The organism is Kribbella sp. NPDC056345, assembly GCF_042262745.1.
Classification (GTDB): domain Bacteria; phylum Actinomycetota; class Actinomycetes; order Propionibacteriales; family Kribbellaceae; genus Kribbella.
The window spans coordinates 1-344,740 of sequence record NZ_JBHJQQ010000009.1 but is presented as its reverse complement, the minus strand read 5'-3'; the positions used below and the strand labels follow the sequence as shown (position 1 = coordinate 344,740).

331 protein-coding genes, 2 tRNA genes, 2 pseudogenes and 2 riboswitches are annotated in these 344,740 nt (G+C 68.3%); of the genes and pseudogenes, 134 read left to right on the top strand and 201 right to left on the bottom strand.

Annotated elements, in window-relative coordinates; translation table 11 throughout:
• Window positions 1-941 precede the first annotated feature (941 nt).
• Window positions 942-1,853 carry a hypothetical protein gene (locus tag ACFCV3_RS30680; RefSeq protein ID WP_376035717.1) on the top strand — a complete coding sequence of 304 codons (912 nt, stop codon included), beginning with the start codon at window positions 942-944 and terminating at the stop codon, window positions 1,851-1,853.
• A 397-nt stretch (window positions 1,854-2,250) separates the two neighbouring features.
• Complete coding sequence (locus tag ACFCV3_RS30675) at window positions 2,251-2,436, top strand: hypothetical protein (protein WP_376035715.1); 186 nt, start codon at window positions 2,251-2,253, stop codon at window positions 2,434-2,436.
• Window positions 2,437-3,246: 810 nt separating this feature from the next.
• Here ACFCV3_RS30675 and ggt read toward each other — a convergent pair.
• The 4 genes from ggt to miaA all read right to left on the bottom strand — a co-directional run bounded on the left by ggt (window position 3,247) and on the right by miaA (window position 7,411).
• On the bottom strand, window positions 3,247-5,100 hold the full coding sequence (gene ggt / locus ACFCV3_RS30670) for a gamma-glutamyltransferase (protein WP_376035713.1): 1,854 nt from the start codon (window positions 5,098-5,100) through the stop codon (window positions 3,247-3,249).
• A gap of 90 nt (window positions 5,101-5,190) precedes the next feature.
• Window positions 5,191-5,883 carry a hypothetical protein gene (locus tag ACFCV3_RS30665; RefSeq protein WP_376035711.1) on the bottom strand — a complete coding sequence of 231 codons (693 nt, stop codon included), beginning with the start codon at window positions 5,881-5,883 and terminating at the stop codon, window positions 5,191-5,193.
• 39 nt (window positions 5,884-5,922) lie between these two features.
• Window positions 5,923-6,378, bottom strand: coding sequence for an RNA polymerase sigma factor (locus ACFCV3_RS30660; protein ID WP_376035709.1), 456 nt, complete (start codon window positions 6,376-6,378; stop codon window positions 5,923-5,925).
• A gap of 49 nt (window positions 6,379-6,427) precedes the next feature.
• On the bottom strand, window positions 6,428-7,411 hold the full coding sequence (gene miaA / locus ACFCV3_RS30655) for a tRNA (adenosine(37)-N6)-dimethylallyltransferase MiaA (protein ID WP_376035707.1): 984 nt from the start codon (window positions 7,409-7,411) through the stop codon (window positions 6,428-6,430).
• 159 nt (window positions 7,412-7,570) lie between these two features.
• On the opposite strand from miaA, the gene ACFCV3_RS30650 reads away from it, so the two are divergent.
• The 4 genes from ACFCV3_RS30650 (at window position 7,571) to ACFCV3_RS30635 (ending at window position 10,587) form a co-directional block, all read left to right on the top strand.
• The gene (locus tag ACFCV3_RS30650; protein ID WP_132406098.1) at window positions 7,571-7,795 is read left to right on the top strand and encodes a hypothetical protein; all 225 of its coding nucleotides are present in this window, start codon (window positions 7,571-7,573) and stop codon (window positions 7,793-7,795) included.
• 106 nt (window positions 7,796-7,901) lie between these two features.
• Entirely contained in the window at window positions 7,902-8,159 is a 258-nt protein-coding gene (locus tag ACFCV3_RS30645; RefSeq protein WP_376035705.1) for an antitoxin, read from the top strand.
• 69 nt (window positions 8,160-8,228) lie between these two features.
• Window positions 8,229-8,678, top strand: a complete 450-nt coding sequence (locus ACFCV3_RS30640; RefSeq protein ID WP_376035703.1) for an NUDIX domain-containing protein — start codon at window positions 8,229-8,231, stop codon at window positions 8,676-8,678.
• A gap of 100 nt (window positions 8,679-8,778) precedes the next feature.
• Window positions 8,779-10,587, top strand: coding sequence for a LamG-like jellyroll fold domain-containing protein (locus tag ACFCV3_RS30635; protein WP_376035701.1), 1,809 nt, complete (start codon window positions 8,779-8,781; stop codon window positions 10,585-10,587).
• 91 nt (window positions 10,588-10,678) lie between these two features.
• Here the strand turns inward: ACFCV3_RS30635 and ACFCV3_RS30630 are convergent, their stop codons facing one another.
• Window positions 10,679-11,347 carry a phosphotransferase gene (locus ACFCV3_RS30630; RefSeq protein ID WP_376035699.1) on the bottom strand — a complete coding sequence of 223 codons (669 nt, stop codon included), beginning with the start codon at window positions 11,345-11,347 and terminating at the stop codon, window positions 10,679-10,681.
• 110 nt (window positions 11,348-11,457) lie between these two features.
• Window positions 11,458-12,933 carry a tRNA (N6-isopentenyl adenosine(37)-C2)-methylthiotransferase MiaB gene (miaB, locus tag ACFCV3_RS30625; protein ID WP_376035697.1) on the bottom strand — a complete coding sequence of 492 codons (1,476 nt, stop codon included), beginning with the start codon at window positions 12,931-12,933 and terminating at the stop codon, window positions 11,458-11,460.
• A gap of 101 nt (window positions 12,934-13,034) precedes the next feature.
• On the opposite strand from miaB, the gene ACFCV3_RS30620 reads away from it, so the two are divergent.
• The 5 genes from ACFCV3_RS30620 to ACFCV3_RS30600 all read left to right on the top strand — a co-directional run bounded on the left by ACFCV3_RS30620 (window position 13,035) and on the right by ACFCV3_RS30600 (window position 18,004).
• Window positions 13,035-14,561, top strand: a complete 1,527-nt coding sequence (locus ACFCV3_RS30620; RefSeq protein WP_376035695.1) for an amidohydrolase family protein — start codon at window positions 13,035-13,037, stop codon at window positions 14,559-14,561.
• A gap of 155 nt (window positions 14,562-14,716) precedes the next feature.
• Window positions 14,717-15,445, top strand: a complete 729-nt coding sequence (locus tag ACFCV3_RS30615) for an amino acid ABC transporter ATP-binding protein (protein ID WP_376035725.1) — start codon at window positions 14,717-14,719, stop codon at window positions 15,443-15,445.
• Between the two features lie 51 nt (window positions 15,446-15,496).
• Window positions 15,497-16,420, top strand: coding sequence for a glutamate ABC transporter substrate-binding protein (locus ACFCV3_RS30610; protein WP_376035693.1), 924 nt, complete (start codon window positions 15,497-15,499; stop codon window positions 16,418-16,420).
• Window positions 16,421-16,484: 64 nt separating this feature from the next.
• The gene (locus ACFCV3_RS30605; RefSeq protein WP_376035691.1) at window positions 16,485-17,132 is read left to right on the top strand and encodes an amino acid ABC transporter permease; all 648 of its coding nucleotides are present in this window, start codon (window positions 16,485-16,487) and stop codon (window positions 17,130-17,132) included.
• Complete coding sequence (locus ACFCV3_RS30600; protein ID WP_376035689.1) at window positions 17,132-18,004, top strand: amino acid ABC transporter permease; 873 nt, start codon at window positions 17,132-17,134, stop codon at window positions 18,002-18,004. The genes ACFCV3_RS30605 and ACFCV3_RS30600 overlap by 1 nt, the downstream gene beginning before the upstream one ends.
• Window positions 18,005-18,046: 42 nt before the next feature.
• On the opposite strand, the gene ACFCV3_RS30595 is transcribed toward ACFCV3_RS30600, so the two are convergent.
• Window positions 18,047-18,631 (bottom strand): DUF6461 domain-containing protein, encoded by a 585-nt coding sequence (locus ACFCV3_RS30595; protein WP_376035687.1) that lies wholly within the window; start codon window positions 18,629-18,631, stop codon window positions 18,047-18,049.
• A gap of 37 nt (window positions 18,632-18,668) precedes the next feature.
• The gene (locus tag ACFCV3_RS30590; protein WP_376035685.1) at window positions 18,669-19,958 is read right to left on the bottom strand and encodes an aspartate aminotransferase family protein; all 1,290 of its coding nucleotides are present in this window, start codon (window positions 19,956-19,958) and stop codon (window positions 18,669-18,671) included.
• 67 nt (window positions 19,959-20,025) lie between these two features.
• Between ACFCV3_RS30590 and ACFCV3_RS30585 the strand changes: the two genes are divergently transcribed.
• Window positions 20,026-21,120 carry an LOG family protein gene (locus tag ACFCV3_RS30585; RefSeq protein ID WP_376035683.1) on the top strand — a complete coding sequence of 365 codons (1,095 nt, stop codon included), beginning with the start codon at window positions 20,026-20,028 and terminating at the stop codon, window positions 21,118-21,120.
• Here ACFCV3_RS30585 and pdxY read toward each other — a convergent pair.
• The 5 genes from pdxY to ACFCV3_RS30560 all read right to left on the bottom strand — a co-directional run bounded on the left by pdxY (window position 21,113) and on the right by ACFCV3_RS30560 (window position 24,439).
• On the bottom strand, window positions 21,113-21,964 hold the full coding sequence (gene pdxY, locus ACFCV3_RS30580; protein WP_376035681.1) for a pyridoxal kinase PdxY: 852 nt from the start codon (window positions 21,962-21,964) through the stop codon (window positions 21,113-21,115). The two genes, ACFCV3_RS30585 and pdxY, sit on opposite strands and share 8 nt — an antisense overlap.
• On the bottom strand, window positions 21,961-22,431 hold the full coding sequence (locus ACFCV3_RS30575) for a GNAT family N-acetyltransferase (RefSeq protein ID WP_376035679.1): 471 nt from the start codon (window positions 22,429-22,431) through the stop codon (window positions 21,961-21,963). Before ACFCV3_RS30575 ends, pdxY begins: the two co-directional genes overlap by 4 nt.
• 3 nt (window positions 22,432-22,434) lie before the next feature.
• Window positions 22,435-22,950 (bottom strand): DivIVA domain-containing protein, encoded by a 516-nt coding sequence (locus tag ACFCV3_RS30570; protein ID WP_376035677.1) that lies wholly within the window; start codon window positions 22,948-22,950, stop codon window positions 22,435-22,437.
• 6 nt (window positions 22,951-22,956) lie between these two features.
• Window positions 22,957-24,075, bottom strand: a complete 1,119-nt coding sequence (gene rlmN / locus ACFCV3_RS30565) for a 23S rRNA (adenine(2503)-C(2))-methyltransferase RlmN (RefSeq protein WP_132406058.1) — start codon at window positions 24,073-24,075, stop codon at window positions 22,957-22,959.
• A 64-nt stretch (window positions 24,076-24,139) separates the two neighbouring features.
• A complete protein-coding gene (locus tag ACFCV3_RS30560) occupies window positions 24,140-24,439 on the bottom strand; it encodes a SelT/SelW/SelH family protein (protein WP_376035675.1) in 300 nt (99 codons plus the stop codon).
• A 24-nt stretch (window positions 24,440-24,463) separates the two neighbouring features.
• On the opposite strand from ACFCV3_RS30560, the gene ACFCV3_RS30555 reads away from it, so the two are divergent.
• Window positions 24,464-25,408: an NAD(P)-dependent oxidoreductase gene (locus ACFCV3_RS30555; protein ID WP_376035673.1), complete on the top strand. Its 945-nt coding sequence runs from the start codon at window positions 24,464-24,466 to the stop codon at window positions 25,406-25,408.
• Here ACFCV3_RS30555 and ACFCV3_RS30550 read toward each other — a convergent pair.
• Window positions 25,396-26,079: a C39 family peptidase gene (locus ACFCV3_RS30550; RefSeq protein WP_376035672.1), complete on the bottom strand. Its 684-nt coding sequence runs from the start codon at window positions 26,077-26,079 to the stop codon at window positions 25,396-25,398. The genes ACFCV3_RS30555 and ACFCV3_RS30550 overlap by 13 nt on opposite strands.
• A gap of 249 nt (window positions 26,080-26,328) precedes the next feature.
• Between ACFCV3_RS30550 and ACFCV3_RS30545 the strand changes: the two genes are divergently transcribed.
• Window positions 26,329-27,321, top strand: a complete 993-nt coding sequence (locus ACFCV3_RS30545) for an LLM class flavin-dependent oxidoreductase (RefSeq protein WP_376035670.1) — start codon at window positions 26,329-26,331, stop codon at window positions 27,319-27,321.
• Here ACFCV3_RS30545 and ACFCV3_RS30540 read toward each other — a convergent pair.
• The 6 genes from ACFCV3_RS30540 to rpsB all read right to left on the bottom strand — a co-directional run bounded on the left by ACFCV3_RS30540 (window position 27,311) and on the right by rpsB (window position 32,183).
• Window positions 27,311-27,913, bottom strand: a complete 603-nt coding sequence (locus ACFCV3_RS30540; protein ID WP_376035669.1) for a GNAT family N-acetyltransferase — start codon at window positions 27,911-27,913, stop codon at window positions 27,311-27,313. The two genes, ACFCV3_RS30545 and ACFCV3_RS30540, sit on opposite strands and share 11 nt — an antisense overlap.
• 4 nt (window positions 27,914-27,917) lie before the next feature.
• Entirely contained in the window at window positions 27,918-28,781 is an 864-nt protein-coding gene (locus ACFCV3_RS30535; protein WP_376035667.1) for a phosphatidate cytidylyltransferase, read from the bottom strand.
• A complete protein-coding gene (frr, locus tag ACFCV3_RS30530) occupies window positions 28,781-29,338 on the bottom strand; it encodes a ribosome recycling factor (RefSeq protein ID WP_132406042.1) in 558 nt (185 codons plus the stop codon). Before frr ends, ACFCV3_RS30535 begins: the two co-directional genes overlap by 1 nt.
• 151 nt (window positions 29,339-29,489) lie before the next feature.
• Window positions 29,490-30,248 (bottom strand): UMP kinase, encoded by a 759-nt coding sequence (pyrH, locus tag ACFCV3_RS30525; RefSeq protein WP_376035665.1) that lies wholly within the window; start codon window positions 30,246-30,248, stop codon window positions 29,490-29,492.
• A gap of 52 nt (window positions 30,249-30,300) precedes the next feature.
• Window positions 30,301-31,119, bottom strand: coding sequence for a translation elongation factor Ts (tsf, locus tag ACFCV3_RS30520; protein WP_376035663.1), 819 nt, complete (start codon window positions 31,117-31,119; stop codon window positions 30,301-30,303).
• A gap of 92 nt (window positions 31,120-31,211) precedes the next feature.
• Window positions 31,212-32,183, bottom strand: a complete 972-nt coding sequence (gene rpsB, locus ACFCV3_RS30515) for a 30S ribosomal protein S2 (protein ID WP_376035661.1) — start codon at window positions 32,181-32,183, stop codon at window positions 31,212-31,214.
• Between the two features lie 298 nt (window positions 32,184-32,481).
• Here rpsB and ACFCV3_RS30510 point away from each other — a divergent pair.
• Window positions 32,482-33,120 (top strand): annotated as a pseudogene (locus ACFCV3_RS30510) (M23 family metallopeptidase); the annotation flags it as partial.
• 60 nt (window positions 33,121-33,180) lie between these two features.
• Here the strand turns inward: ACFCV3_RS30510 and ACFCV3_RS30505 are convergent.
• Window positions 33,181-33,660, bottom strand: a complete 480-nt coding sequence (locus ACFCV3_RS30505) for an Rrf2 family transcriptional regulator (protein ID WP_132406036.1) — start codon at window positions 33,658-33,660, stop codon at window positions 33,181-33,183.
• 63 nt (window positions 33,661-33,723) lie between these two features.
• Window positions 33,724-34,686, bottom strand: coding sequence for a tyrosine recombinase XerC (locus tag ACFCV3_RS30500; protein ID WP_376035659.1), 963 nt, complete (start codon window positions 34,684-34,686; stop codon window positions 33,724-33,726).
• Between the two features lie 138 nt (window positions 34,687-34,824).
• Here ACFCV3_RS30500 and ACFCV3_RS30495 point away from each other — a divergent pair, with 138 nt between their 5' ends.
• The 4 genes from ACFCV3_RS30495 to dprA all read left to right on the top strand — a co-directional run bounded on the left by ACFCV3_RS30495 (window position 34,825) and on the right by dprA (window position 39,880).
• Window positions 34,825-36,456, top strand: a complete 1,632-nt coding sequence (locus ACFCV3_RS30495; protein ID WP_376035657.1) for an APC family permease — start codon at window positions 34,825-34,827, stop codon at window positions 36,454-36,456.
• 114 nt (window positions 36,457-36,570) lie between these two features.
• Window positions 36,571-36,927 carry a YraN family protein gene (locus tag ACFCV3_RS30490; protein WP_376035655.1) on the top strand — a complete coding sequence of 119 codons (357 nt, stop codon included), beginning with the start codon at window positions 36,571-36,573 and terminating at the stop codon, window positions 36,925-36,927.
• A complete protein-coding gene (locus ACFCV3_RS30485) occupies window positions 36,927-38,504 on the top strand; it encodes a YifB family Mg chelatase-like AAA ATPase (protein WP_376035653.1) in 1,578 nt (525 codons plus the stop codon). The genes ACFCV3_RS30490 and ACFCV3_RS30485 overlap by 1 nt, the downstream gene beginning before the upstream one ends.
• Before the next feature lie 293 nt (window positions 38,505-38,797).
• A complete protein-coding gene (gene dprA / locus ACFCV3_RS30480; RefSeq protein WP_376035651.1) occupies window positions 38,798-39,880 on the top strand; it encodes a DNA-processing protein DprA in 1,083 nt (360 codons plus the stop codon).
• A 209-nt stretch (window positions 39,881-40,089) separates the two neighbouring features.
• Here dprA and ACFCV3_RS30475 read toward each other — a convergent pair whose 3' ends face one another.
• From ACFCV3_RS30475 to ACFCV3_RS30435, 9 genes are all read right to left on the bottom strand, one after another.
• Window positions 40,090-40,926 carry a hypothetical protein gene (locus ACFCV3_RS30475; protein ID WP_376035649.1) on the bottom strand — a complete coding sequence of 279 codons (837 nt, stop codon included), beginning with the start codon at window positions 40,924-40,926 and terminating at the stop codon, window positions 40,090-40,092.
• Between the two features lie 56 nt (window positions 40,927-40,982).
• Window positions 40,983-41,306 (bottom strand): DUF2469 domain-containing protein, encoded by a 324-nt coding sequence (locus ACFCV3_RS30470; protein ID WP_012922325.1) that lies wholly within the window; start codon window positions 41,304-41,306, stop codon window positions 40,983-40,985.
• On the bottom strand, window positions 41,303-42,004 hold the full coding sequence (locus ACFCV3_RS30465; RefSeq protein ID WP_344155600.1) for a ribonuclease HII: 702 nt from the start codon (window positions 42,002-42,004) through the stop codon (window positions 41,303-41,305). Before ACFCV3_RS30465 ends, ACFCV3_RS30470 begins: the two co-directional genes overlap by 4 nt.
• Before the next feature lie 9 nt (window positions 42,005-42,013).
• Entirely contained in the window at window positions 42,014-42,793 is a 780-nt protein-coding gene (lepB, locus tag ACFCV3_RS30460) for a signal peptidase I (protein WP_376035646.1), read from the bottom strand.
• Entirely contained in the window at window positions 42,790-43,419 is a 630-nt protein-coding gene (gene lepB, locus ACFCV3_RS30455; RefSeq protein ID WP_376035644.1) for a signal peptidase I, read from the bottom strand. Before lepB (ACFCV3_RS30455) ends, lepB (ACFCV3_RS30460) begins: the two co-directional genes overlap by 4 nt.
• A 144-nt stretch (window positions 43,420-43,563) precedes the next feature.
• Window positions 43,564-43,926, bottom strand: coding sequence for a 50S ribosomal protein L19 (rplS, locus tag ACFCV3_RS30450; protein WP_376035642.1), 363 nt, complete (start codon window positions 43,924-43,926; stop codon window positions 43,564-43,566).
• A 187-nt stretch (window positions 43,927-44,113) separates the two neighbouring features.
• Window positions 44,114-45,310 carry a tRNA (guanosine(37)-N1)-methyltransferase TrmD gene (gene trmD / locus ACFCV3_RS30445; protein ID WP_376035640.1) on the bottom strand — a complete coding sequence of 399 codons (1,197 nt, stop codon included), beginning with the start codon at window positions 45,308-45,310 and terminating at the stop codon, window positions 44,114-44,116.
• Entirely contained in the window at window positions 45,307-45,861 is a 555-nt protein-coding gene (gene rimM, locus ACFCV3_RS30440) for a ribosome maturation factor RimM (RefSeq protein ID WP_132410201.1), read from the bottom strand. The genes trmD and rimM overlap by 4 nt, the downstream gene beginning before the upstream one ends.
• A gap of 41 nt (window positions 45,862-45,902) precedes the next feature.
• Entirely contained in the window at window positions 45,903-46,490 is a 588-nt protein-coding gene (locus ACFCV3_RS30435) for an XRE family transcriptional regulator (protein ID WP_132410203.1), read from the bottom strand.
• 143 nt (window positions 46,491-46,633) lie between these two features.
• Between ACFCV3_RS30435 and ACFCV3_RS30430 the strand changes: the two genes are divergently transcribed.
• From ACFCV3_RS30430 to ACFCV3_RS30405, 6 genes are read left to right on the top strand one after another with little or no spacing between them, the layout of a single operon-like run.
• Window positions 46,634-47,518, top strand: a complete 885-nt coding sequence (locus tag ACFCV3_RS30430; RefSeq protein WP_376035638.1) for an ABC transporter substrate-binding protein — start codon at window positions 46,634-46,636, stop codon at window positions 47,516-47,518.
• A 1-nt stretch (window position 47,519) separates the two neighbouring features.
• Window positions 47,520-48,356: an amino acid ABC transporter permease gene (locus tag ACFCV3_RS30425; protein WP_376035636.1), complete on the top strand. Its 837-nt coding sequence runs from the start codon at window positions 47,520-47,522 to the stop codon at window positions 48,354-48,356.
• Window positions 48,356-49,108: an amino acid ABC transporter ATP-binding protein gene (locus ACFCV3_RS30420; protein ID WP_376035723.1), complete on the top strand. Its 753-nt coding sequence runs from the start codon at window positions 48,356-48,358 to the stop codon at window positions 49,106-49,108. Before ACFCV3_RS30425 ends, ACFCV3_RS30420 begins: the two co-directional genes overlap by 1 nt.
• 1 nt (window position 49,109) lies before the next feature.
• Window positions 49,110-50,051, top strand: a complete 942-nt coding sequence (speB, locus tag ACFCV3_RS30415) for an agmatinase (RefSeq protein WP_376035634.1) — start codon at window positions 49,110-49,112, stop codon at window positions 50,049-50,051.
• Window positions 50,044-51,639 carry a thiamine pyrophosphate-binding protein gene (locus ACFCV3_RS30410; protein WP_376035632.1) on the top strand — a complete coding sequence of 532 codons (1,596 nt, stop codon included), beginning with the start codon at window positions 50,044-50,046 and terminating at the stop codon, window positions 51,637-51,639. The genes speB and ACFCV3_RS30410 overlap by 8 nt, the downstream gene beginning before the upstream one ends.
• On the top strand, window positions 51,636-53,051 hold the full coding sequence (locus ACFCV3_RS30405) for an aminobutyraldehyde dehydrogenase (protein WP_376035630.1): 1,416 nt from the start codon (window positions 51,636-51,638) through the stop codon (window positions 53,049-53,051). Before ACFCV3_RS30410 ends, ACFCV3_RS30405 begins: the two co-directional genes overlap by 4 nt.
• 52 nt (window positions 53,052-53,103) lie before the next feature.
• Here the strand turns inward: ACFCV3_RS30405 and ACFCV3_RS30400 are convergent, their stop codons facing one another.
• The 4 genes from ACFCV3_RS30400 to ACFCV3_RS30385 form a co-directional block, all read right to left on the bottom strand.
• Window positions 53,104-53,361: an RNA-binding protein gene (locus tag ACFCV3_RS30400; protein WP_132410221.1), complete on the bottom strand. Its 258-nt coding sequence runs from the start codon at window positions 53,359-53,361 to the stop codon at window positions 53,104-53,106.
• Between the two features lie 5 nt (window positions 53,362-53,366).
• Window positions 53,367-53,873 (bottom strand): 30S ribosomal protein S16, encoded by a 507-nt coding sequence (gene rpsP / locus ACFCV3_RS30395; protein ID WP_132410215.1) that lies wholly within the window; start codon window positions 53,871-53,873, stop codon window positions 53,367-53,369.
• Between the two features lie 344 nt (window positions 53,874-54,217).
• On the bottom strand, window positions 54,218-55,609 hold the full coding sequence (locus ACFCV3_RS30390; RefSeq protein WP_376035627.1) for a 6-phospho-beta-glucosidase: 1,392 nt from the start codon (window positions 55,607-55,609) through the stop codon (window positions 54,218-54,220).
• 19 nt (window positions 55,610-55,628) lie between these two features.
• Window positions 55,629-56,381 (bottom strand): DeoR/GlpR family DNA-binding transcription regulator, encoded by a 753-nt coding sequence (locus ACFCV3_RS30385; protein WP_376035625.1) that lies wholly within the window; start codon window positions 56,379-56,381, stop codon window positions 55,629-55,631.
• Between the two features lie 128 nt (window positions 56,382-56,509).
• On the opposite strand from ACFCV3_RS30385, the gene ACFCV3_RS30380 reads away from it, so the two are divergent.
• The 6 genes from ACFCV3_RS30380 to ACFCV3_RS30355 are packed head-to-tail and all read left to right on the top strand — an operon-like array spanning window position 56,510 to window position 62,092.
• Window positions 56,510-57,457 carry a carbohydrate kinase family protein gene (locus tag ACFCV3_RS30380; RefSeq protein ID WP_376035623.1) on the top strand — a complete coding sequence of 316 codons (948 nt, stop codon included), beginning with the start codon at window positions 56,510-56,512 and terminating at the stop codon, window positions 57,455-57,457.
• Window positions 57,458-57,461: 4 nt separating this feature from the next.
• Entirely contained in the window at window positions 57,462-58,751 is a 1,290-nt protein-coding gene (locus ACFCV3_RS30375) for an ABC transporter substrate-binding protein (protein ID WP_376035621.1), read from the top strand.
• 14 nt (window positions 58,752-58,765) lie between these two features.
• Window positions 58,766-59,650, top strand: a complete 885-nt coding sequence (locus tag ACFCV3_RS30370; protein ID WP_376035619.1) for a carbohydrate ABC transporter permease — start codon at window positions 58,766-58,768, stop codon at window positions 59,648-59,650.
• Entirely contained in the window at window positions 59,647-60,471 is an 825-nt protein-coding gene (locus tag ACFCV3_RS30365) for a carbohydrate ABC transporter permease (protein ID WP_376035617.1), read from the top strand. Before ACFCV3_RS30370 ends, ACFCV3_RS30365 begins: the two co-directional genes overlap by 4 nt.
• Before the next feature lie 42 nt (window positions 60,472-60,513).
• Window positions 60,514-60,708 (top strand): hypothetical protein, encoded by a 195-nt coding sequence (locus ACFCV3_RS30360; RefSeq protein WP_132412772.1) that lies wholly within the window; start codon window positions 60,514-60,516, stop codon window positions 60,706-60,708.
• Between the two features lie 34 nt (window positions 60,709-60,742).
• Window positions 60,743-62,092, top strand: coding sequence for a flotillin family protein (locus ACFCV3_RS30355; protein ID WP_376035615.1), 1,350 nt, complete (start codon window positions 60,743-60,745; stop codon window positions 62,090-62,092).
• Window positions 62,093-62,153: 61 nt separating this feature from the next.
• Here ACFCV3_RS30355 and ACFCV3_RS30350 read toward each other — a convergent pair whose 3' ends face one another.
• The 3 genes from ACFCV3_RS30350 to ACFCV3_RS30340 all read right to left on the bottom strand — a co-directional run bounded on the left by ACFCV3_RS30350 (window position 62,154) and on the right by ACFCV3_RS30340 (window position 65,239).
• Window positions 62,154-63,278, bottom strand: coding sequence for a S1 family peptidase (locus ACFCV3_RS30350; protein ID WP_376035613.1), 1,125 nt, complete (start codon window positions 63,276-63,278; stop codon window positions 62,154-62,156).
• 96 nt (window positions 63,279-63,374) lie between these two features.
• Window positions 63,375-64,013, bottom strand: coding sequence for a LuxR C-terminal-related transcriptional regulator (locus tag ACFCV3_RS30345; RefSeq protein WP_376035611.1), 639 nt, complete (start codon window positions 64,011-64,013; stop codon window positions 63,375-63,377).
• Window positions 64,004-65,239 carry a histidine kinase gene (locus ACFCV3_RS30340; RefSeq protein ID WP_376035609.1) on the bottom strand — a complete coding sequence of 412 codons (1,236 nt, stop codon included), beginning with the start codon at window positions 65,237-65,239 and terminating at the stop codon, window positions 64,004-64,006. The genes ACFCV3_RS30345 and ACFCV3_RS30340 overlap by 10 nt, the downstream gene beginning before the upstream one ends.
• A 99-nt stretch (window positions 65,240-65,338) precedes the next feature.
• Here ACFCV3_RS30340 and ACFCV3_RS30335 point away from each other — a divergent pair, with 99 nt between their 5' ends.
• Window positions 65,339-65,770 carry a CPBP family intramembrane glutamic endopeptidase gene (locus ACFCV3_RS30335; RefSeq protein WP_376035607.1) on the top strand — a complete coding sequence of 144 codons (432 nt, stop codon included), beginning with the start codon at window positions 65,339-65,341 and terminating at the stop codon, window positions 65,768-65,770.
• Here ACFCV3_RS30335 and ACFCV3_RS30330 read toward each other — a convergent pair whose 3' ends face one another.
• From ACFCV3_RS30330 to ACFCV3_RS30305, 6 genes are all read right to left on the bottom strand, one after another.
• Complete coding sequence (locus ACFCV3_RS30330; protein ID WP_376035605.1) at window positions 65,771-67,147, bottom strand: N-acetylmuramoyl-L-alanine amidase; 1,377 nt, start codon at window positions 67,145-67,147, stop codon at window positions 65,771-65,773.
• A 111-nt stretch (window positions 67,148-67,258) separates the two neighbouring features.
• Window positions 67,259-68,356: an amidohydrolase family protein gene (locus ACFCV3_RS30325; protein WP_376035603.1), complete on the bottom strand. Its 1,098-nt coding sequence runs from the start codon at window positions 68,354-68,356 to the stop codon at window positions 67,259-67,261.
• A gap of 24 nt (window positions 68,357-68,380) precedes the next feature.
• Entirely contained in the window at window positions 68,381-69,520 is a 1,140-nt protein-coding gene (locus ACFCV3_RS30320; RefSeq protein ID WP_376035602.1) for a lytic transglycosylase domain-containing protein, read from the bottom strand.
• Between the two features lie 214 nt (window positions 69,521-69,734).
• On the bottom strand, window positions 69,735-71,057 hold the full coding sequence (locus ACFCV3_RS30315) for a lytic transglycosylase domain-containing protein (protein WP_376035600.1): 1,323 nt from the start codon (window positions 71,055-71,057) through the stop codon (window positions 69,735-69,737).
• A 154-nt stretch (window positions 71,058-71,211) separates the two neighbouring features.
• Entirely contained in the window at window positions 71,212-72,780 is a 1,569-nt protein-coding gene (gene ffh / locus ACFCV3_RS30310; protein ID WP_376035598.1) for a signal recognition particle protein, read from the bottom strand.
• 80 nt (window positions 72,781-72,860) lie between these two features.
• The gene (locus tag ACFCV3_RS30305; protein ID WP_376035596.1) at window positions 72,861-73,847 is read right to left on the bottom strand and encodes a phosphotransferase enzyme family protein; all 987 of its coding nucleotides are present in this window, start codon (window positions 73,845-73,847) and stop codon (window positions 72,861-72,863) included.
• Between the two features lie 286 nt (window positions 73,848-74,133).
• Between ACFCV3_RS30305 and ACFCV3_RS30300 the strand changes: the two genes are divergently transcribed.
• The gene (locus ACFCV3_RS30300; protein ID WP_376035594.1) at window positions 74,134-75,024 is read left to right on the top strand and encodes an arginase family protein; all 891 of its coding nucleotides are present in this window, start codon (window positions 74,134-74,136) and stop codon (window positions 75,022-75,024) included.
• Here ACFCV3_RS30300 and ACFCV3_RS30295 read toward each other — a convergent pair.
• The 6 genes from ACFCV3_RS30295 to ACFCV3_RS30270 are packed head-to-tail and all read right to left on the bottom strand — an operon-like array spanning window position 75,017 to window position 81,615.
• Window positions 75,017-75,523 (bottom strand): hypothetical protein, encoded by a 507-nt coding sequence (locus tag ACFCV3_RS30295; protein WP_376035592.1) that lies wholly within the window; start codon window positions 75,521-75,523, stop codon window positions 75,017-75,019. The genes ACFCV3_RS30300 and ACFCV3_RS30295 overlap by 8 nt on opposite strands.
• 45 nt (window positions 75,524-75,568) lie before the next feature.
• Window positions 75,569-76,621, bottom strand: coding sequence for a DUF2332 domain-containing protein (locus ACFCV3_RS30290; RefSeq protein WP_376035590.1), 1,053 nt, complete (start codon window positions 76,619-76,621; stop codon window positions 75,569-75,571).
• Window positions 76,621-77,655 carry a DUF2332 domain-containing protein gene (locus ACFCV3_RS30285; protein WP_376035588.1) on the bottom strand — a complete coding sequence of 345 codons (1,035 nt, stop codon included), beginning with the start codon at window positions 77,653-77,655 and terminating at the stop codon, window positions 76,621-76,623. The genes ACFCV3_RS30290 and ACFCV3_RS30285 overlap by 1 nt, the downstream gene beginning before the upstream one ends.
• A gap of 10 nt (window positions 77,656-77,665) precedes the next feature.
• The gene (locus tag ACFCV3_RS30280; RefSeq protein ID WP_376035586.1) at window positions 77,666-79,924 is read right to left on the bottom strand and encodes a [protein-PII] uridylyltransferase; all 2,259 of its coding nucleotides are present in this window, start codon (window positions 79,922-79,924) and stop codon (window positions 77,666-77,668) included.
• Window positions 79,925-80,263: a P-II family nitrogen regulator gene (locus tag ACFCV3_RS30275; RefSeq protein ID WP_376035584.1), complete on the bottom strand. Its 339-nt coding sequence runs from the start codon at window positions 80,261-80,263 to the stop codon at window positions 79,925-79,927.
• Window positions 80,260-81,615 carry an ammonium transporter gene (locus tag ACFCV3_RS30270; RefSeq protein WP_376035583.1) on the bottom strand — a complete coding sequence of 452 codons (1,356 nt, stop codon included), beginning with the start codon at window positions 81,613-81,615 and terminating at the stop codon, window positions 80,260-80,262. Before ACFCV3_RS30270 ends, ACFCV3_RS30275 begins: the two co-directional genes overlap by 4 nt.
• Before the next feature lie 263 nt (window positions 81,616-81,878).
• On the opposite strand from ACFCV3_RS30270, the gene ACFCV3_RS30265 reads away from it, so the two are divergent.
• Window positions 81,879-82,493 carry a TetR/AcrR family transcriptional regulator gene (locus ACFCV3_RS30265; protein ID WP_376035581.1) on the top strand — a complete coding sequence of 205 codons (615 nt, stop codon included), beginning with the start codon at window positions 81,879-81,881 and terminating at the stop codon, window positions 82,491-82,493.
• Here ACFCV3_RS30265 and ACFCV3_RS30260 read toward each other — a convergent pair.
• The 3 genes from ACFCV3_RS30260 to ACFCV3_RS30250 are packed head-to-tail and all read right to left on the bottom strand — an operon-like array spanning window position 82,475 to window position 84,077.
• On the bottom strand, window positions 82,475-82,672 hold the full coding sequence (locus tag ACFCV3_RS30260) for a hypothetical protein (protein ID WP_376035579.1): 198 nt from the start codon (window positions 82,670-82,672) through the stop codon (window positions 82,475-82,477). The two genes, ACFCV3_RS30265 and ACFCV3_RS30260, sit on opposite strands and share 19 nt — an antisense overlap.
• Window positions 82,669-83,100 carry a sigma factor-like helix-turn-helix DNA-binding protein gene (locus tag ACFCV3_RS30255; protein ID WP_376035577.1) on the bottom strand — a complete coding sequence of 144 codons (432 nt, stop codon included), beginning with the start codon at window positions 83,098-83,100 and terminating at the stop codon, window positions 82,669-82,671. Before ACFCV3_RS30255 ends, ACFCV3_RS30260 begins: the two co-directional genes overlap by 4 nt.
• A gap of 26 nt (window positions 83,101-83,126) precedes the next feature.
• The gene (locus ACFCV3_RS30250; protein WP_376035575.1) at window positions 83,127-84,077 is read right to left on the bottom strand and encodes an NAD(P)/FAD-dependent oxidoreductase; all 951 of its coding nucleotides are present in this window, start codon (window positions 84,075-84,077) and stop codon (window positions 83,127-83,129) included.
• Between the two features lie 58 nt (window positions 84,078-84,135).
• Here ACFCV3_RS30250 and ACFCV3_RS30245 point away from each other — a divergent pair, with 58 nt between their 5' ends.
• Together ACFCV3_RS30245 and ACFCV3_RS30240 are read left to right on the top strand one after the other, a co-directional pair.
• Window positions 84,136-84,711 carry an XRE family transcriptional regulator gene (locus ACFCV3_RS30245; RefSeq protein ID WP_376035573.1) on the top strand — a complete coding sequence of 192 codons (576 nt, stop codon included), beginning with the start codon at window positions 84,136-84,138 and terminating at the stop codon, window positions 84,709-84,711.
• 37 nt (window positions 84,712-84,748) lie between these two features.
• The gene (locus tag ACFCV3_RS30240; RefSeq protein WP_376035572.1) at window positions 84,749-85,708 is read left to right on the top strand and encodes an asparaginase; all 960 of its coding nucleotides are present in this window, start codon (window positions 84,749-84,751) and stop codon (window positions 85,706-85,708) included.
• On the opposite strand, the gene ACFCV3_RS30235 is transcribed toward ACFCV3_RS30240, so the two are convergent.
• The 7 genes from ACFCV3_RS30235 to ACFCV3_RS30205 form a co-directional block, all read right to left on the bottom strand.
• Window positions 85,680-86,903 (bottom strand): RNA polymerase sigma factor, encoded by a 1,224-nt coding sequence (locus ACFCV3_RS30235; protein WP_376035570.1) that lies wholly within the window; start codon window positions 86,901-86,903, stop codon window positions 85,680-85,682. The genes ACFCV3_RS30240 and ACFCV3_RS30235 overlap by 29 nt on opposite strands.
• The gene (locus ACFCV3_RS30230; protein ID WP_376035568.1) at window positions 86,881-87,288 is read right to left on the bottom strand and encodes a YciI family protein; all 408 of its coding nucleotides are present in this window, start codon (window positions 87,286-87,288) and stop codon (window positions 86,881-86,883) included. The genes ACFCV3_RS30235 and ACFCV3_RS30230 overlap by 23 nt, the downstream gene beginning before the upstream one ends.
• 298 nt (window positions 87,289-87,586) lie before the next feature.
• Complete coding sequence (gene ftsY / locus ACFCV3_RS30225) at window positions 87,587-88,765, bottom strand: signal recognition particle-docking protein FtsY (protein WP_376035566.1); 1,179 nt, start codon at window positions 88,763-88,765, stop codon at window positions 87,587-87,589.
• 396 nt (window positions 88,766-89,161) lie between these two features.
• Window positions 89,162-90,781 (bottom strand): thiol reductant ABC exporter subunit CydC, encoded by a 1,620-nt coding sequence (cydC, locus tag ACFCV3_RS30220; protein ID WP_376035564.1) that lies wholly within the window; start codon window positions 90,779-90,781, stop codon window positions 89,162-89,164.
• 55 nt (window positions 90,782-90,836) lie between these two features.
• Window positions 90,837-92,462 (bottom strand): thiol reductant ABC exporter subunit CydD, encoded by a 1,626-nt coding sequence (gene cydD / locus ACFCV3_RS30215; RefSeq protein WP_376035562.1) that lies wholly within the window; start codon window positions 92,460-92,462, stop codon window positions 90,837-90,839.
• Window positions 92,459-93,442 carry a cytochrome d ubiquinol oxidase subunit II gene (gene cydB, locus ACFCV3_RS30210; protein WP_376035560.1) on the bottom strand — a complete coding sequence of 328 codons (984 nt, stop codon included), beginning with the start codon at window positions 93,440-93,442 and terminating at the stop codon, window positions 92,459-92,461. Before cydB ends, cydD begins: the two co-directional genes overlap by 4 nt.
• 11 nt (window positions 93,443-93,453) lie before the next feature.
• Window positions 93,454-94,869: a cytochrome ubiquinol oxidase subunit I gene (locus tag ACFCV3_RS30205; protein WP_376035558.1), complete on the bottom strand. Its 1,416-nt coding sequence runs from the start codon at window positions 94,867-94,869 to the stop codon at window positions 93,454-93,456.
• 82 nt (window positions 94,870-94,951) lie between these two features.
• Here ACFCV3_RS30205 and ACFCV3_RS30200 point away from each other — a divergent pair, with 82 nt between their 5' ends.
• Genes ACFCV3_RS30200 through ACFCV3_RS30190 form a run of 3 tightly spaced genes read left to right on the top strand, consistent with a single transcriptional unit; the run spans window position 94,952 to window position 97,944 of the window.
• A complete protein-coding gene (locus tag ACFCV3_RS30200) occupies window positions 94,952-95,338 on the top strand; it encodes a BlaI/MecI/CopY family transcriptional regulator (RefSeq protein ID WP_376035556.1) in 387 nt (128 codons plus the stop codon).
• Entirely contained in the window at window positions 95,335-96,240 is a 906-nt protein-coding gene (locus tag ACFCV3_RS30195) for a M56 family metallopeptidase (RefSeq protein WP_376035554.1), read from the top strand. Before ACFCV3_RS30200 ends, ACFCV3_RS30195 begins: the two co-directional genes overlap by 4 nt.
• A 9-nt stretch (window positions 96,241-96,249) precedes the next feature.
• Window positions 96,250-97,944, top strand: a complete 1,695-nt coding sequence (locus ACFCV3_RS30190) for an aldehyde dehydrogenase family protein (RefSeq protein WP_376035552.1) — start codon at window positions 96,250-96,252, stop codon at window positions 97,942-97,944.
• Here the strand turns inward: ACFCV3_RS30190 and ACFCV3_RS30185 are convergent.
• From ACFCV3_RS30185 to ACFCV3_RS30165, 5 genes are all read right to left on the bottom strand, one after another.
• Window positions 97,927-98,481, bottom strand: coding sequence for a dihydrofolate reductase family protein (locus ACFCV3_RS30185; protein ID WP_376035550.1), 555 nt, complete (start codon window positions 98,479-98,481; stop codon window positions 97,927-97,929). The two genes, ACFCV3_RS30190 and ACFCV3_RS30185, sit on opposite strands and share 18 nt — an antisense overlap.
• 157 nt (window positions 98,482-98,638) lie before the next feature.
• On the bottom strand, window positions 98,639-99,730 hold the full coding sequence (locus ACFCV3_RS30180; RefSeq protein WP_376035548.1) for a threonine aldolase family protein: 1,092 nt from the start codon (window positions 99,728-99,730) through the stop codon (window positions 98,639-98,641).
• 32 nt (window positions 99,731-99,762) lie between these two features.
• The gene (locus ACFCV3_RS30175; protein ID WP_376035547.1) at window positions 99,763-100,434 is read right to left on the bottom strand and encodes an anti-sigma factor family protein; all 672 of its coding nucleotides are present in this window, start codon (window positions 100,432-100,434) and stop codon (window positions 99,763-99,765) included.
• Complete coding sequence (locus tag ACFCV3_RS30170; protein ID WP_376035545.1) at window positions 100,431-100,955, bottom strand: sigma-70 family RNA polymerase sigma factor; 525 nt, start codon at window positions 100,953-100,955, stop codon at window positions 100,431-100,433. Before ACFCV3_RS30170 ends, ACFCV3_RS30175 begins: the two co-directional genes overlap by 4 nt.
• 37 nt (window positions 100,956-100,992) lie before the next feature.
• Entirely contained in the window at window positions 100,993-101,472 is a 480-nt protein-coding gene (locus ACFCV3_RS30165) for a hypothetical protein (RefSeq protein WP_376035543.1), read from the bottom strand.
• Window positions 101,473-101,542: 70 nt separating this feature from the next.
• Between ACFCV3_RS30165 and ACFCV3_RS30160 the strand changes: the two genes are divergently transcribed.
• Entirely contained in the window at window positions 101,543-101,866 is a 324-nt protein-coding gene (locus ACFCV3_RS30160) for a nuclear transport factor 2 family protein (protein ID WP_376035541.1), read from the top strand.
• Here ACFCV3_RS30160 and ACFCV3_RS30155 read toward each other — a convergent pair.
• The 3 genes from ACFCV3_RS30155 to ACFCV3_RS30145 all read right to left on the bottom strand — a co-directional run bounded on the left by ACFCV3_RS30155 (window position 101,856) and on the right by ACFCV3_RS30145 (window position 104,488).
• Window positions 101,856-102,824, bottom strand: a complete 969-nt coding sequence (locus ACFCV3_RS30155; protein ID WP_376035539.1) for a zinc-dependent alcohol dehydrogenase family protein — start codon at window positions 102,822-102,824, stop codon at window positions 101,856-101,858. The genes ACFCV3_RS30160 and ACFCV3_RS30155 overlap by 11 nt on opposite strands.
• Complete coding sequence (locus ACFCV3_RS30150) at window positions 102,821-103,846, bottom strand: alcohol dehydrogenase (protein ID WP_376035537.1); 1,026 nt, start codon at window positions 103,844-103,846, stop codon at window positions 102,821-102,823. Before ACFCV3_RS30150 ends, ACFCV3_RS30155 begins: the two co-directional genes overlap by 4 nt.
• A 75-nt stretch (window positions 103,847-103,921) precedes the next feature.
• The gene (locus ACFCV3_RS30145) at window positions 103,922-104,488 is read right to left on the bottom strand and encodes a TetR/AcrR family transcriptional regulator (RefSeq protein ID WP_376035536.1); all 567 of its coding nucleotides are present in this window, start codon (window positions 104,486-104,488) and stop codon (window positions 103,922-103,924) included.
• Between the two features lie 135 nt (window positions 104,489-104,623).
• Here ACFCV3_RS30145 and ACFCV3_RS30140 point away from each other — a divergent pair, with 135 nt between their 5' ends.
• Window positions 104,624-105,145, top strand: coding sequence for an RICIN domain-containing protein (locus ACFCV3_RS30140; RefSeq protein WP_376035534.1), 522 nt, complete (start codon window positions 104,624-104,626; stop codon window positions 105,143-105,145).
• Window positions 105,146-105,158: 13 nt separating this feature from the next.
• Here the strand turns inward: ACFCV3_RS30140 and smc are convergent, their stop codons facing one another.
• The 10 genes from smc to ACFCV3_RS30090 form a co-directional block, all read right to left on the bottom strand.
• The gene (gene smc, locus ACFCV3_RS30135) at window positions 105,159-108,707 is read right to left on the bottom strand and encodes a chromosome segregation protein SMC (protein WP_376035532.1); all 3,549 of its coding nucleotides are present in this window, start codon (window positions 108,705-108,707) and stop codon (window positions 105,159-105,161) included.
• Window positions 108,708-109,008: 301 nt separating this feature from the next.
• Window positions 109,009-109,164, bottom strand: a complete 156-nt coding sequence (locus tag ACFCV3_RS30130; RefSeq protein ID WP_238176310.1) for a hypothetical protein — start codon at window positions 109,162-109,164, stop codon at window positions 109,009-109,011.
• A 192-nt stretch (window positions 109,165-109,356) separates the two neighbouring features.
• Complete coding sequence (gene mutM, locus ACFCV3_RS30125; protein ID WP_376035530.1) at window positions 109,357-110,211, bottom strand: bifunctional DNA-formamidopyrimidine glycosylase/DNA-(apurinic or apyrimidinic site) lyase; 855 nt, start codon at window positions 110,209-110,211, stop codon at window positions 109,357-109,359.
• Between the two features lie 9 nt (window positions 110,212-110,220).
• Complete coding sequence (rnc, locus tag ACFCV3_RS30120) at window positions 110,221-110,973, bottom strand: ribonuclease III (RefSeq protein WP_238176311.1); 753 nt, start codon at window positions 110,971-110,973, stop codon at window positions 110,221-110,223.
• Between the two features lie 13 nt (window positions 110,974-110,986).
• Window positions 110,987-111,178: a 50S ribosomal protein L32 gene (gene rpmF / locus ACFCV3_RS30115; RefSeq protein WP_132408468.1), complete on the bottom strand. Its 192-nt coding sequence runs from the start codon at window positions 111,176-111,178 to the stop codon at window positions 110,987-110,989.
• Between the two features lie 75 nt (window positions 111,179-111,253).
• Window positions 111,254-111,769, bottom strand: coding sequence for a DUF177 domain-containing protein (locus ACFCV3_RS30110; protein WP_376035527.1), 516 nt, complete (start codon window positions 111,767-111,769; stop codon window positions 111,254-111,256).
• Between the two features lie 126 nt (window positions 111,770-111,895).
• Entirely contained in the window at window positions 111,896-112,369 is a 474-nt protein-coding gene (gene coaD / locus ACFCV3_RS30105; protein WP_376035525.1) for a pantetheine-phosphate adenylyltransferase, read from the bottom strand.
• Window positions 112,362-112,922: a 16S rRNA (guanine(966)-N(2))-methyltransferase RsmD gene (rsmD, locus tag ACFCV3_RS30100; RefSeq protein WP_376035523.1), complete on the bottom strand. Its 561-nt coding sequence runs from the start codon at window positions 112,920-112,922 to the stop codon at window positions 112,362-112,364. The genes coaD and rsmD overlap by 8 nt, the downstream gene beginning before the upstream one ends.
• Window positions 112,919-115,162 carry an ATP-dependent DNA helicase RecG gene (gene recG / locus ACFCV3_RS30095; protein WP_376035521.1) on the bottom strand — a complete coding sequence of 748 codons (2,244 nt, stop codon included), beginning with the start codon at window positions 115,160-115,162 and terminating at the stop codon, window positions 112,919-112,921. Before recG ends, rsmD begins: the two co-directional genes overlap by 4 nt.
• Window positions 115,159-116,775, bottom strand: coding sequence for a DAK2 domain-containing protein (locus ACFCV3_RS30090; RefSeq protein WP_376035519.1), 1,617 nt, complete (start codon window positions 116,773-116,775; stop codon window positions 115,159-115,161). Before ACFCV3_RS30090 ends, recG begins: the two co-directional genes overlap by 4 nt.
• Window positions 116,776-116,937: 162 nt before the next feature.
• On the opposite strand from ACFCV3_RS30090, the gene ACFCV3_RS30085 reads away from it, so the two are divergent.
• The gene (locus tag ACFCV3_RS30085) at window positions 116,938-117,924 is read left to right on the top strand and encodes an SAM-dependent methyltransferase (protein WP_376035517.1); all 987 of its coding nucleotides are present in this window, start codon (window positions 116,938-116,940) and stop codon (window positions 117,922-117,924) included.
• 175 nt (window positions 117,925-118,099) lie between these two features.
• On the opposite strand, the gene rpmB is transcribed toward ACFCV3_RS30085, so the two are convergent.
• The 5 genes from rpmB to ACFCV3_RS30060 form a co-directional block, all read right to left on the bottom strand.
• Window positions 118,100-118,321 (bottom strand): 50S ribosomal protein L28, encoded by a 222-nt coding sequence (rpmB, locus tag ACFCV3_RS30080; RefSeq protein WP_376035515.1) that lies wholly within the window; start codon window positions 118,319-118,321, stop codon window positions 118,100-118,102.
• Between the two features lie 75 nt (window positions 118,322-118,396).
• The gene (locus ACFCV3_RS30075) at window positions 118,397-120,388 is read right to left on the bottom strand and encodes an aldo/keto reductase (protein WP_376035513.1); all 1,992 of its coding nucleotides are present in this window, start codon (window positions 120,386-120,388) and stop codon (window positions 118,397-118,399) included.
• 29 nt (window positions 120,389-120,417) lie between these two features.
• Complete coding sequence (locus ACFCV3_RS30070) at window positions 120,418-121,248, bottom strand: carbohydrate ABC transporter permease (protein ID WP_376035511.1); 831 nt, start codon at window positions 121,246-121,248, stop codon at window positions 120,418-120,420.
• Complete coding sequence (locus ACFCV3_RS30065; protein WP_376035509.1) at window positions 121,235-122,263, bottom strand: carbohydrate ABC transporter permease; 1,029 nt, start codon at window positions 122,261-122,263, stop codon at window positions 121,235-121,237. The genes ACFCV3_RS30070 and ACFCV3_RS30065 overlap by 14 nt, the downstream gene beginning before the upstream one ends.
• Before the next feature lies 1 nt (window position 122,264).
• The gene (locus tag ACFCV3_RS30060; RefSeq protein ID WP_376035507.1) at window positions 122,265-123,542 is read right to left on the bottom strand and encodes an ABC transporter substrate-binding protein; all 1,278 of its coding nucleotides are present in this window, start codon (window positions 123,540-123,542) and stop codon (window positions 122,265-122,267) included.
• 121 nt (window positions 123,543-123,663) lie between these two features.
• On the opposite strand from ACFCV3_RS30060, the gene ACFCV3_RS30055 reads away from it, so the two are divergent.
• Complete coding sequence (locus ACFCV3_RS30055; RefSeq protein ID WP_376035505.1) at window positions 123,664-124,281, top strand: HAD-IA family hydrolase; 618 nt, start codon at window positions 123,664-123,666, stop codon at window positions 124,279-124,281.
• Window positions 124,282-124,366: 85 nt separating this feature from the next.
• On the top strand, window positions 124,367-125,938 hold the full coding sequence (locus ACFCV3_RS30050) for a GxGYxYP domain-containing protein (RefSeq protein ID WP_376035503.1): 1,572 nt from the start codon (window positions 124,367-124,369) through the stop codon (window positions 125,936-125,938).
• Between the two features lie 306 nt (window positions 125,939-126,244).
• Here ACFCV3_RS30050 and ACFCV3_RS30045 read toward each other — a convergent pair whose 3' ends face one another.
• Together ACFCV3_RS30045 and ACFCV3_RS30040 are read right to left on the bottom strand one after the other, a co-directional pair.
• The gene (locus ACFCV3_RS30045) at window positions 126,245-127,384 is read right to left on the bottom strand and encodes a sugar MFS transporter (protein ID WP_376035501.1); all 1,140 of its coding nucleotides are present in this window, start codon (window positions 127,382-127,384) and stop codon (window positions 126,245-126,247) included.
• Entirely contained in the window at window positions 127,381-127,995 is a 615-nt protein-coding gene (locus ACFCV3_RS30040) for an HAD-IA family hydrolase (RefSeq protein WP_376035499.1), read from the bottom strand. The genes ACFCV3_RS30045 and ACFCV3_RS30040 overlap by 4 nt, the downstream gene beginning before the upstream one ends.
• A gap of 48 nt (window positions 127,996-128,043) precedes the next feature.
• Between ACFCV3_RS30040 and ACFCV3_RS30035 the strand changes: the two genes are divergently transcribed.
• Entirely contained in the window at window positions 128,044-129,201 is a 1,158-nt protein-coding gene (locus ACFCV3_RS30035; protein WP_376035497.1) for an ROK family protein, read from the top strand.
• 172 nt (window positions 129,202-129,373) lie between these two features.
• Here ACFCV3_RS30035 and ACFCV3_RS30030 read toward each other — a convergent pair whose 3' ends face one another.
• Genes ACFCV3_RS30030 through ACFCV3_RS30020 form a run of 3 tightly spaced genes read right to left on the bottom strand, consistent with a single transcriptional unit; the run spans window position 129,374 to window position 131,839 of the window.
• Window positions 129,374-130,069, bottom strand: a complete 696-nt coding sequence (locus ACFCV3_RS30030; RefSeq protein ID WP_376035495.1) for a DinB family protein — start codon at window positions 130,067-130,069, stop codon at window positions 129,374-129,376.
• Window positions 130,066-130,875: a bifunctional hydroxymethylpyrimidine kinase/phosphomethylpyrimidine kinase gene (gene thiD / locus ACFCV3_RS30025; RefSeq protein ID WP_376035493.1), complete on the bottom strand. Its 810-nt coding sequence runs from the start codon at window positions 130,873-130,875 to the stop codon at window positions 130,066-130,068. Before thiD ends, ACFCV3_RS30030 begins: the two co-directional genes overlap by 4 nt.
• A gap of 1 nt (window position 130,876) precedes the next feature.
• The gene (locus tag ACFCV3_RS30020) at window positions 130,877-131,839 is read right to left on the bottom strand and encodes a thiamine-phosphate kinase (protein ID WP_376035492.1); all 963 of its coding nucleotides are present in this window, start codon (window positions 131,837-131,839) and stop codon (window positions 130,877-130,879) included.
• Between the two features lie 144 nt (window positions 131,840-131,983).
• Here ACFCV3_RS30020 and ACFCV3_RS30015 point away from each other — a divergent pair, with 144 nt between their 5' ends.
• From ACFCV3_RS30015 to ACFCV3_RS30005, 3 genes are read left to right on the top strand one after another with little or no spacing between them, the layout of a single operon-like run.
• Window positions 131,984-132,217, top strand: coding sequence for an Lrp/AsnC family transcriptional regulator (locus ACFCV3_RS30015; RefSeq protein WP_041290445.1), 234 nt, complete (start codon window positions 131,984-131,986; stop codon window positions 132,215-132,217).
• Between the two features lie 36 nt (window positions 132,218-132,253).
• Entirely contained in the window at window positions 132,254-132,709 is a 456-nt protein-coding gene (locus ACFCV3_RS30010; protein WP_376035490.1) for a DUF3515 domain-containing protein, read from the top strand.
• Window positions 132,710-132,755: 46 nt separating this feature from the next.
• Window positions 132,756-133,445, top strand: coding sequence for a DUF4129 domain-containing protein (locus ACFCV3_RS30005; protein WP_376035489.1), 690 nt, complete (start codon window positions 132,756-132,758; stop codon window positions 133,443-133,445).
• On the opposite strand, the gene ACFCV3_RS30000 is transcribed toward ACFCV3_RS30005, so the two are convergent.
• Together ACFCV3_RS30000 and ACFCV3_RS29995 are read right to left on the bottom strand one after the other, a co-directional pair.
• Window positions 133,382-134,500, bottom strand: coding sequence for a D-alanine--D-alanine ligase family protein (locus ACFCV3_RS30000; RefSeq protein WP_376035487.1), 1,119 nt, complete (start codon window positions 134,498-134,500; stop codon window positions 133,382-133,384). The two genes, ACFCV3_RS30005 and ACFCV3_RS30000, sit on opposite strands and share 64 nt — an antisense overlap.
• Before the next feature lie 19 nt (window positions 134,501-134,519).
• Window positions 134,520-135,722 carry a cytochrome P450 gene (locus ACFCV3_RS29995; RefSeq protein WP_376035485.1) on the bottom strand — a complete coding sequence of 401 codons (1,203 nt, stop codon included), beginning with the start codon at window positions 135,720-135,722 and terminating at the stop codon, window positions 134,520-134,522.
• A gap of 110 nt (window positions 135,723-135,832) precedes the next feature.
• Between ACFCV3_RS29995 and ACFCV3_RS29990 the strand changes: the two genes are divergently transcribed.
• Both ACFCV3_RS29990 and ACFCV3_RS29985 read left to right on the top strand, forming a co-directional pair.
• Window positions 135,833-136,456 carry a TetR/AcrR family transcriptional regulator gene (locus ACFCV3_RS29990; RefSeq protein ID WP_376035483.1) on the top strand — a complete coding sequence of 208 codons (624 nt, stop codon included), beginning with the start codon at window positions 135,833-135,835 and terminating at the stop codon, window positions 136,454-136,456.
• A complete protein-coding gene (locus tag ACFCV3_RS29985; RefSeq protein ID WP_376035481.1) occupies window positions 136,446-137,558 on the top strand; it encodes a trans-sulfuration enzyme family protein in 1,113 nt (370 codons plus the stop codon). The genes ACFCV3_RS29990 and ACFCV3_RS29985 overlap by 11 nt, the downstream gene beginning before the upstream one ends.
• On the opposite strand, the gene ACFCV3_RS29980 is transcribed toward ACFCV3_RS29985, so the two are convergent.
• The gene (locus ACFCV3_RS29980; protein WP_376035479.1) at window positions 137,542-138,705 is read right to left on the bottom strand and encodes an MFS transporter; all 1,164 of its coding nucleotides are present in this window, start codon (window positions 138,703-138,705) and stop codon (window positions 137,542-137,544) included. The two genes, ACFCV3_RS29985 and ACFCV3_RS29980, sit on opposite strands and share 17 nt — an antisense overlap.
• Complete coding sequence (locus ACFCV3_RS29975) at window positions 138,702-139,454, bottom strand: DeoR/GlpR family DNA-binding transcription regulator (RefSeq protein WP_376035477.1); 753 nt, start codon at window positions 139,452-139,454, stop codon at window positions 138,702-138,704. The genes ACFCV3_RS29980 and ACFCV3_RS29975 overlap by 4 nt, the downstream gene beginning before the upstream one ends.
• Before the next feature lie 76 nt (window positions 139,455-139,530).
• On the opposite strand from ACFCV3_RS29975, the gene ACFCV3_RS29970 reads away from it, so the two are divergent.
• Both ACFCV3_RS29970 and ACFCV3_RS29965 read left to right on the top strand, forming a co-directional pair.
• Window positions 139,531-140,691, top strand: a complete 1,161-nt coding sequence (locus ACFCV3_RS29970) for an MFS transporter (RefSeq protein WP_376035475.1) — start codon at window positions 139,531-139,533, stop codon at window positions 140,689-140,691.
• A complete protein-coding gene (locus ACFCV3_RS29965) occupies window positions 140,684-141,478 on the top strand; it encodes an MFS transporter (RefSeq protein ID WP_376035473.1) in 795 nt (264 codons plus the stop codon). Before ACFCV3_RS29970 ends, ACFCV3_RS29965 begins: the two co-directional genes overlap by 8 nt.
• Before the next feature lie 461 nt (window positions 141,479-141,939).
• Here ACFCV3_RS29965 and ACFCV3_RS29960 read toward each other — a convergent pair whose 3' ends face one another.
• From ACFCV3_RS29960 to ACFCV3_RS29950, 3 genes are read right to left on the bottom strand one after another with little or no spacing between them, the layout of a single operon-like run.
• A complete protein-coding gene (locus tag ACFCV3_RS29960; protein ID WP_376035472.1) occupies window positions 141,940-142,188 on the bottom strand; it encodes a hypothetical protein in 249 nt (82 codons plus the stop codon).
• Window positions 142,189-142,218: 30 nt separating this feature from the next.
• Window positions 142,219-143,226, bottom strand: coding sequence for a sugar phosphate isomerase/epimerase family protein (locus tag ACFCV3_RS29955; protein WP_376035470.1), 1,008 nt, complete (start codon window positions 143,224-143,226; stop codon window positions 142,219-142,221).
• Window positions 143,227-143,240: 14 nt separating this feature from the next.
• The gene (locus tag ACFCV3_RS29950) at window positions 143,241-144,317 is read right to left on the bottom strand and encodes a Gfo/Idh/MocA family protein (protein WP_376035468.1); all 1,077 of its coding nucleotides are present in this window, start codon (window positions 144,315-144,317) and stop codon (window positions 143,241-143,243) included.
• Between the two features lie 70 nt (window positions 144,318-144,387).
• Between ACFCV3_RS29950 and ACFCV3_RS29945 the strand changes: the two genes are divergently transcribed.
• On the top strand, window positions 144,388-145,503 hold the full coding sequence (locus ACFCV3_RS29945) for an ROK family protein (RefSeq protein ID WP_376035466.1): 1,116 nt from the start codon (window positions 144,388-144,390) through the stop codon (window positions 145,501-145,503).
• Here the strand turns inward: ACFCV3_RS29945 and ACFCV3_RS29940 are convergent.
• From ACFCV3_RS29940 to ACFCV3_RS29930, 3 genes are read right to left on the bottom strand one after another with little or no spacing between them, the layout of a single operon-like run.
• Window positions 145,490-146,428 carry an aminoglycoside phosphotransferase family protein gene (locus tag ACFCV3_RS29940; RefSeq protein WP_376035465.1) on the bottom strand — a complete coding sequence of 313 codons (939 nt, stop codon included), beginning with the start codon at window positions 146,426-146,428 and terminating at the stop codon, window positions 145,490-145,492. The two genes, ACFCV3_RS29945 and ACFCV3_RS29940, sit on opposite strands and share 14 nt — an antisense overlap.
• Window positions 146,425-147,426: an NAD(P)H-dependent glycerol-3-phosphate dehydrogenase gene (locus ACFCV3_RS29935; RefSeq protein WP_344155301.1), complete on the bottom strand. Its 1,002-nt coding sequence runs from the start codon at window positions 147,424-147,426 to the stop codon at window positions 146,425-146,427. The genes ACFCV3_RS29940 and ACFCV3_RS29935 overlap by 4 nt, the downstream gene beginning before the upstream one ends.
• Entirely contained in the window at window positions 147,423-148,202 is a 780-nt protein-coding gene (locus ACFCV3_RS29930) for a lysophospholipid acyltransferase family protein (protein WP_376035463.1), read from the bottom strand. The genes ACFCV3_RS29935 and ACFCV3_RS29930 overlap by 4 nt, the downstream gene beginning before the upstream one ends.
• Before the next feature lie 16 nt (window positions 148,203-148,218).
• On the opposite strand from ACFCV3_RS29930, the gene cofC reads away from it, so the two are divergent.
• Both cofC and ACFCV3_RS29920 read left to right on the top strand, forming a co-directional pair.
• Window positions 148,219-148,890, top strand: coding sequence for a 2-phospho-L-lactate guanylyltransferase (cofC, locus tag ACFCV3_RS29925; RefSeq protein WP_132413277.1), 672 nt, complete (start codon window positions 148,219-148,221; stop codon window positions 148,888-148,890).
• A gap of 1 nt (window position 148,891) precedes the next feature.
• Window positions 148,892-149,098: a hypothetical protein gene (locus ACFCV3_RS29920; RefSeq protein WP_132413275.1), complete on the top strand. Its 207-nt coding sequence runs from the start codon at window positions 148,892-148,894 to the stop codon at window positions 149,096-149,098.
• A gap of 65 nt (window positions 149,099-149,163) precedes the next feature.
• Here ACFCV3_RS29920 and ACFCV3_RS29915 read toward each other — a convergent pair whose 3' ends face one another.
• From ACFCV3_RS29915 to leuC, 4 genes are all read right to left on the bottom strand, one after another.
• Entirely contained in the window at window positions 149,164-149,766 is a 603-nt protein-coding gene (locus ACFCV3_RS29915; protein ID WP_132413273.1) for an HU family DNA-binding protein, read from the bottom strand.
• Between the two features lie 167 nt (window positions 149,767-149,933).
• Window positions 149,934-151,094, bottom strand: a complete 1,161-nt coding sequence (gene corA / locus ACFCV3_RS29910; protein ID WP_376035460.1) for a magnesium/cobalt transporter CorA — start codon at window positions 151,092-151,094, stop codon at window positions 149,934-149,936.
• Between the two features lie 246 nt (window positions 151,095-151,340).
• Window positions 151,341-151,940, bottom strand: a complete 600-nt coding sequence (leuD, locus tag ACFCV3_RS29905; RefSeq protein ID WP_376035458.1) for a 3-isopropylmalate dehydratase small subunit — start codon at window positions 151,938-151,940, stop codon at window positions 151,341-151,343.
• A gap of 14 nt (window positions 151,941-151,954) precedes the next feature.
• Window positions 151,955-153,385, bottom strand: coding sequence for a 3-isopropylmalate dehydratase large subunit (gene leuC / locus ACFCV3_RS29900; protein ID WP_376035456.1), 1,431 nt, complete (start codon window positions 153,383-153,385; stop codon window positions 151,955-151,957).
• A 112-nt stretch (window positions 153,386-153,497) separates the two neighbouring features.
• Between leuC and ACFCV3_RS29895 the strand changes: the two genes are divergently transcribed.
• Complete coding sequence (locus tag ACFCV3_RS29895) at window positions 153,498-154,217, top strand: IclR family transcriptional regulator (RefSeq protein ID WP_012922430.1); 720 nt, start codon at window positions 153,498-153,500, stop codon at window positions 154,215-154,217.
• 27 nt (window positions 154,218-154,244) lie between these two features.
• Here ACFCV3_RS29895 and ACFCV3_RS29890 read toward each other — a convergent pair whose 3' ends face one another.
• The 10 genes from ACFCV3_RS29890 to ACFCV3_RS29845 all read right to left on the bottom strand — a co-directional run bounded on the left by ACFCV3_RS29890 (window position 154,245) and on the right by ACFCV3_RS29845 (window position 162,736).
• Window positions 154,245-155,231 (bottom strand): LacI family DNA-binding transcriptional regulator, encoded by a 987-nt coding sequence (locus ACFCV3_RS29890; RefSeq protein WP_376035453.1) that lies wholly within the window; start codon window positions 155,229-155,231, stop codon window positions 154,245-154,247.
• Window positions 155,215-156,102: a nucleoside hydrolase gene (locus tag ACFCV3_RS29885; RefSeq protein WP_376035451.1), complete on the bottom strand. Its 888-nt coding sequence runs from the start codon at window positions 156,100-156,102 to the stop codon at window positions 155,215-155,217. Before ACFCV3_RS29885 ends, ACFCV3_RS29890 begins: the two co-directional genes overlap by 17 nt.
• Window positions 156,103-156,115: 13 nt before the next feature.
• Window positions 156,116-156,934: a carbohydrate ABC transporter permease gene (locus tag ACFCV3_RS29880; RefSeq protein WP_376035449.1), complete on the bottom strand. Its 819-nt coding sequence runs from the start codon at window positions 156,932-156,934 to the stop codon at window positions 156,116-156,118.
• A complete protein-coding gene (locus ACFCV3_RS29875) occupies window positions 156,931-157,797 on the bottom strand; it encodes a carbohydrate ABC transporter permease (RefSeq protein ID WP_376035448.1) in 867 nt (288 codons plus the stop codon). The genes ACFCV3_RS29880 and ACFCV3_RS29875 overlap by 4 nt, the downstream gene beginning before the upstream one ends.
• Window positions 157,794-159,080, bottom strand: coding sequence for an extracellular solute-binding protein (locus ACFCV3_RS29870; protein WP_376035446.1), 1,287 nt, complete (start codon window positions 159,078-159,080; stop codon window positions 157,794-157,796). The genes ACFCV3_RS29875 and ACFCV3_RS29870 overlap by 4 nt, the downstream gene beginning before the upstream one ends.
• 117 nt (window positions 159,081-159,197) lie before the next feature.
• Window positions 159,198-159,273, bottom strand: a tRNA-Glu gene (locus tag ACFCV3_RS29865).
• Window positions 159,274-159,351: 78 nt separating this feature from the next.
• Window positions 159,352-159,423 (bottom strand) — tRNA-Gln (locus ACFCV3_RS29860).
• 118 nt (window positions 159,424-159,541) lie between these two features.
• The gene (locus tag ACFCV3_RS29855; protein ID WP_376035444.1) at window positions 159,542-160,423 is read right to left on the bottom strand and encodes a lysostaphin resistance A-like protein; all 882 of its coding nucleotides are present in this window, start codon (window positions 160,421-160,423) and stop codon (window positions 159,542-159,544) included.
• A complete protein-coding gene (gene gltX, locus ACFCV3_RS29850) occupies window positions 160,423-161,955 on the bottom strand; it encodes a glutamate--tRNA ligase (RefSeq protein ID WP_376035442.1) in 1,533 nt (510 codons plus the stop codon). The genes ACFCV3_RS29855 and gltX overlap by 1 nt, the downstream gene beginning before the upstream one ends.
• Window positions 161,948-162,736, bottom strand: coding sequence for a fumarylacetoacetate hydrolase family protein (locus tag ACFCV3_RS29845; protein ID WP_376035441.1), 789 nt, complete (start codon window positions 162,734-162,736; stop codon window positions 161,948-161,950). Before ACFCV3_RS29845 ends, gltX begins: the two co-directional genes overlap by 8 nt.
• 41 nt (window positions 162,737-162,777) lie before the next feature.
• On the opposite strand from ACFCV3_RS29845, the gene ACFCV3_RS29840 reads away from it, so the two are divergent.
• The 7 genes from ACFCV3_RS29840 (at window position 162,778) to ACFCV3_RS29810 (ending at window position 171,121) form a co-directional block, all read left to right on the top strand.
• The gene (locus ACFCV3_RS29840) at window positions 162,778-163,260 is read left to right on the top strand and encodes a GNAT family N-acetyltransferase (RefSeq protein ID WP_376035440.1); all 483 of its coding nucleotides are present in this window, start codon (window positions 162,778-162,780) and stop codon (window positions 163,258-163,260) included.
• Window positions 163,257-164,105 carry a 3-methyladenine DNA glycosylase gene (locus tag ACFCV3_RS29835; protein WP_376035439.1) on the top strand — a complete coding sequence of 283 codons (849 nt, stop codon included), beginning with the start codon at window positions 163,257-163,259 and terminating at the stop codon, window positions 164,103-164,105. The genes ACFCV3_RS29840 and ACFCV3_RS29835 overlap by 4 nt, the downstream gene beginning before the upstream one ends.
• A gap of 9 nt (window positions 164,106-164,114) precedes the next feature.
• Window positions 164,115-164,309 (top strand): hypothetical protein, encoded by a 195-nt coding sequence (locus tag ACFCV3_RS29830; RefSeq protein WP_376035438.1) that lies wholly within the window; start codon window positions 164,115-164,117, stop codon window positions 164,307-164,309.
• A gap of 49 nt (window positions 164,310-164,358) precedes the next feature.
• Window positions 164,359-166,269, top strand: coding sequence for a potassium transporter Kup (locus ACFCV3_RS29825; protein ID WP_376035437.1), 1,911 nt, complete (start codon window positions 164,359-164,361; stop codon window positions 166,267-166,269).
• 70 nt (window positions 166,270-166,339) lie between these two features.
• Complete coding sequence (locus tag ACFCV3_RS29820) at window positions 166,340-166,921, top strand: DinB family protein (protein WP_376035436.1); 582 nt, start codon at window positions 166,340-166,342, stop codon at window positions 166,919-166,921.
• A 46-nt stretch (window positions 166,922-166,967) separates the two neighbouring features.
• Window positions 166,968-167,093, top strand: a riboswitch (cobalamin riboswitch).
• 135 nt (window positions 167,094-167,228) lie between these two features.
• The gene (locus ACFCV3_RS29815) at window positions 167,229-170,057 is read left to right on the top strand and encodes a ribonucleoside-diphosphate reductase subunit alpha (protein WP_376035435.1); all 2,829 of its coding nucleotides are present in this window, start codon (window positions 167,229-167,231) and stop codon (window positions 170,055-170,057) included.
• Window positions 170,054-171,121 carry a ribonucleotide-diphosphate reductase subunit beta gene (locus tag ACFCV3_RS29810; RefSeq protein WP_376035434.1) on the top strand — a complete coding sequence of 356 codons (1,068 nt, stop codon included), beginning with the start codon at window positions 170,054-170,056 and terminating at the stop codon, window positions 171,119-171,121. Before ACFCV3_RS29815 ends, ACFCV3_RS29810 begins: the two co-directional genes overlap by 4 nt.
• A 42-nt stretch (window positions 171,122-171,163) precedes the next feature.
• On the opposite strand, the gene ACFCV3_RS29805 is transcribed toward ACFCV3_RS29810, so the two are convergent.
• From ACFCV3_RS29805 to ACFCV3_RS29775, 7 genes are all read right to left on the bottom strand, one after another.
• The gene (locus tag ACFCV3_RS29805) at window positions 171,164-172,342 is read right to left on the bottom strand and encodes an alginate lyase family protein (protein ID WP_376035433.1); all 1,179 of its coding nucleotides are present in this window, start codon (window positions 172,340-172,342) and stop codon (window positions 171,164-171,166) included.
• 81 nt (window positions 172,343-172,423) lie between these two features.
• Window positions 172,424-172,675 (bottom strand): hypothetical protein, encoded by a 252-nt coding sequence (locus tag ACFCV3_RS29800; RefSeq protein WP_376035432.1) that lies wholly within the window; start codon window positions 172,673-172,675, stop codon window positions 172,424-172,426.
• Entirely contained in the window at window positions 172,672-174,261 is a 1,590-nt protein-coding gene (gene cimA / locus ACFCV3_RS29795) for a citramalate synthase (RefSeq protein WP_376035431.1), read from the bottom strand. Before cimA ends, ACFCV3_RS29800 begins: the two co-directional genes overlap by 4 nt.
• Window positions 174,262-174,495: 234 nt before the next feature.
• Window positions 174,496-174,894, bottom strand: a complete 399-nt coding sequence (locus ACFCV3_RS29790; RefSeq protein WP_376035430.1) for a hypothetical protein — start codon at window positions 174,892-174,894, stop codon at window positions 174,496-174,498.
• A 94-nt stretch (window positions 174,895-174,988) separates the two neighbouring features.
• The gene (locus tag ACFCV3_RS29785) at window positions 174,989-176,077 is read right to left on the bottom strand and encodes a branched-chain amino acid aminotransferase (protein WP_376035429.1); all 1,089 of its coding nucleotides are present in this window, start codon (window positions 176,075-176,077) and stop codon (window positions 174,989-174,991) included.
• Window positions 176,078-176,116: 39 nt separating this feature from the next.
• Entirely contained in the window at window positions 176,117-177,166 is a 1,050-nt protein-coding gene (locus tag ACFCV3_RS29780; RefSeq protein WP_376035428.1) for a 3-isopropylmalate dehydrogenase, read from the bottom strand.
• Window positions 177,163-177,342: a hypothetical protein gene (locus ACFCV3_RS29775; protein WP_376035426.1), complete on the bottom strand. Its 180-nt coding sequence runs from the start codon at window positions 177,340-177,342 to the stop codon at window positions 177,163-177,165. Before ACFCV3_RS29775 ends, ACFCV3_RS29780 begins: the two co-directional genes overlap by 4 nt.
• A gap of 123 nt (window positions 177,343-177,465) precedes the next feature.
• Here ACFCV3_RS29775 and ACFCV3_RS29770 point away from each other — a divergent pair, with 123 nt between their 5' ends.
• Window positions 177,466-178,032, top strand: a complete 567-nt coding sequence (locus ACFCV3_RS29770) for an O-methyltransferase (protein WP_132413807.1) — start codon at window positions 177,466-177,468, stop codon at window positions 178,030-178,032.
• Between the two features lie 54 nt (window positions 178,033-178,086).
• On the top strand, window positions 178,087-178,596 hold the full coding sequence (locus tag ACFCV3_RS29765) for a hypothetical protein (RefSeq protein ID WP_376035424.1): 510 nt from the start codon (window positions 178,087-178,089) through the stop codon (window positions 178,594-178,596).
• 93 nt (window positions 178,597-178,689) lie between these two features.
• Here ACFCV3_RS29765 and serA read toward each other — a convergent pair whose 3' ends face one another.
• The 6 genes and pseudogenes from serA to ilvD form a co-directional block, all read right to left on the bottom strand.
• Entirely contained in the window at window positions 178,690-180,288 is a 1,599-nt protein-coding gene (serA, locus tag ACFCV3_RS29760; RefSeq protein WP_376035422.1) for a phosphoglycerate dehydrogenase, read from the bottom strand.
• Between the two features lie 79 nt (window positions 180,289-180,367).
• Entirely contained in the window at window positions 180,368-181,552 is a 1,185-nt protein-coding gene (locus ACFCV3_RS29755; RefSeq protein ID WP_376035420.1) for a serine protease, read from the bottom strand.
• Window positions 181,553-181,686: 134 nt separating this feature from the next.
• Entirely contained in the window at window positions 181,687-182,706 is a 1,020-nt protein-coding gene (ilvC, locus tag ACFCV3_RS29750) for a ketol-acid reductoisomerase (RefSeq protein ID WP_344155832.1), read from the bottom strand.
• A 193-nt stretch (window positions 182,707-182,899) separates the two neighbouring features.
• Window positions 182,900-183,403 (bottom strand): annotated as a pseudogene (gene ilvN / locus ACFCV3_RS29745) (acetolactate synthase small subunit); the annotation flags it as partial.
• Window positions 183,403-185,151, bottom strand: a complete 1,749-nt coding sequence (locus tag ACFCV3_RS29740; protein ID WP_376035418.1) for an acetolactate synthase large subunit — start codon at window positions 185,149-185,151, stop codon at window positions 183,403-183,405. The pseudogene ilvN and the gene ACFCV3_RS29740, both read right to left, overlap by 1 nt.
• A 290-nt stretch (window positions 185,152-185,441) precedes the next feature.
• On the bottom strand, window positions 185,442-187,109 hold the full coding sequence (gene ilvD, locus ACFCV3_RS29735; RefSeq protein WP_376035416.1) for a dihydroxy-acid dehydratase: 1,668 nt from the start codon (window positions 187,107-187,109) through the stop codon (window positions 185,442-185,444).
• A 54-nt stretch (window positions 187,110-187,163) separates the two neighbouring features.
• On the opposite strand from ilvD, the gene ACFCV3_RS29730 reads away from it, so the two are divergent.
• A complete protein-coding gene (locus ACFCV3_RS29730) occupies window positions 187,164-187,877 on the top strand; it encodes a class I SAM-dependent methyltransferase (RefSeq protein WP_376035414.1) in 714 nt (237 codons plus the stop codon).
• On the opposite strand, the gene ACFCV3_RS29725 is transcribed toward ACFCV3_RS29730, so the two are convergent.
• A complete protein-coding gene (locus ACFCV3_RS29725) occupies window positions 187,874-188,863 on the bottom strand; it encodes a hypothetical protein (protein ID WP_376035412.1) in 990 nt (329 codons plus the stop codon). The two genes, ACFCV3_RS29730 and ACFCV3_RS29725, sit on opposite strands and share 4 nt — an antisense overlap.
• Before the next feature lie 62 nt (window positions 188,864-188,925).
• Window positions 188,926-189,005, top strand: a riboswitch (ZMP/ZTP riboswitch).
• A gap of 13 nt (window positions 189,006-189,018) precedes the next feature.
• Between ACFCV3_RS29725 and ACFCV3_RS29720 the strand changes: the two genes are divergently transcribed.
• Window positions 189,019-189,930, top strand: a complete 912-nt coding sequence (locus ACFCV3_RS29720) for a 5-aminoimidazole-4-carboxamide ribonucleotide transformylase (RefSeq protein ID WP_376035410.1) — start codon at window positions 189,019-189,021, stop codon at window positions 189,928-189,930.
• Window positions 189,931-189,936: 6 nt separating this feature from the next.
• On the opposite strand, the gene ACFCV3_RS29715 is transcribed toward ACFCV3_RS29720, so the two are convergent.
• Together ACFCV3_RS29715 and ACFCV3_RS29710 are read right to left on the bottom strand one after the other, a co-directional pair.
• A complete protein-coding gene (locus ACFCV3_RS29715; protein WP_376035408.1) occupies window positions 189,937-190,476 on the bottom strand; it encodes an AAA family ATPase in 540 nt (179 codons plus the stop codon).
• Window positions 190,477-190,553: 77 nt separating this feature from the next.
• The gene (locus ACFCV3_RS29710) at window positions 190,554-191,861 is read right to left on the bottom strand and encodes a S1 family peptidase (RefSeq protein ID WP_376035406.1); all 1,308 of its coding nucleotides are present in this window, start codon (window positions 191,859-191,861) and stop codon (window positions 190,554-190,556) included.
• A 143-nt stretch (window positions 191,862-192,004) separates the two neighbouring features.
• Here ACFCV3_RS29710 and ACFCV3_RS29705 point away from each other — a divergent pair, with 143 nt between their 5' ends.
• On the top strand, window positions 192,005-193,252 hold the full coding sequence (locus ACFCV3_RS29705; RefSeq protein ID WP_376035404.1) for an ATP-binding protein: 1,248 nt from the start codon (window positions 192,005-192,007) through the stop codon (window positions 193,250-193,252).
• A gap of 8 nt (window positions 193,253-193,260) precedes the next feature.
• Entirely contained in the window at window positions 193,261-193,959 is a 699-nt protein-coding gene (locus ACFCV3_RS29700) for a LuxR C-terminal-related transcriptional regulator (RefSeq protein ID WP_376035402.1), read from the top strand.
• A gap of 27 nt (window positions 193,960-193,986) precedes the next feature.
• Here the strand turns inward: ACFCV3_RS29700 and ACFCV3_RS29695 are convergent, their stop codons facing one another.
• Genes ACFCV3_RS29695 through ACFCV3_RS29685 form a run of 3 tightly spaced genes read right to left on the bottom strand, consistent with a single transcriptional unit; the run spans window position 193,987 to window position 196,275 of the window.
• Window positions 193,987-194,250, bottom strand: coding sequence for a MoaD/ThiS family protein (locus ACFCV3_RS29695; protein ID WP_376035400.1), 264 nt, complete (start codon window positions 194,248-194,250; stop codon window positions 193,987-193,989).
• A gap of 2 nt (window positions 194,251-194,252) precedes the next feature.
• Window positions 194,253-195,338, bottom strand: a complete 1,086-nt coding sequence (locus ACFCV3_RS29690; RefSeq protein WP_376035398.1) for a WD40/YVTN/BNR-like repeat-containing protein — start codon at window positions 195,336-195,338, stop codon at window positions 194,253-194,255.
• A gap of 25 nt (window positions 195,339-195,363) precedes the next feature.
• On the bottom strand, window positions 195,364-196,275 hold the full coding sequence (locus tag ACFCV3_RS29685; protein ID WP_376035396.1) for a 2-hydroxyacid dehydrogenase: 912 nt from the start codon (window positions 196,273-196,275) through the stop codon (window positions 195,364-195,366).
• Between the two features lie 93 nt (window positions 196,276-196,368).
• On the opposite strand from ACFCV3_RS29685, the gene ACFCV3_RS29680 reads away from it, so the two are divergent.
• Both ACFCV3_RS29680 and ACFCV3_RS29675 read left to right on the top strand, forming a co-directional pair.
• Window positions 196,369-197,730, top strand: coding sequence for an FAD-binding oxidoreductase (locus tag ACFCV3_RS29680; protein WP_376035394.1), 1,362 nt, complete (start codon window positions 196,369-196,371; stop codon window positions 197,728-197,730).
• Entirely contained in the window at window positions 197,727-199,013 is a 1,287-nt protein-coding gene (locus ACFCV3_RS29675) for a class I SAM-dependent methyltransferase (protein ID WP_376035392.1), read from the top strand. Before ACFCV3_RS29680 ends, ACFCV3_RS29675 begins: the two co-directional genes overlap by 4 nt.
• 3 nt (window positions 199,014-199,016) lie before the next feature.
• Here ACFCV3_RS29675 and ACFCV3_RS29670 read toward each other — a convergent pair whose 3' ends face one another.
• The gene (locus tag ACFCV3_RS29670) at window positions 199,017-199,982 is read right to left on the bottom strand and encodes a helix-turn-helix domain-containing protein (RefSeq protein WP_376035390.1); all 966 of its coding nucleotides are present in this window, start codon (window positions 199,980-199,982) and stop codon (window positions 199,017-199,019) included.
• A 196-nt stretch (window positions 199,983-200,178) separates the two neighbouring features.
• On the opposite strand from ACFCV3_RS29670, the gene ACFCV3_RS29665 reads away from it, so the two are divergent.
• On the top strand, window positions 200,179-201,012 hold the full coding sequence (locus ACFCV3_RS29665; protein ID WP_376035388.1) for an alpha/beta fold hydrolase: 834 nt from the start codon (window positions 200,179-200,181) through the stop codon (window positions 201,010-201,012).
• A gap of 2 nt (window positions 201,013-201,014) precedes the next feature.
• Window positions 201,015-201,821, top strand: coding sequence for an alpha/beta hydrolase (locus ACFCV3_RS29660; RefSeq protein WP_376035386.1), 807 nt, complete (start codon window positions 201,015-201,017; stop codon window positions 201,819-201,821).
• A 52-nt stretch (window positions 201,822-201,873) separates the two neighbouring features.
• Here ACFCV3_RS29660 and ACFCV3_RS29655 read toward each other — a convergent pair whose 3' ends face one another.
• Complete coding sequence (locus ACFCV3_RS29655; RefSeq protein ID WP_376035384.1) at window positions 201,874-202,134, bottom strand: hypothetical protein; 261 nt, start codon at window positions 202,132-202,134, stop codon at window positions 201,874-201,876.
• Between the two features lie 164 nt (window positions 202,135-202,298).
• On the opposite strand from ACFCV3_RS29655, the gene ACFCV3_RS29650 reads away from it, so the two are divergent.
• The 4 genes from ACFCV3_RS29650 (at window position 202,299) to ACFCV3_RS29635 (ending at window position 206,103) form a co-directional block, all read left to right on the top strand.
• Window positions 202,299-203,207, top strand: a complete 909-nt coding sequence (locus tag ACFCV3_RS29650) for an LLM class flavin-dependent oxidoreductase (protein ID WP_376035382.1) — start codon at window positions 202,299-202,301, stop codon at window positions 203,205-203,207.
• 31 nt (window positions 203,208-203,238) lie between these two features.
• Window positions 203,239-204,315, top strand: a complete 1,077-nt coding sequence (locus ACFCV3_RS29645) for a PQQ-dependent sugar dehydrogenase (protein WP_376035380.1) — start codon at window positions 203,239-203,241, stop codon at window positions 204,313-204,315.
• A 124-nt stretch (window positions 204,316-204,439) separates the two neighbouring features.
• Window positions 204,440-205,219, top strand: a complete 780-nt coding sequence (locus ACFCV3_RS29640; protein WP_376035378.1) for a hypothetical protein — start codon at window positions 204,440-204,442, stop codon at window positions 205,217-205,219.
• A 5-nt stretch (window positions 205,220-205,224) separates the two neighbouring features.
• On the top strand, window positions 205,225-206,103 hold the full coding sequence (locus tag ACFCV3_RS29635; RefSeq protein ID WP_376035376.1) for a hypothetical protein: 879 nt from the start codon (window positions 205,225-205,227) through the stop codon (window positions 206,101-206,103).
• Here ACFCV3_RS29635 and gatB read toward each other — a convergent pair.
• The 3 genes from gatB to gatC are packed head-to-tail and all read right to left on the bottom strand — an operon-like array spanning window position 206,092 to window position 209,388.
• The gene (gatB, locus tag ACFCV3_RS29630; protein WP_376035374.1) at window positions 206,092-207,588 is read right to left on the bottom strand and encodes an Asp-tRNA(Asn)/Glu-tRNA(Gln) amidotransferase subunit GatB; all 1,497 of its coding nucleotides are present in this window, start codon (window positions 207,586-207,588) and stop codon (window positions 206,092-206,094) included. The two genes, ACFCV3_RS29635 and gatB, sit on opposite strands and share 12 nt — an antisense overlap.
• Window positions 207,585-209,090 carry an Asp-tRNA(Asn)/Glu-tRNA(Gln) amidotransferase subunit GatA gene (gene gatA, locus ACFCV3_RS29625; RefSeq protein WP_376035372.1) on the bottom strand — a complete coding sequence of 502 codons (1,506 nt, stop codon included), beginning with the start codon at window positions 209,088-209,090 and terminating at the stop codon, window positions 207,585-207,587. The genes gatB and gatA overlap by 4 nt, the downstream gene beginning before the upstream one ends.
• Before the next feature lies 1 nt (window position 209,091).
• Complete coding sequence (gatC, locus tag ACFCV3_RS29620) at window positions 209,092-209,388, bottom strand: Asp-tRNA(Asn)/Glu-tRNA(Gln) amidotransferase subunit GatC (RefSeq protein WP_376035370.1); 297 nt, start codon at window positions 209,386-209,388, stop codon at window positions 209,092-209,094.
• Between the two features lie 211 nt (window positions 209,389-209,599).
• Here gatC and ACFCV3_RS29615 point away from each other — a divergent pair, with 211 nt between their 5' ends.
• Complete coding sequence (locus tag ACFCV3_RS29615) at window positions 209,600-210,244, top strand: amino acid-binding protein (RefSeq protein ID WP_376035368.1); 645 nt, start codon at window positions 209,600-209,602, stop codon at window positions 210,242-210,244.
• 24 nt (window positions 210,245-210,268) lie between these two features.
• Here ACFCV3_RS29615 and ACFCV3_RS29610 read toward each other — a convergent pair whose 3' ends face one another.
• The 6 genes from ACFCV3_RS29610 to ACFCV3_RS29585 form a co-directional block, all read right to left on the bottom strand.
• Window positions 210,269-210,493: a hypothetical protein gene (locus ACFCV3_RS29610; RefSeq protein WP_376035366.1), complete on the bottom strand. Its 225-nt coding sequence runs from the start codon at window positions 210,491-210,493 to the stop codon at window positions 210,269-210,271.
• A 19-nt stretch (window positions 210,494-210,512) separates the two neighbouring features.
• Window positions 210,513-211,952 carry a hypothetical protein gene (locus ACFCV3_RS29605; RefSeq protein WP_376035365.1) on the bottom strand — a complete coding sequence of 480 codons (1,440 nt, stop codon included), beginning with the start codon at window positions 211,950-211,952 and terminating at the stop codon, window positions 210,513-210,515.
• Window positions 211,953-212,047: 95 nt separating this feature from the next.
• Window positions 212,048-214,147, bottom strand: coding sequence for an NAD-dependent DNA ligase LigA (gene ligA, locus ACFCV3_RS29600; RefSeq protein ID WP_376035363.1), 2,100 nt, complete (start codon window positions 214,145-214,147; stop codon window positions 212,048-212,050).
• A 93-nt stretch (window positions 214,148-214,240) separates the two neighbouring features.
• A complete protein-coding gene (locus ACFCV3_RS29595) occupies window positions 214,241-215,218 on the bottom strand; it encodes a methionine synthase vitamin-B12 independent (RefSeq protein WP_376035361.1) in 978 nt (325 codons plus the stop codon).
• Window positions 215,215-216,306, bottom strand: coding sequence for a tRNA 2-thiouridine(34) synthase MnmA (mnmA, locus tag ACFCV3_RS29590; RefSeq protein WP_376035359.1), 1,092 nt, complete (start codon window positions 216,304-216,306; stop codon window positions 215,215-215,217). Before mnmA ends, ACFCV3_RS29595 begins: the two co-directional genes overlap by 4 nt.
• Complete coding sequence (locus ACFCV3_RS29585) at window positions 216,306-217,508, bottom strand: cysteine desulfurase family protein (RefSeq protein ID WP_376035357.1); 1,203 nt, start codon at window positions 217,506-217,508, stop codon at window positions 216,306-216,308. Before ACFCV3_RS29585 ends, mnmA begins: the two co-directional genes overlap by 1 nt.
• Before the next feature lie 182 nt (window positions 217,509-217,690).
• Between ACFCV3_RS29585 and ACFCV3_RS29580 the strand changes: the two genes are divergently transcribed.
• From ACFCV3_RS29580 to menC, 4 genes are read left to right on the top strand one after another with little or no spacing between them, the layout of a single operon-like run.
• Window positions 217,691-220,984: a serine hydrolase gene (locus ACFCV3_RS29580; RefSeq protein ID WP_376035355.1), complete on the top strand. Its 3,294-nt coding sequence runs from the start codon at window positions 217,691-217,693 to the stop codon at window positions 220,982-220,984.
• Window positions 220,984-222,069 (top strand): M20 family metallopeptidase, encoded by a 1,086-nt coding sequence (locus ACFCV3_RS29575; protein ID WP_376035353.1) that lies wholly within the window; start codon window positions 220,984-220,986, stop codon window positions 222,067-222,069. Before ACFCV3_RS29580 ends, ACFCV3_RS29575 begins: the two co-directional genes overlap by 1 nt.
• The gene (locus tag ACFCV3_RS29570; RefSeq protein ID WP_376035351.1) at window positions 222,066-222,833 is read left to right on the top strand and encodes a GNAT family N-acetyltransferase; all 768 of its coding nucleotides are present in this window, start codon (window positions 222,066-222,068) and stop codon (window positions 222,831-222,833) included. Before ACFCV3_RS29575 ends, ACFCV3_RS29570 begins: the two co-directional genes overlap by 4 nt.
• The gene (gene menC, locus ACFCV3_RS29565) at window positions 222,830-223,927 is read left to right on the top strand and encodes an o-succinylbenzoate synthase (protein WP_376035349.1); all 1,098 of its coding nucleotides are present in this window, start codon (window positions 222,830-222,832) and stop codon (window positions 223,925-223,927) included. The genes ACFCV3_RS29570 and menC overlap by 4 nt, the downstream gene beginning before the upstream one ends.
• Here menC and ACFCV3_RS29560 read toward each other — a convergent pair.
• The 3 genes from ACFCV3_RS29560 to ACFCV3_RS29550 form a co-directional block, all read right to left on the bottom strand.
• Window positions 223,896-224,252 carry a hypothetical protein gene (locus tag ACFCV3_RS29560; RefSeq protein WP_376035347.1) on the bottom strand — a complete coding sequence of 119 codons (357 nt, stop codon included), beginning with the start codon at window positions 224,250-224,252 and terminating at the stop codon, window positions 223,896-223,898. The genes menC and ACFCV3_RS29560 overlap by 32 nt on opposite strands.
• On the bottom strand, window positions 224,249-225,034 hold the full coding sequence (locus ACFCV3_RS29555; RefSeq protein WP_376035345.1) for a MerR family transcriptional regulator: 786 nt from the start codon (window positions 225,032-225,034) through the stop codon (window positions 224,249-224,251). The genes ACFCV3_RS29560 and ACFCV3_RS29555 overlap by 4 nt, the downstream gene beginning before the upstream one ends.
• A 110-nt stretch (window positions 225,035-225,144) precedes the next feature.
• Window positions 225,145-226,257 carry a serine hydrolase domain-containing protein gene (locus ACFCV3_RS29550; protein WP_376035343.1) on the bottom strand — a complete coding sequence of 371 codons (1,113 nt, stop codon included), beginning with the start codon at window positions 226,255-226,257 and terminating at the stop codon, window positions 225,145-225,147.
• A 343-nt stretch (window positions 226,258-226,600) separates the two neighbouring features.
• On the opposite strand from ACFCV3_RS29550, the gene ACFCV3_RS29545 reads away from it, so the two are divergent.
• Together ACFCV3_RS29545 and ACFCV3_RS29540 are read left to right on the top strand one after the other, a co-directional pair.
• Window positions 226,601-228,172: a PucR family transcriptional regulator gene (locus ACFCV3_RS29545; protein WP_376035341.1), complete on the top strand. Its 1,572-nt coding sequence runs from the start codon at window positions 226,601-226,603 to the stop codon at window positions 228,170-228,172.
• Window positions 228,166-228,963 (top strand): MerR family transcriptional regulator, encoded by a 798-nt coding sequence (locus tag ACFCV3_RS29540; protein ID WP_376035339.1) that lies wholly within the window; start codon window positions 228,166-228,168, stop codon window positions 228,961-228,963. Before ACFCV3_RS29545 ends, ACFCV3_RS29540 begins: the two co-directional genes overlap by 7 nt.
• On the opposite strand, the gene ACFCV3_RS29535 is transcribed toward ACFCV3_RS29540, so the two are convergent.
• Both ACFCV3_RS29535 and ACFCV3_RS29530 read right to left on the bottom strand, forming a co-directional pair.
• On the bottom strand, window positions 228,960-229,616 hold the full coding sequence (locus tag ACFCV3_RS29535) for a nucleotidyltransferase domain-containing protein (RefSeq protein ID WP_376035337.1): 657 nt from the start codon (window positions 229,614-229,616) through the stop codon (window positions 228,960-228,962). The genes ACFCV3_RS29540 and ACFCV3_RS29535 overlap by 4 nt on opposite strands.
• Window positions 229,617-229,662: 46 nt before the next feature.
• A complete protein-coding gene (locus tag ACFCV3_RS29530) occupies window positions 229,663-230,454 on the bottom strand; it encodes a class I SAM-dependent methyltransferase (protein ID WP_376035335.1) in 792 nt (263 codons plus the stop codon).
• A 70-nt stretch (window positions 230,455-230,524) separates the two neighbouring features.
• Here ACFCV3_RS29530 and ACFCV3_RS29525 point away from each other — a divergent pair, with 70 nt between their 5' ends.
• Entirely contained in the window at window positions 230,525-231,187 is a 663-nt protein-coding gene (locus ACFCV3_RS29525) for a TetR/AcrR family transcriptional regulator (protein WP_376035334.1), read from the top strand.
• A gap of 3 nt (window positions 231,188-231,190) precedes the next feature.
• Here ACFCV3_RS29525 and ACFCV3_RS29520 read toward each other — a convergent pair whose 3' ends face one another.
• Both ACFCV3_RS29520 and ACFCV3_RS29515 read right to left on the bottom strand, forming a co-directional pair.
• The gene (locus ACFCV3_RS29520; protein ID WP_376035332.1) at window positions 231,191-232,138 is read right to left on the bottom strand and encodes an electron transfer flavoprotein subunit alpha/FixB family protein; all 948 of its coding nucleotides are present in this window, start codon (window positions 232,136-232,138) and stop codon (window positions 231,191-231,193) included.
• A gap of 15 nt (window positions 232,139-232,153) precedes the next feature.
• Window positions 232,154-232,927 (bottom strand): electron transfer flavoprotein subunit beta/FixA family protein, encoded by a 774-nt coding sequence (locus ACFCV3_RS29515; RefSeq protein ID WP_376035331.1) that lies wholly within the window; start codon window positions 232,925-232,927, stop codon window positions 232,154-232,156.
• Window positions 232,928-233,228: 301 nt separating this feature from the next.
• On the opposite strand from ACFCV3_RS29515, the gene ACFCV3_RS29510 reads away from it, so the two are divergent.
• Both ACFCV3_RS29510 and ACFCV3_RS29505 read left to right on the top strand, forming a co-directional pair.
• Complete coding sequence (locus tag ACFCV3_RS29510) at window positions 233,229-233,981, top strand: YsnF/AvaK domain-containing protein (protein ID WP_376035329.1); 753 nt, start codon at window positions 233,229-233,231, stop codon at window positions 233,979-233,981.
• Between the two features lie 71 nt (window positions 233,982-234,052).
• A complete protein-coding gene (locus tag ACFCV3_RS29505; protein ID WP_376035328.1) occupies window positions 234,053-234,787 on the top strand; it encodes a class I SAM-dependent methyltransferase in 735 nt (244 codons plus the stop codon).
• Here the strand turns inward: ACFCV3_RS29505 and ACFCV3_RS29500 are convergent.
• The 6 genes from ACFCV3_RS29500 to ACFCV3_RS29475 form a co-directional block, all read right to left on the bottom strand.
• Window positions 234,774-235,508 (bottom strand): hypothetical protein, encoded by a 735-nt coding sequence (locus tag ACFCV3_RS29500; protein ID WP_376035326.1) that lies wholly within the window; start codon window positions 235,506-235,508, stop codon window positions 234,774-234,776. The genes ACFCV3_RS29505 and ACFCV3_RS29500 overlap by 14 nt on opposite strands.
• 76 nt (window positions 235,509-235,584) lie before the next feature.
• Window positions 235,585-236,355 (bottom strand): acyltransferase, encoded by a 771-nt coding sequence (locus tag ACFCV3_RS29495; protein ID WP_376035324.1) that lies wholly within the window; start codon window positions 236,353-236,355, stop codon window positions 235,585-235,587.
• A gap of 9 nt (window positions 236,356-236,364) precedes the next feature.
• Window positions 236,365-237,312: a class I SAM-dependent methyltransferase gene (locus ACFCV3_RS29490; protein WP_376035322.1), complete on the bottom strand. Its 948-nt coding sequence runs from the start codon at window positions 237,310-237,312 to the stop codon at window positions 236,365-236,367.
• 1 nt (window position 237,313) lies between these two features.
• Window positions 237,314-238,093, bottom strand: a complete 780-nt coding sequence (locus tag ACFCV3_RS29485) for an enoyl-CoA hydratase/isomerase family protein (protein WP_376035320.1) — start codon at window positions 238,091-238,093, stop codon at window positions 237,314-237,316.
• Window positions 238,094-238,140: 47 nt separating this feature from the next.
• Window positions 238,141-239,178 carry a Gfo/Idh/MocA family protein gene (locus ACFCV3_RS29480; protein WP_376035318.1) on the bottom strand — a complete coding sequence of 346 codons (1,038 nt, stop codon included), beginning with the start codon at window positions 239,176-239,178 and terminating at the stop codon, window positions 238,141-238,143.
• Window positions 239,175-240,182, bottom strand: coding sequence for a Gfo/Idh/MocA family protein (locus tag ACFCV3_RS29475; protein WP_376035317.1), 1,008 nt, complete (start codon window positions 240,180-240,182; stop codon window positions 239,175-239,177). The genes ACFCV3_RS29480 and ACFCV3_RS29475 overlap by 4 nt, the downstream gene beginning before the upstream one ends.
• A 146-nt stretch (window positions 240,183-240,328) precedes the next feature.
• Here ACFCV3_RS29475 and glgX point away from each other — a divergent pair, with 146 nt between their 5' ends.
• The 6 genes from glgX (at window position 240,329) to ACFCV3_RS29445 (ending at window position 246,827) form a co-directional block, all read left to right on the top strand.
• Window positions 240,329-242,425 carry a glycogen debranching protein GlgX gene (glgX, locus tag ACFCV3_RS29470; protein WP_376035315.1) on the top strand — a complete coding sequence of 699 codons (2,097 nt, stop codon included), beginning with the start codon at window positions 240,329-240,331 and terminating at the stop codon, window positions 242,423-242,425.
• 93 nt (window positions 242,426-242,518) lie between these two features.
• Window positions 242,519-243,283 (top strand): SGNH/GDSL hydrolase family protein, encoded by a 765-nt coding sequence (locus ACFCV3_RS29465; protein ID WP_376035313.1) that lies wholly within the window; start codon window positions 242,519-242,521, stop codon window positions 243,281-243,283.
• A 40-nt stretch (window positions 243,284-243,323) separates the two neighbouring features.
• Complete coding sequence (locus ACFCV3_RS29460; RefSeq protein WP_376035310.1) at window positions 243,324-244,145, top strand: MerR family transcriptional regulator; 822 nt, start codon at window positions 243,324-243,326, stop codon at window positions 244,143-244,145.
• Complete coding sequence (locus ACFCV3_RS29455) at window positions 244,145-245,011, top strand: transglutaminase-like domain-containing protein (protein ID WP_376035308.1); 867 nt, start codon at window positions 244,145-244,147, stop codon at window positions 245,009-245,011. Before ACFCV3_RS29460 ends, ACFCV3_RS29455 begins: the two co-directional genes overlap by 1 nt.
• A gap of 45 nt (window positions 245,012-245,056) precedes the next feature.
• Window positions 245,057-245,632 (top strand): TetR/AcrR family transcriptional regulator, encoded by a 576-nt coding sequence (locus ACFCV3_RS29450; protein WP_376035306.1) that lies wholly within the window; start codon window positions 245,057-245,059, stop codon window positions 245,630-245,632.
• Between the two features lie 13 nt (window positions 245,633-245,645).
• Window positions 245,646-246,827, top strand: a complete 1,182-nt coding sequence (locus ACFCV3_RS29445; protein ID WP_376035304.1) for a Cmx/CmrA family chloramphenicol efflux MFS transporter — start codon at window positions 245,646-245,648, stop codon at window positions 246,825-246,827.
• A gap of 263 nt (window positions 246,828-247,090) precedes the next feature.
• Here ACFCV3_RS29445 and glgP read toward each other — a convergent pair whose 3' ends face one another.
• A complete protein-coding gene (gene glgP, locus ACFCV3_RS29440; protein ID WP_376035302.1) occupies window positions 247,091-249,688 on the bottom strand; it encodes an alpha-glucan family phosphorylase in 2,598 nt (865 codons plus the stop codon).
• Between the two features lie 250 nt (window positions 249,689-249,938).
• Between glgP and ACFCV3_RS29435 the strand changes: the two genes are divergently transcribed.
• Window positions 249,939-251,927, top strand: coding sequence for a maltotransferase domain-containing protein (locus ACFCV3_RS29435; protein ID WP_376035300.1), 1,989 nt, complete (start codon window positions 249,939-249,941; stop codon window positions 251,925-251,927).
• A 163-nt stretch (window positions 251,928-252,090) separates the two neighbouring features.
• Here ACFCV3_RS29435 and ACFCV3_RS29430 read toward each other — a convergent pair whose 3' ends face one another.
• Window positions 252,091-252,678 carry a dihydrofolate reductase family protein gene (locus ACFCV3_RS29430; RefSeq protein ID WP_376035298.1) on the bottom strand — a complete coding sequence of 196 codons (588 nt, stop codon included), beginning with the start codon at window positions 252,676-252,678 and terminating at the stop codon, window positions 252,091-252,093.
• A gap of 63 nt (window positions 252,679-252,741) precedes the next feature.
• Entirely contained in the window at window positions 252,742-255,330 is a 2,589-nt protein-coding gene (locus tag ACFCV3_RS29425; protein ID WP_376035296.1) for a LuxR C-terminal-related transcriptional regulator, read from the bottom strand.
• Between the two features lie 66 nt (window positions 255,331-255,396).
• Here ACFCV3_RS29425 and ACFCV3_RS29420 point away from each other — a divergent pair, with 66 nt between their 5' ends.
• A complete protein-coding gene (locus tag ACFCV3_RS29420; protein WP_376035294.1) occupies window positions 255,397-255,855 on the top strand; it encodes a pyridoxamine 5'-phosphate oxidase family protein in 459 nt (152 codons plus the stop codon).
• On the opposite strand, the gene ACFCV3_RS29415 is transcribed toward ACFCV3_RS29420, so the two are convergent.
• Entirely contained in the window at window positions 255,833-256,435 is a 603-nt protein-coding gene (locus ACFCV3_RS29415; protein ID WP_376035292.1) for a winged helix-turn-helix domain-containing protein, read from the bottom strand. The genes ACFCV3_RS29420 and ACFCV3_RS29415 overlap by 23 nt on opposite strands.
• Window positions 256,436-256,734: 299 nt before the next feature.
• On the opposite strand from ACFCV3_RS29415, the gene ACFCV3_RS29410 reads away from it, so the two are divergent.
• Entirely contained in the window at window positions 256,735-261,141 is a 4,407-nt protein-coding gene (locus tag ACFCV3_RS29410) for a S8 family serine peptidase (RefSeq protein ID WP_376035290.1), read from the top strand.
• A gap of 74 nt (window positions 261,142-261,215) precedes the next feature.
• On the opposite strand, the gene ACFCV3_RS29405 is transcribed toward ACFCV3_RS29410, so the two are convergent.
• Window positions 261,216-261,746, bottom strand: coding sequence for a winged helix-turn-helix domain-containing protein (locus tag ACFCV3_RS29405; protein WP_376035288.1), 531 nt, complete (start codon window positions 261,744-261,746; stop codon window positions 261,216-261,218).
• A gap of 267 nt (window positions 261,747-262,013) precedes the next feature.
• Here ACFCV3_RS29405 and ACFCV3_RS29400 point away from each other — a divergent pair, with 267 nt between their 5' ends.
• The 8 genes from ACFCV3_RS29400 (at window position 262,014) to ACFCV3_RS29365 (ending at window position 274,871) form a co-directional block, all read left to right on the top strand.
• Window positions 262,014-263,090 (top strand): OmpA family protein, encoded by a 1,077-nt coding sequence (locus ACFCV3_RS29400; RefSeq protein WP_376035286.1) that lies wholly within the window; start codon window positions 262,014-262,016, stop codon window positions 263,088-263,090.
• Window positions 263,091-263,194: 104 nt separating this feature from the next.
• A complete protein-coding gene (locus tag ACFCV3_RS29395; RefSeq protein WP_376035284.1) occupies window positions 263,195-264,112 on the top strand; it encodes a hypothetical protein in 918 nt (305 codons plus the stop codon).
• 264 nt (window positions 264,113-264,376) lie between these two features.
• Complete coding sequence (treS, locus tag ACFCV3_RS29390; RefSeq protein ID WP_376035720.1) at window positions 264,377-266,074, top strand: maltose alpha-D-glucosyltransferase; 1,698 nt, start codon at window positions 264,377-264,379, stop codon at window positions 266,072-266,074.
• On the top strand, window positions 266,071-267,492 hold the full coding sequence (locus tag ACFCV3_RS29385; RefSeq protein ID WP_376035283.1) for an aminoglycoside phosphotransferase: 1,422 nt from the start codon (window positions 266,071-266,073) through the stop codon (window positions 267,490-267,492). Before treS ends, ACFCV3_RS29385 begins: the two co-directional genes overlap by 4 nt.
• A gap of 99 nt (window positions 267,493-267,591) precedes the next feature.
• On the top strand, window positions 267,592-270,513 hold the full coding sequence (locus ACFCV3_RS29380; protein ID WP_376035281.1) for a BTAD domain-containing putative transcriptional regulator: 2,922 nt from the start codon (window positions 267,592-267,594) through the stop codon (window positions 270,511-270,513).
• 236 nt (window positions 270,514-270,749) lie between these two features.
• Window positions 270,750-272,984 carry a 1,4-alpha-glucan branching protein GlgB gene (gene glgB, locus ACFCV3_RS29375; protein ID WP_376035279.1) on the top strand — a complete coding sequence of 745 codons (2,235 nt, stop codon included), beginning with the start codon at window positions 270,750-270,752 and terminating at the stop codon, window positions 272,982-272,984.
• Window positions 272,985-272,994: 10 nt separating this feature from the next.
• Window positions 272,995-273,867 (top strand): GNAT family N-acetyltransferase, encoded by an 873-nt coding sequence (locus tag ACFCV3_RS29370; RefSeq protein ID WP_376035277.1) that lies wholly within the window; start codon window positions 272,995-272,997, stop codon window positions 273,865-273,867.
• Between the two features lie 59 nt (window positions 273,868-273,926).
• Window positions 273,927-274,871, top strand: coding sequence for a hypothetical protein (locus ACFCV3_RS29365; RefSeq protein ID WP_376035275.1), 945 nt, complete (start codon window positions 273,927-273,929; stop codon window positions 274,869-274,871).
• Here the strand turns inward: ACFCV3_RS29365 and ACFCV3_RS29360 are convergent.
• Window positions 274,852-275,691, bottom strand: coding sequence for a phosphotransferase family protein (locus ACFCV3_RS29360; RefSeq protein ID WP_376035273.1), 840 nt, complete (start codon window positions 275,689-275,691; stop codon window positions 274,852-274,854). The two genes, ACFCV3_RS29365 and ACFCV3_RS29360, sit on opposite strands and share 20 nt — an antisense overlap.
• Window positions 275,692-275,707: 16 nt before the next feature.
• Window positions 275,708-276,946 carry an MFS transporter gene (locus tag ACFCV3_RS29355; protein WP_376035271.1) on the bottom strand — a complete coding sequence of 413 codons (1,239 nt, stop codon included), beginning with the start codon at window positions 276,944-276,946 and terminating at the stop codon, window positions 275,708-275,710.
• A 23-nt stretch (window positions 276,947-276,969) separates the two neighbouring features.
• Here ACFCV3_RS29355 and ACFCV3_RS29350 point away from each other — a divergent pair, with 23 nt between their 5' ends.
• Window positions 276,970-277,413, top strand: a complete 444-nt coding sequence (locus ACFCV3_RS29350) for a MerR family transcriptional regulator (RefSeq protein ID WP_376035269.1) — start codon at window positions 276,970-276,972, stop codon at window positions 277,411-277,413.
• On the opposite strand, the gene ACFCV3_RS29345 is transcribed toward ACFCV3_RS29350, so the two are convergent.
• Both ACFCV3_RS29345 and ACFCV3_RS29340 read right to left on the bottom strand, forming a co-directional pair.
• Entirely contained in the window at window positions 277,403-278,629 is a 1,227-nt protein-coding gene (locus tag ACFCV3_RS29345) for an RNA polymerase sigma factor (RefSeq protein ID WP_376035267.1), read from the bottom strand. The genes ACFCV3_RS29350 and ACFCV3_RS29345 overlap by 11 nt on opposite strands.
• Before the next feature lie 8 nt (window positions 278,630-278,637).
• A complete protein-coding gene (locus tag ACFCV3_RS29340) occupies window positions 278,638-279,009 on the bottom strand; it encodes a YciI family protein (protein WP_376035265.1) in 372 nt (123 codons plus the stop codon).
• 139 nt (window positions 279,010-279,148) lie between these two features.
• Between ACFCV3_RS29340 and ACFCV3_RS29335 the strand changes: the two genes are divergently transcribed.
• Window positions 279,149-280,627: a flavin-containing monooxygenase gene (locus ACFCV3_RS29335; RefSeq protein WP_376035263.1), complete on the top strand. Its 1,479-nt coding sequence runs from the start codon at window positions 279,149-279,151 to the stop codon at window positions 280,625-280,627.
• Here the strand turns inward: ACFCV3_RS29335 and ACFCV3_RS29330 are convergent.
• A complete protein-coding gene (locus ACFCV3_RS29330; protein WP_376035261.1) occupies window positions 280,572-281,726 on the bottom strand; it encodes a citrate/2-methylcitrate synthase in 1,155 nt (384 codons plus the stop codon). The genes ACFCV3_RS29335 and ACFCV3_RS29330 overlap by 56 nt on opposite strands.
• A 73-nt stretch (window positions 281,727-281,799) precedes the next feature.
• On the opposite strand from ACFCV3_RS29330, the gene ACFCV3_RS29325 reads away from it, so the two are divergent.
• Window positions 281,800-282,981 (top strand): citrate/2-methylcitrate synthase, encoded by a 1,182-nt coding sequence (locus tag ACFCV3_RS29325; protein WP_376035259.1) that lies wholly within the window; start codon window positions 281,800-281,802, stop codon window positions 282,979-282,981.
• A 531-nt stretch (window positions 282,982-283,512) separates the two neighbouring features.
• Here the strand turns inward: ACFCV3_RS29325 and ACFCV3_RS29320 are convergent.
• Window positions 283,513-284,400, bottom strand: a complete 888-nt coding sequence (locus tag ACFCV3_RS29320; protein ID WP_376035257.1) for a MurR/RpiR family transcriptional regulator — start codon at window positions 284,398-284,400, stop codon at window positions 283,513-283,515.
• 101 nt (window positions 284,401-284,501) lie between these two features.
• Here ACFCV3_RS29320 and ACFCV3_RS29315 point away from each other — a divergent pair, with 101 nt between their 5' ends.
• A complete protein-coding gene (locus tag ACFCV3_RS29315; protein ID WP_376035255.1) occupies window positions 284,502-286,085 on the top strand; it encodes a DUF5722 domain-containing protein in 1,584 nt (527 codons plus the stop codon).
• A gap of 2 nt (window positions 286,086-286,087) precedes the next feature.
• On the opposite strand, the gene ACFCV3_RS29310 is transcribed toward ACFCV3_RS29315, so the two are convergent.
• From ACFCV3_RS29310 to ACFCV3_RS29295, 4 genes are all read right to left on the bottom strand, one after another.
• Complete coding sequence (locus tag ACFCV3_RS29310; RefSeq protein WP_376035253.1) at window positions 286,088-287,023, bottom strand: co-chaperone YbbN; 936 nt, start codon at window positions 287,021-287,023, stop codon at window positions 286,088-286,090.
• A gap of 76 nt (window positions 287,024-287,099) precedes the next feature.
• Window positions 287,100-288,890, bottom strand: coding sequence for an NAD-binding protein (locus tag ACFCV3_RS29305; RefSeq protein ID WP_376035251.1), 1,791 nt, complete (start codon window positions 288,888-288,890; stop codon window positions 287,100-287,102).
• Window positions 288,811-290,484: a methylmalonyl-CoA mutase gene (locus ACFCV3_RS29300; RefSeq protein ID WP_376035249.1), complete on the bottom strand. Its 1,674-nt coding sequence runs from the start codon at window positions 290,482-290,484 to the stop codon at window positions 288,811-288,813. Before ACFCV3_RS29300 ends, ACFCV3_RS29305 begins: the two co-directional genes overlap by 80 nt.
• Before the next feature lie 67 nt (window positions 290,485-290,551).
• On the bottom strand, window positions 290,552-291,055 hold the full coding sequence (locus tag ACFCV3_RS29295; protein WP_376035247.1) for a MarR family winged helix-turn-helix transcriptional regulator: 504 nt from the start codon (window positions 291,053-291,055) through the stop codon (window positions 290,552-290,554).
• 44 nt (window positions 291,056-291,099) lie between these two features.
• Here ACFCV3_RS29295 and ACFCV3_RS29290 point away from each other — a divergent pair, with 44 nt between their 5' ends.
• A complete protein-coding gene (locus tag ACFCV3_RS29290; protein ID WP_376035246.1) occupies window positions 291,100-291,840 on the top strand; it encodes a maleylpyruvate isomerase family mycothiol-dependent enzyme in 741 nt (246 codons plus the stop codon).
• Between the two features lie 19 nt (window positions 291,841-291,859).
• Here the strand turns inward: ACFCV3_RS29290 and ACFCV3_RS29285 are convergent, their stop codons facing one another.
• From ACFCV3_RS29285 to ACFCV3_RS29270, 4 genes are all read right to left on the bottom strand, one after another.
• A complete protein-coding gene (locus tag ACFCV3_RS29285; RefSeq protein WP_376035244.1) occupies window positions 291,860-292,567 on the bottom strand; it encodes a PH domain-containing protein in 708 nt (235 codons plus the stop codon).
• Window positions 292,568-292,654: 87 nt separating this feature from the next.
• Window positions 292,655-292,813 carry a hypothetical protein gene (locus ACFCV3_RS29280; RefSeq protein ID WP_165952664.1) on the bottom strand — a complete coding sequence of 53 codons (159 nt, stop codon included), beginning with the start codon at window positions 292,811-292,813 and terminating at the stop codon, window positions 292,655-292,657.
• Window positions 292,814-293,103: 290 nt separating this feature from the next.
• Window positions 293,104-294,060: a methylmalonyl Co-A mutase-associated GTPase MeaB gene (gene meaB / locus ACFCV3_RS29275; protein ID WP_376035242.1), complete on the bottom strand. Its 957-nt coding sequence runs from the start codon at window positions 294,058-294,060 to the stop codon at window positions 293,104-293,106.
• Entirely contained in the window at window positions 294,060-295,253 is a 1,194-nt protein-coding gene (locus ACFCV3_RS29270; RefSeq protein WP_376035240.1) for an acetyl-CoA C-acetyltransferase, read from the bottom strand. The genes meaB and ACFCV3_RS29270 overlap by 1 nt, the downstream gene beginning before the upstream one ends.
• A 93-nt stretch (window positions 295,254-295,346) precedes the next feature.
• Between ACFCV3_RS29270 and mce the strand changes: the two genes are divergently transcribed.
• The 5 genes from mce (at window position 295,347) to ACFCV3_RS29245 (ending at window position 301,169) form a co-directional block, all read left to right on the top strand.
• Window positions 295,347-295,763 carry a methylmalonyl-CoA epimerase gene (gene mce, locus ACFCV3_RS29265; protein WP_376035238.1) on the top strand — a complete coding sequence of 139 codons (417 nt, stop codon included), beginning with the start codon at window positions 295,347-295,349 and terminating at the stop codon, window positions 295,761-295,763.
• A gap of 77 nt (window positions 295,764-295,840) precedes the next feature.
• The gene (locus ACFCV3_RS29260) at window positions 295,841-296,740 is read left to right on the top strand and encodes an anti-sigma factor RsbA family regulatory protein (protein WP_376035236.1); all 900 of its coding nucleotides are present in this window, start codon (window positions 295,841-295,843) and stop codon (window positions 296,738-296,740) included.
• A gap of 136 nt (window positions 296,741-296,876) precedes the next feature.
• Window positions 296,877-298,208 (top strand): crotonyl-CoA carboxylase/reductase, encoded by a 1,332-nt coding sequence (gene ccrA, locus ACFCV3_RS29255; RefSeq protein ID WP_376035234.1) that lies wholly within the window; start codon window positions 296,877-296,879, stop codon window positions 298,206-298,208.
• Window positions 298,209-298,290: 82 nt separating this feature from the next.
• Window positions 298,291-299,919 carry a transposase gene (locus ACFCV3_RS29250; RefSeq protein ID WP_376035232.1) on the top strand — a complete coding sequence of 543 codons (1,629 nt, stop codon included), beginning with the start codon at window positions 298,291-298,293 and terminating at the stop codon, window positions 299,917-299,919.
• Window positions 299,916-301,169: an AI-2E family transporter gene (locus tag ACFCV3_RS29245; RefSeq protein WP_376035230.1), complete on the top strand. Its 1,254-nt coding sequence runs from the start codon at window positions 299,916-299,918 to the stop codon at window positions 301,167-301,169. The genes ACFCV3_RS29250 and ACFCV3_RS29245 overlap by 4 nt, the downstream gene beginning before the upstream one ends.
• A gap of 261 nt (window positions 301,170-301,430) precedes the next feature.
• On the opposite strand, the gene ACFCV3_RS29240 is transcribed toward ACFCV3_RS29245, so the two are convergent.
• The 5 genes from ACFCV3_RS29240 to ACFCV3_RS29220 form a co-directional block, all read right to left on the bottom strand.
• On the bottom strand, window positions 301,431-301,742 hold the full coding sequence (locus ACFCV3_RS29240) for a PIN domain-containing protein (protein WP_376035228.1): 312 nt from the start codon (window positions 301,740-301,742) through the stop codon (window positions 301,431-301,433).
• 126 nt (window positions 301,743-301,868) lie between these two features.
• Window positions 301,869-302,039, bottom strand: a complete 171-nt coding sequence (locus ACFCV3_RS29235) for a hypothetical protein (RefSeq protein ID WP_376035226.1) — start codon at window positions 302,037-302,039, stop codon at window positions 301,869-301,871.
• Between the two features lie 41 nt (window positions 302,040-302,080).
• Window positions 302,081-302,614 carry a hypothetical protein gene (locus ACFCV3_RS29230; protein ID WP_376035224.1) on the bottom strand — a complete coding sequence of 178 codons (534 nt, stop codon included), beginning with the start codon at window positions 302,612-302,614 and terminating at the stop codon, window positions 302,081-302,083.
• Between the two features lie 199 nt (window positions 302,615-302,813).
• Window positions 302,814-303,533: a PIG-L deacetylase family protein gene (locus tag ACFCV3_RS29225; RefSeq protein ID WP_376035222.1), complete on the bottom strand. Its 720-nt coding sequence runs from the start codon at window positions 303,531-303,533 to the stop codon at window positions 302,814-302,816.
• Window positions 303,530-304,489 (bottom strand): GNAT family N-acetyltransferase, encoded by a 960-nt coding sequence (locus ACFCV3_RS29220; protein WP_376035718.1) that lies wholly within the window; start codon window positions 304,487-304,489, stop codon window positions 303,530-303,532. Before ACFCV3_RS29220 ends, ACFCV3_RS29225 begins: the two co-directional genes overlap by 4 nt.
• Window positions 304,490-304,649: 160 nt before the next feature.
• On the opposite strand from ACFCV3_RS29220, the gene ACFCV3_RS29215 reads away from it, so the two are divergent.
• Window positions 304,650-306,542, top strand: coding sequence for a hypothetical protein (locus tag ACFCV3_RS29215; protein ID WP_376035221.1), 1,893 nt, complete (start codon window positions 304,650-304,652; stop codon window positions 306,540-306,542).
• On the opposite strand, the gene ACFCV3_RS29210 is transcribed toward ACFCV3_RS29215, so the two are convergent.
• The 4 genes from ACFCV3_RS29210 to ACFCV3_RS29195 form a co-directional block, all read right to left on the bottom strand.
• Entirely contained in the window at window positions 306,523-307,290 is a 768-nt protein-coding gene (locus ACFCV3_RS29210) for an alpha/beta fold hydrolase (RefSeq protein WP_376035219.1), read from the bottom strand. The two genes, ACFCV3_RS29215 and ACFCV3_RS29210, sit on opposite strands and share 20 nt — an antisense overlap.
• A gap of 10 nt (window positions 307,291-307,300) precedes the next feature.
• Window positions 307,301-307,600: a hypothetical protein gene (locus ACFCV3_RS29205; protein ID WP_376035217.1), complete on the bottom strand. Its 300-nt coding sequence runs from the start codon at window positions 307,598-307,600 to the stop codon at window positions 307,301-307,303.
• Window positions 307,601-307,649: 49 nt separating this feature from the next.
• Entirely contained in the window at window positions 307,650-309,041 is a 1,392-nt protein-coding gene (locus ACFCV3_RS29200; RefSeq protein ID WP_376035215.1) for a M28 family metallopeptidase, read from the bottom strand.
• A 74-nt stretch (window positions 309,042-309,115) separates the two neighbouring features.
• The gene (locus tag ACFCV3_RS29195; RefSeq protein ID WP_376035213.1) at window positions 309,116-310,162 is read right to left on the bottom strand and encodes a fatty acid desaturase family protein; all 1,047 of its coding nucleotides are present in this window, start codon (window positions 310,160-310,162) and stop codon (window positions 309,116-309,118) included.
• Window positions 310,163-310,293: 131 nt separating this feature from the next.
• Here ACFCV3_RS29195 and ACFCV3_RS29190 point away from each other — a divergent pair, with 131 nt between their 5' ends.
• Genes ACFCV3_RS29190 through ACFCV3_RS29180 form a run of 3 tightly spaced genes read left to right on the top strand, consistent with a single transcriptional unit; the run spans window position 310,294 to window position 312,699 of the window.
• Entirely contained in the window at window positions 310,294-311,589 is a 1,296-nt protein-coding gene (locus tag ACFCV3_RS29190; RefSeq protein WP_376035211.1) for a sensor histidine kinase, read from the top strand.
• Window positions 311,541-312,185, top strand: a complete 645-nt coding sequence (locus tag ACFCV3_RS29185; protein WP_376035209.1) for a response regulator — start codon at window positions 311,541-311,543, stop codon at window positions 312,183-312,185. Before ACFCV3_RS29190 ends, ACFCV3_RS29185 begins: the two co-directional genes overlap by 49 nt.
• Before the next feature lie 34 nt (window positions 312,186-312,219).
• On the top strand, window positions 312,220-312,699 hold the full coding sequence (locus ACFCV3_RS29180; RefSeq protein WP_376035207.1) for a VOC family protein: 480 nt from the start codon (window positions 312,220-312,222) through the stop codon (window positions 312,697-312,699).
• Between the two features lie 92 nt (window positions 312,700-312,791).
• On the opposite strand, the gene ACFCV3_RS29175 is transcribed toward ACFCV3_RS29180, so the two are convergent.
• Genes ACFCV3_RS29175 through ACFCV3_RS29160 form a run of 4 tightly spaced genes read right to left on the bottom strand, consistent with a single transcriptional unit; the run spans window position 312,792 to window position 316,034 of the window.
• A complete protein-coding gene (locus ACFCV3_RS29175) occupies window positions 312,792-313,529 on the bottom strand; it encodes an amino acid ABC transporter ATP-binding protein (protein ID WP_376035205.1) in 738 nt (245 codons plus the stop codon).
• Window positions 313,526-314,377 carry an amino acid ABC transporter permease gene (locus ACFCV3_RS29170; protein WP_376035203.1) on the bottom strand — a complete coding sequence of 284 codons (852 nt, stop codon included), beginning with the start codon at window positions 314,375-314,377 and terminating at the stop codon, window positions 313,526-313,528. The genes ACFCV3_RS29175 and ACFCV3_RS29170 overlap by 4 nt, the downstream gene beginning before the upstream one ends.
• Entirely contained in the window at window positions 314,374-315,228 is an 855-nt protein-coding gene (locus ACFCV3_RS29165) for an ABC transporter substrate-binding protein (protein WP_376035201.1), read from the bottom strand. Before ACFCV3_RS29165 ends, ACFCV3_RS29170 begins: the two co-directional genes overlap by 4 nt.
• A 17-nt stretch (window positions 315,229-315,245) precedes the next feature.
• Window positions 315,246-316,034, bottom strand: a complete 789-nt coding sequence (locus ACFCV3_RS29160; RefSeq protein ID WP_376035199.1) for a helix-turn-helix domain-containing protein — start codon at window positions 316,032-316,034, stop codon at window positions 315,246-315,248.
• A 49-nt stretch (window positions 316,035-316,083) separates the two neighbouring features.
• Between ACFCV3_RS29160 and ACFCV3_RS29155 the strand changes: the two genes are divergently transcribed.
• Entirely contained in the window at window positions 316,084-316,866 is a 783-nt protein-coding gene (locus tag ACFCV3_RS29155; protein WP_376035197.1) for a phytanoyl-CoA dioxygenase family protein, read from the top strand.
• Here ACFCV3_RS29155 and ACFCV3_RS29150 read toward each other — a convergent pair.
• Together ACFCV3_RS29150 and ACFCV3_RS29145 are read right to left on the bottom strand one after the other, a co-directional pair.
• A complete protein-coding gene (locus tag ACFCV3_RS29150; RefSeq protein ID WP_376035195.1) occupies window positions 316,854-317,900 on the bottom strand; it encodes a hypothetical protein in 1,047 nt (348 codons plus the stop codon). The two genes, ACFCV3_RS29155 and ACFCV3_RS29150, sit on opposite strands and share 13 nt — an antisense overlap.
• Before the next feature lie 48 nt (window positions 317,901-317,948).
• Window positions 317,949-320,741: a helix-turn-helix transcriptional regulator gene (locus ACFCV3_RS29145; RefSeq protein ID WP_376035193.1), complete on the bottom strand. Its 2,793-nt coding sequence runs from the start codon at window positions 320,739-320,741 to the stop codon at window positions 317,949-317,951.
• Window positions 320,742-320,812: 71 nt separating this feature from the next.
• Here ACFCV3_RS29145 and ACFCV3_RS29140 point away from each other — a divergent pair, with 71 nt between their 5' ends.
• Window positions 320,813-321,355: a dihydrofolate reductase family protein gene (locus tag ACFCV3_RS29140; RefSeq protein ID WP_376035191.1), complete on the top strand. Its 543-nt coding sequence runs from the start codon at window positions 320,813-320,815 to the stop codon at window positions 321,353-321,355.
• Here ACFCV3_RS29140 and ACFCV3_RS29135 read toward each other — a convergent pair.
• The 5 genes from ACFCV3_RS29135 to ACFCV3_RS29115 form a co-directional block, all read right to left on the bottom strand.
• Window positions 321,352-322,230 (bottom strand): hypothetical protein, encoded by an 879-nt coding sequence (locus ACFCV3_RS29135; protein WP_376035189.1) that lies wholly within the window; start codon window positions 322,228-322,230, stop codon window positions 321,352-321,354. The genes ACFCV3_RS29140 and ACFCV3_RS29135 overlap by 4 nt on opposite strands.
• 119 nt (window positions 322,231-322,349) lie before the next feature.
• Window positions 322,350-322,493: a hypothetical protein gene (locus ACFCV3_RS29130; RefSeq protein ID WP_376035187.1), complete on the bottom strand. Its 144-nt coding sequence runs from the start codon at window positions 322,491-322,493 to the stop codon at window positions 322,350-322,352.
• A 70-nt stretch (window positions 322,494-322,563) separates the two neighbouring features.
• The gene (locus ACFCV3_RS29125; RefSeq protein WP_376035185.1) at window positions 322,564-324,339 is read right to left on the bottom strand and encodes a 3-hydroxyacyl-CoA dehydrogenase family protein; all 1,776 of its coding nucleotides are present in this window, start codon (window positions 324,337-324,339) and stop codon (window positions 322,564-322,566) included.
• A 62-nt stretch (window positions 324,340-324,401) separates the two neighbouring features.
• Window positions 324,402-324,848, bottom strand: a complete 447-nt coding sequence (locus tag ACFCV3_RS29120; protein WP_376035183.1) for an NUDIX domain-containing protein — start codon at window positions 324,846-324,848, stop codon at window positions 324,402-324,404.
• Window positions 324,845-325,753 (bottom strand): class I SAM-dependent methyltransferase, encoded by a 909-nt coding sequence (locus ACFCV3_RS29115; protein ID WP_376035181.1) that lies wholly within the window; start codon window positions 325,751-325,753, stop codon window positions 324,845-324,847. The genes ACFCV3_RS29120 and ACFCV3_RS29115 overlap by 4 nt, the downstream gene beginning before the upstream one ends.
• A gap of 42 nt (window positions 325,754-325,795) precedes the next feature.
• On the opposite strand from ACFCV3_RS29115, the gene nucS reads away from it, so the two are divergent.
• From nucS to glmS, 4 genes are all read left to right on the top strand, one after another.
• Window positions 325,796-326,455 carry an endonuclease NucS gene (gene nucS, locus ACFCV3_RS29110; protein WP_376035179.1) on the top strand — a complete coding sequence of 220 codons (660 nt, stop codon included), beginning with the start codon at window positions 325,796-325,798 and terminating at the stop codon, window positions 326,453-326,455.
• A 13-nt stretch (window positions 326,456-326,468) separates the two neighbouring features.
• Complete coding sequence (locus tag ACFCV3_RS29105; protein WP_376035177.1) at window positions 326,469-326,756, top strand: hypothetical protein; 288 nt, start codon at window positions 326,469-326,471, stop codon at window positions 326,754-326,756.
• A gap of 77 nt (window positions 326,757-326,833) precedes the next feature.
• The gene (locus ACFCV3_RS29100) at window positions 326,834-327,115 is read left to right on the top strand and encodes a hypothetical protein (protein ID WP_238175947.1); all 282 of its coding nucleotides are present in this window, start codon (window positions 326,834-326,836) and stop codon (window positions 327,113-327,115) included.
• Between the two features lie 36 nt (window positions 327,116-327,151).
• On the top strand, window positions 327,152-328,972 hold the full coding sequence (gene glmS, locus ACFCV3_RS29095; RefSeq protein WP_376035175.1) for a glutamine--fructose-6-phosphate transaminase (isomerizing): 1,821 nt from the start codon (window positions 327,152-327,154) through the stop codon (window positions 328,970-328,972).
• Between the two features lie 4 nt (window positions 328,973-328,976).
• On the opposite strand, the gene ACFCV3_RS29090 is transcribed toward glmS, so the two are convergent.
• Together ACFCV3_RS29090 and ACFCV3_RS29085 are read right to left on the bottom strand one after the other, a co-directional pair.
• Entirely contained in the window at window positions 328,977-329,264 is a 288-nt protein-coding gene (locus ACFCV3_RS29090; protein WP_376035173.1) for a transcriptional regulator, read from the bottom strand.
• The gene (locus ACFCV3_RS29085; protein WP_376035171.1) at window positions 329,264-329,827 is read right to left on the bottom strand and encodes a hypothetical protein; all 564 of its coding nucleotides are present in this window, start codon (window positions 329,825-329,827) and stop codon (window positions 329,264-329,266) included. The genes ACFCV3_RS29090 and ACFCV3_RS29085 overlap by 1 nt, the downstream gene beginning before the upstream one ends.
• Window positions 329,828-329,910: 83 nt before the next feature.
• On the opposite strand from ACFCV3_RS29085, the gene ACFCV3_RS29080 reads away from it, so the two are divergent.
• Both ACFCV3_RS29080 and ACFCV3_RS29075 read left to right on the top strand, forming a co-directional pair.
• Entirely contained in the window at window positions 329,911-331,035 is a 1,125-nt protein-coding gene (locus ACFCV3_RS29080; protein WP_376035169.1) for a mandelate racemase/muconate lactonizing enzyme family protein, read from the top strand.
• Window positions 331,014-331,709, top strand: a complete 696-nt coding sequence (locus tag ACFCV3_RS29075; protein ID WP_376035167.1) for a FadR/GntR family transcriptional regulator — start codon at window positions 331,014-331,016, stop codon at window positions 331,707-331,709. The genes ACFCV3_RS29080 and ACFCV3_RS29075 overlap by 22 nt, the downstream gene beginning before the upstream one ends.
• On the opposite strand, the gene ACFCV3_RS29070 is transcribed toward ACFCV3_RS29075, so the two are convergent.
• The 4 genes from ACFCV3_RS29070 to ACFCV3_RS29055 are packed head-to-tail and all read right to left on the bottom strand — an operon-like array spanning window position 331,710 to window position 335,890.
• Complete coding sequence (locus ACFCV3_RS29070) at window positions 331,710-332,960, bottom strand: glucarate dehydratase family protein (protein ID WP_376035165.1); 1,251 nt, start codon at window positions 332,958-332,960, stop codon at window positions 331,710-331,712.
• The gene (locus tag ACFCV3_RS29065) at window positions 332,957-334,459 is read right to left on the bottom strand and encodes a tripartite tricarboxylate transporter permease (RefSeq protein WP_376035163.1); all 1,503 of its coding nucleotides are present in this window, start codon (window positions 334,457-334,459) and stop codon (window positions 332,957-332,959) included. The genes ACFCV3_RS29070 and ACFCV3_RS29065 overlap by 4 nt, the downstream gene beginning before the upstream one ends.
• A 10-nt stretch (window positions 334,460-334,469) precedes the next feature.
• The gene (locus tag ACFCV3_RS29060) at window positions 334,470-334,910 is read right to left on the bottom strand and encodes a tripartite tricarboxylate transporter TctB family protein (RefSeq protein WP_376035161.1); all 441 of its coding nucleotides are present in this window, start codon (window positions 334,908-334,910) and stop codon (window positions 334,470-334,472) included.
• Window positions 334,907-335,890, bottom strand: coding sequence for a tripartite tricarboxylate transporter substrate binding protein (locus tag ACFCV3_RS29055; protein WP_376035159.1), 984 nt, complete (start codon window positions 335,888-335,890; stop codon window positions 334,907-334,909). Before ACFCV3_RS29055 ends, ACFCV3_RS29060 begins: the two co-directional genes overlap by 4 nt.
• A 103-nt stretch (window positions 335,891-335,993) precedes the next feature.
• On the opposite strand from ACFCV3_RS29055, the gene ACFCV3_RS29050 reads away from it, so the two are divergent.
• Genes ACFCV3_RS29050 through mmuM form a run of 6 tightly spaced genes read left to right on the top strand, consistent with a single transcriptional unit; the run spans window position 335,994 to window position 342,024 of the window.
• Window positions 335,994-336,872, top strand: a complete 879-nt coding sequence (locus ACFCV3_RS29050; protein WP_376035157.1) for a LysR substrate-binding domain-containing protein — start codon at window positions 335,994-335,996, stop codon at window positions 336,870-336,872.
• Window positions 336,873-336,924: 52 nt separating this feature from the next.
• Complete coding sequence (gene kdgD, locus ACFCV3_RS29045; RefSeq protein ID WP_376035155.1) at window positions 336,925-337,830, top strand: 5-dehydro-4-deoxyglucarate dehydratase; 906 nt, start codon at window positions 336,925-336,927, stop codon at window positions 337,828-337,830.
• On the top strand, window positions 337,827-339,149 hold the full coding sequence (locus ACFCV3_RS29040) for an enolase C-terminal domain-like protein (protein ID WP_376035153.1): 1,323 nt from the start codon (window positions 337,827-337,829) through the stop codon (window positions 339,147-339,149). The genes kdgD and ACFCV3_RS29040 overlap by 4 nt, the downstream gene beginning before the upstream one ends.
• A 31-nt stretch (window positions 339,150-339,180) precedes the next feature.
• Window positions 339,181-340,260 (top strand): esterase-like activity of phytase family protein, encoded by a 1,080-nt coding sequence (locus tag ACFCV3_RS29035; RefSeq protein WP_376035151.1) that lies wholly within the window; start codon window positions 339,181-339,183, stop codon window positions 340,258-340,260.
• Between the two features lie 14 nt (window positions 340,261-340,274).
• Entirely contained in the window at window positions 340,275-341,171 is an 897-nt protein-coding gene (locus ACFCV3_RS29030) for an FAD-dependent oxidoreductase (RefSeq protein ID WP_376035149.1), read from the top strand.
• The gene (mmuM, locus tag ACFCV3_RS29025) at window positions 341,161-342,024 is read left to right on the top strand and encodes a homocysteine S-methyltransferase (RefSeq protein WP_376035147.1); all 864 of its coding nucleotides are present in this window, start codon (window positions 341,161-341,163) and stop codon (window positions 342,022-342,024) included. Before ACFCV3_RS29030 ends, mmuM begins: the two co-directional genes overlap by 11 nt.
• On the opposite strand, the gene ACFCV3_RS29020 is transcribed toward mmuM, so the two are convergent.
• Window positions 342,013-343,395, bottom strand: a complete 1,383-nt coding sequence (locus ACFCV3_RS29020; RefSeq protein WP_376035145.1) for a PLP-dependent aminotransferase family protein — start codon at window positions 343,393-343,395, stop codon at window positions 342,013-342,015. The genes mmuM and ACFCV3_RS29020 overlap by 12 nt on opposite strands.
• Before the next feature lie 46 nt (window positions 343,396-343,441).
• On the opposite strand from ACFCV3_RS29020, the gene ACFCV3_RS29015 reads away from it, so the two are divergent.
• Together ACFCV3_RS29015 and ACFCV3_RS29010 are read left to right on the top strand one after the other, a co-directional pair.
• On the top strand, window positions 343,442-343,903 hold the full coding sequence (locus ACFCV3_RS29015; protein WP_376035143.1) for a carboxymuconolactone decarboxylase family protein: 462 nt from the start codon (window positions 343,442-343,444) through the stop codon (window positions 343,901-343,903).
• On the top strand, window positions 343,900-344,601 hold the full coding sequence (locus ACFCV3_RS29010; RefSeq protein WP_376035141.1) for an isocitrate lyase/phosphoenolpyruvate mutase family protein: 702 nt from the start codon (window positions 343,900-343,902) through the stop codon (window positions 344,599-344,601). The genes ACFCV3_RS29015 and ACFCV3_RS29010 overlap by 4 nt, the downstream gene beginning before the upstream one ends.
• The last annotated feature ends 139 nt before the right edge of the window (window positions 344,602-344,740 follow it).

Below are 344,740 nucleotides of genomic sequence, written 5' to 3'. Positions count from 1 at the left end.
ACACCGCCTTCACCAACGAACTCCTCGCCCAAGCCCAACAACACCACCAAACCACCCCCACCCCGAACCCGACTCCCACCCCGGATCCGACTCCCACCCCGGACCCCACTCCCCGGTCGGACCCGACTTCCGGATCGGACCCCACACCTGCGACCGGCGCGACTCCCGCGCCCGGCGCAGATCCCGCCTCGGACCCCACTCCCGCGCCTGACGCCCGTCCAGTGGCGGACGCCACTGCCGTGTCGCCTGCGGCACCTGCGTCGACCCCCACTCCTGTGTCTGCCGTCGGCCCCAGTCCCGTATCCACTGCCGCGCCAACTCCGGTGCCTGCACCATCGCCCGCACCGGACCCCACTCCCGGATCGGATCCCACTCCCGCGTCTGACTCCGGTCCAGCGGCGGACACGACTTCCACGCGGGACCCCGCTCCTGTGTCGCATGCGGCACCTGCGTCGAACCCCACTCCTGTGGCGGCCCCCACTCCTGTGGCGGCCCCCGCTCCCGGGTCGGACGCCGCTCCCACGTCGGGCGCGACGCCCGCGCCCGGCTCCGCTCCCGTGGCGAACCCCACTCCCGCGCCTGACGCCGGTCCAGTGGCGGACGCGACTGCCGTGTCGCATGCGACACCTGCGTCGGACCTCGCTCCTGTGGCTGCTGTCGGCCCCGTATCCGCTGCCGCGCCATCTCCGGCGCCGGCGCTTGCTCCCGCGCCAGTCCCCGCGTCCGCACCCGCGCGTGCTCCCGCACCCACTCCCGCTCCCGCTCCCGCACCCAGTCCCGAGCCTGCGGCCACCCCCGCGCCTGACTCGGTTCCCGCGGCTGCGATCGCGCCGGTGTCTGACCGCGTCCCCGCGCCTGCCGTCGCATCTGACCCTGCGATAGCGGCCTGCAACGTTGCTACAGGCAACGGCCTGTGGGCTGACCAAGCAAGTGGTGTGAGCATGGATCCCAGTCACCACGGCGCCCCCGGTGCGGATGACAAGCCCGGCCTGAACCACGAACCCGGCCTCAACAACGAGCCCAGCCTGGACAACGAGCCTGGCCTGCATGACGAGCCCGGCCTCAGCAACGAGCCTGGCCTGCATGACGAGCTCGGCCTCGACAATGAGCCTGGCGTGGATGACGAGGCCGATCGTGAGGCGCCCCACCCAAGCGAAAGCGATCTCCCTGATCCGCTCGATCAATGCGATGGCTGGGCGGTAGAGCCGTTCGAGGTAGCCAGTGGTGATGTGTCCGAGTCAGGTGAGTCGATGACCCCAGACGAACTACATGCTCTCGCAGCCCGGCTGGCTCAGGTCAGGCGCGACGCGCACGCCCGGCAGCTTGGTGAACGGCCCGCCCCAGCGCGCCCGGGCAAGACCGAGGTGTACGTACACCTCACCGATCACACCCTCGCCAATGGCGCCGGAGTCCTGCGCGTAGAAGACATCGGCCCGCTACTGGCTGCCCAGATCACCGAACTCGTCGGCCACGGACCCTACGTGGTCAAGCCCGTCATCGACCTCAACAAAGCCGTCAGCTCCGACGCCTACGAAACCACCAACCAGATCCGCGAACACGTCAAACTCACCCACCCCACCGAGCTCTTCCCCTACGGCACCCGCGAAACCAGCAACAGCATCGACCTCGACCACATCAAGCCCTACGACCCCCTCGGCCCACCCGGCCAAACGAACACCCAGAACCTCATACCACTCAGCCGATTCGGCCACCGGGTGAAGACCCACGCCCACGGATGGAAAGTCCGCCGGATCGACGCCAAGACCATCGAGTGGACAACACCCCACGGCTTCGTACTCCACGTCAACCCCACCGGCACCCACCGGGTCAGCCACCGGGTACCGGATGACTGAAGACCAGCTCGCCGCGCCACGGTTGCCACGCGAGACGATGGTGAACGTATCGGCGCGCGTGGGCGAGACCCTGTGCGGTCGGCTCCGGACGACCTTCGAGGTTGGCCCACGGGCCTGGCTGGTGTTCGCGGTCCGGGCCTCGACGGCAGCGCGGAGGGAGCTCGACCACGGCGCGGCAGAGCAGATCCGCACCGCTGAGCAGTGGCGGTCTGCCGAAGGCAACGGCTCGCCCGGCTGTTGCCGATCCCCACGTAAAGTGCGGTCGCAATGTTGCTCGGATCGGTGTTCAGGGCACGGGTGTCCCCCGCCCGAGCCAGGGGAGGACCGCAGGCCATGCGTTGCGTGTGTGCGCACCCCCTCTGGAGGGCGCACGTGTTGCAGAGAGGTTGGTGCCCTGGTGGAGGTAGCCGGCGGGAGTTCGCCGCGTGGTGGGCGGTTGGCGGCCTACGGTGCGGTCTCGTTCTCGCTGGCGCTGTGCAGCGATCGCGAGCTGTGCGATCTCATGGATACGGCCGCGCCGATGGGTGCTGGCATCGGTGGGACCTCAGCGTTGCTGGAGGTCGACGGGACCCCGGTCCGTTAAGCGGCTGCCACTCACCGACCTGGAGAGGCAGCCGGAGAACGTCCAGTCCACGGCCAACCTCTTCCACCTTCTGCCACCCTGGCCTCGGAGTCCCCGGGGGACCGGGATGGAGCGCCTGGCGGGAGTTGGCTGTGCACACCATGACGACGGACTGGGTGCTGGCACAGGACCATGAGGGCCTTCCGCTGATGTACCACTGGCGGGTCCTGCCGCACCCCGGGCAGGTGCTGCCCGAGGAGCTGGCCGATGTGGAGAAGGTCGTCGCCTACTGGGAAGGCGGCCCCGCAGGTGCGCCACTGGCTCGAGGCGCTGCGGGAGTCCTCGGCGAGCATCGCCCTGTTCCTGGAGTACATCCCGCAGAACCTGCACGACTGGCTGGACGTTCGGGTCAAGACCGACGCCGAGACCGCCGAGCAGGCCTGCACCACGGTGGCGAAGGAAACTCGACGCCCGCGGCCTCCCGCACCTCGATGGCCACTTCCAGAACATCCTCACCGACGGCAAGCGGCTGTTCTTCACGGACCTCGGCCTCGCGATCTCCGCGGAGTTCGACCTGTCCAAGGAGGAGGCCGACTTCTTCGCCGACCACCAGACCTACGACCGCCCCTACACCTTCACCCACCTGGTGCAGTGCCTCGCCACCGCGCTGTACGGGTACGGGCGGGACGAGCGCAGCGTTCATCCATGCCTGCGCCCGCGGGGAGCCTCCGACGGGAACTCCACCGCGGGTCGCGGCGATCCTCACCCGCCACGCTCCTATGAGAGCCGGCAGACCCCGTATCCCCTGGAGGCGATCCGCCGGCTCGGCCCCTAGTTGGGCCAGAGTTGGTGGACGGTTCCGGCGGAGCCACCACCTCGGCGGGTGGGTTCGGCAGCTGCGAGGAAGCCGCCGTTGGGCAGGATCTCCAGGGCAGCCACGGCACCGATCTCGGCCGCGGAGGTGAACGCGTCACCACTGGGGACGAGAGTGTGGCCGAAGGGCTTGAGGGCGGTGCCGTAAGCCTCGATGAACGGCGGCTCGGCGGTGACGGCAGCCGTGTTGCGCTGGGAGGCCCGCGGTGCGGCGACCGCCTCAGGCAGCGTCATCCCCCGGTCGACGCGGTTGGTCAGGGTCTGGAGGACCGTGGTAATGATGGTCGACCCACCCGGCGAACCGAGTGCGAGGAACGGCTTGCCGTCGCGGAGCACGATCGTCGGCGACATCGAGGAGCGCGGGCGCTTCCCCGGCTGGATCCGGTTCGGGTCGGCCGCGTCGTACACGGCGGAGAAGTCGGTGAGCTCGTTGTTGAGCAGGAAGCCACGGCCGGGGACGGTGATGCCGCTACCGCCGGTCTGCTCGATCGTCAGCGTGTACGAGACCACGTTGCCCCACTTGTCCGCGGCAACGAGGTGCGTGGTGGACAGCCCCTCGGTGTCCGGGCCTTCGTTGGTCGCGGTGGTCGCGCCACACGTCCCGTACTGGCCATCCGGTACGCCGGGCTTCAGCGGCTTCACCGAGGCCTTGGCCGGGTCGATCAGGCAGGACCGCTCAGCGCCGAAACCGCGCGACAACAACTCCTTCGTCGGTACGTCGACGTACGCCGGATCGCCGACGTAAGCACCGCGGTCGGCGAAGGACAGCGCCGAGGCCTCGAGGTAGGTGTGCAGCGCCTGCGGGGTTTCCATCCGGTCCAGGTGCAGCGGCGCGAGGATGTTCAGGGCCTCGCCGACGGTGGTGCCGCCGGAGGAGGACGGCGCCATGCCGTACACCTCAAGGCCCTCGTAGCGGACCTTGGTCGGCGCGCGGTCGATCACCTTGTACTTCGCGAGATCCGCAGTGGTCAGGTGGCCGGGCATCACCGGCAGTGCGGTCCCCGGGGTCTTCGGCGGGTTCTTCACCGTGGCGGCGATCTCGCCCGCGAGCGGCCCGCCGTAGAACGCCGGGAGCCCCTTCGCGCCGAGCAGCCGGTAGGTGTCGGCCAGCTCGGGGTTCTTGAACAGCGTCCCGACCTTCGGGGCGTCACCACCGGGCAGGAACAGCTTGGCGGTCGGCACGATCGCGGCGAACCGTGCCTTGTTGTCCAGTGTCTGGCTGCGGAAGGTCGAGTCGACGACAAAGCCGTCCTCAGCCAGGTCTGCGGCGGGCTTCAGCGCCTTGTTCAGTGACAGCGAGCCCCATTGCCGCAGCGCGCGGTCCCAGGTCGCGAGCGTGCCCGGCGTCCCGACGGACACCCCGGAAGTGACCAGGTCCGGCGTGAACTTGTACGGCTGACCGGTCGCCGGGTTGATGAACGCGTTCGACGGCATCGTCGCCGGCGCGGTCTCGCGGCCGTCGATCGTCATCACCTTGCGCTGCTTGGCGTTGTAGAACACGAAGTACCCACCGCCGCCGATCCCGGCGGAGTACGGTTCGGTGACTCCGAGCGCTGCGGCGGTCGCCACCGCCGCGTCGACCGCGTTCCCCCCGCGACGCAGTACGTCGAGGCCGATCTTCGTCGCATCGGGGTCGACCGAGGCGACGGCTCCGCCGTACCCGATCGCGGTGGGGTACTTGGTGCGGGCCTGCGCCGAATCGTGGGCCGGTTGCGGCACCGACGGTTTCGGTGGACTCGCGGCCGCACCACTCAGACCGAATCCGGACAGGACGAGCGCACTCGCGGACAGGGACGCGACCAGCTTCTTCACCGGGTCTCCAGGAGCTCGAGCGACAGGGGAACTGTCCCCCTGCCTACCCCGAACTCGGGCCGCGCGCCAGTCGCCAGGCGCGTCCGGTGGCTAGTTGATCGTGCAGGACGCCAGGAAACGACGTACCGTCTCGTCGGTCCACGCAGTGTTACCGGCCGGTGCCTCGACCAGCAGCCAGTCGTCGGCGAGCTTCACCTGCCCCGCCAGCCGGCCGTCCACCGTGCCGATGTGGAACGCCTTGCCGCCCTCATCGGTCACTCGGACCGCGCTCAGCGCCATCGCGGTCCCACGGCGCTCCAGAACCACCTTCGTGGCGACCTCGGCCGTCCGCATCTCCGGCTGCGCCAGTACGACGCGGTTGGCCGCGATCGGCTTCTCGGGGGCCCAGCCGACCGGGGCGAGCGTGCAGCCGATCGTGTTCCAGGTCTGCTGATTGGCCACCAGCTCGACGCTGGTGGAGAACAACGACATCGTGCCTTCGCTGGCCTTCGCACTCGGTGCGGTCGAACCGGCCGGACTCCCGGAGGCCGCGACCGACGGCTCGCTCTCCCCGCCGGCGACCGGCTGGTTGCCGGCGCCACCCCACCACTTCACCTGGTTGCCGAACGCGAGCACCGCGGCCGACGCCGCGGCAACACACAGTACGCCGGTCACCCGGCGGCGCCGCTTGATCCGGCGCAACGCCCGCCGCCCTCGCGCGACGTCCGCGTCGATATCCGCCGGCGGCAGCCCATCGGCGGCCTCCTCGGCGAACCCCTCCAGCAACTTCTTGACCTCGTCCACTGCTCCGTCTTTCTCCCGGCACCTGTGTCGGCCGGGATGTCAGCCACTCCCCGTTGCCTGATCCGGCTGTTCGTCGGTCATCAGGTCCTTCAAACGCTTGAGCGCCTTGGCGGTCTGGCTCTTCACCGTTCCCTCGGTGCACTCCAGGATCCGCGCGCAGGTCGCGACGTCGAGATCCTGGAAGTACCGCAGTACCAGGACCGCGCGCTGGCGGGGCGCAAGCTCCAGCAGCGCCCGCCGGACCGCGATCGTGTCCACCGGATCCGTCTCGTCGGCCAGCCTCGGCTCGAGCGTGTCGGCGGTCACCACCTCAGGGTGGCGGCCGGCCCGGCGGCGCTCGTCGAGGAACGCGTTCACCAGAATGCGGTGCGCGTACGGCCCGGCGCCTTCGTGCCGGATCCGGTGCCAGTGCACGTAGACCCGAGTACAGGCGGTCTGGACCAGATCCTCCGCGGTATGCGAATCCCCCGCGGTCAGCAACAGCGCCGTTCTCATCAGTCGGGTGCGATCCGCGAGCAAGTACTCGCGGAACTCCGCCTCACGGTCACCCCCTCGCATCGGCAGCCCCCGCTGCGGGAGCGATTTCTACCCCGACTACGTCCTCGGCACCCATTCGGTTGCCTGCGGCCAGGACATCGATCGCCTTGTCCAGCAGGGCGGAGTCGTCGTACCGGAGCCAGGTGATCCGCGGATCCTTGCGGAACCACGAATCCTGCCGCCGCGCGAACCGGCGGGTCGACTGCGCGGTCCGCTCCCGGGCCTCAGCCTCGTCGATCTCGCCGTTCAGCAAGGCGATCACCTGGGAGTACCCGAGCGCACGGTTCGCGGTCCGGCCTTCGAGCAGACCGTGGTCGAGGAGCTCCCGCACCTCGTCGACGAAACCGGATTCGAACATCCGGTCCACCCGTCGCCCGATCCGCTCGTCGAGCTCCGGGCGCGGCACGTCGAGACCGATCTGTACGGCGCCTGGATAGACGTAGCGGTGTTCCGGAAGGGTCGCGCTGTACGGCGCGCCGGTGATCTCGACGACCTCCAGCGCCCGGACGATCCGGCGACCGTTGCTGGGGAGGATCTGGGCGGCGGCTGCGGGGTCGACGGACTGGAGTCGTTGATGCAGGGCGCCGGAGCCTTGGTCTTCCAGCTCGGCCTCGAGCCGCTCGCGTACGGCGGGGTCGGTGCCGGGGAACGTGAAGTCGTCGAGGATCGCCCGGACGTAGAGCGCGGACCCTCCGGCCAGGACCGGAATTACCTGCCGACGGGTGCAGTCGTCGATCGCGGACCGGGCCAACTGCTGGAACTCGGCCACCGTCGCGGTCTCGGTCACGTCGAGGATGTCGAGCAGATGGTGCGGTACGCCGCTCCGCTCGGGCCCGGTGATCTTCGCCGTACCGATGTCCATGCCGCGGTAGACCTGCATCGCGTCGGCGTTGACGACTTCGCCACCCAGGCGTTTGCACAGGGCAACGGACAGGTCGGACTTGCCGGCCGCTGTGGGGCCGACGACAGCGACGACGAGTGGTTCGGCCATCGCTCCAGTGTGACAGTTTTCGGTCCGGGCCCGCTGCACCGGGCCCTGGGGGCCGTCAAGTCTGCACCAAGAAGCCTCGGGGTGGCCTTGTGGATGACCCCGCAAGACGGGTAGACACGACGGCAGTTCGCAACACCGGATTACGGGAGGAATGAAGCTGTGACGAATCCGTTCGAGGGAGAGTCCGATGCGGCCAAGGACGCATTGGGCCTGGGGGACGACGAGCTGGACGCCGCGAAGCGCAGCGGCGGTGACGTCGAACTGAAGGCGAGTGGTGGCGACGTGGAGTCCGGCGGTGACGTCGAGTCGGGCGGTGACGTCGAGTCCGGCGGGGATGTCGAGTCGGGTGGCGGCAGCCAGGACTCCGGCGGCGACGTCGAGTAACACCCGCTGAATTCCTGCGCGACAGTTCGCGGCGGTCCTAGGAGTTCAAGGCCGGTTGATGTAATCATCTACCGCTAGCTGTCAGTAAGCAGTTCACTACGCAGGAATGGGAGCCCCTGAGATGGGCATCTTCGACAAGTTCAAGGGCAAGGCCGAAGACCTGAAGGACAAGGCCGGCGACCTGGTCGATCAGCACGGCGACAAGGTCGGCGACGGTCTGGACAAGGCCGGTGACTTCGTCGACGAGAAGACCGGCGGCAAGTACGGCGACAAGATCGACCAGGGTGTCGGCAAGGCCAAGGACGGCCTGGATGGCCTCGACGGCCAGAACGACGACATCCCGGACGCGAACAAGCCCGCCTGAACGCCTCGGTGACGAAGGGCCGCGAGCACCCGCTCGCGGCCCTTTGCGTTGCCGTGGGAGGCTCGGGGGATGGATCGGTTTCGGGTGGTGCCGGCGGCTTATGTGGTGTTGCGGCGCGGTGACGAAGTGTTGATGATGCTGCGGGCCAACACCGGTTACATGGATGGGTATTGGGCGGTGCCGGCGGGGCATGTGGAGCGCGGGGAGTCGGTGCTGGAGGCGGCCGTGCGGGAGGTTCGGGAGGAGGTGGGGGTGGAGATCGACCCGGTGGATCTGGTGCCGGTGACCGCGATGCACCGGACGGGCGGCAACGGGGATCCGATCGACGAGCGGGTGGACTTCTTCTTCACGACGTCGCGGTGGACGGGTGAGCCGCGATCGATGGAGCCGGGGAAGACGGACGGGCTCGAGTGGTTCGCGCTGGACAAGTTGCCGGAGCCAACGGTGCCGCACGAGGCGCGGGTGCTGGCGGGGCTCGACGGCGGGCTTCCTGCGGTGATCGTCGAGGGCTTCAGCTGACTCACCGGCGTTGGTTCAGGGTTTTGGTGGCGTTCACCGGGGCTGGGGGGCTGCGTTCTAATGTTCGCTGCGGTGTCAGGTAGCGACGTGGAGGCAGGTCATGGATCAGCAGGACGACGGAACGAGCCGGCGGCGGCTCTTGCAGGCAGGAGCGCTGGGCGCGGGAGCTGTGGTCGCGGGTGGGGTGCTGGACGGTGGAGCGGCTTCGGCTGCACCTTCGTCGTACGGCGGGAGGGTTGATACGGAGCACCCGCGGTTCACGGTGGCCGTCGTACCGGACACGCAGTACCAGTTCGATCAGGATCGGGGGGACTCGGCACCGCTGACGGCGACGTTCGAGTATCTGGTCGAGCAGCGGTCCGCGGAGAACCTGGTGTTCGTGGCGCATCTCGGTGATGTCGTGGAGAACGCGCTGGCCTCGGAGTTCGCGCAGGCGGATCAGGTGTTCAAGGTGCTGGACCGGGCGCGGATGCCGTACTCGGTGCTGGCCGGGAACCACGACATCGACGGTTCCAAGGACGACAGTCGCGGCGACTCGCCGTACCTGCGGACATTCGGGCCGCAGCGGTTCCGGCGGATGACGACGTACGGCGGTTCGACGGCGAACGGGTACAACTCGTACCACGTGTTCCGGGCGGCCGGGCGGCAGTGGTTGCTGCTGGCAATGGACTGGCGGCCGTCGGACGCGAGCTTCGCGTGGGCGCGCGCGGTGATCGCGGCGCATCCGCGGATGCCGGTGATCCTGACGATTCACGAGCTGGTGTACGCCGACAGCGGTGTCGCGGAGTTCAGCGACCACGGGAACCGGGTCTGGGACCAGCTGGTGAAGGACACCGACCAGATCTTCCTCACGCTGAACGGCCACTTCTGGCCGTCCGGGCGGCTCACGCGGCAGAACGCCGCCGGGCATGACGTGCACCTGCATCTGGCCAACTACCAGGACCGGTACTACGGCGGTTCCGGGATGGTCCGGCTGTACCACTTCGACCTGGCCCGGAACACGATCGACGTCGAGACGATCGCCCCGTGGATCCTCAAGCAGGACCCGGCTCGGCGCAACGAGCTTGCCGAGGGTGAGATCGAGCTGACGGATGACGTGAACAGGTTCAGCGTTCCGGTCGACTTCGAGGAGCGGTTCGCGGGGTTCGCGCCGGTTCCGGTGCGCCCTGCGCGGCCGGCGAAGCAGTTGGTGATTCCGGGGACGGCGGCGTACTGGCGGTTCGACGGACCGGTGAGTGGGCAGGTCGTCGATCAGTCCGGGCAGGGGAATCATTTGACCCGGGTGCAGTTGGGTGGGGCCGCGCCTTCGGTCTCGGCGGAGTTCCACCCGGAGCAGCCGGGGCATGCGAGCTGGTTGTTCCCGGGTGGGAAGAATCCGGCTCGTGGTGGGTATCTGCAGACGGCCGACGATGCGCCGCTCAACAAGCTCACGTTCCGCGGCGGGTACACGATCGAGGCGTTCGTGAAGCTGGCCGACGACGGGCAGGACCACTCGTGGGAGGGGCTGATCTCGCGGCTCGGGACCGGGCGGGATGCCGGGAAGACGGGGAGTGATCCGGACGAGCCGGTGGTGAAGCTCGGGTTCTCCGGTGGGCGGCAGGTGCAGTGGGCGGTGTATCCGCTGGACCGCAACGACACCTTCACCAACTGGGGTCACGAGCAGGTGGCCGGACAGTGGTTCCACCTCGCGATCGTCAACGACGGACGGCACAGCACCGTGTACGTCGACTCGTCGGAGCTGCTGCGGAATCCGGCGACCCCGTCGAACGGGCTGGCGACGGTCGGCAGGCCGTGGCTGGTGGGTGCCGGGCACTATGCGAACGAGATCGACCAGGGGTTCGCGGGGCACATCGGTGAGGTGCGGATCGTGGGCCGCGCGCTGAAGCCTTCGGAATTCCTGACTGCTTGACGGTAAGAACACGTACTAGTGCCCGCTGCGGCTGAGCTTCAGGCGTGGCGGGCGCTGCGGGGGTGGTGCCGGTGGGGACTAGTACGTGTCGTTACCGACGTAGGTGCTCGCGGATGAGGGCTTCCTGGGCTGGGAGCAGGGCCTTCTCGGCGGCGGAGAGGGTGATGTTGTTGCTGCGGGCATCTAATGCCGCGGTGAGGCCGGGGGTTGGGTCGATGGAGTTGGCCAGGTAGGCGGCCAGGGTCTCGTGGAGGAGGGGTGAGAGGTCGGCCCAGGCGGGGTCGAGGGCTACCTGGGCGAAGATGACGGCGGTCATCGCGATGTCGAACTCGGCCGTCCCCTCTTCGGCGTTGCGCCAGTCGATGACGATCGGGCCGGTGGGGGTGGCGATCACGTTCTCCGGGTGTAGGTCGCCGTGGACGACTACGAGACCTGGGGTGCCGCTGGGGGCGGGGATCGCATGCAGGCGGCGGTGCAGGTCGGCATGCAGCACGCCAAGATCCGTGGGGCTGAGGTCACCAGCGATGGTCGCCTCGGCGAGGGTCGGGCCGGTGAGCCGCTCGATCACCATGTCGGGGCCGTGGACCTCCCGTACGGCGGGCACGGGGTAGCCGTACTTCGCCACGTGCCGCATGAAGTCGGCCTCGTCCCGCACGGCATACCCGTTCCGGGACCGCCGCAACACCCACTGCTCGTCCAGCGCATAGACATCCGCATCCCGGCCCGCCGCAAACGGCTCCGCCCCGTCGGGAAGCAACACCCCTGAGCCCGGCACAGATGCGGCCGGCGAGGTCGCAGCCCCTTCCGAGTTGGCGGCGGAGGTGGTGGGGCTGGGGCTCGGCTTGGCCGGGGGCGCCGGATCCGCGGGGGTCATCCGATCTGGCAGCCGCCGGTTGCGGGCTCGAGGGGTTTGGCGCCGAGGGTGGGCATGCCGAGCATTACGCCGGGGGGCGTGGTGGGCGGGGTGTCTTGGAGGCGTTGCCAGGCGTCGCCGGCTCGGGTTCGGCGGATGGAGCCGAAGGTGTCGGCTACCAGGTGGTGCGGGGCGGCGTAGGTGACCTCGACGGTGGCCAGGTCGCCGGGGCGGGGTGGCTCGACGCCTTCTGGGAGGGCGAAGTGGACCAGGCGGTTGTCTCGGGCGCGGCCGCTCAGGCGATGGGTGGCGGCGTCCTTGCGGCCTTCGCCTTCGGCGACGAGGACCTCGAGGGAGCGACCGAGGGTCAGCTTGTTCTCGGCCCAGGCCATGTCGTCCTGCAGTGCGACCAGCCGCTCGTAGCGCTCCTGGACGACCGCGCGCGGGACCTGGTCCTCCATCGACTCCGCCGGCGTCCCGGGACGCTTGGAGTACTGGAAGGTGAAGGCGCCGGCGAAACGTGCCTCGCGGACGACGTCGAGTGTGCCCTGGAAGTCTTCTTCGGTCTCGCCGGGGAAGCCGACGATGATGTCGGTGGTGATCGCGGCGTCCGGCATCGCGGCACGCACGTCCTCGATGATCTTGAGGTAGCGGTCGCGACGGTACGAACGGCGCATCGCCTTCAGCACCCGGTCCGAACCGGACTGCAGCGGCATGTGCAGCGAGGGCATCACGTTCGGCGTCTCGGCCATCGCCTCGATCACGTCGGCGGTGAAGTCGCGCGGGTGCGGCGAGGTGAAGCGGACCCGCTCCAGCCCGTCGATCTCCCCGCAGGCCCGCAGCAGCTTGGAGAAGGCGTAACGGTCGCCGAACTCCACGCCGTACGAGTTCACGTTCTGGCCGAGCAGGGTCACCTCGAGGACACCTTCGGCGACCAGCGCCTCGACCTCGGCGAGCACGTCACCCGGGCGGCGGTCCTTCTCGCGGCCGCGCAGCGCCGGGACGATGCAGAACGTGCAGGTGTTGTTGCAGCCGACGCTGACCGAGACCCACGCCGAGTACGCCGATTCGCGCCGGGTCGGCAGCGTCGACGGGAACACGTCGAGGGACTCCAGGATCTCGACCTGGGACTCCTCGGCGATCCGGGCCCGCTCCAGCAGCACCGGCAGCGAGCCGATGTTGTGGGTGCCGAACACGACGTCGACCCAGGGCGCCTTCTTGGTGATGGACGCCTTGTCCTTCTGCGCCAGGCAGCCGCCGACCGCGATCTGCATCCCCGGCCGCTTGGCCTTGACCGGCGCCAGGTGCCCGAGGTTGCCGTACAGCTTGTTGTCGGCGTTCTCCCGGACCGCGCACGTGTTGAAGACCACGACATCGGCCTGGTCACCCTCGGGCGCGCGCACGTAGCCCGCGTCCTCCATCAGGCCGCGCAGCCGCTCGGAGTCGTGGACATTCATCTGGCACCCGTAGGTGCGGACCTCGTAAGTACGCATAACAGTCACCAAGAGTACGGCGCGAAGTAGACAAATCCCTACCGGGGACCGGAGGGGCTGCACCCCTGACGGCAGCAGGCGGCCGAACAATAGTGAGGGGTATGAACAGTTCTCGTCGTCAGTTCCTCGCCCGCACCGCCGCCGGAGCCGCCGTGATCGCCGGCGGATCCTTCCCAACCTCAGCCGCTCAAGCCATCACCACGCCACGCAACCTGACCGCGCTCACCGACGCCACCGTGATCGACGTGGTGACCGGTCGCCGCCTCCGCCGTCAGACCGTGCTGATCGCCGGTGACCGGATCGTCGGGGTCGGCCGGTTACCGGTCCCCCGCGGTACGACGGTCATCGACGCGACCGGGAAGTACGTCGTACCGGGCCTCGCCGACATGCACGCCCACAGCCTCGGTGACGAGCGCGTCTCTCCGCCGCTGTACCTGGCCAACGGACTGACCACGGTCCGCGAGATGGCCGGGACCAACCCGGTTCTGTACGAGTGGCGTGATCGGATCGATGCAGGCACCCTCCTCGGCCCACGGATGATCGTCGGCAGCCAGATCATCGACGGCGACCCGACTCTCTGGGATCCGAACCTCCTGCCCGTTCTCGTCGTCGACAACCCCGCGAAGGCACGCGCCGCAGTTCGCCAGGTTCACGCCGCGGGCGCGGACTTCATCAAGGTCTATTCACGGCTCAACAAGGCGGCGTACCTCGCGATCGTCGACGAGGCCCGCAAGCTCGGCCTGACCGTGCACGGCCACGGGCCGGACGAACTGACCACGAAAGAGGTCAGCGCCGCGGGTCAACGCAGCATCGAGCACATCCACTCGATCGGTCTGTCGGTGTCGAGCCGGGAGGCCGACGTACGGCGGATGGTCCGCGCGATCAGTGTGAAGACCGGGGACTACAACTCGTGGTTCCGGCAACTGCACCCGATCGAGTGGATCGCCGCCAACACCTACAGCCCGGCCCGGGCCGCCGACGTCTTCGGGACCCTGCGGCGCAACCAGACCCGGGTCACACCGACGCTGACGATGCACAACGTCCTCGACCAGCCCGACTACACCCGTCTCGACCCGGCCCTGGCCAAGTACTTGAGCGCAAGTGAGATCGGCGTCTACGACTACGCGATCCAGAATCTCTACCGGCCCAACCGGACTGCCGAGGAGATCGCGCGTCAGCGGGAGATGTGGGCCTGGCGCAAGTACTTCGTCGGGGAGCTGTTCGCGCACGGCGTCCCGGTCCTGGCCGGCACCGACACTGGTACGCCGTACAGCGTGCCCGGGTTCGCATTGCACGATGAACTCGAACACCTGGTCGCCGCCGGCGCCACCCCGCGCCAGGCCTTGTACGCCGCCACTGCGGAGCCGGCCCGGTTCCTCGGACTCGGGGCGCAGCTGGGCACTGTCGAGGCCGGCAAGGTCGCGGATCTGGTCGTTCTCGACGCCGACCCGTTGACCGACATCCGCAACACCCGCAGGATGCACTCGGTGATCACCCGCGGCCGGGTGCTCACCCCGGCCGCGCGGGCGAAGATGCTCGCAGAGGTGGAGGCCGCCGTACAGGGTCCGCCGTCGCCGCTGGCACTTCCTGCGGGAGGTTGTTGCGGTGCGGCAGGTTCCGGACACTGATGAGCACGATCGTGCTCAGGGTGATGGGTCTGTCACGGTACGCGCCGGTTCATTGCAGATCGTTACCACCACGGAACCGACCGGCGATGCGACCGCACCCCGGGCTCCGCTAGGTTCTGGCCATGAGCGATTCCGGCACCTTGACGCAAACGGGTCTGGTGGCCCTGACCGGCGTCAACAAACATTTCGGCGAACTGCACGTCCTGAAGGACATCAACCTGTCCATCGCCAAGGGCGAGGTCGTCGTGGTGATCGGCCCGTCCGGGTCCGGCAAGTCGACGCTCTGCCGCGCGATCAACCGGCTCGAGACGATCGATTCGGGCACCATCGAGCTGGACGGCCAGCCGCTGCCGAGTGAGGGCAAGTCCCTGGCCACGCTGCGGGCCGATGTCGGCATGGTGTTCCAGTCGTTCAACCTGTTCGCGCACAAGACGATCCTGCAGAACGTCACCCTCGGCCCGCTCAAGGTCCGCAAGCTGGACCCGAAGCAGGCCGAGCAGCGGGCCATGGAACTGCTGGAACGAGTGGGGGTGGCCAGCCAGGCGTCGAAGTACCCGGCGCAGCTGTCCGGCGGCCAGCAGCAGCGTGTCGCCATCGCCCGCGCGCTGGCGATGGATCCCAAGGTCATCCTCTTCGACGAGCCCACCTCGGCGCTCGACCCGGAGATGATCCAGGAGGTCCTGGAGGTGATGATCGACCTCGCCAAGCAGCAGATGACGATGGTCGTGGTCACCCACGAGATGGGCTTCGCGCGGAGTGCGGCGAACCGGGTGGTGTTCATGGCCGACGGCGAGATCGTCGAGCAGGCCGACCCGGAGACGTTCTTCACCAGCCCGACCTCCCGGCGCGCCCAGGACTTCCTCGGCAAGATCCTGAAGCACTGACCTCCGCCCGCGGCCGTACCCAGCAATCACACATCAAAGGGGAACCTGAACATGAGAATGCGTCACCTCGTCGCCGGACTCGGCGTCGCGGCGCTCGCGCTGACTGCGACTGCCTGCGGTAAGGAAGAGCCCGCGGCCGGAGGCAGCGGCGACAAGGCCGCGTCCGACTCCTGCGGCACCCTCCACAAGTTCGAGACCGCCACCGGTGTCGACGTGGCCGGCAGCCCCGCGTTCGCCAAGATCAAGACCCGCGGCAACCTCATCGTCGGCGTCAAGGCCGACCAGCCGAACCTCGGCTACAAGGACGCCGACGGCAAGCGCTGCGGCTTCGACATCGAGGTCGCCCGGATGGTCTCGGCGAACCTGGGCTTCGACCCGGACAAGATCGAGTACAAGGAAATCCCCTCCGCCAACCGCGAAACGGCGATCGGCGGCGGCGAGATCGACTACTACGTCGGCACCTACTCGATCACCGACAAGCGCAAGGCCCTGGTCTCCTTCGCCGGGCCGTACTTCGTCGCCGGCCAGGACCTGCTGGTCAACAAGGACGACACCTCGATGGACGCCGGCAAGACCGCCCTCAAGGGCAAGAAGGTCTGCTCCGCCAGCGGCTCCACCCCGATCCAGCGGGTCAAGGACGAGCAGCTCACCGAGGCCAGCAACATCTCGGAGTTCAAGACCTACTCCGAGTGCGTCTCCCAGCTGCTCGACAAGAAGGTCGACGCCGTCACCACCGACGACGCCATCCTCAAGGGCTACGCGGCCACCGCACCCGACCAGCTCCGCGTGGTCGGCAAGACCTTCAGCACCGAGAAGTACGGCATCGGCCTGCCCAAGGACGACAAGGCGCTGCGCGACCAGGTGAACACCATCCTGGAGAAGTCCGCGACCGACGGCACCTGGAAGTCGATCTACGACGAGACGCTGGGCAAGTCCGGCTCGCCGGGCACCCCGCCGGCACTCGAGAAGTACTGATCCACTCCCCGGCCGCGGCGTCCTCACCGGCGCCGCGGCCGGGCTCTGTACGAGGAAGGTCGCGATGCTCTCGGTTCTCACCGACAACTGGGATCTGTTCCGGGACGGTTTCTGGCTGACGATCAGGTTGTTCCTGGTCTCCGCCGTGCTCAGCATGGTGCTCGGCACCCTCCTGGGTGCCTTCCGGGTGTCCCCGATCCCGGCGCTGCGTGCCGTCGGCACCGGCTACGTGAACACGCTGCGGAACACACCACTGACGCTGGTCTTCGCCTTCCTGTTCTTCGGCGCGGCCAAGATGGACCTGGCCCTCCCGTCGCCGTACTGGACCGCGGTCGGCGCGCTGACGATCTACACCTCGGCGTTCGTCTGCGAGGTGGTCCGCTCCGGAATCAACACCATCTCCCCCGGCCAGTCCGAGGCCGCTCGAGCGGTCGGTATGACGTTCATCCAGGTCCTGACGCTGATCGTGCTGCCGCAGGCGTTCCGGGCGATCGTTCCGCCGCTGTCGAGTGTGTTCATCGCGTTGCTGAAGAACACCACGATCGCGGCCGGTTTCTCGGTGGTCGAGGCCGGTGCGATTCCGGCCGCGATGTCCGAGCGGGGTGAGAACCAGCTGCTCACGCTGGTCTGGATCACGGTCGGCTTCCTGATTCTCATCGTCCCACTGATCTTCCTGCAGCGGTGGGCCGAACGACGGACGGCGGTGGCCTGATGAGCACGGTCCTGTACGAGGTTCCCGGTCCCAAGGGCAAGACCCGCAACCGGATCTCCAACATCATCGTGGTGATCGCCGTCCTCGGCGCCGCCGCCTGGCTGATCCACCGGATGTACACCCACGGTCAGTTCGAGGGCCGGCTCTGGCGGCAGTTCGAGTACGCCGCGATCCAGCGGGAGCTGCTCACCGGGCTCCTCAACACGCTGCGTGCGGCCGGACTGGCCGCCGTACTGGCGCTGCTGTTCGGCGCGGTCTTCGCCGCGGCGCGGATCAGCGACCACAAGTGGGTCCGGGTGCCGGCGACGTACGTCGTCGAGCTGTTCCGGGCGATCCCGCTGCTGATCCTGATGTTCTTCTTCTACTACGCGAACATCCAGTTCCAGTGGGGGCTGACCCCGTTCGCGGCGGTCGTGTTCGGGCTGACGCTGTACAACGGTTCGGTGCTGGCCGAGATCTTCCGGGCCGGGATCGCCGCCGTACCGAAGGGTCAGCGCGAAGCGGCGTACGCGATCGGCCTGCGTAAGAACCAGGTCGTCCGCCTGGTCCTGCTGCCGCAGGCGATCAGCGCGATGCTGCCGGCGATCGTGTCCCAGATGGTCGTCCTGCTGAAGGACACCGCGCTCGGCTTCATCATCACCTACGCCGAGCTGCTGTACGTCGCCAAGCAGATGGGTGGCCGGCTGACCTACGGGTTCCCGTACATCCCGACGTACATCGTCACCGCGATCATCTACATCGGCCTGTGCTCTTTGCTGTCGGTGCTGGCCCGCTACCTCGAGGGCCGCTCCCGGCGCCGCCGCAAGATCACCGGCGCCCCGCCGCCGATCACCAAGGCACCGGACATCGCCACCACCGGCGAAAGCATCTGAACACGACGATGGCCCCTCCCGCAGTCTCGGGAGGGGCCTTCGTCATGGCAGCTTGACCAGACCGGTGACGAAGGTGCCGGCGAAGTGCTCGGGCGTCAGCCGGACCTCAGTCAGGTGCTCCATCAGCGCGTACGCCGCCTCGTGCACCGGGCCGATGTCGTAGTCGTCCCCGGAGTCCACGACCTCGAGGCCCAGGCGCTCCATCTCGTCGTACAGGCTGTCCGGGTCGGAGCCGTCGCGCTCGCAGGCGAACGCCGGTTCGAAGCGCAGCTTCAGCTCACCGTCCTCGTACCAGCAGAAGTTGCCGCCGCCCTTCGGGTTCTCCTCGATCACCACGAGCCGGCTGCCGGCCGAGAGCGCGCCGGCCCACGCCGCCGCAAACCCGTTCGGCTCGACCCACAGGGTCCAGCCCTCATCGAGGGTCCGGGCCGCGCTGAGCGCCGTACCACTGGAGGACTCGACGGCGAAAGATCTCTCGACGGCCTCGGGCAGAGTCATCGGCCCACCGCGCTCCTGCGCGGCGAGCCGGTCGAGCAATTCGTCTGCGGTGATTCCGCGCAGCATCGAGACACAGAAGTAGGGCGCGTGGCCGCGCTGGGTCCACGCGTAGTCCTCAGGGGAAGCCATGCCGGACAGTGTGCCTGCCCGGCCCGACAGTTTCTGTTCAGCGCAAGGTGTTGAAGGAGTCGCGGAGGATTTCGAGGGCCTCGGTGGTTTCTTCCTCGGTCAGGGTCATCGGCGGGGCCATCCGGAGGACGTTGCCGTAGAGGCCGCCCTTGCCGATCAGGAGGCCGCGGTTCTTGGTCTCCTGCTGGAGTTTGGCGGTGGTGGCCGCGTCCGGGGTGTTGTCGGCCGGGTTGACGATCTCGGTGGCGAGCATCAGACCCTTGCCCCGGACGTCGGCGAGCTCGGGGAACTCCTCGGCGATCCCGCGCAGGCCGTCGGCCAGCTGGGCACCGCGCTTGGCCGCGTTCGCCTGCAGGTCGTGGTCGAGCAGGTAGTCGATGGTGGCCTTGGCGGCGCTGGTGGAGATCGGGTTGCCGCCGAACGTCGACAGGGAGTTCGCCTTGATGCTGTCCATCAGTTCGGGTTTGGCGACCACGCCGCCGATCGCGAAGCCGTTGCCGAGGCCCTTCGCGAACGTCATGGCATCCGGTACGACGCCGTGCGCCTGGATGCCCCAGAAGTGTTCGCCGGTGCGGCCCCAGCCGGTCTGGACCTCGTCGGAGATGAACAGGATGCCGTATTCGTCGAGCACCTCCTTGAAGGCGCCGTACAGGCCGTCGGGCGGGGAGGCGAAACCGCCGACGCCCTGGATCGGCTCGGCGATCAGGCAGGCGACGTCACCGGCGGTCGTGGTCTCGATGACGTTGCGCAGGTCGTCGACGCAGACCTTGATGTAGTCGGCGTCCGGCAGGTCCCGGAACGGGCTGCGGAAGCGGTACGCGCCCTGCAGGTACTGGACGTTGACCGGTGACAGGCTGCTCGCGGACCAGCCGCGGTTGCCGGTGATCGCGACGGTGCCGAAGGCGCGGCCGTGGTACGAGTTCCGCATCGCCAGAACCTGGTTGGAACGGCGGTTCTGGGTGGCGAGCAGGAGGGCGGCCTCGTTCGCCTCGGTCCCGGAGTTGGCGAAGAAGACCTTCGCGTTCTCGATCCCGGACAGCTTGGCGATCTGCTCGGCCAGCTCGATCTGCTTGCGGATCAGGTACACCGTGGAGGTGTGCGCGATCCCGCTGCTCAGCTGCTCCCGCACCGCGTCCGAGATCTCCGCGATGTCGTAGCCGATCGCGTTGGTCAGGATGCCGGCGAAGAAGTCGAGATAGCTGTTGCCCTCACCGTCGGTGACCCGGCGGCCGGATCCCTGGACGATCTCGATCGGCTCCTCGTAGTACAACGCGAGCCAGTCCGGCATGACGGCCTTGTGACGCTCCCAGAGCTCCGCATGTGTCATGTCCTAAGCATTACCTCAAAGCGCGGCCTGCTGATAGTAGGCACCTATGGCGATTAGGGTGCTCTGCGTGACACAGCCGAGTATCCCGCACGTGGACATCGAGTCCCTGGAGCACTTCGACCGCGTCCTGGCCGCCGGTGCGACCGCCATGGCCGGGTGGCGGGTCCAGTCGGTGGATCTGACCGGCCGTACGGCGGAGCTGCTCGGACTGAACCCGCTGGGTGCACTGTTCCTCGGCTGCCTGCTGGAGGAGAAGTCCGACCGCTGGATCCGCGACGGTGGCGGGCTGGTGTTCCCTGCGATCCCGGAGCTGCCGTTCGACTCGTACCGCGGCACGCTGTACACCGCAGAGGAGCTGTACGCCGGTCTGGAGCGTGGGTACGACGCCACCCCGGATGCCCGCATCTACGCCTGGTCACGGCAGCATGACGAGCGCGGTGACACCAGCCGCACGCTCGCAGCCGCCCTGCACGACCACGCGATCGCAGACGCACTCCACGAGCTCCCGGACACCGGTCCCTGGGTCGGCGTGATGGGCGGCCACGGGATCGCCCGCACCGACCCGACGTACCGGGCTGCTGTCCTGCTCGGCCGCAAGCTCGCCCGCGACGGCCGCACCGTCGTCACCGGCGGCGGCCCGGGCGCCATGGAGGCGGCCAACCTCGGCAGCAGCCTGTCGTCGTACGACGATGCAGCCGTGGACGCGGCTCTCCAGTCGCTCGCGACCGCCCCGTCGTTCCGGCCGTCGATCGGCGACTGGGCTCTGAGCGGCCTCGCCGTACGGCGGGAGTTCCCGGGCGACGGCGGTGTTTCGATCCCCACCTGGTTCTACGGCCACGAGCCGCCGAACGTCTTCGCCACCTCGATCGCGAAGTACTTCTCCAACGCGCTCCGTGAGGACGTCCTGCTCAGCCGAGCCCGCGGTGGCATCCTCTACCTGCCGGGTGCTGCTGGCACCGTCCAGGAGATCTTCCAGGCGGTCACGCCGAACTACTACGGCGACCCTGCGACCCAGATCCCGCTCATCCTGGTGGGTGTCGAGCACTGGACGGTCCGCCTCCCCGTCTGGCCGCTCCTGCAGTCGCTGGCCGCAAACCGCCCGATGGGGTCCTCGATCCGCCTCGTCGACAGCATCGACGAGGCGGCCGCTCTCGTCAGCTGACGCGAGTCGGCTTGAACTGCATCTGGGGGTTGGCGTAGGCCTCCTGCGACTCGACGAGCTGCAGCTCACGCTCACCCGACTCGTGGGTGTTGGTGAGGAGGTCGAAGACGCTTGAGGTGGTGCGGGCCAGGGCGTCGGCCAGGTCGCCGGTGCGGCGGTAGTGGGCTGTGAAGAGGGCTGCGGTGACGTCGCCGGAGCCGTTGGCCTTCATGGGGATGTACGGCGTTTGGACGAGCCAGGCGCCGGTGTCGTCGACGGCGAGCATCTCGATGGTGCCGTCCTCGCGGTCGGGGCGCTCCACGCTCGTGACCAGGACGGTGCGGGGGCCGGTGGCGCGGACGAGTTCTACCGCGGCCAGAGTGGACTCGAGGGTGTCCGGCTCGGTGTCGGTCAGGAAGCCCAGCTCGAACTGGTTGGGCGTGATGATGTCGGCCGCCGGGACCACACGATCCTTGAGGAGGATGGGGATCGCGGGGGCGACGAAGCAGCCGGATTTTGCGTTGCCCATGACGGGGTCGCAGGAGTAGACCGCTTGGGGGTTGGCCGCCTTCACCCGCTGCACCGTCTCGAGGATGACGTCGGCGATGCCCTCACCGCCCTGGTAGCCCGACAGCACCGCGTCGATCCGCGGAAACGCTCCCCGCTCCTCGATGCCCAGCAGCACCTCACGCACGTCGTCCGGGCTGATCAGCGGCCCGCGCCAGGCGCCGTACCCGGTGTGGTTGGAGAAGTTCACCGTGTACACCGGCAGCACCTCCACTCCGATGCGCTGGAGCGGGAAGACGGCAGCCGAGTTGCCCACGTGCCCATAGGCCACCGCGGACTGGATGGAGAGGATCTTCACTCCCCGATCATCCCATCCAGTCGTTTGGTGAGCTTCACGTCCTCCTCGTGGAAGCCGAGACTGCGGTAGAAAGCCCGTGCGTTGGCGTTGGCAGCACCGGTGTCGAGAGTGAGTGTGGGCACGCCCGCCCGTCTCGCGTGCTCGCTGACCGTGTCGATGAGAGCTCGCCCAACGCCTCGGCCTTCGTGCTGCTGCGAAACGACCAGCTCACCGACGTACAGCTCGGAGCTCCCGGACCAGTGCGACCGCAGCTGGCCGGATACGAACCCGGCGACTGCACCGGTCAGCTCCGCGACGTAAACGAAGCGGTCTCGCTCGTCTGCGCGCTCTAGAGCCTCAGAAACCCAGGCTGTTACGGCGGCGAGCACCTGTGCGGTGTCGCGCCAAGGGGCGACGCCCTCGGTGAGGCGTGGGGCGAGTGCGAGTACGGCGTCCCGGTCGGTGGACTGGTATGGCCGGATCTGCATCGGCTACCGGCTCAGCCGGCGCTCAGCCTCTTCGAGGAAGAGGTCTACCTCCATGACGTCGTAGCCCTCGCGGATGCGCACCGAGGAGAACTGCTTGGTGCTGATCTCCCGTGCGGTGACGGGACGGTCGACCGGTACGCCGTTCACGGTCGCGAGCACGCGGTCGACGAAGTCGTCGACCTCCTCCATGTCGTAGCCCTCGCGGAGCTTGACGGGGGTGAAGCGCGGCGGCTCGAGGAACTGGCGCTGGGCCGGCGCCTGGGCCGCCTGGTCCACCGGGCGAGCGACCGCGGGCGGGGCGGCGGCCATGCCCTGGGCGGCTTGGTCGAGGAACGCGTCGACCTCGTCCACCGAGTAGCCCTCGCGGAAGCGGACTGGGGTGAAGCTGGCGTTGCGGATGTCGGCTGCGGTCACCGGGGCGTCGACGTACCGGCCCTCGACGGTGGCGGCGAGGCGTTCGACGAAGGCGTTCACCTCGTCGATGTCGTAGCCCTCGCGCCAGCGGACGCGGGTGAACATCAGGCGCTACTTGCTGGCGGCGGCGAGCTGGCCGCAGGCGCCGTCGATCTCCTGGCCGCGGGTATCGCGGACGGTGGTGGAGATGCCGCCGGCCTGGAGGCGGCGGACGAACTCGCGCTCGTCGGCGGGGTCCGAGGCGGTCCACTTGGAGCCGGGGGTGGGGTTCAGGGGGATCAGGTTGACGTGCACCCAGCCCCAGTCGCCGCGGGCGCGGAGCTTCTCGGCGAGCAGGTCGGCGCGCCAGGCGTGGTCGTTGATGTCGCGGATCATCGCGTACTCGATGGAGACCCGGCGCTTGGTCTTCTCGGCGTAGCCCCAGGCGGCGTCGAGGACCTCGTCGACCTTCCAGCGGTTGTTGATCGGGACCAGCTCGTCGCGCAGCTCGTCGTCCGGCGCGTGCAGCGACAGGGCGAGCGTGACCGGGATGCCCTCGCCGGCGAGCTGGTTGATCCGCGGCACCAGGCCGACGGTCGAGACCGTGACGCCGCGCGCGGAGATACCGAGGCCCTCCGGCGACGGGTCGGTGAAGCGGCGGACGGCACCGATGACGGCCTTGTAGTTGGCCATCGGCTCGCCCATGCCCATGAAGACGATGTTGCTGACCCGCCCCGGACCGCCGGCGATCTCACCGCGGGCCAGTGCACGCGCCCCGTCGACGACCTGCTCGACGATCTCCGCGGTGCTCATGTTCCGGGTCAGGCCGGCCTGGCCGGTCGCACAGAACGGGCACGCCATCCCGCAACCGGCCTGCGACGAGACGCACATCGTGGTGCGGTCGGTGTAGCGCATCAGCACGGACTCGACCAGCGAACCGTCCAGCAGCTTCCACAGCGTCTTGCGCGTCGTCCCGTTGTCGCACTCCATGTCGCGGACCTTGGTCAGCAACGGCGGCATCAGGTCGGCGACGAGCTTGTCGCGGGTCGCGGCCGGCAGATCGGTCATCTCGGCCGGGTCGGACGTCAGCCGGGAGAAGTAGTGGTTCGACAGCTGCTTGGCCCGGAACGCGGGCTCTCCCAGCGCGGCGACCGCCTCGCGGCGCTCCTCCCCGGACAGGTCGGCCAAGTGCCGCGGCGGCTTCTTGGCACGGCGCGGCTCATCGAAAACGAGGGGAAGGGAGGTAGTCATAACCGACCCATTGTCACTTGGCACACCGGCCATTCACAAATTCACATCCACGACGTGCTACGGATCACGCTGAGGCGTCGTCGGCTCTGCGGTCCGAGTGGCCGAGCTGGCGGTCCGGGGCGATCCGGTCGCGCACCATCTGCTTCAGCAGCGGGATCTCGGCGAAGCCGCCCTCGGCCTTGCGGGACCACAGCATCTCCCCGTCCAGCGAGATGTCGAAGATCCCACCGGTGGACGGGACCAGCGCCACCTCACCCAGCTCCTTGGGGAACGTCGTCAGCAGCTCCTGCGCGGTCCACGCCGCCCGCATCAACCACCGGCACTGCGTGCAGTACTCGATCTCCAACCGCGGCGCTCTGCTCACCTCCTTAAACTACATTTCCATCCCATGACGCACTTCTGGGTCCACGGTGTGGGCGTCCTCGAGGACGAAGCCACCGAGCGCCTGACCAAGCGCCACCCCGGCTGGCGCTTCACCGACGGCACACCGCCGGCAGACGCCGCGTACGACGTACTGGTCGCCCGCTCCCCCACCCGCGAACTGGTTGCCGCCAGCCCGCGCTTGCGGACGCTGATCGTCCCGTTCGCGGGAGTCCGGACCGAGGTGCGCGAGCTGGTTGCCGACTTCCCGGATGTGACGCTGCGGACCGTGCACCACAACGCAGGGCCGACGGCCGAGCTTGCGGTGGCACTAGTGCTAGCCGCGGCCCGCGGCATCGTGCCTGCCGACCAGGGCATGCGCACCGGCGACTGGACCGCCCGCTACGTGCCGCCGAACCCGACCATGATTCTGGGCGGACACAGTGCGCTAGTGATCGGGTACGGCGAAGTGGGCCGCCGGATCGCCCGTGCGTTGAACGGACTCGGCATGCAGGTCCACGTGGTGCGTTCCACCGAGCAAACCGGAGTGGACGGCGACATCCGCATCCACCCGCGTTCCGAGCTGCCGAATCTGGTCAGCCACGCGCGCGTGGTCGTACTGGCTATTCCTGGCTCGCCTGCGACGGACGGTCTCTTCGGTGCGGACCTCATTGCGCAGCTGCCTGAGCCCAGCGTGCTGGTGAACGTCGCCCGCGCGACTGTGGTCGACGAACGCGCCCTCTACGAGCGCCTGCGCGCCGGTGGGATCGCTGCCGGGCTGGATGTCTGGTGGGAGGAGGCCAGGTCGGCCGATGCGGTGACCGGAGTCACCGCATCGACGTACCCGTTCCACGAGCTGCCGAACGTTGTCCTCAGCCCACATCGTGGTGGTGCGTTCAGCCTGCGGGAAGTTCGCGACCTACGTCTCGACCACGTGGACGCGATCCTGACCGAGCTGGCTCAGGCCGAGTAGCCCTTCGGGGGGATCAGCGTCGCGAGCTGGTTGAAGGTCAGCCAGTACGTCGCGTTCGGGTTGAAGCCGGCCGGATCGGCGATCAGCACCGTCGAGTCGCTGGAGTCGTACCCGATCACCGTGAAGTAGTGCCAGATCGTGTAGTTCGGGTAGCCCGGCGGGTGGTTGTTGGCCGGGGCAACGATATTCGCGACCAGCGCCCAGCCACGGTCGATGTCGTACGTGATGTCCTGCCACAGCAGGTTGCGCTGAGCCTGCGTCGGCGGGTCGTTCGGCATCTCCTTGGTCTCGTAGTAGGTGGTGCCGAGGCGACGGTTCAGCACCCGGGTGACCTGACCGATCCAGTCGGTGCCATTGGTCGTGGTGGGCAGCTCATTGGCCAGCTGCTGCTGGCTGGGCAGGTTCGACGTCTTGGCCGACAGGGCGATCCGGGTCGCGGCCGGGCCGCACCAGTAGCCGGTCTGCTGGTACTGGAACTGGATGTTCAGCGTCTTGAGCACCTGGGTGCTGTAGCCCAACTTGGGGACGGGCTTGGCCGCTGCGACGGCTTCGGCCGAGATGGCCGGCGCGGGACCGGCGATGGCGGGGGCGGACGCCATCGGCAGTGCGGTTGCGGCGACCAGGGCCAGACCGCAGAGTGCGGCCTTGATTTTCGGCGGGGTGTGTCTCATGTCAACTCCCTCAGCCTCACGGAGTGACCCGGGGTGGTCGCTCCAACACTGAGTGCATTCGAATTCCGGGCGGATGTAAACCCCTGCCCAGAATCGTCATCGTGGCGTCAGATACTCACGAGACAGTGTTTCCGCAGGTCAGCGGCCTGCAGCGGGTGTTCACCGGGCCGCGGAAAAGAGTCTGAACTTTTCGATGTTGCTCGAAGAGTGCGGGGAATGAGGCGCTCGCGGCGACCGTTGGCTTGAGGTATGGGCTTGTTGTCAGGGGTGCCGCTATCGGTTCTGGACCGGTCACGGCGACGGGCCGGCGAGTCGGAGGCCGAGACGCTGCGCGCGACCGTGGATCTGGCGCAGGAGGTCGAGAAGCTCGGCTACAAGCGTTTCTGGGTGTCTGAGCACCACAGTGTGCCTGGAGTGATCGGATCGGCCCCTACAGTGCTGGCTGCGGCCGTGGCAGCGCGCACTGACACCATCCGGGTCGGCACCGGCGGCGTGATGCTGCCGAACCATCAGCCGCTCGTAGTGGCCGAGCAGTTCGGCGTCCTGGAGTCGCTGTACCCCGGGCGGATCGACATGGGCCTCGGGCGCTCGGTCGGCTTCACCAACGGCATCCGTCGCGCTCTGGGCGTCGAGAAGGACGCGGCCGAGGACTTCGCGGCCCAGCTCAAGGAACTCCTCGGGTACTTCGACGGCACTCAGCAGGTCCATCCACAGGTACACGCCCGTCCCGGCGAGGGTCTGCGCATCCCGACGTTCATCCTGGCCATCGGTGAGGGCGCTGCGCTGGCCGCGTCCTTCGGGCTGCCCTTGGTGATCGCGGGTGTGAAGGGCGAGGCAGAGCTCGTGCAGCTGGTTGAGCGTTACCGGGCCGAGTTCCGCCCGTCCACGTCGGCTTCGCGACCGTACGTCGTACTGGCGGCGACGGCGGCGGTTGCACCGACGACTGAGCAGGCCAGGGAGCTGTTGCTGCCGGAGGCGTGGGCGACCGCCTACACGCGGACGCGCGGGGTGTTTCCGCCGCTGGAGTCCGCTCCCCCGGCCGAGATGACGGCGAAGGAACGGGAGTTCTTCGACAAGGCGTTGGCCGGACAGATCTACGGAACCCCGGCTGAGGTCGACACCGCGCTCGGCGGGCTGGTACGGCGTACTGGCGCGGACGAGGTCCTGGTCACCACGAACACGTTCGACCGTGGTGACCTGGTCGCGTCCTACACCGCGCTAGCGGAGCTTGCTAAAGGTTGATGCGCTCCTCGAGGCGCTTGCGCACCTCGGGCCACTCGTCGGCCAGGATCGAGAACACGACAGTGTCGCGCCACGACCCGTCGGCCTGCGCCATGTGCCGGCGCAGCACGCCTTCACGCGTCGCACCGAGCTTGGCGATCGCGGCCTGGGACCGGGTGTTCTTCAGGCCGGTCTGGATCTTCAGGCGGCCGAATCCACAGTCTTCGAAGGCGTGCTTCATCAGCAGTAGCTTGGTCGCCGGGTTGACCGCAGTCCCCCAGACCGACGGCGCGTAACCCGTCCAGCCGAGGTGGATCCGCTCGTTCGGTACGTCGACATCGCCGAGACTCGACGTACCGATCAGGGTGCCGGCCGCGCCAAGGGGGCCATCGGCAACCAACCGGACGGCGTACGCGAATCGCTTGGCCGCAGCGGGAATCCAGGACTCCCGCATCTCAGCTGCACTCTTCGGCGCCACACCACCGCCGAAGCCGCCGGCGTACACCTGCTCGTTGCCGATCGCGGCAAAGAGCTCGTCGTAGTCGTTGTCCTGCAGGCGATCCAGGCGGACCACCTCACCCACCAGCGAACGCCCGTCCGGTGCGATCGTCATGGCCTCACCCCTTCACCAGAAGATGCAGCAGCAGCCACACCGCGGGCGCCGTCGCCAGCAGCGAGTCCAGCCGGTCCATCACACCGCCGTGACCGGGCAGCAGGTTCGACATGTCCTTGATGCCCAGGTCGCGCTTGATCATCGACTCACCCAGGTCACCGACGGTCGCGGTCACCACAGCCACCGCACCGACGATCGCGCCGACCCACCAGTGCCCGTCGAGCAGGAAGACGACCGAGGCGATACCGGCACCGACACAGAACAGCGTCGAACCGGCGAACCCCTCCCAGGACTTCTTCGGGCTGATCGTCGGCGCCATCGGATGCTTGCCGAACAGGACACCGGCCACGTAACCGCCGACATCGCTGGCGACGACCACCAGGAAGAACGTGAGGACCCGCAGCGGCCCGTCGGCGTCCGGCTGGACCAGCAGGATCGCGAACCCGGCCAGCAGCGGCACATACCCGATCAGGAAGATCCCGGCGCTGGTGTCCCGGACGAACCCGACCGAACCGCCCGGCATCCGCCAGAAGAGCGTGGCCAGGACCGTGCCCGCCATCGCGACCAGCAGCGCCATCGGTCCGCCGAAGTACGCGGCGACCAGCATCGCCGCCGTACCGATGAAGACCGGGACCCGCGGGATCACCGCGCCACCGGTCCGCAGCGACTTGATCATCTCGTCCACGGCCACCAGGACGGCGGCCAGGACGACGAAGATGAACAGCACCTTCTCCCAGAACAGGGAGCCGATGATGACCACACCCAGACCGAGGCCGACCCCGATCGCGGCGGGCAGGTTACGCCCGGCGCGACCCGGATCCGGCGTGGGTTTCGGACTCGGTGCGGGCGGCGTGCTCTCGACGCCCATCACACCTCGAGCAGTTCGGCTTCCTTGTGCTTGAGCAGCTGGTCGATCGAGTCGACGTACTTCTTCGTCATCCCGTCGAGCCGCTTCTCAGCACTCTTGCCCTCGTCCTCGCCGGCTTCGCCGTCCTTGACCGACTTGTCGATCGAGTCCTTGGCGTGCCGGCGGATGCTGCGCACCGAGATCTTGGCGTCCTCGCCCTTGGTCTTGGCGACCTTGATGTACTCCTTGCGGCGGTCCTCGGTGAGCTGCGGCATCGTGACCCGGATGACCGAGCCGTCGTTACCGGGGTTCACGCCCAGGTCGGAGTCGCGGATCGCCTTCTCGATCGCGGCCATCGCGCCCTTGTCGTACGGCGAGATGAGCACGGTCCGCGGGTCCGGGACCTGGAAACCGGCCAGCTGCTGCAGGGGCGTCGGGGAACCGTAGTAGTCCGCCACGATGTTCGAGAACATCGACGGGTGCGCGCGGCCGGTACGGATCGCGGCGAAATCGTCCTTGGCGACCTCCACGGCCTTCGCCATCTTCTGCTCGGCTTCGCGGAGTGCTTCGTCGATCACGACATTCCTCGCTTCCTCAGGGCCGCGCCGGCGCGGCCACCTCAAACCCTACGCACGGAAGGTCCGCCGGATCGCGGACATCCACCCGTGTCGACCGATCCTAGTGGTACGGCGGCGATCGCCGTACCACTGCCCTGCGGGGAACCGTGGCTCAGCCCGGTGCGACGACCGTCCCGATCTTGTCCCCGTGCACGACCCGGGCGATATTGCCCTCCTCGAGACCGAAGATCACGATCGGCAGCGCGTTGTCGCGGGCCAGGCTGATCGCGGTCGCGTCGGCGACCCGCAGACCGCGGGCCAGGAAGTCGTCGTACGAGAGCTGGTCGAACTTGACCGCGTCCGGGTTCGTCTTCGGGTCGGAGTCGTAGACACCGTCCACGCCCTGCTTGCCCATCAGCAGCGCCTCGGCGCCGACCTCGAGCGCGCGCTGGGCGGCCACCGTGTCGGTGGAGAAGTACGGCATCCCGGAGCCCGCACCGAAGATGACCACGCGGCCCTTCTCCAGGTGCCGCTCGGCCTTGCGCGGGATGTACGGCTCGGCGACCTGGCCCATCGTGATGGCGGTCTGCACCCGGGTCTCGATCCCGAGCTTCTCCAGGAAGTCCTGCAGCGCCAGGCAGTTCATCACGGTGCCGAGCATGCCCATGTAGTCGGCGCGGTTGCGCTCCATCCCGCGCTGCTGGAGCTCCGCACCGCGGAAGAAGTTGCCGCCGCCGACGACGATGGCGACCTGGACACCGGCCTGGACCACCTCGGCGATCTGGCGGGCGATCGAGTTCACCACGTCGGGGTCGACGCCGAGCTTGCCGCCGCCGAACACCTCACCCGACAGTTTCAGCAGCACCCGCCGGTAGGCGGGCGAATACGGCGAAGAGGCCGGATTCGTCTCGGTACCCAGGGTTTCCGTCACGATTCCGGCCTCTCCTCGTTGCAATTGCTGTGCTGGTCGGTCCTTCAGAGCCTCAGGCGCCGACCTCGAAGCGGGCGAACCGCTTCACGGTCACACCGGCCTCGTCGAGAACCGCCTTCACGGTCTTCTTGTTCTCCGTGACCGACGGCTGCTCGAGCAGCACGACCTCCTTGAAGAAGCCGTTCACCCGGCCTTCGACGATCTTCGGGAGCGCGCCCTCGGGCTTGCCCTCCTCGCGCGCGGTCGCCTCGGCGATCCGCTGCTCGTTCGCGACCGTCTCGGCCGGAACCTCGTCGCGGGTGGTGTAGAGCGGACGCATCGCGGCGGCCTGCATGGCAGCGCCCCGGGCGGCCTCGACGTTGTCACCCTCGAACTCGACCAGGACGCCGACCTGAGCCGGCAGGTCCGCGGCGCGCTTGTGCATGTACGCCGTCACCTGGCCGTCGAACACGGCGACCTTGCCGAGCTCCAGCTTCTCGCCGATGACCGCGGCCAGGGCCTCGATGTTCTCGGCGACCGACTTGCCGTCGGCGAGCTTCTCGGTGAGCAGACCCTCGATGTCGCCGACCTTGCTGGCCGACGCGTGCGCGACGATGTCGGCCGCGAGCTGCTGGAACTGCTCGTTCTTGGCGACGAAGTCGGTCTCGCAGTTCAGCTGGACCAGGGCGTTCTCCGCCGCGGCCACCAGGCCGTTGCTGGCGGAGCGCTCGGCGCCCCGCTTCTGCGCCTTGGCCGCGCCGTGGATGCGCAGCTCCTCGATCGCCTTCTCGAAGTCGCCGTCGGTGGCCTCGAGGGCCTTCTTGGCGTCCATCATGCCCGCGCCGGTGGTGTCGCGGAGCTTCTTCACGTCAGCGGCGGTGTAGTTCGCCATTCCTCGTTCTCTCGTCTGTGTCGATGCGGCTGGATGGGCGGAGCTGTCCGGTGCCCTGCCGCCCGCGAGGCGGGCGGCAGGATCAGCGGGTCTCAGGCCTCGTCGGCCTTCGGGGCCTCGGCGGCCGGGGTCTCCTCGGCAACCGGAGCCGCTTCGGCGACGGGAGCCTCTTCGGCGGCCGGAGCGGCAGCTTCCGCGGCCGGGGCCTCGGTCGCGACATCCTCGGCGGCCTTCGGGGCCTCGTCGGTCTTGGCGGCCGCGTCAGCCTTGGGGGCCTCCGCAGCGCCGTTCTGGCTCTCCAGCAGCTCGCGCTCCCAGGCAGCCAGCGGCTCCTCGGCACCCAGCTCCTCGCCGGCCGCGGCGGCACCCTGGCCACCGCGCGACATCAGACCGTCGGCGACGGCGTCGGCGACCACGCGGGTCAGCAGGCCGACCGAACGGATCGCGTCGTCGTTGCCCGGGATCGGGAAGTCGACCTCGTCCGGGTCGCAGTTGGTGTCCAGGATGCCGATGATCGGCAGCTTGAGCTTGCGCGCCTCGTCGACCGCGAGGTGCTCCTTCTTGGTGTCCACGATCCACACGGCGGCCGGGACCCGGGCCATGTCGCGGATACCGCCGAGGGTCTTGAGCAGCTTGTCGTGCTCGCGACGCTTCTGCAGCAGCTCCTTCTTGGTGACACCGGAGGCTGCGACGTCGTCGAAGTCGATGAGCTCCAGCTCCTTGAGCCGCTGGAGCCGCTTGTTGACGGTCTGGAAGTTGGTGAGCATGCCGCCCAGCCAGCGCTGGTTCACGTAGGGCATGCCGACCCGGGTCGCCTGCTCGGCGATCGCTTCCTGGGCCTGCTTCTTGGTGCCGACGAAGAGAATCGCGCCACCGGCGGCGACCGTGCTGCGGACGAACTCGTACGCCCGGTCGATGTAGGACAGCGACTGCTGCAGGTCGATGATGTAGATGCCGTTGCGCTCGGTGAGGATGAATCGCTTCATCTTCGGGTTCCAGCGCCGGGTCTGGTGCCCGAAGTGGACACCGCTCTCGAGCATCTGCTTCATGGTCACGACGGCCATGAGGTGGTCCTCCTGTCGCGCGCCCCCAGGTATCGCCCCGGGCCGACGCACTCTCGGTTGTTTCGCGGTGAGCCGGTTGGCCACCGCGCCTGATGCCCGTCGTCCGACCCCATCCAGGCGGTGAGGCCGGGACCGAGGGAGTCGCACAGTGGTGCGGGCATGCGTAGTCGCCCCACACGAGGCGGGACGCCATCGGAAGTCTACGGGACCAACCCCACCGGAAGCGAACTGGGGACAGGTTGTCCACAGGCGCCAACTCGGCGGCCGGGAAAGGGCCTTTCCACGGCATCTTCCAAGTATGAACATCGCCGCCCTCGTCCTCGCCCTGCCAACCGCCATCACCCCACCGTCCACGCCCCCACCGATCGCCCCACCCACAGCCCGAGCCACCGCAGACGCTCCCCCACCCACCGCCCGAACCAGCCCTACCCCACCGTCCGTCGCCCAGCCGACCGCCCACACCCCGCCCTCCGCCGCCCAGCCGACCGCCCACACCCCGCCCTCCGCTGCCCAGCCGAGCGCCCCACCCACCCCGCCGACCACCTTCACATCCGCCCTCGACCCCGCGTGGGCTCCGGCCCGATTGCGGCCGCCGGCCACATGGCCGCTCCACCCACGACCGGCCATCGTGCACGGGTTCGACAACCCGGCCGAGCCGTGGCTGCCCGGCCATCGCGGGCTGGATCTGGCCGGCTCCCCGGGCCAACCAGTCCTCGCCGCCACCTCCGGCAGAGTCGCGTACGCCGGTTCGGTGGCCGGGGTCGGCGTGGTCACAGTCGCCTCCGGCCCACGCCGTACGACGTATCAACCGGTCGTGCCGGTGGTTCGCGCCGGGGCGGTGGTGACCGTCGGGACCGTCATCGGGCACTTGTCGGCGGCCGGTTCGCACTGCGCGCCCGAGACCTGCCTGCATTGGGGACTGCGGGAGGGCGAGCGCTATCTCGATCCGCTGAGCCTGCTCCCGGAGCGACCGGTGCGGCTCCTGCCGCTGACCCCGTCAGCTCCCGGGAACGCGCGCCTGCCAGGCGTCTTCGTCCTTGGAGCGTCGCTCGACGCCGGCGGGGAGCTTGTTCTTGGCCAGGTCGATCAGCGTGGTGTGCTCGAGGACGTCACGCAGGCTGGCCCGCGCGGCGATCCAGACCCGCTGCAGGACGACTGCCCGCTCGTTGTAGGCGACGCTCTCCGGCCGCACGCCGGAGATGCTCACGATCGGCCCGTCGACCGCTCGCATCACGTCGGCGACCGAGATCTCGTTCGGATCCACCGCGAGCTTCCAGCCGCCGGACTGCCCGCGCTGGCTGGCCAGGATGCCGGCCCGGCGCAGATCGGCCAGGATGCCCTGCAGGAAGCCGTGCGGGATCCCCTGTGCACGACTGAGCTCCTCGGCCGACACGACCGAGGGATCGTTGGCCACCCATCGTTGGGTGATCTCGATCAGCGCCCGCAACGCATAGTCAGACTTCGCCGAAACCCGCATGGTCCGCAGTCTGCCGCATTCCGGCCGGTCGCCGCCGCACCAGGTGCAGCGACACACCCCCGCTCAGGCGCGGGGATGAGCCTGTTCGTAGGCCTTGCGGAGCCGGTCGGTCGAGACGTGCGTGTAGATCTGCGTGGTCGCCAGCGAAGCGTGACCGAGCAACTCCTGCACGCTACGAAGGTCCGCGCCGCCCTCCAGCAGGTGCGTCGCTGCCGTGTGCCGCAGGCCGTGCGGCGACAGGTCCGGCGCCTCGACGACCGCGATCCGCTCGTGCACCAGTCGCCGGACGGCCCGCTGATCGATCCGGCCACCCCGAGCTCCGAGGAAGACCGCGGGACCGCTGCCGGAGCGGGCCAACTGCGGGCGTGCCTCGGCCAGCCAGCGGTCGAGCGCCTTGGCGGCCGGCACGCCGTACGGGACCGAGCGTTCCTTGCGGCCCTTGCCGAAGACCCGGACGACGCGGCGCGAGGTGTCGATGTCGTCGATGTCCAGGGCGCAGAGCTCGCCGACCCGGATACCCGTTGCGTAGAGCAACTCCATGATCGCGAGATCGCGCAGCCCGACCGGGCTGCCGTCGTCGGCCGCGACCGCGGCGGCGTCCAGCACGGCCCGCGTGTCGGTCAGGTTGAGCACGCCCGGAAGGCTCTTGTGCGGTCGTGGGCTGGCCAGCAGGGCGCCGGGATCGGTCGCGATCCGCCCGGTCCGGTTGGCCCAGGCGGTGAAGACGCGGGCTGCCGTCGCCCGGCGGGACATCGTGCTCCGCGACTTGCCCAGGCTCTGCTGCTTGGCCAGCCAGGACCGCAGGCCACGGATGTCGAGCCCCGAGAGATCGTTGTGACCAAGCCGAATCAAATGATCGAGTAGATCCGCGATATCTCCGAGGTACGCTCTGACCGAGTGTTTGCTGAGGTCTCTTTCCGCCGTCAGATGCCGTTCGTAGTCGGTCAGTAACACCGTGAGACCCTCCGGCCAGGCCGTGCCGTCCGGTGTGGGTGACGGGTTCGCGCTGACTTCGCCCGGCGTCATGCCTCGACCATGCGGGAGCGGGACCGGCATCGCAAGCCACCGCGCGGACGTCGAGACAAGGAGGGTCTGGTCCATTAGCCCGACGGTCGACTACTGTTCGGCCCGATTGCCCTAGTAGCAACGGAGGCACCCCTGACCATGGCCCCCTCAGCGAACGGACAGACCGTAGGCCGGCGCCTGCCGGTCGAGTCGGCGTTCACTCGAGTCGAGGATGCACGGCACCGTCTGCCGCGCCTGTTCGGTCGTCGCGACCTGGTCGTTCTCGGCCTGGGCGTGATGATCGGTTCCGGCATCTTCAGTATCAGCGGCAACCAGGCGGCCCTGACCGCCGGTCCGGCCGTGATCCTGTCGTTCGTCATCGCAGCGATCGTGTGCCTGCTGGCAGCGGCCTGTTATGCCGAGCTGTCCTCGACGATCCCGGTCTCGGGAAGCGCCTACACCTTCAGTTACGTGACCTTCGGCGAGATGTGGGCCTGGCTGGTCGGCTGGGCCCTGGTGCTCGAGCTCGTCACCGCCGCCGCGATCGTCGCCCGGGTCTGGTCGGCGTACGCGCTGGCCACCCTGGACGGGTTCGGCATCACCCTGCCCGAGAACGTCGCGCAGTACTTCGGCCCGACGGCCAAGGTCAACCTGGTCGCGCCGCTGCTGCTGCTCCTGCTCACCGCGATGGTGGTCACCGGGACGAAGCTGTCCGCCCGGGTGCTGACCGTGGTCGTGGCCGCGAAGGTGGCCGTGATCCTGCTGGTGATCGTGGTCGGCGCGACGCACATCAACTGGGACAACTACACGCCGTTCGTGCCGATCGCGCGCGCCGCGCCGGCAACGGCCAGTCCGACGTTGTTCAGCTGGATAGTCGATTCGTCGTTCGGCACCTTCGGGACGATGGGCATCTTCACCGCCGCGAGCACGATCGTCTTCGCCTATATCGGCTTCGACCTGATCGCGACCGCGTCCGAGGACGCGCGGAACCCGCGCAAGACGGTCCCGCAGGGCATGCTGCTCGGCGTCGGCGCCGTCACGATCCTCTACATCGCGATGGCCGTGGTCCTGGTCGGCATGCGGCCGTACGGTCAGCTCGCCGGTAGTGCACCGGTCTCCAGTGCACTGTCGGCAGTCGGGGTCGGGTGGGCCGCCAAGGTGGTCAATCTAGGCGCCTTGCTGGCGCTGATGACCGTCATCATGGTGGTCCTGATCGGCCAGAGCCGCGTGCTGTTCAACATGGGCCGTGACGGCCTGCTGCCGAAGAGCCTCGGGCGGGTCAGCCGGGTCTACTCCTCGCCGGCCCGGGCCGCGGGTGTGGCCGGTCTGGCCGCGGTGGCGCTGACGCTGTATCCGAGCGTGCTGCAGCTCGAGGAGTTGCTCGTCATCGGCGCCCTGTTCTGCTTCGCGTTCTGTGCGGTCGGAGTGCTCAGGCTGCGCCGCACCGAGCCGGATCTCGAGCGTGGGTTCCGGGTGCCGCTGGTGCCGCTGGTGCCCTTGCTCTCACTGGGCGCGACGGTATGGCTGATGCTCAACCTGAAGACCAGCACCTGGGCCAAGTTCGGTATCTGGATGGCGCTGGGGCTGGCGATCTACGGGCTCTACGGACGCTGGCACAGCCGGCTGGCCAACGAGGACAGCTGGGAGTTCGACATCGGCGACACCGACCCCGGGACGGGCGGCCTGCAGGCCATCCGGCAGGAGCCGGAGCGCACCGGTGAGCTGAAGGCGATCCGCACCCCACAACAGAATCCGCAGAAGCCGACCCGCGGTAAGCACATGCGCAACTGACCTCCTGCGGTACTTGTCCGGCCCTCTTCGCCGTCTGTGGTTATCCACAGGCGGCGAAGTCGTTCCGGAACCGAGGCCCGATCCCGGCATCTTCTCTGTCGGAGGTGGTCAACAATGCAAACCAGCAACGCAGTTGGGCAGTACGGCGAGGAGCTCGCCAGCAGGTATCTCACGACCCAGGGTCTGGTCATCCTCGAGCGCAACTGGCGCTGCCCGATCGGCGAGATCGACATCGTCGCCCGCGAGGGCGGCACGCTCGTTGTCTGTGAGGTCAAGACCCGGCGAGGGCTCGGCTACGGGTCGCCGCTGGAGTCGATCACGTACCGCAAACTCACCACGCTGCGGAAGCTGGCCGGCGCCTGGCTGCGCAGCCACGAGGTCCGGCCCCGGGAGGTCCGGATCGACTTCGTCGCTGTCCTGATCACCCAGGGCGCTCCCCCTCAGGTCGATCATCTGCGAGGGGCAGCCTGATGACGCTCGCGCACATGTGGTCCGTCGCCCTGGTCGGGCTCGAGGGGCATCTGGTCGAGGTCGAGGCCGATATCGCCCAGGGCCTGCCCAAGACCACCCTGATCGGCCTGCCGGACACCTCGCTCTCGGAGGCCCGGGACCGGGTCCGGGCGGCCGTGGTCAACAGCGGTGAGAAGTTCCCCGACCGCAAGGTCACCATCGCCCTGTCCCCCGCGACCCTGCCGAAGACCGGCTCGCACTACGACGTCGCTATCGCCTGTGCCTTACTCGCAGCTGCTGGCGTGGTCGAGGCGGTGTCGTCGCGACGCACCGCGATCATCGGCGAGCTCGGGCTGGACGGCCGGATCCGTGAGGTCCGCGGTGCCCTCGCGATGACGCTGGCAGTGGCCCGGTCCGGCTTCGACCGCATTGTCGTGCCGGAGCTGAATGCAGGTGAGGCACGGCTCGTTCCGGGGATCGAGGTCTACGGGGTGCGGTCGCTGCGGCAGGTGCTGGCGTTGCTGCGTGGGGTGGAGATTCCGGACGAGGCGGCGCCACAGGCCGAGCCACGGCTGCTGTCGGAGTCGCTGACCCGGGTTCCGGAGGTCGATCTGCACGACGTGATCGGGCAGCAGGAGGGCCGGCGGGCGATCGAGGCAGCGGCCGCGGGTGGTCATCACCTGTTCCTGCACGGTCCACCCGGTTCGGGCAAGACGATGCTGGCCGAGCGTCTGGCCGGGCTGATGCCGAATCTCAGTACCGACGAATCGCTGGAGGTCTCAGCGGTGCATTCGCTGGCTGGGATGCTCACCGGTGAGGCCGAGCTGGTCTCACGACCGCCGTTCATCGCGCCTCATCACACAGCCTCGTTGTCGAGCCTGGTCGGAGGCGGTTCGGGGGTGCCGCGCCCGGGAGCGATCAGCTGCGCACACCGCGGGATCCTGTTCATCGACGAGGCACCCGAGATGCATCCGCTGACTCTCGACACGTTGCGGCAGCCGCTGGAGTCCGGGTTCGTCGAGGTTCACCGGTCGGCAGCGGTGGCGAAGTTCCCGGCCCGTTTCATGCTGGTGCTCGCCGCGAATCCCTGCCCCTGCGGCATGTCCGGCGTCCGGCACGCGGTCTGCAACTGCACACCCCAAGCACTCGCGCGGTACCAGCAACGCATCAGCGGCCCGATCAAGGACCGCCTCGACATCCAGCGCCAGATCCTCCCCGCCGCGCGCGGCAGCACCGACGCCGAGTCCTCCGAGCCGACCGCGGCCGTCGCCGCCCGCGTCCAGGCCGCCCGGGACCGCCAGTCCGCCCGCTATCGCGACAGCCCGTGGACCCTCAACAGCCAAGTCCCAGGTGCAGTCCTCCGCCGCGACTTCCCCCTCGATGCCAAGGCCCAGCAACTCCTCGAAGACCACTACTCCACCGGCCGCCTGACGGGCCGCGGCTTCGACCGCGTCGTCCGCCTGGCCTGGACCCTCGCAGACCTCCGCGGCCTCACCCAACCAACCCTCGAGCTGACCCACGAAGCCTTCCAGCTCCGCTCCGGCGAAACCCTCACCCCCTTGTCCGACACCCGCCCCCTCAAAGGACCCCTCCCATGACCCCCCTCCTCGCCCCGCCCTCCCCCAGTCCCACGCCCACCCCAGCCGAAGCAACAACCACGACGAGCCCTCTGAAGGCCAGGTGTCGGGTGCGGGCTTCTGTTGCGGTGGAGGACGCCACTGGGGGCGGCTCGGTGAGCTTCGGCGTGGACGGGTCCGGGATGGCAGCTCGCGGATGCGAGGTGGGGGATGGGGGCGTGGCTGGGAGGGGTGGTGGGGAGGGTGGGGTTCCTTGGGCTGGGATCGGGGGTGGCGGGGATGCGGAGCGGTTGGCTCGGGTGGGGTTGGGGCGGGTGATCGAGCCGGGGGATCTGGCGGCGCTGCGGGTGTTCGAGGGGGTTGGGGTGGTTGAGATGTGGGAGCGGTTGCGGCGCGGGGAGGTGGGGACGGAGCGGTGGGCGACGCGGATGGCGGCGGTGGAGCCGGAGCGTGATTTGGAGCGGGCGGCTGCTGTTGGGGGGCGGTTCGTGATTCCGGGGGATGCCGAGTGGCCCGAGCAGGTGGACGTGTTGGCCGAGGCGGGTCAGTTGACTCGGCGGGCTGGAGTGCCGTTCGGGTTGTGGGTGCGCGGACCGGCGAACCTGCGGAAGGTGCTTGAGCAGTCGGTGGCGATCGTGGGAGCTCGGGCGTGTTCGTCGTACGGGTCGCATGTTGCCGGGGAGTTGGCGGCGGGACTGTCGGCGAAGGGGTTCGCCGTGGTGTCGGGAGGGGCGTATGGGATCGATGCGGCGGCGCATCGGGGAGCGCTCGCGGCAGCGGGCGTGACGGTCGCGGTGCTGGCGTGCGGCGTGGACAAGAGCTATCCGCAAAGCAACGCGGCCTTGTTCAGCCGGATCGTCGAGCAAGGGCTGGTGGTGAGTGAGCTGTCACCGGGGTGTTCACCGAGCAAGCTGCGCTTCCTCGCCCGCAACCGCCTGATCGCGGCCGCGAGCCAAGGCACGCTGATCGTCGAGGCAGCAGTCCGCAGCGGCGCGCTGAACAGCGCCGGCTGGGCTGAGCAGTGCGGCCGCCCGGTGATGGCCGTTCCCGGCCCCATCACCTCCCAGATGTCCGAGGGCAGCCACCTGCTGATCCGCGAGCGAGACGCCGTACTCGTCACCGACGTCCCCGAGATCATCGAGGCCGTCTCGCCCCTGGGCAGCGGCCTGACCTCATACCGTCACTCGACCAAGACGCCCATCGACGATCTCTCCCACGACCTCCGCCGCACCCTCGACGCCGTCCCCGTCCGCACCCCGGCCCCCACCCACCGCATAGCCACCACAGCCGGTCTGGACATCCCAACCACGCACGGCGCCCTGGAGGCCCTGACCGCCCTCGACCTCGTCCACCAATCCCCCACCGGCTGGTGCTTAACACCCCAGACAACCGACTAACGCCCGCAGGAGAGGTCCGCCACGAGCTGAAGCGAGACGGCAGCCCGCGGTTTGTCCGCCGGGACATCGAACTTGCCGTTCGCCGTCGAGGGCACGTTCAGGAAGCTCACCCAGAATGCAGAGGCCGGCGATGTTCCTTGGTGCCGATCGTGGGACTGGCCCGGATCGTGCGTGGCGGGATGCTGATGTCTCTGGCCAGGCTCAACCCTTCAGCTGAGCAGACGGCGGACCTCTTCGGTTGCCCGCTCGGCGGACCACCGTGCCAACTCGGGCCAGCCGTAGGTGCGGCGAAGATCCTGCACGAGTCGGGTGCCGACCAAGTAGCCGATCCGGTCCGGGAAGCGCGCCTCGGAGTTCCGGGTTAGATACCGGGCCGCCACGTCATCCTCCTCGGACTCCAGGTCCGCCAGAATCGCCGCCTTCGCCGCGGGCAGAACCTGCAAGCAGTTCGTCAGCCAGTCGTCGTATCCATCGCCGAACCACAGATGCTCGGCCGGCCCGTAGTCCGGCAGCATCTCAGCGGTCAATGCTGTCGCGAAGCCCTCGGCGTAGATCCATTGCCCCAACGGCCCGCTATCAGTCCAGGCGACCTCCGGCAACGAGAGTTGCACCGCGTGCGCGAACTCGTGCGCCGCCAGGATCTGCGCGGCCGTGCCCTCTGGGATCCGCTCGACAGCCAGAAAGAGCGTGGCTTGGCCGCGAAACTGGCTGACCCACCCGTTCGCCGTCCCCAGCCCGACCATCACCACCGCGTGCACGTCCAGATGGGTCGCCTCAAGGACTGGCATGACCAGCTCCGCTGCTTCTTCCACCCAGCTGCAGGCGACCTCTGCATTGGCCCTGACGAGTTCCAGCACCTTCGGATAGAGCTCGAACGCCTGCTGCGGATCTGGGTCGCGCCCACTCCGCCGGAGGTCTTGGATCACCTCTGGGGCGCTCTCGACGTACTGATTCCACAGAGCGAGCTGTTGCTGCTCGTCCTCTGCGGCTGCTCGATCCCAGAACTCCAGAAATTCCGGCACCAGGTTCCGCACCGTAAGCGACATCCAACGATGGTAGGACGGCCACGACACACCTGGTCCACGGACCGAGGCTCAGGGGGTCAGCGGCCGAAGTCTGAGTCCTTGGGGACTTCGAGGTCGGACTTGGCCAGTTCTTCGATGTTGACGTCGCGGAAGGTGACGACCTTGGCGTTCTTGACGAAGCGGGCGGAACGGTAGACGTCCCAGACCCAGGCGTCGGCCATCGTCACCTCGAAGTAGACGTCGCCACCCTCGGTGCGGACCTTGAGGTCCACGGCGTTGCACAGGTAGAAGCGGCGTTCGGTCTCTACGACGTATTTGAAGATCCCGACGACGTCCTTGTACTCCCGATAGAGCTGCAGCTCCATATCGGTCTCGTACTTCTCGAGATCATCAGCACTCATCTACCGCTCTCCACTCCGGTGGGACTGGTGACATTCTGTCCCATATCGGGCCGCAGACTGCGGCGGACATTCTCGAACCGCCGTCGATGTTGCGGGCACGGGCCGTATTCGTCCAGTGCCGCCTGGTGCTCGGGCGTGCAGTAGCCCTTGTGGATGGCGAAACCGTACTGCGGGTACTCCTTGTCCCAGTGCTCCATCACGCGGTCCCGGGTCACCTTGGCGATCACGGATGCGGCGGCGATACAAGCCGCCACGCGGTCACCCTTCCAGATCGCCAGGCCCGGTACGCCGAGACCGTCGACCCCGAAGCCGTCGGTCAGCACGTACGACGGGCGCACGTCGAGGCGGAACAGGGCGCGGCGGAGCGCTTGGAGGTTCGCCACGTGCATGCCGAGGCGGTCGCACTCGGGGGCCTCGATCGAGACCACCGACCAGGCCACCGCGCGCTTGCGGATCTCCTCGTAGCAGCGCTCGCGGGCCTTGGCGGTGAGCAGCTTGGAATCGGCCAGCTCGGGGATCTGGCCGCGCTTGCCGTCCGGCAGGATCACCGCGGCCGCGACCAGGGGGCCGGCGCACGGTCCGCGGCCGGCCTCGTCCACGCCGGCGATCGGATCCAGGCCGACGCGGCGCAGGGCCCGCTCGTACCCGTACAGCCCGGCGTCCCGGCGCACCGTGCTACCCCGGGGCAACACGCTCATCGAACCCTCCTACTTGGGGGGTGGTGTCAGCGAGATCAATGGTTTGGCCGGCGGGGGCCCGGCCGCGGCGGGGACCGCCTTGAAGGTGTCCGGTACGCCGAGTTTGTCCCAGCGACCGGCCGGCCAGACGACCAGGATCGCGCGGCCGGTCACCTTGTCCAGCGGGACGAAGGCCGCGTCACCGGGGTTGCCGCCTTCGGCGTCGACGTCCTGCAGGTGCACGCGGGAGTCGCCGGAGGCGGAGCGGTGGTCGCCCATCACGAAGATCCGGCCGGCCGGGACCGTCACCTGGAACTCCATCTGCGAGGCGGCGTCACCGGGGTACAGGTAACTGGTCTCGTCGAGGGGCTGGCCGTTCACCAGCAGGCGGCCCTTGGTGTCGCAGCACTCGACCTTGTCGCCCGGCATCCCGATCAGGCGCTTGATCAGGTGCCCGTGGCTGGAGTCCGGCAGCAGGCCGACGACCTCGAAGAACCGGCCGACCGAGCCGCGCTTCTGGCCGCTCTCCTCGGCGCCGAGCCAGCCGCCCGGATCCTCGAAGACGACCACGTCGCCACGCTTCACGTCGGTGATCTTCTCCACGACGACCCGGTCACCGACCAGCAGCGTGTTCTCCATCGACTCGCTCGGGATGATGAACATCTGGCCGACGAACGCCCGCAGGATCGAGGAGACGATCAGCGCCCCGACGACGATCAGCACGAACTCGCGGGCGGCCGCCGCGAAGCCCGAGCGATGGGCGGGTCTGGCGGGTTTGGCGGCGTCCGTCTTCGTCGGTGTATCGGTCACTTCTTCAGCCCCGGCTTCTTGAAGGTTTCCGGAGGACGCAGCATCGTCATCCGGTCAGACGGCCAGATTACGCAACAGGCCCGGCCAACCACGTTCTCGATCGGGACGAACCCGCCACCGGGGCCGCCCATATGGGCACGGGAGTCCGCCGACTGGGCCCGATTGTCGCCCATCACCCACAGCTGACCGGGTGGTACGACGACGTTGAAGGGCAGGTCGGAGGGGTGCGCGTCCTTGAGCAGGTACTCGCGCTCGTCGAGGGCGATCCCGTTCACCGTGACCCGGCCGTTGCGATCGCAGCAGATCACCTTGTCGCCGGGCAGCCCGATCACCCGTTTCACCAGGTGACCCTCACCGCTGCGCGGCAGGATGCCGACGAACTCACCGACCCGCCGGAACGGGCCCGGGGTGGCCGGTGCCTCGTTCAGCCAGTTGGCGGGGTCCTTGAAGACGACGATGTCACCGCGGTCGACGTCCCGGTGCAGGTAGCTGATCTTCTCGGCGAGGATCCGGTCGTCCTTGGTGAGCGTGTTGTACATCGACTCCGACGGCACGTAGAACGCTTCTGCGACGAACAGCCGCAGGACCACCGTGATGACGAGTGCGAGCACCGTCACGGTGGTCATCTCGGTCAGCAGGCTGAGCAGCGGATTCCGCTGCTTCAGCCTGCGGTGACGTCCCTTGCTGCGACGTGCCCTCCGAGGTGCCGAGCGAGGGCGAGCGCGAGTCGCAGTGCTCGGCGCCATAGGTGACCGTCGTCGTTACGTGGCTCAGGAGGCCGGGACGTTGTCCCGCTTCTCCTTGATCTTGGCTGCCTTGCCGCGCAGCTCGCGCAGGTAGTACAGCTTGGCGCGACGGACGTCACCGCGGGTGACGACCTCGACCTTCTCGACGATCGGGGTGTGCATCGGGAAGGTGCGCTCGACGCCGACACCGAAGCTGACCTTGCGGACCGTGAAGGTCTCCTGCAGGCCACCACCGTGCCGGCGGATCACGACACCCTTGAACACCTGGACGCGGGAACGGTTGCCTTCGACGACCTTCACGTGCACGTTGACGGTGTCACCGGCGCGGAAGGCCGGGATGTCGTCGCGCTTGCTCGCGTTGTCGAGCTCGTTCAGGATGTTGCTCATCAGGTGTCTCTTCTCTCGCGCGTGCCACAGGTCACCCACGAAGGTGGTTGGTGAAGTCACTGAAAAGCTGCCAGTCGGTGGTCACCCCCTGTGGCAGGAGCACCGAAAGAGCAGCAGCAGACAATCTTGCCACATGCCCCACACCGTGACGAAATCAGCGCGCTCCGGCCACGGAGGGTGACGCTATCTACTTCCGGCGGCGCCGCTTCGCGAGGTGGACCAGGTCGACCTTCGGGGTCTGTGCCTCACGCCGCAACTCCCGGTAACCGGCCTTCTTGTAGACAGCCAGGTTCCGCTCGCTGAGCCCGCCCGTGTTGAGTTCGTACGTCGTCACCTCGGCCGGCGCGAGCTTCTCGGCGGTCTTCAGCAGCCGGGTGCCCAGCCCTCGGCCCTGCCAGTCGGGAGCGACGATCATCCGGCCGATGTAGGCCACCGAGCCGTCGACAGTCAGCTGCACCGATCCGACGATGCGAGTGCCTGCGACGGCCTTGAGGACGGTCCCCTGCCGGAGACGCTCAGCCGCGGCGTCGACTGTCTCAACCAGCGGTGGGATCGAGTAGTCGTCGTACAGGCGCCCTTCGGAGAGGAAGGCGGCCAGCTGCAGGGTGTGGATCTCCCCCGCGTCGCCAGGCGTGGCCGGGAGGATGCGAACCGGATCCGCATCGTCCTTCCCAGCCAGTACGTCGCCCCACGCGGCCAGCAGGTCCGGACGGCGCTCCGCAGTACGGCTGACGGACTGCTCATGACGCCACTCGGCGATCTTGCCGTGGTTCCCGGACAGCAGGATCTCCGGTACGTCGTGCCCCCGCCAGCTCACGGGCTTCGTGTAGACCGGGTACTCCAGCAGCCCGTCGCCCGAGTGCGACTCCTCGGCCAGCGACTCCGGGTTGCCGATCACACCGGGCAGCAGCCGGGCCACTGCCTCGACCATCACGAGTACGGCGACCTCTCCGCCGTTCAGCACGTAGTCGCCGATCGACACCTCGTCGACGCGCATCCGCTCCCCGGCGTACGCCGCGACCCGGGCGTCGATCCCCTCGTAGCGCCCGCAGGCGAAGGCGAGCCAGGGCTCCTCGGCCAGCTCGTAGGCGAGCGCCTGGGTGAACGGCCGCCCGGCGGGCGTCGGCACGATCAGCCTGGGCTGCGCGGGCCCGTCCGGCGGCGCGACCGCGTCCAGCGCCTCACCCCATGGCTCCGGCTTCATCACCATGCCCGCGCCGCCGCCGTACGGGGTGTCGTCGACGGTGCGGTGCCGGTCGTAGGTCCACTGCCGCAGATCGTGCAGGTGGACGTCCAGCAGGCCGCTCTGGGCAGCCTTGCCGACCAGTGAGACGTCCAGCGCGGCCAGGTACTCCGGGAAGATGGTGAGGACGTCCAGCCTCATCGGGCTGCGTCTCCCGGCTCCGACGGAACCACCTCGGCACCCTCAGGGTCGAGCAGGCCCGGCCGGTCCGCGACAGTCACGTACTTCGCGTCCAGATCGATCTCCGGAACCAGCTCCTCGACCAACGGCACCAGTACGGCGTTGCCCGCCGGCCGCCGGATCTCCAGCAGGTCCTGCGAGGGCAGGTGGATCACGTCGATCACCTCACCCGCCTCGTCACCCGTGGTGGTGCGGACCTTCAGACCGATCAGCTCGCGGTCGTAATACTCCTCAGGGTCCTCCGGCCGCTCGTCCTCGCCGATCTCGGCCTGGACCTCCAGATTGCGCAGCGACTCGGCCGCAGTCCGGTCCGGGGACTCGACGAACTTCACCAGCAACCGCCCGCTGTGCCAGCGGCTGGACTCCACGGTGAGGGTCCGAGGCGGGTTGGTGGTCGTGACGAGCTTCGCCCCGTCAGCGAAGCGCAGGTCGGGGTCGTCCGTGCGGACGATCATCCCGATATCGCCCTTGATCCCGTGCGCCCGGCCGATCCGACCGACAATCACCAGCACTGCAGTTCCTCTCAGAGCCAAGACAACAACGCCACAGTGTCTCAGGCGCTGCCGCTCCACGGTGCAGGGGTGAGCACCCAGATCAGTTCGGCAGGGTCGGTGGGGCTGGAGTTGACCCAGGTGTGCGGCTCGCCACCGGGGAAGGTCAGTGCGTCGCCGGCGGCCAGCTGGACCCGGCGGTCGGTGAACAGCATCTCGATGCTGCCGGTGATCACGTACACGACTTCGTACTCGCAGTTGATCGTGTAGAAGTCCGAACCGCCGGTGCCACCCGGCTCCGCGTCGGTGTGCACCACCTGGACGCGGGACTGCCCGCGCGGCGTCATCAGCCGCTCGTCGACACCGGCTCCGCCCAGGTTGATCGCGGGCGCGCCATCACGTCGTACAAGGGCGACGTCCGGCACGGAGAACAGCGAGCCGACGTCGAGACTCATCACCTCGCACAAGGTGATCAGCGAGGCGACGCTCAGCGAGGTCTCGTCCCGCTCGACCCGGCTGAGGAAGCCCTTGGTGAGGCCGGCGGCCGAGGCAAGCTGGTCGAGGGTGTAGCCGTGCGCCTGCCGGGCGGCCCGCAGCCGGGAGCCGATCCGGATCTCGTTGTTCGAGGGCGACACGGGCAACGGACGCATCGGAAGACCTTCCATCAGGCGGAAAAACAAGGGACGACTCCTTGACACCCCATCATGCCGCCCCCGATGCTCGTACGACAACCTTTGTTGCCTGTCATGAAACATTCTCGAAACATCGGCCCGACCGTCCGGGAGAACCCACCATGCGGATTCCACACTTCGCCCTCGTCGTCACAGTCGTCACCGTCGCCGCGGCCATGGTCTCGTGTGCGGCACCTGATGCGGTCGAGTCCCCCAGTGGCGGCAGTACGACGCCCGCCCTGGCCAAGGACGAGGCCGCCGCTGCTCTGCTGCCCGATGCGATCAAGTCTGCCGGGAAGGTCCGGGTCGCCTCCGGGGTCAGCTTCCCGCCGATGGAGTTCTTTGCCGAGGACAACAAGACCGTGCTCGGTTTCGACGCGGACCTGGGCGCGGCCCTCGGTCAGGTGCTGGGCGTGCCGTTCGAGTTCCAGAACACGAACTTCGACGGGATCATCGGCGGTCTGAACGCGGGCCGGTACGACCTGGCGATGACCAGCATGATCGACAAGAAGGCCCGTCAGGAGACGGTGGACTTCGTCGACTACCTGAGCTCCGGGGTCTCCTTCATGGTTGTCAAGGGCAACAAGAACGGCCTGAAGGAGAAGAAGGACCTCTGCGGGCGCACGGTGGCGGTGGAGAAGAGCGCCACCGGCGACCTGACCGCCGACGAGATCGCGAAAGAGTGCAAGCTGACCAAACTGCCGTTCCCGGACCAGGCGAGCGCGGTCCAGGCGCTCCAGTCCGGCCGTGCGGACGCCGTACTGGCGCTCGACCTGACACTGGCCTACAACGTGAAGCAGGCGCCGGACGCGTTCGAGATCGCGAGCAAGCCGTTCGACTCCCTGCCTGTCGGGATCCCGGTGCCGAAGAACAACCCGAAGCTGCGCGACGCCGTCCAGGCCGCGTTGAAGAAGGTGATCGAGAGTGGCACGTACGACGCGCTGCTGGCGAAGTGGAATCTCACCGACCAGGCACTGAAAGACGCTCCGATCAACCAGGGCAAGTGAGATGAGCACCGCCGACGAACCGATCGTCCGGCTCCGGCATCCGGGCCGCTGGGTCGCGGCCGCCGCGATCGTCTTCCTGCTGGCCGTGTTCGTGCACTTCGTCGCGACCGCGCCGAAGCTGCGGCTCGACCTGGTGGCCGGCTACCTGTTCGAGAAGTCGATCCTGCTCGGCCTGGTCAAGACCCTGCAGCTGACCGTGATCGCGATGCTGGTCGGAATCGTGCTCGGCACGATCCTCGCGGTGATGCGGCTGTCCGAGAACCCGGTCCTGCGATCGGTTGCCGGCGGCTACGTCTGGCTGTTCCGCGGTACGCCGATCCTCGTCCAACTGCTGTTCTGGTTCTTCCTCGGCACCGTCGTACCGCAGCTCAGCATCGGACTGCCCTTCGGTGGACCCGACCTGATCAGCTGGCCGACGAACACCGTCATCACCCAGTTCACGGCCGCGATCCTCGGGCTCGGACTGAACGAAGCGGCGTACATGGCGGAGATCGTCCGGGCCGGGATCGGTTCGGTCGACTCCGGGCAGCGCGAGGCGGCCGAGGCGCTCAGCATGAGTCCGTGGATCACCTACCGGCGGGTGATCCTGCCGCAGGCGGCCCGGCTGATCGTGCCGCCGACGGCCAATCAGACGATCTCGATGCTCAAGCTGACCTCGCTCGTGCTGGTGATCGGGTTGCCCGAGCTCACCACGACCGCCCAGCTGATCTACGGGCGCAACTTCCAGCAGATCCCGCTGCTGATCGTGGCCAGTCTCTGGTACCTCGTCCTGACCACGATCCTGACCGTCGTCCAGAACCGGTTGGAGAACCGCATGAGCCGTGGAGTGCTCCGATGATGGTCGAGGCGGTCAACGTGCGGAAGTCGTTCGGCGACGTCGAGGTGCTGAAGGGCATCGACCTGACCGTCGAGGCCGGCGAGGTCGTCTCGCTGCTGGGCCCGTCCGGCTCCGGCAAGAGCACGTTCCTGCGCTGTATCAACCACCTCGAACGGATCGACGGCGGCGAGATCAGTGTGAACGGCGAGCTGGTCGGCTACCGGCGCCATGGCGGCCGTAAGTACGAGCTGCGTCCGCGTGAGACCGCGGCGGCCCGGCGGCACGTCGGGATGGTGTTTCAGCGGTTCAACCTGTTCCCGCATCGCACCGCGGTCGAGAACGTGATGGAGGCCCCGATCTTCGTCAAACGCGAGACACGCGCCGCAGCTCGTAGCCAAGCGCTCGCACTGCTCGACCGCGTCGGCCTGGCGGACAAGGCAGCGGCGTACCCGGCACAGCTGTCCGGCGGCCAGCAGCAGCGGGTGGCGATCGCCCGCGCCCTGGCAATGCGGCCGACGCTGATGCTCTTCGACGAACCGACCTCCGCCCTCGACCCCGAACTGGTCGGCGAGGTCCTCGAGGTGATGAAGGGCCTGGCGGCCGACGGGATGACGATGATCGTGGTCACGCACGAGATCGGTTTCGCCCGGGAGGTCTGCCAGCGGGTGGTGTTCATGGACGCCGGCGTCGTCGTCGAGGCCGGCCCACCCGCGCAGGTGCTCAGCAATCCCAGTCACGCCCGGACCCGGACCTTCCTGCAGAAAGTGCTCTGAGATGACCGAATTCCAAGGCCCTGTGGACGCGACCAGGATCCCCCGGTACGGCGGCCCGCCCACGTTCGCGCGGTTGCCGCGGATCGACGAGGTGGCCCGCGCGGATGTCGCGGTGATCGGCGTACCGTTCGATTCCGGTGTCAGCTACCGGCCCGGCGCGCGCTTCGGCCCGGGCCACATCCGGGCGTCGTCCAAGCTGCTGCGTCCGTACAACCCGGTGCAGGACGTGGAACCGTTCGCACTGCAGCAAGTAGCTGATGCTGGTGACATCGCCTGCAACCCGTTCGACATTCTCGAAGCGGTCAAGCAGATCGACGAGGGTGTGCGCGAGGTGATCGGCTTCGGCGCCAAACCGCTGACGATCGGTGGCGATCACACGATCGCGTTGCCGCTGCTGCGGGTGATGCACGAGGCGCACGGGCCGATCGCGGTCGTCCACTTCGACGCGCATCTGGATACGTGGGACACGTACTTCGGTGCGCCGATCACGCACGGTACGCCGTTCCGTCGTGCCTCCGAGGAGGGCCTGATCGACCAGACCGGGTCGCTGCATGTGGGTATCCGCGGCTCGCTGTATTCGCGGGAGGACCTGACCGACGATCAGGTGCTGGGGTTCCAGGTGATCGGTGCGCATCAGTTCGACGACCACGGGTGGCGCGGGGCGGTCGACCGGATCAAGGCGCGGGTCGGTGATCGGCCGACGTACGTGTCGCTGGACATCGACGTACTGGATCCGGCCTTTGCGCCTGGGACTGGGACGCCGGAGGCCGGTGGGCTGACCAGTCGGGAGTTGTTGCAGATGCTGCGGGCGTTCGCCGAGCTGAACCTGGTTGGTGCGGACATCGTGGAGGTGGCTCCGGCGTATGACCATGCTGAGGTCACTGGGATCGCGGCTGCGCATGCGGCGTACGAACTGATCAGCGCGATGGCGCCCCGTGGCTGACGCGGTGACGGGCGGCGCGGCCGTCGTGGACAGCTTGGTGGCTCACGGGGTCCGGCATGTCTTCGGCATTCCGGGCACGCACAATCTGGAGATCTACCGGTATCTGCCGGCATCGGGGATCCGGCACATCGTGACGCGGCACGAACAGGGCGCCGGGTACGCCGCCGATGGGTACGCGCGGGTGACGGGTGGCGCGGGCGTGCTGATCACGACTTCGGGACCAGGGATCACCAACGCGATCACTGCTCTCGCAACCTCGTACGCCGATTCCGTGCCGACGCTCGCGATCTCGCCCGGGCCGCCTCGGGGGATGGTCGGCAAGGACGTCGGCTGGCTGCACGAGCTGAAGAACCAGCAGGGTGCGCTGGACGCGGTGTGCGACCGGAGCATTCGCGTCGACAGTGCGAACGAGTTGCCGGAGGTGATCGCGGACATCTTCGCCGGGTTCAGTTCACGGCGGCCGCGGCCGGTGCATCTGGAGGTGCCGGTCGATGTACTCGAAGGCGAGTGGGTACGCCGGTCCGTCGCAGCCGCACCGCCTGCCACAGCAACGCGCGCCGACTCGGCGGGGTTCCCCAACCCAACCACGGTTGATGTGGCGGCGATTGAGCACGCGTTTGCGGAGGCTCGGCGCCCGCTGCTCATCGCGGGTGGTGGCGCGCGGGGAGCGGCTGCGGAGATTCGCGCGCTGGCGGCGAACGGCGTACCGGTGTTGACGACTGTGAACGGGAAAGGCATCGTCGACGAGTCGGATCCGGTTGCGCTCGGCGCGTCGATCCGGCTGCCGGCGGCTCATCGGGTGATCACCGAGGCCGATCTGGTAGTTGCCGTGGGCACCGAACTCGGTGATTCGGATCTGTGGGGTGGTGTCGCCCAGGCTGCCAAGGTGATTCGCATCGACGTGGATCCGGGGCAGCTGGACAAGAATCTCCGCGCCGATCTCGGCGTCGTCGGGGATGCGCGGCAGGCGCTGCGGTTCACGACCAAGCGTTTCGATACCGCGCATGTGGCGGAATGGCAGCAGGCGATTCGTGCTGATGCCGACCGGGACGCCGGGCCGTGGGCGGCGATCCAGCAATCGTTGGCCGCCGCGCTCCCCGCCGACACTGTGATCGCGGGCGACAGCTCGCAGGTCACGTACTACGGAACGGTCCACCACTGGCCGTTCACGACCGCCAACCGGCTGCTGTACCCGACCGGTTATGCCACCCTCGGCTACGGGTTGCCGGCTGCGATCGGGGCGAAGGTCGCGCAGCCGGAGCGGCCGGTGATCGGGCTGTTCGGCGACGGCGCCGCGATGTTCACGATCCAGGAGCTGGTGACCGCGACCGAGCTCCGGCTGCCGCTGCCGGTCGTCGTGGTGAACAACGGCGGGTACGCCGAGATCCGCGAGCAAATGGTGGATCGCGGGATCACGCCGCAGGCGGTCGACCTCTATCAGCCGGATCTGCCGGCCATGGCGCGCGCGATCGGTGCGCACGGCACCGAGGCGGAGTCGGCCGCCGTACTGGGTGAGCTCGCAGCGGCAGCTCTCACCGCAGACCGTCCGACCCTGATCCAGCTCACCATCGATGGGAGTACCGCGTGACCATCCTGAGTAACGTCATCGGAGGCAAGAACGTCGCTGCGGCCGCATCGATGGAGTTCGTCGATCCCTCCACTGCGCAGGCACTTGGTACGGCGCCGCTGTCTCGGGAGGCCGAGGTGAATGCGGCGGTCGGTGCGGCTGCCGAGGCGTTCCCGAGTTGGCGGCGTACGACGCCTGCCCAGCGGCAGCAGGGGATCCTCGCGCTGGCGGACCTGGTTGCCCAGCATGCCGACGAGCTGATCGAGTGCGAGGTCCGTAATACCGGCAAGCCGCGGGCCGCGACGCGAGAGCTCGAACTGCTCCCCTGCGTCGACCAGTTGCGGTTCTTCGCCGGTGCGGCTCGGGTGCTGACCGGGATCGCGCAGGCGGAGTACGAGGCTGGCTTCACCTCGTCGGTACGGCGGGAGCCGGTCGGCGTGATCGCGCAGATCACGCCGTGGAACTACCCACTGATGATGGCGATCTGGAAAATCGCGCCTGCACTCGCGGCCGGGAACACCGTCGTACTGAAGCCGGCCGACACGACGCCGTGGAGCACGGTCCGGCTGGCTGAGCTGGCCCAGGAGGTACTGCCGCCGGGCGTACTCAACGTGGTCTGCGGGGATCGGGACACCGGACGGCTGCTGGTCACGCACCGGCGGCCGGACATGGTCGCCATCACCGGGAGCACACGGGCCGGTGCCGAGGTGATGGCCGCGGCCGCGCCGACACTCAAGAACGTCCATCTGGAGCTGGGCGGGAAGGCCCCGGCGCTGGTGTTCGCCGACACCGACCTGCGGCGAACGGCCGAGGAGATCGCGTTCACGGGGTTCTTCAACGCCGGCCAGGACTGCACTGCCGCGACTCGCGTGCTGGTCGAGGAATCGGCGTACGAGGAGTTCGTCACCGAGGTCAGTGCCGCAGCGCGGGCCAGCCGGGCGGGGGCGCCGGACGAGCCGGAGGTGGCGTTCGGGCCGCTGAACAGTGCGGATCAGAAGGGGCGGGTCGAGGAGTTCCTGACCGGGCTACCGGCACATGCGGAGATCGTGGCCGGTGGTACCGGTCGCGGGCCGGGGTACTTCCTGGATGCGACCGTGATCGCCGGGGCTCGGCAGGACGACGACGTCGTACAGCGGGAGATCTTCGGACCGGTGCTGACCGTGCAGCCGTTCACCGACGAGGCAGAGGCGATCCGCCTGGCGAACGGCGTCGACCTAGCGCTGGCCTCCAGCGTCTGGACCACCGACCACGGCCGCGCCACCCGCCTGGCGGCCGAGCTGGACTTCGGCACCGTCTGGATCAACTGCCACCAGCTCCTGCCCGCTGAGCTCCCGCACGGCGGCTTCAAACAGTCCGGTACCGGCAAGGACCTCTCGGTCTTCGGCCTCGAGGACTACACGCGGCTGAAACACGTGATGAGCGCCTGGAGCTGAAGATGCGTGAAGGCCGCGTCCCCTGGTGGGGAACGCGGCCTTCAGCGGAGTTCTAGCTCGAGCGGCGGGGCCGCTTGTTGAACTCGTCGACGAAGTCGATGCGCAGCGACTGCTCGGCGCTGAGCGCTCCGACGACCGTGCGGATCGCGGTGGCGGTCCGGCCGTTACGGCCGATCACCTTGCCGATGTCGTCGGGGTGCACGTGCACCTCGAGCGTCCGGCCGCGACGCAGGTTGCGGGCCCGGACGCTCACGTCGTCCGGGTTGTCCACGATGCCTCGGACCAGGTGCTCCAGCGCCTCGGTCTCCATCACCGTCAGGCCTTGGCGTCGTCGGCGGCCGGAGCCTCGACAGCGGCCTCGTCAGCCTTGGCGGCCTCCGGGGCCTCGTCAGCCTTGGGGGCCTCGTCGGTCTTGGCCTCCGCCTTCGGGGCAGCCTTCTTCGCCGTCTTCTTGGCGGTGACGGCCTCGGTCTTCAGCGTGCCGTGGGCCTCGGCCAGCGCCTCGTTGAAGATCTCCTGCTTGTCCCGCTTCGGCTCCTTGACCCGCAGCGGCGGCGGAGCGTCCTGGCCCTTGAACTTCTGCCAGTCACCGGAGGCCTTGAAGATGGCCTCGACGGCCTCGGTCGCCTGCGCGCCGACGCCCAGCCAGTACTGCGCCCGCTCGGACTCGACCCGGATGAACGACGGCTCGGTCTTCGGGTTGTACAGGCCGATCTCCTCGATGGCGCGGCCGTCACGCTTGGCGCGGGCGTCCATCACGACGATGCGGTAGTGCGGCGCACGCTTCTTGCCGATGCGCTTCAAACGGATCTTGACTGCCACGTTTGCGGGAACTCCCTTGGGATTACATGTCTGGGTGAGCAGCACGGCGTCGTGGGGACAACGAGTAACCGCTCGAATGGGCCGAGCCAGGCCGTGGAGTTAGAGGGCTGCACAAACCTGGACGGACTCAGCCAACCATTCTGCCAGATCCCACCCCTCACCACCCAATCCACCTCCCACCCACCCCATCCCAGCTCCCCCGCGGGACGCCTTACGGGAGCCGATGGGGCGGGATCCGGGGCAGGAACGGCAGGAGGTGTGGCTGGATCTGGGGGTGGTGCCCAGGTGGTTGAGCGTGCGGGGCCGGATGGAGCACGCAGACCTCCTGTCGTTCGTGCCGGCGGTCAGGGGCGGAGGTAGGTGAGGTCGGGGAGGTGGGTGGCGTAGGCGTCCAGGAGGTGTCCGGCGGCGGTGACCGAGTCGATCAGGGGGTGCCAGGCGAAGGCTCGGAGGGCGGCGGGGCGGGAGGCGGTGGTGGCGGCCTCGATGGTGGAGCGTTCGACCGCCTTGACCGCGGTGACCAGGCCGGCCTGGTGGTCGGTGAGCTGGGAGACGGCGAGCGGGAGGGCGCCGTTGGCGTCGACCGTGCACGGGATCTCGACCACGGCGTCGTCGTCGAGGTGGTGCAGGATGCCGCGGTTGCGGACGTTCAGGATCAGGGAGGCGCGTTCGTTGTGCGCGATGGCGCGCATCAGGGACAGAGCGACCTGCTCGTAGCCGCCGGCGGCCATGTCGCGTTCGTCGCGCTCACCGGCGTCGGCGACCTCGCGGCTCTCCACCATGTACGTCGATTCGCGCTCGGCGCGGGTCTTCTGCCACAGCTCGAGCGCCTGGTCGGGGTGCTGGGTCGTCTCGGCGTAGAACGCGGACTGCTGCTCGAGGAGGAACGTGCCGCGGGTCTGGCGGACAGCCTGTACGGCGGCCAGCGTCTCGCGGGCGAAGTAGTAGTAGTGCAGGTACTCGTTCGGGATCGAGCCGAGGGACCGCAGCCAGTCCACCCCGAACAGCCGCCCTTCCTCGAAGGAGGTGAGCTCGTCGGTGGACGTCAGGAGCTCGGGGAGCCGGTCGACCCCACCGGACCGCAGACCGCGCAGCCAGCCGAGGTGGTTGAGCCCGGCGTAGTCGTAGAACGCGGTCGTCGGATCCACACCGAGCGCGAGCGCCGCCCGGCGGCCGAGGCCCGAGGGTGAGTCGCAGATGCCGATCACGCGGTCGCCGAGGTACGGGATCATCGCCTCGGTCACCATCCCGGCCGGGTTGGTGAAGTTGATGACCCAGGCCTCCGGCGCGATCGCCGCAATCCGCCGCGCGATCGCCGTCGCCACCGGAATCGTCCGCAAGCCATACGCGATCCCGCCGGCGCCGACAGTCTCCTGGCCCAGCACGCCGAGGTCGAGCGCCACCCGCTCGTCCACAGTCCGCCCCTCGAGCCCACCCACCCGAATGGCCGAGAAGATGAAGTCGGCCCCCCGAATCGCCTCATCGAGGTCCGTAGTCGCGGTAACCACCGGCGCACTTCTCGCAACGTCCGACGATCCGGAGACGGGCGCCCGCGTGTCTTCGGACGTTAGTGAATTTGCTTGCTGGCGGAGGACGGCGGCGATCGAGGAGAGGCGGGTGGGGTCGGTGTCGTAGAGCTTGACCTCGGTGATCCGGCCGGGGCCGTGGTCGTTGAGGAGGGCGTGGTAGACGAGGGGGACCCGGAATCCGCCGCCGCCGAGGATCGTCAGTCTCACGCCACAACCACCTGTCCGCTCACGCCAGCACCACCTGGACTCCTGCTTCCGTCAATTGGGTCCGGGTCGCCGTGTCGGCGCCCGGCTCGGTGACCACCATGTGCAGCTCGGCCGGTTCGCAGACGCGGGCGACGCCGTGGCCGGGGAACTTGGTTGCGTCGGCGAGGAGGACGACGCGGTCGGCGGCCTTGATCATCGCGCGTTTGACCGGGACCTCGATCATCGTGCTGTCCATCACGCGACCGTCGGGCCGGACCCCGCTCGTGCCCAGGAACAGCCAGTCGACGTGGATCTGCCGCAGGCTCTCCTCGGTCAGATAGCCGACGAGCGATCGGTAGCTGCGCCGTACGAAACCGCCGAGGATGATCAGCTCGATCGATTCGTCGTTCTGCAGCTCTTCGAGGACAGCAAGGTTGCTCGTGACAACGGTCAGTGACCGTCCGTGCAGATGCTGGGCGACGCGCAGCGCGGTCGTCCCGATGTCGAGCAGCACGGACTCACCGTCCTGAACCAGCTCGGCCGCCCGCCGCGCGATCCGGTCCTTCTCTGCGGCATGGACGGCGTTCACATCCGCGAACGGCTCGTCTCCCCCGTCAACGGCGAGAGCGCCGCCGTACACCCGGGTCAGCCGGCCTTCGTCGTGCAACTGCTCGAGGTCGCGGCGGATCGTCGCCTCGCTGACCCCCAGGCGGGCGGCCAGCACCTTCACACCCCCGGCCCCGTCGACCCGGAGTGCGCGCACGATCTCGTCCTGACGCTGCTTCGGCAACACATCACGACCGTATCACGCAAACTCTGTCATTTTCAGTCACAGTCGTGATTGGGTATTGAAAACTTTGACGGTCGGGTTCAAGATTCACGCAAGAGTTTGATCAGACCTGCAGGAGTGTGGGACAGCTCATGAACGAGCTTGACGTGGTCGTCGCCGGCCTGGTGTTCCAGGACCTGGTGCTCGGCCTGCCCACGCCCCCGCGCCCGGGGACCGAGGTCTGGGCGACCGACTCCCACGAGAGCCCCGGCGGGATCGCCAACTTCGCGGTTGCTCTCGCGAGGCTCGGGTTGCGCACCGGGATGGCAGCGACCTTCGGGGCCGACGATCTGGGCGTACGACTGTGGGATCGCCTGCAGGCGGAGCACATTGATCTGAGCCTGTCCCGCAGACTCGAAGACTGGCCGACCCCGTTGACCGTGGCGCTTGCCTACGACAACGATCGCGCGCTGGTCACCCGCGGCAGCGCTCCACCACTGAGCGCCGACGATCTGATCGTCACTTCCCCCAAGGCCAAAGCCGTTGCCGCGCACATCGGCCCCTGGCCGAACGAGTGGCTGGCGAAGGCGAAAGCCGCCGGGAGCCTGGTGTTCGCCGACGTAGGCTGGGATCCCAGCGAGCAATGGGATCCCGCCGTCCTCGACCAGCTCGAGCACTGCGATGTGTTCCTGCCGAACGCGGGCGAAGCCATGGCCTACACCCGTACGACGTCGCCCGGCGCAGCGCTGGAGGCGCTCGCCACGAAGGTCCCGGTGGTCGTGGTGTCCAACGGCGCCCACGGGGCCGAGGCGATCGACGGCCGCACCGGCGAGCGCATCGCCGTACCGGCCTTCCCTGTCCCGGCGGCGGACACCACCGGGGCGGGTGATGTGTTCGCCGCCGGCTTCATCGCTGCCACTGTCTGGGACCTGCCGCTCGAGCAGCGGGTCCGTTTCGCCGCCCTCACCGCGGCCCTGTCCGTCACCAGGCTCGGCGGCGCCGATGCGGCGCCGGGCTGGCAGGACCTGGCCACGTGGTCTGCCGCTCACCCGGAAGACCGTTTTCTCCCTGCGCTGATCAGCGCTCACTCAGGAAGGTAAGACCATGGACCTGTCACGTCGAACGCTGCTTGCTGGGGGCCTCGCAGCCGTGCTCGGCGGCACAGTCGTCGCCTGCTCGTCCGGAATGGACACCGGCTCGGCCAAGAAGAACGCCACCGGCAACCTGGCACTGTGGTGCTGGCCGGGCGGTCTGGGCAAGTCCGTCCTGGACGACACCATCGCGCACTTCCCGGACCAGAACATCAAGTACTCCGAGGTGGGCGGCGACTTCAAGCAGAAGCTGCTGACCACGTTCAGCGGCGGTACGTCGATCCCGGACATCACCGGTATCAAGGGTGAGGACATCGCCTCGCTGCTGCCGCAGGCGAGCCGGTTCGTGGACCTGAAGACGATCGGGGCCGACGACGCCTTCCTCGGCCAGTACCTGGAGTGGAAGGTCAAGCAGGCAACGACACTGGACGGCAAGGTGCTCGGGATCCCGATCGACATCGGCCCGACCGCGCTGTTCTACCGCGAGGACATCTTCACCGCCGGCGGCCTGCCGGGCGACCCGGCCAAGGTCGGCGAGCAGATGAAGAGCTGGGACGACTTCCTGCAGGCCGGTGTCGAGCTGAAGGCGAAGAACCCGAAGGCGTTCATCGTCGCGGACGCGGTCGACATGTACGGCACGATCGTCAACCAGGGCACGTCGCGCTATATCGACAAGGACAACAAGTTCATCGGCGACCAGGACCACATCCGCAAGGCGTGGGACACCGCGGTGAAGGCGATCACGCTCAAGGTCGACGGCAAGACGCTCGGTGGGTCGAACGACTGGAACGCCGGTCTCGACCAGGGCACGGTGCCGACCGTGGTCGGTGCGGCCTGGGTCGCGCTGGACATCAAGGCGGCCGCGAAGACCAGCGTCGGCAAGTGGCGGGTCGCACCGACCCCGGGCGGCCCGGCGAACTTCGGTGGTTCGTTCCTGGCCATCACCAAGAACGCCGCCGACCCGAAGGCCGCGTTCGAGGTGATCAAGTACATGCTCAGCCCGGACAACGAGGCCAAGGCGTTCGCGGACGCGCAGATCTTCCCGGCGACGCCGGCGGCGTACGACAAGCCGCAACTGAAGGCGGCGGACCCGTTCTTCGGTGGGCAGGTGCCGATCGACGTGTTCGGACCGGCTGCCAAGGACATCCCGATCGCGTACGAGGCCCCGCTGGACGCGGCCATCGCCGTACCGTTCACCGACGCACTGAAGCTGGTGCAGGTCGGTAAGAAGACCTCCGACGCGGCCTGGGCCGAGGCCGTCGAGAAGGCCAAGCAGATCGGCAAACGACAGGGCGTTCAGTGACACTGACCGCTTCCATGAGGCACCGGCGCAGCGTCTGGTCGTACTGGCGGTTCTACCTGGCGCTGTCGCCGTTCTATGTACTGTTCCTGGTCTTCGGGCTCTACCCGATGGTGTCCACGATCCTGCTCGGCTTCCAGAAGTGGGACGGGTTCAGTGCCCGGCAGTTCGTCGGGCTGCAGAACTTCGCCTTCCTGATCGAGGACAGCACGTTCTGGCTGGCTCTGAAGAACACCATCGTGCTGTTCTTCATGTCCACGGTCCCGACACTGGCGATCGCGCTCGTGCTGGCGGTGATGCTGAACTCGGCCGTCCGGTTCTCCGGGGTCTACCGGATCGCCTACTTCATCCCGAACATCACGTCGCTGGTGGCCGCCGCGATCTTCTTCGCCGCGGTCTTCAGCACGAACTTCGGGCTGATCAACTCCGGCCTGCGCGCGCTCGGCCTGTCCAGCCAGGACTGGCTCGGGGAACCGTGGGGAATCAAGATCGCGATCTCGACGATGATCGTGTGGCAGTGGGCCGGGTACAACACGATCATCTATCTGGCCGGACTCCAGGCGATCCCCAAGGAACAGTACGAGGCGGCCAAGGTCGACGGCGCCGGCGCGGTCCGGACGTTCTTCTCGATCACGCTGCCGCAGCTGCGGCCCGTCGTCCTGTTCACGGTGGTCACGTCGACGATCGGCGGTCTGCAGACCTTCACCGAACCGCAGGTGATGGTCGGCAACAGCGGTGGCGTCGGCCAGAGCGGCATGACGATCGTCATGTACTTCTACAGCCAGGCCTTCCTCAACAACGACTACGGGTACGCCGCGGCGATTGCCCTGAGCATCTTCATGCTCGTGCTGCTGTTCACGGCGATCAACTGGAAGCTGGTCGGCGGAAGGGGTAAGCAGTGAGGTGGCACTGGAAGGGCGTGAGCCTGCACGTCGCCCTGGCGATCGCCGGGATCGCGTCGCTGTTCCCGTTCTACTGGACCCTGGTGATGGCGACGAACACCACCGCCGACATCTACCGGTTCCCCCCGAAGTTCACGCTCGGATCGCAACTCGACGACAACGTCCGCGCCGTACTGGCGAACGTCGCGTTCTTCCAGTCGATGGGCAACACCTTGGTGGTCGCAGTCTCGACCACGCTGCTGGTGCTGTTCTTCGACTCACTGGCCGCGTTCACGTTCGCGAAGTTCCGGTTCCCGGGGCGGAACGTCCTGTTCGTGATCCTGCTGGCGACGATGCTGCTGCCCGCGCAGCTCGGCGCGATCCCGCAGTTCCAGACGATGGCGGCGTTCGGCTGGGTCGGTTCCTTGAAGGCGCTGATCATCCCGGCGGCGGCGAATGCCTTCGGCATCTTCTGGCTGCGGCAGTACTTCCAGAGCTCGATCCATGACGAGCTGGTCGAGGCGGCCACGCTGGACGGCTGCGGCTTCCTGGGTGTCTACCGGCACGTGGCGCTGCCGTCGGCGCGGCCGGCTCTGGCGTTCCTGGGCATCTTCACCTTCGTCGGATCCTGGAACGACTACTTCTGGCCGTTGGTCGTGCTGACCAACCCCGACCACCTGACCCTGCAGGTGGCGCTGTCCAGTCTCAACCGTTCGCACGGGGTCGACTACAGCATGGTGATGACCGGGGCACTGATGGCGATGGTCCCGCTGATCGTGATCTTCATCGTCTTCGCCCGCCAGTTCATCAAGGGCGCAACCGAAGGAGCGATCAGAGGCTAAACTCCGGAACCGGAAGCAGCAGCGGTACGTCGGAGGGGCGTCATGGTTGGCAAGCGGGGGCGCGTGATCGGGCGGATCGCACCAGGAATCGTCGGCGAAGTGATGCTGCCGGTCCGTGGTGCCACCGAAGCCTTCTACGCTTACCCCGCGGTCGACGAAGAGATCGAGGTCGGCGCGCAGGTCGTGGTCGTGGACTACGACCCGCCGCGCACGGTCTACGTCTCCCGCGCTCTGTAACTCTCGCTGTTGCTTCTGGTTCCCTGGAGGGGAAATGCTCTGGACGTACGTGATCGGCGGCGCCGTTGCCCTGGTCGTACTGCTGCTCTTGTTCCGGATGGTCTGGCGGGTCGCCGAACCGAACGAGGCACTCATCATCTCCGGCCTCGGCGCGCACTCGAGCTCGGAGCAGGTCAACGAGACCCTCGGGTTCAAGATCGTGGTCGGTCGCGGGACCGCGGTGCTGCCCGGTTTCCAGACCGTCCGGCGGTTGCCGCTGGACATCCGCGCCACCCCGCTGACGGTCACCTGTGTGTCCAGTCAGGGCATCCCGCTGCACATCAAGGGCGTCACGGCGTACAAGGTCGGTGACGACTACGGCTCGATCGCGAACGCGGCCCGGCGCTTCCTGGAGCAGAGCGACGAGCAGGTGATGGGCACGATCCACGAGCTGTTCGCCGGTCACCTGCGGGCGATCGTCGGTTCGACCACGGTCGAGGAGATGCTGCACGACCGCGAGACGCTGACCACGAACATCCGGGGCTCGCTGGCCGGTGACATGGAGAAGCTCGGTCTGGTGGTCGACTCGCTGCAGATCCAGGAGATCGACGACGAGTCCGGCTACATCCGCAACCTCGGCCGTCCGCAGGCCGCCGCGGTCGAGGCCGCGGCGCGCATCGCGCAGGCCGAGCGGGACAAGGAAGCCACCGAGCGCGAGCAGGTCGCCGCGGCGGCCAAGGCGGCCGCCGTACGGCAGAGCTCGATCGCGCAGGCCGGTTACCAGGCCGAGGTCGACCAGGCGAGGTCGAAGGCACAGCAGTCCGGCCCGCTGGCCGAGGCGCTGGCCCGCCAGGAGGTTGTGGTCGCCGAGACCGAGACCGCCAAGCTGAACGCGTCCCTGGCCGAGAAGCAGCTGGAGTCGTCGGTGCTGAAGCCGGCCGACGCAGAGGCGTACAAGCAGCGCACGCTGGCCGGTGCCGCCCGGGACGCGCAGATCGCGGCCGCCGAGGCGAACGCCCGCGAGGTGACGTTGCGCGGTGAGGCCCAGGCGAAGGCGACCGAGCTGAACGGTAAGGCCGAGGCGGCCGCCGTCCAGGCGAAGGCGATGGCCGAGGCGGCCGGTATCAAGGCCCGCGCCGAGGCCCTGGCCACGAACACCGACGCCGTCGTCGCCCAGCAGCTGGCCGAGGCCTACCCGGAGATCGTCCGCGCCGCGGCGAGCTCGTTCGAGAAGGTCGGCAACATGGTGGTCCTGAACGGTGCCCAGGGCATCGAGGACACCCTGGTCAAGACGATCACCATGGGTGGCTCGGGCTTCGCGCTGGCCAAGCAGCTGATCGAGTCGCTGAGCGGCAAGGACGAGGCCAAGCCCACCCTCGAGCCGGTGCCTGACCAAACTGCCTGACCAGTGCTGAGCCGGACGCCCCGGATCCCCTGTTGCGCGGGGGATCCGGGGCATCCGCCTGTTATGCGGTGTGCAGAGTCAGCCCGTAGGCCTGGAGAATCTCGTTGACCGGCTGGAACCAGGTCTCACCACCGCTGCTGCAGTTGCCCCAGCCGCCGGACGTGACGCCCTGGGCCTGGTCACCGGTGATGAACGAGCCGCCGGAGTCGCCACCCTCGGCGCAGACGCTGGTCTTCGTTGCTCCGTAGAACAACTGGCCGTTGCCGTAGTTCACCGTTTCGTTCTTGGCCAGTACGGCGCCACAGTGCCAATGCGTGGTCGAGCCGCTGCGACAGATCGACGAGCCGACCGGTGCTTCCCAGGATCCGCGGACGAGCTTGTCGCTGGTCTGCCCCCAGCCGAGTACGACGGGCACAGTCCACCAGCCGTAGCCGGTCTGCACCCAGGCATAGTCGTTGCCGGGGAACGACCAGCCGCGGAACTCGCCCTGGTTCGAACCGTCCCAGCCACGGACGATGCCGCCGCGGCCGCAGTGTCCGGCGGTGACGTACCCGCCGTGCACGGAGAAGCCGATCGAGCAGCGGATGTTGCTGACGTAGTACGGGTCGCCGCCGACCGTACCGGCCGCGAACGTCCGCGGCGCCTGGGCCGCGACCTCCCGGACTGTCACCGCGCCGGCCTTGGCGACCTTGGCCACGAACGCATCGACGGCCGGAGAACGCTTACCTGCTTGGACATTGACGACGACGCTGCCGGTCTTCGCGTCAGCTGCCCAGCCGCTGACGGCAGCAGGCACGGACTTCCCGGCCAGCTTGTCGACCGCGTTCTTCTGCTTGTCCAGTACGGCGGCCGCCTTCGGTACCGCGACCGTCTCGGCACCGGTCGCCCGTACGGCGTTCGCCCGGCTCGAACCGGCGAGCCCGACGACGAGCTTCTGCTGGGCGGCGTCGTACCAGGCACCGCCGAACTCCTGCCCTGCTGCCTTCTGCGCAGCGGGGAGCAGCTTGGCGGCATCGGTCTCGGACTTGAGCCTGGCGTTCATCTGCTGCTCGGTCAGACCGAAGTCCTTCTGCATCGCAGCAGCCTGACCGGACACGGCCAACGGCTGGTCGATGCCTGCGGCAACAGCTTGGCCAGGGATACCGACGGCACTCACGACGAGCACGGCGGCCAACAGAACCTTCATGGATCACTCCTCACCTAGGGGCGGTTTCGGTGGGTGTGAGAGCGCTCTCTGGACTGAGAGTGGCGTACGCCGCAGCGATCGTCAAGACCGCGTGGGTCAGAGTCCCAAGTAGGCCAGAACCGCCAGCACACGGCGATGTCCGGAATCGGACGGCGGCAGGTCCAGTTTCAGGAAAACGTTTCCAACGTGTTTGTGCACAGCGCCTTCGGAGATCACCAGCTTCGCGCCGATCTCGGTGTTGCCCAGACCTTCGGCCATCAGGGCGAGCACTTCACGCTCGCGCGGTGTCAACCGGTCGAGCGGATTGCTCTTCTTCACCATCAGCTGACTGACGACTTCCGGGTCCAGCACGGTGCCGCCGGCCGCGACCCGCCGTACCGCCTCGAGGAACTCGTCGACGCGGGAGACCCGGTCCTTCAGCAGGTAGCCGACGCCCTCACTGCCGGCCGCGAGCAGTTCGGCGGCGTAGATTTCTTCGACGTACTGCGAGAAAACCAGCACCGGAAGGCCGGGCCGAACCCGGCGGGCCTCGATCGCGGCGCGCAACCCCTCGTCGGTGAAGGTCGGCGGCAGCCGCACGTCGACGACCGCGATATCCACCTCGTGCTCGGCCATCGCCTGCGCGAAGCCGTCGGCATCGCCGGCGACCGCGGCAACCTCGAAGCCGGAATTGCTCAGCAACAGACCGAGTCCTTCGGCCAGGATGGGGTTGTCCTCGAGAATGATCACTCGCACGGAAGGATGACCTCGATCGTGGTGGGTCCGCCGATCGGGCTCCGCAGTTCCAGGTGGCCGTCGATCGCTTGCACACGGTGGAGCATGCCATGCAGGCCACTCCCCCGGCCCAGCAGGTCGGACTGCTCGTTGATGCGCGCGCCACCGATACCGTCGTCGGTGATCTCCAGGTAGAGCTCAGGACCACGCCGCTCCATCGTGAGGTCGACGCGTCCGGCGGCGGAGTGCTTGGTGACGTTGGTGAGGGACTCTGCCACGACAAAGTACGCAGCGGCCTCCACTGCGGCAGGGACTTGGCCGAGCTCACCCATCCGCAGCTCTACCGGCAGCGGACAGCGCGCAGCGAGTGCGGAGATCGCACCGGCCAGACCGCGGTCCTGAAGGATGGGCGGGTACATAGTGCGCAGTACGCCGCGTAGCTCGTGCATGGCTTGTTCGGCACCATCACGCGCGTCGTCCAGCAGTTTGGCCGCCTTCTCGGGGTCATCGGCCATCACCTGCTTGGCAACGCCGATGCGCATCGCCAGCGACACCAGCTGCGCCTGAGTGCCGTCGTGCAGGTCCCGCTCGATCCGACGCAGCTCAGCGCCGTGAGAGTCCACCGCACCGGCCCTGCTCCGGGTCAGCTCCTCTACCCGTCGGCTGAGCCGCTCGGACTCCAGCTGATCCGCACTGGGCGCCAGCAGCTTCCTGGTCGCCTTGGCATGACCACGCGCCACCGCTGGCGCTACCCAGCCCAGCAGCCCGAGCCCAACCGCGACCTGCAGCGGAGCAAGCCACGCAATGTCCCACCAGCTATCGACCGGGACACCCATCATCGTGAAGTTGCCCGGGTCGAGCGGCCACAACACTGCGGTCAGCACAGCGGCCGGTACGGCGAAGACCGCGCTCACCGCGATGAACAGCTCCGGGACCGCCGCCACGCAGCCCAGGTAGAGCCAGAGACTGCGCTTGAACGACTTGTCCTGCAGCAGCGTCACCACATCGGCCGAACCACGGGGTGCAGCCGCCGGCAACTGCGGTACGTCGGACGCACCGACGTACCGGCTGGCTCGGTCCAGCTCACTGTTCGCCAGCTTGACCAGACCAGCCGTCACTCCGGGAATCAGCCAGCCCAGCAACAGACTGATCGGTGTGGCCGCGAAGAGCACCACGAACTTGAGGTACCGGACCATCAGGTACCCACTTGCCGGTCCCCCGCGGGCCAGCCGCTTTGTCCACGTCATACCTCGATCATCCGGCATGACGGACCCCAGAGTCGGTACAGCAGGCTCTACTGTTCACACACCCGCACACCGGTGTTCGTACTGCGGTACGTAGTGAAGGTGCCCGATCTGCGGGCTGCGCTGGGACTCGTGCTGCCGAGGTGGCAGGGCTACCTGCTGCCGCGGATGCGCCGCTACGGGCTACTGCCGGCGTACCTGCGGACCGGGGTTCTGATGGCGCTCTGGCATCTGCCGACGCTGCTGATGGGCGGCCAGTACCCAGGGCACTCGATGCTCGCTTCGATGGGGAGTTTCGTGATCGCTTGTCTGCTGGTGCTGCCGATCTTCAGCTGGCTGCGACTGCGGTCCGGCTCCGTGCTGCCCGCCGTACTGGCTCACGCTGTGGTCAGCAACGTGACCACTCGGCTGGTGTGGCAACTCAGCGCGCCCGGCCAGGACCTGGACCCGATGACAGTGGGTCTGCAGGGCTGGCCGGGCTGGCTGGTGATGGCGGTCCTCGTCAGCTGGCTGGCGTGGACGAAACGGCTCTGACTAGCAATCCGCTATGCCGGGGAGCTTCGGGTTCGCGGCGGCGATGTAGACGTTCGTCATGTAGCCGCCCTGGTCGCGCAGTTTGGCCCACCAGTTGTTGGTCTTGCCTTCGGCGTTGACCGTGTCACCCTGCGTCTGGCAGGTGACGAAGACCTGCGTCGGGCCGGGCAGCTCGGTGAGGATTCTGCCGCTCAGGCGGGGCGTCTCACGGACGCGGACACCGGTGCCGTAGGTGGTGAAGTTGTACGTCGGCGGGGTGCCGCCGTTCACCAGCTGCATGAACTTGTTCCAATCCCAGTTCGGACCCGGGTCGGTGTGCGTCTGGTTCGGGTACTCACTGTGGCCCCTGATGTGGGCCCGGTCCTTCGGGATACCGCGCCGGTCGGCGATGTTGCGGACCAGCGCCGCGGACGACTTGTACATCGACTCGGTGAACCAGGACGCGTCGTTGACCCACCCCTCGTGCTCGATGCCGATCGTGTAGCCGTTCTCGGTGCCGACGTGCCAGGCCTTGTCCTTCTCGGCCACCATCTGGGTGACCTCGCCGTTGGAGGACTTGATCACGTAGTGCGCGCTCACCTTGGCCGACGGGTTCTTGAACCAGCTGATCGTCCCGGCGTACGAGCCTTGCGCCACGTGGATGGTGATCGAGGAGATCGCCTGGGTCCGCCCGGAGGTGTAGTTGCTGGTACTGGCCGGGTTCCAGATCGCGCCCGGGTAGTCGACGGCCTCGACCGACGACTCGGTCCGGGTGCCGAGCGGGGCCACCTTCGCGTACGCGCCAAGCTGCGGGCTGACCTTCTTCGGCGCCACGGTCACACCTTTGGCCTGCACGCCGGCTCCGATGATCCGGAAGACCTCGTCGGTGTACAGGCGGGCGGTCGGTCCGTCGGGCGAGTGCGAGTACCTCGCGACGGCCTCGTACCAGCGTCCGGCGTCCCGGCGGGCATCACCTTGCAGACCGGACGCATCGGCGTACGAGTCGAGGACGGCAGCGGCGCCTTCGATGTTCGACGGCATGTCCTTGGCGAGTTGCTCGACCGGCAGACCGGTGAGCTTGGCGGCCTCGGACATCGTCGGGTTCTTGTTGTTGCTGACCAGGTGCATGAGGCCGTAGCCACTGGCCTGACTCGGCTTGCCGTCATGACCGTCCAGGTGCGACTCCGCGTACCCGACGGCAACCAGCACCTCCCGCGGTACGTCGTACTTCGCGGACGCGTTGGTGAAGGCGGTCGAGATGTCGGCCGGGCCGGATGCGACTGGCGCTGCCGGCTGGGCGGCGTTGCTCGGGAGAGCGCTGAGTGCAAGCGCACCGGCGGCCGCCGCGGCCAGCAGGGCGGAGAGTTTGGGCACGGGTACTCGGGCGGTTTTCCCCATGGGGCGGTTCCTTCCCTTAATCGGTCCATCGAGGGGCGTCGGTGGTCCCGGAGGGATCACGCTAGGCGAAAACCTTCCGCCAAAGCCAGTAGTTGGGTGAACTTTTTCCCGTTACCGTGTGAATTTGCCCCGCTCCGCGATTCTGCCACGCAGAACGATCATCTTCGGGTGCGACAGGACGGCCGGGTTGAGTCTCGGGTCCTCGTCGTAGACCACCAGATCGGCCGGGTCCCCCGGCTGCAGGACACTCGGTACGCCGAGCCACGCGCGCGCCGCCCAGGACCCGGCAGCCAGGGCCTGCTCCCCCGACATCCCGATCCTGGTCAGCGCCTGGATCTCCCGGGCGATCAGTCCGTGCCCGAGGACCCCGCCTGCGTCAGTTCCGGCGTACACGGGGACGCCCGCCTCGAACGCGTCCCGGAGCCGGTGCAGCCGCCGCTCGTACAGGTCGGTCATATGCGCCGAGTAGACGGGGAACTTCTCCGCAGCCTGATCGGCATACTCCGGAAAGTTCTCCAGCTGGATCAGCGTCGGTACGACGGCCACCTGGTGCTCGGCCATCAGCGCCAGCATGTCCGCCTCGACACCGGTGCCGTGCTCGATGCAGTCGATCCCGGCAGCGAGCAGGTCGGGCAGCGCGTGCTCACCGAAGACGTGCGCGGTGACCCGGGCACCGAGCTCGTGCGCGCGGGCGATGGCCGCATTTAGTGCCTCAGCCGGCCAGCACGGGGTCAGGTCACCCGCGTCCCGGTCGATCCAGTCGCCGACCAGCTTCACCCAGCCGTCGCTGCGGAGGGCCTCCTGCTCGACATACGCGACCAGCTCCGCGGGCTCGATCTCCCAGCCGTAGTTGCGGATGTAGCGCTTCGAGCGGGCGATGTGCCGGCCGGCCCGGATGATCTTCGGCAGATCCGGCCGGTCGTCGATCCAGCGGGTGTCGGTCGGCGAACCGGCATCGCGTACCAGCAGCGCTCCGGCGTCCCGATCGGCGATCGCCTGCAGCTCCGCGGTCTCCCGGTCGACACCACCGTGGGTGTCGAGCCCGATGTGGCAGTGCGCGTCGACGAGCCCCGGAATGATCCAGCCACCGGTATGCAGGGTCGTGACATCCCCAGTGGTGGGCCGGTCGACGACCAGCCCGCCACTGAGATACAGCTCCTGCTGCTCACCCGACGGCAACACCGTGCCAACGAGTCTGAGTACGGTCATGAGTCGACCGTATCCGGGCTTCCGTCAGCCGTGTGAGCCGCCTCCGGGGGTGCAGGTGGGGTTGGTCGGGTCGGCCGTGCACGGCGTACCGGTGGGGGTGTCCGTCGGCGTCGGGGTGGGCGTCGGCGTCGGGGTCGGAGTGGGGGTCGGCGTCGGCGTGGGAGTCGGCGTCGGGGTCGGCGTCGGCCGCTGTGTCGGCGGCTTCGTCGGCTTGTGCGTCGGCGGCTTGGTCGGCTCGTCCACCGGGTCCGGCGTCGTCGTCGGCAGCATTGTCGGCGGCTTCTTGGTCGGCGTCGGGGTCGGCGTCTTGGTGTCGTCCGGCACGTCCGGAACCTGGCGCGGGTCGACCTTGCGCTCGGCGTTACCGGTCGGCTTCGGGACCGACAGCTGACCCTTCTCGTTCGGGATCAGGACCGCGTTCTTGCTGTAGACGCGCATCCACTTCAGCACCGTGGCGACGAAGTCCTTGGAGTGCTGGTAGCGCAGGAGCGACTCGACCAGGTCCCGGGGGCGCTTCAGGTCGTCGCCCTCGGCGCACAGGTAGACGGCCACCGTGGTGACCGCGTCGTACACGTTGTTGGGGTTGCGGAAGCCGTCACCGTTGCCGTCGGCGCCGTAGTCGGCCCAGACCTGCGGGATGATCTGCATCGGGCCGACGGCGCGGTCCCAGGTCAGGTCGCCGTCGTACTTGCCCTTGTCGCTGTCCGGGATCTTGCCGTTACCGGCCTTGCCGTTCAGCATCGGGCCGAAGATCTTGCCGCGGGTGGTCCCGGCGACGTCGACCCGGCCACCGCTGGCGTGGTCGGACTCGACCTTGCCGATACCGGCCAGCAACGGCCAGGTGAGGCCACAGTTCGGCCGGACCACGGCGAGATTCGCGGTGGCGCGGCGGTAGGCGGGGAAGACCCCGCGAGGGATGCCGTTGACGGCACCCGGTCGCCCCGGGCGGACGACGGAACGGCCGTCGGTCGCCCCTTGCACGGGGACGTCGTCACGGGCGGGTTTGTCGGATCCGAGCCGGCCGTCCACTCCAGGACGCTGCGGCACGATCATCGTCAGTTCGTCGAACTCACCGCTGTTCAGTCCGGCTCCAGGCTGGGGAGCGACCGGACTGTCCGTCGCGAGCTGACCGGAGGCACCGGCCCCGCCCGAAGCCACTGTCACGATCGCCCCGACCAGGAGCGGGACTGTGCACAGTGACGCGATGATGATTTTGACCCGACGGTTTCCACTACGGGTTAGGCGCATAGTCGGCTCAACGACCGATGCGCCGGAAAGTTACATCAAGTCGGTGCAAAGTTACCCAGCCCACCTTGACCCGCACGAACAGGGGCAGGTAGTGGCACGAAATCGTGCAGAACAAGGGGTTTGCGGGCCCTCAGTTACCGGGCTGCGGAGCCACCTGCTGGGTCTGGCCGGCCGGGGCCGGGGTCGGCGTGGTGCACGGCGGCGGGGTCGCCGGGTCCTCGGCCTGGGCCTGCGCCTGCTGCCCGCTCGGGGTGCCCTCCGGCGTCGTCGTCGGGGTCCCTTCCGGAGTGGGGGTCGGCGTCGGCGTGGGGGTCGGCGTGCAGACCGGCGGCGTCGGTGTGGGGGTCGGCGTCGGGGTCGGGGTCGGGCTCGGCGTGTGCTTGGTCGGCGGCGTGTACGGCGGCTTCGGCGTACTGGGCTTCGACGGCGTCGGGGTCGGCGTCGGGCTCGACGGCTTCGACGTACTGGGCTTGGTCGGCGTCGGCTTCGGAGTCGGGCTCGGAGTCGTCGTCGGGGTGACCGTCGGCGTCGGGGTCGGCGTCGGGATGGTGTTGTTGCGGGTCGGGTTGTCGACGTTGCCGTTGTCGCCTGGTGGGGTGATCACGCCGGGCGTGTCCGGAACCTTCACGGTCTGCTTGCTGTACGACTGCATCCAGCGCAGCACGGTGGACACGTAGTCCATCGAGTGGTTGTACCGCAGGACGGACTGCACGAGCCCCTGGGCGTCGGCCAGGTTGGCCCCACCCGAGCAGAGGTAGTCGCCGGCCGCCCGGGCCGCGTCGAAGACGTTGTGCGGGTTCTTGGTGCCGTCGCCGTTACCGTCGGCCCCGAACGCCTTCCAGGTGCCCGGAATGAACTGCATCGGCCCGACCGCACGGTCCCACTGCTTGTCGCCGTCGAACTGACCCTGGTCGGTGTCGGAGATGGCGGCCATCCCGGGGCCGCCGTTCAGCACCGGGCCGAGGATCTGGCCGCGGGTGTTCCCGGCCGCATCGACCTTGCCGCCGTTCGCGTGGTCGGACTCGACCTTGCCGATCCCGGCCAGCAACGGCCAGGTGATGCGGCAGTTCGGCTTCGCGAGGGCCAAATCGTTCGCGACCTTCTGGTACGCCGCCAGGACGGTGCCGGGGATCCCGGACGCGTCACCGGTGATCCCGGGGATCGGCTGAACGGTGCCGTCCGTGCTCCCGGTGACCGGGACGGTGACCGTGGACTTCTCCTGGGTCGGCAGGCTGCCGTCGACACCGGGCTGGTTCGGCAGGTCGTTGGCCAGGTCGTCGAAGACCGAGTCCGGGCGCTGACCGGCCAGGGCGTGCGCGTCGACGATGAACGTGTTCGACGTGACACCGCCGATCACGAACACGGCGACCATGGCGGTCGGCGGAGCCAGGCACACCCAGGTGGCGGTGAGCTTCCCCCGCCACGTGTCCAGGTTCTTGAACTGCTGCCTCATCCGATCCGTCCTTCGACGTTTCCGCAGTACCGACATTCTCCGGGCGTAGGCACGATCTTAGCGGGCCCAGGATCATCGACAACGGGTAACGGGGTGTCACTTCGTGCAGTGACCGCTTGTCCGATCGGGCAGCACCGGCCCCCGTCACTCCAGGTTACTTGCCGCCGAGCATCTTCTTCAGGTCGTCGGGGAGCTCGAAGTCGCCGCCGGTCTGCCCGGCGCCGCCGAACGCGGCCGGGAGCTGACCCGGCTGCGGTTCCTGCGGCTGGGGCGCACCCCCGCCGGCCCGCTTGGCCGGGTTGCCCGAACCGCGCTTCTTGCCCTTCGCCAGCTTCTGCTGCTTCGCCTTGCGCCCACCCGCGGCGCCGCCGCCGGGCATGCCCGGCATCCCGGGCATCCCCGGGATGCCCTTGCCGGACGCCATCGCGGACATCATCTTGCGGGCCTCGAAGAACCGCTCGACCAGCCCGCTGACGGTGGCGACCTCGGTCCCGGAACCCTTCGCGATCCGGGCCCGGCGGGAGCCGTTGATGATGTTCGGGTCGTTCCGCTCGGCCGGCGTCATCGAGTGGATGACCGCCTCGATCCGGTCGATCTCGCGCTCGTCGAAGTTCTCCAGCTGGTCCTTGAACTGGCTGGCGCCGGGCAGCATGCCGAAGATCTTGGTCAGCGGGCCCATCTTGCGCACCGACTGCATCTGGGCGAGGAAGTCGTCCAGGGTGAAGTCCTTACCACCCTTCTTCTGCAGCTTGGCCGCCGTCTTCGCGGCCGCGTCCGCGTCGAAGGTGCGCTCGGCCTGCTCGATCAGGCTCATCACGTCACCCATGCCGAGGATGCGCGACGCCATCCGGTCGGGGTGGAAGACGTCGAAGTCCTCGAGCTTCTCGCCGTTGCTGGCGAACATCACCTGGCGGCCGGTGACCTGCGCGATCGACAGCGCCGCACCACCGCGGGCGTCACCGTCCAGCTTGGACAGCACCACGCCGTCGAAGCCGACCCCGTCGAGGAAGGCCTGCGCGGTGGTGACCGCGTCCTGACCGATCATCGCGTCGACGACGAACAGGATCTCGTCCGGGTTCACCGCGTCGCGGATGTCGGCGGCCTGCTTCATCAGCTCCTCGTCGACACCCAGCCGGCCGGCCGTGTCGACGATGACCACGCTGTGCTGCTTGGCCCGCGCCTCGTCCATCGCCTTCCGGGCCACGTCCACCGGATCGCCGACGCCGTTACCGGGCTCGGGAGCGAACACCGGTACGCCGGCCCGCTCACCGACCACCTGGAGCTGGGTGACCGCGTTCGGCCGCTGCAGGTCGGCGGCGACCAGGATCGGCGTCTGGTGCTTGGTCTCCTTCAGCCACTTGGCCAGCTTCCCGGCCAGGGTCGTCTTACCAGCACCCTGCAGACCTGCCAGCATGATCACGGTCGGCGGCCGCTTCGCCATCCGCAGCTCACGGGTCTCCCCGCCGAGGATGCCGACCAGCTCCTCGTTCACGATCTTGATCACCTGCTGCGCCGGGTTCAGCCCCCCGCGCACCTCGGCACCGCTGGCCCGCTCCCGGATCTTCGCGATGAACTCGCGCACCACCGGCAGCGCGACATCCGCCTCGAGCAGCGCGATCCGGATCTCCCGTGTCGTCGCTTCGATATCGGCATCGGTCAGCTTGCCCTTGCCACGCAGATTCTTGAACGCAGCGGACAACCGATCGGAAAGCGTGTCGAACACGGGAAAGTCCATCCTCTAGCGAGCACCGAACAACTCCCGAAGTCTACCGGCCGGTCCACCCACCCCGGCATCCGAGCGGATCAGAAGCCGACGGACAGGCAGGCACGGGCCATCTCCATCCGGGCGCGCAGGTGGTCGGTGATCCATTCCTGACCGAATTCTTGGTGTCCGAGTGCCCAGAGGCTCTGGGCCGCGTGCCGGGCGGCCATCATCAACGGCAGGTCCTGTTCGGCGTTCTCCGGCAGCTCGTGTGCCGTTCGGTAGCCGGCGAGGAACGCCGGGGCGAGCGTTGCCCAACTATCGGGGAAGTCGGCGAGGTTGCCCAGCACGGCGCCGAGATCGAACAGCCGCGGCCCGTGACCGAAGTCATTGAAGTCCAGGACGCCCAGCTGGAGCCGCCCGTCGGCCTTGCTCCAGTGGCAATTGCCCAGGATGTAGTCGGCGTGGATCAGTCCCCAGTCCCACACCCGGTCGAACACCTCGCCGGCCCGATCGGCGATCTCGCCGAACAACGCCAGGTCCGCCGCCGGCAGAACCGCCTTCAGCGTGGCCGGGTCGGTGCCCATCAGACCTGGATGCACCTCGCCGAACAGCGTGTCGGCGTTCCATCGCACAGGTGCCGGCTGCTGAGTCCATCCGTCGGTTGCGGAGTGGATCGAGCCCAGCCCCCGGCCGAGCAGCCGTGCCGACTCGGCGTCCAGGCGGCCGACGGGGTGCGGGCGCTGAGGTGTCCCCGGAAGCCAGCCCAGCAAGGAATAGAGCGATCCGTCCAGCGAGACCAGCCAGCCGCCGTCGCGGGAGCGTCCCGGGCGGGGAACGCTGACCGGCTCGGGCAACTGCTCGCCCAGGTACTCCAAGAGCGAGAGTTCGGCGGCAATAGCATCCGCATCCCGCCAGCCGGCGCGGTGCCGCCGGAGCACCCAGGCTGGTTCGTCATCGGCCTTGCCGACACTGAAGACCGAGTTGTTCATCGTCCTGAGATGCCGGGTCTGCCAGCCATCGCCAGGCCACAACCCGAAGCCCGAGAGAACACCAGCCGGTACCAGCTCATCGAGCGCTTGCGCCATGCGCCGCACGCTAGCCGGGACCCTCCCCCGGCGACCAACCATTTGCCGACGCCCGATGCCACTAGCGTTGCGTCGATTCCGGCCGGCGACGGTCCCAGGTACCGCGCGCAAGACGCCTAGGCGCACCGGGGCCGCCCCACCCCGAGCGAGCACAGGCACCCACCAACCAACACCCCCACCGGCGAACGGAGCACCCACCAACCACCCAACACCCGCGCGAGCGAACGAACCGTGCCGCTAGGATCTTCTAACCGGAAGCTCGATAGATACTGGTTAGGGAGTGGTCGTGGGGCGGAGTCGGGTGGTGCTGGACGGGCCTTCGAACTTGGGGTTGCGGCCGCCGGTAGAGGGGACGGTGCCGGGTTGCTACAAGCTGGCCGGAGCGCTCCGGGATCAGGGGATCGTGGGGCGGATCGGCGCGGCTGATGCGGGATGTGTGGTGCCGCCTCGGTACGACCGCGGGAGCTGGAAGCCGGGTGACGGGGTGTTCAACGCGGCCGCGATCGCGTCGTACAGCGTGCGGCTGGCGGATCGGATCGGCGCGCTGCTCGACGACGACAAGTTCGTCGTACTGCTGGGTGGTGAGTGCAGCAACCTACTCGGGCCCACCCTCGCGCTGAAGAGGCGCGGCCGGTACGGCGTCGTCTACCTCGACGGGCATTCGGATATGCGGACCGTGGACAACGACGAGTACGTCGGTGCTGCGGGTGGTGAGGCGTTGGCACTGGTGACGGGACGGGGGCAGGCTGATCTGACCGACCTGGAGGGGCTGTCGCCGTACGTGAACGACGCGGATGCCGTGATGCTCGGGTATCGCGAGGACGAGGCGTACCTGGAGACGCTGGTGGAGGCGGGGATCGCGCATTGGTCCGCACTCCGGGTCATCGAGGACCCGGCGCGGGCCGCGGCTGGAGTGCTCGCTCAGCTGGAGCGGGAGGAGCTGGACGGGTTCTGGGTGCACCTGGACGTCGACATCCTCGACGCGGCGATCATGCCCGCGGTGGACAGTCCGGATCCGGGCGGTCTCGACCACGCCCAGCTCCAGGCTCTCCTGCGACCATTACTCGCCTCGGAGAACTGCGTCGGGATCGACATCGGCATCTACGACCCCGACCTCGATCCCGAGCAGGTTTACGCGGCGGAACTCACCGACACACTGGCAGCAGCACTCAGCTGAACGACACCGGGATGTAGACATCGCCGGTGCGGTCGCTCGCCGCGAAGTGATCACGGCGGGAGACGATCGCGCAGGTGATGTCCGGGTCGCTGCAGTCGAGACCGGAGTTGACCTCGGCGATCCGGATCTGCGCGGTGAAGGTGCCGTTGGAGGCGATCGGGTACGACGCGCTGCCGCCGAGCGGGTTGTTGGTCACCCACGCGGACGGGCCGACCGTCGTACCGCCCTGGCCGTCACCGCCGGCGCACGGGCTGGGCTTGGTGCCGTAGCTGTAGTCCGACGGAACCGCACACAGCGCGACGTAGTAGCCCTGGGCCGGGTTGTACCCGTTACCGGTGACAGTGATGGTTTCACCGGCCTTGGCCAGGCCGGTGGCGTTCGAGGCGTTCAGTGTCTTGCCGAGATTCGAAGCACTACCGGGTGCGGCCGAGGCCGGGGCGACGACGCCGACAGTGAGGGCGGCGGCAGCGGTGAGAGTCAGAACGATACGACGCATCATCTGAGCGGGAACTCCTTGAGTTAGGTAAGCCTTACCTAACTAATGCTAGTTGCTGCCCGACTCCGAAGGGAAGCTCCAGACCAGGTCCTGCCCGTGATCCTCAATACGCCCAAGCACGCGCCGCCCGCCACCCGGCCAGATCTCCAACTCGACCAGAAACTCGTACGGCGGCTCAGCCCCCGGCTCGAACCGCAGCCGGGCCAGCGGCGCCGACTCGTCCGCCTGCTCCCCCAACTCGGCCAGGTGCGCATCGACAGCCGCACGGTCCTCGTCCGTCAGGTACTGCCACATGATCGAGTGCCACAGCACCGTCACCTGCCCCGGCACCAGCTCCAGCCCGCGCACGAACGACACCGCGTCTGCACGCCGTACGTCGGCCGGCACCTGCCGTGCGACCTCCAACGCCGCCCGCAGCCGCTCCAACCGCTCAGCCATGTCCGCCCACACGTACGACGTCAGCGTGCGTGCTCCCTCCGCCGACAACGGATTCACCGGTGCAATGTCGCACCCGCCCCGCTCAGTGATCCGCAGTGCGACCGGATCCAGCTTCCGCCCCGACCACGCGTCCTCAATCACCACCGGACTGTCCACAGCGCCGTACGACTCACCATCCACGACGTACCGGAAGTGATCAGCCCGCAGGTTGAGCCAAGCACTCGCCCCCATCTCGAACAAGCGCACCGGCAACCGCACGTCCCACACCAGCTGCAGCAGCCCGCCATAGAGCGCAGCCGAGCGGCGTACCTCGTTGGTCTGCGGCGGCTGAGTCAGCAACGCCCGCACCTCACCCGCCCGAGACTCCAGCACCCGCTCAAACGCCTCCCACCCGAGCACGGGATCCCACACCCCACCAACGCTCGGATAGAAGACCGCGAGCTCGGGCACCTCCCCCGCCAGCACCAGGCCGTGGACGGCACCCAGCAACCGCAACCCGATCACAGAACCCGGCGGAGGATCGTCATACCCCGCCAGTACGTCGGCCGACACCCCGCCGATCTCGTAGTCGGCCACGAGCCGCCGCAGGAGCTCGGCGTACATCGGGGAGCCGAGGTTCTCGCATCGGACGGCCTGACGCTGGAGTGACCCTAGGAGGAGCACTAGGAGGTCCAGACCAGGCCTTGGCCGTGGGGATCGGCGTGGCCGAGTACGCGGCGTGCTCCGCCTGGCCAGGTCTGCAGCTCTACCAGGAACTCGTCTCCCCACTCGCCTGGGGGCTCGAGGCGTAGGCGGGCTAGGGGTGTCGACTCGCCTGCCTGGGCTCCCAGGTCGGCTAGGGCAGCGTCGACGGCTGCCTGGTCCTCCTTGGACAGGTAGGTCCACATGATTGAGTGCCACAGCACGGTCAGGTGGCCCTCGGACAGCTCCAGCCCGCGCACGAACGACACCGCATCGGCACGTCGTAGGTCGGCCGGCACCTCCCGCGCGATGGCCAGTGCACCCCGCAAACGCGCCAGCCGCTCCACCTGGTCGGCCCACACGTACGACGTCAGTGTTCGCGCGCCCTCCTCGGACAGTGCGTTCACCGGCGCCACGTCGCTCCCCACTCGCTCTGCGATGCGCAGTGCGGCCCGCGGGACCTCGCGTCCCGACCACGCGTCCTCGATCACCACGGGGCTGTCTGCACGCCCGTACGACGAGCCGTCGGCCAGGTTGTAGCGGAAGTGGTCGGCCCGCAGGTTCAGCCCGGCACTCGAGCCGATCTCCATCAGCCGCACCGGCAGCGGCACCTCGTGGACCAGCTGCAGCAGACCGCCGTACAGAGCAACGGACCGGCGGACCTCGTTGGTCTGGGGCCTCTGGAGCACCGCAGCCCGCAGCTCACCCACTCGTGATCGGAGTACTTGCGCGAAAGCCTCCCAGCCGAGCACTGGATCCCACACTCCGCCCACGCTGGGGTAGAAGCCGGCCAGCTCCGGCGCTTCCCCCGCCAGCACCAGCCGATGCACCGCTGCCAGCAGTGGCAAGGCAAGTGCCTCGTCGTTCTGGTGACCCTCGTAGCTTCCGAGTACGCCGGTAGACGCCCCACCGAGCTCGTAGTCGTCCACCATGAGCCGCGCCAGCTCGGCGTACATCGGGGAGCCGAGCTCTTCGCAATCGATGGCCTGCTGCTGTAGTCCCGCTACGACACCCATGCCGTCGAGGTTAGAAGGTCAGGCGGTCCAGCACGGTCTTCGCGGTGGTGCGCGCGTCCTCCTCCTCGAGGGGCGAGCCATGGCGGTCGGTGAGGTAGAAGACGTCCACACACTCGGCTCCGAGCGTGCTGACGTGCGCAGAGCGGATGTCAGCACCAGTCGCCGCGATTGCCGACGCAACGTCGTACATGAGCGCAGGCCGGTCGTGAGCTCGCACCTGCAGCACAGTCGCGGTCTCGGATGCCCCCGGCAACAGGTCGACCCGGCTGGCCACCCGCGGAGCCGATGAGTCCCGCGCCGCCAAGCGCCGTACCAGGTCGGTGTTGTCCCGCAGTGCGACCGCAAGCCGGTCCCGCAACCGCACCGGGTCCGGCACCGAGCCGGCCACTGTCCACTGCGAGATGCCAAGCCCGTCAACCGACGTCACCACCGCAGCACGCACGGAGAGCCGCTCAACAGCCAGTACGGCGGCCACCGTCGACAGCGTGCCCACCTGATCCGGTACGGCGACGTTGACCCGCAGGTCCCCGTGATGATCGGTCACCGTCACACCGAGCCGGCCAATGCCAACGACCTGGTGCAATTCGGGCACCGGAATCGGCGGAGTGTCGGTCCACATCCCCTGCCCCCCACCGGCCAGCTCACCACGCACCCGACGGCACAGCTCGCCCACCAACCGCATCCGCCACGGCGACGACGCAGCTGGGCCGGCCGCGCGCGCATCGGCGTACGTGAGAGCTTCCAGCAGGTCCAGCGTCTCGGTGTCGCGCACGATCCCGGACACCAGCTCAACCGTCATCGGGTCGTCCAGGTCGCGCCGAGTGGCGACCTGCGCCAGCATCAGATGCTGCCGGACGAGCAGGGTGATCGTGTCGACGTCTGTCTCGTTGAAGCCGATCCGACGCGCGACCCGGGCAGCAATCACCGCACCGGTGACACTGTGATCGCCCTCGACCGCCTTACCGAGGTCATGCACCAGCGCAGCGACCAGCAGCAGGTCGGGCCGACGTACGTCGCGCACCATCTTGGCTGCCTCGACACAGGTCTCCAGCAGATGCCGGTCGACCGTAAACCGGTGGACTGCCGACTGCGGCGGCCGGAACCGCACGGTGTCCCACTCCGGCAGGATCCGCGAGATGTAGCCGGCCTGGTCGAGCGCCTCCCACACCTCAAGCAGTCCGTTACCCGCACCCAGCAGTGCGCACAGCAACCGCTGCGCTTCACCAGGCCAGGGCTCAGGCAAGTCCAGAGCCTTGGAAGCCAATCGCGCGCAGACAGCAGGCGACAGTCCGAGCTCACGATCCGCAGCAACCGCCGCGGCCCGCAGACCCAGTACGGCGTCCCGCTCCGGCCGCGCATCCGGCATCAGCACGACTTCACCCTCGTGCTGGCCAACACCCTCATCAAGTGCGAGCAGCAGCGGCCCGCCAGTCCGTTGGAACCTCCGCGCACGCGGGGGCCGAGTCAACAGACTCTCCACCCGCCGCCACGACATGTCACACACATAGGCGAGCGTCCGCCCGGTCGCGTACACGTGGCGCAGCAGCTCGTCCCGACCGTCCAGTCCGAGCCCGGCCGCAACCTCACCGGCTACATCAGCGACCAGGCGGTCAGTGGCCCGGCCGGCCACCGTGTGCAGCTCGTCGCGTACATCCAGGAGGTCCCGCCGGGCTCGCTCGACCACGGGATGCGGGATGTCGATCAACCACGACGCCACCAAGGCACGCAGTACGACGGCATCCCGCAGACCGCCGTACGCCTCCTTGAGGTCCGGCTCGGCCAGGTGGGCGACCTCGCCGACGCTGGACGCCCGATCCCGGCACGCCTGCGCCAGCTCGGGCAGTCTGGTCTTCGCAGTACGTCGCCAGTCCGCCATCAGCACGGACCGCAGCTCCAGCGTCAGATGCGAGTCCCCAGCGACATGACGCGCGTCGAGCAGCCCCAGTGCAACTCGTACGTCGTCCGCCGCCGACTCCCTGGCCTGTGCGACGGTGCGGACGCTGTGATCCAGCTTGGTCCGCGAATCCCACAGCGGGTACCAGATCTGAGCGGCCAGCTCGTCCAGCCGTGGGTACCCGTCGACGTGCAGGAGCATCACGTCGAGATCGCTGTACGGCGAGAGCTCCTCCCGGCCGTAGCCGCCGACAGCGACCAGGGCAACGCCCTCGGTGGGTACACCGAGGGCGTCACAAGCCTTGGAGAGGAGCAGGTACAGCAGCGCGTCGGCCTCCTCGGCTCGGGCGCGCCGCTGTTCTGCTCGGTCTGCCATCTAGAGGGCGTCTCCGTCCAGCTCACCGGTGCGCACGCGCACGATGGTCTCGACCGGAGTCACCCAGACCTTGCCGTCACCGATCTTGCCGGTCTGCGCGGCCTTCACGATCACGTCGACGACCTCGGCGCCGTCACCGTCCTCGACGACCACCTCGAGCCGTACCTTCGGGACCAGGTCCACCTCGTACTCGGCGCCCCGGTAGACCTCGGTGTGGCCCTTCTGCCGGCCGTAACCGCTCGCCTCGGAGACCGTCATCCCGGTGACGCCGAACGTCTCCAGTGCGGCCCGGACGTCTTCCAGCTTGTGCGGCTTGACCACCGCGGTGATCAGCTTCATGCGTTGGCACCTTCCTTCTCGGAAGTCTCGGTGTCGTCATTGTCCTGGACCGGCGCCGCGGCCGGTACCGGGCGGGTCGACAGCGCGCCCCGCACACCGCTCGCGCTGAGGAAGTCGTACGCCGTCTCCGCGTGCTCGACCTGGTCGACACCGGTGACCTCGTCCTCCTCGGTGAGCCGGAAGCCGATCGTCTTGTCGATGATCTTGGCCAGCACGAAGGCGATCACGAAGGAGTAGACACCGACCGCCAGGTTGGCCAGTGCCTGCCGGCCGAGCTGATCGACGCCGCCACCGTAGAAGAGGCCGTCAACCGCGGACGGCGCCGCCGCCGTACCGAGCAGGCCGATCGCGAGCGAACCGAACAGACCGCCGACCAGGTGCACGCCGACCACGTCGAGGGAGTCGTCGAAGCCGAGCTTGTACTTCAGCGAGACCGCGAAGGCGCAGATCGCACCGGCGAAGACACCGAGGATGAGCGCGCCGATCGGGCTGACCGCGCCACAGGCCGGGGTGATCGCGACCAGACCGGCGACGGCACCCGAGGCCAGGCCCAGGGTCGTCGCCTTACCGTGCACGATGCGCTCGACGATCAGCCAGCCGATCACGGCGGCAGCCGTGGCGACCTGGGTGTTCACGAAGGTGATCGCGGCGGTGCTACCCGCGCTCAGCGCCGAACCGGCGTTGAACCCGAACCAGCCGAACCACAGCAGACCGGCGCCGAGCAGGACCAGCGGCAGGCTGTGCGGCCGCATCGGGTCCTTCTTCCAGCCGATCCGCTTGCCCAGCACGATCGCCAGGGCCAGGGCGGCCGCACCGGCGTTCACGTGCACCGCCGTACCACCGGCGAAGTCGATCGCCTTCAGCTTGTCGCCGATCCAGCCGCCGTTGCCCTCGTCCAGGAACCACACCGAGTGTGCGACCGGGAAGTAGACCAGGCAGGTCCAGCCGACCACGAACGCGATCCAGCCGCGGAACGTCACCCGGTCGGCGATGGCACCTGAGATCAGCGCCGGGGTGATGATCGCGAACATCAGCTGGAAGGCGACGAAGGCGAGTTCGGGGGTGGTCCCGGTGATCGCCTCGGGGGCCATCAGGCCCTTGAGGCCAACCTCTGAGAAGTTGCCGATCACATGCCCGTTGTCACCACCGAAGGTCAACGAGTAACCGACCACCACCCACAAGATGGTGACGACGGCGATGGTGATGAAGCTCATCATCATCATGTTCAGCACGCTCTTCACGCGCACCATACCGCCGTAGAAGAAAGCCAGGCCCGGTGTCATCAGCATCACCAGGGCGGCGCTAGCCAAGACCCAGGCGGTATCGCCGGCGTTGATCTCCATCAACGTCATCCCTTCCATGCTCATCTGGGGGTGGCCGGCGTCCTCGATCGGGAGAACTCCACAACGCCGGGGAGCCCGCGCCCAGCCACATCGCACACGGTGCCGACACGCCGTTTCAGCCGATCGGTCCGTTTGTTTCCGGCATGTGACAAAGCGGGCCCCCAGGTGACATCGGCGTGACATCGACCCCAACAGGCCCCGGTATGGCACTCTGGCCTGGACCACACGGGCCGGCAGCCGCGCCACTGCTCCCGTCCGAAGTAGGGAACGAAATGGAGATCGATCACGGGGTGACGCCGCGTCGCGGCAGACCACGCGACCCGGACGCGGAGCCGAGGATCCGCCGGTACGCCGTCCAGCTGCTGCTGGAGCGTGGGTTCGACGGAATGACGGTGGACGATGTCGCCGAGGCCGCGGGAGTCGGCAAAGCGACGATCTACCGGCGGTGGGCCAGTAAGGAGCAGCTCGCGAACGACGCCATGGCCGACCTGTTCGACATCGAGATCCCGGACGCCGACACCGGCTCACTGGCCGGAGATCTGCTCGAGGTCTACGGGAACGCACTGGCCTTCGTGAACAATCCGGCCGGAGTCAATCTGATGCGGCTGGGAATCAGTGAGGCGAACCGCGACGAGCGGTCCGCGGCGATCTACCGGTCGTTGATCGATCGCCGTATCGAGCTCACAAAGGCTGCCCTGGAACGCGCCTGGGCCCGTGGCGAGCCGATCCGCCGCTCGGCGGACCCGGTGCTGATGGTGCAGTGGCTGTCCGGTCTGTTCGTGCTGAGGATCCTGCTCAACGAGCCGATGCCTGCCGTGGCGGACGCCGACCACCTGGTCGAGCTCACCTTGCGGGTGATCCGGGAACCTCAGGGCAGCCAGCCGTAGGCGAACGCCGCCAGGACGGCCAGCGCGATCCCCAGCGCCACCAGTACTCCGACGAGCGCCGTACGGCGTCGGCGGCGTTTGAGGATCACACCGGCCGTCCAGGCCCGGTCCGCCAGATCGACCTCCGGCAGCTCGTCCGAAACCTGGCTGAGCATCGGTCCGACGTCCTCACGCCTCATTTGGTCTCCCCCGCGATCAGTGCCCTGCGGAAGCGTTCGAACGCGGACAGTCCCTGGGCGTGCACAGCAGAGTGCGACATGGTCAGTACGTCGGCCACTTCGAACTCAGTGAGGTCTTCCAGATGCAGTAGCACCAGGATGGTGCGCTGGGTGGGTGTGAGGTCCGCGAGAGCCCGTTCGACCGGGTCCTCGCTGTCCGGAAACGGCCGCACCCGGCTCCATCGTGTGAGGGCCGGTTGGTAGAGCAAGCGCTGGACGAAGACGTCCGGGTCGTCCACCTTGGGCCACGTCAGTGACAGCCGGGTGAAGGCGTGCAACAGAGCGTGCTCGGCCCGCCCCAGTTCGCCGTACACGAGGTACGCAGTGCGAAGCCATCTCCCCTGTCGCGCATCAACATACGAGGCGAACTCCGGGTCGACCGTATCCATCCACCCTCCCGCCCCTATTCAACCCTTCAACTACTACGTGCGGCGAGAGCCAACCGCGTCTCTTCTGCGATCAGATCCCCGTTGATCGCCGCACCGGCCCGCAGACCCGCACCGGCCGCGTGGAGGACCTGTGCCATCGGGTCGGTCACGTTGCCGGCCGCAAACACCCCTGGCACTGCAGTCTCCCCCTTGGCGTCGACTTCAATCGCGTCTCCGTAGACGGACCCGGCCATCTCCAGCGCTGTGGTCTTCAGACCGAGGTCGACCAGGAAGTCCGCTTTCGCTCGCATGGTGGTCTGGATCGCCAGGGCGTCACGTGGGATCACCTTGCCGCCCTCCAGCCGCACACCGGTGAGCTTGCCGTCCACCACCTCGATCTGCTCGACCTTGCCTTGCACAACAGCGATCTGCCGGGCCGCGAGCTCCTCCCACTGCTCATCGGTCAGCTCGATGCCGTCGTGCAGGAAGAGCGTGACGTCGTCACTCAACTGCCGGAACATCTGCGCCTGGTGCACAGCCTGCGGACTGGCGGCCAGTACGCCGATCGCCTGGTCCTGCACCTCCCAGCCGTGGCAGTACGGGCAGTGCAGCACGTCCTTGCCCCACTGCTCGGCCAGACCGGGCACATCAGGCAGTACGTCGGTCAGTCCGGTCGTGACCAGGATCCGCCGCCCCTGGTACGTCGTACCGTCCGCCAGCTCGACCGTGAACACGTCACCACGGCGCACCGCCGTGACAGTGCCAGGAGCGAACTGACCGCCGTACCCGGCGACCTCCTCGCGGCCGATGGCGTAGATCTCGCTCGGCGGCGTGCCGTCCCGGGTCAGGTAGTTGTGCACGTGTCCGGCCGGGGCGTTCCGCGGCTGACCGTCGTCGATCACCAGCACCGACCGGCGCGACCGCACCAGCGCGAGCGCTCCACTCAGCCCGGCTGCACCGCCACCGATCACTATCACGTCGTACTCAGTCGTCTTCATACCGCCAAGATCCGCGATGACATTCGTTTTCGACAACATTGTTTGCCATAGTGGCAAGGTGGACGACTTTGGTGATGTCTTGGAAGCGGTAGGACCGCGGCTGCGGGCGCTGCGGGTCGAGCGCGGTACGACGCTGGCGCAGTTGTCGGAGTCGACCGGGATCTCGGTGAGCACGCTGTCCCGGCTGGAGTCCGGTCAGCGCAAACCGACACTGGAGCTGTTGTTGCCGTTGGCACGCGCCCACCAGGTGCAGCTGGACGAGCTGGTGGACGCACCGACCACCGGCGACCCGCGGATCCACGCCAAGCCGATCATGCGGCACGGCGCGATCCACATTCCGCTCAGCCGACGGCCCGGCGGGCTGCAGGCGTTCAAGCAGATCGTGCCAGTGGGCTGGCCGGGTGGTGAGGTCAGCCAGAAGACGCACGAGGGCTACGACTGGGTCTACGTGCTGTCCGGGCGGATCCGCATCGTGCTCGGCGACAAGGACTTCATCCTCACCGCCGGAGAGGTGGCCGAGTTCGACACGAGGGTGCCGCACTGGTTCGGGAACGCCGGGGACACACCGGCCGAGATGCTGTGTCTGTACGGACCCCAGGGGGAACGGATGCACGTCCGGGCGCGCACCCGCTAATCTTCGGCGGTCGGTCCGGACTCTGAAGGAGCTGGTAGTGAGCGTCGCGTTGTTCACCTTGGGCGGCACCATCGCGATGGTCGGCGACGGCCGGCTGACCGGAGCGGAACTGACAGCAGCAGTGCCGGGCCTGGCCGAGCTCGGCCGGCCGGTGGAGATCCAGGACATCGAATCGGTCTCCAGCGCCAACCTGACCACGGCGAAGATGCTCGAGGTCGTCGACGCGGCCTCAAAGGCCGTCGCCGCCGGTGCCACCGGTGTCGTGGTCACGCAAGGCACCGACACGCTGGAAGAGACGTCGTTCCTGGTGGACCAGGTGTGGCCGCATCCGCAGCCCTTCGTGCTGACCGGCGCCATGCGCAACCCGACCCTGGCTGGGCCGGACGGGCCCGCCAACATCGTGGCCGCGTGCCGCGTCGCCTGCTCCCCCGCAGCCCGCGACCTCGGCGCCTTGGTGGTGTTCAAGGAGGAGATCCACGCCGCCCGCTGGGTACGCAAGACCCACAGCACCAGTACGGCGACCTTCGTGTCGCCCAACGTCGGTCCGATCGGCCACGTGGTCGAGGACCAGGTCCGCATCCTCGCCCGCCCGGTTCGGCTGGACGGGGTCCAGGGCAGCGCCGAGCCGGCCGACCTGGATGCCAACCCGGTAGCGCTCTACACGATGACCATGGACGACGACGGTCTGCTGCTGAAGGGGTTGGCCGACACGCACCGCGGTCTGGTGGTGGCAGGGTTCGGAGTGGGACACGTCCCGGCCGCGCTCGCTCCGGTGCTCGGTGAGCTGGCGGCGGCGATGCCCGTCGTACTGACGTCACGGACCGGCGCCGGCTCGATCGTCCGGAACACGTACACCTCGCCGGGTTCGGAGATCGACCTGCTCCAGCGTGGGCTGATCGACGGTGGCTTCCTCGACCCCTACAAGGCGCGGGTGCTCCTCCGGTTGCTGCTGGCAACCGATGACGACATCACTGCGGTGTTCGCCCAGTACCAGTGAGGGCGTCCGCCTTCATCGTCAGATAGTCGCGCTCGGGCAGGCTCGTCGTACGGCGAGCTGCTGCCCGGAAGTAGTCGACCGCTGTCTCGTGGTCGCCGCGCATCTCGTACAGATGCCCGCGGGTCGCAGCGAGACGGTGGTTGTCCTTCAGGTCGTCGTCGATCGCCTCCAGCAGCTTCAGACCCGCATCAGGTCCGTCGACCATGGCTGCTGCGATGGCGCGATTGAGCTTGACCATCGGGTTGCCGGACAGGTCCTCCAGCAGTCCGTAGAGCGCGTAGATCTGCGGCCAGTCGGTGTCCTCGGCCCGCTCTGCCTCGTCATGGAGGGCAGCGATCGCGGCCTGCAACTGGTACTCACCCAGTGGCGGCGCATGGAAGGCCTCGACGGCCAGTGCGACACCTTCGGTGATGTAGTCCGCGTTCCAGAGCGTGCGGTCCTGCTCGGCGAGTGGGATGAGCTCTCCGGCACTGCCGGTGCGTGCTGCGCGCCGGGCGTCGGTCAGCAACATCAAGGCCAGCAGACCGGTCACCTGCCCGTCCTCGAGCTGTGCGTGCACCGCGCGCGTCAACCGGATCGCCTCACTGGACAGGTCGTTCCGCTGCAGCTCTGCGCCGCTACTGCTCGCATAGCCCTCGTTGAACATCAGGTAGAGCACATGCAGCACGTTGCGCAGTCGGTCGGCATCCGCGGTGAGCTCGAAGGTCGCACCCTTGAGCCGGCTCTTCGCCCGGCTGATCCGCTGCGCCATCGTTGCCTCAGGCACCAAATACGCGGTGGCGATCTCGGCGGTGGTGAGCCCGCCGACCGCCCGCAGCGTCAGCGCGATCGCCGAGGCCGGAGTGAGTGATGGATGGCAGCACAGGAACAGCAACCGGAGCGTGTCGTCCTGCTCCTCGACCTCCTCCGGCGGCAGCTCGCGCAACGCGGCGCGTTCCTCCCGGCGCCGCCGGGCCTGCGCCTGGCGGACCTCGTCGATGAACCGCCGGGAGGCAGCCTGAATCAGCCACGCCTTCGGATTGTCCGGCTGCCCGTCCCGCGGCCACGTGGTCGCAGCCGACAGCAAAGCCTCCTGTACGGCGTCCTCGGCCGCCGCGAAGTCACCGCAGCGCCGGACAACCACACCGAGGACCTGCGGCGTCAGCTCACGCAGCAGGTCCTCGAGAGTGTGGTCAGATGTCCCAGAAGTCTGCATCCGACTCCATCAGTCGACGCACCTCGATCGGCTGCTCGATGGGTACCCCACCGGGCCCAGGCGCGGAGGACTGCTCGGCGGCGATCTCCAGCGCCCGCTCCTCCGACTCCACGTCGATCAGCGTGTAGCCGGCCAGGATCTCCTTGGACTCGGCATACGGCCCATCCGTCACCACCGGCGCGGTGACACTCGCCGCCCGAACCACCTTCGCATGCTTCGGCCACGTCAGCCCCTGCACGTCGACCAACTCCCCGTTCTCACGAAGCTTGTCCAGCGTCGCGGTCAGATGGGCCAGGTGGGCCTCCCGGTCCGCCTCGCTCCACTCGTGCATGGTCGTCGTCGACGTACCGCCGTCGTGGTTCATCAGCAGCAGAAACTTGGTCATCTCAGGTCCTCCTCGGTGAGCATTTACCCGAAGGACGAAGCCAGCACCGGGCTCTCGACATGCTATTGGTCGAGAGGTGCTCAAGGTCAGCCGACTGGTCGACCTCGAGCACGGTTCAACCGTTTCGGCGGGGGTGGCAGCCGGCGTACCGGCCGGAACCTGGGGGTTTGGACAGGAACCGGTGGCCGTGAACAAGGAATTACTTGTTCAAGCCCTCTGTGGGCGGTGCGAACCCCCCGGTTTGGGTCGATCCGAAGGTGCAGAGACGACGTGTGCGGGTTTACGGACGTTGTGGTGGTCAGTCGAGGAGGGCGTCGACGAACTGTTCGGGGTCGAAGGGCGCCAGGTCGTCCGCACCCTCACCCAGTCCGACCAGCTTGACCGGTACGCCGAGTTCGCGCTGCACCGCGATCACGATGCCACCCTTCGCCGTACCGTCCAGCTTGGTCAGGACCAGGCCGGTCACGTTGATGACGTCGGAGAAGACGCGGGCCTGGGTCAGGCCGTTCTGCCCGGTGGTGGCGTCGATGACGAGCAGCACCTCGTCGACCTCGGCCGACTTCTCGATCACCCGCTTCACCTTGCCGAGCTCGTCCATCAGGCCGGTCTTGGTGTGCAACCGGCCGGCGGTGTCGATCAGGACGACGTCGGCCTCCTCGGCGATGCCCTGCTTGACCGCGTCGAACGCGATGCTGGCCGGGTCACCGCCCTCCGGACCGCGCACGGTCCGGGCGCCGACGCGCTCGCCCCAGGTCTGCAGCTGGTCCGCGGCCGCGGCGCGGAACGTGTCCGCCGCGCCCAGGACGACGTGCTTGTCCTCCGCGACCAGCACCCGGGCCAACCGGCCCACGGTCGTGGTCTTGCCGGTGCCGTTGACGCCGACGACCAGTACGACGGCCGGCTGCGACTCCTTGCGGGTCACCGCGAGCGAACGGTCCATCGACGGGTTCACCAGCGCGATCAGCTCCTCGCGGAGGATCTCCCGCGCCTGCGCCGGGCCGACTCCCTCGACGCGCATCCGGGTCCGGAGCTTCTCCACCAGCTCCTGGGTGGGCGTGACACCGACGTCGGCGGTGATGAGGGTGGTCTCGATGTCCTCCCACGCCTCTTCGTCAAGCTTGTCCCGCGACAGCAGCGCGAGCAGACCCTTGCCGAGCGAGCCCTGCGACCGAGCCAGACGGGCGCGTAGCCGAACCAGCCGCCCCTGCGCCGACTCTGGCTTCTCGAGCGGCGGCTCCTCGGGCAGCTCAGTGTCCTCGAGCGTCCGCGTCGGGGTGTCCCGCGGCGTCTCGGCGTCCTCACCGACCTTCGGCTCCGCCGTCTCGAGCGGGGCCGGGCGATCTGCCGGGGGCAGCGCAGAACGGCGACGCCGGGTCACGACGAGTCCGGTCGCGCCGCCCAGGACGACCACCGCGACGACGATGATCGCGATCAGGACCTGGTCAGTCAGCAAGGTGACAAGCTCTGGGGTCAACACGATTCCCCATCTTGGCAGACACCCGGCCCGCACCCCGCATCCCGCACACCACCACCCACGACAGCGTCGCCAACACCACGCACGGTGCGGATGCGGTGACGGTTAGCACCCGAGGCGGCGGGGCGGGGTGCAGTGGCGCGTGAGCGGTGTGGGGTGGTACCCGGGGTGTGAACGCTGGGGCCGGAAGCACGCGGGGTGGCGATGGTCGCCCGCGAGGTGGTTGCACCCGTAACGGTGATGCATGGGGGCGGTTGCACCCGGCGCGGTGGTGCCCGGGGGGCGGTGGTGCCCGGGGTGGTGATGCCCGGGTGGTGATGCCCGGGTGGTGATGCCCGAGGTGTGGCATGGGGCGGCTGTGGTGTGGAGGGGGCGGGCTGCGGCGGTTGGTGTGAGGGGTTAAGGCAGGTGGACGTGCTGTCGGTGGGTGTGGGCGGGGGCCAGGTCGGGGCGGTGGGTCAGGAGGACGACAGTTCGTCGGCCGGCGGCTTGGAAGAGGTCTGCCAGGAGTGCGCGGCCGGTTTCCTCGTCGAGGTGTTCGGTGGGCTCGTCCAGCACCAGTACGTCGCGGTTCGCGAGGAGCAGCCGGGCGAACGCCAGCCGCTGCCGTTCACCGCCGGACAGCCTGGCCCCGTGTTCGCCGACCATCGTGTCCAGCCCCTCCGGCAGCCCTTCGACGAACACCCCGAGCCGAGCGAGGTACAGGGCCCGCCACAACCGCAGGTCGCTGGCCCCGGGGTAAGCGAGCAGCAGGTTCTCCCGGATGGTGGTGTCGAACACATGGCTCTCCTGGGTCAGCAGCCCGACCACCGAGCGGACCTGATCACCTTCGAGGCTCGCCAGGTCCACACCGTCCAGGAGCACCTCGCCAGCGCGCGGTTCCAAGAACCGGAGCAGCACGGCCGCCAGCGTGCTTTTCCCCGAACCGCTCGCCCCGGTGATCACCACCCGGCTCCCGGCCGGCATGTTCAGACTGAGCCCGTCCAGTACGTCGTCGTCGCCGTACCCGACGCGGAGGTGCTTCACCTCCAGGTCACGCCCGCGCGGCAGCGCCACGGCCGTGGCCGGCTCGCGCACCGGCTCGGGTGCGTCGACCAGCTCCTGCACCCGGCCGAGGGCAGCACGCACCCGAATGGCGAGCTGGGCCGCAGCCGGGATCCCGCCGAGCACATCGGCCAGGGCGAGCGGAGTGAGGACGAGCACGGCGAACACCGCGCCGGTGATGTTCGCCGTGCTGCCCAGCACCAGACCGGCGATGCTCGCGCCGCCCACACACAGCACGAGGAGCGCACCGCCGAGCCCGGCACTCCAGGCCGAACGGCGCTCGGCCGCTGCCAGCCTGGCGTCACTCGCGCTGAAGGATGCCAGCACGTCGTCGACCGCGTTGAACGCGACGATGTCGCCTGCGGTCAGCAGCGTCTCGGTAGCGGCCGCGGCCACGTCACCCCGCTCACCCGCCAGCCTCCGCTCTGCACGCGCGGCTGTGTGCGCGGTCAGCCACGGTACGACGGTGCACGCGATCAGCACGGCCACTGCGACCGCAGCACCGGCGGTCGGCAGCAGCAACGCCAACAGGGCCACGGTCGCGAGGGCGGTCACCATCGCGACCGTGACCGGCAGCAGCACGCGCAGCCACAGATCGAGGACAGCATCCACGTCGAGCACCAGCCGGGCCAACAGATCGCCCTGCCGACGGCTACTCAGCCCACCAGGGGCGATCCGCTCCAGCCGACCGGTGATCCGGGCCCTGGTCTCCCCCAACACCCGGTACGCCGCGTCGTGGCCGGCCAGGCGTTCGACGTACCGGAAGAATCCCCGACCGACGCCGAACGCGCGCACGGCCACGATCGGCACCAGCAGGATCAGCACCGGCGGCTGGGCCGCGGCGGTGGTGATCAACCAGGCCGAGGTCGCCAGCAGTGCCACCGCTGATCCGGACGCGGCCACCCCCGCGACCAAGGCGAGCACCAGCCGCCACCACACGCGGCGCTCCGGCCGCACCAACGCCCAGCCCTTCATCCCAACCCCACCTCTCGGCTCCCACCGCAGCAGGCGTCCCGCACCAGCCGCCCGCTCATGCCGGCACCAGCTCTCGGTTGCCTACGACAATGTTTCTGTCCGCGGCCGCGATCAGCGCCGGCCGGTGCGCCACCATCAACACCGTCCGCCCGGTCGCCCGCAGACCGGCAACAACAGTCGCCTCTGCCTCCGCATCCAGCCCAGCCGTCGGCTCGTCGAGCAACAGCACCGGCGCCTCCGTGATCAACGCGCGAGCCAGAGCGACCCGTCGCTGCTGACCACCCGACAGCAGTTGACCGCGCTCCCCGACCGCCTTGTCCAGCTCCAACTCACCAGCACCCGCTGCCAGCAACGCCAACCGCACGTCATCGTCGGACGCCCCGGGGCGACCCAGCCGGACGTTGTCGGCAACCGTCCCCAGCCGCAGCCCCGGCCGCTGCGGCACCCACGCGAACTGCCGCCGCCACTCGCTCGGATCGAACTCGTCCGCCGCACTACCACCAACCACAACCACACCCCGCTCCGGTACGACGAATCCGAGCAGCACCGCGAGCACCGTCGACTTCCCAGCCCCGCTGGCTCCGCTGAGCGCAACGACCTCCCCCGGCCGAACCTCCAGGTCGAACGCATCGAGTGCCGGCTCCGACCGCCCCGGGTACCGCACGGTCACGTCGAACAGCTGCAGAGTGTTCGACCGCAGATCCGGTACGTCGGTCCGCTCGCCCCGCTCCGGTAGTGGCGTCTCCAGGACCCGGAACACCTCCTCGCCAGCCGCAACCCCGTCGGCGCTGGCGTGGAAGTGCATGCCGACCTGACGCAACGGCAGGTAGGCCTCCGGCGCGAGGATCAGCACCATCAGCGCGGTCTGCAGGCCGAGGTGTCCCTCGATCAGCCGGAGCCCGACCCCGACGGCTACCAGCGCCACCGAGATGCTGGCCAGCAACTCCAGTGCGAAGGACGACAGGAACGCGACGCGCAGACTGCTCATCGACGCAACCCGGTGCCGGTCGGTGACCCGGCGTACCGCGTCCTCCTGGGCTTTGGCGCGACCGAACAGCTTGAGCGTCGGCAGACCGGTCACGACATCGGTGAAGTGGTGCGCCAGCACACCCAGCGCCCGCTGCCGCCGTCGGCTGTGCGCCTGGGTCGCCCAGCCGATCAACGCCATGAAGATCGGGATCAGCGGCAGCGTGAGCAGGACCGTCCCAGCCGCGATCAGGTCGCCAGTCGCCATCCACCCGACCACTCCGGCCGGAACTGTTGCCGCGAGCACCAACTGTGGCAGGTAGCGCGCGAAGTACGGATCGAGGTCGTCCAGTCCCTTGGTCAGCAGTGTGGTCAACGCACTGCTGCGCTCACCACTCAGCCACACCGGACCGAGCTTCAACGCGTGCTCCAGCACCTGACGGCGCAGCGTGGACTTCACCGCAGCCGCAGCACGCTGTGCCACCACCTCCTGCAGCCACAGCAGCGCTGCACGCCCGGCCACCACCGCAGCCAGCGCCCAGGCAACCCCTGTCACGTCCTCGCCGTGCAGCACCGCTCCCGCAATCCCCTGCGCCAGCAGGACCGCCTGGACGATGATCAGCCCGCCACTGGCGATGCCGATCAGCACCGACGCCACGAGAAAGACCCGGGCGGCTTTGGCCCGGCGGAGCAGCCGAGGATCGAGGGGTTTCATGCCACCACGACCCGCTTGCGGAAGACCCAGTACGTCCAGCCCTGGTAGAGCAGAACCAGTGGCGTGAAGATCGCCGCGATGATCGTCAGGATCTTCAGCGTGTACGCCGTCGACGCCGCCTCGACCGCGGTCAGGGTCGACTGGGGATCCAGGGTGGACGGGATCACCACCGGGAACAGCGCGGCGAACAACGACACCACGGCCAGGCCGGTGGCAACCGCCGTACCGGTGAAGGCCCAGCCTTCGCGGCCGAAGCGGTTTGCGACCAGGCCGCCGACGAAGGCCAGTGCTGCGGCAGCGGCCACGATCGCCGAGCCGGTGTCACCGCGCAGCGCCTGGGCCCACCAGAGGAACGCGACCGCCAGCACGGCTGTGACAACACCGAGCCGGGCAGCGAGCCGGTTCGCCCGCTCGCGCAGTACGCCGTCGGTCCGCAGGGCCAGGAAGATCGCGCCATGGGTGACGAACACCGCCACGAAGGTCACTCCGCCGAGCAGCGCGAACGGTCCGAACAGGTCGCCCAGACTGCCGATGAACTCGTGGGAGTTGTCCAGCGGTACGCCGCGGACCAGGTTGGCGAAGGTGATCCCCCAGAGCAGCGCGGGCACCACCGAGCCGATCGTGATCAACGTGTCCATCCGGCCACGCCACTCCAGGTCGGCACGCTTCCCGCGGTACTCCAGTGCGACACCGCGCAGGATCAGCGCGACCAGGATCGCGAACAGCGGGAGGTAGAACCCGCTGAACAGCGTCGCGTACCACTCCGGGAACGCCGCGAACGTGGCCGCGCCGGCCATCACCAGCCACACCTCGTTCCCGTCCCAGACCGGGCCGATCGTGGTGATCGCCGCCCGCCGCTCGGGCTCGTCGCGGCCGATCACCCGCAGCAGCGCCCCGACCCCGAAGTCGAAACCCTCCAGCACGAAGTACCCCGTCCACAGCCCCGCGATCACGAGGAACCAGACAGTCGTGAGCTCCATCAGTCAGCCCTTCAGTACGCGAACGACAGTGGTTTGGTGGCCTCGGGATCGTCATCGGGTGCGGACCCTGGTGCCGGGGTGTCCGTCCCGGCCAGGCCGGCCCGGATGGTGCGGAGCATCAGCTTCACCTCGACCACCGCGAGCACGCCGTACAGGACGGTGAAGCCGGCCAGTGACGTGATCACCTCGGCGGCCGTCGTACCCGGTGAGACACCCGAGGCGGTGGGCAGCAGCCCGAAGACCAGCCAGGGTTGCCGTCCGGTCTCGGTGAAGATCCAGCCGAAGCAGTTCGCCACCAGGGGCATCAGGGGCAGCGGTGCGACCGCCCAGATCAGCCACCTGGCCGGCGCCCGGCCCTTTCTCGTTGCCCAGAGCAACCACAGCGCGATCGCTCCGGTCGCCATCCCGACGCCGATCATCAACCGGAACGTCCAGTAGGCCAGTGGGATGTTGGGACTGTAGGAACCTGGCCCGTAGAGCTTCTCGTAGGCCTCCTGCAGCGAGTTGATGCCCTTGACCTCGCCGTCGAGGTGGCCGGTGCCGAGGAAGGAGAGCAGATACGGCACCTTGATCGAGAAGATCTCCTTCGACCCGTCCAGCGTGCCGATGGTGAACACCGAGAACGACGCCGGCTTCTCGGTCTCGTAGAGCGCCTCGGCGGCCGCCATCTTCATCGGCTGCACCTCGGTCATCACCTTGCCCTGCTGGTCACCGCTGATCGCGACACCGGCACTGGCCGCGAGCACGATCACCGCGCCGATCTTCAGCGCGGTCCGGAAGACGTCGCGGTCCACATCAGGCCGCCGGAGCAGGTGCCACAACGCGACCGCGGCGACGAACGCACCGCCGACCATGAACGCGGCGAAGATCGTGTGGGGGTAGGTGACCAGCACGACCTTGTTCGTCAGCACTGCCCACAGGTCGGTCAGCTCGGCCCGGCCGCGCTCGGCGTTGTAGCGGAAACCGACCGGGTTCTGCATCCAGGAGTTGGCGGCCAGGATGAAGTACGCCGACAACTGCGTGCCCAGCACCACCATCCAGATGCAGCCGAGGTGCACCAGCTTCGGCAGCCGGTCCCAGCCGAACATCCACAAGCCGATGAACGTCGACTCGACGAAGAACGCGAGCAGCCCCTCCAGCGCCAGCGGTGCGCCGAACACGTCACCGACGAAACGCGAGTAGTCGCTCCAGTTCATCCCGAACTGGAACTCCTGGACGAGGCCGGTGACCACACCCATGGCAATGTTGATCAGGAACAGCTTCCCGTAGAACTTGGTCAGCCGCAGGTACTTCTCCTTGCCGGTCCGGTACCACGCGGTCTGCAGGCCGGCGGTGATCGCGACCAGCGAGATCGTCACCGGGACGAAGAAGAAGTGGTACACGGTGGTGACGGCGAACTGCCACCGGGCCAGATCCAAGGTGTCCACGAGACCCCTCCAGGACGCATCTACGACGTGACGTAGTAGATCGTAGCGCGGATCTACTACAACGCGTAGTTATACTGGTCACGTGACCAGTGAGGACAAGGCCCCGCGACCGCTCGGAGACCTCGAGCGCGTCGTCATGGAGCAGTTGTGGGCGGCGCCGGACGCGCTCACCGTGCGCGCGGTCTACGAGCAGGTCTCCACCACCCGCGACCTCGCCTACACGACCGTGATGACAGTGCTCGACCGGTTGGCGAAGAAGAAGCTGACCGAGCGCGAGCGCGACGGCAAAGCCTGGCGGTACCGTGCTGCCGCGCCCCGCGAGGAGATGGCCGCCGACCTGATGCGCGACGCACTCGACCGCGCCGGTGACCGCCGCGAGGCCCTGGTCCGGTTCGTCGACCAGGTGAGTGACGAAGAGGCCGCGCTGCTCCGAGAGGCGCTGGCCCGGTTGGAGGAGCGGGACGGGTGATCACCCCGGTCCTCCTCGCCGTACTGGCCCTGGCGCTCACCGGACCGGCGCCGGCCCTGCTGGCACGTTCCGCCTGGCCCTACCGGGTCCCCCGCGCCGCGGTCGCACTGTGGCAGGCGATCGCGCTGGCCGCCGTACTGGCCGCACTCGGTGCCGGTATTGCGCTCTCGTACTCCACAGCCGGTCAGCCGGGTGAGCCACGCTTCGACCCGTCCTCGCCACGCGATCTCCTGGCCGCAGCAATCCTCGCCATGACCGCACTGGTTGTACTGCGCCTGCTGTGGGCGACCGGGAAGGTAGCGGTCGGCACTCGGGCCCGACGAAGACGGCACCGCGACCTCGTCGACGTACTGGCGACTCCGGATGGGTTGATCCCCGGGCTGCGCGTGCTGGCTGAAGAGACTCCGCTCGCCTACTGTCTACCTGCCTTGCGTGGTCATCGCGTCGTGGTGTCCGTCGGTGCGCTCGATCGGCTCGACGACACCGAGCTGAAGGCGGTGCTCGCTCACGAGCAGGCACACCTGCGCGCGCGGCACGACCTGGTGCTGGAGGCCTTCACCGCACTCCACGCCGCGTTCCCACGCTGGGTCCGCAGCGAGGTCGCGCTCGAGCAGGCCCGCACCCTCGTCGAGCTGCTCGCGGACGACGACGCCCGCCGCCGCAACGGTCCGCGTCCACTCGCGCGGGCGCTGGTCGCACTGGCCGGCTCCCCTGCTCCTGAAGCCGGTCTGGCCGCAGCCAAGTCCTCGACCGTGCTACGGGTCCAACGACTGGCCGACCCGGAGCCCGGGAACACTGCACTCGCTGTCGGCACCTATACCGTCGCAGCACTGCTGCTCGTCCTGCCGACCTTCACCGTCGCAGCCCCGATCGTCAAGGCCATCGTCAACGCCGTCAGCTAGGAGCCCATCGTGGACAACACCGCACTTGACCAGGCCATTGACGACCTCAGCAACGCCAAGGACCGGTGGGCCGCGCTGCCCATCCCCGGCCGGATCGGCTACCTCGACCGGATCCGGACCCTCCTCGCGGAGCGGTCGGACACCTGGGTCGCCCTCGGGGCACAGGCCAAAGGTCTGCGCGAGGGCTCGCCTTTGCTCGGCGAGGAATGGCTGGCGGGCCCGTACGGCGTGCTGACCTGGATGACGGCCATCTCGGAGACCCTGCACGCGATCGACACCGGCACGGACCCGCTGAAGGGGTCCGTCGTGAGCGAGCGCCCCGACGGTCAGACCGTGGTGCGCGTCGCTCCGCACGACTTCAACGAGTGGCTGCTGCTCAACGGCTTCAGCACCGAGGTGTGGATGCAGCCCGGCGTCACGGCCGCGAATGTCCGCGACAACCTCGGTTCCGCCTATCGCACCCCACATGCCGGCCAGGTCGCGCTGGTGCTCGGCGCCGGGAACGTCTCCTCGATCGCACCCCTCGACGTGCTCTACAAGCTGTACGCCGACAACGAGGTCGTGATCTGCAAGCTGAATCCGGTCAACGACTACCTCGGCGCACTGTTCGAGGAGATCTTCGCCCCGCTGATCGAGGACGGCTTCCTCCGTTTCGTGTACGGCGGCGCCGAGGTCGGCGAGTACCTCTGCACGCACCCCGGTGTCGACAGCATCCACGTGACCGGCAGCGAACGCACCCACGACGCCATCGTGTACGGCGTCGGTCCCGAGGCCGCGGCCCGCCGGGAGCGCGACGAACGCCTCAACCCGAAGCCGGTCACCTCCGAGCTCGGCGGCGTCGGTCCGACGATCGTCGTGCCCGGCCCTTGGTCGAAGGCCGACATCGCCTTCCAGGCCGAGCACATCGCCACCCAAAAACTGCAGAACAGCGGCTTCAACTGCATCGCCGCGCAGGTGCTGGTGCTGCCCGAGGGCTGGGAGCACACCGAGGCCCTGATCGCCGCCGTCCGCGACGCTCTCGCGCGGGCCGAGCAGCGGCCGGCCTACTACCCCGGAGCCGAGGATCGGCGGCAGGGCGTGAACGACGCCTATCCCCAGGCGGAGGCGCTCGCCGGCAACCGCACGCTGGTGACCGGGATCGACGCCACGGACCCGAAGGCCTACGCGTTCACGACCGAGTTCTTCGCTCCCGCGCTGGCCACCACCTCGCTGCCCGCCGGGTCAGCCGCCGACTTCCTGGATCTTGCGGTGACGTTTGCCAACGAGCAACTGCACGGCACGCTCGGCGCCAACATCCTGATCCACCCGCGGACGGCCCGCGAGCTCGGTCCGAAGCTCGACTCGGCAGTGGCCGCTCTGCGCTACGGCACTGTGGGGATCAACGCCTGGACCGCGGTCGGCTACAACAGTCCGCGCGCGACGTGGGGCGCATTCCCCGGTCACACGCCGGACGACGTACAGAGTGGGATCGGCGTGGTGCACAACGCGCTGCTCTTCGACCGGCCGCAGAAGACGGTCGTCCGGGCGCCGTTCACGCCGTTCCCCCGCTCGATCAGTGCGGGCGAGACGGCGATGTCACCGCGTCCGCCCTGGTTCGTCACCAACCAGACCTCGCTGGTCACCGCTCGGCGGCTCACCCGCTTCGCGGCGGACGGGAAGCTGTGGCGCCTGCCCGGCATCCTGCTCTCAGCGATGCGTGGCTGAGCCGGCCGGCCGGTAGCGCTGCAGGACCCCGGTCTCGCCCCACGGGCGTGCCTCGATCAGCTCAAGCCCCAACTGCTGACTGGAGAACACAGGTCTGCCCGCCCCGAGCAGGAGCGGGCAGACGCGCAGCTCGATCTCGTCGACCAGTCCGGCGGCCAGCAGCGAGTGGAACAGCGAGATGCTGCCCCACAAGATGATGTCCTTGCCGTCCTCGGCCTTCAGCGCACGGACGGCCTCCAGGTCACGGACCACGGTCGCCGGCTCGTACGAACCCCACGGAGCTTCCGCGAGCGTCGTCGAGACGACCACCTTGCGCAGCGCGTTCAGCAACGGCGCGATCGGATGCTCCAGGGTCGGCCAGAGGCCGACGAACAACCGGTAGGTCTCGGCACCGAGCAGCATGGTGTCGACCCGCTCGAAGGTCGCCCGGTCCTCCGCCTCGTGCTCACCGATCGTGCCGAAGAACGAAGGCTCGCCGTCGGCGTCGGCGGCGTACCCGTCGAGCGTGACGTACTCCTGGAAGACGAGCTGTCTCATCACAGGAGGTTAGCCGAAGTGTTTGCCTTCACCGCGCGCAACAGCGAGCAGGACCAGTCCGGCCAGCACGAGCAGAACAACCATGGTCACAACGAACGTCAGCACTTCTCTCCCCGATTTCCCCACAAGATCCCCAGCATCTATCGGGTGGACGATCTCAGCCGCGCAAAAGTTCCCCGTAGGCCTTGGTGATCTCGGCCACCGGCCACCGCAGGGTGTGCGGAGTGATCACCAGCTCGAGCCACGACCAGCCCGGTACGGCGGCCGGCTGCCAGCCACCGCAGATCGATTCGCGGGTCCGCTCCATCCGGTTGACCGCGGCAACGTCCATCACCTCCGCGTCCCGTGGTGCGTACACCTGGAACGAGTTCGTGTGCGGAGGATCAGGAACCACGCGATACCCCTCACCCTGCAGAGCCATCGCCACCTCGACCGCACGCTCGTACAGCTCGCCCATCAGCGGCAGCGAAGTGCGCAGACCCTCGCGCGCGGCAACGGCGTACGGGAGCATCGTGTAGAGGTTGCCGCCGAGGCGCCGCTGCCAGCGTCGTGCCTCGGCGATCAGGTCCTCGGGCCCGGCCAGGACCGCACCGGCCAAGCCGCCGAGGCCCTTGTAGAACGACACGTACACCGAGGTCGCCAGCGCGGAGATCTCCGCCAGGCTGTGCCCCAGGTACGGCGTGCTCTCCCACAGCCGCGCGCCATCCAGATGCAGCGGTACGCCGCGATCCGCGCACGCGGCCGCGAACACCACCAGCTCGTCCCAGGTCGGCAGCAGGAATCCCGGGTCGCGCAGCGGCAGTTCCAGCGTCACCGCGGCGAGCTTGCCCGGAATCGCGGCCAGCTCGTCCGGCCGCGGCTGCCGTGGGTCGGACGTGAGCCGCTCGATCCGGAGCTGGTGCACCTCCTCCAGCGCGTTCAGCTCGTGGACCAGCAGGTGGGACTGGCCGTGGACTGCGACCCGCTTGCTGCCCGCACGGTCGGCGTACACGCGCAGGACGCTCTGCTGGGCCATGATGCCGGACGGCATGAACACTGCGGCCGGTTTGCCGAGCAGCTCGGCGACCTCCTGCTCGACAGCTTCGATGTCGCCACCGTTGCCGTAGCTGTCGTACTTCTCCTCAGTAGCGGCCTCAGCCAGGCGCCGCAACCGCTCCGGCGCCGGCACCCAGGCATGTGACAGCCAGCGGTCACAGTTCTCGCTGGCGGACTTACGACGGGCTCGGAGGTCGTCTGCGGAGGTAGCCACGAATCCATCTTCTCGTGCGCCGCAAGAAGATTTCAGACCGTCGTGGTGACCACGTGCTCGCCCTGCACGGTCTTGATCTCCACCGACTTCACCTGGTCCGGTGGCACCAGTACGCCGCCACCGAAGCGGCTGCCGTCGTGCGCAGCCTTGTCCGAGATGAGCCAGCTGCCGGCAGTCCACGTCTTCCCGGCCTTGTCGGTCACGAGCATCACGCACTCGTCACCGGGCTTCAGACCGGTGATCTGGACCTTGATCCAGGCCCAGCCCTCCCGGGGCTCCACCGTGGTCGTCATCGTTGCACCGGTCGTCGCATCTGCCGCCGTGACCACCTTCGAGCCCGGAACGGGCGCATCGGCCTGGTCCACGGTCTGCCGACCGATCAGTACGCCGCCACCCAGCACACCTGCCACCACGACCACCGCGGCCGCGGCCAGGAGCCATGGCTTCCACCTGCGCTGGCGAACCGGAGTCTCGCGCACCTCGCGGAGCGTGCGCTGCAACAACAGGTCGCCGTCGTCGGGCGGCCCGTCCAGGAACGCCTCCGGCGGCACCTCGCCGAGGAACTCCTTCATCTCCTCGAGCTCGGCCAGCTCGGCGCGGCACTCGGCACAGGTGGCCAGGTGCTCGTCCACCTCACGGCTCTCGACGGGATCCAACGCACCCAACGCGTAGGCACCCAGTTGCGAGTAGTCATGCTCGCTCATGAGGTCACCTCCGGACGGGCCAGCACCGCGCGCAGAGCTCGGAGGGCGTAATACGTTCTCGATTTCACGGTACCCGGCGGCACTCCGAGCTCTTTGGCCGCCTCGGCTACCGAGCGGTCCCGGTAGTACAGCTCGACCAGCACCTCGCGATGCTCGGGTGACACCTGATCCAGGGCACCCAGCACCGCCATGGTGTTCACCACCGACTCAGAGTGATCCCGCTCGACCGGAGGCCGGTCGACCACGTCTGCCACCTCGACAGGTCGCGCTGCCCGCGCCCTGGCCCGGTCGGTGACGATATTGCGCGCCACCGTCAGCAGCCAGCCGCGCACCGAGCCTTTGGACTGGTCCAGGTCGTCTGCGTGCTTCCACGCCCGGACCAGCGTCTCCTGTACGACGTCCTCCGCCGCGGCCCGGTCGCCGGTCAGTCGGGTCGCGTACGCGAGCACGCTGCGACCGTGCTCGGCGTACAGGGCGCGGACGAACGTCTCGGCCGCGTCCGGACCCTGGTTGGCACTCACCGTCGGAACGATAGCGGGTACCCAGGCCGGGTAGTACTCAGTAGCCGGAGTTGCCATCGTTCGAGGGCTGGGTGGTGATCTTCTTGCCGTCCGGTCCGACGACCCACCAGACTCCGCCAACAGCCTGTCCCTTGGTCTCGCCGGCCTTGGAGTCACCCGCGAACAGGTAGACCGGCAGTCCTCCGACCGCCAACTGCTTGCTGCCGTCGGACCGGGTGATCGTCGACACCTCCACCCCGTCGAGCTTCGGAGTGCTGTCACCGGCCGCGACTGCCGGCCACTTCGCCAGACAGTCCCCCTCACAGTTGGACTTGCCCGCAGTGTCCTTGTCGAACACGTACACGGTCCGTCCGTTGCCATCGACAAGGATCTTGCCCAGTCCGCTGTCCGCGGTCTTCAACTGAGCTGCCGACGTACTGGTACTGGGGTTGCTCCCCGCACCGGCGTCGTCACCACAAGCGGTCAGCGCACCGAGCCCCAGCACGATTGCTCCCACCACACCGGCTACACGCATCATCAGGTCCTCCTCGGAATGTCCGTTGAACACCTGCCATACGTGGCGATCCAGCTAGTGGTTCAATCACGTTATGAGCCAAGAGATCCCAGCCGCGGTCCAGCGTGCGCTCACCGCGATCGACAAGCAGGACAACGACGCGTTCGTGGCAGCCTTCGCCGACGACGGGTACGTCGACGACTGGGGCCGCCAGTTCCGCGGCCACGACCAGATCCGGTCCTGGAGCGACAACGAGCTGATCGGCAAGCGGGCGACGTTCACCGACACGCAGGTCTCCACGCCAGGCAATCCGATCACCCTGGTGACGCAGGTCGGCGGTGACGGGTTCAACGGCCCGTCCCACTTCACCTTCGACGTTCAGGGCGATCAGCTTGCCTCGATGACCATCACGGCCTGAGCAGTACCTTGCCGGACCGGCCCGGCTGCCGTGAGTGCTGCACTGCCTTGGCGAACTCCGCCACGGGGTAGGTCGCCGCGACCCGCGCCCGCAGTACACCGTCCACGGTCAGCTGGGCCAATTCGCCGTACGTCTGCTCGATCTCACTACGCGGCGCCTGCTCCAGCCAGTTGGGGATCCAGAGTCCCCGCAGCTGTAGCTGCCGGTAGATGTGGTCGCCAAGGCCGACTGCCGGCGTTTGGCCAGTCACGGACGAGTAGCTGACCACTGTGCCGCCGAATGCGGCCCACTGGGCCAGAGCGCCAACTGTCGAGTCCCCTGCTCCGTCGAGTACCAGCTCGAACCGGTCCGTCCCCAGTGCGGATCGGATGCGCCCGCTGAGGTCCTCACCGTCGACCAGGACCACGTCGGACTCCAGTCCCTCCGCGGCTTCGGGTCGCCGTACGATGCTGAGTGTCTTGAGGCCCGCGTGCTTCGCCAGCGCGGTGACGTACTGCCCGACGGCGGAGTTGCCCAGGTTCTGGCCGATCCAGTCGCCTGGCTTCAGATCCACGAACTTGGTCAGGGCGAGGTGGGCCGTCAACGGGTTGGTGCCGACCATCGCCAGCTGCAGCGGATCGCCACCGTCCGGGATCGGTACGACGTTCGCCGCCTTCACCACGACCTGGTCGGCCCAGGTGCCCTGCTCGTAGTTCGGCAGGATCAGGACGCGGCGTCCGTTCAGGGCCGGGTCGACGGCGCTGCCCACCTGGGTCACCCAGCCGATCCCCTCGGTGCCGACGTCGAACGGCACCCGCACCTGGTAGCCGTAGTTGCCAGAGGCAAGCATCGAGTCGACCGGGTTGATCGTGGCCGCCTCGACAGCGACCAGTACGTCGTCCGGCCCGACCGGGTCGGTGGCGGCTTCGAGCACGGAGTTGTCGAGCAGCTCGCCCAGTGCCTTCAGTACTACCTTCATCGCGCTGCTCCTGTCGTGAGAACCATCCGGAATCGGGCCGCGCCGGACATCATCCGGGCGTAGGCCTCCGCGGCCTGCTCGAGCGGGACCCGCTCGACCATCGGCCGCACGTCGTGCGCGAGGGCGAACGCGAGGTTCTCCTCGTTCTCGCTCGGGATGCCGGTGAGCGACCCCTCGATCGACCGGCCGCCGAAGATCAGCGCGCCGGTCGTGACCTCGATCGGGTCGGCGGCCGCACCGAGCACGATCAACTTGCCGCGCAGGCCGAGCCCCTCGACCAGCGGTGACATCGAGGCACCGCTGGCCGCGGTCGCGACGATCACCTGGGCGCCGCCGAGCTCCTGCAGCGCCTTGCCCGGATCGACCGCCGAGCTGTCGATGTAGTCGGTCGCGCCGAGTTTGAGCGCCAGTTCGCGCTTGTCCACACCGCGGGCGATCGCAACCACGCGCAGACCGAGCTTGGCGGCGTACTGGATCGCGAGGTGCCCGAGGCCACCGATGCCCTGGACGGCGACCAGGCCACCCGGGCCGGCCGCACCCTTGCGCAGGCCGTTGAACACGGTGATGCCGGCACACAGCAGCGGCGCCGCCTCCGCGGCATCCCACTCATCCGGTACGGCGACCAGTCCGCTCGCCGGTGCGGTGAGGTACTCGGCGTACCCGCCGTCGATGGTGTCGCCGGTGACGGGCTGATTGGTGCAGAACACGAAGTCACCACCGCGGCAGCTTGCGCAGACACCGCAATGCCCACCCAGGAAGCCAACGCCGACGCGCTGTCCGACGGTCCAGGTCTCCACCCCGGTACCGACCGCGTCGATCCACCCGACCACCTCGTGGCCCGGGACGATCGCCGTACCGGCTGGGCGGCTGCTGTTCAGGTTGTGCACACCCAGAACGTCGCTGTGACAGACACCGCAGGCCTCGACCCGGATCCGGACCTGGCCGGCGCCGGGGGCGGACAGTTCGCGCTCGACCTGCGTGAAGGCACCGTCGAGCGCCTCGATCGCGCGATAGGTAGTCATGGTTCTCCTCTAAGACGGTCGGTCATCTTGGAATCGTCAGCAGAAAGCCGCCCTCGCGACGAGGGCGGCTGAAAGTCAGGCCAGCAACGCGTCGAACGTGACCGCGAAGAAGATCTCGAAGGCCTCGGCGGACTTGTCCGCCCGGGCCCGGAGCAACGTGCCCTCCCAGGCGCTGGTCAGGTAATAGGCAGTCTGCCGCGGATCGAGCGACGCCCGAATCGTCCCGTCGGCCTGGCCCTGCGCGATCACCTGGGTGAGCAGATCCGCCCAGTGCTCCCAACTGTCCTTCACGCGCTTGCGCAACGGCTCACTGTGGTCGACGACCTCGGCCCCGAAGTTCCCGTACATGCACCCCTTGGTGAACTCCGGCAACTCGTCCCGCAGGAACTCGAAGTGCCGGCGCATCCGCTCCACCGGCGGCACCGACCGATCGGCCAGATCCCCCATCCGCCGCGTCTCGCCGTACCGCTCCAGCGCCACCTCGGCCAGCGCTTCCTTGCTCTCGAAGTGGTTGTAGAACGACCCCTTCGGCACCCCCGCCCGGTCGGTGATGTCCTTCACCGCCGCCGCATTGAACCCCCGCTCCAGGAACAACTGCACCCCGGACTCGAGGATCTCTTCCCGCATACTCCGCCTGGCCATGCCTCCAATATGACCGGTCGTCTCAGAAATTGCAAGACAGTCGGACGCCGGCCCATTTCGAGTACGCCTGAATGCGTTGTGCGGGCGCGATGAGGTGTGCCTGAATGTCCGCCAACAGCTATCGAGAGGGAGCAGATGACTGTACGCAGAACGGTCCGCCGGTTGACCAGGCTGGCGGTGGTCGCGGCGATGGCCGCAGTGACCGGGGTGCTGCCGGCCTCCGCGAAGTCCTCCGCGGAGGACTTCGCGTTCCTCTACCTCAACCAAGGCAGCGGCAACGGCTGCCTCGACCTGGGCAGCTACGCCAGCGGCTCGCCGGTCTTCTTGGCTCGTTGCAACGGGACTTTACTGAGCCAGAAATGGACTCTGCTGGACAACGGTCTGCTCCGGAACAAGGGAGCCGGCAACGGATGTCTGGACCTGACCTCGTATCAGAACGGTGGGCAGGCGGTGCTGACTCCCTGCGATGATGGGCGTCTCAGTCAGCAGTGGGTCGAGGAGCAGCTCCCGGGCGGCCCGATCGTGATGCTGCGCAGTGTCGGCAGCGGCGATGGCTGCCTCCAGTTCGCCGCGTACACCGCCGGTACGCCGGCCACCTTGACCCGCTGCGCCGAAGACGACCCGCACCAGACGTGGGAAGTGATGTGGTTGGGCTAGTGACCGGAGCCGGCTAGACCGGCTCGGGTTCTCTGATGCGTTGGGAGATGACGGCGGAGACGCCGTCGCCGCGCATGGTGACGCCGTAGAGGGCGTCGGCGACCTCCATGGTGCGCTTCTGGTGGGTGATGACCAGGAGCTGGCTGTTCTCGCGGAGCTCTTCGTAGATCTCCAGGAGGCGGCCGAGGTTGGTGTCGTCGAGGGCGGCCTCGACCTCGTCCAGGATGTAGAAGGGCGAGGGGCGGGCCTTGAAGAGGGCGACCAGGAAGGCGACCGCGACCAGGGAGCGCTCACCACCGGACAGCAGCGAGAGGCGCTTGACCTTCTTGCCGGGTGGGCGGGCCTCGACGTCGATACCGGTGGCCAGCATGTCGTCGGGGTCGGTGAGGATCAGGCGGCCTTCGCCACCGGGGAAGAGCCGGCTGAAGACGTGCTGGAAGGCGATCTCGACGTCACGGTAGGCCTCGGTGAAGACCTGCTCGACGCGGTCGTCGACCTCCTTGACGATGTCCATCAGGTCGCGGCGGGACTTGCGCAGGTCCTCGAGCTGCTCGGACAGGAAGCGGTGCCGCTCCTCCATCGCGTCGAACTCCTCGAGCGCGAGCGGGTTGATCCGGCCCAGCTGGTTCAGCGAGCGCTCGGCGGACTTGAGCCGCTTCTCGACCTTGGCCCGGTCGAACGGCTCTCCCTCGAGCTCCAGCGTGTTGTCGTCGCCGTCCTTGGGCAGCGGCGGCACCAACTGGTCGGGACCGTACTCCGCGACGAGTGCCTCGACCGCAATTCCCAGCTCACCGAGCGCCTTCTCGTACAGCTGCTCGAGCCGCATCTTCTGCTCGGCCCGGGCCAGCGCGTCGCGGTGGACGGTGTTGGTCAGCTGCTCCAGCTCGGAGCTCAGGTTGCGGGTGGCGGAACGAGCTTGCGAGAGCGCCTGCTCCCGGTCGGCCCGCTGGGCCTGGATCGCGGAGCGCTCGGTCGCCGCCAGCTGCAGCGAGGTCTCCAACCGGGCCAGCACGTGGCCGGTCGCCAGGTGGACAGCCTGCGCGGCCTCGGACTGGCGAGCCCGGCGGGCAGCACGGGCGACCGCACGGGCGCGCGCCTCGCGCTCCTGCCGAGCTGCACGCTCCAGCTGGTCGGCCCGGCCGGACAGCGCCCGGGCCCGCTCTTCGGTGGTGCGCAGCGCGAGCCGCGCCTCCATCTCGGCGGCACGCCCGGCCTTGGCGGCCTCGGAGAGCTGGTCGCGGGTCGACGTGTCGGGCTCGTCACCTTCGTCGTCGAACATCTCCGCGTCGTTCAGCCGCTCTTCGAGCTCGGCCAGACCGGACAGGTTCTTGTCGCGCTCCGCCTCGGCCGCGGCGATCGCCTCGGCCATCCGCTGCGCCTCGCCACGGGAAGCCTTGGCCAGCGACCCGAAGTGCGCGAGCTGCTCGGCCACCGCCGCCATCGCCGCATCCGACTCGTGCAGCCGGGCCAGCGTGATCTCGACGGACTCCTTCTGCCGGGCCCGCTCGTCCTCCATCCCGGACAGCTCGAACCGCAACCGCTCGCTGCGCGCCGTGGCCTCGATCAGCTTCTCCGCGGCCTCGTCGACCGCCGACTGCACCTCGATCAGGCTCGGGGCCGCGTCAGATCCGCCGTACGCGAAGTGTGCACCCAGTACGTCGCCCGCCCGCGTCGCGCAGGTGACGTCGGGGAGATTGCGTACCAGCGACTGAGCCGCCGGTACGTCGTCCACGATCGCGACCTTGCGGAGCAGCCGGCGCAGTGCGGGGCGCAGGTTCTGCGGGCACTCGACGACGTCGACGGCGTACAGGGCGCCGTACGGCAGGGTTGGCCAGCTGGAGTAGTCGTCAGCCGGAGCGTCGCCCAGCAGCATCCCGGCGCGGCCGAGGTCGTGCTCCTTCAGGTGACCGACCGCGGCCAGGGCAGCGTCCGCATGGGTGATGGCGACCGCGTCGGCGGCCTCGCCGAGAGCGGCCGCGATGGCCGTCTCGTACCCGGAGCGCACGCTCAGCAGCGCCGCGACCGAACCCATCAGGCCGTTGACCTGCTCGGAGGCGGCCAGCAGGGCGCCGGCGCCGTCCTTGCGGTTCAGACCGAGCTCCAGCGCCTCCTTGCGGGCGCTCAGACCGGTCCGCTCACGCTCGGCGTCCCGCTCCTCGGCGCGCAGCTTGGCCAGCCGCTCGTCCAGCTCGTCGAGAACCGACTGGGCTGCCTCGTACTGATCGTCGAGGCCGCGCTCGCCGGCATCCAGACCGGCGACCTGGGTCTCCAGCGCGGTGAAGTCGTGCTGTGCCTTGGCCGCCCGGGCCTCGGCCTCGTTCATGTTCGTGGCGAGCCGGCCGATCTCGGACTCGGCGGCGGCCGCGCGGCTCTTCAGCGCGTTCACCTGACCGGTCAGCCGGGCCAGGCCCTCACGCCGGTCGGAGGCGGCCCGGATCAGCGCGGAGATCCGGCGCTCCTCCTCGGCCTCCTGGTTCTCCAGCACCTGACGGCGCTCGACAGCCTCGGCCAGCAGCTCGGAGTGTGCCTCGACCTCGGCCTCGATCTGCGCCTCGGTCTCGCGCACCCGGGCCGCCTCGAGCTCGAGCTCCTCGGGATCCCGCCCGGAGCGCGGGCCGTCGTCGGCCTCGTCGTTCAGCGAGCGGATCCGGTCGGCGGCGATCCGGGCGGTGCCCTTGATCTTCTCGCCGAACCCGGACAGCTGGTACCAGGTGTCCTGTGCGGCCTGCAGCGCCGGCGCGTCCTCGCGGAGCGCCTCCTCGAGCTCGGCCTCCAGGTCGCGCGCCTCGCGCAACTTGGCCTCGATCTCGGTCCGGCGTTCCGTCATCCGGGCCTCGTCGGCCAGCTCGGCCTCGAGGGCGGACTGGGCCTGGACGATGTCGTCGGCGAGCAGCCGGGCCCGGCCGTCGCGGACCTCGGCCTGGATCGTCACCGCCCGGCGCGCCACCTCCGCCTGGCGCCCGAGCGGCTTCAGCTGGCGGCGGATCTCCTGGATCAGGTCACCGAGGCGGTGCAGGTTGCCCTCGGTGGCCTCCAGCTTCCGGATCGCCTTTTCCTTGCGCTTGCGGTGCTTGAGCACCCCGGCGGCCTCCTCGACGAAGCCGCGGCGGCCCTCCGGGGTCGCGCGCAGGATCGAGTCGAGCTGGCCCTGGCCGACGATGACGTGCATCTCGCGGCCGATGCCGGAGTCGCTGAGCAGCTCCTGGACGTCCAGCAACCGGCAGCTCTGGCCGTTGATCTGGTAGTCCGAGCCGCCGTTGCGGAACATCGTCCGGCTGATCGTGACCTCGGCGTACTCGATCGGGAGCGCGCCGTCGGTGTTGTCGATGGTCAGCACCACCTCGGCGCGGCCCAGCGGCGAGCGGCCGGAGGTGCCGGCGAAGATGACGTCCTCCATCTTGCCGCCGCGCAGCGACTTGGCGCCCTGCTCACCCATCACCCAGGCGAGGGCGTCGACGACATTGGACTTCCCCGAGCCGTTCGGGCCGACGATGCAGGTGATCCCCGGTTCGAAGTTCATCGTCGTGGCCGACGCGAACGACTTGAAGCCTCGGAGCGTCATGCTCTTCAGATACAAAGCGATGCTCTCCAACCCGTGAAAGGACAGACGATACCGAAGGAACCGTCGCAACTCGTAACGCTGTCGCTACCCGGGGAAGTAGTTCCGCCGCCCAGTCTACAAAGGGCCGGACACGAAACCGTGGAGGCCTACCGGTCGGAGCGGCAGGCAGATGAGTGTGGGAGCACAACATTTCAGGACAGGCGCGAGCGGCGGGGCCCGGACGGGGGCCACCGCCGTCTTCATGCCATTGCTTCGACGTGCGGTTGTTTCAGGTGCGACGCGGAGGCCGCGACCAGGGTCGTCAGACCGTGGCAGGAGTGCGCAGAGCCTCGTCGACTGTCAGCAGCCGGCCCTCGTGGACCTGTGCGACGAGATGGTCGTTCTCTGCCTGCAGGCGCATCACGTGCGCCTCCAGATCGGCGACACGCCGGTTGAGCAGACGAACCTGCTCAAGCATGCGCGGGTCAGTGCCTCCAAGATGCCCTAAAAGAGCCTTGGCCATTGTGCTGTCCTCCGGAAGGGTTCTGGCCGGGTGTGCGCACCCCTGCTCAGATCGCGATGGGGAACGCTGAAAATGTGTACCGTCTTTCAGGGTGACACCCGTAACGCGGGCGGTCAACCTGGGCCACACTTATTAACAATACCTCGCTCACCAGCGGACGAGCCGCGGAACCGGCTGGCATCTCGGACAGCGGTACGACGAGCGGTTCATGAAGGGCTCCCGGCGGATCGGGCGGCCGTCCCGGGGGCACGGTGAACCCTCCTGACCGTAGACGTTCAGGCCGCGTTCGAAATAGCCCGATTCCCCGTTCACGTTGACATACAGGGCGTCGAAGCTGGTCCCGCCGACGTCCAGTGCCTCGGCCATCACCTCATGGGCATGCCGGAGAATCTCCCTTGCCTGCAAGGGTTTCAGCGAATCCGTGGCCCGCGCGTAGTGCAGTTTCGCGCGCCACAACGCCTCGTCGGCATAGATGTTGCCGATCCCGCTGACCACGGTCTGGTCCAGTAACGCCCGCTTCAGACCGGTCTTGCGGCGCCGGAGCGCGGCCGCCGCGGCCTCGGCGTCGAACAGGGGATCGAACGGGTCCCGAGCGATGTGGGCGATCTCGGCGGGCAGCTCGGCGCCGCCCTCGGAGTAGGACAGACCACCGAACATCCGCTGGTCCACAAACCGGACCTCTCCGCCGTCGTCGGCGAAGCGGATCCGGACCCGCAGATGGGCTTCGTCCGGCGCGCCGACCGGCTGGACCCGGAACTGGCCGCTCATTCCGAGATGGGTGAGGACCGCGTCACCCGAGGTGAGCGGCAGCCAGAGGTACTTCCCGCGCCGGGCCGGCTCCGCGAACACCTGCCCCTTGAGCCGGGCGACGAAATCGTCCGGTCCCGCGAGATGCCGGCGTACCGGCCGTGGGTGCAGGACCTCGACCGCATCGATCGTCCGGCCGGTGGTGAAGTCCGCCAGCCCGCGGCGGACCACCTCTACCTCTGGGAGCTCAGGCACTCGCAGATACTACGGCTGCTGAGAAGGATCCGTGCTGTCGGGATGCGCGGCGCGCAGGGCCTTCCAGGCGGTCTCGGCGGCCTGCTGCTCGGCTTCCTTCTTGCTCCGGCCGATGCCGTGACCGTAGGTGTCGGCCCCGATCCGGACCCGGGCCTCGAACGTCTTGGCATGGTCGGGACCGGACTCGGCGATCACGTACTCCGGGACGCCGACGCCGAGCTGGGCGACCAGCTCCTGCAGTGACGTCTTCCAGTCCAGGCCGGCACCGAGCCGGGCCGAGGACTCCATCAGGTCGTCGAACAGCCGGTGCACCACCAGGCCCGCGGTCTCGAACCCGCGGTCCAGGTAGACGGCACCGATCAGCGCCTCGACGCAGTCGGCCAGGATCGACGACTTGTCCCGGCCGCCGGTGGCTTCCTCCCCGCGGCCGAGCCGCAGGTACTTGCCCAGTTTGAGTTCACGCGCGACCCCCGCGAGGGCCCGCATGTTGACCACGGCGGCGCGCAGCTTGGCCAGCCGTCCCTCGGAGAGGTCCGGATGGTTGCGGAACAGCGACTCCGTGACGATGACCCCGAGCACGGAGTCCCCGAGGAACTCCAGCCGCTCGTTCGTCGGCAACCCACCGTTCTCGTAGGCGAACGAGCGGTGGGTGAAGGCGTGCTCCAGCAAATTGTCAGCCAGCGCTACGCCGAGCCGTTCGTTCAGCTCGGCGTAGAGCCCCCCATGCGCCGGGTCCGGCCCGGCGTCGACTGATGAATTCACTGATAGGTGCCGTTTAGCTCTCGACGACCTGGCGACGCTCGCCCTTCGCGCCGTACTGGCCGCAGGTGGGGCAAACGGTGTGCTGCAGGTGCTTGGCGCGGCAGGCGGGGTTCACGCAGGTCACCAGCGCCGGCGCAGTGGTCTTCCACTGAGCCCGGCGGTTGCGGGTGTTGCTGCGCGACATCTTCCGCTTCGGAACGGCCACGGTTATGACTCCTCGGTTCGGCCGGGGGCTGGTTGACCCGGCCGGCTGGTGTGCGTGTGTTCGATGTTCAGTTGTTCACTTGTCTTGCTGGTCGTTCTGGAGCAGTCCGCCCAGCGCGGCCCATCGTGGGTCGCTCCGGTCCTCGTGCTGGTGACCGGGCTCCTCGACCAGGCGCACCCCACACTCGGGGCACAGTCCCGGACAGTCGTCCGTGCACAGCGGCTGGAACGGCAGCGCAAGCACCACCTGGTCCCGCAGCGCCGGCTCGAGGTCGATCAGATCGCCCTCCATCCGGCTGGCCTCGTCCGGCTCGGCCTCGCTCTCCGGGTAGACGTACAGCTCCTGGACGTCAGCGAGGAACTCGTCCTCGATATCGACCAGGCACCGCGCGCACTCCCCAACCAGCCGGCCAGTGGCCGATCCGGTGACGAGAACCCCTTCGACAACCGACTCCAGCCGTAGATCGAACTGGATCTGGTCGCCTTCGGGGACGCCGATCACGTCGATCCCGAGATCTGCCGGTGCTGCGGCCGTGAAGGAGACTTCGCGCTGGGACCCGGCGCGGCGTGACAGCTCGTGCGTGTCGATCACGAGTGGGGACCGCGGATCCAAGACGCTCAGGACATCCCTTTCAGGCGTGGGCAGGCATAAATCTCGGTCTCAGCGAGACCGGTAGACCACATTATCAACTACCCGGCCCGACACCCAATTCGGGGCCTATCGGTGTTTTGCCAGTAACCGTGCGTGAACACTGGGCGTCACGAACGAGGATACGTCACCGCCGAGCTTGCCGATCTCCTTGACCCAGCTCGAGGAGATGAAGCCGTGCTCGGGCGCGCTCGGCAGGAAGACCGTGTCGACCCCGGTCATCCGGCGGTTCAGGTGGGCCATCTGGAGCTCGTAGTCGTAGTCGGCCGCGGTCCGCAGGCCCTTCACGATCACGCTCGCACCCTGCTCGGTGCAGAAGTCGACGAGCAGGCCGTCGAAGGTGGCGATCCGGACGTTCGGGAACGGTTCGGCGAGCTCGGTCAGCATCTCGACCCGCTCGGCGTCGCTGAACAGCCGCTTCTTGGACTGGTTCACCCCGGCCGCGACGATCAGCTCCTCGAAAGCGCCGGCCGCGCGGGTGACGACGTCCAGGTGGCCGATCGTGGGCGGGTCGAACGAGCCCGGAAACACAGCCTTAGCCATGCCGGTGACCGTACCAAAGACGCGCCTCGCCGTACTTGCGGTCGCGCAGCCCGGCGAACCCCTCCGGCCACTCCCACGGCTCCCGCTTCCCCCGCTCGACGACCACGAAGGCATCCGGTGCGAGCCAGCCGTTCGCAGCCAGAGCGACCAGCACGTCCTGCAGCTCGACGGTGTCCAGCTTGTACGGCGGGTCGGCATACAGCAGGTCGAATACGGCCAGGGGCTCCCCTGCGGCGAGCTTCTCCACCGGCCGGGTCAGCACCGTGACCCCGGGCAGCCCGACGACCTTGATGTTCGCCGTGATCACCTCGGCCGCCTTCCGGTCCGACTCGACCAGCACGACCTTGGCCGCGCCGCGCGACAGCGCCTCCAACCCGATCGCCCCGGACCCGGCGTACAGATCGAGCACGTTGACTCCGTCGAAGCTGCTGAACTCCGCCTCCAGCGACGAGAACAACGCCTCCCGCGTCCGGTCCGTCGTCGGCCGCGTCCCGTCCCCAGCCGGTACGGCGATCCGCCTGCCACCCGCCACGCCCCCGATAACCCGTGTCATGTTTTCTCCAGGTACTCGGTGGATTCGGACTCCAGTGCGCTCTGCACGAAGGAGCGGAGGGCGGGGTACTCGGCGAGCTCGGGGTCGACCGAGATCAGGGACTGCGCCACGTGGCGGGCGGTGAAGATGAGCTCTTCGTCCCGCAGCACGCTCAGCAGCTTCAGGCTGCTCCGCTTGCCGGACTGCGCCACCCCCAGCACGTCGCCCTCGCGACGCGTCTCCAGATCGATCCGGGACAGCTCGAACCCGTCCGTCGTCGAGGCCACCGCGGCCAGCCGCCCGTACGACTTCGTCCCGTCCCACAGGTCGGTGACCAGCAGGCACAATCCGGGCACCTTGCCCCGGCCGACCCGGCCGCGCAGCTGGTGCAGCTGCGAGATGCCGAACCGGTCCGCGTCCATGATCACCATCGTCGAGGCGTTCGGTACGTCGACGCCGACCTCGATCACCGTGGTCGCGATCAGTACGTCGACCTCGCCGGCCGCGAACCGGGTCATCACCGCGTCCTTCTCGTCGGCCGGCAACCGGCCGTGCAGGATCTCCACGCGGAGGTCGTGCAGGATCTCGCCGAGCGCCTCGGAGACCTGCATGACCGAGATCGGGGGCCGGGCCTGCTTCTTGCCGTCACCTTCGTCGTCCCCGGCCGCCAGGTCGCCTTCCTCGTCGGCCGCGTTCTTCACGTCGTCGCCGATCCGCGGACAGACGACGTACGCCTGGTGGCCCTTGCCGACCTCCTCGCGGACCCGCGCCCAGGCCCGCTCCAGCCACTCCGGCTTCTGCTTGGCCGGCACGACGGAGGACTGGATCGGCGAGCGCCCGGCCGGGAGCTCGGTCAGCGTCGAGACCGCGAGGTCGCCGAACACGGTCATCGCGACCGTCCGCGGGATCGGGGTCGCCGTCATCACCAGCACGTGCGGGGTGTTCTCCCCCGATTTCGCGCTCAGCGCGGCCCGCTGCTCAACGCCGAACCGGTGCTGTTCGTCGACCACGACGAGCCCGAGATCGGCGAACTGCACCTTGTCCTCGAGCAACGCGTGCGTCCCGACCACGATCCCGGCGGCGCCACTCGCAGCGTCCAGCATCGCCGTACGGCGGGCTGCCGCGTTCAGCGAACCGGTCAGCAGCCCGACCTTGGTGGCGTGGTCCGCACCGCCGAGCATGCCCTGCTCGGCCAGGTCACCGAGCATCTTGATCAGCGTCTTGTGGTGCTGGGTGGCGAGCACCTCGGTCGGTGCCAGCAGCACCGCCTGACCGCCGTTGTCGACCACCGACAGCATCGCCCGCAGCGCCACCACGGTCTTGCCGGAACCGACCTCACCCTGCAGCAACCGGTGCATCGGATGCGGCCGCTCCAGATCGGCGAAGATCTCCTCGCCCACCTCGGCCTGGCCGTCGGTGAGCGAGAACGGCAGCCGCTTGTCGAACTCGTCGAGCAAGCCACCGGCCGTCCGCGGCCGGGCGACGGCCTTCAGCGCATCGGTGACCGCGCGGCGCTGCGCCAGGATCGTCTGCATCACCAGCGCCTCCTCGAACCGGAACCGGTTCTGGGCGTCGCTGATGTCCTTCTCGGTCTCCGGCAGATGCACCTTCTGCAGCGCCTCGACCAGGCCGAGGAGCTTCTCCTTGCGCCGGATCAGCTCCGGCACCGGATCCTCGAGATCCTCGCTGAGGTTGTCCAGGACGATCTTGATGCTGCGCTCGATCGTTGCGGTCGGCAACTTCGCGGTCGCCGGGTAGAGCGGGCGGAACGGCCGGGCCCGGCGTTCGATCTCGGCCTCGGTGAGGTCCTCGTCGTCGAGGATCTCGGTGCCCGGGCCCTTGAGCTGCATGATGTCGCGGAACATCGTCACCTCGCCCCAGAACAGCGCCGCCGTACCGGGGGTCAGCTTGGTGGCCAGCCAGGGCTGGTTGAAGAACGCCAGCTCCAGGTCGTGCCGGCCGTCGGTGACCACGACCTTGGTCAGCGTCTTGCGCCGGGTCCACTTCTGGACGTCGGTGAGCGGGATCTCGGCCTTGGTGTCGAGGGAGCGGACGGTGACCTTCTTGACCCGGCCGTTGACCGTTGCCTGGTCACCGACCTCGAGCTCGTCGAAGGGTGTCAGCTCACCCTTCTTCAGGTACCGCCGCGGGTAGTGGCGCAGCAGCTCGCCGACGGTCTCGATCTCGAGCACGTCCGCGAAAGTCTTGGCCGTCTTGGCTCCGACGAAGTCGCGGAGTTTGCGGTCCATGTCAGTCTTCATTCGACCCCGATCAGCAACGGGTACCTGTCCTGCCCTCCGTCGTACACCACGACATCGACATCTTTGCGGTGCCGTCGCACGTGCCGCTCGATCGCGGCGGCCAGTTCGGGGTCCGCGTCGCGTCCGGTGACGATGGTCAGCAGCTCGCCACCACCGCCCAGCAGCCGATCGACGACAGCGATCGCGGCCTCGGTCAGGTCATCGGTGATGAGGGCGAAATCTCCGTCGACCACGCCTAGTGCGTCGCCCACCCGGCACCGGCCTGCCATCGTGTAGGCGTCCTTCACCGCGATCGTGACAGCGCCGTGGCGCGTCTGCCCGGCCGCCGCGGACTGGTGGACGACGTCATCGTCGAAGCTGGCTCCAGCGTCGTGTACGGCGATCGCCGCCAGGCCCTGGACCTGAGCCCGGGTGGGGATCACGGCGACCCGGATTCCGTCCTGCCGGGCCGCCGTCGCAGCGGCCTCGGCGACGGCGATGGAGTCCTTGTCGTTCGGCAGCAGCACGATCTCCATTGCCTTGGACTTCTCGATCGCGGTGAGCAGTTCGCCGGTCGAACACCGCCGGCCAGGTCCACCGACCACGACCTTGGCACCGGACTCGGCGAACAGCGCGGCCAGCCCTTCACCGGCAGCGACCGCGATCACGGCCCGGCCGGGCGGCGGCTCGTGGTGTGGCTGGTCGGCGAAGTGGGTGACCCGGATGCGGTGCGGGCGACCGATGGCGATCCCGAGCTCGATCGCGGCACCGACGTCGTCGGCATGCACGTGGACGTTCCAGAGACCGTCTCCGCCGACTACGACGACCGAGTCACCCAGGGCTGCCAGCTGACGCCGGAAGTCCGCGACAGCCTCGTCAGCGGCGTCCAGCAGGTACATCACCTCGTACGCCGGCCCTTCGGGGTCGAGGTCGCCCGCAACCTCCTGCGGTTCGACCCGGGCCGGTACGTCGATCGTCACGGTCCGACCGGTGAGCACGGACTCCATCGCCCCCAGGATCACGACCAGCCCCGCTCCCCCGGCGTCGACCACCCCGGCCCGCCGGAGCACGTCGAGCTGCTCGGTCGTCCTGGTGAGCGCCAGCCGCGCGGACGCGACCGCGGCCAGACACACTTCGGCCAGGCTCTTCCCGTCGTTCGCCGCACTCATCGCCCCGTTGGCGGCCGCGCGGGCGACGGTGAGCATGGTCCCCTCGACCGGTTCCGCGACCGCGCCGTACGCGGCATCAGCGGCGTACGTGAGAGCGTCGGCCAGAGCGGCCGCCTCACTCATCCGTGGATCAGCCAGTACGCCGTCCGTGTCGCGCTCCGGCGGCAGATTCTCGGCCAGCCGCATCCCGCACGCCCGGACAAGCTGCGACGTGATCACACCCGAGTTACCCCGCGCCCCCAGCAACGCCCCGCGCCCGAACGCCTGCACAGCCTCCGCGAACGTCAGCTCCCCCTCAGGCAGCGCCTCACAAGCCGCCTCCCAGGTCAGGTACAGGTTCGTCCCCGTATCCCCGTCCGGAACCGGGTACACGTTCAGCTCGTCGATCCCGCTCCGGGCCCGCCCCAGCTCCACCAACGCGGTCCGAGCCCACGCACGCAACACCGCGACCGTCAGTTCCTCCACGCCCGGAAGGTTAATGCCTCCCACCCCACCCCGCCGTACCCGAGGACGGAGCGGCGCTAACGACAGGAGGTGTGTGGTGGGTGGGCGGCGCGCTGAGCGTGACGGAGGCGCCGGAAGGCGGTTGATGGGGGGATACGTCCTGTCCTTCGGTACGGTCGGGCGGTGAGCGTGTTGTTCTCGGTTGCGGCCGACAGTTATGACTGGGCTGTGCGGGAGATCCGTGGGGAGTTCGGGAAGGTGCCGATCCAGCGGGTCGGGGCTGATATCGGGCGGGTGAGCGGGCCCGCGGTGCAGGAGCTCGCGGAGGCTTGTGACTCCGGGCGGATCATGTTCGTCCGGCATCTGACGAACGAGATCGGGAGTTTCGACGAGCTGCCGCCTGGTTACGAGCTCGCGGAGCTGATTCTGGGTGAGCTGCCGGAGTATCCGAAGGCGCTCGCCGTGCAGGCGTGGACGGATCGGGCGGGGACCGGCGGGTCGTACTTCCACCGGATCGAGGAGGCGCTGACCGAGCGCGGGGTGGGTGTCACGCGTTCGGGCCAGAAGTGGGTCGTCTCGTGTTTCGAGAGTCCGCGGACGATCCTGCTCGGCGTGAACCGGCTCGCGGACAGCTTGTCGGACTGGCCGGGTGGCCGAATGCGGCTCGCGAGGGGCGAGGAGCGGGTGTCGCGGTCGGAGTTCAAGCTGGAGGAGGCGATCGCGACCTTCGGGCTGGAGTTGCCGCCCGGCGGGAAGGCGGTCGACCTGGGTGCGTCACCGGGTGGGTGGACGCGGATCCTGCGGGAGCACGGGCAGGAGGTGTGGTCGGTCGACCCGGGCTACCTGGACGTGCGGCTGCTGCGGGACCGCGGGATCCATCACGCGGAGACGACGGCCGGCCGGTTCTTCGCGGAGAACCGGATCCGCTTCGATGTCGTGGTGAACGACATGCGGATGGACCAGATCCTGAGCGCCCGGATGATGATCGACGCGGCCGCGCACCTACGCCGCGGTGGGCTGGCGGTGGTGACCCTGAAGGGTGGCGGGAAGAACCCGCTGGACGGCGCCCGGCGCGGACTCGACGTGCTGCGGGCGGAGTACGACGTACTGCACGCGCGCCAGCTCCATCACAACCGCAACGAGATCACGGTCGTCGCCAAGCGCCGCTGAACATGACAAGGCGCCCCGGGTCGAACCCGAGGCGCCTGGATCAGCCCTACACGGAAGGGGGTGCGGGTGGCGAAGCCCCCGCCTGCGGCAAGCGAAGCGCCGCCGCACAACACGACGAGGAGCCACGCCGAAGCGCTACAGCGCGAGCATTCCTCGCCAGCTCCGAGTCTTCAGGTCAGCCGACGACGCGCTGGACCTTGCCGGCCTTGATGCAGGAGGTGCACACCTTCAGGCGGGTCGGGGTGCCCTTGATGATCGCCCGGACCGGCTGAATGTTGGGGTTGAAGCGACGGGGCGTACGCGCCTTGACCCGCCGGATCATCGCGCCCTTACCCAGACGGGCAACGCTCTTGCCAAACATCGGCTGCTTGCCGCAGACATCGCAAATCTTAGACATGATTCTCCGTGTTCAGGGTCTTGACACCGACAGACCATGTTACATGGGTGTCAGGGCTCGACCAATTCGGTCAACCTACGCTCGCCACGCAGTGAGGTACGCCACTTCTTCGTCGCTCAGCGACACCGTCAGACCTGGTGTCGAGGTCCGCGTCTCACTGATGTGCCGAGGCCCGATCAACGGGAACACCGGGTACGGCTGATGCAGCAACCAGGCCAGTGCGATCGCGGTCGGCTCGACTCCCTTGGCGGCCGCGAGCTCCCGGGCCCGGTCCAGTCTACGGAAGTTCTCGTCGGAGTAGAAACAGCGGACCAGTTCCTCGTCCGAGCGGTCCTCCGGCTTGGCCCGTCCGGTGAAGAATCCGCGGGCCTGGCTCGACCACGGGAACAGCGCGACCTGCCGGTCCCGCAACCATGCCTGCGACTCATCGTCCGACACATGCCGGCACCCAGCCCACGGTACGTCGTACGCCCGGGCCAGGCTCAGGTGGTTGCTGAGCAGCGTGAACGGCTGCTTCCCGTTGGCCGCCGCATAAGCGTTGGCCTCGTCGAACCGCTCCAGCGACCAGTTCGAACCGCCGAACGCCTTGAACCGCCCCGCCCGGAACTGCTCGTCCAGTACGTCGACGAACTCGCCGACCGGGATGTCCTCGTTGTCGCGGTGCATCAGGTACAGGTCGACGTGGTCGGTCTGCAGCCGTTCGAGGCTCTCTTCGAGCTGCCGGGTGATCGACGCCGGATCGCAGTGCGGGGTGTGCGCACCCTTGCCGATCACAACGACCTCGTCGCGGTTGCCACGGGTCTTGATCCACTGCCCGAGCAGCTTCTCGCCGTACCCGCCGCCGTAGATGTAGGCGGTGTCGAACGTCGTCCCTCCGCGCTCGACGAAGTCGTCGAAGACCGTGGCGGCGTGGCTGATGCTGTGCTGGTTGTCGACGCCCATGACGAGCCGCGACACCTGCTTGTCCACACCGGCGACGGTCCCGTACTTCATCGGCGCATCGGCCCGCTTGGCCAGCGGCCGACCGCTCGCCGTCGGGACCGCCGCGTCGTCACGCTCACTCGCGTACTGCTGACCGATCGCCTTCCGCCAGGCGTCCTGGACCGTCAGGTTGCCGAGGGTGTCGGCCCAGTTCATCTCCGGCGCCTGCCGCTGCGAGATCGCGGCGGCGACCGCCTCGGCCTCGGCCGCGTAGATGAGCGCCGGCTCGGCGGAGATGTCGCGGATCTCCTCGCCGACCTTGTGCAGGGTGACGTGGGTCGGCTTGCCGTCGCCGCCGAACCACGGGTCCTCGACGATCAGGTAGCCCTTGCTACCGACGATCCGGACCTGGTTCTGGTCGCCGAGGCGGACGCCGGTGGTGACGTGCGCGGTGACGCCGCCGTCGAAGAACAGGGTCGCGGCTGTCCATTCGTCGGCGCCGGTCTCGCCGACTGTCCCGACCGCGTTCACGGCTGCGGGTTCGGCGTACGGGAGTCCGCTGTCGGCACCCGCGATCAGGCGCGCGTACGAGACCGGGTAACCGCCGACGTCCAGGATGCCGCCGCCCGCGAGCTCGTCGGCGTAGATCCGGCTGGTCGGGTTGAAGGAGGCGTTGAAGGCGAAGGTGGCCTCGATGTGGTGCACCTTGCCGAGCTCGCCGTCCCGGACCAGCTGCGCGACCAGCTTGGTCTGCGGGAGGCAGCGGTACATGTACGCCTCCATCAGGAAGACGTCGTTGCGAACGGCGGCCTCGATGATCGCCTCGGCCCAGGCCTTGTTGATCGCCAGCGGCTTCTCGCACAGCACGTGCTTGCCGGCGTCGGCCGCCTTGATCGCCCATTCGGGGTGCATCGGGTGCGGGGTGGCGACATAGATCGCGTCCACGGTCTCGTCGGCGAGCAAGGCGTCGTACGAGCCGTGCCGGTTCGGGATGTTGAAGCGCTTGCCGAACTCGTCGGCCGAGGCCTGCGACCGGCTGCCGACCGCGACCACCTCATTGGTCGGCGAGGTCGGCACCTGGTCGGCGAACCGGGACGCGATGTTGCCGGTCCCGAGGATGCCCCAGCGGAGTTTGCTGTCAGTCAAAGGAGATCCCTAGTCAGTTTTGTGTGAGGTCAGAACTTCATCGCACCGGCGGCGAGGTCGGCGATGAACGAACGGGCTCCGATCAGAAATACCCCGATCAACGGGATCACACTCATCAGCGCACCCGCCATCACCATCGAGTAGTCGGTGCCGTAGATACCGTTCAGCTGGTCGAGGGCGACCTGCAGCGTGAGCCGGTTCGGATCCGTCATCACGATCAGTGGCCACAGGTAGTCGTTCCAGACGTTGATGAAGGTGAAGATGCCGAGGAAGGCCAGGCCCGGCCGCAGCACCGGCAGGCCGACGGTGAGGTACTGCCGGAAGAAGCCGGCCCCGTCGACCTTGGCGGCCGAGATCAGTTCGTCCGGGATCGCGCCGGCGGCGTACTGGCGCATCCAGAAGATGCCGAACGCGTTCGCGGCGCCGGGGATGATGAGCGCCTTCAGCGAGCCGATCCAGCCGAACTCCGCCAGTGTCACGAACTGCGGCACCAGCGACAGCTGGGCCGGGATCATGAACGTCGCCAGCAGCAGCCCGAAGAGGAACCTGCGGCCGGGGAACTCGTACTTCGCGAACGCGAACGCGGCCAGCGAGTCGAAGAACAGCACCAGCACGGTGACGGAGACCGAGGCGATCAGCGTCAGCAGCATCGAGCCGAAGAAGTCGACGTTGTCGAGCACCTTGCCCATGTTCTCGAACAGGTGCGAACCGATCAACAGCTTCGGTGGGTAGGCGAAGATGTCGGGCGTGGTGTTGGAGGCCATCACGACCATCCAGTAGAACGGGAACAGCGAGACCGCGACGCCGAGCATCAGCACGACGTGCCCGACGGTGGTGCGCAGGCGCTCAGCGGGCGTCATCTGCCGCCTCCTTTGCCTTCTGTACGGCGATCTTCCGGTCCGCGCGGCGTTTGGCGCGACTGGTCAGGCGTTCGGAGTCGTTCCCGCCGATCAGCCGCCAGTTGATGATGCTGAACAGCACGATCAGGATGAACAAGGCCCAGCCGATCGCGGCGCCGTACCCGAACTGGTTCTTGATGAACGCGCTCTGGTAGAGGTACGAGACGATCGTCATGCCGGCGTCACCCGGGCCGCCGATGTTGTCGGTGTCCCCGAACAGCACCCGGGACTCGGTGAAGATCTGCAGCCCGCCGATCGTCGAGGTGACCGCGGTGAACAGGATCACCGGCCGCAGCATCGGCACAGTGATCCGCCAGAACGTCTGCCGCGGGCTGGCGCCGTCGACCTTGGCGGCCTCGTAGACATCGGCCGAGATCGCCTGCAGTCCGGCCAGGAAGATGATCGCGTTGTAGCCGACCCAGCGCCAGGTGACGATGGTGGCGATCGCGATCTTGATCCCCCACGGCTGCGTCAGCCACTCGACCTTGCCGAGCCCGATCGACTGCAGGAACGCGTTCAGCAGGCCGAAGTTGTTGCTGAAGATCGACCCGAAGACCAGCGTGACGGCGACCACCGAGGTGACGTTCGGGATGAAGTAGGCGATCCGGTAGAAGGTGCGGAACCGGGTCGCGTTGTGCAGCGCGTTCGCGATCACCAGCGCCAGCAGCAGCATCGGGACGGTCGACAGCACCCAGATGATCATCGTGTTGCCGATGGCTTTCCAGAACGTCGGATCGCCGAGCAGGTAGCTGTACTGCTCGAGCCCGACGAACTTCATCGGCCCGATGCCGTCCCAGGAATGGAACGAGATCCAGATCGAGAACAGGATCGGGAACGCACCGAAGATCGCGAACAGGATGAAGAACGGCGAGATCGCGGCGTACTGCGGGAACGCCTGCTTGAAGCGGTTCGGCGGCTTCTCGGCGGTCTCCTCACGTGCTTGCACGGGTGCCGGGAGGGCCTTGGTGACAGCCATCTCAGATCGCCCCCGCCCGGGTCAGTTCCCGCTCGATCTGGTGCTGCGCATCACTCCAGGCCAGGTCCGGCGACTTGCCGGCGGTCTCGACGTTGACCAGCTGGGCACTGAGCGGCGAGCCGATGATCGAGTCGTACGGCGAGAAGTAGGCGCCGGGGTACTTCTTCGCGGACTCGGCGAACACGTCGACGATCCGCTGCCCACCGAAGAACTCGTCCGGCGCGCTCAGCCGGGGGTCGGTGTAGGAGGCCGGCGTGGACGGGAACAGCACCGGGTCGAGGAAGGCCTGGGCCTGGTTCTGCGCCGACTCCAGCCAGCTGATGAAGGCGAAGGCAGCCTGCGGGTTCTTGCAGTACTTCGTGATCGCGAGGAAGGAACCACCGCGGTTGCCGGGTCCGCCCGGGGCCGCTGTCACCCGCCACAGCCCCTTCGTCTTCGGGGCCGCGTTCTTCGGTCCGAGCTGCGCCCACCAGACCGCAGCGTTGAACGCGACCAGCTTGCCGTTCGTGACCACGGCATCCGCATCGGTCGACCCGCTCTGCGCGTTGGCCGACAACCCTTCCTTGACCACTCGTACGGCGAGATCGAACGCCTCCCGGACGTGGTCCTGATCGCCGATGTACTGACCGTCCACGGTCATGTACCGCTTCGGCTGCTGGGCCATCCGGTAGGCGAAGATGCTGTTCACGTTGTCGGTGATCGAGGATCCGGGGACGGCCTGCTTGAGCTTCTTGCCCAGCGCGATGTAGGTGTCCCAGTCCGGCGCCTGCGCGGCAACCGCGGCCGGATCGATGTCGATCCCGGCCTTCTCGAAGATGTCGGTGCGGTAGAACAACGCAGTCGGGCCGGTGTCCATCGGATAGGCCATCATCTTGTTCTGCGGGGTGACGCCGAGTTTCCACTTCCAGGGCAGGAAGTCGCTCTCGCGTTCCTTGGCACCGAGCTCGTACAGGTCGTGGAACTGGTCGGCGTTCGGGAAGTACGTCGCGACGTCGTCGTTGACCGCCACGATGTCGGGAACCAGCGACTTACCGGCCAGGGCGGTCAGCACCTTGGTCTTGTAGTTGCTGCCGATCCGGGTCATCGACAGCTTCAGGCCGTCGTACCCGGGAATGCCCTTCTCGGCCTGCCCGATCAGGTCGTCGTTGACGGACCCGACCCAGGTCCACATACTCAGCTCGTTCGCAGCCCCCAGCGAGCTGCGGGAACCACACCCGGTCAGCCCAGCGGCAGCGGCGGCGGCACCAGCTGCGAGGAACGTCCTTCTGCTCAGCGGCATACGCCTCACCTGGCATCTCTGTTGGATTTCGCCGGAAGGTGTCCAACTATGTTTACGTAGCCATTAGGTAAGCGCATACCGGCTTAACCGGTCAAGGGGTAGGGCTGACAGGATGGTTTCCATGACGCCCTCGATCACCACCGTCCTCTTCGACGCCGATGGCGTCATCCAGCGTGGCACGCACGACTGGGCCGCCCGGCTGCACGGCATGGTCGACGGCGACGGCGAGGCGTTCGTCGAGGACCTGATGGTCTCCGAGCGGCCGGCGATCGCGGGTAAAGAGGAGTTCCCGGACGCGCTGGCCGCCGCACTGCGCCGGTGGAACGTGACGGCCACGCTCGACGAGGCCATCGAGCCGTGGAGCTGGTTCGCGGCAGACCCGGTCGTCATCGCCCTGATCCAGGACCTCCGCCAGGCAGGCATCAAGTGCCACCTGGCCACCAACCAGCACGCCTACCGCCGAGCCATCATGAACGACGAACGCGGGTACGCCGCCCTGTTCGACCAGTCCTTCTACTCGTGCGACCTGGGCCTGGCCAAACCGGACCCCGCCTACTTCCGCGCCATCCTCGCCGCCACCGGCGCCCCCGCCTCCTCGGTCCTCTTCATCGACGACATCCCCGCCAACGTCGAAGGCGCCCGCTCCGCCGGCCTCCACGCCGAGGTCTACGACCTCGCCACCGGCACCGACGTGCTAACTGAGCTGCTGGGGAGTTACGGCCTGCCGATTTCGACCTGAGGGCTTGTCGGCTCCAAGCGCGTGTGGCATCGTCACGGCCAATTGACAACGTAGGACAGTCACCAGCCGCTCCTGGAGGCATCACATGTCCGATCTTGGCCGTCTCAGTCGTCGCGCTGCCCTCGGGCTGGGGGCAGGTGTGGGGCTGGGGCTGGGGCTCGGGTCCACCGTTCCAGCCTCGGCCGCCGGGGCGTCGGCGTACCCGAAAGGTCAGCGGCCGCAACTCCTGACCGTCTTCGACGAGAACTCGCTGAGCCTTCCCGAACGGACGCTGGCGACCACACTGCAAGGCCTGCTGGCACGACGTGGCCCCGAGACGCTGTACCTGAACCTGCCGTCGCTCGGGTACCAGTTCTGGCTCGACGATCTCGTCACCCGGTACGGCGTCCGGACCCGCGAAAGTGACCTGTGGACAACTGTCCGGAGGTCCGGTGTTCGCGGATATGTTCTCTTTCGAGCGGGCACCGCATCGGTCAACGTCGCGACCACACTTGCCGGCGTGACCGGTGCGGTGGCGATCGAGGAGAGCCTGGAGGCACTCGCGATCCGGAACGGACTGCGCAAGGTGCTGGACGTCCGCGGCAAGGACGACCGCTGGGTCGTCGACAACTACTGGCACCGGCTGCGGCACGACGTCGCGATCGAGCAGAGAGGAGACATTCCCGAGCGGCTGCGGGACTACGTCACGATGGCGGGGACGCTCGCCTTCTTCGACGGCAACTCGGCCTTCCGGGCCGAAGTGGTCGGCAAACTGACCGATGACGCCACCGTCATCGGCTGGGGCGACGCGTCCGACGGCGAGGACAAGTTCATCGGCCCCAACTCCGACGCCGGCGCCAAAGCGCTCCCGGCCGACCACGCCCGCAACCTGTCGGTCCTGTCGGGCATCCGCAGCAACCGCCTGAACCAGCGCGGAGGGGGTGGGGGGAGGGCCCTCGAACCGGACCCGGATGCCCACTACGTGACGTTCCTGATCACCGACGGCGACAACATCCAGTGGATGCTCGGCGACTTCCCCACCGACCGCCGCTGGTTCGGCAGCCCGCACCGCGGCAAGGTGGACCTCGGGTGGGGCATCTCGCCGTCCCTGATCGATCTGGCTCCGTCGGTGATGCGCTGGTACTACGACCAGTCCGTCAAGGACCGCTGGGTCGTCGGCCCGTCGGGCGGCGGCTACATGTATCCGAGCCGCTATCCGGCACCGGCCCTCGAGAAGCACACCTCCTCGCTTGCCGACGCGATGGGCCGCGCCGATCTCTCCGTCGTACAGATCATCGACTTCGACTCGTTCGAGAACACCGAACTGTGGTCGTCCTACCTGAAGCGACGCGAGATCGACGGCCTCATCTACCTCGAGTACTCCCGCTACGACAGCCACAAGGGCAAGGTCGTCTGGGCCGACGGCAAGCCGGTGATCTCGGCGCGCACGATGCTGTGGGAGGGTCTCGACGGCGCCGACGAAGCGTCAGTAGTTGCCGAGCTCAACAATGCTCCCCGCGACCCGCACTCCGCGGCCGGCTACTCGGTCGTCCTCTGGCACGCCTGGAGCAAGTCGGTGGACGACGTGATGACCGTGGTCGACGGCCTCGCCCCACACGTGAAGGTGGTCCCGCCGGACACCCTGGTGAAGATGGTGGGCCGGCACGCCAGGCCCTGACTCCAGCCCGGCGGACGCCCAGGCCATCACAATCGACCGGCACCCGCGTGCCCACGCGGGCGATCGGCCGAGGGGATCAGTTGTGATGGGCTGGCGGTCCGCTGCGGACCGCCAGCACGGTCCAACGGTGCGCGGCGGCCTTGTTGACGCTCAGTGCCCTGCCCGGACGACAAAGGAACGGGTTGGACGGTGGTGCAGGTCCGGCGTAGGGGCCGCCCCCTTGGCGGAGGCGGCGTTGTTCCAGACGGAGGCGCCGTAACCGGAGGGGCCGAAGCCCCGGTCGAACTTCAGGCTGGGCTCGCCGCCCTAGACCAACCGTTTCAGTCTGGGGCGAAGGTCTGCGCGGCGGGAGGTGGCTGTGCTTCGACTGAGGAGGAACAGGGTCAGCAGGAGGGGGATGGTGATGAGGTAGGCGAGGCGGAGGTTGACCAGGCGGGCCAGGGCGGCCAGGGCGGCTGGGGTGATGAGGATGGCGGTGCCGGAGGCCAGCGCGCCCAGGGCGGCCAGGCGGGTGGGGCTGAGGCCCGGCATCGCTACCAGGGCGGCGAGGGTGACCGGGTAGAGCGGGGCTACGCCGATGCCGGCGAGGATCAGGCCGACGGCGATCAGGGCGGGTGCGTTCAGCAGGCTGACGAGCAGGGTGCCGACGATGGCGAGACTGCCGCCGATGACGACCGGGGGCAGCGACCGCCAGTGGACCGGGCCGATCGCCCGTCCCACGGCCATGCCGATCGGGAAGCTGCTGCCGAGCAGGGCTGCGACGGCGAGCGTCAGGCCGGAGTCGACCAGGCGGGCCACGGCCCAGACGACGAAGCAGAACTCAACGCCGACGGCCAGTACGACGCGCAGCCAGCCGAGGCCGACTGTCCAGCCGACCGCGTGGCCGGTGGGGGCTTCGGAGAAGACGGGCGGTACGACGTCCGGGCCTTTGACGGTGGCCAGGACGAGCAGGGGCGGTACGGCGACCAACATGGCGACCCGGCCGCTGATTCCGAGCGCGTCGACGAGGCCGATGGTCAGTGGCGCGAGGATGCCGGCTGCACTGGCGACTGCGTTGACGCGGCTCAGACGCGCGGCCGCGGTGGGGCCATGGAGCATCAGGGGCGCGACCAGCACCAGCAGCGCACCACCTAGCCCGACACAGAGCCCGCCGACGACCACAACGACGTACACGGGAGCCAGTGCGAGCAACGCGCCACCGGCTGCGCAGACGAGTGAGCCGACGCGCAGTACGACGTCGATCGACCAGGAGCGCAGTAGCGCTGGGCCCACCGCGGCGATGATCACCAGACCGACTGCGAAGGCCGATGAGAGCAGCGCCAGCCGACCGGTGGGCTCGTCGAGGTCGCGGGCGAGGATGGCCACGCACGCGCCGAGGCCGGCGAGCAAGAAGCCCATCGAGGAGAGGCCGACCCCGATCTGGAGCTGCTCGGAGCGGGCGGTCATTCGGTGAACAGCTGGACGAGGTGGTGCAGGTCAGGCAGCCGGATGTCGGCCGGTACACCCTTCAGCCCGGCGGTGGTCGCGCCGGACGCACGTCCGGCGGCCAGCCCGACCAGGGTGTCCTCGACGACCAGGCAGTGCTCGATCTCCACGCCCACGAGCTCGGCCACGCGAAGGTAGCCCTCGGGATCGGGCTTGCCGTGGGCGACGTCGTCGATGGTGACGAGGATCGAGGGCGAGATGCCGGCCGCCTCAAGGCGGACCTTGGCCAGCCGGTTCGGAGCGCTCGTGTAGACCGCCCAGGGCAGACCGAGGCGCTCCAGGGTCGCGATCAGCTCGTGCGCACCCGGAGTCGGGACGACATCGGACACGTCGTCGCACTCGAGCTCGAGGACGCGTGCACCCGCGACCGCACGCTCGGAGTCGGACACGTCGGGCAGGAACTGAGCGACGGTCGCGGCCGCCGGGTTGCCGTGCGCGACCGCCAGTACCTCAGCCGGCGAGAGGCCGTACTCGGTCGCCCAGGTGCTCCAGCTCCGGTCGACGACCGCATCGGAATCGACCAGTGTGCCGTCCATGTCGAACAACACAGCGCGGATGTCCCGGATCTCCACGACCCCTCCAATTAAACTCGTACTCCGAGGATAAGATGGGACAATGTTATGACCAGTGGCCGCCGGGGACAATGGCAGACCGCCGCGGAGATCCTGACCCGGGTGAGCCGGGAGCCAGGGCTCACCCGGGCGGCAGTCGCGCACGAGCTGGGGCTGAGCAGCAGCTCGGCCACTGAGGTCACCGCGAAGCTCCGTGAGGTGCAGCTGCTCGCCGAGGTACCCGCACCGAGCCGGGGGCGCGGCCGGCCGACCACGCTACTGCGGGCGCACCCGTCTGGTCCGGTGGCGCTGGTGCTCGATCTGCGGCAGAGCAACTGGCGCAGTGCGGTGGTGGCGCTCGACGGCTCATTCCTGAGCCAGGACGACCGCCGGCACCGGACGCGGAGGGCAGAGGTCGTGCTCGGTCGCCTGCGGCGCGCCGTACTGGAGGCGCAGGAGCAGTACGGCGATCGACTGCGGGCTGTCGGGTTGGCAGTACCCGGGACGCTTCGGGACAACCACCTGCTGCAGGCTTCGGCGCCGGAGTGGTTCGAGCTGGACCTTGAGACGGTCACCGCGGGCACTGGGGTTCCGCTGCTGGCCGGCAACGACGCGACGCTGAGCGGGGTCGCGGAGGCGCGCTCCGGAGCTGCTGCGGGGGCGGGGACGGCGCTGCACCTCATCATCGAGGCGGGGATCGGTGGGACGCTGCTGATCGACGGCGTACCGGTTCAAGGTGCGTCTGGTGCGGCCGGCGAGTTCGGGCACACCCCGTTCGGTGACCGCAGCCGGCAGTGCCTGTGTGGCGCCCGCGGCTGCTGGAACCTGGAGATCGACGGCCGCGCCCTGGCCCACCACCTGCAGGACCCCGAGCCCGACGACCCGCACGCCTACACCCAGGCCATCCTGCGCCGCACAGACCGTACGGCGGTCCGCGCGGTCGAGCAGGTGGTCACCGCAATCGCCGCCGGTCTCGCCGGACTCACCAACGCCCACAACCCGGACGTCATCACTCTCGGCGGACTAGCAGTCCCCCTCCGAGCCGCCGCCGAAGAAGCCTTCAACACCACGTTCCTGGAGGGCCTGATGGCCTTCCACCGAGCCGCTCCCCCACCAGTAGTCGCAGCCGCACACCAGTCCGACGGCCCCCTCCGAGGCGCCGCCGCCCTAGCCCTCGACCACCTGACCACCGAGCCCTCGATCGCCACCTGGGCAACCAACCACTAGCCCCCACATCACCCCCGCAGGCGAGGCGCCGAGTGAACCCACTCGCGCCACCGCAACTCCCGCCCACTGAACCCACCGTGCCGGGTGGAAGGACCGTGCTGCTGGAAACCGCTTACCGGCAGCACAGTCCGCACACTCGACGCCCGAGTCCCCACACACTCGCAGGGTGGGTTCAGTCGGCGGGGCGGGGGGAGTCGGTGCCGTCGGTGGCTTCGGGTTGGGTGTCGTCGGCCGGGGATTCGGCGCCCTCGTGGTGCGTGCCGTCGGCGGCTTCGCCTTGTGCCACCTCGTCCACCTCGACCGGTTTGGGTTTGGGGATGATGGGGGGTTCCAGTTTGGCGAGGATGGTGATGATGTCGTGGCGGTGGTGCTGGATTTCGTGGGCGGTGTGGCGGATGACCCAGCCGAGGGTGCGGGGCATTCGGACCGGGTAGTTGTAGAGGCCTAGTTTGCCCAGTTGGGGTGGGGTGAGGACTCGGGCGGCGGCGCCGAAGTCCTTGGCGTTGCGGACCAGGGCGGCGGCTACCTCCATCGGGTCCTGGGTCTCGTACTTCTCCTGCTTCACGCGGCCGGTGCGGTCCATCGGCGCGTAGACCGGGCGGTCCTCGGCCAGGCACTGGGCGACGCGGAAGCGCTGTACCTCCAGTACGTCGCGCACGTGGCAGGCGTATTCGATCGCCGACCAGACCTCGGGCTCCGGCCGTAGCCGTACGACGTTGGTGTCCGGGCCTGCGGCGGCTTTGGTGAGCGCCATGCTGCAGTCGGCCGCCTGGCGGACCAGCAGGGTCACTGTGCCCTGCAGGTCACCGGTGTCGTAGTTGAACCCGCACTGCTCGCAGTACCCGTCGACCGGGGGCTGCTTCGTCAACTGCCACTCCCTCGAAATCTCCACGCGTGATCGACCGGACCGATACCACCACCGAGTGCGAACCCGGCCTGGATCGCCCCGGTCACGTACTCCTTCGCTTCACCGACCGCACTCTCGACGTCGTACCCGCGTGCCAGGTACGACGCGATGGCGCTGGCCAACGTACATCCGGTGCCATGGGTGTGCCGGTTGTCGGCCCGGACCGCACTGTAGGCCCGTCGGACCCCAGCACCGTGCAACACGTCAACCGACGCAGTCCCCACATCATGCCCGCCTTTGACGAGCACCCAAGACGCACCGGCCTCCAGCAAGGTCTTGGCGGCCAGATCGCGGTCCTCAACCGTCTCCAGCGTCACACCGGCGACAGGGCCCAGCTCAGTCAGGTTCGGCGTCAGCACAGTCGCCAACGGCACCACCTCGGCCCGTACGGCGTCCATGGCGTCCGCAGCGAGTAGCGCGTCACCATGCTTCGACACCGAGACCGGATCGACCACTACCGGCACTGACGGCGGCAGTGTGCGCAGCAGCGACGCTACGACGCGCACCATCGAGGCGGAGGCCAGCATGCCGGTCTTCACCGCGTCCACACCGATGTCGTCGACGACACTGCGGAACTGCGCTCGCACCTGCTCCTCGGGCAGCTCCCACGCCCCCTGCACACCCAGACTGTTCTGCGCGGTGATCGCGGTCAGCACGCTCATCCCGTGCACGCCGTTGGCCAGCATCGACTTCAGGTCGGCCTGGATCCCGGCGCCTCCTCCGGAGTCCGAGCCGGCGATGGTGAGCACGCGTGGTGGTCGGTTCATCTCAGCTCCTGAAGTGGGCGTGGCCGGAGTTCGCCGCGTACGGCGCTCCGTCGACGGTGACGGTCCCGGCCGGGCGGTCCTCATTGCCTTCGGCAACCGAGCCGATGACCGTCCAGCCCTCCGGTACGTCGGCCGGCTCGAAGGTACCGACCAGGGCATGATCGTCACCCCCGGTCAGCACGAAATGCAGCGCATCCAGACCAGTAGCGGCCGCGACAGCTTGCAGCGGCTCTGGCACGGCCAGGGCGTTCGGGTGGATGTCGATGACGACCTGACTGGCCACAGCGATGTGGCCGAGGTCGGAGAGCAGTCCGTCGCTCACATCACACATCGACGACGCACCGGCGCGTGCTGCCCGGGGACCTTCGTCGTACGGCGGTTGTGGGCGCCGGTGTGCTTCGACGACAGTCCGCGGTGACCGGAAGCCACGTGTCAGCACGGTGTACCCGGCCTCTGCCCAGCCCAGCCGGCCGACGACGGCCACCTCATCACCTGGCCGCGCGCCAGAGCGCAGTACCGGTGCACGTCCGTCGAGTGTCCCGAAGGCGGTCACCGATACGACGATCTTCTCCGACTGCACGGTGTCGCCACCCACGATGGCCGCACCGACCAGCTCACACTCGTCCACGAGCCCCTGGTACAGCTCCTGCACCCAGGCGACCGGCAGCTCGGCCGGTGCGCCGAATCCGATCACGATTGACGTCGGCCGGGCTCCCATCGCCGCGATGTCGGCCAGGTTCTGCGCGGCGGCCTTGCGGCCCACGTCGTACGCCGAGGACCAGTCCTGGCGGAAGTGGCGGCCCTCGACCAGCAGGTCGGTGGTGATCACCATCCGGCCGTCGGGCGCGGCGACGACGGCGGCGTCGTCACCTGGACCGACCAGGACGTCCTCACTGGTGGACAGCCCCTTGGTGACGGCCTCGATGAGACCGAATTCACCTGTGCTCCCCAACGTCTCTGTCACGTCAGCAGACCTCCCATATCGCCAACCGGAGTCTAGGCGGTACCGTGACCGGGCAACGAAGAGTACGCCCGGCCCGTTGTCAGTACACGGAGCAGTACGGCAGGCCGGTGCCCAGCTGAGGACGACTGAGTGGAGAACGACGTGGTGGTCCAGGCCTACATCCTGATCCAGACCGAGGTCGGCAAGGCTGCCGATGTCGCGGCGCAGATCGCCGAGGTCCAGGGCGTCACCCTGGCCGAGGACGTCACCGGTCCGTACGACGTGATCGTCCGCGCGGAAGCCCGCAACGTCGACGAACTGGGCAAGCTGGTGGTTGCCCGGGTCCAGAACGTGCCAGGCATCACCCGGACGCTGACCTGCCCCGTCGTCCACATCTGAGCCGCCGTAACGACTGCAGCACCGCCTACTTCAGTCATGCCCAAAGTTCTGTTCGCTGCACTCGGCCTGCTCCTGCTGGCCGGGTGCAGCCCGGGCCCCACTCCGGTCCCCGTGCCGTCGCCGGCACCGGAGGTCGCGGCCGCCTGTGAGCCGCTGATCAAGGCGTTCCCGGCCAAGGTGCTGGACGCCGAGCGCCGCAAGGCCGAGCCGCCCAGCCCGCTCACCACCGCGTACGGCGATCCGCCGATCGAAGTGACCTGTGGAGTCGCGGCGCCGGCCGGGATGGCCGAGGCGCAGTCGCAGTGTTTCGAGGTGAACGGCGTCGGCTGGTTCGCCAAAGAGGTCACCAACGGCGTCATCTTCACCACCATCGGCCGCACCCTCTACCTGGAGATCGCTGTCCCCTCCAAGTACCACCCGGAGGCGAACGCTCTCACCGACGTCTCCGACGTGATCAAGCAGTACAACAAGGTCATCACCCCCTGCACCTAAGGGCAGAACTCCCCCACCCAGGCTGAGTCGTCTCTAGCCTGAGGATGTGCGGGGGACACGGCAGGGCGCCATCGTCCTGACCACAGGTCTCGGGCTCGCCGTCATCGTCGTCCTCGCCGCATCCAGCGGCACAGTCCACCCGTTGAGCGACCGTCCCCCGCGCCCGCCGGTCACCCATCGGCCTGGTGACAGCACCGACGGTCCACGCATCAGCGGCGAACCGCTGCCCGGCTGGTTCGACGCGATGCTGACCGTCGGCCTGGTCATGCTGGCCGTCCTCGTCGGTCTGGCGCTGGCGTGGGCGCTGTACGCCGGCGTCCGGATGCAGCGCGACAAGTCAGCCGCCGCCGAGGGCGAGCGGGTCCGCACCGAACGCCTGGCCGAGGCAGTCGCCACCGGCCTGACACAGGTCGAGACCGGCACGCCCGACGATGCCGTGATTGCCTCCTGGGTTGCCCTTGAGCGAGCAGCCGCTGCAGCCGATCTGACCCGGCGACCGGCCGAGACCGCCACCGAGTTCACCGCCCGCGTGTTCAGTTCGGCGCAGGTGTCACGCGAGGACCTGGACGCGCTGGCAGCGCTCTATCGCGAAGCGCGCTACTCCCGGCACGTCGGGACCGAGGCGGCACGCGCAGCAGCGCGCGCCGTACTCCAACGATTGGAGAAGGACCTTCAGCGCAGTCCGGTCGGCCGCGTCATCGCGAGCGTCAGCAGGCGGTCGACGAGGGCGGGGTAGTCGAGGCCGGAGGCGTTCCACAGGAGGGGGAACATGCTCTTCGGGGTGAAGCCGGGCATGGTGTTGATCTCGTTGATGACGAGCCGGCCGTCGGGTTCCAGGAAGAAGTCGACCCGGGCCAGCCCCTCGCCCTCGATCGCCTCGAAGGCGGTCACCGACTGCGCGCGGATCTCGGCTGCGAGCTCGTCCGGAAGATCCGCCGGGATCCACAGTGCGGCGAAGTCGTCGCCCTCGGGCAGGTACTTCGTCTCGAAGTCGTAGAACTCGTGGCCGCCACCGGAGACCGTGATCTCGCCGCAGACACTCGCCTCGGGCCGGCCGCCGTTCAGGCCCTGCAGTACGGCGACCTCGATCTCGCGCGGGTTCTTGGCCGCGGCCTCGACCAGCACCTTCGGATCGTGTACCTGCGCCCCGGCGATCGCCGCGTCCAGCCCGTCCGGGCCGTCCACCTTGCTGATGCCGAGACTCGATCCGCCGCGGGCCGGCTTCACGAACACCGGGTAGCCGAGCGCGTCGACCTTGGCCCGGCACGACGCCGGATCTGCCGACCACTCGCGGTCGCGGACGACGACGTACGGCGTGATCGCGAGACCGGCACCCTGGAAGACGACCTTCATGAAGTGCTTGTCCATGCCGACCGCGCTGGCCAGTACGCCGGAGCCGACGTACCGGATGTCGGTCATCTCGAGCAGTCCCTGGATGGTGCCGTCCTCACCCCAGGGTCCGTGCAGCAGCGGGAAGACCACGTCGACCTCGCCGAGCGTGTTCGGCACCGAGCCGGGGTCGTTCACGACCAGTTCGCGGTTCGAGCCGAAGAGCACCGGCATCGCGGTGACGTCGACCTCCGGCAGCTTGCCGTCGGTGATCGACAGGCGTTCGGGGTCACCGCTCTCCAGCACCCAGTGACCGCCGGTACTGATGCCGATCGGGATCACCTCGTACTTGTCCCGGTCGATCGCCTGCAGGACGTTGGCCGCCGTGACGCACGAGATGGCGTGCTCGCTCGAGCGGCCGCCGAAGACCACAGCAACCCGGATCTTGCGTTCAGAGCTCACCGGGCGACTGTAGCGGTCCCTACCAGGTGACCGGCAACGCCTGTACGCCGTACACGAGGGTGTTGTCCTTGAACTGGATCTCCTCGAACGGGACGGCCAGCCGCAGGGTCGGGATCCGCGTGTAGAGCCGGCTGAAGACCTCCTGCAGCTCGACGCGAGCCAGTTGCTGACCGAGGCACTGGTGCGGGCCGAAGCCGAAAGCCACGTGTGCCGCGCCCTCGCGGGTCACGTCCAGCTCGTCCGGGTTGTCGAAGACGGCCGCGTCCCGATTGGCCGCCGACAGCGCCGCCACGAGGTAGTCCCCCGCCTCCAAAGTGGCGGGCCCCGCCGGGATGTCGTCGGTCACCTGCCGGAACAGGCCGAACTGGACCACGGACAGGTAGCGGAGGAGCTCCTCGACCGCGGTGACGGCGAGCTCGGGCTGGTCGCGGAGGGCCGCGAGCTGGCCGGGTTCGCGGAGCAGCGCGAGAGTGCTGAGCGCGATCATGTTCGCGGTCGTCTCGTGCCCCGCGATCAGCAGCGTGAAGCCGATCGACACCAGCTCCTCGATCGTGACGTCCTCGCCCAGCTCCTCGCCGCGGGTGATCACGCGGGACAGGAGGTCGTCGTCCCGCTTGGCCTGCTTGGCCATCACCAGACCGGCCATGTACTGGCTGATCGCCTCCATGGCCTGCATGGACTCCTCAGGATCGGTGTCGATCGCCACCAGCAGCGCGCTGCGCTCCTGGAACTCCGCCCGGTCCGCGTAGGGAACCCCGAGCAGCTCGCAGATCACCAGCGACGGGATCGGCAGCGCGAATACCTCGACCAGGTCCAGCGGCCCGCCCCGAGCGAGCATCGCGTCGATGTGCTCGTCAACAAGTGCCGCGATCCGCGGCCGGTACGCCTCCATCCGCTTGACCGCGAACTCCGTCGCCAGCAGCCGCCGCAATCGCCGGTGCGCAGGCCCGTCGACATGCAGGATCTGCCCCGACTCGACCTCGCGCTCGAGGTCGGCGTCCACCACGACGTGCTCGGACGGCGCGGAGCGGGAGCTGAGCCGGGGGTCCCGCAGTACCGTCCGCACGTCGTCGTACCGGGTGAAAACCCAGGCGTCGACACCGGCCGGGGTCGACACCTTCGACGGCGCCTCACGGTCACGCAGCGCGGCGTACCCACTGGCCGGGTCGAACGGACAGCCCGAAGGGCGCTCGGTGGGGAAAACGGGCCTGGTCTCGGTCATGCGCCACCTCTGGTCGTCGATTTTGATAGTGACTACCATATGACTGTAGTTGCCAATCGGCATCGGCTACCGGAGGGTCGGGACCGGGTACTCTGCCCGCGGAGGTCGAGATGGGACTGCGGGAGCTGAAACGGGAACGGACCCGGCGGCTGATCGCCGACAAGGCGTTCGAGCTGTTCTGCCACCACGGCTTCGGCCGGACCACGGTCGAGCAGATCGCGGCCGCCGCCGAGGTCGGCCCGAGCACGCTCTACCGGTACTTCCCGACCAAGGAGACGCTGGTCCTCGAGTTCGTCGAGGACTGCCTGATGGGCGCGGTCGCCTGGTTCCGCGAGCAGCCCCCGGTCGACCTGCCGGACGGTCTGCAGGCCGTCATCGAGCACGTCCTGGACGAGCTGGAGCGCAACCCGGACCGGGTCCGCGCGGTCTACGAGATGGCCGACCAGACCCCGTCGGTGAGCGCGCACCTGCAGGAGCTGATCTGGCGCTTCCGCGGCGAGCTGACCGAAGAGCTCGTACGGCGCCTGTCCGGCCCGGACCCGCAGCTGGTCGAGTTCACCGCGGCACTGTCGGCCGGCAGCGCGATGAACATCATCGAGACCGTGGTCCGGATGTGGGTGGAGAACCCGGACGGTATCGAGGTCAAGGAGCTGGCCAGGCGCGCGATGAGCCTGCTCCGCGGTGGCGGCATTCCGTTGCCGGCGTCGCGCGACAATGTTGTGCATGGCCCCTGATCTCGATCCGTCCACTGTCGTTGTCCATGCCGGCCGCCCCGAGCGGGTGCCGAATGCACCGGTCGGCGATTCGCCGGTGTTCAGTTCGACGTACGTCGCCGGTGGCGACCGCGGGTACGGGCGGTTCGGCAATGACGCGTGGACGGCGTTCGAGGAAACGCTCGGCGCGCTCGAAGGTGGTCGCGGACTGACGTTCGCTTCCGGGATGGCGGCCGCTGCGGCGGTCTGCGATCTCGTGCCGGTCGGCGGGCGGGTGGTCGCGCCGATCCACGCGTACTCCGGTGTGCTCGCGCTCCTCGACCAGCAGGCGGCGACCGGCCGGTTGCAGGTGGATCGGGTCGATATCGCTGACACCGAGGCTGTTTCGCGAGCTGTGGTTGGTGCCGACATGTTGTGGGTCGAGTCGCCCACCAACCCGGCGATGGAGGTTGCGGATCTGCCCGCGATCTCAGCCGCCGGGCGGGCGACCGGGGCGACCGTGGTCGTCGACAACACGTTCGCGACACCGCTACTCCAGCAACCACTCGCGCTGGGCGCGGACATCGTGATGCACTCGGCAACCAAATTCATCGCCGGCCACTCGGACGTCGTACTGGGCGCGGTGGTCACCGCTGACGACGAGCTGTGGTCGGCGCTCGAACTCCGCCGCCGCAGTCTCGGCGCGATTCCGGGACCGATGGAGACTTGGCTAGCGTTGCGTGGATTGCGGACGCTGGCCTTGCGCTTGGAGCGGTCGCAGTCCACCGCGGCCTTCCTGGCTCAACGACTACTCGCTCATCCGCGCGTCAGCCGGGTCCGCTACCCCGGGCTGCCCGACGACGCCGGTCACGCGCGGGCGGCGGCGCAGATGTCCGGGTTCGGCGCGATCCTGTCGTTCGAGGTCGGTGGCGACGCCGAGTTCGCGCAGCGGATCTGCGAGAGCACCAAGTTGTGGCTGCACGCAACGAGTCTGGGCGGCGTCGAGTCGCTGCTGGAGCGGCGACGCCGGTGGGCGATCGAGGTGCCGACCATCCCCGACGACCTGATCCGGCTGTCGGTCGGGATCGAGCACCCGGACGATCTGTGGGCCGACCTGGAGCAGGCCTTCACTTCCGCGAGTTGAGCACCGGACCACCGAAGAACGTCAGCACGCAGAGCACCAGCGGCAGGATGAACGCCAGGTTCAGCGGCATGAAGTGCGCCAGTCCACCGATCAACGCCGGGCCGGCGAGCAGACCGACGTACCCGAGTCCGACCACGCGCGCCATCAACGCACCGGCTGCGCGCGGGTCGAGGTTGCCGGCGGCTGTGAACAGCTGCGGTACGCCGCCGGCCAGACCGATCCCGAACAGCGCCCACCCGAACAGCCCGAGCGCTACCCAGGGACTGACAATGACGATCGCCATCCCGACCGCCGCGATGGCAGCACCCCAGCGCACGATCGCGGCCGGGCCGACCACGGCTGCCACCCGGTCGGTGAGGAACCGGCCAATGGTCATGGCCACGGCGAACGCGCCGTACGCGTAGGCCGCTGTACTGACTGAGGTGCCGAGGACATCGCGGAACTGCAGTGCCGCCCAGTCGTTCGCCACCCCCTCGGCGAGCATCAGGCCGAACGCCAGTCCGCCGAGCGCCCAGACCAGCTTGGCCGGCGGCTTGGCGCGCTCCTCGGTGTGATCTTCCTCGGCCGGTTCGGTTGCCTCCAGCAAGAAGCGCCCGGCGCCGAGTGCGACGACGATGCATACGACACCGGCCACGCTCAGTGTGGTCTGAGTCGGTACGCCGGCCCGCAGCGTGGCCGCGCCGATCAGCGCAGCGATCGCACCGCCGATCGACCAGACCGCGTGGAACGACGCCATGATCGGGCGTGGATAGCCGCGCTCGACCACCACGGCCTGCGCGTTCATGCCGACGTCGATCGAGCCGTTGCCGAAGCCGAGGAAGATCAGGGCGAGCCCGAGACTCCACCAGTTCTGCGCGAGACCCGGCGCGAACAGCGCGATCCCGAGCAGCACACCGGCCGCGGGCACGAGCTTGCGCTGGCCGAGCCGGTCGACGAGTGGACCGGCCAGCTGCATGCCGGCGAAGGCCGCGCCACCGAGCGCGAGCAGCAGAAGGCCGAGGGTGCTGTGCGAGATCCCGGTCGCGTGTTCGATGCTGGGGATGTGGACGACCCACATCCCGACCGCGAACCCGTTCAGGCCGAAGTACAACCAGGTCGCAACGCGGGCGGCTCGCGGCGGGGCGAGCTCTGAAACTGTGGCGGTCAAGAGGTTTCCTCCGGGTTCGCCACCTCGACCAGCGTGCCGCGTTGCGTGAGCAACGTGCGCTGGTCCTCGGGGGCGGACGGGTCGGTGATGATCAGGTCGGGCCGTTCGGCCGGGCAGACATAGGCGAGCGCAGCGCGGTCCCACTTGGCGCCGTCGGCGAGCACGATCGACCGGCCTGCGACGCTCATAGCTTCTTGCTTTACCTCGGCATCGCCGAGATCAAAGGCGGTCAGACCGGCATCCAGGCTGAACGCACACGGACTCAGTACGGCGACGTCGAAGCGCAGCGCCCGCAGCGAAGCGACGGTCAGCGGGCCGACCAGGGACAGCTCGCCCTTCCGCGCCTCTCCCCCGGGCATCAGCAGCCGCACGCGTGGCGCCTCGGCCAGCTCCAGGGCGACGTGCAGCGACAACGGCATCACCGTGACCGCGCGGTGCTGGAGCAATCGCGCCACCTCGAGCGCCGTCGTACCGCTGTCGAGGACGATCGTGTCGCCGTCCTTCAGGTGCGCCACCGCGGCCCGCGCGATCGCCTGCTTGGCGGCGACCGCGGCCTGGGCACGCAGCGAGTACGGCGGCTCGACGCCCGACGGCATCGCCGGAACCGCACCGCCGTGGACCCGCTTCAGCACGCCTTGGGCGGCCAGGAAGTCGAGATCGCGGCGGATCGTCATATCCGAGGACGCAGTGGCCTCGACCAGTTCCTGGACGGAGATTCGGTGTCCGCCACGGAGTCGATCTACGATCATTTGATGCCGTTCTGCACTTCTCACGCGCAGAAATCTACCATCCACATGATCGTTCGAACAGATGGATTGTTTACTTGTGGCTGATTCCACCCAACTGATCAAACGGTCGCGGTACGCCGTGGCTGCCGTCTTCTGTGTGCACGGCTCCGTGACCGGGTCGTTCGCGACCCGGGTGCCGTGGATCCAGGACCACTCCGGTCTCTCGGCCGGCGAGCTCGGGCTGGCCCTCGCCTTCCCGGCCATCGGGGCCGCGCTGATGATGCCGCTGGCCGCCCGGATCAGCCACCGCTTCGGCACCCGGACCGCCCTGCGCGGCCTGCTCGCGCTGTGGACGCTCTCGCTGATCCTGCCGTCGTTCGCACCGGGCCTGCTCACGCTGTGCGCGGCGCTCCTCGTGTACGGCGGGACGTCGGGGATGGCGGATGTCGCGATGAACGCCCTCGGTGTCGAGGTGGAGCATCGGCTGCAGAAGTCGATCATGTCCGGCCTGCACGGCATGTGGAGTTTGGGCGCGTTGATCGGATCGGCACTCGGCACGGTCGCGGCCCACGCCGAGTTGAGCGCGCAGGTTCACCACGTCATCGCGGCGATCGTGCTGACCGTGCTCGGGCTGGTGGTCTGCCAGTTCGTGCTGAACATCCATCCGGAGGAGGACGCCGAGCCGCCGGCGCGGTTCGCGCTGCCGCCACGGTCGGCGCTGCTGATCGGCGCGGTCGGATTCTGCGCGGTGTTCGCCGAGGGTGCGAGCCTGGACTGGTCGGCGGTCTATCTGCGCGACATCCTGGACAGTTCGCCTGGTGTGGCTGCCGGTGCGACGACTGGTTTCGCGCTGACGATGGCTATTGCCCGGCTCACCGGCGATGCGGTCGTCAATCGGTTCGGCGCGGTCCGCACGGTTCGCTGGAGCGGCGTGATCGCGGTGATCGGTGGCGTGCTGGTGGTCCTCGCGCCGAACGCGGTGGCCGCGATGGCCGGGTTCGGACTGCTCGGCATCGGCGTCGCGGTCGTCGTACCGCTGGCTTTTGTCGCTGCGGCGCGGAGTGGGTCGAACGCTTCGCATGCCATCGCGGGTGTTGCCACGATCACCTACGCGTCGGGCCTGGTCGCGCCGTCGATCATCGGCGGGATCGCCCAGGCCAGCAACCTGACCGTCTCGTTCATCGTCGTCACCGCCTTGACTGTCGCCCTGGCCGTCTTCGCCCCGGTGCTGAGGACCCGGGCGCGCGTCGATGTCTGATCGCCGCCGCTGGGCCGTAGTCATCACCGCGACCGTCTTCCTGGTTGCGCTATGTCTGCGGCCCGCACTCACGGCGGTCGGCCCGGTGCTGCCGCGGATCGGTGCCGACGAGGGGCTTGGCGAATCGGCACAGGGGTTGCTGGCCGCGTTGCCCCTGCTGGCGTTCGCGGCCGCTTCGCCGCTGGTACATCTGGGGTCGCGACGGTTCGGGATGGAGCGGACCGTCCTGATCTCGTTGCTGGTGCTGGCGGTCAGCAGCGTCGCCCGGTCGTACACCGGCGAGGCCGGGCTGTGGATCGGCACGGTCGTCATCGGTGCATCGATTGCGGTCGGCAACGTCCTGGTCCCGGTCATCCTCAAACGGGACTACGCGTCGCACGTCTCCCGGGCCACCGGCATCTACACCGCGTTCATCACCGGCGGGGCCGCGCTCGCCTCGATCGTCGCCGTACCGATCGCCGACGCCGCCGACTGGCGTCTGTCGCTCGCCGTCTGGGGTGGCCTCGCACTCCTGGCCGCTCTGGTCTGGCTGCCCCGATCCGTGGGCGCTGTTGGGCCGGCACCCGTCGAGTCGCGGGAAGTGCCCCCGGTCAGCGTCTGGCGGCAGCCGATGGCCTGGCTGGTGACCGGCTTCATGGGCCTGCAGTCGACGAGCTTCTACCTCCTCGTGAACTGGCTCCCCACCATCGAGATCTCGACCGGCATCTCGGAGCGCACGGCCGGCGTCCACGTCTTCCTCTTCCAGGGCTTCGGCCTCATCGGCGGCCTCGCCATCCCCGCCTGCTGAAGAACCCGGTAAGCCAACGAGCCGGCGCGGTCACCGCCAGCATCCCGATCCTGGTAGCCCTCCTAGGCCTCCTCCTAGCCCCCGGCCTGGCCGTCCTCTGGGCGATCATCGCCGGCCTGGGCCAAGGCGCAGCCCTCGTAGCCGCCCTCACCCTCATCAGCCTCCGCGGCCGCACCCACCACGAAACCGCCCAACTCTCCGGCATGCCCAATCCGTCGGCTACCTCCTGGCCGCCACCGGCCCCGTCCTGGCCGGCACCCTCACCGAACAAACCGGCACCTGGGCCCCCGCCCTCACCACCTTCGCCGCCCTGGCCGCCGTACAAATCCTCCTAGGCCTAGCCGCCGGCCGCCCCCGATCCCCCTAAGGACAGGACGTATACGAGCAGGCACAGGCGCTCTGAGCGTGAGCAGCAGCCAACCGTGGCCCGCGCAGGCCTATACGTCCTGTCGTTCGGGGGATCAGAGCAGGCTGTTGAGGACTTCGGTGGCTTCTTCGTAGCCGGCGTCGCTGATGCGTTGGAGTTCGCGGAGGTCCTTGGTGGCGGCGGCTCGGCGGGTGAGGTGTTCGCCGGCTCGGTCGTTGCCCTCGTCGAGGAGGTCGTTGAGGGTGTCGAGGTCGGAGCGCTCGTCGGCCAGGTCGGCGAGCTTGTCGGCTGCCTTCTCGTTGCCTTCGTCGGCCAGGGCCCGGAGAGTCTCGAAGTCCGTCATGGATCGAGTATGCCTCTCCGGGCAGATGTCCTACTTGTCGGTGGCGAAGGCGGCGTCGAAGGCGGCGGCGGGCTTGTCGAAGGCCAGGGCGCGGATGACGTTGACGGCTTCGGCGGCGCCGACCTTGCGCTCCATGCCGGCGTCTTCCCACTCGACCGAGATCGGGCCGGTGTAGCCGATCGAGTTCAGGACGCGGAAGCAGTCCTCCCACTGGACGTCACCGTGGCCGGTGGAGTAGAAGTCCCAGCCGCGGCGCGGGTCGCCCCAGGGCAGGTGGGAGCCGAGGCGGCCGTTGCGGCCGCCGCCGACGCGCATCCGGGTGTCCTTGCAGTCGACGTGGTAGATGCGGTCCTTGAAGTCCCAGAGGAACGCGACCGGGTCGATGTCCTGCCAGACCATGTGCGACGGGTCCCAGTTCAGGCCGAAGGCCGGGCGGTGGTCGATCGCCTCGAGTGCCAGCGTGGTGGTCCAGTAGTCGTACGCGATCTCCGACGGGTGCACCTCGTGCGCGAACCGGACCCCTTCGGCGTCGAACACGTCGAGGATCGGGTTCCACCGGTCGGCGAAGTCCTGGTACCCGGCGTCGATCACCGATGCGGGCACCGGCGGGAACATCGCGACGTACTGCCAGATCGAGGAGCCGGTGAAGCCGATCACCGTGTCGACGCCGAGCTTGGCGGCGGCCCGGGCGGTGTTCTTCAGGTCCTCGGCCGCGCGCTGCCGGACCCCCTCGCCGTCACCGTCGCCCCAGATCCGGGACGGCACGATCGCCTGGTGCCGGAAGTCGATCGGGTTGTCGCAGACCGCCTGGCCGACCAGGTGGTTGGAGATCGCGTAGACGCTCAGGTTGTACTTGGCCAGGATGTCCTTGCGGGTCTGGACGTACGAGTCGTCGTCGATGGCCTGCTGTACGTCGAAGTGGTCGCCGGAGCAGGCGATCTCCACCCCGTCGTACCCGGCCTCGGAAGCGAACTGGCAGACCTCCTCGAACGGCAGGTCGGCCCACTGGCCGGTGAACAGCGTGATCGGGCGTGGCATCTGGCTAGCTCCTCTTAAACGGTGATCCAGGCACTGTCCGCGGCAGCTGAGCGCAGTACGGCGTCGATCAGCTGAGCGGACCGCGCACCGGCGGCGAAATCGGGCAGACCGTCCGGGCGGTCACCCAGTACGGCGGCGTAGCTGTCCGCGACGAATGAGTCGAACGCGTCCTGGTACCCCTGGGCATGTCCGGCGGGCAGACGGTTCACGCGAGCCGCACCGGGGCTCAGCGTGTCGGGGTCGCGGGTCAGGATCTGGGAGGCGGTACGGCGGCCGGCCCACAGCCGGTCGGGGTCCTCCTGGTCGAAGCCGAAGCTCCCCTCGGTCCCGGAGACCTCCAGGTAGAGGCGGTTCTTCCGGCCGGCCGCAACCTGACTGACGACGATCGTCCCGACCACTCCGGCCTCGGTGCGGAACTGTGCGGTGGCCAGGTCCTCGGTCCGAACTGCGACGCCGCCACGCGACGAGCGAACGGTCCGCAACTGCGCACTGATCGCGGCGATCCGGTCACCGGTGACGAACTCGGTCAGGTCGCACCAGTGCGAGCCGATGTCGGCGAAGGTCCGCGACGGACCGCCGGTCTCGTCGTCCACTCGCCAGTTCTGGTCGTCGGCACCGGCCAGCCAATCCTGCAGGTACGAACCGTGCAGGCTGGTGATCTCACCGGCCTCCCCCGCGGCGAGGCGAGCCCGTAGCTCGCGCACCATCGGGTGGTAGCGGTAGACGAACGGTACGGCGCCCACCAGGCCCGCCTCGTGCGCCGCAGCCTCGAGACCGGTTGCATCGGCCACAGACGTCGCCAGCGGCTTCTCACAGATCACGTGCTTGCCTGCGGCGAGCGCCTGCAGGGTCACCTCGCGGTGGGTGTTGTTCGGCGTACAGACGTGGATGACGTCGAGGTCGGCCGCCAGGAGGTCCGCGAGCGTCTCGTAACCACGCTCGGCCCCGGATGCTTCGGCCGCTGCCTCGGCGCGGGCCGGGCTGGATCCGACCGCACCGACGACCTGCGCGCCGGAGACCAGCGCCGATCTGCCGTGCACCTGGCCCATGAAACCGCCGCCGACAATCCCGACCTTCAGCTTGGTGGACACGTGGAAGGACGCTATGTGACACTTTTGAGCCCTGTCAAGCAAAAGTCCAGCGCCCTGAGGACGGAAGTGTATGAGCGAGCCCGACGCGGTGTTGCGGTTGCTGCTCGACGGGCGCCCGCGGACCCGGGCCGAGCTGATCGACTCCAGTGGTCTGGCCCGCTCGACGGTGACCGGCCGGATCGAATCCCTGCTCGCGACCGGGCTCGTCGTACCGTCGGGTGAGGCCGCGTCGACCGGGGGCCGCCCGCCCGCGCGGTTCCGGCTCAATCCGGCGGCCCGGCTGATCCTGGCCGCGGATGTCGGCGCGACGCATCTGTCGGTCGCACTCACCGACCTGACCGGCGAGATCGTCGCGCGGTCGACCACTCCGCTGAACATTGCCGAAGGCCCCGAGATCGTGCTGGCCGAGATCGTGCGGACCGGTCTGTCGTTGCTGAAGTCAGCCGGCCGCACTCGAGCCGACCTGGCTGGAACGGGGGTTGGTCTGCCGGGACCGGTCGAGCACTCGACCGGGCGGCCGAATCATCCGCCGATCATGCCGGGCTGGGATTCGTACGACGTCGCCGGGCGACTGAGCCGTGAGCTGCCGGGGCCGGTGCTGGTCGACAACGACGTGAACATCATGGCGCTCGGCGAGCACGCGACCGAGTACGCCGACGTCGAGCACCTGCTGTTCGTCAAGGTCGCCACCGGGATCGGGGCCGGCGTGATCAGCGGCGGCCGGCTGCATCGTGGAGCGCAAGGCGCGGCCGGGGACATCGGCCACATCCAGACGCCAGGTCACACTGAGCTCTGCCGCTGCGGGAACACCGGCTGTCTGGAGGCGGTCGCATCGGCCGCAGCCATCGCCGCCCGTCTCGGCGTTGCCGGCAGCCACGACATCGTCGAACTCGTCCGCTCCGGCAACACCGCGGCCACCACCGCCGTCCGCCAGGCCGGCCGCGAGATCGGCACCGTCCTCGCCGCCGCGGTCAGCCTGCTGAACCCGTCCGTCCTCGTGATCGGCGGCTCACTCTCCCAGGCCGGCGATCACCTCCTGGCCGGAATCCGCGAAACCGTCTACGCCCGATCGTTGCCCTTGGCCACCACCGGGCTGCACGTCACCACCACGCGTTCCCCGTACGACGCGGCGCTGCGTGGTGCCGCCGTCCTGGTCCAGCAGCACGTCCTCGTCACGCCCAGTTGATCGCCAACTCGTCGATCATCAGCACCGCCGGATCCCGCGCGATGTCCCCCCGCCGGACCGCCCCGACCCCGTACCGCCGCACCCAGTACGCCGTCCGCGCCAGCTCGAGCTGAATCCACCGCCGTACCCGATGCAGGTCGAGTTCAGCCGCCTCGCAGTACGCCGCAAGCTCCCGCGTCATGCCGGCGAGCAGATCGCCGTTCATCAGCACCAACGTCCGAGCCTTCAGGAACGTGACCGCGTCGTACGCCGGATCCCCGATCAACCCCTTGGGATCAATCGCCAGCCAGGGTTCCCGGTCCGCGCTCAGGATGTTCCGGTGATGCAGATCCCCATGAATCAGTACGTCGGGCTGCTCCCGCACCAACTCGTCGATCACCCCGAACGCCCGGTCGACCACCACGTCAGGCAGCGCGCCGGGGAACTCCGCGACATCCCTCTGCAGTTCCTCGGCCCACTCATCAGCCCGCTCCTGCAGGCGAGGGAGCCCGCCCGAGCCGTCACTCAAGCGGTGCAGGGCTTCGGGGGCCGGGATCGACAGGAGGCGGCTCATGTGGCCACCTACCGCGGCGACGTCCGCGCCTGAGTCGCGCAAGGTGGTTGGGTGGGCTCGTTCGAGGAGCATGGCGTAGTGCTCGTCGGCTCGTTCGTGGAGGTGGACTGCGCCGCGGCCGTTCCAGGCTGTGTAGGCGTCTGGTTCGTGGACGTTGCCTGGGTGGGTGAACGACACCTTCAGCACCAGGGGTTCGGCTGAGCGGCGTACCGGGACGATGACGCCTACCTCGCCGTGCATCCAGTCGCCGTCGGGGGTGCAGTCCCAGCGCTGAATCAGTTCGTCGACGATTGCGGGCAGGGTCGCGAGCCACGCCGTACCCTTTTCGCCCTCGCGGTTGGTGGTGGCGGCGGCGAAGGCTTCGGGGATCACCAGCGCTCCGCCTTCGCCGAACGCGAGACGAGACTGAACAGCATGTCCTTCGGGGTCATCTCCCCCGCGACCACCTTGGTGACGGCTTCGGCGATCGGCATCTCGACGTCGTGGTGGTGTGCGAGCTCGGCGATCGACGAGCAGGACTTGACGCCTTCGGCAACTTGCCGGGTCGCACCGGCGATCTCGGCGACCGTCATGCCCTGGCCGAGCTTCTCGCCGAACGTCCGGTTCCGCGACAGCGGCGACGAACACGTGGCCACCAAGTCACCAAGACCAGCCAGACCGGAGAACGTGTGCTCGTCCGCCCCCAACGCAGCACCGAGCCGAGCCGTCTCCGCCAGACCGCGTGTGATCACCGACGCCCGCGCGTTGTCGCCGAACCCGAACCCGACCGCCATCCCAACGGCCAGCGCGATCACGTTCTTCGTCGCGCCACCAAGCTCACACCCGACGACATCCGTGTTCGTATAAGGACGGAACGTCCCCGAATGGCACAGCTTCTGGAGCCGGTTCGCCGTCCCCTCGTCCGCACACGCAACCACCGCGGCAGCAGGCTGCCCCTCGGCGATCTCGCGCGCCAGGTTCGGCCCCGACACGACCGCGATCCGCTCCGGCCCGGCGCCGGTCAGCTCCGCGATCACCTCGGACATCCGCAACGTCGTACCGACCTCGACGCCCTTCATCAAACTCACCAGCGGTACGGCGTCCGGCAGCACCCCGGCCCAGTCCCGCAGATTCTCCCGCAGTGACTGCGAAGGCACGGACAGTACGACGGCCTCCGCGCCATCGGCCGCCGCAGCCGGATCATGAGTCGCAGTGATCGCTTCGGACAACCGGATCCCCGGCAGGTAGTCCGGGTTCTCGTGCTGGGTGTTGATCACATCGCACACCGACTGCCGCCGGGCCCACAACGAGACCTGGTTCCCGGCCCCCGCCAGCACCGTGGCGAACGCCGTACCCCAGGATCCGGCACCGAACACCGCGACCTTTGTCATTCTTTCTCCTCACCGTCAGAACGCCGGGCTTTGCGCAGGTCGTACAGTTCTTTGGGCGGAGTCTCGCCGCGCAGTTCGCCCAGGGTGTCGGCCAGGGCGTGCATGATCACCTCGGTTGCCTCGTGCAACAGCTGGTTGGTGATCGGCTTACCCTCGAACGCGCTCAGGTCGACCGGCTTCCCGGCCCGCGCCAGCACGGTCTTGCGCGGCAGCAGGCGGAACCGCGTCTTCCCGGTGTAGGACCGGAGAATCTCCTGCGCACCCCAGTTCGCAATCGGAATCACCGGAGCGCCGGTCATCAACGCGATCCGGGCGGCGCCGGTCTTCCCGGTCATCGGCCACAGGTCGGGATCGCGGGTAATCGTGCCTTCGGGATAGACACCGACGCACTCACCGCGTTCGACTGCTGCCACCGCGTCGCGGAACGCGTCCGCGGCCTGGGCGGAATCGCGGTACACGGGAATCTGCCCGGCGCTGGTGATGATCCGGCCGGCGATCGGCAGCTTGAACAACGACGCCTTGCCGAGCATCCGCGGAATCCGCCGGCATTCCCAGATGAAGAAGCCGAGTACGAACGGGTCGAAATGCGAGATGTGGTTCGGCACGAACACCACGCCGCCGGTCCGGGGCATGTTCTCCCGGCCGCTGAACCGGTGCTTGGTGAAGACCAGCATGAACGGCTTGACGAGCGCGACGATCACGCCGAACCAGAAACCCCGCCGCGGTCTCGGGTCGTCCACTACTGCCTCCTGGTGCTGGTCACTGCTCTCCGCCATGGGAGAATCCTGCCTGATGGCAGACCTACAGGTCGTTCCCTGGATCCTGGCGATCCCGGTGAAGCGTACGGCGATCGCGAAGAGCCGGCTGGCTGCGGCCTACCCGCAGCACCGCCCGGAGCTCGCGCGCGCCTTTGCTGTCGACACTACTGCGGCAGCGCTGGCTTCGGGCCTGGTGCGTGCGGTTCTGGTGGTCACCGACGACCCGGTGGTGGCTGCGGACGTGACCGCGGTCGGCGCCCACGTCGTACCGGATCTGGCTGCCGACGGGCTGAACGGCGCGCTCCGGCACGGTGCCACGATCGCCGCTGCCGAGTTCCCAGGGCACGGTGTGGCTGCGTTGTCGGCCGACCTGCCCGCGTTGCGTCCGGCTGAGCTGACGGCCGTGCTCGCGGCCTGTGTGGCACCGCGATCGTTCGTGGTCGACCAGCCAGGCACCGGTACGACGATGCTCGCGGCCGCGGCCGGTGTCGAGCTCGATCCCCGCTTCGGCGTCGGCTCCGCCTTGGCCCACCAGGCTTCCGGGGCAGTCCCGATCGACCTGCCGAACATGGACTCGGTACGGCGGGACGTCGACACGGCCGCCGATCTCGCGCACGCCGTCCAGCTGGGTGTCGGTCCGGCAACCGCCGACGTGATGTCGCTGGTGCTTGGTTCCGCAACCGGGTCCGAAGGCCTAGCCTGCTGACATGCAAGCCACTGTGAGCCGGTACGACAGCGAGACCTTCTCCGGAGCGGTGCTCACCGACACCGGGATCGAGCTTCCCTTTACCGTGCATGCGATCGCTGAGACTCCGGTTCGGCTGCTGCGGGTGGGCCAGCGCGTCCGGATCCAGACCAGCGGCTCCGGTGCGAGTCTCGCGATCACCAAGGTCGACTTCGCCACCGTCCTTTAGAACACAAGCGAAGGCCGGTCGCTCCTGGAGGGAGTGACCGGCCTTCTGCCGTGGTGCTAGTTACTTCAGCGTGCTGCGCGCTTGGCCGGAGCCTTCTTCGCGGCGACCTTCTTGGCGGGGGCCTTCTTGGCCGGCGCCTTCTTCGCTACTGCCTTGACCGGTGCGGCCTTCTTGGCCGGCGCCTTCTTGGCGGCGGCCTTGACCGGTGCGGCCTTCTTGGCTGCGGCCTTGACCGGAGCAGCCTTCTTGGCCGGCGCCTTCTTGGCGGCAGCCTTGACCGGAGCGGCCTTCTTGGCCGCGGCCTTGACCGGAGCCGCCTTCTTGGCCGGTGCGGCCGCCTTGGTGGCGGTCGCGGTGGCCTTCGGAGCTACCAGCTTCGGCAGCTTCTTCGCACCGGAGACAACGGCCTTCAGCTCCGCACCCGCGCGGAACTTCGGAACCACGGTCTTCTTGGCCTTGAGAACCTCGTTCGTGCGCGGGTTCCGGACCAGGCGTGCCGGGCGATCGATGGCTTCGAAGGCACCGAAACCGGTGATGGCGACCTTGCCACCCTTCTTGGTCAGCTCGCGCTGGATGGTGTCGATGATCGACTCCAGGGCGTGCTGAGCCTGGCGGCGGTTTCCGTCGAAGTGCACTGCGAGCGCTTCGACCAACTGGCTCTTGTTCACTGTCTTCCCTCCGTGAACTGGGTGTCGAGCACAGCGCTCGATCTCTCAGGAACGTTATGGACTCCGCAGGCCGTTGCCAAACACCCACGCGGCATTTCGGCTTGTTTTTAGGCGATTCTTGCCACAAACCGCCCGAATCCGGTGTTCCTGCGAGGTTTTGGCTCGTTTCAGAGCCATCCGCGGCGCTTGAAGATCTGGTGCAGACCGACGCACACCAACGCCATCAGGCCGATCGCGAACGGGTATCCGAGCTGCCAATGGAGCTCCGGCATGTAGTCGAAGTTCATCCCGTAGACAGTGCCGATCAGGGTCGGCGCGAACAGGATCGCCGCCCACGCAGAGATCCGCTTCACCTCTTCGTTCTGCTCGCTGCTCGCGATGGTGAGACTCTTCATCTCCTCGTTCTGCTGCTGGGCCACCAGGGTCGCGTTCACCGTCAGGATGTCGCGCAGCAGTTCACGGAAACCGTCGACCTTCTCCACCACCTCGGTGACGTGGTCGGCGACGTCGCGCAGATAACGCTGCAGTTCCTCGTCGACGCCGTACTTGTCGAAACCGCCCCGCAGCCCTTGGAGCATGCCGACCAGCGGCCGGGTCGCGCGCTGGAACTCGATCACCTCACGGGACAGCTCGTAGATACGCCGCGACACCTTCGGGTCACCGCGGAACACCTCGGTCTCGATCTCGTCGATGTCGTTCTCGAGACCTGCGACCACTGGTGCGTAGCCGTCGACGACCTTGTCCAGGATCGCGTAGAGAACAGCCTCGGTGCCGAGGTTGAGCAACTCGGGATCGTGCTCGACGCGACGCCGGACCGCGGCCAGGTTGGGCGCCTCGGCATGCCGGACCGTCACCACGAAGTCCGGGCCGACGAACACGTGCACCTCGCCGAACTCGACCTCCTCGGTCGCGTCCCGGTACCGCGCGGCCTTCAGGACGACGAACAACGTGTCGCCGTACCGCTCGAGCTTCGGCCGCTGATGGGCCTGGATGGCGTCCTCGACGGCCAGCTCGTGCAGACCGAACTCCTGGGCCAGGGAGTTGAGTTCGCGCTGGTCCGGGCGATACAGGCCGATCCAGGCCAGGCCCTGCGGTGCCTTGTGCAGCACGCGATAGGTCTCGGCCAGTGATTCGGGCGAGGCGATCCGGCGGCCGTCGCAGTAGATCGCGCTGTCGACGACGCTGTGGCCCTTGGGCTTCTGGGTGTCGCGCGGCTTCTCGGCGGCCGGCTCGATCACGGGAGCGGGTGCGGCGTGCTTACGCGCGGTGCCACGCAGTGACGGCGTACGGCTGAACGCACGGAACGTGCGCAGGCGAAGGTCGGACATGAGTCCTCCAGGTGCGGTGGTACGGGTGAGTGAGCGCATGTCACGTCTGCCCGACCGCTACTGCAGGAGGATGGAAAAGTCAGCCCTACAGAGGTCGAGCGAGACCCATATGTCTGGAGGGTTCGCTGTTCATCAGCGCCTCACCTCCTAGGTCTCGCAAGCCTTGTTCTGACAACCACGCAAGGGTAACACCAGAGTTATCGCCCCTGTCCACGCAAACGTTACAGGGGCGAGAACTCTGCTGGCTCAAGCCTTTGCAGGCAGGGTGGCCGGCTTGAAGGCCGGCCGAGTCGCTTCGTACGCGGCGATGTCGGCCTCGTGGGACAAGGTGATGCCGACGTCGTCGAGGCCGTTCAGCAGCCGGTAGCGCGTGTAGTCGTCGATCTCGAACGGCGCGGAGAGCTCACCGGCGGAGATCGTCTTGGCCTCGAGATCGACGGTCACCTTGGTGCCCGGGTCCTTCTCGACCGTTGCCCACAGCTGCTCCACGACGTCCTGGGTGACCAGGGCCGCGAGCAGACCGGCCTTACCGGAGTTGCCACGGAAGATGTCGCCGAACCGCGAGCAGACGACGACGCGGAAGCCGTAGTCGAGCAGGGCCCAGACCGCGTGCTCACGCGAGGATCCGGTCCCGAAGTCGGGGCCGGCCACGAGGACGGACACACCGCCGTACTCCGGCTGGTTCAGGACGAACTCGGGATCGTTGCGCCAGGCAGCGAACAGGCCGTCCTCGAATCCGGTCCGGGTGACCCGCTTCAGGTACTCGGCCGGGATGATCTGGTCGGTGTCGACGTTGCTGCGGCGCAGCGGGGCCGCCGTACCGATGTGCTGGGTGAAGGCATCCATGATTTCTGAGCTCCTCAGACGTTCTCGGGTACGGCGACATCGATGGGCTGCAGGTCTGCCGGGGCAGCGAGCGTGCCGGTGACGGCAGTGGCAGCCGCGACCAGCGGCGAGACCAGGTGGGTGCGACCGCCCTTGCCCTGACGGCCTTCGAAGTTGCGGTTCGAGGTGGAGGCGCTGCGCTCACCGGGTGCGAGGGTGTCCGGGTTCATTCCCAGGCACATCGAGCAACCCGCGCCCCGCCACTCGGCACCGGCGTCCTTGAAGATCTTGTCCAGCCCCTCGGACTCGGCCTGCAGCCGGACCCGGCCCGACCCCGGTACGACGAGCATCCGGGTGCCCTCGGCAACCTTCCGCCCGGCCAGCACGCCGGCCGCGGCGCGCAGGTCCTCGATCCGGCCGTTGGTGCAGGAGCCCAGGAAGACCGTGTCCACCTTGACCTCGCGCAGCGGCGTACCGGCCGTCAGGCCCATGTACTCCAGCGCACGCTCGGCCGCCTTCTTGTCGTTCTCGTTGTCGAAGTCGTCCGGCGACGGCACGTTGGCCGACAGCGGCACGCCCTGGCCGGGGTTGGTGCCCCAGGTGACGAACGGTGCGACGTCCTCGGCACGCAGCACGACCTCGCGGTCGAAGGTTGCGTCCTCGTCGGTGGCCAGGCTCTTCCAGTACTCGACCGCGGCTTCCCAGTCGACACCCTGCGGCGCGTGCGGCTTGTCCTTCAGGTAGTTGAAGGTCGTCTCGTCCGGCGCGATCATGCCGGCCTTGGCGCCCCACTCGATCGACATGTTGCAGATCGTCATCCGGGCTTCCATGCTCAGCGACCGGATCGCCTCGCCGCGGTACTCGACGATGTAGCCCTGGCCACCACCGGTGCCGACCTGCGCGATCAGCGAGAGCACCAGGTCCTTGGCCGAGACGCCATCCGGCAGCACGCCGTCGACGGTGACGGCCATCGTCTTCGGCCGGGCCTGCATCAGCGTCTGGGTCGCCAGCACGTGCTCGACCTCGCTGGTACCGATGCCGAAGGCAATCGCACCGAACGCGCCGTGCGTCGAGGTGTGGCTGTCACCGCAGACCACGGTCATCCCGGGCTGGGTCAGGCCGAGCTGCGGGCCGATCACGTGTACGACGCCCTGGTCGGGGTCGCCGAGCGTGTGGATCCGGACGCCGAACTCCTTGGCGTTCTTGCGCAGCGTGTCCACCTGGGTCCGCGACACCAGGTCGGCGATCGGCTTGTCCACGTCCAGCGTCGGGACGTTGTGGTCCTCGGTCGCGATCGTCAGATCCGGCCGGCGGACCTGCCGCCCGGCCAGCCGCAGCCCGTCGAAGGCCTGCGGACTGGTGACCTCGTGCACCAGATGGAGATCGATGTAGAGGAGGTCGGGCTCTCCGTCTGCATGGCGCACAACATGTGCATCCCAGACCTTTTCCGACAACGTCCTACCCATCAGACTCTCCTTTGAGGTTTGCTGTGTGGTGAGGGTGCTTTCGCTCACAGTGCTCTCGATCGAGGGCCCGAAGCGACTTGCGTTCCACGATTCGAGACGGCAGTATCGTCTCATGGACAACTCTAGCGGAGTCGGCGTGCTCGACAAAGCAGCTCTCGTTCTGTCCGCACTCGAGTCCGGACCGGCGACCCTGGCCGGACTCGTGGCGGCCACGGGGCTGGCGCGGCCGACGGCACATCGGCTGGCAGTGGCTCTCGAGCACCACCGCCTGGTCGGGCGGGACATGCAGGGACGCTTCGTGCTCGGCCCGCGACTCAGCGAGTTGGCCTCCGCCGCCGGCGAGGACCGTCTCCTCGCGACCGCCGGTCCGGTGCTCGCACGGCTGCGAGACATCACTGGTGAATCCGCCCAGTTGTTCCGCCGTCAGGGCGAGTACCGCGTCTGTGTCGCGGCCGCTGAGCGTCCGTCAGGTCTGCGCGACACCGTTCCGGTGGGCAGCCAGCTGACCATGGCGGCCGGGTCGGCTGCGCAAATACTGCTTGCCTGGGAGGACCCGGAGCGCATGCACCGTGGCCTTCACAACGCGACCTTCAACGCGGCCGCGCTGGCCGGCGTGCGGCGTCGTGGCTGGGCCCACTCGGTCGGTGAGCGCGAGCAGGGCGTTGCCTCGGTCTCCGCTCCGGTTCGCTCCCCCAGTGGCAAGGTGATTGCCGCGGTCTCCGTATCCGGTCCGATCGAGCGCCTGTCCCGTCAGCCCGGCCGCATGCACGCCCCGGCCGTCATGGCAGCGGCCGAGCGCCTCTCCGAGGCCCTGCGCCGCGCATCGGAGTAAGACCGGGGTGGTGGGGCGGGGAAGGAATCAAGCAGAGCACCCGCAAGAGGTTCGCGGTACCAGCTCATAGTCCAAGACCACTCTGGCCGCCTCCCGATCGGGGGCGGCCAGTAGTACGTCTACGGCCCGCCGCGCGATCTCCTCGACCGGCTGCCGCACACTGGCCAGCGGCGGGATCGTCACCGCACACTCATCGGTGCCGTCGACACCCATCACCGCAACGTCCTCCGGCACGCGCAGTCCGGCCGCCCACGCAGCAAACAGGACTCCGAACGCCTGCTCATCCGTAGCGCAGTACACAGCCCGCGGCGGCCGCTTCTGCTGAAACCAAGCCTGTACGGCGTCCCGCGCAGCGAACCGGGATACCGGGCCCGCCTGGTACCGCACTGTCACCTTCGGATGTGCTTGCAGGGCACGCTCAACCCCAGCCCGGTGCTGCGCCGTACCCGGTGAGTCTTCTGGTCCTGTTAGTACAGCCAAGGTCTTGTAGCCGTGCGACAGCAGGTGATCCACCGCAGCCTCAGCCGCAGCCACGTAGTCGATAGACAGTGTTGAGACCGTCACACCGTCCGGCACCGGGTGCAGCGCCACCACCGGCACACCTGCCGAGCTGAACCGCCGGATCGCCGGCTCCGCCAGCAGCGACACCAGTACGACGCCGTCCACCTTCCGCTCGATGAACGAGCCGATGTGCGCGGACTCCTGCGCCGGATCACCCGCCGAGTCACCGATCAGCAGCAGGTGGCCGTGTGCCCGGGCCACGGTCTCCAGGTGCTCGGTCAGCGTGCCGAAGAAGGGATTGCGCACCTGCGGGATCAGCAGCCCCAAAGAGAAGGAGCGACCCGCGCTGAGTGCGCGGGCGACCGCGTTCGGCTTGTAGTCCAGCTCCGCGGCCGCCTCCAGCACACGCTGTCGCGTGGCCGCCGCTACCGGCCGCGGGCCGTTGTTGAAGACGTAGCTGACGGTTGCCGTGGACGTGCCCGCCCGATCGGCGACGTCACGAGCCGTCGCCATCAGTCTCCTCTGCTGCGGCCACGATCCGCGCAGTGATCTCCTCGGCAACAGCAACGGCATCCAGCTCGGTCACAATCCGCACGGTACCCGCCGGATCCGGAGTGAACGTACTGAGACCGCCAGCGCCGATGGTCACCCGACCAGGCTCGGACAGCGTGAACAGATCCGGCCGCGCCAGGGTCAGCACTGCGACCGGGTCGTGCGGGACGTTCCACGTCTCGTTCCAGTACGCCCACCACTGCTCGATGTCCGCACCCAGCGCCGCACCGAGTGGGCCAGCGGCCCGGATCCGTTGCAGCAGGGCGTTCGTGATGCTGACCTGACGGGTGATCTCGATGGCAGTGATCGTGGTGGGGATACCTGCTGTGAGTACGACGCGCGCGGCCACGTCGTCACTCTTGAAGTTGTGCTCTGGCTCAGCGTCCGCACCGAACCAGCCGCCCATCACCCACAGGTGCCGGATCCACTGGACGATCCGGGGCTCCAGCTCGAGTGCGGCAGCCAGATTGGTCAGGGGGCCGATCGCAACGACATCCAGTGCGCCCTGGTTGTTCTGCAGCCGGGCAACCAGGTCTTCGGGCGCGCTGCCCGGTGCGAACGTCTCCGCGTCCAGATCCTTGTGCAGGGTGCCCTCGTGACCGGCCCACCACACTTCGCGGCCCGACAACGGTTCCGCCGTACCGGCCACGACAGTGAGGTCACTTCCGGCCAGAGCGCCGTACCGGCGGGCCAGCTGCGAGCGCAGGCGGGTGTCGCCGTACACGGTGTGGATCGCGACCAGGTCCAGGGCTGGTGTGCCGAGGATCAGCGCAAGCGCCATCGCGTCGTCGACGTCCGAACCGATGTCGGTGTCGAGGATCAATTGGCGCATCAGGAGAGCTCCTTCATTTGAGGCCGCTGCTGGAGACGGACTGGACGAAGTACTTCTGGAAACCCGCGATAACCGCGAGCGGGATGATCGTGAGGACGACAGCACCGGCGAAGACCAGACCGTAGTCGGTGAAGTTCTGCCCTTGCAGGTTGGCCAGGGCCACCGGACCGACGATGTGCTCGGCGTCTGTCCCTATCAGCAGCGGCCAGACGTAGGACTGCCATTGGAAGAGGAACAGCATCAGCCCGGCGCCGATCAGTGCCGGCCGGGACAGCGGCAGGTAGATCCACCGGAATACCCCGAACCAGCCGAGCCCGTCCAGCCGGCCGGCCTCGACCAGCTCGGCCGGGATGCCGAGGAAGAACTGCCGGAGCAGGAAGATCGCCATCCCGTTGCCGATCCCGGGCAGCACCAGGCCGGTGAAGGTGTTGGTCAGGTTCCAGTCCCGGAACATCGTCGACAGCGGGATCGCGATCGCGTCGAACGGCACAAGGAAACTCAGTACGACGATGCCGAACGCGAGCCCGCGGCCGCGGTACTGGAAGGCGGCGAGCCCGAAGGCGGCGGAGGCACAGACCGCCAGCCCGACGACCACGGTCGCTGCGCTGACCAGGATCGAGTTGAGGGTCGCGCGACCGATCTCGCCGCCGAAGAGATCGCGGTAGTTGATCAGGGTCGGGCGCAGCTCGAAGAACGACTCCCAGGTCAGCGGGCTCAGGTGCGCGAACGTCTCCGAGCCGGGCCGGAACGAGTTCGTGACGACCCACAGCAGCGGGATGAAGAACAGCAGACCGATCACGGCGCCGAGCACCGACAGCGCAAGTCTTCTCATGCGTGGTCACCTCGCAGCAGCCGGAACTGTGCGGCCACGATTGCGATCGTCAGGGCGACCAGCAGGACGACCTCGGCCTGGGCGACGTGGATGTCGCCCAATGCATAGGCACGGGTGTAGACGTCGTACATCAGGAGGTTGCTGACGCCGTTCGGTCCGCCTTTGGTGAGGATCTGCACGGGGGCGAACACGAGCAGGTTCGAGACGGTGTCGGCGACGAGCACGAACGCGAGCGGCCGCCGTACCAGCGGGAGCGTCACCGAGATCATCCGGCGCCAGGCACCGGCGCCGTCAAGCAGGGCGGCCTCGCGGATCTCGCCGGGGATGTCCTGGATACCGGCGATCAGGAAGAGCATCCAGTACCCGACGCCGATCCAGGACAGCAGCACGATCAACGCCGGGAGCACCTGGCTCGACGAGGTGAGGAACGGCTGCTCGGGCAGACCGAGCCGGGCCAGCAGGCCATTGGCGATTCCGTCCGGCCGGTAGATCACGCTCCAGATCACGGCCGAGACCGCTGGTGGCGTGGCGATCGGGAGGATGACCAGGGTGCGCCAGAGGCGGGTGCCGGGTGCGCGTTGAGTGAAGAGGACGGCGAGCAGGAACGACGCGACGACCTGGATCGGATTGATCAGCACGGTGAACAGGAGGGTCACGGCGACGGCTTGCCGGAAGTCCTTGTTCGCCAGCAGATCCGTGTAGTTGCCGAGGCCGGTGAAGACGCGACCGCCGCGGAGCAGGCTTTCGGCGTAGAAGCTCTCGATCAGGGCGTAGATCGCCGGGCCGATCCGGAGCACGGCGAGACTGATCAGCGCCGGCGCCAGGAACGCGAGCGCGATCAGTCCCTGTCGCTGCTTCTTCACTTAATCGACTTCCAGGCGGCCGTGAGCTGACGGGTTGCTTCGGCAAGGCGGGCGTTGGGTTCGCTGCCGTTGCGGATGTCGGCGAACGCCTTACCCATCACTTCCTCGAACTGGATGTAGCCGACACTCACCGGCCGCGAGGTCGCCGTACTGGCCGCCTCGTACGCCGTGATCGCGGAAGCGCCGACGGTGTGTGCACCGGAGTAGGCGTCCATCGCGGGCAGGTACTGCTTCTGCGCCTCGAGGTTGGCCGGGATGATCGTGGTCGTCTTCGTGGTGGCCAGGTTTCCGGCCGGATCGAGGGTCGCGAACTCGATGAACTTCCGCGCCATCCCCTGCTGCTTCGACGCCGGGTTGATCCCGAGTGACCACGACCCGGTCGGCGTCACCGGCTTGCCGCCGGCGAAGTACGGCAGCGGCGCGACGCCCCAGTCGAACTTCGCGCTGCCGAAGATCTTCAGATCCCACGGACCACCGACGAAGAACGCCGCATTGCCGGTACTGAACACCGGCCCGGTCTGGAAGCCGCCGATCCCCCGCGGCGACAGTCCGCTCGCGTAGGTGGCGCCGTACCACTGCATGGCCTTCTTCCAGCCGTCCGTCTCGACCGCGGGCGTGAGCATGTCGTCACCGGTGATGCCGGACCCACCGCCGAGCGACTCGGCCAACGGCTGCAGCTGGTAGTAGGCCTCGGGCTGCTCCATGAACAGCCCGTACTTGGTCCCCGCCTGCTGCGCCTTACGGCCCGCCGCCTCAACCTGTTCCCAGGTCCACCGCTTGGCCGGATCCGCGGTCGGCGGCACGACCTGCGCCTTGGCCAGCGCGGCCTTGTTGTAGAAGAGGAACTGCGTCGAGTTCCACATCGGCAGCGACCACAGCTTGTCGCGGAAGTGATTCACCGCGTACGCCGTCGCCCCGAACGAACTCTTCGCCCGCCCGTCCAGCTCGCCGAGCTCCACCAGGAACCCCTTCGCCGCCAACTGCGAAACCCGCGGCTCGTCGACCGTGTAGACGTCGATCCCGGCATCCTTCGCACTCAGCCGCTGCTGCATCGTCGCGTTGAACTGATCGAACGGAATCTGCGCGTAGCTGACCTTGATCCCCGGATTCTTCGCCTCGAACGCCGCAATCACCGGCGCATACGTGGCTGCATTGTCCGTCCCCGTGAACGTGATCGTCCCGGTCGCCGGCCCGGAGTCCCCACCAGCCGGCTGATCGGACGACCCACCACACCCCGCCACCAGCAGGGCCACCACCACCGCGAGTACCGCACTCCGCTTCATGGGCACCTCTCAACACGCGAGCCGAGGAATCTAAGCGGTTAGACTCTAAGCGGTTAGATCGCCGGTGTCCAGGAACAGCAAAAAGACCCCCAACCGTGAGGTTGGGGGTCTCCACTCTGGTAGCCCCGACGGGATTCGAACCCGCGCTACCGCCTTGAGAGGGCGGCGTGCTAGGCCGCTACACAACGGGGCCAGAGGTTTGCCGACCGGCCCTTACGGGCCGGGCAACGAGGTTGAACTTTACCGATTTTCATCGGTGCGGTCCAATCCGCTGGGGTACTAGGACTCGAACCTAGACTAACTGAACCAGAATCAGACGGGCTGCCAATTACCCCATACCCCAAAGGCATTTCGCTGGCTTGGAGAGTTCGTTTCCGCCCTCACCAACCCGGCTCGGAGAGCTTACCCGAGCCAACCGCCGGACACCAAAACGAGGCCCCGGCGGCGGGTTGTCACTCGTGTCACACCAGTCTCGGCGTCTGTGCCAGCGGTAGCTCGCAGGTCGTCTCGACCTTCATCCGCTTGCCGATCCAGAGGGCGATCGCACCGAAGAGCGCGAACTTCGCGATGTCGACGAGGACGAGCGACCACGGCGCCTCCTTCGCTCCGATACTGGCGCCGACGCTGTCGGTCAGAGCGGCGTACACGAAGGTCACCACGTTGTTGGCGGCGTGGGCTGCGATGCCGGCCTCGAGTCCGCCGGTGCGGATTGCGAGCAGCGCCGCGACGAGCCCGAAGGCGAAGCGGTCCAGGAAGAGCGCCGGGCTCTGCCAGGGCAGCACGTTGTGCGCCATGGTGAAGAGGACGGTGGTGACGAGGACTGCCACCAGCGGGTTGCGCAGCAGTGCGCCGCACGCCTGCAGCAGGTAGCCGCGGTAGTAGTACTCCTCCCCCGCCGACTGGATGGTCGAGGTCAGCAGCACGACCACGATGACGGCCGCCGCATCCGGCGCCGGGCCGTTGCCCTTCCCGAGCAGCTCGATGCCGAGGGTCTTGATCGCGATCAGCGACAGCAGCTCCACCAGTACGGCGGCCGCGGCGAACCAGGCCAGCGGTCGCCAGCGGATCCGCCCGAGCACCGAGGACAGCAGACCGGGCGCCTGCCGGTTCAGCTTCTGCGCGACGATGAAGCTCAGCGGGATGAACGCGGCCAGCGACAGGTTGTTGGCCAGCAGCGTGATCCACGACATCGTGCCCGCGGGATCCGTGCGGATCGCCCGGGCGGAGGTGATGAAGACGATCGACGCGACCGCCCAGCCGACCCAGATCGTCAGTGCGCCGAGGACGACGTACCCGGGTGGGGCCTGGTCGTTCTTCAGCAACCGTTGGTACGTCGGACCCATCAGTGCTCCACCTTCACCAGCGCCTGCTCGATCCGCCGGAGGGAGGTCTCCCGGCCGAGCAGCTCCATCGATTCGAACAGGGGTGGCGAGACGCGGCGGCCGGAGACGGCCACGCGGACCGGGCCGAACGCCTTCTTCGGCTTCAGGCCGAGACCGTCGACCAGCGATGCCCGGAGTGCGGCCTCGATCGCCGCGGTGGTCCACTCGACGCCTTCGAGCGCCCGGGCCGACGCCGCCAGCACAGCGCCCGCGTCACCGGCCAGCACCTTCGCCGCGGCGTCCGGCTCGATCACGAAGTCCTCACCCGCGAACAGGAAGCCGAGCAGCTCGACCGACTCCCCGAACGCGTCCATCCGCTCTTGCACCAGCGGTACGGCGGCTCGCAGTACCGCAAGCTGTTCGTCACTCGGCACCGCCGGCAGGTACCCGGCCGCGACCAGGAACGGGACCGTCCGTGCGGCGAACTCCTCCTGCGGGAGCATCCGCATGTGGGCGGCGTTGATCGCCTCACACTTCTTCTGGTCGAAGCGGGCCGCGTTCGAGTTCACCTTGCGGATGTCGAAGGCGGCGACCATCTCCGCCAGCGTGAACACGTCGCGGTCGTCGGCGATCGACCAGCCGAGCAGGGCGAGGTAATTCAGCAGGCCCTCCGGCAGGAAGCCCTGGGTCCGGTACTCGTCCAGCCCGGCACCGGCGTCGCGCTTGGACAGCTTCTTGTTGCCCTCGGAACCCATCACCATCGGCAGGTGCCCGAACCGCGGGGTCCGGCCGCTGCCGATGCCGATCTCGGCGAGCGCCTCGTAGAGCGCGATCTGCCGGGGCGTCGAGGAGAGCAGGTCCTCACCGCGCAGGACGTGGGTGATGTTCATCAGCGCGTCGTCGACCGGGTTCACCAGCGGGTAGAGCGGGTAGCCGTTGGCGCGGACCAGGACGTAGTCGCCGAGGTTCTCCGGGAGGAAGGTGATCTCGCCACGGACCAGGTCGTCGAACACGATCGGCCGGTCCGGCATCCGCAGCCGGACGACCGGCCGGCGGCCCTCGTCGAGGAACGCCTTCACCTGCTCGGCGGTCAGCGCGCGGCAGTGACCGTCGTACCCGCTGGGTTGTCCGGCCGACCGCGCGGTCTCGCGGCGGTCGTCGAGCTCCTCCTGCGAGCAGTAGCAGTGGTAGGCCTTGCCGGTGTCCATCAGCTTGCCGACGATGTCGGCGTAGATCTGCATCCGCTCGGACTGCAGGTACGGGCCGTGGTCGCCACCGGCCTCGGGGCCCTCGTCCCAGGTCAGGCCCAGCCAGCGCAGCGCGTCGAGGGTGTAGTCGAGCGCCTCGGGGGTGTTCCGGGCCTGGTCGGTGTCCTCGATCCGCAGCACGAGCGTGCCGCCGTAGTGCCGGGCGAAGGCCCAGTTGAACAAGGCACTGCGGATGTTGCCGACGGTGAGCAGGCCGGTCGGGGACGGTGGGAACCGCACCCGGACGTCCGTCGGAGCCAGGCCGCCCAGGACGCCGGAGTCGTCGCGAGCGGGCCGCTCAGTCACGCACGATCACCCTGTTCGTCAGGGTGCCGAGGCCTTCGACGGTGACCGAGACCGAGTCGCCGGGCAGCATCGGGCCGACCCCCGCCGGCGTCCCGGTCAGTACGACGTCGCCCGGCAGCAGCGTGGTGAACGAGGTGATGTAGGCCAGCACGGTCGGGATGTCGAAGATGAACTGCGACGTCCACCCGTCCTGCTTGGTCTCGCCGTTCAGGGTCGTGGTCACCCGCAGATCCGCCACGTCGAGGTCGGTCTGGATCCACGGGCCGAGCGGGCAGAACGTGTCGTAGCCCTTGGCGCGGGCCCACTGCCCGTCGGACTTCTGCAGGTCGCGAGCCGTCACGTCGTTCGCGATCGTGTAGCCGAAGATCACTTCCTCGGCGCGCTCCTTGGGCAGGTCGCGGCAGATCCGGCCGATCACGATCGCCAGCTCACCCTCGAACTGCAGGTCGTTGGTCTGCTCGGGGTAGACGATGCCGTCCAGCGGGCCGACCACCGAGGTGTTCGGCTTCAGGAAGATCATCGGCTCCTTCGGCACCTCGTTGCCCAGCTCGGCGGCGTGCGCGGCGTAGTTGCGGCCGACGCAGACCACCTTGCTGCGCGGGATCACCGGGGCCAGCAGCCGGACGTCGGCCAGCTGCAGGGTCTCCCCGGTGAGCTGGACCGGCCGGTAGAGCGGGTCGGAGTCGAGCAGGGCGACGGTGCCGCTGAGGCCTTCGGGGTCGTCGGTCTCGACGAGGCCGTACTTGGGTTCGTCGTCGACGGAGAATCTGGCGATACGCACGGGCCGAGCCTACCGTCGTACTGGAATGAGACAGTGGTGTGGTGACTTGGGAGATCCGCCAGGCCCGGCCGGACGAGTACGACGCCGTCGGCGACCTGACCGTGGACGCGTACACGCACGACGGTTTCGTCCGCGGTGAGTACGCGATGACGCTGCGTGCTGCTGCCGATCGGGCAGCCAAGGCTGAGCTGTGGGTCGCGGCGGACTCCGACGGCCTGCTCGGCACAGTGACCTACTGCCCGCCCGGCTCGGTGTACCGCGAGATCGGGCTGGAGCACGAGGGCGAGTTCCGGATGCTCGGAGTCGCCGGACGCGCGCGTGGACTCGGGATCGGGACTGCCCTCACCTCGCATTGCATTGAGCGCACCCGTGAGCTCGGCCTGCCGCGCATTGTTCTCAGCAGCGCGGTAGCCATGACAACCGCCCACCGCATCTACGAACGGCTCGGCTTCACCCGGCTGCCCGAGCGGGACTGGGCGCCGATCCCCGGTCTGGACCTCTACGCGTTCTCTCTCGACCTGTGACCACTCTGCTCAGATCTGACTGGGAGCCTCTCCAGCTCGCCCACACCGCGCGGGCCGATGCGCTCTTGGCCGGCCATCTCGCCCGTAAGCAGCGCCGGGAACCACACCCGGTCGAGGACTTCCTGTTCACCTACTACTCCGCCCGGCCGAACCAGCTCCGCATCTGGCACCCCGGCCCGGGTCTCCGGTTGCTCGACGCCCCCGAGTACGCCGAACGCCGTGGCTACGTGGTGATCGATGGCGCTGCGCAACTCGATCCCGCCGAGATCGACCGGCGTACCGACAGCATCACCTGGATCCGCGCGCTGCTGAGCGCCACGCTGGACCGCCAACCGCAGTTCGGGTGTTTCGGGTTGCACGAATGGGCCATGGTGTACCGGACGGACGCCGTACGGCATCAGAAGTGGCCGTTGCGGTTGGGGGCCGAGGGCACCGATCAGGTGGTCGAGTCGCACAAGATCGGCTGCTCGCACTTCGACGCCTTCCGGTTCTTCACCGACGCGGCCCGGCCACTGAACGTCCTGCAGCCGACCCGCGAGGCCCAGCCCCAGCTCGAGCAGGGCGGCTGCCTGCACGCCAACATGGACCTCTACAAGTGGGCCACCAAGCTCACGCCGTTCACGCCGAGCCCACTCGTCCTGGACTGTTTCGAGCTCGCCCGCGACATCCGCACGCTCGACATGCGCGCCTCGCCCTATGACCTGGCACCGCTGGGTTATGACCCGGTGCGGATCGAAACGACGGCAGGCAAGGCCGAGTACGCCGCCGCCCAGCGATCCTTCGCTCAGCGCGCCCGCCCGCTCCGCGAGCAACTCGTCGCCCTGTGCAACGAACTTCTCCACTAGTCTCCGTCCATGGGAAAGATCGTCGCGATTGCCTTCGGTGTGCTGCTGACCGCGCTCGGCGCCGTCTGGGCGTTGCAGGGCCTGGGGTATCTCAAGGGCAGCTCGATGACCGGCAGTTCGCTGTGGGCCATCGTCGGCCCGATCGTGGCCGCCTTCGGCGTCGCGCTGGTCTTCGTGGCGATCCGGGGTCCACAGAAACGCTGACCCGCACGCCGTCCGGGAGCCGTACCGGACGCGTGGTTCAATGCAAATCGTGACGAGCCAGACCACGGGGGCCCGGACCCCGGCCAAGGCCGCTTTGATGATCGGCGCCCTCGGCGTCGTGTTCGGCGACATCGGGACCAGTCCGATCTACACGATCCAGACGATCTTCAACCCGGGTGATCCGCACCCGGTGGAGACCGCCACCCAGAACGTGTACGGGATCATCTCGCTGATCTTCTGGGCGGTCACGATCATCGTGACGATCAAGTACGTGCTGCTGGTGCTGCGCGCCGACAACCACGGCGAGGGCGGCATCCTGGCGATGATCACCCTGATCCAGAACATCCCGCGCACGAGCGGCCGCCGGACGACGGTACTGCTGGCCGGGCTCGGCATCTTCGGTGCGTCGCTGTTCTTCGGCGACTCGATGATCACGCCGGCGATCTCGGTCCTGTCCGCGGTCGAGGGCGTGAAGGTGATCCAGCCCGGTCTGGACGCCTGGGTGGTGCCGATCACGGTGGTGATCATCATCGGGCTGTTCAGCGTGCAGAAGCACGGCAGTGCCCGGATCGGCCGCTCGTTCGGGCCGATCATGATCGTCTGGTTCGTGGCGATCGCCGTCTGCGGGATCGGCGGCATCCTCGACCACCCGACCATCCTCAAGGCGCTCTCGCCGACGTACGCGATCGGGTTCCTGACCGGGCATTTCGGCACCGCCTTCTTCGCGCTGGCGGCCGTCGTACTGGCGATCACCGGTGCCGAGGCCCTGTACGCCGACCTCGGGCACTTCGGCCGCAAGCCGATCACGCGTGCCTGGCTGTTCCTCGTCTTCCCGGCCTGCATCATCAGCTACCTCGGCCAGGGTGCGCTGGTGCTGGAGGATCCGAACGGCTACACCAGCCCGTTCTTCCTGCTGGTGCCCGAGTGGGGCCGGATCCCGATGGTGGTGCTGGCGACGGCGGCGACCGTGATCGCGTCCCAGGCGGTCATCACCGGTGCGTTCTCGGTCGCCCACCAGGCCGTCCAGCTCGGCTACCTGCCGCGGCTGCGCATCCAGTACACCTCGACCGAGACAGCCGGCCAGATCTACGTCCCGTGGGTGAACTGGGCGCTGATGATCGCCGTACTCACCCTGGTCTTCGCGTTCGAGACCTCGGCCGCGCTGGCGTTCGCCTTCGGGATGGCGGTCACCGGGACGATCGTCATCAACTCACTGCTGTTCTTCTACATCGTCCGGAAGCAGTGGCAGAAGCCGTTGTGGATGGTGCTTCTCGGTGCCGCCGTCTTCCTCACCGTCGAGCTGCTCTTCCTCGGCGCCAACCTGACCAAGTTCGTGCACGGCGCCTGGCTGCCGCTGCTGATCGCGCTCTCCGTCTTCCTCGTCCTGACCACCTGGCAGCAGGGCCGCCAACTCGTCACCGCGAAACGCGAACGCGAAGAGGGCCCGCTCCGCGAGTTCATCGACACCCTGCACGAGCGCCCACTCACCCGCGTCGACGGTACGGCGGTCTTCCTGAACCGCGGCAACACCACCGTCCCGCTGGCGATGCGCGCCAACGTCGAGCACAACCACGTCCTGCACAAGAACGTGGTGATCCTCTCCATCGAGACCCTCACGGTCCCGCACGTCCCCGCCGACGAGCGTGTCCTGGTCGACGACCTCGGCTACACCGACGACGGCATCATCCACGTCACCGCCCGCCTCGGCTACGTCGAGACCGCCAATGTCCCCGAGATTCTCGAACAAGCCGCCGCCCAGAGCACCGAGCTCACCGTCGACCCCGACGACACCTCCTACTTCCTCTCCGCCATCGAACTCAAACTCGGCGACACCACCGGCATGCCCCGCTGGCGCAAGCGCGTCTTCCTGGCCACCACCGCCATCACCGCCGACGCCGCCGAGTACTTCCACCTCCCCCGCGAACAGGTCGTCATCGTCGGCTCCCAGATCACCGTCTGACAGCGGGTTTGACTTTCGGGCCTCGCCGGGGAGAAACTTCGAACAGGTGTTCGAATGAAGGGTGAGGCCCATGCCGGAGGCGTTCGACTGGGAGATCCTGCATCGGCCGTCGGCGATGGCCATGGTGCGGGGGCAGCTGGGGTTCAGTTGGATGGTGCTGTCGGGGCGGTTGGCGCAGCTGACGGACGAGGAGTACTTCTGGCAGCCGCGGGGTGCGGCGCTGACCGTCGTACGGCGGCATTACCCGAGCCACTACCGGTCACTGGGGTCCGGGGAGTGGGTGGCGCAATGGCCGGACGAGCCTGATCATCGGGGGCCGCGGACGATCGCGTGGTTGATCGCACATCTGACCGAGACGTTCTTCGAGCGGTGGGAGTGGACGTTCGGGCCGCGGCAGCAGAGCCGGGGCGACATCACCTTGCACGGGAATGCGCGGGATGCGGTGGCCTGGCTGACGCACTGGGTGGAGGCGTGGCAGGACGGGATCGCGTCGTTGCCGGAGGATCAGGTGACGACGGTGGGGCTCAGCCAGGCGACCGAGCTGGACGCCGGCGAGCCGTTCGGGCACGTCGTGTTACGGCTCAACCGGGAGCTGATCCATCACGGATCAGAGATCATGACGTTACAGGATCTGTATGGCGTCGCGGCGTGAGAACCACAACATGTGCGATGTCCGGCGTGTCGGCACCGCTAGATCTAGTGGCTGCCCTAGAGTCGGTCGAGTTGGCGATCAGGGGAATCCGGTGCGAGTCCGGAGCTGCCCCGCAACGGTGAGCAGAGAGTTTCTGCGAGTCCGGATACCTGTCGCCGGCGCGTGCGCCGCCGGTGCACGCGGTCCGAGACCTCGAGGGTGGGTCGCAGGGCGAGACGACAGTTTTCCGGCCGGTGCTGTCCGTCCCGTCATGCGCTCATGCCTCCTGGTCGCGGTCCTCCGCACACGCAGGGAGAGAAGAGCTTCTGTGACCATTGCTTCCACATCCCGATCGGCTGCCGGCCCGGCGGACCGAGGGGCTCAGCTGACCGTCGTCCGCCGCGACGGCAGTACCACTGGTTTCGACGCGACCAAGATCTCGGTCGCCGTCACGAAGGCGTTCCTGGCGGTCGAGGGTAACGACGCCGGCGCCACCCACCGGGTCCGCGACCTGGTCACCGACCTGACCGGCCGGGTCGTCGAGGCCCTGACCAGTCGCGGTGACATCCGCCGTACCGTCCAGGTCGAGGACATCCAGGACCAGGTCGAGCTGGCTCTGATGCGCGCGGGAGAGCATCAGGTCGCCCGGGCCTACGTGTTGTACCGCGAGGAGCGGACCAAGGCCCGCACCCCCGCCGACCCGGCCGGGCTGGCCACCACCAAGCCGGTCGTGTCGGTCCGCCAGGCCGACGGGACCCTGGTTCCGCTCGATGTCGAGCGGCTGCGGGTGATCGTTGCCGAGGCTGCCGCCGGGCTGGACTCCGTCGACCCCGAGCAGATCCTCGACGAGACGATCGGCTCCTGTTACGACGGGATCGCCCAGCACGAGGTCGAGCTGGCCCTGGTGATGGCCGCCCGGTCGTACGTCGAGACCGAGCCGCAGTACAGCTATGCCGCGTCCCGCCTGCTGCTGGACCAGATCCGCCGCGAGGCGCTCGGCCGGGTGCACGGCGAGCCCCGGCAGGCCAGCCAGGCCGACATGGCCACGGCGTACGCCGAATACTTCCCGCGCTACATCGCGACCGGGATCGAGGCCGGTCTGCTCGACCCCGAGCTGGCCACCTTCGACCTCGACCGGCTGTCGGCGGCGATCCGGCCCGAGCGCGACCTGGACTTCGCTTTCCTCGGTCTGCAGACGCTGTACGACCGTTACCTGCTGCACATCGACAAGACCCGCTTCGAGCTGCCGCAGGCGTTCTTCCTGCGGGTCGCGATGGGGATGGCTCTGCGCGAGGAGGACCGCGAGGGCCGGGCGATCCAGTTCTACGAGTTGCTCAGCTCGTTCCGGTTCATGTCGTCGACGCCGACCCTGTTCAACTCCGGTACGACGCGCCCGCAGCTGAGCTCGTGCTTCCTGACCACGGTCGACGACGACCTGGCCGGCATCTTCGCCGGGATCCGCAACAACGCCCTGCTCGCCAAGTACTCCGGCGGACTGGGCAACGACTGGACCCCAGTCCGCGGGATCGGCGCCAAGATCCGCGGCACCAACGGTGAGTCGCAGGGCGTCGTACCGTTCCTGAAGATCGCCAACGACACGGCCGTGGCAGTCAATCAAGGCGGGAAACGCAAGGGCGCGGTCTGCGCGTACCTCGAGACCTGGCACATGGATATCGAGGAGTTCCTCGACCTGCGCAAGAACACCGGTGACGAGCGCCGCCGTACCCATGACATGAACACGGCCAACTGGGTGCCGGACCTGTTCCTGCAGCGGGTCGAGGCCGACGGGCAGTGGACGCTGTTCTCCCCCGACGAGGTCCCGGACCTGCACGACCTGTTCGGCGATGCGTTCCTGACGGCGTACGAGAAGTACGAGGCGGCCGCCGACCGCGGCGAGATCCGGGTGTTCCGCCGGGTCCGCGCGGTCGAGCTGTGGCGCCGGATGCTGACCGTGCTGTTCGAGACCGGCCACCCGTGGATCACCTTCAAGGACCCGTGCAACCTGCGCTCGCCGCAGCAGCACAACGGCGTCGTCCACTCGTCGAATCTGTGCACCGAGATCACGCTGAACACGACGGTCGAGGAGACCGCGGTCTGCAACCTGGGCTCGGTCAACCTGGTCGCACACCTGACCGAGTCCGGTCTCGACGCCGACCTGCTCCGCGACACGGTGAAGACCGCGGTCCGGATGCTCGACAACGTCATCGACGTGAACTTCTACACCACGCCGGAGTCGGAGCGCGCCAATCAGCGGCACCGCCCGGTCGGCCTCGGCCTGATGGGTTTCGCCGACGCGCTCTTCTCGTTGCGCATCCCGTACTCGTCCGAGGCGGCCGTCGCGTTCGCCGACAGCTCGATGGAGGCGATCAGCTACCACGCAATCGAGGCGTCCAGCGATCTCGCCGCCGAGCGCGGCCGCTACTCGACGTACGACGGTTCGCTGTGGAGCCAGGGTGTGTTGCCGATCGACTCGCTGGAGCTGCTGCGGTCGGCGCGCAACGGTGACGTGATCCTGGACGTCACCACGACACTCGACTGGGACGCGCTGCGGACCAAGGTGCTGCGCAACGGCATGCGGAACTCCAACGTGATGGCGATCGCGCCGACAGCGACGATCTCCAACATCTGCGGGGTCAGCCAGTCGATCGAACCGGCGTACAGCAACCTGTTCGTGAAGTCGAACATGTCCGGTGAGTTCACGGTCGCGAACCCGTACCTGGTCGACGACCTGAAGGCGCGCGGGCTGTGGGACCAGGTGATGGTCTCCGATCTCAAGTACCACGACGGCATCCTGGAGAACATCGACCGGATCCCGGCTGATCTCCGCGAGCTGTACGCGACGGCGTTCGAGATCGACCCGCTGTGGCTGATCAAGGCCGCGTCGCGCCGGCAGAAGTGGATCGACCAGGCCCAGTCGCTGAACCTGTACATGGCCTCCCCGTCCGGGAAGGCCCTCGACGAGCTCTACCGGAACGCGTGGCGCTACGGGTTAAAGACGACGTACTACCTGCGTTCGCAGTCGAAGACCCATGTGGAGAAGTCGACACTGCAGGGCACCGACGGACGGCTGAACGCCGTCGCCGCCACCCTGGTGCTGCCCGAACCGACCGGAGCGATCTGCTCACTCGAAGACCCTGACTGCGAGGCCTGCCAGTGACCACGACGGACAACGCCACCGGCCTTGGATCGATTGCCGTCGGCGCCTCCCGCGTCGACGTCTCCGACAAGGCGATGATCAACGCCCGCGCCGACGTCAACCAGTTGCTCCCGCTGAAGTACACGTGGGCCTGGGAGAAGTACCTGGCCGGCTGCAACAACCACTGGATGCCGACCGAGGTCTCGATGCAGGCCGACATCTCGCTGTGGAAGAGCAAAGACGGCCTTACCGACGACGAGCGGCTGATGCTGAAGCGCAACCTCGGCTTCTTCGCCACCGCGGAGTCCCTGGTCGCGAACAACATCGTCCTGGCCGTCTACCGCCAGCTCACCAATCCCGAGTGCCGGCAGTACCTGCTGCGCCAGGCCTTCGAGGAGGCCGTGCACACGCACACCTTCCAGTACATCTGTACGTCGCTCGGTCTGGACGAGGGCGAGCTGTTCAACATGTACCGCGAGGTGCCGTCGATCTCCGACAAGGACGCCTGGGCGCTGAAGTACACCCAGCATCTGGAAGACCCGGACTTCAAGACCGGTACTCCGGAGTCCGACACCGCGTTCCTGCGCGACCTGATCGCGTTCTACGTGGTCTTCGAGGGCATGTGGTTCTACACCGGCTTCGCGCAGATCCTGTCACTCGGCCGCCGGAACAAGATGGTCGGGATCGCCGAGCAGTACCAGTACATCCTGCGCGACGAGTCGATCCACCTGAACTTCGGGATCGACTGCATCAACCAGATCAAGCAGGAGAACCCGCACCTGTGGACCGAGGCCTTCCAGGCCGAGGTCCGCCAGATGCTCACCGAGGCCTGCGAGCTCGAGGTCGCCTACGGCCGCTCCACCCTGCCCAACGGCATGCTCGGCCTGACCGCCGACCGCTGCGAGCAGTACATGCACTTCATCACCGACCGCCGCGCCGAGCAGATCGGCCTCGCCCCGATCTTCGGCGAGACCCGCAACCCGTTCGGCTGGATGTCCGAAGTCATGGACCTCAAGAAGGAGAAGAACTTCTTCGAGACCCGCGTCATCGAGTACCAGTCCTCCAGCGGCCTCAGCTGGGACTGACCCGACGGCGGCCCCGGATCACCCGGGGCCGCCCCGGGTAGGTCAGCGGGGGTTGTTGGCGTGGGTGAGGGTTTCCCAGGCGAAGAAGTAGTTGGCTCCGGCCGGGCGCTTGGACTCGGTGTACCGCAGAGTCGTGGGCATCTCCTGGCCGAGGCGGTTGTGGTAGTGGTTGTAGACGATCTCGGTGACCGGACCGAGGCCCAGTTTCACCGTTCCGCCACAGAGGTTCGACGGCACCGCCGTACCGGTCTCGTAGCGGGTGTGGAAGTAGTAGCCGTCGGTGAGTCGCTTGCCGGCCTCGCCGTACAGGTTGACGCCTTGGTGCCAGGCGGTCTCGGCGACGTGGGTGGCCGCCGTCAGTCCCCAGCCGGTGTGGCCGAAGTCGCGGCAGGTCTCCTGCGCGAGGCCGTTCGAGAACGTGGACTGGCCTTGCCAGTAGTCGACGATCTCCTCGCGGGTGTCCTTCGACGAGCAGGTGGACGGCGCCTTCGGCCAGGCGCCGTCCGTGGTCTGGTAGACGTAGCCGGGCAGCCGGCCGCGCCAGATACTGACCGCCTTGTCGAAGGCCGCCTTGTCGTCGAGGAAGACCGCGATCCCGATCGCGGCATCGGTCATGATCAGTTCCCAGTTGCCGTTCTTGCACCCGGCGCCGTTGCGGATCTCGGGCAGGTACACGGTGCGCAGCATGTTCTCGAACCGCGTTCGCTGGGCCCACGAACCGCCGTACGTGTGTTTGATCAGTTCACCGGAGCGTGAGAACGACGCCCCGGACCATCCGGTCTGCAGGGGTGCGTTCGAGTTGGTGTGGTCCTTCAGTACGGCGGACCACGCGTCCATGATCTGGATCGACTTCTTGGCGTAGCGGTCGTCGCGGGTGAAGTACCAGAGCAGGGCATGCGTGTACGCCGCGAGCGCGTCGGTGCGTTCGTCCGAACAGCCGTAGTTCGGGTTCGAGTTCGAACCGCATTCGACGACGGCACGTGGCTTCGGTGTGTACGACAGGGCGGCGTACGTGCTGGCCTTCATCGCGTCGTACGCCGCCTTCTGCGGCTGGGCTCCGGCCTGAACCTGCTGCCGGGCGAAGTCGAGCTGGGCCTGGTCGACGAGCACACCGGGATGCTTGAAGGCCGCAGGTGCCGCCGAACTGGGGGCGGCAACGGTGAGGGCGGCGATCAGCGTCAGCGTGACGGCGACGAGGAGTGGGCGGTGCAGTCTGGTCATTGCTGCCTCCTGGGGGCGGTTGGGGCATGCGCCATCGAAGCTACCCAGGAGAGAACGATTAGTAAACCTTCTTGACCTAATTCAGTTGACGGTGACCTCCAGGACGCCGATCACCTTCTCCAGGCGGGCGGCGACCCGGCCGGCGTCGAAACCGTTGCCGGCCACAACGATCTCCAGCGTGCTCGACTCGAGGCAGAGCGCGAGGCGGCGGACGTCGTACGGGTTGAGGAGTACGGCGATGCGCGCGAACATGCCCTCGGTCTCGACGATGGCGGCGGTGAAGACCGTGGTGACAGCCGGGGCGACGGCGGGTGCGTCGAGGACGGTGGTCATCGGGCTTCCTCCTTGTGGCGCAGGAGGCCGAAGGTGAAGCCGTCGACGAGGGCCTCCCAGCTGGCCTCGACGATGTTGTGGCCGACTCCGACCGTGACCCAGGACCCTTCGCCGTCCGCGGTCTGGATGAGGACTCTGATCACCGCGTCGGTCCCGTGCCCCTGGTCGAGGATGCGGACCTTGTAGTCGACGAGCTCGAACTTGTTCACGACCGGGTAGGCCCGCTCGATCGCCGTCCGCAGCGCGTGGTCGAGCGCGTTGACCGGGCCGTTGCCTTCGCCGGTGACGATCTCGCGCTCTCCCCCGGCGACCAGCTTCACCGTCGACTCCGAGACGGCCTCGCCGTCGGCGCGGGACTCGGTGATGACCCGCCACGACTCGACGTCGAAGAACGACGCCCGCTTGCCGGTGACCTCTTCGGTGAGCAGCAGCGAGAACGACGCGTCGGCCGACTCGAAGGTGTAGCCGCGCGCCTCCATCTCCTTGACCCGGTCGGCGACCCGGCTGACCAGCTCGCGGTCGCTACCGAGGTCGAAGCCGAGCTCGCGGCCCTTGAGCTCGACGCTGGCCCGGCCGGCCATCTCCGAGACGAGCATCCGCATGTCGTTGCCGACCAGGGCCGGATCCGTGTGCTGGTAGAGGTCCGGGTCGACCTTGATCGCGCTGGCGTGCAGCCCCGCCTTGTGGGCGAAGGCGGACAGGCCGACGTACGGCTGCCGGGTCGACGGCGGCACGTTCGTCACTTCGGCGATCGCGTGCGCGATCCGGAACGAGTCGGCCAGGTTGCCGGCCGGCAGCAGCTCCATCCCGCGCTTGAGTTCGAGGTTGGCCACGACCGCGAGCAGATCGGCGTTCCCGGTGCGTTCGCCGTACCCGTTGATCGTGCCCTGGACGTGCGTGACGCCGGCCTCGACGGCGGCGATCGAGTTCGCCACCGCGCAGCCGCCGTCGTTGTGGGCGTGGATACCGAGCCGGGCCCCGGTGTTCTCGAGGACGTCGCGGACGATGTCCTGCAGCTCGCGGGGCAGCGTGCCGCCGTTGGTGTCGCAGAGCGCGACCACGTCGGCGCCGGCCTCGGCCGATACGCGTACTACTTCCAGCGCGTACGCACGGTTCGCGCGGTAGCCGTCGAAGAAGTGCTCGGTGTCGAGGAAGACCCGCTGCCCGTGCTCACACAGGTGCTTGATGGTGTCGGCGACCATCCGCAGGTTCTCGTCCAGGGTGGTCCGCAACGCCCGCTCGACGTGCGCATCGTGGCTCTTGGCAACGAGTGTGACGACCGAGGCCCCGGACTCGCGCAGCGCCGCGACCTGTGGGTCGTCGGCGGCCGCGGTCTGCGGCTTGCAGGTCGCCCCGAACGCGGCGAAGGTCGCGTTCCGCAGGTCCAGCTCGGTGCGCGCCCGCAGGAAGAACTCGGTGTCCTTCGGTACGGCGCCCGGCCAGCCGCCCTCGATGAATCCGACACCCAGGTCGTCCAGGTGCTGCGCGATGGCAATCTTGTCCGCCACGGACAGCGCGAGCCCCTCCTGCTGCGCACCGTCGCGCAGGGTCGTGTCGTAGACGTGGAACTCGTCGGAGATGCTCATGATCGAGGCCTTCCGGTGCGGCTGGCGAGTCGTAATGGGCAAACAAAAAACCTCCCGCAAGGTGCGAGAGGTCCGCGCGCTCAGGTACTGCCGACTGAGCGCGCCTAGGTAATAATCACCCGGTGGTTGTTCATGACATTTTTCAGTCTGCCACACAACGTCCACCCACTGGCGGAACTGTCTCGCATCACGAACATCTGGTACTCCTTCCAGTACTGAGGAGTAGCTGATAGTTCAGGCGGTCAGTGACCAGCCCGGGTCGTCCCAGGCGGTGTAGAAGTCCTCGCGGGACAGCTCCCGCAGTCCCCACTCCTCGCGCTCGAGCGCCTTGTCGGTGAGCATCCCCTCGTCGTCCTCCAGACGCTGCCACCAGTACCGCGTGATCTCGCCGTCCTCCCGCACCCCCAGCTGCCGGACGACAACCCACTCCCGCTCGTGCCAGACCGCCTCGAACAACCAGTCCGTCCCGTCGTCGGCCGCCAGCGCGCCGTACGTCCGCGAAGCCGTCCCGCGGTCCAGCTCCCGGATCAGCTCCACCGTCGTCCGCACCGCGACGATGGTCTCGTACGACCAGTCCCGCCGCTGGGCGAGGTCCGTGTAATAGGCCTGGACATCGTCCGGAAGGCTACTCATGCCATCCAACCCTATCGGGACCGGCTGAGAAGAAGCTGTGAACCTACGACGGCCTCCCCGGCAGCACCGGGGAGGCCGTCGTACGTCGATCGGTTCAGCAGACCTTGGTCATCCAGTTGTGGGGGTCTTCGGTGCGGCCGTACTGGAGGTCGAGGAGGGCGCTGCGGACGGCGGTGGTGACGGGGCCGCCGTTGCCGTCGGCTACCTGGACCTCGCCGTCCTTCCACTTCAGGGAGGCGACCGGGGTGATCACCGCGGCGGTGCCGCAGGCGAAGACCTCGCGGATCCGGCCTGAGGCGGCACCTTCGCGCCACTCGTCGACGGAGATCTTCCGCTCGGTGACGGGGTGGCCGAGGTCGGTGACGAGCTTCAGGATCGAGTCCCGGGTGACGCCCTCGAGGATGGTGCCGGACAGCTCCGGGGTGACGACCGAGTTGTCGTCGAGGACGAAGTACAGGTTCATCCCGCCGAGCTCCTCGACCCACTTCTTCTCGATCGCGTCGAGGAAGGCGACCTGGTCGCAGCCGTTCTCGATCGCCTCGGCCTGGGCCAGCAGCGACGCGGCGTAATTGCCGCCGGTCTTGGCCGCGCCGGTGCCACCGGGGGCGGCCCGGGTGTACTCCTCGCTCAGCCAGATCCGGACCGGCTTCACACCGCCGCTGAAGTACGAACCGGCCGGGGACGCGATCGCGCAGTACGTCACCTGGGCGGACGGGCGGACGCCGAGGAACGGGTCCGAGCCGAACATGAACGGGCGCAGGTACAGCGAGGTCTCACCGCCGCTGGGCACCCAGGCCTGGTCCAGCTCCACGAGTTGCCGGATCGAGTCCAGGAACGCGGACTCGGGCAGCTCCGGCAGCGCGAGCCGGCGGGCCGACTTCGCGAACCGGGCCGCATTGGCCTCGGGGCGGAACATGTGGATCGAGTCGTCGGGATGACGGTAGGCCTTCATCCCCTCGAAGATGGTCTGGGCGTAGTGGAACACCGAGGTCGCCGGAGACAGCTCCAGCGGTCCGAAGGCGGTGATCCGGGCGTCGTGCCAGCCGTCGTTCTTCGTCCAGGTGGCGATCGCCATGTGGTCGGAGAAGTACTGCCCGAATCCCGGGTTCGCCAGGATCTGGGCACGCTGGTCGTCGCTCGCCGGTTGGGTGTTCGGCTCAACGATGAACTTCAAAGCGCTCATAGCCGCACCGTACCTCTTGGTCGAGTGGTCATGCGAGGCTCAGCCGGCCGCGCGCTTGGCGATCGCGTCACCGATCTCCGCGGTGCTCCGGACACTGTCCGTGCGCTCCTCGATGTCCGCCGTGACGGCCGCCTCGATCGCCGCGGCGGCCTCGGTCAGGCCGAGGTGCTCGAGCAGCAGCGCGGTGGACAGGATCGCCGCGGTCGGGTCGGCCTTCTGCTGGCCGGCGATGTCCGGGGCGGAGCCGTGCACCGGCTCGAACATGCTCGGGACGCTGCGGTCCGGGTTGATGTTGCCGCTCGCGGCCAGCCCGATACCGCCGGAGATCGCCGCGGCCAGGTCGGTGATGATGTCGCCGAACAGGTTGTCGGTGACGATCACGTCGAACCGGGCCGGGTCGGTGACCAGGAAGATGGTCGCCGCGTCCACGTGCAGGTAGTCGACGGTGATGTCGGGGAACTCGGCCTTCACCGCGTCCACGGTCCGGGTCCACAGGTGGCCGGCGTGCACGAGGACGTTGTTCTTGTGCACCAGCGTGAGCTTCTTGCGCGGCCGCGCCTGCGCCCGGGCAAAAGCGTCCCGTACGACGCGCTCCACCCCGTACGCCGTGTTGACGGAGACCTCGGTGGCGATCTCGGCCGGTGTCCCGACCCGGAGCGCTCCGCCGTTGCCGACGTACGGGCCCTCGGTGCCCTCGCGGACGACGACGAAGTCGACCTCGCCCGGGTTCGCCAGCGGGGAGCCGACGGACAGGTAGATCTTCGACGGACGCAGGTTCACGTAGTGGTCGAGAACGAAGCGCAGCTTGAGCAGCAGACCGCGCTCGAGGACGCCGGACGGGACGCTCGGGTCACCGATCGCGCCGAGCAGGATCGCGTCGTGCTTGCGGATGTCCTCCAGCTCGGCGTCCGGCAGCGTCTCGCCGGTCGCGTGCCAGCGCTTCGCACCGAGGTCGTACTGCGTCCGCTCGAACGTCACGCCGTGCTGTGCGGAGACCGCGTCGAGGACCTTGAGCGCCTCGGTGATGACCTCCGGTCCGATCCCGTCCCCGGGAACGACGGCCAGCGTGAAGTTCTTGTTGTCGCTCACTTCTTGGGTTCTCCCCCGTTGTCGCGGCGGTTCATGGCCTCTTGGACAGCCTTGACCTCGTCACCGGCGGGGCGCACGGGCCGGCGACGGCGCGCCGCCTTCCGCTCCCGGCCGTCGATCGCGGGCCAGTTGGCTGGATACATGTCGTACATGCTGCACTCTCCCCGATTGGACATGGGCGGCAGGATGGGTCCGAATTTACTCTGGCATGCGACTATTTCGCCACAATGCGGGCATCCCATCCCGCTATGTGAGATCCCAGTGCGGGGACTGGACCACTGCTGTGCAACTCTCAACCGGTGAGTGCTCCTCCAGAACTACCGCCGCTGGTTTCCGCGGCCCTCAGCCTCTCCGGACGGCGTGGCTTCGTCAGCTCCACCCGGAACGAAACCGGCCGGCTGCTGGCCAGCCTGGCCGCGTCCAAGACCGGCCTGCTCGGCGAGCTCGGCACGGGCTGCGGTGTCGGTTCGGCCTGGCTGCGCAGCGGCGCGAACGAGGGGACGAAGATCGTCACCGCGGAGAGCGACCCGCAGCTGGCCAAGGTGGTGGCGGAGCTGTTCGCCGACGACGAGCGCATCGAGGTCGTCTCGGCCGACTGGACCGCACTGATCGAGCGCGGCCCGTTCGCGCTGCTCTTCGTGGACGCCCGCGAGGCCAAGCTCTCGGCCCGCGACGTGATCGCCGACGTGGTCGAGCCCGGCGGGTTCGTCGTCCTGGACGACTTCACCCCGTCCGCCGTCTGGCCGCCGATGTACGAGGGTCGCGTCGACACACTCCGCCAGGAATGGCTGATGGACTCCCGCTTCACCACCGTCGAGGTGATGGTCGCCCCCGACGCCGCCGTACTGCTCGCCACCCGGCACTGACCGCAACCGGCCAGGCCCTCCTGGGACGGCTCCAAACCTGATCGACTTGATCGGGTGGGACGCAGCCTGGAGCAAACGGCGGCGCTGGCCTGGCAGGACCGGCGCGGGATCGTGCTGTACATCGCGCCGCTGCTGACTTGGTACGCATCTGTCGTCTTCGGCCTGATCGCTGTCGCCGTACTGGTCTTCACCTACGGCCCGTCGACCTACAAGATCGGGTTCGGGGAGTCCTCGGAAGCGTGCTTCGACGCCCGCACGCTCTACCTCAGCCGGTCGACCGGCGAGGAGCTGACCTGTGGACTGACTCGCCTGAACGCCTTCTACGGTCCTGACCTGGCCATGGTCACAGACCTGAGCACAAGGCTGGCGAAGGATGGGCCCGGTCTCGACGACGCCGAGATCGCCGAGATCGAGGCCACCGTCGAGAGCATTCGCCGGGCGCACGGCGAGAAGGACCCGGCGATGCCGGAGGTGGTGCGGACGATCGGCTGGATCTTCCTCGGGTCGGGTGCCGCGGTCTGCCTCGGTAGGGCAGACGTCAATCGTCGGCATCCCGGGACATAGGTCGGGCCCGGACACTTGGGTCCGGGCCCTGACCAGCCACCATGCGCCTGCGGGTGGCTGGCTACCTAGCAGTTAAACAGCGGTTGGGGCTAGTCAGTTGTCAAGGTCCACAGTGCGGGCAGTGTCGGCCTGGACGACCGACGAGATGTCGTCCAGTACGGCGGGAGCGACGGCCGAGTCGACCGACAGCGCGACCAGCGCCTTGCCGCCCTTGCGGTCCCGGCTGACCTGCATACCGGCGATGTTGATATCGGCCTCGCCGAGGATCCGGCCGATCTGGCCGACGATGCCCGGGCGGTCCTCGTAGGTGAAGAAGGCCAGGTGCGCGGCCAGCTCGACCTCGAGGTCGAACCCGTCGATCTCGACCAGGCGCTCCGACTGCCGGACACCGACCAGCGTGCCGCTGACCGAGACCTGCGCTCCGTCGGCGAGGGTGCCGCGGAGCGTGATCAGGTTGCGGTGCTCGGGGCTCTCGTGGTCGGTGACGAGCCGGACCTCGAGGCCCCGCTCGGCCGCGAGCAGCGGTGCGTTCACGTAGGAGACGTTGTCCTCGACCACGTCGGCGAAGACACCCTTGAGGGCGGCCAGCTCGAGCACCTTGACGTCGTACTGGGTGATCTCGCCGCGGACCTCGACGTCGAGCTGCTGCGCGACGCCACCGGCCAGTGCGGTGAAGATCCGGCCGAGCTTCTCGGTCAGGGCGATTCCCGGCCGGACGTCCTCGGCGATCACGCCGCCCTGGACGTTGACCGCGTCCGGAACCAGCTCACCCGACAGGGCGAGGCGGACCGACTTGGCGACCGCGATACCGGCCTTCTCCTGGGCCTCGTCGGTCGACGCGCCCAGGTGCGGCGTGGCGACGACGTTCTCGAACTCGAACAGCGGCGAGTCGGTGCACGGCTCCTTGGCGAAGACGTCGAGCCCGGCCGCGGCGACCCGGCCCTCCTTGAGCGCCGAGTACAGCGCGGTCTCGTCGACGATGCCGCCGCGGGCCGCGTTCACGATGATGACCTCGGGCTTGACCTTGTGCAGCTGCTCGTCGCCGATCAGGCCGATCGTCTCCGGCGTCTTCGGGAGGTGCACCGAGATGAAGTCCGACGCGGCCAGCAGCTCGTCGAGCGTGGCGAGCCGGACGCCCATCTGCGCGGCCCGGCCGGCCTGCACGTACGGGTCGTAGGCGATCACGTTCATACCGAAGGCGGCCAGCCGCTGCGCGACCAGGACGCCGATCTTGCCCAGGCCGACGATGCCGACGGTCTTCTCGAACAGCTCGACACCCGAGTACTTGCTGCGCTTCCACTCGCCGTTCTTCAGCGACTGGTCGGCGGCCGGGACCCGGCGCGCGGCGGCCAGCAGCAGCGCGACCGCGAGCTCGGCGGCGCTGACGATGTTGGAGGTCGGCGCGTTGACCACCATCACGCCGGCCTGGGTGGCGGCCTTCACGTCGACGTTGTCGAGGCCGACCCCGGCCCGGGCGACGACCTTCAGCTTCTTCGCCGCGGCCAGCGCCTCGGCGTCCACCTTGGTGGCGCTACGGATCAGGATCGCGTCGACATCGGCGATGGCGGGAATCAGCTCGGCGCGGTCGGCGCCGTTCGCGTGCCGGATCTCGAAATCGGGTCCGAGCGCCTCGACGGTGGCCGGGCTCAGCTCTTCGGCGATCAGGACGACGGGACGAGTCGCATCAGTCATGGGAGATGTCTCCTGCGAAAGCGGTAGGGGCTCACAAAGGTTCAGAGCACCGCGCTGTGCCCGCTGACTTGATCGTACCTCAGAGGCTGTCGCAGGGCCTCGCGGCGGTCATCGGCTTGGACTGGTCCAGCCGCAGGACCTGGCCGGTGCGTTCCAGCTTGTACCGCATGTCGAGCCGGTTGCAGGTCTGGCCGCCCGACTGATGGGCCGTCGGGGCGAACAGCACCGAGTACGACATCCGCACGTTGACGCTGCCGTCGGGGTTCTGGGTGACCTCGGTGATCGCCGGGTCGAAGAAGTACGTCGTCTGGTGGCTCAGGCGGTCCTGCGCCACGGACAGCGCTTTTGCCAGCCGCTGCGAGTAGTACGCGCGGACCCCGGCGAAATCGTGCCGGTTCTGCAGCGTCAGGTAGTTGGCGAGCATCTTCTGGGCATCGGTGGCGAGCGAGGTCGGCGCGACCTGCAGCTTCGGGGTGACCGCACTGGCCGGGCCGCGTGACTCGGTGCAACGACCGCCGAGATCCGGTACGCCGTCGGTCTGGGCGACGTAGCCGCGCAACTCCGCGGCCGGTGCGATCCGGCTCTCGGCCACCGTCTTGCCGGTGACTATGCCGGCGAGCTGACCGGACCTGCCGACCACCGGGCCGCCGAGCTTGCCGAGGTTCATCACCTCGCTCAGCGGGCGCGGGCGGCGTACCGATCCGACCTGCTGGACCGTGAGCTCGCCGGACTGGGTGTAGCCGATCAGCGCACGCTCGGTCTGCGGGTCCGGCGTTCCGGTGGCCGGAGTCAGGGGCGGCGTGCTCGGCAGACCGATCACCTGCAGCAGCGCCACGTCGTTCCCCGTGCGGAGCACGTTGGCGCGCCGGACCAGGCCGTCCGACAGGATGACCACAACACTCTTCGGCTCCCGGACCGCGATAGCGGCGGTCAGGACGAGCCCGGGGCCGACGATCGTGCCGGTGCCTTCACCGGTGCCACTGCAGGTCGTCGCCAGCACCCGGACGACGCTGGGCCTGGCGGCGGTCAAGGCCGCGGCGGTGTCGATCGACAGCCGGTCCTGGCGGACGAACCAGCCGGCAACCGCACCACCCGCCACGACGAGCAGGAAGACCACGAGGCCGGCCAGGAAGCGGCCGAAGAGCCACGGGCGGCGCGCAGGCGGCGGCGTACGGCGTACTGGGGGTTGCAACTGAGTGAGCGGGGGCGCGCCGGCGGGGACCCGCCGGGGCGGTCGCGGCGGCGCCTGCCTGCCGTCGTGCACCACCGAATCGTCCTCCTCGTCACCCTGCGCGAACCGATGGCGATGATTCTGCCAGCTCGGACGGGCACTGCCCGGGACAAACGAAGGGCCCGGTCCATCCACCTGAATGGTCCGGGCCCTTCATGAGTACTGGATCAGCGGGCGGACGAACCCTCGACGTAGTCGTCGTCGTGCGACTTGACCCACGCCATCAGACCGCGCAGCTCCTTGCCCACGGCCTCGATCGGGTGCTCCTGGCTCTTCTTGCGGAACTCGGCGAACTCCGGCGCACCGGCGTCCTGGTCGGCGATGAAGCGGGCCGCGAAGGTGCCGTCGGTGATGTCACCGAGGACCTCCTTCATCCGCGCCTTCACCGACGCGTCGATGATCCGCGGGCCGGACACGTAGTCGCCGTACTCGGCGGTGTCGGAGACCGACCAGCGCTGCTTGGCGATCCCGCCTTCGTAGATCAGGTCGACGATCAGCTTGAGCTCGTGCAGGCACTCGAAGTACGCGACCTCCGGCTGGTAGCCGGCCTCGGTCAGCGTCTCGAACCCGGCCTGGATCAGCGCCGACACGCCACCGCACAGGACGGCCTGCTCACCGAACAGGTCGGTCTCGGTCTCCTCGGTGAAGGTGGTCTTGATCCCGCCGGCGCGCAGGCCGCCGATGCCCTTGGCGTACGACAGCGCCAGGTCCCAGGCCTTGCCGGAGGCGTCCTGCTCGACCGCGACGAGCACCGGGACACCACGGCCCTCGGTGTACTCACGCCGGACCAGGTGTCCCGGGCCCTTCGGGGCGACCATGAAGACGTCGACACCGGCCGGCGGCTTGATGTAGCCGAACCGGATGTTGAAGCCGTGCCCGAAGACGAGCGCGTCGCCGTCGACCAGGTTCGGCTCGATCGCCTCGGCGTACAGCTTGCGCTGGGCCGGGTCCGGTGCGAGCACGACGATGACGTTGGCCTCTTCGACGGCCTCGGCCGGGGTGACGACACGCAGGCCCTGGGCCTCGGCCTTCGCCCGGCTCTTCGAGCCCTCGGGCAGACCGACGCGGACGTCGACGCCGGAGTCGCGCAGCGAGAGCGCGTGCGCGTGGCCCTGCGAGCCGTAGCCGAGAACGGCCACGTGGCGGCCCTGGATCACCGACAGGTCGGCGTTGTCGTCGTAGAACATTTCTGCTGCCACTGGGAGCCTTCTCCTTGGTAGTTGCGTGAGTTTGTACGGCGTCGGGTACGGCGGAGGGTCAGCTCTGCCGGGCCACGGGACGGCCCGGCGGCGGCGCCGGCACCGGGTGGTGACGTTGTGGGGGTTGAGCCTGCACCGTCGGGGTCCCCGACTGCACGTGCGGCGGGGGCACCGGGACGGGCCGGAGGGTGCGGTCGGAGATGGAGCGGCTGCCCCGTCCGATCGCCACCATGCCGGACTGCACCAGCTCGCGGACGCCGAAGGGTTCCAGCACCCGGAGCATGGCCTCGAGTTTCTCGGGATTGCCGGTCGCCTCGATGGTGATCGCGTCCGGTGCCACGTCCACCACCTTCGCACGGAACAGCTGGACGGTCTCCAGCACCTGCCCCCTGGTCAGGGTGTCGGCCTTCACCTTCACCAGCAGCAGTTCGCGCTGAACCGTCTGCGTGGGCTCGAGTTCGACGATCTTGATCACGTTCACCAGCTTGTTCAGCTGCTTGGTGATCTGCTCCAAAGGCTGCTCGTCCACGCTGACCGCGATGGTCATCCGGGACACCTCCGGGTGCTCGGTCGGGCCGACCGCGAGGGAATCGATGTTGAAGCCCCGCCGCGAGATCAGCGCCGCGACGCGAGCCAGCACACCGTGCTTGTTCTCGACCAGGATCGACAGTGTGTGCTTGGACATCACAGCTCCTCGGTGTCCCACTTGGGCGCCATGTCGCGGGCGATCTGGATCTCGTCGTTGCTGACACCGGCGGCGACCATCGGCCAGACCATCGCGTCGCGGTGCACCACGAAGTCGACCACGACCGGCTGGTCCGTCACCGACATCGCCTTGTCGATCGTCGCGTCCACCGAGGCCTTGTCGGCACAGCGCAGCCCGACCCCGCCCATCGCCTCGGCCAGCTTGGCGAAGTCCGGGATCCGGTTCGAGTGCAGGTCGGTGTTGGAGTAGCGCTTGTCGTAGAACAGCGTCTGCCACTGCCGGACCATGCCCAGCGACTGGTTGTTGATCACGGCAACCTTGATCGGGATGCCTTCCAGGGCACAGGTGACGAGCTCCTGGTTGGTCATCTGGAAACAGCCGTCACCGTCGATCGCCCAGACGGTCTTGTCCGGCCGGGCGACCTTGGCGCCCATCGCGGCCGGCACCGAGTAGCCCATGGTGCCGAGGCCACCGGAGTTCAGCCAGTGCCGCGGCTTCTCGAACGGCAGGTAGTGCGCGGACCACATCTGGTGCTGTCCGACACCTGCGGTGTAGATCGTGTCCGGGCCGGCGATCTGACCGATCCGCTGGATCACGTACTGCGGGGACAGGCTGCCGTCCTCCGGCTCGTCGTACCCGAGCGGGTACTTCTCCCGGACCGACACCAGCTGGTTGCGCCAGACGTCGTACGACGGGGTCCGGCCGCTGGTCGCGATCTCGGTGCGGAGGGCGGCGATGAGGTCGGTGATGACCTCCTTGCAGTCACCCACGATCGGCACGTCGGCGGCCCGGTTCTTACCGATCTCGGCCGGGTCGATATCCGCGTGGATCACCTTCGCCTCGGGGGCGAACGAGTCCAGCTTGCCGGTCACCCGGTCGTCGAAGCGCGCCCCGAGCGTGATCAGCAGATCCGAACGCTGCAGTGCACCGACCGCGGACACCGAGCCGTGCATCCCGGGCATCCCGAAGTGCAGCTCGTGCGTGTCGGGCAGCGCGCCCCGGGCCATCAGCGTGGTGACCACCGGGATGCCGAGCAGCTCGGCGAGCTCCTTCAGTTCCACCTCGGCCTGCGCGCGGATCACGCCACCACCGACGTACAGGACCGGCTTCTCGGCGGCGACGATGAGGCGGGCCGCCTCGCGCACCTGCTTGGGGTGCGGGCGGGTGACCGGACGGTACCCGGGCAGCGACAGCTCGGTCGGCCACTGGAAGTCGACCTTGGCCTGCATCGCGTCCTTGGTCACGTCCACCAGGACCGGACCGGGCCGGCCGGTGGAGGCGATGTGGAACGCCTCGGCGATCGTGGTGGCGATGTCGTTCGGGTCGTTGACCAGGAAGTTGTGCTTGGTGATCGGCATCGTGATGCCGCGGATGTCGGCCTCCTGGAAGGCGTCCGTCCCGATCGCCGCGCTGGCCACCTGACCGGTGATCGCGACCAGCGGGACCGAGTCCATGTACGCGTCCGCGATCGGCGTCACCAGGTTGGTCGCTCCCGGGCCGGAGGTCGCCATACAGACACCGACCTTGCCGGAAGCCGCGGCGTACCCCTGGGCGGCGTGGCCGGCCCCCTGCTCGTGGCGTACCAGGATGTGGCGGATCTGGGTCGAGTCGAGCATCGGGTCGTACGCCGGGAGGATCGCGCCGCCCGGGATGCCGAAGACGGTGTCCACTCCGGCATTTTCCAGTGCGCGGATCAGAGCCTGTGCCCCGGTCAGCTGCTCACTCATGAGTGCCTTCCCTCAATCCTGGTCACGTTGTGTGCCTTGCTTTTTCGCGACCGATCCATCCTCGCTCGTGGCCGTTGTCCTGACGCTACTGGGTCACAGATAGTCGCCCTGGCAACAAAAAACCCCTTCCGCCGGGTTGGCTGAAGGGGCGCGCTCGACTCAGTGGTCGCGTCAGTCGGCGCGCCGCACAAGTACGAGGAGAATCGATCGCATGTAGGCATTATTCGCCCGCCGACCACGACCGGGTCAAGTTTGGACACCGCCTATCTCATTTGTTGAGATGGTTGTCTTTAGATGCAGACGGCGCCTTCGGAGGCGGAGCGGACCAGGCGGACGTATTTGCCCAGGACGCCTTTGGTGATGGCGGGTTGTCTGGGGGTCCAGCCTTCGGTACGGCGGGTGAGCTCTTCGGGGTCGACGTGGAGTTCGAGAGTGCGGTTGGCGACGTCGAGGGTGATCCGGTCGCCGTCGCGGACGAACGCGATCGGGCCGCCGTCGACCGCCTCGGGGGCGACGTGGCCGACGCAGAGTCCCGTCGTGCCGCCGGAGAAACGGCCGTCGGTGAGCAGCAGCACGTCCTTGCCGAGGCCGGCGCCCTTGATCGCGCCGGTGACCGCGAGCATCTCGCGCATCCCGGGGCCGCCCTTCGGGCCTTCGTAGCGGATCACGACGACGTCGCCGGGGTTCAGTTCCGGTACGGCGTCCATCGCCGCGCGCTCGCCGTCGAAGACGCGCGCCGTGCCTTCGAAGACGTCGGAGTCGAAGCCGGCACTCTTCACGACCGCACCTTCCGGGGCGAGCGTGCCGTGCAGGATCGTGATGCCACCGGTCGGGTGGATCGGCTTGTCCAGCGCACGGATGATCGCGCCGTCGACGTCCGGCGGAGCGATGTCGGCGAGGTTCTCGGCCATCGTCTTGCCGGTGACGGTCAGGCAGTCGCCGTGCAGCAGGCCGGCGTCAAGCAGCGCGCGCATGATCACCGGGATGCCGCCGACGCGGTCCACGTCCGTCATCACGTACCGGCCGAACGGCTTCAGGTCACCCAGGTGCGGGACCTTGTCGCCGACCCGGTTGAAGTCGGCCAGGGTCAGGTCGACCTCGGCCTCGCGGGCGATCGCGAGCAGATGCAGTACGGCGTTCGTCGAGCCACCGAGGGCCATCACCACCGCGATCGCGTTCTCGAACGCTTCCTTGGTGAGGATCTGCCGCGCGGTGATCCCCTTCTGGAGCAGGCCGACCACGGCCTCGCCGGACTTCCGTGCGTATCCGTCGCGGCGGCGGTCCACTGCGGGCGGCGCTGCCGATCCGGGCAACGACATACCGAGAGCTTCGGCCGATGCGGCCATCGTGTTGGCCGTGTACATCCCGCCGCACGCACCTTCACCAGGGCAGATCGCACGCTCGACCGCGTCGACCTCCTCCCGGGTGATCAGGCCGCGAACACAGGCACCGACGGCCTCGAACGCGTCGATGATCGTCACGTCCTTGTCGCCAAGACGGCCGGGCATGATCGAACCGGCGTACAGGAAGACGCTCGCCAGATCCAGGCGCGCGGCGGCCATCAGCATGCCGGGCAGGGACTTGTCGCAGCCGGCCAGCAGGACCGAGCCGTCGAGGCGCTCGGCCTCCATCACGGTCTCCACCGAGTCGGCGATGATCTCCCGGCTGACGAGCGAGTAGTGCATCCCGACATGGCCCATCGAGATGCCGTCGGAGACGCTGATCGTGCCGAACTCCAGCGGGTACCCACCGGCCGCGTGCACGCCCTCCTTGACCGCCTTCGCGAGCCGGTCCAGCGAGAGGTTGCACGGGGTGATCTCGTTCCAGCTCGACGCCACCCCGATCTGCGGTTTCACCCAGTCGTCGTCGCCCATCCCGACCGCTCTGAGCATTCCTCGGCTGGCGGTGGCTTCCAGACCATCGGTGACTGTGCGGCTGCGGGGCTTCACATCGACCATGGGGTCACTCTAAACAGGTTGCCGCCCGGTAAGCCGATCCTTACCGTTCGCCAGGTGGATCCTTATGGTGACGAGAAGCTGGTCGAGCTCTACGACCTGGACAACCCGGCTGGCGACGACCACGCGTATTTCCGTTCGGTGGCCGACTCGCTGAACGCCGCGAAGATCATCGACCTCGGGTGCGGCACCGGGCTGCTGACCCGCTCGCTGGCCACGCCCGGCCGCGAGGTGATCGGCATCGATCCGAGTCCGACGATGCTGAACTACGCCCGCCGTACGCCGAGTTCCGTCACCTGGATCTCCGGCGACGCCACCGCCATCTCGCCGACCGGCGACGTCGATCTCGTGCTGTGCACCGGGAACACGGTCATGCACATCCCGGACCTCGCCACGGCCTTCGCCGCGATCGCCGGTGCCTTGCGGACGGGCGGCGTACTGGTGTTCGAGTCGCGGAACCCCGAGGCGCGGGCGTGGGAGTCGTGGACCCGCGAGGCGTCGTACGGCGATCGTGACACCCCGGTCGGCCACCTCACCGAATGGCTCGACCTGATCGAGGTCAGCGACGGCCGGGTCGTCTTCGACGCCCACAACCTGTACGACGACGGGCGGGACGACGTCTATCGCAGCGAGCTGTACTTCCGCTCAGCCGACGAGATCACTGCCGCGCTGGAGACTGCCGGGTTCGTGGTCGGCGTGACGGGCGGGTGGCACGGTGAAGAGTTCGGGCCGTCGTCCCGGCTGATGGTGTTCCGTGCGGAGAAGGTCTAGGCCATCCGCTTCGAGAGAGCTTCGGCGAAGCCGGTGACACCGCCGACGTAGCCCCACGGGACGCTCTCGATCCGGCCCTCGGTGCAGCAGGCGTGTTCCATCGCTTCGGATTTCGCGCTGGTCCACTTGAGCGCGAAGGCCATCGCACCGTTGGCCGAGACGTCCGCGGGGTCCGGCGTACGGGCGTCGTTCCACCACTTGTCCCGGGCCGCGACTAGCTCGGAGCGGCGGCCGCTGACCTCGCGCGCGTACCGCTTCATGCGCTGCACGCGCGGCGGGCCCTTGTCGGAGGCGACCTCGAGCCAGACCTCGTTGAAGACATGGGCCGCGATACTGCACAGCACACTGCCCGGCCGCGCCCGTGCCACCACCGCATCACCGAAGTCGATCAGCTCGGCCAGCTCCAGACCGGACCACTTCTTCGCCAGCACCTGGACCCGGCCGGTGTGCGCCGCGTAGCTGCCCGGGTGCCGGATCAGCGCGGCATGGAAGATCTCGGCCTTGTCCTCCAGCTCCGCCTGCAATCCGAGGGCCGCCCATTGCAGCACCTCCCACGGCACCGCGTCATCCGCGGCCGCCACGATCGCGTCCTGCAGCACCGCGGCCGCCGTACGCAGAATGTCGTGGAACGTCGCGAACCGCTGCGCCGACACGTCCTTCGCCCGCTGCCCGGTCCGCACCGCCCACGCCTCGAACACCAGTGTCTGCCCGAACCAGAGCAGCAGATCCGGATCCTTCGGGTATGCCTCCAGCCGCAGCTCCAGCTGTTCGCTCCGCCCGACCGCCGCCTTCGCCAGACCGGTGGCCCGGATCGACCGCAGGTTCGTATTCGCCGGGGTCACCTTGAGCAGGGCCAGCCCGGTCGACAGATCTCCCTGCCGGACCGCCGCGTACGCCGCGTCGAGGTCGTCGTCCAGCCAGGCCTGATCCAGCCTCAGCCCGGACACATCGACCCCTGACGCCCCCTTTCGCGAGAAGAACCCCATTCGCGGATGGTAAGACTCCTCCGACCTCTCTGGTTCGGAATTGCACCTTCCTGCAATAGCCTGTGCCCTACCGCGACTGGCGAGGGTGGGTCACCACCGGGGAGCGGACAGCTACGTGGCGTCGTCCGCCTGGGCGCCTCCTTCCGGAGGTGCTCATGCGTTATGGGATGAATCCACACCAGGCCGCTTCGATGACAGCCGTCGGCTCGGCCGCACCCTTCACCGTGGTGGCGGGCAGTCCGTCGTATGTCAACGTGCTCGACGCCCTCACCGGCTGGCAGCTGGTCCGGGAGGTCGCTCTTGTTTTCGGGGCGCCTGCAGCGGCGTCGTACAAGCATGTCTCCCCGGCCGGCGCAGCCCTCGGTACGTCGGTCGCTGACGCGTACCGGCGCGCCCGGGACGCCGACCCCAAGTCGTCGTACGGCGATTTCGTGGCGGTCTCGCATCCCGTGGACGCTGAGCTGGCCGCTGTGTTGAAGGGCGTCGTGAGCGACGGGATCATCGCGCCGGGCTACGCGCCTGGTGTGGTCGAGGTGCTGGCGGCGAAGAAGCGCGGCACGTACTTGGTGCTGGAGGCGGATCCGGTGTTCGAGCCTCCGCGTGAGGAGGTGCGTGAGCTGTACGGTCTCCGGTTGACCCAGGAACGCGACTCCCTGCCGTTGACCCGCGACCTGTTGTCCCCTGACCTGCCGGACTCCGCGGCCCGCGATCTCCTGCTCGGCCTCATCGTCGTCCGCTACACCCAGTCCAACACCGTCGCCCTCCTGAAGGACGGCATGGCCATCGGCATCGGCGCCGGCCAGCAGTCCCGCGTCGACTGCACCCGCCTGGCTGGTCAGAAGGCCGCCGGGTGGTGGTCCCGCCGCTCCACCACGCGTCTGACCGGGGTATCCATGGTCTCCGACGGCGCTCTCCCCTTCCCCGACAATGTCGAAGAGGCAGCCCGTTTCGGCGTCACCCACATCGCCGAACCCGCCGGCTCCATCCGCTCCGACCAAGTAGCCGCCGCCTGCACCACCCACGGCATCACCTGGTCCCCCACCAACGTCCGCCTCTTCCGCCACTGACCGCTATCAGTGCAGCCGGTAGATGCCGGCAGCGACCCCGCGACGGACAACCTCCGCTGTAGCAGCCGCTGACTGGTCGGTGGTGTCGAGGGCGTGGTGCTCCAGCGGGCCCAGCTCGGCGAAGGCGCCGTACATATGGCTGATGGCGCCTTCGTCACGGAGCGATTCGGGACCGCGGGTCTGCGCGCGGGCAATGGTTTCCTCGAGTGCCGGCCGCAGTACGACGTACGACAGAACCAAGCCGTCGTTCAGCGCGGCCGCCCGGAACCGAGGCACGTAATACGGCCCGACAACACCGTCGACGACGACGTCGTACCCGCCACGTGCATACGTCGCGGCCGCGGCCACGTAGGCGTCCACGACGACATCGTTCTGCTGGGAAGCCTCCGGCCGGTACGGCGGGATGTGGCCGGTCTGGATCGCCGCGAAGAACTGGTCCGTCACCAGGTGCACAGTCGGCCGGTCGGCCTCCGACGCAAGTAACGCGGCGACCGTCGACTTCCCGGCCCCCGGCGTTCCGCTCACCACAGTCAGTTCGCCCTGCACACCCCGGACGCTACAAGGCATGGACCGCCTTGGCACACCGGGTATCTGTAGTACCCGGTGTGCCGAAGCAACCTCAGCTAGTTCTGCAAGACAGTGGCATTGAGGTGCTGGTGCACCCGACTGATCCGGGTGAAGTAGCTTGCCGCACCATCAGCGGCGCCGTTGTGGATGCCCCGGGCTGTGGCCCCGAAGAACCACGGGCCGCCGCTGTCACCGCCGGCCGAGACATCGTCATCGGTGACATCCAGACCGCAGGCTCGATCGCTGCCGGACCCGTCGCAGATGTCGGTATCGGCGACGCTGGAGCAGCTCCACGTGGTGGTCTCGCCCCAATGGCACACAGTCGAGTTGATCGGTGCGTTGGCTACTTCCAGCACCGTCCGGTCTCCGTCTGCAGTCCTGCCGGTCGCCCGGAACTGCCTGTTCGTCGAGTGACCACTGTTGGTGCGGTGGAACTGGAGATCAATCGTGGTACTCGCGGTCTGGGTCGGGTTGGTGCTGATGATCCCCGCGACGTTTCTGTACTCAAGGACGTTGTTGCAGTGCCGCGCGGTCAGCACACCCTTGGCGCCGGCGCGGACTGCAGTGAATCCGGCGGTGCAGTGGGCCCTGTTCGACCAGGTGAGTGCCCGCCCGCCTTCGACGACCGCCTCGGGGACCCGGGCAGGGGCATCCTTGCGCTCGAGCACAACGTCGATGGGCAGCTGTCCCTCGATGGTGCCCGCGGTCAGCGCCGTCCGGAAGACCGAGTCGAGCGCGCTCAGCTGGGCGCCGCCGACGGGCGCGTACTGAAGACGCAGCACGCCTTGCTCGTGGTCGTAGCGGGTCCGCGCAGACCGGATGACGTCGGAGCGCGCCGCCAAGGCCGCGGTGAGCTTGTCGGCCAGGTCGGCCAGCTCCTTCGAGCTGGCCGGCGCACCGTACCGGACCTCGGTGTTCCTCGGCAGGCGCGCCAGCTCCGCAATGACCTCGGCGCTCGGCTTCGCGGTGAACTGGATCCAGTTGCCGGGCGCCTCACCCGGGGCAGGCAGGCCGGCCCGCACGAACGTGTCCGGGCTGGTCTCCTCCAGCCGGGTGGTGTACGCGCTGAACTCGTGGATGCCTTGGTGCGCCGCGACGAGAGCCGACAACTCCTGCCCGCTCGACTTGGCATGCGTGGACAGATCCTGCATCGTTGCGGCATCCAGAGCCAGTGCGGCACCGCTCGTCCCGGTCACCTGCAACGTGCCCGTCGACGCCGGTGTGGCGCGCACCGCCACACCGAAAATCGCTGCGTTGCCCTCGGTGTTCTCACTGGCGGCGGCCGACTGGGCCGGAGCCACCACGACCGCCATCAGGCTGGCGGCGACCGCCAGCGAAGCGAGTGGGGCCAGGACTCTTCGCATCTCTTGTGTCCTCTCGGAAAACCTGGTGATCTCCAGCACCGTGCACTGAAGTACCCTGATCGTCGCGGTTGGTTGATTACCTGTGACCCAACGAATCCGCGAACTTTTCCCGGCCCGGGGACGTCCTTCACCCGAGGAGGACCATGAGCGGTCGGAACGGGTGGTGGCGGGTCGCGGAACTACCGACCACCGAGGCCGGTGTCGAGCGGCTGTTCTCGTACTTCATCGCAGCGGTCCGCCTGGGCACGATCGCGCAAATGATCCCGGCGCTGCCCATCGGCGTAGCGACGGCTCCGGATGGAGTCACCTACCTCGCGTGCTGGGCAGCCGCGGCCTGCGCGGCCGTCACGGTCAGTGCGGTGACGCTCGTGCGCCGCCGCCCACTGGGCGCAGCGGCCGCCGCGGCGGACTTCGCGCTGGCCTGCGTGTTGCTCGTGCTGGGGCCGCTGGTCCTGGCGCCGGGGGAACGCCTCGGCACCTGGCACTCGTTCCAGCCGGGCTACGTACTGTCGGTCATCATCACGGCCAGCGGTGTCCGCAGCCGCACTGTCTGGGTGGGTGGCGTCCTCGGCACCATCGGCTGCTACCTGGTGTATCTCAGCGGTGAGATCGAAGGGGACATGATTTCGACCGCCATCGGCAACGTTCTGACCTTCGTGCTGTACGGGCTGGTCGCGCACGTGTTCTTCGGATACATGCTCCGGATAGCGCACGATGCCGACGCCTCGCGTGCTCGCGCCGCGGAGTTGGCCCGACGCGAGGAGGAACGACGCGCCCAGGTGATGATGCACAACGGCGTCGCGCTCATGCGCCTGCTCACCGAGCCGGGGACCGGCGCCGCACGCTCCCGGCTCATCGACCAGGCTGAGGTCGAACTGCGGCGGATGCGCTCCTACTTGCGTGGCCGGGCGCCGGACGCGGATGCGGCCGCCGCGCCATCAGCGGCCGGTGCCAACCCCTCCGTCGCGCTCGCCGCGATGATCAAGCAGGTCTGCGACCGGTTCGCCGACTTGAACGTCGATGCCTTGCTCGACCTCGGCGCCGACCTGAAACTTCGCACCGCGGACGCAGAGGCTCTCGAGCGCGCGCTCGAGAGCCTGCTGCTCAACGTCCGCATGCACGCCCAGGCAGATGGGGTCGTGGTCCACCTCGACCAGGGCAGCAACGGAAACTGGACACTGACCCTGCGCGACGACGGCGTCGGGTTCGACCCGGCGTCGGTGATCGCCGGGGTCGGCCTGCGCGAGGTCGTGATGGGCGAACTGCAGCAGCGGGGGCTCGCCGTCGAGATCGAATCCGCAGTGGACGAGGGGACGACAGTGACGATCTCATCCGGCCTTGAGCCGGCCGCCGTTCGTGCGGACCGAGACGCCTCCTCGGGCACCGCATGAGGCCCACGGTGGCGGTCGTCGATGACGCCTCGCTGATCCGCGAGTCGATCGGCCTGCTGATGCCTCGTCTCGACGTCGTCGCCGCGGTCTCGACCGTGGAGGAACTGGTACGCCGTCGCCCCGTGGTAGAGGTAGTCCTGCTCGACCTGCACCTGGCGAACCTCGAACAGCAGCCCGACGTCCGGCAGGGCATCGCCGCGATCCGCGCGCTGACAGGACGGGGCTACCGGGTCTGTGTCTACAGCCAGGAGGAGCGCCGTTTCGTCCTTGCGGCGTGCATCGCGGCGGGTGCGAGCGGGGTCGTGTCCAAGGCGCTGCCCACCCGCCGGGCCGAGCAACTCATCCTCGAGGTCGCCGCCGGTGGCGCCGCCGTACCGCAGTCCGTTGTCGGGATCCTCGAGGTTCTCGTCCGGCGCGACTGCATCACCCTGCTCAGCGACCGCCAGCGCCAGCTCCTCCATGGCCGTGCCCGCGGACTGACCTACGCCCAGATCGCCAAGCAACTGTTCGTGAGCGAATCCACGCTGCGTGGCTACTGGCTCGACCTCACCCGGTCGCTGTCCGACTCCCTGCGCAGCCTCACCCCCGGCGAGATCGAACGAGCCCTGGGACTGGCACCGGGAGACCTCCTGGAATTCTGGTCCGGTGAAGCGACCGACGCGAAGGACTGGTGGCGCGTGACAGCATCGGAGAGTGGGTCTACTTGAGGTTGATGAGTGGACTGGCGGCTGACGTTAGCCGCCGGCGACGCTGGGGAGGATGAGGAGTTCGGCGCCGTCGGTGAGTGGGGTGTCGGGGCCGTCGAGGTCGCGGATGTTGTCGGAGCCCAGGTAGATGTTGACGTGCCGGCGGACTGCTCCTTGCTCGTCGGTGAGGCGGCGGCGGAGCGCCGGCTGGGTGGCGGCTAGGGCGTCGCCGACGGTGGTGGCTTCGACTTCGACCTGCTCGGCTCCGCCCGCGAAGGGGCGGAGCACGGGTGGGAGCTTGAGCGTGATCACCGTCAGATCACCGCGGCGCGCAGGGTGAGTACGTCGGGAAGGTGGCTGGCGACCTCTGTCCAAGTGTCACCTGCATCGGCGCTCGCGTAGACGCAGCCGTCGCGGGTGCCGACATAGACGCCGGCCGATTCGGCGGCATCGGTGGTCAACGCGTCGCGGAGGACCGGCACGTAAGAGACATCGGGCAGACCGTTGGTCAGCGGCTCCCAGGTCGCACCGGCGTCGCGGGAGCGGTAGACGCGACAGGTGGCGTCGGTGGGGATTCGGTTGCCGTCGGCCACCAATGGGAAGACGTAAACGGTGTCGGGCTCGTGTGGGTGCACCGCGATCGGGAAGCCGAAGTCCGACGGCAATCCGTCCGCGATGCTCTTCCAGATCTCACCACCGTCGTCGGACCGGTACACCCCATGGTGGTTCTGCGCGAACATCCGCTCCGGTACGTCGGGATGCGCCGCCAGCTTGTGCACACACTGACCGAACTCGGGATCCGGGTCGGGCAGGAAGTACGCCTTGATCCCGTGGTTGGCCGGGGACCACGAAGAACCACCGTCGGTCGTCCGGTACACCCCACCGGTCGACATCGCGACACTCATACGCGCGGGATCGGTCGAATGCGGCAGCACGGTGTGGACGGCCTGACCGCCGAAGCCCGCACCCCACTGCTCCCGATGCGGGTGGTCCCACAGACCGCGGACGAGCTCGAACGTCACTCCCCCGTCGACGGACTTCCACAGGGCCGACGGCTGGCTCCCGGCGTACACGACGCCGGGCTGGGCGGCCGGTGCCGGCTGGATCTGCCAGACCCGCTCCAGCGACGCATCGGTCCCGGCCGGGAACCCGATCGAACCCTCCGCCGGCTCGTCCCACGTCTGCCCGAGATCGTCGGAGTGGAAGACGGCCGGCCCCCAGTGCTCACTGGTCCCGCCGACGAAGAGTCGTGGTCGCTCACCGCGTGTGTCGATGCCCACGGCGTACACGCCCTGCATCTCGAACGCGGGCCCGTCGAGTCTCCACTCCCGGCGCGCAGCGTCACTGCGGCCGATCCAGAGCCCCTTCTTGGTCCCGATCAGCAGTACGGCCTCGGACATCGTTGTCCTCCTGTGGATCGACGAACTAGCGTGGCGGCCCCGCCACCACATTGACGAGTGCTTCTCCGTGCGTAAAACGCTCCAGCTGCGCCCGCACCAACCGGGCGACCCGCGGCTCGAACGCCGTCGAGGCACCCCCGCGATGCGGGTTGATCAGCACATTCGGAGCAGACCACAGTGGATGACCGGACGGCAACGGCTCGGGATCGGTGACGTCGAGGGCGGCCGAGATGCGCCCGGTCCCCAGCTCAGCCACCAGCGCATCGGTGTCGACGATCACCCCACGAGCGACATTCACGAGCAGTGCGCCGTCCTTGAGCCGGGCGAGGAACTTCGCATCGACCATGCCTCGCGTCTCGTCGGTTGCCGGTGTCAGCAGTACGACGACGTCCGCGCGCGGCAGCAGCTCCGGCAGATCGGTCGTCGGGTGGACGCCATCCCGCGGCCGCCTGGCCACCCGGATCACCTCACACTCGAACCCGGCCAGCCGCCGCTCCAGCGCCTCACCGATCGACCCGTACCCCACGATCAACACAGTCCGGTCGGCAAGCGAGTCGTCCATCCGGGCGTAGTTGTCGGCCGGCCAATGCCCGCGGTCCTGGTTGCGCACCGCGCTCGGAATCCGCCGGTACGACGCCAGGATCAGCCCGACCGCCAATTCAGCCGTCGAGGCGTCGTGGACCCCGCGGGCGTTGCACAGCGTGACGCCCTCGGGCAGATGCGGCAGCACAGCCTCGTAGCCCGCAGTTTGCAGCTGCACGACCTTCAGCGAAGGCATCGCCGCGAACACCGCAGGCAGGTCCACAGCCCCCATGTACGGCGGCACGTAGAACTCGGCCCCCTCCGGCCCGTCCTGCGCCGCCACGCCGTCCGGCACCCCACCGAGGACCCGCTCGGAGTCCTCCCACGGCAGCCACGCCCTCACCAGATCACCCATGAGGAAAACCTACTCGCCGCCCCGGACAGTTTGCGTCAGCAGGCGTGACAGAAGTCCCGTGCGGCGCCCGAACCACCGTCGTACTCTGATTAGGTGCCTTCGACATCGGATGCGCTCGCGCACGATTTGGCGGTAGGCCGGCTGCGCACGTCGTACGAGCGCATTCCGGTCGGTGAGCCCGTGCGGCTGGCGAAGCGCAGTTCGAACCTGTTCCGCCCGCGCACCGAGCTCGACACGCCCGGCCTGGACGTCTCCGGGCTGACCGGCGTGATCAGCGTCGATCCGGTCGCGCGGACGGCCGACGTACAGGGCATGTGTACCTACGAGGACCTGGTCGCGGCGACCCTGCCGCACGGGCTGACGCCGATGGTGGTCCCGCAGCTCAAGACCATCACGCTGGGCGGCGCAGTCACTGGGCTCGGCATCGAGTCCTCGTCGTTCCGTGCCGGGCTGCCGCATGAATCCGTGCTGGAGATGGACATCCTGACCGGCGCCGGTGAGCTCGTGACCGCACGGCCTGGTGACGACCTCTTCCGGATGTTCCCGAACTCCTACGGCACGCTCGGCTACGCCACCCGGCTGCGGATTTCGCTCGACCGCATCTCGCCGTACGTCGCCCTCCGCCACGTGCGGGTCTCATTGGACGAACTGGCCCCGGTGATCGCCGAGATCGTTGCCTCCGGCATGTATGACGGCGAACCGGTGCACTTCGTCGACGGCGTCGCCTTCAGCCCTTCCGAGGCCTATCTGACGCTCGGCCGCAACAGCGACGCCGCGGTCAGGACGAGCGACTACACCGGCCAGCAGATCTACTACCGGTCGATCCGGCAACGACAGACCGACTTCCTCACCGCGCACGACTACCTGTGGCGGTGGGACACCGACTGGTTCTGGTGCTCCGCCGCCTTCGGTGCACAGAACCCATGGGTACGGCGCCTCTGGCCGAAGCGGTGGCGGCGCAGCGACGTGTTCCACAAGCTCGTCGGCTTCGAGAACCGGCATCACATTGCTGCCCGGATCAGTCAGCGCCGCGGTCAGGCGCCGCGCGAGCGCGTCGTACAGGATGTTGAGATTCCGGTGGCGCGGCTGGCCGAGTTCCTTCGGTGGTTCGACGCTGAGGTCGGGATGCGGCCGGTCTGGCTGTGCCCGCTCCGACTCCGTGGATCGTCGAGTTGGCCGCTGTATCCCTTGGCACCCGGCGAGACCTACGTGAACGTCGGCTTCTGGGGCACCGTGCCGATCGCACCCGGCACCGTCGACGGTGACGTCAACCGTGCGATCGAGGACGCGGTCGCCCGCTTCGGTGGCCACAAATCGCTCTACTCCGACGCCTACTACGACCGAGACACCTTTGACCGCCTGTACAACGTCCCGGCCCTGACTGAGGTGAAACAACGCTACGACCCCGACGCCCGGCTCACCGGGCTCTACGAAAAGGCGGTGACGCGCCGATGACGACGCTCGCAACACAGGTATCGATCGCAGAAGCCCTGACCACCGTGACCCCGGAAGGCCTCCCCTTCCGCTTCACGGCGTACGACGGCAGTGCAACCGGCCCCGCGGATTCGCCGATCCACATGCACCTGGCGAACGAACGCGGCCTGTCCTACGTCCTGACGGCTCCCGGCGACCTCGGCCTCGTCCGCGCCTATGTCATGGGCGACCTCGAGATCACCGGTGTCCATCCGGGGAACCCGTACGAGTTCCTGCGGATGATGCTCAACCAGGTCCACTTCGAGCGCCCCACCACCACCGAGGCGCTCCGCATCGTCCGAGGCCTCGGCTGGTCCCACCTGAAGCCGCCGCCTCCCCCACCTCAAGAACACCTCCCCAAATGGCGCCGTACCTTCGAGGGCCTGCGCCACTCCCGCCTGCGGGACAAGGTAGCGATCCACCATCACTATGACGTGTCGAACAGGTTCTACGAGCTCATCCTCGGACCCTCGATGACCTACACCTGCGCCGTCTATCCGACGCCCGATTCCACTCTGGAAGAAGCGCAGTACGAGAAGTACGACCTGGTCGCCCGCAAGCTCGACCTGAAGCCCGGCATGCGGTTGCTGGACGTCGGCTGCGGGTGGGGCGGCATGGTCCGCCACGCAGCCCGCGAGTACGGCGTCACCGCGCTAGGCGTCACGTTGTCCGCAGCCCAGGCGGAGTGGGCCGCTGAGGCCATCAAACGTGACGGCCTGGAGGACCGCGCCGAAGTCCGCTACCTCGACTACCGCGACGTCCCCGAACGCGGCTTCGACGCCATCAGCTCCATCGGCCTCACCGAACACATCGGCGTCCGCAACTACCCGGCGTACTTCGGCTTCCTCCTGGACCGCCTCCGCCCCGGCGGCCGCCTCCTCAACCACAGCATCACCCGCCCCGACAACCGCTACCGCTCCACCGGCGCCTTCATCGACCGCTACATCTTCCCCGACGGCGAACTCATCGGCTCCGGCCGCATCATCGCCGAAGCCCAGGACGCCGGCTTCGAAGTCCGCCACGCCGAAAACCTCCGCGAGCACTACGCCCTCACCCTCGCAGCCTGGTCCGGCAATCTGGAGTCGCACTGGGACGAGGCCGTAGCGGAGGTCGGCCCCGCCACCGCGAAGATCTGGGGCCTCTACCTGGCCGCCTGCAGAGTCGGCTTCGAACGCAACAACACCCAACTCCACCAGTTCCTCGCCGTGAAACTCGACGACGCCGCGAACGCCCACTTCCCGCTGCGGCCAACCTGGCTCAGCTGACCATCACCCATCTCGATCGGGCGCCTGGTGCAGGTGACGCCATTCCCGTGGTGTCATGCCGTGCGCTCGGCGGAAGCGTCGGGCGAAGTGACCGGAGTCGAGGAATCCCCACCGGGCGGCGATCGCCGCTATCGATCGGTGCCTGTGCGCCGGCGAAGCGAGATCCCGGCCGGCACGTTCCAGGCGCTCGCCGATGAGCCACTGCTCGAGACTCAGGTGGTGCTTGGCGTACAGCTTGTACAGGTACCGCAGGGAGATGTTGTGCGCCGCCGCGATCCTGGCCGGCGTGAGGTCCGGATCGGCCAGGTGCTGGCGGGCGTACCAGGTGATCCGGGCGAAGAGGACGTCGGCCATCGCGAGGTGTTGCTTGTCGTCCTCGGCGGCGGAGGTCAGCAGCGCACGGACCAGTTGGGTTGTCGCTGCGCCGAGCATCGCCGCCGACTGCGTGCCTTGGAGAGCGTTGCTGACGGATGGCAGTGTCGTGAGGTGGTGCAGCACCAGGTCGTACAGGGGGCTGTTGCGGAGCCGCTGGGCTGCTGCACGGACAGTTTCGACGCTGAGCCCGAGGTCCGCATAGTCGATCTGGAAGGCCTGGGAGGCGCCATGGCCGCGCCAGGCGAACTCGTACGGCGCTGTCAGGTCGACCAGCATCAGTTCGCCGGTGTGAACGCGTTGGCCGAATCCTGCCTGACTGAACAGACCGGTCCCGATCACGTGAACGGCGAGGGCGAGTCTTTCCGGGGCTCCGATCCGGACGTGCTTCGGCGTGCGCACAAGCCGGATGCCGGAACCCTCGTTGCGGAACAGGTCCGGCGCACCGAGCTGCCAGAAGTCCATCCGGGCATGCACATCACCCTGGGGGTCTTCATGCTCCACCCGCGACGGCACACTGGCGGACATCATGGCCGCATAGAACGCCTCTGAACGGTCCTGCGGCCTCAATGCGGCCGTGTCGAGCAGCAGAGTCACAGCAACCCCCGTCGCGATGCTCCCGGGCACTCCGTCCCCACGCAACCCGGCCGAACTGTGCACACACGGCCTTGCGCCGTGCAGTCACATCCTAGGGCGGCTGGGCCGTGGACAGCTACGTTTTCGACCAACAGGCGCCCCCCTGAAGCGATCGCCGTCCCCGGTTGAACTCGATCGATTCCAAGGAGACCTCCTGATGCCCTACATCAGCACCACGGACAAGGCGCAGATCTTCTACAAGGACTGGGGATCGGGCCGGCCCGTCGTGCTCAGCCACGGGTGGCCGCTCAACTCCGACAGCTGGGAGGCACAGGCACTGTTCCTGGCATCCAACGGCTATCGCGTCGTCGCGCACGACCGCCGCGGCCACGGCCGCTCCACCCAGACGTGGGACGGCAACGAGATGGACACCTACGCCGACGATCTCGCCGCGGTCATCGACACCCTCGACCTGCGCGACGCGACCCTGGTCGGCTTCTCGACCGGCGGTGGTGAGGTGGCCCGGTACCTCGGCCGGCACGGCACCGGACGGGTCGCGCAGGTGGTACTCGTGTCCGCCGTCCCGCCGTTCATGCTCAAGACCGGCGACAACCCGGACGGCGTACCGATCGAGGTGTTCGACGAGATCCGCGCCGGTTCCCTCGCCGACCGCTCGCAGCTCTACCACGACCTGGCCGACGGGCCCTTCTTCGGCAACAACCGCGACGGCGCGAGCGTCTCGGCAGGAATCAGGGACGCGTTCTGGCTGCAGAGCATGGCGTCGGGGCACCGCAGCGCCTACGAGTGCATCGCCGCGTTCTCCGCCACGGACTTCCGCGCCGACCTCGACACGATCGACGTACCGACGCTGGTCATCCACGGGGACGACGACCAGGTCGTGCCCTTCACCGTCGGGGGCAAGGCCTCGGCCGAGCGGATCAAGGGCGCCCGGCTGATCACGTACCCAGGTGCTCCGCACGGCATCACCGACACCCACAAAGTGCAGCTCGGCAACGACCTGCTCTCGTTCCTGAACGAGAAGGAGAGATGAACATGAGTCCGGACACCCTCGTTCTGGTCCACGGCTTCTGGGTCACGCCCCGCAGCTGGGAGCACTGGATCACGCACTACGAGCAGCGCGGATTCCGGGTGCTCGCGCCCGGCTATCCCGGCTTCGAGGTCGAGGTGGAGGCCCTCAACGCCGACCCGACCCCGATCCTCAAGGTGACGGTTCCGGAGATCATCGAGCACTACGAGGCGGTGATCCGCGAACTCCCGGCGCCGCCGATCATCATCGGCCACTCCGCCGGCGGCGCGTTCACCCAGATCCTGCTCGACCACGGCTTCGGCGCGGCGGGAGTGGCGATGAACTCCGCACCCACCGAGGGCGTCCGCGTCGTACCACTGTCCCAGGTCAAGTCGACGTTCCCGGTCCTGAAGAGTCCGGCCAACCGGCACAAGGCGGTGCCGCTGTCGTTCGAGCAGTGGAAGTACGCCTTCACGAACACCTTCACCGACGAGGAGTCGCGAGCCCTCTACGACCGGTACGCCATCCCGGCCAACGGCGGCATCCTGTGGGGCAGCGTGCTGGCCAACTTCCAGCCTGGTCACCAGGACACCTGGGTCGACTACCACAACGATGCCCGGGCACCGCTGCTGTTCGTCTCCGGCTCCGAAGACCACATCATGCCGCCGGAGATCCAACGCTCCAACGCGAAGCACTACAAGTCCGACACCGTCACCGAGGTGAAGCAGTACGAGGGCTACGCCCACCTGCTGCCCGCGCAGCACGGTTGGGAACGAATCGCCGACGAGGTCCTCGACTGGGCGCTGACCCAGGCGGCGTCACGTACAGCCTGAGCTGGCTTCCGATCGGTACACCTCACAACCTGACCGTCTGACCGGCCGCGCATCATTTCCTCGTGATGAGACCGAACACGAGGCTGGCGAGGCCGACGGCGCCGACCACGGCGCTCGTCGTGACGAAGCCTCGAATGACCACGGCGAACCTCTCGCCGTCGCCTCCTCCGCCGAGGACGAAGAGAGCCGCCAGCAGGACCAGGATGAGGACGGCCAGGACAAGCAGCACACCTCCGACGATGAGGCCTGCCATGCTGAGCCGCTTTCGTGAGGACTGGACGCGGGGCGCCTGGTGCGGGAAGGCGTGTTGCATGGCTGGACACTACTCGAACGTCCCGCGTACAGAAGGACGGGTAGTAGTTGCTGTGGCGGGACTGTACGCCAAGTGCGCCGGAGCGCGTCTGATGTCGGGGGTGCATGAAGGTTGGTGGGGATTGGCATTGGATCTGGACGCGGGTCGCGGGTGACGGTGGGGGGATGGGTGTTGAGTTCGGGGTGCTGGTGGATGTTCGGGGGGACGGGTATGGGGCAGTCGTGGAGGAGGTGGTGGTTGCTGACGGGCTGGGGTTCGGGGCGGCTTGGTTGTCTGAGCATCATCTGTCGGGGGACGGGGTGCTGCCTTCGCCGTTGGTGATGGCGGGGGTTCTGCTGGGGCGGACCGAGCGGATCCGGGTGGGGACGAACGTGCTGGTGCTGCCGCTTCGGCATCCGGTGCTGGTGGCGGAGGAGGTCGCCGTACTGGATCGCGTGTCGGGTGGGCGGTTCGTGCTGGGGGTGGGGCAGGGGTACGCGGAGCGGGAGTTCGAGGTGTTCGGGGTGGATCGGCGGCGGCGAGGGCGGTTGCTGGAGGAGGGGGTGGGGGTGATTCGGCAGGCGTGGGCCGGTGAACTGGGGGTGACTCCGCGGCCGGCGAACGCCGTACCGATTCTCGTGGCTGGGGTGACGGGCGCCGGGCTCACGCGGGCGGCGCGGGTTGGGGACGGGGTGATCGTCTACTGCGCTACGCCGAAGGATTTTGTGGCTCGGCGGCGGTTGATGGAGGAGGTACTCACGGAGGTCCCGCCACTGGTTTGCACGGGGATCATGCACGTCGATGAGGACGCGGACCGGGCGTGGTCCGACGCGGCGCCGGGGATTGCCTATCTGGAGGGTGAGATCGCGTCGTACGGCGGGAACGAGCCGCCCGTGCTGCGGCGGGAGGACTACTTGGTCGGTACGCCGGAGGAGGTGGCGCGGAAGTTGATCGCGCTGCACGCGGAGACGCAGTTCGTGGAGTTCGCGCACTGGATGCGGTTGCCGACGATGTCGCACGCGGCGGCGATGCGGTCGCTGGAGTTGATTGCGAGTCGGGTCGTCCCGGCGGTGCAGGCTGGGGTTGGGCGATAGCTTGGGGGGACCTGCTAGCTGAGGAGACGGCGTGGTTGGACGGGTTGTGGCGACGGTGGCTGCGTTGGCCTTGGTGGTCGGGTGTTCTGAAGGGGGTGCGGCGCCGGCGCCCAGCCCCTCCGGTACGTCGGGGGCTCCGGCGACCGGTAGTCAGGTCAAACTGACGGTGGCGTCGACGGTTGTGAGCGGGATCCAGATCCCGTGGGGGTTGGCGTTCCTCCCGGACAAGAGTGCGCTGGTGGCTGAGCGCGACTCCGGGAAGGTGAAGCGGGTTGCCGACGGGAAGGCGACCGAGGTCGGGACCGTGGACGGGGTCGATGCCTCGTCCGAGGGTGGGCTACTGGGGCTCGCGGTCGATCCGAAAGCGCCGTACGTGTATGCGTATTACTCGACCAGTAGCGACAACCGGATTGCCCGGTTGACGTACAAGGACGGGCGGCTGTCGGAGCAGCAGGTGATCCTCGAGGGGATTCCGCAGGCCGCGATCCACAACGGCGGGCGGTTGCGATTCGGCCCGGACGGGTTCCTGTACGCCGGGACCGGCGACGGTGGCGACCGGCCGAACTCGCAGAACGACGACTCACTGGGCGGGAAGGTCCTGCGGATCACGACCGAGGGCAAGGCCGCGCCGGGGAACCCCGGTGGCCGGATGTGGATCAGCAAGGGGCATCGGAATGTGCAGGGGCTCGCGTTCGACGGGAGTCAGCTGTACGCCGCCGAGTTCGGGCAGAACACGTGGGACGAGCTGAACGCGGTCACGCCCGGGGCGAACTACGGGTGGCCGGCGGCTGAGGGCGCCGAAGGGCTGGACGGGATGGTCGACCCGATCGCCCAGTGGAAGACGAGTGAGGCTTCGCCGAGTGGGGCAGCGTTTGCGCAGGGGCACGTGTTCATGGCCTCGTTGCGGGGTGAACGGTTGTGGGCGATCCCGGTCGCGGGTGGCAAGCGGGTCGGTGAGCCGCAGGCGTTCTTCGTCGGGGAGTACGGGCGGTTGCGGACGGTGGAGGTCGCGCCGGACGGATCGTTGTGGGTCACGACGTCCAACACCGACGGGCGTGGCGAGAGCCGAGACGGCGACGATCGGATCCTGCGGGTGACGATCGGGTGATGGCCGGCTGAAGGACAGTTGTTGCGTGACTGTCATCTGGCTCGTCAACCGTTTGAGGATTTCGGCCGTCTGGTACTAGTGGGGAGGAACCCCTTACAGAGCAGCATTTTTCGGAGGAGTTGGTATGGTGCCCGACCAGGCGTCCGTCGTCGTCCCCAGCAGTGTCGTCGCTTCGGTGAGCACCTTTGCGGATGCTCAGCAGACAGTCGGCTATCTGCGCAGTTACGGGATGGACTCACGAAGCCTGGAGGTGGTCGGCGCCGAGCTGCGGCTGTCGCGCAGACAGGCTGCGGTGCCGGTGGTCCGGCGGACTCTGCTGAGTGCCGGCGCGGGTGCGCTGCTCGGAGTGCTGAGCGGAGTCTTCGTCACGCTGGTGGCCGAGACGACGCTGACCGCGTTCTCGGTGTTGCTGTGGGGATTCGTGTACGGCGTCCTGGTCGGCGCGATGTGGGGGCTCTTCCAGGGACTCGTGCGGAACCGGCCGGACGCACCGCCGGTCGAGGTGATCACGCCGTCGTACTACGAGGTGCGGTGCGCGGTCGAGGACGTCTCGGTGGCGCTCAGCCTGCTGGGCACCGAGCCTGAGGCCGAGCCCGAGCCGCTGGTCTCGCAGCTGCTCGCAGAGCGGCCCGCGCCGTACGTCGAGTACGTCGACCCCGAGCCGGTGGTTGAGCCGGAGCCGGTGGTTGAGCCGGTGGCAGTGTCGCGGCACCTGGTCGAGCCGCCTCCGCGCCGCGAGGTCATCCGCGAGCCGCGGCAGGAAGCTGTGCAGGAGTCCGCGGGTGACGAGCCCGGCGTCAGCCTGCCTACGGGTGACGAGAAGCCTCCAGTGCGGCGGCAGCCGGCGCAGACGAGCCGGAAGGCCCGCGCGAAGAAGAAGACAGCGCGCACGAACGCCGCCTGACCAGCGTGGATCACTCCGAGTTCCGCCGTACGGCGGTCGCCCCCGTGCTGGCCGCGTACGCCGGAACGCCCGGGGTCGACGCGGTCATGCTCGGCGGATCCACTGCTCGGGGTGATGCGGATCGGTGGTCGGATGTCGAGGTCGGCGTGTTCTGGGCCCGGCCCCCGACCACGACCGAGCGCCTGGTGGCCCCAAGCGTTCGCCCAGGGACGCCGGAGGACAGCCAGTCCCCCTGGTACGACTATCTGTCGCTCGACGGATTAGCGGTCGACGTCGAACACGCACTGTCGAGCAAGGTCGAGGAAACGCTCGACCGAGTGCTGGAAGCACATGTGCCCGACCCAGCTGGCCTGATGCTGCTCAACGGGCTTGTTGACGGGCGGGAGATCGCCGGGCCGCGGCCGGAGTTGGTCCACCACTGGCAGCGGCGGGCGGCGACGTACCCGCGCGGCCTGTCGATCGCGATCGTCGAGCAGCACGGGCCGATCGACAAGTTCTGGCGATGCCAGATGCTGATCGAGCGGGACAACCCGGTCTTGCTGGCGCGCGAACTCCTCCGCATGACCAACCAGCTGCTGACCGTGCTACATGCGGTCAACGGTCGCTACAGCGGTCACGTCCTGGCGTTCAAACGCTTGGACGCGATGGAGACTGAGCTCGTCCATGCGCCGGCTGAGCTGGCACGGCGGTTGCGGCTCGTCTTCAGCGCTCCCCCGGTGGAAGCTGCCGACGTACTCCGGCAGTTGGTCGAGGAAACCTACGACGTGATCGAGGCACAACTACCGGAGGTGGACGTCGCCCGCCTCCGGGAACGGTTCCGGGCAGACAGGCAGCCGACTGGTGGTGGGGTGCAAGCCCCACCACCAGTCGGACTAGATGCCTAGTTTGGCGTTCAGGAGTTCGCGGACCTTGGCGGCGTCGGCTTGGCCGCGCATGTCCTTCATGACGGCGCCGATGAGGGCGCCGGCTGCTGCGGGCTTGCCGGAGTTGACCTTCTCCACGACGCCCGGGTTGGCGGCGATGGCTCGGTCGATGGCTTCCAGCAAGGGGCCGTCGTCGGAGACCAGGGCCAGGCCGCGCTTCTCGATGACCGCGGCCGGGGTGCCTTCGCCGGCCAGCAGGCCTTCGAAGACCTGGCGGGCCAGCTTGTCGTTGAGGGTGCCCTCGTCGACGAGCTTCTGGACCTGGGCGACCTCGGCCGGACCGACCGGCAGCGCGTCCAGGTCGGTACCGGACTCGTTGGCGAAACGGGCCAGCTCACCCAGCCACCACTTCTTGGCGGCAGCAGCAGCGACTCCGAGGTCGATCGTCGCAACGATCGACTCCAACGCACCGCTGTTGATGACATCGCGCATTTCGAGGTCGGTGAAACCCCACTCGGTCTGCAGCCGGACGCGGCGCAGCGAGGGTGCCTCGGGCAGGGTCGCCCGCAGCTCCTCGACCCATTCGCGCGACGGCGCGACCGGGACCAGGTCCGGCTCGGGGAAGTAGCGGTAGTCGTCGGCGTCCGACTTCTCCCGGCCCGAGGTGGTGATCCCGGTGTCCTCGTGCCAGTGCCGCGTCTCCTGCAGGATCTTGCCGCCGGCGTTCAGTACGGCGGCCTGCCGGGTGATCTCGTAGGTGATCGCGCGCTCGACCGAGCGGAACGAGTTCACGTTCTTGGTCTCGGTCCGCGTCCCCAGAGCCGTAGTACCGGAAGGCTTCAGCGAGACGTTGGCGTCACACCGCAGCGAGCCCTGGTCCATCCGGACGTCGGAGACGTCCAGCGCGAGCAGCAGATCGCGCAGCTGGCTCACGAACGCACGAGCGACCGCGGCCGCCTTGGCCGGTGGGACCTCGATCGTCTTGGTGACGATCTCGATCAGCGGGATACCGGCCCGGTTGTAGTCGACCAGCGAGTGCGACGCGCCCTGGATCCGGCCGGTCGCGCCACCGACATGGGTGGACTTGCCGGTGTCCTCCTCCATGTGGGCGCGCTCGATCTCGATCCGGTACGTCTCCCCGTCGACCACGACCTCGGTCCACCCGTTGAAGGCGATCGGCTCGTCGTACTGCGAGGTCTGGAAGTTCTTCGGCATGTCCGGGTAGAAGTAGTTCTTCCGGGCGAACCGGCACCACTCGGCGATCTCGCAGTTCAGCGCGAGGCCGATCTTGATCGCGGACTCGACACCGCGCCGGTTCACCACCGGCAGCGCGCCCGGCAGACCGAGGCAGACCGGACAGGTCTGCGTGTTCGGCGGGGCACCGAACTCGGTCGGGCAGCCGCAGAACATCTTCGACTTGGTGTTCAGCTCGACGTGGACCTCGAGACCCATCACCGGGTCGTACTGCGCGAGGGCATCGTCAATGGCAACAACATCCGCGGTCATCGGGTCACCTCCAGCTCCGGAGCCTTCGTCATCAGTACGCCGCCCCACTGCTCGGCCAGCGCGGACTCGAGCGCGGCACCGACCGTGTACAGCAGGTCGTCGCGCATCACCGGGGCCATCACGTGGAAGCCGACCGGCAGGCCGTCCTCGTCGGCCAGGCCGCACGGGAACGACGCGGCCGCGTTACCGGCCAGGTTGGACGGGATCGTGCAGAGGTCGTTCTTGTACATGGCGATCGGGTCGTCGATCCGGTCACCGATCGCGAACGCGGTCGTCGGTGTGGCCGGCGAGACCAGGACGTCGACCTGCTCGTAGGCCTTGGTGAAGTCCTGGGCGATCAGCGTCCGGACCTTCTGCGCCTGGCCGTAGTACGCGTCGTAGTAACCGCTCGACAGCGCGTGCGTCCCGAGGATGATGCGCCGCTTGACCTCGTCGCCGAACCCGGCCTCGCGGGTCAGGCTCGTCACCTTCTCGGCGCTGTTCGTGCCGTCGTCGCCGACGCGCAACCCGTACCGCATCGCGTCGAACTTGGCCAGGTTGGACGAGGCCTCGCTCGGCAGGATCAGGTAGTACGCCGGCAGTGCGTACTGGAAGTGCGGGCACGAGACCTCGACGACCTCGGCACCCAGCTTGGTCAGCAGCTCGACCGCCTCGTGGAAGCGAGCCTCGACACCGGGCTGGTACCCCTCGCCGCCGAGCTCCTTGACCACGCCGATCCGCAGACCGGAGACGTCACCGTTGCGCGCGGCCGCGACCACCGGCGGCACGTCCTGGTTGATCGAGGTGGAGTCCATCGGGTCCCACCCGGCGATCGCCTCGTGCAGCAGCGCCGCATCCAGCGTCGTCCGGGCACACGGCCCCGGGGTGTCGAGTGACGACGCCAGCGCGATCAACCCGTACCGCGAGGTCCCGCCGTACGTCGGCTTGACACCGACCGTCCCGGTGAACGCACCCGGCTGCCGGATCGAGCCGCCGGTGTCGGTGCCGATCGCGAGGGGTGCCTCGTACGCCGAGATGGCCGCGGACGAACCGCCGCCCGAACCACCGGGGATCCGGCCGAGGTCCCACGGGTTGTGCGTGGTCCCGTACGCCGAGTTCTCGGTCGACGAGCCCATCGCGAACTCGTCCATGTTCGTCTTGCCGAGGATGACGATGCCGGCCGCCTTCAGCCGATTCACCACGGTCGAGTCGTACGGCGGCTTCCAGCCCTCGAGGATCTTCGAGCCGGCGGTGGTCGGCACGCCCTCCTGGGTGAGCACGTCCTTGAGCGCCAGCGGGACACCGGCCAGCGGACCGAGCTCTTCGCCGGCCGCACGCCTGGCGTCCACGGCCGCGGCCTGGGCGAGTGCACCCTCTGTGTCGACGTGCAGGAACGCCTTCACGCTGCCATCGACGGCACCGATCCGGTCCAGATGCGCCTGCGTCACCTCGACCGAACTGGCCTGCTTCGACGCCATCAGCTCCGACAGCTCAACGGCGGTCTTCCTGGTGAGGTCACTCATCTCAGTCCTCCTCCAGGATCCGCGGCACCCGGAATCGCTGCGCCTCGGCTGCCGGGGCGCCGGACAGCGCCTGCTCCGGGGTGAGGCACGGGACGTTCTCGTCCTCGCGCATCACGTTCGTCAGCGGCAGGGCGTGCGAGGTCGGCGGAATGTCGTCCGCCGCGACCTGGCTGACCTGCCCGACCAGGGTGATGATCTGGTCGAGCTGTGGCGCGAGGTGATCGAGCTCGGAATCGCTGAGCTCGATCCGCGCCAGTCGCGCCAGGTGCGCAACCTCTTCGCGGGTAATCGATGGCATGAACCGATCCAATGTGTCTGCAGTTGCTGGAGATAACACACAAAGCCTTTGTGTGTTACCGGGGCCATCTTAGGGGGCAGCTGTGACAGGTTTATTTCCTCGTCCCCGTTGACGCTTCTCCGGGGCCCGGGCGTGTTGCGGGTTCCGCTCTGTAACATGGGCGGCGACAGGGCGTTACGCGCAAGGTGATCGGCTGGGAGATGATCGTTCGGTGTTCCTGCTGCGATTGATCATCCCGGACCGGCCCGGTTCGCTCGGCACGGTGGCCACCGCCCTCGGTGAGGTGAGTGCCGACATCCACGCGATCGAGATCGTCGAGCACCGCCGCGAGAACGGCACCGCGGTCGACGACATCGTGGTCGACCTGCCCCCCGGCGTCCTGCCGGACCGGCTGGTCTCGGCCTGTAACAGCGTGGAAGACGTCGAAGTGATCTGGTTCTCCCGGTACGGCGCCGGCGGCGGACTGCACATGGACCTCGAAGCCGTCGAGCAGATGACCTCCGCCCCGGCGGACGCGATCGACCTGCTGATCGAGCAGACCCCCGCCGTCCTGCACGCCGACTGGGCCGTGCTGCTGGACGGGACGGGTGCCGAGGTGAAGGTCGCGCTGGAGACCAGCGCCACTCCGGAGTTCGGTGACGTGGCGGCGGCCTGGCTGCCGCTGGAGAAGGCCACCACCCTGGACGCGCCGGACCACAAGGGACTGTCCGAGTCCGTGCTGGTCGCGGCGCCGCTGGAGTCCGACCGCCGGATCATCGTGGTCGGCCGCCGTGGCGGGCCGGAGTTCCTCGGCTCGGAGGTCGCTCGGCTGAGCTACCTCGCCTCACTCGCAGTCACCATTCGCGCCACTGCCTGAGCCTCTTGGGTCATCTACTCCCAGCTATCCCAGCTGGAAGTAGGTGAAGGTCCAGAGCCCCGCGAGCACGAGCAGCACCAGCACGCCGACCAGCGAGACGATCAGGATCGTCTGGCTGTTGCTGCCGCTGCGCTCCGGGAGGTCGAACTGGGTGGGGCCCCAAGGCCCACCCCCCTCGACCCGCTGGGCCGCCTCAGGCGGTGGGGCCACCACCGCCTGCTCGACCCGCTTCTCCCGGGGCAGCTTCATCAGATCTCCGCCGATCAGCTCAGACGTAGTACGACTCGGCATCGATGTTAATCGTCCGGGACAAGAACTCGTCCCGGTCGTTGTTCCTGACCTCGACCCGCCAGCCACCGATGTACGCCGCGGCCGGCTTGCCGTCGTTGTGCTTGCCGACGAATTCCTTCAGCGCCGCCGCGTCCGGGCCCTTGAGCGCGCCGAACGCGTCGCCCACGACCGTCGGCCAGGCAGCCTCCGCGGCGTCCTTGCGCCCGGAGACGCTGATCTCGAGCCGCTTCACGCCACCGCTGGAGGAGCCGTACCCGAAGATGCGCTGCGAACCGTAGTCGCCGACCTTCTTGGAGCACATCACCTTGCAGTCGTAGCCCTTCGCCGTCAGCGCGCTCTTCAGCTGCGCCTCCGTGGTCTGCCACGTCTTCTCCGGCACCTTCATCGACTCCTCACCGGACTTCCGCCCGGCCAGGGTCACGGAGCTGTCGTTGCTCAGCCGGAACTCGCCCCACGAGGTGCCGACCCGGTCCGACTTCTGACCGGTCTTCACCGCGTCCTGGATCTTCTTCACCTCGCTGCCACCGAAGGTGTCGTTGCCGAGCGCCTGCAGCGCGGCATCGAAGTTGACCGCGGCGTTGTTGCGGTTGTCGTCGTCGCGTGAGGTCAGCTCGACGCTGATGATCGACCCGTCCTTGGTGAACTGGAAGATCGCGTCGACCTGGGCCGGGCCTTCGTACTTGAAGCAGCCGCGGTGCGCACCGGCGTCGTTGTTGAACAGATCACTGCACTGGAAGCCGATGCCCTGGAGCTTCTGCGTCGCGCCCTCGGCCTGACCGGACGCGTTCCCGGTCTGTCCACCACCGTCGGTCGAGCTGGAGGTCGGGTTCGGGCCCGGGTCGGCGGTCTTGTTGTCGTCGCCGCCGAGGCCGCGCACGACCAGCACGATGATCAGGCCGATCAGCAGAATGCCGACCACGCCACCACCGATCACCAGCGGCATCTTGTCCTTGCCGAAACCGCCCGGACCGTTGGAACCACCGGAGCCCGCGCCCTGCTGCCACGGCTGCTGGCCGGGCTGGCCACCCTGCTGCTGGTGCCAGCCGCCCTGCTGGCTGCCCTGCTGTCCCCAGGCCTGCTGCTGGTAAGGCTTCTGCTCGCCCTGCGGCGTGCGCTGGCCCCAGCCCTGGGCAGGCTGTTCCTGCTCAGGCTGACCCTGCTGCGCGGGCTGCTCCGGCTGACCGGGCTGCGGCCGGCCAGGCTGCTGTCCCCATCCGCCACCACCCTGCTGCGGAGGCTGGCCCTGCTGCGGCTGCTGCGGGTTCTGCGGTTGCTGCGGGTTCTGCCCCCAACCGCCACCACCCTGGGCAGGAGGCTGTTGACCCCAGCCACCCTGACCTCCTTGGCCCCCCTGCTGCCCGCCCGGCTGGCCCCCCGGCTGCCCGGAACCCCACGGTCCCTGTGGCGGCGTCGTCATATTCGCTCCTTTGACCCATGCATGGACGTGCAAAACTAACAGTCCGACGGCTCAGCTCTCGCGCCGGATCCCGTGATTCGGAAGCTTGTTCAGAACTAGCCTGGTTCCGGGGTGCTCGCGACCGCCGCCGCAGCCTCGGCGCCTTCCTCCAGCAGCACCCGGAATCCGGCCGCGTCCAGGATCGGTACGCCGAGCTGAACCGCCTTGTCGTACTTCGATCCCGGCGAATCGCCGACCACGACGAACGACGTCTTCTTCGACACCGACCCGGCCACCTTGCCACCACGGGACACGATCGCCTCGGTCGCCTCGTCGCGGCTGAACCCCTCGACCGTCCCGGTGACCACGACCGACAGACCGGTCAGCGTCTGCTCGACGGTCGGCCCGGTCCGCTCCTGCCGCATCACGACGCCCGCGGCCTTCCATTTGTCCACGATCGCCTGGTGCCAGTCCACCGCGAACCACTCGATCACCGCGTGGGCGATGGTCGGCCCGACCCCCTCGATCTCGGCCAGCTCCGCCTCGCTCGCGGCCCGGACACCGTCGATGTCGTCGTACACCGCGGCCAGCGCCTGAGCGGCGGTCGGGCCGACGTGCCGGATCGACAGCGCGACCAGCCCCCGGGCCAGTGGCTGGGTTTTGGCCTGTTCGAGATTCGTCAGCAGCTTCTGTGCGTTCGCGGAGAGTGCGCCGGCCTTGGTGGTGAAGAAGGAGCTGCGGACAAGCTCGTCCGCGGTCAACGTGAAGAGGTCACCCTCGTCGACGATGAGGTCGTCGCCGATCAGCGCGTCGGCCGCCTTGAAGCCGAGCACCTCGATGTCGAACGCGGCCCTTCCGGCCAGGTGGAACAGCCGCTCCCGCAGCTGCGCCGGGCACGATCGCGAGTTGGGGCAACGGATGTCGATGTCGCCCTCCTTCATCGGCCGCAGCTCGGTCCCACACGACGGGCAGGTGGTCGGCATCACCCAGGGCTCGGCGTCGTCCGGGCGCAGCTCGATCACCGGTCCGAGGATCTCGGGGATCACGTCGCCGGCCTTCCGCAGCACCACGGTGTCGCCCGGTACGACGCCCTTCCGCTCGACCTCCTTGGCGTTGTGCAGGGTCGCGAACTCCACCGTCGACCCGGCCACGCGGACCGGCTCCATGACGCCGTACGGCGTGACGCGGCCGGTGCGGCCGACGTTCACCTCGATGCGCAGCAGCTTGGTGGTGACCTCCTCGGGCGGGTACTTGTACGCGATCGCCCAGCGCGGTGCGCTCGAGGTCGACCCGAGCGCCCGTTGCAGGTCGATCTCGTCGACCTTCACCACGACCCCGTCGATCTCGTGGTCGACCGAGTGCCGGTTCTCGCCGTAGTACGCGATGAACTCATTGACCTCGGCCAGCGTCTCGACCCGGCGGGCGCGATCGCTGACCGGCAGCCCCCACGCCTTCAACTGCTCGTACGCCGAGGAGAGCCGCCCGAGCCGGTAGCCCTCGACCTTGCCCAGGCCGTGCACGACGAACCGCAGCGGCCGGCTGGCCGACACCCGCGGATCCTTCTGCCGCAGTGACCCGGCCGCGCTGTTGCGCGGGTTGGAGAAGACATCCTTGCCGGCCTCGGCCAGCTGCGCGTTCAGCTCGGTGAAGTCCTCGACCCGGAAGTAGACCTCGCCACGAACCTCCAGGAACGCCGGGACGTCGTCACCCTGCAACTGCTCCGGGATGCTCGTGATCGTCCGCACGTTCGGCGTGACGTCCTCACCGGTCCGCCCGTCACCGCGGGTGCCGCCGCTGACCAGCCGGCCGTGCTCGTAGACCAGATCGAGGGCGAGCCCGTCGACCTTCAGCTCGCAGAGGAACCCCGAGTCGTGGATCTGCTGGACGGTCACCTCACGCTCGAGCCGCTTCGCCCAGGCCTCCATCTGCTCGGCCGAGAACGCGTTGCCCAGACTCTCCATCCGCATCGGATGCCGGATCGGCGCGAACAACGTCGAGATCGGCGCCCCGACCTTCTGCGTCGGCGAGTCCGGCGTCCGGAGCTCGGTGTACTGCTCCTCGATCGCCTGCAGCTCGTGCATCAGCGCATCGAAGTCCGCATCGGAGATGACCGAGCTGCCCAGGTAGTACCTCGCCCGGTGGTCCTCGATCTCCTTGCTCAACGCAGCATGCCGCTCCAACACCTCAGCCGGCGCCCCCGCAATCTCCTCGCTCATAACCAAAACCTACCGCCGCCCACCGACAACACCCCTCGTCCCCACTCCCCATTTGATGGGTCCACCCACCAAATGGGGCAGGGCCAGCCGGGGTCAGGCGTTGGCGGCTTCGCCTACTGCGTCGACTATTTTGCGGAGGAGGGCTAGGCGGGCCCGAGCGTCTTGGGGGGATGGAGAGGCTGCTAGGCCGCAGGCGGGGGTGATTACTACCTTTTTCATGAGTTCCGGGTCTAGGCCTAGTTCGCGCCAGCGGCGGATCAAGGGGGCTGCGGCCTGCTCCTGGTTCGGGAGGGGGCCGGTGGTTGGGACCAGGCCGGCGTAGATCGTCGAGCCGGCCTCGACGGCGATGCCGAGCTGCTCCCAGCCGGGTGAATTGAGGAGCGAGATGTCGACGGCGATCCCGGTGGCACCGGACTTGGTGAAAACCTCGATCGGCGGCCGGGCCGCGCAGCAGTGCACCACGGTGGGCGCTGCGCTGGTGAAGAGGCTCAGCAGCTCGACAGCACCCGGACCGTCGATGGACCTGTGCTTCCCCCAACCAGATGCGGTCGGGATGGCTCCAGCCAGTACGGCGGGTAGCGCCGGCTCGTCCACCTGCAGTACGACGTCCGCACCGGGCCGGCGTTTGCGAATCTCAGCCAGATGCAGCTCAACGCCGTACGCCAACGCCTGTGCGAGATCACGCCGTGCACCGTGGTCGGCCAGCACCTTGTCACCGCGCGGTCGCTCCACTGTCGCGGCCAGCGTCCACGGACCGGTGACCTGAACCTTCAGCGGACCCACGTAGCCGTCCGCGTACTCCTCCAGCACGTCCAGGTCTTCCCGCAGCAGTGCACGCGCCCTGCGCTGGTCCAGACTCGCAGTCGCGTCACCTCCCCCGGTCAGCCGCCACCCGGCCGGCTGCAGGTCCGCAGCGAGCTCAGTCACCAGAGCGATCGCCCGGCTCAGCATGTCGCCGTACGGGCGTGCCGGGAGCTCTGGCAAAAACGGGATGTCGACCGCTTCGAGCAGGACCTTGGTCCACTCGCGTATGTCGTCGCCCGGCAGCGAACCGAGGCCCGTCGTGGTCACGCGTGCTGGGCCGCGACGCGGTTGACCGTGTCGATGGTGGCGGAGCCGATGACGCGGGTGCCGTCGTACAGGACCACTGCCTGGCCGGGGGCCACTGCGGAGGCCGGCTCGGTGAAGTCGACCAGGACCTGGTCTCCTTCAAGACGCGCGGTCACTGCGATCTCCTCGCCGTGGGCACGCAGCTGCGCGGTCACCTGCAGCTCGGACGTCGGCATCGGGCCGCACCAGCGCGGCTTCGACGCGGTCAACCCAGTCACTGCGAGCTCTTCACGTGAACCCACCGTGACCGTGCGGTCCACCGGGCTGATGTCGAGAACGAACCGCGGCTTGCCGTCCGCGGCCGGCGTACCGATCCGGAGACCCTTGCGCTGGCCGACGGTGAATCCGTGCGTGCCGCTGTGGTCGCCGAGCTTGTTGCCCTGCGCGTCGACGATGTCCCCCGGCGCCTCCCCCAGGTGCTTGCTGAGGAAGCCCGCGGTGTTGCCGTCGGCAATGAAGCAGATGTCGTGACTGTCCGGCTTGTCCGCCACCGCCAACCCGCGGCGGGTGGCCTCCTCGCGGATCTCGGTCTTGACCGTGTCACCGAGTGGGAAGAACGCATGGGCCAGCTGCTGCTGAGTGAGCACGCCCAGCACGTAGGACTGGTCCTTGGCCGGGTCCACGGCGCGGTGCAGCTCACGACCGTCCGGAGTATCGACGATGCGCGCGTAGTGGCCGGTCACCACCGCGTCGAAGTCCAGTGCGAGCGCCCGCTCCAGGACAGCGCTGAACTTGACCTTCTCGTTGCAGCGCAGACAGGGGTTCGGTGTGCGGCCGGCGGCGTACTCGGCGACGAAGTCCTCGACCACGTCGGCGTGGAACCGCTCGGCCAGGTCCCAGACGTAGAAGGGGATACCGATCACGTCCGCGGCACGGCGTGCGTCCCGGGAGTCCTCGATGGTGCAGCACCCCCGCGCACCGGTCCGGTACGACTGCGGGTTGCGGCTCAGTGCCAGGTGCACTCCGACGACGTCGTGCCCGGCTTCGGCCATCCGCGCCGCCGCGACGGCGGAGTCCACTCCGCCGGACATGGCTGCGAGTACCCGCATCAGGTGTTCCTTCCCACGTTCTGCAGACCGGCGGACTGCGCCCGCTCCACTACCGGTCCGATGTTCTCCAGTACGGCGTCGATGTCGGCCTGACTCGACGTGTGTCCCAAGGTGAAGCGCAGCGACCCGCGCGCACGCTGGTCGTCGTACCCCATCGCCAGCAGCACGTGGCTCGGCTCCGCGACCCCGGCGTTGCAGGCGGAACCGGTGGAGACCTCGATCCCGCGGGCGTCGAGCAACAACAACAGCGAGTCGCCCTCACAGCCGCTGAACGACAAGTGTGCGTTACCTGGCAAGCGACCGACGGGGTCACCCGACAGTTGCGCGCCGTCGACAGTCTCCAGGACGCCCTTGATCAGCGTGTCCCGCAGCCCGGTCAACCGGGCGGACTCCAGCGGCTGGTCCTTGATCGAGTGCTCCACGGCGACTGCGAACCCGGCGATGGCCGGCGCATCCAGCGTGCCGGAGCGTACGTCGCGTTCCTGGCCGCCACCGTGCTGCACAGGGGTCAGCTTGGTCTCCTTGTGCACCACCAGCGCGCCCACGCCGTACGGGCCGCCCAGCTTGTGCGCGGAGACGGTCAGTGCGTCGACACCCAGCGCAGCGAAGTCCACCGGCACCTGCCCGATCGCCTGGACGGCGTCGGTGTGCACGGGGATGCCCCACTCCGCGGCCAGCGCCGCGACCTCCTGGATGGGCTGGAGCGTGCCGACCTCGTTGTTGGCCATCATCACCGTGACGAAGGACACCGTCTCCGGCGCGGACTCGATAGCCCGCCGTACGTCGTCCGGCCGGACCCGGCCGAGGTCGTCGACCGGCAGCCACTCGATCTGCGCACCCTCGTGCTCAGCCAGCCAGACCGCTGGGTCCAGGACGGCGTGGTGCTCGATCCCGCTCAGCAGGATCCGGCGGCGGCGCGGGTCCTCGGCCAGGCGTGCCCACCACAGTCCCTTGAGGGCCAGGTTGTCCGCCTCGGTCCCGCCGGAGGTGAAGACCACCTCGCTCGGCTGCGCCCCCAGTGCGGCAGCGATCGTCTCCCGCGACTCCTCGACCGTACGGCGGGCCGCCCGGCCGGCGCCGTGCAGCGACGATGCGTTCCCGGTGCGCCCCAGGTGCGCAGCCATCGCCTCGATTGCCGCGGGCAGCATCGGAGTCGTCGCAGCGTGATCGAGGTAGACCGCACGAGGGCGCAAAGAGGTCATAACACTCTCAAGGGTAAGTCCTGCCGGGATGTTCCCGATCCGCCGGACGGATCGAGCCTCAGCGGGACTGTTCGTCAGCCTGGACCAATCACGCCCGATCACTTGTCGAATCCGACAGGTGCAGGCCGTGGTGCTGCCACCTAGCATCGGCTGAGGCAGCTGCCGCATCTGAGGAGGACTTCGTGACCCGACGTCTGCGCATCGACGACCTGGCCGAGCTCGCCGTCCCGGAGGAGCCCGCGCTGTCACCCGACGGCAGCCAGATCGCGTACGTCCTGCGGACCACCGACCTGAAGGCCGACCGCGACCTGCGGAACCTCTGGCGGGTCCCAGCGGCAGGTGGCGAGCCACGGCAGCTGACGCGATCCGACGGCGACAGATCGCCGGTCTGGTCACCGGATGGCAGCAAGCTGGCGTTCCTGCGGGCAAAGGACGGGCCGGCCCAACTGTGGGTGCTCCCCAGCGACGGCGGTGAGCCTGAGCAGCTCACAACACTCCCGCTGGGCGCTGGTGCACCGAAGTGGAGTCCGGACGGCACGCGGATCGCCTTCAGCGCACCAGTCGACACCGCTCCGGTCGAAGGCGGCGGCGAGGACGCACCGATCGTCACGGACCGGTTGGACTACCAGTCCGACGGCGCCGGCTGGCTGAAGACTGTCCGCAAGCACATCCACGTGCTGGAGGTCGCCTCGAAGCAGCTCCGACAGGCCACTGAGGGTGACTGGCATGCCGGAGACCCCGCCTGGTCACCTGACGGTACGAAGCTGGCATTCGGGGCAGCTACTGCGCCAGATGCGGATCTGACCGCGAAAGCACCGGCGTACGTGCTGGACGCGTCCGATGCGAAGGCCACGCCCCGCCTGGTCGGTCTGGCGGATGGACAGGTAGAGGCGTCCAGCTGGACGGCTGATGGCGAGTCCCTGCTGCTGGTCGGCAACCTGCACGGGCCGGTGGGACACAGTCGCCTACTGCGGCTCGAATTAGCCTCCGGCAGAGTGACTGAGCTGGCGGAGTCCTTCGACCGCAACGTGATGGTCGGTGGACCGGCGTACCCGGGCGGTCCGCCGGTTCTGGCCGACGAGGGCAACACCGTCCTGTTCTGCGCCCGCGAACGCGGCTGCACCCACCTGTACGCCGTACCGGTCGCTGGTGGCTCCCCCACCCGAGTCCTCGGCGAGGCGGGTCACAACATCTCCGGTCTCAGCGTGGCAGGCGGAGTCGCGACCACCATGCTGACCACCGAGACGTCGTACGGCGAAGTCATCGCCATCGACCTGGAATCCGGGGCGAGCAGCACACGGACGTCGTACGGCGAGAAGCTCAAGGAGGTGGAGCACTTCCGTCGGGTCGAGCGCGAGTTCACCATCTCGGACGGGACTGTGGTCGCGGCCTGGCTGATCCGCGACCCTGCAGCGACAGGAGCGCAGCCGCTGCTCCTGGACATCCATGGCGGTCCGCACGGCGCCTGGAGCGCTGGAGCCGATGAGGTGCACGGCTACCACCAGGAGCTGGTCGCTCGCGGCTGGAGTGTGCTGCTGGTGAACCCACGCGGCAGTGACGGGTACGGCGAGGAGTTCTTCACCGGCGTGATCAACGGGTGGGGGACGTCCGACGGCAAGGACTTCCTCGAGCCGATCGACCAATTGGTTGCCGAAGGCATCGCTGATCCGGATCGCCTCGCAGTCGCCGGCTACAGCTACGGCGGCTTCATGACGTGCTACCTGACCAGCCGGGACAACAGGTTCGCGGCGGCTGTCACCGGTGGAGTCATCAGCGACCTGACCAGCATGACGGGCACCTCTGACCTCGGGCACTACCTGACGGCCTTCGAGCTGGCCGGTGGCGACCTGGCCGCGATGTCACCGATGACCCAGATCGATCAGGTCCAGACGCCGACCCTGATCATCCATGGCGACGCCGACCGCCGCTGTCCGCTCGGGCAGGCGCAGCAATGGCACACCGCACTGCGGGAACGCGGTGTGCCCGCCCAGCTGGTCCTCTACCCGGAAGCGGATCACCTCTTCATCCTGCAGGGCAAGCCATCGCACCGCCTCGACTTCAACCGCCGAGTGCTCGAGTGGGTCGAGCAGTACGCCGGTAGTGCGACCGGACCGCGCCGTCCGCGAATCGATGCGGCGCACTGGCAACGCAGACTGACCACGCTGGCAGCCAAGCACGGCGTGACTGGTGCAACGCTCGGGATCCTGCGCGGGGACGAGCTGGTGCAGGCCGCGACCGGCGTGCTGAACATCAAGACCGGTGTTGAGGTCACTACGGACTCGCTGTTCCAGATCGGCTCGATCACCAAGGTCTGGACGACCACTCTGGTGATGCAGCTCGTCGAGGAGGGACTACTCGACCTGGACGCCCCACTGGTCGCCGTACTGCCCGAACTGCAGTTGAGTGATCCGGATGTCGCCAAGCAGGTCACCATGCGGCACCTGCTCACGCACACGAGTGGCATCGACGGCGATGTGTTCGACGACACCGGACGTGGTGACGACTGTCTGGAGAAGTACGTCGAGCTGCTGGCGAACGTCAGTCAGAACCACCCGCTCGGGGCAACCTGGTCCTACTGCAACTCCGGCTTCTCTCTGGCCGGACGGGTGATCGAGAAGCTCACCGGCAAGACCTGGGACCAGGTACTGCGGGAGCGCATCATCGCGCCGCTAGAGCTGGAGCACACGGTCACGCTGCCCGAGGAGGCTCTGCTGCACCGCGCCGCGGTCGGACACGTCAAGCCGGACCAGCTGGCTCCGATCTGGAGTCTGCAGCGTTCCGCGGGACCAGCAGGGCTCATCTCGTCGACAGTCGCCGACGTGCTGGCCTTTGCCAGACTGCATCTGAACGGCGGGCTCGCTCCGAACGGTCAGCGACCGCTCTCCGAGGCAGCGGTCGCCGAGATGGCCGCGAAGCAGGCAGATGTACCCGCCAAGTCGGTCGACTCGTGGGGACTCGGCTGGATGCGGTGTACGTGGGACGGGCAGCTGGTGCTCGGCCATGACGGCGGCACGATCGGCCAGGCGGCGTTCCTTCGGATGCTGCCCGCCGAGGGCCTGGCGATCACGCTGCTGACCAACGGCGGCGGCGCCGGAGATCTGTACGACGACCTGTTTCGCGAGATCTTCGACCAGTTGGCCGATCTCACGATGCCGACGCCTCTGTCACCGCCGACGACTCCGCCCACTGTCGACCTGAAGCGGCATACCGGACGCTATGAGCGCGCCGGCATGACGCACGAGGTACTGGTCCGCGATGGGGAAGCAGTCCTGCGCAGCACTGTCACCGGACCGCTTGCTGCTTTGGTGCCTGAGGTGACGCAGGAGCGCGCTCTGATCGCAGTCGACGACAGTGGGGACCAGTTCGCGATCCAGTCGGACGGTGAGCTGAAGTGGCGTGCCGTGACGTTCTACTCACTGCCGGGCGGCGAGAAGTACCTGCACCTCGAAGCCCGCGCGACGCCGAAGGTGGACTGATGGAGCTGCTCGCGGATATCGAGACCCTGGTGACCTGCGAGTCGCCGTCGGCGGACAAGGTCGCGGTTGCGACCAGTGCGGATGTCGTTGCCCAGCTGGGAACCGAGCGACTCGGCAAAGCACCGGAGTACGTCGTCATCGACGGCTGGACGCACCTGCGCTGGAAGTTCGGCGACGGGCCGACACAGGTACTCGTCGTCGGTCACCACGACACTGTCTGGCCGTTGGGCTCGCTGGCGACCCACCCGTTCCAGATCGAGAACGGCATCATGCGCGGACCGGGCTGCTTCGACATGAAGACCGGTGTGGTGATGGCGTTCCACGCCATCGCCGCACTCCCCGATCCCAGCGGCATCACTCTGCTGGTGACCGGTGACGAGGAGCTGGGGTCACCGTCGTCCCGGGCGCTGATCGAGGCCGAGGCGGCCGGTTGTGTGGCCGCACTCGTGCTGGAGGCATCGGCGGACGGCGCACTCAAGCTGGAACGCAAGGGCGTCTCCAACTACGAGCTCCGGATCACCGGCCGCGCCTCTCACGCCGGACTGGAGCCAGAGCTCGGTGTGAACGCCAGCATCGAGGCAGCACACCAGATCCTCGCCATCAACGAGCTAGGCGACCCAACACTGGGTACGACGGTCACACCGACCAAGCTGGTGTCCGGTACGACGCGCAACACCGTCCCAGCCGCCGCCAGCTTCCTGGTGGACGCCCGCGCCCGGACCGTCGCGGAGCAGCTCCGGGTAGACGAGGCGATGCGCGCACTCCGACCCGTCCTCCCCGAAGCAGTACTGGAGCTCATCGGCGGCCCCAACCGACCGCCGTTCGAGCGGAAGATGGCTGAGGACCTGTACGAGCGGGCGTCGCGGCTGGCGGCCGAACTCGGGCAGCCGCCCCTGCGCGCGGTTTCGGTCGGCGGTGCGTCCGACGGCAATTTCACCGCCGGCATCGGTACGCCGACTCTCGACGGGCTCGGTGCGGTCGGCGGCGGCGCCCATGCGGACAGCGAGCACGTCATCGTCGACGAGATCGCCCCACGGACCGCATTGCTCACGGCGCTCATCGCCGACCTGCTGGGGCGGCGATGACCATCCAGGTCCGCGAGCTGACCGAACTCGCCGATCTGGAAGCGGTGTACCGGCTGTTCGACAGCATCTGGCGGCCGGACCCGCACAATCCGCCCGTCACCACTGAGCTGCTGCGCGCCATGTCCAATGCAGGCAACTACGTGAGCGGTGCGTACGACGGCACCGAGCTGGTCGGCGCGTGTTTCGGATTCTTCGGTGCGCCGTCGGAGCGGACTCTGCACAGTCATGTGGCCGGTGTGTCCCGGCAGGCGCGCAGTCGGAACGTCGGGTTCGCCCTCAAGCTGCACCAGCGGGACTGGGCGCTCCAGCGCGGTCTCACCGCGATCGAGTGGACATTCGATCCGCTGATCCGTCGCAACGCGTACTTCAACCTGGTGAAGCTCGGTGCGCGGCCGAAGGAGTACCTGACCAACTTCTACGGTCAGATGCGCGACGAGATCAACGGCGAGGACGAGAGCGACCGGCTGCTGGTGCGCTGGCAGATCGACGAGCCGGTCGGTGGTGCCGAGTCATCGGCGACAGCCATCGCGCTGGATCGCGGGAGCGACGGTCGGCCGATCCGCACCGAGTTGCCGACGGCCGGGCCGGTGGCGATCGCCGTACCGGGTGATGTGGAGAGCTTGCGGGCAACAGACTTCGCTGCGGCTCAGGAGTGGCGGCTGGCGGTGCGTGAGGTGCTCGGTGGCTTGCTGGCTGACGGTGCGCGAGTCACCGGCTTCGATCGGACCGGATGGTACGTAGTCGAACGAGAGGGAGTGGCATGAAGCTGACCGGAGTCGAACTGCGACGGGTGTCGCTACCGCTGGTGTCACCGTTCCGGACGTCGTTCGGGACCGAGGTCACGCGGGACGCGCTGCTGGTCCGGGCGGTCGGCACTGAGGCCGAGGGCTGGGGCGAGTGCGTCGCCATGGCCGGACCGCTGTACTCGGAGGAGTACGTCGACGGCGCGATCGACGTACTGCGCAGGTACCTCGTGCCCGCAGTGGCCAACGTCTCGGAAGCCACCCAGGTCGCGCCGGCGCTGGCGAAGTTCCACGGGCACCGGATGGCGAAGGCTGCTCTGGAGACCGCCGTACTGGATGCCGAGCTGCGGACCGAGAGCCGGTCGCTGGCGCGCGAACTGGGCGCAGTGCACGACCGCGTGCCGTGTGGGGTATCGGTCGGCATCATGGACTCCATTGATCAACTGTTGACTGCAGTGGATCAATACATTGACGAGGGCTATCTCCGGATCAAGTTGAAGATCGAGCCCGGCTGGGACCTCAAGCCGGTGGCCGCGGTCCGGGAGCGGTACGGCGACATCCTGCTGCAGGTCGACGCCAACACGGCGTACGGCGTCTCGGATGCCCGGCACCTGGCCCAGCTCGATGCCTTCGACCTGCTGCTGATCGAGCAGCCGCTCGACGAGGAGGACATCCTCGGGCACGCGGAGCTGGCCCGGCAGGTCAAGACGCCGATCTGCCTGGACGAGTCGATCACGTCGGCCCGCGCGGCCGCTGCGGCCATCAGCCTGGGCGCGTGCTCGATCATCAACGTCAAGCCCGGCCGGGTCGGCGGTTACCTGGAGTCCCGCCGGATCCATGACGTCTGCGTGGCGAACGGCATCCCGGTCTGGTGCGGCGGCATGCTCGAAACCGGGCTCGGCCGCGCCGCGAACGTGGCACTGGCCGCGCTGCCCGGCTTCACGCTGCCCGGTGACACCTCCGCGTCGTCGCGCTACTACCAGACCGACATCACCGCGCCGTTCACCCTGGCGGACGGCCACCTCACCGTACCGACCGGCCCAGGCATCGGTGTCGACCCGCTGCCCGACCAGTTGGCGGAGTTCACCACCTCCACCGAATGGCTACCCCTGTAGGAAGTCCCTCAAGCTGTCGGTTGGGCAGCGTAGTTGTCGACCAATAGTTGACCGGCGGGCCGCTGACGGCCCAGCTCTGGTAGGTCAGTAGTCCGGCGTCGATCGCGGCGGCCAGGTGCTTTCGGGCGGTCTCAGCGGCCTGGTCGATGCGCACGGCGTCCAGCAGGTCGACCGTCAGCGTCTCGGTGCCGGTCTTGATCGCCCGGTAGCAGCCTCGGCCGATCAGCGACATGAGCGAGGCGAAGTGCCCGCTGCTGCGCGCGAACAGGTAGTCCGACAGGTCCTCGCTGAGCATGCTGCGGCGGCCGGTTCGCTTCGCGGTCAACGGGGGTCGGACCTCGGGATGCGGACGCCGGCGGCGCGGAGTCTGGACTCGAAGAGCGCGGACAGTCGTGCCATGGCCGGTGTCGGCTTGTCACCGTGGCGGGCGATCATCGCGTACCGGGGCGCGGTGTCGGTCCGTGCCTGCATGCTGGTGACGGTCTTGAGCAGTGCAGGGTCGGCCAGGTAGTGGTCGGCCGCATCGGCGGCGAGACGGTCGATGCGGGGGTCGTCCGCCTCCCAGGTCGCGGCTTCGGCGATGCGCCTGGTCAGGGCGATGAGCCTGGTGTCTTGCAGGGCATGCTCGAACTGGGCGAGGTAGTCGTCGAAGTCTTCGGGGACCAGGGCTCGCGCCAGCACCCAGCCCTCCCTGGTGGCCGCGACCTCGTCCTCGGAGTATCCGAGGCCGAGCATCCGCTCCAGCAGGGCCATGGCGCGGTCGGGCAGCAGCGCCCGGTCGCCGTCGGCGAGGCGGTGCAGCATGGCGCGCCGCGCGGTCAGCTCCGCGATGTGTTCGTCGAGCTGTCGTTCGACCTGGACGAGCGCGGAGGCGAACAGCGCGGAGTCGGCGTCGAGCAGGGGTCCGATCTCGGCCAGCGGTACCCCGGCCGCGGCCAGGGTCCGGACTTGCACCAGCCTGAGCAGGTCGTCCGATCCGTACCGCCGGTATCCGGAGCCGTCGCGTCGGGGTTCGGTGACCAGGCCGAGCTTGTGGTAGTGCCGCACCGTCTTGATCGTGATGCCGACGAACGCGGCCGCCTGGCCGATCGTGACTCCGTTGTGCATCTGCTCATCCTGTCAAGTGTCCGGGGGCGCTGATCGCGTGTGCCACTGCGGGGTGCGGAGACCGGCCGCGCCGGGCTCGGCGAGCTCGGTGCGGCGACGGTTCTCGTGGTCTACGCGTGCCCGTTGCCGAATACCTCGTTGAGGAGGCGCTGCTGGGCGCCCTGGAACGCCGCGGCGACGGTGAGGTTCGCGTCGTCCACGCAGTTCAGCGCGGCGGTCAGGGTCTTGGACCCGTCGGGGGTGGCGTACATGAGCGCCGCGTGGCCCACCGAGGCGCCGTTGTGGGAGATGACGGTGGCGCCGTCGTCAGTGGTCAGCACGAACACGCCCAGCCCGTAGTCCATGTTCGGGATGCCCGTCGCACGCGGGGTGAACATCTCCTCGCGCAGTTCGTCCGGGAGGAGCTTGCCGCCGGTGAGCGCGGCGATGAACGTGTGAAGGTCCTCGGTGGTCGAGATCATGTCACCGCCGGCGGAGACCCAGGAGGGGTTCTGGCGGGTGATGTCGACCGTACGCGGCCCGCCGTCCTCGTCGTACTGGTAGTAGGCGTGGGCGTGCGGCTCGGCGATCTCCGCGTCATCCGGGACCACGGTGTGCGACATGCCGAGCGGGGTCAGGATCAGCCGCTGCATCTCCTCGGTGACGGTACGGCCGGTGACCTTCTCGATGAGCAGGCGAGCCAGGACGTAGTTGGTGTTGGAATAGCTCCAGCCCGCTCCGGGCTCGAACCGCGCAGGCTTGGACAACGCGAGCTCGACCAGCTCCTGTGGCCGGTAGGTCTTGAACCGGTTGTCCAGCCACTCTTGACCGTTGGGGCCGTAAGGAATGGTGATGCCGAACACGATCGAGCCATCCTCGTAGACCTCGCCGGTGAAGTTGAACAGGCCGCTGGTCTGCTGGAGCAGCATCCGCACCGTGATCCGCTGGTCGATCCCGAACTCGGGCAGGTGGTCCGCGACCGGGTCGTCCAGGCCGATCTTGTCCTCGGCCACGAGCTGAAGCACCAGGGTCGCGGTGAAGGTCTTGGTGTTGCTGCCGATCCGGATGTGCCCGTCGGCAGGCGGCTTCACGTTCCCGCCGACCTCGGCCGCCCCGGCGGTGCCGACCCACTCGCCCTGCTTGTCGTTGACGCGGACCGACAGCCCGATGATGCCGGGCTCGACGATCGCCTCGATCGCCCGCTGGAGACGGTCGGCGGTCTGGTTGGAAACGGTGGTGGTCATGGTGGTTCGCTCCTTCGAAGCGCTCGACTCTCTTCGGCGTCTTGCCGATGCGAGAACCGTCCACCTTGACCTCAGGTCAAGGTCAATCATGACGTGCGTCACTCGATTCTCGGAGCCGCGGGTCTCGACCGGGACGGAACCACGATCGACCCCACCACGACGGAATCCCGAACCCCGCCAACCGCTCCCGAAACCCACCTCCACAACCGGACATCTGGCCGACAACGACACCGGTCGGACCGACATCTTCGATGGATCCCTACAATGGCTGCCCCTGTAGGAATTCACGCTGTACAAATCGACAAAGGCAAGGACAATATCTGTCCGGATGCACAATGGCTGGGTGACACAACGACCCCGGGCCAGCCTCGGCCGCGTACTGGACGACCTGGGCGCAACCCTGCTCGAGCTCGTGGCCGGCGACCCGGACCAGCCGATCGGCGGGGTTGTCATTCACGACCCGCTGGACGACCCGGTCCTCCCCCAGCATGCGCTCGTCCTCGGGGTCGGTCTGTACGACCCAGAGGAGATCAGTCGAGTACTGCGTGACCTCGGCCGTCAGCACGCGGCTGGGCTGGTACTGCGCAGTCCGGTCACCGTGGACGAGCAAACCGTCGCCGAAACGGGCGTGGCCGTCCTCGCACTGACCAGAGGCGCCACCTGGGACCAGCTCGGCATCCTGCTGCGGTCAGTCCTCGACGTGGGCGTTGCGGACGCAGAGACGCTCGGCGGCATGCCATCCGGCGATCTGTTCGCGCTGGCGAACGCCACTGCCGCGCTACTCGACGCACCGGTCACCATTGAGGACCGCAGCTCACGGGTGCTCGCCTTCTCCGGACGTCAGGACGAGGCCGACACTGCGCGCGTCGAAACAGTCCTGGGCCGACAGGTCCCTGAACGCTACTCCCGGCTGCTGTCCGAACGCGGAGTCTTCCGAGAGCTCTACCGATCCGACCAGCCGGTCTACGTGGCACCGATGCCGGCCACTGAGCCCGAGAGCGCGATTCCACGCGTGGCGGTCGCAGTGCGAGCTGGTGACGAGGTCCTGGGGTCTATCTGGGTCGCTGTGCGCGAACCACTAACCCACGAGCGTTCTGAGGCGCTACGTGACGCCGCCAAGGTCGTCGCCCTGCACATGCTGCACATCCGCGCCGGTGCGGATGTCGAACGCCGGCTACGCGCCGACCTGGTCAGTACGGCGCTCGACGGATCCCGAGAAGCACTCGACCGACTCGGCCTGGCCGACCGGGCCCTCGTCGTACTGGCACTGGCAGCACCAGCGGCCAGTGAGCGGCAACGGCTGGCGGATGCGTTCGCGATGCACCTCGGTGCGGTCTTTCCAAGGTCAGCGGCAGCACTGGTCGGTGATGTGACCTACGGGCTGGTGCCGACGGACAGCGAGGAGCGCGCTGCCCGGGTCGCTCAGGACTTCCTGGACCGGGTCGGCGAGCGGTCCGGCGCCATCATCGGTGTCGGGGCGGCTGTGCGGTTGCCACAGGCACGGGCCAGCGCAGATCGCGCACTCCGGGTGCTGCGGACCAGTCGGCGCTCACAGCGCGTGGCCCGGCTGGCCGACGTACAGGTGGAGGCTCTGCTGCTGGAACTGCGTGACCTCGTCGAGGCACGGGGTGAACAGCTGACCGGACCGATCGCGCGACTGGTGGCCTACGACCGGGACCACAACGCCACACTGGTCGAGACACTGCGGGCCTGGCTGGATGCCTTCGGTGATGTGACCGCTGCTGCGGCCGCGGTCTACGTGCATCCGAACACCTTCCGGTACCGGCTGCGGCGGCTCGCGGAGGTCGGCGCACTGGACCTCGACGACCCGGACTCGCGCTTCGCGGCGATGCTCCAGCTGCGGGTACTTGCAGCTGACACGGTGTCAGGCAGTTCTCTGGAGGAACCATGTTGAGTATCGGAGACCTCGCCCGCCACACCCGCATCTCGGTGCGGATGCTGCGGCACTACGACGCACTGGGGCTGGTTGTGCCCGAGCGCGTCGACCCGCACACCGGACACCGGTTCTATGCCCTGTCACAGATCTGGCGTGTCGACAGTCTGATCGCGCTGAAGGAGCTGGGGTTCACGCTGGAGCAGTGCGGCGCAATTCTCGACGAACAGCTACCAGTCGAGGAACTGCGCGGAATGCTGCGACTCAGGCGTGCCCAGCTCGAGCAGCGGATGACTGCGGACGCGGAACGGCTGACGGAGGTCGAGCGGCGGCTCCGATCGATCGAAAGAGGACTGACCATGACCAACCGCACCCTCCAGCTCGGCCCCCTGCCCGCCCTGCGCCTGCTGCACCTGCATGCCGAGGTGAACGACGAGTCCGAGATCGGCGGCGCTGTGGCTGCACTGACCGAGAAGCTGGACGCGCTGCAGCTCTCCGGCCAGCGCATCCACACGTACTACGGCCGTCCGGACGGCTCCAAGATCGACGTCTCGGTCGGGATCGCGGTCGGCGCGACGGACACCGGTGCGGCCGGCTTGGACGTGACCGACATCCCCGCCGTACCGCAGGGAGCGTCTGTCACCTACAAGGGCCCGGCGGAAGGCATCGCCGACACCTGGCGGACGCTGGACGTCGCACTGGACGAACAGGGCCTCCAGTCGTACGGCGTCTATCGCGACATCCGCGTCAGCACCGAGGACCCCGAGCAGGTCGTCGTGGAACTCCAGGCGGCTGTCCGCCCAGCGTCCTAACGAATCCGGGCGGGCCACGGGTGGCCGGGGTGCAGGTGGTCGATCATGTCGGCCAACCAGACGCGCTGGTCGTCTGACAGCAGTGGGAGTGCAGCGTTGAGGTCCTGCTCGTCCTTCGGCCTGGCCTGCTTCGCCTTGTAGGCCAGCGCCACCTCAGGGTTGAGATACCGCACCCCGTCGGGCGCCCGCCAGGTGACGTCCTCGAGAGCGAAGTCGAGCGCCGGATCGCGCCGGAACACCCAGCGGCCGTTGCGATCCGGGTTCACCAGTACGTCGAACTCCCACGGCGACAGCGCATGCTTGCGCAGCCACATCTGCTCCGCGTCTGCCGGGTACTCGGGTTGTTTGTCGGTGAGCGGCTGGAACCGCCCACCGGCGTTCGACCACAGGTCGTACGACCCGCGCAGGTGGACGCGGAGCTTCTCGACATCGCGCCGCCACAGCGACACATCGACGTCCTCATGCTCGCGGTGCACGCCGGTGAACGCGTCGATCGCCCATCCCCCGGCCACCCACCAGTCCCCGTCGTACCGGCTCAGCATCGCGAGCGCATCAGCCGGCGTCGACCGCTTCCACGGACCATGCAGCCGGTGGAACGCCAGCTCGGCCGGCGGCAGCCCTTCCTCGTACCAGAACCGCTCCTCGTCAGCCACCTGCCGATCTTCACACAACAGCAGCATGACCGGCAGGCGGTACGGGTTAGAGAGCGGTGGCAACGATCTGGAGGTACTGCGCGCCGGCCAGCAGAGTCCCGTCGGTAGCTCGATTACCACGCACGAACGCGCCCTCAGCCGCCGCTACGAAGGCGGACTGCGCCGACGGCTCCAACCGGTCATACAACATGCGCCAAGGCGGTAGGTGCGTCAGCATGGTCGCAACCTGAGCCCCTGCCGACTCCGCAAAGAAGTCCTGCGTCAGTACGTCGGAACTGGTCACCTCGATGCGGTCACCGAAGAGCTCCTTGTAGTGCTGCTCAGTCCCCCACAGATGCGGCGACGGCACACCCGGCGGCGGTGGCGGCAGTACGGCGGCCAGCGCAGCCTGCAGGTCTGCCATCAGCCCGGTCGCGCACCAGCTCACCAGTCCGATCCGTGCGCCCGGCCGGCACACCCGCAGCAGCTCGTCGGCGGCACGCTGCTGGTCCGGCGCGTACATCACCCCGAACGTCGACAGCACGACGTCGAACGTCGCATCCCCGAACGGCAGTTGCTGCGCATCCGCCAGCTCGGTGTCGATCGACAGGCCCTCGGCCGCAGCACGTCGTACGGCGCGCTCCAGGCCGACCGGACTGAAGTCCGAGGCCGTCACCCGGGCACCGCGGCGAGCTGCCGCGAGTGCGGTATTCCCGGTCCCAGCGGCGATGTCCAGCACGCGGTCACCCCACCGGACCGCGGTTGCCTGCACTTGCAGCTCACTCGTCAGCACCGACTGGTGGGCCAGCGGTTGATAGTCGATCTCGGCACACCAGGCCGCTTGGATCGGTGTCGTCATCTCGTCCCCCAGAGACACTCCGAAATTCGCTAGCCTTGGAGGCTAGTCAATTACGGACTACCGTAGCCGGGTGGCCGACAATGTCAACCCCCGCCGCTACGACTCGCCCGTTCGGGAACGCCGGGCGCAGGCGACGCGGACCGCCGTACTGGATGCGGCGGAGCAGATGTTCACCACCCGCGGCTTCGTCCGGACGACGCTGCCCGCGGTGGCGGAGGAGGCCGGCGTGTCACTGGCCACGGTGAAGCTGGCCTTCAAGACGAAGACCGACCTGCTGCTGAACGTCTGGCACCGCACGCTGGCCGGCGGCGTCGACGACCAGGTGCCGGTCGTCGACCGAGACTGGTACCAGCAGCAGTTCGAGATCGCCGACCCGGTCGAGCGGATCCACTTCGCGAGCCGCACCGGGTTGATGATCCGGCAGCGGATCGCGGGGCTGATCGCGGCGATCGAGGCCGGCGCGGCCGTCGACGAGACCTTGGCCGCACTGCGCGACCGCATGTTCGAGGAACACTGGCACGTCACCCGCAACTTCGCCCAGCGGCTCGCGGACGACGGGCACCTGCGCGACGGGCTGACGGTCGAGCGAGCCACGGATGAACTCTGGCTACTCAACCACGTCAGCAACTACCGGCATCTGACCGAGACGCGCGGCTGGTCCGCCGAGGAATACACAGCGTGGCTGACCAGAACGGTCAGCCACGCTGTACTCAAACCTGAGCTATGCCAATGAACTTCAGGACTTGCGCTTGGTGACCTCTTCGGTGGCGGCCGGGAGAACCTTGTGCAGGTCGCCGACGACGCCGAAGTCGACCAGCTCGAAGATCGGCGCCTCGTTGTCCTTGTTGATGGCAACGATCGTCTTCGAGGTCTGCATGCCGGCCCGGTGCTGGATCGCGCCGGAGATACCGGCGGCGACGTACAGCTGCGGCGACACGGTCTTGCCGGTCTGGCCGACCTGGTAGGCGTGCGGGTACCAGCCGGAGTCGACCGCGGCGCGGGACGCACCGACAGCAGCACCGAGCGAGTCCGCGAAGGCCTCGACCGGACCGAAGTCACCGCCGGTGCCACGACCACCGGAGACGATGATCGCCGCCTCGGTCAGCTCCGGGCGACCGGTCGCCGCGCGCGGCTTCGACTCGGTGATGCGCGCGGTCTTGGCGGCGTCGGAGATCGTCACGTCGAACTCCTCGACCTCCGGCGAGGTCTCCGCGGCTTCCGGAGTCGCCGCGTTCGGCTTCACCGTGATGACCGCGATGCCCTTGGTGATCTTCGACTTGACCGTGAAGTTGCCCGCGAACACCGACTGCGTGGTGACCGGCCCCTCCTGTACGTCGACAGCATCCGTGATCAGGCCGGACTCGAGCTTGACCGCGAGCCGGGCCGCGATCTCCTTACCCTCGGCGTTCGACGAGATCAGGATCGCCGACGGCTCGATCTTGGCCGCCACCTGCTGCAGCGCCTCGGCCTTCGGCGACACCAGGTACTGCGAGAGCTCCGGATTGGTCAGCGCGATCACCTTGGTGGCGCCGTACTGACCCAGTGCCGGGAGGGCGTCCTGCACGCCGTCGCCGATGAAGACCGCGACGGGCTCGCCGAGACGGCGGGCGATGGTCAGGAGCTCAGCGGTCGTCTTGCGTACGACGCCCGCGGTGTGGTCAACGAGAACCAGAACGTTCGACATAAGACTGCTCGCCCCTCAGAGGAACTTGTTGGTGGACAGGAACTCGACGAGCTGGCCCGCACCGGAGCCGTCCTCATCGGTCACGATGGTGCCTGCCGTGCGCGCGGGGCGCGCGGTCACCTCGATGACCTCGGTCCAGGAACCCACCTGGTCCGGGGAGATCTCCAGGTCGGCCAGCGACCAGGTCTCGACCGGCTTCTTCTTCGCGGCCATGATGCCCTTGAACGACGGGTACCGCGGCTCGTTCGCCTGGTCGGAGACGCTCAGCACCAGCGGCAGCGTGCCCTCGACAGTGTCGCTCGCGGTGTCGCCGTCGCGGCGGATCCGCACGGTCGTGCCGTCGACGGTGACCTCGGAGCCCAGCGTCACGGCCGGCAGGCCGAGGCGCTCCGACACCATCGCGGGCACGACACCCATGCCGCCGTCGGTCGAGCTCATCCCGAACACGACCAGGTCGGCCTCGAGCTTGGCCAGCGCCTTCGACAGCACCAGCGAGGTGGCGACCGCGTCGGAGCCGTGGATGGCGTCGTCGAGCACGTGCACGCCGGCGTCGGCGCCCATCTGCAGGCCCTTCTTCACCGCGTCCGCAGCCTGCTCCGGCCCGACGGTGAGGATGGTCACCTCAGCGTCACCGGCCTCTTTCACGGTGAGCGCGGTCTCAACGGCGTACTCGTCCAGCTCGGACAGCAGCCCGTCCACACCGGCACGGTCCACCGTGTTGTCCTCCGGGCGGAAGCGGCGGTCCGCCGTGGCATCCGGCACGAACTTCGCGCAGACGACAATCTTCATAACGTGTGGGACCCCTTCTGGTTAACGGTCTCTCCAAGCCTGCCACGGATGTTACTCGCGGGAAACATATGCCACGTGCGAGTCCCATCACACCGCCGGCCCCGTGAGGCGATCCAGCTCAGGCTATCCGGTCGCCTCAGCGGCGGACACCGGGTCGCGGCCGAGGCGTCCGCCACACCCCTCTCAGCGGCCCCGACCGTTATCCGAACAGCTTTCCAAACGACTGTTTGCCCCTCAGGAGGCCGGGCACCGGACCCGGCGTTAGTTGCTACGCGCAAACAACGACACGGGGTTGATAACGATGACCATGCAGGGAATCGAGCAAGTCGTGGGCGAGACGGCGTACGACGCGGCCGGGGACAAGGTCGGGTCGGTCGGCACGCTCTACACCTCCGACACGAGCGGACGCCCGGAGTGGGTCACGGTGAACACGGGGCTGTTCGGGACCAAGCACACCTTCGTGCCGCTGGACGGTGCCCACGTCGAGAAGGACGGACTGCACCTCGCAACGTCCAAGTCGAAGATCAAGGACGCGCCGCGGATCGACGCCGGTGGCCACCTGAGCGCCGGGGAAGCCTCGGAGCTGTACCGCTACTACGGCCTGCAACTGCCGCAGACCAACGCCGGTACGGCGCCGACCGGCCGCATGACCGAGCGGGACGGCATGCCCGGGCGAGACGGCATGGCTGAGCAGGACGGGTCGATGGTCCGGCACGAGGAGCGGCTGCACGCGGGGACCGAGACCGTCGAGACCGGGCGGGTCAGCCTGCACAAGCACGTCGTGACCGAGGAGCAGCAGGTCACGGTGCCGGTGAGCCACGAGGAAGTGCACGTGGTCCGCGAACCGGTAGCCGACGGCGAGGCCCGGCCTGGTGACCTCGGCGACGAGGACCGCGAGGTCGTGCTGCACGAGGAACGTCCGGTCGTCGGCAAGGAGACGGTTGCCGTCGAGCGCGTCGGCCTCGAGACCGAGACCGTCCGCGGCGAGGAGAACGTCACCGAGACCGTCCGCAAGGAGCAGATCGACGTGGAGGGCCTGGACGACAAGCACTAGGCGACAGATCCAACAGCGGCGGTGTTCGGGCGGGCGGGCCCGGACACCGCCGCTGTGCATAAGCTGACCGCGTGACCGAGACATTGACCCTCACCGGAGAGCGAACCGCGCCAGGGATCTGGCACGAGAATTACTGGTTCGCACGCCACGAAGCGGCGTACCGGTGGATCGTGGCGGAGCTGCTGCCGGTGGCCGGCCGAGTGCTGGAGGCGGGCTGCGGTGAGGGGTACGGCGCCGAGCTGCTCCGGACTGCTGGTTCGGAGCCGGTATTCGGGCTGGACTACGAGGACAACACCTTGCAGCACGTACGGCGGGTGTATCCGCAGGTGCGGGTGGTTCGGGGCAACCTCGTCCAGACCGCGTTCGCGGATGCGAGTTTCGGGCTGCTCACGTCATTGCAGACGATCGAGCACCTGTGGGAGCAGCCGCGATTCGTCACCGAGTGCGCGCGAATCCTCGCGCCGGGCGGGATCGCCGTACTGAGCACGCCGAACCGGCTGACCTTCCCGAGCGGGAACTGGTACCACACGCGTGAGCTGACGATGGCGGAGTTCACCGAGTTGGTCGAGCCGGAGTTCGAGATCACGCACACGCTCGGCCTGCATCACGGAGAGCGCCTGCAGGCCTGGGAAGCGGAGCACGGATCGTGTGTGGACGCTCAACTCGCAGGCCCGCACGACAAGTGGCCCGCGGGATTGCGCGAGCTGGTGACCAGCACGACGTACGGAGACTTCGAGATCAGGCCGGGCGACATCGACGAGTCGCTCGACCTGATCCTGGTGGCCGTGAAAGCTACGGACGGATGAAGCGCTCGAGGATCTTGCCGGCGATCAGGTAGACGAGCGCGGCGATCCCCCAGTTCACCAGCAGGGTGTTCTTCGCGGTCTCGAGCCGGAACAAGTCCTTGAACGGGCCGACCAGGTCGTGCCCGCGCTCCAGCACCCAGCGCACGATCTCGTTGCTCTGGTTGGTCTGGTCGAGTGCGGTGAAGAGCGCGCCCAGCGCCAGCAGGGCCGCGGCGAGCACGGCGACCAGCCAGATCAACGAAGCCAGCAAGTTGCGCAGCTGCCGGACACCCGAACCGACCGAACTCAGCGCCTGCTTGCCCGCGCCGGATCCCTTGGCGGGGGTGGCACTAGTTTTGGTCGTCGCCGTCGTCACCCGGCTGACCGGCTTGGTCGCCGCAGTGTCGTCCGGGCGGGACTCAGACCCAGTGCCGGACGCAGCCGAAGCCGCGGCCTCCTCGCGGGCCTTCTGCTCGGCGACGATCTCGGCCGCCGTCCGCGGCTTGGCCGTCTTGGTCGTGGTCGTCCCGGCCGCTGGTGTGTCCTCGGGTGCCTTCGCGGCCGCGGCCGCCTTCGGTTTGTCGTCGTTGCCCACGTCACCCATCTCCTCAGCCGGGTTCGGTACCTCACCTGCGCCCGGGACCGGTGCGGCCGCCTTCCTCCGGCGGCTGACCGGGACCGGCCGCGGCGACAACCTGCGCCGGGCCCCGGCGATCGGGGCCGGCGCGGCGGTCGTTGTCACGTCGTCAGTCGTTTGCAGCGCTGGGTCCAACGTAGCGCGGACCGGGTCGGCCTCGGATCCCCCGGGCCTGGCGTGCTCAGCCACGCTGCGTCTCCTCTCCGACGGCCATCCGGTCGTGCGGGACATAGTGCCCGACTGGTGAGTAACTTGAGAACCCCTCGGCACCGTTTAGGCCGGAACGCAGCTGGGCGGCGGTGCTGGCGTTCACCTCGGCGAGGCCGGCCAGGTAGGCACGGCGCGGTGCGTCGGCGGCATAGCGGGTGGTGCGATCGGCGACGACGACGGCCGGAACCCCGGCGGCGACGGCGTACGCAGGAATGTTGCCACGGGCAACGCTGTTCGCGCCGATCACCACGCCGCGGCCGAGGTCGGTTCCGCGGGTGACGGTGACCTTGGTGGCCAGCCAGCAGTCCGGGCCGATCCGGACCGGCGACTTCACCAGCCCCTGGTCCTTGATCGGCAGCCCGAGATCCTCGGTCTTGTGGTCGAAGTCGCAGATGTAGGTCCAGTCCGCGATCAGCGTGGACGCGCCGATCTCGATGTCCAGGTAGCAGTTCACCGTGACCTCGCGGGCGAACACGACCTTGTCGCCGATCCGCAGCGTGCCCTCGTGCGCGCGCAACCGGGTCTCGTCACCGAGGTGCACCCACTTGCCGAGGATGATCCGGCCGTGACCGGGCCGGGCCGCGATCTCGAGTTTCTTGCCCAGGAAGACGAAACCCTCGGTGATGACGTGGCGGTGCCTGAGCTTGAACCAGGCGAACCGCCAGTACCGCTTGAGGTAGTACGGCGTCCACGCCCGGTGGCGCACCACCCAGCGCAGATTCGCCACAGACAGCAACCGCATTTACTTACCCTACTGCGCTACTCCGGTGATCGAGACGTTGTAGTACAGCTCGTCGGGGACAACGGTGGACAGAACCTTGTCCACCTTCGACAACTGCAGCCACGACTTGTACGCAAACATCCGCCAGCCGAATCCGAGCTTCTCCTCCGGTACGGCGGCCTCGAACGTCCGAATGGGCCAACCCAGCCAGGCGGCGGTGAGCTCCTCCGTCACGGTCTTCACCTGTACGGCGCCGGCGCGGCTGGCCGTCCGGGCCAGCGTGTCGGGGTCGAAGGTGTGCAGGTCCACAACGGCTTCCAGAGCAGCGGCTCGGGAGGACTCGTCGAGCTCGGCCTGCGGGCGTCGCCAGTCCGACAGGGCTGGCAGCTTGGTGACATTGGTCGTCGCCCACCAGGTGAAGCGGGACAGGCGGCGCGCCACGAAGTCGCCGTACCGGGTGGGTTCGCCGCAGATGACGAAACGGCCGCCAGGCTTGAGGACGCGGAGCATTTCGCGGAACGCGAGCTCGACATCCGGGATGTGGTGGATGACCGCGTGACCGATGACGAGGTCGAAGCTGTCGTCGTCGCACGGGAGTTTCTCGGCGTCGGCGACCCGGCCCTCGACCGCGAAGCCCAGCGTCTTGGCGTTCTTCTTGGCCGCCTCGACCATGCCCGGCGACAGGTCGGTGACGTGGGCCTCGTCCATCACGCCGGCCAGCTTGAGGTTCAGCGTGAAGAAGCCGGTACCGGCCCCGATCTCGAGCGACTTCCCGTACGGCCAGCCCTGGTCACCGGCGATCGCGGTGAACCGGTCGCGCGCATAGGTGACGCAGCGCTCGTCGTACGAGATCGACCACTTCTCGTCGTACGTCGAGGCTTCCCAGTCGTGGTAGAGCACCTGGGCCAGCTTGTTGTCGTTCCACGCCGCCTCGACCTCTTCGGCGGTGGCAGCGGGCTTCTCGGCTGAGGTGGTCATGTCACTTTCCCTTGAATTCGGCCTTGCCAGGCCCGTTCTCGACGAACGACTTCATTCCGATGGTGCGGTCTTCCGTGGCGAACAGCGCGGCGAACTGCTGCCGCTCGATCTCCAGGCCGGTCGCCAGGTCGACGCCCAGTCCGGCGTCGATCGACTCCTTGGCCGCTCGGAGCGCGAGCGCGGCTCCCTTGGCGAACTGCGCGGCCCAGGCGACCGCGGCGTCGTACACCTCGGCGGCCGGGACGACCTTGTCCACCAGGCCGAGCTGCAGCGCCTCGGCGGCGTCGACGAAACGGCCGGTGTAGATGATGTCCTTGGCCTTCGACGGGCCGATCAGGCGCGCGAGCCGCTGGGTACCACCGGCGCCCGGGATCACGCCGAGCAGGATCTCCGGCTGGCCGAGCTTCGCGTCCTCGGCGGCGATCCGGTAGTCGGTGCACAGCGCGAGCTCACAGCCACCACCGAGTGCGTACCCGGTGATGGCTGCGACCGTCGGCTTCGGGATCGTGGCCACGGCGGACAGGGCGGCCTGCAGCGGACCGGAGCGCTTGACCATGTCGGCGTACGACATGCCGGCCATCTCCTTGATGTCCGCGCCGGCGGCGAAGACCCGCTCGCCGCCGTACACGACCACGGCGCGGACGTCGTCGTTCGCCGTCGCCTCCTCGGCCGCGGCCCGGATCTCGTCCTGCACCTGGACGTTCAGGGCGTTCATCTTCGGCCGATCCAGCCGGATCGTGCCGACACCATCACTCACGGTCAGGTTGACGAACTCGCCCATTACGTCCTCCTTCTCACTACCCACCGGTCACATCATCCGGAACCGTACTACAGGTCCACGGGCTGACCGGAAACGGCAGATCGCCGAGCAGCGTCCACGATCTGCAGCGTGCGCAGGCCGACCGCACCATCCGGCTGCGGTACGACGGCAGGCGTCTTGCCGGGGACCGGCGGACCGGACTCGCGGACCGCGCTCAGGAAGGTGCCCAGCAGCGACTCGTCCAGATTGCCGCCGACGCCCAGGAAGACCTCACCGTTCCCATCCGTTCCGCCGACATGCGGCAGGAAGGGCTCGATCTCCACCGAACCGTTCGTGCCGGTGACCTGCAGCGAGACACCGCCCCAGGTCGGGCCGTTGTCCGGAACGCTCCACGAGCAGTCGATCGTTGCCAGCAGCCCGTTGTCGTAGGTGATGGTGACCAGTCCGCCGGTCTCGACCTGCACGCCCTTGTCCTGGTGCAGCACGTGGTTCGCAGCGGCATACACGCGCGCAGCCGAGGCTCCCCCGGTCAGACCGTCGATCAGATCCGCACAGTGCACGGTGTGGTCGACCAGCGCACCACCACCGGCCAGCGTGGCATCCGTGAACCACTGGCGAGCGTCGTACGGGATCTTGCCGTTGTTGGTGCCCAGTACGGCGAAGACGTCGCCGAGCCGGCCTGCTTCGACCAAGGCTCGCAGCCGCAGGTACGACGGCGCGAAGCGCACCGGGTACGCGATCATCAGGATGGAGCCCGCTGCGGCGCAGGCATCCAGCATGGCTTGACCATCTGCGACCTCAGTGGCCAACGGCTTCTCACACAGCACATGTGCACCGACTGCTGCGGCCCGCTCGACCAGTGTGCGGTGGCCGGCGTTCTCGGACGTCACCACGACAGCGTCCGGTCCCCATGCGAACAGCTCGTCGTACGAGTCCACATAGGGCACACCGAGCTTCTCCGCGAGCTCCGCACCGCGCGGACCAGCGTCAGGCGCCGCTGCGCCGTCGGGGTCAGCCGACAGCACCTCTACCTCAGGCATCTGGCCCAGCAGGTAGGCGTACGAACCAGCGTGGGTGTGAGCGAACGAGGCGATTGCAACCTTCATGCCACTGCTCCGTTCAGCTCGATGGTCTTGCCGGACTCCATGGACAGCCGAGCGGCTTCGGCGAGGTCAACGGCTGCAACGCCGTCGGCGCCGAGCACCCGCGGCTCTGGCCCACCACGCAGACCGATCGCCAACTCCCGCAGCTGGGTCAGGTACGGGCTCTCCCCCAGCGCAGCGGCCGGGATCAGCAGGTCTGCAGTGTCCGCGTCCTTCTGCAGCTCCTCGACGAACCCGGTGTCCACACCAGACGTGTGCTTCAGTACGCCGGACGCACCGGCAACGTGGAAGCCGGTCCGGAACGGGGTCCCGGGCACACCCCAGGTCGCCCGGCAGAGCGAGATCGCACCGGACTCGTGGGTCAGCGTCACGTGCGCGGAGACGTTCACCGGGCTGATGCCGTCCACAGTCGGCGGGTTCTGGACGGCGTACACGCTGGTGACCTTGCCGCACAGCCACTGTGCCTGGTCGAGGTCGTGAATCATCAGGTCCATGACCACGCCGCCGGAGCGGGCGACATCGCGGTACCAGCCCGCACCGGCCGGCGACGAGGCCTGCCGGAAGAAGCGGGCCACTGCGACCGCACCGATCCGTCCGCCCTGCAGCGCGTCGTACGCGGCCTTGTACTCGGGGAAGTAACGCACCACGTGGGCCGGGTAGACCTTCACCCCGGCGGCCTCGGCGGCTGCCAGCACCTCGTGCGAGTCGGCCGCGGTGAGCGTCAGCGGCTTCTCGCAGATCACGTCCTTGCCGGCCTTGATCGCGGCCAGCGCGATGTCCTTGTGGGTCGGCGACGGGGTGACGATGTCGACGAACTCCACCTCGGCGAGCAGCGCGTCCAGCGACGGCGCCACCTCCAGCCCGTACTGCTTGGCCAGCGTCTCGGCCCCCTCGACCGAATAGACCACGAGGTGGGCGCCGAGCGCCTTCCACGCGGCTACGTGCACGTGCGCGATATTGCCCGCGCCGATCAGACCGACACGCAGATCGGCCAGCTGTTCCGCCATTGAGACCCTCACCTGAGTCTGGGAAGTATGTCGTAACTTAGTAACGATCCTTGCCTATCATTGCGCACAGACGTTCACAACCACCGTCTCACGATCACTTCCCGGGCAGATGCGACCATTTGAGAGGACTTGTGCAGAATGTGCCGGTGACTGACACGACCGCGACTCCGACCGCAACCGGTCCAGCCGGCGATCTCGGGCCGCGGCTGGGGGCAGTGGTCCAGACCGATGGAACGACGTTCACGCTGTGGGCCCCGGCCGCCGAGCGGGTCGAGCTCGCGCTGATCGCCGACGACGGCAGTCAGCGCAATCTCGACCTGGCGCACACCGGCGAGTTCTGGACCGGGTTCGTGGCCGGTGTCGGCCCCGGCCAGCGGTATGGGTACCGCGTGCACGGCCCGTTCGACCCGTCGCACGGGCTGCGGTTCAACCCGTCCAAGCTGCTGCTCGACCCGTACGCGCGGGCTGTCGACGGCTCACTCGATTTCGCCAGTCCGCTGATCTACGACTCGTCGGATGGCGACTCGGCCGGACATGTCCCGGTGAGTGTCGTTGTCGGCGACTCGGAGCCACCCCCGCCGATCTGCAAGCCGGTGCACTGGGGCGAGACGGTTGTGTACGAGCTGCACACCAAGGGCTTCACGAAGCTGCATCCCGACGTACCGGAGCATCAGCGCGGCACGTACGCCGGTCTGGCGCACCCCTCGGTCATCGCGTACCTGCAGGACCTCGGGGTCACCTCGGTCGAGCTGCTGCCGATCCACCAGTTCCTGACCGAGCCTGCGATCGCAGCGCGCGGTCTGCCGAACTACTGGGGCTACAACACCCTCGGCTTCTTCGCTCCGCATGCGGAGTACTCGTCGGCCGGTACACGTGGTGAGCAGGTGGCCGAGTTCAAGGCCATGGTGGCCGCATTCCATGCCGCCGGCATCGAGGTGATCCTGGACGTCGTCTACAACCACACCGCCGAGGGCGGGTTCGACGGGCCGACGCTGAGCTTCCGAGGGATCGACAACCGCGCGTACTACCGGCTCGGCCCGGGCGGCACCATGTACGACGTCACCGGCACCGGCAACTCGGTCGACACCTCGCATCCGCAGGTCCGGCGACTGGTGATGGACTCGCTGCGGTACTGGGTCCAGGAGATGGGCGTCGACGGGTTCCGGTTCGACCTGGCCGTCACGCTGGTTCGCAACGAGCGGCACGAGGTCGATCTGGTCGACCACCCGTTCCTGTCCGAGGTGGCGGCCGATCCGGTTCTGGGCGAGGTGAAGCTCATCTCCGAGCCCTGGGACGTCGGCAACTTCGGCTATCAGGTCGGCAACTTCGGCACTCCGTGGTCGGAGTGGAACGGCAAGTTCCGCGACAGCGTGCGGGACGTCTGGCGGAACACCTCCGACGGCGTGAAGGACCTGGCCTACCGGCTGTCCGGCTCCAGCGACCTGTACGGCGACGACGGCCGCTACCCGTATGCGTCGATCAACTTCGTCACCGCGCACGACGGCTTCACCCTGCGCGACCTCGTCAGCTACAACCACAAGCACAACGAGGACAACCACGAGGACAACCGGGACGGCACCGACGACAACCGGTCCTGGAACTGCGGTGCCGAGGGTGAGACCGACGATCCTGCCGTGATTGCGCTGCGGAAACGGCAGATGGCGAATCTGATGTCCACGCTGATCCTGTCCACCGGCGTACCGATGATCACCATGGGCGACGAGTGCGGGCGGACGCAGGGCGGTAACAACAACGCCTACTGCCAGGACAACGACATCTCCTGGTTCGACTGGTCACTACCGGAGCAGTGGGCCGACCACCTCGCTCTGACGAAGAAGCTGATCGCACTGCGGTCGGCACACCCCACTCTGCGGCAATGGCACTACTTCTCCGGACAGCCCGTCGTACCGGGCGGCCGGAAGGATCTGTCCTGGATCGCACCGCACGGTGGCGAGATGAACGAGTCCGACTGGCACAACGGGAACCTGCGCACGATCGGCATGTTCCTGGCCGGGGACGCGCTGCGGGCCACCGATGCGGAGGGCAACGCGCTGACGGACAGCTCGTTCCTGCTCGCGCTGAACGCCACCTCCGAGGTCCGGGAGGTCGTCGTACCGGATGCGTCGTGGGCGCCGGCCTACGAGGTGGTTCTGGACACCAGCAACAGCATGGTGACCGAGGTCGAGGCCGGTGCGACCGTGCCGCTGCCTCCACGCTGTCTGGTGCTGCTCCGCGCACTCTGACCGGGGCGGTGGGGCGGGGAAGGTGTCTGGCTAGTTGTTAACCTTCCCCCTGTACCTTCGTTGGTCACCTGCTGTTCATGTTTGGGGGGACCAATGTTTCTGCTGCGCCGCGCCCGTCAGCGGACCACTCCGATCGGCGCCCTGCACCGCGGAATCATGCGCTGGGGCGAGGCGGAGCGGACGAGTTCCCGGCTGGCCGTGCAGCGCTGGCTCGACGGCGTCGCGTACGTCGACGTCCAGGCGCGCACGTACGCCGAGTACTGGACGCAGCAGAACACCCGGGCGCTAGCTGCCGACGGACCGCTCTGGGTCGTACTGGGTGACTCAACCGCTCAGGGCCTCGGCGCCTCCAGTCCCCTGCACGGGTACGTCGGTCAGGTGCTCAACGCACTTCGCCGTACCGGCAGTCCGTGGCGTGTACTCAACCTGTCCCGCTCCGGCGCGCAGACCCAGCATGTGCTCAAGGACCAGCTCCCACTGCTCAGCGGTCTGCAGCCAGCACTCGTCACCTGTGGCATCGGCAGCAACGACATCCTCGCCACTCCACCAAAGCGCTTCCGCGACCTCCTACGCGAAGTGATCGAACGCCTCCCCACCTCCTCGGTCGTGATGGACCTGACCGTCCCGGACCGCCTCTGGCGCGTCGGCGGCGCCGTCAGCCCCTACGTCGCCGGTATCAACCAGCACATCAGTTCCACCGCCTCAGACCACGGACTGCCCGTGGCCGAGGTCTCCCGGCACGCCCGCCCGCCATGGCGCGGCATGCTCGCTCGCGACAACTTCCACCCCAACAACCTCGGCTACCGCCGCCACGCCGACGCCCTACTGTCGGCACTGCCGAAAAAGCACCTGCACTAGGGCTTTACCTTTCCCCTGGGGCAGGGGGTTTGATGATCGCGTGTTGACGATCAGTGAGTTCGGGCGGCGGGCAGGGCTTTCACAGAAGGCCTTGCGGCTGTACGACGTGTCCGGGTTGCTGGCGCCCGCCCGGGTGGACCCGGCCAACGGGTACCGCATCTACGACGAGGAGCAGCTGGAACGCGCTCGGCGGATCAGCGTGCTCCGGCAGCTCGACATGCCATTGAGCACGATCGCCGACGTACTGGCCGGGTCCGACGAGGAGGCGCTGATCCGGCTCGACCGATGGTGGGCAGCCGAGGAGGCGACCACGGCCGCACGCCGGGCGACCCTCGACTATCTGCGCGGCCGGCTGAACCGGACCGGCCTGTCCGGGCTCTCTCCGCGGCCGGTGCTGACTCGCGAGGTCCCGGCCACCAAGATCGCCACGATCCGGGCCGAGACGAACCAGCCGATGCTCGTCGGCGTGATCGTCTCGGGGACGGACGAGATCGCGTCGTACCTGCGTGCGGCCGGAGCGACACTCACCGGCGGCTCGTGGGTGATCTACCACGACCCCATCACGCCGGAGGCGGACGGAACCGTCGAGGTCTGCGTCCCGTTCGAGGGTCTCGTCGACCCGGCCGGGCCGATCGCGATCCGCGTCGAGCCGGCCCATCACGAGGCGTACTGCACGATCACGATGGACGAATGCTCGTACCCGCGGATCATGCTCGCCTACGACCTGGTCTTCGACTGGGTGCGCAACCAAGCCCTGGCGGCTGGCGCACCCCGCGAGGTCTACCAGCCCGACTGTCAGCTGCTCCCCCGTGACGCACCCGCCGTCGACATCGCCCAACCCTTTCTTGCGAGGAGACCTTGATGGACTACACGCAGCAGACGCCGTACAGCGATCCGGGTGAGTACGCCCACCTGTTCGACGCCCTGCCGGACGACATCCCCGCCATCGGCGCCGTCGTGCGCAACCTGCTCATCCACTACCGCGGTGGCGGTATCGAGTTCACCGGTGACCGCCTGGCCGAGATCGACCACCGCTGGGTGTCGTCCATCCTCGCCACCGACCAGCGCCGCAACGGTACGGCGCTCGCCGTACCGCGGGAGCCGTTCGACCGTGTTGTCGGCTGCTGCCGCGACTACACCCTGCTGTTCGCCTCCGCCCTTCGCCACAAGGGCATTCCGGTCCGCAGCCGGATCGGCTTCGCGGTCTACTTCGCCGAGGACTTCAACCACGACCACGTCGTCGCGGAGTACTGGAACGGCGACCGCTGGGTCATGCTCGACGCCCAGCTGGACCCCGCCGACCACCATCTCCTCAACACTCTCGACCTGCCATCGGGCCCCTTCGTCTCCGCCGCCGAAGTCTGGCGTGAGGCCCGCGCCGGCCGCATCGATCCCAACCTGTACGGCGCCGTACCGGGTCCCGGCACCGGCCTCGCCCTGAACGGCCTCTGGTTCATCCGCACCTACGTGCATTACCAGCTCGCGCACCTGATGGGCGACGAACTCCTGCTCTGGGAAAGCTGGGGCACCCTGGCGCCGACGTACACCGAGGCCGACGCCGCCGAAACCGACGAGCTGGCCGCGCTGCTCATCGCCGCAGACGCCGGCGACGAAACCGCTACCAAAGAGCTGGCCGAGCGTTACCCCGCGCTCGCGCCCAACGGCCGCACCCTCATCACTTCCCCCTCCGGCCGCCCGCACGCCTGGGTGGATCTGACCAAGCACTGAGACCCGTTTTGGATAGCTCAGTCCAAAACCTGTTATGGTCGGCTCGTGGTCAGGCCGAGGATGTTCGACGAGGATCAGGCGGTCGATGCCGCGATGCGGGTGTTCTGGGCGTCGGGGTACGAAGCGACCTCGACGCAGGAGCTCTGTACGGCGACCGGGCTTGGGCGCAGCAGCATCTACAACACGTTCAGCAGCAAGCGTGCGCTGTTCGATCTCGCGCTGCGGCGGTACATGGAGCAGACGACGTCGGCGCAGCTCGAGCTCATCCGCCGTACCGATCTACCGATCCGGGAACGCGTCCGGCAGATCCTGTGGCGGGCGGTAGAGCCTGAGCCGGGCGATCCGTCCGGCTGCCTGGTCATCAACACCGTGGTCGAGCTCGGGCCGACCGATCCCGAACTCGTCGAGATCCTCGATCGGGACCACGCCGTCAAGCTGACCGCGCTCGCTCTCGAGATCCGGGCCGCGCAAACCGCGGGCGAGGTCGACGCGAGTCGCGATCCGGACGCGCTCGCCGACTACGTGTACGTCGTACTCGGGGGCCTGCGTGTCGCGGCCCGCCGAGGTGCGCCGGCCGGTGCCCAGCAGTCCGTCATCGAGGCCGCGCTCCACGCCTTCTGAGCAAAGGAATCCCATGCCCTTCGCCGTCTATCTGCTCGGCGCTGCCATTTTCGCCCAGGGAACGTCGGAGCTCATGCTCGCCGGCCTCCTCCCCGAAATCTCCACCGACCTGAACGTCTCGATCCCAGCGGCCGGTCTGCTGATCTCCGCCTTCGCCGTCGGCATGCTCGTCGGGGCTCCGATCCTGGCCGTCGTCACCCTGCGCTGGTCCCGGCGCGCGGCGATGCTCGCCTTCCTGGTCGTCTTCGCCCTCACCCACGTCGCCGGCGCACTCACCTCCGACTACGGTTTCCTGCTCGCCACCCGGGTCGCAGGCGCCTTCGTGTACGCCGGATTCTGGGCCGTCGCCTCAGTCACCGCGATCCAACTCGCGGGACCCGAATCCCGGGCTCGTGCGATGAGCGTCCTGGCCGGCGGCCTCACCGTCGCCTCCATCGTCGGCCTACCGGCCGGCACCGCACTCGGCCAGCACCTGGGCTGGCAATCGGCCTTCTGGGCAGTGGCCGCGATGTCCGCCCTCGCCATGGTCGGCGTCATCTTCACCATCCCCGGCGGCCGCTCCGAGACAACCCCGGAACTACGCAGCGAACTACGCGCAATCCGCAACCCGGGTCTCTGGCTCGCCTACGGAACCACCGCCCTGTCGACCGCAGCAATCCTCGCGATCTTCTCCTACCTCGCGCCACTGCTCACCGACTCCACCGGCCTGTCCGCCGCCTGGGTCCCAGCAGTGCTGGCGGTGTACGGCGTCGGCGCCCTGATCGGCATCACCACCGCCGGCCGAACCGCAGACCGCCGCCCCTTCACCACCCTGACCGTCGCGCTCACCGGCCTCATCGCCGCCGCAGTAGCCCTCGCCCTGGGCGCCGGAACCCCGTGGCTCGCCGTACCCGCCATCGTCCTGGTAGGCGCCTTCGGCTTCGCCAACAACCCCGCCGTCAACGGCCGCGTCTTCAGCCTCGCCGGCTCCGCCCCCACCCTCGCCGCCGCCTTCAACGTCTCAGCCTTCAACGTAGGCATCACCGTAGGCCCCTGGCTAGCCGGCCTAACCCTCAACGCCGGCGCCGGCTACCCCTCCGTCGCCTGGGTAGGCGCCCTCTTCGGACTACTTGCCCTAGGCACCGTTGTGGTAGCCACCCGCCTCCGCGCCCCCGAGCTTCAACCCACGCCCGCAACCTGCGCAACCACAACCTGAAACCTCTCCCCCGATGGCGGGGCCGGGGAGCGGGAGCTCGAGATAGGCGAGCCTCTTGGTGTCCGCGGGGAACTGGGCGGCGTAGTGGAACGCGACCGCGGCACCGAAGTCGTGACCGACGGCCCCGGACCGCCAGGCCATCACAATTGCCTCCGGCCTGCGCACCCAGGCGGGAGCCAACCAATCACATCCATTTGTGATGGCCTGCAGGACCGCCCAGGAAGAAGAAACCCCGCCTGGTGAGGCAGGCGGGGTTGGGAGGGTTAGAACTCGGAGCCGGCTGGCAGGTCCGGGGCGCTGGGGTCGTCGGGGTCGGAGGGGCCGGCGGCCAGGCCTAGTTCGGCGGGGCTGGCCAGGGCCTTGTGGTTGGGGACGACTCGGACCGTGTAGCCGAAGGGGCCGGTGCGGTCGAGTTTGAGTTCGCCTTCGTAGCGGTGGCGGTTGCCTTCGTAGGTTTCGGCCAGCGACAGCGTGGCGCGGACGGGATCGGTGATCTCGTCGTTCGCGTCGACGCGGCCGTGCAGGACCTCGACGCAGATGTCGGCCGGCTCGAGGTCGCCGAGGGCGGCGAAGGCGCGGACGCCGACGGTCGTCCCCAGCTGGGGTACGTCGCCGAGGCCCTGGAGCTCCACGTGGTCGACGCGGATGGCCGGCCAGGCGGCGCGGACCTTCTTCTTCCAGGCAGCCAGGTCGCGGGCGCCGTCGTACGTGGCGTTGAGTGCACGCGACGACAAGGCGGCCGGCACGTAGAGCTGCTCGACGTAGTCGCGGACCATCCGGGTCGCGAGCACCTTCGGGCCGAGCTCCTTGATGGTGTGCCGGAGCATCTCGATCCAGCGGCCGGGGACCTCACCGTCGTAGAAGCGCGGTGCGACCTGCTTCTCGATCAGGTCGTAGAGCGCGTGCGCCTCGAGGTCGTCGCGGCGGTCGGTGTCCTCGATCCCCTCGGCCGAAGGAATCGCCCAGCCGAACTCGTCGTCGTACCACTCGTCCCACCACCCGTCGCGGATGGACAGGTTGAGGGCGCCGTTCAGCGCCGCCTTCATACCGGACGTGCCGCAGGCCTCGTAGGGGCGCAGCGGGTTGTTCAGCCAGACGTCGCAGCCCGGGTACATCGGCTGCGCCAGCGCAATGTCGTAGTCCGGCACGAAGACGATACGGTGCCGAACCTCGGGGTCGTCGGCGAAGCGGACCATCTCCTGGATCAGCTTCTTGCCGCCCTCGTCGTGCGGGTGCGACTTGCCGGCGATGACGATCTGGATCGGCCGGGTCGGGTGCAGCAGCATCGCCTTCAGCCGCGCCGGGTCGCGCAGCATCAGCGTCAGCCGCTTGTACGACGGGACGCGCCGCGCGAAGCCCATCGTCAGTACGTCGGGATCGAGGATCTCGTCGACCCAGCCCAGCTCGGCCTCGCTGGCACCGCGGTTGATCCAGGACTGCCGGACCCGCGACCGGGTGTCGTCGATGAAGCGCTGACGCAGGATCCGCTTGGTCTCCCAGATCTGCGCGTCGGTGGTCTTGTCGAGCCCGTCGAAGACGTCCTCGGACTCGGACCGGTCGGTCGCCGCGAGCGTCAGCTGGTTGATCTCGCGCGCCACCCAGGTCGGCGCGTGGACGCCGTTGGTGATCGAGGAGATCGGCACATCGGTGGAGTCGAAGCTCGGCCACAGTCCGGCGAACATGCCCCGGCTGACCAGCCCGTGCAGCTTGGACACGCCGTTCGCCCGCTGCGCCAGGCGCAGACCCATGATCGCCATGTTGAAGACACCCGGGTCACCGCCCTCGAAGTCCTCGGCACCGAGCTGCAGGATCCGGTCGATCGGCACACCCTCACCGAAGGCGTCGGCCGAGAAGTGCTGCTGGATCAGCTCGACCGGGAACCGGTCGATACCGGCCGGGACCGGCGTGTGGGTGGTGAAGACGGTGCCACCGCGGTTGACCTCGAGCGCGGTGTCGAAGTCGAGCCCCTTGTCGGCGGCGAGTTCGCGGATCCGCTCTACACCGAGGAAACCGGCGTGGCCCTCGTTGGTGTGGAACACCTCCGGCGCGGCATGCCCGGTGATCCGGCAGAACTCACGGACCGCACGGACACCGCCGACGCCGAGCAGCAGCTCCTGGAGCAGCCGGTGCTCCGTCGTACCGCCGTACAGCCGGTCGGTGACCTCGCGCTCGGCGGGCTCGTTCTCCTCGATGTCCGAGTCGAGCATCAGCAGCGGCACGCGGCCGACCTGGGCGACCCAGATCTGGGCGCGCAGCTCGCGCTCGTCCGGCAGTGTCAGGGTGACGGTCGCCGGGGCGTCGCCGTCGCGGAGCAGGCTGATCGGCAGCCCGTCCGGGTCGACGAGCGGGTAGCGCTCCTGCTGCCAGCCCTCGCGGTTCAGCGACTGCGCGAAGTAACCGTGCCGGTACAGCAGGCCGACACCGATCAGCGGTACGCCGAGGTCGCTGGCCGCCTTCAGGTGGTCACCGGCCAGGATGCCGAGACCGCCGGAGTACTGCGGCAGCACGTGCGTGATGCCGAACTCCGGGGAGAAGTAGGCCACGCCGCTGACCGGGGAGCCGGCCTCCGACTGGAACCACCGGGCGTCGGAGACGTACCCGTTCAGGTCGGAGACGGCCAGCTCGAGCCGGCGCAGGAAGGCAGGGTCACTGGCCAGCTCGTCCAGGCGGGCCGCTGGGACCTCACCGAGCAGCCGGACCGGATCACCGCCGGTGCTGCGCCACAGCTGCGGATCCACGGCCTCGAAGACATCCTGCGTCTCCGGGTGCCAGGCCCAGCGGAGGTTGTTCACCAGGGTGCCGAGACCGGTCAACGGCTCGGGCAGGACAGGGCGGACGGAGAATCGTCGTATCGCTCGCACCGGGACACCGTACCGGCGATCAGCGCTGAGAACACCCTCGGCGTGCATCTTTTTTGCAACGCGAGCAAGACTTTGCAGAGCCCGGCCCCGATGCACTGTCCGGTGACCGGGCGTTCACATTTCAAACAGTGGACCGAACCGTGACCCCCGCTTGCAAGGTGTGGACGGTGGGAACCGATACCGTCAGGGTTGTAGTTCCCCGATCACTCCCGCCGCACCGCTGATACGGAAGCGAAGGTTCTTCTACGCCATGACTGGGCGCATCCCGATCACCGACGTCACCCCGACCGTCGACGCCGGAGCGTATCCGGCCAAGGCCGCCGTCGGCGAGACGTTCACCATCGCGGCCACGGTGTTCCGCGAAGGCCACGACGCGGTGAACGCGAACGTCGTACTGACGTCGCCGACGGGACAGACCAGACGGATGCTGATGGCACCAGGGGCCCCGGGCACCGATCGCTGGAGTGTCGACGTCACCCTGCAGGAGCAGGGCGCGTGGACGTTCGCGGTCGAGGGCTGGAGCGACCCGTACGGCACCTGGCGGCACAACGCCGAGATCAAGATCCCGGCCGGTCTCGACGTCGAGCTGATGTTCGCCGAGGGGGCTGCCTTCTTCGACCGGGCGGCCGCCGGCGTACCGCCCGCCGTACGGGCTGATCGGGCCACGCTCGGCGATGCCGCGCAGGCGTTGTCGAACAGCGCACTGCCGCCGGAGGCACGGCTCGCCGCCGGCATCTCGCCGCAGGTGCGCGCCGCGCTCGGGCGCTACCCGGTGCGCGAGCTGATCACCTCGTCGGAGACCTACCCGGTGTGGGTCGACCGGGTGCGCGCGCTCTACGGCAGCTGGTACGAGTTCTTCCCGCGCTCCGAAGGCGCCGAGTACGACGAGGCCACCGGCGAGTGGAAGTCCGGTACCTTCCGGACCGCGGCCGAGCGGCTCGAGGCCGTGGCGAAGATGGGCTTCGACATCCTCTACGTGCCGCCGATCCACCCGATCGGCAAGGCGTTCCGCAAGGGCCCGAACAACACCCTCGACCCGAAGGAAGGCGACCCGGGGTCGCCGTGGGCGATCGGTTCGGAGGAGGGCGGCCACGACGCCATCCACCCCGAGCTCGGCACCTTCGAGGACTTCGAGTACTTCGTCGGCCGGGCCCGCGAGGTCGGTCTCGAGATCGCCATCGACCTGGCCCTGCAGGCCTCGCCGGACCACCCCTGGGTCAAGGAGCACCCGAAGTGGTTCTCGGTCCGCGCCGACGGCTCGATCGCGTACGCCGAGAACCCGCCGAAGAAGTACCAGGACATCTACCCGATCAACTTCGACAACGACCCCGAAGGCATCTACGCCGAGGTCCTGCGGATCGTGAAGCTGTGGATCGACAAGGGCGTCACGGTGTTCCGGGTCGACAACCCGCACACCAAGCCGGTGAACTTCTGGGAGTACCTGCTCGGCGAGATCCGCAAGACCGACCCGGACGTGGTGTTCCTGTCCGAGGCGTTCACCCGGCGGCCGATGATGCACGAGCTGGCCAAGGTCGGTTTCCACCAGTCCTACACCTACTTCACCTGGCGCAACGAGAAGTGGGAGCTCGAGGAGTACCTGGAGGAGCTGACCAAGGAGAGCGGCCACTTCCTGCGGCCGAACTTCTTCGTCAACACGCCGGACATCCTGACCGCCTACCTCCAGTACGGCGGCCCCGGCGCATTCAAGATCCGCGCCGCGATCGCCGCCACCTCGTCACCGTCCTGGGGTGTCTACGCCGGGTACGAACTGTTCGAGCACGTGGCACTGCGGCCGGGCTCGGAGGAGTACCTCGACACCGAGAAGTTCCAGCTTCGCCCGAGAGACTGGGCCGCTGCGGACGCCGAGGGTCGCACACTCGCGCCGTACCTGACCTTGCTGAACACAGTCCGCCGCCGGCACCCGGCACTCCAGCAGCTGCGCAACCTGTCGCTGCACACGACCGACGACGAGGCGATCATGTGCTTCTCCAAGCGCACGACCGCCCCCGACGGCCACAGCGACACGGTCATCGTGGTCGTCAACACCGACCCGCACGCCGTCCGCGAGACAGTCGTCCACCTCGACATGGCCGCGCTCGGCATGCGCCCGGAGGACACCTTCACCGTGTACGACGAGATTACCGGCGCAACCTGGCGCTGGGGCCAGCAGAACTACGTGAAACTCGACCCGAACGGCGAACCAGCCCACATCCTCGCCGTACGCCGAGGCCAAGCCTGACCCCGCGGCCCGGGTCGGCGCCTCTTCGGAGCGCCCACGGGCTGCCGGGCGTGTCGGCGGAGGTCTGTGATCGAGGGGTCAATCAGCCCGCTGCGGAGACGAATTCAGCGCCCTCCTGGGGATCGTGGCCTCGGCGAGTCACCACTCCACCCGGTGCCCGAGCTCAGCTTGGCTGGCGGACGACTTGGTAGCGGAGGTGGGTTACTCCGCTGCCGGCTTCGACGACACGGTCGCGGTTCAGGATGATCGGGCCGCTGCCGAGTAGGTCGAAGAGGCGGACGCCGCCGCCGAGCAGGACCGGCACCAGGCTCACGTGGAGTTCGTCGAGGAGGCCGACGGCTAGTGCTTGCTGGGCTGCGGTGGCGCCGTGGATGCCGACGGTCTTGTCGCCGGCGACGGCTTTGGCCTGGGCGACTGCGCTCTCGATGCCATCGGTGACGAAGGTGAAGACGGCCGGCGATTCGGTCGGCGGGTTGTGGGTGAGGACGAAGCACGGGGTCTGGCCGGCCGGGCCGCCGTCACCCCAGCCGCCGTCGCCGACGCAGAAGTCGTACGAGCGGCGTCCCATCAGGATCGCGCCGACTCCGGCCGACATCTCCTGGATGACGGCCTGGTCGGCGGCGGTCGCAGTTTCACCCAGCCAGTGGTGCAGTACTTCACCGCCTTCGCCGAGCGGCTGCTGCCGGCTGTCGTGCGGCCCGGTGACGAAACCGTCCAGCGACATCGACATCCCTGACGCGACCTTGCCCATGGCTCCTCCTTCAAAGGGTGTTTCTCTCAGCCTGTCGCTCGGACGCCCTCCAGGGATCCGTGGTCACCACCGAATTGTGCGTTCGAAGGCGGCGTCGATGCGGTCGAAGGCGGCGACTGCTTCGGACATCAATCCCTGGTCTCCGGTGTGGCGGGCCTTTGCTCGGGTGAGGCAGGCGGCGGCCCAGTCGTTCTCGGTTGCGGCGGGTTCGGCGGCCGTGAGGCACTCGGCGGCGTGGGGTAGTCCGGCGACGACTGCCAGTTCGGCTCCGGCCGCGTGGGCGTATGGCAGCCACCACTTCTCCAGGAACGGCGCGAGGGCGGCATCGACCAGTCCGCGGGCGTCGTCGTACCGGCCGGTGTGTATGGCGATCCGGGCGTCGACGAAGGCGGCCGGCGCGGCCAGGGAGAGTGAGTCGGCCGGGTTGTCGACGTGGGCGATGCGCCGGGCGCGGGAACGCCATTCCTCGTACGCCGGTTCGTCGCCGCGCAGGCCGTGGACCATAGCGACGATCGCCGCGGCTGATGACGGCCAGTGGCCGCGTAGTGAGGAGAGCTCGGACTCGGCGCCGGCCGTGGTCGCGTACAGCCAGCCGTCCCACAACACGTCGGCCTGCTCGAGCGCCTCGTCGAACCGCCCGCTCAACCCGTACAACCGGATCAACCGCGGCGCGATGATCGCCGGGTGCGCGTACACCTCGGTGTCCTGGGCGGCGATGTTTGCCGCGGCCGGTAGGTCTCCCGCCGCGATCGCCGAGGTCGAGGCCACGTGAAAGAGGTCGACCAGCTCAGCCGCAACCGCCGGTTCGTGCGGCGATGCGGCGGCGGCCAGCCGTAATCGTTCGTCGGACAGCCGGTGTGCCTGACGTAACTGCCCGGCGTTGGCGAGCGCCGTACCCAAGGCATCCAACGCGCCCAGCACCAACGCCGCATCCCCCGTACGGCGGGCCGCGGCGACCGCGGTCCGCGACAGCTCGAGATCCGGGTCGAGCGGTGTCTCGCCCGAGGCCCAGGCCCGCGCCATCGCCAGTACGGCGACACACCGTGCGTCACCGGGATCCGCCAGAGCCGTCGCCTCGGCCAGCAACCCGACCACCCGCTCCCGCGGAACCTCCTCTCTGAACGACATCGAGAAGCGCGTCGCGGCAATCACCGCCGAAGCGAGTGCCACCGCCCGCGCCGTACCGACGGCCCGATCACTTGCCTCCACCAACAACCCGAACGCGGCCTCGTCGGCGCTGATCAGTGCGATGTCCGCGGCCGAGCACAGATCCTCCGCGGCGCTGTCCGGGTTCAGCTCCGCGGCCCGGATGTAGTGGTTGCGCGCGGCCACCATCTGCCCGTGGACAAAACTCAAGTGGGCAAGGGACTTCGCGAGGCGATAGCTGTCCGGCGTGGTGTAGGTGAGAGCGTGACGCAGGTCGTCCGCGACCGAGGCGAAGTCGGCGGCTGTGTCGGTGGCATTGCCCCCGGCCGTGCCGGCGGTCAGGGTGGCGGCCTTGTCCGCAGCCCAGCGGACGTAGCGTGGGATCAGGTCCTCGCCGCTCAGCTCCAGCTCGCGGGCGGCGACCGCTCGTACCGTCTCCAGCAGTGACCAGCGTCCTCGATACACGATCAGACTGCGGTCGGCGAGCCTGCCGATCAGGTCGGCGACCGCACCGACGGACAGCTCCGGGCTGAGCGCCGCGGCGGCCGACAGGTCGAAGCTTCCGACGAAGATGCCCAGGCGACGAAACAGCAGGCGCTCCTCGTCATCCAGCAGGTCGAGGCTCCAGCTGATCACGTCCTGGAGTGAGTGGTGCCGCTGGTCCGGACCGCGTCCGCCAGAGATCAGCCGCAAGAGGTCATCAAGCGCTGCCTCGATACCGTGCACACCCAGGGATGCGGTGCGGGCCGCCACCAGCTCAATGGCCAGCGGCATACCGTCGAGCGCCGTACACAGGCGCTCAACCGCCGCCAGGTCGGAGACTGCACCGGTAGCGCGCTCCAGAAACAGGCGTGGCCCTTCGGCACCGAGCGATGGCACCTCCACCAACCGCTCCCCCGGTACGGCGAGGCGTTCGCGGCTGGTGACCAGGATCCGCACCTGCGGACACAGCCGAAGGATGCGGGCGACCAGCTCACCCACCTCTCCGACGACGTGCTCGCAGTTGTCCAGCACGAGCAGCACCCGCTCAGACCGCAGCCGCTCGATCACACCATCGGCAGGTGTACTGCGCGGCCGCTCGACAACACCCAGCACCTGAGCGACCGCCTGGCCGACTCCCCCGGCCCGCACCGGGACCAGGTCGACGAAGACCGCGTCCTGATCCGCCGCCGCCTCGACAGCGAGCCGGGTCTTGCCCATCCCACCAGCGCCGGCCAAGGTCACCAGCCGCGCATCGCCTAGCGCCGCGACAACCGCCGTACGCTCCGCTGCCCGTCCGACGAACGACGTCGGGTACACCGGTAAGCCAGACACCGGTTCGGCTGCCAATGCCGCCAGACTGCGCCGATCCGGTACGCCGGCCTTCCGGAGCAGCGACGCGACGTGGCTCTCGACGGTGCGGATGGACAGGTGCAGCCGAGCCGCGATCTGCGCGTTCGACTGGTGCCCGCGAATCGCGGCCAGCACCTCGGCCTCCCGCGCCGAAACCAGCTCCAGCCACTCCACCTCGGCACTCTAATCTCCGTGGTGGCCACGGATGCCCGGAACTCGACACCAGTCGAAGCTGGGCCTATGACGCCTCAGGAGACCGCGCACCGGATCATCGCCGCCAACAAGTACCTGACGCTGGCCACCGCAGACCGCGACGGAAACCCGTGGGCCTCACCCGTCTTTTACACACCCGACGGCGACGACTTCTACTGGGTCTCCCGCCCGGACAGCACGCACTCCCGCAACCTGGCGGAGCGCCCCGAGGCCGCGATCGTCATCTACGACTCCCAGGTACCACTCTTCACAGCAGAAGCCGTCTACCTGACCGCGTACGCCGAACAGGTCGGCGCAGCGGACCTGTCCCGCTGTGCGCAGCTCTACAGCAGCCGACTACCCGAACAAACCGTCTTCGAACCCGAGCAACTGCAGGAGCCAGCACCACTTCGGCTCTACCGCGCGCACGCTGTAGACGCCTCTGTCCTGCTGAACGACGGCGGACCCGACCTCCGGGTGCCGATCAGCCTGCGCGCAGGCTTGTGATGGCGGGGTGCTGGTGGTCGGTCAGGCGGAAGCCGGTGCCTCGGACGGCGTCGATGGTGACCGTCGTACCGAGGTCGTCGAGTTTGCGGCGCAGGCGTTTCACCACCGAGTGGACGTCGGCGGTGCCGCGGAGCCCGCGGGTCCCCCAGACGGCCTGGTGGAGTGCGTCGTAGGTCCAGACCCGGACCGGTGCGGACATCAGCCGGGCGAGCAGGTCGTGCTCGAGCTCGGTGAGCTGGACCTCGCGGCCGCGCCACCGGGCGACCGAGCGGGCCCGGTCGATGGTGAGTACGTCGGCGTCCGGCGAACCGTCCTGCCGCGCGGTCGAGGTGGCGTCGGCGGACTCGGGTTCGGGGGGCTCGGGCCGGCCGGCCGGCGGTGGTTGCCGGCCGGGAACCAGGAGCTTGCGCAGTTCGTCGAGACTGGAGACGAGGAGCAGCGGCGCGACGTCGTCGATGAGCTCGGCGAGGCGGACACGCTGTTCGGGCGAGGCTGCTACTGCGATGAGCAGCGGGAACGGTTGGGCGTCGGTCCTGGTCAGATCGACGTCCGCTGGGGCGGGGACACGGGCGGTGACCATCCCGTCACGATGTCAACCTTTGCCTCAGATCGTCAACGGATTGCCAATCTTTGACCAGGTTGCCCAGGTTGCCCAGATTCCAGGCGACCGTTAGTCACATCTTGCTCACCAACTGTGCTTGTGACCCGGTTCAGCTGACACATAGTGTCCTCGGCAGGCTCGTCGTGTCACACGCGGCGACCTGGGGGGCACGCTGCGTTCGTCCATCGATTCACCGCCAGGCCGGACGCCTGCGCCCTCTGCGCACCACATGACTCGGGGGAGTCAACTCGGGGTCGTCAAGTGAGGGGCTGCGAAGAATGTCAGACAGCAGACGTAGGGGGCTCGCCAGAACACTGGTCGGCGCCCTGGCGACGGTGGCCGTCGTCGCGACCGGGTTGGGCGCCACCGGCGCCGCCCTGGCCGCACCGCCCACCAAGCCGGCCGGGACCGACCCGGCCGCCAAGATCAAGCCGGACCTGATGGCCAAGCTCAGCGGCAAGGACGCCAAGGCCGCGAACGACTACTGGGTCTACTTCGGCCAGAAGGCGGATCTCACCTCCGCCAGTAAGATCACCGACTGGACCGAGCGCGGGACCGCGGTGGCCGAGAAGCTGCGCGCGACCGCTGCCACGACCCAGAAGAGCGTGAAGGCCGAGCTGGACGCGCAGGGCGTCAAGTACAAGTCGTTCTGGGCCACGAACGCGATCCGGATCAACGGTGGATCGTTCGACCTGGCCAAGAAGCTGGCCGCGCACAGCGAGGTCGCCGGGCTCTACAGCCCGATGCAGGTCGAGGTCCCGAAGATCACCGAGGGCACCGCCGAGCACGAGATCAACGCGGTCGAGTGGGGCGTCGCCAACATCAAGGCGAACCAGGTCTGGAGCCAGTACGGCGACAAGGGCGCCGGCATCACGATCGCCAACATCGACACCGGTGTGCAGTACGACCACCCGGCGCTGGTGAAGCAGTACCGCGGAAACCTCGGCAACGGGTCGTTCGACCACAACTACAACTGGTTCGACGCGGCCGGTACGTCGCCGAACCAGCCCGCCGACGCCAACGGTCACGGCACCCACACGATGGGCACGATGGCCGGTGACGACGGCGCCGGGAACCAGATCGGCGTCGCGCCCGAGGTCAAGTGGATCGCCGCCAACGGCTGCTGCCCGAGCGATGCGGCACTGATCGAGTCCGGTCAGTGGATGCTGCAGCCGACCAACCTGGCCGGGCAGAGCCCCGACGCCAGCAAGCGGCCGAACATCATCAACAACTCGTGGGGCTCGCAGGTCCCGTCGAACGACCCGTTCATGGAGGACGTCACCCTGGCCTGGGCGGCATCCGGCATCTTCGGCGCGTTCGCCAACGGCAACAGCGGCTCGGCCTGTAACACCTCCGGTTCGCCGGGCAGCTCGACGAGCAACTACTCGTCCGGTGCCTACGACATCAACAACAACATCGCCTCGTTCTCCGGCCGCGGTGCCGGCCAGAACGGCACGATCAAGCCGAACATCTCGGCCCCCGGCGTGAACGTCCGCTCCAGCCTCCCCGGCAACGCGTACGGCGCCTTCAACGGTACGTCGATGGCCACTCCGCACCTCGCGGCCGCGGTCGCGCTGCTGTGGTCGGCCTCGCCGACGCTGAAGGGTGACGTGGCCGCTACCCGCGCGCTGCTGAACACGACGGCGATCGACACGGCCAGCACCCAGTGCGGTGGCACCACCGAGAACAACAACGTCTTCGGTCAGGGCCGCCTCGACGCACTCGCGCTGCTGAACGCCGCTCCGGTCGGCGACACCGGCACCCTGGCCGGCAAGGTCACCGCCGCCACCGGTGGTGCTCCGCTCGCCGGCGCCAGTGTCACGGTCAAGGCGGCCGGCCAGGCCGACAAGGTCCTGACCACCAGCAGCACCGGCACCTACTCGAGCGTGCTGCCGGCCGGGACGTACGACCTGACCGTCGCATCGTTCGGCTACAAGTCGCAGACCGCGACAGCGGTCGTCACCACCGGCCAGACCACCACGAAGGACTTCGCGCTCGCGAGCTCCCCGCAGGTCAGCATCGGCGGCACCATCTCCGACGGCTCCGGCCACGGCTGGCCGCTGTACGCGAAGGTCAGCGTCGAAGGCCCGGGCGGCGTGTTCGACTACACCACCCCGAGCAACGGCCGGTTCAGCTTCAAGGTTCCGGGCGGCGCGGCGTACAACCTGAAGATCGAGTCCCAGATCCCGGGCTACGAGACCACCACCGTTCCGGTCACCGTCGGCACCACCAACCTGACCAAGAACGTGGCCGTCAAGGTCCGGCAGGACTCCTGCCTGACCGCACCGGGCTACAAGAACGGCTCGGACGGCGTGTACGAGACGTTCGACGCCACCGCGGCGCCGAGCGGCTGGACCGTCCAGGACGGCAAGGGCAACGGCCAGGTCTGGAAGTTCGACGACCCGGGCAAGCGCGGCAACCTGTCCGGCGGTACCGGCTCGTTCGCGATCATCGACAGCGACAAGTACGGTTCCGGCGGCGCGCAGGACACCTCGCTGGTCAGCCCGGTCGTGGACCTGTCCGCGGTCACCGCTCCGGTGATCCGGTTCAACCAGGACCTCAACTGGCTCGGTGGTGAGAAGGCTGACGTCGACCTGTCCATCGACGGCGGTACCACCTGGACCAACGTGCTGCGGCAGGCCAGCGACGTCCGTGGCTCCAAGCAGATCGACATCCCGGCCGCGGCCGGCCAGTCCGCCGTACAGGTCCGTTTCCGCTACTACGACGCCTCGTACGAGTGGTGGTGGCAGGTCGACAACGTCCTGATCGGCAGCCAGGTCATCTGTGAGCCGATCGGCGGCGGTCTGGTCGTCGGCAACGTCAAGGACGCGAACACCGGCGGTGCCGTCAACGGCGCGGTCGTCACCCGTGACGGCTCCACCGAGTCCGGTACGTCGGTCGCCACGCCGGAGGACACCGGTCTGGCCGACGGCTTCTACTGGCTGTACTCCTCGGCCGACGGCGACCAGGGCTTCACCGCCAAGGCCGGCAACTACGTCAGCGCGCAGTCGACCGTCGCGGTCGAGGCGGACTGGGTGACCAGTGCCGACTTCACGTTGGCCGCCGGTCAGCTGAGCGTCACCCCGGGCAACATCGGTGCGACCTTGCCGCTCGGTGGCAAGACCAGCAAGACCGTCACGGTCACCAACACCGGCGGTGCGCCGGTCAAGGTGAAGTTCGGTGAGAAGGACGGCGGGTTCGTCCTGGAGAACGCCAACGGTTCCAAGACCACCAAGGCGCAGGTGCTGAGCAGCAAGGGCGCCCCGCTGCAGCGGATCCAGGTGCCGACGTCGTTCGCCCAGCAGCTGTCCGGCAAGCCGATCGACGCTCCGGAGAGCAACGCTCCGGGTGCGGCGCCGTGGACCGGGATCGCCAACTACCCGGGTGTCGTCATGGACAACCGCGTCGTGACTGTCGACGGTACGGTCTACTCGGTTGCCGGTGGCAACGGGTCGGCCTCGACCGGGAACAGCTACAAGTACGACGCGGCCGCCAAGGCCTGGACTGCGATCGCCCCGCTGCCGGGTGCTCGTAACGCCGTCACCCTCGGCGCGGTCAACGGCAAGATCATCGCCAGCTCCGGCTGGGGTGCGGCCGGTCCGGACGCGGCGACCTGGTCCTACGACCCGGCCGCCAACGCCTGGAGCGCAGTGGCCGCCAACCCGGCTCCGCGCGCCGCGGCCGGTCAGGCTGTCGCCAGCGGCAAGCTGTACGCCGTCGGTGGCTGCACCACCGCGAACTGCCTGCCGATGAGCAACACGGTGGTCAGCTACGACGCGGCGAGCAACACCTGGGCCACGCTGGCCAACTACCCGAAGTCGGTCGCGTTCGCCTCCTGTGGCTCGATCGACGGCAAGGTGTACTGCGCCGGCGGTAACGACGGCACCAACTCGCTGAAGGACGCGTACGTCTACGACCCGGGTGCCAACACCTGGACGGCGATCGCCGCCGCTCCGGCCGACCACTGGGCCGGCGCGTACGCCGTCGCCGGTGGCAAGCTGCTCGTGGTCGGTGGGGTCCAGGCGGGCGCCGTCACCAACGCCGGCATGGCCTACGACCCGGCCAGCGACACCTGGGCCGCTCTGCCGAACGCCAACCAGGCCCGGTACCGCGGTGGTGCGGCCTGTGGCTTCTACAAGGTCGGTGGCTCGTCAGGTGCCTTCAACGCCACTGCGGACTCGGAGAACCTGCCGGGTCTGGAGGACTGCTCGGAGTCCGCGGCCGACGTGAGCTGGCTGGCGCTGGACAAGACCGAGGCCGAGCTGGCCCCGGGCGAGTCCACGACGGTCAAGGTCACGCTCACCGCGAACGTCGACCAGCCGGGTACCTACACCGGTGCGGTCACGGTCGGCGAGGACACGCCGTACACGGTCAACCCGGTCGACATCAAGCTGACCGTCACGCCGCCGAGCACCTGGGCCAAGATCCAGGGCACGGTGACCGGTGTCAGCAAGACCGGTACCCGGGCCGCACTGCCCGGTGCGACCGTCCAGGTGGACTCGTGGGCCCAGTCCTACACGTTCATCACCGACAAGGACGGTAACTACGCGTACTGGCTGGACATCCGCAACAACCCCCTCACCCTGATCGCGGCCAAGGACGGTTACAAGCCGCAGACTCGCAGTACCGAGCTGCTGTCCGGCGAGCCGATCACTGAGGACTTCGCACTGATCGCCACCAAGTAACACCCACAACTTCACAGCTACACAGCCAGGCCCCGGACCGCAGTGGTCCGGGGCCTGGCCCTTTGCCGGAGCTGTTATGTAGTAGGCAGCAGGTGGAAGCCGACGCCGCGGACCGCGTGGATGGTCACCGTGGCCTCCAGGTTGGCCAGCTTCTGGCGCAGCCGCTTCACCACGGAGTGGATGTGCGAGCCGTGCCCCAGGTGCTCGTTGCCCCAGACCGCGTGGTGCAGCCGCTGGTACGTCCAGACCTGACCGGGCTCCTCGACCAGACAGTGCAGGAAGTCGTGCTCCAGCCGGGTCAGTGGCACCTCACGGTCCTCCCAGCGGACCACACGGCGTTCCACGTCGAGCTGCAACTCGGGCTCCGTGCGTACCGGCTGTACGTCGAGCACCGGTACGACGGACGGTGTCACCACGACCGGTGTGGCCGGTGGCCGCGCCTCGGTGAGCTCCAGGAATGCCCGTGCCTGTTCGGCACTGGACACCAGCAGTAACGCGTCGGCGTCACCGAGCAGACGGGCCAGCTGCACCCGCTCGGCCGTCGACGTGGCGACGCCGATGATCAGCGACGAATCCGCCTGTTTTTGACTGGCCAGCCTCTCCATCCGAGCCCCTCCCTCTCACACCGGACGGTGGTAACGCACGCACAAGTACGGTTTACGACCAGAACTAAGTCAAGGGATTCCCTGCGCAACGGGCTGGCACAAATGCGACCTGTCCGAGACAGGACAGTTCTGACCGGATCTGGTCGGCCGACACGCTGTACCGATTTGCCTGACCGGCGTGCGTCCTGTGTGCGCGGCGGAGTAGTCTCCTCGCGCACGGTCACTTCGGCCCGCACCCGTCGGAGGACCGCTTCTGACGGAGGAACAGTGCCCGGACTCGTTCGCCGGCCGCTCGTCGGCTGGCTGCTCGCGGCCCTCGCCGTACCTGTGTTACTGACTGCTGTGCTCATTCCGGTCAAAGCCGGCTCGATCGAGGACGAGCTCCGCGCGCAGGCCACGACCGCGCTCACCGAGCGTGGCATCAACGGCGTGACCGTCGTGATGGACGGCCGCGATGCGCGCATACTCTTGTCGACCGACGCCGACACCACGCAGATCGAGGAGATCGTCGGTGGTGTCGAGGGTATCCGCACCGTGTCGTTCGGAACCGGGCGGAACGAGCCGCAGCCGACCCAGGGTCCCGAGCAGCAGGCGGCCGGGTTCGAGATCGGCCGGACCGACAGCGCGATCCGCGTGCAGGCGACGGTCCGCAGCGAGCTGGCCAAGGACTCGATCAAGACCGAGGTCGAGAAGGTTCTCGGGCCCGATCGTGAGTACGACCAGCGCGTGAACGTCGACGCCGCGAACGGGATCGAGGACGTCGGCACCCTGTCCGCGTTGCTGCATGCGCTGGCGATTGGTACCGGGGATGCCTCGGTCCGGTACGACGGGACCACGGTCACGCTGAGTGGAGCGGTACCGGATCAGGCCACGAAGGCGATGGTCGCGCGGGCCGCGGCGCAGGCCGTGCCGGGTGCTGTGATCGCCGACGAGTTGCAGGTGCCGGTGTCGAAGCCGGTCGTGAGTGAGGCGTGCCGGACGTTCAAGAGCCGGCTGTCGGAGTTCAGCCGGCACAACCGGATCAACTTCCTGTCCGGGACCGCGATCGTCAACGACGCCTCGAAGCAGTCAGTCGTCCGGGCCGCGGGACTGCTCAAGACCTGCGCCACCGCGCGGGTCGAGGTCGCCGGTCACACCGACAACCTCGGCTCCCCCGCCACCAGCTTCCCGCTGTCCGAACAACGCGCCGCCGCGGTCAAGGCCGAGCTCGTCCGCCTCGGCATCCCCGCGAACCGCATCCTCGCCGCCGGCTACGGCCAGGCCTTCCCGATCGCCCCCAACACCACCGCCACCGGCCGGATCGCCAACCGCCGCGCCGAGCTCCGAGCACTCCAGGAGAACTGAATGTTCCGGCTCACCCTCGACACCTGGCTCATCCTCCTGGTCGCGTTCCTCCTGGGCAGCGCGGTCGCCTGGTTCATCTACCACACCACCAAGGGGGCCCGCCGATGAGCTGGCTGTTCCGCCACAACTGGGCCTGGTCCCTGGCCGCCTTCCTCCTGGGCGCCCTCATCACCTGGCTCCTCCTGGACCGCCGCACCCCCGCCCCAGCAGAAGCCCCCGCCGAAGAGCCCGCCAAAGAAGAAGCCCTAGTAGGCGCAGCCTCCACCCCGGCCCCTGCCCCCGCCACCCGCACCAACCCCGCCCGCCCCGAGCCGGCACGCTCCGAGCCCGTCGAGCCCAAGCCCGCAAAAGCGGAGCCCAAGTCGGCACAACCCCAGCCAGAGCAGGCAAAGGCCGCCCCGATCACCCCAGCGGAGCCCACTCCCCCAACCCCCGAGCCCGAGCAGGCTCCAGCCGCGCCGGCCACGAAGTCCGCCGTACCGGACCCCAAGCCCCAACCGGAGCAGGCAAAGGCCGCCCCGATCACCCCGGTGGAGCCCGCCCCCCAACCCGCCGTCGTCCCGACGCCGGAACATGCCGCTGCGGAGCCCGAGCCGATCGCGGCTGCAGCCCCGGCATCGGAGCCCGGCGAGCCCACTCCCCCGACCCCCGAGCCCGAGCAGGTTGCACCGGAGCCGGCCGAGGCCGTCGTCGACGCTCCCCCAGCACGCGAGGACGGCGTACCGAGTGACGGGGAGTTCTCGCGGTTGATGGGTAGTGGGGATTCGTCGGCGCCGACGTTGTTCGACGACGAGGTGCCGGTCGGGCGGTTCGGTCCGGGCTCGGCGGACGCCGTACCGCATCAGGGACCGCCGGACGGTTTCACCATCAAGGGCAACGCGCAGTCGATGCTCTTCCACACCCCAGATTCCCCGTACTACGGCCGCACCAAGGCCGAGGTCTGGTTCCGCACCGAGGCCGACGCCGAACGCTCCGGCTTCACCAAGTACGTCCGCAAACCCCGCAAGTCGACCCAGCCCTGACGTAGACCAGTCGGGCAGAGGTTTTACTCTGCGAGAAGTTGTGCGGGTCTATTTGCTTGTACTGGCAAAGGGCCGTCAGACTATGCGGAACGCACTCGCGGACCGTCACTCGCGCGGCGTCACCACATCACCGGGCTCTGCCGGTTCCTGCGTTTGCCTTCCTTGTTCGACCCGGCCTTTTGAGTCCGCCGAATCGGGGTACGGGACGATTCGGGCGCGGGCGAGTCCCCCACAACACTCCCGATGGAGGTGAGCGTGACCGACATGCTGCCGGAGCAGCACCACGGATTGACGAAGAAGGATCCGCTGTGGTTCAAGCGGGCCGTCTTCTACGAAGTCCTGGTGCGGTCGTTCAAGGATTCGAACGCCGACGGCATCGGCGACCTGCAGGGCCTGACCGAGAAGCTGGACTATCTCGAGTGGCTCGGCGTGGACTGCCTTTGGCTGCCGCCGTTCTATCCGTCACCGCTGCGCGACGGCGGTTACGACATCTCCGACTACACCGGCGTGATGCCGGAGGTCGGCACGATCCAGGACTTCGCCGCGTTCATGGAAGCCGCGCACTCGCGCGGGATGCGCGTGATCGTCGACTTCGTGATGAACCACACCTCGGACGCGCACCCCTGGTTCCAGGAGTCGCGCAACAACCCCGACGGCCCGTACGGCGACTTCTACGTCTGGTCCGACACCGACGAGCCGTACGGCGACGCCCGGATCATCTTCGTGGACAGCGAGCAGTCGAACTGGACCTGGGACCCGGTCCGCGGCCAGTACTTCTGGCACCGGTTCTACTCCAGCCAGCCGGACCTGAACTTCGAGAACCCGGCCGTCGGCGACGCGATGATCGAGGCGCTGAAGTTCTGGCTGGACCTCGGCATCGACGGTTTCCGGCTGGACGCGGTGCCGTACCTGTTCGAGGAGGACGGCACCAACTGCGAGAACCTGCCGCGCACCCACGAGTTCCTGAAGCGGGTCCGCAAAGAGGTCGACGCGAACTACGAGGACCGCATCCTGCTCTGCGAGGCGAACCAGTGGCCGGCCGACGTGGTCGACTACTTCGGCGACCGGGACTCCGGTGGTGACGAGTGCCAGATGGCGTTCCACTTCCCGGTGATGCCGCGCATCTTCATGGGGGTACGGCGCGAGTCCAGGTTCCCGATCTCGGAGATCCTGGCCCAGACCCCGGCCATCCCGGACACCTGCCAGTGGGGCATCTTCCTGCGCAACCACGACGAGCTGACGCTCGAGATGGTCACCGACGAGGACCGCGACTACATGTGGTCCGAATACGCGCAGGACCCGCGGATGAAGGCGAACATCGGTATCCGCCGGCGCCTCGCCCCGCTGCTGGACAACGACACCAACAAGATGGAGTTGTTCACCGCGATGCTGTTGTCGTTGCCGGGATCACCGATCCTGTACTACGGCGACGAGATCGGCATGGGCGACAACATCTGGCTGGGTGACCGCGACGGTGTCCGGACCCCGATGCAGTGGTCGCCGGACCGGAACGCGTCGTTCTCGACCGCGACCCCGGGCAAGCTCAGCCTGCCGGTCATCATGGACCCGGTCTACGGCTACCAGGCGGTGAACGTCGAGGCCGAGATGGAGAACGCCTCGTCGCTGCTGCACTGGACCCGGCGGATGATCCAGACCCGGAAGCAGCACCCCTGCTTCGGGATGGGCACCTTCACCGACCTGGGCGGCTCGAACCCGAGCGTCCTGTCGTACATCCGCGAGTTCGGCGACGACGTCGTCCTGTGTGTGAACAACCTGTCCCGCTTCCCGCAGCCGATCGAGCTGGACCTGCGGCAGTGGGAGGGAGTCGAGCCCGTTGAGCTACTCGGCGGGGTGCACTTCCCAGCGATCGGTGAGTTGCCCTACCTTTTGACGCTCGGCGCGCACGGTTTCTACTGGTTCCGGCTGCCCAAGCCGGCCGACCACGAGGAGAGCATTTCGTGACTTCCCATCTGGACCAGGTCCAGTCCTTCTGTGCGAGCCAGCGCTGGTTCGGGGAGAAGGGACACGACGTCGTCGTCGACGCGATGGCCACCTCGGTGTGGCTGTCCGGCGACGGGGTGTGGCCTGCGGTCCGGATCGGGTTCGTCTACTGTTCGGGGCCGCCCGGATCGGATATCCCGATCCGGGTGTACCAGCTGCCGCTCAGCTACCACCAGGCACCGGCGGAGAATCTCAGCCACGCCCTGATCGGTGACTGGGAGGAGCAGGACCTCGGCGACACCCGGGTGTGGGTGTACGACGCCTTGCACGACAAGGAAGCCACGCCGTACTGGCTGGACGGTCTCACCAACGGCCGGAAGCTGGACGGGCTGGAGTTCCACCCGGTGCACGCACCGGAGAGTACGACGATCGTGCCCGAGGACGCGCAGTCCCTGGTGCTGACCGTCGAGCAGTCGAACACGTCGCTGGTCTTCGGCGACGTGGCGCTGCTGAAGGTGTTCCGCCGGCTCGAGCCCGGGAGTAACCCCGGGGTCGAGATCGAGTCGGCGCTCACCGAGTCCGGGTCCGAGCTGGTCCCGGAGGTGCTCGGATCGGCGCGCGGCAGCTGGCCGCGGGCCGGTGGCGGGACCGACAGCGGTGAGCTGGCGATGATGACGGCCTTCCAGAAGAACGCCACCGACGGCTGGTCGTTCGCGACGTCGTCGGTGCGCGATCTGTACGCCGAGGCCGATCTGCATGCGGCCGAGGTCGGCGGCGACTTCGCCGGGGAGTCGCATCGGCTCGGTGCCAGCACCGCCCAGGTCCATGCCGAGCTGGCGAAGGCGCTCGGCACGGATGTCTGGGAGCAGGACAAGCTGGTCGAGCACGCCGCAGCCATGCAGCGACGACTCGCGGCCGCGGTTGCCGCAGTTCCTGAACTCGCGCCGTACGCCGAAGGCCTGGGCCGTGCATTCGCGAATCTGGCGGCGGCTGAGCAGCCGGTGCTGGTGCAGCGCATCCACGGTGACTTCCACCTCGGTCAGGTGCTGCGCACGATCGACGGCTGGAAGCTGATCGACTTCGAGGGTGAGCCGGCCAAGTCGCTCGTCGAGCGGCGCGCGCTGGACACGCCGGTCAAGGACGTCGCGGGGATGCTGCGGTCGTTCGACTACGCGGCGCGGTCGCTACTGCTGACCGATCACGAAGGTGATCAGCAGATCGCCTACCGGGCGTCGGAGTGGGCCAGCCGCAACCAGCAGGCGTTCTGCGACGGGTACGCGGAGGTTGCGGAGAGCGACCCCCGCCAGCAGTCGGCGTTGCTGGACGCGTTCCTGGCGGACAAGCTGATCTACGAGGTGCTGTACGAGGCCCGCAACCGGCCGACCTGGTTGCGCATTCCACTAGCTGCGGCGGCGCAGCTGGCGGGCGTCGAGCAGTAGAACGTAAAACCTGATCAGATACCCCAAATCTCCGCCAAGTAATCCTCCATTGTGAGAATTACTGAGCGTGCGGACGCCGCCACTGTAATACTTGCGGGTATGCCCACCGCTCCACCGCTAGAGGTGCTCGTGCTCGGGCCTCTGGCTGTCCGGCTCGGGGGCAGGGCTGTCGCGGTTGACCGGCCGCTGGAGCGGGCGTTGCTGGTGCGGCTCGCCTTGGCCGGTGGGATGTCGGTTCCGGATCATCGGCTGGCCGCGGATCTCTGGGGTGACGTCGATCTGGCCCGGCCGACCGAGCGGCTGCGGGTGCTCGCGTCCCGGCTGCGGGCGGCGATCGACTCCCCCGATTCGTTGACCCGGGTGAACGGTGGCTATGCGCTGGCCGCTGACCTCAGCGACCTGACGGAGGCCCGGGCAGCCGCCGAGCGGATGCATGCCGCCGTACGGGCCGGTGATCACCTCGGCATCAGCACGGCCGCGCAGCAGGCACTCGAGCTGTGGCGTGGCCCGTCGCTCGCCGACCTGCGCACGATCCCGTACGCCGTTGCCGAGGGCGAGCAACTCGATGCGTGGAAGCTGACTCTGCAGGTGGAGATGCTCGATGCGGAGTTGTCACTCGGTCATGCGGCCGAGGCAGCTCGTGAGCTCGAGGCACTTGCTGCGGAGAATCCGTTGCACGAGCGGCTGTGGTGCCTGCTGGCGCTCGCGCTCTACCGGACCGGGCGCCAGGCGGATGCGCTCAGCCGGATGTCCAAGCTGCGCAACCGGCTGGCCGACGAGCTCGGCGTGGATCCGGCCCCGGACACCGCAGCGATGGAGCTACGGCTGCTCCGGCAGGACCCGACTTTGTTGCCTACAGCATCTGAATCACCGGCGCCGAGTGCAGCCACCCGCACCGCGCCCACGGCACCTGCTGGTGCGGTCGCCGATTTGCCGTCGCCGCTGACCAGCTTCGTCGGCCGGCAGGAGGAGCTGGCCTGGCTGATCGACCGGATCACGCGACCCGGTGTCGTCACGCTGGTCGGTGGTCCCGGGAGCGGCAAGTCCCGGCTGTCGTTCGAGGCGGTCCGGACGGTGGCCAATCGCCCGGTTCGTTTGGTCGAGCTGGCCCCGCTGCAGCGCGAAGGCGCCGTACTGGAGGCGATCGCGGGGGAAGAGGCGAGCGGGCATGATCCACTCGCGTCGGCCGCGTCGGCGCTCGACGGCTCGGTGCTCGTGATCGACAACGCCGAGCATGTGGTCGAGCAGGTCGCGGACATCGTGGCCGCCTTGGTACGGCGGGCGCCTGGGCTGACTGTCCTGGTGACTTCGCAGCGGCCGTTGCAGCTGGAGGCCGAGGAGGTCCGGCCGATGCGTCCGATGGATGCGTTGGCGGCCGCACAACTGTTCACCGAGCGCTGCGCGATCGATGCCCAGGGCGCCGATCCCGAGCAGGTCGCCGCGATCTGTACGGCGGTCGACCGGTTCCCGCTCGGGATCGAGCTGGCTGCGGGTCTCACTCGCACTCTGACTGTCCCGCAACTGGCGAAGCGATTGACGGATCGGATGCGGCTGCTCGTGGCCGGCGGGCGGGATTCGCAGGCCCGTCATACCAGTCTGGTCGCGGCACTGGACTGGAGCCACCAGCTGCTCGGGGACACCGAGCGTGCGGTGCTGCGCCGGGTTGCGGTCTTCGCTGGTGGTTTCACCCTTGAGGCGGCCGAGCAGGTCGCGCTCGATCCGCGGGATGTCGCGCCGGCGCTGACCGAGTTGGCGGACCGGAGCCTGCTGACAGTCGAGGCCGTCAACGGGCGACGCTTCCGCTTGCTGGAGACCGTGCGGGACTACGCACTGACGAAGCTGGAAGAGGCCGGCGAGACCGAGACTGCACGGAGCGCTGAGCTCGACTGGGCCATGAGCTACGTGCAGGCCGCGGGCCAGAACAGCGACGACTTCGCCAACGCCGAAGCCCTGAACGAGGTCTTCGCCGAGTGGCCGAATCTGCTCGACGTACTCGATCGTGCCGCCGGGACGGAGCGCGCCGCGGCCGGTCTGCGGTTGGCCCTCGTCATGCACACCCCGTGGCTGATCCGAGGCTGGTACGCCGAGGCCGCGCGGCACTTCGACGCGTTGACCGATGCGCCGGGCGCGACCACGTCCGAGCGGCTGACCGCGTTGTGCAACCACGGTTTCGTGCTGACGATGCGCGGTCAGTTCGACCGGGCCGCGGAGCTGCTGACCGAGGCCGAGCGGCTCGCGCCGTTGCAGGACGACGACACGTTGACGCTGACCGCGCTGTACTACCGCAGCATCGTCGAGATCGAGCGCGGCCGACTGCTGGACGCGTTCACCCCACTACTGACCGGGCAGGCACTTGCGCGCTCCTCCGGCGAGCACGAGCGCCGCCTGTCGGCGTTCACCGATGCTCTTGGCACGTTGTACGTGTATGCAGGCCAATCCGAGCGTGCACTCGAGTGTTACGAGACCTGCATCGTGGCCGACCGTGAGTTCGGCGACGAGCACGGACTGTCGCGTGGGCTGAGCAATCTCGCCGGCGCCCTGGTCGGTCTCGACCGCTGGGACGAGGCGCTCAAGGCAGCCGCCGAATCGGACCACTACGCCCGCCGCCTCGACGACCGCCAGATCCTCCCCCTGAACGACGTCATCCGCGGCCTCGCCGCCGCAGCCCGCAACGACCTCGACGAAGCCGAGAAACATCTCCGTTCCGCCGTCGAATACGCCCTCGCCGACGACAGCGGCGTCAGCCACGCCTACATCGACCTAGCCGACGTCCTGGTCCGCCAAGGCGAGCTGGACGAGGCCGCAGCCCTCCTGGACGCCGTCTTCGCCGAAGCCCCCGCCCAAAGCACCTCCTGGCTAGCAGCCCGAGCCGTAGCCGCCGCCCTGGCCCTGGCCCAAGGCGACCGCCCCCGCACCACCCAACTGGTCAACGAGACCTCCCTCGCCTACACCCGCACCGGCTTCGCCTGGCCCCGCTACGCCACCCGCCTAACCGAAGTCCGCGCCGCGCTAGCGCAGTAGATTCGCCGCAACCGCCGCGCTGTCGCACGAAGAACAGGATGTAGTCGGCCAGGCAGGCTTCCCGCACGCCTGGGCTGAGCACGCCCAGATCAGCGGAGCCGTTCGAGCTTGGGAGCCTCAGCATGGTTCGTTTTCACGGTGTTCCAGCAGGCCGGCAGGAATCTTCATCGTGTAGGTCGCGGCTTGTCGGGTACGGGGTGCAGTGAATGTGTTGGCTATCGGGCAGGATGGGGTGCATGGGATCGAGTGAGCGCGAAGCCATGGAGCAGCCGGTGGTTGCGGTTGAGGAGCCTGTGGTGACAGCGGTTCCGGTGGACCGGACTGTGCTGGAGCGAGTGGTTGGTGGGACGTACCACGATGCGCATCAGGTGCTCGGGCCGCATCTTGGCGAGCATGGCGTCACGGTGCGGGTGCTGCGGCCGTTCGCGAGCTCCGTCACGGTCCTGTACGACGGGAAGCGGCTGCCACTGCGGCATGAGCACGACGGGATCTGGGTCGGGGTGCTGGATACCGACAAGGTTCCGGATTACCGGCTCGAGGTCAGCTACACCGATGGGCCCGCGGTCGAGGTGGATGATCCGTACCGGTATCTGCCGTCGCTCGGTGAGGTCGATCTGCATCTGATCGGCGAGGGCCGGCATGAGCAGCTGTGGACCGTGCTCGGTGCGCACGTTCGCCGGTACGACGGTCCTACGGGTGCTGTGACCGGGACGTCGTTCGCCGTGTGGGCTCCCAACGCCCAAGGTGTCCGGCTGACCGCCGACTTCAACTTCTGGGACGGCCGTGCGCATCCGCTGCGGTCGCTGGGCGGCTCCGGTGTGTGGGAGCTGTTCGTGCCGGGCATCGGCCCGGGCACGCGGTACAAGTTCGACATCTGCGGCCGGGACGGGGTCTGGCGGCAGAAGGCCGACCCGATGGCGAATCTCGCCGAGGTTCCGCCGGCCAACGCGTCGGTGGTGCACGAGACGTCGTACGAGTGGGAGGACGCCGCCTGGATCGAGCGCCGGGCCGCCTCGAGTGCGTACGCCGAGCCGATGAGCGTCTACGAGGTGCACCTCGGTTCGTGGCGCAAGGGGAAGACGTACCGCGAGCTGGCCGACGAGCTTGTTGCCTATGTCAACGACATGGGCTTCACCCACGTCGAGTTCATGCCGGTGATGGAGCATCCGTTCGGCGGTTCCTGGGGTTACCAGGTGACGTCGTACTTCGCGCCGACCTCGCGGTTCGGCGACCCGGACGACTTCCGGTTCCTGGTCGACAAGCTGCACCAGGCAGGGATCGGCGTACTGGTCGACTGGGTCCCGGCGCACTTCCCGAAGGACGCGTGGGCGCTGGCCCGCTTCGACGGGACCCCGCTGTACGAGCACCCGGATCCGCGCCGCGGCGAGCAGCCCGACTGGGGCACGCTGGTCTTCGACTTCGGCCGGCCGCAGGTGCGCAACTTCCTGGTCGCGAACGCGATCTACTGGGCCGAGGAGTTCCACATCGACGGCCTGCGCGTGGACGCGGTCGCCTCGATGCTCTACCTGGACTACTCGCGCCAAGAGGGCCAGTGGGTCCCCAACCAGTACGGCGGCCGCGAGAACCTGGAGGCGGTGTCGTTCCTCCAGGAGATGAACGCGACGCTCTACAAGCGCGTTCCCGGTGTGATCACGGTCGCCGAGGAGTCGACGTCCTGGCCGGGTGTCACCCGCGACACCCATCTCGGCGGGCTCGGCTTCGGCTTCAAGTGGAACATGGGCTGGATGAACGACTCGCTCCGCTACCTGGAGCACGAGCCGGTGCATCGCCAGTACCACCACCACGAGCTGACGTTCTCGATGATGTACGCCTACTCGGAGAACTTCGTCCTCCCGCTGTCCCACGACGAGGTCGTGCACGGCAAGGGCTCGCTGCTGCGCAAGATGCCGGGCGACCGCTGGCAGCAACTGGCGAATCTGCGCGCCTACCTGGCGATGATGTGGGCCCACCCGGGCAAGCAGTTGCTGTTCATGGGTTGTGAGTTCGGTCAGGAGTCGGAGTGGTCCGAGAAGGGCGAGCTCGACTGGTGGCTGCTGGACCACGAGAACCACCGCGGTCTGCAGGACCTCGTCCGCGACCTGAACGGCGTCTACACCGGTACGCCGGCGTTGTGGCGGACGGATCACGCGCCGGAGAAGTTCAGCTGGATCGACGCCAACGACGCCGGGAACAACATCTTCTCGTTCGTCCGCTTCGGCGACGAGGGTGAGCCGACGATCGCCTGTATCGCGAACTTCTCCGCGGTCCCGCACCACGGCTACCGCCTCGGCCTCCCGTACGCCGGTCGGTGGTCCGAGGTCATCAACACCGACGCCGGTAACTACGGCGGTTCCGGGGTCGGCAACTTCGGTGCGGTCACGGCCGACGGCCCCGAGTGGCACGGGATGACGACGAGCACCGAGCTGTCCGTTCCGCCCCTGGCCACCGTGTACTTGCGGTACGACGGGTAGCGTTCGTGGAGTGACCGCCGTACAACCGCTGACCGATGGTGACCTGACCCTGCACCTGGCTGCCCAGGACGCGCACGTGGTGACCTTCGACGTCGAGAACGGAACCCCGCTCGGCACAGTGGAGGTACGGCGGACTTCGCCGGGTGCCGGTCTGGTCGTGTGGGCGCTGGACGGCGGTCTCGGTGTCGCTATTTCCAGCGTCCGCCTGGTGTCGGAGTACGCGTTCGGTGAGCTCGGTCTGGACCGGTTGCAGATCGACGTCGACCCGTCGCTGCACTCGTCCATGCGGGTCGCGATCCGATCCGGTTTCCGGCGCGAAGGTCTGCTGCGCGGTGCGGCCCTCGTCGACGGCGAGCGCCGCGACGTGGTCGTGTACGGCATGCGCAGCGACGACCCGCGCCCCGATTCCGTGCTCGGCTGGACGACCCTGATGGACTCCACCCTGCCGAAGAAGCGCGTGATCGCACACGTCGTCGTCCAGGACACCACCGGCCGCGTCCTGCTCTGCCAGGTCAGCTACAAACAGGACCTCGAACTCCCCGGTGGCGTCGTCGAGCCCGACGAAGACCCAGCCACCGGCGCCTCCCGCGAGATGGAGGAGGAGCTCGGCATCGCCCTCCCCCTGCTCGGCATCCTCGCCATCGACTGGCTCCCCCGCTGGGAAGGCTGGGGCGACGCCGTCGAGATCCTGTACGACGGCGGCATCCACGACCCCTCCCTGCTGGAAACCCTGCACCCCGACGGCCACGAAATCCTGGCCCTGTCATGGCACTCCCCCGAAGCCCTGACCGGCCTCGTGTCCCCGTTGAACGCCCGCCGCCTCCCGCTGGTCCTGAGCAAACCCTCCGAGCTGCACAACCTGAGCAACGGCCTGCCGATCTAGCGCTGGCCGATTGTTGCCAGCGCGCCCTCGCACGAGACGATCGCAGCGACGATGGGCCCATGCGAAAGACGGTGGCGTTGGTCTGTGGCGTCCTGGTGCTGGCCGTTCCCCTGGGCTGCACTGCGGACACGACCGCCGCACCGCCACCCGGCCCGCCGTTCAAGGTCACCCAGGAACAGCTCGAACGCGCTGATCCGTGCGCTCTGTTCGACGCCCGGGCCTTGGGAACCGATGCCGGATTCGCGGCCGGACGTGAGTTCACCCAGTGCAGCCTGGTGGTGGGCAAGGTCCTGATGTCGGTCAGTTTCGAGCCGGGCCTTTCGCCGGGAGCTGTCGACCTGGCATCGCGATCCGGCATCCCGGTCAAGGGGGTTTCGCGCCCTGGCGAAGACGCCTGCTTCCGCGAGGTCCTGGTGACCGACTCCGCCGTCGTCAGGGTTTCGGCGACCAGCAGCCCCGTGGACATGACGGCACTGTGCAACCTCTCCGACCGTGTGATCGATCAAGTGATCGGCAAGCTCGTCGCCGGCGGCCTGGCACCTCTCAACGCTCCGGCCGGCTCGTTGGCCCACCTGGATGCCTGCGCGCTCGACGGCCAGTCCGTCGTCGACAAGGTGAGCGACATCGACAAGTCCGTCCGGTACCGAGGCTTCAACGGTCAGGTCTGTATCTGGGGCGCCACCCCTCGGAGCGCCACGGGCACGGCGCATTTCGCGATCGAGTTCGTCCGGGGCTCATGGGAGCTCCCCGTCTTCACCCGTGAAGACTCCTACGTCATCGCTGGTCACGAGGTCATCGCGCGGTCGCTGAAGAACCCTCCTGGCGTGCCGCCCGGCTGCCAGCTCGAGGTCTTGTACCGCAGTGCGGTGGAGTCCAGCACCAACACCAAGGAGGTGGTCCTCCTCCAGTTGTCCAGCTCCCAGGCAACGGAGGGCGCTGAGTGCGCCGCGATGCCCTTGCTGGCTACGCCGGTGATTCAGCGCCTCACCAAGGCAGGCGGTTGAGGTCGGCGACGCACCACGCGTAGTGGCCGTCGCCTGCTTCGGGGTCGTAGATGGTGGCGGTGGTGATCGCGTAGGCCTGGCGATAGAGGTACATCCGTTGGCGGTCGTGGCCGAGGGCCTCGAAGCGGTCGAGTAGCAGCGTGTCCAGACGGCGCGCGTCGGGGCCGTACATGTCGAAGAAGCCGGCGGCGAGGGCGGCGTCGAGGGTGTTGTCGCCGGCGGTCGAGTAGAAACCCCAGTCCAGCAGCGCGGAGGGACGCGGGCCGTCCATCAACAGGTTGGGTGGGCAGATGTCGCCGTGCACGATGCTCAGCTTCTCCAGCTCGATGGACGCCAGGCGGCTGGTGACGTGGTCGAGCAGCGCCGGGAAGTCCGCGACATCGCGGTCGAAATGCCGGTACGACGCCTCGGCTCGGCGGCGGACCAGCGCAGCCAGCGATTCGCCCCAGGACAGTCCGGGAAGCCAGAACGGTTCGTTCAGCACGAACAACTGCTTGCTCGCCGGACCAGCCGTCGTCGTACCGAGTGCTTCGACGATTCCGACGAACGCGGCGAGGGCATCGTTCTCGGCCACCTCGGCCACCTCGGCCGACGGCAGCGGCGTACCGGTCAGCTTGTCCTCGACACTCACGGCCAGGCCGTTGTCCGCGGCATCGACCGTGCGGATCCGCGGCGTCCGGAACGGCAGCTCGGGGATCTCGTCGAGGAAGGCCTGCATCAGCCGCACGTCGTCGGGCCGCCGCTCGAACCATTCCTTGCGGACCAAGCCGTCACCCAGGTCGTAGACGGCACCTTCCATACCTTGCCCGATCAACTCCATAGGTGTGCACTCTGCCTCAGCGGACCAGAGCGGTCGAGGCAATTACGGTCCCGGCGAGCGCGACGCCGAGGCTGATACCGACCTGGCGGCCGGTGGAGATGATCGACGCGGCGAGGCCGGCCATGTCGGTGGGCATCTCGGAGACGGCGGTGTTGACGAGGGGCGGGTTGATCATGCCGACGAAGATGCCGAACACCAGGTAGATGGCGAGGACGACCGGCAGCGGGGTCGTGGTGCCTAGGGCGAACGAGGCGAGCACGCTGACGACGAACGCCGTACCGGCAATCACGAGCGGCAGGCGTGGACCGCGCGCGGCGACCAGGCGTCCGGCGTACGGGGCGACGAGGAGGATCGCGACGCCGATCGGCAACAGCGACAGCCCAGCGGCCAGTGCGGGAAGGTCGCGCACGTTCTGCAGGTAGAGGGTTGTGACGAAGAGGTAGGCGCCGAAACCGACGTAGGCGACCAACGCGATCACCAGCGCGGAGCTGAAGCGGATGCTGCGGAACAGGCGCAGCTCGAGTAATGGTTCGGTACGCCGACGTTCATACGCGATCAGGCTCGTCGCGGCCAGTGCCGTGAGGACCAGGAACCAGGGGACTTTTTCGATGATCGCAAAGACCAGGCTGCCGAGCGTGAGCATCAGGAGAAGCTGACCGACCGGGTCGAACCGGCGGGCGCGGTCGGCGCGGGTCTCGGGGACGAACAGCTGGGTGCAGAGGACTGCGATCACGACGATCGGCAGGTTGACCCAGAAGATCGACCGCCAGCCCCAGCTGTCGACCAGCGCACCGCCGAGAATCGGACCCAGTGCGAGGGCGAGACCGGACATCGAGCCGAAGATCCCGATCGCCTTCGCGCGCTCGCGCCGGTCGGGGAAGGTGGTGACGACGATCGCCATCGCGACCGGATTCAGCATGGTGCCGCCGACCGCCTGGACGGCGCGGGCCGCGATCAGCCAGCCGATACCGGGCGCCAGGCTGCAGGCCAGCGAACCGAGACCGAAGACGATCAGGCCGACCTGGAACACCCGGCGCCGGCCGATCCGGTCCGCGGTGGAACCCGCGAGCGGGAGCAGGACGGCGAGCACCAGGGTGTACGCGTCGACAGTCCATTGCAGGCCGCTGACCGACGTACGGAGGTCGCCGTGGATGGACGGCAGCGCCACGTTGACGATCGAGACGTCCATCAGCGAGACGATGATGCTCGCGCAGCAGATCGCGAGGACGACTCGCTGCCTCGTTGAAACTCTCATAGCTCGAACCTAGGATTTAGAGCGTGCTCGAAGTCAAACATTCCTCCGACCCCATCCCCGAGGCCGGGGTGAGTATCGCGGAGGCGGCCGAGCGGACCGGCGTCAGCGTGCACACCCTCCGGTACTACGAACGTGCAGGCCTGGTCATCACCACTGTCGACCGGACCTCCGGCGGCCGCCGCCGGTACCGCGAGATCGACCTGCGGTGGATCGGGATGTGCACCCGGCTGCGGTCGACCGGGATGCCGATCCGGACGATCCGCGAGTACGCCGATCTCGTGCTGGCCGGTGCCGGGAACGAGAAGGAGCGCCTCGCGCTGCTGGAGTCCCACCGCGCCGAGGTACTCGCCAAACTCGCCGAGCTGCAAGAGAACCTCGAGCTGATCGACCACAAGATCGACGTGTACCGCGGCCGGCTGGACGCCGGGACGGCCGACACCCTGTGGTTCCCCGGCCCTACTGGCTGAGTTCGGCACGCCGCCTTTGCAGGAAGCGTCGTTCGGCCTCGTTCGTGGTGAGCGCCAACGCCTCGCCGTACGCGTCGGCCGCCGCCTCGCTCCTGCCCAACCGAGCCAGTACGTCGGCCCTGGCCGCGGGCAGGTAGGCATACGTGCGCAGCGCCGGTTCGTTGCCCAGGGCATCCAGCTCGGCGAGCACCTCGCACAGGTCGATGCCGGGGACGAAGCTGCGGGCGGCGGCCCGGTTCAGCGCGACGATCGGCGTCGGCCAGCTCACCATCATCGCGTCGTACATCCGGACGACCTGCCGCCAATCGGTCCGCTCCCACGTCGGTGCAGTCACATGCAGACCGGCCACCGCAGCCTGCAAGGCGAAGCGCCCCTGCCCGTGCAGCAACGCGGCAGTCGCGCGCGACACCCCTTCGGCCAGCATCTTCACGTCCCAGCGCGAACGATCCTGGTCCGCGAGCAGCACCAGCTCGCCGTCGGCGCTCATCCGGGCGTCACCGCGGGCTTCGTTCATCAGCAGGAGCCCGAGTAACGCCTCCGGCTCGGTCTCGGCCGGCATCAGCCTTTGCAGCATCCGGGCGAGCTCGATCGCCCGGCCGGTCAGCTCCGTCCGGGTCAGCTCGGGACCGGCCGCGACATGACCGGCGGTGTAGACGAGGTGAACGACGGTGAGGACCGCGTCCAGCCTCGCGGCCAACTCGTGGTCGGCCGGGATCCGGTACGGAATACCGGCGGCCGCGATCTTCTTCTTCGCCCGGGTGATGCGGGCCGCGGCGGTCGATTCGCTGATCAGCAGCCCGGCCGCCACCTCACGGGTGGTCAGACCGCAGATCAGCCTCAGCGTGAGCGCCACCTGGGATTCCTGCGCCAGCGCCGGGTGGCAGCAGGTGAAGACGAGCCGGAGCGGATCGGTCGGCTGCTCGATCTCACCCGGCTCTTCGATCAGCAGCGGCAGCTTCCGCCGCAGCGTGGTTTCGCGTCGCAGCCGATCCAGGGCGAGCCGTCGCGCGACCGTGGTCAGCCAACCACCCGGATTGACCGGGATCTCGTCCGGCCAGGATCGCAGCGCCTGGACGAAGGCGTCCTGCGTGCAGTCCTCGGCCAGGTCGAGATCCCGCGTCAGCCGCACCACGGAGGCGAGAACCGACGACCAACTCTCCCGATGAGCGCGCTCGACGGCGGCCACGACCAGCCGCACATCGGGAGATTCGGTCATCGGCGCGGTCAGGCCTGCGGCCCGCTGTCCGCGGAGGTGTCCATCACCGGGCGGACCTCGACATTGCCGGCCGGGCAGAGCTTCGCCAGCTCGAGCGCCTGGTCCAGATCACGGGCCTCGATGATGTAGAAGCCGCCGAGGGCCTCCTTGGTCTCCAGGAACGGACCGTCGGTCACCAGTGGCTCCGACCCCTCGCGCTGCTTCACGGTGCTCGCCGTACTGGACCGCTCCAGCGCCTCGCCGCCGAGGATGCGGGCGCCGGCCTTCTCCACCGCCTCGCTGAACGCGCCGTGCAGCTTCATCGCCTCCTGCCAATCCGCCGGCGTGACGTTGTCGTACCACTCCTCGGTGTCGAACAGCAGGAACATGTACTGCGCCATCTCGGGCTCCCTAGTCTCGGGCTTTCGTACTGGACATCTTGCTGACGTTCGGCGCGGAACGGAATCGACAGCACCGCACGATGATTTTCGCGCTACTGTTGAGTGGCTGCTCAACAAGCCGTCCGCCCAGGAGGAATGCATGGAGCACTTCGACGTCCTGATCGTCGGTGCCGGTCTGTCCGGCGTCGGTGCGGCCTACCGGCTGCAGACCCAGTCGCCGGACCGCTCGTACGCGATCCTCGAGTCCCGGGACGCGATCGGCGGGACGTGGGACCTGTTCCGCTACCCAGGGATCCGGTCGGACTCGGACATGTTCACGCTCGGCTTCCCCTTCCACTCGTGGGACGGGAAGGCGATCGCGGACGGGCACGACATCCGGAAGTACGTGAACGAGACGGCGTCGGCGTACGGCATCGACAAGCACATCCGGTTCGGGCAGCGCGTCCTGCGCGCCTCCTGGTCGTCCGAGACCGCGCAGTGGACGGTCGAGACGGACGACTCGTCGTACACGTGTTCCTTCCTCTACTCGTGCACCGGGTACTACGACTACGAGGAGGGGTACGTCGTCGACTTCCCGGGGCAGGCTGAGTTCCAGGGCGACGTGGTGCATCCGCAGCACTGGCCGGCGGACCTGGACTACGCCGGCAAACGCGTGGTGATCATCGGCAGCGGCGCGACCGCCGTCACGCTCGTCCCGGCGATGGCAGACACCGCGGCCCACGTCACGATGCTGCAGCGCACGCCGAGCTACGTCGCCTCCCGGCCGGCCTCCGATGCGTTCGCCAATCGCGTCCGCGGGCTGCTGCCGGACAAGCTCGCGCACCGCGTGGTCCGCACGAAGAACATCGCGATGAGCACGCTGACCTACAACGCGCTCCGCAAGTTCCCCGCCCACGCAGCCTGGCTGCTCAACAGCATGGCGGCCAAGCAGCTGCCCGAATCGATCCCCGTCGACCCGCACTTCACGCCGCGCTACAAGCCGTGGGACCAGCGGCTCTGCCTGGTTCCGGACTCCGACCTGTTCCGCGCATTGCGCAAGGGGACTGCTTCGGTGGTGACCGACGAGATCGAGCGGTTCACACCCACCGGCCTGCTGCTCAAATCCGGCGCAGAGCTGGAGGCCGACGTCGTGGTCACGGCGACCGGACTGAAGATGGTTGCCCTCGGCAAGATCGAACTCACCGTCGACGGCCGGCCGGTCCCGGTCAGCGAGACCTTCGTCTACAAGGGGCTGATGCTGAGCGGCGTACCCAACCTGGCCTGGTGCGTCGGCTACACCAACAACTCCTGGACGCTGCGCTCCGACCTGAGCTCGCAGTTCGTCGCCCGCCTGCTCAACCACCTGCGCGAGACCGGCACCGACATCTGCCTGCCGGAGATCGACCCCACCGAGTACGACGCTCCCCGCCGCCCCGTCGTCGACCTGTCCTCGGGCTACATCCAGCGAGCCGCCGGCATCCTCCCCCGCCAGGGCCCCAACGGCCCCTGGCGGCTACGCCAGAACTACCCGCGGGACCTGCTGATGTTCCGCTTCGGTTCCATCGAGGACGGCGTACTGAAGTTCACCCGACGGGAGCAGGCGGCGGCGGGCCGACGTACTGCGCACTCGGGCGGATGATCTTGGGGTCGGCGGCTTGTTCGAGGATGTTGGCGGACCAGCCGATCACCCGGCTGACGGCGAACGTCGGGGTGAACATGGCGCGCGGGATGCCGCAGAGCTCCATCACCACGCCGGCGTAGAACTCGACGTTCGCGTAGAGGTTGCGGCCGGGCTTGAGCTCGGCCAGTACGTCGACGATCCGCTGCTCGACCGTGGTGGCGAAATCGACGAGGTCGCCGCCGGGGCCTTGGCTGAGCGGGCCGCGGGCGATGTCGCGCAGCATGAGCGAGCGGGGGTCCTCGGTGCGGTAGACGGCGTGGCCGAAGCCCATGATGCGGTCGCCGGCCTCGACCTTCGCGCGGACCCAGGCGTCGATGCGGTCCGGCGTACCGATCTCGTCGAGGCTGGCCAGCGCGCGGTCGGGAGCACCGCCGTGCAGTGGGCCGGAGAAGGCGCCGATCGCTCCGGCGACGGCCGACACCAGGTCGGCGCCGGTCGACGTGATGACGCGGGCGGTGAACGTTGAGGCATTGAATCCATGGTCGACGGTGGCGATCAAGTAGTGCTCGATCGCGGACGCTTCGACGGCAGTCGGCACCTTGCCGGTGACCAGGTAGAGCCAGTTGGCAGCCGCGGTCAGGTCCGCGCGGGGGTCGAGGGGTTGCTGACCTTCGCGGAGCCGGTAGAGCGCAGCGAGGATGGTCGGGGTGGCCGCGCAGACGAGCATCGCGTCCGCTTTCCGGCGAGCCGGGTCGGCATCCCACAGCGGCGGCAGATTCTTGGTGGCCGCGAGGACGGAAAGGGCGGTTCGGAGGCCGGCCAGGGGGTTGAATACAGGCCCGGCGGCGGCGATGGCGGGGAGTACTGCGCGGACCTCCTCCGGCAGGACCCGCAGCGGCGCGAGGTCGGCGATGAACTGGCCACGTTCGGCGTCGTTCGGCAGGTGGCCCTCGAAGAGCAGGAACCAGACGTCTTCCAGCGTTTTCGACTTGGCGAGGTCGACCGCCGAGTACTGCCGGTAGTGGTAGAACCCTTCGTCACCGCGGACATCGCCGAGGGTCGTCTCGGTGACGACGACATTGCGGAGACCGGGCGGAACATTGATCGTCGTTGACATGAGTTCAGGGTTGATTCGCAATCAAGTATTGTCAATGTTGATCCAGTCAACATGAGTGCATGATGGAGCGTGGATGCCGGCCGAAGGTGACGAGAATTACCTGACCACTGCCCAGGTCGCCCGTCGGCTCCGGGTGAAACCGGAGACCGTCTACGCCTACGTCAGCCGCGGCCTGCTCACCAGCGTCCGCGCCCGCGGCCGCCGCGGCAGCCTCTTCGCAGCAGCCGATATCGAGCGGCTGGCGAGCCGATCGGTAGAACACTCCGGCGTCGTCGAGGAGACCGAGTCCGCCCTCACCCTGCTCAGCGGCGACGAGCTCTACTACCGCGGCCGCTCCGTCCGCGACCTCGCAACCTCCGCCTCGGCCGAGTCAGTCGCCCACCTCCTCTGGACCGGCGAACTCATCGAACAGCCACCGTTCCCAATCCACCGCCCCTCGGTGGACCTGGCCCGAGCCGCCATGGACGTCCTCCCACCCACCGCGCGCCTCACCGACAAACTCCGAGTAGCTGTTGCCGCGCTAGGCGCCGCGGACCCGCTCCGCTTCGACCTGCAGCCCGCCGCCATCACCACCGCAGCCCGCACTCTCCTAGGCACCCTCATCACCGCCCTCCCCGGCCCCACAACCTCACGAGACGCCTCCCCCGGCACCCGCCTCTGGCCCAAACTCGTCACCACCGAGCCGTCCACCCAACCACCACGTCCCGAGCTGATCGACGCCGTACTCATCCTCCTCGCCGACCACGGCCTAGCCGTCTCCACCGTGGCAGCACGTGTGGCGGCAAGCGCCCGGGCCAACCTGTACGCCGTGGTGTCCGCGGGCCTCGGCGCCCTGGACGGGCAGTACCACGGCGCGGCGCCGACGCTGGCCTACGAGTTCCTGCAGCGCGCGAAGACCGACCCCCTGGCCGCTCTGTCCGACAACCTCCGCGCCGGCACCCCAGTCCCCGGCTTCGGCCACAAGATCTACCGCAAACGCGACCCCCGAGCCGAGGTCTTGTTCGAACTGCTCGGCGACGAGCCGATCATGCAGGTCGTCCGCACCATCGCCACCCGCACCAAGTCCTTCCCCAACAGCGACCTCGCGCTCGCCGCCGTCATGCACACCCACAACCTCCGCCCCGACGCCGGCGAAGCCCTCTTCGCCCTGGCCCGCATCACCGGCTGGACCGCCCACGCCCTGGAGGAGTACGCCGCCCCCGCGCTCCGCTTCCGAGCCCCCGGCATCTACACCGGCGAACCCACCCCCGACTGAGGTTTGCCGGAGCAGGTGGTCAACCCCACCCGTGCACGCTCTTCCTGACGCCGTGGTGTTGCCCGCCCATGCCCCGGTGGGTGGTGACTCGCCGCAGGCAAGTGACCGTCGCCATCCCGCGGCGCGCCTCGCGCAAGCAACCGCAGGTCACACTGGTTCGCGCTCGGCCCCTCAGGCCAGGAGTTCGGCGCCGCGTTGCGCACCACGGCGGCCCGAGTCACCTGACCCAAACCGTGGCCTTGAACAACCGGCGGGGGCTTTGAACAAAGCAATAACCTGTCCCGGCCCACCACATCCTGTTCAAAGCCCCCCAGTCCTGGCTCACGCCCGACTGTCGCTGGGGGATCCTCGGATGGCCGCTCGTCAACGGCAAGGGCATGGGCAGGACCTGGGCGGGCGGGGGGGGCGGGGTCGGCCATCGCGAGCGGCACCCCAGACCGGGGGGAGTCAGATGCCCGCGGCGGGCAACCAGCTGCCGGCCGAGTGGGCAACACCACTCGCGCCACGAAAGAGGTGCACGGGTGGGGTCTATCACCTTGTCTGGAGGCGGTGGGTGGCGACGGCGACGGCGGTGATGTCGAAGGCTTGGGAGGAGAGGGGGTAGTCGCGTTGGGCTACGCCTAGGTAGAGGGCGTCCAGGACGATCATCTGGGCGTGGCGGCCGGCTAGGGCGCCGGAGCGGAAGGTGATGTCGCGGGCGGCGGTGACCAGGGTGATGTCGGCGGCCTGGGCGAGGGGGGAGCGGGGGTAGTTGGTGAGGGCTACGGTGGTGGCGCCTTGGGCGGCGGCTCGGGTCAGGGGTTCGACCACCTCGATGGTTTCGCCGCTGTGGGAGACACCGACTGCGACGTCGCCGGGGCCGAGGAGGGCGGCGCTGGTGAGGGCGTTGTGGACGTCGCTCCAGCTGTTCGCGCCGCGGCCGATCCGGTGCAGGCGGAGGCGCAGTTCTTCGGCGACCGCGGCTGACCCGGAGACGGCGTACAGGTCGATGCGGCGGGCGTCGGAGATTGCTTGCACCGCGCGGCCGAGTGCGGACACGTCGAGGGCTGCGACGGTGTCCTCGAGGGCTTGGGTGTCGGCGCGGAGCAGGGTGCGCAGGACATCGTCGAGGGAGTCGTCGGGGCCGACCTCGGCGCCGGTACCGCGCTCCCAGCTCAAGCTGCTGCGGCCGGTCTCGGCAGCGAGGCTCAGCCGCAGCTCGGCGTACCCGGACAGGCCGAGGGCGAGGCAGAAGCGAGTCACGCTTGGCAGCGACGTACCGCAGCGGCCCGCGAGCTGACCGATCGTCGATGACGCGACGCCGCTCGGATCGCGCAGTACCTCGGCCGCGATCCGACTCTGGGCCGGGCTGAGTGCCGGCAGCAGTCCCCGGATCCGCACTTCGAGGCTCGGCGGTGGTGAGGCAGCAGCAACACTCATGTGAATTATTCTCAGACCAGTACGGCGGGGATTGCAAGAGTTCACTTCAGCTGAGATCGCAAGGCTCGACGCGGACCGCCCACAGCCGCCATCGTCACCTCATGCAGCTTCGCCGTCTCGCCATCGCCCTCGTGACCGTCGCCGCGCTCGCCGCCCAACCACTCAGCGCACCGGCGGCCCCAGCCGTAGCGGACGCAGCGCAGGGTCTCCCCTACCCCGCCCGCGACGCGTACCGGATCAAGGCGATCCAGCCCGACTTCTGGGCCAACCCACAGGAGATCGCCGGCAACAACACCGGCGGTGTCGCGATGAACCTGGTCTGGGCCGCGTGGGAGCAGACCAGCAAACCCGCGCCCTGTTCAGCCGCAGAGCAGGAGTACGACGGCCGCTGCTTCACCGTGGACCCGGCCGTCGACGCGGCGATCAAGGACTGGACCGACCGCGGCGTGATCGTCACCTCGGTCGTCTACGGCACCCCCGCCTGGGCCCGGGCCGGCAAGCCCTGCTCCCCTGCCGCGCCTGGGTTCGAGATCTTCTGTACGCCGAACAACCCCGCCGACTTCGGCCGGTTCGCCGGGATGATCGCGCAACGGTACGACGGCCAGCACGGTCACGGCCGGATCGCGGATTTCGTGATCGGCAACGAGGTGAACAGCAACAACTGGTTCGACATCGGCTGTGGTCAGGGCACGGCCTGCGACAAGAACCGGTGGCTGGACGAGATCGCCGGCAACTACAACGCGGCGTACGACCGGATCGTCGCGGAGCAATCGGCGGCGAAGGTACTCACCTCGATCGACCACCAGTTCGGGACCGAGCTCGAACGCCCCGCCGCGAGCGAGCCCACGCTGGCCGGAATGTCAGTCCTGCAAGGCCTCGCGGCCCGCGTCGGCGCCCGCACCTGGCGGGTCGCGGCGCACCCCTATGCCAAGGATCTGCGCAGTGATGTGGTCGGCCCCGACGACTACCCGTACGTGACCCACGGCAACGTCGGCGTCCTGCTCGGCTGGTTGCAGCAGAAGTTCCCGAACAGCCCGGCAGCCACGGAGGTCCAGCTGACCGAGAGCGGGGTGAACTCGCTGTCGCCGTCCTCGCCGGCCAAGCAGGCGGCTGCGGTCTGCAACGTGTTCCGCAACGTCCTCGGTACGCCGGGCATCGTGAACTTCGTCTACCACCGGCTGGTCGATCATCCCGACGAGACCGCGGCCGGGCTGGCCCTCGGCCTGCGCAACACCAACGGCTCGGCCAAGCCGGCCTGGTCGACGTGGGCTCTGGCCAACCGCAACGACCTCAACCCACCGCAGCTCAGCTGCGGCTTCGAGAAGTTGCCCTACACAACATTGACTCGCGGCTACCATCCGAGCCGCGGCCACTGGGCGTCGTCCCGGCTGCTGCCGAGCGGATTCGCGGCCGAAGGCACCTGGAGGTTGCTCCGCGAGCCCGCACCAGGCACTGCCCGGTTGTACGAGTGCCAGGTCGGCGGGCACAACCTGCTGACCCTCGATTCAGGATGCGAAGGCCTTCGCGCTCTCGGCCCGGTCGGCTACGTGCTCACGTCGTCCGCGCCGGGCGCGGTGCCGATCTACCGCTGCTACATCCCGGGAAACGGGGATCACTTCATCTCCCGGGATTCCGCCTGCGAAGGCCAGCGCACCGAACAACTACTGGGCTACTCAGCGCCCTGAGCTCAGAACAGCGCAGCCATCAACCGGCGCCGAGCCTTGCCGACACGCTCGTCCTCGGCGCCGACGACGTCGAACAGCTCCAGCAGATGCAGGCGGACGGTGTTGCGCTCGTCCCCTGCGGTCGTCTGGATCACGGTGATCAACCGGCTGAAGGCGTCCTCGATGTGACCGCCCATCAGATCGACATCGGCGACCAGCATCTGCGCCTCGATGTCACCCGGGTTGTCGGCCGCGCGGGTGCGGATGTCGGCCGGCGCCTCCTGGGTCCGCTTCACCAGCTGAACCCGGGCCAGACCCGACTTCGCCTCGGCGTCGTTCGGCGTCTCCTTGATCAGCTCCTCGTACGCCGCGATCGCGCCCTCGAGGTCACCAGCGCCGACCGCGTCCTCCGCCTTCGCGTAGCGCGGGTTCGGAGCGTCCTCCTCTGCCTCGGCCGGGGCCTCCGCGGCCGGTCCGACCGGCTCGGCCCGGCCGGTGACACCGTTCGCCACGGCCACGGTGAGCAGCTGGTCGAGGTACTGCCGGGCCTCGGCCTCGCCGAGCGGGCCCTGGAACAGCGGCACGACCTGCCCACGCAGTACGGCGATGACCAGCGGCACCGACTGCACACCGACTGCCTGAGCCAGCTGCGGGTTCGCGTCGATGTCGATCCGGGCCAGCACGAACTTGCCGGCGTACTCGGTCGACAGCTTGACCAGGACCTGGCCGAGCTCGGCCGAACCCGGCGCGCGCGGCGACCAGAACTCGACCACCACCGGCACCTGCAGGGACCGCTCGATCACGTCGCTCTGGAACGTCGGCTCGCTGACGTTCAGCACGTACGACCCACCGGCTGAACCCCCAGCGGCAGCTGGTGCGCCGCTGGCCGGCGCACCTGCAGGCTTCCGCAGAGCCGACAGATCGATCGCCCCGGGACGGGAGAAGTTGGACTGACTCACCACTGCCCTCGCATTCCGCTCGCGCCCATCGGGCGCCCACCGCGTACCTTCACAGGTCTATCCTCTCCGACGCTACTCAAGCGTTGGGCGCCCGGGTAGCCAGGAGTAGCCGAGCCAGCCCGCTCCGGGTACCTGCGACCGCGATCCGATCGCCGCCACGGAGCAGTCCGTCGTACGCCGGGGTCCAGTCCCAAGGGTCGGTTGCGCGCTTGTGCGCCAGCACCCGGAGACCGCCTGCCTCGTCCAGCTCACCGAGCCGCCGGTCGACCGCGACCGAACCCGGCTCGACCGCCACTTCGGTCAGCAGCAGGACACGCCGGCCGGCCGGCACCGTCACCTGGCTGCGCCGGTTCGCCGCCGCGGCCGCGATCGCCGGGGCGACCAGCATCGACACCGAGCGGCTGTGCCCGAGGCCGAGCCGCCGCTCGACCCGCTGGGCCAGGTCATGGTCGAACATCCGCATCGTGATCCGGGCATCCGGGTTCAGGTCCCGGACCACCATCGCGGACTCGAGATTGGTGATGTCGCCATCGGTCAGTGCCAGCACCGACTGCGCGCGCTGGACACCGGCCGATCGCAGCGTCTCTTCGTTGCTGCTGTCCCCGATCACGACCGGGATCCGCAACCGGTGCGCAGTCTGTACGCCGGGCGCGTCCTCGTCGTGCTCGACCCCGACCACCGCGACCCCACGCTCGGACAGGATCTCCAGCACCCGGGCGCCGACCGTACCGAGGCCGCAGACGACCACATGGTTGCGCGGCCGGCCGCGGACACCACCGATCACCCGGGTCAGTCGCGCCCCGATCAGCGAGTCGACGATCACCGCGGTCAGCAAGGCCATCAGCACGATGCCGGTCAGCTGCACGAGCACGCCCGCGACCTTCGCCCAGGGCGCCGCCTCGGAGAACTTGTCGTCCTCGATCCCGGCCGACGTCACTGCGCCGGCGACCAGGTAGAGAGCACGCAGCCAGTCCATCTTCCCGATGTAGTGCGTGAGAACAGTTCCGATGATCACCAGGAACGCCATCACGGCCGCGATCCGCCGGACCCGGCGATCGAGCACGTCTCGCAGAGCCATCAGCCACCCGGCCCGCCGTACGTCGCGGGTCCGCCAGACGGTCCTGATCCCGGTCCCGAGCACGATGTCGCCGCTCGGATCGGCACTCGCCATCGGCAGCAGCTCCGGCGTTGCGGACGAGGTCGTGTCGGCCAGCACGGTCAGATGCGGCTCACGGATCAGCTCGGCCTGGCCGGCGACCAGCCGCCGGCCGCCGATCTCGAGCCAGGTGAGCTCGTCGTCCTCCAGCGCATCCGCCACGAACGCGGGCGCGGCCAGCGACGGTCCGGAGATGACCACGCAGTCGCCCAGCAGACTGTGCAACTGCTTGCCCAGCCGCGGGTTGACCATCTGGACAATGATCCGCAGCCCCGGATCCATGTCGCGCACGGTCAGCGCGGTGTGCACGTTGTGGACGTCGTCGGTGTCCAGCAGCACGAGGGCCCGCGCAGTCGACGGCACCCCGTCCTTCCCGTCGATCCCGGCCCGGCGCAGCAACGACTCGCTGATCACCCGGACGCCCATCACGTGCGCGCCCAGCTCGCTGATCCGGTCGTAGTGCCGCGAGGCCGGGTTGACGATCGCCACCACCTGCTCGCCCGAGCTCACCAGCTCGGTGACAACCCGCAGCATCGTGCGGTCCGAACCACACACGATGACGGCCCGCCCATCGGGTGGGCCGGCCGCCGCCTGGATCCGCGCAGTAGTGCTGGGCTCTGCCGGTCCCTCGTCAGAAGCGGGCGGGCTCTCGGTACTCGCCCCACTCGTCCCGAAGAACGTGACAGATTTCCCCCATCGTGGCCTCCGCACGCGCCGCCTCCAGCATGGGCTCGATCAGGTTGCCAGTCCCCCTGGCCGCTTCGACAAGAGCCGCCAGCGTACGCCGTACCAGGTCCTCGTCGCGCTCGGACTTGCGCGCCGCGAGCACCCGGCACTGCTCGATCTCGACCTCGTGGCTGACCCGGAGGATCTCCAGCCCGCCCGAAACGGTGTCGGTGTGCGTGTTCACGCCGACGATCTTCTTCTCGCCCTTCTCGAGTTTCTGCTGGTACTCGAAGGCCGCGTCGGCGATCTCGGCCATGAACCAGCCGTCCTCGATCCCGCGCAGGATGCCCCCGGTCATCGTGCCGTCCGGGCTCATCTCCTTGATCCGCGCGAAGATCTCCTCGGCCTCGGCCTCGATCTTGTCGGTGAGCGCCTCGACGTACCACGAGCCGCCGAGCGGGTCGGCGACATTCGTGACGCCGATCTCCTCCATCAGCACCGACTGCGTGCGCAGCGCGATCTCGGCCGACTGGTCGGTCGGCAGCGCCAGCGTCTCGTCGAGCGCGTTGGTGTGCAGCGAGTTCGTGCCGCCGAGGACGGCAGCAAGAGCCTCGACAGCAGTCCGTACGACGTTCAGGGTCGGCTGCTGGGCCGTCAGCGAAACGCCTGCGGTCTGGGTGTGGAAGCGCAGCCACTGGGCCTTGTCGGTCTTGGCGCCGTAGACGTCGCGCATCCAGCGGGCCCAGATCCGGCGGCTCGCGCGGAACTTCGCGATCTCCTCGAAGAAGTCCAGGTGGCTGTCGAAGAAGAACGACAGACCGGGCGCGAACACGTCGACGTCGAGACCACGGTCGAGGCCGAGCTCGACGTACCCGAAGCCGTCGGCCAGCGTGTACGCAAGCTCCTGGCCGGCCGTCGATCCGGCCTCGCGGATGTGGTAGCCGGAGACACTGAGCGGCTTGTACGCCGGGATGCCGGCCGCGCAGTACTCCATCAGGTCACCGATCAGGCGCAGGTGCGGTTCCGGCGGGAACAGCCACTCCTTCTGCGCGATGTACTCCTTGAAGATGTCGGTCTGCAGGGTCCCGTTGAGCTTCGAGATGTCCGCGCCCTGCCGCTCGGCGGCGACCAGGTACATCACGAAGGCCGGTACGGCGGGGCCGGAGATCGTCATCGAGGTCGTGACGTCCTGCAGCGGAATGTCCTTGAACAGCCGCTCCATGTCGACGGCCGAATCGATCGCGACGCCGCAGTGGCCGACCTCGCCGAGCGCCTTCGGATCGTCGGAGTCACGGCCCATCAGCGTCGGCATGTCGAAGGCGACGGACAGGCCGCCACCGCCGCCGTTCAGGATCATCTTGTAGCGCTCGTTGGTCTGCTCGGCGTTACCGAACCCGGCGAACTGCCGGATCGTCCACGGCTTGCCGCGGAACCCGGTCGCGTGCAGACCGCGGGTGAACGGGAACTCGCCCGGCCAGCCGATCCGCTCCATCCGCGGGTCGTCGTGTCCCTCCGGCGGGCCGTACACAGGCTCGACCTCGGTGCCGGAGAGCGTGGTGAAGTCCGCCTCCCGCTTCCGGGCGGCGTCGTACCGCTGCTGCCACCGGCTGCGGCCGGCTGCGATCTCCTCGGCATCCATGCTCTCAAAATACTTGGACGTCCAACTATTTCCAACCGCAGCGGCGTGGCAACTCCGTGAACAACGCCTAGCTGAAGTCGCCGGCGGTCCGGCGGAGCGGCTCGAGGACCGACCAGAGCATCGTCAGCTGCTCGTCGGTCAGGCCCTTCAGCGCGAAGTCGGCGGCGACCAGATCGGCGGTCGCGCGCTCGACGAGATCGCGTCCGTCCTGGGTGATCTCACAGAGCACCGCGCGGCCGTCGTCCGGGTGTGGCGTGCGCGTCACCAGGCCGGCCGCCTCCAGGCGGCGGACGATCGACGTCACCGAGGTCGGGTGCACCTGCAGGCGCTCACCCATCTTCCCCAGCGGCAGCGACCCGCGCCGGGAGAACGTCAGCAGCACCAGCGCCTCGAACCGCGCGAAGGTCAGCCCGTGCTTGCGGAGGATGTCGTCGAGCTCGCCGATCACGATCTGCTGGGCCCGCATCAACGACGTGACAGCCCGCATCTGCTCGACCGCACCCCACCGCTGTCCCCACTGCCGCGACGCCTCGTCGATCGGATCGAACGGCAACGCCCGTCTCCTCGCCATGAACCGAAGAGTAACTGTCGGTGGCCTGTGGAAGGGTCAAGGGCATGGGATTGTCAGCGGAGTACTACCTGGATCAGCTCGCCACCGAGTCCGCCCGGCTGCGCGAGGTCGCCGAGCTCGGCCTGGACGCGCCGGTGCCGAGTTGCCCGGGCTGGACGGTCGACACCGTCGTCAGTCATGTCGCTCAGGTGTACCTGCACAAGGTCGAGGTGCTCAGACTCGGCGCCTTACCGAAACCCTGGCCGCCGGAGGGGATCGACGAGCGCGACACCCTCGAGCTGTACGACGAGGCTGCCCTGGCAATCGTGGCTGCGCTGACGCAGGCCGGGACCACGCAGCAGACCTGGACCTTCAACCCCAGGGACAGTACGTCGGGGTTCTGGTACCGGCGGATGGCGCTGGAGACTGTCGTGCACCGGGTCGACGCCGAGCTGGCGCATGACGTGGTCACGCCGATCGCGGCCGAGTTGGCCCTGGACGGGATCGACGAGCTGCTGTTCCCGAGCCTCGGTGGCCCCTGGTGGGACGAGAGCTGGACCAAGCACCCGATCGACGCCACCGTCCGGATCACCGCCGAGGGCCGATCCTGGACCGTCCGCGCCGACGCCACCAGCGTCACCGTCCTGCAGGGCGCCGAGGGCGACGCGGACGCGGAGATCTTCGGCGACCCGGGCGCCGTCTATCTCTGGCTGTTCGGCCGCACGAGCGACGACGCCGTCGGGTTCACCGGCTCCGAGGACGTCGTCCGCGAGTTCCGCGGCCGCCTGTCCGAAGCGACGCAGTAGCAGCCCTTCAGCGAGCAGCTCAGTCGTCGGTCCAGTTGCCGCGATCGCTGTTGAAGATCGACTTCGAGGCGGGCGCGGAGGTCGGGGCCGGGCGGGAGTGGTGAGCCGGCGCGGTGGTCGTGGTGGTGACCTCCTGGGCCGAGTCCATCCCGATCGGACCGGTGCCGTCGTCGTCGGAGTCCTCGTCGCTCTGGACGACGTCGACGCTGGCGGAGGCGCGCAGGCCGGTGCGCTGGATGACGCGCTGGATGGTCAGGTCCCGGTCGTCGGGACGACTGACCCACTTGATCTCGCGGAAGCCCTGGTCCTGCGCGGCGGACTCGAAGATGAAGTGGCCGTAGCCGAGCATCCGGCCGATGATCGGCTTCTGCAGGGTGATGTCGAGGACCCGCGCGATCGGGGTGGTCGCGACGGTCTGGGAGAAGACGCCGCGGATCCGCATCACGCGCATGTTGGTGACCACGAAGCGGTCGCGGTGATGGGTCAGGAAGTTCCAGAAGGCGTGCGTGAGGAGCACCAGGCAGATCGCGAGCAGCACCGGCTGACCGCCGATCGGCGTGGTCACCATCGCGACCAGCAAGGCCGCCGCGAGCAGGACCTCCAGCATCGGGACCGTGAACACGACCCAGTGCTGCCGAACCTCGTCGATGACGACTTCGCCCTCGTCCGAGATCAGATGGCGCCGTACCTTCGGATCGAACATCCGGAAGAGGCCAATTCCGGCCATCCGCTCACTCCCCTGTCACGCGTCGATGTGACCCCGTAAGGCAAGTGTCCCGCACGATCGCTCGTGACGGGACACTCAGGCGTCAGATCAGTTGAACAGCGCGGTCAGGAACGTGATCACGCTCCCGAACAGATCACCGACGCCGGAGAAGGCGCCCCCCACCGCATCGGCGGCGTTCGTCGGCTGCGTGAACAGATAGAAGCCGGCAAAGGCGATGAGCGACCAGATCAGCAGCTTCTTCGGCATGTCACCACTCCTCGTTCCAAACCACTGGGTCGACTGTGTTTGTATCACGGACCGTCACTAATTGTCACTGACTGAACACAGCCCACCGCACAATGCTCACCAGCTACAAGCTCCATTGTGTAACGGATCCGGGGGCATGGCAGCAATCGGCGCGCCGCCGTGAGACGTGGATCGCAGACCGTGACCGAATAGTGGCACATTTGCCCGAATACGGGACAGTAGGGGTAACTTCGATCCCGATTACACGGTGTGACAGACCATGACGGACTGTCGCACGAGCGAGACCTAAATCACAGGGCGGCGATCAGCTCGTCGGCCGCGCTGTAGGGATCGGTGTTCCCTTCGGCGACCTTCGCGGCCAGTACGTCGAGCCGCGCGTCGCCATGCAGATGCGCGAACCGGGTCCGCAGCGCGGTCATCGCGATCGCCTCGATCTCGTCGCGGGCCCGGGACCGCCGCCGTTCCTCCAGGACGCCGTTGCCACGCATCCAGGTCAGCCGGTCCTCGATCGCCGTGACGACCTCGTCGACACCTTCGTTGCGGGAGGCCACCGTCTTCAGGATCGGCGGCACCCAGGCACCCTCGGCCCGCTCGGCCAGGGCCAGCATGTGCCGCAGGTCGCGGGTGACGTTCTGGACGCCGTCCCGGTCGGCCTTGTTCACCACGTACAGGTCGCCGACCTCGAGGATGCCGGCCTTGGCCGCCTGGATCCCGTCGCCCATGCCGGGTGCCAGCAGCACGATCGTGGTGTCGGCCATCCCGGCGATCTCCACCTCGGACTGCCCGACCCCGACCGTCTCCACGAACACCACGTCGAACCCGGCCGCGTCCAGCACCCGCAACGCCTGCGGCGTCGACCACGACAGCCCGCCCAGGTGACCGCGGGAGGCCATCGACCGGATGTACACACCCTTGTCGAGGGCATGGTCCTGCATCCGCACCCGGTCGCCCAGCAACGCTCCACCGGAGAACGGCGAAGACGGATCGACCGCCAGGACGGCAACCCGCTTCCCGGTCCCCCGGTACGCCGTGACGAGTGCAGACGTCGACGTCGATTTGCCCACGCCGGGTGAACCGGTGATCCCGACGATGTGCGCATGACCGGCGTACGGGGAGAGCGCGGCCATCACCTCGCGCAGCAGCGGCGACTCGTCCTCGACCAGCGAGATCAGCCGGGCGACGGCCCGGGAGTCACCTTCCCGGGCACGTTCGACCAGCTCGCTTACCGGCGGAGTGCGTCTTGGCATTACTTCTTCGCTACGCGAACGATCAGCGCGTCACCTTGACCGCCACCGCCACACAGCGCCGCGGCACCAACACCGCCACCCCGACGGCCGAGCTCGAGCGCCAGGTGCAGCACGAGGCGTGCGCCCGACATCCCGATCGGGTGGCCGACCGCGATCGCGCCGCCGTTCACGTTGACCTTGTCGGCCTCGACCCCCAGCTCACGCGTGGAGGCGATTCCGACGGAGGCGAAGGCCTCGTTGATCTCGATCAGGTCGAGGTCGGACGCCTCGATCCCTTCCTTGCTGCAGGCCTTCTTGATCGCGTTGGCCGGCTGACTCTGCAGGGTCGAGTCCGGCCCGGCGACCGAGCCGTGCGCACCGATCTCGGCGATCCAGGACAGCCCGAGCTCCTCCGCCTTGGCCTTGCTCATCACGACGACAGCGCAACCGCCGTCGGAGATCTGCGAGGCGGACCCGGCGGTGATCGTGCCTTCCTTGCCGAACGCCGGACGCAGTCTGGCCAGCGTCTCGACCGACGTGTCACCACGAACGCCTTCGTCGCTGTCGATCACCAGTGGGTCGCCCTTACGCTGCGGCACCTCGACCGGGACCACCTCGTCGGCGAAGACGCCGTTCTTCCAGGCGGCCGCGGCCAGCTGGTGCGAGCGAGCGCTGAACTCGTCCTGCTCCTCGCGGGTCAGCGCGCCGTTCGCCTGCTCGGTGAGCGCACCCATCGGCTGGTCGGTGAACGCGTCCCAGAGCCCGTCGTACGACATCGAGTCGACCAGCGAGGTGTCGCCGTACTTGAAGCCCTCACGGGACTTCGGCAGCAGGTGCGGCGCGTTCGTCATCGACTCCATCCCGCCGGCGACGACCACGTCGTACTCGCCGGCGCGGATCAGCTGGTCGGCCAGCGCGATCGCGTTCAGGCCGGACAGACAGACCTTGTTGATCGTGATCGCCGGGACGCCCATCGGGATACCGCCCTTGACCGCCGCCTGGCGAGCGGTGATCTGACCGCCGCCGGCCTGCAGGACCTGGCCCATGATCACGTACTCGACCTGGTCCGGCGCGACGCCGGCCTTGTCCAGTGCGCCCTTGATCGCGAACCCACCGAGCTCGGCACCGGTGAACCCCTTGAGGCCGCCCAGCAGCTTCCCGATCGGGGTCCGTGCCCCGGCCACAATGACGCTTTGGTTCCGCGTGTCAGACATGTTTGTCACGATACCTGCGACAGCACTGGTACGCGCCTGTCGAACGGGTCACACGAACGACCTCTTGCCTCGTTTGCCTTCTAGGCTGAAGGGATGGACGAGCTCTTCGAGGCAATCGATCACGTCGGCATCGCCGTCCCCGACTTCGACGCGGCGGTGCGGCACTACGCCGACGTGTTCGGGATGACGGTCACGCACGAGGAGATCAACGAGGAGCAGGGCGTCCGCGAGGCGATGCTCTCGGTCGGCACCTCCGGCTCGTCGATCCAGCTGCTCGCGCCGCTGTCGGACGCGTCGCCGATCGCCAAGTTCCTGGACAAGCGCGGGCCCGGCATCCAGCAGCTGGCCTACCGGGTCCGCGACATCGACCAGGTGTCGGCTGTCCTGCGCGAACGCGGCGCCGAACTCCTGTACGCCGAACCGCGCCGTGGTACCGCCGGATCCCGGGTGAACTTTATTCACCCCAAGTCGGCCGGCGGCGTCCTCGTGGAGCTCGTCGAGCCTGCCTAGTGTTACGGCTCTCCGACACTCGGTGACGGCGCGCGATTCGCCCTTCGGAACTGGGTTTTGCGGACTACTCTGATCGGGTGCTGAAGGACAGCGCCACCGACTCCTTGGACGGTGTGCCGGCGGGTTTCCAGCACGAAGCCTTCGTCTACTCCGGCGACGAGGAGTTCGTGCGACTGTCGGCACCGTTCGTTCACGACGGTCTGGCAACGGATGCGGCGATCGTGGCGGTACTCCCGCCGGATCGGATCGCGATGCTGCGCGAGGCCCTCGGAGAAACCCCGGCACCGGTGCGTTTTATCGATATGACATCGGTCGGGCGTAATCCCGCGCGGTTGATCCCGTTCTGGCGCGACGTTGTGCAGCAGGCCAACCGTCCGGTGTACGGCCTCAGCGAGTGCGTGTACCCCGGCCGCACGACCGCGGAGTACGACGAAGCCTTGCTGCACGAGGGTCTGACCGATATCGCCTTCGCCGCGGACTCCGGTTTCCGGCTCTGCTGCCCGTTCGCCGCGGAGGCCGGGATCGACCCGACGGCCACGCACTCCGGTGCGGAAGCGCTGGCCGAGAAGACCTTCCGGACGCCACTGAACGACGTACCGGATCGGGCCGAGCGCTGGGAGTTCGGGCTGGCCGATCTCGGCGACGTACGGCAGTGGGTGAACGGGCAGGCGTCGTCGCACGGGGTGTCGCGGGACCGGATGGACGACCTCGGGCTGGCCCTGCACGAGGTCTGCACGAACAGCATCCGCTTCGGCGGCGGCCGGGGCAGGCTTTCGGTGTGGATCGAGAACGGTTCGCTGGTCTGCGACGTGGCCGACCACGGCCGGATCGACGACCTGCTCGTCGGGCGGGTGATGCCGCCGCTGGACGGGCTCGGCGGCCGGGGCGTCTGGCTGGCCAACCAGCTCTGCGATCTGGCCCAGCTGCGATCGGGTGACGGATTCACCCAGGTCCGGCTCCACACGCGCCTACGGTGATAAGACCACTGACAACGGTGGACTGAAAAAGTGACGGTCGTCTCACCGGCCCCGAACTGTGTCACACCGCACAGCCCGGGAGGCATACTCAACGGTAACGTCCGCTCACCAGTCCACTCCTTGCAGGAGGTACGACGTGAAGCAGATCCTCGATGCGATCCTCGCCGGTGACAGTGCGGCAGTCGGTGCGCTCGACGTGCCGGACCACTACCGCGGGATCACCGTGCATGCCGAAGACGCCGGCATGTTCGAGGGACTGGACGCGAAGGAGAAGGATCCGCGCAAGAGCCTGCACCTGGACGACGTCCCGACGCCCGAGCTCGGCCCGGGTGAGGCGTTGGTCGCGGTGATGGCGAGCGCGATCAACTACAACACCGTCTGGACGTCGATCTTCGAGCCGGTCTCGACGTTCTCGTTCCTCAAGCGGTACGGGAAGTTGTCGCCGCTGACCGCCCGCCACGACCTGCCGTACCACGTGGTCGGTTCCGACCTGGCCGGCGTCGTACTGCGGACCGGCCCGGGTGTGAACGCCTGGAAGCCGGGCGACGAGGTGGTCGCGCACTGCCTGTCGGTCGAGCTGGAGTCGCCGGACGGGCACAACGACACGATGATGGACTCCGAGCAGCGGATCTGGGGTTTCGAGACCAACTTCGGTGGGCTGGCCGAGATCGCGCTCGTGAAGTCGAACCAGCTGATGCCGAAGCCGGCCCACCTCACCTGGGAGGAGGCTGCGTCTCCCGGGCTGGTGAACAGTACGGCGTACCGGCAGCTCGTCTCCCCCAACGGCGCGAACATGAAGCAGGGCGACGTCGTACTGATCTGGGGTGCGTCCGGTGGGCTGGGGTCGTATGCGACCCAGTTCGCGCTGAACGGCGGGGCGATCCCGGTCTGCGTGGTGTCGTCGCCGGAGAAGGCGGAGATCTGCCGCGCGATGGGCGCCGAGCTGATCATCGACCGGTCGGCCGATGGGTACAAGTTCTGGAAGGACGAGACCACCCAGGACCAGAAGGAGTGGAAGCGGTTCGGCGCGCGGATCCGCGAGCTGACCGGCGGTGACGACCCCGACATCGTCTTCGAGCACCCGGGCCGCGAGACCTTCGGTGCTTCCGTGTACGTCGCTCGCCGCGGCGGCACGATCGTCACCTGCGCCTCGACCTCGGGCTTCATGCACGAGTACGACAACCGGTACCTGTGGATGAACCTCAAGCGAATCATCGGCTCGCACTTCGCCAACTACCGCGAGGCCTGGGAGGCCAACCGGTTGATTGCCAAAGGCATGGTCCACCCGACAGTGAGCCGCGTGTACCCGCTCGAGGAAACCGCGCAGGCGGCGTACGACGTGCACCGCAACCTGCACCAGGGCAAGGTCGGCGTCCTCACCCTGGCCCCGACCGAAGGCCTCGGCGTCCGGGATCCTGAACTACGAGCCAAGCACCAGCAGGCGATCGACCGCTTCCGCAATCGGTAGGGGCCGATTGGCTGGTCGGGGGGCGGGTCTGACAGGCTTAAGCTGGGGGATTCAGCTGAGCCGCCAGAAGGGAATCTCAGGAATGCCTGACGAGTCGAGCCTGCCGTTCTTCGACCGCACTGCAACCGCGGCCGGAGGCTTTCCGGTCAGTCGGCGTGGCTACGACAAGCAGGCCGTGGACGACTACGTCCGCGCCCTGGAGATGCAGCTGGTCGAGATCCGGGGCCGGGCCGAGCAGCTGCAGAGCAGCGTCGCGCCGATGCAGCGTGAGCTCGAAGAGACCCGCCGCCAGCTCGAGGCCAGCGCCAACCCGTCGTACGCCGGTCTCGGGGACCGGGCCGCGCAGATCCTGCGGCTCGCCCAGGACCAGGCGTCCGAGGCCCTCGAGGAGGCCCGCCGCGAGGCCCAGGAGCTGCGCACCACCGCCGCCAAGGAGGCCGCTGCCCTGCGCGCCACCGGCGAGCGGGAGGCCGAGGACATCCGGACGGTCGCGCTGAACGAGTCCGACAGCATCCGCCGTACTGCCGAAGGCGATGCCGCCGAGCTGCGCCGTACCGCGGAGACCGAGGCCTCCGAGGTGCTGCAGGCGGCCAAGCGCAAGGCCGAGCAGCTGACGCTGACCGCCGAGTCGCAGGCCAGCACGCTGAAGAACGGCGCGCTGCACGAGGCCGAGAAGATCCGCACCGCGATCCAGCGCGAGTCGGCCGCCCTGCGCGCCCGGCTGGCCGACGAGCGGGAGCAGCAGGCCAAGGAGCTGGCCGACAAGCACCAGCAGATCGCCGCCGACACCGAGAACCTGACCACCCAGATGAAGGAGGCCGCCGAGGCCTCCGAGCGCCGGGTGGCCGAAGCGACCGAGCAGGCCCGCAAGATCCGCGCCGAGGCCGAGGAGTCCGCCGAGCGCACCCTGAGCCGGGCCCGCCGCGAGGCCGAGCAGGTGCTGACCACCGCCCGGACCCGCGCCGAGTCCGAGCTCGCCAATGCCGCCGACGAGGCCGAGCGGTCGCGCACGATCGTGGCCCGCGAGACCGAGCGGCTGGCCAAGCGCCGCGACGGCATCCTCACCCAGATCGCCGGGCTGAACGAGATCGCCGGCAACATCGCCCGCCAGGCGGCCGAGCTCGACTCCGAGACGGCCGCGACGACGCCGTACGTGAATCCGTTCAGCCGGCCCACTGCCGAGAGCAGCCCCAACTTCACGCCGTCGGCGGACGGTTCTGCACCGGCCGGTCTCGCGCCGTCCGCGGGTGGACCCGGTACGGCGGGCAGCCCGCTCACCGCCTCTTCCGGCCCGTCCTCGTCCGGCCTGTCCGGGTCGACGGGTGACAGCCCGTTCGCGCCGAAGGTGCAGGCCGACGACCACGCCTTCGGAGCCGGTACGGCGGCCCCGGACGCGGCGCTCGACAGCGACGGACCGTTCACCGGTTCGAGCCCGTTCGTCGGATCGGACGCCGGTGACGCCCGGGTCGACGAGACCCGGATCGACAGCAGCCTGCGGGTGGACCCGGCGATCGCCGGGAAGCTGACGACCGGCGGGTCCGCGACTGGCAGCGTGGCGACTGACGGCGCGGCGACTGACGACGCGGCGGACGGCGACGAGCCGGCCGACTCGACGAGGATCGACGAGTTCCGCCTCGGTGACCTCGCGACCGGCAAGACTTCGGGCGACGACGAGAAGACCGACGCGCGATCCCCGAAGGACACGATGTGACGCCATCCGGCGACGACAATTCGACAGCGACCCCCGATCCAGCAGCTGGGCAGGAACTCGCCAAGGCGGCCCGCGAGGCCAAGCTGGCCGCCGCGCACGCCGAGGCCGCTGCCGATCATGCGGAGAAGGCGGCCGACGAAGCCGATGAGATCGTGGACCAGGCCGAGTTGCTGATCGAGGAACGGCACCCCGACGAGGGCATGGGCCGGCCCGGTCCGCCGATCCAGCGGTCGAACCCGTTCGTCTTCGGGTTCTTCGCGGCCCTCGGCGTACTGGTCGCCTGGGGTCTGTGGAACGCCCTGGGTCACGCGCGTTCGGTGCTGATCCTGCTCGTGGTGTCGATGTTCATCGCGGTCGGCCTGAACCCGCTGGTCGAGTGGTTCATGCGCCGCGGCCTGAAGCGCGGCCTGTCGGTCGGCGTCGTCTTCCTGATCATGATCCTCGCCGTCGCCGGCGTCGGCTTCGCGATCGTCCCGGTCGTCACCGACCAGATCGACGGCCTGATCAAGAACGCCCCGCAATGGCTCGACCTGCTGCAGAAGTCGAGGACCCTCGACGAGCTCGACAACAAGTACCACTTCATCCAGAAGGCCCAGGAGTACATCCAGGACCCGGCGCTGGCCCAGAAGGCGTTCGGCGGCATCCTCGGCGTCGGCAAGGTCGTCGCCAACGCCCTCTTCAACACCTTCACGATCCTCATCCTGACCCTGTACTTCCTGGCCTCCCTGCCCACGGTCAAGCGCGCGGCCTACAGCCTGGTCCCCCGTACCCGCCGCAACCGCGTCGCGATCCTCGGCGACGAGGTCCTCACCCGCGTCGGCGGCTACGTCAGCGGCCAGTTCACCGTCGCCCTCTGCGCCGGCGTCTTCATGTTCATCTTCCTGGAGATCATCGGCCTGCGGGAGTACGCCGTCGCGCTCGCGATCGTGGTCATGTTCACCGCCTTCATCCCGATGGTCGGTGGCCTGATCGGCGTCGTCGTGGTCGCCCTGATCGGCTTCACCGACAGCCTCTGGGTAGGCCTGGCCTGCCTCATCTACGGCATCGTCTACCAGCAGATCGAGAACTACGTCGTAGCCCCCCGCATCATGAAACGAGCCGTCGACATCCCCGGCGCCGTCACCGTCATCGCAGCACTGCTGGGCGGCGCCCTCCTCGGCGTCGTCGGTGCCCTCCTCGCCATCCCCTCAGCAGCCGCCATCCTCCTGATCATCCGCGAAGTCTGGGTCCGCAAGGCCGACGCCTCGTAGTCAGTCGGTGCGTGGGGTACGTCGCCCCACGCACCGCCTACGCCCAGCTCCTCCGTCGCTGTGCTCGCGGCGCTCCCACCCACCCTCGACGGTGCGTGCTATCGCGCGCTCCTGGCGCTACCGCGCGAAGTGCAGCGCTACCGCACTGGGCCGCGTTCTACCGCAGGCCCGGAGCACCTGACCGGCTCTTGCAGGTCACTACCCACCGGCGCAACGAGCACCACCAGCGTTCGTGCTCACGCCTCTGATGCGGGCGGCTGCTCAGTGCTCCTGCAGGACCCAGCGCAACGGCTGCAACCGGCACACCGGGGTAGCCATCCCGAGGAACTTGAAATCAACGCTCGCGATTGCCGGCACCTGCAGACGCTCGGCCAACGCCAGGATGATCGCATCGACGTACCCCAGAGGACCGGACACCAGCTGTGCACTGAGCTCAGCGGCACGAGAACGATCCTCAGGAGTCGGGGCGACAATCTCGAAAGCCCCGGTACTTTGCGTCATGTCCTCGAGAAACTGGACCTCGAGCGACGGCCCGCCGCGTACATTGTTCCGGAGGAAGTTTGCAGGTCTCACCCAGGACCGGTTCGGGAACCAGTAGCCGACCGGGCCAGCCCGCCAAGAGACCCACGCAGCGTTCGTGATTCACGTCGCGAACGTTGAAGGTGGCAATCAACGGCCCCGAGTCACAGAGCAGCGCAGTCACGCGCTTCGCCGTGCGGCCTCGATCGCCTCGACAATTTCACGGTCCTTGCGAGCATCCGCGAGAATCTCACGGTAGCGCACGGACAGCTCCGGCTCGTCGATGCTCACTCGACCGACCCACGGGAAGCGCAGCCGCACCTCGTCGATGTCGATCTGCTGATCGTCCATACCTTCACTGTAAACGAGCCGACCCACAAACTGCTTGATATTCACATCATCTCCCGGGGCGAGCTAGGTGGAACAACCTCGACAACCCGGAGTACTCGTCCGTCTTTGCCGTGGATGAGAAGGTCTTGCTGATAACGGACATTGACCTGGCGCACCACGTCGGTCAGATCGGAGGGCGTTCCCGCTGCCTCCTGTGCCAGTTGCGAGACGCGTTGATGCGAGACACCGAGGACGTTACTCACGTCGCGTACCGGAACGTCGGCGTTCGTCAGGGCCGATGCGAGCTCTCGGCTGAAGTCGGCGACCAGCGTTTCGAGTTGCCTTGCTTGCGAGCGCAGATCCTCGACGAGAGTCTTGGCGTCGAGGAGATCGTGGCCGGCCGCTTCGATCCCGGAGATCTCTACAGTCACTTGGGACAGGGGAAGGTCCGCGGTCACGGCGATGTACTCGCGGGCGATCTGCTCGACCTCGTCGAGTCTTCTGGCCTGAGTCACGCCGTCGAGCTCTGGGATGTCGACCATCCACCACCGCCCCTCACGCGTAACCGTCGCGCTGTAGGTCGTCCGCCTCGCCATGTAGACAGTCTAGGCAACTAGACGCTAGACCGGCAATTCAGGTAGACGACTACAGCAAGATGATCGCGCGGGGTACGGCAGGACGCGGGCTGCGCGATGAGCGCTGGTGCGGCGGTAGCCCTGGAAGCCGCGCGCTAGCGCTAGGAGCGGGCGGAGCACGCACCGTCGGGGGTGGGCGGGAGCGAGGCGTGGGGTGTTCTTACGGGGCTGGGAGTTTGGTTAGTTCGGGGGTGGGGGTGGAGTGGAAGGCGGCGGCTCGGGGGTAGCCGGCTAGGCAGCCTCGGGTGGTGAGGAGGGCTGTGTAGTAGTCGATGTGGCGGAAGCCTTGTTCGCCGCGGGCGAAGGGCTGGTGGCGGATGGCGGAGATCCAGCGGTAGAAGGCTTCGTCGGGGATGGGGACGTAGAGGGTGGGGTGGAAGCCGTCCATGTCCTGCCAGTTCTCGGTGTGGAGGAGGGTGCGGACGGTGTGCCGCGGGAGGTCGGCGAGGGCTTGCAGGTGGGGTGGGTCGGAGGGCTCCAGCGGGAGGTCTGCGAGGTAGCGGGCGCGGGTGGTGAGGCGGGCGGCGTGTTCGTGGTCGCGGTGGCGGCTGTGCTGCCAGTGGGTGATGAGGGTGTCGGGTTGCTGGTCGCGGATGATGGTGGCGAGTTCGGCGGCGGCCTCGTCGGTGTCGGGGAGGAAGCCGTCGCTGTGGCCGAGGACCATGAAGTCGGCGCCGATCGAGGTGGCGAACGCTTCACCTTCGGCGATCTTCTGCTTCTTGTACTCCGCCGGCGCGAGCCGGGGGTGGCTGCGTTCGCCGGCAGTGAGGGCGACGATGGTGACGTTCGCGCCGTCGAGGATGAGCTTGGCCAGGGTGGGTCCGGCGGTCAGGTCCATGTCGCCGATGTGGGCTCCGATGGCGAGCACTGTTCTGGTCATGGACGACTCCCGTCGAGGTTGGCACGCAGGATGGTGAAGGTGCGGGTGATGGTGAACCCGGCACCGAGATAGAGACGACCGGCCGCCGACTGCTCGCCGGTCCACAGGAACCACGCGCTGTGCGCGCCGGCCGCGGACATCTGAGTCAGCGTGAGATGCAGGAGCAGCTTGCCGAGGCCGGTACCGCGGCATTCGGGCAGGACGCCGAACGGCCCGAATCGCTCGATCACACCCTCGTACGTCGCATGTTGCGCCCACCCGAGGAGCCGCCGTACCGGGTCCCGTGCCACCACGATGCGGTCGAGCGGCATCCCGGCCAGCACGGCTTCCCGGATCGCGCGCGCCCAGTCGGGGGTGAATTCGTCACCCGCCAAGCGGATCAAGGTGGTCAGCTCGTCACCGGTCGGCGTACCGAAGCTGTACCCCTCCCCCACCAGCTCGTCGAGCCGCTTGCCCACCTCGGCCGGCATCGCGTACCCGACGAGACTCCGGTCCATCGCGACCGCGTCGTACCCGGCCTCGAAACTCAGTCCCGCCAGCAGCCGGTCCGCGGCCGGATACCGAGCTCGGTCTAGACCGGGCAGGAAGTAGTTCGGCGTGTACGACGAGAAGAAGACCTCGGCGCAGCCGGCACCGCGCAGCCAGTCCATCGCGGCCGTCAGCAGCTCCCGGCCCAGTCCGCGCCCGCGCGCGTCGGGGCGGACGAAGAAGAACGGGATCCAGCCCGTCCCCGGCTCCAGATCGGCACCGGCCATCGGGATCCGCCGGCGGACGGCGTACGCCGCGCCGACGACCTGACCGTTGCTTACGGCAACCTTCAGCCCGGCCGGGTCGAAGTTCCGGTCGAGCAGGAACAGGTCGCGGAACCGTGGGTACCCGATCGGGTCGGCCGGAGCCGCCGCGGTCCAGGCGGCGGCCAGCCCGGGACCGTCTCCCACCGCGAACGAACGGATCATCAGCACCTCGGATCACCACCAGCCGTGTTGAAAATTTACCGCTGGAAAAGCAATCCAGTCAACGTCTTACAGGCGGCGGCTTCGACCAGAACCGAAGCCATCCCCGGTGAACCCGCCGGCCCTGTAGACAGCCGCCTCCGGATCAACCCGAAGGAGTGCGATGAGACGACGTCAGCTGGCAGCGACGGCTGCGGCGGTCCTGGGCCTGGTCACCGGCCTGGTCACTGCGATACCGGCCAATGGCGCACCACCGCAGTTCGAGCACCTCAAGCCCGGCGCGCAGCCCGAGCTGGCCGAGCGCGTCCCCCTGAACGTCGTACTGCTCGGCTACAAGCCCGGCAGTGTCGACCTGGCCGCACTGAACGGCGCTCTGCCCGTCAACCACAAACCCAAGCAGATCACCCGCCTGCTCGCCGGGATCGACGAGACGATCGGGCTCGACTACACCTATGACTACCGAATCCGGTACGCCGACCAGTCGTACCAGAACCGGTTCTTCCAGCAGCTCGCCGGCTTCGCCCGGCCGGTCGAGGTGAACTCCGTCCAGGCCAGGTACAACGCCCAGCAGAACAACAAGCTCGACGTGACCGCCAACCACGAGATCGACGCGCCGACCGTCGAGAAGTGGCTCGCGTTCAACCCGCCGTCCGGCGTCGACACCCGCGAGAACACGATCTACCTGATCAACTGGTACGACCGGCCGGACTTCAAGTTCCACGTGTACACGAAGACCGACGAGCCGGACCCGGACACCGGGCAGAACTGGGGCAAGTACGCCAGCCGCGGCCTGGTCGCCTGGGGCGGTACGACGGCCGCCGACGAGGAGAGTGGTCTCGGGGCCACCCGCCGGGTCTGGTTCCACGACCTGTCGGCCGGACCCGATCAGTTCTCCGGCAGCTGGAACGTCGACAACCCGGACCTGGACGGCGACAACAAGCCCGACTACCGGATCCCGCCGGCCTGGGAGTACGCCGCCGACGGCTACCGCAACCCCGGCGACCTGACCGCCGACCTCGGCCGCCTGCTGCGCACGGTCGTCGTCCACAGTCTCGTCACGGCATCACCGACGTACCCGGTCGAGCTCACCATCGCCAAGGCCGCGACGGTCAACCTGGACAGCAACACCTACGAGGGCTGGGCGGGCAGCGACAAGTACCTGAAGCCGGAGCTCGTGACTGCCGAGCTCGGCGAGGTCCTGCCCGGGATCGACCTGTCCTTCGACCAGCAGAACCTCCCGTACGACGGTGAGGCCAAGCGCTGCGTCGAGGACTGGCTGCGCGACGTCTCGTGCTACCCGGAGACGAACCTGCCGCCGTTCGCGAACATGTTCCTGCAGAACAAGCGTGAGCTCGACCGCGTCCTCGACGACCAGGGCAAGGTCGACTACGAGCTCCCGATCTTCAACTACGCCATGACGCAGGAGAACCTGCCGTGGCTCGGGTACGCGGGTGACAACTGGTCCGACGGCAGCCCGGGATACGTCTACAACTGGCTCTCACCGCAGTACGTCGGCTGGGGCTACGGCTTCACCAGCACGATGATCCACGAGGTCGGTCACCACATCGGCCTGTCGCATCCGCACGACGGATACGACAGCATCACGGACAAGTTCTTCGAGCCGACCGGCCCGTACTACTTCGCCTGGCTCGGCGACGAGTCGAACTCGGTGATGAACTACCTGCAGATCAACACCGACTTCGGCCAGTTCGACCAGGACAATCTGGCGAAGTTCCGCGCCGCCGCACTGATCGAGGCCGCGAACGCCCTCGCCGCCGACGTCCTCGCGTCACCGAACGCAGATCGCGCGTACGCCGATCTGATCCGCGCCGACAAGCTGATCGGCCAGGTGAAGGCCCGGCTGGCCGGCCACGAGTACGACGTCACCCGCGAACTGGCCAACCAGGCGTACGCCGCCGTGGTCGAAGGCGCTCGGAAGGCCGGGATCGACGTCCAGAAGTTCGAGGCGGGGCAGATGGCGGAGGCTCGGGCAGCTCGTGCCGCGCACCCGACCGAGCCGGTTGCGCCAAGGCCAGTTACGCCAAGAAAGGGGTAAGCGCCGCGAGGAAATCGTCGAGGCGTTCGGCATGCACCCAGTGCCCCGCCTCGGCGATCTCGGCGTACTGGACCTGCGGGAAGTAGGCCGCGATCGTGTCCCGGTGGTCCTGCTGGACGTAGTCCGACTTCCCGCCGTAGATGAACAGCGTCGGGCCGTCGTAGTGACCTCTCTCGAGACCGGCCGGCCAGCCGGAGATCTGGGGCAGTGCCGCCTCGATCACCGGCAGGTTCGGCCGCCAGCGGGCGCCTGCCTCGTCGAGGACGAGGTTCTGCAGCAGGAAGGCGCGGGTCCCTGGCGTCGGTACGGCGTCGACCAGCTGAGCGTCGACGTCGGATCGACGCTGCACGTTGGTGAGGTCGGCATTCCGCATCGCCTGGGCGTACTCGACGAATGCGGGCGGATAGGTGACCGGGGCCGCGTCGACGACGACCAGCCGGTCGACGACCGACGGATAGAGCAGCGCGGTCAGCATGGCGGTCTTGCCGCCCATCGAATGCCCGACGAGGGTGACCGGGCCGGTGCCGAGGCTGTCGATCGTCTCGCGGACGTCGCCGGCCATCTCGGGGTAGCTCATGGTGTCCACGTGCGGCGACGAGCCGTGGTTGCGCAGGTCGAGCGCGAAGACGCGGTGCTCGCCGGCGAGGCGGCGGGCGGCCGTCATCCAGTTCCGGCCGGAGCCGAACAGGCCGTGCATGACGACAACCGGCGTACCGGATTCGCCGTAGGACGTGACCGGGAGCTTCATCAACGGCCTTTCATCGGCGCCGGCCCCAGCACGCGGTGTGCCAGTGGCGTCGTTCGTCGAGGGACTGGGCGCCGGCGAGTGCGCCGAGCAGGCTGGGGTTGTCCGGCCAGACCACCACGTGCGGCGTGGCCGGCGGGATCAGCTGGTCGCAGCCGGGACAACGGTAGGACTTGCCGGACGCGGAGCCCGACACCCGCCGGACGTTCCACTCACCGTCCGTGCGCTCCTCCCGCGCCTGGGAACCACCCAGTAGCGGCCGGTCGCTGACGGGCCGCTGCCACTTCGACGGTTTCCTGCTCCGGGGCGACATAGCCCTGCAAGGCTAGCCGTATGAGCCATGTCACCCCGGTGCAGGTGAGCTACTGGCGTGCGGTCGCGTACGCCGCGGTGCCGATCAGCTCCATCGAGACCTGGAGGCGTTCCAGGCTGACGTTCTTCGCGATGGTGTCCTCCGGCGAGTGGTACGGCGGCTCGAGGTGGGCCGGCGAGATCTCACCGCGCCAGGAGAAGTTCGCCGACGCGATGCCGACCTCCTGGAACGACTGGTGGTCGGACGCACCACGCAGTACCGGACCGACCATCTGCGGGTCGTAGCCGAGTCGCTGACCCGAGGCCCGGACCGCATCGGTCGCGGTGTTGGCCAGGCCGGTGAACGACAGGATCCAGTAGGTGATCGCCGGGTCCCAGCTGGTGGCGACCATGTCGTTCTGGAAGACGGCCTTGTACCGGTCGCGCTGGTCCTGCGGCAGCTGTGCGACGTGGTACCGCGATCCGATCAGCCCCTGCTCCTCCGAGCCCCAGAGCGCGAACCGCAGGGTCGCGTTGGTGTTCAGACGGCTCATCACCCGGGCGAGCTCCATCGTGAGCACCGTCCCGGAGCCGTCGTCGTTGGCACCCGGAGCGCCGATCACCGAGTCGTAGTGACCGCTCACCATCACGATCGGGCCGTCGGCGCCGCTGCGTCCACGGCGCTCACCGATCACGTTGTTCGAGATCAGACCCCGATGGGCCTTGGTGCTGATTCGCAGCGGCAGCGAGGTCACCACCGCGAGGGCCTCGCGGATCAGCCGCTTCTGCACCTGCGCGACCCCGATCACCGGAATCGGCGCATCGGTCAGACCGGCAGGCTGGAACGCCGACGCCCGGCGCGGGAAGACCAGGTCGGCCGGCAGCAGGATGACTCCGACCGCACCGCGCGTCGCGGCCTCCGCGACGAAGGCCGGGCGGGCGGCCGCCGTGTCGTCGGCGATCACGATCGAACCGGCCACGTCAGCCGGCCAGACCGGCGCAGTGGCCGGGCCGACGTCCCGAACCGGCCCCTCCACGGTCACGTCGAGCTTCCCGCCGGGGGCGGCCCCGGCCTGCCAGCACAGATCGTCCGGCAGGATGCCCCGGACATCCTCGATCTGGGCAGTGAACTTGTCCGCCACCGGGAACGGCTGCAGCGTGGTGCGGTACCCGAACCTGTCGAGCTGACCGGCGATGTAGTCCGCCGCCCGCTTCTCGCTGGCGGTGCCCCCGATCCGCGGGCCGATGTGCTCCGACAGCACCTGCAGGTGCTTCAGGGCCCGCTCCGAGGACAGCTCGGAGACGATCTGGCGGTCGTACTTGTCGAGCTTCGGGTGGTGAAGTGCACCGGGCCGCTGGTCGTCCGCAGCCCAGGCGGGGGCAGCGGGGATCGCGGTCGCGGCGGTGACACCGGCGACCGCGCCCAACAGCCCACGGCGGCTCAAACCGGACGTTTCGGTCATGCAGGTCTCCTCACAAGATGGCGGCCCCGAGAGAAGTGAAGGTAATCGAGCATCCTCAGTTAGAGAAGGAGTTTTTACTGTGAGAAGGCCTTTTCGTCCCGCAATTCGCTGCCGACGTCGTGCATGTGCCGCAAACCCATTCGGTACGAATCTATTAGTCCGGTCGTCAGGTACGGCAGCCCGGCCTTCTCGCAGTACTGCTGCACGATCGGCTGGGCGAGCCGCAGGTTGGCCCGCGGCATGCTCGGGAAGAGGTGGTGCTCGATCTGGTAGTTCAGCCCGCCCATCATCCAGTCCGTCACCAGGCCGCCCTTGATGTTGCGTGACGTCAGGACCTGCTTCTCGAGGTGACCCCAGTCGCTGTCCTCGCCGGGCATCTCCATGCCCTTGTGCCCCGGTGCGAAGACGCTGCCCAGGTGCAGCCCGAAGATCATGTGGTGCAGCAGCGCGAACACCACGGCCTGCGCCGGCGACAGCAGCACGAACAGCGCGCTGAAGTACAGCACCAGGTGGGCGATCATCAGCCCGAACTCGACCTTCTCGGTACGGCGCCGGGCCAGCACGAAGCGGATCCCGGAGTACTTGAGGTTGAACCCTTCGAGGGTGAGCAGCGGGAAGAAGATCCGGGCCTGGTTACGGCTCAGCCAGCCCTCGAGACCGGCTCGGCCCGCCGCCTGCTCGCGGGTCCAGACCAGGATGCCCTCGCCGACGTCCGGATCCTTGTCGGTGTGGTTCGGGTTCGCGTGGTGCCGGTTGTGCTTGTCGTTCCACCAGGCGTAGCTCATCCCGAGCAGCAGGTCGGCGTGCAGCATCCCGATCCAGTCGTGCAGCCGGCGCGAACTCGCGATCTGCTGGTGCCCGGCGTCGTGCCCGACGAACGCGGCCCGCGTGGTCAGGACCGCGAGGGGGATCGTCAGCAGCAGCACCCACCACGAACTGCCGACGGCCGCGATCGCTGCCCAGGTCAGGGCCATCAGCGCGACGTTGACGCCGATGGAGATCGCATACGCCGCCGTACGGCGTTCCAGCAGTCCGGCGGCCTTGATCTCGCGCAGTAACGGCGCGAATCCGCTCCCGCGGGTGTCTGGGGTCGTCCCCGAAGTCGTCACTGTGCTCGTCATGGGTCAAGCCTCGCCGTCGCGGGCCCGCGACACACTGCAGCTATCCCCCGAACCTGACCGGGGGTTAGTCCCCTGTGAGTTGGGGGGTTAGCACCACTGGCCGGGGCCTCACGCTCGGTCATGATGGGTGCATGACCACCGTTGCCGTTCCTGCGCCGCCGATGCGCTACCCCAAGCTTGCGCAGCCCTGGATCGCGCTGGCCCTCGCCGTCCTGGCCGAGCTCGGGATCGCGTTCTTCGTGCTGAACGTGGTGGCCGTGCCGCTGATCGCCGTCTGGGTCGGGATCCCGCTGCTGCTCGCGTTCGTCCCGGCCACCCGCTGGTTCGCGAACTGCCACCGGACGATCCTGGGCGGATTCATCGGTGAGCGGATCCCGCGCCCGTACAAGAAGCCCCCGATGCCCGGCATCCTGATGTGGCTGCGGACGACCCTGACCGACCCGGCCACCTGGCGTGACATCGTCTGGCTGCTGGTGAACGCGGTCGTCGGCTTCACCCTGTCGCTGGTGAGCGCGGTGCTGTTCCTGAGCACGCTCTTCTACGGGGTCTACCCGCTGCTGGTCGGCGTCACCCCGGAGGGTGTCTTCACCGAGCCGTTCGGCGGGCTGCTCACGGTCAACTTCTGGACGAGCTTCCTGGTCATGCCGGTCGCGCTGATCGGGTTCATGATCTGGCACGCCGCCGGCGAGAAGCTGCTGAAGGCGAACGCCTACATCGCCCGGTCGCTGCTCGGCCCGACCGAGAGCGCCAAGCTGGCACTCCGGGTCCGCGAGCTGGCCGAGTCCCGCGCCGAAACCGTCGACACCCAGGCGGCCGAGCTGCGCCGGATCGAGCGCGACCTGCACGACGGTGCTCAGGCCCGCCTGGCCGCCCTGAGCATGAACCTCGGCATGGCCGAGGAGATGGTCGCCCGCGACCCGGCCCAGGCCGCCGCACTGCTGACCGAGGCCCGTCAATCGGCCAGTACGGCGTTGTCCGAGCTGCGCGACCTGGTCCGGGGTATCCACCCGCCGGTGCTCGCCGACCGCGGGCTGGACGGTGCGGTCAAGGCACTCGCGATGTCCTGCCCGTTCAAGGTCGACGTCACCTTCGACGTACCGGGCCGGCCGCCTGCACCGGTCGAGTCCGCGGCGTACTTCGCAGTGGCCGAGTGCCTGGCGAACGCGGTGAAGTACTCGGCGGCGACCACGGTCTGGATCCAGATCACCCACGAGCAGGAGAAGCTGCACATGATCGTCGGCGACGACGGCGTAGGAGGCGCGGTGGTCCGCCCCGGTGGCGGTCTGTACGGTATCGAGCGGCGGCTGGCCGCCTTCGACGGTACGTTGACCGTGGTCAGCCCGAGCGCCGGGCCCACCACCGTGATCATGGAGCTGCCTTGCGAGTCCTCATCGCTGAAGACCACGCCCTCCTCCGGGACGGCCTGATCCGTCTCCTGGAGGCGCACGACTTCGAGGTCGTCGAGGCAGTCGACAACGGTCCCCGGCTGGTGCCCGCCCTGGTGGAGCACCAGCCGGATGTGGCCGTTGTCGACGTCCGGCTGCCACCGACCTTCACCGACGAAGGCCTGCGCGCCGCGGTCGAGGCCCGCAAACAGGTCCCCGGCCTGCCGATCCTCGTCCTCTCCCAGTACGTCGAGCAGCTGTACGCCCGCGAGCTCCTGACCGGCGGCGGCGCGGTCGGCTACCTCCTGAAGGACCGCGTCTCCAACGTCGCCGACTTCCTCGACTCGGTACGCCGGGTCGCGGCCGGCGGCACGGCCATGGACCCCGACGTGATCGGCCAGCTGCTGGCCCGCAACACCCGCGACGAACCGATCGGCCGCCTCACCCCCCGCGAGTCCGAAGTCCTCGGCCTGATGGCCGAAGGCCGCTCGAACGCCGCCATCGCCGGCGCCCTCTTCGTCACCGAGAAGGCAGTCTCCAAACACACCAACAACATCTTCGCCAAACTCGACCTCCCACCCTCCGAGGACGACAACCGCCGAGTGATGGCGGTTCTGACCTACTTGTCCTCCCGCTGATCCCTTACCGTCGGAGTACGGAAAGGGGGACAACATGCCGAATTTTGGGGGAATCGACCATCTGAGTCTGTCGGTCACGGATCTGGACCGGAGTGAGCGCTTCTACACCGAGGTGCTCGGGCTGATGCCGTTGTTCGACTTCGGCACCGCGCGCACGCTGATCGACCGGCCGAGCGGTTTCATCCTGGGCCTGGTCCGGCACCCGGCAGGTACGGCGGCGCCGTTCACCGAGCTCACCACCGGGCTCGACCACATCGGGCTGCTGGCCTCCAGCCGGGACGAGCTGGTCGAGTGGGAGCGCCGGTTCGACGCGTTCGGGGTTACGTACACGCCGATCCGGGACATGGAGTTCGCGTCCCACCTCAACTTCCGGGACCCGGACAACATCGCACTCGAGTTCAGTGTCTCGAACGAGGTGATGGCCGGCTGGCTCGAGGAGCTGAAGACCCGCGAGTTCACCCAGGAAGAGATCAAGGCCCGCGTCTCCGAGTACTTCGCGACCCTGCAACCGTAACCCCTTGCCGCTACCCGAGCAGGTCGCCGGGTACGACGATCACGTGCTCGGCGCCGCCTCGGATGCGTCGGCCCGGCCGCCATCCGCAACTGCTACCGCGAGGTGCGAATCCGGCTCAGGAACTCGCGCGTGCGCGACTCCCTCGGGTCGTCGAGCACCTGAGCCGGCGGACCGATCTCAAGAGGGCGGCCTTGGTGCAGGAAGCAGACTCGGTCGGCGACATCTCGTGCGAACCCCATCTCGTGCGTGCAGACGAGCATGGTCATGCCGTCGCGCTTGAGGTCGCGGAGGAGGTCCAGGACCTCGCCGACGAGCTCGGGGTCCAGGGCTGAGGTGACTTCGTCCAGCAGGAGGAGCTGGGGTGAGTTGACCATCGCGCGGGCGATGGCAGCCCGTTGCTGCTGACCACCGGACAGCTCATCCGGCTTGGCGCCGGCCTTGTCGGCAAGTCCCACTCGCTCCAGCATCTCGAGGCCGCGAGCCCGCGCCACGTCCTTGGCGACTCCATGGACGCGGATCGGGGCGAGGGTGATGTTGTCGAGCACGGTCAGGTGCGGGAACAGGTTGTAGGACTGGAAGACGAACCCGATCCCCGAGCGCACCTTGTCCGCGTTCACCCGCGGGTCTGTGATGTCAGCACCCGCCAGCTCGATCACCCCGTCGTCGACGACCTCGAGCAGGTTGACGCATCGCAGCAGCGTCGACTTCCCGGATCCCGATGCGCCGATCAGGACGACGCACTCGCCCTCGTCCACCTCCAGATCGAACGAGTCGAGTACCAGGTTGGCGCCGTACGATTTGCGCACTCCGCGCAGAGTCAACAGGGTCATACCGGTCCACCTCCCCCGCCGTACCAGCCTTGCCGGCGGGCGACGTAGTCGGTCAGCCGGGTGAGCGGGATGGTCAGGGCGACGAACAGAAGCCCGGCGACGACGTACGGGGTGAAGTTGAAGTCGATGGCGGTCTCCAGCTGGGCGGCGCGGATCGCGTCGATCACGCCGAGGACTGCGATCAGGCCGGAGTCCTTCTGCAGGCTGACGAAGTCGTTCAGCAGGGGTGGAAGGACTCGGCGGACGGCTTGTGGGAGTACGACGAAGCGCAGCGTCTGCCGGTAGGTGAGCCCGAGCGAGCGCGCGGCGGCGCGCTGGGACGGGTGGACCGATTCGATTCCGGCGCGGAACACCTCGGCGACGTACGAGGAGTAGGTGAGGACGAGGGCGGCGCCGCCCCAGATCACTGCGTCGTTCGGGAGACCGCGGAGTTGCAAGGCCGGTACGCCGAAGCCGAGCAGGAAGATCACCAGGAGCAACGGCAGCCCGCGGAAGACGTCCGTGTACGCCGCAGCGAAGACCCGGAGCGGGAAGAAGATCGGCCCCCGCAAGGTCCGCAGGATCGCCAGCGTCAGCCCGATGACGACGATCAGGACCGCGCAGATCAGCATCACCCGGATGTTCAGCCACAGGCCCTGGGCGACCGTCGGCAGCGCCTCCCAGGCCCGGTCGGCGTTGAAGAACGTCTCCCGGACCCGCGGCCAGCCCGGGGTCGAACCGATGCCTGCGGCAACCAGTACCAGGAGGACGATCGAGCTGCCCGCCGCGATCAGCGTGGACCGTCGCGCCTGGCGCCGGCGGAAGGCGATCCGCTCCTGCTGCAGAGTGGACGGCTGCCAACTACTCACGAGAGTTCGGGAGCGCCTTCCTCGGTCAGGTACTGCTTCTGCAGCTTGGCCAGCGTGCCGTCGGCCTTGAGCGCGTCGACGGCCTGGGAGACGCAACCGGTCAGCTTCGAGCCCTTCTCCAGCACGAAGCCGAACTGCTCGGCGGCCCCGGACGCCGGCAGCTGGCCGACGATCTTGCCGTCGTCGAGCTGTGCCGCCGTCATGTAGAACGCGGTCGGCAGGTCGACCACGATGCCGTCGAGCTGCTTGTTCTTCAGCGCCTGCACGGCCAGGTCGTTGGTGTCGAACGGGGCCACCTGCTGCTTCGGCTTGATCTGGTCCTTGGCGATCGTGTAGCTGGTGGTCCCGACCTGGGCGCCGAGTTTGGCATCAGCGAGCTCGGCGACCGTCTTGGCGTTCGCGATCTTGCTGCCCGCGGTGGTGATCACGGTCTGCCGCACGTCGTAGTACCCCGAGGAGAAGTCGACCGCCTGGCGGCGCGCGTCCGAGATCGACACCTGGTTCACGTCGAAGTCGAACTTCTTCGGCCCCGGCGCGAACGCGGCGTTGAACTGCACGGTCTGCCACTTCACCTCGGCCTTGGCGAACCCGAGCTTCTCGGCCACCGCATAGGTGACCGCCGACTCGTACCCCTGCCCGTTACTCGGGTCGTCCTTGCTGAACCACGGCTCGTACGCCGGTTTGTCGGTCCCGACTGCCAGCGTCCCGGCCGTCTTCAGCGCCAGCTTGTCCTTGCCACAGGCATCGGCCCCGGTCGGAGCCGGCGTACCGGTCGTGTCGTTCTCCGGAGCACAGGCAGCCAGCCCCAGCATCAGCACCGCCGCCGCCACAGTCACTGCACGCGAAGTCATGCGCAGAAGCGTACGCGTCAACGACGCCGGTACGCCGTTGGGCTGGTCCCCGTGGACAGCCGGAATCGGGTGGAGAAGTAGAGCGGATCGGGGTAACCGACCTCGGCGGCGATCGACGCGATCGGTCTGGTCGTGAGTTCGAGCAGGCGGCATGCGGCCTCGATCCGGCGCCGCTCCACGAACTGCTGCGGGCTGACCCCCAGCTGCTCGCGGAAGACGTGCGCGAACCGGGAGACCGACAGGTTCGCGACACGGGCCAGGGCGGGGAGGTCGAGCGGGGCCTTCAGGTCCTGGTCGATGAGCTCGATGACGCGCAGCAGGCGGTCGTCGATGCGAGCTGCCTTGGGGTTCTGGGTGTCGCACCACAGGAGGGCCGCTTCGAGGGAGTTCACGCTGAGTTGTTCGGCCTGTGGCAGCGGGAAGAGCTGGTACCTGGCCGCGTCACGGAGATAGTCGGCGATCTTCTCGACGGCGGTGAGCTGAAGGCGCAGGATGCCGGGGGCAACCTCCGGCCAGTCGAGCAGCGGCAGCCACTCCGGCTTGGGGTGCAGGTGGGAGTACATGAAGTGCCACCGCTCCCCCACGGTCCCGTAGTCGTGCAGCGTGCCGGGGCGCACCAGGATGACGGTGCCGCGCTCGGTGGCGATCCCGCTGAAATGTCCGGCGCCGTGCAGGGTCAGGACGAGCAGCCAGTCGGTGGTTCCGCGGCGACGGAAGGTCCTGTACTCCGGTCCTTCGTCGAACTCGCCGGCCACCAGGCGGCGTACCTCGGGGGTCGGCGACTCAGCAGGATCTCGAAGGTTCACAGCTCGATAGACTATCGTGTTCACCGGCTCCGCGACGGATCCTTGAGTCATGACAGTCGCCGAGATCTACGCCGCCGAAGGGATCGTTCAGGTCCCCCAACTTCTGGATCCTCTCGAGGTTGAGCGGGTCCGGACTGCCTTTATGCAACAGGTCGAGACCGATCGGTCGATGGGCTTCGACGACGGACTTCCCGACGACGATCCGCTGACCAGGTATCCGCGGTTCGTGCATCCACACCGGCGGACCGATGTCGAGGCCGGCCGGATCGCCCGCGAGCTGATGCTGGACAGCCGGATCCTCGATGTCGTGACCGCGCTGATCGGGCCACCGCTGGGGGCGCAGTCGATGTTCTACTTCAAACCGCCCGGGGGCCGTGGGCAGGCACTGCACCAGGACAACATGTTCCTGCGGGCCGATCCCGAGACCTGCCTGGCGGCCTGGATCGCGATCGACGACGTGGACGCGGAGAACGGCGGTCTCGCGGTCGTGCCGGGGTCACACAGGACCGAGCTGGTCTGCCCGGAGCCCGCCGACCTGACCGAGTCGTTCACGAACGCCGAGGTGCCGATCCCGGACGGGCTGCAGAAGATCCAGACCAGGATGAACGCCGGTGACGTGCTGTTCTTCCACGGCAGTGTCGTGCACGGCTCCCGCCCCAACAGCAGTACCGACCGCTTCCGGCGCTCGCTGATCTTCCACTACGTGCCCGAGGCCAGCACCGAGATCGCTTCCTTCTACAACCCGCTCCTCCGCCCCGACCACCGGCCGACCACCCTGCCCGAGGCGATCGGCGGTGGGCCGTGCGGCAACTACGGCGATCAGGAGCCGTAGATCGACACTGCGGCGAAACAACCGAGCCAGGTCAGCCCGAGCAGGCCGGCGGAGAAACCGAGCAGCCGAAGCATCATGCGGCCATACGACCGGTCCTCACGGACGTTGCGAAAGGACAGGCCTGGTCTGGGCTGGTTGACACCCGCGTACTGACCCCAGTCCTCAGTGACGTGCCGCGGGATCGTCAGCCCGTCCAGGGCTCGCATCCCTCGGGTCAACGAGTCCGTCAGCGGGCCGTCGTCGTACAGAGCCAGGACCGTGCCGTCGATGGCGAGGCCGATCGGCCTGGCGTCGAGAAGCGTCTGCATGTTGCGCGGATGCAGGGTGCTGGTCAGGTAGCGCGGGTCCTCGCCGATCACATCGAAGCTCCGGTTGAACTCACCGCTCTCCAGCATCACGTCGGAGCGAGTCAACGAACCCGGCCGGACCTCCAGGGGCGGCAGCCGGACGTCGAGCAGCCGGACGAACGCGCTCAACCGGTAGCGCTGGGCCACCAGCCAGTGCCACTTCACCCAGCGGACCTCGAAGGCGACACCCGTCGGAGTCTGTACGGCGTCCTTGGCGCTCCACGCCACGCCGACCGGCAGCGGCAGCACCGGCAGCCGGAGCTTCTTGGCCCGGACCACCTGCCAGCCGTTGCGCCAGGCAAGCTCCTTGAGCTCCCGCGACGCCGCCTTCGGCCAGGTGTAGACGAAGAACACCGCAACCCCGAACAGCACCACCAGCATCGGTACCACGGCGAGCGTCGGGATCGTGCCCGAGTCGTACACGACCCAGAGCAGCCGGAGGATCGCCACCAGCACCGCTGCCAGCGCGATCCAGCGCCCGACCGGCGCGGCGCCGAGGCCGATCGAGACCAGCACCCAGGCCACGGGCAGGACGCAGATCCCGACCATCACCATCATGTTCCGCCACTCCGGCCAGTCGGCGCCGACGAAGGCATCCATACCGAACAGCCCGAGGAACGTGACGATCAGGAGCAGGTGCGAGCCCACACCGGCCCAGTCTCCCGGCTCGAAGATCTTCTTCCACACCTGCGGGAGTCTGCCAGCTCACCGGTGTCAGGTCCGGGTACCAGACGGCTACGGCGATGCGGGGCCTGGAGGGACCAGGTTGTGTTCGTAGGCGACGGCGGTGGCGGCAGCACGGGAGGTGACGGACAGCTTGACGAAGATGCGCCGGACGTGGGCGCTGACGGTGTTGACGGACAGATAGAGATCCGCCGCGATCTGCCGGTTGGAGGCGCCCTGGGCGAGACCGCGGAGGACCTCGATCTCGCGGTCGGTCAGGCCGAACGGCGTACCGGCCCGGACGCTCGGGCGACGGAGGCCGGCGCGTGTTCGGAGCTCGGCGATCCGCTGCGTGAGCGGCACCGCGCCGAGCTGCTCAGCGAGCTGTTCGGCTTCGCTGAGCCGACGGGACGCACCTGCCTTGTTGCTCGATGTGAGAGCCGATCTGACCGCACCCAACAGGCTCCAGGCCTGTTCGTGCGGGTTGCCGATCGTGGCCCAGCCGGACGCGGCCGCGTCCCAGTCTCCAAGCCGGTTGGTCCGCTCGGCTACCACCGTCAGTCGGCTTCCGGAGTGCAACGAGGTGGGGGCGGGGACCCGGTCGAGCAGTTGGATCAGGGCGTTGCGTCGTCCGTCGGTCGCCGCCCGGTCCCGCGGTGCGTTCAGGCGGCGTGCCGTTTGGACCCGCAGCGCGGTCACCACGACTCGGTCGAGTGCCTGGGCCAGGGCGTGCAGCTCGGCGGAGTGGGCGAGCACCCGATCGACGAGGAGGTTTGCGGCTTCGAGGTCGCCCTCGGCCAGGGCCAGCTCCATGGCCACGCGGTGTACGTCGTACAAGCCCTGCTCGGCGTGCGGACTGCTCTGGGCGACATCGGCGATCTCATCGACCAGCGCCCGGGCCAACGGCAGCTCGCCACGGGCTACCGCGACCACGGCGCGTTTCAGCGCCAGCGTCGCGTTGTAGAACGACGGCGCCCGGTCGGCGAGCGCATCGTCGAGCACCTCGACCGCCTCGTCCCAGCGGCCGAGCTCGGTCAGGGCCTCAGCCTCGACCGCACTCAGCATCGGCCCTTTGGACCGGCGCAATCCGTTGAGCTCTGCCGCCGATGCCCCGGCCCTGGCGATCAGCAAACCTTCTTCCAGCGCACCTGTCGCAGTCAGGACGGTCGCCCAGATCTGATGCGCCGACACCAGTGCCACCGCCTCACCCGCTCGGTCGGCCGCGGCGACGGCACGTTCGCAATGTTCGGTGGCCGCCTTCAGATCACCAGCCATCGCGCGCGGCCAGGCCAACGACAGGTGTGCCCAGGCTGCCGATCCGTGGTCGCCGATCACATCGGCCAACTGCAACGACTCCGCAGCGAGAGCATCGATGTCCGCGAGTCGGTGCTCCGGCAGCGCGATCACCGCGCCGAAGGCCAGCACCCGGCAACGGATCGCGTCGTCCACGCCCGGCGGCACCAATCTCAGCGCCGCCTCGATCGCCTGCCGGCCACCCAGGTCGGCGCGATTCTCGAGCCGTGCCAGCAGACCCAACACGTCCGCGCGCACTACCGGGGCCAGGTCGCGATCGTCCAGCAAGGACCTGGCCAGCTCGAGACCAGCCTCGTCGTCTCCGGCCTGCAGCGCGGCACGCACCGCACGGACGACGACTGCTGTCCGGTCTTCGCCGATCAGCCGGTTCGCGGCCGGCACCGCGTCCCACCACCGCAGCACCGCCTGCAGATGTGCCAGTTCCGCGTCGTACGCCGTCCGGGCCCGGGCCGTCGCCGACGCCCGCCAAGCGGCCGGCAGCGCCTCGTGCGGATCACCGGCTTCCGCCCAGTGCACGGCGATCTCGAGCGAGCGGTCACCCGCAGCCCAGCTGGGCATGACGGTCAGTGCCGTCGCGAATCTCCGATGCAGGCGGCGTCGTTCCAGCGGCGGCAGGTCGCTCAGGACGGCCTCGCGGAGCAGATCGTGGCGCACGGCGTGCCGAGCGCCCTCGACGACCAGGTGCCCGCGATCGGTGAGGACGCGAAGCGCCACGGCCAGGTCCGGCGCGGACAGCTCGGCGGCCGCCGCGAGGACGTCGTCCTCCATCGGCGCCCCGGCCACCGCCGCCACGTCCAGGACGTGTCGCGCTTGTACAGGGAGCTGAGCCACCCGGTCGAGGAGCAGCGTGCGCAGATCGCCTGCATCGGGGTCGGCAGCGGTCCCGAGCGCGGCCACGAAGAAGGGATTGCCACCGGCCCGGCGATGAATCTCGGCGACCCGGGCCGGGTGCATCGGCAAGCGCGCGAGCTCCGTCAACTGCTGGCCGGCCTCGGCTCTGGTCAATGGGCCGAGCGCGATCGTCGACACATCGGCCCGGCGCCCGAGCTCGCCGGCCAACTGCCGAACCGGGTGCCCGGCCGCCAGCTCACCGGTCCGCAGGGTGCCGATCAGGAGCAAGGCGACGCCGCGCAGAGCACGTGCCAGCTGGACGAACAGATCTCGGGTGGTCTCGTCGGACCAGTGCAGGTCCTCGACCACGACCACCGCGGGGCGCGAGCCGATCACCGCCCGCAGCTCGTCCAGGAAACGCCGTACGACAGTTGCCCTGCTCTCCCCGTCGGTCACCGGGCGCGGGACGTTCCTCGGCGTGAGCGCTCGCAGGTCGAGGAACGGCTGGTACGGCAGGCCGCCGCCGAGCTCCAGGCAGTCACCGATCAGGACCAGCGGATCGCCGGGCAGGTCCGCGACGACCGTCTCAACCAGCGTGGTCTTGCCGATCCCCGCCTCACCGGTGATCAGCACGGTCACGGTCCGCCCTTCAGCCGCGCGGGCATACGCGGCGCAGACGGCGTCCCGCTCGGACTGACGGCCGACGAGCAACGGACTCACCGCCCTTCCCGGACACCGGATTCACGTATTCGTGGGACGGGCCGACGGTACTCGTCGGAGAGTCTTGGGTCATGCGAAAAATCATTGAGTCAACCTTCGTGACACTGGATGGCGTCGTGTCCACGCCGGAGCGCTGGAGCGCGCCGTACTGGGACGACGAGCACAGCGCGTACGCCGCGGCACTCCTGCGTGATGCCGATGCGCTGCTGCTCGGGCGGGCGACGTACGAGCAGTTCGCCGGTTCGTGGCCGAAGCGTTCCGGCGACTGGTACACCGACACCATGAACGCGTTACCGAAGCACGTCGCTTCGCAGACGCTGACCGAGACGGCCTGGAACGCCGAGGTCCTGCCGGGTGACGCGATCACCGCGGTCAAGGCGCTGAAGGAACAGGACGGTGGGCACCTGCTCAAGTTCGGCACCGGCTCGTTCTCCCGGAGCCTGCTCGAGAACGGCCTGGTCGACGAGTACCACTTCTGGATCTTCCCGGTCGTCGCCGGCCAGGGAACCCGGTTGCTCGACGGCCTCGCCCAGACCCAGCTGGTGCTGGTCGAAGCGACCACCTTCAGCTCCGGAATCGTCGTGCACAAGGCCGTCCCGCACCAGCATTCCTAGTCTGCGACGACGGTGATCAGGGTGTGCATGCCCTGGGCGGCCTGCATCCGGCCGTTGCCCAGGTCAACCATCCAGGTCGTCAACACGTAGCTGCCCGGCGCGAGATTCGGCGTCAGGACCTGCGTGCGGCCGGCGGACAGCACCGGCGCACCTTGGGGCAGACCGATGAGAGGCGAGTCCGACGGCCACCCGCCTGCCTCGATCGTCTCAAAGGTGCGCTGTACGTCGGCGCGCGTGGTGCCCGGTCTGACCGGCACGAAGATCGCTTCGGCCAGCTGCTTCGTCCGGTTGGTGATCAGTACCGTCTGACCCGACCTGAGGACGGCCGGCCCGGCGTACCGAGGTCCGTCCGTGGTGTCGACCATCGCCAGCGCGGCGCAGGCAGTGCTGGGAGCTGTGCCGCTTGGGCGCCCACGGACGGTCAGCTTGTGGACGTTGATCGGGTTGCTTCGATCCACGCGGAGGTAGTCGACCAGCAAGTACGTTCCGGGGGTGAGTGGCCGCTGAAAGGTCACGGCTCGGCCTGGTGCAGCCACGGCTCCACCGAGCAACAACGCCGATGCCTCGACCTGGCGACCGGCCACTGCCGCCGCCGTACCGTGTTCGGTGAGGGCCGTTCGCAGGCCGACCAGGAACTCGTCGAGCGTGCGGCCGGGTTTCAGCTGGAACAGGCCGAGCCGGATTCCGTCGTCGTTGGACGTAGTGACGTTGAACGTCGTCCAGCCGGGTCTCGTCTCGGTGGGCGCGCTGAATCCGTCGGCGGTCCCGACGATGCGCACGCCATCAGAGCCGACGGGTTTGGCAGCAGCGGCCGGGGTCACGCCACCGACGACAGCCAGCAGAACAGCGGCGGCGAGTGGAACTCTGAACCTCATGGGTCTTCTCCGAGGTGGTGGGGACTGACCCCGCCAGGCTGTCGTGCCGACCACCTCGGAGACATCGGGGCCGAACCCTCGCGAACCCCGAGCCGACCCGCTGCTCGCCCTGACCGGGGTCAGGTCGTGGTGCGTTGCGGGCGGGGGTCGGGGCGTGGTTCGGCGGTCGGCAGGTGGCGGTAGGCGCCACCACTGGTCCAGTTCGCGCCGGGCGTGGTGGGCCGGCGGTCGGTGAGCCAGGGTTTGTTCTTCGGTGCCGGCATCGTTGTCCCCCAAGTCGTTCGGCAACTGCTACGACTTGGAGGGTCCGGACCGGCCGATCAGGTTGCCGGATTATGCGTAGTCGCGGAAACCGCGCGCGGTCTTGCGGCCGAGGTAGCCGGCGGTGACCAGGTGTTCCAGGAGCGGGGCCGGGGCGAAGCCGGGTTCGCGGAACTCCAGGTAGAGGGTGCGCTGGATGGCGAGCGAGACGTCGAGGCCGACCACGTCGAGCAGTTCGAACGGTCCCATCGGGAGGCGGCAGCCGAGCTTCATCGCGGCGTCGATCTCGTCGACCCCGGCGTAGTGCGCCTCGAGCATCCGGACCGCGTCGTTCAGGTACGGGAACAGCAGCGCGTTCACGATGAAGCCGGCCCGGTCGCCACAGCGGACCGGGTGCTTGCCGGCGGCAACGGCCAGGGCGGCGACGGTGTCGGCGACGTCCGGGGCGGTGCTGACCGTGCTGACGACCTCGACCAGCTTCATCACCGGCGCCGGGTTGAAGAAGTGCAGCCCGACCACGGCGGCCGGTCGCTTGGTCGCCATCGCCAGGTCGATCACCGGCAGGGACGACGTCGTGGTGGCCAGGATCGCGGACGGCTTGCAGATCTCGTCGAAGGTCTCGAACAGGGCCTGCTTGACGCTCAGCTCCTCGACCACGGCCTCGATCACCAGATCGGCGTTCGCCACGTCGTCGAGTCGCGCGGTTCCGGTGATCCGGCGCAGGGCGGCGTCCCGCTCGTCGGAGGAGAGCTTGCCGCGCTGGACGCCCTTCTCCAGCGAGCGCTCCAGGCCCGCCCGGACCTTGTCCACCTTCTCGGTACCGCGGGCGACGTACAGGACGTCGTAGCCGGCCTTGGCGCAGACCTCGATGATGCCGACCGCCATCGTGCCGGAGCCGACCACACCGACCTGCTGGATCGGGCGGATCACGGTGTCGGCGCCGTTCGGCTTCGGCGTCTGCTCGTCGTCGACGACGACCGGCGAGTCCGGGGACTCGTAGGTGTAGAAGCCGCGGCCGGTCTTGCGGCCGAGCAGGCCGGCGGTGACCATCTGCTTGAGGATCGGGGCCGGTGCGTGCAGCCGGTTGCGGCCCTGCTTGTACATCGTGTCGAGAATCTCGTACGCCGTGTCCAGACCGATCAGGTCGAGCAGCGCGAGCGGGCCCATCGGGTAGCCGCAGCCGAGTCGCATCGCGGCGTCGACGTCCTCGCGGGTCGCGTACCGCGACTCGACCATCGAGACGGCGTGGTTCAGGTAGCCGAACAGGAGCGCGTTGGCGATGAAGCCGGCCCGGTCGGCCGCGACCACCGGGACCTTGTCGAGGCGGCGGGCCAGCGCCTGCACGTCCTCGACCACGTCCGGTTCGGTGACGACGGTCTTGATGACCTCGACGAACTCCTGGACCGGCGCCGGGTTGAAGAAGTGCATGCCGACGACGCGGCGCGGGCGCTGGGTGGCGACCGAGATCTCGGTGACCGACAACGAGGAGGTGTTGGTGGCCAGGATCGCGTCGTCGCGGACGACCTTGTCCAGTGCGGAGAAGATCTCCCGCTTCAGCTCGAGCCGCTCGATGACGGCCTCGATCACCAGGTCGCAGTCCGCGAGCGCCTCCAGCGAGGTCGCGAAGGTGACCCGGTCGAACAGCGCCTGCTGGTCCTCGACGGACAGCTTGCCGCGCTTCACCGCCCGGTCGGTCGAGTGCTGGATGTGACCGCGGCCGCGCTCGACCGCCGCGTCGTCACGCTCCACCCCGACCACGGTCAGGCCGTTGCGCGCGAACACCTCCGCGATACCGGCACCCATCGTGCCGAGACCGACCACTCCGACGACCTTCAGTTCCCGAGCCATGCTGGCACTATGCCAGTCCGCGACTGGTCAGCCCATGAGCTGAGTCACCCGCGAGGTCAACCTCACACCTCGTCGAACCCCAGCGGAGCCGCCAGCCAGCCCGTGACCACCGCCTCAGGATCCGGTACGGCGGCCAGCGTGGCACCGATCGGTTTCGGCTTCAGCTCCCCGTAGCGGTGCGGTGGCAGCCACAGCGCGCGGTAACTCCCCCGCTCCGAATCCACCGGACTGTCCATCTCCGGCCCGGCCCCGGTCCCGAACTCGCCGCCGATCGCCTCAGCGAGGAAGTAGTGCTGGGTGGTCTCGCGGAAGTTCACCACCGCGACCGCCCCGTGGATCCGCACATGCAGACCAAGCTCCTCATAAGTCTCCCGGCGCGCAGCCTCAGCCAGCGTCTCGCCGGGGTCCACCTGGCCGCCCGGCAGCACGTAGTAGGTCAGACCGTCGCGGATCCGCTCGATCACCGCGATGCCGTCGGCCCCGAAGAGCACCACCCCGGCCCGAATCATGCGCGGACGGCGAGGGCTTGGAGCCAGCCGGTGGCGCGGTCTGGGAAACGGGGCTTGCCTGGGGGTGGTTCGCTGTGGATCAGGTGGCGGACTGTCCAGCCGGTGGTGGTCAGCAGTTCGCGGAGCGGTTGCTCTTGCCAGAGGACGAAGTGTCGGGGGAGGTCGAGGTGCCGGTTGGACCACTCCTCCCCTGAGCCTTCTTTTGTGCTGAAGGCGAGGACCGGGGCTGCTCGGACCGCCTTGCGCAGGACGGCAGTCAGCTGGGCGCGGTCGAAATGCAGGAAGACCGCGTCGGCGAAGACTGCGTCGTACGGGCCGCCGAAGTCGTCGGTGAGGGCGTTCAGTGGGTCGGCGGTGTGGCCGTCGGCTCGCATCATTTCCAGGAAGGCCTCGGTGGCGTCGGTCCGCCGGACTGTGAATCCGCGGCGTTCGAGCTCGTTCGCGTCCCGGCCGGTGCCGCTGCCCAGCTCCAGCACGCGGGCGCCGGGTGGGACGGCATCCGCGAGCAGGTCGATGAGGTCGTGGTTGGCCTCGGTCGGGATCGACGCGCGGAACCGCTCCGCGGCTTGTTCGTACGTCGCGAGGGTGAGCTCGTTGTCGGTCGGGACGCGGGTCCAGCCGTCGCCGGTGTGCTCGACGACCGCCGGCAACTTCAGGCCGAGGTCGGCCCCGAGCACGACCACGGTCTCGCCGCGGTGCAGGTCCGCGATCGCCTGCAGCTCCGCGTCAGGACGCCGTACCAGGTCTGGCAGGACCGTGAGCTGGACACCGAGCTGCTCGGCCAGCCGCGAACCGGCGGCGGCGTCGAACGTGGCCGCGTAGACCTGCGCTATCCGCTCGCCGACGGCTGTGTCCTGCACGTCACCCGGAAGCAACAGGATCCGCGCGGGACACATCAGGTTCATGCGAACCACCTTTCCATGGACCGTGCTGTAGCGTCACTCCTCGTGCGCTTGGTGATTGCAACGTGTTCTGTGGACTACTCCGGCCGTCTGACCGCCCATCTGCCGATGGCGCCGCGGTTGCTGATGGTGAAGGCGGACGGCTCCGTGCTGATCCACGCCGACGGCGGTTCGTACAAACCGCTCAACTGGATGTCGCCGCCCTGCAAGCTGACCGTGGACGAGGACGTCTGGAGTGTCACGAACAAGGCCGGCGAGGAGCTGCGGATCTCCATCAAGGAGGTGCACAGCGACACGGCGTACGAGCTCGGGACCGACCCCGGTCTGATCAAGGACGGCGTCGAGGCGCACCTGCAGGAGCTGCTGGCCGAGCACGTGCACACGTTCGGCGAGGGTTTCACGCTGGTACGGCGGGAGTATCCGACCGCGATCGGGCCGGTCGACCTGTTGTGTCGCGATGCCGACGGGAAGCATGTCGCGGTCGAGATCAAGCGCCGCGGCGAGATCGACGGGGTCGAGCAGCTGACCCGGTACGTCGAGCTGCTGAACCGCGACCCGCTGCTGGCCCCGGTGCGCGGTATCTTCGCCGCCCAGCTGATCAAACCGCAGGCCCAGTTCCTGGCCACCGACCGCGGTCTCGAGTGCGTGACGGTCGACTACGACGCGCTCCGCGGTATGGAGTCCGACGTACTGCGCCTGTTCTGACCCAGGAGCCGACATGGAACCACCAGCGCCTGCGAACCCGTTCGAGACGATCCTGAGCTGGGTCATGTGGCTGGCCCTGCCGATCGCGGTCGTGGCCGCCGTGGTGATCGTGCTCCTGGTCCTGCGATCGCAGCGGAAGCGCACCCAGGCGCCCCCGCCGTACCAGCAGCCGTACCAGCAGTTCCCACCCCAGCAGTTCCCACCGCAGAACCAGCCGCCGTACCAGCAGTATGGGCCCCCGAACCAGCCGCCCTACCCGCCCCAGAACCAGCCCCCGAACCAGCCGCCGTACCAGTCCTGAGGCTGATCAGTCAGGGATTTTGCCCGATTTCGGGCAGATCCTTTGTGTTGGACCCGGAAAAGCTGCAGAGTTGTCCGGTGATCAGTGAGGCGGCGGCAGCGCCGGTGGACGAGCTGGCCGAGCAGGTCAGCCGGACGACCGGGCTGTCCGCGGACGACGCGCGACGAGTGGTCGCGGACGTGCTGGCGTACTTCACGGAGACCGCCGAGGAGTACGTGCGGCGCCGGCATCGTGAGTTGCAGACCTACGGCGCGCGCAACGACGAGATCTTCGCGCGTGTGGGTTCCGAGCTCCGGCACTGGCCGGTGCGCTCGCCCGAACTGTCCGCGCGTCAGCTCCGACGGATCGTCTACGGCTGACGGCTGCTACCCAAGACCTACGAAAGGCACCAACACATGTGCGGAATCGTCGGGTACGTCGGCACCAAGCCGGCCACGCCCATCCTGGTGGACGGCCTGGCCCGGCTGGAGTACCGCGGGTACGACTCGGCCGGCGTCGCCGTCCTCGGGACCAGCGAGCTGAAGGTGCACAAGGACGCCGGCCGGGTCCGTGAGCTGGAGGCCTCGCTGCCGAAGCGGTTCGGCGGCAAGCTCGGCATTGGCCACACCCGCTGGGCGACCCACGGCGGCCCGAGCAAGGACAACGCGCACCCGCACGCCAGCGGCAACGAGCGGATCGCGGTCGTCCACAACGGCATCTTCGACAACGCGGGCGCGCTGCGCCGTCAGCTCGAGGACGCCGGCGTCAAGCTGCGCTCCGAGACCGACACCGAGGTTCTCGCGCACCTGATCGAGCAGTCCGACGGCACCACCCTCGAGGAGAAGGTGATGGCCGCGCTGCGCCGGATCGAGGGCACCTACGGCATCGCCGTGATCGACCTGGACTTCCCGGACCGGATCGTGGTCGCCCGTAACGGCAGCCCGCTGATCCTCGGCATCGGTGACGGCGAGATGCACGTCGCCTCCGACGCGGCGGCGCTGATCCGCTACACCCGCCAGGTCGTGTACTTGGACGACGGCGAGATGGCCACCGTCAAGGCCGACGGCTACCGCACCTTCACCCAGGACGCCTCGCCGACCACCAAGACCGCGAAGACGGTCGACTGGGAGGCCGACGAGTACGAACGCGGCCTGCACGAGCACTTCATGATGAAGGAGATCCACGAGCAGCCGGACGCCGTCGGCCGCGCGCTGCGGGGTCGCCTGGATGAGCGCTTCCACACCGTCCACCTGGGCGGCCTGAACATGGACGCCCGCGAGGCCCGCGAGATCAAGCGGGTCAAGATCCTCGGCTGCGGCTCGGCGTACTACGCCGGTCAGATGGGCGCCCAGTTCATCGAGGAGGTCGCGCGGATCCCCGCCGACGCCGAGCCGGCGTCGGAGTTCCGCTACCGCAACCCGGTGGTCGAGCGCGACACGCTGTACATCGCGGTCAGCCAGTCCGGCGAGACGCTGGACACTCTGGTCGCCGTCCAGGAGCTCAAGCGCAAGGGCGGCCGGGTGATCGGCCTGGTGAACGCGGTCGGTTCCAGCATCGCCCGCGCCGTCGACGGCGGTGTCTACCTGCACGCCGGCCCGGAGGTCTCGGTCGCCTCGACCAAGGCACTGACCAACATGGCCGTCGCGTTCGCGATGCTCGGTATCCACCTCGGCCGGATCCGCGACGTCTCCCCCGCCGACGGCCGCCGGCTGCTCGAGGGGCTGAAGAAGCTCCCCGAGCACATCCAGTCGATCGTCGACCAGGAGGAGGAGCTGGCCAAGATCGCCGGCCGGCTCGCCCAGCACGAGAGCCTGTTCTTCGTCGGCCGCACCCGCGGCTACCCGGTCGCCCGCGAGGGCGCGCAGAAGCTCAAGGAGATCTCCTACCGGCACGCCGAGGCGTACCAGACCTCCGAGCTGAAGCACGGCCCGCTCGCGCTGATCTCGCCGGACGTCCCGAGTGTCGCGATCGTCCCGCAGGACGAACTGCTCGACCGCAACATCGGCGCCCTGCACGAGATCGCCGCCCGCTCGGGCCCCCTGTACGTCGTCACCCACCCGGGCGTCGACATCCCGGACGGCGTCTCCGCGAAGATCGTGGTCCCGAAGAACGAGCCGGAGCTGGACCCGATCCTGCTCACGATCCCGCTGCAGATCCTCGCGTACTACGCGGCCGTCGCCCTCGGCCACGACGTCGACAAGCCCCGCAACCTGGCGAAGTCCGTCACCGTCGAGTAGGACCTCACTCGACGTTCGCGACGATGGCCCTCAGTACGGCGACATGCGTGCTGAGGGCCTTCCGGCCGGTGCCGGTGATGGAGATCCAAGTGGTCCGGCGCCCCCGGTGACTGCCTTTGCGGCTGCGCACGTAGCCGACCTCGGCCAGCGCCGCGATGTGTTTGGACAGGACCGAGTCGCTGACGTCGAGATGCTCGCGGAGGGTCGCGAACTCCAACTCGGTGACGGTCACCAGCAGGCTCATCAGTTTGAGGCGGGCCGGTGCCTGCAGGTGCACATCCAGGTCGGCCATCAGCGGCTCCCGACGAGCAGGACCACACCGGCCACCACGAGCGCGCACACTGCGGCAACCCACCACGCCATCTCGCCGCCGCCTCCGTTGAGCTGCGGCTCCGCACGGTACTGCCGCATCCAGCGCATTCCACCGGCAACATAACCAGCACCGCCGGCCGCCGCACAGAGCGCGGTCAACCACCAGTTGCCGGCATACCCCGCCCACACCGCGCCGGCCAGGGCTGCGGCATAGGCGAGCGACGACAGCGCCGCCTTCCCCAGGACGACCTGGCTGACCAGGCTCCACACCAACGCACCGTTGAGACGGCGAAAACGCAGCACCTGAATGCCCGCCACCACAGCGAAGACGGCGAGGCCTGCGAGCAGGAGCAAGGGCACCTGCTCCGAACCGGCAGCCAGACCCCGTGCGAACAGGAAGATCGTCGCGCTGATCGCGAGCCCGATCGTGAGGTAGAAGCCGGAGGGCAGGCGCAATCCGGCCGCCAGTCTGGCCTGTGAGCGGTGCAGGTCGTCCAGCGCCGCGGCCGCAGCCACAGGGTCGGGTCTCTCGTTACTTTCCATATTGGAAAGTATGGGGTCGAACTTTCCGGATTGGCAAGTATGATCAGTCGTCATACAAGGCGGCTACTTGTATGATGACCTTCATGTCAGATCAGATCCGCTACGTCCGGTTGTCCTCCGTGGTGCTGCCGTTGGAGCGGCCCGTGAGTGATGCGAAGGTGCTGACCGGTCGGCAGCGGCCGATGACTGAGATCGTGCTGCTGTTCGCGGAGATCAGTACGGCGCAGGAGCAGCACGGGATCGGGTTCTCGTACTCGAAGCGGGCCGGCGGTCCGGCGCAGTACGCGCATGCTCGGGAGATCGCGGGCGACCTGATCGGCGAGGATCCGTCGGATATCGCCAAGGTGTACGACAAGTTGCTCTGGGCGGGGGCCTCGGTCGGGCGGTCCGGCGTTGCGACGCAGGCGATCGCCGCGATCGACATCGCGTTGTGGGATCTGAAGGCCAAGCGGGCCGGGCTGCCGCTGGCCAAGCTGCTCGGCGCGCATCGGGACTCGGTCCGGGCGTACAACACGTCCGGTGGGTTCCTGCATGCGCCGATCGAGGAGGTGCGCGAGCGCGCGGCTCAGTCGCTGGCGGACGGTATCGGCGGCATCAAACTCAAGGTCGGCCAGCCGGACTCCCGAGCCGATCTGGCCCGGGTGCGGGCGGTCCGAGAACACATCGGCGACGCCGTACCGCTGATGGTCGATGCCAACCAGCAGTGGGATCGGCCGACTGCATTGCGGGTCGGGCGGAGTCTGGAGCAGTTCGAGCTGGTCTGGATCGAGGAGCCGCTCGACGCGTACGACGCCGAGGGCCACGCGCAACTGGCGGCTGCGCTCGACACCCCGATCGCGACCGGTGAGATGTTGTCGAGTGTCGGTGAGCACGTGCGGCTGATCGAGGCCCGGGCGGCCGACATCATCCAGCCCGACGCACCGCGGATCGGTGGTATCACGCCGTTCCTCAAGCTGGCGACGCTGGCCGATCATGCCGGTCTGCAACTCGCACCGCACTTCGCGATGGAGATCCACCTGCACCTCGCGGCCGCGTATCCCCGCGAGCCGTGGGTCGAGCACTTCGAGTGGCTGAACCCCTTGTTCAACGAGCGTCTGGAGACTGTCGACGGCCGGATGCTGGTCCCGGACCGGCCGGGTCTCGGCTTCACCACCAGCGAGCAGTGCGCGGCCTGGACCGTCGACGCGTGCGAGTTCGGCAGCCGATGAGCGTACGGCGCAGTCTCGCGTACGACGTCGTCGCGGAACTGAAGCGGCGGATCCTGACCGGTGAACTCGCGCCCGGTGCGAAGCTGCCGGCGGAGAACGGCCTGGTCGAGGAGTTCGGAGTCAGCCGGACCGTCATCCGCGAGGCGGTCTCCCGGCTCCAGGCGGCTGGCCTGGTCGAGACGTTCCAGGGGCGCGGGTCCTTCGTGCTGGAGGTGCCCGGTCCGGTTGAGCTGCGAGAGGTCCGCACCCATCAGGACGTGCTCGAGCTGATGGACTTCCGGATCGGCGTCGAGAGCGAAGCGGCAGGGCTCGCGGCAGTACGGCGTACCGAGCCGCAGCTGCGCGGGATCAGCCGGGCGCTGGACGACTTCCGGCAGGTCGGCGCCGACCCCGCCCGTTCGGTCGAGGCGGACTTCGGCTTCCACCTCAAGGTCGCCGTTGCCTCAGGCAACCGGTTCTACACCGACGTGGTGAGTGGCTTCGGGCCGATGATGATCATGCTGCCGCGGACCCGGCTCGACCCGGCGTACGAGATGTCCGATCCGGACCACCTCACCCGGGTGATCCACGAGCACGAGAACATCCACACCGCGATCGTCCACGGAGACGGAGAGGCAGCACGCGCCGCGATGCGCGTGCACCTGGCGAACACCCGCCGGCGATTGGGTGCCTAGTCACCACCGATGACGGTTCGGGGTGAAGTTCGGTTCGATCGTCCGCATGTACGTCGTGTCGTCGCGGCGCCGGATCCCGGCCACCAGGTACTGCTCGTGCAGGCGACCGAGCGCGTCGGTGTCGAGTTCGATCCCGAGCCCCGGACCGGTCGGCACCCGTACGCTCCCGTCTGCGAAGTCCAGGACGCCGGGCTTGATCAGGTCCTCGGTCTTCCATGGGTAGTGCGTGTCGCAGGCGTAGGTGAGGTTGGGGGTCGCGGCCGCGAGCTGCGTCATCGCGGCCAGGCTGATCCCGAGGTGCGAGTTGGAGTGCATCGACAACCCCATCCCGAAGGTGTCGCAGATCCCGGCCAGCAACTGCGAGCGCCGCAGTCCACCCCAGTAGTGATGGTCGGAGAGCACGACCTGCACGGCATCGGCCAGGACCGACGGCTTCAGATGCGCGAACGCGATCACGCACATGTTGGTCGCCAGCGGGATGTCCGTCTGCGCGGCGACCGCGGCCATCCCCTCGATTCCCGGGGTCGGATCTTCGAGGTACTCGATGACACCGGTCAGCGCCTTGGCAACGGCCACCGAGGTGTCGACCGTCCAGGCGCAGTTCGGATCGATCCGCAGCTTGTGCTCGGGGAAGGCAGCGGCCAGGGCATGGACCGCCTCGATCTCTTGCTCCGGCGGAAACACTCCGCCCTTGAGCTTGATCGCTGTGAATCCATATTGATCAATCATTGACCGGGCTTGATCAACGATGCCGGCCGGATCAAGAGCAGCGCCCCAGGAGTCCTCCGCGGCACCGGGATGCCCGGCCCACTTGTAGAACAGGTAGGCGCTGAACGGGACCGCATCACGCACCGCGCCACCCAGCAGGTCCGCGACCGGACGCCCAAGCTCCTTGCCCTGCAGATCCAGCAGGGCAATCTCGAACGGCGACAGTACGACGTCGACCGGATCCTGCAGATTGAGCATCCCACCGACCTCGGCACCACGCTCAGCACCCAGTACGTCGGCCACCCGGCTCCGCAGGCCGTGCAGATCGAACGTGTCCAGACCGGGCAGTGCCGCCGCGACTGCGGTGAGCCGGGCGAGCAGGGTCTCGTCGCAGTACGTCTCGCCGAGTCCGTGATTGCCGTCGTCGGTCCAGACCTGCACGATCGTCCGCAGCGCGAACGGCTGATGGACACCGGAGACGTTCAGCAGTGGCGGATCCGCGAACGCGACCGGGGTCAGTTCGATCCGGGAAATCCTGCTCACACGAGCTCCTTGTCCTTGGAACGGCGGTGCATCACCAGGCGGATGGCCGGTAGTGCGAGCACGACGATCAGTACGGCGAGCACCGTGCCCGAGATCGGCCGGGTGAAGAAGCCGGCCGGGTTGCCGCCGAAGATCAGCAGCGACTGGCGGACGGCGGTCTCCATCACGCTCCCGAGGACGAACGCCAGCACCAGCGGGCCGGGTTCGAACCCGAACTTCTTCATCAGGTAGCCGAGCACCCCGAAGACGATCACCAGGAAGATGTCGAAGACCTGGTTGTTCACGGTGTAGACGCCGAGCAGCGTGATCAGAACCGTGATCGGCGCCAGCACCGCCGGGCGGACCCGGAGGATCTTCACGAACAACCCGACCATCGGGATGCTCATGATCAGCAGCAGGATGTTGCCGATGTACATCGAGTTGACCACACCCCAGAACAGGTCCGGGTGCTCCGACACCAGCTGCGGACCGGGTGGGATGCCCTGGATCAGCAGCGCACCGAACATCAGCGCCATCGTCGTGTTGGCCGGGATGCCCAGCGTGAGCAGCGGGATGAACGACGAGGTCGCGGCCGCGTTGTTCGCCGTCTCCGGCGCGGCGACACCTTCGATCGCGCCCTTCCCGAAGCGCTCGGGGTGCTTGGCCCGGCGCTTCTCGACCGCGTAGGCGACCAGCGAGGAGAGCGTCGCGCCGCCGCCCGGCAGCACGCCGAGGACGAACCCGATCACCGAGCCGCGACCGATCGCACCGGACGACTGGCGAAGATCAGCGCGGGACGGCCAGACGTTGGTCACCTTGGCCGGCGCCGGCACCGTGCGGTGGCGTTCCTCCAGGTTGTGCAGGATCTCGCCGAGCCCGAACAGCCCCATCGCGATCGGCACGAAGTCGATGCCATCGGCAAGGTTCAGGGTGTCGAAGGTGAACCGGCTCGCACCGGTGAAGGTGTCCCGCCCGACCGTTGCCAGCAGCAACCCGAGCCCGGCGGCGATCACCGACTTGGTCCGGCCGCCGTTGCCGACGGTCGCGACCAGGAGCACGCCGAACAGCGACAGCGCGGCGTACTCGGGCGGGCCGAAGTCGAGCGCGACCTCGGCCACCACCGGGGCCAGCAGGGTGAGCCCGATGATCGAGACCGTACCGCCGATGAACGAGCCGATCGCCGCGACCCCGAGCGCCGTACCGGCCTTCCCCTGTTTGGCCAGTGCGTAGCCGTCGAACACGGTGACCACGGACGATGCCTCGCCCGGGAGGCGGAGCAGGACCGAGGTGATCGTGCCGCCGTACTGGGCGCCGTAGAAGATACCGGCCAGCATGATGATCGCCGGGACCGGTTCGACGCCGTACGTGATCGGCAGCAGGATCGCGATCGTTGCCGCCGGCCCCAGTCCGGGCAGGACGCCGATCAGCATCCCGATCACGACGCCGATCAGGCAGTACAACAGATTGGTGGGCTGCAGAACGACGCCGAAGCCGTCGATCACCGGGTTGAGGAAATCCATCACGACACCTTCAGATCAGCCGCGGCAACGGGATCTCGAGGACCATCACGAACAGCACGTAGAACGCGACCACCGTGCCCACGCTGACGGCCACCGATGACACCCAGCGCTCCCTGCCCAGGAAGCGCGTCCAGACGAACACCAGCAACAGCGACGGAATCTCGAACCCGATCAGCGGCAGCAGCGCAGCGAACACCACGAGACTCAGTACGGCGATCGCCGTCTGCACGCTCGCTCCGGTGAACCCCTCGGTATCGGTCCCGTGCCGTCCGGTCAGCGCCAGCACCACCGCGAGCACGGTGATCACGACGCTGACCGTGAACGGCCACAGCCCGGGACCGGGCGCGGTCAGCCGGCCGAGACCGAGTGCGACCGAGCCGATGAGGCCGAACACACCGATCGCACCCGCAACACCTGCGGCGCCGAGTTGAGCAAGAGGCCGTTCGGTCACTTCTTACCCAGCGAGATCTGGTACTGATCGAGCTGCGCCTTGTACTTGGTGGCGTACTCGTCGAGGATCTTGCGGACCTCGTCCGGCGTTCCCTCGATCGGGGTCAGGCAGTGGTCGTCGTTGAACTTCTTGTACGCCTCGGTCGCGAAGGTCTTCTTGGCCGCATCCAAGAGCTTGGCCTTGACCGGCTCCGGCGTCCCCTTCGGCGCGGTCAGGAACCGGTACTGCGCCACGACCACGTCGTACCCCTGTTCCTTCGCCGTCGGGACCTCGGGCAGGAACTTGATCCGCTCGGCCGAGAACACCGCGAGCGGCACGACCTTCTTCGCCTTGATCTGTGCGATGCTGTCGCCGACCTGGATGGTGGCGACATCGACCTGGCTGCCGAGCAACGCGGTCAACGCCGGCGCGCCACCCTCGAACGGTACGTCGGTCGCCGGGATCCCGGCCTGTTTGAACGCCAGCGCGGACGCGAGCTGCGCGCCGGTCCCGACCCCGGTGGTGCCGTACTTGATGTTCTTGCCGGACTTCTTCAGGTCTGCGATCGACTTGACCGTCGAGGCGGCCGGGGCGACCAGCACGTAGTCGTCCTGGGAGATGCCGCCGAGCAGGTCGAAGTCGTCGAGTTTCACGACCTCGTTCGCCGAGACCGCCAGCGGGGTGATGGTGAACAGCGACGCGTTCTGGACCGCGATCTTGTAGCCGTCGGGTTTGGCCGACTGCAGTTCCTTCGCGTTCAGGGCGCCGTTCGCACCGGGCTTGTTCACCACCGGAACCGAAACACCCAGCTCCTTGCCGAGACCCTCGGCGATCGCGCGGGTGATCAGATCGGTGCTGCCACCAGGCGCGGCGCCGACGCTCATCTGGATGTTGCCGGTCGGGAAGTCACCGTCACCGCCGGTCTCTGTGGTCTTCACTCCGCCGCAGCTGGTCAGGACAGCGACGACCGCCGTGACGGCGATGCCATGAATGAGCCTCATCGGAGTACCTCCTCTGGATCGGCCCCGTTTGGCGTGAGCGTAGGGAGAGCCATCGATGCCTGTCCAAGGTTGTTTATGCATCGAGTGATACCTTTCGGGAATCATGTTCTCGCTGGACCAACTGACCGCATTCGTGGCGGTCGCCGAGGAACTGCACTTCGGCCGGGCCGCCGAGCGACTCAACATGACCCAGCCGCCACTCAGCCGCCAGGTGCAGAAGCTGGAACGCGCGATCGGCGTCCAGCTGTTCGAGCGGGACAACCGCCGCGTCGTTCTGACCGAAGCCGGCCAGGCCTTCCTGGGTGAGGCCCGGCGACTGCTGGCGCTCGTCGAGACTGCGGGTGATCTCGCCCGCCGGGTCGATCAGGGAGCGGCCGGGACGCTGCGGCTCGGCTTCACCGCGGTGACGGCGATCCGGACGCTCGGACCGTTTCTTCGCCGAGTGTCCGACGAACTGCCGGAGGTAGACGTGATCCTGCACGAGCGGGTCACCTCGGCGCAGATCGACGGCCTGCTGCACGGCGAACTCGACCTCGCGCTGGCACGGCCGCCGTACGACACAGAGCTTCTCGACTCCCAGATCGTGGCTCGCGAGCCGCTCTGCGCGGCGCTGCCTGCCGATCACCCGCTGTCCGAGCTCGACCGTCCACTCACGGCGGCCGACTTCGCTGCGGAGGAGGTGATCAGCTACGACCCCGTCCGCGCCCGCTACTTCCATGAGCTGACCATTCGATTCCTGGCCGGTTCCCAGCACCGGATCACGCAACGCGTGCAGCAGGTGCTCACCGTCGTACTGCTGGTCGCGGCCGGTCGCGGGGTCGCCCTCGTCCCCGAGTCGGCGCGCGATCTCGGCGTACCGGGGGTCACCTTTCGGGAGATCGCGCTGGCCGGGGAACCGGTCGAGTTGCACGCGATCTGGCACCGCGACTCGGCCAATCCGGTCCTGCATCGGGTCCGGGCGATGCTCTCAGAGCATCAATAGATCCAAAAACAGTCTTAGACAGGTATCCATCCGCCTTCCTAGGCTGACCGGCGTGACCCCCGACGAACTCGCTGCCCAGCTGAAGACCGGACTGCTCTCGTTTCCGGTCACGCATTTCCAACCCGACCTGAGCTTCGACGAGAAGGCCTACCGCGAACACCTGTCCTGGCTCAGCCAGTACGACGTCGCCGGGCTGTTCGCGGCGGGTGGTACCGGGGAAGGGTTCTCGCTGACGCCGGCCGAGATCGACGCCGTCGTCCGGGCCGCCGTCTCCGAGGTCGCCGGGCGGGTGCCGGTGATCGCACCGGCCACCGGCGGGACGGCGACGGCGATCGAGCAGGCCCAGGCGGCGGAGGCCGCGGGTGCGGACGGATTGTTGCTGCTGCCTCCCTATCTGACCGAGGCCGGCCAACGCGGGCTCGTCGAACATGTGTCGGCCGTCTGCCGCAGTACGAACCTCGGCGTCACCGTCTACAGCCGCGCGAACGCGATCCTCACCGATGTCTCGGTTGCGGAGCTTGCCGACCGCAACGACAACCTGGTCTGCCTGAAGGACGGCGTCGGCAATGTCGAGATGATGACGCGGACCTACGCACGCGTTGGCGACCGGCTCACCTACATCGGCGGGCTGCCGACCGCGGAGACGTTCGCGCTGCCGCTGCTGCAACTGGGGGTCAGCACCTACTCGTCGGCGATCTTCAACTTCGTGCCCGAGTTCGCGCTCGGCTTCTACGCCGATGTGCTCGCGCAGGACCGGGACGCTGTCTACCGCAAGCTGAACGAGTTCGTCATTCCGTACCTCGACATCCGCGATCGCACCAAGGGGTACGCCGTCTCGATCGTGAAGGCCGGTGTGAAAGCCATCGGCCGTCCGGCCGGGCCGGTGCGGCCGCCGCTGCAGGACCTGAGTGAGGACGAGCTGACCGAGCTCACCTCGTTGATCGGCAAACTGACATGACGACGCCGCGGGTGGTCTCCGTGGAGGTCGTGCCGGTTGCTGGCTACGACAGCATGCTGCTCAATCTGAGTGGTGCCCACGGGCCGTTCTTCACCCGCAACGTGGTGATCGTGACGGACAGTTCGGGGAACACCGGGCTGGGCGAGGTCCCGGGTGGCGCCAAGATCGCGGGCACGATCACCGAGGCCGCGGAGTTGCTGGTTGGCCAGGAGATCGCCCGGTACCGCCAGCTGCTGCGTTCAGTTGCCACATCATTCGCGGATCGGGATGCGGGTGGTCGCGGTCTTCAGACATTCGACCTCCGTACGACGGTGCATGCGGTGACCGGGCTCGATTCGGCTCTGCTCGACCTGCTCGGACAGCATCTCGGCGTACCGGTGGCTGAGCTTCTGGGCGACGGTCAGCAGCGGGCCGCCGTACCAGTGCTCGGTTATCTCTTCTATGTCGGCGATCCGGGGCAGACTGACCTGCCGTACCTTACCAACGATGGCACCGATCGCTGGTCGCTGTTGCGACGGCAACCCGCTTTGACACCCGAGGCCGTCGTCGCTCTGGCCGAAGCCGCTGAAGAGCGGTACGGGTTCGCCGACTTCAAGTTGAAGGGCGGGGTGTTCGAGGGCGCGGCTGAGATCGCCGCCGTCCGGGCACTGGCCGAGCGGTTCCCGCGGGCGCGCATCACGGTCGATCCGAACGGCGCCTGGCCGGTCCGCGAAGCCATTGCCCTGTGCAACGGGTTGGACGACGTACTGGCGTACGTCGAGGATCCGTGTGGCGCCGAGGCCGGGTTCTCCGGCCGCGAGACAATGGCCGAATTCCGCCGTACGACGGGATTGCGGACGGCCACGAACATGATCGCGACCGACTGGCGTGAGCTGGCGCAGGCAGTCCGGATGGACGCCGTCGACATCCCGCTGGCGGATCCGCACTTCTGGACGATGGCCGGGTCGGTGCGGGTTGCCCAGCTCTGCAACGACTTCGGGCTCACCTGGGGTTCGCACTCGAACAATCATTTCGACATCTCGCTGGCCATGTTCACCCATGTCGGAGCGGCGGCTCCGGGTGAGATCACCGCGCTCGACACGCACTGGATCTGGCAGGACGGGCAGGCGCTCACCACCGAGCCGTTGCAGATCGCCGACGGGCAGATCGCCGTACCGACGGCTCCTGGTCTTGGCGTCTCGCTGGATCGGGATGCCCTCCAGGCGGCCCATGAGTTGTACCTCGAACATGGACTCGGTGCACGCGACGATTCGGTCGCCATGCAGTATGTGATCAAGGACTGGGCGTTCGATCCGAAGCGGCCCTGTCTGGTGCGCTGATGTTCATCTCTCGTTGATCGAGGAGTCTGGAATGCGTTGGCAGAAGCCGCTCGCCACTGCTGTAGTTCTGACCACTCTCACCACGCCACTCACCGCAACCGCTACGGAGCACCCCGGTGGAGCATGCTCGCCGAATGCCCGGTTCCTCGGGTTCAGCGACGCGCTGAACAAGACGACGTACGGCGGACAGCTGGTCTCCGGGCTGTCCGCGCTGAATGTCACCGGGCCGCACAGTGCGGTCGCGCTGGTCGACAACGTCCTCACCAGCCCGGCGCGGGTCTTCGATCTGAAGATCAGCAGCAAGCCGACGGTGAGTGTGGACGGGATCACGATCCTCAAGCGTCCGGACGGTACGCCGTTCAACGCGCAGGACTTCGATGGTGAGGGGCTGGTCGTCGAGCGCGGTCAGCGGACGATCCTCGCGACGTCGGAGCGCGAGCCGTCGATCCGGCGGTTCCGGCTGTCCGATGGTCTGCAGATCGGGTCGCTGCCGGTGCCGACGCGCTTCCAGGTCGCGCCTGCTGGTGAGGCGGTCACGAACGGAACCTTCGAGTCGCTGACCGCGAGCCGGGACGGGCGTTCGGTGTTCGCAGGCATGGAGGAGCCACTGGCCCCGGACGGCCGGGACGCGGACGGCCGCGGCCGGAATCGGATCCTGCGCTACACAGGCTTCTCCGGCCATGACTACCGCGTGACCTCGCAGTACGCGTACCACACCGACCCCGGCCTCTCCCTGGTCGAGCTGGCCTGGGTGAACCCTGGTGAACTGGTCTCGATGGAGCGCACCTTCGTTCCGGGCGTCGGGAACACGATCCGCGTCTTCACGGTGTCGTTGCGGCACGCAACCGATGTGACGGCGAAGGCCTCCCTCAAGGATGCGCCGGACAAGGCCTTCGTGCAGAAGAAGCTGCTGTTCGACCTGGTGAACTGCCCGCCGTCCGGAGCGACCGCCGGACAACCGCAGCCGAACCCGTTGCTCGACAACGTCGAGGCACTCGCCCTGGGCGGCCACCTCCCCGGCGGACGCCGGCAGCTGTACCTCCTCTCGGACGACAACAACGGCCCAACGCAGACCACCCGCTTCTACTCGTTGGCGGTTGACCTGCACTAGGCGACACTGTGCGTATGCGCGTGATCGTGGTGGGTGCTGGTGTGATCGGGTTGACCTGTGCCGTGAGGTTGGCCGAGAACGGCTATGAGGTGGCCGTGCTGGCTCGCGACCTGCCGCTGGAGACCACGTCTTCGGTGGCGGGGGCGATCTGGGGTCCGTACTTGGCCGAGCCCGCTGACCGGGTGGCTGCGTGGGCCAAGGCGTCGTACGACGAGTTCACCAAGCTGGCTGAGCACGAGCCGTCGGTGCAGTTGCGGCATGGGCGTGAGTTGCTGGTGGAGCGGACTCCGGATCCGGCGTGGGCCGACGTACTGCCGGATCTGACGCGGGTGGCGTCGCCTCCGACCGGGTTTGCGGACGGGTGGGCGTTCACCGCGCCGGTGGTCGAGATGCCGAAGTATTTGCCGGCGTTGGTGAAACGGCTCGAGAACGCCGGGGGCACGCTGACTCGCGCAGCGTTGTCGGGGCTGCCCAGTTCGGCGGATCTCGTGATCAACTGCACCGGTCTTGGTGCTCGGTTGACCGCGGCCGATCCGACGGTGACGCCGGTGCGGGGGCAGTTGCTGAGCGTTGCGCAGTGTGGCCTGTCCGAATGGCTGATCGCCGGCACCACCGTCGTGATCCCACGATCGAACGACGTGATCGTCGGCGGCACCAGCGAGCCCGGCGACTGGAATCTGGCCGTCGACCCATCAGCCAGTACGGCGATTCTGGAGCGCGCCGCTGTCCTGGTCCCACAGTTGCGCAAGGCAACGGTCTTGCGGGCGCGGGTCGGTCTGCGTCCGGCCCGGCCATCGGTTCGCTGCGAGCTCGTGGACAAGGTCATCCACTGTTACGGCCATGGCGGTTCCGGCGTCACCCTGTCGTGGGGTTGCGCCGACGAGGTCCTGGCGCTGGCCAATGGGCTCTGAACATCCGATCGTCCTCGACGGCGGCCTCTCGAACGCACTCGAGGACCGCGGTCACGATCTGTCCGACGCCTTGTGGTCGGCTCGGCTCCTCAAGGACGCTCCGGCGGAGATCGCCGCCGTCCACCGCGCGTATTTCGAGGCCGGTGCGATGGTTGCGACGACCGCCAGCTATCAGGCGAGCGTCGCCGGCTTCGCACAGGCCGGCGTACCGGTCGCGGAGGCCGAGCGGCTGATCACGTCCAGCGTGCGCATCGCCCGCGAGGTCCGCGACGAGTTCGGTGGTGACCGGCTGGTCGCTGCATCGGTCGGTCCGTACGGCGCGTTCCTTGCCGATGGCTCCGAATACCGGGGGCGGTACGGCGTGAGTGCTGCGGCCCTGCGCGATTTCCACGGACCGCGGCTGGAGTTGCTGATAAGCGCCGGCCCTGACCTGCTCGCGGTCGAGACGATTCCCGATATCGACGAAGCCGAGGTGCTGGTCCAGTTGCTGCAGGAGCTCGACTTCCCGGCCTGGCTCTCCTACAGCGCAGCCGACGGACTGACGCGGGCCGGCCAGCCGCTGGTCGACGCGTTCGCGCTCGGCGCCATTGACCAGGTGGTTGCTGTAGGCATCAACTGTTGTGCGCCGGAGGAGGTCGCTCGGGCCATCGCGCTCGCGACCAAACCAGCTGTCGTCTACCCGAACAGTGGAGAGACGTGGGACGCCGAGGCTCGCGGCTGGACCGGCTCATCGGAGACTCTCACCGATCTCGCCCCCGCCTGGGCCGCTGCCGGAGCCACGTACATCGGCGGTTGCTGCCGAGTCGGCCCGGCCGGTATCCGCGCCTTGGCCGACGCGATCTCAGACGCCTAGCACCTGGCACAGCAGATCGAGCGCACCTGGGTAAGCGTGATCGGGCGGCGTGCCATAGCCGACGATGACGGCTTGGCGGGTCGCCGGGGTCGGGGCGAAGTGGTAGGTGCTCATGCTGGCGAGACCGAGCCCCTGACGGGCGGCGCGCTCCACCATGTCCTCGGCATCGCCGGGTACGTCGAGCAGCACGTGCATGCCGGCCGCGATTCCGGCGACCTTGACGTTCGGGGCGCGTTCCGCGAGCAGCTCGACCAGGCGGTCGCGGCGACGACGGTAGTGCAGGCGCGAGCGCCGTACATGCCGGTCGTAGTGGCCGGAGGCAATGAACTCGGCGAGCACCAACTGCTCGAGCGTGGCGGTCTGATAGTCGGCGACGCGCTTGACTGCGATCACCGGCTCGAGCAGGTGCTGCGGGAGAACCATCCAAGCGAGCCGGACGCCGGGTGCGAGGCTCTTGCTGGCGGTGCCCGTGTAGACGACTCGCTCCGGGTCCAGCGCCTGCAGGGCTCCCACTGCCTGCCGGTCATAGCGAAACTCACCGTCGTAGTCGTCCTCGATCAGCACCGCTCCGGACTTCGCCGCCCACTCGACAGCCGCCGTACGGCGTTCTGGCGAGAGCGGGACGCCTGTCGGCATCTGGTGCGCGGGAGTCAGTAGCGCGGCTTGGCCGGTCAGCTGCGACACGTCGGCGCCGTACTCGTCGAGTGCCAGCGGGACTGGTTGCAGGCCACGGGCCCGGATGACGTCGCGATGCAGGCTGTAGCCGAACTCTTCCGTGGCGACCGTCGTACCGCCGAGATTGCGGACTGTTTCACAGAGCAGGCTGAGGGCCTGGACGTAGCCGGAGCAGATCAGGATGCGTTCCGGATCGGCCCGTACGCCGCGTGCCCGGGCGAGGTAGTCGGCGAGGGTACGGCGAAGCTCGATCCGGCCGCGAGGATCGCCGAGGCCGAACGCCTCGTTCGGTGCGGCCGGCCAGGCCTTGCGGGCCGCGGCGAGCCACTCACCGCGCGGGAACGTCGAGACGTCGGGTGAGCCAGGGGTCAGGTCGTAGCGGAAGGTCCGAACCGGCGGCAGGGTCGCGACCGGGGTCGGGGCGATGTGGGCGCGGCTGGCGACGACCGTGCCGGAGCCCTGTCTGGCCGTGAGCCAGCCTTCGGCGACCAGTTGGCCGTAGGCGTCGGCGACCGTGTTCCGGGCGATGCCGAGGTCCTTGGCGAGCGAGCGTGAGGAGGGCAGGCGGGTCCCGGCCGGCAGCCGGCCGGTCCGGATGGAGGTGTGCAGGGCCTGGACCAGGTCGTTGCGGCCACGGGACGCGGCCAGGTCGAGATGCAGGTCGGCGCCCGCCCAATTGGCCCCTTGATCTCCCATGGAAATGGACCATACACCTGGGCCGATCCAGGCCTAGGTTGGAGCCATGAGCACATCGACGACCCGACGGGTGAAGCTGGCCAACCTGGCCCCCGAGTTCTACCAGGCGCTGAACGCGCTGGACGCGACCGCCGGCGCCGGCCTCGACGCGAACTTCGCCAACCTGATCCGGACGCACGCCTCCCAGATCAACGGCTGCGCCTACTGCACCGATATGCACAGCCTCGACTACCTGCACGGCGAAGGCCCCCAGCAGAAGCTGAACCTGCTGCCGGTCTGGCGTGAGTCCCGCAACCTGTTCACCGAGCAGGAGCAGGCCGCTTTGGAGCTGACCGAGGCGATCACGCTGATCAGCGACGGCCACGTGCCGGACTCGGTCTACAACCTGGCCGCTGAGCACTTCGAGGAGAAGGAGCTGGCCCAGTTGATCGCGTTGATCGTCATGATCAATGCGTGGAACCGGGTCGGGATCACCGGCAAGATGGCCCCCGGCCACTACAAGCCATGAGCGCCGAGGCGTTCCGGGCCCGGCACCACTCGGGCCCGCCGCTGATCCTGCTGAACGCGTGGGACCCGGTCAGTGCCCGGATTATCGCGGCTGGTGGCGCACCGGCGGTCGCCACCAGCAGTGGCGCGATGGCGCGTGTCCTCGGGTACGACGACGGCCAACTGACGCCGGCCGCGGAGATGCTGACCGCGGTCGCGCGCGTCGTACAGGCGGTCGATGTGCCGGTGACTGCGGATATGGAGGCCGGGTACGGTCTGCCAGCCAAGGAGTTCGCCGAGCGGTTGCTGGAGACCGGTGCGGTCGGCTGCAACCTCGAGGACTCGTTAGCCGATGAACTGGTGGACCCGCTGGAGTTCGCTGACTACCTGGCCGAGGTGCGGGCGACTGCAGGGGCCGACCTGGTCATCAACGCCCGGGTGGACACGTTCCTGGTGCAGGGCACGCCGGCCGACGCCGTGGCGCGTGGCCGCATCTACCGGCGGGCTGGTGCGGACTGCATCTACCCGATCTTCGCGCCGCTCGACGTACTGCCTGAGCTGGCCGCCGAGATCGGCGGCCCGATCAACGCGCACGCCAAGCCGAGTGGGCCGACACCTGCCGAGCTGACCGCGGCGGGTGCACACCGGATCTCCTACGGGACCAGTGTGCACAAGCATCTGATGGACTCGCTGCAAAAGCTCTTGCCAAGCCTGCAGTGAAGCTGGGGTGGGGCGGTGGAGCGGGCCCCCCCCCCCCCGCTAGTCAGCGCAACACCCCCCCCGCCGCTTGGGGGGGTGTGGGGTACATGCCCCCCGACACCCCGCGCTGGCCCCCCGCGGGCCCATGATGTTGCAGTGT

Bases quoted from the DNA above. Each gene is read 5' to 3' on its own strand.
- ACFCV3_RS30160 (WP_376035541.1), top strand. From the start codon at position 101,543: ATGAGCCAAGAGATCCCAGCCGCGGTCCAGCGTGCGCTCACCGCGATC.
- ACFCV3_RS29445 (WP_376035304.1), top strand. From the start codon at position 245,646: ATGCCCTTCGCCGTCTATCTGCTCGGCGCTGCCATTTTCGCCCAGGGA.
- cydB (WP_376035560.1), bottom strand. From the start codon at position 93,442: ATGGAGCTCACGACTGTCTGGTTCCTCGTGATCGCGGGGCTGTGGACG.
- ACFCV3_RS30605 (WP_376035691.1), top strand. From the start codon at position 16,485: ATGCTCTCGGTTCTCACCGACAACTGGGATCTGTTCCGGGACGGTTTC.
- ACFCV3_RS30065 (WP_376035509.1), bottom strand. From the start codon at position 122,263: ATGGCTGTCACCAAGGCCCTCCCGGCACCCGTGCAAGCACGTGAGGAG.
- ACFCV3_RS29785 (WP_376035429.1), bottom strand. From the start codon at position 176,077: ATGAGCGCTTTGAAGTTCATCGTTGAGCCGAACACCCAACCGGCGAGC.
- ACFCV3_RS30255 (WP_376035577.1), bottom strand. From the start codon at position 83,100: ATGGATACGGTCGACCCGGAGTTCGCCTCGTATGTTGATGCGCGACAG.
- serA (WP_376035422.1), bottom strand. From the start codon at position 180,288: ATGACTGATGCGACTCGTCCCGTCGTCCTGATCGCCGAAGAGCTGAGC.
- ACFCV3_RS29885 (WP_376035451.1), bottom strand. From the start codon at position 156,102: ATGCGCCAATTGATCCTCGACACCGACATCGGTTCGGACGTCGACGAC.
- cofC (WP_132413277.1), top strand. From the start codon at position 148,219: ATGGCAGACCTACAGGTCGTTCCCTGGATCCTGGCGATCCCGGTGAAG.
- ACFCV3_RS30375 (WP_376035621.1), top strand. From the start codon at position 57,462: ATGGACCTGTCACGTCGAACGCTGCTTGCTGGGGGCCTCGCAGCCGTG.
- ACFCV3_RS29585 (WP_376035357.1), bottom strand. From the start codon at position 217,508: ATGACCTCTTTGCGCCCTCGTGCGGTCTACCTCGATCACGCTGCGACG.
- ACFCV3_RS29215 (WP_376035221.1), top strand. From the start codon at position 304,650: ATGAGACGACGTCAGCTGGCAGCGACGGCTGCGGCGGTCCTGGGCCTG.
- ACFCV3_RS30635 (WP_376035701.1), top strand. From the start codon at position 8,779: ATGGATCAGCAGGACGACGGAACGAGCCGGCGGCGGCTCTTGCAGGCA.
- ACFCV3_RS30380 (WP_376035623.1), top strand. From the start codon at position 56,510: ATGAACGAGCTTGACGTGGTCGTCGCCGGCCTGGTGTTCCAGGACCTG.
- ACFCV3_RS29165 (WP_376035201.1), bottom strand. From the start codon at position 315,228: ATGACTTCGCGTGCAGTGACTGTGGCGGCGGCGGTGCTGATGCTGGGG.
- leuD (WP_376035458.1), bottom strand. From the start codon at position 151,940: ATGGATGCCTTCACCCAGCACATCGGTACGGCGGCCCCGCTGCGCCGC.
- ACFCV3_RS29485 (WP_376035320.1), bottom strand. From the start codon at position 238,093: ATGGGCGAGTTCGTCAACCTGACCGTGAGTGATGGTGTCGGCACGATC.
- rpsB (WP_376035661.1), bottom strand. From the start codon at position 32,183: ATGGCCGTCGTGACCATGAAGCAGATGCTCGAGAGCGGTGTCCACTTC.
- ACFCV3_RS29920 (WP_132413275.1), top strand. From the start codon at position 148,892: ATGCAAGCCACTGTGAGCCGGTACGACAGCGAGACCTTCTCCGGAGCG.
- ACFCV3_RS29415 (WP_376035292.1), bottom strand. From the start codon at position 256,435: ATGGTCACCGCCCGTGTCCCCGCCCCAGCGGACGTCGATCTGACCAGG.
- ACFCV3_RS30425 (WP_376035636.1), top strand. From the start codon at position 47,520: ATGAGCACCGCCGACGAACCGATCGTCCGGCTCCGGCATCCGGGCCGC.
- ACFCV3_RS30490 (WP_376035655.1), top strand. From the start codon at position 36,571: ATGCAAACCAGCAACGCAGTTGGGCAGTACGGCGAGGAGCTCGCCAGC.
- ACFCV3_RS29345 (WP_376035267.1), bottom strand. From the start codon at position 278,629: ATGACCGAATCTCCCGATGTGCGGCTGGTCGTGGCCGCCGTCGAGCGC.
- ACFCV3_RS29115 (WP_376035181.1), bottom strand. From the start codon at position 325,753: ATGAACCTGATGTGTCCCGCGCGGATCCTGTTGCTTCCGGGTGACGTG.
- corA (WP_376035460.1), bottom strand. From the start codon at position 151,094: ATGTCCGACCTTCGCCTGCGCACGTTCCGTGCGTTCAGCCGTACGCCG.
- ACFCV3_RS29960 (WP_376035472.1), bottom strand. From the start codon at position 142,188: ATGACGGACTTCGAGACTCTCCGGGCCCTGGCCGACGAAGGCAACGAG.
- ACFCV3_RS29365 (WP_376035275.1), top strand. From the start codon at position 273,927: ATGCGAAAGACGGTGGCGTTGGTCTGTGGCGTCCTGGTGCTGGCCGTT.
- ACFCV3_RS29480 (WP_376035318.1), bottom strand. From the start codon at position 239,178: ATGAAGGTTGCAATCGCCTCGTTCGCTCACACCCACGCTGGTTCGTAC.
- ACFCV3_RS29320 (WP_376035257.1), bottom strand. From the start codon at position 284,400: ATGAGTGTTGCTGCTGCCTCACCACCGCCGAGCCTCGAAGTGCGGATC.
- ACFCV3_RS30270 (WP_376035583.1), bottom strand. From the start codon at position 81,615: ATGACGTTGATGGAGATCAACGCCGGCGATACCGCCTGGGTCTTGGCT.
- ACFCV3_RS30010 (WP_376035490.1), top strand. From the start codon at position 132,254: ATGCCCAAAGTTCTGTTCGCTGCACTCGGCCTGCTCCTGCTGGCCGGG.
- glmS (WP_376035175.1), top strand. From the start codon at position 327,152: ATGTGCGGAATCGTCGGGTACGTCGGCACCAAGCCGGCCACGCCCATC.
- ACFCV3_RS29690 (WP_376035398.1), bottom strand. From the start codon at position 195,338: ATGTCCGAGGCCGTACTGCTGATCGGGACCAAGAAGGGGCTCTGGATC.
- ACFCV3_RS29395 (WP_376035284.1), top strand. From the start codon at position 263,195: ATGAGCTGGCTGTTCCGCCACAACTGGGCCTGGTCCCTGGCCGCCTTC.
- ACFCV3_RS29720 (WP_376035410.1), top strand. From the start codon at position 189,019: ATGCGTTATGGGATGAATCCACACCAGGCCGCTTCGATGACAGCCGTC.
- coaD (WP_376035525.1), bottom strand. From the start codon at position 112,369: ATGGCTAAGGCTGTGTTTCCGGGCTCGTTCGACCCGCCCACGATCGGC.
- ACFCV3_RS29740 (WP_376035418.1), bottom strand. From the start codon at position 185,151: ATGAGTGAGCAGCTGACCGGGGCACAGGCTCTGATCCGCGCACTGGAA.
- ACFCV3_RS29985 (WP_376035481.1), top strand. From the start codon at position 136,446: ATGGCCCCTGATCTCGATCCGTCCACTGTCGTTGTCCATGCCGGCCGC.
- ACFCV3_RS29090 (WP_376035173.1), bottom strand. From the start codon at position 329,264: ATGGCCGACCTGGATGTGCACCTGCAGGCACCGGCCCGCCTCAAACTG.
- ilvC (WP_344155832.1), bottom strand. From the start codon at position 182,706: ATGTTCTACGACGACAACGCCGACCTGTCGGTGATCCAGGGCCGCCAC.
- ACFCV3_RS30575 (WP_376035679.1), bottom strand. From the start codon at position 22,431: ATGCAGATCCGGCCATACCAGTCCACCGACCGGGACGCCGTACTCGCA.
- miaB (WP_376035697.1), bottom strand. From the start codon at position 12,933: ATGCGTACTTACGAGGTCCGCACCTACGGGTGCCAGATGAATGTCCAC.
- mnmA (WP_376035359.1), bottom strand. From the start codon at position 216,306: ATGCGGGTACTCGCAGCCATGTCCGGCGGAGTGGACTCCGCCGTCGCG.
- ACFCV3_RS29515 (WP_376035331.1), bottom strand. From the start codon at position 232,927: ATGAAGATTGTCGTCTGCGCGAAGTTCGTGCCGGATGCCACGGCGGAC.
- ACFCV3_RS29295 (WP_376035247.1), bottom strand. From the start codon at position 291,055: ATGGCGAGGAGACGGGCGTTGCCGTTCGATCCGATCGACGAGGCGTCG.
- ACFCV3_RS30535 (WP_376035667.1), bottom strand. From the start codon at position 28,781: ATGGGCGTCGAGAGCACGCCGCCCGCACCGAGTCCGAAACCCACGCCG.
- ACFCV3_RS29405 (WP_376035288.1), bottom strand. From the start codon at position 261,746: ATGGAGAGGCTGGCCAGTCAAAAACAGGCGGATTCGTCGCTGATCATC.
- ACFCV3_RS29315 (WP_376035255.1), top strand. From the start codon at position 284,502: ATGCAGCTTCGCCGTCTCGCCATCGCCCTCGTGACCGTCGCCGCGCTC.
- ACFCV3_RS29880 (WP_376035449.1), bottom strand. From the start codon at position 156,934: ATGAGAAGACTTGCGCTGTCGGTGCTCGGCGCCGTGATCGGTCTGCTG.
- ACFCV3_RS29605 (WP_376035365.1), bottom strand. From the start codon at position 211,952: ATGACGACGCCGCCACAGGGACCGTGGGGTTCCGGGCAGCCGGGGGGC.
- ACFCV3_RS30550 (WP_376035672.1), bottom strand. From the start codon at position 26,079: ATGAGACACACCCCGCCGAAAATCAAGGCCGCACTCTGCGGTCTGGCC.
- ilvD (WP_376035416.1), bottom strand. From the start codon at position 187,109: ATGGTCGATGTGAAGCCCCGCAGCCGCACAGTCACCGATGGTCTGGAA.
- ACFCV3_RS30495 (WP_376035657.1), top strand. From the start codon at position 34,825: ATGGCCCCCTCAGCGAACGGACAGACCGTAGGCCGGCGCCTGCCGGTC.
- ACFCV3_RS29790 (WP_376035430.1), bottom strand. From the start codon at position 174,894: ATGAGTAGCCTTCCGGACGATGTCCAGGCCTATTACACGGACCTCGCC.
- ACFCV3_RS29550 (WP_376035343.1), bottom strand. From the start codon at position 226,257: ATGACCACCACCGTTTCCAACCAGACCGCCGACCGTCTCCAGCGGGCG.
- ACFCV3_RS29380 (WP_376035281.1), top strand. From the start codon at position 267,592: ATGCCCACCGCTCCACCGCTAGAGGTGCTCGTGCTCGGGCCTCTGGCT.
- ACFCV3_RS29990 (WP_376035483.1), top strand. From the start codon at position 135,833: ATGGGACTGCGGGAGCTGAAACGGGAACGGACCCGGCGGCTGATCGCC.
- ACFCV3_RS30465 (WP_344155600.1), bottom strand. From the start codon at position 42,004: ATGAGCGTGTTGCCCCGGGGTAGCACGGTGCGCCGGGACGCCGGGCTG.
- ACFCV3_RS30640 (WP_376035703.1), top strand. From the start codon at position 8,229: ATGGATCGGTTTCGGGTGGTGCCGGCGGCTTATGTGGTGTTGCGGCGC.
- ACFCV3_RS29475 (WP_376035317.1), bottom strand. From the start codon at position 240,182: ATGGCGGAACAGCTGGCCGATCTGCGTGTCGGTCTGATCGGCGCGGGC.
- ACFCV3_RS29015 (WP_376035143.1), top strand. From the start codon at position 343,442: ATGAGCACATCGACGACCCGACGGGTGAAGCTGGCCAACCTGGCCCCC.
- ACFCV3_RS29510 (WP_376035329.1), top strand. From the start codon at position 233,229: ATGACCATGCAGGGAATCGAGCAAGTCGTGGGCGAGACGGCGTACGAC.
- ACFCV3_RS29955 (WP_376035470.1), bottom strand. From the start codon at position 143,226: ATGCCACGCCCGATCACGCTGTTCACCGGCCAGTGGGCCGACCTGCCG.
- ACFCV3_RS29570 (WP_376035351.1), top strand. From the start codon at position 222,066: ATGACCATCCAGGTCCGCGAGCTGACCGAACTCGCCGATCTGGAAGCG.
- ACFCV3_RS29495 (WP_376035324.1), bottom strand. From the start codon at position 236,355: ATGCGGTTGCTGTCTGTGGCGAATCTGCGCTGGGTGGTGCGCCACCGG.
- ACFCV3_RS30435 (WP_132410203.1), bottom strand. From the start codon at position 46,490: ATGCGTCCGTTGCCCGTGTCGCCCTCGAACAACGAGATCCGGATCGGC.
- ACFCV3_RS30370 (WP_376035619.1), top strand. From the start codon at position 58,766: ATGAGGCACCGGCGCAGCGTCTGGTCGTACTGGCGGTTCTACCTGGCG.
- ACFCV3_RS30570 (WP_376035677.1), bottom strand. From the start codon at position 22,950: ATGTTCACCCGCGTCCGCTGGCGCGAGGGCTACGACATCGACGAGGTG.
- ACFCV3_RS29935 (WP_344155301.1), bottom strand. From the start codon at position 147,426: ATGACAAAGGTCGCGGTGTTCGGTGCCGGATCCTGGGGTACGGCGTTC.
- ACFCV3_RS29870 (WP_376035446.1), bottom strand. From the start codon at position 159,080: ATGAAGCGGAGTGCGGTACTCGCGGTGGTGGTGGCCCTGCTGGTGGCG.
- ACFCV3_RS29065 (WP_376035163.1), bottom strand. From the start codon at position 334,459: ATGGATTTCCTCAACCCGGTGATCGACGGCTTCGGCGTCGTTCTGCAG.
- ACFCV3_RS30155 (WP_376035539.1), bottom strand. From the start codon at position 102,824: ATGAAGGTAGTACTGAAGGCACTGGGCGAGCTGCTCGACAACTCCGTG.
- ACFCV3_RS29135 (WP_376035189.1), bottom strand. From the start codon at position 322,230: ATGAGGTTCAGAGTTCCACTCGCCGCCGCTGTTCTGCTGGCTGTCGTC.
- ACFCV3_RS29105 (WP_376035177.1), top strand. From the start codon at position 326,469: ATGGAACCACCAGCGCCTGCGAACCCGTTCGAGACGATCCTGAGCTGG.
- ACFCV3_RS30265 (WP_376035581.1), top strand. From the start codon at position 81,879: ATGGAGATCGATCACGGGGTGACGCCGCGTCGCGGCAGACCACGCGAC.
- ACFCV3_RS30350 (WP_376035613.1), bottom strand. From the start codon at position 63,278: ATGAAGGTTCTGTTGGCCGCCGTGCTCGTCGTGAGTGCCGTCGGTATC.
- ACFCV3_RS29420 (WP_376035294.1), top strand. From the start codon at position 255,397: ATGACGCCTCAGGAGACCGCGCACCGGATCATCGCCGCCAACAAGTAC.
- ACFCV3_RS29685 (WP_376035396.1), bottom strand. From the start codon at position 196,275: ATGGGTGATCTGGTGAGGGCGTGGCTGCCGTGGGAGGACTCCGAGCGG.
- ACFCV3_RS29430 (WP_376035298.1), bottom strand. From the start codon at position 252,678: ATGGGCAAGGTCGCGTCAGGGATGTCGATGTCGCTGGACGGTTTCGTC.
- menC (WP_376035349.1), top strand. From the start codon at position 222,830: ATGAAGCTGACCGGAGTCGAACTGCGACGGGTGTCGCTACCGCTGGTG.
- ACFCV3_RS29665 (WP_376035388.1), top strand. From the start codon at position 200,179: ATGCCCTACATCAGCACCACGGACAAGGCGCAGATCTTCTACAAGGAC.
- ACFCV3_RS30645 (WP_376035705.1), top strand. From the start codon at position 7,902: ATGGGAGCCCCTGAGATGGGCATCTTCGACAAGTTCAAGGGCAAGGCC.
- ACFCV3_RS29490 (WP_376035322.1), bottom strand. From the start codon at position 237,312: ATGACCACCTCAGCCGAGAAGCCCGCTGCCACCGCCGAAGAGGTCGAG.
- ACFCV3_RS29035 (WP_376035151.1), top strand. From the start codon at position 339,181: ATGCGTTGGCAGAAGCCGCTCGCCACTGCTGTAGTTCTGACCACTCTC.
- treS (WP_376035720.1), top strand. From the start codon at position 264,377: ATGCTGCCGGAGCAGCACCACGGATTGACGAAGAAGGATCCGCTGTGG.
- ACFCV3_RS29010 (WP_376035141.1), top strand. From the start codon at position 343,900: ATGAGCGCCGAGGCGTTCCGGGCCCGGCACCACTCGGGCCCGCCGCTG.
- rsmD (WP_376035523.1), bottom strand. From the start codon at position 112,922: ATGACACGGGTTATCGGGGGCGTGGCGGGTGGCAGGCGGATCGCCGTA.
- ACFCV3_RS29975 (WP_376035477.1), bottom strand. From the start codon at position 139,454: ATGATCGTAGATCGACTCCGTGGCGGACACCGAATCTCCGTCCAGGAA.
- ACFCV3_RS29520 (WP_376035332.1), bottom strand. From the start codon at position 232,138: ATGTCGAACGTTCTGGTTCTCGTTGACCACACCGCGGGCGTCGTACGC.
- ACFCV3_RS29290 (WP_376035246.1), top strand. From the start codon at position 291,100: ATGGGATTGTCAGCGGAGTACTACCTGGATCAGCTCGCCACCGAGTCC.
- ACFCV3_RS29930 (WP_376035463.1), bottom strand. From the start codon at position 148,202: ATGGCGGAGAGCAGTGACCAGCACCAGGAGGCAGTAGTGGACGACCCG.
- cydD (WP_376035562.1), bottom strand. From the start codon at position 92,462: ATGAAACCCCTCGATCCTCGGCTGCTCCGCCGGGCCAAAGCCGCCCGG.
- ACFCV3_RS29270 (WP_376035240.1), bottom strand. From the start codon at position 295,253: ATGTCTGACACGCGGAACCAAAGCGTCATTGTGGCCGGGGCACGGACC.
- ACFCV3_RS30470 (WP_012922325.1), bottom strand. From the start codon at position 41,306: ATGAGTGCTGATGATCTCGAGAAGTACGAGACCGATATGGAGCTGCAG.
- ACFCV3_RS29775 (WP_376035426.1), bottom strand. From the start codon at position 177,342: ATGTCCAATCGGGGAGAGTGCAGCATGTACGACATGTATCCAGCCAAC.
- ACFCV3_RS29055 (WP_376035159.1), bottom strand. From the start codon at position 335,890: ATGAGGCTCATTCATGGCATCGCCGTCACGGCGGTCGTCGCTGTCCTG.
- ACFCV3_RS30150 (WP_376035537.1), bottom strand. From the start codon at position 103,846: ATGACTACCTATCGCGCGATCGAGGCGCTCGACGGTGCCTTCACGCAG.
- thiD (WP_376035493.1), bottom strand. From the start codon at position 130,875: ATGAACCGACCACCACGCGTGCTCACCATCGCCGGCTCGGACTCCGGA.
- ACFCV3_RS29180 (WP_376035207.1), top strand. From the start codon at position 312,220: ATGCCGAATTTTGGGGGAATCGACCATCTGAGTCTGTCGGTCACGGAT.
- gatB (WP_376035374.1), bottom strand. From the start codon at position 207,588: ATGACCGCGGATGTTGTTGCCATTGACGATGCCCTCGCGCAGTACGAC.
- ACFCV3_RS29330 (WP_376035261.1), bottom strand. From the start codon at position 281,726: ATGTCAACGACGATCAATGTTCCGCCCGGTCTCCGCAATGTCGTCGTC.
- ACFCV3_RS29530 (WP_376035335.1), bottom strand. From the start codon at position 230,454: ATGACGACACCGATCCAAGCGGCCTGGTGTGCCGAGATCGACTATCAA.
- ACFCV3_RS29250 (WP_376035232.1), top strand. From the start codon at position 298,291: ATGCCTGACGAGTCGAGCCTGCCGTTCTTCGACCGCACTGCAACCGCG.
- ACFCV3_RS29140 (WP_376035191.1), top strand. From the start codon at position 320,813: ATGCGAAAAATCATTGAGTCAACCTTCGTGACACTGGATGGCGTCGTG.
- ACFCV3_RS29655 (WP_376035384.1), bottom strand. From the start codon at position 202,134: ATGCAACACGCCTTCCCGCACCAGGCGCCCCGCGTCCAGTCCTCACGA.
- cydC (WP_376035564.1), bottom strand. From the start codon at position 90,781: ATGAAGGGCTGGGCGTTGGTGCGGCCGGAGCGCCGCGTGTGGTGGCGG.
- ACFCV3_RS30505 (WP_132406036.1), bottom strand. From the start codon at position 33,660: ATGCGGGTTTCGGCGAAGTCTGACTATGCGTTGCGGGCGCTGATCGAG.
- ACFCV3_RS30230 (WP_376035568.1), bottom strand. From the start codon at position 87,288: ATGACCAAGTTTCTGCTGCTGATGAACCACGACGGCGGTACGTCGACG.
- ACFCV3_RS29465 (WP_376035313.1), top strand. From the start codon at position 242,519: ATGTTTCTGCTGCGCCGCGCCCGTCAGCGGACCACTCCGATCGGCGCC.
- lepB (WP_376035644.1), bottom strand. From the start codon at position 43,419: ATGACCACCGTGACGGTGCTCGCACTCGTCATCACGGTGGTCCTGCGG.
- ACFCV3_RS30050 (WP_376035503.1), top strand. From the start codon at position 124,367: ATGTCCGATCTTGGCCGTCTCAGTCGTCGCGCTGCCCTCGGGCTGGGG.
- recG (WP_376035521.1), bottom strand. From the start codon at position 115,162: ATGAAGACTGACATGGACCGCAAACTCCGCGACTTCGTCGGAGCCAAG.
- ACFCV3_RS30070 (WP_376035511.1), bottom strand. From the start codon at position 121,248: ATGACGCCCGCTGAGCGCCTGCGCACCACCGTCGGGCACGTCGTGCTG.
- smc (WP_376035532.1), bottom strand. From the start codon at position 108,707: ATGACGCTCCGAGGCTTCAAGTCGTTCGCGTCGGCCACGACGATGAAC.
- ACFCV3_RS30145 (WP_376035536.1), bottom strand. From the start codon at position 104,488: ATGGCCAGGCGGAGTATGCGGGAAGAGATCCTCGAGTCCGGGGTGCAG.
- ACFCV3_RS29335 (WP_376035263.1), top strand. From the start codon at position 279,149: ATGGAGCACTTCGACGTCCTGATCGTCGGTGCCGGTCTGTCCGGCGTC.
- ACFCV3_RS29130 (WP_376035187.1), bottom strand. From the start codon at position 322,493: ATGCCGGCACCGAAGAACAAACCCTGGCTCACCGACCGCCGGCCCACC.
- ACFCV3_RS29575 (WP_376035353.1), top strand. From the start codon at position 220,984: ATGGAGCTGCTCGCGGATATCGAGACCCTGGTGACCTGCGAGTCGCCG.
- ACFCV3_RS29340 (WP_376035265.1), bottom strand. From the start codon at position 279,009: ATGGCGCAGTACATGTTCCTGCTGTTCGACACCGAGGAGTGGTACGAC.
- ACFCV3_RS30140 (WP_376035534.1), top strand. From the start codon at position 104,624: ATGACTGTACGCAGAACGGTCCGCCGGTTGACCAGGCTGGCGGTGGTC.
- ACFCV3_RS30275 (WP_376035584.1), bottom strand. From the start codon at position 80,263: ATGAAGCTGATCACCGCGGTGGTCAAGCCGCACAAGCTGGAAGACGTC.
- ACFCV3_RS30475 (WP_376035649.1), bottom strand. From the start codon at position 40,926: ATGTCGCTTACGGTGCGGAACCTGGTGCCGGAATTTCTGGAGTTCTGG.
- ACFCV3_RS30325 (WP_376035603.1), bottom strand. From the start codon at position 68,356: ATGACCGTACTCAGACTCGTTGGCACGGTGTTGCCGTCGGGTGAGCAG.
- glgB (WP_376035279.1), top strand. From the start codon at position 270,750: ATGGGATCGAGTGAGCGCGAAGCCATGGAGCAGCCGGTGGTTGCGGTT.
- ACFCV3_RS29325 (WP_376035259.1), top strand. From the start codon at position 281,800: ATGCCGGCCGAAGGTGACGAGAATTACCTGACCACTGCCCAGGTCGCC.
- ACFCV3_RS30660 (WP_376035709.1), bottom strand. From the start codon at position 6,378: ATGAGAACGGCGCTGTTGCTGACCGCGGGGGATTCGCATACCGCGGAG.
- ACFCV3_RS29660 (WP_376035386.1), top strand. From the start codon at position 201,015: ATGAGTCCGGACACCCTCGTTCTGGTCCACGGCTTCTGGGTCACGCCC.
- ACFCV3_RS29050 (WP_376035157.1), top strand. From the start codon at position 335,994: ATGTTCTCGCTGGACCAACTGACCGCATTCGTGGCGGTCGCCGAGGAA.
- gatC (WP_376035370.1), bottom strand. From the start codon at position 209,388: ATGCCATCGATTACCCGCGAAGAGGTTGCGCACCTGGCGCGACTGGCG.
- ACFCV3_RS29205 (WP_376035217.1), bottom strand. From the start codon at position 307,600: ATGTCGCCCCGGAGCAGGAAACCGTCGAAGTGGCAGCGGCCCGTCAGC.
- ACFCV3_RS30250 (WP_376035575.1), bottom strand. From the start codon at position 84,077: ATGAAGACGACTGAGTACGACGTGATAGTGATCGGTGGCGGTGCAGCC.
- ACFCV3_RS29030 (WP_376035149.1), top strand. From the start codon at position 340,275: ATGCGCGTGATCGTGGTGGGTGCTGGTGTGATCGGGTTGACCTGTGCC.
- ACFCV3_RS29855 (WP_376035444.1), bottom strand. From the start codon at position 160,423: ATGGGTCCGACGTACCAACGGTTGCTGAAGAACGACCAGGCCCCACCC.
- ACFCV3_RS29195 (WP_376035213.1), bottom strand. From the start codon at position 310,162: ATGACGAGCACAGTGACGACTTCGGGGACGACCCCAGACACCCGCGGG.
- ACFCV3_RS29175 (WP_376035205.1), bottom strand. From the start codon at position 313,529: ATGACCCTGTTGACTCTGCGCGGAGTGCGCAAATCGTACGGCGCCAAC.
- ACFCV3_RS30280 (WP_376035586.1), bottom strand. From the start codon at position 79,924: ATGGCAGACCGAGCAGAACAGCGGCGCGCCCGAGCCGAGGAGGCCGAC.
- ACFCV3_RS29965 (WP_376035473.1), top strand. From the start codon at position 140,684: ATGTCTGATCGCCGCCGCTGGGCCGTAGTCATCACCGCGACCGTCTTC.
- ACFCV3_RS30555 (WP_376035673.1), top strand. From the start codon at position 24,464: ATGACGCACTTCTGGGTCCACGGTGTGGGCGTCCTCGAGGACGAAGCC.
- ACFCV3_RS29200 (WP_376035215.1), bottom strand. From the start codon at position 309,041: ATGACCGAAACGTCCGGTTTGAGCCGCCGTGGGCTGTTGGGCGCGGTC.
- leuC (WP_376035456.1), bottom strand. From the start codon at position 153,385: ATGGGTAGGACGTTGTCGGAAAAGGTCTGGGATGCACATGTTGTGCGC.
- ligA (WP_376035363.1), bottom strand. From the start codon at position 214,147: ATGAGCGAGGAGATTGCGGGGGCGCCGGCTGAGGTGTTGGAGCGGCAT.
- ACFCV3_RS30600 (WP_376035689.1), top strand. From the start codon at position 17,132: ATGAGCACGGTCCTGTACGAGGTTCCCGGTCCCAAGGGCAAGACCCGC.
- ACFCV3_RS29280 (WP_165952664.1), bottom strand. From the start codon at position 292,813: ATGCCGAAGAAGCTGCTGATCTGGTCGCTCATCGCCTTTGCCGGCTTC.
- ACFCV3_RS29705 (WP_376035404.1), top strand. From the start codon at position 192,005: ATGAGCGGTCGGAACGGGTGGTGGCGGGTCGCGGAACTACCGACCACC.
- ACFCV3_RS30340 (WP_376035609.1), bottom strand. From the start codon at position 65,239: ATGACGTGGACAAAGCGGCTGGCCCGCGGGGGACCGGCAAGTGGGTAC.
- ACFCV3_RS29355 (WP_376035271.1), bottom strand. From the start codon at position 276,946: ATGAGAGTTTCAACGAGGCAGCGAGTCGTCCTCGCGATCTGCTGCGCG.
- ACFCV3_RS30165 (WP_376035543.1), bottom strand. From the start codon at position 101,472: ATGATGCGTGTAGCCGGTGTGGTGGGAGCAATCGTGCTGGGGCTCGGT.
- ACFCV3_RS29155 (WP_376035197.1), top strand. From the start codon at position 316,084: ATGACAGTCGCCGAGATCTACGCCGCCGAAGGGATCGTTCAGGTCCCC.
- tsf (WP_376035663.1), bottom strand. From the start codon at position 31,119: ATGGCGAACTACACCGCCGCTGACGTGAAGAAGCTCCGCGACACCACC.
- ACFCV3_RS29190 (WP_376035211.1), top strand. From the start codon at position 310,294: ATGACCACCGTTGCCGTTCCTGCGCCGCCGATGCGCTACCCCAAGCTT.
- ACFCV3_RS29410 (WP_376035290.1), top strand. From the start codon at position 256,735: ATGTCAGACAGCAGACGTAGGGGGCTCGCCAGAACACTGGTCGGCGCC.
- ACFCV3_RS30400 (WP_132410221.1), bottom strand. From the start codon at position 53,361: ATGGAGACCGAGGCGCTGGAGCACCTGGTCCGAGGCATCGTGGACAAC.
- ACFCV3_RS29800 (WP_376035432.1), bottom strand. From the start codon at position 172,675: ATGACCACCGTCCTCGACGCACCCGCCGTCGCCCCGGCTGTCACCACG.
- ACFCV3_RS30680 (WP_376035717.1), top strand. From the start codon at position 942: ATGGATCCCAGTCACCACGGCGCCCCCGGTGCGGATGACAAGCCCGGC.
- ACFCV3_RS30315 (WP_376035600.1), bottom strand. From the start codon at position 71,057: ATGAGGCAGCAGTTCAAGAACCTGGACACGTGGCGGGGGAAGCTCACC.
- ACFCV3_RS30590 (WP_376035685.1), bottom strand. From the start codon at position 19,958: ATGACACATGCGGAGCTCTGGGAGCGTCACAAGGCCGTCATGCCGGAC.
- trmD (WP_376035640.1), bottom strand. From the start codon at position 45,310: ATGAGGCTGGACGTCCTCACCATCTTCCCGGAGTACCTGGCCGCGCTG.
- ACFCV3_RS29610 (WP_376035366.1), bottom strand. From the start codon at position 210,493: ATGAAGCTGCCCCGGGAGAAGCGGGTCGAGCAGGCGGTGGTGGCCCCA.
- ACFCV3_RS30035 (WP_376035497.1), top strand. From the start codon at position 128,044: ATGACCAGTGGCCGCCGGGGACAATGGCAGACCGCCGCGGAGATCCTG.
- ACFCV3_RS29995 (WP_376035485.1), bottom strand. From the start codon at position 135,722: ATGACCGAGACCAGGCCCGTTTTCCCCACCGAGCGCCCTTCGGGCTGT.
- ACFCV3_RS29710 (WP_376035406.1), bottom strand. From the start codon at position 191,861: ATGCGAAGAGTCCTGGCCCCACTCGCTTCGCTGGCGGTCGCCGCCAGC.
- ACFCV3_RS29125 (WP_376035185.1), bottom strand. From the start codon at position 324,339: ATGGCTCGGGAACTGAAGGTCGTCGGAGTGGTCGGTCTCGGCACGATG.
- mce (WP_376035238.1), top strand. From the start codon at position 295,347: ATGGACGAGCTCTTCGAGGCAATCGATCACGTCGGCATCGCCGTCCCC.
- ACFCV3_RS29235 (WP_376035226.1), bottom strand. From the start codon at position 302,039: ATGGACGATCAGCAGATCGACATCGACGAGGTGCGGCTGCGCTTCCCG.
- gatA (WP_376035372.1), bottom strand. From the start codon at position 209,090: ATGAGTGACCTCACCAGGAAGACCGCCGTTGAGCTGTCGGAGCTGATG.
- rplS (WP_376035642.1), bottom strand. From the start codon at position 43,926: ATGAGCAACATCCTGAACGAGCTCGACAACGCGAGCAAGCGCGACGAC.
- ACFCV3_RS29300 (WP_376035249.1), bottom strand. From the start codon at position 290,484: ATGGATGCCGAGGAGATCGCAGCCGGCCGCAGCCGGTGGCAGCAGCGG.
- ACFCV3_RS30610 (WP_376035693.1), top strand. From the start codon at position 15,497: ATGAGAATGCGTCACCTCGTCGCCGGACTCGGCGTCGCGGCGCTCGCG.
- ACFCV3_RS30540 (WP_376035669.1), bottom strand. From the start codon at position 27,913: ATGACGATCGCACCGGACGGGCGTTCGCTGGTGGGTGAGGTGGTCCGC.
- ACFCV3_RS29085 (WP_376035171.1), bottom strand. From the start codon at position 329,827: ATGGAAAGTAACGAGAGACCCGACCCTGTGGCTGCGGCCGCGGCGCTG.
- ACFCV3_RS30485 (WP_376035653.1), top strand. From the start codon at position 36,927: ATGACGCTCGCGCACATGTGGTCCGTCGCCCTGGTCGGGCTCGAGGGG.
- ACFCV3_RS30420 (WP_376035723.1), top strand. From the start codon at position 48,356: ATGGTCGAGGCGGTCAACGTGCGGAAGTCGTTCGGCGACGTCGAGGTG.
- ACFCV3_RS29890 (WP_376035453.1), bottom strand. From the start codon at position 155,231: ATGGCGACGGCTCGTGACGTCGCCGATCGGGCGGGCACGTCCACGGCA.
- ACFCV3_RS30175 (WP_376035547.1), bottom strand. From the start codon at position 100,434: ATGAGCGAGCATGACTACTCGCAACTGGGTGCCTACGCGTTGGGTGCG.
- speB (WP_376035634.1), top strand. From the start codon at position 49,110: ATGACCGAATTCCAAGGCCCTGTGGACGCGACCAGGATCCCCCGGTAC.
- ACFCV3_RS29225 (WP_376035222.1), bottom strand. From the start codon at position 303,533: ATGACCAGAACAGTGCTCGCCATCGGAGCCCACATCGGCGACATGGAC.
- miaA (WP_376035707.1), bottom strand. From the start codon at position 7,411: ATGGCCGAACCACTCGTCGTCGCTGTCGTCGGCCCCACAGCGGCCGGC.
- ACFCV3_RS29455 (WP_376035308.1), top strand. From the start codon at position 244,145: ATGGACTACACGCAGCAGACGCCGTACAGCGATCCGGGTGAGTACGCC.
- ACFCV3_RS29210 (WP_376035219.1), bottom strand. From the start codon at position 307,290: ATGAAGCTCCCGGTCACGTCCTACGGCGAATCCGGTACGCCGGTTGTC.
- ACFCV3_RS29435 (WP_376035300.1), top strand. From the start codon at position 249,939: ATGACTGGGCGCATCCCGATCACCGACGTCACCCCGACCGTCGACGCC.
- ACFCV3_RS29640 (WP_376035378.1), top strand. From the start codon at position 204,440: ATGGTGCCCGACCAGGCGTCCGTCGTCGTCCCCAGCAGTGTCGTCGCT.
- ACFCV3_RS30620 (WP_376035695.1), top strand. From the start codon at position 13,035: ATGAACAGTTCTCGTCGTCAGTTCCTCGCCCGCACCGCCGCCGGAGCC.
- ACFCV3_RS29080 (WP_376035169.1), top strand. From the start codon at position 329,911: ATGTCAGATCAGATCCGCTACGTCCGGTTGTCCTCCGTGGTGCTGCCG.
- ACFCV3_RS29220 (WP_376035718.1), bottom strand. From the start codon at position 304,489: ATGATCCGTTCGTTCGCGGTGGGAGACGGTCCCGGGCTGGCCGCCGCC.
- ACFCV3_RS29540 (WP_376035339.1), top strand. From the start codon at position 228,166: ATGTTGAGTATCGGAGACCTCGCCCGCCACACCCGCATCTCGGTGCGG.
- ACFCV3_RS29895 (WP_012922430.1), top strand. From the start codon at position 153,498: ATGGACAACTCTAGCGGAGTCGGCGTGCTCGACAAAGCAGCTCTCGTT.
- ACFCV3_RS29555 (WP_376035345.1), bottom strand. From the start codon at position 225,034: ATGCACAACGGAGTCACGATCGGCCAGGCGGCCGCGTTCGTCGGCATC.
- ACFCV3_RS29040 (WP_376035153.1), top strand. From the start codon at position 337,827: ATGACGACGCCGCGGGTGGTCTCCGTGGAGGTCGTGCCGGTTGCTGGC.
- ACFCV3_RS29360 (WP_376035273.1), bottom strand. From the start codon at position 275,691: ATGGAGTTGATCGGGCAAGGTATGGAAGGTGCCGTCTACGACCTGGGT.
- ACFCV3_RS30595 (WP_376035687.1), bottom strand. From the start codon at position 18,631: ATGGCTTCCCCTGAGGACTACGCGTGGACCCAGCGCGGCCACGCGCCC.
- ACFCV3_RS29650 (WP_376035382.1), top strand. From the start codon at position 202,299: ATGGGTGTTGAGTTCGGGGTGCTGGTGGATGTTCGGGGGGACGGGTAT.
- ACFCV3_RS29120 (WP_376035183.1), bottom strand. From the start codon at position 324,848: ATGATTCGGGCCGGGGTGGTGCTCTTCGGGGCCGACGGCATCGCGGTG.
- cimA (WP_376035431.1), bottom strand. From the start codon at position 174,261: ATGAGCATCTCCGACGAGTTCCACGTCTACGACACGACCCTGCGCGAC.
- ACFCV3_RS30305 (WP_376035596.1), bottom strand. From the start codon at position 73,847: ATGGCGCAAGCGCTCGATGAGCTGGTACCGGCTGGTGTTCTCTCGGGC.
- rpmB (WP_376035515.1), bottom strand. From the start codon at position 118,321: ATGTCTAAGATTTGCGATGTCTGCGGCAAGCAGCCGATGTTTGGCAAG.
- ACFCV3_RS30500 (WP_376035659.1), bottom strand. From the start codon at position 34,686: ATGACGCCGGGCGAAGTCAGCGCGAACCCGTCACCCACACCGGACGGC.
- ACFCV3_RS29230 (WP_376035224.1), bottom strand. From the start codon at position 302,614: ATGGCGAGGCGGACGACCTACAGCGCGACGGTTACGCGTGAGGGGCGG.
- ACFCV3_RS29675 (WP_376035392.1), top strand. From the start codon at position 197,727: ATGACGACGCTCGCAACACAGGTATCGATCGCAGAAGCCCTGACCACC.
- ACFCV3_RS30185 (WP_376035550.1), bottom strand. From the start codon at position 98,481: ATGAGACAGCTCGTCTTCCAGGAGTACGTCACGCTCGACGGGTACGCC.
- ACFCV3_RS29945 (WP_376035466.1), top strand. From the start codon at position 144,388: ATGAGCGAGCCCGACGCGGTGTTGCGGTTGCTGCTCGACGGGCGCCCG.
- ACFCV3_RS30060 (WP_376035507.1), bottom strand. From the start codon at position 123,542: ATGCCGCTGAGCAGAAGGACGTTCCTCGCAGCTGGTGCCGCCGCCGCT.
- ACFCV3_RS30295 (WP_376035592.1), bottom strand. From the start codon at position 75,523: ATGATGCGTCGTATCGTTCTGACTCTCACCGCTGCCGCCGCCCTCACT.
- ACFCV3_RS29020 (WP_376035145.1), bottom strand. From the start codon at position 343,395: ATGGGAGATCAAGGGGCCAATTGGGCGGGCGCCGACCTGCATCTCGAC.
- ACFCV3_RS30285 (WP_376035588.1), bottom strand. From the start codon at position 77,655: ATGGGTGTCGTAGCGGGACTACAGCAGCAGGCCATCGATTGCGAAGAG.
- ACFCV3_RS29805 (WP_376035433.1), bottom strand. From the start codon at position 172,342: ATGACCAGACTGCACCGCCCACTCCTCGTCGCCGTCACGCTGACGCTG.
- ACFCV3_RS30260 (WP_376035579.1), bottom strand. From the start codon at position 82,672: ATGAGGCGTGAGGACGTCGGACCGATGCTCAGCCAGGTTTCGGACGAG.
- ACFCV3_RS30235 (WP_376035570.1), bottom strand. From the start codon at position 86,903: ATGCAGACTTCTGGGACATCTGACCACACTCTCGAGGACCTGCTGCGT.
- ACFCV3_RS30055 (WP_376035505.1), top strand. From the start codon at position 123,664: ATGACGCCCTCGATCACCACCGTCCTCTTCGACGCCGATGGCGTCATC.
- mmuM (WP_376035147.1), top strand. From the start codon at position 341,161: ATGGGCTCTGAACATCCGATCGTCCTCGACGGCGGCCTCTCGAACGCA.
- ACFCV3_RS29830 (WP_376035438.1), top strand. From the start codon at position 164,115: ATGGGAAAGATCGTCGCGATTGCCTTCGGTGTGCTGCTGACCGCGCTC.
- ACFCV3_RS30355 (WP_376035615.1), top strand. From the start codon at position 60,743: ATGCTCTGGACGTACGTGATCGGCGGCGCCGTTGCCCTGGTCGTACTG.
- ACFCV3_RS30330 (WP_376035605.1), bottom strand. From the start codon at position 67,147: ATGGGGAAAACCGCCCGAGTACCCGTGCCCAAACTCTCCGCCCTGCTG.
- ACFCV3_RS29725 (WP_376035412.1), bottom strand. From the start codon at position 188,863: ATGGGGTTCTTCTCGCGAAAGGGGGCGTCAGGGGTCGATGTGTCCGGG.
- ACFCV3_RS30360 (WP_132412772.1), top strand. From the start codon at position 60,514: ATGGTTGGCAAGCGGGGGCGCGTGATCGGGCGGATCGCACCAGGAATC.
- ACFCV3_RS30545 (WP_376035670.1), top strand. From the start codon at position 26,329: ATGGGCTTGTTGTCAGGGGTGCCGCTATCGGTTCTGGACCGGTCACGG.
- ACFCV3_RS30045 (WP_376035501.1), bottom strand. From the start codon at position 127,384: ATGACCGCCCGCTCCGAGCAGCTCCAGATCGGGGTCGGCCTCTCCTCG.
- ACFCV3_RS30130 (WP_238176310.1), bottom strand. From the start codon at position 109,164: ATGCTTGAGCAGGTTCGTCTGCTCAACCGGCGTGTCGCCGATCTGGAG.
- meaB (WP_376035242.1), bottom strand. From the start codon at position 294,060: ATGCCAAGACGCACTCCGCCGGTAAGCGAGCTGGTCGAACGTGCCCGG.
- rlmN (WP_132406058.1), bottom strand. From the start codon at position 24,075: ATGACTACCTCCCTTCCCCTCGTTTTCGATGAGCCGCGCCGTGCCAAG.
- ACFCV3_RS29285 (WP_376035244.1), bottom strand. From the start codon at position 292,567: ATGGCCGGAATTGGCCTCTTCCGGATGTTCGATCCGAAGGTACGGCGC.
- ACFCV3_RS29820 (WP_376035436.1), top strand. From the start codon at position 166,340: ATGCCGGAGGCGTTCGACTGGGAGATCCTGCATCGGCCGTCGGCGATG.
- ACFCV3_RS30430 (WP_376035638.1), top strand. From the start codon at position 46,634: ATGCGGATTCCACACTTCGCCCTCGTCGTCACAGTCGTCACCGTCGCC.